Origin of the sequence: Sphaerochaeta globosa str. Buddy (assembly GCF_000190435.1) — a bacterium.
Lineage (GTDB): Bacteria > Spirochaetota > Spirochaetia > Sphaerochaetales > Sphaerochaetaceae > Sphaerochaeta > Sphaerochaeta globosa.
In genome coordinates this window covers 230,686-690,617 of sequence record NC_015152.1, presented here as the reverse complement: position 1 = coordinate 690,617, position 459,932 = coordinate 230,686, and the positions used below count along the sequence as shown (strand labels likewise).

General features: G+C 48.3%; 446 protein-coding genes, 1 tRNA gene, 2 pseudogenes and 1 riboswitch (2 of these 450 only partly in view). Of the genes and pseudogenes, 174 read left to right on the top strand and 275 right to left on the bottom strand.

Features of this window, described 5'->3' with window-relative positions:
* The 13 genes from SPIBUDDY_RS03290 to SPIBUDDY_RS03230 form a co-directional block, all read left to right on the top strand.
* Positions 1-55, top strand: the final stretch of a protein-coding gene (locus tag SPIBUDDY_RS03290; RefSeq protein WP_013606337.1) for an adenylosuccinate synthase. It extends 1,217 nt beyond the left edge of the window; 55 of the gene's 1,272 nt are visible here — the last part of the coding sequence; the start codon falls outside the window, past its left edge; its stop codon occupies positions 53-55.
* A gap of 65 nt (positions 56-120) precedes the next feature.
* Positions 121-798 (top strand): hypothetical protein, encoded by a 678-nt coding sequence (locus tag SPIBUDDY_RS03285; RefSeq protein ID WP_013606336.1) that lies wholly within the window; start codon positions 121-123, stop codon positions 796-798.
* Between the two features lie 413 nt (positions 799-1,211).
* Complete coding sequence (locus SPIBUDDY_RS03280; protein WP_013606335.1) at positions 1,212-1,457, top strand: DUF5320 domain-containing protein; 246 nt, start codon at positions 1,212-1,214, stop codon at positions 1,455-1,457.
* Positions 1,454-1,834, top strand: coding sequence for a DUF134 domain-containing protein (locus tag SPIBUDDY_RS03275; RefSeq protein ID WP_013606334.1), 381 nt, complete (start codon positions 1,454-1,456; stop codon positions 1,832-1,834). Before SPIBUDDY_RS03280 ends, SPIBUDDY_RS03275 begins: the two co-directional genes overlap by 4 nt.
* Entirely contained in the window at positions 1,831-2,193 is a 363-nt protein-coding gene (locus SPIBUDDY_RS03270) for a NifB/NifX family molybdenum-iron cluster-binding protein (protein WP_013606333.1), read from the top strand. The genes SPIBUDDY_RS03275 and SPIBUDDY_RS03270 overlap by 4 nt, the downstream gene beginning before the upstream one ends.
* Positions 2,183-3,040 (top strand): nucleotide-binding protein, encoded by an 858-nt coding sequence (locus SPIBUDDY_RS03265; protein WP_041380545.1) that lies wholly within the window; start codon positions 2,183-2,185, stop codon positions 3,038-3,040. Before SPIBUDDY_RS03270 ends, SPIBUDDY_RS03265 begins: the two co-directional genes overlap by 11 nt.
* Positions 3,012-3,887, top strand: coding sequence for an ATP-binding protein (locus tag SPIBUDDY_RS03260; RefSeq protein WP_013606331.1), 876 nt, complete (start codon positions 3,012-3,014; stop codon positions 3,885-3,887). The genes SPIBUDDY_RS03265 and SPIBUDDY_RS03260 overlap by 29 nt, the downstream gene beginning before the upstream one ends.
* Positions 3,884-4,708 (top strand): MBL fold metallo-hydrolase, encoded by an 825-nt coding sequence (locus tag SPIBUDDY_RS03255; RefSeq protein ID WP_013606330.1) that lies wholly within the window; start codon positions 3,884-3,886, stop codon positions 4,706-4,708. Before SPIBUDDY_RS03260 ends, SPIBUDDY_RS03255 begins: the two co-directional genes overlap by 4 nt.
* Positions 4,709-4,747: 39 nt before the next feature.
* Positions 4,748-5,107: a NifB/NifX family molybdenum-iron cluster-binding protein gene (locus tag SPIBUDDY_RS03250; RefSeq protein WP_013606329.1), complete on the top strand. Its 360-nt coding sequence runs from the start codon at positions 4,748-4,750 to the stop codon at positions 5,105-5,107.
* A 252-nt stretch (positions 5,108-5,359) separates the two neighbouring features.
* On the top strand, positions 5,360-6,487 hold the full coding sequence (locus tag SPIBUDDY_RS03245) for an ABC transporter ATP-binding protein (RefSeq protein ID WP_013606328.1): 1,128 nt from the start codon (positions 5,360-5,362) through the stop codon (positions 6,485-6,487).
* The gene (locus SPIBUDDY_RS03240; protein ID WP_013606327.1) at positions 6,484-7,125 is read left to right on the top strand and encodes an ABC transporter permease; all 642 of its coding nucleotides are present in this window, start codon (positions 6,484-6,486) and stop codon (positions 7,123-7,125) included. Before SPIBUDDY_RS03245 ends, SPIBUDDY_RS03240 begins: the two co-directional genes overlap by 4 nt.
* Positions 7,122-7,721 (top strand): ABC transporter permease, encoded by a 600-nt coding sequence (locus SPIBUDDY_RS03235; protein ID WP_013606326.1) that lies wholly within the window; start codon positions 7,122-7,124, stop codon positions 7,719-7,721. The genes SPIBUDDY_RS03240 and SPIBUDDY_RS03235 overlap by 4 nt, the downstream gene beginning before the upstream one ends.
* Before the next feature lie 15 nt (positions 7,722-7,736).
* Positions 7,737-8,633 (top strand): glycine betaine ABC transporter substrate-binding protein, encoded by an 897-nt coding sequence (locus SPIBUDDY_RS03230; RefSeq protein WP_013606325.1) that lies wholly within the window; start codon positions 7,737-7,739, stop codon positions 8,631-8,633.
* 53 nt (positions 8,634-8,686) lie between these two features.
* Here the strand turns inward: SPIBUDDY_RS03230 and SPIBUDDY_RS03225 are convergent, their stop codons facing one another.
* Complete coding sequence (locus tag SPIBUDDY_RS03225; RefSeq protein WP_155816042.1) at positions 8,687-9,502, bottom strand: histidinol-phosphatase; 816 nt, start codon at positions 9,500-9,502, stop codon at positions 8,687-8,689.
* Here SPIBUDDY_RS03225 and SPIBUDDY_RS16135 point away from each other — a divergent pair.
* From SPIBUDDY_RS16135 to purB, 3 genes are all read left to right on the top strand, one after another.
* The gene (locus tag SPIBUDDY_RS16135) at positions 9,495-9,698 is read left to right on the top strand and encodes a hypothetical protein (protein ID WP_155816041.1); all 204 of its coding nucleotides are present in this window, start codon (positions 9,495-9,497) and stop codon (positions 9,696-9,698) included. The two genes, SPIBUDDY_RS03225 and SPIBUDDY_RS16135, sit on opposite strands and share 8 nt — an antisense overlap.
* A gap of 133 nt (positions 9,699-9,831) precedes the next feature.
* A complete protein-coding gene (locus SPIBUDDY_RS03220; protein ID WP_013606323.1) occupies positions 9,832-10,905 on the top strand; it encodes an extracellular solute-binding protein in 1,074 nt (357 codons plus the stop codon).
* A 47-nt stretch (positions 10,906-10,952) separates the two neighbouring features.
* Positions 10,953-12,356 carry an adenylosuccinate lyase gene (gene purB, locus SPIBUDDY_RS03215; protein ID WP_013606322.1) on the top strand — a complete coding sequence of 468 codons (1,404 nt, stop codon included), beginning with the start codon at positions 10,953-10,955 and terminating at the stop codon, positions 12,354-12,356.
* On the opposite strand, the gene SPIBUDDY_RS03210 is transcribed toward purB, so the two are convergent.
* The 3 genes from SPIBUDDY_RS03210 to SPIBUDDY_RS03200 are packed head-to-tail and all read right to left on the bottom strand — an operon-like array spanning position 12,346 to position 14,822.
* On the bottom strand, positions 12,346-12,972 hold the full coding sequence (locus tag SPIBUDDY_RS03210; protein WP_013606321.1) for a YqaA family protein: 627 nt from the start codon (positions 12,970-12,972) through the stop codon (positions 12,346-12,348). The genes purB and SPIBUDDY_RS03210 overlap by 11 nt on opposite strands.
* A complete protein-coding gene (locus SPIBUDDY_RS03205; RefSeq protein ID WP_013606320.1) occupies positions 12,969-14,153 on the bottom strand; it encodes an alanyl-tRNA editing protein in 1,185 nt (394 codons plus the stop codon). The genes SPIBUDDY_RS03210 and SPIBUDDY_RS03205 overlap by 4 nt, the downstream gene beginning before the upstream one ends.
* Before the next feature lie 15 nt (positions 14,154-14,168).
* A complete protein-coding gene (locus SPIBUDDY_RS03200; protein WP_013606319.1) occupies positions 14,169-14,822 on the bottom strand; it encodes a trimeric intracellular cation channel family protein in 654 nt (217 codons plus the stop codon).
* 79 nt (positions 14,823-14,901) lie between these two features.
* On the opposite strand from SPIBUDDY_RS03200, the gene SPIBUDDY_RS03195 reads away from it, so the two are divergent.
* Positions 14,902-15,501 carry a DUF6657 family protein gene (locus SPIBUDDY_RS03195; RefSeq protein WP_013606318.1) on the top strand — a complete coding sequence of 200 codons (600 nt, stop codon included), beginning with the start codon at positions 14,902-14,904 and terminating at the stop codon, positions 15,499-15,501.
* A gap of 410 nt (positions 15,502-15,911) precedes the next feature.
* Complete coding sequence (locus SPIBUDDY_RS03185) at positions 15,912-16,148, top strand: hypothetical protein (protein WP_013606316.1); 237 nt, start codon at positions 15,912-15,914, stop codon at positions 16,146-16,148.
* 117 nt (positions 16,149-16,265) lie between these two features.
* Here SPIBUDDY_RS03185 and SPIBUDDY_RS03180 read toward each other — a convergent pair whose 3' ends face one another.
* From SPIBUDDY_RS03180 to SPIBUDDY_RS03160, 5 genes are all read right to left on the bottom strand, one after another.
* Complete coding sequence (locus SPIBUDDY_RS03180) at positions 16,266-16,784, bottom strand: GNAT family N-acetyltransferase (RefSeq protein ID WP_013606315.1); 519 nt, start codon at positions 16,782-16,784, stop codon at positions 16,266-16,268.
* 128 nt (positions 16,785-16,912) lie between these two features.
* Positions 16,913-18,202: a malic enzyme-like NAD(P)-binding protein gene (locus SPIBUDDY_RS03175; protein ID WP_041380542.1), complete on the bottom strand. Its 1,290-nt coding sequence runs from the start codon at positions 18,200-18,202 to the stop codon at positions 16,913-16,915.
* A gap of 21 nt (positions 18,203-18,223) precedes the next feature.
* A complete protein-coding gene (locus SPIBUDDY_RS03170; protein WP_013606313.1) occupies positions 18,224-19,366 on the bottom strand; it encodes an Ldh family oxidoreductase in 1,143 nt (380 codons plus the stop codon).
* Between the two features lie 18 nt (positions 19,367-19,384).
* Complete coding sequence (locus SPIBUDDY_RS03165) at positions 19,385-20,164, bottom strand: DeoR/GlpR family DNA-binding transcription regulator (RefSeq protein WP_013606312.1); 780 nt, start codon at positions 20,162-20,164, stop codon at positions 19,385-19,387.
* A 118-nt stretch (positions 20,165-20,282) separates the two neighbouring features.
* Positions 20,283-20,861, bottom strand: coding sequence for a hypothetical protein (locus tag SPIBUDDY_RS03160; RefSeq protein WP_013606311.1), 579 nt, complete (start codon positions 20,859-20,861; stop codon positions 20,283-20,285).
* Positions 20,862-20,942: 81 nt separating this feature from the next.
* On the opposite strand from SPIBUDDY_RS03160, the gene SPIBUDDY_RS03155 reads away from it, so the two are divergent.
* From SPIBUDDY_RS03155 to SPIBUDDY_RS03145, 3 genes are all read left to right on the top strand, one after another.
* Positions 20,943-21,014 (top strand) — tRNA-Cys (locus SPIBUDDY_RS03155).
* Positions 21,015-21,402: 388 nt separating this feature from the next.
* Positions 21,403-21,609, top strand: coding sequence for a DUF3185 family protein (locus SPIBUDDY_RS03150; RefSeq protein WP_013606310.1), 207 nt, complete (start codon positions 21,403-21,405; stop codon positions 21,607-21,609).
* Between the two features lie 39 nt (positions 21,610-21,648).
* A complete protein-coding gene (locus SPIBUDDY_RS03145) occupies positions 21,649-22,431 on the top strand; it encodes a hypothetical protein (protein WP_013606309.1) in 783 nt (260 codons plus the stop codon).
* Positions 22,432-22,558: 127 nt separating this feature from the next.
* Here the strand turns inward: SPIBUDDY_RS03145 and SPIBUDDY_RS15985 are convergent, their stop codons facing one another.
* Entirely contained in the window at positions 22,559-22,768 is a 210-nt protein-coding gene (locus SPIBUDDY_RS15985; RefSeq protein WP_013606308.1) for a helix-turn-helix domain-containing protein, read from the bottom strand.
* A gap of 606 nt (positions 22,769-23,374) precedes the next feature.
* Here SPIBUDDY_RS15985 and SPIBUDDY_RS03140 point away from each other — a divergent pair.
* The 5 genes from SPIBUDDY_RS03140 to SPIBUDDY_RS03115 all read left to right on the top strand — a co-directional run bounded on the left by SPIBUDDY_RS03140 (position 23,375) and on the right by SPIBUDDY_RS03115 (position 30,033).
* Positions 23,375-23,923, top strand: coding sequence for a hypothetical protein (locus SPIBUDDY_RS03140; RefSeq protein ID WP_013606307.1), 549 nt, complete (start codon positions 23,375-23,377; stop codon positions 23,921-23,923).
* A gap of 251 nt (positions 23,924-24,174) precedes the next feature.
* Positions 24,175-26,121 (top strand): ice-binding family protein, encoded by a 1,947-nt coding sequence (locus SPIBUDDY_RS15610; RefSeq protein ID WP_013606306.1) that lies wholly within the window; start codon positions 24,175-24,177, stop codon positions 26,119-26,121.
* 242 nt (positions 26,122-26,363) lie between these two features.
* The gene (locus SPIBUDDY_RS15605; RefSeq protein ID WP_013606305.1) at positions 26,364-27,698 is read left to right on the top strand and encodes an ice-binding family protein; all 1,335 of its coding nucleotides are present in this window, start codon (positions 26,364-26,366) and stop codon (positions 27,696-27,698) included.
* Between the two features lie 209 nt (positions 27,699-27,907).
* Positions 27,908-29,002, top strand: a complete 1,095-nt coding sequence (locus SPIBUDDY_RS03120; protein WP_013606304.1) for an ice-binding family protein — start codon at positions 27,908-27,910, stop codon at positions 29,000-29,002.
* A 254-nt stretch (positions 29,003-29,256) separates the two neighbouring features.
* A complete protein-coding gene (locus SPIBUDDY_RS03115; protein WP_425358149.1) occupies positions 29,257-30,033 on the top strand; it encodes a Crp/Fnr family transcriptional regulator in 777 nt (258 codons plus the stop codon).
* A 30-nt stretch (positions 30,034-30,063) separates the two neighbouring features.
* Here SPIBUDDY_RS03115 and SPIBUDDY_RS03110 read toward each other — a convergent pair whose 3' ends face one another.
* Together SPIBUDDY_RS03110 and SPIBUDDY_RS16530 are read right to left on the bottom strand one after the other, a co-directional pair.
* Positions 30,064-31,272 carry an ATP-binding protein gene (locus SPIBUDDY_RS03110; RefSeq protein ID WP_049787856.1) on the bottom strand — a complete coding sequence of 403 codons (1,209 nt, stop codon included), beginning with the start codon at positions 31,270-31,272 and terminating at the stop codon, positions 30,064-30,066.
* A 164-nt stretch (positions 31,273-31,436) separates the two neighbouring features.
* A complete protein-coding gene (locus tag SPIBUDDY_RS16530) occupies positions 31,437-31,820 on the bottom strand; it encodes a hypothetical protein (protein ID WP_041380538.1) in 384 nt (127 codons plus the stop codon).
* A gap of 164 nt (positions 31,821-31,984) precedes the next feature.
* On the opposite strand from SPIBUDDY_RS16530, the gene SPIBUDDY_RS03100 reads away from it, so the two are divergent.
* The 3 genes from SPIBUDDY_RS03100 (at position 31,985) to SPIBUDDY_RS03090 (ending at position 34,162) form a co-directional block, all read left to right on the top strand.
* Positions 31,985-33,097, top strand: coding sequence for a transposase (locus tag SPIBUDDY_RS03100; RefSeq protein WP_013606301.1), 1,113 nt, complete (start codon positions 31,985-31,987; stop codon positions 33,095-33,097).
* A gap of 103 nt (positions 33,098-33,200) precedes the next feature.
* On the top strand, positions 33,201-33,722 hold the full coding sequence (locus SPIBUDDY_RS03095; RefSeq protein WP_041380536.1) for a hypothetical protein: 522 nt from the start codon (positions 33,201-33,203) through the stop codon (positions 33,720-33,722).
* On the top strand, positions 33,722-34,162 hold the full coding sequence (locus tag SPIBUDDY_RS03090; protein ID WP_041380535.1) for a hypothetical protein: 441 nt from the start codon (positions 33,722-33,724) through the stop codon (positions 34,160-34,162). The genes SPIBUDDY_RS03095 and SPIBUDDY_RS03090 overlap by 1 nt, the downstream gene beginning before the upstream one ends.
* A gap of 63 nt (positions 34,163-34,225) precedes the next feature.
* Here SPIBUDDY_RS03090 and SPIBUDDY_RS03085 read toward each other — a convergent pair whose 3' ends face one another.
* The 5 genes from SPIBUDDY_RS03085 to SPIBUDDY_RS03065 form a co-directional block, all read right to left on the bottom strand.
* A complete protein-coding gene (locus tag SPIBUDDY_RS03085) occupies positions 34,226-34,939 on the bottom strand; it encodes an ABC transporter ATP-binding protein (RefSeq protein WP_013606300.1) in 714 nt (237 codons plus the stop codon).
* Positions 34,936-35,775 (bottom strand): ABC transporter ATP-binding protein, encoded by an 840-nt coding sequence (locus SPIBUDDY_RS03080; protein ID WP_013606299.1) that lies wholly within the window; start codon positions 35,773-35,775, stop codon positions 34,936-34,938. Before SPIBUDDY_RS03080 ends, SPIBUDDY_RS03085 begins: the two co-directional genes overlap by 4 nt.
* Complete coding sequence (locus tag SPIBUDDY_RS03075) at positions 35,772-36,911, bottom strand: branched-chain amino acid ABC transporter permease (protein ID WP_013606298.1); 1,140 nt, start codon at positions 36,909-36,911, stop codon at positions 35,772-35,774. The genes SPIBUDDY_RS03080 and SPIBUDDY_RS03075 overlap by 4 nt, the downstream gene beginning before the upstream one ends.
* Positions 36,908-37,789, bottom strand: coding sequence for a branched-chain amino acid ABC transporter permease (locus SPIBUDDY_RS03070; protein ID WP_013606297.1), 882 nt, complete (start codon positions 37,787-37,789; stop codon positions 36,908-36,910). Before SPIBUDDY_RS03070 ends, SPIBUDDY_RS03075 begins: the two co-directional genes overlap by 4 nt.
* Before the next feature lie 206 nt (positions 37,790-37,995).
* Entirely contained in the window at positions 37,996-39,159 is a 1,164-nt protein-coding gene (locus SPIBUDDY_RS03065) for an ABC transporter substrate-binding protein (RefSeq protein ID WP_013606296.1), read from the bottom strand.
* Between the two features lie 481 nt (positions 39,160-39,640).
* Between SPIBUDDY_RS03065 and SPIBUDDY_RS03060 the strand changes: the two genes are divergently transcribed.
* From SPIBUDDY_RS03060 to SPIBUDDY_RS03050, 3 genes are all read left to right on the top strand, one after another.
* Complete coding sequence (locus tag SPIBUDDY_RS03060; protein WP_155816040.1) at positions 39,641-40,300, top strand: hypothetical protein; 660 nt, start codon at positions 39,641-39,643, stop codon at positions 40,298-40,300.
* Between the two features lie 1,183 nt (positions 40,301-41,483).
* Positions 41,484-43,061 carry an IS66 family transposase gene (tnpC, locus tag SPIBUDDY_RS03055; protein ID WP_013606294.1) on the top strand — a complete coding sequence of 526 codons (1,578 nt, stop codon included), beginning with the start codon at positions 41,484-41,486 and terminating at the stop codon, positions 43,059-43,061.
* A 53-nt stretch (positions 43,062-43,114) separates the two neighbouring features.
* Positions 43,115-43,339 carry a hypothetical protein gene (locus tag SPIBUDDY_RS03050; RefSeq protein WP_013606293.1) on the top strand — a complete coding sequence of 75 codons (225 nt, stop codon included), beginning with the start codon at positions 43,115-43,117 and terminating at the stop codon, positions 43,337-43,339.
* A gap of 115 nt (positions 43,340-43,454) precedes the next feature.
* Here SPIBUDDY_RS03050 and SPIBUDDY_RS03045 read toward each other — a convergent pair whose 3' ends face one another.
* Positions 43,455-43,856, bottom strand: coding sequence for a putative toxin-antitoxin system toxin component, PIN family (locus SPIBUDDY_RS03045; protein ID WP_013606292.1), 402 nt, complete (start codon positions 43,854-43,856; stop codon positions 43,455-43,457).
* Entirely contained in the window at positions 43,853-44,125 is a 273-nt protein-coding gene (locus SPIBUDDY_RS03040; protein ID WP_013606291.1) for an AbrB/MazE/SpoVT family DNA-binding domain-containing protein, read from the bottom strand. Before SPIBUDDY_RS03040 ends, SPIBUDDY_RS03045 begins: the two co-directional genes overlap by 4 nt.
* Positions 44,126-44,401: 276 nt before the next feature.
* Here SPIBUDDY_RS03040 and SPIBUDDY_RS03035 point away from each other — a divergent pair, with 276 nt between their 5' ends.
* From SPIBUDDY_RS03035 to SPIBUDDY_RS02990, 10 genes are all read left to right on the top strand, one after another.
* Positions 44,402-45,019: a hypothetical protein gene (locus SPIBUDDY_RS03035; RefSeq protein ID WP_013606290.1), complete on the top strand. Its 618-nt coding sequence runs from the start codon at positions 44,402-44,404 to the stop codon at positions 45,017-45,019.
* A 174-nt stretch (positions 45,020-45,193) separates the two neighbouring features.
* A complete protein-coding gene (locus SPIBUDDY_RS03030; protein ID WP_013606289.1) occupies positions 45,194-45,943 on the top strand; it encodes an amino acid ABC transporter ATP-binding protein in 750 nt (249 codons plus the stop codon).
* Positions 45,944-45,987: 44 nt separating this feature from the next.
* Positions 45,988-46,785 (top strand): transporter substrate-binding domain-containing protein, encoded by a 798-nt coding sequence (locus SPIBUDDY_RS03025; protein ID WP_013606288.1) that lies wholly within the window; start codon positions 45,988-45,990, stop codon positions 46,783-46,785.
* 72 nt (positions 46,786-46,857) lie between these two features.
* Positions 46,858-47,511 (top strand): amino acid ABC transporter permease, encoded by a 654-nt coding sequence (locus tag SPIBUDDY_RS03020; protein WP_013606287.1) that lies wholly within the window; start codon positions 46,858-46,860, stop codon positions 47,509-47,511.
* A gap of 4 nt (positions 47,512-47,515) precedes the next feature.
* Complete coding sequence (locus SPIBUDDY_RS03015) at positions 47,516-48,181, top strand: amino acid ABC transporter permease (protein WP_013606286.1); 666 nt, start codon at positions 47,516-47,518, stop codon at positions 48,179-48,181.
* A 265-nt stretch (positions 48,182-48,446) separates the two neighbouring features.
* On the top strand, positions 48,447-48,875 hold the full coding sequence (locus SPIBUDDY_RS03010) for a nucleotidyltransferase substrate binding protein (protein ID WP_013606285.1): 429 nt from the start codon (positions 48,447-48,449) through the stop codon (positions 48,873-48,875).
* Complete coding sequence (locus SPIBUDDY_RS03005; RefSeq protein WP_013606284.1) at positions 48,859-49,206, top strand: nucleotidyltransferase domain-containing protein; 348 nt, start codon at positions 48,859-48,861, stop codon at positions 49,204-49,206. The genes SPIBUDDY_RS03010 and SPIBUDDY_RS03005 overlap by 17 nt, the downstream gene beginning before the upstream one ends.
* A 69-nt stretch (positions 49,207-49,275) precedes the next feature.
* A complete protein-coding gene (locus tag SPIBUDDY_RS03000) occupies positions 49,276-49,527 on the top strand; it encodes an ABC transporter permease subunit (protein ID WP_245523803.1) in 252 nt (83 codons plus the stop codon).
* Between the two features lie 649 nt (positions 49,528-50,176).
* A complete protein-coding gene (locus SPIBUDDY_RS02995) occupies positions 50,177-50,593 on the top strand; it encodes a hypothetical protein (RefSeq protein ID WP_245523802.1) in 417 nt (138 codons plus the stop codon).
* Positions 50,568-50,792: a hypothetical protein gene (locus tag SPIBUDDY_RS02990; protein WP_013606283.1), complete on the top strand. Its 225-nt coding sequence runs from the start codon at positions 50,568-50,570 to the stop codon at positions 50,790-50,792. The genes SPIBUDDY_RS02995 and SPIBUDDY_RS02990 overlap by 26 nt, the downstream gene beginning before the upstream one ends.
* A gap of 329 nt (positions 50,793-51,121) precedes the next feature.
* Here SPIBUDDY_RS02990 and SPIBUDDY_RS02985 read toward each other — a convergent pair whose 3' ends face one another.
* Complete coding sequence (locus tag SPIBUDDY_RS02985; protein ID WP_041380532.1) at positions 51,122-51,304, bottom strand: hypothetical protein; 183 nt, start codon at positions 51,302-51,304, stop codon at positions 51,122-51,124.
* A gap of 346 nt (positions 51,305-51,650) precedes the next feature.
* Positions 51,651-51,962 carry an iron-containing alcohol dehydrogenase gene (locus SPIBUDDY_RS02980; RefSeq protein ID WP_041380530.1) on the bottom strand — a complete coding sequence of 104 codons (312 nt, stop codon included), beginning with the start codon at positions 51,960-51,962 and terminating at the stop codon, positions 51,651-51,653.
* A gap of 360 nt (positions 51,963-52,322) precedes the next feature.
* Between SPIBUDDY_RS02980 and SPIBUDDY_RS02975 the strand changes: the two genes are divergently transcribed.
* The 7 genes from SPIBUDDY_RS02975 to SPIBUDDY_RS02945 all read left to right on the top strand — a co-directional run bounded on the left by SPIBUDDY_RS02975 (position 52,323) and on the right by SPIBUDDY_RS02945 (position 58,537).
* Positions 52,323-53,675, top strand: coding sequence for an RNA-binding domain-containing protein (locus tag SPIBUDDY_RS02975; RefSeq protein WP_013606281.1), 1,353 nt, complete (start codon positions 52,323-52,325; stop codon positions 53,673-53,675).
* A gap of 4 nt (positions 53,676-53,679) precedes the next feature.
* Positions 53,680-53,865: riboswitch (cobalamin riboswitch) on the top strand.
* A 113-nt stretch (positions 53,866-53,978) separates the two neighbouring features.
* Positions 53,979-55,847 carry a TonB-dependent receptor plug domain-containing protein gene (locus SPIBUDDY_RS02970; RefSeq protein ID WP_013606280.1) on the top strand — a complete coding sequence of 623 codons (1,869 nt, stop codon included), beginning with the start codon at positions 53,979-53,981 and terminating at the stop codon, positions 55,845-55,847.
* Between the two features lie 3 nt (positions 55,848-55,850).
* Positions 55,851-56,270, top strand: coding sequence for a MotA/TolQ/ExbB proton channel family protein (locus SPIBUDDY_RS15600; RefSeq protein WP_081454606.1), 420 nt, complete (start codon positions 55,851-55,853; stop codon positions 56,268-56,270).
* The gene (locus SPIBUDDY_RS02960; RefSeq protein ID WP_013606279.1) at positions 56,249-56,602 is read left to right on the top strand and encodes a biopolymer transporter ExbD; all 354 of its coding nucleotides are present in this window, start codon (positions 56,249-56,251) and stop codon (positions 56,600-56,602) included. The genes SPIBUDDY_RS15600 and SPIBUDDY_RS02960 overlap by 22 nt, the downstream gene beginning before the upstream one ends.
* A complete protein-coding gene (locus tag SPIBUDDY_RS02955) occupies positions 56,599-56,952 on the top strand; it encodes an ExbD/TolR family protein (RefSeq protein ID WP_013606278.1) in 354 nt (117 codons plus the stop codon). The genes SPIBUDDY_RS02960 and SPIBUDDY_RS02955 overlap by 4 nt, the downstream gene beginning before the upstream one ends.
* Positions 56,949-57,605, top strand: coding sequence for a TonB family protein (locus SPIBUDDY_RS15595; RefSeq protein WP_013606277.1), 657 nt, complete (start codon positions 56,949-56,951; stop codon positions 57,603-57,605). The genes SPIBUDDY_RS02955 and SPIBUDDY_RS15595 overlap by 4 nt, the downstream gene beginning before the upstream one ends.
* A 398-nt stretch (positions 57,606-58,003) precedes the next feature.
* A complete protein-coding gene (locus tag SPIBUDDY_RS02945; RefSeq protein ID WP_013606276.1) occupies positions 58,004-58,537 on the top strand; it encodes a hypothetical protein in 534 nt (177 codons plus the stop codon).
* 141 nt (positions 58,538-58,678) lie between these two features.
* On the opposite strand, the gene SPIBUDDY_RS02940 is transcribed toward SPIBUDDY_RS02945, so the two are convergent.
* Complete coding sequence (locus tag SPIBUDDY_RS02940) at positions 58,679-59,977, bottom strand: metallophosphoesterase (RefSeq protein WP_013606275.1); 1,299 nt, start codon at positions 59,975-59,977, stop codon at positions 58,679-58,681.
* Positions 59,978-60,496: 519 nt separating this feature from the next.
* Here SPIBUDDY_RS02940 and SPIBUDDY_RS02935 point away from each other — a divergent pair.
* Positions 60,497-61,030 (top strand): hypothetical protein, encoded by a 534-nt coding sequence (locus tag SPIBUDDY_RS02935; RefSeq protein WP_013606274.1) that lies wholly within the window; start codon positions 60,497-60,499, stop codon positions 61,028-61,030.
* A 454-nt stretch (positions 61,031-61,484) separates the two neighbouring features.
* Positions 61,485-62,024, top strand: coding sequence for a hypothetical protein (locus SPIBUDDY_RS02930; RefSeq protein WP_013606273.1), 540 nt, complete (start codon positions 61,485-61,487; stop codon positions 62,022-62,024).
* 47 nt (positions 62,025-62,071) lie between these two features.
* On the opposite strand, the gene SPIBUDDY_RS02925 is transcribed toward SPIBUDDY_RS02930, so the two are convergent.
* Positions 62,072-63,316 carry a hypothetical protein gene (locus SPIBUDDY_RS02925; RefSeq protein ID WP_013606272.1) on the bottom strand — a complete coding sequence of 415 codons (1,245 nt, stop codon included), beginning with the start codon at positions 63,314-63,316 and terminating at the stop codon, positions 62,072-62,074.
* A 91-nt stretch (positions 63,317-63,407) separates the two neighbouring features.
* Here SPIBUDDY_RS02925 and SPIBUDDY_RS02920 point away from each other — a divergent pair, with 91 nt between their 5' ends.
* Positions 63,408-65,762, top strand: a complete 2,355-nt coding sequence (locus tag SPIBUDDY_RS02920) for an alpha-galactosidase (RefSeq protein WP_013606271.1) — start codon at positions 63,408-63,410, stop codon at positions 65,760-65,762.
* On the opposite strand, the gene SPIBUDDY_RS02915 is transcribed toward SPIBUDDY_RS02920, so the two are convergent.
* From SPIBUDDY_RS02915 to SPIBUDDY_RS02870, 10 genes are all read right to left on the bottom strand, one after another.
* Positions 65,748-66,869 (bottom strand): NAD(P)/FAD-dependent oxidoreductase, encoded by a 1,122-nt coding sequence (locus SPIBUDDY_RS02915; protein ID WP_013606270.1) that lies wholly within the window; start codon positions 66,867-66,869, stop codon positions 65,748-65,750. The two genes, SPIBUDDY_RS02920 and SPIBUDDY_RS02915, sit on opposite strands and share 15 nt — an antisense overlap.
* 61 nt (positions 66,870-66,930) lie before the next feature.
* Positions 66,931-68,088, bottom strand: coding sequence for a class II fructose-bisphosphate aldolase (locus SPIBUDDY_RS02910; protein ID WP_013606269.1), 1,158 nt, complete (start codon positions 68,086-68,088; stop codon positions 66,931-66,933).
* A gap of 3 nt (positions 68,089-68,091) precedes the next feature.
* The gene (gene manA / locus SPIBUDDY_RS02905; RefSeq protein WP_013606268.1) at positions 68,092-69,261 is read right to left on the bottom strand and encodes a mannose-6-phosphate isomerase, class I; all 1,170 of its coding nucleotides are present in this window, start codon (positions 69,259-69,261) and stop codon (positions 68,092-68,094) included.
* A gap of 3 nt (positions 69,262-69,264) precedes the next feature.
* Positions 69,265-70,440, bottom strand: coding sequence for a diphosphate--fructose-6-phosphate 1-phosphotransferase (locus tag SPIBUDDY_RS02900; RefSeq protein WP_013606267.1), 1,176 nt, complete (start codon positions 70,438-70,440; stop codon positions 69,265-69,267).
* The gene (gene nagA, locus SPIBUDDY_RS02895; RefSeq protein WP_013606266.1) at positions 70,433-71,590 is read right to left on the bottom strand and encodes an N-acetylglucosamine-6-phosphate deacetylase; all 1,158 of its coding nucleotides are present in this window, start codon (positions 71,588-71,590) and stop codon (positions 70,433-70,435) included. The genes SPIBUDDY_RS02900 and nagA overlap by 8 nt, the downstream gene beginning before the upstream one ends.
* On the bottom strand, positions 71,587-72,627 hold the full coding sequence (locus tag SPIBUDDY_RS02890; RefSeq protein ID WP_013606265.1) for a LacI family DNA-binding transcriptional regulator: 1,041 nt from the start codon (positions 72,625-72,627) through the stop codon (positions 71,587-71,589). The genes nagA and SPIBUDDY_RS02890 overlap by 4 nt, the downstream gene beginning before the upstream one ends.
* Positions 72,628-72,644: 17 nt before the next feature.
* Positions 72,645-73,925 carry a glucose-6-phosphate isomerase gene (locus tag SPIBUDDY_RS02885; protein WP_013606264.1) on the bottom strand — a complete coding sequence of 427 codons (1,281 nt, stop codon included), beginning with the start codon at positions 73,923-73,925 and terminating at the stop codon, positions 72,645-72,647.
* A gap of 62 nt (positions 73,926-73,987) precedes the next feature.
* Positions 73,988-75,124 (bottom strand): ABC transporter substrate-binding protein, encoded by a 1,137-nt coding sequence (locus tag SPIBUDDY_RS02880; protein WP_013606263.1) that lies wholly within the window; start codon positions 75,122-75,124, stop codon positions 73,988-73,990.
* Between the two features lie 62 nt (positions 75,125-75,186).
* Positions 75,187-76,035, bottom strand: a complete 849-nt coding sequence (locus SPIBUDDY_RS02875) for an ABC transporter ATP-binding protein (RefSeq protein WP_013606262.1) — start codon at positions 76,033-76,035, stop codon at positions 75,187-75,189.
* Positions 76,036-76,039: 4 nt separating this feature from the next.
* The gene (locus tag SPIBUDDY_RS02870) at positions 76,040-76,852 is read right to left on the bottom strand and encodes an ABC transporter permease (protein WP_013606261.1); all 813 of its coding nucleotides are present in this window, start codon (positions 76,850-76,852) and stop codon (positions 76,040-76,042) included.
* 255 nt (positions 76,853-77,107) lie between these two features.
* Between SPIBUDDY_RS02870 and SPIBUDDY_RS02865 the strand changes: the two genes are divergently transcribed.
* Genes SPIBUDDY_RS02865 through SPIBUDDY_RS02845 form a run of 5 tightly spaced genes read left to right on the top strand, consistent with a single transcriptional unit; the run spans position 77,108 to position 81,757 of the window.
* Positions 77,108-77,968: a triose-phosphate isomerase gene (locus tag SPIBUDDY_RS02865; protein ID WP_013606260.1), complete on the top strand. Its 861-nt coding sequence runs from the start codon at positions 77,108-77,110 to the stop codon at positions 77,966-77,968.
* Positions 77,965-79,440 (top strand): lactate racemase domain-containing protein, encoded by a 1,476-nt coding sequence (locus SPIBUDDY_RS02860; RefSeq protein ID WP_013606259.1) that lies wholly within the window; start codon positions 77,965-77,967, stop codon positions 79,438-79,440. Before SPIBUDDY_RS02865 ends, SPIBUDDY_RS02860 begins: the two co-directional genes overlap by 4 nt.
* Before the next feature lie 14 nt (positions 79,441-79,454).
* Complete coding sequence (locus tag SPIBUDDY_RS02855; RefSeq protein ID WP_013606258.1) at positions 79,455-80,288, top strand: sugar phosphate isomerase family; 834 nt, start codon at positions 79,455-79,457, stop codon at positions 80,286-80,288.
* Positions 80,289-80,321: 33 nt separating this feature from the next.
* Positions 80,322-80,813, top strand: a complete 492-nt coding sequence (locus SPIBUDDY_RS02850; protein ID WP_155816038.1) for a GNAT family N-acetyltransferase — start codon at positions 80,322-80,324, stop codon at positions 80,811-80,813.
* The gene (locus tag SPIBUDDY_RS02845) at positions 80,789-81,757 is read left to right on the top strand and encodes an NAD(P)H-dependent glycerol-3-phosphate dehydrogenase (RefSeq protein WP_013606256.1); all 969 of its coding nucleotides are present in this window, start codon (positions 80,789-80,791) and stop codon (positions 81,755-81,757) included. Before SPIBUDDY_RS02850 ends, SPIBUDDY_RS02845 begins: the two co-directional genes overlap by 25 nt.
* Positions 81,758-81,797: 40 nt before the next feature.
* On the opposite strand, the gene SPIBUDDY_RS02840 is transcribed toward SPIBUDDY_RS02845, so the two are convergent.
* The 7 genes from SPIBUDDY_RS02840 to SPIBUDDY_RS02805 all read right to left on the bottom strand — a co-directional run bounded on the left by SPIBUDDY_RS02840 (position 81,798) and on the right by SPIBUDDY_RS02805 (position 86,452).
* Complete coding sequence (locus tag SPIBUDDY_RS02840) at positions 81,798-82,187, bottom strand: type II toxin-antitoxin system death-on-curing family toxin (protein ID WP_013606255.1); 390 nt, start codon at positions 82,185-82,187, stop codon at positions 81,798-81,800.
* Positions 82,184-82,426, bottom strand: a complete 243-nt coding sequence (locus SPIBUDDY_RS02835; RefSeq protein WP_013606254.1) for a type II toxin-antitoxin system prevent-host-death family antitoxin — start codon at positions 82,424-82,426, stop codon at positions 82,184-82,186. The genes SPIBUDDY_RS02840 and SPIBUDDY_RS02835 overlap by 4 nt, the downstream gene beginning before the upstream one ends.
* 239 nt (positions 82,427-82,665) lie before the next feature.
* Positions 82,666-83,403, bottom strand: a complete 738-nt coding sequence (locus tag SPIBUDDY_RS16130; RefSeq protein WP_013606253.1) for a hypothetical protein — start codon at positions 83,401-83,403, stop codon at positions 82,666-82,668.
* A 57-nt stretch (positions 83,404-83,460) separates the two neighbouring features.
* A complete protein-coding gene (locus SPIBUDDY_RS02820; RefSeq protein WP_013606252.1) occupies positions 83,461-83,760 on the bottom strand; it encodes a hypothetical protein in 300 nt (99 codons plus the stop codon).
* Between the two features lie 421 nt (positions 83,761-84,181).
* Complete coding sequence (locus SPIBUDDY_RS02815; protein WP_013606251.1) at positions 84,182-84,892, bottom strand: SIMPL domain-containing protein; 711 nt, start codon at positions 84,890-84,892, stop codon at positions 84,182-84,184.
* A gap of 4 nt (positions 84,893-84,896) precedes the next feature.
* Positions 84,897-85,520, bottom strand: coding sequence for an NUDIX hydrolase (locus SPIBUDDY_RS02810; protein WP_013606250.1), 624 nt, complete (start codon positions 85,518-85,520; stop codon positions 84,897-84,899).
* Between the two features lie 2 nt (positions 85,521-85,522).
* The gene (locus tag SPIBUDDY_RS02805) at positions 85,523-86,452 is read right to left on the bottom strand and encodes an Mrp/NBP35 family ATP-binding protein (protein WP_013606249.1); all 930 of its coding nucleotides are present in this window, start codon (positions 86,450-86,452) and stop codon (positions 85,523-85,525) included.
* Between the two features lie 397 nt (positions 86,453-86,849).
* On the opposite strand from SPIBUDDY_RS02805, the gene SPIBUDDY_RS02800 reads away from it, so the two are divergent.
* Genes SPIBUDDY_RS02800 through SPIBUDDY_RS02790 form a run of 3 tightly spaced genes read left to right on the top strand, consistent with a single transcriptional unit; the run spans position 86,850 to position 90,183 of the window.
* Entirely contained in the window at positions 86,850-87,128 is a 279-nt protein-coding gene (locus SPIBUDDY_RS02800; protein WP_013606248.1) for an OadG family protein, read from the top strand.
* A 24-nt stretch (positions 87,129-87,152) separates the two neighbouring features.
* Entirely contained in the window at positions 87,153-88,979 is a 1,827-nt protein-coding gene (locus SPIBUDDY_RS02795) for a biotin/lipoyl-containing protein (protein WP_013606247.1), read from the top strand.
* 13 nt (positions 88,980-88,992) lie between these two features.
* Positions 88,993-90,183, top strand: coding sequence for a sodium ion-translocating decarboxylase subunit beta (locus SPIBUDDY_RS02790; RefSeq protein WP_013606246.1), 1,191 nt, complete (start codon positions 88,993-88,995; stop codon positions 90,181-90,183).
* A gap of 73 nt (positions 90,184-90,256) precedes the next feature.
* Here the strand turns inward: SPIBUDDY_RS02790 and SPIBUDDY_RS02785 are convergent, their stop codons facing one another.
* Positions 90,257-90,799, bottom strand: a complete 543-nt coding sequence (locus tag SPIBUDDY_RS02785; RefSeq protein WP_013606245.1) for a hypothetical protein — start codon at positions 90,797-90,799, stop codon at positions 90,257-90,259.
* Positions 90,800-90,894: 95 nt separating this feature from the next.
* On the opposite strand from SPIBUDDY_RS02785, the gene SPIBUDDY_RS02780 reads away from it, so the two are divergent.
* The 11 genes from SPIBUDDY_RS02780 (at position 90,895) to SPIBUDDY_RS02730 (ending at position 103,872) form a co-directional block, all read left to right on the top strand.
* A complete protein-coding gene (locus SPIBUDDY_RS02780) occupies positions 90,895-91,827 on the top strand; it encodes an alpha/beta hydrolase (protein ID WP_013606244.1) in 933 nt (310 codons plus the stop codon).
* A complete protein-coding gene (locus SPIBUDDY_RS02775) occupies positions 91,814-92,299 on the top strand; it encodes a deoxycytidylate deaminase (RefSeq protein ID WP_013606243.1) in 486 nt (161 codons plus the stop codon). Before SPIBUDDY_RS02780 ends, SPIBUDDY_RS02775 begins: the two co-directional genes overlap by 14 nt.
* Positions 92,296-93,195, top strand: a complete 900-nt coding sequence (locus tag SPIBUDDY_RS02770; protein WP_013606242.1) for a 1-phosphofructokinase family hexose kinase — start codon at positions 92,296-92,298, stop codon at positions 93,193-93,195. Before SPIBUDDY_RS02775 ends, SPIBUDDY_RS02770 begins: the two co-directional genes overlap by 4 nt.
* A 243-nt stretch (positions 93,196-93,438) precedes the next feature.
* Entirely contained in the window at positions 93,439-94,473 is a 1,035-nt protein-coding gene (locus tag SPIBUDDY_RS02765) for a BMP family protein (RefSeq protein ID WP_013606241.1), read from the top strand.
* 75 nt (positions 94,474-94,548) lie between these two features.
* A complete protein-coding gene (locus SPIBUDDY_RS02760) occupies positions 94,549-96,087 on the top strand; it encodes an ABC transporter ATP-binding protein (RefSeq protein WP_013606240.1) in 1,539 nt (512 codons plus the stop codon).
* Entirely contained in the window at positions 96,071-97,174 is a 1,104-nt protein-coding gene (locus tag SPIBUDDY_RS02755; protein ID WP_013606239.1) for an ABC transporter permease, read from the top strand. Before SPIBUDDY_RS02760 ends, SPIBUDDY_RS02755 begins: the two co-directional genes overlap by 17 nt.
* The gene (locus SPIBUDDY_RS02750) at positions 97,171-98,115 is read left to right on the top strand and encodes an ABC transporter permease (RefSeq protein WP_013606238.1); all 945 of its coding nucleotides are present in this window, start codon (positions 97,171-97,173) and stop codon (positions 98,113-98,115) included. Before SPIBUDDY_RS02755 ends, SPIBUDDY_RS02750 begins: the two co-directional genes overlap by 4 nt.
* Positions 98,116-98,363: 248 nt before the next feature.
* Positions 98,364-100,916: a selenium-dependent xanthine dehydrogenase gene (gene xdh, locus SPIBUDDY_RS02745; RefSeq protein ID WP_013606237.1), complete on the top strand. Its 2,553-nt coding sequence runs from the start codon at positions 98,364-98,366 to the stop codon at positions 100,914-100,916.
* Positions 100,917-100,946: 30 nt separating this feature from the next.
* The gene (locus tag SPIBUDDY_RS02740) at positions 100,947-101,561 is read left to right on the top strand and encodes a class I SAM-dependent methyltransferase (protein ID WP_013606236.1); all 615 of its coding nucleotides are present in this window, start codon (positions 100,947-100,949) and stop codon (positions 101,559-101,561) included.
* Positions 101,562-101,636: 75 nt separating this feature from the next.
* Complete coding sequence (locus SPIBUDDY_RS02735) at positions 101,637-102,500, top strand: AraC family transcriptional regulator (RefSeq protein ID WP_245523800.1); 864 nt, start codon at positions 101,637-101,639, stop codon at positions 102,498-102,500.
* Positions 102,501-102,615: 115 nt separating this feature from the next.
* Positions 102,616-103,872, top strand: coding sequence for an amidohydrolase family protein (locus tag SPIBUDDY_RS02730; RefSeq protein WP_013606234.1), 1,257 nt, complete (start codon positions 102,616-102,618; stop codon positions 103,870-103,872).
* Here the strand turns inward: SPIBUDDY_RS02730 and SPIBUDDY_RS02725 are convergent.
* Positions 103,858-104,214 (bottom strand): hypothetical protein, encoded by a 357-nt coding sequence (locus SPIBUDDY_RS02725; RefSeq protein ID WP_013606233.1) that lies wholly within the window; start codon positions 104,212-104,214, stop codon positions 103,858-103,860. The genes SPIBUDDY_RS02730 and SPIBUDDY_RS02725 overlap by 15 nt on opposite strands.
* Positions 104,215-104,313: 99 nt before the next feature.
* A complete protein-coding gene (locus SPIBUDDY_RS02720; RefSeq protein ID WP_013606232.1) occupies positions 104,314-105,318 on the bottom strand; it encodes a nucleoside phosphorylase-I family protein in 1,005 nt (334 codons plus the stop codon).
* 317 nt (positions 105,319-105,635) lie between these two features.
* Here SPIBUDDY_RS02720 and SPIBUDDY_RS02715 point away from each other — a divergent pair, with 317 nt between their 5' ends.
* Complete coding sequence (locus SPIBUDDY_RS02715; protein ID WP_013606231.1) at positions 105,636-107,060, top strand: NAD(P)H-dependent flavin oxidoreductase; 1,425 nt, start codon at positions 105,636-105,638, stop codon at positions 107,058-107,060.
* Here the strand turns inward: SPIBUDDY_RS02715 and SPIBUDDY_RS02710 are convergent.
* Complete coding sequence (locus SPIBUDDY_RS02710) at positions 107,057-107,428, bottom strand: pyridoxamine 5'-phosphate oxidase family protein (RefSeq protein ID WP_013606230.1); 372 nt, start codon at positions 107,426-107,428, stop codon at positions 107,057-107,059. The genes SPIBUDDY_RS02715 and SPIBUDDY_RS02710 overlap by 4 nt on opposite strands.
* A gap of 103 nt (positions 107,429-107,531) precedes the next feature.
* On the opposite strand from SPIBUDDY_RS02710, the gene chrA reads away from it, so the two are divergent.
* Positions 107,532-108,704, top strand: coding sequence for a chromate efflux transporter (chrA, locus tag SPIBUDDY_RS02705; protein ID WP_013606229.1), 1,173 nt, complete (start codon positions 107,532-107,534; stop codon positions 108,702-108,704).
* Between the two features lie 9 nt (positions 108,705-108,713).
* Here the strand turns inward: chrA and SPIBUDDY_RS02700 are convergent, their stop codons facing one another.
* The 3 genes from SPIBUDDY_RS02700 to SPIBUDDY_RS02690 form a co-directional block, all read right to left on the bottom strand.
* On the bottom strand, positions 108,714-109,883 hold the full coding sequence (locus SPIBUDDY_RS02700; RefSeq protein ID WP_013606228.1) for an iron-containing alcohol dehydrogenase: 1,170 nt from the start codon (positions 109,881-109,883) through the stop codon (positions 108,714-108,716).
* Between the two features lie 131 nt (positions 109,884-110,014).
* Positions 110,015-110,338, bottom strand: a complete 324-nt coding sequence (locus SPIBUDDY_RS02695) for a cupin domain-containing protein (protein WP_013606227.1) — start codon at positions 110,336-110,338, stop codon at positions 110,015-110,017.
* A gap of 29 nt (positions 110,339-110,367) precedes the next feature.
* Positions 110,368-111,192, bottom strand: coding sequence for a sugar phosphate isomerase/epimerase family protein (locus SPIBUDDY_RS02690; RefSeq protein WP_013606226.1), 825 nt, complete (start codon positions 111,190-111,192; stop codon positions 110,368-110,370).
* 123 nt (positions 111,193-111,315) lie between these two features.
* Between SPIBUDDY_RS02690 and SPIBUDDY_RS02685 the strand changes: the two genes are divergently transcribed.
* Positions 111,316-112,191 carry a damage-control phosphatase ARMT1 family protein gene (locus SPIBUDDY_RS02685; protein ID WP_041381010.1) on the top strand — a complete coding sequence of 292 codons (876 nt, stop codon included), beginning with the start codon at positions 111,316-111,318 and terminating at the stop codon, positions 112,189-112,191.
* Positions 112,192-112,220: 29 nt separating this feature from the next.
* Here the strand turns inward: SPIBUDDY_RS02685 and SPIBUDDY_RS02680 are convergent, their stop codons facing one another.
* The 3 genes from SPIBUDDY_RS02680 to SPIBUDDY_RS02670 form a co-directional block, all read right to left on the bottom strand.
* Positions 112,221-113,036 carry a carbohydrate ABC transporter permease gene (locus SPIBUDDY_RS02680; protein WP_013606224.1) on the bottom strand — a complete coding sequence of 272 codons (816 nt, stop codon included), beginning with the start codon at positions 113,034-113,036 and terminating at the stop codon, positions 112,221-112,223.
* Positions 113,037-113,047: 11 nt separating this feature from the next.
* Positions 113,048-113,926, bottom strand: a complete 879-nt coding sequence (locus SPIBUDDY_RS02675) for a carbohydrate ABC transporter permease (RefSeq protein ID WP_013606223.1) — start codon at positions 113,924-113,926, stop codon at positions 113,048-113,050.
* A gap of 67 nt (positions 113,927-113,993) precedes the next feature.
* Positions 113,994-115,268: an ABC transporter substrate-binding protein gene (locus SPIBUDDY_RS02670; RefSeq protein WP_013606222.1), complete on the bottom strand. Its 1,275-nt coding sequence runs from the start codon at positions 115,266-115,268 to the stop codon at positions 113,994-113,996.
* Between the two features lie 142 nt (positions 115,269-115,410).
* On the opposite strand from SPIBUDDY_RS02670, the gene SPIBUDDY_RS02665 reads away from it, so the two are divergent.
* The 5 genes from SPIBUDDY_RS02665 to SPIBUDDY_RS02645 are packed head-to-tail and all read left to right on the top strand — an operon-like array spanning position 115,411 to position 120,960.
* Complete coding sequence (locus tag SPIBUDDY_RS02665; RefSeq protein WP_013606221.1) at positions 115,411-116,253, top strand: MurR/RpiR family transcriptional regulator; 843 nt, start codon at positions 115,411-115,413, stop codon at positions 116,251-116,253.
* A 13-nt stretch (positions 116,254-116,266) separates the two neighbouring features.
* Entirely contained in the window at positions 116,267-117,712 is a 1,446-nt protein-coding gene (gene gnd / locus SPIBUDDY_RS02660) for a decarboxylating NADP(+)-dependent phosphogluconate dehydrogenase (protein ID WP_013606220.1), read from the top strand.
* Between the two features lie 15 nt (positions 117,713-117,727).
* Positions 117,728-118,819: a sugar kinase gene (locus tag SPIBUDDY_RS02655; protein ID WP_013606219.1), complete on the top strand. Its 1,092-nt coding sequence runs from the start codon at positions 117,728-117,730 to the stop codon at positions 118,817-118,819.
* Positions 118,820-119,857, top strand: coding sequence for a zinc-dependent alcohol dehydrogenase (locus tag SPIBUDDY_RS02650; RefSeq protein WP_245523799.1), 1,038 nt, complete (start codon positions 118,820-118,822; stop codon positions 119,855-119,857).
* A gap of 29 nt (positions 119,858-119,886) precedes the next feature.
* The gene (locus tag SPIBUDDY_RS02645) at positions 119,887-120,960 is read left to right on the top strand and encodes a Gfo/Idh/MocA family protein (protein ID WP_013606217.1); all 1,074 of its coding nucleotides are present in this window, start codon (positions 119,887-119,889) and stop codon (positions 120,958-120,960) included.
* On the opposite strand, the gene SPIBUDDY_RS02640 is transcribed toward SPIBUDDY_RS02645, so the two are convergent.
* On the bottom strand, positions 120,954-122,072 hold the full coding sequence (locus SPIBUDDY_RS02640) for a Fic family protein (RefSeq protein ID WP_013606216.1): 1,119 nt from the start codon (positions 122,070-122,072) through the stop codon (positions 120,954-120,956). The two genes, SPIBUDDY_RS02645 and SPIBUDDY_RS02640, sit on opposite strands and share 7 nt — an antisense overlap.
* Before the next feature lie 128 nt (positions 122,073-122,200).
* Entirely contained in the window at positions 122,201-123,289 is a 1,089-nt protein-coding gene (locus SPIBUDDY_RS02635) for an AI-2E family transporter (protein WP_013606215.1), read from the bottom strand.
* A gap of 218 nt (positions 123,290-123,507) precedes the next feature.
* Between SPIBUDDY_RS02635 and SPIBUDDY_RS02630 the strand changes: the two genes are divergently transcribed.
* From SPIBUDDY_RS02630 to SPIBUDDY_RS02615, 4 genes are all read left to right on the top strand, one after another.
* Positions 123,508-124,548, top strand: a complete 1,041-nt coding sequence (locus tag SPIBUDDY_RS02630; protein WP_013606214.1) for an ABC transporter substrate-binding protein — start codon at positions 123,508-123,510, stop codon at positions 124,546-124,548.
* 71 nt (positions 124,549-124,619) lie between these two features.
* Positions 124,620-126,335 carry an ABC transporter permease gene (locus SPIBUDDY_RS02625; RefSeq protein WP_013606213.1) on the top strand — a complete coding sequence of 572 codons (1,716 nt, stop codon included), beginning with the start codon at positions 124,620-124,622 and terminating at the stop codon, positions 126,333-126,335.
* 12 nt (positions 126,336-126,347) lie between these two features.
* A complete protein-coding gene (locus SPIBUDDY_RS02620; protein WP_013606212.1) occupies positions 126,348-127,418 on the top strand; it encodes an ABC transporter ATP-binding protein in 1,071 nt (356 codons plus the stop codon).
* A gap of 12 nt (positions 127,419-127,430) precedes the next feature.
* The gene (locus SPIBUDDY_RS02615; protein WP_013606211.1) at positions 127,431-127,934 is read left to right on the top strand and encodes an asparaginase domain-containing protein; all 504 of its coding nucleotides are present in this window, start codon (positions 127,431-127,433) and stop codon (positions 127,932-127,934) included.
* On the opposite strand, the gene SPIBUDDY_RS02610 is transcribed toward SPIBUDDY_RS02615, so the two are convergent.
* The 18 genes from SPIBUDDY_RS02610 to SPIBUDDY_RS02530 all read right to left on the bottom strand — a co-directional run bounded on the left by SPIBUDDY_RS02610 (position 127,927) and on the right by SPIBUDDY_RS02530 (position 145,403).
* Positions 127,927-129,003, bottom strand: coding sequence for a Gfo/Idh/MocA family protein (locus SPIBUDDY_RS02610; RefSeq protein WP_013606210.1), 1,077 nt, complete (start codon positions 129,001-129,003; stop codon positions 127,927-127,929). The two genes, SPIBUDDY_RS02615 and SPIBUDDY_RS02610, sit on opposite strands and share 8 nt — an antisense overlap.
* Before the next feature lies 1 nt (position 129,004).
* Positions 129,005-129,730 carry a ThuA domain-containing protein gene (locus SPIBUDDY_RS02605; RefSeq protein ID WP_013606209.1) on the bottom strand — a complete coding sequence of 242 codons (726 nt, stop codon included), beginning with the start codon at positions 129,728-129,730 and terminating at the stop codon, positions 129,005-129,007.
* Positions 129,731-129,739: 9 nt separating this feature from the next.
* Positions 129,740-131,305, bottom strand: coding sequence for a glycoside hydrolase family 43 protein (locus SPIBUDDY_RS02600; RefSeq protein ID WP_013606208.1), 1,566 nt, complete (start codon positions 131,303-131,305; stop codon positions 129,740-129,742).
* A gap of 11 nt (positions 131,306-131,316) precedes the next feature.
* Positions 131,317-132,153, bottom strand: coding sequence for a carbohydrate ABC transporter permease (locus SPIBUDDY_RS02595; protein ID WP_013606207.1), 837 nt, complete (start codon positions 132,151-132,153; stop codon positions 131,317-131,319).
* A gap of 1 nt (position 132,154) precedes the next feature.
* Positions 132,155-133,054 (bottom strand): carbohydrate ABC transporter permease, encoded by a 900-nt coding sequence (locus tag SPIBUDDY_RS02590; RefSeq protein WP_013606206.1) that lies wholly within the window; start codon positions 133,052-133,054, stop codon positions 132,155-132,157.
* A 68-nt stretch (positions 133,055-133,122) separates the two neighbouring features.
* Positions 133,123-134,421: an extracellular solute-binding protein gene (locus SPIBUDDY_RS02585; RefSeq protein ID WP_013606205.1), complete on the bottom strand. Its 1,299-nt coding sequence runs from the start codon at positions 134,419-134,421 to the stop codon at positions 133,123-133,125.
* 298 nt (positions 134,422-134,719) lie between these two features.
* Positions 134,720-135,484, bottom strand: a complete 765-nt coding sequence (locus tag SPIBUDDY_RS02580; RefSeq protein ID WP_013606204.1) for an SDR family oxidoreductase — start codon at positions 135,482-135,484, stop codon at positions 134,720-134,722.
* Position 135,485: 1 nt separating this feature from the next.
* The gene (locus tag SPIBUDDY_RS02575; protein ID WP_013606203.1) at positions 135,486-136,508 is read right to left on the bottom strand and encodes a transaldolase family protein; all 1,023 of its coding nucleotides are present in this window, start codon (positions 136,506-136,508) and stop codon (positions 135,486-135,488) included.
* Positions 136,509-136,517: 9 nt separating this feature from the next.
* Positions 136,518-137,402, bottom strand: a complete 885-nt coding sequence (gene garR / locus SPIBUDDY_RS02570) for a 2-hydroxy-3-oxopropionate reductase (protein WP_013606202.1) — start codon at positions 137,400-137,402, stop codon at positions 136,518-136,520.
* A gap of 11 nt (positions 137,403-137,413) precedes the next feature.
* Positions 137,414-138,352, bottom strand: a complete 939-nt coding sequence (locus SPIBUDDY_RS02565; RefSeq protein WP_013606201.1) for a transketolase family protein — start codon at positions 138,350-138,352, stop codon at positions 137,414-137,416.
* Positions 138,349-139,197 (bottom strand): transketolase, encoded by an 849-nt coding sequence (locus SPIBUDDY_RS02560; RefSeq protein WP_013606200.1) that lies wholly within the window; start codon positions 139,195-139,197, stop codon positions 138,349-138,351. Before SPIBUDDY_RS02560 ends, SPIBUDDY_RS02565 begins: the two co-directional genes overlap by 4 nt.
* Positions 139,198-139,223: 26 nt before the next feature.
* A complete protein-coding gene (locus SPIBUDDY_RS02555) occupies positions 139,224-139,976 on the bottom strand; it encodes an SDR family NAD(P)-dependent oxidoreductase (protein WP_013606199.1) in 753 nt (250 codons plus the stop codon).
* Positions 139,977-139,990: 14 nt separating this feature from the next.
* Entirely contained in the window at positions 139,991-141,508 is a 1,518-nt protein-coding gene (locus tag SPIBUDDY_RS02550) for a tripartite tricarboxylate transporter permease (protein WP_013606198.1), read from the bottom strand.
* 13 nt (positions 141,509-141,521) lie between these two features.
* Positions 141,522-142,007, bottom strand: a complete 486-nt coding sequence (locus SPIBUDDY_RS02545) for a tripartite tricarboxylate transporter TctB family protein (protein ID WP_013606197.1) — start codon at positions 142,005-142,007, stop codon at positions 141,522-141,524.
* Positions 142,008-142,063: 56 nt separating this feature from the next.
* Positions 142,064-143,134, bottom strand: a complete 1,071-nt coding sequence (locus SPIBUDDY_RS02540; protein WP_013606196.1) for a tripartite tricarboxylate transporter substrate-binding protein — start codon at positions 143,132-143,134, stop codon at positions 142,064-142,066.
* A 124-nt stretch (positions 143,135-143,258) separates the two neighbouring features.
* Positions 143,259-143,948, bottom strand: coding sequence for a FadR/GntR family transcriptional regulator (locus SPIBUDDY_RS02535; protein WP_041381002.1), 690 nt, complete (start codon positions 143,946-143,948; stop codon positions 143,259-143,261).
* A gap of 177 nt (positions 143,949-144,125) precedes the next feature.
* Complete coding sequence (locus tag SPIBUDDY_RS16425; RefSeq protein WP_013606194.1) at positions 144,126-144,251, bottom strand: OadG-related small transporter subunit; 126 nt, start codon at positions 144,249-144,251, stop codon at positions 144,126-144,128.
* Between the two features lie 15 nt (positions 144,252-144,266).
* On the bottom strand, positions 144,267-145,403 hold the full coding sequence (locus SPIBUDDY_RS02530) for a sodium ion-translocating decarboxylase subunit beta (protein WP_013606193.1): 1,137 nt from the start codon (positions 145,401-145,403) through the stop codon (positions 144,267-144,269).
* Between the two features lie 163 nt (positions 145,404-145,566).
* Here SPIBUDDY_RS02530 and SPIBUDDY_RS02525 point away from each other — a divergent pair, with 163 nt between their 5' ends.
* Positions 145,567-146,355, top strand: coding sequence for a GNAT family N-acetyltransferase (locus SPIBUDDY_RS02525; RefSeq protein WP_013606192.1), 789 nt, complete (start codon positions 145,567-145,569; stop codon positions 146,353-146,355).
* Positions 146,356-146,361: 6 nt separating this feature from the next.
* Here the strand turns inward: SPIBUDDY_RS02525 and SPIBUDDY_RS02520 are convergent, their stop codons facing one another.
* The gene (locus SPIBUDDY_RS02520; RefSeq protein ID WP_013606191.1) at positions 146,362-147,039 is read right to left on the bottom strand and encodes a fructose-6-phosphate aldolase; all 678 of its coding nucleotides are present in this window, start codon (positions 147,037-147,039) and stop codon (positions 146,362-146,364) included.
* A 99-nt stretch (positions 147,040-147,138) separates the two neighbouring features.
* Here SPIBUDDY_RS02520 and SPIBUDDY_RS02515 point away from each other — a divergent pair, with 99 nt between their 5' ends.
* Positions 147,139-148,002: a helix-turn-helix domain-containing protein gene (locus SPIBUDDY_RS02515; RefSeq protein ID WP_155816036.1), complete on the top strand. Its 864-nt coding sequence runs from the start codon at positions 147,139-147,141 to the stop codon at positions 148,000-148,002.
* On the opposite strand, the gene SPIBUDDY_RS02510 is transcribed toward SPIBUDDY_RS02515, so the two are convergent.
* The 3 genes from SPIBUDDY_RS02510 to SPIBUDDY_RS02500 form a co-directional block, all read right to left on the bottom strand.
* Entirely contained in the window at positions 147,995-149,623 is a 1,629-nt protein-coding gene (locus SPIBUDDY_RS02510) for a SulP family inorganic anion transporter (RefSeq protein ID WP_013606189.1), read from the bottom strand. The genes SPIBUDDY_RS02515 and SPIBUDDY_RS02510 overlap by 8 nt on opposite strands.
* A gap of 88 nt (positions 149,624-149,711) precedes the next feature.
* Positions 149,712-150,083, bottom strand: a complete 372-nt coding sequence (locus SPIBUDDY_RS02505; protein WP_013606188.1) for a VOC family protein — start codon at positions 150,081-150,083, stop codon at positions 149,712-149,714.
* Complete coding sequence (locus SPIBUDDY_RS02500; RefSeq protein WP_041380517.1) at positions 150,080-150,763, bottom strand: MBL fold metallo-hydrolase; 684 nt, start codon at positions 150,761-150,763, stop codon at positions 150,080-150,082. Before SPIBUDDY_RS02500 ends, SPIBUDDY_RS02505 begins: the two co-directional genes overlap by 4 nt.
* A gap of 77 nt (positions 150,764-150,840) precedes the next feature.
* Here SPIBUDDY_RS02500 and SPIBUDDY_RS02495 point away from each other — a divergent pair, with 77 nt between their 5' ends.
* Complete coding sequence (locus SPIBUDDY_RS02495) at positions 150,841-151,617, top strand: hypothetical protein (RefSeq protein WP_013606186.1); 777 nt, start codon at positions 150,841-150,843, stop codon at positions 151,615-151,617.
* A gap of 4 nt (positions 151,618-151,621) precedes the next feature.
* Here SPIBUDDY_RS02495 and SPIBUDDY_RS02490 read toward each other — a convergent pair whose 3' ends face one another.
* A complete protein-coding gene (locus tag SPIBUDDY_RS02490) occupies positions 151,622-152,767 on the bottom strand; it encodes a Gfo/Idh/MocA family protein (protein WP_013606185.1) in 1,146 nt (381 codons plus the stop codon).
* A 2-nt stretch (positions 152,768-152,769) separates the two neighbouring features.
* Entirely contained in the window at positions 152,770-154,521 is a 1,752-nt protein-coding gene (locus tag SPIBUDDY_RS02485) for a glycoside hydrolase family 2 protein (RefSeq protein WP_041381000.1), read from the bottom strand.
* A 95-nt stretch (positions 154,522-154,616) separates the two neighbouring features.
* Here SPIBUDDY_RS02485 and SPIBUDDY_RS02480 point away from each other — a divergent pair, with 95 nt between their 5' ends.
* Complete coding sequence (locus SPIBUDDY_RS02480; RefSeq protein WP_013606183.1) at positions 154,617-155,420, top strand: TIM barrel protein; 804 nt, start codon at positions 154,617-154,619, stop codon at positions 155,418-155,420.
* Here SPIBUDDY_RS02480 and SPIBUDDY_RS02475 read toward each other — a convergent pair.
* Complete coding sequence (locus SPIBUDDY_RS02475; protein WP_013606182.1) at positions 155,401-156,687, bottom strand: sn-glycerol-1-phosphate dehydrogenase; 1,287 nt, start codon at positions 156,685-156,687, stop codon at positions 155,401-155,403. The genes SPIBUDDY_RS02480 and SPIBUDDY_RS02475 overlap by 20 nt on opposite strands.
* 67 nt (positions 156,688-156,754) lie before the next feature.
* Between SPIBUDDY_RS02475 and SPIBUDDY_RS02470 the strand changes: the two genes are divergently transcribed.
* Entirely contained in the window at positions 156,755-157,396 is a 642-nt protein-coding gene (locus SPIBUDDY_RS02470; RefSeq protein WP_041380515.1) for an SGNH/GDSL hydrolase family protein, read from the top strand.
* On the opposite strand, the gene SPIBUDDY_RS02465 is transcribed toward SPIBUDDY_RS02470, so the two are convergent.
* The 14 genes from SPIBUDDY_RS02465 to SPIBUDDY_RS02400 all read right to left on the bottom strand — a co-directional run bounded on the left by SPIBUDDY_RS02465 (position 157,385) and on the right by SPIBUDDY_RS02400 (position 171,613).
* Positions 157,385-157,993: a TetR/AcrR family transcriptional regulator gene (locus SPIBUDDY_RS02465; RefSeq protein WP_013606180.1), complete on the bottom strand. Its 609-nt coding sequence runs from the start codon at positions 157,991-157,993 to the stop codon at positions 157,385-157,387. The genes SPIBUDDY_RS02470 and SPIBUDDY_RS02465 overlap by 12 nt on opposite strands.
* A gap of 9 nt (positions 157,994-158,002) precedes the next feature.
* Positions 158,003-159,421 (bottom strand): FAD-binding oxidoreductase, encoded by a 1,419-nt coding sequence (locus SPIBUDDY_RS02460; protein ID WP_013606179.1) that lies wholly within the window; start codon positions 159,419-159,421, stop codon positions 158,003-158,005.
* On the bottom strand, positions 159,418-160,413 hold the full coding sequence (locus SPIBUDDY_RS02455; protein ID WP_013606178.1) for an electron transfer flavoprotein subunit alpha/FixB family protein: 996 nt from the start codon (positions 160,411-160,413) through the stop codon (positions 159,418-159,420). The genes SPIBUDDY_RS02460 and SPIBUDDY_RS02455 overlap by 4 nt, the downstream gene beginning before the upstream one ends.
* Positions 160,406-161,227, bottom strand: a complete 822-nt coding sequence (locus SPIBUDDY_RS02450) for an electron transfer flavoprotein subunit beta/FixA family protein (protein WP_013606177.1) — start codon at positions 161,225-161,227, stop codon at positions 160,406-160,408. Before SPIBUDDY_RS02450 ends, SPIBUDDY_RS02455 begins: the two co-directional genes overlap by 8 nt.
* A gap of 109 nt (positions 161,228-161,336) precedes the next feature.
* The gene (locus tag SPIBUDDY_RS02445; RefSeq protein WP_013606176.1) at positions 161,337-162,032 is read right to left on the bottom strand and encodes a GntR family transcriptional regulator; all 696 of its coding nucleotides are present in this window, start codon (positions 162,030-162,032) and stop codon (positions 161,337-161,339) included.
* A gap of 52 nt (positions 162,033-162,084) precedes the next feature.
* Positions 162,085-163,374: a TRAP transporter large permease gene (locus tag SPIBUDDY_RS02440; RefSeq protein ID WP_041380513.1), complete on the bottom strand. Its 1,290-nt coding sequence runs from the start codon at positions 163,372-163,374 to the stop codon at positions 162,085-162,087.
* A 1-nt stretch (position 163,375) separates the two neighbouring features.
* A complete protein-coding gene (locus tag SPIBUDDY_RS02435; RefSeq protein ID WP_013606174.1) occupies positions 163,376-163,879 on the bottom strand; it encodes a TRAP transporter small permease in 504 nt (167 codons plus the stop codon).
* Between the two features lie 99 nt (positions 163,880-163,978).
* Positions 163,979-164,980 carry a C4-dicarboxylate TRAP transporter substrate-binding protein gene (locus tag SPIBUDDY_RS02430; RefSeq protein ID WP_013606173.1) on the bottom strand — a complete coding sequence of 334 codons (1,002 nt, stop codon included), beginning with the start codon at positions 164,978-164,980 and terminating at the stop codon, positions 163,979-163,981.
* A 295-nt stretch (positions 164,981-165,275) separates the two neighbouring features.
* Positions 165,276-166,592: a TRAP transporter large permease gene (locus tag SPIBUDDY_RS02425; protein WP_013606172.1), complete on the bottom strand. Its 1,317-nt coding sequence runs from the start codon at positions 166,590-166,592 to the stop codon at positions 165,276-165,278.
* Positions 166,592-167,131, bottom strand: coding sequence for a TRAP transporter small permease (locus tag SPIBUDDY_RS02420; RefSeq protein ID WP_013606171.1), 540 nt, complete (start codon positions 167,129-167,131; stop codon positions 166,592-166,594). Before SPIBUDDY_RS02420 ends, SPIBUDDY_RS02425 begins: the two co-directional genes overlap by 1 nt.
* 70 nt (positions 167,132-167,201) lie before the next feature.
* A complete protein-coding gene (locus SPIBUDDY_RS02415) occupies positions 167,202-168,221 on the bottom strand; it encodes a TRAP transporter substrate-binding protein (RefSeq protein ID WP_013606170.1) in 1,020 nt (339 codons plus the stop codon).
* 122 nt (positions 168,222-168,343) lie between these two features.
* A complete protein-coding gene (locus tag SPIBUDDY_RS02410) occupies positions 168,344-169,333 on the bottom strand; it encodes a TRAP transporter substrate-binding protein (RefSeq protein WP_013606169.1) in 990 nt (329 codons plus the stop codon).
* Positions 169,330-170,100, bottom strand: a complete 771-nt coding sequence (locus SPIBUDDY_RS02405) for a response regulator transcription factor (RefSeq protein ID WP_013606168.1) — start codon at positions 170,098-170,100, stop codon at positions 169,330-169,332. Before SPIBUDDY_RS02405 ends, SPIBUDDY_RS02410 begins: the two co-directional genes overlap by 4 nt.
* Positions 170,075-171,613: a sensor histidine kinase gene (locus SPIBUDDY_RS02400; protein WP_013606167.1), complete on the bottom strand. Its 1,539-nt coding sequence runs from the start codon at positions 171,611-171,613 to the stop codon at positions 170,075-170,077. Before SPIBUDDY_RS02400 ends, SPIBUDDY_RS02405 begins: the two co-directional genes overlap by 26 nt.
* A 77-nt stretch (positions 171,614-171,690) precedes the next feature.
* Between SPIBUDDY_RS02400 and SPIBUDDY_RS02395 the strand changes: the two genes are divergently transcribed.
* On the top strand, positions 171,691-172,209 hold the full coding sequence (locus SPIBUDDY_RS02395) for a YcxB family protein (protein ID WP_013606166.1): 519 nt from the start codon (positions 171,691-171,693) through the stop codon (positions 172,207-172,209).
* A gap of 28 nt (positions 172,210-172,237) precedes the next feature.
* Here SPIBUDDY_RS02395 and SPIBUDDY_RS02390 read toward each other — a convergent pair whose 3' ends face one another.
* On the bottom strand, positions 172,238-173,083 hold the full coding sequence (locus SPIBUDDY_RS02390; protein ID WP_013606165.1) for an HAD family hydrolase: 846 nt from the start codon (positions 173,081-173,083) through the stop codon (positions 172,238-172,240).
* A gap of 86 nt (positions 173,084-173,169) precedes the next feature.
* Between SPIBUDDY_RS02390 and SPIBUDDY_RS02385 the strand changes: the two genes are divergently transcribed.
* Positions 173,170-173,589 (top strand): MarR family winged helix-turn-helix transcriptional regulator, encoded by a 420-nt coding sequence (locus tag SPIBUDDY_RS02385; protein WP_013606164.1) that lies wholly within the window; start codon positions 173,170-173,172, stop codon positions 173,587-173,589.
* 4 nt (positions 173,590-173,593) lie between these two features.
* Entirely contained in the window at positions 173,594-174,961 is a 1,368-nt protein-coding gene (locus SPIBUDDY_RS02380) for an MATE family efflux transporter (protein WP_013606163.1), read from the top strand.
* Here the strand turns inward: SPIBUDDY_RS02380 and SPIBUDDY_RS02375 are convergent.
* From SPIBUDDY_RS02375 to accB, 4 genes are read right to left on the bottom strand one after another with little or no spacing between them, the layout of a single operon-like run.
* A complete protein-coding gene (locus SPIBUDDY_RS02375; protein WP_013606162.1) occupies positions 174,958-175,875 on the bottom strand; it encodes a carboxyl transferase domain-containing protein in 918 nt (305 codons plus the stop codon). The genes SPIBUDDY_RS02380 and SPIBUDDY_RS02375 overlap by 4 nt on opposite strands.
* On the bottom strand, positions 175,868-176,638 hold the full coding sequence (gene accD, locus SPIBUDDY_RS02370; protein WP_013606161.1) for an acetyl-CoA carboxylase, carboxyltransferase subunit beta: 771 nt from the start codon (positions 176,636-176,638) through the stop codon (positions 175,868-175,870). Before accD ends, SPIBUDDY_RS02375 begins: the two co-directional genes overlap by 8 nt.
* Positions 176,631-177,962, bottom strand: coding sequence for an acetyl-CoA carboxylase biotin carboxylase subunit (locus SPIBUDDY_RS02365; protein WP_013606160.1), 1,332 nt, complete (start codon positions 177,960-177,962; stop codon positions 176,631-176,633). Before SPIBUDDY_RS02365 ends, accD begins: the two co-directional genes overlap by 8 nt.
* Positions 177,959-178,387, bottom strand: coding sequence for an acetyl-CoA carboxylase biotin carboxyl carrier protein (accB, locus tag SPIBUDDY_RS02360; protein WP_013606159.1), 429 nt, complete (start codon positions 178,385-178,387; stop codon positions 177,959-177,961). The genes SPIBUDDY_RS02365 and accB overlap by 4 nt, the downstream gene beginning before the upstream one ends.
* 153 nt (positions 178,388-178,540) lie before the next feature.
* Between accB and SPIBUDDY_RS02355 the strand changes: the two genes are divergently transcribed.
* The 12 genes from SPIBUDDY_RS02355 to SPIBUDDY_RS02300 all read left to right on the top strand — a co-directional run bounded on the left by SPIBUDDY_RS02355 (position 178,541) and on the right by SPIBUDDY_RS02300 (position 188,887).
* Positions 178,541-179,494, top strand: coding sequence for a beta-ketoacyl-ACP synthase III (locus SPIBUDDY_RS02355; protein WP_013606158.1), 954 nt, complete (start codon positions 178,541-178,543; stop codon positions 179,492-179,494).
* On the top strand, positions 179,482-180,423 hold the full coding sequence (locus SPIBUDDY_RS02350; protein ID WP_013606157.1) for an ACP S-malonyltransferase: 942 nt from the start codon (positions 179,482-179,484) through the stop codon (positions 180,421-180,423). The genes SPIBUDDY_RS02355 and SPIBUDDY_RS02350 overlap by 13 nt, the downstream gene beginning before the upstream one ends.
* Complete coding sequence (gene fabG, locus SPIBUDDY_RS02345) at positions 180,420-181,127, top strand: 3-oxoacyl-[acyl-carrier-protein] reductase (protein WP_013606156.1); 708 nt, start codon at positions 180,420-180,422, stop codon at positions 181,125-181,127. Before SPIBUDDY_RS02350 ends, fabG begins: the two co-directional genes overlap by 4 nt.
* Before the next feature lie 12 nt (positions 181,128-181,139).
* Positions 181,140-182,393, top strand: a complete 1,254-nt coding sequence (fabF, locus tag SPIBUDDY_RS02340; RefSeq protein ID WP_013606155.1) for a beta-ketoacyl-ACP synthase II — start codon at positions 181,140-181,142, stop codon at positions 182,391-182,393.
* A 12-nt stretch (positions 182,394-182,405) separates the two neighbouring features.
* On the top strand, positions 182,406-182,843 hold the full coding sequence (gene fabZ, locus SPIBUDDY_RS02335) for a 3-hydroxyacyl-ACP dehydratase FabZ (protein WP_013606154.1): 438 nt from the start codon (positions 182,406-182,408) through the stop codon (positions 182,841-182,843).
* An 11-nt stretch (positions 182,844-182,854) separates the two neighbouring features.
* A complete protein-coding gene (gene fabV / locus SPIBUDDY_RS02330) occupies positions 182,855-184,066 on the top strand; it encodes an enoyl-ACP reductase FabV (RefSeq protein ID WP_013606153.1) in 1,212 nt (403 codons plus the stop codon).
* 201 nt (positions 184,067-184,267) lie between these two features.
* Entirely contained in the window at positions 184,268-185,050 is a 783-nt protein-coding gene (locus tag SPIBUDDY_RS02325) for a PHP domain-containing protein (RefSeq protein ID WP_013606152.1), read from the top strand.
* A 32-nt stretch (positions 185,051-185,082) separates the two neighbouring features.
* Positions 185,083-185,595, top strand: coding sequence for an HD domain-containing protein (locus SPIBUDDY_RS02320; protein WP_013606151.1), 513 nt, complete (start codon positions 185,083-185,085; stop codon positions 185,593-185,595).
* 151 nt (positions 185,596-185,746) lie between these two features.
* Entirely contained in the window at positions 185,747-186,151 is a 405-nt protein-coding gene (locus tag SPIBUDDY_RS02315; protein WP_013606150.1) for a hypothetical protein, read from the top strand.
* 178 nt (positions 186,152-186,329) lie between these two features.
* Entirely contained in the window at positions 186,330-186,698 is a 369-nt protein-coding gene (locus tag SPIBUDDY_RS02310) for a helix-turn-helix domain-containing protein (RefSeq protein ID WP_013606149.1), read from the top strand.
* Complete coding sequence (locus tag SPIBUDDY_RS02305; RefSeq protein WP_013606148.1) at positions 186,667-187,476, top strand: ImmA/IrrE family metallo-endopeptidase; 810 nt, start codon at positions 186,667-186,669, stop codon at positions 187,474-187,476. Before SPIBUDDY_RS02310 ends, SPIBUDDY_RS02305 begins: the two co-directional genes overlap by 32 nt.
* A 97-nt stretch (positions 187,477-187,573) precedes the next feature.
* A complete protein-coding gene (locus SPIBUDDY_RS02300) occupies positions 187,574-188,887 on the top strand; it encodes a sugar phosphate nucleotidyltransferase (protein ID WP_013606147.1) in 1,314 nt (437 codons plus the stop codon).
* A 223-nt stretch (positions 188,888-189,110) separates the two neighbouring features.
* On the opposite strand, the gene SPIBUDDY_RS02295 is transcribed toward SPIBUDDY_RS02300, so the two are convergent.
* The 9 genes from SPIBUDDY_RS02295 to SPIBUDDY_RS02255 all read right to left on the bottom strand — a co-directional run bounded on the left by SPIBUDDY_RS02295 (position 189,111) and on the right by SPIBUDDY_RS02255 (position 198,185).
* Entirely contained in the window at positions 189,111-189,731 is a 621-nt protein-coding gene (locus SPIBUDDY_RS02295) for a class II aldolase/adducin family protein (RefSeq protein ID WP_013606146.1), read from the bottom strand.
* Complete coding sequence (gene otnK / locus SPIBUDDY_RS02290) at positions 189,718-190,974, bottom strand: 3-oxo-tetronate kinase (protein ID WP_013606145.1); 1,257 nt, start codon at positions 190,972-190,974, stop codon at positions 189,718-189,720. Before otnK ends, SPIBUDDY_RS02295 begins: the two co-directional genes overlap by 14 nt.
* A gap of 63 nt (positions 190,975-191,037) precedes the next feature.
* Positions 191,038-191,502, bottom strand: coding sequence for a hydrolase (locus SPIBUDDY_RS02285; RefSeq protein ID WP_013606144.1), 465 nt, complete (start codon positions 191,500-191,502; stop codon positions 191,038-191,040).
* Positions 191,503-191,569: 67 nt separating this feature from the next.
* Positions 191,570-192,307: a MerR family transcriptional regulator gene (locus tag SPIBUDDY_RS02280; protein ID WP_013606143.1), complete on the bottom strand. Its 738-nt coding sequence runs from the start codon at positions 192,305-192,307 to the stop codon at positions 191,570-191,572.
* Positions 192,308-192,316: 9 nt separating this feature from the next.
* Positions 192,317-193,246 (bottom strand): ABC transporter permease, encoded by a 930-nt coding sequence (locus SPIBUDDY_RS02275; protein ID WP_013606142.1) that lies wholly within the window; start codon positions 193,244-193,246, stop codon positions 192,317-192,319.
* A 1-nt stretch (position 193,247) separates the two neighbouring features.
* Complete coding sequence (locus SPIBUDDY_RS02270) at positions 193,248-194,258, bottom strand: ABC transporter permease (protein ID WP_013606141.1); 1,011 nt, start codon at positions 194,256-194,258, stop codon at positions 193,248-193,250.
* The gene (locus tag SPIBUDDY_RS02265; protein WP_013606140.1) at positions 194,255-195,763 is read right to left on the bottom strand and encodes an ABC transporter ATP-binding protein; all 1,509 of its coding nucleotides are present in this window, start codon (positions 195,761-195,763) and stop codon (positions 194,255-194,257) included. Before SPIBUDDY_RS02265 ends, SPIBUDDY_RS02270 begins: the two co-directional genes overlap by 4 nt.
* Positions 195,764-195,775: 12 nt before the next feature.
* Positions 195,776-196,777: a BMP family protein gene (locus SPIBUDDY_RS02260; RefSeq protein WP_013606139.1), complete on the bottom strand. Its 1,002-nt coding sequence runs from the start codon at positions 196,775-196,777 to the stop codon at positions 195,776-195,778.
* A gap of 19 nt (positions 196,778-196,796) precedes the next feature.
* Positions 196,797-198,185: an amidohydrolase family protein gene (locus tag SPIBUDDY_RS02255; protein ID WP_013606138.1), complete on the bottom strand. Its 1,389-nt coding sequence runs from the start codon at positions 198,183-198,185 to the stop codon at positions 196,797-196,799.
* Positions 198,186-198,380: 195 nt separating this feature from the next.
* Between SPIBUDDY_RS02255 and SPIBUDDY_RS02250 the strand changes: the two genes are divergently transcribed.
* Positions 198,381-199,691 (top strand): AAA family ATPase, encoded by a 1,311-nt coding sequence (locus SPIBUDDY_RS02250; protein WP_013606137.1) that lies wholly within the window; start codon positions 198,381-198,383, stop codon positions 199,689-199,691.
* Positions 199,692-199,932: 241 nt separating this feature from the next.
* Positions 199,933-200,592: a DUF4386 family protein gene (locus tag SPIBUDDY_RS02245; RefSeq protein ID WP_013606136.1), complete on the top strand. Its 660-nt coding sequence runs from the start codon at positions 199,933-199,935 to the stop codon at positions 200,590-200,592.
* Positions 200,593-200,600: 8 nt separating this feature from the next.
* Here the strand turns inward: SPIBUDDY_RS02245 and SPIBUDDY_RS02240 are convergent, their stop codons facing one another.
* From SPIBUDDY_RS02240 to SPIBUDDY_RS02195, 11 genes are all read right to left on the bottom strand, one after another.
* The gene (locus tag SPIBUDDY_RS02240) at positions 200,601-201,158 is read right to left on the bottom strand and encodes a chromate transporter (protein WP_013606135.1); all 558 of its coding nucleotides are present in this window, start codon (positions 201,156-201,158) and stop codon (positions 200,601-200,603) included.
* Entirely contained in the window at positions 201,155-201,763 is a 609-nt protein-coding gene (locus tag SPIBUDDY_RS02235; RefSeq protein WP_245523798.1) for a chromate transporter, read from the bottom strand. The genes SPIBUDDY_RS02240 and SPIBUDDY_RS02235 overlap by 4 nt, the downstream gene beginning before the upstream one ends.
* Positions 201,760-202,725, bottom strand: coding sequence for an SPASM domain-containing protein (locus SPIBUDDY_RS02230; protein ID WP_041380510.1), 966 nt, complete (start codon positions 202,723-202,725; stop codon positions 201,760-201,762). Before SPIBUDDY_RS02230 ends, SPIBUDDY_RS02235 begins: the two co-directional genes overlap by 4 nt.
* A 5-nt stretch (positions 202,726-202,730) precedes the next feature.
* Positions 202,731-203,759: an IS1/IS1595 family N-terminal zinc-binding domain-containing protein gene (locus SPIBUDDY_RS02225; RefSeq protein WP_013606133.1), complete on the bottom strand. Its 1,029-nt coding sequence runs from the start codon at positions 203,757-203,759 to the stop codon at positions 202,731-202,733.
* 114 nt (positions 203,760-203,873) lie between these two features.
* The gene (locus SPIBUDDY_RS16125; RefSeq protein WP_155816034.1) at positions 203,874-204,071 is read right to left on the bottom strand and encodes a hypothetical protein; all 198 of its coding nucleotides are present in this window, start codon (positions 204,069-204,071) and stop codon (positions 203,874-203,876) included.
* A gap of 41 nt (positions 204,072-204,112) precedes the next feature.
* The gene (locus SPIBUDDY_RS02220) at positions 204,113-205,597 is read right to left on the bottom strand and encodes a hypothetical protein (protein ID WP_013606132.1); all 1,485 of its coding nucleotides are present in this window, start codon (positions 205,595-205,597) and stop codon (positions 204,113-204,115) included.
* Positions 205,598-205,798: 201 nt separating this feature from the next.
* Positions 205,799-207,319 (bottom strand): sulfatase-like hydrolase/transferase, encoded by a 1,521-nt coding sequence (locus SPIBUDDY_RS02215; protein ID WP_013606131.1) that lies wholly within the window; start codon positions 207,317-207,319, stop codon positions 205,799-205,801.
* Positions 207,320-207,332: 13 nt separating this feature from the next.
* Positions 207,333-208,190 (bottom strand): carbohydrate ABC transporter permease, encoded by an 858-nt coding sequence (locus SPIBUDDY_RS02210; RefSeq protein WP_013606130.1) that lies wholly within the window; start codon positions 208,188-208,190, stop codon positions 207,333-207,335.
* Between the two features lie 3 nt (positions 208,191-208,193).
* Positions 208,194-209,105 (bottom strand): carbohydrate ABC transporter permease, encoded by a 912-nt coding sequence (locus SPIBUDDY_RS02205; RefSeq protein WP_013606129.1) that lies wholly within the window; start codon positions 209,103-209,105, stop codon positions 208,194-208,196.
* Between the two features lie 55 nt (positions 209,106-209,160).
* Complete coding sequence (locus SPIBUDDY_RS02200; protein ID WP_013606128.1) at positions 209,161-210,441, bottom strand: ABC transporter substrate-binding protein; 1,281 nt, start codon at positions 210,439-210,441, stop codon at positions 209,161-209,163.
* 33 nt (positions 210,442-210,474) lie between these two features.
* Positions 210,475-211,494: a LacI family DNA-binding transcriptional regulator gene (locus SPIBUDDY_RS02195; protein WP_013606127.1), complete on the bottom strand. Its 1,020-nt coding sequence runs from the start codon at positions 211,492-211,494 to the stop codon at positions 210,475-210,477.
* A 96-nt stretch (positions 211,495-211,590) separates the two neighbouring features.
* Between SPIBUDDY_RS02195 and SPIBUDDY_RS02190 the strand changes: the two genes are divergently transcribed.
* A complete protein-coding gene (locus SPIBUDDY_RS02190; protein ID WP_013606126.1) occupies positions 211,591-212,673 on the top strand; it encodes a phosphotransferase enzyme family protein in 1,083 nt (360 codons plus the stop codon).
* Here the strand turns inward: SPIBUDDY_RS02190 and SPIBUDDY_RS02185 are convergent.
* The 6 genes from SPIBUDDY_RS02185 to SPIBUDDY_RS02160 form a co-directional block, all read right to left on the bottom strand.
* Positions 212,654-213,547 carry an AraC family transcriptional regulator gene (locus tag SPIBUDDY_RS02185; protein ID WP_013606125.1) on the bottom strand — a complete coding sequence of 298 codons (894 nt, stop codon included), beginning with the start codon at positions 213,545-213,547 and terminating at the stop codon, positions 212,654-212,656. The genes SPIBUDDY_RS02190 and SPIBUDDY_RS02185 overlap by 20 nt on opposite strands.
* Positions 213,548-213,620: 73 nt before the next feature.
* On the bottom strand, positions 213,621-214,940 hold the full coding sequence (melA, locus tag SPIBUDDY_RS02180; RefSeq protein ID WP_013606124.1) for an alpha-glucosidase/alpha-galactosidase: 1,320 nt from the start codon (positions 214,938-214,940) through the stop codon (positions 213,621-213,623).
* Positions 214,941-215,073: 133 nt separating this feature from the next.
* Complete coding sequence (locus SPIBUDDY_RS02175; protein WP_013606123.1) at positions 215,074-215,904, bottom strand: carbohydrate ABC transporter permease; 831 nt, start codon at positions 215,902-215,904, stop codon at positions 215,074-215,076.
* 9 nt (positions 215,905-215,913) lie between these two features.
* On the bottom strand, positions 215,914-216,810 hold the full coding sequence (locus SPIBUDDY_RS02170) for a carbohydrate ABC transporter permease (protein ID WP_013606122.1): 897 nt from the start codon (positions 216,808-216,810) through the stop codon (positions 215,914-215,916).
* A 64-nt stretch (positions 216,811-216,874) separates the two neighbouring features.
* Positions 216,875-218,149, bottom strand: a complete 1,275-nt coding sequence (locus tag SPIBUDDY_RS02165) for an ABC transporter substrate-binding protein (RefSeq protein ID WP_013606121.1) — start codon at positions 218,147-218,149, stop codon at positions 216,875-216,877.
* 247 nt (positions 218,150-218,396) lie between these two features.
* Positions 218,397-219,530 (bottom strand): AGE family epimerase/isomerase, encoded by a 1,134-nt coding sequence (locus SPIBUDDY_RS02160; RefSeq protein ID WP_245523797.1) that lies wholly within the window; start codon positions 219,528-219,530, stop codon positions 218,397-218,399.
* 147 nt (positions 219,531-219,677) lie between these two features.
* On the opposite strand from SPIBUDDY_RS02160, the gene SPIBUDDY_RS02155 reads away from it, so the two are divergent.
* On the top strand, positions 219,678-220,421 hold the full coding sequence (locus SPIBUDDY_RS02155; RefSeq protein WP_041380506.1) for an AAC(3) family N-acetyltransferase: 744 nt from the start codon (positions 219,678-219,680) through the stop codon (positions 220,419-220,421).
* On the opposite strand, the gene SPIBUDDY_RS02150 is transcribed toward SPIBUDDY_RS02155, so the two are convergent.
* The 7 genes from SPIBUDDY_RS02150 to zupT form a co-directional block, all read right to left on the bottom strand.
* Positions 220,404-221,411, bottom strand: a complete 1,008-nt coding sequence (locus tag SPIBUDDY_RS02150) for a LacI family DNA-binding transcriptional regulator (RefSeq protein WP_013606118.1) — start codon at positions 221,409-221,411, stop codon at positions 220,404-220,406. The two genes, SPIBUDDY_RS02155 and SPIBUDDY_RS02150, sit on opposite strands and share 18 nt — an antisense overlap.
* Positions 221,408-222,769 carry an FAD-dependent oxidoreductase gene (locus SPIBUDDY_RS02145; RefSeq protein WP_013606117.1) on the bottom strand — a complete coding sequence of 454 codons (1,362 nt, stop codon included), beginning with the start codon at positions 222,767-222,769 and terminating at the stop codon, positions 221,408-221,410. Before SPIBUDDY_RS02145 ends, SPIBUDDY_RS02150 begins: the two co-directional genes overlap by 4 nt.
* 12 nt (positions 222,770-222,781) lie before the next feature.
* Entirely contained in the window at positions 222,782-223,615 is an 834-nt protein-coding gene (locus tag SPIBUDDY_RS02140) for a carbohydrate ABC transporter permease (RefSeq protein WP_013606116.1), read from the bottom strand.
* Positions 223,605-224,507 carry a carbohydrate ABC transporter permease gene (locus tag SPIBUDDY_RS02135; RefSeq protein WP_013606115.1) on the bottom strand — a complete coding sequence of 301 codons (903 nt, stop codon included), beginning with the start codon at positions 224,505-224,507 and terminating at the stop codon, positions 223,605-223,607. Before SPIBUDDY_RS02135 ends, SPIBUDDY_RS02140 begins: the two co-directional genes overlap by 11 nt.
* 23 nt (positions 224,508-224,530) lie before the next feature.
* Positions 224,531-225,826 (bottom strand): ABC transporter substrate-binding protein, encoded by a 1,296-nt coding sequence (locus SPIBUDDY_RS02130; protein ID WP_013606114.1) that lies wholly within the window; start codon positions 225,824-225,826, stop codon positions 224,531-224,533.
* A gap of 155 nt (positions 225,827-225,981) precedes the next feature.
* Entirely contained in the window at positions 225,982-226,506 is a 525-nt protein-coding gene (locus SPIBUDDY_RS02125; RefSeq protein WP_013606113.1) for a GNAT family N-acetyltransferase, read from the bottom strand.
* Positions 226,503-227,324: a zinc transporter ZupT gene (zupT, locus tag SPIBUDDY_RS02120; RefSeq protein ID WP_013606112.1), complete on the bottom strand. Its 822-nt coding sequence runs from the start codon at positions 227,322-227,324 to the stop codon at positions 226,503-226,505. The genes SPIBUDDY_RS02125 and zupT overlap by 4 nt, the downstream gene beginning before the upstream one ends.
* A gap of 136 nt (positions 227,325-227,460) precedes the next feature.
* Here zupT and SPIBUDDY_RS02115 point away from each other — a divergent pair, with 136 nt between their 5' ends.
* Both SPIBUDDY_RS02115 and SPIBUDDY_RS02110 read left to right on the top strand, forming a co-directional pair.
* The gene (locus tag SPIBUDDY_RS02115; RefSeq protein WP_013606111.1) at positions 227,461-227,961 is read left to right on the top strand and encodes a hypothetical protein; all 501 of its coding nucleotides are present in this window, start codon (positions 227,461-227,463) and stop codon (positions 227,959-227,961) included.
* Between the two features lie 61 nt (positions 227,962-228,022).
* Positions 228,023-228,316: a hypothetical protein gene (locus SPIBUDDY_RS02110; RefSeq protein ID WP_013606110.1), complete on the top strand. Its 294-nt coding sequence runs from the start codon at positions 228,023-228,025 to the stop codon at positions 228,314-228,316.
* 71 nt (positions 228,317-228,387) lie between these two features.
* On the opposite strand, the gene SPIBUDDY_RS02105 is transcribed toward SPIBUDDY_RS02110, so the two are convergent.
* Positions 228,388-228,849 carry a hypothetical protein gene (locus SPIBUDDY_RS02105; protein ID WP_013606109.1) on the bottom strand — a complete coding sequence of 154 codons (462 nt, stop codon included), beginning with the start codon at positions 228,847-228,849 and terminating at the stop codon, positions 228,388-228,390.
* A gap of 139 nt (positions 228,850-228,988) precedes the next feature.
* Positions 228,989-230,281 (bottom strand): UDP-glucose dehydrogenase family protein, encoded by a 1,293-nt coding sequence (locus SPIBUDDY_RS02100; RefSeq protein ID WP_013606108.1) that lies wholly within the window; start codon positions 230,279-230,281, stop codon positions 228,989-228,991.
* Between the two features lie 239 nt (positions 230,282-230,520).
* Here SPIBUDDY_RS02100 and SPIBUDDY_RS02095 point away from each other — a divergent pair, with 239 nt between their 5' ends.
* Positions 230,521-232,215, top strand: coding sequence for a hypothetical protein (locus SPIBUDDY_RS02095; protein ID WP_013606107.1), 1,695 nt, complete (start codon positions 230,521-230,523; stop codon positions 232,213-232,215).
* Positions 232,216-232,294: 79 nt separating this feature from the next.
* Here SPIBUDDY_RS02095 and SPIBUDDY_RS02090 read toward each other — a convergent pair whose 3' ends face one another.
* On the bottom strand, positions 232,295-233,830 hold the full coding sequence (locus SPIBUDDY_RS02090; protein WP_172634182.1) for a mannitol dehydrogenase family protein: 1,536 nt from the start codon (positions 233,828-233,830) through the stop codon (positions 232,295-232,297).
* Between SPIBUDDY_RS02090 and SPIBUDDY_RS02085 the strand changes: the two genes are divergently transcribed.
* Together SPIBUDDY_RS02085 and SPIBUDDY_RS02080 are read left to right on the top strand one after the other, a co-directional pair.
* On the top strand, positions 233,825-234,784 hold the full coding sequence (locus SPIBUDDY_RS02085; protein WP_013606105.1) for a nitrilase family protein: 960 nt from the start codon (positions 233,825-233,827) through the stop codon (positions 234,782-234,784). The two genes, SPIBUDDY_RS02090 and SPIBUDDY_RS02085, sit on opposite strands and share 6 nt — an antisense overlap.
* A gap of 16 nt (positions 234,785-234,800) precedes the next feature.
* Positions 234,801-235,064, top strand: coding sequence for a helix-turn-helix domain-containing protein (locus SPIBUDDY_RS02080; RefSeq protein ID WP_172634181.1), 264 nt, complete (start codon positions 234,801-234,803; stop codon positions 235,062-235,064).
* Here SPIBUDDY_RS02080 and SPIBUDDY_RS02075 read toward each other — a convergent pair.
* From SPIBUDDY_RS02075 to SPIBUDDY_RS02035, 9 genes are all read right to left on the bottom strand, one after another.
* A complete protein-coding gene (locus SPIBUDDY_RS02075) occupies positions 235,061-236,410 on the bottom strand; it encodes an RNA-binding domain-containing protein (RefSeq protein WP_013606103.1) in 1,350 nt (449 codons plus the stop codon). The genes SPIBUDDY_RS02080 and SPIBUDDY_RS02075 overlap by 4 nt on opposite strands.
* Before the next feature lie 187 nt (positions 236,411-236,597).
* Positions 236,598-238,280: an ABC transporter permease gene (locus SPIBUDDY_RS02070; protein ID WP_013606102.1), complete on the bottom strand. Its 1,683-nt coding sequence runs from the start codon at positions 238,278-238,280 to the stop codon at positions 236,598-236,600.
* Between the two features lie 7 nt (positions 238,281-238,287).
* Positions 238,288-239,376 (bottom strand): ABC transporter ATP-binding protein, encoded by a 1,089-nt coding sequence (locus tag SPIBUDDY_RS02065; RefSeq protein WP_013606101.1) that lies wholly within the window; start codon positions 239,374-239,376, stop codon positions 238,288-238,290.
* 26 nt (positions 239,377-239,402) lie between these two features.
* Entirely contained in the window at positions 239,403-240,419 is a 1,017-nt protein-coding gene (locus tag SPIBUDDY_RS02060; protein WP_013606100.1) for an ABC transporter substrate-binding protein, read from the bottom strand.
* A 186-nt stretch (positions 240,420-240,605) separates the two neighbouring features.
* Positions 240,606-242,837, bottom strand: a complete 2,232-nt coding sequence (locus SPIBUDDY_RS02055) for a helix-turn-helix transcriptional regulator (RefSeq protein WP_013606099.1) — start codon at positions 242,835-242,837, stop codon at positions 240,606-240,608.
* A gap of 49 nt (positions 242,838-242,886) precedes the next feature.
* On the bottom strand, positions 242,887-244,353 hold the full coding sequence (locus tag SPIBUDDY_RS02050) for a sulfatase family protein (protein WP_013606098.1): 1,467 nt from the start codon (positions 244,351-244,353) through the stop codon (positions 242,887-242,889).
* Between the two features lie 67 nt (positions 244,354-244,420).
* On the bottom strand, positions 244,421-246,124 hold the full coding sequence (locus SPIBUDDY_RS02045) for an ABC transporter substrate-binding protein (RefSeq protein ID WP_013606097.1): 1,704 nt from the start codon (positions 246,122-246,124) through the stop codon (positions 244,421-244,423).
* 46 nt (positions 246,125-246,170) lie between these two features.
* Complete coding sequence (locus SPIBUDDY_RS02040; RefSeq protein WP_013606096.1) at positions 246,171-247,064, bottom strand: carbohydrate ABC transporter permease; 894 nt, start codon at positions 247,062-247,064, stop codon at positions 246,171-246,173.
* Positions 247,064-247,999, bottom strand: coding sequence for an ABC transporter permease (locus tag SPIBUDDY_RS02035; protein ID WP_013606095.1), 936 nt, complete (start codon positions 247,997-247,999; stop codon positions 247,064-247,066). Before SPIBUDDY_RS02035 ends, SPIBUDDY_RS02040 begins: the two co-directional genes overlap by 1 nt.
* Positions 248,000-248,201: 202 nt before the next feature.
* On the opposite strand from SPIBUDDY_RS02035, the gene SPIBUDDY_RS02030 reads away from it, so the two are divergent.
* The 8 genes from SPIBUDDY_RS02030 to SPIBUDDY_RS01995 all read left to right on the top strand — a co-directional run bounded on the left by SPIBUDDY_RS02030 (position 248,202) and on the right by SPIBUDDY_RS01995 (position 258,382).
* Entirely contained in the window at positions 248,202-249,533 is a 1,332-nt protein-coding gene (locus SPIBUDDY_RS02030) for an alpha-L-fucosidase (protein WP_013606094.1), read from the top strand.
* The gene (locus tag SPIBUDDY_RS02025) at positions 249,533-250,267 is read left to right on the top strand and encodes a copper homeostasis protein CutC (RefSeq protein ID WP_013606093.1); all 735 of its coding nucleotides are present in this window, start codon (positions 249,533-249,535) and stop codon (positions 250,265-250,267) included. Before SPIBUDDY_RS02030 ends, SPIBUDDY_RS02025 begins: the two co-directional genes overlap by 1 nt.
* Complete coding sequence (locus SPIBUDDY_RS02020) at positions 250,264-251,736, top strand: M81 family metallopeptidase (RefSeq protein WP_013606092.1); 1,473 nt, start codon at positions 250,264-250,266, stop codon at positions 251,734-251,736. Before SPIBUDDY_RS02025 ends, SPIBUDDY_RS02020 begins: the two co-directional genes overlap by 4 nt.
* Before the next feature lie 209 nt (positions 251,737-251,945).
* Entirely contained in the window at positions 251,946-253,202 is a 1,257-nt protein-coding gene (locus tag SPIBUDDY_RS02015) for an ABC transporter substrate-binding protein (RefSeq protein ID WP_013606091.1), read from the top strand.
* Between the two features lie 84 nt (positions 253,203-253,286).
* Positions 253,287-254,177 carry a carbohydrate ABC transporter permease gene (locus SPIBUDDY_RS02010; RefSeq protein ID WP_013606090.1) on the top strand — a complete coding sequence of 297 codons (891 nt, stop codon included), beginning with the start codon at positions 253,287-253,289 and terminating at the stop codon, positions 254,175-254,177.
* Positions 254,170-254,994, top strand: coding sequence for a carbohydrate ABC transporter permease (locus SPIBUDDY_RS02005; RefSeq protein ID WP_013606089.1), 825 nt, complete (start codon positions 254,170-254,172; stop codon positions 254,992-254,994). Before SPIBUDDY_RS02010 ends, SPIBUDDY_RS02005 begins: the two co-directional genes overlap by 8 nt.
* A gap of 4 nt (positions 254,995-254,998) precedes the next feature.
* Positions 254,999-257,341 carry a glycoside hydrolase family 31 protein gene (locus SPIBUDDY_RS02000; protein ID WP_013606088.1) on the top strand — a complete coding sequence of 781 codons (2,343 nt, stop codon included), beginning with the start codon at positions 254,999-255,001 and terminating at the stop codon, positions 257,339-257,341.
* A 42-nt stretch (positions 257,342-257,383) separates the two neighbouring features.
* Positions 257,384-258,382 (top strand): LacI family DNA-binding transcriptional regulator, encoded by a 999-nt coding sequence (locus SPIBUDDY_RS01995; RefSeq protein WP_013606087.1) that lies wholly within the window; start codon positions 257,384-257,386, stop codon positions 258,380-258,382.
* A 9-nt stretch (positions 258,383-258,391) separates the two neighbouring features.
* Here the strand turns inward: SPIBUDDY_RS01995 and SPIBUDDY_RS01990 are convergent, their stop codons facing one another.
* Positions 258,392-259,504 (bottom strand): glycosyltransferase family 4 protein, encoded by a 1,113-nt coding sequence (locus SPIBUDDY_RS01990; RefSeq protein WP_013606086.1) that lies wholly within the window; start codon positions 259,502-259,504, stop codon positions 258,392-258,394.
* Positions 259,501-260,655, bottom strand: coding sequence for a hypothetical protein (locus SPIBUDDY_RS01985; protein WP_013606085.1), 1,155 nt, complete (start codon positions 260,653-260,655; stop codon positions 259,501-259,503). Before SPIBUDDY_RS01985 ends, SPIBUDDY_RS01990 begins: the two co-directional genes overlap by 4 nt.
* Positions 260,656-260,987: 332 nt before the next feature.
* Between SPIBUDDY_RS01985 and SPIBUDDY_RS01980 the strand changes: the two genes are divergently transcribed.
* Together SPIBUDDY_RS01980 and SPIBUDDY_RS01975 are read left to right on the top strand one after the other, a co-directional pair.
* Complete coding sequence (locus SPIBUDDY_RS01980; RefSeq protein ID WP_041380500.1) at positions 260,988-261,590, top strand: transposase; 603 nt, start codon at positions 260,988-260,990, stop codon at positions 261,588-261,590.
* Positions 261,591-261,614: 24 nt separating this feature from the next.
* Positions 261,615-262,100, top strand: a pseudogene (locus tag SPIBUDDY_RS01975) (transposase); the annotation flags it as partial.
* A 191-nt stretch (positions 262,101-262,291) separates the two neighbouring features.
* Here SPIBUDDY_RS01975 and SPIBUDDY_RS01970 read toward each other — a convergent pair.
* The 21 genes from SPIBUDDY_RS01970 to SPIBUDDY_RS01870 form a co-directional block, all read right to left on the bottom strand.
* Positions 262,292-263,671, bottom strand: a complete 1,380-nt coding sequence (locus SPIBUDDY_RS01970) for a Coenzyme F420 hydrogenase/dehydrogenase, beta subunit C-terminal domain (protein WP_013606084.1) — start codon at positions 263,669-263,671, stop codon at positions 262,292-262,294.
* A gap of 45 nt (positions 263,672-263,716) precedes the next feature.
* The gene (locus tag SPIBUDDY_RS01965; RefSeq protein WP_013606083.1) at positions 263,717-264,697 is read right to left on the bottom strand and encodes a glycosyltransferase family 2 protein; all 981 of its coding nucleotides are present in this window, start codon (positions 264,695-264,697) and stop codon (positions 263,717-263,719) included.
* Positions 264,690-266,222: a lipopolysaccharide biosynthesis protein gene (locus SPIBUDDY_RS01960; RefSeq protein WP_013606082.1), complete on the bottom strand. Its 1,533-nt coding sequence runs from the start codon at positions 266,220-266,222 to the stop codon at positions 264,690-264,692. Before SPIBUDDY_RS01960 ends, SPIBUDDY_RS01965 begins: the two co-directional genes overlap by 8 nt.
* Before the next feature lie 124 nt (positions 266,223-266,346).
* The gene (locus SPIBUDDY_RS01955) at positions 266,347-267,492 is read right to left on the bottom strand and encodes a polysaccharide pyruvyl transferase family protein (RefSeq protein ID WP_013606081.1); all 1,146 of its coding nucleotides are present in this window, start codon (positions 267,490-267,492) and stop codon (positions 266,347-266,349) included.
* Positions 267,493-267,616: 124 nt separating this feature from the next.
* The gene (locus SPIBUDDY_RS01950; RefSeq protein ID WP_013606080.1) at positions 267,617-268,516 is read right to left on the bottom strand and encodes an SP_1767 family glycosyltransferase; all 900 of its coding nucleotides are present in this window, start codon (positions 268,514-268,516) and stop codon (positions 267,617-267,619) included.
* Between the two features lie 52 nt (positions 268,517-268,568).
* A complete protein-coding gene (locus tag SPIBUDDY_RS01945) occupies positions 268,569-269,720 on the bottom strand; it encodes a glycosyltransferase family protein (RefSeq protein WP_013606079.1) in 1,152 nt (383 codons plus the stop codon).
* Positions 269,713-270,264 (bottom strand): dTDP-4-dehydrorhamnose 3,5-epimerase, encoded by a 552-nt coding sequence (gene rfbC, locus SPIBUDDY_RS01940; protein WP_013606078.1) that lies wholly within the window; start codon positions 270,262-270,264, stop codon positions 269,713-269,715. The genes SPIBUDDY_RS01945 and rfbC (SPIBUDDY_RS01940) overlap by 8 nt, the downstream gene beginning before the upstream one ends.
* A 15-nt stretch (positions 270,265-270,279) precedes the next feature.
* Positions 270,280-271,341, bottom strand: a complete 1,062-nt coding sequence (rfbB, locus tag SPIBUDDY_RS01935) for a dTDP-glucose 4,6-dehydratase (protein ID WP_013606077.1) — start codon at positions 271,339-271,341, stop codon at positions 270,280-270,282.
* Positions 271,338-272,237 (bottom strand): dTDP-4-dehydrorhamnose reductase, encoded by a 900-nt coding sequence (rfbD, locus tag SPIBUDDY_RS01930; protein ID WP_013606076.1) that lies wholly within the window; start codon positions 272,235-272,237, stop codon positions 271,338-271,340. Before rfbD (SPIBUDDY_RS01930) ends, rfbB (SPIBUDDY_RS01935) begins: the two co-directional genes overlap by 4 nt.
* 9 nt (positions 272,238-272,246) lie before the next feature.
* Complete coding sequence (gene rfbA / locus SPIBUDDY_RS01925) at positions 272,247-273,131, bottom strand: glucose-1-phosphate thymidylyltransferase RfbA (protein WP_013606075.1); 885 nt, start codon at positions 273,129-273,131, stop codon at positions 272,247-272,249.
* Between the two features lie 10 nt (positions 273,132-273,141).
* Positions 273,142-274,110, bottom strand: coding sequence for a glycosyltransferase (locus SPIBUDDY_RS15590; RefSeq protein ID WP_013606074.1), 969 nt, complete (start codon positions 274,108-274,110; stop codon positions 273,142-273,144).
* 175 nt (positions 274,111-274,285) lie between these two features.
* Positions 274,286-275,470 (bottom strand): GHMP family kinase ATP-binding protein, encoded by a 1,185-nt coding sequence (locus SPIBUDDY_RS01915; protein ID WP_013606073.1) that lies wholly within the window; start codon positions 275,468-275,470, stop codon positions 274,286-274,288.
* A gap of 130 nt (positions 275,471-275,600) precedes the next feature.
* On the bottom strand, positions 275,601-276,353 hold the full coding sequence (locus SPIBUDDY_RS01910) for a nucleotidyltransferase family protein (protein ID WP_013606072.1): 753 nt from the start codon (positions 276,351-276,353) through the stop codon (positions 275,601-275,603).
* Positions 276,354-276,374: 21 nt separating this feature from the next.
* Positions 276,375-276,917, bottom strand: a complete 543-nt coding sequence (gene rfbC, locus SPIBUDDY_RS01905) for a dTDP-4-dehydrorhamnose 3,5-epimerase (protein WP_013606071.1) — start codon at positions 276,915-276,917, stop codon at positions 276,375-276,377.
* Positions 276,918-276,933: 16 nt separating this feature from the next.
* The gene (rfbB, locus tag SPIBUDDY_RS01900) at positions 276,934-277,995 is read right to left on the bottom strand and encodes a dTDP-glucose 4,6-dehydratase (protein WP_013606070.1); all 1,062 of its coding nucleotides are present in this window, start codon (positions 277,993-277,995) and stop codon (positions 276,934-276,936) included.
* Positions 277,992-278,891 carry a dTDP-4-dehydrorhamnose reductase gene (gene rfbD, locus SPIBUDDY_RS01895; RefSeq protein WP_013606069.1) on the bottom strand — a complete coding sequence of 300 codons (900 nt, stop codon included), beginning with the start codon at positions 278,889-278,891 and terminating at the stop codon, positions 277,992-277,994. The genes rfbB (SPIBUDDY_RS01900) and rfbD (SPIBUDDY_RS01895) overlap by 4 nt, the downstream gene beginning before the upstream one ends.
* A 320-nt stretch (positions 278,892-279,211) precedes the next feature.
* On the bottom strand, positions 279,212-279,769 hold the full coding sequence (locus tag SPIBUDDY_RS01890) for an acyltransferase (protein ID WP_013606068.1): 558 nt from the start codon (positions 279,767-279,769) through the stop codon (positions 279,212-279,214).
* Positions 279,770-279,793: 24 nt separating this feature from the next.
* Entirely contained in the window at positions 279,794-280,621 is an 828-nt protein-coding gene (locus tag SPIBUDDY_RS01885; RefSeq protein WP_013606067.1) for an NAD-dependent epimerase/dehydratase family protein, read from the bottom strand.
* Positions 280,618-281,451: a hypothetical protein gene (locus tag SPIBUDDY_RS01880; RefSeq protein WP_013606066.1), complete on the bottom strand. Its 834-nt coding sequence runs from the start codon at positions 281,449-281,451 to the stop codon at positions 280,618-280,620. Before SPIBUDDY_RS01880 ends, SPIBUDDY_RS01885 begins: the two co-directional genes overlap by 4 nt.
* 60 nt (positions 281,452-281,511) lie before the next feature.
* Positions 281,512-283,521 carry an alpha-L-rhamnosidase-related protein gene (locus tag SPIBUDDY_RS15585; protein WP_172634180.1) on the bottom strand — a complete coding sequence of 670 codons (2,010 nt, stop codon included), beginning with the start codon at positions 283,519-283,521 and terminating at the stop codon, positions 281,512-281,514.
* 144 nt (positions 283,522-283,665) lie between these two features.
* The gene (locus SPIBUDDY_RS01870) at positions 283,666-284,331 is read right to left on the bottom strand and encodes a lipopolysaccharide biosynthesis protein (RefSeq protein ID WP_155816031.1); all 666 of its coding nucleotides are present in this window, start codon (positions 284,329-284,331) and stop codon (positions 283,666-283,668) included.
* 417 nt (positions 284,332-284,748) lie between these two features.
* Between SPIBUDDY_RS01870 and SPIBUDDY_RS01865 the strand changes: the two genes are divergently transcribed.
* On the top strand, positions 284,749-285,756 hold the full coding sequence (locus tag SPIBUDDY_RS01865) for an IS1/IS1595 family N-terminal zinc-binding domain-containing protein (protein WP_013606063.1): 1,008 nt from the start codon (positions 284,749-284,751) through the stop codon (positions 285,754-285,756).
* Here the strand turns inward: SPIBUDDY_RS01865 and SPIBUDDY_RS01860 are convergent.
* From SPIBUDDY_RS01860 to SPIBUDDY_RS01755, 22 genes are all read right to left on the bottom strand, one after another.
* On the bottom strand, positions 285,753-286,163 hold the full coding sequence (locus SPIBUDDY_RS01860) for a polysaccharide biosynthesis protein (protein WP_013606062.1): 411 nt from the start codon (positions 286,161-286,163) through the stop codon (positions 285,753-285,755). The genes SPIBUDDY_RS01865 and SPIBUDDY_RS01860 overlap by 4 nt on opposite strands.
* On the bottom strand, positions 286,154-287,434 hold the full coding sequence (locus tag SPIBUDDY_RS01855) for an O-antigen polymerase (RefSeq protein ID WP_013606061.1): 1,281 nt from the start codon (positions 287,432-287,434) through the stop codon (positions 286,154-286,156). Before SPIBUDDY_RS01855 ends, SPIBUDDY_RS01860 begins: the two co-directional genes overlap by 10 nt.
* A 32-nt stretch (positions 287,435-287,466) precedes the next feature.
* A complete protein-coding gene (locus SPIBUDDY_RS01850) occupies positions 287,467-288,261 on the bottom strand; it encodes a glycosyltransferase family 2 protein (RefSeq protein WP_013606060.1) in 795 nt (264 codons plus the stop codon).
* A gap of 123 nt (positions 288,262-288,384) precedes the next feature.
* Positions 288,385-289,767 carry a hypothetical protein gene (locus SPIBUDDY_RS01845; protein ID WP_013606059.1) on the bottom strand — a complete coding sequence of 461 codons (1,383 nt, stop codon included), beginning with the start codon at positions 289,765-289,767 and terminating at the stop codon, positions 288,385-288,387.
* A gap of 432 nt (positions 289,768-290,199) precedes the next feature.
* Positions 290,200-290,961 (bottom strand): glycosyltransferase family 2 protein, encoded by a 762-nt coding sequence (locus SPIBUDDY_RS01840; protein WP_013606058.1) that lies wholly within the window; start codon positions 290,959-290,961, stop codon positions 290,200-290,202.
* Positions 290,962-290,973: 12 nt separating this feature from the next.
* Positions 290,974-291,891: a branched-chain amino acid transaminase gene (locus SPIBUDDY_RS01835; protein WP_013606057.1), complete on the bottom strand. Its 918-nt coding sequence runs from the start codon at positions 291,889-291,891 to the stop codon at positions 290,974-290,976.
* Positions 291,892-291,912: 21 nt separating this feature from the next.
* Positions 291,913-292,590: a sugar transferase gene (locus tag SPIBUDDY_RS01830; protein ID WP_013606056.1), complete on the bottom strand. Its 678-nt coding sequence runs from the start codon at positions 292,588-292,590 to the stop codon at positions 291,913-291,915.
* Between the two features lie 8 nt (positions 292,591-292,598).
* Complete coding sequence (locus tag SPIBUDDY_RS01825; protein WP_013606055.1) at positions 292,599-293,801, bottom strand: type III PLP-dependent enzyme domain-containing protein; 1,203 nt, start codon at positions 293,799-293,801, stop codon at positions 292,599-292,601.
* A complete protein-coding gene (locus SPIBUDDY_RS01820; protein WP_013606054.1) occupies positions 293,794-294,633 on the bottom strand; it encodes an aldolase/citrate lyase family protein in 840 nt (279 codons plus the stop codon). The genes SPIBUDDY_RS01825 and SPIBUDDY_RS01820 overlap by 8 nt, the downstream gene beginning before the upstream one ends.
* Positions 294,634-294,764: 131 nt before the next feature.
* Complete coding sequence (locus SPIBUDDY_RS01815) at positions 294,765-296,225, bottom strand: polysaccharide biosynthesis protein (protein ID WP_425358143.1); 1,461 nt, start codon at positions 296,223-296,225, stop codon at positions 294,765-294,767.
* A gap of 663 nt (positions 296,226-296,888) precedes the next feature.
* The gene (gene gnpA / locus SPIBUDDY_RS01810; protein WP_155816029.1) at positions 296,889-299,021 is read right to left on the bottom strand and encodes a 1,3-beta-galactosyl-N-acetylhexosamine phosphorylase; all 2,133 of its coding nucleotides are present in this window, start codon (positions 299,019-299,021) and stop codon (positions 296,889-296,891) included.
* Positions 299,022-299,092: 71 nt separating this feature from the next.
* A complete protein-coding gene (locus SPIBUDDY_RS01805; RefSeq protein ID WP_013606051.1) occupies positions 299,093-299,785 on the bottom strand; it encodes a riboflavin kinase in 693 nt (230 codons plus the stop codon).
* The gene (locus SPIBUDDY_RS01800) at positions 299,782-301,116 is read right to left on the bottom strand and encodes an APC family permease (protein ID WP_013606050.1); all 1,335 of its coding nucleotides are present in this window, start codon (positions 301,114-301,116) and stop codon (positions 299,782-299,784) included. The genes SPIBUDDY_RS01805 and SPIBUDDY_RS01800 overlap by 4 nt, the downstream gene beginning before the upstream one ends.
* 128 nt (positions 301,117-301,244) lie before the next feature.
* Positions 301,245-302,792 (bottom strand): sulfatase family protein, encoded by a 1,548-nt coding sequence (locus SPIBUDDY_RS01795; RefSeq protein WP_013606049.1) that lies wholly within the window; start codon positions 302,790-302,792, stop codon positions 301,245-301,247.
* Positions 302,793-302,795: 3 nt separating this feature from the next.
* The gene (locus tag SPIBUDDY_RS01790) at positions 302,796-303,638 is read right to left on the bottom strand and encodes a carbohydrate ABC transporter permease (protein ID WP_013606048.1); all 843 of its coding nucleotides are present in this window, start codon (positions 303,636-303,638) and stop codon (positions 302,796-302,798) included.
* 8 nt (positions 303,639-303,646) lie between these two features.
* Positions 303,647-304,534 carry a carbohydrate ABC transporter permease gene (locus SPIBUDDY_RS01785; protein WP_013606047.1) on the bottom strand — a complete coding sequence of 296 codons (888 nt, stop codon included), beginning with the start codon at positions 304,532-304,534 and terminating at the stop codon, positions 303,647-303,649.
* 61 nt (positions 304,535-304,595) lie between these two features.
* The gene (locus SPIBUDDY_RS01780) at positions 304,596-305,930 is read right to left on the bottom strand and encodes an ABC transporter substrate-binding protein (protein WP_013606046.1); all 1,335 of its coding nucleotides are present in this window, start codon (positions 305,928-305,930) and stop codon (positions 304,596-304,598) included.
* 67 nt (positions 305,931-305,997) lie between these two features.
* Complete coding sequence (locus SPIBUDDY_RS01775) at positions 305,998-306,741, bottom strand: response regulator transcription factor (protein WP_013606045.1); 744 nt, start codon at positions 306,739-306,741, stop codon at positions 305,998-306,000.
* Between the two features lie 3 nt (positions 306,742-306,744).
* Positions 306,745-308,451 (bottom strand): sensor histidine kinase, encoded by a 1,707-nt coding sequence (locus SPIBUDDY_RS01770; protein ID WP_041380491.1) that lies wholly within the window; start codon positions 308,449-308,451, stop codon positions 306,745-306,747.
* On the bottom strand, positions 308,444-309,694 hold the full coding sequence (locus tag SPIBUDDY_RS01765) for a glycoside hydrolase family 28 protein (protein ID WP_172634179.1): 1,251 nt from the start codon (positions 309,692-309,694) through the stop codon (positions 308,444-308,446). The genes SPIBUDDY_RS01770 and SPIBUDDY_RS01765 overlap by 8 nt, the downstream gene beginning before the upstream one ends.
* 129 nt (positions 309,695-309,823) lie before the next feature.
* Positions 309,824-310,996, bottom strand: coding sequence for a glycoside hydrolase family 88/105 protein (locus SPIBUDDY_RS01760; protein ID WP_013606042.1), 1,173 nt, complete (start codon positions 310,994-310,996; stop codon positions 309,824-309,826).
* The gene (locus tag SPIBUDDY_RS01755) at positions 310,989-312,026 is read right to left on the bottom strand and encodes a zinc-binding alcohol dehydrogenase family protein (protein ID WP_013606041.1); all 1,038 of its coding nucleotides are present in this window, start codon (positions 312,024-312,026) and stop codon (positions 310,989-310,991) included. The genes SPIBUDDY_RS01760 and SPIBUDDY_RS01755 overlap by 8 nt, the downstream gene beginning before the upstream one ends.
* A gap of 261 nt (positions 312,027-312,287) precedes the next feature.
* Between SPIBUDDY_RS01755 and SPIBUDDY_RS01750 the strand changes: the two genes are divergently transcribed.
* The 6 genes from SPIBUDDY_RS01750 to SPIBUDDY_RS01725 all read left to right on the top strand — a co-directional run bounded on the left by SPIBUDDY_RS01750 (position 312,288) and on the right by SPIBUDDY_RS01725 (position 318,042).
* Positions 312,288-312,980, top strand: coding sequence for a GntR family transcriptional regulator (locus SPIBUDDY_RS01750; protein ID WP_013606040.1), 693 nt, complete (start codon positions 312,288-312,290; stop codon positions 312,978-312,980).
* Positions 312,977-314,116 (top strand): enolase C-terminal domain-like protein, encoded by a 1,140-nt coding sequence (locus SPIBUDDY_RS01745; protein ID WP_013606039.1) that lies wholly within the window; start codon positions 312,977-312,979, stop codon positions 314,114-314,116. The genes SPIBUDDY_RS01750 and SPIBUDDY_RS01745 overlap by 4 nt, the downstream gene beginning before the upstream one ends.
* A 23-nt stretch (positions 314,117-314,139) precedes the next feature.
* Positions 314,140-315,060 carry an ABC transporter permease gene (locus SPIBUDDY_RS01740; RefSeq protein ID WP_013606038.1) on the top strand — a complete coding sequence of 307 codons (921 nt, stop codon included), beginning with the start codon at positions 314,140-314,142 and terminating at the stop codon, positions 315,058-315,060.
* A gap of 13 nt (positions 315,061-315,073) precedes the next feature.
* Positions 315,074-315,979, top strand: a complete 906-nt coding sequence (locus tag SPIBUDDY_RS01735; protein ID WP_013606037.1) for a carbohydrate ABC transporter permease — start codon at positions 315,074-315,076, stop codon at positions 315,977-315,979.
* A 36-nt stretch (positions 315,980-316,015) separates the two neighbouring features.
* The gene (locus SPIBUDDY_RS01730) at positions 316,016-317,578 is read left to right on the top strand and encodes an extracellular solute-binding protein (protein ID WP_013606036.1); all 1,563 of its coding nucleotides are present in this window, start codon (positions 316,016-316,018) and stop codon (positions 317,576-317,578) included.
* A 251-nt stretch (positions 317,579-317,829) separates the two neighbouring features.
* Positions 317,830-318,042 carry a type II toxin-antitoxin system Y4mF family antitoxin gene (locus tag SPIBUDDY_RS01725; RefSeq protein ID WP_013606035.1) on the top strand — a complete coding sequence of 71 codons (213 nt, stop codon included), beginning with the start codon at positions 317,830-317,832 and terminating at the stop codon, positions 318,040-318,042.
* Between the two features lie 125 nt (positions 318,043-318,167).
* Here the strand turns inward: SPIBUDDY_RS01725 and SPIBUDDY_RS01720 are convergent, their stop codons facing one another.
* From SPIBUDDY_RS01720 to SPIBUDDY_RS01700, 5 genes are all read right to left on the bottom strand, one after another.
* On the bottom strand, positions 318,168-319,160 hold the full coding sequence (locus tag SPIBUDDY_RS01720) for an aldo/keto reductase (protein ID WP_013606034.1): 993 nt from the start codon (positions 319,158-319,160) through the stop codon (positions 318,168-318,170).
* Positions 319,161-319,163: 3 nt separating this feature from the next.
* On the bottom strand, positions 319,164-319,937 hold the full coding sequence (locus tag SPIBUDDY_RS01715) for an HpcH/HpaI aldolase family protein (protein WP_013606033.1): 774 nt from the start codon (positions 319,935-319,937) through the stop codon (positions 319,164-319,166).
* Between the two features lie 13 nt (positions 319,938-319,950).
* Positions 319,951-320,787 carry a carbohydrate ABC transporter permease gene (locus SPIBUDDY_RS01710; RefSeq protein ID WP_013606032.1) on the bottom strand — a complete coding sequence of 279 codons (837 nt, stop codon included), beginning with the start codon at positions 320,785-320,787 and terminating at the stop codon, positions 319,951-319,953.
* Positions 320,784-321,668, bottom strand: a complete 885-nt coding sequence (locus SPIBUDDY_RS01705) for a carbohydrate ABC transporter permease (RefSeq protein ID WP_013606031.1) — start codon at positions 321,666-321,668, stop codon at positions 320,784-320,786. The genes SPIBUDDY_RS01710 and SPIBUDDY_RS01705 overlap by 4 nt, the downstream gene beginning before the upstream one ends.
* A 64-nt stretch (positions 321,669-321,732) precedes the next feature.
* On the bottom strand, positions 321,733-323,058 hold the full coding sequence (locus SPIBUDDY_RS01700) for an ABC transporter substrate-binding protein (RefSeq protein ID WP_013606030.1): 1,326 nt from the start codon (positions 323,056-323,058) through the stop codon (positions 321,733-321,735).
* Positions 323,059-323,200: 142 nt separating this feature from the next.
* On the opposite strand from SPIBUDDY_RS01700, the gene SPIBUDDY_RS01695 reads away from it, so the two are divergent.
* A complete protein-coding gene (locus tag SPIBUDDY_RS01695; RefSeq protein ID WP_013606029.1) occupies positions 323,201-324,700 on the top strand; it encodes a response regulator in 1,500 nt (499 codons plus the stop codon).
* A complete protein-coding gene (locus SPIBUDDY_RS15580) occupies positions 324,693-326,489 on the top strand; it encodes a sensor histidine kinase (RefSeq protein WP_013606028.1) in 1,797 nt (598 codons plus the stop codon). Before SPIBUDDY_RS01695 ends, SPIBUDDY_RS15580 begins: the two co-directional genes overlap by 8 nt.
* 339 nt (positions 326,490-326,828) lie before the next feature.
* On the opposite strand, the gene SPIBUDDY_RS01685 is transcribed toward SPIBUDDY_RS15580, so the two are convergent.
* Positions 326,829-328,001 carry an ATP-binding protein gene (locus SPIBUDDY_RS01685; protein ID WP_041380489.1) on the bottom strand — a complete coding sequence of 391 codons (1,173 nt, stop codon included), beginning with the start codon at positions 327,999-328,001 and terminating at the stop codon, positions 326,829-326,831.
* 197 nt (positions 328,002-328,198) lie between these two features.
* On the opposite strand from SPIBUDDY_RS01685, the gene SPIBUDDY_RS01680 reads away from it, so the two are divergent.
* A complete protein-coding gene (locus SPIBUDDY_RS01680) occupies positions 328,199-328,870 on the top strand; it encodes a D-lyxose/D-mannose family sugar isomerase (RefSeq protein ID WP_013606026.1) in 672 nt (223 codons plus the stop codon).
* Positions 328,871-328,954: 84 nt separating this feature from the next.
* Here SPIBUDDY_RS01680 and SPIBUDDY_RS01675 read toward each other — a convergent pair whose 3' ends face one another.
* The 3 genes from SPIBUDDY_RS01675 to SPIBUDDY_RS01665 form a co-directional block, all read right to left on the bottom strand.
* Positions 328,955-329,953 (bottom strand): ABC transporter permease, encoded by a 999-nt coding sequence (locus SPIBUDDY_RS01675; protein ID WP_013606025.1) that lies wholly within the window; start codon positions 329,951-329,953, stop codon positions 328,955-328,957.
* A gap of 22 nt (positions 329,954-329,975) precedes the next feature.
* Positions 329,976-331,475: a sugar ABC transporter ATP-binding protein gene (locus SPIBUDDY_RS01670; RefSeq protein ID WP_013606024.1), complete on the bottom strand. Its 1,500-nt coding sequence runs from the start codon at positions 331,473-331,475 to the stop codon at positions 329,976-329,978.
* 89 nt (positions 331,476-331,564) lie between these two features.
* Positions 331,565-332,500 (bottom strand): sugar ABC transporter substrate-binding protein, encoded by a 936-nt coding sequence (locus SPIBUDDY_RS01665; protein ID WP_013606023.1) that lies wholly within the window; start codon positions 332,498-332,500, stop codon positions 331,565-331,567.
* A gap of 199 nt (positions 332,501-332,699) precedes the next feature.
* Here SPIBUDDY_RS01665 and SPIBUDDY_RS01660 point away from each other — a divergent pair, with 199 nt between their 5' ends.
* The 3 genes from SPIBUDDY_RS01660 to SPIBUDDY_RS01650 are packed head-to-tail and all read left to right on the top strand — an operon-like array spanning position 332,700 to position 336,026.
* The gene (locus tag SPIBUDDY_RS01660; RefSeq protein WP_013606022.1) at positions 332,700-334,004 is read left to right on the top strand and encodes a sensor histidine kinase; all 1,305 of its coding nucleotides are present in this window, start codon (positions 332,700-332,702) and stop codon (positions 334,002-334,004) included.
* Positions 334,001-334,684 carry a response regulator gene (locus SPIBUDDY_RS01655; RefSeq protein WP_013606021.1) on the top strand — a complete coding sequence of 228 codons (684 nt, stop codon included), beginning with the start codon at positions 334,001-334,003 and terminating at the stop codon, positions 334,682-334,684. Before SPIBUDDY_RS01660 ends, SPIBUDDY_RS01655 begins: the two co-directional genes overlap by 4 nt.
* A complete protein-coding gene (locus SPIBUDDY_RS01650) occupies positions 334,677-336,026 on the top strand; it encodes an ABC transporter substrate-binding protein (protein WP_013606020.1) in 1,350 nt (449 codons plus the stop codon). The genes SPIBUDDY_RS01655 and SPIBUDDY_RS01650 overlap by 8 nt, the downstream gene beginning before the upstream one ends.
* Positions 336,027-336,029: 3 nt before the next feature.
* Here the strand turns inward: SPIBUDDY_RS01650 and SPIBUDDY_RS15575 are convergent, their stop codons facing one another.
* Together SPIBUDDY_RS15575 and SPIBUDDY_RS01640 are read right to left on the bottom strand one after the other, a co-directional pair.
* Entirely contained in the window at positions 336,030-337,214 is a 1,185-nt protein-coding gene (locus SPIBUDDY_RS15575) for a mannitol dehydrogenase family protein (protein WP_013606019.1), read from the bottom strand.
* Positions 337,211-338,398 (bottom strand): carbohydrate kinase family protein, encoded by a 1,188-nt coding sequence (locus SPIBUDDY_RS01640; RefSeq protein WP_013606018.1) that lies wholly within the window; start codon positions 338,396-338,398, stop codon positions 337,211-337,213. The genes SPIBUDDY_RS15575 and SPIBUDDY_RS01640 overlap by 4 nt, the downstream gene beginning before the upstream one ends.
* A gap of 249 nt (positions 338,399-338,647) precedes the next feature.
* Here SPIBUDDY_RS01640 and SPIBUDDY_RS01630 point away from each other — a divergent pair, with 249 nt between their 5' ends.
* Together SPIBUDDY_RS01630 and SPIBUDDY_RS01625 are read left to right on the top strand one after the other, a co-directional pair.
* Complete coding sequence (locus tag SPIBUDDY_RS01630) at positions 338,648-339,286, top strand: type IV toxin-antitoxin system AbiEi family antitoxin domain-containing protein (RefSeq protein WP_013606017.1); 639 nt, start codon at positions 338,648-338,650, stop codon at positions 339,284-339,286.
* A 23-nt stretch (positions 339,287-339,309) separates the two neighbouring features.
* Complete coding sequence (locus SPIBUDDY_RS01625; protein WP_013606016.1) at positions 339,310-340,137, top strand: nucleotidyl transferase AbiEii/AbiGii toxin family protein; 828 nt, start codon at positions 339,310-339,312, stop codon at positions 340,135-340,137.
* Positions 340,138-340,178: 41 nt separating this feature from the next.
* Here SPIBUDDY_RS01625 and SPIBUDDY_RS01620 read toward each other — a convergent pair whose 3' ends face one another.
* The 7 genes from SPIBUDDY_RS01620 to SPIBUDDY_RS01590 form a co-directional block, all read right to left on the bottom strand.
* Complete coding sequence (locus SPIBUDDY_RS01620; RefSeq protein ID WP_013606015.1) at positions 340,179-340,466, bottom strand: TfoX/Sxy family protein; 288 nt, start codon at positions 340,464-340,466, stop codon at positions 340,179-340,181.
* A gap of 47 nt (positions 340,467-340,513) precedes the next feature.
* The gene (locus tag SPIBUDDY_RS01615) at positions 340,514-341,197 is read right to left on the bottom strand and encodes an RloB family protein (RefSeq protein ID WP_013606014.1); all 684 of its coding nucleotides are present in this window, start codon (positions 341,195-341,197) and stop codon (positions 340,514-340,516) included.
* A complete protein-coding gene (locus SPIBUDDY_RS01610; protein WP_013606013.1) occupies positions 341,194-342,600 on the bottom strand; it encodes an AAA family ATPase in 1,407 nt (468 codons plus the stop codon). Before SPIBUDDY_RS01610 ends, SPIBUDDY_RS01615 begins: the two co-directional genes overlap by 4 nt.
* A gap of 296 nt (positions 342,601-342,896) precedes the next feature.
* Positions 342,897-343,691: an inositol monophosphatase family protein gene (locus SPIBUDDY_RS01605; protein WP_013606012.1), complete on the bottom strand. Its 795-nt coding sequence runs from the start codon at positions 343,689-343,691 to the stop codon at positions 342,897-342,899.
* Between the two features lie 35 nt (positions 343,692-343,726).
* The gene (locus SPIBUDDY_RS01600) at positions 343,727-344,833 is read right to left on the bottom strand and encodes an ABC transporter ATP-binding protein (protein ID WP_013606011.1); all 1,107 of its coding nucleotides are present in this window, start codon (positions 344,831-344,833) and stop codon (positions 343,727-343,729) included.
* Between the two features lie 26 nt (positions 344,834-344,859).
* The gene (locus tag SPIBUDDY_RS01595) at positions 344,860-346,680 is read right to left on the bottom strand and encodes an ABC transporter permease (protein WP_013606010.1); all 1,821 of its coding nucleotides are present in this window, start codon (positions 346,678-346,680) and stop codon (positions 344,860-344,862) included.
* Positions 346,681-346,768: 88 nt separating this feature from the next.
* On the bottom strand, positions 346,769-347,944 hold the full coding sequence (locus SPIBUDDY_RS01590; protein WP_013606009.1) for an ABC transporter substrate-binding protein: 1,176 nt from the start codon (positions 347,942-347,944) through the stop codon (positions 346,769-346,771).
* Between the two features lie 62 nt (positions 347,945-348,006).
* Here SPIBUDDY_RS01590 and SPIBUDDY_RS01585 point away from each other — a divergent pair, with 62 nt between their 5' ends.
* From SPIBUDDY_RS01585 to SPIBUDDY_RS16320, 3 genes are all read left to right on the top strand, one after another.
* Positions 348,007-348,861, top strand: a complete 855-nt coding sequence (locus SPIBUDDY_RS01585) for a GntR family transcriptional regulator (protein ID WP_013606008.1) — start codon at positions 348,007-348,009, stop codon at positions 348,859-348,861.
* 545 nt (positions 348,862-349,406) lie between these two features.
* Positions 349,407-350,120, top strand: a complete 714-nt coding sequence (locus tag SPIBUDDY_RS01575; protein ID WP_013606006.1) for a DUF4417 domain-containing protein — start codon at positions 349,407-349,409, stop codon at positions 350,118-350,120.
* Positions 350,087-350,428, top strand: coding sequence for a CPCC family cysteine-rich protein (locus SPIBUDDY_RS16320; protein ID WP_013606005.1), 342 nt, complete (start codon positions 350,087-350,089; stop codon positions 350,426-350,428). Before SPIBUDDY_RS01575 ends, SPIBUDDY_RS16320 begins: the two co-directional genes overlap by 34 nt.
* 264 nt (positions 350,429-350,692) lie before the next feature.
* On the opposite strand, the pseudogene SPIBUDDY_RS16365 reads toward SPIBUDDY_RS16320, so the two are convergent.
* From SPIBUDDY_RS16365 to SPIBUDDY_RS01555, 4 genes and pseudogenes are all read right to left on the bottom strand, one after another.
* Positions 350,693-351,550 (bottom strand): annotated as a pseudogene (locus SPIBUDDY_RS16365) (type II toxin-antitoxin system HipA family toxin).
* An 80-nt stretch (positions 351,551-351,630) separates the two neighbouring features.
* Complete coding sequence (locus SPIBUDDY_RS16500; RefSeq protein ID WP_215904720.1) at positions 351,631-351,828, bottom strand: HipA N-terminal domain-containing protein; 198 nt, start codon at positions 351,826-351,828, stop codon at positions 351,631-351,633.
* 56 nt (positions 351,829-351,884) lie between these two features.
* Positions 351,885-352,181 carry a helix-turn-helix domain-containing protein gene (locus SPIBUDDY_RS01560; protein ID WP_215904719.1) on the bottom strand — a complete coding sequence of 99 codons (297 nt, stop codon included), beginning with the start codon at positions 352,179-352,181 and terminating at the stop codon, positions 351,885-351,887.
* A 145-nt stretch (positions 352,182-352,326) separates the two neighbouring features.
* Complete coding sequence (locus SPIBUDDY_RS01555) at positions 352,327-352,560, bottom strand: single-stranded DNA-binding protein (RefSeq protein ID WP_013606003.1); 234 nt, start codon at positions 352,558-352,560, stop codon at positions 352,327-352,329.
* Positions 352,561-352,754: 194 nt separating this feature from the next.
* Here SPIBUDDY_RS01555 and SPIBUDDY_RS01550 point away from each other — a divergent pair, with 194 nt between their 5' ends.
* Positions 352,755-353,969 carry a LuxR C-terminal-related transcriptional regulator gene (locus tag SPIBUDDY_RS01550; protein ID WP_013606002.1) on the top strand — a complete coding sequence of 405 codons (1,215 nt, stop codon included), beginning with the start codon at positions 352,755-352,757 and terminating at the stop codon, positions 353,967-353,969.
* Between the two features lie 78 nt (positions 353,970-354,047).
* Here the strand turns inward: SPIBUDDY_RS01550 and SPIBUDDY_RS01545 are convergent, their stop codons facing one another.
* The 3 genes from SPIBUDDY_RS01545 to SPIBUDDY_RS16420 form a co-directional block, all read right to left on the bottom strand.
* Positions 354,048-355,679, bottom strand: coding sequence for a hypothetical protein (locus SPIBUDDY_RS01545; RefSeq protein ID WP_013606001.1), 1,632 nt, complete (start codon positions 355,677-355,679; stop codon positions 354,048-354,050).
* A 176-nt stretch (positions 355,680-355,855) separates the two neighbouring features.
* Complete coding sequence (locus tag SPIBUDDY_RS01540; RefSeq protein WP_013606000.1) at positions 355,856-357,463, bottom strand: phytoene desaturase family protein; 1,608 nt, start codon at positions 357,461-357,463, stop codon at positions 355,856-355,858.
* A gap of 98 nt (positions 357,464-357,561) precedes the next feature.
* Positions 357,562-357,693, bottom strand: coding sequence for a hypothetical protein (locus tag SPIBUDDY_RS16420; RefSeq protein ID WP_281047961.1), 132 nt, complete (start codon positions 357,691-357,693; stop codon positions 357,562-357,564).
* 92 nt (positions 357,694-357,785) lie between these two features.
* Between SPIBUDDY_RS16420 and SPIBUDDY_RS01535 the strand changes: the two genes are divergently transcribed.
* Positions 357,786-358,502, top strand: a complete 717-nt coding sequence (locus SPIBUDDY_RS01535; RefSeq protein ID WP_013605999.1) for an AAA family ATPase — start codon at positions 357,786-357,788, stop codon at positions 358,500-358,502.
* Between the two features lie 120 nt (positions 358,503-358,622).
* On the top strand, positions 358,623-358,829 hold the full coding sequence (locus SPIBUDDY_RS16495) for an alcohol dehydrogenase catalytic domain-containing protein (RefSeq protein ID WP_081454594.1): 207 nt from the start codon (positions 358,623-358,625) through the stop codon (positions 358,827-358,829).
* Positions 358,830-359,238: 409 nt separating this feature from the next.
* Here the strand turns inward: SPIBUDDY_RS16495 and SPIBUDDY_RS15565 are convergent, their stop codons facing one another.
* From SPIBUDDY_RS15565 to SPIBUDDY_RS01515, 3 genes are read right to left on the bottom strand one after another with little or no spacing between them, the layout of a single operon-like run.
* Positions 359,239-361,656: a recombinase family protein gene (locus SPIBUDDY_RS15565; protein ID WP_013605997.1), complete on the bottom strand. Its 2,418-nt coding sequence runs from the start codon at positions 361,654-361,656 to the stop codon at positions 359,239-359,241.
* Positions 361,649-362,038: a hypothetical protein gene (locus SPIBUDDY_RS01520; RefSeq protein ID WP_013605996.1), complete on the bottom strand. Its 390-nt coding sequence runs from the start codon at positions 362,036-362,038 to the stop codon at positions 361,649-361,651. The genes SPIBUDDY_RS15565 and SPIBUDDY_RS01520 overlap by 8 nt, the downstream gene beginning before the upstream one ends.
* A gap of 28 nt (positions 362,039-362,066) precedes the next feature.
* Entirely contained in the window at positions 362,067-362,849 is a 783-nt protein-coding gene (locus SPIBUDDY_RS01515) for a hypothetical protein (RefSeq protein WP_013605995.1), read from the bottom strand.
* A gap of 201 nt (positions 362,850-363,050) precedes the next feature.
* Between SPIBUDDY_RS01515 and SPIBUDDY_RS01510 the strand changes: the two genes are divergently transcribed.
* Together SPIBUDDY_RS01510 and SPIBUDDY_RS01505 are read left to right on the top strand one after the other, a co-directional pair.
* Positions 363,051-363,389 carry a helix-turn-helix domain-containing protein gene (locus SPIBUDDY_RS01510; RefSeq protein WP_013605994.1) on the top strand — a complete coding sequence of 113 codons (339 nt, stop codon included), beginning with the start codon at positions 363,051-363,053 and terminating at the stop codon, positions 363,387-363,389.
* A gap of 359 nt (positions 363,390-363,748) precedes the next feature.
* Positions 363,749-365,149 (top strand): Coenzyme F420 hydrogenase/dehydrogenase, beta subunit C-terminal domain, encoded by a 1,401-nt coding sequence (locus tag SPIBUDDY_RS01505; protein WP_013605993.1) that lies wholly within the window; start codon positions 363,749-363,751, stop codon positions 365,147-365,149.
* 13 nt (positions 365,150-365,162) lie between these two features.
* Here SPIBUDDY_RS01505 and SPIBUDDY_RS01500 read toward each other — a convergent pair whose 3' ends face one another.
* From SPIBUDDY_RS01500 to SPIBUDDY_RS01435, 14 genes are all read right to left on the bottom strand, one after another.
* Positions 365,163-365,729 carry a hypothetical protein gene (locus SPIBUDDY_RS01500; protein ID WP_013605992.1) on the bottom strand — a complete coding sequence of 189 codons (567 nt, stop codon included), beginning with the start codon at positions 365,727-365,729 and terminating at the stop codon, positions 365,163-365,165.
* Positions 365,705-365,878, bottom strand: a complete 174-nt coding sequence (locus SPIBUDDY_RS16115) for a hypothetical protein (RefSeq protein WP_013605991.1) — start codon at positions 365,876-365,878, stop codon at positions 365,705-365,707. The genes SPIBUDDY_RS01500 and SPIBUDDY_RS16115 overlap by 25 nt, the downstream gene beginning before the upstream one ends.
* A 246-nt stretch (positions 365,879-366,124) precedes the next feature.
* Positions 366,125-367,366, bottom strand: coding sequence for a recombinase family protein (locus SPIBUDDY_RS01490; protein ID WP_013605989.1), 1,242 nt, complete (start codon positions 367,364-367,366; stop codon positions 366,125-366,127).
* A complete protein-coding gene (locus tag SPIBUDDY_RS15560; protein ID WP_013605988.1) occupies positions 367,348-368,985 on the bottom strand; it encodes a recombinase family protein in 1,638 nt (545 codons plus the stop codon). The genes SPIBUDDY_RS01490 and SPIBUDDY_RS15560 overlap by 19 nt, the downstream gene beginning before the upstream one ends.
* 11 nt (positions 368,986-368,996) lie before the next feature.
* The gene (locus SPIBUDDY_RS01480; protein WP_013605987.1) at positions 368,997-369,953 is read right to left on the bottom strand and encodes a recombinase family protein; all 957 of its coding nucleotides are present in this window, start codon (positions 369,951-369,953) and stop codon (positions 368,997-368,999) included.
* Positions 369,954-370,198: 245 nt separating this feature from the next.
* The gene (locus tag SPIBUDDY_RS01475; RefSeq protein WP_013605986.1) at positions 370,199-370,378 is read right to left on the bottom strand and encodes a DUF5049 domain-containing protein; all 180 of its coding nucleotides are present in this window, start codon (positions 370,376-370,378) and stop codon (positions 370,199-370,201) included.
* On the bottom strand, positions 370,371-370,616 hold the full coding sequence (locus SPIBUDDY_RS01470) for a DUF4314 domain-containing protein (RefSeq protein ID WP_013605985.1): 246 nt from the start codon (positions 370,614-370,616) through the stop codon (positions 370,371-370,373). Before SPIBUDDY_RS01470 ends, SPIBUDDY_RS01475 begins: the two co-directional genes overlap by 8 nt.
* A gap of 37 nt (positions 370,617-370,653) precedes the next feature.
* On the bottom strand, positions 370,654-371,154 hold the full coding sequence (locus tag SPIBUDDY_RS01465; protein ID WP_013605984.1) for a gamma-glutamylcyclotransferase family protein: 501 nt from the start codon (positions 371,152-371,154) through the stop codon (positions 370,654-370,656).
* 81 nt (positions 371,155-371,235) lie between these two features.
* Positions 371,236-372,141, bottom strand: a complete 906-nt coding sequence (locus tag SPIBUDDY_RS01460) for an amidoligase family protein (RefSeq protein ID WP_013605983.1) — start codon at positions 372,139-372,141, stop codon at positions 371,236-371,238.
* A 93-nt stretch (positions 372,142-372,234) separates the two neighbouring features.
* A complete protein-coding gene (locus SPIBUDDY_RS01455; protein WP_245523796.1) occupies positions 372,235-372,465 on the bottom strand; it encodes a DUF4314 domain-containing protein in 231 nt (76 codons plus the stop codon).
* 139 nt (positions 372,466-372,604) lie between these two features.
* On the bottom strand, positions 372,605-373,054 hold the full coding sequence (locus SPIBUDDY_RS01450; protein ID WP_245523795.1) for a P27 family phage terminase small subunit: 450 nt from the start codon (positions 373,052-373,054) through the stop codon (positions 372,605-372,607).
* Between the two features lie 226 nt (positions 373,055-373,280).
* Entirely contained in the window at positions 373,281-373,856 is a 576-nt protein-coding gene (locus tag SPIBUDDY_RS01445) for a DUF7666 domain-containing protein (protein ID WP_013605980.1), read from the bottom strand.
* A gap of 55 nt (positions 373,857-373,911) precedes the next feature.
* Positions 373,912-374,445 (bottom strand): DUF7666 domain-containing protein, encoded by a 534-nt coding sequence (locus tag SPIBUDDY_RS01440; protein WP_013605979.1) that lies wholly within the window; start codon positions 374,443-374,445, stop codon positions 373,912-373,914.
* Positions 374,446-374,889: 444 nt separating this feature from the next.
* On the bottom strand, positions 374,890-377,499 hold the full coding sequence (locus tag SPIBUDDY_RS01435; protein ID WP_172634178.1) for a DUF927 domain-containing protein: 2,610 nt from the start codon (positions 377,497-377,499) through the stop codon (positions 374,890-374,892).
* 3 nt (positions 377,500-377,502) lie between these two features.
* Between SPIBUDDY_RS01435 and SPIBUDDY_RS16255 the strand changes: the two genes are divergently transcribed.
* Positions 377,503-377,934, top strand: coding sequence for a hypothetical protein (locus tag SPIBUDDY_RS16255; RefSeq protein ID WP_172634177.1), 432 nt, complete (start codon positions 377,503-377,505; stop codon positions 377,932-377,934).
* Here the strand turns inward: SPIBUDDY_RS16255 and SPIBUDDY_RS16110 are convergent.
* Positions 377,870-378,160, bottom strand: coding sequence for a hypothetical protein (locus SPIBUDDY_RS16110; RefSeq protein ID WP_155816027.1), 291 nt, complete (start codon positions 378,158-378,160; stop codon positions 377,870-377,872). The two genes, SPIBUDDY_RS16255 and SPIBUDDY_RS16110, sit on opposite strands and share 65 nt — an antisense overlap.
* Before the next feature lie 393 nt (positions 378,161-378,553).
* On the opposite strand from SPIBUDDY_RS16110, the gene SPIBUDDY_RS01425 reads away from it, so the two are divergent.
* Entirely contained in the window at positions 378,554-379,849 is a 1,296-nt protein-coding gene (locus SPIBUDDY_RS01425; RefSeq protein WP_013605975.1) for a DUF6076 domain-containing protein, read from the top strand.
* A 238-nt stretch (positions 379,850-380,087) separates the two neighbouring features.
* Here SPIBUDDY_RS01425 and dinD read toward each other — a convergent pair whose 3' ends face one another.
* The 4 genes from dinD to SPIBUDDY_RS01390 all read right to left on the bottom strand — a co-directional run bounded on the left by dinD (position 380,088) and on the right by SPIBUDDY_RS01390 (position 384,288).
* On the bottom strand, positions 380,088-380,951 hold the full coding sequence (gene dinD / locus SPIBUDDY_RS01420; RefSeq protein ID WP_425358141.1) for a DNA damage-inducible protein D: 864 nt from the start codon (positions 380,949-380,951) through the stop codon (positions 380,088-380,090).
* Between the two features lie 1,794 nt (positions 380,952-382,745).
* Positions 382,746-383,108 (bottom strand): hypothetical protein, encoded by a 363-nt coding sequence (locus SPIBUDDY_RS01400; RefSeq protein WP_013605970.1) that lies wholly within the window; start codon positions 383,106-383,108, stop codon positions 382,746-382,748.
* Positions 383,109-383,297: 189 nt separating this feature from the next.
* Positions 383,298-383,531, bottom strand: a complete 234-nt coding sequence (locus SPIBUDDY_RS01395; protein WP_013605969.1) for a single-stranded DNA-binding protein — start codon at positions 383,529-383,531, stop codon at positions 383,298-383,300.
* A gap of 97 nt (positions 383,532-383,628) precedes the next feature.
* Positions 383,629-384,288: a helix-turn-helix domain-containing protein gene (locus tag SPIBUDDY_RS01390; RefSeq protein WP_081454590.1), complete on the bottom strand. Its 660-nt coding sequence runs from the start codon at positions 384,286-384,288 to the stop codon at positions 383,629-383,631.
* A 50-nt stretch (positions 384,289-384,338) separates the two neighbouring features.
* On the opposite strand from SPIBUDDY_RS01390, the gene istA reads away from it, so the two are divergent.
* Together istA and SPIBUDDY_RS01380 are read left to right on the top strand one after the other, a co-directional pair.
* Positions 384,339-385,580: an IS21 family transposase gene (gene istA / locus SPIBUDDY_RS01385; protein WP_013605967.1), complete on the top strand. Its 1,242-nt coding sequence runs from the start codon at positions 384,339-384,341 to the stop codon at positions 385,578-385,580.
* The gene (locus SPIBUDDY_RS01380; RefSeq protein WP_013605966.1) at positions 385,573-386,385 is read left to right on the top strand and encodes an ATP-binding protein; all 813 of its coding nucleotides are present in this window, start codon (positions 385,573-385,575) and stop codon (positions 386,383-386,385) included. Before istA ends, SPIBUDDY_RS01380 begins: the two co-directional genes overlap by 8 nt.
* A 134-nt stretch (positions 386,386-386,519) precedes the next feature.
* Here SPIBUDDY_RS01380 and SPIBUDDY_RS01375 read toward each other — a convergent pair whose 3' ends face one another.
* From SPIBUDDY_RS01375 to SPIBUDDY_RS01310, 13 genes are all read right to left on the bottom strand, one after another.
* Positions 386,520-388,349 (bottom strand): 2-aminoethylphosphonate aminotransferase, encoded by a 1,830-nt coding sequence (locus SPIBUDDY_RS01375; RefSeq protein WP_013605965.1) that lies wholly within the window; start codon positions 388,347-388,349, stop codon positions 386,520-386,522.
* On the bottom strand, positions 388,346-389,476 hold the full coding sequence (gene aepY, locus SPIBUDDY_RS01370) for a phosphonopyruvate decarboxylase (protein WP_013605964.1): 1,131 nt from the start codon (positions 389,474-389,476) through the stop codon (positions 388,346-388,348). Before aepY ends, SPIBUDDY_RS01375 begins: the two co-directional genes overlap by 4 nt.
* 13 nt (positions 389,477-389,489) lie before the next feature.
* Complete coding sequence (gene aepX, locus SPIBUDDY_RS01365) at positions 389,490-390,788, bottom strand: phosphoenolpyruvate mutase (RefSeq protein ID WP_013605963.1); 1,299 nt, start codon at positions 390,786-390,788, stop codon at positions 389,490-389,492.
* Positions 390,789-391,123: 335 nt separating this feature from the next.
* On the bottom strand, positions 391,124-392,641 hold the full coding sequence (locus SPIBUDDY_RS01360; protein ID WP_041380471.1) for a lipopolysaccharide biosynthesis protein: 1,518 nt from the start codon (positions 392,639-392,641) through the stop codon (positions 391,124-391,126).
* Positions 392,623-393,807 carry a Coenzyme F420 hydrogenase/dehydrogenase, beta subunit C-terminal domain gene (locus SPIBUDDY_RS01355; RefSeq protein WP_081454589.1) on the bottom strand — a complete coding sequence of 395 codons (1,185 nt, stop codon included), beginning with the start codon at positions 393,805-393,807 and terminating at the stop codon, positions 392,623-392,625. Before SPIBUDDY_RS01355 ends, SPIBUDDY_RS01360 begins: the two co-directional genes overlap by 19 nt.
* Complete coding sequence (locus SPIBUDDY_RS01345) at positions 393,794-394,894, bottom strand: polysaccharide pyruvyl transferase family protein (RefSeq protein ID WP_013605960.1); 1,101 nt, start codon at positions 394,892-394,894, stop codon at positions 393,794-393,796. The genes SPIBUDDY_RS01355 and SPIBUDDY_RS01345 overlap by 14 nt, the downstream gene beginning before the upstream one ends.
* On the bottom strand, positions 394,894-395,880 hold the full coding sequence (locus SPIBUDDY_RS01340; protein WP_013605959.1) for a glycosyltransferase family 2 protein: 987 nt from the start codon (positions 395,878-395,880) through the stop codon (positions 394,894-394,896). Before SPIBUDDY_RS01340 ends, SPIBUDDY_RS01345 begins: the two co-directional genes overlap by 1 nt.
* A 9-nt stretch (positions 395,881-395,889) precedes the next feature.
* Entirely contained in the window at positions 395,890-396,729 is an 840-nt protein-coding gene (locus tag SPIBUDDY_RS01335; protein ID WP_013605958.1) for a LicD family protein, read from the bottom strand.
* A complete protein-coding gene (locus tag SPIBUDDY_RS01330; protein WP_155816026.1) occupies positions 396,702-397,967 on the bottom strand; it encodes a hypothetical protein in 1,266 nt (421 codons plus the stop codon). Before SPIBUDDY_RS01330 ends, SPIBUDDY_RS01335 begins: the two co-directional genes overlap by 28 nt.
* Complete coding sequence (locus SPIBUDDY_RS01325) at positions 397,949-399,022, bottom strand: glycosyltransferase family 2 protein (protein ID WP_172634176.1); 1,074 nt, start codon at positions 399,020-399,022, stop codon at positions 397,949-397,951. The genes SPIBUDDY_RS01330 and SPIBUDDY_RS01325 overlap by 19 nt, the downstream gene beginning before the upstream one ends.
* A gap of 19 nt (positions 399,023-399,041) precedes the next feature.
* Positions 399,042-400,022 (bottom strand): SDR family oxidoreductase, encoded by a 981-nt coding sequence (locus SPIBUDDY_RS01320; RefSeq protein ID WP_013605955.1) that lies wholly within the window; start codon positions 400,020-400,022, stop codon positions 399,042-399,044.
* Positions 400,023-400,024: 2 nt separating this feature from the next.
* Positions 400,025-401,320 carry a nucleotide sugar dehydrogenase gene (locus SPIBUDDY_RS01315; protein ID WP_013605954.1) on the bottom strand — a complete coding sequence of 432 codons (1,296 nt, stop codon included), beginning with the start codon at positions 401,318-401,320 and terminating at the stop codon, positions 400,025-400,027.
* Positions 401,317-401,646, bottom strand: coding sequence for an LbetaH domain-containing protein (locus tag SPIBUDDY_RS01310; RefSeq protein ID WP_081454588.1), 330 nt, complete (start codon positions 401,644-401,646; stop codon positions 401,317-401,319). The genes SPIBUDDY_RS01315 and SPIBUDDY_RS01310 overlap by 4 nt, the downstream gene beginning before the upstream one ends.
* Before the next feature lie 163 nt (positions 401,647-401,809).
* Here SPIBUDDY_RS01310 and SPIBUDDY_RS01305 point away from each other — a divergent pair, with 163 nt between their 5' ends.
* Positions 401,810-403,114, top strand: a complete 1,305-nt coding sequence (locus tag SPIBUDDY_RS01305) for an ISL3 family transposase (RefSeq protein WP_013605953.1) — start codon at positions 401,810-401,812, stop codon at positions 403,112-403,114.
* Positions 403,115-403,306: 192 nt separating this feature from the next.
* On the opposite strand, the gene SPIBUDDY_RS01300 is transcribed toward SPIBUDDY_RS01305, so the two are convergent.
* The 12 genes from SPIBUDDY_RS01300 to SPIBUDDY_RS16105 form a co-directional block, all read right to left on the bottom strand.
* Positions 403,307-404,392, bottom strand: a complete 1,086-nt coding sequence (locus SPIBUDDY_RS01300) for a glycosyltransferase family 4 protein (protein ID WP_013605952.1) — start codon at positions 404,390-404,392, stop codon at positions 403,307-403,309.
* Between the two features lie 28 nt (positions 404,393-404,420).
* Entirely contained in the window at positions 404,421-405,542 is a 1,122-nt protein-coding gene (gene wecB / locus SPIBUDDY_RS01295) for a non-hydrolyzing UDP-N-acetylglucosamine 2-epimerase (protein WP_041380922.1), read from the bottom strand.
* An 8-nt stretch (positions 405,543-405,550) separates the two neighbouring features.
* Positions 405,551-406,660: a capsular polysaccharide biosynthesis protein CapF gene (locus tag SPIBUDDY_RS01290; RefSeq protein ID WP_013605950.1), complete on the bottom strand. Its 1,110-nt coding sequence runs from the start codon at positions 406,658-406,660 to the stop codon at positions 405,551-405,553.
* A gap of 1 nt (position 406,661) precedes the next feature.
* The gene (locus tag SPIBUDDY_RS01285) at positions 406,662-407,684 is read right to left on the bottom strand and encodes a polysaccharide biosynthesis protein (protein WP_013605949.1); all 1,023 of its coding nucleotides are present in this window, start codon (positions 407,682-407,684) and stop codon (positions 406,662-406,664) included.
* A gap of 5 nt (positions 407,685-407,689) precedes the next feature.
* Positions 407,690-408,904, bottom strand: coding sequence for a glycosyltransferase family 4 protein (locus SPIBUDDY_RS01280; protein ID WP_013605948.1), 1,215 nt, complete (start codon positions 408,902-408,904; stop codon positions 407,690-407,692).
* A 2-nt stretch (positions 408,905-408,906) separates the two neighbouring features.
* Positions 408,907-409,785 carry an NAD-dependent epimerase/dehydratase family protein gene (locus tag SPIBUDDY_RS01275; protein ID WP_013605947.1) on the bottom strand — a complete coding sequence of 293 codons (879 nt, stop codon included), beginning with the start codon at positions 409,783-409,785 and terminating at the stop codon, positions 408,907-408,909.
* Positions 409,786-409,821: 36 nt separating this feature from the next.
* Positions 409,822-410,418 carry a sugar transferase gene (locus tag SPIBUDDY_RS01270; protein WP_013605946.1) on the bottom strand — a complete coding sequence of 199 codons (597 nt, stop codon included), beginning with the start codon at positions 410,416-410,418 and terminating at the stop codon, positions 409,822-409,824.
* 329 nt (positions 410,419-410,747) lie between these two features.
* Positions 410,748-411,404, bottom strand: a complete 657-nt coding sequence (locus SPIBUDDY_RS01260) for a DegT/DnrJ/EryC1/StrS family aminotransferase (protein WP_013605945.1) — start codon at positions 411,402-411,404, stop codon at positions 410,748-410,750.
* Positions 411,405-411,418: 14 nt separating this feature from the next.
* A complete protein-coding gene (locus SPIBUDDY_RS15555) occupies positions 411,419-411,973 on the bottom strand; it encodes a winged helix-turn-helix transcriptional regulator (protein ID WP_013605944.1) in 555 nt (184 codons plus the stop codon).
* Between the two features lie 835 nt (positions 411,974-412,808).
* Entirely contained in the window at positions 412,809-413,345 is a 537-nt protein-coding gene (locus SPIBUDDY_RS01250; protein ID WP_013605943.1) for a hypothetical protein, read from the bottom strand.
* 449 nt (positions 413,346-413,794) lie between these two features.
* Complete coding sequence (locus SPIBUDDY_RS01245) at positions 413,795-414,535, bottom strand: PIG-L deacetylase family protein (protein ID WP_013605942.1); 741 nt, start codon at positions 414,533-414,535, stop codon at positions 413,795-413,797.
* A gap of 168 nt (positions 414,536-414,703) precedes the next feature.
* Complete coding sequence (locus tag SPIBUDDY_RS16105; protein WP_155816023.1) at positions 414,704-414,844, bottom strand: hypothetical protein; 141 nt, start codon at positions 414,842-414,844, stop codon at positions 414,704-414,706.
* A gap of 138 nt (positions 414,845-414,982) precedes the next feature.
* Between SPIBUDDY_RS16105 and SPIBUDDY_RS01240 the strand changes: the two genes are divergently transcribed.
* Complete coding sequence (locus SPIBUDDY_RS01240) at positions 414,983-415,615, top strand: DUF6088 family protein (protein WP_013605941.1); 633 nt, start codon at positions 414,983-414,985, stop codon at positions 415,613-415,615.
* Between the two features lie 31 nt (positions 415,616-415,646).
* On the opposite strand, the gene SPIBUDDY_RS01235 is transcribed toward SPIBUDDY_RS01240, so the two are convergent.
* Entirely contained in the window at positions 415,647-416,501 is an 855-nt protein-coding gene (locus SPIBUDDY_RS01235; RefSeq protein ID WP_013605940.1) for a MurR/RpiR family transcriptional regulator, read from the bottom strand.
* A gap of 157 nt (positions 416,502-416,658) precedes the next feature.
* Between SPIBUDDY_RS01235 and SPIBUDDY_RS01230 the strand changes: the two genes are divergently transcribed.
* The 7 genes from SPIBUDDY_RS01230 to SPIBUDDY_RS01200 all read left to right on the top strand — a co-directional run bounded on the left by SPIBUDDY_RS01230 (position 416,659) and on the right by SPIBUDDY_RS01200 (position 423,294).
* Positions 416,659-417,933 carry an ABC transporter substrate-binding protein gene (locus tag SPIBUDDY_RS01230; protein WP_013605939.1) on the top strand — a complete coding sequence of 425 codons (1,275 nt, stop codon included), beginning with the start codon at positions 416,659-416,661 and terminating at the stop codon, positions 417,931-417,933.
* A gap of 254 nt (positions 417,934-418,187) precedes the next feature.
* Entirely contained in the window at positions 418,188-419,102 is a 915-nt protein-coding gene (locus SPIBUDDY_RS01225) for a carbohydrate ABC transporter permease (protein ID WP_013605938.1), read from the top strand.
* Complete coding sequence (locus SPIBUDDY_RS01220; protein WP_013605937.1) at positions 419,099-419,953, top strand: carbohydrate ABC transporter permease; 855 nt, start codon at positions 419,099-419,101, stop codon at positions 419,951-419,953. Before SPIBUDDY_RS01225 ends, SPIBUDDY_RS01220 begins: the two co-directional genes overlap by 4 nt.
* A gap of 11 nt (positions 419,954-419,964) precedes the next feature.
* Complete coding sequence (gene murQ, locus SPIBUDDY_RS01215) at positions 419,965-420,873, top strand: N-acetylmuramic acid 6-phosphate etherase (RefSeq protein WP_013605936.1); 909 nt, start codon at positions 419,965-419,967, stop codon at positions 420,871-420,873.
* On the top strand, positions 420,870-421,781 hold the full coding sequence (locus SPIBUDDY_RS01210) for an N-acetylglucosamine kinase (RefSeq protein WP_013605935.1): 912 nt from the start codon (positions 420,870-420,872) through the stop codon (positions 421,779-421,781). Before murQ ends, SPIBUDDY_RS01210 begins: the two co-directional genes overlap by 4 nt.
* A 217-nt stretch (positions 421,782-421,998) precedes the next feature.
* Complete coding sequence (locus tag SPIBUDDY_RS01205; protein ID WP_013605934.1) at positions 421,999-422,313, top strand: type II toxin-antitoxin system RelE/ParE family toxin; 315 nt, start codon at positions 421,999-422,001, stop codon at positions 422,311-422,313.
* 39 nt (positions 422,314-422,352) lie between these two features.
* Complete coding sequence (locus SPIBUDDY_RS01200; RefSeq protein WP_013605933.1) at positions 422,353-423,294, top strand: helix-turn-helix domain-containing protein; 942 nt, start codon at positions 422,353-422,355, stop codon at positions 423,292-423,294.
* On the opposite strand, the gene SPIBUDDY_RS01195 is transcribed toward SPIBUDDY_RS01200, so the two are convergent.
* Positions 423,221-424,300: an IS1/IS1595 family N-terminal zinc-binding domain-containing protein gene (locus SPIBUDDY_RS01195; protein ID WP_013605932.1), complete on the bottom strand. Its 1,080-nt coding sequence runs from the start codon at positions 424,298-424,300 to the stop codon at positions 423,221-423,223. The two genes, SPIBUDDY_RS01200 and SPIBUDDY_RS01195, sit on opposite strands and share 74 nt — an antisense overlap.
* Before the next feature lie 468 nt (positions 424,301-424,768).
* Between SPIBUDDY_RS01195 and SPIBUDDY_RS01190 the strand changes: the two genes are divergently transcribed.
* The 10 genes from SPIBUDDY_RS01190 to SPIBUDDY_RS01145 all read left to right on the top strand — a co-directional run bounded on the left by SPIBUDDY_RS01190 (position 424,769) and on the right by SPIBUDDY_RS01145 (position 435,438).
* Entirely contained in the window at positions 424,769-425,935 is a 1,167-nt protein-coding gene (locus SPIBUDDY_RS01190; RefSeq protein ID WP_013605931.1) for an AAA family ATPase, read from the top strand.
* Positions 425,932-426,651: a hypothetical protein gene (locus tag SPIBUDDY_RS15550; protein WP_013605930.1), complete on the top strand. Its 720-nt coding sequence runs from the start codon at positions 425,932-425,934 to the stop codon at positions 426,649-426,651. The genes SPIBUDDY_RS01190 and SPIBUDDY_RS15550 overlap by 4 nt, the downstream gene beginning before the upstream one ends.
* Before the next feature lie 396 nt (positions 426,652-427,047).
* Positions 427,048-428,202 (top strand): ROK family transcriptional regulator, encoded by a 1,155-nt coding sequence (locus SPIBUDDY_RS01180; protein ID WP_013605929.1) that lies wholly within the window; start codon positions 427,048-427,050, stop codon positions 428,200-428,202.
* Positions 428,203-428,248: 46 nt separating this feature from the next.
* Positions 428,249-429,553, top strand: a complete 1,305-nt coding sequence (locus tag SPIBUDDY_RS01175) for an ABC transporter substrate-binding protein (RefSeq protein ID WP_013605928.1) — start codon at positions 428,249-428,251, stop codon at positions 429,551-429,553.
* Between the two features lie 64 nt (positions 429,554-429,617).
* Entirely contained in the window at positions 429,618-430,505 is an 888-nt protein-coding gene (locus tag SPIBUDDY_RS01170) for a carbohydrate ABC transporter permease (protein ID WP_013605927.1), read from the top strand.
* A gap of 9 nt (positions 430,506-430,514) precedes the next feature.
* Complete coding sequence (locus SPIBUDDY_RS01165) at positions 430,515-431,345, top strand: carbohydrate ABC transporter permease (RefSeq protein ID WP_013605926.1); 831 nt, start codon at positions 430,515-430,517, stop codon at positions 431,343-431,345.
* Between the two features lie 10 nt (positions 431,346-431,355).
* A complete protein-coding gene (locus SPIBUDDY_RS01160) occupies positions 431,356-432,837 on the top strand; it encodes a beta-N-acetylhexosaminidase (protein ID WP_013605925.1) in 1,482 nt (493 codons plus the stop codon).
* 52 nt (positions 432,838-432,889) lie between these two features.
* Entirely contained in the window at positions 432,890-433,504 is a 615-nt protein-coding gene (locus SPIBUDDY_RS01155; RefSeq protein WP_013605924.1) for an L-2-amino-thiazoline-4-carboxylic acid hydrolase, read from the top strand.
* 249 nt (positions 433,505-433,753) lie between these two features.
* Positions 433,754-434,905, top strand: coding sequence for an AAA family ATPase (locus tag SPIBUDDY_RS01150; protein WP_013605923.1), 1,152 nt, complete (start codon positions 433,754-433,756; stop codon positions 434,903-434,905).
* Between the two features lie 2 nt (positions 434,906-434,907).
* Entirely contained in the window at positions 434,908-435,438 is a 531-nt protein-coding gene (locus SPIBUDDY_RS01145) for a hypothetical protein (protein ID WP_013605922.1), read from the top strand.
* Between the two features lie 56 nt (positions 435,439-435,494).
* Here the strand turns inward: SPIBUDDY_RS01145 and SPIBUDDY_RS01140 are convergent, their stop codons facing one another.
* The 3 genes from SPIBUDDY_RS01140 to SPIBUDDY_RS01130 form a co-directional block, all read right to left on the bottom strand.
* Complete coding sequence (locus SPIBUDDY_RS01140; RefSeq protein WP_245523793.1) at positions 435,495-437,267, bottom strand: polysaccharide biosynthesis protein; 1,773 nt, start codon at positions 437,265-437,267, stop codon at positions 435,495-435,497.
* 149 nt (positions 437,268-437,416) lie between these two features.
* The gene (locus SPIBUDDY_RS01135; RefSeq protein WP_013605920.1) at positions 437,417-437,965 is read right to left on the bottom strand and encodes a transcription termination/antitermination NusG family protein; all 549 of its coding nucleotides are present in this window, start codon (positions 437,963-437,965) and stop codon (positions 437,417-437,419) included.
* Positions 437,966-437,998: 33 nt separating this feature from the next.
* The gene (locus SPIBUDDY_RS01130) at positions 437,999-438,883 is read right to left on the bottom strand and encodes a shikimate dehydrogenase family protein (protein WP_013605919.1); all 885 of its coding nucleotides are present in this window, start codon (positions 438,881-438,883) and stop codon (positions 437,999-438,001) included.
* A gap of 148 nt (positions 438,884-439,031) precedes the next feature.
* Between SPIBUDDY_RS01130 and SPIBUDDY_RS01125 the strand changes: the two genes are divergently transcribed.
* Positions 439,032-439,748 (top strand): transglutaminase-like domain-containing protein, encoded by a 717-nt coding sequence (locus SPIBUDDY_RS01125; protein WP_013605918.1) that lies wholly within the window; start codon positions 439,032-439,034, stop codon positions 439,746-439,748.
* 70 nt (positions 439,749-439,818) lie between these two features.
* Here the strand turns inward: SPIBUDDY_RS01125 and SPIBUDDY_RS01120 are convergent, their stop codons facing one another.
* Positions 439,819-441,282, bottom strand: coding sequence for an ATP-binding protein (locus SPIBUDDY_RS01120; RefSeq protein ID WP_013605917.1), 1,464 nt, complete (start codon positions 441,280-441,282; stop codon positions 439,819-439,821).
* A gap of 288 nt (positions 441,283-441,570) precedes the next feature.
* On the opposite strand from SPIBUDDY_RS01120, the gene SPIBUDDY_RS01115 reads away from it, so the two are divergent.
* Positions 441,571-441,777, top strand: coding sequence for a hypothetical protein (locus SPIBUDDY_RS01115; RefSeq protein WP_041380458.1), 207 nt, complete (start codon positions 441,571-441,573; stop codon positions 441,775-441,777).
* A 40-nt stretch (positions 441,778-441,817) separates the two neighbouring features.
* Here SPIBUDDY_RS01115 and SPIBUDDY_RS01110 read toward each other — a convergent pair whose 3' ends face one another.
* From SPIBUDDY_RS01110 to SPIBUDDY_RS01080, 7 genes are all read right to left on the bottom strand, one after another.
* The gene (locus tag SPIBUDDY_RS01110; protein ID WP_013605916.1) at positions 441,818-443,083 is read right to left on the bottom strand and encodes an ATP-binding protein; all 1,266 of its coding nucleotides are present in this window, start codon (positions 443,081-443,083) and stop codon (positions 441,818-441,820) included.
* Positions 443,084-443,347: 264 nt separating this feature from the next.
* The gene (locus SPIBUDDY_RS01105; RefSeq protein WP_013605915.1) at positions 443,348-444,718 is read right to left on the bottom strand and encodes an ATP-binding protein; all 1,371 of its coding nucleotides are present in this window, start codon (positions 444,716-444,718) and stop codon (positions 443,348-443,350) included.
* A gap of 301 nt (positions 444,719-445,019) precedes the next feature.
* Entirely contained in the window at positions 445,020-446,045 is a 1,026-nt protein-coding gene (selD, locus tag SPIBUDDY_RS01100) for a selenide, water dikinase SelD (RefSeq protein ID WP_013605914.1), read from the bottom strand.
* 2 nt (positions 446,046-446,047) lie between these two features.
* A complete protein-coding gene (locus SPIBUDDY_RS01095) occupies positions 446,048-446,278 on the bottom strand; it encodes a putative Se/S carrier protein (RefSeq protein WP_013605913.1) in 231 nt (76 codons plus the stop codon).
* Positions 446,275-446,484: a sulfurtransferase TusA family protein gene (locus SPIBUDDY_RS01090; RefSeq protein WP_013605912.1), complete on the bottom strand. Its 210-nt coding sequence runs from the start codon at positions 446,482-446,484 to the stop codon at positions 446,275-446,277. The genes SPIBUDDY_RS01095 and SPIBUDDY_RS01090 overlap by 4 nt, the downstream gene beginning before the upstream one ends.
* 5 nt (positions 446,485-446,489) lie before the next feature.
* Positions 446,490-447,545, bottom strand: coding sequence for a YedE family putative selenium transporter (gene yedE, locus SPIBUDDY_RS01085; protein ID WP_013605911.1), 1,056 nt, complete (start codon positions 447,543-447,545; stop codon positions 446,490-446,492).
* A gap of 75 nt (positions 447,546-447,620) precedes the next feature.
* Complete coding sequence (locus SPIBUDDY_RS01080) at positions 447,621-448,439, bottom strand: DUF2238 domain-containing protein (protein WP_013605910.1); 819 nt, start codon at positions 448,437-448,439, stop codon at positions 447,621-447,623.
* 393 nt (positions 448,440-448,832) lie between these two features.
* Between SPIBUDDY_RS01080 and SPIBUDDY_RS01075 the strand changes: the two genes are divergently transcribed.
* Complete coding sequence (locus SPIBUDDY_RS01075) at positions 448,833-450,344, top strand: sialate O-acetylesterase (RefSeq protein WP_013605909.1); 1,512 nt, start codon at positions 448,833-448,835, stop codon at positions 450,342-450,344.
* Positions 450,345-450,444: 100 nt separating this feature from the next.
* Here the strand turns inward: SPIBUDDY_RS01075 and SPIBUDDY_RS01070 are convergent, their stop codons facing one another.
* From SPIBUDDY_RS01070 to SPIBUDDY_RS01055, 4 genes are all read right to left on the bottom strand, one after another.
* Complete coding sequence (locus SPIBUDDY_RS01070) at positions 450,445-451,026, bottom strand: type IV toxin-antitoxin system AbiEi family antitoxin domain-containing protein (protein ID WP_013605908.1); 582 nt, start codon at positions 451,024-451,026, stop codon at positions 450,445-450,447.
* Positions 451,027-451,102: 76 nt separating this feature from the next.
* Complete coding sequence (locus SPIBUDDY_RS01065; protein ID WP_013605907.1) at positions 451,103-453,112, bottom strand: hypothetical protein; 2,010 nt, start codon at positions 453,110-453,112, stop codon at positions 451,103-451,105.
* A gap of 17 nt (positions 453,113-453,129) precedes the next feature.
* A complete protein-coding gene (locus tag SPIBUDDY_RS01060; protein WP_013605906.1) occupies positions 453,130-454,419 on the bottom strand; it encodes a Gfo/Idh/MocA family protein in 1,290 nt (429 codons plus the stop codon).
* A gap of 101 nt (positions 454,420-454,520) precedes the next feature.
* A complete protein-coding gene (locus SPIBUDDY_RS01055) occupies positions 454,521-455,357 on the bottom strand; it encodes an AraC family transcriptional regulator (protein WP_013605905.1) in 837 nt (278 codons plus the stop codon).
* Positions 455,358-455,548: 191 nt separating this feature from the next.
* Between SPIBUDDY_RS01055 and SPIBUDDY_RS01050 the strand changes: the two genes are divergently transcribed.
* The 3 genes from SPIBUDDY_RS01050 to SPIBUDDY_RS01040 all read left to right on the top strand — a co-directional run.
* The gene (locus SPIBUDDY_RS01050) at positions 455,549-457,027 is read left to right on the top strand and encodes an extracellular solute-binding protein (protein ID WP_013605904.1); all 1,479 of its coding nucleotides are present in this window, start codon (positions 455,549-455,551) and stop codon (positions 457,025-457,027) included.
* A gap of 84 nt (positions 457,028-457,111) precedes the next feature.
* On the top strand, positions 457,112-459,208 hold the full coding sequence (locus SPIBUDDY_RS01045) for a glycoside hydrolase family 3 C-terminal domain-containing protein (RefSeq protein WP_013605903.1): 2,097 nt from the start codon (positions 457,112-457,114) through the stop codon (positions 459,206-459,208).
* Positions 459,209-459,222: 14 nt separating this feature from the next.
* Positions 459,223-459,932 carry the 5' portion of an ABC transporter permease gene (locus SPIBUDDY_RS01040; protein WP_013605902.1) on the top strand. It continues 214 nt past the right edge of the window, so 710 of the gene's 924 nt are visible here — the first part of the coding sequence; its start codon is at positions 459,223-459,225; its stop codon lies off the right edge, out of view.

Below are 459,932 nucleotides of genomic sequence, written 5' to 3'. Positions count from 1 at the left end.
TCCGATCAAGTACATCTCGGTTGGTCCCGAGCGAGACCAGATCATCATTCTCTAACATTACAAACACACAAATGAGGCCTGCCGAAGACGGTGGGCCTCTTTCAATAAGAAGGCACCTGTATGAAACGAATCCTACTCTGTGCATTGCTCTCTCTTTCAGCCTTGTGGGCAAGCGACCTTGTTGTGCTCGTCGATGGCTCGATGCGGATCGGTACACTTATTTCGTACGAGGCTGGCAAGCCTTTGCTGTTCGAGGACCTGAAGGGCAATCAGATTGTCTATCCACCCGATGAAATCCTGGTTACACGAACCAACATCGATGGAGAGAGTCTCATTGCCGTCGATTGGAATAGAATCGTCTACCATCCAAGACAAAAAGGTGGAGCCTATGAGGTTTCACCACGGTATACCTACAAGGGTCAAACCTATACCATGGAAACCGGCTGGGGAAGGGAAAGCGAGGTTTTGCAGTTCTTTGACCTACTCAGGACGCAAGACTTGGATGAGCAGACTTCCAAACTAATTGCTGAACTGGAACGAGGGATGAAGAAGCAAAGTGCCTGGATGCAAGCCGGACTGCTTACAGAACTTGCCGGCTTGGGCATGATGCTCACCCCACTCTTTCTCATGAATGACGGCGTTGATCCTCCTACAACGCCAACCTGGGCAGCTTGGACAGGGGTGGCCGGTCTTGGTGTCAATATTGCAGGCTTGGGTATGTTGGTACGTCAGTTGTTTGTCAATCATGATCAGTATCTGCCAAGGATTGCCGATTCATACAACAGCCAGGTCCGATGAGTGTTGCAGCGACTACGTAAATACATCCTTGGGATGGCCAACATGAAGTCAGGAGAATCACCTATCCGATACCGCCATTGACCACTTCAATCGGCTGATATGTCCATCCAGTTTTTTTTATAGAATTGGAGAGTAAATTCATTTTCGATACGCTCAAACCTTGATTGACGGACAAGGTCGGAAATACTCAGACCTTTCACTTCCTCACGGGTGTGCTGCAGCCGAGCCTGCTGTACAACAGCTTTCCAAGTCATACCCTTGCATGCATTCCCTACTTCTTGCGGTATTGGCTTCCCGATTCAAAAAAAAGAAACTATTTTTTATTTAGTTATTGACATATGTCGGAAACATGCCTAGTGTATAGATAGTTACTGACATATGTCAATAACAAACTTAGTACAAGGAGGCACACTATGCCAAGAAAAGATGGAACAGGTCCTGCTGGAGTCGGTCCGATGACAGGAAGAGGAATGGGTAGTTGCACCAATTACTCTGGAATTGGGTATGGAATGGGAAGACGCTTAGGCAGAGGATGCGGTCGGGGAAATGGGCCCTACGCAGCTGCGGCCTCCCCTGTTACCCTCGCAGAGAGAAAACAATTGCTTAAGGAAGAGCTGAAACGTGTTGATTCACTGCTTGGGCAGTCGGAGAAGGTATGAGTAGACCCCGTAAATGGCGAAGTGTGTGTTCACTTCCCCCAAATTCCAAGTTCGGACCACTTGGGTCACCTCTGGAGGAAGAACAACCAGTAATCATGACCGTAGATGAATATGAGACCATCCGACTCATCGACCACGAGGGAATGACGCAACAAGAATGTTCCGAACAGATGGAGGTAGCCAGAACCACCGTACAGGGGATGTATGACAGTGCAAGGAAAAAACTGGCAGCTTCCTTGGTGGATGGAAAACCATTGCTTATTGAAGGAGGCGAGTATCACCTCCACGACCATAGCGGACAAGGCCTAGGCAGATGCGGACGAGGTTGCCGATGGCGTCAGAGAATGAATAACCCAGAAGGAGAAGATCAAATATGATTGTAGCAGTACCGGCAGAAGAACAGAAATTGGATAGTCCACTATGTGTCTCATTTGGCAGAGCGCCCTATTATTGTGTGTTCGATACAGAAACCCAAAAAAGTATTTTCATCGTGAATGAGGCAGCACAAAGCCCCGGTGGAGCCGGCATACAAGCCGCCCAGGACTTGGTAGACGCCAATATCACCACCCTCATCACCTTCCGTTTGGGAGAGAACGCTGCAAAAGTGCTTACTACAGCCGGCGTTTCCCTGCTTAAGGCTCTGAACCTCAGTATCGCCGACAACATCAATGCAGTCCTTGGAAACAAGCTTGTAGCATTGGATGCAATCCATCCTGGATTTCATCATGCCCACTGATCGTACCATTGCCGTACTCAGCGGCAAGGGAGGCACCGGCAAAACGCTGGTCAGTGTCAACCTTGCCTTTGTTGCACAGCATACTACCTACATCGATTGCGATGTGGAAGAACCGAATGGACATCTATTTCTCAAACCCTCATATGTGCAGGAAGAAGTGGTTACCGTGGGAAAACCGGTAGTAGACCAAACCTTGTGCGATGGATGCAAAATCTGCAGCAAAGCCTGCGCCTTCAATGCCTTGGCCGTAATCGGGGGACAACTTTTGATATTCGAGGAGATTTGCCACAGCTGCGGCCTTTGCATGCACATCTGTCCACGCAAAGCTTTAACTGAGGTACAGAAACCACTGGGCATTGTACGCAAAGGAAAAAGCGGCTCCATCGCGTTTCTTTCTGCTGAAATGCGTATTGGAGAAAGCTCGGCTGTTCCCCTCATCAAGGCCCTGATGAAAAACAAGCACAGCGGCCTTACCATAATCGACAGCCCTCCGGGTAGCGGATGTCTGGTGACAGAGGCTATCACCCATGCTGATTTCTGTCTTCTGGTAGCCGAGCCCACCATTTTCGGGGCACACAACCTTGCCATGGTCCATGAACTGGCAACGCTCTTGGGCAAACCCTGTGCAGTACTGCTGAACAAAACACAGCAAGGGGCAAATCCATCGGAAACGTATGCAAAATCTCACGATTTGAAAATTCTGGGATCCTTGCCCTACGATCAAGAGTTGGCACATCGTACCAGTGAAGGCTTGGTGGCAAGCGAGCAAAGTGAGAAGTATCACCAGTATTTCTCCCAGTTGTTGCAGGAGGTTGAAGATGCATCAAATCCTCATTCTCAGCGGTAAGGGGGGCACTGGTAAAACTACCGTTGCCAGTACCTTTATCGCCCTCTCACAGGCCAAGGCTTATGCAGACTGCGATGTCGATGCACCAAACCTTCATCTGGTCATGGGTAGTTTTGAGAAAGAACAAAAATCCGACTATTTCGGGCTTCCCAAAGCGGTAATTGACAGCTCGCTGTGTATTGCCTGCAACCGATGTTTTGAAGTGTGCCGCTTTGATGCGGTCATACCCGGTCCGACGTACCGGATCGACCTGATCACTTGTGAAGGGTGTACCTACTGCCTGCATGTGTGTCCTGTCGGGGCGATTCATACACAACCAATGAAGGTAGGTGATCTGAAGCTGTACGAACGGGGTGAAGAGCACTTCTCAACCGCCACCCTTACTATGGGTAGCGGTACAACCGGAAAATTGGTAAGCGAGGTAAAGAAACAACTGAAAAGTTGTACAGAGGAAACGGAGGTCGCAATTCTTGATGGGAGTCCGGGGATCGGTTGCCCGGTCATTGCTTCGCTGAGCGGAGTCGACTTGGCGCTCATGGTAGCAGAGCCCTCGGTCAGTGCGTTCTCCGATCTGAAACGCGTCATCACAAGCGCAAGGCAGCTGCAAGTCCCGGTTGCAGTGGTTGTGAATAAATTCGACATGAATCCAACAATCACCGGAGAAATCGAGGTATTCTGTTTCAAGGAAAGAATTCCCTTCCTGGGAAAGATTCCCTATGACAGCCAGGTTATAGCATCATTGAACAAAGGTGAGAATCTGGCCTGTCTGAACACTCCGGCATCAAATGCAATCAAACGAATCTATGATAAGACTCTCCAAGTATGGAAGGAGCGGGTACAGCAATGAAGATAACAACCTTGGTGGAAAATACTACCAACTGCAGCAATCTCGGATTTGAGCATGGCTTAAGTCTCTTCATCGAAACAGAAAGCAAGGCCATTCTCTTTGACAGCGGGGCAAGCGACTTGTTGCTGGACAATGCCCAAGCGTTGGGAATTGACTTGGCGAAAGCTGACTTGGCCGTACTCTCTCATGGGCATTATGACCATAGCGGAGGTCTTGCTAGCTTCTTTGAAAAGAACAACCATGCTCCACTCTACGTCCGTAAGGAAGCCTTCGGTCCTTTCTATAGTGAACGCAACGTCGGTGACTATCACTATATCGGAGTCGATAAGTCTCTTCTGGGTAGCAACCGACTTGTATTCACCTCGGCGTTCACCCCCATCTGTCCCAACCACACCCTGTTTTCCAGAGTGGATGGTACGGACTGTGTTCCTTCAGGCAACAGCAGCCTGTACAGGAAGGAAGGAGACACCTACGTAGTCGATGGTTTTAGTCATGAGCAATACCTTGCCATCCAGGAAGGCGATGTCAGACTGCTTGTAAGCGGCTGCTCGCATCGTGGCATCCTCAATATCATGAAGGCATACTACGACCACTGGGGTTTCTACCCCACCCACGTCATCGGAGGCTTCCATCTCTACAACCACCGAACCGGGGAGCCGGAAAAACCTGAGGTTCTTGAACACATCGCCTCCACCCTGCTTGCAAGCAAGGCAACCTTCTATACCTGTCACTGCACAGGAGAGGATAACTTTCTCGCTCTTGAGCGCTCGATGGGGGATAAGGTACGGTATTTGGCCGGTGGGTCTATCCTGAGTTTGTAACAAAATTTCCTAGATTTTTACTAAGTGAAGGAGTCAATAATGTTGAAAGTAGCAGTAGCAAGTGAGAACAAAATGGTGTGTGGCCACTTCGGTCATTGTGAGACGTTTGAGGTCTTCGATACCGAAAACGGGAAAATCCTTACCAACAAGAGCATTCCCAATCCAGGGCATCGCCCGGGATTCCTTCCCAATTTCCTTCATGAGTTGGGAGTGAATACCATCATCAGCGGTGGCATGGGCGGTGGTGCCGTGGATATCTTCAATGAGCACAACATCGAGGTAATCCTCGGTGCCCAAGGTAGCAGTGAAGAAGCGGTAAAGGCCTATCTTGCAGGCGCTCTCACCAGTACCAGCAGTATTTGCCATGAGCATTCCCACCACGATGAATGCGGTGAGTAAGTAACCCATGGTTCTATAGATGTCCCAGTTTCTGCTGGGGCAATTTTTTTATCTGACCTCATTTTTCTATGAACACTTTTGTTGCCGTTTGCTATGCATACCCTCAAATGACGATCCTATTTTCAGGTTTCTCTGTAATGCTCCCATATTTTTTGCATTGGGTTGCCTAACTGACAACTTATATATTACTATTAGGTTGTCTTAATCTTGCACAGAAAACAGACATCACCGACATACGAGGAGCAATAATTAATGATTGAATTTAGGAATGTGACCAAACGATACGGGTCAAATATCATTCTCCAGGACTTGAGCTTTACCATAAAAACAGGCGAGTTCGTCGTCCTGATAGGTCCCAGCGGATGCGGTAAAACCACTACCCTGCGCACGATCAACCGGCTGATTGAACCCAAAACCGGCACAGTCTTCATCGACGGCAAGGATGTAACCAAACAAAACGCCGTCGAACTACGCCGCCAGATCGGCTACGTAATCCAGCAAATCGGCTTGTTTCCCAATATGACCGTAAGCCAGAACATCAGCGTAGTTCCCAAGCTGCTGGGTTACTCAAAGCAGGAGTGCGATACTATCGTACGCGATCTTCTTGCACTGGTTGATATGCCCTATGAAGAGAACGCACAGAAATATCCATCGGAACTTTCAGGCGGACAGCAACAGAGGATCGGGGTGCTCAGGGCTCTGGCAGCCTCCCCACCGATTGTCTTGATGGACGAACCCTTCGGAGCTTTGGACCCGGTCACCCGCGACTCGCTCCAGGAAGAAGTAAAAAGAATCCAGAAGAAACTGAAAAAGACCATTGTCTTTGTCACCCATGACATGGATGAAGCCCTTCGGCTTGCCGATACCATCATTTTCATGGACAAGGGCAAGATTTTGCAGATGGCAAGTCCCGAAGAGATGCTTCAGCATCCTGCAAGTGCAGGTATCAAGAGCTTCATGGGCAAGCATATGGACAATGATGTCCCTGCCGCTCCTTTGCTTGCAGAGGACTTCATGAAGAAGAAGGTCTATAAAGTCTATAAAAGTACCAAGACTCTTGAATCCATTGAAATGATGAGCAAGCGTGATATCAATAGCTTGGTTGTCATCGATGACGATGAGACCTATCTCGGAACAGTTTCCATCGAGGATATCAAGGCTCGCGGAAAGGCCGGCCGCTCGATTGCGGAGCTGATCAACACCGATATCATGACTGTCGGGCGCAAGGACGATGCGAAGGAAGCACTGGACAAGCTACTCTCCTCCTCTTCCAACTATGTGGTCGTGCTGAACGACAAGCGCACTGTTGCCGGAATCATTACCAGAACCAGTACGGCAAAGGCGATGGGCGAAGCACTGTGGGGAGACTTGTCTGCATGAGATTGATAACCTTCTTTTCAAAAAACTCAGAAGCTATGATAGCCAGCCTTGGCCAGCACATTGCTTTGGTCCTCATCTCGGTGGGCCTGGGAATGGTGATTGCCATACCCTTGGGGATCCTGCTTACCAGACACAAGAAAGCAGCTCCAACAGTCCTCGCCCTCGCAGGAACCGTACAAACCATACCGGGGCTGGTCATGTTGGGCTTTGCCTTGATATTCATGGGCATCGGAACCCTGCCGGCTTTGGCAGTGCTCACCATCTACTCAATTCTGCCCATCCTCAGGAATACCTATACCGGTATCACCGAAGTGCTTCCCTCGTACAAGGATGCGGCAAAGGGAATCGGGATGACCAAGAGCCAAGTGCTCTTCAAGGTCGAACTTCCCCTCGCCCTTCCTACAATTGTCAGCGGAATCCGCATTTCAGCAGTCTACATCGTCAGCTGGGCGACGCTGGCCGGTATGATCGGAGCGGGCGGGCTGGGAGACTGGATCTGGACAGGTCTGGCTACCTACAACACTGACTATATCTTAGCCGGTGCCATTCCTTCTGCAATCCTGGCTTTTGCCTTCAGTGCCCTCATCGGCTTTTTGCAGAAGCTTATCACCCCGCGGGCTTTGAGGAGGAACGCATGAATGAACTAATGCATGCAATTGCAGAGCATCTGAGTATAGTAGCCGTAGCGATGGTGTTTGCAACCATCATCGGTATCGCACTGGGAGTCCTCTCCTATTGGAAACGAAAACTGGGAAGTTTCATCATCAGCCTTGCCGAGATTATCCAGACCATCCCATCGCTGGCTTTACTGGCCCTCCTGATGATCATTTTCGGTCTGGGAGATCTCACCATGGGGGTAGCTCTGGTGCTGTATGCACTGCTTCCCATCATCCGCAACACCTACACATCCCTGACCCAATTGCCACCCTATATCATCGATGCAGCACGGGGCATGGGTATGAGCAGGGCCCAGCGATTGGTGAAGGTGGAAATACCGCTTTCCATCCCCATGATCTTCGGAGGCATAAAAGTTGCTTTGGTCAATTCACTGTCCATCGCAGTAATGGGAGTCCTCATTGGAAGCGGGGGGTTGGGATACATAATCTACCGAGGTATCCAGCAACGCAACATGGAAAGGATTCTGCTCGGTGCAATTCCGGTGGTCGTCATAGCCCTCATTTTCGATTGGGGCATGGGAAAAGCAGAAAAACGACTTCAAAAACACACACGTTAAGGAGAATTGAGATATATGCACAGAAAAAGAACCAGAATCACCCTAGTACTGACCTTGGCCTTGGCCGCAATCCTGTTTTTTACCAGTTGCGCCAAGGACGATACCATCACCATCGGATCGAAGGACTTTGGCGAGAACATCGTCATTGCAGAAATGCTTTCCCAGTTGATAGAAGCACACACACCCCTGAAGGTAAACCGCAAGCTCAACCTCGGCGGTACGTTCGTCAACTTCAACGCAATCAAGAATGGCCAAATCGACATCTACCCGGAGTATACCGGTACCGGTTTGACCGCCCACCTGAAAATGGACGTGGTCAACGATCCCGAGCAATCCTATAGCATTGTAAGCGAGGAGTTTCTCAAGCAATGGGATATCGTATGGCTAGAACCCTTTGGTTTTAACAACACCTATACCTTGGCGGTCACCCCAGAGGTCTATGAGCAGTACAAAGTCGAAACCTACAGTGACCTGATACCGTATGCCGGTGAACTGGTATTCGGTGCAGAACATGAATTCTTCGATCGTCAGGACGGTTTTGATGGCTTGGTCGAAGTATACGGCCTCCAGTTCAAGGGCGAACCAATGAAGCTCAATGCGTCGCTGAAGTACCAGGCCATCGGGCGGGGCGACATGGATGTCACGGATGCCTTTGCAACCGATGGTCCGATCAAGCAGTACAATCTGAAAATTCTTGAGGATGACCTTGGATTCTTCCCTCCCTACCATGCAGCACCCATTGTGCGCAAGGAGGTTCTGGATAAGCATCCTGAGCTGAAAACTGTATTGAACATGCTCGGCGGTAAGCTCGACGATGCAACGATGACTGATCTCAACTACCTTGTCGATGTGGAAGGGGAATCTGTGGAGAACGTTGCAACTGAGTTCCTGAAATCGATGAACCTTATATAATGATTCTGCAACATATGCCGGGACAGGGGGCGATGCTCTCTGTCCCTTTTCTTCTACACGAGCTGGATTTGGCCATCCTGAAGGCTGTACGAGACAAAAGAAAGGCCTACTTGCTCGGCAAGGGCAAACGTTTTGTCTTGGTCCGCCCGAATTTCCACAGGTTTATGGGCATCACTGTTGGTGACCACCTTCAGCGGATATTCGCCTGCAAGCTGCCAGAACGGAAGCAGTGGATAGGCATAGCGCTCACCCTCTGCCGTCTTGACCTTGCGCTTGCGTAGTCCGTTCGCGTTGATCTCCAGAGCAACCCCTTCTGAGACGGCACATTCGATAATGGCCTTCGAACAAGCTTTCGCTTCTTCGTCCCACGTATGATAATTATAGGCAAATACATCGGGGTGTGCGCCAAAGAGGAAAAGTCCCGATTGTAAAGCCTTGCAATACAGGTCGGTGTACAGGCCGAGATCTTCCTTGGTAAGGGTGTTCCAGAAAACCGAGTACTCACGATTACTATCAAAACTGAGGTCGTGAATGGCACAAATAAGGTAATCGACGTTCTCTTTCAGCTCTTTGTAATAACTCTGATACTGAGGAAGGTAATCACATTCGTAGGCTGTGAAAACAGCTAGCTTTTCCTGCTGTTGCACCTGTCGAATGTCCTCTTCGTACTGGGACATCTGCTCATAGCTCATCCGCGTTCTGGCCCAACGGGAGTCAGGTACGGGACAGTGTTCGGTAAAGCCCACCACCTCAAGGCCTTGTTCTATGGCTGCTTGGGCATATTCACTGACTTGACCGGTACCGTGTCCGCAATAAAAGCTATGGGTATGGAGGTTAACCACCTCCTGGGAATAGGTTTGTATGTTCATGGTTCTTGGAGAGCAAGTATCGGTGATTAAGCTCATTTATGCAACACCTGAAAGCTCTGCCTCACAAGGAAAAAAAATTTGCCAATTTTTGGTTTTGTCCCGCCAAGTGATTGACCTACTGACAGAAATACCTAATTATGGGGCTGAAATCAGAGGAGAATCCGATGCACTGCACCAGCTGTTCTCAATCTATTAATCTCCTTTATATCCCAGCCTAGAATTCTCTATTGGGCCTTGCTTTGCGGGGCTTCACAATCTATCACCGATCCAGGGAATGGCGTATGTTGACCTGGACGGGCAGACATCACCATAGTACAGGAGGTTTAGCCATGAGCAAACCTACCACCAAGCACCTCATCCTCGCTTTTGCCCTGGTTGTCCTGGGCAGTCTTCTCTTCCTCGGTTGCTCCAAAGCATCAGAGAAAAATACCACCGGTAGTAAGAAACTGTATGTGTATAACTGGTCCTACTATACTCCCGACTCGGTAATCGAATCCTTCGAGAAAGAGTATGGGGTGGACGTGGTTCTGGACTATTTTGCCTCCAATGAAGAGATGTTCGCCAAATTGATGGCCAGCGGCGAAGCCGGCTACGACATTATTTTCCCCTCCGGCGACTACGTTTCAATCATGAAGAACCTGAACATGCTGGAAAAACTGGACACTTCCAAAATGCCCAACCTGCAGTACATCACCGACTTTGCCCTCTCCAAGGCCTATTACGACCCGAAGATGGAATATTCGGTCCCCTACTACCTTGGGGCAACCGGTATTGCCGTCAACACCAAAATGGTGAAGGACTATGAGAAGACATGGAATATCTTCGCCGATACCCGGCTAGCCGGCCGCATGGTCATGATGGACGACATGCGTGAAGTTCTCGGCGATGCTTTGGCCTACCTCGGCTACTCGGTCAATACCACCAACGCTGCCGAGCTGGAAAAAGCGAGAAAGCTGGTCAACGACAAGTGGAAGCCGAATTTGGTCAAGTTCGATGCCGAAGGATTTGCAAAGTCCTTCGCCTCGGGCGAGTATTGGGTTTCCCATGGGTATGCCGAGGCAATCTTCGAGGAGATTCCCGAAACTCAGTGGGCCGATATCGACTTTTTCCTCCCCATCGACGGCGGTCCGATGTATTTCGACTCCATGTGCATTCCCAAGGGTGCAAGAAACTACGACCTCGCTCTGGAGTTCATCAACTACATCCACAAGCCGGAAAATTATGCCCAGCTTCTGGACCGTTTCCACTTCCCCGCCTCGGTCAATACGGAAGCTGAGAAGTATCGTACCACCAAGCCGTTCTACACTGTCGATATGCTGCAGAACTACGAGTTGAAGGATGACCTGGGTCCATACCTTGAGATGTACAACAAGGCCTGGGAGACGATCCGTTACGTCAATTGACCTGAACTTGCGTTAGAGAGTACAGTCATGGGTAAGCGGAGGTCTGTATGCAAAGCTTCACCCATGACACCTATCTTTCCCCCTTTACCTGGCGCTATGGCAGCCAGCAGATGCGAACCATTTTCAGCGAAGAGCACAAGCGAAAACTGCTCAGACGCATTTGGGTTGCCTTGGCCAAAGCACAGCTTGAGGCGAAGCTGGTATCACAAGAGCAGCTTGATGAACTGATATCCAACCAAGAAAATATCGACATCGACCGTGCCACTGAGATCGAAGCAGAAATCCGCCACGACCTGATGGCTGAGATCAAGACGTATGCCGAACAATGCCCCAAAGCCGGGGCGATCATTCACCTCGGGGCTACCAGCATGGACATTCTGGACAATATGGATGCCATGCGCCTTAAAGAAGCCCTTGCTATTGTCATCACCCAAACCAAGACATTGCTTGAAGCATTCATTACCCAGATGGAAACCTATGCGGCTCAGCCCTGCATGGCATTCACCCATATCCAGCCTGCAGAACCCACCACAGTGGGCTATCGCTTCGCCCAGACGGCCCAGGACCTCAAGGAAGACCTTCAGGACCTGATGCAGGTCCATGCTTCAATCAGGGGCAAAGGGATGAAGGGGGCGGTGGGTACCAGTGCCAGCTATACTGAGTTGCTCAAAGGTACCAAGCTTTCAGCCAGCCAGCTCGAAGAGATGGTGATGCAGGACCTCGGACTTCATGCCTATACGGCTGCAACCCAGGTCTATACCCGCAAACAAGACCTCAGAGTCGGCCAAGCTCTCTCTTCCCTGTGTGCAACCCTCTATAAGTTTTTCATCGACTTCAGGCTGCTTCAAAGCCCCCCGATCGGCGAGTGGAGCGAGCCCTTCGGCTCCAAGCAGGTAGGGTCTTCCGCCATGCCGTTCAAACGCAATCCAATCAACAGTGAAAAGATCGACAGCCTCTGTCGTTTTGTAGAAGCACAGGAGGGCGTACTGTGGCAGAATGCCGCATCGACCCTGCTCGAACGGACGCTCGACGACAGTGCTAACCGCCGTCTGGTACTGCCCGATATCTTCTTGTCAGTTGATGAAATTCTGAACACTGCTACAAAGGTGGTGAAGGGCATGCAGATCCACCTTGCGGGCATCCAGCGCAACCTGGCTTCCTATGGCATATTCGCCGCAAGCGAACGGCTTTTGATGGAGCTGGGAAAGAACGGTGCAGACCGCCAGGAAATGCACGAACTCATCCGCACTCACAGCCTCATGGCTTGGGCTGAAGTGCAAACAGGCAAGGCAAACACGCTCATGCAAATGCTCAGCGAGGACAAGCAGATCCGCTCCTACCTTTCCAAAGAAGCAATTATTGCACTGCTCGACGCAACTTTGTACACCGGTGACAGTGAAGAGCGAACGCATAGGGTGGTTGCTGAAATCAGGGAAGTGCTCAGCCGATGACGATAAGCCCGGCAAAAATCAGATAGTAGATGGCCATTCTCACATAACGAATCAGACTGGAGAGCAGGACGTGGTGGACTTTCAGTTTAACAATGCCTGCAACCGTACAGATGGTGGAGAATGGCAACGGGGTAAGGCCGCTGATTACAATCGCCCAAATTCCATATTTGGTGATGATCTGCTCGGTGTGGGTTCCCGACTGCTTGAGCACCCAACGCTTGAAGATGGGAATGAGACCCACCAGCCGACCGAAGAGGTAGGCACAGAAGGCTCCGGCCACCGAGGCCGTTCCCATCACCACGATAGCCAAGAGAGGGTGCCACCCCATGACAAAAGGCCACATCAGATCGACCGACAAGGGCAGCACAAAGAGGTCTACGATAAATACGTAGAGTGCTACTCCCATGACACCGAAGTCGGCAATAAATTGCTGTACCACGGCATTCTGGTCCCATCCAAGCCTTCTATAGAATTGGAACCCGATGAAGTAGAGGCTGAAGATGAAGAGCATGAGTACCAAGGTACGCTTGAACAGCTTCTTGGTATCGAGGGACCCATCACCTCTCAGGTAGGTCTCCTTGGCAAAGAGTGCTTTCACCCGTTCCTTGACGGTCATTTGAGCAAAGCTCCAAAGGCAGCAAAGAAGGTGTCGCAGTCGGCTTTGGCGGATCCTTGGTAAAGAGGGGCTTTTCCTCCCCCCTTCCCTTGGATTGCTGCCAGCAATGCAGGTTTCTTTGCTGGGAAGTCAAGCAAGCCTGTAGCTTTTCCTTGCAGGCCGACGAGCCATGACAGCTGTCCATCAGATTCCTTGGCTGCACAGAGTACCAGCTCATCATATTCGGTAAACGCTTGGGGGACATCCTTCATTTCAATTTCCTGAGGAATCTTCCAATAGACAACCGGAACCGAGGCAACCAGTTCGGCTTCCGCTACAAGAGAAGCAAGCGAAAGTTTGGCCAGAAGCTGTTGGGCTTTTCTCAGTTCACTCTTAAGCTGGACAGCTGATGAGACTACTGCTTTTGCAGCATCCACCAAGTCCTGAAGCGGGGCGGAGAAGAGTACTCCAAGTTCAGCGGCCACGTTCTCAACCTTGCGGATTTCTTCCTTGGCTAGAGCACCTACGGTGAAGATGAGGCGGATATGCCCACGAATTTTCTCCTGCCCTGCATAATGAAAGAACTCAATTTCAGATGTGTTGCCGACATGAAGACCTCCGCAGGCTACTGTATCGACTTGTTCGACGACAACCAGGCGAACACCATCGCCCTCTACCTTTATCGACCGCCTGAGTCCCAGGGTTTGTGCCGAGCTCTGGGTATGTACTTCGTAGTGCACCGGATGGTTTTGGCGGACTACATCGTTCACCAAGTCCTCCAACTGATAACAGAGGGAAGGCTCTATCGCTACAGCATCGGTTTCAATGGTGAGAATGCGCTCGCCTTGGTGTACGCTTACAGTCTGGATGCTAAAATGGGTGAACAAGAGGCCGCTGGCAACATGCTGGGCTGTATGCATCTGCATATAGTGGTAACGATGGTTCCAGTCCAGCACAATTCCCACCTGGGCCCCAACAACAAACGAGTGTTCTGCAACATGGTGGTAGATGGTATGGTCATCGTCCTTGGTAGTGTTCAATAACGTTACCCCTGAAATGGTACCAATATCACCACTCTGCCCGCCCCCTTCGGGATAACAGATGGTGGAATCGAGAACGAGCGCCCCATCGACGATGTCGACGATGGTTGCTGCATGGGTTTTTTGATACGGTTGTTTATAGTAAAGCGGATATGAATGCATGCGTTTCCTTCCAAATCATTTGTGCATGGTCAGGTAGTCATCCACCGGTAGGGCGGTATCGGCTACGGGCAGGTGGAACCGGTATTTGATCGCAATCAGGCGAATGATGAATACTGTGCCGCTGGCAATCAGGAACTTAGAGAATATGCCCAAGCCAGTCATTTCAAGAATCAGGTATACAATGCCTCCAATCAATGAGGCGGTGGCATAAAAGTCACTGGTCAAAACAGAGGGCACCGAGCGGCTCATGATGTCCCTTACCACACCCCCGCCTACGGCAGAGAATACTCCGCAGAGCACCTGCCCTACCGGACCGATGCCATACATAGCACCCTTTGCCACACCCAAGGCTGTGAAGACACCCAAGCCCAGAGAATCGGCGAAGAGAATCACCCGCCATTTTCCGACAAACTTGGGGGCAAGAAAGAATACAGCGAGGCCTGTTCCTACACAAATAAGAATATAGGCACTATCGGTCAGAGCGGCAACCGGAGTTGCTCCGAGCAACATATCGCGAAACATGCCGCCTCCACAGCCGACGGTACAGGCAAACACCACCACACCCAGGATGTCGAGTTTGCATCGCACTCCTTTTACAGCGCCGGTGATGGCGAAGATAAAGGTACCAAACAGGTCGAAGAGATAGATGATGGTCAGTTCAAGTTCCATGGCTCGAGACTATCACCAAACCAAGACTTGTCCAAGACACAGAACTGTACTATCTTTGCTATGTAATGAGGAGTTAGGTATGGCAATCATAAAATCTGCATGGGAACTTGCTCTGGAAAAGACAGAAAAACTCCAGGTGGACCCGATAAAGATCAAACGGGACCTAAAGGTCAAGGAAGGCAGACAGTCGGCAGGCTCGTTCCTCAGCGATATGGATGCAACAAAGGAAGCAATTAAGCAGCAGTACGACGCAGTACCTGCTGAAGAAAAAGAAGCGTTCAAGGAAGGGATGACGCTTACCATGCTCTCCAACCTTGCACTTCCCAGGAATGCTGCCTTCAAGGATGCTTTTACCAAGGTTCTCGACCTTGGTCTCATTCTCGGAGAAGGAAATGATCAGGTTGTACAGTTGCTTGGACAACTTGAGGGTTTTTTCACCCAGTATCTTGAGAACCAGGAAGACTTGGTGGAACGTATGAAACAGCAGTTTGCTCCTGCCTTGCAACAGAAGGAAGCACAGCTACGCAAGCAGTATGGTCCCAACTTCACCCTCAGGCCCGAACAGGACCCTGAGTTCATGAAGCTGTTGGACAAACAACTTTCTCAGCTCGATGAGCAATATACGAATATTCTCACCCAGGCCAAGGCCCAGATCAAGGAGATGCTCGGCATCGCCTAAGAGAGAGCTGCCAGCTAGAGGAACCTGCCATGTCGGCAGGTTCTTTTTTTCTCCTGATGGGAGAAGTTCAGTTCACTTTGCTCACCGCTCTCCTGTCAGAAGCGGTGCAATACTTCGTTCATGTCTCTTGTCACAGCAAAGGATATGCCACAAGCACAAAGGATGCCGTATGTGCGAATGCCTGCAAATTCAGCGTATTGTCTCTGTCACAAGTGGACAATCGCGATTGCTAAACCGGTTAAAACTTGTGCTATGTTAGATGTTATTGGTAGATGTTATAGGTCACTTCTTTGTACATATGACATTCGCTAATTTCTTTTATTATAATAAATTATAGTATTTCGTGTATTGACTTCTTCTCACATATTCCATATTCTTCAAGTACAACAACGACAAGAAGGAGAGAGCATATGAAGAAGTTAGCAACCATCGCACTTACCATCATCCTCATGGCATTGCTCTCTTCCTCTCTCTTCGCCGCCGGCATGAACGACACCGTGACTCTCAAGCTCCATGCATACATCCCGGAGAGGACTACCTTCAGCGCCGACGAGTTCGGCTTTACGGTCGCCTCCAATGCCTACAACTTCACCTACTCGGTCGCCGAGCAGGGAATGGACAGGACCTTGTTCGTGGTTGCCAATTGAATTGCTTCTAGATAGCGCGTCCGGACAGACAAGCTTGCAAATAATCAGAAGCCAGTGTTGCGGGAAACATCACTGGCTTCTCTTTTTGTTTATAAAAACTTCCAGATTATTTAAAGGCTAGATTTCTTTCGGTTCCGATGGAGTGGGCAGCAGCAACTGCATGAAAACCAGACTTCTGAACAAGCCGAACTTATACCCCACTTCCTTGACAACCCCGCAATGCTCAAAGCCGGCCTTCTCATGGAGGTGGATGGAAGCTATGTTGGATGAGTCTATGGCAGCAATTATGGTGTGATACTGCTGTTCAATAGCTTTCTTGATGAGCAGGGACAGGATTATCTGTCCAAGGCCCTTACCTCGATAGTCCTTATGCACATATACCGAATGTTCAATGGTATAGTGGTAAGCCGGGCGGGTGCGAAAAGGCCCGTAGGTCCCAAAGGCCAAAAGCTTGTCATTGTCATCGACCAAGCCGATGACCGGATACCCACCCTGCTCTTTTGCATCGAACCAGGAGAGCATGGACTCTTGGGGACGCTTGACATACTCATACATGGCAGTGGTAGTCAAAATTGCATCGTTGTAGATGGCAAGAATTTGGTCAGCATAGGATCTCGTACATTCGATACAGTGCATTTGGGCCTTCGTTGCCTTCCATCCTAGACAATAATGAGGAAGGCAGGCAAGAACCTATCACCTAAAATGAGAGAAAGCCGCCCTGTTACCAGGACGGCCTCCAACGCTAGACACACGGGAACGATGCGTTACTTCCAGTACTTCTCCATCCGCTTCACCAGGGAGACTCTGTAGGCTTCCCAGTCGGTGATGGGCTTCTCTGCAAGACCTTCCTCGCAGGCCGCCTTGGCAACAGCCACTGCTTCCCATTCAATGACACGGGGATCGAACGGCTTGGGAACGATGTAGTTGCGACCAAAGCTGAACTTCTGACCGTTGTAAGCCTTCTCAACAGAAGCAGGAACCGGCTCTTTTGCAAGAGCAGCAAGTGCCTTTGCAGCTGCCATCTTCATTCCTTCGCTGATGATGACCGAACGTACGTCCAGAGCACCGCGGAAAATGAAGGGGAAGCCAAGCACGTTGTTGATCTGGTTCGGATAGTCACTTCTTCCGGTTGCCATAATCAGATCGCTGCGAATGGACATGGCCAACTCGTAGTCGATCTCAGGATTAGGGTTGGACATGGCAAAGACCACCGGGTCCTTGGCCATGGAAAGCAGCATATCAGGCGTTACACAGTCGGCAACAGAGAGGCCCATGAATACATCGGCGCCCACCATGGCATCAGAGAGCGTACGGGCACTCCCGGCGGTGGCAAACTCCTGCTTCTCAGCTGTCATACCGGCGGTTCTGCCCTGGTAGACAACACCCTTGCTGTCAAGCATGGTGATGTGCTCCCGCTTCACACCGGCTGCAACAAACATCTTCGCACAGCTGATACCGGCGGCTCCTGCACCGTTGACCACAACCTTGATGTCCTCAAGCTTCTTGCCCAGGATCTCGCAGCTGTTCATCAAACCTGCGGTTGCAATAATGGCGGTTCCGTGCTGGTCGTCATGGAAAATGGGGATATTGCACTGTTTGATCAGCTCCTGCTCAATCTTGAAGCACTCAGGTCCCTTGATATCCTCGAGGTTCACACCACCGAAGGTAGGAGTCATGGCCTTGACCATTGCAATAACTTTATCAGGATCTTTCTCGTCCAGCTCAATATCGAACACGTCGATGTCGGCAAATCTCTTGAACAGAACACCCTTGCCTTCCATAACCGGCTTGCTGGCCAAAGCTCCACGGTCGCCAAGACCGAGGATGGCCGTCCCGTTGGAAATGACAGCAACGAGATTGCCCTTGGAGGTATACTTGTAGGCATCCTCGGGATTGGCTTCTATAGCCAGAACAGGCTTTGCAACACCGGGAGTATAGGCCAGGCCCAGGTCGGCTGCAGTCTGGCAGGGCTTGGAGGGAACCACCGAGACTTTACCCGGTACTCCGTCCATCATGTGGTAATCAAGCGCGCGCTTGGTCAAATCGTCTTGCATTTTCACTAGTTCTCCTTTTCCTTATTTCTTCTCAAAATCCCACGAGTAATTCATCTTGAAACGGTCGCGCAGGGTTACCATGACCTTCTGCAGTGAAGGAGGAACCGGGCAGCCATGCTCCTTGCGGAACTGGTAGGAAAGATACTCTTTCTCACCGGCAGTGAAGATATAGTCCTCACCCGGAGCCAGCTTGCTCGCACGCAGCTCGCGGCAAATGGAACCTGCAATACGCTTGAAGGTATCCAGTCCCATGAAATGCTCGGGGTCGATCGCTATGAAGAAGTGCCCAAGTGGATACGGAATGGCCTTATGCTCATCATCAAAGCCGTTGAGGGCTTTCATCCAAGCACCGTCCTGCAATGCAGCAGAGAGAATCTCAACTACGGTAGCGTAACCAAAGCCCTTGTAGCCACCGGTAACCTCACCGATTCCACCGAGGGGGGTAAGAGCAGCCTTGCCGGTCGTCAGGTCCTCAAGCACCTGCTGCGTATCGGTTCTGGTCTTTCCCTCATGGTCGAGCACCCAGCCTGCAGGAAGGGCCTTTCCAGCTCTTCCATACACTTCAATCTTGCCTCTCTGCGTCACGCTGGTTGCACAGTCGAGGACGAAGGGGAATTCCTCGTCGGTAGGAAGGCCGAAGGTTAAGGGGTTGGTACCAAGCATGTTCTCCACACCGTTGGTAGGGGCGATGGAGGGACGTGCATTGGTTCCGGTAATGCCAAGCATACCGGCCTTGGTTGCCATGGTGGCAAAGTAACCTGCAATGCCGTAATGATTGGAGTTGCGTACCACAACCATGCCCAAGCCATACTTTTTAGCCTTCTCAATAGCCATTTCCATAGCCTTGTAGCCGGCGACATGGCCCATACCATTGTGTGCATCGAGGACAGCGGTTGCATCCTTGTCCTTGATCACCTCAATTTCGGTGACAGGGTTCATGATGCCCATATCGATGCGGTCGATGTAAATCGGCTTCAGGCGCCCGATACCATGGCTGTCGATGCCCCGTTTGTCGCTCTCGATCAGAACATCACCGATAATTTTTGCATCGGGGGCGGGAACGCCTGCATGAATCAAAGCCTCTTCCATGAACTTTTCCAGTTCCTCGAAGCCGACCCAAGCGCAATCCTTATAATGCTCGGCATACTCATCCATATACTTCATTCGGTACTCCTCCTACACCTATGTAGTTGCTATTTGTATTGTAAGACCCTCAGGGATCTCCATTTGCTTGACTATCTCACCGCCCTTTTCATCGGTGACCAACACATCGACCTGATCAAGACCAACAGTCTTGAAGTTTGAAACCACCCCTATCTTGTTCGATGCCGCCACCACGATCACCGTCCCTACGGTATGTTCGATCATGGCACGGGTGGTCTCGGCCTCCTCCAGAATGGGGGTGGTGAGACCTGCAGAGGGAGAGAATCCATCGACGCCGATGATCGCTTTGTTGGCATATATCTGACTTACCAGAATTGAAGAAAGAGAACCGGAGACGGAGTGACTTCGGCTGCGGTATACACCGCCTGCAAGAATGAGTCGGATGTGTTCGCTTTCCTTGCACAGCCAAATTGCATCGATGTTGTTGGTAACTATGGTCACTTTCTTCTGCAGTGCGGCTACCGAGCGGATAACCTCGAACGTGGTGGAACCGCTGTTGATGTACAGCGTGTCCCCTTCCTCAATCATCTGTGCTACAGCTTGTCCGATGGACTCTTTTTCCTTGGGCAATTCTGATGCTTTCTGCAGGTAATCGGGTTCAACCGGGAGGTTTCTTCTTGCCGTCGCTCCACCGTGCGTACGTTCAACCAACCCTTTCTTCTCCAGCTGGTCGAGGTCGCGGCGGATGGTGAGTTCGCTCACTCCCAGTTCGTCTGCCAGCTGACTGACCGTAACCGTACCTTCAGTCTTGATCAGGTTGAGAATGTATTGCTGTCTGCTGGCAGGAATGGTTGACATGAATACTTCCTTGAATGTTTTTGTACTTTTAAAGCGTTACAATGCCATAATACAATCAAAAACATTCAGATGTCAACAATAAACGTCCAACTAACAGATGAAAAACGTTCAAGAATGTTCAATATATGGTGTAGGAAGGAAATCCATACTGAACAATTGAAGAAAAGGAGAAACCGACATAGGGGACGACATTCCCCGTCCACCCTCTTAGATACTCCCCATCCACGATATGCAGGAGCGAAACATCAGCAAAAATGCCCAAAACAAGTGCCATATCAAGGGAACCAGCACTGGAAAACCTAAAACGTGAGCCCACGTCCAAGCCAACCCCAAGTTGCATTTCCTCACTGCCACCGGGAACCTGATTCTCGATATCGGTAAAGGAAGGCCCAAAGGAAATATAGCCCTCCACTCCCCCGGCCAGGACTGAGCGGTAAGCCGGCCCAAGAAAAAAGGCCATGCGCGTGATCGAATTCGAGAAGGTGGTGGACACCTTGGTTACAAAGCCCGAGCCATGGAAGGGGCTGAACAAGAAGTACGAGATATCCAGGCCTAAAGAAGTATCTACAGGCAAGGCACTGCCGTAGTGATAATCGGCGGTAAAACTGGTACTCAACCATCGCTCATTGCCAAAAGCACACAAAGGCGCCAGAAAAATGATACCTAAACAAAGAACGACAAGTATTCGCTTGATCATAGAAACTCCTTGTGAAAATCCTACAGATTCCCCCTTGATTATCAAAAAGAAAACTGGTATGGTCAACAATGCCTAATGCATGGTGCCATACCCAAGCGGTAAGGGAAAGGTCTGCAAAACCTTGATGCATCGGTTCGAATCCGATTGGCACCTTTTATAAGAGCCGCTGAATAATCAGCGGCTCTTATCATACTATAGCGACTGTGCAGATTTACCGTGCGTCAGGCTTCAGGGAAAGAGCATTCCAGCATCCATTCTTCTTCATACTCATACCCGTTTTCTCTGCGTATATTGCATTCCTCTGCCCCTTACCAAACAATCATAGATCTCATTAATCAACAAGTATCAAAATAATTCAAAAATCCTTCTGCTATGTTCGTTTGCGTACAGACCCAATTTTCCCCCAGGATTATACTCAAAATACGGGATACTAATTCCTTGGCAGAACTGCCAAGAAAAAAAAATCCCCGTTAGTTATGTAAAACGCAAACTGGACCTTCCGAGTTTATCTCGGGATACAAAAACTTTGGAGAAAGAACCTATGGGCATTTCAAAAATACTCGGAATCATCTTGTTTTTCGGAGGACTGGCGCTTGTGGTTGGTGGAATATTTGCCACCCGTTCATTGGGCGACTCAGTTCGCACCTTCTTAGGAATGGGCTTAACAAAAGACACTCTGTGGTATTTTATTGGTGGGGCGGCAGCCGTTGTAACCAGTCTGATACTTCTGATGGGTGGACGATCCTAAATCCGAAATGCAGAATTGCAATTCGATAGGAGGATCACCATGCAAATGAAAAAAAATCTATGCATAAGCCTTCTGTTGCTGACGACGGTTTTTCTTTCTGCACTCGATTTTCCTTCAGGTCAAGTATCAGATGCCGGCAATGCAACGATCAGCGGTGCAAACGGCTACATTGTCATTCCCAGCGCCGAAACGGCTTGGAGTGGAAGAAGAACATCCATCACAACCGGATACTCTGGAATCTTTACCGGTACCTATGCTCATGTGCCCTACATCCAAATGGGATTTGCCAGCAATCTGGAAATGAGCCTGGCTGTGGATATTTCAAATGAGGTCGATGTACTGTTGGGTGGGAAGTGGAGAATCGCTCGGGGGCAGAATAGTTCCTTGACATTCGGTGTGGTTGGACAACTATTAAATGCAACAACTACCACAAACTTGGCTGCCCAACTCTATTTGGCTTCAACCTTCAACAGTTCGTTCATCGAGTGGCCTTCAAAAACCACCCTTCTGATCGGCTACACCTTTGACGGTCCTTTGACAAGCAACATCGATTTTGGAATGGGGTATCAGATGCCCTTCCTACCGAAAGCACTCAATCGAAAAATCGATTTCCTGATTGATTTCGGAAACGCTTCGTACAGCGCATCCCCAAGCGGTGGCAATGCAAAATCCCGAGGAATGCTCAATATGGGATTGAGACTACGGCCAGTCCAATTCTTACAAGCAATCTATATATCTGTCGATCTACGATTGCTGGATATATTCGATGCCCAGGGAAGGGCCGTTAGTGCAAGCGTAGCAATATCATACCTAGCACAATAAAACCTCTATGTATACGGTATTACTCACACTGCATTCCAGGTGAGATAAGAAATGCAAATTTAAAATAGATAAAAAAGCGGGGGCTCCAAAGAGTCCCTGTTTTTTTGCCTGAGTGCAGGAATCTATATTATCGGATAGAAGAATCAGAAGGAGGACTTAAAATATCCTCACCTCTCAACCAACGATCCAGGGCGTCTTTACTGAAACGCCAGTTTCTCCCCACCTTCTGGCAGGGGATTTTTCCTTTGCGTGCGAGCACATAAATTGTTGATTCTGCAATCTTAAGATAGGCAGAACATTCCTGCAAGGTTAATACTTCATCTTTTATTGGCAACATACAAATAGTATCAGCTATGTTCAGCAAACAATCAACTAGTAACTGATAAATACTGTAAAATATTAAAATTTGTTAAATATATACAAATATTGTTGTTAATTATCTTTTACTAATTTTTTTTGATATATATTAATTTTATTTATTAGTTATTGATAGTTATTGATTGACATTCATATACTTATGCACTACAGTTGTAGTTGAGAAGGAATCTTCAGAGCATGAAGCTTCTTCCCAGAGTTTCTGATACCTAACCCATATACGGGAACACCCTCAGAAGCCGGCATACGTTTTCCAACAGTTTTGTTTCCAAGGCAAAGGTCCTTGCAGCCAATACTCTGGCACAAATTTCATCAGGAACACAGCATCATCAGCACCCTACTGTAGTGACAACTTCATCGAAAGCCCAATGTATACCATTGACTGGATGAACTTGCATTGCGCAGTATCGCCTGCCCCAAGAAAAAGGTAGGAGCAGAATACGTTTCTAGCAGCAGATGACCTGAGTCCAAGCCTACTGAGTCTTCCAAAATCTATAGCAAACAACTATATGGCGGTTAATCGATCTGGATGCTTCCAGAAAGATATTAATATCCCCGGAGGGATACTATGCATAAAAAGGTACTCGTTCTCATTCTCGCATTAATGGTTGTTTTTGCTGGATTTCTCAGTGCAGAAGAACTAACAGAAGAAGACACTGCAAGTAAGTTTGATATTGGTGTTGTCATGAACTATGCCTATGACGATCTTCAGGAACAGGATTTTGAGGAGTATGTACCTACACTTCGATTCCAATTGAATGTGAAACCTTGGTTGGGATTCTCCCTTACCGGTTATTCCAGAGGTCAGGAGTATCTCTCAGTAGTAGCAGAAGTAGTGCTGCGCGCTCCCCTGGGCTTGATCGAACCTTATGTTGCAACAGGGCCTGGCTATCTCTTAGCCCTAACCGACGATTCTTCAGTAAGCGGGACGAGCAACTTCGCCTACAACTTTCGTGCAGGCTTCGATATCAACATCACCGATTGGTTCTCAGTCGGACCTGGAATCACCCTTCTGATTCCGGATGTCGATGAGTTCTTCAGCAATATATCCACGTTGGACAAGGAATATCTGAAAGAAACCTGTCTCATTGGAATAGGTGCCAAATTACGATTTTAACATAAGCAGAAAACTGACTATACCAAGTGTGTAAGACTTGGTGCAGTATGTATTTAGCGTGCAAACAAGATGTCAGCTAACCCTTTTCATATTTTAGGTAGCTGATCCATCCATGAGCCTACAAGGAATCAATAACGCTAACACTTTCTGGAGAAAGGTGGTACGTGAAATCTCTTGATGACTCCATACGTGGCACAGAACAAGTGCTACATCATGTTCATTACGAAACATAAATAATCTGGAGGTTATTCATGAGCACTACAATGAAATATCTAAGAATACTGACCACCTTTGTGATACTTCTCAGTCTCACTTTCCTGGTGGGATGTTCAGAAAAAATCACACCACCGATCAGTGTGGCCAGTATCACAGTCAACGGAGCAGGTGATGCAATCACCGTAGTTGATGGATCAACGCTGCAGATGAGTGCAGTAGTCCTGCCAAATGATGCACTTGATGCAAGTTTCACTTGGTCGGTACAGGCAGGGACAGGTTTGGCCACCATCAGTGAAAGCGGATTGTTGACAGCGACAGAAGTTGGATCGGTTAGCGTTATAGCGACTGCCAACGATGGATCCACTATCACGGGGTCTCTTGAAGTGACGGTAACAGCCTATACAGGACTACCCTCTCCGATGGCATCGTTCGCGGGCATAACCCTTACGCAAACAGGAGATATAGCCAACAACAATGTGCAATATGCCGAAGCAGCTGCGGTAATCGCAGTATTGCCGATTCAGATTTCCGTGACCTTGGAGGATGCACAGATTAAGAATGTGCCGCTGACCTGGTTGGATACGGATACGTACAATCCAGCGGTAGCAGCTGATTACACCTTCACTGCAGTCTGGGGTGATCTCCCCGTAGGGGCTACCAATGCCAATAACCTGGCCGTTCCAACCGTGGAATTAGCGGTTAGGCAAGGGGTATTGATGGTCGCTTCCATTACGGTTACCACCGATGGAGACATCGTCCAGGTCATTCTTGATGAAACGTTGCAAATGAATAAAACAGTAGCCCCTCTTACTGCCGAAGATACAAGTGTAACTTGGTCGGTTGCAGCAGGTACAGGAACTGCATCCATTGATATACATGGATTGCTGCTTGGCTTGAGTGAAGGAACTGTCATTGTAAAAGCAACGGCAAATGACGACTCACTGGTTGAAGGTACGAAGATGATTACCGTCAATGCTCGTCCCCTCGTAGCTTCCACTTTCCCCTTGCATGAAGCTACGGGAGTCGCGATCACCACTGATATCCAAGCCTCTTTCAATGAGATCATGGATGGTGATTCCGTGGTCATCCCCGCTAATTTCATCGTGAGTGCTGCTGGAAGTGAAATCTCTGGAGTTCTCTCCTATGATGTAGCCAACAGAACTGTATCCTTCAACCCTTCTACCGACTTGCTCTACGACACACTCTATACTGCTACGATTAGCGCTGCAGTTACTGATTTTGCCGGCGCTGAGATGCTAGAGGACAAGGTATGGACATTCACTACTGCTTCTGCGGTTCTTGCAGGAGTCGGCCCGGCTCTCATCAACCTGAGAACTGCGTCCAACTTCGCCATTCTTGCGAAGTCAGCAATCACCAATACAGGTAATACGCTGATCACCGGAGATATCGGGGTGAGTCCACAGTCTCTTGTCGACCTGACAGGATTCTCTGAGACGCTTTCCCTGGATGGGACCTCTGCAGATTCAATCTATGTAACAGGTAAAATCTATGCTTCTGACATGCAGGCCCCTACTCCTTCCAAATTGACCACAGCAATTTCGGATGTGGAAGCAGCGTACGTTGAAGCAGCAGGAAGAGTGGATTATGCAATTGTCTCCGGCACTGCCGGTGGAATCATCGGAGGACAAACGTTTGCCCCTGGTATTTACAAGTGGGAAACGGTTGTCACCATGGCAACGGATATCACCTTGCAAGGTGGTGTGAACGATGTCTGGATTTTCCAGATTGCGGACAATCTTACCGCCAGCAGCGGAGCAAGAGTTATGCTGACCGACGGTGCTCAAGCCAAAAACATTTTCTGGCAAGTAGCGGGAATCGTGACCCTGGGAACTGGTGCACACTTTGAAGGAATCATTATGAGTATGACTCAGATAGTTCTCGAGACGGGTTCATCTGTTCACGGAAAGTTATTAGCCCAAACGCAGGTCACCCTAGACACAGCCACAGTCACCCCGCTCTAGAATCGCGCGAAAGCATCGGGGATCGAAATATCCCCGATGCTCTAGCCTCTCTTGCAACCAAGTTTTTCTGAGCAGTTCCTCTGAATGGACCAGCTTTCAGCATTGCGTGTTGGAATTATGAGAAACAACGTGACAATTCAAAAGGAGGTTTATGAAGTCCCCTGGAGGCTTCATGCCGGTGATCAGATAGGAGTGTAACACTATGCTCCTTCATTAATTCACAAGAAATCAGGAGGATTTCAATGAATACATTAAAAAATCTTACAAAGTATGTGTTTCTTTTTGCCATAGTCGGCATTCTCTCGTTTGCCGTAGGGTGTTCAAACGACACCACACTGCCCATTAACGTGACGGGAATTACTATCACGGGAGCAGCTGATGCAATTACCGTTTCAAATGGCGAAACGCTGCAAATGAGTGCGGCTGTTCTTCCCCTCGATGCAACCGACGCAAGCGTAACTTGGTCCGTTGCTTCAGGAAGCGGAACCGCAACCATTAGCACAACAGGGTTGCTCACAGCAACCGCAGTAGGTACGGTCTCCGTCAAGGCGACTGCGAATGACGATTCCGCTTACGAAGGAATTCTTACGATCACCGTAACTGCTCCGAACGTAGCAATCAACATCGCAGCCATCACTGGTGTAACAGCTCCTGTACGCAGTGTTACCCCCGATTTGACCGTTGTCGAAACCGACCAATATACAGCAACCATCACATGGGCGCCTTCTGACAGTCCCTATGCCGGTTCAACCGTATATACTGCGACTATTACCCTGGCACCGAAAGCAGGGTATACCACAACCGGTGTTGCAGCCGACGCTTTCACGGTAAGTGGAGCAGACACAGCAACCAACCTTGTTAACAGTGGTGTCGTAACTGCAGTGTTCCCTGCAACTTCAGCAGCTCCCTTGGCTCGTGTAGAGCTCGGTACCGCAGCTGATTATGTCATCCTGGCTGAGACCTTAATCTCCACAACAGGTGTAACACATGTAACTGGTGATCTCGGAATAAGCCCGTATGCTACTACGTTCATTACAGGTTTCGCCTTAGTCGACGCAACCGGGTACGCTACCTCCTCACTGGTCACTGGCTCTGTCTATGCAGCTGATATGGCAGATCCTACACCTGCAAACCTCACTACGGCAGTGGCAAACATGATAACTGCATACAATGATGCAGCTGCTCGCCCAACTCCTGATGAGTTGAATTTGGGTACAGGAGCGATCGGTGGATTGATACTGGCTCCCGGCCTTTACAAATGGGATGGCACAGTTGGAATCGGTGCAGACCTTACCCTCAACGGCGATGCGAATGATATTTGGATATTCCAGATATCTGGAGACCTCAACATGGCTAGTGACTTTGAAGTCCTGCTGACCGGAGGTGCAAAACCTGAGAACATTTTCTGGCAGGTTGCAGGCATTGCAACGCTAGGAGAACGTTCCCACATGGAAGGAGTTATCTTAAGTCAAACCGATATCGTCTTACAGACAGGTTCATCCATCAACGGTAGGTTGTTGGCTCAGACGCAGGTCACTCTTGATGCTGCGACTGTATTAGAACCCACGATTCTCTAGCCTCCTGGATTCTTTCCAGTAAACTGGCAGATTTGCCATTGGAATCTGACGCTGATCGGGATTTCCCCTCAGCGTCAGGCTCCTTTCCTTTCTACCAATTTTCGAACCTGTGATTCCAGCAGAGGTGAAGCGGAATTGTTTCCAGTCATCTATAGCTTGGAAACCATCTGCCTCTCGTCCTTCATTCACGAGAAATCTGGAGGATTTCAATGAAAAAAGTAAAAATCACGCAACGTTTCCTAATCGTGCTGCTGGCAATACTCACGATTGCAACAGCCTTCGTTGGATGCAAAGCTGACATCCTTACACTGGATGCCCCCGTTGTAAGTTCCACGCTCCCCGACAATACATCGACGGGTGCTGCCATCAACGGGACAATCAGTGCAATCTTCAATGAACCGGTCGATCCCGCCACCATCACCAGCGGGACCTTTCTGGTAAGCGATGGGACAACAAGTGTTGCAGGTATAGTGACCTACGATGCTCCCAACAAAAAAGCGATATTCGCCCCCTCGGCAAACCTTCTCAATACGACAGCCTACACGGCAACGTTGACGACTGACGTAAAGAATACTGAAGGGACCGGCCTTTCGGAGTCGAAAGTCTGGACGTTCACCACGGCAGCCGCTGGTAGTGGTCCCGCACCGGTGAATTTGAGAACTGCTGCAAACTATGTAATTTTGGCAAAATCAGCAATTTCGACCGTTCCCGATTCCATCATCACCGGCAATGTAGGAATAAGTCCTGCAGCAGAATCCTATATGACTGGCTTCTCCCAAACCGATGCCACCGGGTATGCCACTTCCTTCCAAGTAGCTGGTTTCCTCTATGCAGCTGACATGGCACCTCCTACAAACACCAATCTCACTACTGCGGTTGAGGATATGATGACTGCGTATACCGATGCAGCCGGCCGATCAACTCCCAATTTCCTCGACCATGGTGCTGGAGAGATTGGTTCTCTCAGCCTGATCCCAGGCCTTTACAAATGGACTAGTTCAGTCACCATTGGGTCGGATGTTACCATCAACGGTGGAGCAAACGATGTCTGGATTTTCCAGGTATCCGGAGACCTCACCATAAGCAGTAATTTTGATGTCATCCTCAGTGGGGGAGCCCAAGCGAAGAACATCTTCTGGCAGGTTTCAGGAGAGACGGTTATGGGTACCGGTTCTCATTTCGAGGGCATTGTCTTGTGTGAGACAAATATTACGATGAACACAGGCTCGTCGATCAACGGCAAATTACTTGCACAAACCAATATTGCAATTGCCCAATCGACGGTGACTAATCCTACTCTGTAGGCCCTTTCATCCGATAGAGTGAACCTATCACTTCCGACGTTGAGAACTCCATACTCAACGTCGCTTTTTTGTTTGAATCAGCAATTTTTAATAATTGTGAAACTCTTTATTCGAAAGCGGCAGACATGCCATCCTCGAATTCAATATCTGTCATAAAAAGTGCTTAAAAATTAAAATCCATTAGTATTTTTTAAATACTGTTACTAAATATCACTATCAATCATTTTTCGCGTTTCTTCATTGACAAAAAAGGTATCAAAGCCTATTATTTACTTATAATATTTCACTATACATTATACAGGGAGGACTGTATTCCAGATCGAATCAATCCCAAAGTAAACAAACTACTCGCTGCTCTACCCCAAGCGGAATATGACCGCATTTCCAGTCGTCTTGAGCTGGTCACCCTCACTCTCGGCTCTGCACTGTACGAGTCCGGTGGGCAATTGGCATACGTATACTTCCCCATCGACTCAATCGTATCGCTTCTCTATGTAATGGAAGATGGTGCATCGGCAGAAATATCTGTTGTCGGCAATGAAGGTATCGTCGGTATTGCCTTATTCATGGGTGGGGATAGCGTTCCCAACCGAGCAGTTGTGCAAAGCGAGGGAATTGCCTATCGACTCCCGTCGGCAGACTTGCAGCTCGAGTTTAAACGTTCTGGTGCTTTTCAGCATTTGCTTTTGCGCTACACCATGGCTTTGCTGACCCAAATGGCGCAGACTGCTGTCTGCAATCGCCATCATACAGTCGATCAACAGCTCTGTAGGTGGCTGCTTCTCAGCCTGGACAGATTACCGTCAAATACGTTGAGAATGACGCAGGAACTCATCGCCAATATGTTGGGTGTACGACGTGAAGGCGTGACCGAGGCAGCAGGAAAGCTACAAAGTGCTGGGTTAATCCAATATAGTAGAGGTTGTATTACGGTGTTGGATCGTCCTGGGCTTGAGGCCCGGGTGTGTGAGTGCTACGAAGTAGTGAGAGAAGAATTCGAACGACTTCTGCCACAATATACTGCAACATAGTTGCAGTATAGGCATCCTGTGTGGTGAGCACTATTCCAAAAGAAAATCGAGTACGTTTTTCACTACTACTCCCTCAATGGTAGGGAGGGTGTCGCAATCGAGAGTGAGAATCAACTTTTTGGAAGTGCCATTGACTTCCTTCAGGGATGCAAGCTTTTCAGTAAGAAGGGTCTCGTCTGAACAGGTAGCCATAACCTGTACATACATCTGCAGGTCGTGACGATTGGCGATGAACGTAATCTCCTTGGAATCGAGTTTACCTACAAAAACTTCAAAGTTCCTTCTCAACAATTCAAGATAGACAATATTTTCAATCAAAACACTGGTGGTAAGGGCATGATATCCGAGGATTGCATGCCAAATTCCCGTATCAACAATATAATACTTTGCCAAATTGGGATTGATCAGATTCTTCTTGATGTCGAACTGCTCTGCTTTATAAATAACGAAAGCCTGTTCGAACATATACAAGTACTCTTCCACCGCTTCAAGATTGGTCTTCCGGCTCCCGATGGAGCAGGCTTCGCTGACCTTCTTGGAGGAAAATAGGGATCCAATATTCTGCATGAGATAGTGCAACACCGATTCCAGGAGCATGGTATCCTTCACCACGTTGCGCTGGATGACATCCTTGAGGATTACAGTATTGTAGATTCCTTGCAAAAAGTTCGCGATCACCTGGCCATCCAAGGGGAGCGAAGAGACTGCCGGCATTGAACCGTACTTAATGTAGGAATCGAAATTCTCCTGCTGGGATAGACCTTTTTCCAGTTCCTTGAAATCCAGAAACTCCTTGAAGGAGAGCGGGAACATCTTAATCTCCACATACCGACCGGTAATGAGTGTGGAGAGTTCAGAAGAAAGCAGATTATCGTTCGAACCGGTGATATAGATATCGATATCCTTGTCCACCATGAGTGCGTTTACCGCTTTCTGCCAATCGATCACCTGCTGAATCTCATCCAGCATGAGGTAGTTGCGAGTTGATTGCAATTGCTTTTCCACCAAGAAGTAGAGAGCACGGTAATCCCTGATGTTGTCGAACTGCATGGATTCAAAATTAATATGAATGATGTTTTTTGCAGGCACACCGCTGGACAGCAGTTCCTGTTTCCATAGTTCAAGCAACATGGATTTGCCGCACCTACGAATGCCTGTAATTACTTTGATAAGAGGGGTATCCCGGTAAGCAATGAGTTGATGTAAGTAGAGATCACGTTTTTTGATGAGCATTTCCATACCTATAGTATACTCTACTTTTCATAGTTTGTACTTATTTCTTTTCAAAACAAATATTTACCATTAGAATAGGCTCTGCTCTTACACTATCCCCAACCGGTAGGATTTTGTCCGAAGCAGAGCCTTTGCAAACGGAGTGAGAAATGTTTGATGGGTATCACTCCCTAACGAAATGCTGCAGCTGTTGTATAGGTTTGATTGGTGCTCTTTGGTCGATCGGGATTACTCATTACCAACAAATCTCTCTCTATCAAAGGAAGTACATGTTTTGAATAAAAATAGGAAACCGATTTAAAACTGAAGTGAGCAGCCAGCTGAGTCCTAGTTCTTGGAACCTTGCAGAATTCCAGAATCAACTGTTCAATATCGGAGTGGTCTTCGCCCTGTATGGTTTCAAGTTGCTCCACCGAGGATGCTCGTTTATACAAGGTTACCGTAAAAAGGCCACGTGATGAATCAAAAACTGGGTCCGGGTTACCAGCTTCCCTCATCGAGCTATAGATGGTAGGAATGCCTGAATAGCGGTTCTCTGTAAGAGGCTCTTGCAAAATAGCAAATGCCTGATATTTTCATTCTTCTGAGCTACTTGAGGCAGCTTCAGAAGCTCATCCTTGCTGCAAACAAGCACGTTATTTGGATATTTGTATAGAAATGGACCTGACAATCCTTTATAATATGATTAACTACAAACGATTAGAAGGAGAGCAGGTCCATGAAAAGCATAGCAGAAATCCTCGGCGGTTGCCAGATGGTATTCGGAATTTCTTTCGACATCCAAGAGGTTTTCGAAGGGTATGTGACCGCCGAACACCGTACGTTCATCCAGATGCTGCAGGTGCTAGAGGAATTCCTGCCGGCGTGCGACGGCAAGGCAAGCCTGCTTGGGCGCAAAGGCTATGATGAGACGGCGATGATCCGTTCGGCCCTGGCCAAGCAGTTTTTCAAGATTCCCACCGTCACCTCGCTTCGCAACCGCCTGCTCAGCGATCCGTCGCTGCGGCAGGTCTGCGGGTTCACCTCCGTACCGAGTGAGGCCACCTTCAGCAGGAAATTTGCATCCCATGCACGCCAAAAACTCATGGAGAAGGCGCTGGGCCCCTTGGTAAGCTCCTATCTGGACGGCCGCATCGTGGGTCATGCCAGCCGGGACTCCACAGCCATCGAGGCGCGCGAGAAGGCCGTGAACAAGAAGAAGGAAGTGATCCCGAGGGGGAAACCCGGCAGGCCCAGGAAAGGCTCTGAGTCGAAAACCAAGAAGCAAAACGTTCTGCAGAAGCAACTTGGCCAGACTGCCGAACAGGCATTCGAGGAATTGAACTCCCAGTGCAGCTGGGGATGCAAGCGCAACAGCCAGGGCAACCGCAACTATTGGAAGGGCTACAAGCTTCACCTGGATGTCACCGACAGCGGCATTCCCGTCAGCACCATCGTCACGGGTGCCAACGTACATGACAGCCAAGCGGCGATTCCCTTGGAGCGGATGACCGGGCAGCGGATCAAACACCTGTACTCGCTGATGGACAGCGCCTACGATGCAAAGCCCATCAAGGACTTCATCATCGGAAACGGCAGGATGCCCATCATCGACCCGAACAAGCGGCGCAAGCAGCAACGGGTCCTCTCCCCCTCTGAAAAGCAGCGGTTCAGGATCCGTTCGACCGTCGAACGATCCAACTCCCACCTCAAGGATTGGCTTATTCCGCCGAAGATCATGGTCAGGGGGACGGAGAAGGTCTCCCACTGCCTGATGACCGGCGTGCTGTGCCTTGCTGCAATCATGATACTGCAGTATTGCATCCTGCCGGGCATCCAGAAAACTGCGTAACACCACAAAGAGCAATGATGCATTCGCCTATCGTGGGGTAGGTGTGTCTTCTTGCACTCGATTATCGATGGACCGGGCGTATTTACTCGTTTGAAGCCCTTGATTGGACGGTTCGCTCCTCTTAATCAATGGTATTAGTATCGTCGGATGGATTCAAATTCTCAATGAATCCTCATTTTCCAAGAGCCTCTATAGACAATTATTCCCAGAGAGCTTTCCCTTTGGTTATTTCCTTGAATTATTTACTATGCATCCAGGATCTTTGCATTCTGAAACGAGTAGCGTTGTATATCGCATCGCAATTTCTGGTATCATCGATCAGGCATTTTTCCTTCCCTCAATTCTGGAAGATCGGAATAGGACCAGATACGCGGCAACCCGTATTACATCCTTAAGCTTGGCGGATTGGTCTGTTTCTTGTTATACTATTCAAAAGGACGCGAATAAAACGTTGTGCATGCTAAAAAAGCACCATCCTCCAGCCTTGCTGGCAGTTGGAACAATCCGTGAGGGAATTGGTCTTTGGGCACATACGAACGATTGGTCTGACAAGAAAGGGAATTCCCATGTTGATTGGTGGATATTTGCTGGGATGAGCCCTTTCACAGATTTTGAGGTGGTATAATGGAGCATTCTGGAGAGTATTTCAAAAACAGCCCATGGGGCAGTCTCTCACTAGATCGAACGTTTCTCTCGTATAACACACTGCGCTTGGTGTTCAGCTTGCTTGACATCGCGGGTAATCATTATATTTCCATCTGCGTCAGCTGGCATCCAGACTATGAATGGCTTGTGATCGAAGTAACAGCTGCCGAACTAATCAGTCTTATCAACGATTCAATAACTGTTTCCACCTTGCTCACGGCGAAGGGTAGGAAGAAAGTATATTGCAAGTGGCCGGAACAATCCGATTCAATCGAATGCTATGAATATGAGCAATTCCCTCTTGAAATACTGCCGCAGAAGGATGTGTATCTTGAGCTTGGTCAAGATGACTATAGGGAGTATGTCTTACAGTTACAGCAGGAACAGCAAAAAAGCTGGGATGGTATGCAGGACTATTAGTACTCTGCAACAAGGAGGGGTCTCCCCCTCCCTGTTTACAATCCTTACCTAATAAATTCCTTGTTACTTTGACTTCCCCAAATAGGCGAACTTGATCTCTTCGTTCTCCAAGAGTTCCCTTCCCGGTCCTGAGAGGGTGATGTTCCCCGTCTCCATGACGTAGCCGGTATGAGCGGTTCTGAGAGCGACGTTGGCGTTCTGCTCAATGAGCAGGACGGTCACCCCAGCTTCGTTGATTTTCTTGATGATGGAGAAAATATCCTTCACCACCAAGGGAGCCAGCCCAAGGGATGGCTCATCCATCATGATCATCTTCGGGTTGGCCATCAGGGCTCTTCCTACGGCCAGCATTTGTTGCTCGCCGCCTGAAAGGGTACCGGCTAGCTGCCAGTGCCGTTCCTTAAGCCGGGGAAAGAGTTCATAGACCCGTTCCAGGCCTTGCTGCTCATGACTCTTATCCTGGAGGTAGCCCCCGATCTTCAGGTTCTCCAGCGTAGTGAGGTTCGGGAACACCCTGCGGCCTTCCGGAACTAATACCAGTCCCATTTCCACAATCTTTCGCGTATCCATTCCATTGAGCTTCACCCCGTTGTAGGTGATAGTGCCGCTGGTTATGGGAACCAAGCCCATAATGGAACGCAAGGTAGTCGACTTACCGGCACCGTTCGCTCCGATGAGGGTGACAATTTTGCCTTCATCAACAGAGAATGAAATACCGTTGAGAGCTACAATACCACCGTAACAGACTTTCAAGTCTTGTATTTCCAATACACTCATGCTTCATCCACCCCCAAGTATGCCCTGATGACGGCAGGATCATTCTGCACCTCTGCCGGTGTTCCCTGGGCTATGGTCTTGCCATAGTCAAGGACATAGATGGTGTCCGAGATATCCATGACCAGATTCATATGGTGCTCGATCAAGAAAATGGTCAGGTTGAACGAATCCTTGATCTCCTTAATAAACAGCGAAAGTTCCTCTGTCTCCTTGGGGTTCATTCCTGCTGCCGGCTCATCAAGCAAAAGCAACTTTGGTCCGGTTGCAAGGGCGCGGGCTATTTCGAGCCTGCGCTGCTTGCCGTACGGCAGGGAGGATGACTTCTCATCCCGGCTGCCAAGCAACCCCACCCGCTCCAAGAGTGCCTCGGTGTCCTGATACATCTTCAGTTCCTCCTCTCGGTTGAGGCGGAAGGTACAGGAAAAGAGTCCTGCCTTGATATGGCAGTGCTTGGCGATCAGGACGTTTTCGAAAACAGTAAGGTCCTTGAAAAGGCGGATGTTCTGGAAGGTACGAGCCATACCCAGGCGGGTAATTTTATCCGGGGTGTTGACGACTTGCTTCTCAAACGGAGTCTTGTAGGTTCCGTTGTAGATTTTCTTCATCTTCGACCGCGGATAGTTTTCCCCGATGACCAGACCGTCAAAGGTCACCCGACCATTGGACGGCTGATAGCCTCCGGTGATTACGTTGAAGGCAGTAGTCTTACCGGCCCCGTTCGGTCCGATAAGGGCGGTAATTTTGTCCTTCGATATTTCAATGTTCAAATCATCGACGGCGACCACACCGCCGAACTGCATGGTAATGTGTTCGGTCTTCAGGAGGATGTCACTCATGCCTGGCCTCCTTCTTTCTTCTTGTTTCTGAACCTGAGTCGGTTGATTATCCTATCCCAGTTGAACTCATTGGTTCCCATCAGACCCTTTCGGTAGATGAGGACGACGATCATCAGAAGGATGGAGAATATGACCATTCTGAAGCCGGTGCGGAAGAGCGGGACCTCAAAGGTTCCGATAGTGAGCGGCTGATCGAAGAAGCGCAGCCACCACTCCTTTGCAGCGGTTACCAAAAAGGCGCTGATCACCGAACCGGTGACGCTTCCGATTCCTCCGATGACAACGATCAACAGAATGTCGTAGGTCAGGGTGATGGAGAAGGTCTTCGCCTCAATGGAGCGCATGTACATGGCCAACAGGCCACCGGCAACAGCTGAGAAGAACGAGCTAATTACAAAGCTCATCTCCTTGTGTTTGAATAGGTTTATGCCCATTGCCTCAGCTGCAATCTCATCCTCGCGGATGGCCTTGAAGGCACGTCCATAGGAGCTCTTGATGAGGAGCATAATGAAAACAATGCAGAAGGCAACCACAATGAAGGGGGTAATGAGAGAAGGAATGGCTCCCCAAAGCATGGGTGGGAAGTTGGGAATCTTGTTCAGGCCATAGGAACCATTGGTGACTTGGTCGAATTGCGGGGAGGAAAATATAGCCCGTACGATCTCCGACAAGCCCAGGGTTGCGATGGCGAGGTAGTCACTCTTCAGCCTGAGGACGGCAATGCCGACAAAAGCAGCAGCAAAGGCTGCAAGCAGTCCGCCGAGAAGCAGGGCGACGAAGGGGAATACAATCCGTACAAGCTCGGGGGACGAGGCAACCATTGTCTTGAAGGCCCGAATCGCCGGATGCACACCGTTCATGTAGTAGACACCGTCAAGGTTCTGCACCGGGATGAGCAGGATGGCGGTGGTATAGGCTCCGATGGACATGAAACCGGCTTGGCCGAGGCTGAACAGCCCGGTGAAGCCGTTGAGCAGGTTCATCGAGACTGCCACCAAGGCAAGAATGACACCCTTCTGCAGAACCGAGACAAGCATTCCGTGCTGCAGGCGGTTGGCACTGAGCCAGTAAAGGAATGCCAAGAGAAGGGCCAGGGTGACAATGGTATAGATGTTGTTTCGTTTGATCTTGATCATACTTTCTCCACCGTTTTTTCGCCGAATAGTCCGGTCGGTCGTACGAGCAACATCACGATCAAGAGAAAGAAGGTGAAGGCGTCGGAGAAGGTTGAGTAGCCCAGCGCTACGAGCAGGGTTTCGACGATGCCGATAAAGAAGCCTCCCACCACAGCACCGGGAATGTTCCCGATTCCGCCGAATACGGCAGCTACGAAGCACTTGAGGCCCGGAAGCGTTCCGGAGAACGGGGTTACCGACATACGGTCGGTAAAATAGAGGATGGAACCAACACCGGCAAGGAAGGAGCCGATGGCAAAGGTCACCGAGATGACCCGGTTGATGTTGATACCCATCAGTTTTGCTGTTTCAAAGTCCTTGCTCACCGCCCGCATGGCCATACCGGTTTTGGTCTTGTTGACCAATACCATCAGGATGATCACCAGAACAATGGTGAGAGCCGGAGTAAGAATGGTTACAAAGGAAGCCGAGAGCTCACCCATCTGGAAAATCCGCTTGAGAATGGGAATTTCGGGATAGCCGCGGGGAATGGCGGTGAAGAGATAGGTTGAGAGGTTCTGCAAGAGATAGGAAACGCCGATGGCACTGATCATAATGGACATTCGGGGTGAACTGCGTAGCGGTTTATAGGCCATGCGTTCAATAAGGATGCCCATCGCAGTGGTTACCACCAAGGTGATGACAATGGCTACCGGCCAGGGGAAGCTGGCAAGCGAGAAGATCATGAAGTAGCCTGCCATCATGAAGATATCGCCATGGGCGAAGTTGATCAGTCGAAGGATGCCGTACACCAACGTATAACCGATGGCTATCAAGGCGTAGGCTCCTCCCAGGGATATTCCTGTCAGGCAGTGCTGCAGGATTGTTGTCATACTCATCAGTAGTTCTCCATACCTGAGTCAAGCTAAACATAGGGAAAATAGCGAAGTGAGAGAGAAGACAGAAAGAAATAGAGAAAGAGAAACAAAAACTGAAACAGGTAAATAAAATAAAATAAAAAAAATACATAAGTAAATTAATTAAAAGTAAAATACAAAAAAAAGAGACTTGGCTGGGACAGTTGTCCCAGCCAAAGCAAAAGAGCTTAGATAACGCTTACAGTCTTGAGGAACTTGAACTGGCCGCCCTCAACGACCTTGATGAAAGCCATGTCTTTGTTGGCATCACCATTTTCGTTGAATACGATACGACCGGTTACGCCTTCTACATCGACTTTAGCCAGGGCGTCACGAATGGCAGAACCCTTGGAGGAGTTTGCCAACTCGATGGCCTTCAGAGCGGTGATGTAGGCATCGTATCCGAGTGCGGAGACTGCGGGGATGATGTCCGGCTGCTTGTTCTCTACCAGGTACTTCTTGAAGCCTTCGATGAACTTTGCAGCTTCTGCGGTTGCAGGGTCTGCATCGTCAAAGAATGTGGAGAGTACAACGCCTTCAGCACTCGCGCCTGCGTTCTCTATAATAGAAGAGTTTTCCCAGGTGTCGCCAGCCATGATTTTGGCTGTGATGCCCAGCTCGCGAGCCTGCTTAATGATAAGCGGAGCGGTGGCGATGGAGGACGGGGCGAAGATTACGTCAGGGTTAGCTGCCTTGATGTTAGTCAGAATCGACTTGAAGTCGGTGGTGTTGGTCTGGAACTGTTGTTCGCTGACAACGTTGCCACCCAGTTCCTTGAAGGCTCTGAGGAAGAAGTTACCAAGGCCAGAGGAGTAGTCGTCACCAAGCTGGGTAATGACTGCAGCCTTCTTGGCGCCTTCCTGCCAAGCGAAGTTGGCCATGACGGTGCCCTGGAACGGGTCAAGGAAACATACGCGATAGTAATAGTCATTTCCGAGGGTTACCTGCGGGTTGGTGCAGGATGCGCCGATGGCGGGTACCTTGTTGTCAAGGAAAATGTCGCCGGCTGCAATCGATACGCCTGAGCCGTAGGAGCCGAGAATGACGGAAGCACCGCTGGAGATAAGGCTTTGGGCTGCGGTGACTGCTTCGGTTTTGTCAGACTTGTTGTCTGCTTCGACCAATTTGACGTTGTAGGTCTCACCGTTGATCTTAACGGTAGGATAGACCTTGTTGGCGTAGCGCATGCCCAGGACTTCCTGGTAGCCGCCGCCGCCGTTTTCACCAGTGAGGGGTTCAAATACTCCGATCACAATTTCTTTTGCCCCACTCTTCTGTTCTGCCCCACCGGCAGCAAAGAGCACGGAAGAGGCTAGCAATAGAACCAACAAGCACACAGTTAGTTTCTTCATAACAAGAGCCCTCCATATACATAGATGAAATTATTATTACGTTCTCTGTGGTTCCTGCACAAGTGAAAAGTGCATATATACTTAAAAATTTTCTGTAACAATGTAAAAAAGTTTCTTCAATCTTCGCACAAATTGAATATTTTTGCGGTTTGAAACGGCAATATCCCTAGCATGAGTGAATATTCATACACCTAGAGTGCAAATAATGCAGATTCATCTTCTACTCAACTTCTAACGTATGTCTTGAGTTTTGCTGTGTATTATACAGCTAATAGGAAGCGTTCTCGTATCATACGTTTTGCTAGATTGCTACTACATACAACGTGTTGTCACAAGTAGGTGCACAAGAGAATATTTGTATTTCTATACAAATTAATGATTTAATAATTTATCAAAATATTTTTCAAAATTTTATCACTTTTTTATTTTTAGTATTGACATAAGTCTCTTTTATCCCTAATATACAAATGTGCTCAGGGAAATGAGCCGAAAGAACGAAACTTGCACAGGAGCAAAAGAAGCTCCTAAAAAGGAAGAACAAATGAAAAAGACAATTGCTATCCTGTTGGTCCTGGTAATCGGAATGGTTGGTGTGTTTGCGGCTACTGCGCCAGCTGATGTGTCATTATTTGTTAAGACTTCGGTATATGCTATAAATGAGATGAAAATTACAGCTGCTGCTACTCCTACTAGTTGGACGACTAATGCGCAGGCTGCGGAAATTAGAGCATCTAGTTCTGTATATGATTCTGCACTGTCTGCTAATTCAGTTAATACTAGCTCGACAAGTGCTCAGATTGTCGGTTATTTACAGACAAGGACTAATAACAGGTTAGGAGTTGAAGTTAAAGTTCAAGCATCCAAGCTTAAATACAACATTACAACGACTCAAGATGTCGAAGGAATTCCTACTGAGGTCACAACTACTGTTGATTCAATTGATTATACTGTCACTGGAGGTGCTAATCCTTACAACACTGCTTCTAATACAACTGCTGTTTCTTATATGACAATTGCTGCAGGTACTGGCCTACGTCTGGGAGATGTAAAAACCGTTCAAGTTACCTTAGAGTCAAACGTAGCAAATAAGACTGCAGGCAATTATGTTGGTGATATCACATTTAACTATACTGTCAACTAAAAACTAACCATCGGATAACCATGGGTACCAGGTACGAATTCCAAAAAACCATGGGTACCAGGTACGGATTCCAAAGTTACCACAAGAATCGCAAGATGGCGGTTTGAATGAAGGGTTCTGAAAAACAGGGTTCCAGGTACAATATCCAATAAAACCACAAGGCTGATCAGAAATGATCGGCCTTTGGTGTTTTTGTGCCTAAGAGCAAAACTACTGTTTGGGAAGTAACCCAGATAGCCTTGGATTTCCCGGAATGAACCGAGGTCAAGATGCCCATCTTAAATATATTGCTCTGTAAGCCGTCAGATGGTGCTCTGGGGACATATAACCATCGGTACCAGGTACAACTTCCACAATTTTCACAAGAATCGCAAGATGGCGGTTTGAATGAAGGATTTCGGGGAATAGGGTACCAGTTAGAAAGTCCAATAAATCCACAAGGCTAATCAGAAATGGTCAGCCTTTGGCTTGCTAGAGGTCAAGTTGCTATTTAGATGGCTGCCCCATTAGAGGAATGCCTCAGTATTAACCGAGTCACAGGCAGAAAGCTCCCAGCATCAACAGCGCAAGCAACTATCGGTACCAGGTACAACTTCCACAATGTCCGCAGGAATCGCAGAATGGCGGTCTGAATCAAGGATTTCGGGCAATAGGGGAGGAACCATCGGTACCAAGTACAACCTCCCCAAGTTCCATAGGAATCGCAAGATAGCGGTTTGAATGAAGGATTTCGGGGAATAGGGTACCAGTTAGAAAGTCCAATAAATCCACAAGGCTGATCAGAAATGGTCAGCCTTTGGTTTGCTATGCATACGTTTTGGTAGACACTTTTTGATGGACAGGAGCTCGATTTGGATACACTTTTCCAGTGACTGCGACCATACTGGTTTACAGCTCCATCCAGACTTTTCTCATTTCTTTCAAAAGGATACCCTCCTTCTCCGAAGGCGTGATATCTTTGACATGGGGTAACTACTCAGGTGTCTAACCATCATTCTCTCTTTTGAGCCAGTCCCTTTGCTTTGCAAAGACCCAAAAAGTTCTTTTCCCCAGTTATTGACCGTTGGCAATTAGGGCTCGAAACCTTCCCTAAAGGGGCTCTAAATCCTTGTAATATATCGTTTTCTAGTTGCATTTAAACCCCTTTTATATTACACTAACTCCATTGTAAGAGAGGAATTAGATGGACCAGAAAGGGAACAACAGGAAGGATTTTGAGCAGCTCAATCATAAGATTGATTTGCTAGCCATGTCCAATTCCCGATTGGTATCCCAGGTATCAGAACTCCTCAGCCAGAACAAGGAGCTGCAGAAATCCAGTCAGGCACAGGCCAAGGAATTCACCAAAGCCATTACAGAGCTCAAGTCAATCATCAAGGAAAAAGATGCTGAACTTGCCAATCTCAGGGAACAGGTGAACAAGGACAGTTCCAACAGCAGCAAGCCACCCTCGACGGATTTCTGCAAAAAGCCCAATCCGAAGCCATCCACCCTCAATAGCAGGAATGGCAAAGGTACGACCAAGAAGACCAATGGCGGACAGAAAGGCCATCCCGACAAGACAATGGAACTCAAGTCAGCACCTGATGCAATTGAGCGCTGTCTGCCCAAAGATTGTGAAGGTTGTCCCCTTTTCGGCAAATGTGAGGCCACCGTTGTCGGTTCGCGTAATGTCGTCGATTTGGCCATACAGGCTTACCAGACACAATTTGACCAGGTGCAATACAGTTGTCCCATACAGGGAGGGGCGATCATCAGAGGGGAATATCCTGCAGGTGTCAATTCACACTTCCAGTACGGTGATACGCTCAAGTCCCTGGTTGTCACCCTGAGTTCCTTTGGGATGATGAGCATGTCCAGGATAGCAGAGACAATCAATGCCCTTGCCGGAATCACCATGAGTGATGCGACGGTGAACAACATGATCCTTTCCTGCTCAGACAAATGCAAGCAGCAGCTTCCCAAGCTCAGGAAGCTGCTGCTCGACTCCCATAGCATCGGCTTTGACGAGACAGGCATCCGCGTCTGTGGCAAGAACCACTGGATGCATACCGCATCCACCAAGGACCTGACACTCCTTGTCAGCAGTCCAAAAAGGGGCAAGCCAGGTATCGACGATTGTGGGGTGCTTCCTCATTTCAAGGGTGTGGCAGTCCACGATTGCTGGAGTTCCTATTACCACAAGGACTATGCTGGTGCTGCCCACGCACTCTGCTGTGCCCATATAGACCGTGAGCTGCAGGGTGTCACTGACAACTACAAGCAAAGATGGGCAAGACAGTTCCAGAAGCTGCTGATGAGTATGTATGTGACCAAGAACAAGCTTCTTGCCGAGGGTGTCACCAAGGCCCCCAGTACCATGCTCAAGGGTTTCAGTAACCAGTATGACAAGATAGTGGGGAGCGGGATCAGAAGGAACCCCATCCCCAAGGTGCTAAAAAAAGGCAGGGGAAGGCCAAGGAAGGGTACAGCCCGGAGTTTGGTGGACAGGTTGCAGAAACTCAAGGCCGATGTGATGAGATTCTTCACTGACTTCAACGTCCCGTACTCAAATAATATTGCGGAGAAGTCTTATCGCCTTCCGAAGAAAAAAATACAGATAGCTGGCACGTTCAGAGCAAGTGATGGAGGGGAGCGTTTCGCTACCATATTCTCCATCATCGATACTTGCCGCAAAAACGGGCTCGGTCCAATAGAGGCACTATCCCAGGTCTTTGCAGGTACGTTCTCTCTTGATTTTCTGAATCAGCCTGTTAGGTGACCTGAGTAGTTACGACATGGGAATCAATCTTGACACGCTTGGAGAACATACTTATGAAAATCAACAATGAACTAGATGCGATGAATTTGTTAGAGGAATTAAATCTAGATAATGCTTCAATTGAAGAACTGAAAGAGGTGATTTTGCATCTTCGAAGGCAATTCAAAACCCGCTATTCGTATTTGGTTGGCGAATGGCAACATGCAAAGAGAGTAAAAAGTACCAGAGATGGCCAATTCATATCAAAAGATGCTTTAATTAAGTATTTAGAATCATAGCGAAGTATATTGTTATAACCGTCGGCACCAGATACGGATTCCATAAACCAAAGGCTGATCAGAACTGGTCGGCCTTTGGTTATGAGGCTAAATAGCACTCAATAACAGGATACTATCAAACAAGAAACCTTTCGCAGAATTCCCTTGCTGTGATGATTTGAATATTCTCAAATTTCTCCAAGACTAATAGATCTTTATCACCACTACAAATGTATAAAGCTCCTGAGTCCTTTGCACATGCAAGGAACTTATCATCATCAGGATCTCTGCACAGTTCTATATGTGCAGATGGCAAGACCATCTCCAGATTCTGAAAGAATAAAGATAATGCGTCTTCATCAATTTTACCTTGAAGTCTAGCAATCATTTCTTGGGTGATTTCCTGATATTCCTCGAGTATTTGGGGAGAAGCACAAGCGTCCAACTCTTGCGTAGCCACCGCTCTGATAATTCTCTTTGGATAGCCTCCAAAGAAAATGCCTGAAATGAAAACATTGGTATCAATGACAATCTTCACTTACCAATCCTTCTACGCTGACGATACGATTTGATGATTGTGTTCACATCATCCTCATTCAGACCAGATGAAGCAGCAAGATTCTGAGCTTCACTCAAAGCAACATCAAAGTCCTCTATCGTCGGCAGTTTTACTATCTTGAGCATAATAACGTCACCCGAAGCGTATGCCACTAGACGAGTACCACTCGTAATAGAAAGACGCTTGCGCATTTCGACAGGAATAGCAATTTGTCCTTTTGATGAGACTGTTAGAACTTGCATATCCATAAACATCTCCTTGTAAGATTTTCTTACTTATATACTACAATCAACTGATTTCAAAAACAATAGCCCTGCAACCTTTGAGGTCTGGACCATCGGACAACCTAATTGAAGGGTACCAGGTAGAAGCTTAAGGATTCCACTAACCCCACAAGGCTGATCAGCAATGGTCGGCCTTCGGTTTGTCTATGGGTCAGGCTGCTGTTTTTGATTGCTGTTTTCTTTCTTTCAAGAGAGAAAAATGCTACCCTCAAATCAGGTATTTCCTTGGAGGAGTTGTGAATGGAGACACAAGCTATGGAGAGATTGCAAGAGATTCATCGCCTTTGGATTGAAATCAACAAGAATTCTTCCTCTGCGTATTACGCTGCACTTCGGTCAAAGAAAACCATGAACTCCTATATACGTAATACTGTCTTCGAACTGTCGGATAGACTGGGCCTGTTTGTGCAGCCAGAATACAATTCTTTGGATTATGCTTTTTACAGCAAAGAAGATCTTGTACCTAAAACGTGCTGCATAGGGAATAGAGTCGATACAGTTTGGCTGAAGCGGATTCAGGTGGCTTTCGACCATGACAACAAGCTGGACGTCAAAGCTGGCAGCTCTAAAAAATTCTCTCATTTGCTGCTCATCGATGCTGATGCAAAGGTTCTCGTCGGGTATGGAAAAACTACGGAATCGTATGACCCATACGCACTTGCTTATCAAACCCGTATGACGGATTCGGATACAAATTCTGATCCAATATTATTCATCGGCGAATACGCCCCTATCGCTGGGGTGGATGATCTGAAATTTGAGAGTTACATCATTTCATCTTCGCAACTACTCAAGTTTGATCCTTACAAGTCAACTTGGACAACCATACCAGGTACTGTCTCCTCTGAAAGCCTTTGAATGCTACCCTTTATGCATGGTTTTTGGAGGCTGTCAACATAATTTAGGTTCTTTTTACATACCCGTTGCATAAACATCCAGTATTTGTATAGAATAGCCGAAAGACAAAGAAGTCCAATACGCAGTGAGCGTGCTTGGGCTTCTTTTTTTTATTCCTTGGAGGGAAGAAATCTTATGAATGCACCAATCATCAGCTTACGAGACGTGACCATGCGATTCGGATCCCTGCAAGTACTCGATTCCATCAATCTCGATATCCCCCATGGTTCAAAGACTGTAATCATCGGTCCCTCAGGAGGAGGTAAAAGCACCCTGCTTCGGTGTATCAACCTCTTTGAGCGACCCCAGCAAGGATGCGTAATTGTCGACGGACATGAACTGACAACCAAACGAGGCCGGGAGCTGTGCAAAATCCGGGAAGGAATAGGAATGGTCTTCCAACAATTCAACCTCTACCCCCACATGACAGTACTAGACAACCTGTGCCTTGCTCCCCAGAAACTACGCAAAGAAAGCCGCTCTTCTGCAGTTGATTGTGCAATGGAGCACCTCAGGCAGGTTGGATTGGAAGAGAAAGCCGATGCCTACCCTGCCCAACTCTCAGGAGGCCAGCAGCAGCGTGTCGCCATTGCCCGTGCATTATGCATGCGCCCCCCGGTGCTGTTGTTTGATGAACCAACCAGCGCTCTCGACCCCGAGATGATTAGCGAAGTATTGGAAATCATGCAAAACATAGCCCATGAGAAGAATATAACCATGGTAGTGGTTACCCATGAAATGGGGTTTGCCAGATCCATCGCTGACAGGGTGCTCTTCCTTGACGGTGGACGCATTGTCGAGGACGGAAGCCCTGCCGAGGTGTTCAATACACCAAAGCAAGAGAGAACCAAACAGTTCCTCTCAAAAATTCTGAAAAGTGCCTGAGACCAGTGTTACTGGGAATGAATCTATTGCAAGTGAGGAATCTCATGAAGAACACCAAATGCTCTGTTGTTGTCCTGCTGCTCATCGCTGTGCTCTCACCCCTGTTTGCTGCAGGGACGAAAGAGTCTGCCGTATCCGATCCTTTGGCCGCATTGAAGGCAAAAGGGTACCTGAGTGTCGGATGTAAAGTGGATGTTCCCTCCTTTGGATATAAGAACATCAATACCGGAGAAATCGAAGGGTTTGAAATAGACCTCGCAAAGGCAGTTGCAAAACGAATTTTCGGCGATGAGAATGCCATCAAGCTCACCCCAGTCACCGCAAAAACCAGAGGCCCCTTGTTGGACACCGGTGAATTGGATATGGTTGCTGCTACCTTTACCGTAACCGAAGAACGCCGCAAAAGCTGGGACTTCTCCACCATCTACTATGTGGATGCAGTAGCCGTAATGGTCAAGAAAGCATCGCCCTATGCAGTATTCTCCGACCTTGCAGGAAAAACCATCGGTGTAGCACAGAGTGCCACCACCAAGAAGAGCCTGGAAGCCGGTGCTGCAGAAGCTGGCATAACACTTAAGTTCAACGAATTCGCAACCTATCCAGAGATTAAAGTTGCCTTGGACAGTGGGAGGGTGGATGCCTTCAGCGTAGATTTCGCCATCCTGAACGGGTACATGGAAGACTCTACAAAACTGCTTACCGAACGATTTGCCAAACAGGATTACGGCATCGCAGTCAAGAAAGGAAACACTGCATTGCTTGAAGCAGTGAATGCCACTATTGCCGACTTGGAGGCAACCGGTCACATGAGTTCGATGCTTACCGCATGGGGTTTGCGATAACCATCAGTTCTGTTCTTCCTACCCCCTTGTGAAAGGGGGTAGGGTTTATTTTCATTCGTAAGGGAGTACTTTGTGTTCAAATTGTGGATGTGGGAACGCCTGTTTACTGACTTTTCCATTTTCTTGGCTGGATTTGGGATGACTCTGGCAGTCTCTTTGCTTGCCCTCGTCCTCACGCTGCTTATCAGCCTGATCGGTGGAATACTTCGCTGTTCACAGGCAAGAATCTGGAGAAAGGGCCTTTGGTTGTACATGAGCCTCTTTCAGAATACTCCCTTGGTAGTGCAGATTTTCTTCTTCTACTACGTACTGCCTCGGATGGGATTAGTCCTATCGCCCTTCGCAGTTGGTTGCCTGGGACTGGCCCTTTACACCGGCGCCTTTGGCATCGCAGTCGTAGAAGCTTCCATACTCGCCATTCCCAAGCAACAATCAGAAGCGTCAATGAGCCAGGGCTTTTCCTACCTACAGACCATGGTGCATGTGGTAATCCCTCAAGCCATGAAAATCGCCCTTCCCTCTCTGACAAACCAAGCAGTGAACCTTATAAAGAACTCCTCGGTCCTTGCCATGATTGCAGGGGGCGATCTCATGTACCGCTCAGATTCCTGGGCAAGCGAGACTGCCGTGTACGGTCCCACCTTTCTGGTGACAGGTTTGCTGTATTTGAGTATTTGCCTTCCCCTGAGCAGGCTGGTGAAGCGAATGGAAGCAAAGGTGAGGTGAAATAATGATTGAATTGTTTGATCCCTACAGCATACCCGAAGTACTGGTATTCCTATCCAAAGGGTTGGGGATGACCTTGTTCATTGCACTCATCTCCATTTGCCTCAGTTTCGTGTTTGGTTCAGTCCTCGGGATCGCCCGATACCTTGGCAAGGGGCCGGCAGCCAAGCTTGCCGCTCTATACATCGATTCCGTACGGAATATTCCCCTGCTCTTGTTCATACTCAGCTTTCGGCTGTTGTTGCCATCGGTCATATTGGGTATTCGTATTCCCGATAAGGCAGTATTCTCCGGCATTGTGGCAATGACCGTGTTTACCAGTGCCATGGTTGCCGAAATCCTACGGGGAGGATTGAACGGAATACCCAAAGGACAATGGGAAGCCGCTGCTAGCCAAGGGTTCTCACGGTACAAGACTCTTCGCTACATCATCTTTCCCCAAGCATTGAGAAAGATACTGGTACCCATGCTCGGCCAGTTTGTAACCTGCCTGAAGGATACCTCTTTTCTGCAAGTAGTCGGGATATCGGAACTCATGATGAATGCAACCATCATTATGGGAAAATTCAAGTATTCGTATCAGGTCATTCTGCTCTATACCTTGGTTGCCTTGGCATATTATGGAGCCAATAGTGCAGTACTCACCATAGCCAAGCGAATCAAGTTCTAACCATCGGCATCAGGTACAAGAACCACTCATCCCCTATCTCTGATCAGAGATGGTCAGCCTTCGGTCTATTACGAAGCAGCATTTATTCCCTTTCCACGATGCTTACGTAAATCTGATATGACGTATCAAAGTCGATGAGCTTCCCTACAGAATCACTCTGTTGCTGTGAATATTCGGCAAATGCCCCACTTTTTCCAAGATGACTTTATCAATTGAGAGAAAACCGTTTTCATGCCATGCTTGCATGTAGGAGAAGCATGCATATATGGAAGTACAGCAAGATATCCGTTGGATTCAGCGTCTATCTAATTACTCTCGGGCTCTCGATCAATTAGATGCGGCCGTCTCGTTGGCAAACCAAAGGACCTTAAGTTCATTGGAACAATTCGGAGTTGTTCACTGTTTTGAATGCTCCCATGAATTGGGTTGGAATGTACTTCGCGATTATCTCAAAGATCAAGGCACACAACAACTCTATGGTTCAAAAGACACTGTTCGAGAAGCTTTTGCTGTTGGTTTGATTGAAGATGGGGAAACTTGGATGGAGATGATACGGGATCGCAACCTGAGCAGCCACACATACAATATTGCAGTGGCCAATGCAATTGTCGGCCGTGTCATCAATACGTATATTCACGCATTCAAAAAGCTTCAGAAAACTTGCGAAGGCCTTGCTCATGAAATCAAAACCTGATGCCAAGGAACTCGGCTTGCGACCTGAAATTCTTGATCAACTGGATATATTATTCAAATCTTACAAAGAAATTGATGCTGTAATACTTTACGGATCCCGTGCAAAAGGAACGTATCGCCCAGGCTCCGATATTGATATTACCATTAAAGGAGAGCATTTCGAAGACTCCTTGGTTGGTAAGCTTGCAGAAGAAATCGATGATTTACTCCTTCCGTATTCCTTTGACATTTCTTCATGGTCTCAGATTGATAACCCCGATTTATTAGCACATATCGAACGTGTTGGTATTATTATTTACCAAAAACCGAAGCCAGCCATCGAAGCCAGATAGAAGGCCGAATAAACCCCACAGCTCTGATCAGCAATGGCCGGCCTTCCGACAAGGCAGTATTCTCCGGCATTGTGGCAATGGGAAGCCGCTGCTAGCCAAGGGTTCTCACGGTACAAGACTCTTCGCTATATCATCTTTCCCCAAGCATTGAGAAAAATACTGGTTCCCATGCTCGGCCAGTTTGTAACCTGCCTCAAAGATACTTCTTTTCTGCAAGTAGTCGGGATATCGGAATTAATGATGAATGCAACCATCAGTATGGGAAAATTCAAGTATTCGTATCAGGTCATTCTGCTCTATACCTTGGTTGCCTTGGCATAGTATGGAGCCAATAGTGCAGTACTCACCATAGCCAAGCGAATCAAGTTCTAACCATCTGTACCAGGTACAGATTCCAAAAAATCCGCAGGAATCGCAAGATAGCGGTTTTAATGTGTGTTTGAACCTAAGAGCCAAGCTACTGCTTCGGAGACCACGCATAGCCTTGCATGCCCCGGATTAATCCGGGGTGCAGGACTACAAAACCACAGCTCTGATCAGAAATGTCTGCCTTTGGTGCTTTCTTCTCAATGCTCATTTTAGGCTTTTCCTTTGGTTCTTCATGTCATGGATGTCCTCAATGGCATGAATTTCCATCGAAGTTACGAGATTTTGGTCAATCCATCCATCATCCATTCTTGGCATAGAATTGCAGACCATCCAAGTTTTTAATAACTTCAATGAAAACAACATGTTAATGTTAACATTCCAATTTCTCGATTCAATGCGTTAAGAGGTATAGTCTTCACCGGAATGATGTATTGTTTGGTGGTTATGTGGTAAGATTCGCATAGGAGAAGAAAATGATACCATTCACCATAGATAGTATAACTCCTTGTCTCAAGCACGTTGCAACTGGTGATATTGTTGAGACTGAAGTGATAAGAATCCAAAGAAAGAGTTTTCTTTCCAAATTCAATAAGAGTAATGGATGGTATGTGACTGGGATAAGTTCGATGAAGAAACTGCAATATATGCCTTGGTTCTAAAAGGTACTGTTGATATTCAGGGACTTATTGCATTAACAGATGACGATGCAAGCAATGCAGAATATATAAATTGGGCTAGTTGTTCTCCGGAAAACAACTCATGGAGAAATGGTGTAAAAAAGTATGAAGGGGTTGGAGGTCATCTTTTTGCGATAGCCGCAAAGGTTTCTGAGCTGCATAAGCATGGAGGTTGCGTTCACGCCATTGCTATGGATAAAGAAATACTTCAGCATTACATTGATCAGTTTGGAGCTGTTCCTGCAGGAATAATTCATCCATATCATTTTGTGATACCGGAAGAATCGGCAAGAGAAATACGTGAGGTGTATTCATATGAATGGTCAAATGAAGAATTATAATTCCAGAGAAGCTAAACAAAAAGATATCGCTGTCCAGGCATTCATTAAAGAAATCAACCCGTACAAAGCAAAACCTTCTTTAGGAATTGACCTGCGTGCTTTATCCAAGTATGTAAAAGATACAAAACAATCAGTTTCAGCACTATCCCCAGAAAAAATTAACTCTTTTTCTATTAAAAACAACAAGGATCACCATTGAAACCAGGTACAGATTCCATAAAGTTCACAGGAACCGCAAGATAGCAGTTTAAACTTAGTTTCAACAATAATCCGATCAGAAACCGGTCAACCGCCGCCTTCCAGCAGGAAGTCGATGATATTCCTTTGCTTGAGTTGAAGCTGATCAAGGAGTCGGTGGAAAGCACTATCTTCTCATAATTATTATCGATAGCCTGAAGCTGGCCCGAATGGCCAGCCATGTTCCATCCATTACGCTTCATTTACGTATTGAACAATCATCTCAGGATTGTCCCTGATTAACTGAAGGAGCCTGCAAGAATACCCTTGTGGTGTATTTCTACCACACTTTCATGCTTCAACTGTTTTCTTGGATATTCTTTCCAGAATGGCAATCAGGTTCATGATTCTCTTATTTTCCTCAGCTGACCGGTTGCCCTTCATAGCTGTTGGGTATGCTACTCGGCCACTACCGCTTTTCCCACGACCGGAAAAACCAATCTGAAACTCGCACAATCCTTTTGAACCTTTCATCACATTGCTCGCCTTGGGATTCTCCAATACTTGGTCCAGGAGTTTTTGAAGTGCGTCATCGTCAAGCCCAAGGCGTTTCTATTGTCGACCAAACCCGGAATCATGAAAATAAGTAAGAGGATGCACTTTCATTAAAAACACTCCTTTCACCACTGTGGTGAAACCAGTAAAAATTGTGAAATACGATAACGAAAGCGCCCCACGCTCTGTCCTTTGTCTGAAGCTAACCTATACCTTCAAAAGTTTTACGATTGCAAAGCTAGTCAATAGATCTCCTGCACATCGTCGACATAGAGTATCTTGAAATCCCCCTAATGTGCCCGCTCCCCGACAAAGGCGTTCTCTGTCATAAAGCAGAGCTTGTGTGTGGATCGATCACTACAAACTTTGAAACGATGGTTCCGTTATTTACTGCTCGCATAAACCCATGCTCTGCATCAGTAATGACCGAGCCTAGGGAACTTTCAGAACCTGCTGAAGGAATTGTCAGGACTACCCCAAGCGACAGGGCTTCACGGATGGAATACTCAGCCTTCATATAAGAGTTGTGCCAGACATCCTCTGAAGATGGCAGCTTCACACCAAAAGCAATCGCTTTTGCAGAATCAATTACACATCCACCGCTTTTCTCAATGGATTCGTCACAACCATGGAGCAATACCTTCTTGCCCTATGTAGCATATTCCTTGCCGACTTCCGACATCGTTCCCTTGCCAACTATACTTCTTGTGGGATTCCAGAATGAAAAATGCTGCATGGGAGTCATCCATCCGTCATAGTACAAACAATCATGAATCGCTTGGATACCATTGTATATCTATAAGCAGCTCAAGAACATAAAAATATAGATTACTAGTTAAAAATTCTTGTCCAACAGCTGAATTTCAGAGCAGTGCAAGATTGTAACGGCACCGAAAATGATTGTCTACCAAAACGTAGACAGACTCATACGATTGGGTTGTATAACCTCTCTTTCTCGTCTATACCAAGGATAGCAAGAAAGAAAGAAGGAAAGAACATGGCAAGTATTGAAAATATCAATATCGAGTTCAAAGAATTTGAAAATGACACCAATAAGATTCCGGATTCAGTATGCAAGACATTGGTTGCTTTTTTGAACACCGAAGGAGGAGATCTATTTATAGGAATCCGTAATGACGGCAGTGTCTGTGGTGTTAAGGATGCTGATGATGCCTCCAATCGACTCTCCAGCATAATTCATGATTCAATCCTACCCGATGCCTCCCCCTTTATTTCAATCAGGACTGTTGAGATGGATGCAAAAAATATCGTCAAGGCTTCAGTAGCAGTTGGAACTGGACGACCCTACTACTTGGCAAAATTCGGACTAAAGCCAGGTGGAGTCTACACCCGGCTTGGCAATGCATGTGTCCCGATGAATGAGTCAGGGATTCGAAATCTTATGTTGGAAACGTCTGGAACATCATTTGAGGAGAGTAGAAGTTTCGAGCAAAACCTGACATTTACTGTAATGAAAAACGAAATGAGTATGCGACAACTCGCATTTGAACAAGCACAAATGGAAACGCTCAAGATGGTTGGTACCGATAAACTTTTCACCAATCTCGCAATGCTGCTTTCAGACCAATGCACCTATACCTGCAAAGTTGCTGTGTTCCAAGGTCGTGATAATGCAACCTTTCGGGATAGGAGAGAATTTTCCGGTTCGATTTTGAAACAACTGAATGATGTATATGAATACCTCAACAACAATAATAAAACAAAAGCAAGCTTCACCGGACTCTTGAGAGAAGACACACTAGATTACCCCCAAGATGCCATCCGTGAAGCATTGTTGAACTGTCTCATCCATCGCGACTATCTCTTCTGTGCAGGCATCATCATCAATGTATATGACGACCATATGGAGTTCATATCTCTTGGTGGTTTAGTGAGGGGACTCTCCATGGAAGCCATACAATTGGGTGTATCCCAATCGAGAAATCCCAACCTAGCGGCTATCTTCTATCGCTTACGGCTGGTAGAAAGTTATGGAACAGGCATACGAAAGATTATACGCCTGTATGAAGATTGCCCAAGGAAACCAGTTTTTAGAGCTGTGGAGGGAGCTTTCTCCTGCATCCTTCCAAACAGAAACGAAATTGTTCACTATTCCCAGAAGCAAGAACGAATCGAGAGTACGGTTGGAGAGTCTATAGATTCTGAAAAGCAATCCATCATGCTTCTTGCAAGACAAAAGGGATTCATCTCAAGGAAGGAGGTTGAGAACCTCGTTGGGTTAAAAACTACAAAAGCCTTCCGTTTACTCAAGGAATTGTGTGATGAAGGACAGCTGACCCAACAAGTAAGCGGTAAGTTTACACGTTACATCCCGCTACCCCTGTCTTGACCTCCCCCCCGCTCTTCTTCTAGGATAGGAATCGCTGGATCTGGAAAAACGGAACGGGGTGTGATTCCCCGGCGGTCCCGCCACTGTAATCGATGATGAACGCAGATACGCCATTGTCCTCTTCGGATGAGAAGGCCTGTCAGTAAAAAGAGTCGTAAGCCAGGAGACGTTTCCAGATAATAATTTCTTCGTGGAAAAAGAGACAGCATTACGTACGGGTATACCGCATAGGTATAGCCTTTCTTGAATTCCCCTTTATTCCACGAAGCATTATATCCAGACACCACTCTCTGGAGGCCCTTCATGAAGAAGCGCGGAATCTTCTCTGTCCTATTGCTCGCCCTTTCGACACTCTTTGCAGCACAAGCAAACACCGACCTTGGAACAGCCTATGAACTGGTCATAGCTGAAAACTCACTTGCAGAAGCTGAAACCAACACAGCCTCTTCCGTTTCTGTCATCACCGAACAGCAGATCGGCACCTACAACGCCCAGAGCACTGCCGAGCTTGTAGGAAAAGCAATCGGAGTATCCTTCAACTCCGTAGGCAGTCTTGGTTCACTGCAGTCAGTGGTAATCAGGGGAGCTACCTCCTCCAAGAACCTCATCTACCTTGACGGAGTACTGCTCTCCTCAGCCCATGACGGGACTGTTGACCTCTCCAGCATCCCCATCTCGATCATCGATCGCATCGAAGTCGTAAAAAGCGGACCAGGTAATCTGGGAAGAACCAACGCCATCGGGGGCATGGTGAACATCATAACCAAGAGAGGGCAGCAAAGTGAAACGCCCTTCTCCCTTACCATCGAGAACGGGTCCTTCCTTCCTCTTTCCTATGGCACGAGTAATACTCATCACTGGCTCTCCCTGCTGGACAGCCAGAAACTCGACCTCACCTACACCAACGACGGTCTGCTTGCCTCAGTCGGCGGCCTTACAGCACAGAATGCCTACACCTACAACGATAGTGCTGCACTCAGGGACAATGCGCAGGTCTATGAGGCACATGGTGCGGTGAACTTCACCAGCAACCTATCTGACAAGCTGCAGTTCACCACCCAGAATCTGGTTACCTACAAGAACCTCGGAGTTCCAGGCAACCTCGCTTTCGGCCTTACACCCGATGATTATCAGAATGACCTGGTTGCAAGCACCAGCAATACCATCGAACTCTCAGAAGTAAGCTCAACGTTGGAAACACTCACTGCCTACCTGCACTATGCCTACGGCCAAACCTTCTACCACGATGCCGACTACCAAGACAGCACTCACAGTAAACATAAAGCATCTGCACAATTGAAAGGTATCTGGAACCTTGGCCAGTCCTATACGCTGAATACAGACCTGCTCTACAGTCTCGATTACGTAGACAGCACCGATGTAGGACAGAATACGCGTCATACCATCTCAACCTCTGCAAATGGCAGCATTTACCTGCTGGATGGAACACTCTCCCTGCATCCCAGTTTGAATGTTGCCTACCTCAGCGACCTGAGAACCCTCTCGCCCAATGCTTCGCTGGGTGCCATCTATACTCCGATGAAAGATCTCGACCTGAAGGCCACGATCAGCTATGCAGAGAACGTTCCCTCCTTCTCCCAGCTCTACTGGCCGTTCATGGGCAACCCGAACCTCAAGACGGAGAAGGGTCTGAATGGAGAACTTGGCCTCTCCGGTACCTTGGATAATCTTTCCTATGAAAGTACCTTGTTTGGCAGGAACATCTTTAACGACATCGGCTACGACTCCTCCTGGATTCCCCAGAATATTGCCCATAGCGTGTACCTGGGAACGGAACAGACCTTGTCCATGGAACTGTCCAAGCTCATCAACTTCCAGGTCAGCTACCTCTACAACAAGAGCTACGACATCTCAGGAGGCAAGACGTTCTCAGACAATGTCGAGGTTGCAAACATCAGAAAGCACACAGCAAAAGGCTCATTATTCTTCAAGCTGAACCGCTTTGAGTCTGTATTCAGTGCCGAGTACTTGGGCAGGACCAGCTCACTAGAGAGTGCATTCCTACTCAATGTCAGCATGAACATGCAGATTACCGAAACAGTGAGCGCATACCTTGCCTTGGACAACCTGCTGAATACCGAGTACGAGCTCTCATCAGGGTACCCGATGCCGGGGACCAAGATCCGCATCGGCGGAAAGCTCCTTTTCTAGCCTATGAAAACTACCACCAACCTCATCTCGATCATGCAACAAGGAGGAGCGGTCATGTGGCCGCTCTATGCCCTTTTGGTTATCACCGTCGTGCTTAGTATTGAGAGGACCATCACGTTGATACTCCTCGTCAGGAAGCAAGAACCTGTGATAAAAGCGAAGGTTGAAAAACCGTTGAGCATTCTCGACCTCATCGCCATGATCGCCCCGGTCCTCGGATTCCTGGGAACCGTCACCGGGATGATCACGGCGTTCAGGTCGGTATCACAAGCTTCCTCAGTCCAGCTGCAAGTCGTTGCAGCAGGACTGTATGAAGCCCTCTTCACCACTGCCTTCGGTCTGATCATATCCATTGTGGCAACCATCGCAAGCTTCGCCCTCGACTTTGCCATTGAGGCTCTATGCGAAAACGAAAAGAGTTAGGCCAAAGCAGCGACATTGCTTTCCTTCTCATTATCTTCTTTCTCCTGCTCTCAGGAGTTGCGGCCTCGCACAGCCTGGAACTGAACATGAGCAGCAGTGCAATTCTTATCGGTGAAGCCCAAGATCCCCTAGAGCTAACGCTCAAACACGATGGAACACTTCTCTTCCAGGATAGAGTTCTACAGAATGCTGAATTGACTCCTTTCCTCAACCAGGAACCTCACCTAAGCCTTGCCATCGAAGCCAAGACCGATTGGCAGACGGTTGTTTCGCTTATGTCACTGCTTGAGCAGTATCCACTCAGCTCGCTGAGCCTAGAGGTAATGCCATGAGGAAGAAGCGACCTACCCCACCCTCCGCCCTTACCGATATTGCCTTTCTCTTGCTGCTTTTCTTCCTCATTATGGCAATAACCTCGTTTCAGACTCCTGTACCCCTCGATCCAGCCCAAACACAGGGACAGGTCATTGACCTTGCGAACATCCCTACCTTGTTCATTGCAAAGAATGGGGAGGTCTATCAGCAAGGCAAGCGTATCACGTTGGACATGCTTGAAAAAAAATCTGTATATGCCCTGCTTGCTGACAAGGCAACGGCGTATGGAGCGCTTCATCCGATCATTGAAGAGCTGAAAGCAATAGGTGTGGAGACAGTGCACCTTTTGGTGGAGGAGCAAGAATGAAACTGCGCTATGCATTCCTGCTGGGTATTGGAGTAACAGCTTTGTTGACTGCTTTCCTATTCCTCCCAATTTCCTTTCAGATACAAGAACCAATCCCAGTTGCAGCAGCAAAGGCGGCAACGATTTCGCTGGTGGACAGGATTGCTGTTGAGCATTCCACGAAAGAGACAACACCGGCTAGAGAGGAAGTTCTGAAAGAGGAACCATCAGTCCCGCCAATTCCCCAACCAGAGAATCTGCCTATCCAGGAACAAACGGAAAGCCATACTCAAACACAAGAGCCTATGGTTCAGCAGGTTGAGAAGCAAGCAGCAGCAGAACAGGCAGAAGAAAACACACCAATGCTTATCGATGGGTACTATCCTGTTGAGTCAGTTACCCTAGCTCCTGTCTTTGACAGGGCTCTGCTTGCTGCAAGAATAGTATATCCACCTCTAGCGAAGAGACAACGCAAGGAAGGTCTGGTCATAGTCAGGCTTTTCATTGCAGAGAGCGGATTGGTTGAACGAATTGTGGTTGAAGAGGATCCCGGGTACGGCCTGGCTGAAGCTGCCATAGCAGCGTTCACCTCATTCAAGACTTCTCCTGCTTTGTACCAGGATACTCCGGTAGCGGTAACCTTACGCTATCCAATTCGTTTCACGCTGCAATAAGTTTCTGTTTATCCCTACCTTCAGCGATATCAACAATACACAGAGTACAGAAGGTCCTGTAATAAGTCTGTAACTTCTGTCATAGTTGTTACTTCTTGATTGTTTCATCTTTATCAATCTTCTTAATACTTTGCACAATAGGGGAAAAATCATTCCACCAATGTTCATTGTTGTCACAAGTATAACAACTGCGCCAAACATCATTATTTATATATAATATATTAATATAAATATATTTCATTCATGGTTTTTTAAAATTTTCAATAGTTTTTACTATTTTATTTAAAATCTGTTGACATAAGTCGTCTGTTTTTATATAGTATGAGTGTGCTTAGGAAAAAGGCACAGGACAATACGAAACTTGCACCGAAGCAGAAAGCTTCGAAAAGGATTACATCATGAAAAAAAACATCGTAGCCGTACTTCTGGTAATCGCCCTCTCCACTGTATCAGCCTTCGCAGTTGACCCTGCCAGCTTCAACGTCTCTACTGCTGTCAACGGCATCAACAAGATGAAGATCACGCAAGCCGCCTTCAGCGGAACCACTCCTGCATCTTTCAATTCTGCGCTTGCATTCGTCGGACCTCTTGGGGTAACCACCTCTGGACCTCAGACCTTCAGTGCATACCTTTCCACCATGTCCAACAACAGAATTGGGTACAAAGTGACTATGGGTGCAACCGCTATGACCAGTGCAGTCGCAGGACAGACCACCTCCTACATCAACTACACCGTAGGTGTTAACACCAAGTCCCTCACCACTGCAGGTGCAACTGTAGTTACCCCTGTAGAAGTCATCACCGTAGCCAGCCTGACCGGCCTTGCAAGCCAGTCTCATGCAATCTCCCTGTCAGTCGATGCAACCAGCTTCGATGCAGCAGTCGAGGGCACCTACTCCGGGACGGTAACCTTCACCTATACCGCAAACTAAAAGAACCAACAATGCAAACTTGTCTGTCCAAGGCCACCTGTTTCGCAGGTGGCCTTCTCTTTGGTCCTGATAGAAAGGGGGAGCCTTCTCGGCTCCCCTAGTTGATTCTTTCTCTTTGTGTCTTCACGCTAGCCTATTCCATTACTTCAGCAATGTTACCGTTCCATCCTTGTAGTACTCGTAGAGCTGAGCGGTATCGACAGTCTCAGACGAGGTAATCACCACAAAGGTGCTTGCACCCGGGTGGTAGGTGTTATGATCGATCCAGGTCCCACTGTTCACATAGTACTTACCATCATAATCGGGTAGTTTCTCTAGCCCCGGTCTATGGGTATGGCCGAATACCACTACATCCACTTTTTTCTCGGGGTTTAGCAAATACTGTTTCTTAGCCTGTTTGAAGAAATAGTCGCCGTCCAGTGTTCCCGCCACGCTCTCGATGAAGGATGTCTTATGCTCGACCAGATTGATTTCCTGATTCTTATCCCATGTACGTTGAAAATTCCTGAAAAGCGTCGGGGCACTAATTGTACCATCACGCTGTACTACAGGATAGAAATCTGCAATCGAATAGTTACCGTTGTATCCATTGTGCTGCATCTCGAGAACCTTATCCTCAAATCGTTCAAATGGAGTGATCCGGTTGCCCAATTCACTATTCCATATTCTATAGTACAGATAGGCACCAAACTGATCGGAGTTCGATTTGGGATCGGGAACTTGGGTGATCGTCGGATAATCCTTTTTGATCAGAGGCTTTCCTTGTAAGACCCAGCTTGCTGCAAAGCGCGCATAGAAATATCCCGGAGGAAGCATGGAATCTACGCCAACGGTCAAATCCTTATTGGCTATATGCTCAGGTGCAGAGAACACATCGTATCGGTGTCCATGCTCTATCACAATCTCATCCCGAAGGCCTGTCACATAGGCACCCAACCCGCGGGCATCACGTGCTTGGTTGATACCGGGCAACGCCTCCTGCAAAACAGCACTTTCCAAAAGCATGTCGTGGTTTCCCGGTACATAGGTTACTCGTATCCCCTTATCCAGCAGCGCCTGCAATCCATCAAATACTTCCTGGTTGGTTTGTATGACTTGCCGATAGAAGGCATCCGAGTCCGTATACGCAGGATACGTCAGAGGCAGGTACCAATCATCCAGGAAGTCTCCAGCAAGAACCAACTCGCTTACATCGCTCATGGCTCCAAGACGTTCCAAGAAGGTGATGAACACCTTGCGATTCTCAATCGTCTCAGAGTATCTATCATCAATTCCAAAATGAAGGTCACTTACGACCACCACTTTATTTCTTACTTCACTTTGCACCGACCATAAGGCCTCAGATCCAGGAACTGCCTGCTCCGTTCTTGCAAGCTGCTTACACCCAAGAAGACTTACGATCATGATGATCAAGCCACATACCACCCAACGTTTTTTCATAGAGTAAATTCTCCTTTTCTAATTACTTCATACCAACCTATTACCGGCAGCATGCAATCCAAGGCCTCCTACCGTACAAGCAACAGAGATTAAGTGACATTTCCGAGTATATCACACAGTACAGAACCCCATGAGGAATTCTCTGCACAACCAGCAATTGCGCCAAAGCACAGGGCTCGGAACCTAGTCAAGAGACAATTCATACTTCTGTCATAGTTCAGACTTTTATAGTGTTTAACATATATCAATTCTCTTGAGACTTCTCAACAGTCTTTCTTTGTATGTGCATTGTTGTCATAAGTAAGAGAAACGAATGATACTTTGTTATTTCTATATATAATATTAAATTGCATCATTTATATATTCTATTATACTATTTTATTTATTTTTTTTACAGATTTTTTTAGTATCTGTTGACATAAGTCTCTTGTTTCAGTATAGTACAGATGTGCTTAGGAAAAAGGCACAGGACACATAGAAACTTGCACCGAAGCGGAAAGCTTCGAAAAGGATTACATCATGAAAAAGAGCATCATCGCCGTACTTCTGTTAATCGTATTCTCCACCGTCTCTGCCTTCGCTGTTGACCCCGCCAGCTTTAACGTATCTACTGCTGTCGCCGGCATCAACAAAATGAAGATCACCACAGCCGCCTTCAACGGAGCCACTCCTGTATCCTTCGACGATGCAATCATCTATGCAGGCCCGCTTACCGTGACAGCCCCGGGAGCTCAAACCTTCAGCGCATACCTGTCCACCATGTCCAACAAACGCACGGGTTACAAGGTAACCATGGGTGCAACGGCCATGACCAGTACAGTCGCAGGTCAGACCACCTCCTACATCAACTACACCGTTGGTGTTAACACCAAGTCCCTCACCACTGCAGGTGCAACCGTTGTTACTCCTGTAGATGTCATCACCGTTGCAAGCCTGACCGGCCTTACCAGCCAGTCACATCCCATCACTCTGTCAGTCGATGCGACCAGCTTCAATGCAGCAGTCGAGGGCAACTACTCCGGAACGGTGACTTTCACCTACATTGCCAACTAACAGAACCACCACTATAAACTTGTCTGTCCAAGGCCACCTGTCCAGCAGGTGGCCTTCTTCTTTTCCTAGATGGGGGCAACGGGGAGGAAGGCCATCAATGCCCACAATTTACTGGGTAAAGACATGAGGTTTGCTTATGTCAGAGCTCCAATTTTCAAGTTAATAAATAGGCCTATGCAACACTGATTTTTCTAGAATCTCCTTAAAATCCTATCAATTCTGTTGCATTATGTCACATGTCTAGAAAAATCATAAAGATTGTTTTTTCTTTTTTATATATAGCTTTATTATATTTAATACTGTAATATTTTTGGTTTCCTTGCTAGAAATACAAATTTGCCTTCTTCATGTTGACATAAGTCTAGTGTTTTACTATAGTATAGATGTGCTTAAGGAATTGAACAGAACATTAGCAGCCTTGTAGCGGAGCTGAAAGCTTCGAAAGGAACATAAAATGAAAAAGAACATCATAGCCGTACTTCTGATAGTAACCATATTCACTGTTGGCCTCTTCGCTGCCACCAATCCTGCTGATTCAAGCTTCGATGTGAGCACCACCATTCAAGGTATCAACAAGATGAAGATCACAGCCGAAGTTTTCACAGGGACTTCTCCCGGATCTTTTAATACTGCTGATGGATTTGATAGTCCTCTGGGAGTGACTGAGGCAGGGTCACAGGATTTTGATGCGTATCTCTCCACCTTGTCCAACAACCGTACCGGATACACGGTGACCATGGAAGCCACCGCCATGGCCAGCACTGTCAGCTCCATCACCGCCTACATCGATTACACCGTCGGAGTGAACGGCGTTACGTTTACCACCGATGGAGCGACTGCTGGCACTGCTGTTGATGTTATCACTGTAGCCAGCCTGACCGGCCTTTCCAGCGAGTCCCATCAAATCTCCCTCTCGGTCGACCAGACGAGCTTCGATGCTGCTGTTGAAGGAACCTACGAAGGCACCGTAACCTTCACCTATACTGCAACGTAATCAAATATTGCTGAAAAAGGCCACCTTCCTTGAGGTGGCCTTTTTCTTTACTCCGTTGCCAAAAGCCTTTTGCAAAGCATCTTGAGGCAGTGGAAGGTTGAGTCGGCTGGAAAAAAGGCGTACGACTTGGTCCGTTTAAGCACAATGCCCTCTACCACCTGCTCAACCGAGTAGAAGTTGCCTCCGATGCGGTTGTTGTCATAGGGGGCGAAGGCTGTGGCATAGTAAAGGCTTCGCGTCTCTCCCGGTTTTATCGTCACCGTGGTCTCTGCGCCCAGGATTGCATCGCTGTTTTGGGCATCCTTGAGGCCTTTATACAGGTGGTTGGTCCCTGAACCACAGTTCAGCGAGTACTGATGGCTCATGCCGCCACTGTAAAAAGCCCATGGTGTTTCAGTTCTTCCGCCATAGTCGAAGAGAAAATTATTGAAGTTGATCGGCAGCATTTCTTCCTCCAAGGCAGCAGGTCCGGGGAAGAAGGTGAAGTACACCATCTGTTGACGCGGGTTGATCACACTCGACCAACCAAGGTTTGCGGTTCTCGGTACAACACCGGTGATGAAGTCTGTTTTTCCGATCGGAGGAGGAACATCGGTCAAGTCGACAGTCCCCCCTTCTTTCAGCGGGGCTTTCTTCCAATCTTCAAACTGGGTTTCAGATACGAGGCGCGAAGTTGCCCCGATAAGCTGGTCATCGGATCCTGTAGCCCAGAGGTTGGCACTGGCATTGAGCACACAGCCTGACTCCAAGAACGGAGCGCCCAGCTCATTGTTCCACGCCGTATTGGCGATGAGGTCCTCCTGGGCATTGTTGGTGATGAATATTGCGGTATAGTGTACAGGTTGGTTGGGCAGCAACATGTCAATCTTGCGCGCTGTCCAACGGGACTTACGGTTGCGCACCATACTCATCAGCCATACCCCGCCAAACTCCGGATCGGTCCCATAGCGTTCAACCATCCAGTAGGAGGATGCAGTAAAGCCGCTTTGCTCTTGGGGACCCTGATCGGACTCATAGGCAGGACCGTAGTTGGGAAAGCTGAAGTATGAGCCCCCTTTCTGGTAGAGATAGGGGCTGTTTTTCCAGTAATCGGCATTTTCATCACTGAATACCGACGTGCCGGTCCCGCGATAATGGGGAATGAGATGCGCGTTGAGCCTGCCGCCCTGAGGGGCAACAGCACTGAGTTCCAGCACCATCCCCCCTTGGTCTTCGATTAATGCTCTGATCAGGTCGTTCGACAACACAGTAGCATTGCGACTCTCCCACAATCTCAGACGACGGATATCCATCTCGTTTCTCCTCATTACATGGTGTTAAAATGCCGCTAATGACAGTATACTCTTACTCGATACCGCTTACTTACGCAAGGAGTGCAGATTCATGATTTCCAAGAAGGACCGACTGTTCAACCTTTCGACCAAGCATACCTCCTATCTGTTTGCCATAACCGAAACGGGCCATTTGGAGCACCTCTACTATGGAAGGTTCCTATCCAATCCAACCATTAGTGTCGATGCCCTTTCTGAGAAGCGGAGCCTGAACATCGGAACGAGCACTGCATACGACAGCGACCACCCCACCTTGTTTCTCACAAACCTCTGTATGGAATATTCTACCATGGGAAAGGGCGACTATCGAGAGTGTTCGGTCACTATTGAATACACCAAAGGTATGCAAACCCTCGATTTCATCGTTAAAAGCTTCCGCATTCTTCCCGGCAAGCCGAGAACGTTCAGCGGACTGCCCGAGTCCTACGGGGATAAAAGTACTTGCACCACCTTGGAGATAACACTGAAGGAGACTTGCCTACCGATCAGAATGACCCTTACCTATACCGTCTTTGAGGACAGCGACGTCATCACTCGCAGGGCAACCATCTACAACGACAGCACAAGCAGCGTCCGTATCAAGAACCTTGCCTCGGCACAGCTCGACCTCGATGCCGATGACTGGAATCTGGTAACCTTCGACGGAACTTGGGCGCGTGAACGGTACATGAATGAACGTGCGCTGCTTCCAGGTATCTACATCAACGACAGCAAAACCGGTGTATCCAGTGCCGATCACAATCCCTGCATATTCCTGAAGAAGGATGACGGGGAGTGCATCGGAATGAACCTGATCTACAGCGGTAACCACCGTGAACTGGTCGAGGTCTCCCCCTATGGAAAAATCAGGGTGATGACCGGCATCAACCCTGCAACATTCAGCTGGGAGCTCAGTGCCCAGGACCGGTTCCAGTCCCCTGAAGCTGTTCTTACCTACTCCCATCAGGGTATGAACGGTGCAAGTGCTAATTTCCATCATTTCATCAACAACCATATCGTCCGGGGGACTTGGAAACTGCGCGAACGACCGATCCTTATCAATAACTGGGAAGCCACCTACTTCAATTTCACCGAGGACAAGTTGCTCACCCTGGCCAAGGAGAGCGCCGACTTGGGCATTGAACTCTTCGTGCTCGACGATGGATGGTTCGGACTTCGCAACGACGATACCACAAGCCTCGGAGATTGGACCGTGAACCCGAAAAAGCTTCCCTCAGGTCTGGCATGGCTGAGTCTTGAGGTACACCGCCTTGGCATGATGTTCGGTCTCTGGGTCGAACCGGAAATGATCAGCATCGAGAGCCAACTATACAAGAAGCATCCCGATTGGATGATCGCCATCCCAGGTCGCAGACCGAGTGTCGGACGCAACCAATACATCCTCGACCTCAGCCGGCAGGATGTACGCGACTATTTATTCAAGAGCCTCTCAGAGACATGGCACCTTGCCGATGTGAATTACATCAAGTGGGATATGAACCGGGTGTTCAGCGATTTATATAGTGCAAATGCCGAGATACACAACCACCAGGAATTCTTCCATCGCTATGTATTGGGCCTGTACGACCTTCTAGGCAAGCTCACCCAAGCATTCCCCAATGTGCTTTTTGAGTCGTGTGCAAGCGGTGGAAACCGCTTTGACCTGGGTATGCTGTGCTATATGAGCCAGACATGGACCAGCGATAATACCGACGCACTTTGCAGGCTCTACATCCAGGAAGGAACCAGCTGCGGCTACCCGCTCTCAACAATGGGAAGTCATGTCAGTTCCTCCCCCAACCACCAAACACTGCGTCGAACCGACTTGGAGGCTCGCTTCAATGTGGCAGCCTTCGGAGTGCTGGGGTATGAACTGGATATCACCAAGCTCAACCGTCAGCAAAAAGAAGCGGTCAGAAGCCAGATCGCCTTCTATAAGGCCCACCGTTCCCTGCTTCAGTATGGAATCTTCACACGCATCAAGTTGGCCAACAGCCCTTCCAATCAGATTGTTTGGGCGGTGGCAAGCCAAGATAAGAGTGAGTTGCTTGTACTCTTCGCCCAAAAGCTGAACCTGCCCAACCCTGCTTCAGACAAGTTGAGGGTGGAAGCCGTCGATTTGCATGCCGTGTATGAAGTATTCCCCCGCCAGCAAAAAATCGACATCAAGATGTTCGGTGACTTACTCAACCGCGTCAGCCCGGTTTCCATCACTGAAGGCGGCCTTGCCCAGGATACCATCAGCAAGGCCCTCTCACTTGAGAGTGAAATCGAGCACTACCGGGTCAGCGGAGAACAGGTTGCCTTTGGGGGCATAAAGCTGAATCAGCAGTTCGGAGGGACCGGATACGATGCCATGACACGCGTATTGGGTGACTTCGGCAGCAGAATCTACATTTTTAAGAAGATCAACCTAGAAAGCAAGTAAGTCCTGTATTTCAGACTGGGTAACCTCTTTCTGATAGTGGGAACGCACAAAACCCAAATGGGTGGTGCTTCCCACCAGTATGGCGCCGACAAGCTTGCCTTCCTGGACAAAGTAGGCTTCATAGCGATTACCGTTTTGTTTTGCCTGTGCAATACCTTCAATATCACCTACGCTTACCACGTCAAGCCCGTCACCCTTGAAGCGGGTGAACAACACCGGGGTCTGATAGGGTTTCTGCTCTCCCAACAGGTTGGCTACGGCCGTCTCTGCCATGGCAAGGGCAACAGGAACAATGCCGGGAACCCTGCCTTCGTACTCGCTGCAGTCACCGATGGCAAGAATATCGCTGTCACTGGTCCTCAGATACTGGTCCACCACAATTCCGCGATTGGTCTTCAGTCCGGCGTTCTTAGCCAGGGTAATCTCAGGCAAGACTCCCAAGGAGAGCAACAGGGTACGACAAGGTACTTCCTCTCCTTCGGTCACCAAGGCTCTGAGGTGGCCACCCAGATCGAGTTTCTGAGCTTGCGTTTTCACCCCTTCCTTGATCACCAACCCCTGCCCCTCTAGGTGGGATTTGAGAATGGAAGCTGCCTGTGTATCCAATTGACGGACCAAAATTCGATCAGCGACTTCTAGGACTGTTACTTCATAGCCTTTTCTCTTTACCCAAAGGGCGGTCTCCAGCCCGAGCAAGCCGCCTCCGAGAACTACAACCGGGTTTTCGATGGTCTCCCCAATACTCTGTGCATCACTGAAGGTCCTGAGTGTACAGGCTCCGTCGGTACACGAGAAAATATCGAGCATACGCGACCGGCTTCCGGTTGCGATGACCAGTTTATCGTATGGAAAGGATGCACTGCCGCTGTAGACCAACTTATTCTGTGGATCAATTGCCGTAGCTGCACGCTTAAGAAGGTAGGGAGGGTCGGTCTTGGCGATTAAATCCTGCAAGGCGTCTTTGTCGCAGAGAGCCTGGGGAAGAAGGATGCGGCTATAAAAGCCTACGGGTTCCTCGCTGAAAAGCTGAACCGAGACCCCTTTTGCTGCAAGCTTGGATGCAACAGTTGCCCCGGCCACCCCGTTTCCAATAATTACTACATGCATGATGCACCTCCTGCTTTGCTTCAGAGGCTACCGCAAGAAGGGGCAGGCTGTCCAGAATGAATTAAAAACCTTCTTTACCGTAACGATCAGCCATTTGCTCAAGACTTACCTGTTCCACAAGCCCTGCCTTTCCAACACAACCGAATTCGACAATCAGGGAGCCAACCATTTCCATTACACCTTGCTTAATGGCAGTCACCACATCCGCAACAGCTTTATTGGGGATGGTTCCATACATGACAGTATCCATAATCGGAGGGAGGAAGACTCGGGGATCAAAAGCTTCGGGCTTTGCCTTCAGCAGTTGGTGCATCTGGTTCAGTTGCGGATCTTCTGTGAGCTCAGGCTTCTGAAGGAAAAGCTCACGGAGGTTTCGGGTGACCGCAAGACGGATGTCGGTATCGACATTGATCTTGCCGATACCAAGTTTTCCTACTTCCTTCAGCTGCTCAAGTGATATGCCATGAGCATTGCTGATATTCCCACCCAGGTTGTTGATCGCCTCCACCAGATAGGTGGGAACAGTAGAAGAACCGTGGCTGACCAGCACCCCGAAGATGCCCTCATGCCTGAGGCACTCCTTGATTGCTATGGCAATTTCCTTGCGAACCTTGGCATTCTTCCCTTTATTTGCCCCATGCATGGTGCCATAGCTGATCGCAAGGGCATCGACTTTGGTCTCCTGGAAGAAGCGAATGGCATCCAATGGGTTTGTATAGGTACTGTGCTCGGAAAATACATGGTCCTCCACTCCGGATAAGACACCCAGTTCCCCTTCCACTGTCACTCCTACCCTATGGGCAAGTTTCACTACTTCACGAGTCAGTGCAATATTATCCTCAAGAGGAAGCGAGGAACCATCGATCATAACGGAGGTATATCCTCCATCGATAGCAGCCTTCACGGATGCAATATCCTTGCCGTGATCAAGATGCAGGGCGATGGGAATAGGGGCGTGTTCAGCTGCCGCCTTCACTGCCTTGGCGATATTGACAGCGCCTCTCTGTTTGTCTTCAAGATTTGCATTGAGAAAGTCGGTACGACCTCCCATAAACCCATTTGCCAGGTCTGCACCCTGAAGAATCGCGGGAGCGCGAAAAAGAGTATGAATCTGTATCACCGCCTCCGCTTGGGCAACCATGTTTACATTGAATGCCCCTTGGGCATATCCATAGCGATCGGTGGTTTCCAACAGTGGGCGCAAAGGAATTAGGGACATAATCTACCTCTTTGTAGGATAGGAGGCACGGTAGACACAGCCGTCGACCTCCAGATGATAAGTATCAAGGCTGGCGCCAAGGAGCAGGCACTCACCTTTTTTGAACGAACGACTCTGCTCACCGTTGGTTACTTTGGTGTTTCCTTCGATGCAAAGCAGCACAGAAACAGTACCGTTTTCTTCTTCGTACCTGCCTTTCTCGAATCGGGCGAGCTCAAAGAAGGGATCATCGGTCTCATAGGAATACTTACCTTTCTGTTGCAGGGTGGGAATTTGATGTACCTTTACATAGGAAGTATTCATGATTGAGAACAGTTCCTCATAATCCACGTGCTTATCGGTAAGTCCGGCACGCAGGATATTGTCTGAGTTGTTCATCAACTCAATACCATTGCCTTTCACATAGGCGTGCACTATTCCGGGTTTGAGGAAAATACCCTCACCCGGCATCAGGTTGATGACCTGCAAAAGATAGGGAGCAAACACCCCGGGGTCAGCACCGTAGAGGTCAAGTGCTTGCCGGGCTATCTCCAAAGGGGTAACAAATGGCGGGTAGGATATTACTTTTTGCTTCGCAAGGGCTTGCGCATACTCAGTTACTACAACTTGGAGTTCTTGCTTGTCCAGACGATAGAGTGTTTGGACAAAACTGCGTACCGGGTCTTCTTCGTTTTCGCAGGACGAGAGAAGCCTCTCATAGCTTTCAGGAAGCACCTCCCTGAGGTTATGCTGCATCTGCTCTTTCGAGAGAAAGCCGCACATTGCTGTAGTCTTTGTAAGAGCTACCAGCATTTCAGCCTTGGGATTGGCATCCTGATAGTTCCAAACCGACCGATCGAGAACAGTGCGTTTTTCTGCTTCTTTCTCCCACCCGCTTCTGGCCTGAGCGCTATCGGGATGACACTGAATGGACAGTGGCCGTTCGATAGCCATAACTTTGAAAAGAAAGGGGAATTCTTGCAAATTGCCGAGAAAACGGGGATTGCCTGCAAGAAAGGAAGCGAGTTCCTCTCCTGTTTCCAAAACCGTCGAGGGTGCATTTGGATGGACTCCCATCCATAGTTCCCCGATGGGGACTCCCAATCGGTCGGGTCGTTGTACCAACGACTGGAGGAAAGAGAGACCTCCCCAGGGAAAATCCTTCAACTGGGCACTAATTCGCACTGCATCCATACGCTACACCTCACGCTTAGGAAAAGAAGCAAGTGGAGAGCCGATTAATGGTTTGCACCAAGCTAGATATGCTTCGTCAATTTTTCCGGCATCCCTCACATACTGTATAGGCAAGGTACGTTCGTGCAACATGACTTGCTCAAGGGGGATGAGGATAGTCTTGCAAAGATAGGGCTCACTGTTGATGCGCTCAAAGCCTACCATTACCTCACTCTTACCTTCCAACAAGGCTTTGACGGCTTCCCTACCGGCCAGGATTGCCTCATCGCGGTCGACTTCCGATTGGAAGGCGATGGAACAGCGCCCGAGGATGCCTGGTTTCTCACTACGTGCCTTGATTCCCAATTTCTGGATCACCAGATTGCACAGGTGTGCCGATACATCTCCATAGTAGACCGATCGCCCTACTTGAAAGATTGGCTTCACAATAGGAGAGCCTTCAGTGGTCCGTAACCCCTCAGAGGCTACCACTACCACGCCTCCATGTTTCTCATACAGGCTCCTCGCCTCATCGAGGAAACGCTCTTCATCAAAGGCTACTTCAGGTACGTAGATGAGATGGGGACCTACACGCTCTTCTGTCTTTGCCAATGCTGCGGCGGCGGTAAGCCAGCCTGCATTCCGACCCATACTCTCGATAATACAGACATGAATGGGAAGCGATGCCACATCTTGGCTCAGTTCCTGAACCGAGGAGGCCAAGTAACGGGCAGCACTGCCGAAACCAGGAGCATGATCGGTGATGGCCAAATCGTTGTCGATGGTCTTGGGGATACCCACCACCCGAATACCTTTACTTCTCGCTATCGGATGGGCTTTGATGGCTCTAGCCAGCTTGCCGCAGGCGTCCATCGAACCATTGCCTCCATTGAAGAATACTCCGGTGATATTGCATTCGAGCAAGACTTCCACCATCTTGGCATAGTCATCGTCACTGACGTGAAAGCGGCTTGTACCGATCCATGAGGCAGGGGTATGGGGCAACTGTGCAATAGTCTGTTCATCGATGGTCAAGAGATCGATGAAATCCTCTGTAAGGACGGCTTGCGTCCCCCCTCTTGCAGCATAAACATGCCGGCATACTCCCGAATCCTTCGCCTGCTTGATTACCCCATACAAGGAGGCATTCATCACCGCTGTCGGTGCCCCACCATGAATTATCAACAAATTCTCATGCATACCGCTCTCCTCCATAGATAAATGAGCCATTGGCAAGAGTACACTGCACCTGGGAATCAGAATCGAGGGCGACAAGGTCGGCACGCTTGCCAATTTCCAACTCCCCAACATCCTGTAGGCCCAGCATGCGGGCGGCATTCGTGCTTACCAAAGCAGAGATACGCTCAACATGTTCATTGGTGTAGCTCATGAGATTTCTGAGCGCATGATCCATTGTCAGAGTGCTTCCGGCCCGCACTCCGGTTTCCACCACCTTGGCATCACCTTCCTTGACGATGATTGTATTCACGCCCAGTTGGTAAGTACCATCGGGGCACCCGGTCGCACTAAGGCTATCCGTTACAGCAAGCATACGATCATAGCCTTTAATCTTGAGCAAAAGTCTGATAATAGGAGCATGAAGGTGAAATCCATCGCAGATCATCTCCGCATAGACATCCTGTTCCAATACAGCGGTAAGAATGGCTGGGTCATGCATGTGCAGCAACTTCATGGCATTCATAATATGCGTAGTACCGGTTGCCCCAGCCTTGATGGCAGCAATAGTCTGCTCATAACTGGCACTGCTATGACCTAAGGAGACTCTCACTCCCAACGAAGTTGCCTCTTCTATCAAAGGAATTGCACCTTCCAGCTCAGGAGCGAGTGTAATGACTTTCATAGTCTTTCTTGAGGCAGCATAGAGCTCTCGAAACAAGGAAAGATCGCACTGCCTGAGCAAATGACCCGGCATAGCCCCTTTGTAGGCAGGACAAAGAAATGGACCTTCCAAATGGATGCCTGCAATAGTTGGATTATCCTTCAAAAGCTGAGGCGAAGACAGAAGGTCGAGCTGTTTGGTCATCGTCTCCACAGTATCGGTAAGAAGGGTTGGAAAATACGTGGTGACTCCCCGCGAAGCAAAAAAACTGCTTATCCGTCCAACATCTTCGGGTAGGGCATGGTTGAAATCAATACTGAGTGCTCCATGGGTATGAATGTCGATGAACCCAGGAACGAGAAACAGGCCAGTTGCATCAAAGGTGGCAGTGTTCATCGCAGGAGGAAGTTGCTTGTCCATGGCGACAATACGTCCACTTTCAATGAGCAAATCCAATTGCTTGAAGCTCCCTTGATGAAGTACGTGTGCTCCTCGTATGTGCATAGTCATGAATCAATCCTTCTACAACTCTCCCGCTGTAGCAAACTGAAGGGAAGTGTCACGCGGATGCTATAGGGTCTGTTGGTTTGTAGACGATCGAGCAGGACTTTCACGGCAAGCCTTCCCAGCTCTTTCTTGGGAATATCTATGGTAGTGAGTGCCGGCTTGAGATACGTTCCCGTCTCAATATTGTCAAATCCAACCACGGAAATATCCTTCGGAACTCCAATGCCATGCTCATCGAGAGCTTTCATTACTCCCATGGCAACGGTATCATTTCCGCAAAAAACTGCTGAGGGGAGCGTTTTGCGCCTTATGAGTGCTTTCATGCTTTCGTATCCGTCATTGGCAGTTAGGATGGTGTCGACCACCAATTCCTTGCGAACTGGGATGTCATGTGCTTCCATCGCATCAAGAAATCCGTGATATCGATGTTCATTGAACACCTGGTGCTTGACCTGTGTCGGTCCGATAAAACCAATGTCCCGGTGTCCGAGGCTGATGAGATACTCCACTCCGCTCATGACCGCAGCATGTGCATCACAGGTCACTTCATCAATATCGTTGCCAATTTCATTGACACCGGCATAGACGAGATTAGGAATCAGACTCTTGAGCATCTGAATGTTTTCCAAAGTTGTACGACCGAGCATGATGGCACAATCGAGGCGTGTATTGTGTATGAAATGCATGAAGCCAGGATCCTTGATGTAGGTCACAAAAAAGTTATGCGGAAAGTTCGCACCTTGGTTGATCACCTCCTGTTGGATTCCAGCAAGAAGTGCTGAGAAAAAGGGAGAAACATACGTCTCATGTTCGCTGGTCAGGATGCAGGCAACCGAGAATGTTTTATCTCCAGCCTTATAATCCATATATCGTGCATTGGCAAGCTTGGCAGAGAAATATCCCAGGCGTTCAGCTGCTTCAAATACCTTGGCCACAGTCTGGTCGTTGGCCTTGCGTGAGGTATCGTGACTGAGAATCCGTGACACTGTGGAGATTGAAACCCCCGTATCGTTGGCTATATCCTTCAATTTTACTGCCATTACATGCCTCCTAAACTCTACTTCGTGTACCCTGATTTACCCAATCCAGCATACATATTTCGCTTGTACTGCTCCACCCCCTCCTGATCAAACGGATTCACCCCAAGCAGGCGGGCCGACAGGTAGGCAGAGAAGAGAAAGAAGTAAAATAAACCTCCCAATGATTCTGCATTCAGAGAACAATCACTGTTCAGTTCGATGCAGGGAATACCATCCTTTGAGTGAGCTTCAAGGGCTGCTTGGTAGACAGCCTTATTGAGGAGGGAGAAGGGTTTCCCGTCCATATAGGAGAAGCCATCAACCACATCATTTGATGGTTTAATCATACAATTCGTTTCCGCATAGTGCAGGTCCAGAAAGGTCTCCAGCAGTATTCTTGGCCCCTGCTGTACATACTGGCCGACTGCATGCAGGTCCTCGGAGTAGGAAAAACCAATGGGAAAGAGTACCTGGTCGGTCTTGCCTTCAGTCTCTGCAAACAGCTGTATCCACCATCTGGTGAAGTGCTGAAGATCAGGCTCAAAAGTAACCAAACTTTCCAGAATAATACCCTTCTTCCTAATCAAGGAACGAAGAATGGCATATCCTATGGCAGGATTACCAATTCCTTGTATCGTTCGTACCTTCTGTTGCATGGCAAAAGCACCTTTAAGAAGGTTCTGAATGTCCACACCTGCAACCGCTAGGGGGAAAAGTCCCACTGGTGAAAGAATTGAGAAACGGCCTCCAATATCAGCAGGAAATGGGAGGTACGTATAGCCATGTTGCTGGGCAAGTTCATAAAGTTGTCCGCTTCCCTTGCTGCCTGTCACAATAATGCGTTGCTCAAAGTCGGTGCCATATTTGGCCTGCATAGCACTACGCAACATGCGAAAGGTAATGCCCGGTTCGACAGTATTGAAATCCTTGGCGATTACATTCAGCACTACCGAATTGTGTTCAATAACCGCAAGGGCATCAGCAAGGCAGGTTGAGCTGAGCGTATCTCCGGCAAAATACAAAGTCGTGGGACTTGAAGAGGTCCGCTTGAGAACCTGTAGAGCGGCAACCGCCCCCCGGTTCGATCCCCCGATTCCGATGACAATCATCACCTCTGCAATTTGGTTGACCCGATTTGCCACACGTACAAGCTCGTCGATTTTTTGCGCCCTAACGTCCAGCCAACCGAGGGAACCGCTATACTGCTCTTCTCCTCTCTGAACGTCCGAGATGAGAGATTGATTCTGTTCAATGGTTGTACGAATCTCGCTCTCACTTACTACAAAAGAGGCGCTCTGCATAGTGCAGGTGATAGTCATCGAATTCTCCTTGTAAACTCGGAAGGGGCTCAACGAGCCCCTTCACATCAAATAAGCAGCTCTTAGAAAGTCTTGAGGGCCTTGAGCAGATAAGAATCGTCGAAAGACTCCTCAAAGCTCTTCACCTTGTTACCGGCTGGTACATTGGGAACTCTCACTTGATAGAGAGCCTTCATATACTGGTAACCCAAAGAGTCCTTGGAAGCAAACCACTCTTGATACATTGCTTTAGTAGGTGCAACCAAGTTGGTGGGGTCGAAGCTTCCTACCGGTTTCTGAGAAAGCCGTTCACCCGCACGCATAGCCTCATCGATGTTCTCCGATCTCCAAACACCTGCTTCATACAATGCATTGATGAAAGCCTGGGCGACCTCGGGACTCTCCTTCAGCCATGCGTTGCTTGCAACCCAGGTGGAGGGGAAGGACTTCTCTGGCGGGAAGTGCCCGACGGTAGTGGCGATCAACTCAGCATTCTTATTGGTCTTGAGAATAGTACTGGTCGCAGGGGAGAAGCCGACTACGACATCCATACCATCGTTGGAAGCCATACCAGCGGGCAAGTTGGAATTCAGAGTGTTAATGACCTCAATCCGGTTAGCAGCATTACTGTTCGGTGCAGTATACCCGGCCATGTAGGAACTGGTCTCACTGTGGATCCAAAGTTGTTCAGCAGCAGGACGATCAGCATTAATCAGCTCAAGCAGTGCCTTAAACCAACCTCCAGGTGTAGTCCCCACTTCGATGTAAACCTTCTTGCCCTTCAGACCAGTGTAGATTTCATCAAAGTCAAAACGGCCGTTCTTGTTTGCATCGGTGAAAAGGCCTTTCTTGGCGATGAACATCTCAGCATTGCTCAGACAATCGAGGAAGACAAAGGAAAGGCCATTTCCATTTCCATCAATCGGATTCCAGGCAACACCGGCTCCAATGTATCCGACATCGAGTGTGCGGTTGTCGGCGCGCATGGCAGTCATCTCAGCAGGACCGCTTTCAACAACGGTGAAGTTCACTTTGATTCCATGCTTTTTAAAGAAGCCCTGTTCCTCTGCTACTGCTGCCAGCGGTGCTCCACCTTCATTGGCATGGATCCCAATTCTGACAGTGGTCAATTCTTTGGCATTCTGCTCGGGGGTGGCAGCCGCCCATACGGATGCGACCACACCTACGATCATAAGGGCCACAAGTAGTGTCTTTTTCATAACGTCCTCCTAGTTGCATACATATCTATAGACATCCCCTCTTATTGGGGAGCATCTGCCACTTATTTGGGAATCTCCAGATACATCTTGTACACGGTATCCCACACATAGTTTTTATAGCGCATGAACCCTTCTTCCAATTTGGTTGCCTGTGTCCGGGGATAGGGAAGATCAATATTGACAATCTCCTTTATCTGACCAGGCCGCGCACTCATAATCACAACTTTACTGGCAAGAAGAACCGCCTCATCAACATCGTGAGTAATGAAGAAAACAGTCTTCTTTTCCTTTTCCCACGTCTTAAGGAGGTCCTCCTGCAACTGAGCTCTGGTCTGGGCATCCAATGCTCCAAAAGGCTCGTCCATCAAAAGAACCTCAGGATTCAGGGCATAGCCTCTGGCGATGGCAACACGCTGTTTCATACCACCAGACAGAGCCTTGGGAAAACTATTCTCAAAACCGGTCAGGTTGACCATTTTGATGTAGTGGTCGGATAGTCTGTGCTTCTCTTCGGCCGTAAATTTCTGCATGACCGTAGTTGTTTTCTTCTTTCCTGAAGCATCGGTCTGCTCAACTTGGACAGGCTTGGGGATGAATTTCAATCCGTATTCAATATTCTTTCGGACTGTCATCCAAGGAAAGAGCGCATATTGTTGGAAAATAACCCCGCGTTCAGGAGCCGGACCCACGATGGGCTGACCATGCATGGTCACTTTTCCGCTGTCGAAGGTTTCCAAACCTGCAATAATGTTCAGCAGTGTTGTTTTGCCACAGCCCGACGGCCCGACCACACAGACAAACTCATTCTTCTCGATGTCGAGTGTCACTCCGTTGAGCGCGTTGACATTGGCACCCTTCTCGACTTTGTATTCCTTATGGACATCCTTGATGCTGATCAATACTTCTGCCATATGCTTACTTCCACTTGGTTAGTTTCTTCTCGATGAGAAGGAGAATCTTGTCCAGAACAAATCCGATGATACCGATGGTTATGATTCCCAAAAGCACTATTGAAGTGTCCATGAATTGCTGTGCACCCTGAATTCGGGCTCCAAGGCCAAAAGTCGTTCCAGTCAACTCGGCGGCAATAAGGGTGGTCAGGCTCGCAGCCATACCCAGCCGTGCACCAACCAGAATGTAGGGAAAGGATGCAGGAATAACGATATCAAAGAATAAATCCTTGTCCGAAGCGCCGAAGGTATAGGCGGCCCTGATCAAGGTTTTATCCACTTCCTTGACGCCTTGGTAGATGGTCACCACCATAACCAGAAAGGCTGCAACAAAGATAATGGTGTACTTGGGGGACTCCCCCAAACCCATTGCCAGGATTACCAGCGGAATGAGGGCGATCGGAGGAATGGTCCTGAGAAACTGAATCCACGGTTCCACGAGGTTGCGGACCGTCGGATACCATCCCATCAAGAAAGAGACGGGAATTGAACAGATGAATGCAAGCCCAAAACCAATCAACACCCTCTGCAATGAAATGCTGATATCCTTGAAATACCGGCCATTTGCCATAGTTTCGGAAATCAAGGCGGCAAATACCTGCTTCGGGCTGGCCAAAAAGGTATTGATTGTCGGAATGAGTGTGATGACAGCCCAAAGCAGGAATCCTCCGATTATTGAAATGACCATCAAGGTATATCGGAATCGCTTGGTTCCATCGGAGAAGTCCTTGAGCTTACGCGCTTTCTGTTTCGACTGTTCAGATGCAGTATTATCCATGCCGTTTTCCTTTCTTTAGCACCATTTGCTGTGCAAATTCCTGCCAACTAAGTGTAATATGAATCCAAATTTTTGGATAACTTTCAATCCAATTCTAAAGAAATTATTGCTTGAGATTTTATATTTGTAAAGAAAAATCGAAGGGAATACCTATTTCTTTTAAAACATTTCTTTGACACATAACAAATGTCGCTCTATACTGTCCTTGGTTATCACAAAAGGCAATTTTTATCCAAATTTTCTTATGGTGGAAATATGAGTAGATACATATTTGTAAATTTGAAACGGTTTGACATCTCCACGGCACATGCGGGTGTCAATAGACTTGCTCCAATACAGAGGTGGGCTTCAACCATTGTTTCTGCACTTGAAAAAGGCTTAGCTCAGGTTGAAAATCTTCCGAAGGACATGGGATTCCCAATTTTCTTTCCTGAAGCACACTTGATTGCCGCCAGTCAGGCAAAGAATCCTCAAGCTTCACACCCGGTCGAAATCGGTTGTCAATCGGTACATACACACGACACGCAGAGTGGAAGAAACTTTGGAGCTTTCACCACGAGCCTTACCGCCAATGCAGCAATAGAGCTCGGTTGTGCATGGACGTTGATTGGACACAGCGAACAACGTGCGAAGCTTGCAGCCATGTATCAACTTGCAGGCTGCGATGGCAGTCAATTCATCCACGAGATTCTTAATCAACAAGTCAGACAAGCCATTGCGGCTGGATTGAAGGTGCTCTTTTGCATTGGAGAGAAAACTGATGAGGTCGATAGAGCAAAAGAGGTGCTTACAGAACAGCTACGACATGGACTCAAGGATATCGATCCTTCCCAGATAGTACTCGCCTATGAGCCGATATGGGCGATCGGACCTGGGAAAACACCACCAAGTGCCGAGAAAATTCGTGAGATTGCCATAGTAGTCAAAAATCTCTATGCTGCGCCGCTTGTCTATGGCGGGGGCTTGAAGAAAGAGAATGCCGCTTCCATTGGAGCGATTGCCGAACTTGACGGGGGGCTGATCGCCCTCACAAGGTTCTCCGGTGAAATCGGATTCTACCCTGATGAATACTTGGAAATTGTCCGTACCTATTGTGAAGGAGTAAACAACCTATGAAACTTTCATTCGAATATGGCCAAGGTTTGATGGACGCAACCCTGCCTGATACCACTGATGTCTTTATCCCCGGGGAAACGGTCAAAGACCCACCTGTCCTATCTAATATTGAAGCAGCTACAAGACAAGCCATCGAGCATCCGATGGGAATGAAAAGACTGAGGGAACAAGTAAACGCCGATAGTAAGGTAGTCATTATTTTCCCCGACCGTGTAAAAGGTGGATTCCAGGCTGATTCACACCGCAAAGTCTCCATTCCCATCCTTATTGAGGAGTGTACAAAGGCTGGGGTGAGTGATCACAACATCAAGCTGATTTGTTCCAACGGCTTGCACCGAAAAAATACCAAGGAAGAGATTCGTTCCATACTTGGCGATGAGATTTTCAACAGGTTCTGGGACTTGGGGCAAATAGCCAACCATGACAGCGAAGACTGGGACAATCTGGTCGACCTCGGATATGAAGATGCGTACAACGCACGTGTCATCATGAACAAGGATGTCTTTGATGCCGACGTGGCCATTCTTGTCGGGCATGCCCTAGGCAATCCCTATGGCGGTTACTCCGGCGGCTACAAGCACTGTGCCACCGGTATCACTCACTGGAAGTGTATTGGAGCCCACCACAATCCCAGCGTCATGCACCGCAGCGACTTCGTTCCCGTAAGCACCAACAGCCTGATGCGCTCCAAATTCGATGCCATCGGCAAACACATGGAACGGATGATGGGAAAAGATTTCTTTGTTTGCGATGCGGTATTAGACACCTACCAGCGCCAGATTGCGGTTTTTGCAGGTAAGGCTGACTTGGTACAACAAGCTTCATGGAAGGTCGCCGACAAGCGTACCTATGTGCACTGGGCAAAGAAAAAGTACGACATCATGGTTTTCGGGATGCCGCAGTCATTTCACTACGGTAATGGGATGGGTACAAACCCCATTCTGATGCTTCAGGCAATTTCGGCCCAAATCATCAGGCATAAGCGTATCCTTAGTGACAATCCGGTGATCATCTGCAGTTCTGCCTGCAACGGCTATTTTCATGACGAGGAGTTCCCCTCCTACCGTGAAACCTATGAGTTGTTCCAGAAAAACTATGCCAATACCCTTCCCGAAATCGAGCGTTTCGGGGAGGCAATGTCAATGCGCAAGGAGTATATCGATGCCTACAGATATGGCTACGGATACCACCCCTTCCACGCTTTCTCCATGATCAGCTGCGGACATATTGCCGAGAAACAATGTGCAGCTATCTATATTGTCGGTGCCCAGGAACCGGGGTATGCGCGGGCCATGGGAATGAAGACCAGAGCCACGTTTGAGGAAGCTTTGCTCGATGCAAGGAAATACACAGGGGAAAACCCCTCGATACTTGCACTTCCCAAGACGTTCAAGACAGCTAGTGTACATCTGTGCATGAAAGGTTCTACAGCGACTGTAGCTGAAGACATGTGCTGTCCCTCCACCCACTAAAGAAGGAGAGAAGGATGAGCGATTATTTCACCTATGATGCATCTGAACTTGTGAAGCATGCTCACATGAGGCTCACCATCCTGGAAACGGCACAGGATGTGTTCAAAGCAATGGCCATGGACATGGTCACGACCATTACAAAGAATAATGCCAACCAAGAAAGATCAGTATTCGTCGTTCCTGTGGGACCGGTGGGACACTATCCAATTTTTGTGGAGTTGGTCAATCAGCAGAAGCTGAGCCTCAAACAAGTATGGTTTGTAAACATGGATGAGTATCTGGATGAGAGTGATGCGTATTTACCTCTGAACCACCGGCTTAGCTTTCGTTCCTTCATGGAGAAGAATGTCTACTCGATGATCGATCCCGAGCTGGTCATGCCCCCTTCCCAAAGATTATTTCCTAATCCCAAAGACCCCGCAGCCCTAGACAAGAAATTGGATGAGCTGGGTAAGATTGATGTCTGCTACGGAGGCATCGGGATAACCGGACATGTAGCTTTCAATGAGCCGGAAAAGGTATCGGTAGAGGAATTCAGTATGCGCCAGACACGGGTTCTTACCATTTCTCCCGAGACGAGAACGATCAACAGCGTTGGGGACCTTAATGGGGCCATTGAAGCAATGCCCAAACGCTGTGTTACCATCGGTATGCGGCAAATACTGTCTGCGAAACGAGTCTACCTTGCTTGTTTCCGTGATTGGCATCGTGCGGTGGTAAGGCAAGCTGTATGCGGTACCGTATCAGCAATGTTTCCGGTAACCTTGCTCCAACAACATCCCAATGCTTCAATAACGATTCCTGCTTCTGTAGCAGAACCGGCCTATCCAAGTTTACTACACGAATAAGGCTCTTGCCAGTTGCTCCTTCTTCTCAGTAATATGGACAGAATGGAACAGACTGTCATATATCTGGAAGCAGGCAGCGCCTCGCTTCCAACCAATGCAGCGTATCTTGCTCTATGTCAGCAGGTACGCCGTTCTGTCTTCGTAAAAGAACAGGGAGTCAGCGAATCCATCGATTTCGATGGCAAGGATGGCTTGTGTGCCCACCTGTTGTTGCTCTTCGGTGACGATGCAGTGGGAACACTTCGAATCAGAGTGACCGAGAACGGTACCAAGCTTGAGCGGATCTCCATCGTACGTGAGTACCGCAAGCAAGGTTTGGGAGAACTCTTGGTACGCTGCGCCCTGGCTTTGGCCGAGGGGCCGGTGTACATCCATGCTCAAGTACAAAGTGAAGGCTTTTACCAACGCCTGGGCTTTGTCGTCCAAGACCAACGGATATTCTACGAAGCTGACATTCCCCATAAAACCATGATTTGGCCACACGAAAAAGGAGCTTTGCCTTGTACCATCACAAGACCATCATAATCGCGGGAGCCGGCGTCTTTGGCACTGCCATGGCAGAACGGCTTTCGTGGAATACCACAAATACTGTCATCCTTTGGTCCATTGAGGAGGATGTCGTTGAGGACATCAACAAGAACCATCGGAATACGAAATACTTTCCCACACATTTTCTGAATACCAGCATAAGGGCAACGAGTGACAAGCAGATTTTTGGCTCAGCCGACTGCATTCTCTTGGTAATTCCCTCCAAGGCTATCGTTTCCTTTACCGAGGAGATCAAAACCCTGACCAAGGACGATTGCATGGTGATCAACCTCGCAAAGGGCATGAGCGACGATGGAGCCTTCATCACCGAGCAGATACCCTTCACCCGCACGGCGAGCATGAAAGGACCAACTTTTGCTATTGAAGTCCTGCACGGCCTTCCCTCCTCATTTACTTTCGGCGGTCGAAAAGAGGATTACTTGGTGCTCAAGGAGAATATTCTCAAGGGGACGGGCTTATATCTGGACTACACCAGTGATATCCGCTCGGTGGAGCTGATGAGCATCCTCAAGAACATGTACGCCATTGCCATTGGCCTGGTCAGCGGCCGATTCAACTCTCCCAATGTTGATTTTCTCGTCTATACCAAGGCTGTCTCTGAGATGAGGAAGTTCCTTGCCCTCTTTGAGTGCAGTACCGATACAATTTTCTGTTACTGCGGCATAGGAGACCTTGGGCTTACCAGCCTCAACGACTTATCACGCAACCGCACCCTGGGCCTCTTGATGGGGAAGGGCTTCTCCATCGACAACAGCGGCAGTTCCGCCACCGTCATAGAGGGCAGCCGAACCGTCAAGCTTATGGGTGAGATAACTCGAGAGAAAGGAGTACAGGAAGAGTTCCCCCTGGTACAAGCACTGTATCGCCTGATGTACGAGGGAGAGAGTCTGAACGATTATTTGGCAGCGGTATTTGCCTGATGCTCTCTCGAGCACGAAGAACAAAACCGGAACAGCATACTTATAAAGCAGCATCTGATGTATGCCTGGAAATCCAAGCAAGAATCTCCGCAAATCCCCACATACCATCAGCTACAGAAAATCCAAGTTCAACTAAAGCTTCATCCGAATATTGCAAATGAATCCCGTTGATCTGAAGGAATACATCCAACACATGAACGCCGATTCTTTTGTTCCCGTCAATAAAGGGATGGTTCTGGATAAGTCCGAAACATAGTGCAGCTGCTTTTCTCATGCTTCCGGGGTATAAATCCTCACCGTCAAATGTCTGGAATGGTGCCTGTACCGCAGAATCCAATAACCGATAATCACGGATGCCGTCCACCCCTCCCGAAACTTCTATAAGATACTTGTGAATAAGCAGGACCTGACCTACGCTGATTCGCCTCATCTTGCGAGTTCTTTATACGCCTTCGCATGGAGGTTGAATGTACGCCTGGAGATTTCCAATAACTCATCATCCCCGACATGCTCGGCTGCCATTATCTGTTCGAATGACACCAAAACATAACGAGGAGCGTTATTTTTCAAAATTACCACTGAGCCGTTTTCATCCACTGCTCTTGCCACCTTCGAGAAATTTCGATTTGCTTCGGTGATGGATATCAAGTTTTTCATGTCGATCAGCATATGACCACCTCCTCAGGGGGTATAATCAAGTATCCCTGATTTTTAGGATATATTCAACCTATTTATTCGCTACAAATTATATGAGCCTCCGATTGGCCGGGAAAAATCAGAGTTTGAGTATACATAATGACTCGCAATTGGCATGAAGATGAATACGCTGGAATGATCGCTGTATATATACCTCAATTGCTGTTCGCCCACCTGTGGCGCAAGCGCAATGCCTACAAGCGAAGCAGGGTTTAGTGATATGGCCTGACTTCTACGGTAATGATGTCCTTATACTCCCCGGATGGAGCCATTTCTGCAGTCGTCGAATTGATGGCGCCCACACTGATGGGCTGCTGATTCAGTCCATTGATTAATTGAGTCCAAAGAATATCCTGTCCGCTCACGACTTCCTCTCCAAGAAAGTAGAGTGAATAGGGAATGACATAGACGCCCGGGGGGTTTGTTAAGTGCAGACGGAAACCATCTACATAGGAAGTACTGGAGAACTTGATGTAGACCTTCTTGTTGTTTCCATGCACATTCTGCAAGGTAAGCTGGCAGGTTGCAATATCCACTTGCTTGATCCCATAAGCTTCATCGATCGAAAAGCTTCTTTCATCCGCAATTGAAAACAAATAGTGCTCAGGAGGCGGTGGGGGCGGTGGTGTTGTACTACCATAGGGGATGGAAGGCGGAACTACTACTTCTGTAGAATTTCCAATAATCGGTATCGGCTCATTCGGCGAGAGATTTGCAGGATGCGATACCGGCACATCTATGGTAGTCCGCGTCCCGTTATCAGGTGGGACAATGAGCCGAGTGACCTGAAATGTTCCAAGACTCCCACTTACCATCTGATAGCTGGCTCCTACCTGATAGTACTGAGCGTCATGATGGCTGACAAAAAAGAAATCGACAACAAACGGGCTGACGGTAAGAACTGACTCGCTGTCCCCTGCGAGAGCTTCCGATCCATTTTCCAACCACAAAGCAAAGGGACTGGAGCTGAGAGAAGTATTGGCATGGATATAAAACTCCGTGTTCTGCTACCCGCCACCCCAGGTATTGAATATGCCCCTGAAATAGTAAGGACGGCTGAAGCCACTTGTATCAAGATAGGGACGTCTGAATTGGTCTTCTGCCTCAAAAGAAATTGAAAGAGTACCGATATGTGCAACCAATTTATCGGACCCAAACGAACCTGCTGGAGTATTTGCAGTCTGGATATCAGGGCCCAATTTGAACACCAAGGAAGGTTGAGGGGTATAGGTTGCAGTAATTGCTGAGTAGGCGGTGGCAACACAACATAGCATCATCACCAACAGCAATATTTTCCTTTTGAACATAGTAACACCATAGAAGTCAAAGTGCACTGGGTCAAGAGTTTAGCAAATTACTAAAAGAAATATGGATAGTAAATTTCTTTGAGGTATTATACACATGTTTTGTTGTGTAGTACTATGTATTGTATCTTAATACTATCCACTACAAATACAAGTTGCTGCTAAGAATTCAGTCTTTGAGCCAAAAAAAACTCCCTCAAGCTTGCACCCTTGAAGGAGTTCCGCTATAGCGCGGGAATGTACCTGCCGTTACCTCAGAGTATGAGGGGGAAAAAAACAACAGGACATACGGTGGGCAATTCATGACATAAGTCAATCGCCCAGCCGTTCGGACATTTACACTATACCAGTAATTGCTGGTTCTGTTAAGTCCTTTTTCAATAAAATTATAAAATCTTCCAGAAAAAACAATTAGTCATGTTTTTCAATACATTTCAAGGACCATGGAAACCGTGGAAGTGACCGTCATGGTGCCTGCGGGGATTTCCGTAGCCATGTCATAGGCTGACTCGCTGGCCATCGCCACCTTCATACGGGTATTGTACGGGTTGGAGGCAGCGGTGTATTCACTGATGGTAATTGGTTTCCCCACCTGCATCTGTGCACCTTGGGCATAGAGCTCAGCCTTGGCCAACGCCTTCTGGACAGCCTGCTGACGCGCCTGTTCAAGACCGATAGACTTGTCTTCTTTATCCAACATAACCGAGTTCAGGTATATGCCACTCACCTCTCCAAGCTGGTCGATCATGCTTCCCAGCTTATCAAGATTGCGCAGCGTCACTGAAAGACTCTGGCTGGCAACTTGGCCCTCCAGAAATTGCTTGCCCTCGATCCACTGGTAGCTGGGCCTCAGGTTGAGCATGGTAGTCTTGATATCTTTCTCCTCCACACCATTCTCTCGCATGATAGAAAGAAGCTGAGCCATTTTCTCATTGGCAAAGGCTTGTGCTTCGCTGGTAGTCTTGCCAAGTTCGCTTACCTGAATGGAGAACGAAGCAATATCGGGAGTAAGCATTACTTCCCCGGTTGCCGACACCTCTATGGTTCGTACCAAGTCCTTGCTGGACATGCAGGAAGTAAGCAGCAATACCACCGCAACCAACAAACCAAACACCGCGATTCGTTTCTGTTTCATGTACTCACTCCTTACTGGTGGATGTCACCAACTCAGGCCTCTTATTTGCTTCCCTCAGGAAGTAACCCAAGGCAATCATCATAATTCCGTTGTCATAGATACCTGTTCCCATCAGCTCGATTACGGTCTGTACAGGAACGGAGAGTACCTCGAGTTGCTCATTCGGATCGAGCTCCTGGCCACTGGTGTGCTTCACATCCTCAACCAAATAGAAGTAGGAACGATTGTTCATGAAAGCCGAGTTGGGGCTGACATTGCCTAAGGCAGTCACCCTCTCACCCTCCAATCCCGTCTCTTCCTTCAGTTCCCTGAGGCCTGCATCCATGGGATCTTCACCCTTTTCCACCACTCCGGCGGGAAACTCGCGGGTAACGGTAGCCGAGCCATGGCGGAACTGATCCACCATGACAAACATCGGCACACCGTCTGCGTTACGAAACCAAGGAACAATCGTTACCCATTTTTGACAGTCAACTTCGATAAACGTAGAACAGCGGCCATCATTGCTGGTCCTCTGGACGGTACAGATATCGAAAATGGGACCTTTGAATACCAGCTCCCGCTTTCCGGACTTCCACATCAGTTGGCTCGTTTCCTTTTGCTCATCATGGGTAAACGGATCGAACATGGTTACACTCCTTTGCGTGAAGAACAGTTGCTGCTGCAGCTTGAGCAAGCTGAGGGAGCACAAGCGGCAGTTCCTGCAAACTCAGTGCTGCGATGCGAAGAGACAGCAGTACCGCTGTTGATCAAAAGGGCGATATCCTTGATTGCCTTGGCAGAAACGCTTTCCGGCTGGAGACTCAAATAACTCTTGCCGGCATCCTCGGCCTCCATGAGGGGAACTTCCAAGGGAACCCTTCCCAAGAAGGGGACACTCATCTGGTCGGCCATCTTCTTGCCGCCGCCGATCCCGAAAATGGGAATCTCAGTCTTGCATCCGGGACAAATCAAACCGCTCATATTTTCAACAACACCCAAAATGGCAACACCCATCTTGCGGGAGAAGTTCACACTGCGCCTTGCATCAAGAATAGCCACTTCCTGGGGAGTGGTGACAATGATGGTTCCCGTAAGCTCAGGAATGGTCTGACATACAGTAAGCTGTTCATCACCGGTTCCCGGAGGGGAATCAATAAGAAGGTAATCCAATTCACCCCATTCAGCCTGGGCAAGAAACTGGCGGATGGCAGCAATCTTCATCGGACCGCGCCAGACAATGGGACTATCTGGTTCGCTGATGGCAAAAGCCAAGCTCATCACCTTCAAACCAGGACGGGCCTCCACCGGATAGAAGGTCTCTCCCCCATCTTCAGTGGTCAGAATGCCAGCCTCGCAACCCAACATTTTTGCCACATTCGGTCCATGCAGGTCGGTATCCAAAATACCTACGGTACAGCCGCTATCGACCAAGGCATTGGCGAGATTGACCGTAATCGTGGTCTTTCCCACTCCACCTTTCCCGCTCATTATCAGTATCTTTCGCCCAATTTTATCCAAATGAGTTCTGATTGCTTTGTCTTCGGCAATCCGCTGTGCAAAATCCACACCTTCAGACATTCTTAATTCGTTCTCCTTCGGCAGTAAAGCCCTCTGTACCTTACGATAAACCGCGAAAACAGACAAGAGAAGCGCGTTCCAACAAGGCCCAGAGTACAAGACCTAGTTTCGTTCTGCCCAAGACTTACGATGCCCAAATCATAAGAAATTCCAAAACACCCAATTCTCCGCATCCGAACAACTGCTTGCATGGACTAGAGAAATACTTGAAGGTAGCCCGCGATGATTCTTGTGAAAACTGAGGGTAATTGCAATTTTGTTTCAGTTTTTCAAGAATTAACCTAACCATTTATCCTACCTTTACTTGAAACGCCCCCTCTGATTCCGATATACTCAATACTAGTGCGTTTCTCGTAGTCATTGGCTACGGTCACTATAAACCTTATTAGGAGTTCGTATGGTATTCTTAGCGCAACTACCGAAAGAGCAGCTCGTCACCCAGCTCGAGAATGGGGTTATCCTCATGATACTGGGACTTGCTACGGTGTTTGTGTTTCTTACGTTGCTGGTTTTCCTTACCAAAGGCATGAGCGCCATTGCAAGAAAAATAGCACCTGCAAAGAAACCCGCTGCCGCTGTCATCAGTCCCTCTGCCGCCACCATTTCTGCAAGTCCTGCCAGTGATGCAGACATTGCAGCAGCCATCGTGGCCGCATTCGCCAAGTCGAAAGAATAAGTAAAACCCGGAGGACAATTCCAAATGAAAAAACAAGTCAAGTTCATGTGCACCGCGTTCCGTGACGGCTTCCAGTCTGTCTATGGCGCACGCGTATTCACCAAGGATTTCATGCCCGCAGTAGCTGCAGCCCGTGAGGCTGGCATCTCCCACTTCGAAGCCGGCGGCGGTGCCCGTTTCCAGGCCCCGTACTTCTACTCAAACGAAGACGCTTTTGAAATGATGGACGAGTTCCGCAAAGTTGCGGGAGCCGATGCAGACCTGCAGACCCTCTCTCGCGGTGTCAACGTTGTAGGACTTGACTCCTATCCCAGGGACATCATCGACCTCCATGCAAAGCTCTTCAAAAAGCACGGCATTTCCACCATCCGCAACTTCGATGCACTGAACGACGTCAACAACCTCATCGACAGCGGCCGGTCCATTGTCAATGCAGGCCTCCGCCATGAAGTGGTTGTCACCATGATGAGCCTGCCCCCGAACACCACGGGCGCCCACGACCCCGATTTCTACGAAGCCACCCTCAAGCAGATTCTTGATGCCGGCATCGAGTACCACTCCGTCTGTTTCAAGGACGCCAGCGGCACTTCCACCCCCGCCTATGTGTACGAGACCATCAAGCGTGCTCGCAAGCTGTTGGGCAAGGACATGAACATCGTATTCCACAGCCACGATACCGCTGGTGTTTGTATCCAGCAGTATATGAGCGCCCTCGAAGCTGGTGCCAACCAGGTAGACCTCTCCATGATGCCCGTCTCCGGCGGAACCTGTCAGCCTGACATCGTTACCATGTGGCATGCACTGCGCAACACGGACTTCGACCTTGGCATCGACATCAAGAAGATTCGTGAAGCCGAAGCCGTATTCCAGGATTGCATGAAAGATTACATCATTCCTCCCGAAGCAATGACTGTAACTCCTGAGATCGTATTCTCGCCGCTTCCCGGTGGTGCATTAACTGCAAACACCCAGATGCTGCGTGACAACAACCTGATGGACAAGTATCCCGCCATTGTTGAAGCCATGGCTGAAACAGTTGCAAAGGGTGGATATGGTACTTCCGTTACCCCCGTCTCCCAATTCTACTTCCAACAGGCTTTCAACAACGTTATGTTCGGACCCTGGAAGAAGATTGCTGAAGGTTACGGCAAGATGGTTCTCGGCTATTTCGGCAAAACCCCTGTTGCTCCCGATCCGGTTGTTGTAAAGGCTTGTGCCGATGCAATGGGTCTTGCACCCACTACCGAAAAGGTTGTAGACATCAACGAAAAAGACCCCAAGAAGGGTATTGCTGCTGCAAAGGCCATGCTCGAGAAGGAAGGCCTGCCGATTACCGATGAGAACATCTTCATCGCAGCATCCTGCAAGGAGAAGGGAATCCTTTTCCTTACCGGTAAGTCACAGGTGAATGGTATGTACAAGATCAACCGCACCGAAGAAGCTGCCAAGAAGAAGGGTGAGTATACTGTTACTGTCAACGGCAAGGCATACGGCGTCAAGCTCGGTAAGGACAATGCCACCGTCAACGGCACAAGCTATCCGCTGAACGTCGGCTTTGGTATCGACGAGAAAGCCATCGAAGCTTCCAAGGCTGTTGCCACCGCCGCCCCACAGGCAGCTGCTGCATCCACCCACGAAGCTGTCTCCGTGAAGGCACCGATGCCGGGCCTCATCCTCCGCATTGAGGTGAAGGAAGGACAGAAGATTACCAAGAACCAGGTCGTAATGATTATGGAAGCCATGAAGATGGAGAACGAAATCTTCGCACCGTGCGATGGCGTAGTAACCAAGGTTTCTGTAAGCCAAGGCCAGCAGATGCAGAGCGACGACGAATTGCTCGTAATCGCCTAAAGGAGACTCTGAAATGATTGGTTCTGCGTTTAATCAACTCTGGCAGTCCACAGGACTGTTCGGATTCATGGGAATGGCGGAAGGCTTCGGTATCGGTAATCTTATTATGATACTGGTCGGTTTCGTCCTTCTCTATCTTGCCATCAAGAAGGGCTTTGAGCCCCTCTTGCTCGTACCGATTGGGTTCGGTTGTATCCTCTCGAACATCCCTATGGGCTTCATTGCCAGTGTTGACCCCTCAACAGGGGCTGCTGGTTTCATCAAGCTGCTGTTCGATATGGGTATCGACTCCGGTCTATTCCCGATTCTGATCTTCATGGGTGTTGGTGCGATGACCGACTTCGGTCCGCTCATTGCAAACCCCAAGACCCTGTTGCTCGGTGCTGCAGCCCAGCTTGGCATTTTCGTTGCCCTGATCGGCGCACTGGCACTGAGCTTCATCCCCGGGATCAACTTTGACCTGTTTGCTGCCGCATCCATCGGCATCATCGGAGGCGCCGACGGTCCTACGGCCATCTATGTGACCAGCCGTCTGGCTCCGGATCTCTTGGGACCGATTGCCGTAGCTGCCTACAGTTACATGGCCTTGGTACCCATCATCCAACCCCCGATCATGCGCGCTCTCACCACCAAGGAAGAGCGGATGATCAAGATGCAGCAGCTCAGACCTGTATCCAAGTTCGAAAAGATTATTTTCCCGATTATGGTTTTAACCACCTGTGCCATCCTGCTTCCCTCTGCCACCCCGCTCATCGGCTCCCTGATGTTCGGCAACCTGGCCAAGGAGTGTGGTGTAGTCAACCGTCTTTCCGATACCATGCAGAATGCCCTGATGAATATCGTAACGATTTTCCTCGGTCTTTCCGTCGGTTCAAAGATGGAAGCTTCACACTTCCTCAACCTCAATACTCTTGGAATTCTGTTCCTGGGTATGGTGGCATTCGGTCTCGGCACCGCTGGCGGTGTACTTCTTGCCAAGCTCATGAACAAGCTTGACCCCAAGCACCCCGTCAACCCGCTCATTGGAAGCGCAGGTGTTTCTGCAGTTCCCATGGCAGCCCGTGTGTCCAGCAAAGTCGGTCAGGAATCCGATCCCCAGAACTTCCTGCTCATGCACGCCATGGGCCCGAACGTAGCTGGTGTTATTGGATCGGCTGTAGCAGCAGGTGTGTTGCTCGCAGTTGTCCCGTTCATGATGGCTTAGTTTCTACCAAACAATTCAATCAAGGCTGTTTCATACTGCAAGGTATGAGACAGCCTTTTTCTTTATCCCCACCTCAGAATCGATAACGTATGCTTACCTGGGGAGTCATTTCAACATCAAGCGAACCATCCAGCGAATATAGTCCTAGGTAGACGAACTCGGTTCCCAAGGCAAAGTGCTCAAACAGCACTGTCTCCACCCCGATACCTCCCCCCGCTCCGAATTGCGTCACAATCGGTCCAGCTGTGTATCCGTTGGGTTCATCGCCCTCTGCTTCCTGATACATCCGATGGTGAAGCCCTGCCACCATATATACCCGGCCTGCAAGAAATGAGTTGATGATATGGCTCATGAGGGGCAGCTGAACTTCAAATCCGATGTTGTACGCAAAGCGGTCCCGGCCCAGCTCCATAGTCGGATGGAAGAAGAACCCTCCAGCAATTTGAAAGCCTACATTGGGATACCATTTCTGATAACCAGCTCCGATTCCGGCAAGCCGCCCAACCTGTACCCCAAGGGCTTGGTCGTATTGGTCGAATACCATATTCTCTGCTGAAAGAGACAATACCGTTACAAGGAGCACCAGAGCTGTAAGTGAACCTCTTTTTCTTATCATAGGTACACAGTAGCACCACTTCTTTTCCCTGTCTTTGCCCCGCCCTTTGGAATTCCTACTTTTCTTCAACCCGATGGTAGGCTATAGTACTGACTATGTGGATTATCATACTCCTGTTGCTTATTGCATTCATTCTCTGGAACACCACCCTCATCGGGTATAGGGACAAGCAGACCCAAAGGTTGCAAACCGATGAATCGAAGGTGTTTTGTGAAATGGCAAGGAGCATAACATACAAGCAAGGCAGCAACACTGCAATTCTGCTTGTCCATGGATTTCCTTCCACCCCGGCTATGTATACGTACAGTGCCAAGCGTTTTCACGATGCAGGATTCGATGTCTACTCTCCCCTGATGCCTGGCTTCGGTACCGATCCCAAGGATTTGGAACAGACTACGTTCACCCAATGGTTCGACTTCATCTGCCGGTATTACGAAGACTTGAGAAGCAAGTATGAGACCTTGTTTGTACTGGGAACCAGCATGGGAGGCCTGATGACTCTCAAACTTGGTGAACACTACTGCAATTCCGATAAAGAGCCCGACAAGCTGGTCACCATTGCAGCCCCGGTGGTCTACAACAGCTTCAGAGAAGGAATTTTCACCGATAAGCGGCAGTACATCGCCCGCACCCTCGCCCTCTTCAAACCCTCGATCAATGTCCGTATCATCACTGAAAATAGCAAGGGGGAAGACGGCAGCGACCAGTGGTACGGCTATGGCGGCACGTTCATCCGTCCAGGTCTCAGCCTGGTGCATGCCATGCCCAGTGTCAGGAAAAATCTTGGCAGCATCACCTGCCCCCTCTTCTCCATCCACGATGTCAACGACCGTGTTATTCCTTTCAAGAATCTGAAAATTATTGAACGTGAACAGAAAAGCCCCAATTTCCGCTCGCTTGTCACCACTATGGGAGACTTCAACCATGGTCGTCATTCCCTGCTTTCCTATCACTCGATCCAAGCATCACTGACCGATACCATTTTGGATTTTTTGCAGAATAAGGAGAATTCCGATGCCCAAACGTAAGGACTATATCAGCTGGGACGAATATTTCATGGGCGTAGCCGTCCTCTCATCCATGCGAAGCAAGGATCCCAGCACCCAGGTGGGGGCCTGCATCATCAATGCCGATCACAAAATCGTGGGAGTCGGGTACAATGGCTTTCCCATCGGTGTGAATGACGACGAAGTTCCTTGGGAACGGGAAGGGGCCTGGCTCGATACCAAGTACCCCTATGTCTGTCATGCCGAGCTCAATGCAATCCTCAATGCCATCAGCAGCAGCCTTAAGGGGTGCTCCCTCTATGTCGGGCTCTTTCCCTGCAACGAGTGTGCGAAGGCAATCATCCAAAGCGGTATTCGCGAGGTTGTGTATCTCTCGGACAAGTACGCTGAGGCTGAGAACACCAAGGCGTCCAAATGGATGTTCGACCAGACGGGGGTGACCTATCGCAAACTCGAGCCGGCTCATAGCAGCATTCTGGTGCAAATGCAATGAGAGTCCTCACTGTCTGCCTGAACCCCACCTTCCAGAACACGCTCCTCTTCCCTTCCTTTCGATTAGGGGAAGTGAACCGTGCACAGGAACACTACCTCGATGCCTCGGGTAAGGGCATGAATACTGCGCGCATCGTAAGCCAGCTGGGAGAGGAGAGCCTGCTGCTCACCCACCTTGGAGGACAGAGATCCGAAGAGATGTTGGCTTTATGCAGAAAAGACAAGGTAGAAATTCTCTGGGCGGACAGCAAGAGTGAAATCCGCACGTGCACCACCATCCTCTGTGATGGTAAAGCAACCGAATTGGTTGAAGAACCGAATGCAGTAGACAGCTGCACTGAAGGGCCCATCAGAAAACTTTTCAGTGAGGCGATACAGAGAAGTGATGCCTTAATCATCTGTGGTACCCGTGCCCCGGGCTACAGCGCTTCCCTATATGCCGACTTCGTGAAGGAGGCGAAGGAGCGAGGCCTCTTCGTCCTCTTGGACCTGAAAGGGGATGACCTGAAGCGTTGCCTTGCCTATAACCCCGATGTCATCAAGCCGAACCTCAGCGAAGCTGCCCAAACATTCCTCGGCCTTGCTGTCGGAGAGCAGGATGATACTGCTACAATAGAGGATGCGATCAAGCCGGTATTGGAGGAAATCTACCAAACGTACCACACGACGACAGTCCTCTCACGAGGCAGCCAGGCAGTGTGGGTACAGGCAGAAAGTTTCTTTTGTGTCCCCATCGAACCCATCGAAGCAGTCAATACCATCGGATGCGGGGATAGCCTCAGCGCAGCTCTGACCGTGGCACTATACAAGGGTACAAATTTGCAACAGGCCGTAGAATACGCAACAAAGGTCGCAACAAAGAACGCAAAAACGATTCGACCAGGTACGATTTTCTAGGTTTTCAGCCAAGTTTTTTGGTGCAAAGAAGTTTTTCAAGATTGAGCAATCGCTAAATTTGCAACAATAAATTATGAATTTTCGCAATATTTGCTGGAAAAAATCATACTTAGCGTAATTCAATCGATAGTAATTTACTCTAAGATAAGCAATTTCTTTTGACAGCCAATCTTTCTCACCCTATACTGGATTCAGCTTCAAATCCCACCCTGATGGGATAGATATTTACAGAGGAGAACTTGTATGAAAAAGATTCTGACAATCGTGCTCTGTCTCGCACTCGTTAGTTCTGCAATCTTTGCAGCAGGTGCGGCTGAAACAGCCCCTGCAGCAGCAAAAGACTCGAACACAGTCAAGGTTGCACTGATCATTGAAAACACTATTGACGACAAGGGTTGGTGCCAGGCAATGCATGACGGCATCATCGCAGCTCAGAAGCAGCTTCCCGGCCGCATTGAGTACAGCTACACCGAAAAGATGAAGCCGGTCGACGCAGGTTCTGCCGCCCGCCAGTATGTCGCCCAGGGGTATGACATCATCATCGCTCACGGTGCACAGTACAAAAACCTTATCCTCGAGATGGCTGAAGAGTATCCAGCAGTCTCCTTTGCATTTGGTACTTCTGCAGAAATCGGACCGAAGAATGTCTTCACCTACATGCCCGAAAGTGAAGAAACCGGCTACCTCTCCGGCCTCATCGCCGGTATGACCACCAAGAAGAACATCATTGGTCTGGTCGGCCCCGTCGACGCTGGTGATGCTGCCCGTTACAACCGCGGTTTCGTCCTTGGTGTACAGGCTGTCAATCCCAAAGCAAAGGTCATGGTCGCCCACTCTGGTTCCTTCAGCGATTTCGTGAAGGCCGGTGAGATTGCCCAGTCCCAGATCAGAAGCGGTGCCGACGTACTGACCGGTTCCAGCCAGCAGGCTCTCGGAGCACTGCGCGCAGTCGCCGACTACCGCGACCAGGACATCTGGTGGGTTGGTCAGGACATCGCCCAGATCCGCATTACCGAAGGCTACAAAGTCATTGCAGCTTCTTCCTACAACTATGCCTCCGTCATCGTCGGCTTGGTTGAGAAGTTGGACAAAGGTGTGAAGGGCGGCGAAGTCATCCCGATGAACTTCTTCAACGGCGGTTTCGTATTCGAGTTCAACGCCGCACTGAAGGACAAGTACACCGGCGCCATCGAGACCAAGGTCAATGAAGCTATGGCTTCTTTCAGAGCCAAGGCCGGCACCATCGCTTATACTTCCGTAGATTACTCCAAGCTTTAATCGTGCATCCCAACCAGTCATGCGGAATAGTTCCTCATGACTGGTTTTTTGTAAGTCCCCACGGAGGTTGAATCCATGGAAATCACCACAAAGAAAATCACCAGTCTCAAGATGGAACACATCACCAAACGCTTTCCCGGTGTTTTGGCGAGTGACGACATCACCATGACCGTCGGCGAAGGCGAAGTTTTGGCACTGGTAGGCGAAAATGGCGCTGGCAAGACCACCCTGATGAATATTCTGATGGGACTGTACCAGCCTGATGAGGGAAGAATCCTCATAAACGGGGAGGAAGTACATTTCCGCTCCCCCAACGATGCCTTTGCAGCTGGCTTGGGCATGGTGCACCAGCAGTACATGCTGGTTCCCAACATGACGGTGCTTGAGAACATAGCGTTGGGCTACAAGCAAGCTTGGTCGTTTGTCAAGCTGGATCTCGCTATGGTCCGAGAACGCATCGATGAAGTTTCGAAGAAATACGGGCTCCTCGTGGATCCCGATGCTTATATTTGGCAGCTCTCCGTTGGTGAGCAGCAGCGGGTTGAACTGGTAAAGACCTTATGCCTGGGTGCCCGCTTTTTGATTCTGGATGAGCCGACCAGTGCCCTTACTCCCCAGGAGACCGATGATCTGATCGTACTGCTCAAGCGTATGAGCAGCGAGCTGTCCATCATCTTCATCAGCCACAAGCTGCAGGAGGTCAAGGATCTTTCAGACAAGATTGCAATTCTGCGCCATGGTGCGGTGGTTTTTGAGGGAAACACCAATGAGCACTCCCCTTCTGATATTGCAGCTTTGATGACCGGTCATGAAGTTGAACTTCCTCTCAATGAGGAAGCCCCCTGCGAGGGGACTTCGGTTTTGGATATCAGAAACCTCAACGTCAAAAGTGATCGGGGTTTCTTGGCCCTCAAGGATTTGAACCTGAACATCCGCGGCGGTGAGATCATCGGTCTTGCCGGTGTGTCGGGCAACGGACAGCGAGAACTTGCCGAGGCAATAAACGGACTTCGCAAGGTTGAGGGTGGCGAGATTATTTTCTATGGCGAGAACATCGCCAACAAGAGCCCGCATTACATCATACAAGCCGGTATGGGATACATCCCCGAGGAACGCAATACCGAAGGTATCGTGCCCTCCTTCTCGCTGAAGGAAAACCTCATCCTCAAGGATACCGAGCGTGAGGAGTTCTCCAAGCATTCCTTCCTCAACAACAAGGCGATCGACAAGAACGCCAATGATTTGCGGGTGAAATTCGATATCCGCAGTCCCAATGTTGCTGTAGCCGCAGGCTCACTTTCGGGAGGAAATATCCAGAAGGTAATTCTTGCCCGTGAGCTCTCTCGTAAGCCGAAGTTCCTGATAGCCGTTTATCCGATACGAGGCTTGGACCTCGGGGCAGCCGAATTCATCCACAAGCAACTTCTGGAGAAACGGCGGGAAGGAATCGGGATTTTGCTCATCAGCGAGGAGCTCGATGAGATTCTCGACCTCTCCGACCGCGTCGCAGTCATTTTCAAGGGACAGATTCAGAAGGTTCTGAACCGCAAGGATGCCAACCGCCGCAGCCTGGGAATCTTGATGGCAGGAGTGAAAGATGACCAAACAGTTTAAACTACTTTACAAGGTTTCCATCATCATTCTGGCCATCCTGGCAGCAATGACAATCGGATCAATTATTTTGATGACCATCGGTGCCGATGTATTCAAGACCTACATGGTCATCCTCTTTGAGCCGCTGAAGACGACCTTGCAGCTCAGTGAGGTGCTGCTCAGGGCAATTCCCTTGACCATCATCGCACTGGGCATCTCGGTTGCCTATCGCAGCGGCATCATCAACATCGGGGCTGAAGGCCAGATGGCCATGGGAATTTTGGGAACCACGGCGGTAGCGCTCGCCTTCCCAGAACTCCCCAAGCCGGTCCTGCTTCCGATGGCTGTCCTGGCCGGGGCGATAAGCGGTGGAGCGTGGGGCTTTATTCCCGGCTTTCTCAAGGCAAAGCTGCAAGTAAGCGAGCTGCTCTCCACGGTGATGCTCAACTACATCGCCGCTCAGTTATACACCTTCTTTTTGCGTGGTCCGATGCTCGACCCTGCTGAGCTTTCCATGGGTGGCGGTACCCCGCAGTCGATGCGCTTAAGCCGCAATCTCTGGCTGGGACGATTCCTTCCGGGAACACGACTCCATACCGGATTGTTCTTTGCCCTGATTCTCGCCTTACTTATCTACTTCCTGCTCTGGAAAACCAGCTATGGCTATAAGATGCGTGCAGCAGGAGCCAGCAGCCGCGCTGCGAAGTATGGTGGTATCAGCGTCACGTGGTATTTGGTGATCGCCATGGTCATCAGTGGGGCTTTTGCCGGTATGGCAGGCGCCATAGAAATCGCCGGTGTGCATCGCAGAGCCATTGAGGGTATTACCGGAGGGTATGGTTTCTCCGGCATCGTCGTAGCACTTTTCGGAGGCCTGCATCCAGCGGGTATTATCCCCGCCTCGTTCTTCTTCGGCCTTCTCATCGTCGGTGCCGATATGACCCAACGCATGGTTGGTGTTCCTGCCAACATGGTAAACGTGTTGCAGGGTATCATCATTCTGGTCATCGTTGCCACCAAGATGATTCTTGCCGACCCGTATCTGATGGAGAAAGTCTGGCGCAAGGTGCAGAATAGAAGCACCAAATCCAAGGAGGTGGAAGCATGAACTTCATCGTAAACATCCTAAGCTTGGGTATTCCCTTCTCCGTCGCCCTGCTTATTGCTTCCCTCGGGGAGATGTTCAACCAACGTGCCGGTATCTTCAACCTTGGTTGTGAAGGAATAATGGCCATGGGCGCCTTCTTGGGCATGCTCATTCCCTACAGCATCGGGCAAGGCGGCCCCACACCGGGCATTTACAACTTTTTGGGCCTTGCTTTGGCGATGGGAGTGGGAGCACTGTTCGGCATGCTCTTCGGGTTTGTCGTCGTCACGTTCCGCGCCCCCCAGGGCATCGCAGGCATCGGCCTGCAGATGTTCGGAGTCGGAACTGCTGGAACCTTGTTCCGCCATTTCATCGGTGGAACCCAATCGGTCCCCGGCATCGACAATCTTCCGATCCCCGGTCTTTCCAAGATTCCTCTTCTTGGACCAATTTTCTTCAGCCATAACCTTTTGGTCTACCTCGCCTTCCTTTTTGTCCCTACTGCCTGGTATATCCTCTTCAAGACTCCTTGGGGCCTCAGGGTGCGGGCTGTGGGAACCAACCCGAGAGCTGCCGACTCGATCGGCATCCAGGTAAACAGGGTTCGCTATCAGGCCCTCGCTGTAGGTGGAGCTCTTGCAGGGCTTGCCGGTGCTTACTTAAGCCTGTGCCAGGCCAAGATGTTCAGTGATGAAATCATTGCCGGCCGCGGCTTCATCGCCGTTGCACTTGTTTACTTTGGGCACTGGCATCCAGTGAAGATTATGGGCGGAGCATTGTTGTTCAGCTTGGCACAGGCATTACAGCTGGCTATTCAGGGACAAGGAATCAACTTCCCCTACGAGTTTGCCGTCATGCTTCCCTATGTCATGGTCATTGTGGTCCTTGCATTCAGCAGGGAAAGCCAGTTGCTTGGGCCAACCGCCTTGGGTCAGCCTTTCAACCGGGAAAAGCGTATTTAGGTTTTGAAACAAAGGCAGGAAAGGTTGTTGCATTTTCCTGCCTTTGTACCATCCTAGAAATAAAAGAACAATTCATGCAACAGAAAAATACAACAAAAGTCTTATATTGCAACAAGATATTGACTTTTACTGATGACATTGAAACAATGTGGACGTATAGCATCACAGACCGTGGCATCCCCTCTTGGATGCTGACGCTAAGCGGCTAGCACCTGTTCCCACCCTTGCAAGACAATGGAGAGCACGCTATGTATGCATTCAGCGTAAATGGAAAGCCCGTTCAGTTCGATGGAGAGGACAAAAAGCTCCTCCGATTTCTTCGTGAAGACCTCAACCTTACCGGAACCAAGGATGGATGCAGCGAGGGTGCCTGCGGTACCTGCACTATTCTCGTCGATGGGGTAAAGATGAAGGCCTGTGCCATCCCCCTATCCCGTCTTGAGGGCAAAGAAGTAACCACCATTGAAGGACTGAGCGAACGGGAAGCCGAGGTATATGCTTATTGTTTTGCTGAAGCAGGAGCGGTCCAGTGCGGCTACTGCACACCCGGCATGATCATCAGTGCAAAAAGCCTGTTGGACAAGAATCTGGATCCTACGTTGGAAGAGGTCAGAAAGGCGATCAAAGGCAATATCTGTCGTTGTACCGGCTATAAGAAAATTGAAGAAGCCATTCTCATGGCCGCCACATACTTTCGTGAGCATCTCAGTGTCCCCGGTCAACAGGAGGAACCAAGGCTCGATATACGCTACCAGCGTGTCGATGCCAAGATCAAAGCCCTTGGCAAGGGTCTGTATGCCGATGATCTTCGTCTACCTGCTCTACTGCATGGAAAAGCGGTACGCTCGGCCCATCCGAGGGCACGAATTCTTTCCATCGACAGCAGCGAAGCAGAGAAGCACCCCGACTTTATCCGTATTCTGACAAGTAGCGATGTACCGCACAATATTATCGGCCATATCAAGCAAGATTGGCCGGTCTTCATCCCGGTGGGTGAAATCACCCGCTATACCGGAGACGCAATCTGTCTGGTAGTAGGCAGGAATCCCGAAACCATTGAGAAAATTGCCTCCCTGGTTGCGGTCTCCTATGAGGTTCTGAAGCCTGTGCTCTCCATGCAGGAAGCTCTGAAGGACGATGCCCCGCAGCTTCACAAAGGGGGCAATGTGCTCAGTTCCGAGCACATCAAGCGTGGAGATGTGGAAAAAGCCATGAGGCATGCGAAACATGTCGTAACCCGAACCTATAGCACTCCCTATACCGAGCATGCCTTCATGGAACCGGAGTGTGCGGTTGCACTCCCCGAGGATGATGACGGCTTACTCGTGCATACCTCGGGGCAATCAATCTATGACGAACAGCATGAAATTTCCCTGATGCTCCAACTTCCTCCCCAAAAGGTACATTGTCACAGCATGCTCGTAGGGGGTGGCTTCGGGGGCAAGGAGGACATGAGTGTCCAGCATCATGCCGCACTCGCAGCATGGGTTCTCAAGCAACCGGTAAAGGTCAAGCTCAGCCGCCAGGAGAGCTTGAGTGTCCATCCCAAGCGTCATCCGATGGAAATGGTGCTGACCACCGCCTGTGATGAGAACGGCCGTATCACCGCGATGCGGGCAATCATCGATGCAAATACCGGTGCTTATGCTTCATTGGGAGGGCCGGTGCTTCAGCGGGCGTGCACCCATGCATCAGGTCCATACAATTTTCAGAATTTTGAAGTCTATGGAAGAGCCATCTATACCAACTTGGTACCGGCGGGAGCCTTCAGAGGTTTTGGTGTCACCCAGAGTTGCTTTGCCGTTGAGGCCAACCTCAACCTGTTGGCCGACGAACTTGGCATGGACTACTATGAGATCCGTCGTCTCAATGCCCTCAAGCCTGGTGATACCATGCCCAATGGGCAGATCGCCGGAGAGGATACAGGTATTATTGAATGCCTTGAAGCGGTAAAGGATGCCTATTACTCCTCCCCGAGAGCCGGTATCGCCTGCGGATTCAAGAACAGCGGCCTTGGGGTTGGTTTTCCCGATACCGGACGCTGCATTCTTTCTGTGGAGCAGGGCAAGGTGCATATCCGCACCAGTGCCGCATGCATGGGTCAGGGTGTGGCAACCGTCTGTACGCAGATGCTCGGACAGACCTGCTCGCTGCAGTCCGATCAGATTGTGGTCGAGGATCCCGATACCAGGCGCACCCCCGACTCAGGAACCAGTACGGCAAGCCGCCAATCGGTATTCACCGGAGAGGCGGTCAGACGAGCCGCCCTCAAGCTTAAGGAAGCGTTGAAAACCAACACGCTCGCTGATTTGGAAGGACAGGCTTTCGATGGTGAATATACGTCCATTACCGATCCGATCAATTCAACGAAGGAACATCCGGTCAGCCATGTTGCCTATAGCTACTCAGCCCAGGTAGTCGTGCTCGACGAACAGGGAAAGCTTGAGAACGTGGTTGCCTCGTGTGATGTAGGGCAGGTAGTGAACCATCAGGCCCTCACAGGCCAAATCGAGGGTGGAGTGGTCATGGGGCTTGGGTTTGGATTAACCGAAGACTTTCCGATCAAGGAAGGACAGCTTGCGGTTCGTTATGGAACGCTGGGACTGTTGCGTGCTACCGATGTTCCTCCCATCGAGGTCAAACTTGTTGAAGGACCTAACAAGCACTCCATCGCCTATGGGGTCAAGGGAGTTGGAGAACTAACCACAATTCCCACCGCCCCGGCATGCCAGAATGCCTATTACCGCTTTGACGGTAAATTCCGCACCTCTTTGCCACTGGAAGATACAGCGTACCGTTAGAAGCAACAGTAATTTGAGGAGAGATGGGCAATGAGAAATAAGGACAGTACCGGTCTCTTCAATTTCATTGCTCCCCTCTATGGTCTTTTCTTTACCTACCAGAAACGAAGGTATGCAAAAACACTTGATGCAATGCAGCACTATCTCAAGGATGAAACAATTCTTGACGTGGGCTGCGGAACCGGTGCCCTGTGCAGTGCTCTCTCTGATCGGGGCCTTGCAGTCACCGGCATAGATCCTGCTTCCAAGATGCTTTTTATTGCAAAGAGGAAGAATAAGGACAAGCCCATCACCTTTGTCCAGGCTGATGCTACAATGCCCCTTGCCTTTGCAGACAAACAGTTTGACCTTGCCATTGCAAGTTATGTTGCCCATGGCATGCAAAAAGAGATGCGCACGATGCTCTATAAGCAGATGAGCCGGGTGGCGAAGCATTACGTTATCATCCACGATTACAACGCCAACCGTTCACCGCTTACCTCCCTGATTGAATATCTGGAAGGGGGGGATTACTTTCACTTCATCAAGCATGCCCACCAGGAAATGCAGGAGTGCGTCTCTGATCTGCAACACTGCTTTTCGAAGGTGGAAGTAGTGCAGGTAGGCAAGCGTGCGAACTGGTATATCTGCACCCCAAAAATCTGAACGTACTCTTGCAAACCTCGCAGCATTGTGCATCAATTGAGAGGAAACAATACACATTTGTATACATACTCCTACATGAGGTCAGACGAAATGCAATGGATTGAACGTTTGAATGAAGCACTGCTCTACATTGAGGACAACCTGGAAGGAACTATTTCCTATGAGAAAGCGGGACAGTTGGCCAACTGCTCAACCTACCACTTCCAAAGGATGTTCACCTATGTGGCAGGGATTCCTCTTGGAGAGTACATACGCCGCCGAAGGCTTACCAAGGCCGCCCTTGCCCTGCAGCAGGGGCAGAAAGTCTTGGATGTGGCACTTCTGTACGGGTATGACTCCCCTACCTCCTTCACCCGTGCGTTCCAAGCTCTTCACGGCTTGACACCATCACAGGCGAAGAAGGAAGGAGCAGTGCTGAAGGCATTCCCAAAGATCAGTTTCCACCTGACTATCAAAGGAGATCAAGAAATGGAGTATCGAATCGAGAGCAAAGAGGCTTTCCGGGTGGTGGGTGTAACACTGAAGTTGCAGAAGGACATAGAACAGAATATGCGCGAGGTTCCGGTATTCTGGAGCAATAAGGCACAGGATGGCTCGATTGCCAGAATCTGTTCCTACATGAAACCCGGTCAGGGACTGCTGGGCCTGTGCACCAACGGTGATGATAAGGATCACTGGGTCTACACCATCGGCGTTGCCATGGAAGAGGGAACTCCCGAGGGCTTGGAGAGCCAAATCGTCGAGGCAAACATGTGGGCGATCTTCCCTGGACGCGGTCCCATGCCTCAAACCATCCAGGAAGTGGAACGACGCATTGTAACCGACTGGCTCCCCACAAGCGGATATGATTTTGCCAACGGGGTGGATATGGAAGTGTATCTTGACGATGATCCGAGAAACCAAAGTTTTGAGGTTTGGATGCCGATTAAGAAAAGTTAAGGCAGTGATGGATGAATGCCTGCATTCAGGATACTTCAGGAATGCAGGCATTCGATGTGCATGATCATCCAACATTTTGGCTTGCATTGAGTGTGCAACGTGATATGCTACCGCTATGTTATTAACCAATACCCGCTACCTCGGAAACGACTATGAGCTGCATCGCTCAGATATCAGAATCGAGGGTAGAACGATAGTAGCCATTGAGAAGAGTATTCAAAGAAAATCTGCTGAAGAAGTCATCGATTGTTCGGATTTCTTGCTCTACCCCGCCCTTGCAGACAGCCATACCCATACTCCAGACACCCTCTTTAGGGGCTTGTTCAGTGATAAACCCCTCCATAGTTGGTGTGACGACACCGCTCAAGGAAGGTTGCAGCAACAACTCTTTGACTACACCGACAACGCAGTTCTCACCCCTGATTTCCGTATCCTGGTGCTGTATGCCTACCTGCAGTACCTCAAGGCAGGGGTTGCCTGCATTGTGGAGACAGGTCAGGCCGATGAAAGCAGCCAAGCCCTCGAAGACTGTGCCCAAGAGATCGGCCTTAAGGCTTTGGTTGATTGGTATGATGAAACACCAAAAGAATTGCTTGCAAGTGATACTCTTGCCCGTGGAACCCACCTTAGCGAGGAAGAAGAACTGGAGCAGGACAGCCTGAAAGAAGCAATCAAACGAGTGCACAAAACTGGCTGGCCATTGATGACCCACTGTCTGGAAACAGAGTTCAGAAGAAGTGAAAGCCTGCGTAAGTTCGGTCTATCTACCGTTGAGTTACTCGCTTCCCACAACCTGCTCAATGAACGTACCATCCTCTTTCATTGTGTTGAGACTTCTGAAACAGACCGTGTCCTGCTTGCAGCAAGCAAGGCCCTGCTCGTCCATTGCCCGATCTCCAATCGAATCTCCAGCGCCCATGAAATGAAACTCAGTAGTCTGTTGGATCAGGGAGCCCGCATCGGACTTGGCACCGACTACCTTACCCACGATATATGGGAAGTGATGCGGACCACCTATGCAGAGCTCAAGCAGAGTGGAAACCCCGATCGGTATAATGCAAGAACCGTCTGGAAGCTTGCCACCACCTCACCCTGCCCTTCAATCTACCAAGGAATGATCGCACCAGGAATGCGGGCCGACTTGCTGTTTGTGCGAAATGCAAGTGTACTATCACCACTGCTACAGACAGAAGGCTTCTCCAACATTGCCTACAACACCCTGATGCATACCCGAGCCGACCTCATCGATTCGGTCATGGTCGATGGCAGGTTTGTTATCAGAGAGAAAAAATGTACCACCCTTGATGAAACAGCCCTTGAGCAAGCCTATTCTGAAATACTTGTACGGGTGTACGGCTCACATCTCGCCTAAGGCCGCTAGAGCCAATTCAAGCGAACGAACACGCCTTATGAGAAGTGTAGCCTGGCTGCTGCCTGGCTTGAACTTGGAGGCCATCGCTTGCAGTGAAGGAAACAAACTTGCAAGAACAGTCTTTGCTTCGTCTGTTTCTTTTGGTGTATAAGCGAACACTTGATTGTCCCACACGCTCTTGAGAGCGGCAAGTCCCATCTGAAGAGCCTTCAACCTCTTTGCAATCACCGTAGTCGACGAATCTTTTTGCTGTACACTCACAAGGGCTCTCTCCAGCTTTCGGATGCTCGAGGCAAGTGAAGCCAGCGATTGCTTTCGTATCAGTTCATCTACGTGTTCCATACTTGTTCCCAGTGTACAGAAGAGGAGCTAGCCTGCCAACAGACAAGAAACCGACTTCCCAAAGAAAGCCGGTTTAGACTTGCGATATGCTAGAATGAATTACTTCACGCTCGGTGCGGTGCTGCGATACACATCCCAGTTGTCAATCAATGTGTTGATGATCTTGCTGGATACAGCAAATCCGTTCTTCATGCCGATGGAGAAGGCCCCGGAAGAGGCATCAAGACTCTCAAGTACCGTCTGGTTTGGATACGGCTGATCAAAATTGACGACATCCCTGACAACGATAAGCCGATCGAGTTTACCCTCATTCATGGCAGCAACTCCTAACGCATTATCCTCCATCTGCGTTACCATGTAAGTACCGGCACCATAGACTGCGGTTACCACATCAGCATGGGCAGACGATCCTTTCCCATGCCAATAACTATCACCCGTAACCGAAACACCCCGCTGTACAGAGGGTTTCTCACTTGCTTCCTGACTCGAGTACTTGGCTCGATAGGCAGCGGCAGCCTTGTCATCGAGCAATGCAGTAGTTTTGGTGAGCTCATATGCCCAGTCGACAAGGTCGGTATTCAACGGGATGTATCCTGCGCGATCATACCCGGAAGACCGTAGGAACGTGGTCTCGGAACCTTTTGGATTATCAGACTGCTTCCATGCGTGCCCCAGCTCGAAGTCGACCAAGGCATCAGCAATGACTACATCACCAAGAGTCCCCCGTTCAGGACTCATGCCCGAGCATCCACTGATGACAATATACGTATCGGAGAAATCGAAGCGGCTATCGCGAAGAATGGTCGTAAGAGAAGCACCCGATTGCGCCTTCCCCATGCCTGCAATTGCTCCGGCTATCCCTTGCTCATTGACATACAGTTTCAAAGGCATGGCATTCAAGGTATAGGACGATGCCCCGTCAAAGTATGTTTCATAGAAATATTGGAATTCCCCGGCAAAGTCCCCTTTGTTCTCCCCTACCTCGAACATGCCCAATACCAACACTTTGATCTGTGTCTTCTCTGATACCGGTTGTGCAACCAGAGGAGAAACGACAAGCAGCAACAGTGCAAGTACCATCGTGATTCGCATCAATTTTTTCATGTATGACCCCTTGAAGATATGCTATGTACCTAAAGCGTACGGAATGAAAGCAATGCGATGCAAGGGGGACAAAAATTCTTATCGCTTTACTTGTTGTTGTGTTAATGGTGCATAGTGTAATTTATTACAACATTTTTTCCTAATATACTCCCTATTTCACAACATTCTTCTGAGTAGCTCAAAGAAAAATGTTTCATATTTAAACCAGAGCGCAACGAAAGGTGATTTGATAAGCAGATTCTATATCGAACACTTTGACATTTTCTGTATATATGTTAGATTAAGTTCAAGGACTTGCACGTCCCCAAGGAATACCAATGAAATCAGCATCACTTTCTACCATACTGACCCGCATCAAAGAAGAAGTACAAGCCTGTAAGGCATACCTTCCCATCGAGCGGACCATCCAAAAGATTCTCGGATCGAGAACCACCTGGCCGGCATTGAGAATCGGTGATCTTGTAGCAACCACTCCCATCGTCCAAGGTGGTATGGGTGTCGGAATCTCACTCTCTTCGCTGGCCAGCGCGGTGGCGAACAACGGAGGAATCGGAGTCATTGCCGCCAACGGCATAGGATTGTTGGAACCCGATTACTATGAGGACGGCCAGGTGGCAAACCTGAGGGCATTCAGAAGAGAAATCCGCAAGGCACGGGAACTGAGTTCAGGAGTCATCGGAGTAAACATTATGGTGGCAGTCAACGATTTCCACCAATTGCTGGATGTAGCCATTGAGGAAAAGGTGGATATTGTCTTCATGGGAGCCGGTTTGCCGATTAAGAACATGCCGGTCCAGGCGCTTCGTAAAGCCAATGTGAAAGTAGCCCCAATCGTAAGCTCGGCCCGTGCTGTTGATATGATTTTCCGCATGTGGACGAAACTCTACAACGATACTCCCGATGCCGTAGTCTTCGAAGGCCCGAAAGCCGGGGGACACCTAGGTTTCAGCGAGGAGCAGTTGGAAGACCCCGCCTTCCAATTGGAAGCGATCGTACCCCAGATCGTGGAAGCCCTCAAACCCTTTGAAGAGAGTAAGGGTTGCAAAATCCCCCTCATCGCCGGCGGTGGTGTGTACAGTGGAAAGGATATTTACAAAGTCCTCTCCCTCGGAGCTTCTGCAGCCCAGATGGCAACCCGCTTTGTGGCAACCGATGAGTGCGATGCCGACATACGGTTCAAGCAGGCGTATGTCTCCTGCACCAAAGAGCAGATCGGCTTGATCAAGAGCCCGGTCGGCATGCCGGGAAGAGCAATCCGCAATACCTTCATAACCGACAGCGAGGAGGGCAAGCGCCCTACCTTCCGCTGTGCATGGAAATGCCTTTCCTCCTGCAAAGCCCAGGAGGCAAACTATTGCATCTCGATCGCCCTCAATAATGCACGAAAGGGATTATTGCAAAGCGGATTTGTTTTTGTAGGCACCAATGCCTATCGGATCAAGAAAATTGTCCCGGTAAAGGCTCTGGTTTGTGAACTTGAAAGGGGCTATCAGCGGGCTGTCGCGGCATACCTTGAACGCACGCTCACCAAGCTGACTGCCCTGCAGTCAGAATATGTAAAAGCTGAAAGCCACGTGAAAGAGTTAGCCAAACATTACGAGGAAGCATTGCTCGCCTTCCCGCTCAAGACAGAGGTAGTGAAGGCGATAAAAAGACAATACAACCGTACAGCACTACAGGTGGAGAACCTCAAGCTCAAAATGACCGAGACTCTTGCCTCAACTTCGCTGATGCTTTCCTAAATAAGCTTGTCGGCTCCGCTGTATGCTTCTTGGACATGGATGGCCAATGCCCCATGCCCGGGAAGCTGAGCGGGGTTGAATGCTTTCATGAAGTCGAAATAGGGTCCTTCGGTATGATAACTAACCGTTCCTTTAAACTGGTAGGACTTTCTCTGTTTGGTGAGAAACAGGACTGATGCAAGCGTTCCATTCTGGATGTTCTGCTTGGTTTTATTGAAGTAGTTGTCTGCAACCACCACCGTTTTTTCATCGTAGATATCAGCACACGTTGCCCAAATACTATTGGGCATCCCCTCTGATGAAACAGTGGTAAGAACAACAGCTTTTTCACGTTCCTGCCAAGCATGCAGGATTTCTTTTGGTATCATCACACTCCCTCCGACTGGCCTAGCATATAGCTACTTGCATGCAAAGCCCAGCCTTCTTGAGTAAAACCATACAAATAGGTAGCATCTAGGAATAGGAGCTGCCATGCACACCATACCGTACAGACACTTCCTCAAGGATGTTCTCATCTGTTCACTGGGATCCTATGGAGGACCTGAAGCCCACTTTGGCGTGTTTCTCGACCATCTGGTAAGCAAGAAGCACTATCTTACCGAAGAAGAGCTGGTGGAATTGCTTGCCTTGACCAGTATTCTACCCGGTCCTACGAGTACCCAGACCATTACCGCCGTGGGGTATCGGATGGGGGGGCCTCTTCTGGCCTTTCTCACCCTGCTAGTCTGGGCATTACCGCCTATTCTGGTGATGACCACCCTCTCCTTCCTCTACCAATTTCTCAAGGACCATCAGATTTCCGAAGACATGTTACGCTTCATAGGTCCCATGGCGGTGGGCTTCATTTTTCTCGCTGCGTTTAAAATTGGGAAAAAAGTACTTACCGATGGATTGACGATAGGCTTGTTTCTCTTCGGCCTCCTCACCACCTACTTCATCCGTTCACCCTGGATTTTCCCCACCGTACTGGTATTAGGGGGAGTTGTCTCCATACTCTCAAGCAAAGAGTCGGAGCTGTTCAATACAATCACCGTCAAAGCACCATGGAAATATTTAGTCCTCTTTCTCGCCTTTGCAATCGGAACGTTGCTTCTCTCCTTGGCAACCCATAACCTTTTGATCACCCTCTTTGAGGCTTTCTACCGCTATGGGTATTTGGTCTTCGGCGGTGGGCAGGTAGTGGTTCCGGTCATGATCGCAGAACTGGTGGAAACCAAGGCCTATATGACCAGTGAACAGTTTCTTACCGGGTATGGTTTGGTACAGGGGCTTCCCGGTCCGATGTTCAGTTTCAGTGCCTACGCCGGAGGTATGGCTGCAAGAGGAGAAGGGGTTGGTATCCAGATACTTGGTGGACTACTCTCGGCAATAGGCATCTTTCTACCGGGTACGCTTCTCATATTCTTCATCTACCCCGTTTGGGAAGAGCTGAAGAGAATCAAGGCAGTAAAGGTCTCACTGAAAGGCATCAACGCGGTTGCCGGCGGGCTCATTACGGCTGCAGCCATTCTGTTATTGCAGAAGAGCGGCATTACTGTTGAAAATAGTATTGTAGCACTTGGAACCATCATAGTGCTTGCTACAAAAAAAATACCCGCCCCCTTGGTTGTACTTGCCGTTTTGGGAGCGGGTATTGCGTTCTGATTCTACCAGTTACCGAAACGATTGCTGGTAGATTTTCAGACAATCCCCATCGGTGAGGGTCATCGGGTCTACGCCAAAGAGGCCGCCCATATTCTCACGGGCGTTTTGCACCATCAGAGGAAGCTCTTCCTCTGTAATGCCGTACTTGCTCATCTTCAGATCATCCACAGCGCAGGCCTTCTGTAGCGCTACCAACGCATGAACAAAGTCCATAGCATCTTTTGCGTCTGCTTTCCCCAAAGCCTTTGCCATGGCAATCATGCGATCATCGGCGATATGGTTCTCTGCAATGTGGGTATAGTAGGCTTTGCTGATCATAATCAAGCCCGCTCCATGAGGCAGCTCTGGGTGATAGGCACTCATGGCATGCTCAAGCGAGTGTTCGCTGATACAACCGCTGAAAGTCTCTACCATACCTGCGAGTGTGTTGGCCATTGCTACATCTTCGCGCGCCTTCAAATCCTTGCCATCCTTGACGGCAGCAGGAAGACTCTTTCCGATGAGCCTGATCGCCTCAAGGCTGTACTGGTCGCTGAAGGTGTTTGCAATCTTGTTCAGATACCCTTCGGTACTATGAAACAGAGCATCGAAGCCTTGGTAGGCGGTAAGATGAGGAGGAACCGAAACCATAAGGGTGGGGTCAACAATGCTTAAAACAGGGAATGTTTCGTCATTGCCATACCCAATTTTCTCGTTGGTTTCCTCTTTGGTGATAACCAGCCAAGGATCAGCTTCGGTACCGGTGCCGGCGGTGGTTGTGATGGCAACCACGGGAAGGGGTTTCTTCAGCATTGGCTTTCCCTTGCCACTCCCCCCGTGAATATAGTCCCAAAGGTTGCCCTCATTGGTTGCCATGATTGCAATGGCTTTGGCTGAGTCGATGACCGAACCTCCCCCCAGTCCGATGACAAAGTCACAGCCTTTCTCTCTCGCAAACGCGGCCCCTTCACGTACATGCGAAAGAATGGGGTTGGGAAGAATCTTATCGAAAACCTCGTAGGAGACGTTTGCTTTTTTCAGCTGGTCCTCAACTTGGTCGAGGTATCCAAACGAACGGGTGGACTTCCCGCTGGAAATAACGATCAAAGCCCGCTTGCCGGGAAGCTGTTGTTCAGAAAGCTTCTGTAGCGAGTGCGAGCCGAATAGAATTTTGGTTGGAAGAAAAAATGTACTGTGCATTGCTGTCTCCTATCACATAGTAAAGTACTAAGAAGTGTGGATATGGGCAAGAGTAGAGAAAACCCTGCTACCGGAGGGGTAACAGGGCATAGGAATCATATCGCATGCAAAAGGCATCACCTTTTCGTTGCTTACAGGAAATCCTCTCGAGCGGGAGTAAAGAAGTCCAGGACCACCCCGGCCTGCAAACAGGTTACTCCGTGTTTCTGATTGGGTTCAAAGGCAAGGGTATCACCTGCAACGACGCGTTGCTTATTCCCTTCACTCTCGAATTCAAACACCCCCGACTGCACATACGAGAGTTGGCGATGGACATGTGAGTGCATCGCTCCCACGCCGCCAGTGGGAAACCGGACCTCTACGAGCATCATTTCTTCGGTATGGACCAGAACCTTTCTTGAGACTCCGTTCCCTAAATCCTTGACTTGTACATCTGCATATTTGAGTAGTTTCACTGTTTGCCTCCGTTACCCAGTATGCCACCTTACGGCAACTGAGGAAAGTCATTGCAGAGCAAGTTTCGAATTCTCCGGCTCTCCTGGGCTTCTTCCCGTTCATCGGGAATGACGGTAGGCATATGAACCACAGGGCCTTTGTAATAGATGGCATCCAACCCTTTACGGACAGCTTTCCAATCGAGAGCGCCCAAGCCGACCATTTTTTGGTTGTTCTCCCGAACATGCAGACAGTGCAGATAGATGCCTGCCTGCATAATGGCAGCCTCCAGGTCATCTTCCTCAAGGTTCATCTCAAAGGTATCCAAGTCGATGCCGCAATTCGAATGGTTGACTGCATGCACAAAGGCAAGGGCTTCACCGGCAGTAGGGATAAGGAAGTGTTCATATCGGTTTACCGGCCTGATATTCAGGACAACATCCTCGTCCTGGGCAAGAGGCGTGAGTGACCTCAAGCTTTTGACGCTCTGCTCCAGCAGCCTCTGTTTTTTCTGCTTCATTCCTTGCTGTTCAGGGAAACTGGTGTACAGCGGACCGTTGAGGCTTCCTCCCCCCATCTCCCCTATCGTACGAATAAGGTCCTGAAACTGGGAGAGTGCATGCCTACGCACATCCTCGTCAAGGGATGAAAGATCATACGCCGAAGTTGGTTTGATACTGTAGGAAATGTCTATCTGATGGGTTTTTGCTTCAAAACCAAGGCGCTTGCGTCCCCAAGGGCTCATCTGGTGTACCAGGATCCCATCTACTTCGAGTTGATCATAAAGCAGATGCTTGGCCTTCTGGACCAAGGAAGCGATATCCGCTTCGGCCTGAGAAGCCCATCTGGTGTAGTGTATGCCGACAAGTCTCATACTGCTGCCACCTTTTTCTTTAGTATACCAGAGGGTGATGGCAGGCGCTACCCTTTCTTCTGTGCAAAGGAATTGCTGGGTACCGCTATAAACAGGATGCATGAGTATGCTATATTCGTTCGCATGAAAACCTCACTTACGTGTCTACCCTGTTTTTTCAAGCAGGTTCTCGAAGCCGGAAAAATGTTGGGTCTGCCCGAAGAATCGATCAAGAAGATCATGGATGCGATAGGGAATGAACTACAGTATTTCCCCTTGGACATGAGCCCGCCGCAAATGGCTTATCATATGCAACGCATGTTTGTCGAACATTCGGGCAAACAGGATCCCTACCTCGAGGTCAAAACCATGAGCAACAGGGAAGCACTGTCGGTGATCGACGATTTGCGCAGCATGGTACGCTGTTCATCCTCCCCCCTGAAAACAGCGGTGAAACTGGCATGCGCAGGAAACATCATCGATTACGGAGCATTTCCAAGCGGTATCAATGTACAAGCGGAAATCACCAAGATCCTGCAGCAGGAATTGGGAGAGACAAACTCATCCCTCTTTGCATTCGAGGCCTTCCAGGAGGCTCTGGGCCAGGCAAAACGTGTGATGTATGTTGGAGACAATGCCGGGGAAATAGTCTTTGACCGGGTTTTGTTGGAAACAATTGCAAAGGAATATCCCTTGCTTGAGCTTGTCTTTGTAACCAGGGGCTTCCCGATACTCAACGATGTACTACTCAAGGATGCCCTGGACTGCGGACTCGATTCCGTTGCCACGGTTGTATCCAGCGGAAGCAGGACCCCGGGACTGGTTCTCTCGCAGGCAGACCCTGCTTTTCTGGAACTGTATCACCAAGCAGATATGATCATCAGTAAAGGCCAAGGTAACTTCGAAGCGCTCTCTGAAGAGAATGGACCCATCTTCTTCCTTTTCATCATCAAATGCGAGGTGATCGAGACTCAGCTCGGTGGGGCTAGGCGCGAGTTGGTACTCAAGCGAAACCTTTAATCGGACAAAGGATAGCCATGAAGCTTGCACTATCCTTTTACAGCTCCCATAGTAAGACCTTTTACCACATACTTTTGGAAGAACATAGTCAGAATGATTGCGGGAGCCATTATGGTTACTGCCGCCGCCATGACCGCACCCCAGTCAACTTCGACATAGGAGAGGAAGTTGTAGACGGCGATGGGCAGTGTACGAGTCTTCTGCTGGCTCAGGACCTGGCTGAACATGAAATTGTTCCAACTGAAAATGAAACTCAGTGTGGTAGCCGTAACCACTCCAGGACCGGAAAGCGGAAGCAATATCTTCACGAAAGCAGCTTGCTGGGTAAGTCCATCGACCATGGCAGCCTCTTCAAGCTCGCGAGGCACCGAGTCGAAGTACGGGGACATGACCCAGACTACCAACGGCAAGGCGATAAGCATGTGGCTGAGAATCAAGGCAACATAGCTGTCCATCAATCTGAGGCGGGAAAAGACAATATACCACGGCATCAAAAAGGAAATACCGGGCATGAGACGTGCTACCAGGATAAAAATGGAGAGCTTTTTCTGTTTGTAGCGTGCGATGGAATACGCAGCCGGCAAACCGAGCAGCAAGGAGAAGAATACACTGACGGTGGAGACTATCAGGGAGTTCTGCATATACTGCAAAAAGTTCTGTTCAACGAAAACCCGTTCGTAATTCTGCATCACCGGCTTGAAGATGAACTTCGGAGGCCAGCTGATAATATCCACTTGGGTCTTGAACGAACTCATCAACATCCAGATAAAGGGAAAGAGGATGGGGATGATTATTGCGGCAAGGACGACACCGTACAAAATGGTTGTTAGTCGCTTTTCTTTCATATTCACCTCTCCTATTGTTCAAACGCTCTACGCAGCCGCATGACAAGGAGGCTGAAGAGAAGGACGATGATGAAAAGGAAAACGAGCATCACAGCACTCTGTCCCATCCTGAAATACTCAAAGCTGTACTTGAACGCAAGCACATTGAGGTTCTCCGAGGCATACCCCGGTCCACCTCCGGTCATAGAATAGATGATGTCGTACGTCTTAAGGGCATCGATGGCCCTCAGAATGACGGCGGTGAGGATGGTGGGCATCAGCATGGGAAGCGTAATCTGAAAGAGTACCTGACGGGCATTCGCCCCGTCCACCATGGCCGATTCGTACGGCTCGGAGGAAAGTCCGGCAAGGCCGGCCAGCACGATGATGGTAATCATCGGGGTCCACTGCCAGATATCAACAATAATGAGGGATGGCATTACAGTCTTAGCATCACTAACCCACCCACTTTGGGGGAGCTTGAGAACACTCAGAACATAGTTGAGAATGCCGATAGTCGGATCATAGAACAGATTCCACACAATACCGATTGCCACCGGAGTCGCTACCAAGGGAAGCAACAGCAACGTCTTCACCACACCTTTTCCCTTGAATGTGCGATTCAGGATGAGGGCCAACGCGGTGCCAAGCAACATCTCTACGATTACCGATCCGAATGTGAAATAAAAGGTACGTCCCAAAGCTTCCAGGAATCGAGGTTCCTTCAGAACCTGCAGATAGCTCTTCAGGCCAACGACCGACAAAGGCCTGCCACTGGTAAGCGTCCAATCCGTAAAGCTGAGGAAGAAGGTATACGCTACGGGAAATACCATCAGAACAACCACGAACAGGACGGCAGGAAGCGGGAAGATATATCGTAGGTTTTTTTCAAAGAATCCTTGTCGAATCATGCAAAGCTCCTTGTTACGCAATTGGCCGACCGATAAGCTCGGTCGGCCAAGGATCTCTTACTCAAGGTTAGAGACCGTATTCACCGTCGGTCTTCAACAACGCATCCACAGCCTTCACCTTCTCTTGTGCAAGAGCAGCAAGCTTTGTAGAGGTTCCCTTCGTGTTGATGGACTCGATGATCACTTCACCGATAAGGTCGCGGGCTTGGCCGACCGAGCTCATGAACGGACGATCATACGGAAAGCCGTTCTTGGCTGCATGGGCCTGGGTCTCCACCAAACCAGGGTTCATGATCTTTCTGACTTCAGCATCAGCCCAAGCGGAGTCGCGGGCCATGGTGATGTTGGTAAGCATGCCCTGCTTGGCAAGTTCCTTGCTGGTTGCCCAATCGAGGAACTGCTTTGCTGCACTCTTGTTCTGGGAAGCAGCGGACATTGCCATACCCCAGGAAACTACGATGAACGGACTGTCGCCCTTCGGACCTTTGGGCAGCTGTGCAATGCCGATGTCATCTGCAGGAATCTGGGTCTTGGTAGGATCGACAATCTGGCCGTAGAAGACCGATGCATCAGTCCACATGGCAAGTTTGCCGGCCTGGAAGACTGGCATGACATTCTCCCACGACATGCTCGTAACGCCCTGAGGACCATAGTTGCCCAAAAGTCTGCCATAGAAGCGGATGGCTTCAAGGGCTTCGGGACTGTCAAATACAGCCTTGCCGCCGTCAAGATACCTGCCTCCATAGTTGTAGACATAGCTGGAGAGCTGGGTAACAGCTGCAGCACCCTTTCCACGGGAAGCAAAACCTGCAACACCATCCTTGTTCAAAGCTTTTGCAGCAGCTTCAAGTTCGGTGAAATTGGTAGGAACGGTAAGTCCTGCTTTCTTGAAGAGGTCCTTGCGATAATACAGCACCTGCCATTCGGTCACGAGCGGTACGATGAAGGCCGTGCCATTCTTTCTTCCGATATCAACCGAGTTGGCTGGATAGTCGGCAAAATCATAGCTGTTTAAACCCTCATACCAACCGTTCTTGATGAACATCAGCCCTTCCTGCAAGGGGCGGGTCATGAATACGTCGACAGTCGAGCTCTTGGTTGCAAACTCAGTGGTGAGCTTGTTGGTCAGCTGGCTTTCCTGCAGACTTTCATAGTTTACCTTGATGCCGGTCTTTGCTTCGAACTCGGGAATCTTGGTCTTGAGCAGCTCGCCATAGGGATGGTTTGCCAAAAGAACACGAATTTCCTGTTTCGGTGCCGCTTCAGCAGCTCCCTGTGCAAAGAGGGGATACGCCAAGCAGAATACCAGTGCCATGACAACCAGTACATTTCTTTTCTTCATAATTACACTACACTCCTTTTATTTTGTTCAACCTTTTGCATAGTATACCCCGTTTTTTCCAGAAGTGAAGCGATAAATGAATATTTATTTCTGATTGCCTGAATATTTTTTTCATACTATACTTATCTACAAGGGGACACCAATGCAAGAAGTCAGCGCCATCTATACCATACGCACAAAGTATGCAATGCTCAGTGCCAAAGAAAAGAAAATTGCCGACTTCATCCTCGAACATCCAAAGGATTCCGTGAACCCCAGCATTGAGGAACTCGCTGATCGAATCGGCATCAGTGAATCGACGATGGTCCGCTTTGCCCGCAAACTCGGCTACAGTGGGTATCAGCGCTTTCGAATCGCACTTGCCCGCGAGACCATTCCCTCCAGCGAACAACTGTTCGAGACAGAAGTCTCAGAAGGACAGGATGCAGCGGACATGGTCTTTGCCAATGCAAGGAAAAACCTGGAAGAGACCTACGCCAAGCTTGACCGGCAAGTCCTCAAGGAGGCGGCCAAGCGGTTTGCCGGCTCACATGCTCTCTATTTGATGGGCTTGGGCGGGTCGAACATTTTGGCTCAGGATGCCTACCACAAACTCATCAGGACCGGGCTGAATTGCCAATATGCCTCGGAATTCCATATGCAGCTCATGCTTGCAAGCCAGGCAACCGAAGGCGATGTCGCCCTTCTCGTCTCCCACACGGGTGCGGGACACGACACACTTGCCTTGGCCGAGGAGCTTCGCAATAATGGCTGTTTTTTGATTGTGCTGACCAGCAACACCCGTTCCCCCTTGTCCAAGCTGGGAAATTTGGTACTCAGTGTCAGCAATCCAACCTCATCAGTGGTTGCAGAATCTTTTTCCGCAAGAATTACCAGCCTCGTACTCATCGATGTCCTGTATGTGGAAGTCCTTGAGCAAATCGGAGAGCCTGGGGTAGAAAGTTTGAATAAAATGAGAAGTGTCATCGCTAAACGACGCATCTAAGAGGAGAATCATTATGAAAGCGACAATCGGCCTCATCGGCCTCGCAGTAATGGGAGAGAACCTGGTACTCAATCTTGAGAGTAAGGGATTCAGCGTTGCAGTATACAATCGGAGCATCGACAAAGTAGATTCCTTTATCGCAGGGCGTGCTAAGGATAAGCAGATCATCGGCACCCACAGCCTCCGCCAGCTTGTCGATTCAGTTGCATCCCCCCGCAAGATAATGATGATGGTAAAGGCGGGCCAAGCGGTGGATGACACCATTGAAGCCCTGCTGCCCCTTTTGGACAAGGGCGATATCATCATTGATGGAGGCAACTCCAACTATGAGGACAGCCAAAGAAGAATGGCTTATGTAGAGAACCAAGGACTTCTGTATATCGGAACCGGTGTCTCCGGTGGAGAGGAGGGGGCATTGAAGGGCCCTTCCATCATGCCCGGTGGTTCAGCCCAGGCTTGGGAGCAGGTAAAGCCGATCCTGCAAAGTATTTCAGCTCATGTGGACGGAACTCCTTGCTGTGACTGGATAGGAAGCGGCGGAGCCGGCCACTTTGTCAAGATGGTGCACAACGGCATCGAGTATGGGGACATGCAGCTCATCGGTGAGGTGTATGATCTCATGAGACGACTGCTCAAGCTCTCCAATGACGAAATGCAAGCTGTCTTTGAAGAGTGGAACAAGGGCGAGCTTGATTCGTATCTGATAGAAATCACCGCTGACATTCTCGGCTACCGTGAGGAGGATGGATCGGCACTGGTAGACAAGATTTTGGACACCGCAGGACAGAAGGGAACCGGAAAATGGACTGGTATCAGCGCCCTGCATGCTGGGGTTCCCCTCACCCTGATCGTAGAATCAGTCTTTGCCCGAAGTGTCTCCAGCCAAAAGGAAGAGCGCATTGCAGCAAGCAAGGTCTTTGGTTTCAAGCCCTCTGTGCCGGTTGCTGATAAAGAGGCCTTCGTCGAGACCCTGCGCGCTGCACTGTATGCAGCAAAAATAATCAGCTATGCCCAAGGCTTCTCCCTGATCAAGACGGTTGGGGAAGAGAACAAATGGGACTTGAATCTGGGTGGTATCGCGCTTCTGTGGAGGGGTGGTTGCATTATCCGTTCAGCGTTCCTGGACAAAATCAGCCAAGCCTTCATTACCGATCCTGCACTGAAGAATCTTGTTCTTGACCCGCATTTCGCCAAAATTCTGACCAAAGCGCAGCAGAGCCTAAGGGAAGTGGTAGCCGCTGCCGCCTTGAACGGCATTCCCACCCCCTCGCTTGGGGCTGCTCTCTCCTGGTTTGACAGTTATCGTACTGAGAATCTCCCGGCCAATCTTTTGCAGGCACAACGAGACTACTTCGGAGCCCACACGTATGAACGGGTTGACCACAATCGCGGAGAATTCTTTCATACCAATTGGACCGGCCGCGGTGGCAATACCGCATCTACAACGTACAGCATCTAACCTGAGGAGGTTTGTATGGCTCAGCTTTCACTCATGCCAAAAGAGCATGCCCATCTCGATCTGCTCTCTCTCGGTGCTCTGGTGGTCCGCTTGGACCCGGGCATCATCCCCTTTGAATACGCTTCACAGCTCGACCTGCACGTTAGCGGCGGTGAGTTCAATGTAGCGGCAAACCTCAGCAGGGCTTTTGGTCAGCGTACAGCCATCGCCAGCGCCATGGTCGACTACCCTATCGGCTTGAAAATTGAAGCCGAAGTACGGAAAATGGGCGTTTCTGGCTTCTACAAGCGCTTTACTCATGACGGGGTGCGTGGTCCGAACATGGCCCACGTCTATAGCGATCGCGGCCAAGGGCTCAGAGCCCCGGTAGTATTCTATAATCGGGCCAATGAGGCGGCAGCCTTGCTGGATGAAAAGAGTTTCGACTGGGATGCACTGCTCGGCGGTGGAGTCCGTTGGTTTCACAGCGGGGGAATTTTCTCCGCTCTTTCCCCTTCCACACCGGCTTTGATCATCAAGGCGATGCAACAAGCCAAGAAGCAGGGAGCTGTGGTTTCCTTTGACCTGAACTATCGCGAGAAGCTTTGGAAATCGCTTTCCGACAAACCCCAGGAACATGCACAGAAGGTGCTTTCTTCCATCGTCGAGCATGTCGATGTCCTCATTGGAAACGAGGAAGACCTTCAGCTTGGTTTGGGTCTGAAGGGACCGGAGGTGGTGAAAGCCGACAAGCTCGACCCATCCTCCTTCTACGGTATGATGGAGTCGGTACAGAAACGGTTTCCTTCGATCAAGGCAGTCGCCACAACGATGCGTGAGGTGCAGTCGACCAATCGCCATCGCTGGAGTGCCGTGCTCTATCTGGATGGGAAAGGCTATCAGGCACCGACCTGTGAGTTGGATGTCTATGACCGCGTCGGTGGCGGCGATGGATTTGCCAGCGGCCTGATCTATGGACTTTTGGACGGTAGGGACCCTGAGCAGGCACTCAGACTTGGTTGGGCTCATGGAGCACTTCTGACCAGTTATCCCGGGGACACCACCATGGCAACCCTCTCCCAGGTCGAAGCACTCGCCCAAGGCGGCAGTGCCCGTATTCAGAGGTAAATGATGCAAGCATTGGTGTTGACCGACTATAAGAACCTTCAGATGCAGGAAGTACCAAAACCTACCTTGCTATCCCCTACCCAGGTGCTGGTACGCATCAAGGCCGCCTCGATTTGCGGCAGCGATGTCCACGGTTATGACGGATCGACCGGAAGGCGCAGACCTCCCATAACTATGGGGCACGAAGGAAGCGGTATCATCGAAGAGGCGGGGTCGCTGGTAACCAATTTCAAGGTCGGTGATCGGGTAACCTTCGACTCGACCATCTACTGCGGGACCTGTTCATTCTGCAAGCAAGGCTTGTTCAACCTGTGCGACAATCGCAGGGTGCTGGGAGTAAGTTGTGCCGATTACCATCAGGATGGCATTTTTGCAGAGTATGCTCTCATTGAGGAACGGGTTCTTTTCCACCTACCCGAAGGACTCTCCTTTGAGGAAGCTGCCATGGCCGAGCCTGCAGGGGTTGCCGCTCATGCCATCAGCCTGGCAAGTCCCAAGCTTGGAGAGGATGTGGCGGTGGTGGGCGCCGGCTTGATCGGACTCTTGGTAATCAAGCTTCTCAGGACCATGACAAGCGGAACCATCATCGCCATTGAGATGGATGAACAACGAAGAGAGAAAGCGCTTCAGATAGGTTCTGACGTTGTCCTCGATCCCCGCGACCCTGAATTGATTGCAAAAATTAGAGCCCTTACCAAGGGTGAAATGCTGCCGCTCGTCTATGAGGCGGTCGGGGCAAGCAGCCCGATCAATACGGCTATTTCGCTGGTACGCAAAGGCGGGACGGTAGTTTTGGTAGGAAATATCACCCCAACCATAGAGCTGCCGCTGCAAAGTGTGGTCACCAGGCAGATCAGGTTGCAGGGCTCTTGTGCCATCAACGGGGAGTATCCGGCAGTTCTGAAAATGATGGCTGACAAAAAACTGGATGTTACCGACCTGATCAGCAAAGTCGCTCCCCTGAATGAGGGAAAAATCTGGTTTGACAAACTCTATAACCGAGAGGATAACCTACTTAAGGTTGTTCTGGTTCCCTGACACAAGAAACACTAAGAAAGAGGCTTGCAGTGAGTACGATACGCTATGCTTTGATAGGATATGGAAAAGTGGCAAAAGTCCATGCCAAGGCCCTCAAGGATGCCAAGGATAGTCTGCTTGTCGCCGTTTGGGGGCGCGATGCGAGCAAGGCACAAGCCTTTGCTACTGAGTTCGGCATTCTTGCTTATACTGATATGAAGGTGATGGTCAAAGAGGCCAAAGTGGATGCGGTGATCATCACCACCCCCCATCCACTGCACAAAGAACATGCCACTGCAGCATTGAAAGCAGGGGCCCATGTATTGGTGGAAAAGCCGATGGCCCTGACCGTCAGTGATTGCGATGCAATGATTGAAACGGCTAAGGAAGAGAAGAAACTACTGTCGGTGATAAGCCAGAGACGGTGGTATCCAGCAACCTTGCGCATCCACAAGGCCATCGAAGAAGGGAAACTAGGCGTTCCGATGCTCGGCCAGGTCACCATGCTTGGATGGAGGGACGAGGAGTACTACAAGAGTGACCCGTGGAGGGGCAGCTGGAGTCTCGAAGGTGGTGGGGTGTTGATAAACCAGGCCCCTCATCAGCTGGATCTGCTGCATTGGTTCCTTGGTCCGGTAAAGGAAGTGTATGCCCAATGGGAGAACATCAACCATCCCTATATTGAAGTTGAGGATAGCGCAGTGGCCGTTGTCAGATTTGAAAGCGGTGCCATGGCCTCCATTCTGGTCTCCAACTCCCAAAAGCCCGGCATCCATGCCAAGGTCCATGTCCATGGTTCTTCTGCCTATTCGGTAGGAGTGCAGACAGACGGAGGGGCGATGTTCATTGCAGGACGCAGCGGTATCCTTGAGCCGCCGGTAAACGACCTGTGGACGATTGAGGGCGAGCAGCAGAACCTGAGCCGCTACAAGGAAGAGGACACGGCATTCTTTGCATCCATCGATGCGATTGTCTACTTCTTTTCCCGCCAACAGGAACATTTCACCCAAGCAATCCTTGGCAACGAAGTTCTGATCAGCTCGGGTGAGGAAGGAAGAGAGACGGTAAAACTCATCGAGGGTATGTACCGCAGCCAGAAAGAGGGAAAGCCAATCCGCTATTGACCAAGGAACCCATGAGGGAAGTTTTTCTCCTGGAACATCAGCTCATACCTGGTGCTTCTTCCACCACTTTCGGATTGTTTGAGGACACCTTTATTAATCAGATCTTTGATGTCCCGCATCGCGGTATCATGACTGCAATGCGTGAGTTTAGCCCACTTCTGCGTAGTCAAGGATCCATAAAAATCGGTAGTCAACCTCTCTAGCATGGAACATTGACGTTCATTGAAAGACAACCTTTCAAACATATGTTTGACTTGCAGGGTTCGTTTGCAAGTCTCTACCACTCGCTCTTGAGCCTCTCGTATTTGTCCAAGATACCAGCGTATCCAGTTGGTGCAATCAAGATTCCCCTGTTGTGCTTGACGAAGCTGTTCATAGTACTCGCTCTGATGCTTCTTAAGTTGCGTTGATAGGCTGAACAATACCTGGTTGCTATCATGATGCTGATTCAGTACGTAGTCTCCTATGGTTCTCGCCAATCTCCCATTCCCATCCTCGAATGGATGGATGGTGAGGAACCAAAGATGTGCTATAGAACTACGAATTGAATCAGGGATGGCACTTGGCGCATTGATCCATGTCAAGAATGTCTCCATATGCTGATGCACAACTTCAGCAGGAGGTGCTTCAAACAGAACTTCTTCATTCTTAAAAGATCCAGAAACCACAGCTATTGATTCGGTCCTGTATGCCCCCGCATGAATAATGAAAGGCCCACTCAGATTTTGTGGGAATAATGTCCGATGCCAAGAGAAGATCCTTTGATGTGTCAGCGGCAGAGAACTTTTTAAGGCATCCAATAAGGTTTCAACCACACCTTCTATATGGGGACCTGAAAGGTGCATCGATGCATTGGGAACCTGCAACCTGCGGCAGAGTGAAGAATAAATTTTCAGTTGTTCGAGAACTTCGCCTTCAATTTCATGTGAATGATAGATTTCATCCGTGAATATTCGCGCTTCCAACTCCCTGATTTCCGAAATTCCCAGTTGGGCAAGCAACGTCTCCACCGTACCTTGCGCATGAGAAACCTCATCGATACATGTAAGCAGAGAAGAAGCATCATAGGTGAATTGAGGCCAGTCTGGATGCTGCCAAATATAACTACTCATGGTAGCATCATAGCCTGTGTGCGTAGAATAAGCAACCTAATCTACGCACAATTGTCGCATTTCTTGCGTAGATTAGACTCTCTATTCTACGCAAACGTGATATACCCAGATACAGAGATGCAAAATCCTCAGTCTGAAGCTCTGTCTTGTTTCAGCAGATGATACAGTGTTGCAGCCAACGGGACGCCGAAAAGAACTCCTGGAATTCCGAACAGTCCAGCACCGAGAATAACTGAGGCAAAGACCCAGACTCCCGGCAGGCCTACCGAGCTACCCACAACACGGGGATAGATGAGGTTGCCTTCCAATTGCTGTAGGATAACCAAAAAGAGCAGAAAAAAGAGGGCAAGACGCAGGCTTTGCCCGAAAATCAGCACAAAGCCGATCGCCCCTCCGAGATAGGCTCCCACCAAGGGGATGAGAGCGGTCATGCCTACTACCGAACCAACGGTAAGGGCATAGGGAAATCGAAAAAGCAGCATTCCCAAGGTGCACAGTGATCCCAAAATGATGGCTTCAAGGAACTGACCGGTAAAAAACTTGGAGAAGGTTTTGTTTGCTACCTGCATCGTGGAAAACAGCTTTTGATAGTGTTGCTCCGGCATGAATCGTTTGGCCAGATAGCCAAGTTGGCGTACCAGCCGATGCTTGCCGAAGAGCAGGTACAAACTGAAAATCAAAGCAACCACGCTGGTTGCAATCCCACTGATGGCTCCCCCCAACAGCGAGAAGGTATAGTCGGCAAGCTTCGGTGAGGATGCCTTGAACTCCTCAATGGCGGTATTCACATAGGTCTCTACCATTGCAAAGCCTTGTGCAAGCTCAGGCCTGCGGCTCACAAACTGCTCTAGTGAATCTGCACTTTCTTCATAGAGTACAGGCAGGTTGCTGCTGAACTGCCTGATGGCAAAGCCAAGTTGGGGGATCAGCAGAACCAACACTCCTGCTATGATAAGGAGAAAGAGACACAGTGAAATGAGGGTGGCAAGAGAACGGGCAACCATCGGGCTCTTGATGCGCTTACGAAAACGAACCTCCAGCTTTTTGGCGGGAATATCGACCAGATAGGCAATTATCAAACCAAGGAGCAGAGGTTTGAACAAGCTGAACACAAAAGAGCAAGTGTTCATGACCGTTGAAAAGTAGACGACCACCAAGGCCAATACGGCTCCAATAACCAATAACTGCAGTATTTTTTGATAGGTATTCCTTTGCATCACGTGCTCCCTTAAGCGTTGAGTATTGCACACAGACTCACGCTTTGCAAATCATAAGGCAATGAGAAATGCCATGCATATCCAGACAAATATCCCTCCACATTGCTGCCCGAAGAACACTCGCTCTGACTCTTGTCCCGTGTTATTATCCAGACAATTTTCAAGCACGAAGGAATTTTGCGTGGTATACTGGCCCGTAACAAAAGGAGATTGTTGCTATGAAAAAAATGTGTTCAATTCTCTGTGTCTTGCTCGTTGCAGGCTCTATGCTTTTTGCAGCAGGCGCTGCAGAACAGCCGAAAGCAGGGGATGCAGGCCTTTCGGGAAAACTGGTGATTTACACCTCGATGTATGACGATGTCATTGAAGCTATTGATGAAACCCTCGAAGAGGTATTCCCAACTGTTGATATTGAATTCTTCTATGGTGGAACCGGTACCCTTCAGGCCAAGATTGCAGCAGAATTCGCAGCTGGCAAACTCGGATGTGACATGCTTATGGTCGCCGATCCCTCCTACGCTCTTGAACTAAAAAAAATGGGAGTGCTTCAGCCGATCATGATCAACAACGCAGCCGATCTGGCATTCGATTATGATAAGGAAGGGTATTGGTATCCTGTACGTATCAGCAACATGGTACTGGCCTACAATCCCGCTAAGTTTGCCAAGACCGATATCCCCAACTCTTTCTATGACTTTGCCAATGACAAGCGTGTTGAAGGCATGGTCAGTATGTCCAACCCCTTGACCAGCGGCACCGCCCTGGACACCATCAGCGCCCTGAAGGACAAATATGGCTACGAATACTTCACCGCCCTTGGCAACCAGAAAGTAAAGATTGAGAGCGGCTCGGTCGCCCTGACCAAGCTTGAGACAGGCGAATGCAAAGTCATCATGATTCTTGAGGAATCGGTTCTGCAGAAGCGTGAGATGGACAAGTCCAAGATTGAGGTAATCTACCCCACCGATGGAACCATCGTTGTTCCCTCACCGATCATGTCGATCAACGACCAATGGAGTCCCAGCAAGAACAGTGCTGCCGCCAAGGCTGTCACCGAGTGGTTCATGAGTGATGAAGGACAGGCCAACATCGTCAAGGCTTGGATGCACTCTGTTTCCGCCAAGTACCCCACTCCTCCCTATGATGCCATTCCGACCAAGGAAATCCTGAAGAACACCATTCCCGTCGACTGGCAGGCAACCCTTACCTTGCGCGAAGAACTTCGCACCAAGTTCCAGGAAGCTGTAGCCAAGAAATAAGTACCTCAACATCTTGAGGCGGGAGTCTTCTTAAGAGGGCTTCCGCTTTCTTGTTCAAAGGAGCTCTCACTATGCAATCGCTCAAAATCCGTGCCCCTCAGCAAGTAGGGAAACACCGATGGTTTCTTGACCCAAAGTGGATTATCATTCTGGGCATTGTCGGATTCCTTCTGGTCTTTCAGGTTTTCCCCCTTCTCTATCTGGTATTCCGTGCCTTCTTTTCGACGGGAAAGTTCTCTCTTGAGGCCTTCAAGCGCGTATATACCTATCCCTTGAACTGGTCGGCTTTGACCAATACAATCGTCGCTGCGACCTTTTCCATGGTCTTCGGCGTCCTGATAGCCTTCCCCTTGGCTTGGTTGGTAGGTCGGACGAACCTGTATGGAAAGAAATTCTTCCGCACCCTGTTTGTCGCCACCTATATGGTTCCCCCGTATGTCGGAGCCATGGCTTGGATGCGGCTGCTTAACCCCACCGTCGGTTCCATGAACATGTTTTTCATGAAGATTTTTAATCTGGGATCGGCACCTTTTAATATCTATACGATGGGTGGCCTGATCTGGGTACTCACCGGATTCTATTACCCCTATGCCTTCATCACCATCAGCCGGGCGATGGAGAAAATGGATCCCTCCTTGGAGGAGGCCTCGCGAATCAGCGGGGCGAGCCCGCTCACTACACTGCGTACCATCACCCTTCCGATGATGCTGCCCTCCATCGTGGCAGCAGCCCTTTTAGTTTTCGTGGCAGCCGGCTCGTGCTACGGCATCCCCTCGATCATCGGAGTACCGGGCCAGATTCATACGGTTACCACAAGAATCATTGACTTCGTCTATATTGGCAGTCAGGAAGGGCTCACCGATGCCACAACCCTGGCAGTCTTCTTGATGATCATCGCCAACGTAGTGCTCTATCTGTCCACGTTCTCGATCGGTAAGAAGCAATACATCACCGTCAGCGGCAAATCGACCAGACCCAACATCGTTGACCTGGGCAGGTGGAGAATCCTCATTACTGCCGTGGTGGTGATCTTTGCTCTGGTGGTAGTCATCATTCCCTTTGTGACCGTAGCCCTTTCCAGCATTACGGTGAACTTGGGTGAGTCGGTATTCTCCGAAGGCAATATCACATTCAGGTATTGGGAACGTATCTTCACCCGCAAGTCAATTCTCAATTCGACGAAGAACAGCTTGATTACCGCTGTGATGGCTGCCACCTTCGGACTGCTGATCTCCTGTATGATGGCCTACCTGTTGGTACGTACCAACGTCAAAGGAAAGAAGCTTCCCGACTTCATGATTACTGTGGGAAGTGGGACTCCATCCGTCGTCATTGCGCTCGGCTTGATCATGACAATGAGCGGCAAGTTCGGCATCAACATCTACAATACGCTGACCATCATGGTAATCGCCTACATGATCAAGTATATGATGATGGGTATGCGAACGGTGGTGAGTGCGTTGACGCAGATCAGCCCATCCTTGGAGGAGGCATCCCAGATATCGGGAGCCTCGTGGCTGAAAAGCATGAAGAATGTCACCCTGCCCCTCATTGCTCCCGCTCTGGTTGCAGGTTGGTTCTTGATCTTCATGCCCTGCTTCTACGAACTGACCATGTCCACCTTGCTCTACTCAACCAATACCAAGACGCTTGGGTATGAGCTGTATACGTATCAGACCTACCATAACCAGCAGACTGCCTCAGCCTTGGCGACTGCGATCCTGTTCATCGTCTTCGGGATCAACTGGTTGTTGAACAAGCTCACCGACGGTGAATTCTCAATCTAAACGAGGTGCATGATGTCTAGAATTGTAATCAAGGATGTGAAGAAAGCCTTTGGAGAGGTAGTTGTCCTCTCCTCCTTCAATGCAGAGTTCGCCGATGGTGAGTTTGTCACACTCCTCGGTCCCTCCGGTTGCGGCAAGACCACGATGCTGAGAATGCTTGCAGGATTCGAGAAACCCACCGAAGGGGAGATATTCATCGGTGATAGGGAGGTAAGTTCAACCAAAGACTTTGTTCCTCCTGAACGTAGAGATATCGGGATGGTGTTTCAGTCCTATGCCGTTTGGCCGCATATGACGGTGTTTGAAAATGTCGCCTACCCGCTGAAGATGAAGAAAATGCACAAAGATGGAATAAAGAAGCTGGTGGAAGAGGTACTGGAAACTGTTCACCTATCCCAGTATGCCCAGCGCATTCCCAGCCAGCTCTCCGGAGGCCAGCAGCAGCGAGTAGCCCTCGCCCGAGCTCTGGTGGCAAAACCGCAGTTGCTGCTGCTCGATGAACCGCTGTCCAACCTCGATGCGAAGCTGCGCGACTCGATGCGCTTCGAGATCAAGGATATCCAGAGGCAGCTTGGTATCACCGTCGTGTATGTCACCCACGACCAGATGGAGGCAATGACGATGAGCGACCGTGTCATTGTCATCAACAAGGGCGTAATCCAGCAAATCGGGAAGCCTACCGATATCTACCGTCACCCCGCCAACCAGTTCGTCGCAGACTTCGTGGGAAAAATCAACTTCCTGGAAGCTACCAGCAAGGACAAGGTGCTAACCTTCAAGAAATCGGGTCATCAACTGCCGTATGAAGGAAAGCTGACAGGGGATGTCGTGGTAGGCATCAGACCGGAGAATGTGCGTTTTGTTTCAATGAAAGGTGATTTCGAAGGGAAACTTATCAGCAAGTTCTACCTTGGGGATGTGAATGACTGCCGCCTCGATCTGGGTGGAGAGGTGATCAGGGTGATTGCAGAACCAACGAGCTTTGATTCATCCAACGTAGGAGAGACTTTTCTGCTGCGCGTTGATGAATATTCTGTATTCAAGGACGATGGCGACGATTCGTATTCCAAGATTCTCACGTAAGAGGACCATACTATGGCACAAGAATTGAGAATTATCACAACCGGGGGCACCTTTGACAAGCAGTACGATGCGATCAGCGGGGAACTCACGTTTCGTGAGTCCCAGCTCCCTCGTATTCTGGGCCAGTCACGCTGTACGCTCACCGTCCACCTGGAAGGGCCGCTTGCGGTGGACAGCCTCTATATGACAGAGGAGCAGCGTCATGAAATTGCCAGGACGTGTTTGCATAGTGCCGAGGACAGAATCATCGTCGTACACGGCACCGATACCATGTGCAATACTGCAAAGGTGATAGCAGAAACCCTAGGCAAGGAGAACACCAAGACTGTGGTGCTTACCGGCGCCATGATTCCCTACTCATTGGAGGGATCTGACGCCATCTTCAACCTAGGGACTGCCATCGCTTCGGTCCAGTTGCTTCCAAGCGGAGTCTACCTGACCATGAGTGGAAGAATCTTCAGCTGGGACAACTGCCGAAAGAACAAGGAAAAGGGAATATTTGAGACCCTTACCTAGGTAAAGGTCTTTGACAGGAGTGTTTGATCGCGACCTGCTGCTTCTTGTCAGCAGAAAGGATCAGGCTGCTCATCACCTCAACCACATGGCGGGCAAGAACACCGCTGGCGCGATTGTCTGAGCCTTCTACAATCGATTGGGCAATATCGGCCACACCCAAGCCTCGGGAGTTTTCGGCATAGTCGAAGAGCAGGGGAATCTCCTTCCACTCCTTGGTTCCTTTCCTGCAAAACAGGATGGGACCGCCGAAGGTATTGGGATCGGGAACCTGCAGAGACCCCTCGGTACCGTAGATTTCCAAGCGGGGCATGCTGTGATGCCAGATATCGAAGCTGGTTACCAGTGTGGCAACAGCTCCCGACTCAAAATGCAAGGCTCCTGCAATGTGGGTGGCAACCTCAACGTCGATGACTTCTCCCTTCTTGGGCTCACTGGTGACGGTCCTCGTCTCAAAGCTCTTCTGGGCATACCCGGTCACCGAGTCAACAGGCCCCAGCAGATTCACCATGGCAGTGATGTAGTAGGGACCCATATCGAACAAGGGACCGCCACCTACCTGATAGTAGAAGGCCGGGTCCGGATGCCAGCTCTCATGGCCGTGGTTCATCATAAAGGCAGAAGCGGCTACAGGCCTGCCGATCCACCCGTCATCGATGAGCTTGCGACACGTCTGGATTCCCGCACCAAGGAAGGTATCGGGAGCACACCCAAGACGCAGTTGCTTTTTCTGAGCCAGCTCAACCAGAGCTGAGGCCTGTTCAACATTCAGAGAGAGGGGCTTCTCCACGTAGACGTGCTTACCCGCCTCCAAGGCTTGCTTGCACAGTGCAAAATGACTTTGCGGCGTTGTGAGATTGAGCACCAGGTCGATCGCAGGGTCCCCTAGCAGAGCCTCTACATCGGCGTACTGCTTGACTTTATACTGCTCGGCTACGCTAGCTGAACGTTCACTGAGCAGGTCGACCACCCCGACCAGCTCGACTTTGTGGGAAAACACCTTGGTCAGGTTCTCCAAGTAGATTCCGCTTATCTTTCCAAGCCCTATGATTCCAACTTTGAGTTTATCCATATCAGAACATCTTCCTTTCACTGGCGAATCGGTCGATCGTCAATCCTTGCTGTAGGGCAATCTGTTTCCCTTCGGCTGCCCACAGAAGGCCCCGCTTCATCAGATCCCAAGCCTCAGGTATGTCAAAGATATCATCGTGGTGTCCCAGTGAGTTGTAGAAAACCCTTCCATGTCCCCACTTCTTTGTCCATACGACCGGCATCTCAACCTGGCCATTGGTACTGTGGTACCAATCGACAGTGGGAAACGTCGTAGTGGCAAGTACTTCCACCACGGGATCGACATGTAAATAGTACTGTTCACTGACCACATCGAAGTCCTTGATATCCTGTATCAGTTCACTGCTGCCCTGCTTGATATGTACCTTGTACGGAACTCCATCGGCACCCGGGTGGGCAACCCAATTGCCGCCCATGATGAACTGCCACAATACATTGGTACGGAATGCATCACACATTCCCCCATGGCAACCGGCCACCCCCACTCCGCTCCCGATTGCATCGGCTAGATGGTTCGTCAGCTTGGAGTGCAGTTCGCCCATGGTCCAGATGGGAATGAACAGGTCGAGGCTGAACAAGTACTCCCGGTCCTGGAGAATGTCGAGCGAGCGTTCGACTCGTACCTCAAATCCCGCTTCTGCAAGAAACGTGGAAAAACGCTTTGCAACCAACTCCGGTTGATGGCCATCCCAGCCACCAACCAACAAAAGAGCTTTTTTCTCTGCCATGCTGACTCCTTACTCCAATTCCGTATAGTGCAAGAATGCAAAATCAGCGCTCTTTCCAAAGCCTGTCATATCCTGGCAGGAGAGCGTGAAGAATGCACCGGTAAAAGCCGTATTGTCCAATCGGTCATCGCTGATACGCAGTGCATCACTATCCTGACCGTATTGAATGTACTGTTTGCCATCCAAGGAATAGAAAAACCTGACAATCCCATAGTCGGTCTCAACGCGCAGGTACAGCGAGGTAGCGTCCCCGACTACAACCGGCTCAAACGGTTCATCGTGCTTGCCGTTGTCGCAACTGAGCAGACAAATCACCTTCCCCAGCACTTCATCATGGCTGAAACGGAGGTAGTAATACTGACGGGTTCCGTAGTAGTAGGAAAGGCCGGCCATATGTTTGTACCAGGATGGATCGAAATCGACCTTGGTGGTAACGGTACATTTGAAAGCCTGCTGCCTGCGTCCCACTGATGCCTGGGTAAAGGTGGAATTGGGGCTCTCCTTGCCGTAAAGGCGAAGGTATCCCTTGCGTGCTTTCAGTGAAAGAACATCCTCTCCGAGAGGCATACGCAGCGTCTGGAAATCGACAGGCAACCGGGGGCCATCGAACGTGTAGTGAATATCCACAAGACCTGCGGGCATTGCATCAAACGGGGACTCAAAGAAAGTTCGTGGAGCATTGCCGCCGCCTTTGATCCTCGGCCACAAATCCTCATCGAAGACAATATTCTGGATGGAAGTCTCCCGCCCAAGCATACAGTGCTTATCCACCGGGCGGCCACAGAGATGGACCATCGCCCACTCACCGTTTTGCATCTGCACCAAGTCAGCATGACCGGCCTTCTGGATCGGAAGGTCGGGTCTATCCCTGCTGGTGACCAAAGGATTGCCCGGCATCTCCTCATAGGGACCATCAATGGATATTGAGCGGGCAACCGACTCTGCATGATTGTAGAAGGTTCCCCCTTCGGCTACCAGCAGATAGTAGTATTTGCCGATGTGGTAGAGATGGGGTCCTTCAGTCCAACCCAGTTCAGTTCCTTTGAAAATAAGCTTGGGTTCACCGGCGCAGCAGCCCATTTTCATGTCGAACTCTTCCAGCACGATGCCGGCAAACCGGCTGTGGCCCTTTCGGAAATCGGTGGTCATGGTAACCACATACTTGCGTCCGTCATCGTCGTGGAAGAGCGAGGGATCGAAACCATAGCTATTGAGATAGATCGGCTCGCTCCATGGTCCGGTGATGGAAGCAGCGGTAACCAAGTAGTTGTGGGTATCCTTGAAGTGATCCTTGGTATGCACGATGGTATACAGCAGGTAAAAGGTTCCCTTGTCGTAGGTAAGACAGGGGGCCCACACTCCGGTGGAGTCGAGACAACCACGCATGTCGAGCTGGCTCACCCGATCAAGCGGCCGGGTAAGGAGCGTCCAGTTCACCAAGTCCTTGCTGTGGTGAATCTGCACCCCTGGAAACCACTCGAAGGTCGAGGTGGCGATATAATAGTCATCCCCAACCCGAAGGATGGAAGGATCGGGATTGAAACCTTTGAGAATTGGATTTGCTACGAGCGTCATGGGATCTCCTCTTAACCTTTCAAGGCACCCTGGGTAAGGCCGTTGATAACCTTGTCCTGTGCCACGAAGTAGAATATTAGTACTGGAAGTGAACCTACCAGAATGGCAGTAAGCACTGCGGGGATGTTGATCGTCTGGAAGCCGTAGAAGTCACGGATACCAAGCGAAAGCGTCTTCTTCGAACGAGTGTCGATCATGACCAGGGCATAAACGAATTCGTTCCACATGGTCAGGAAGGTGTAGACACCCACGGTGGAGACAGCAGGACCGGAGAGAGGCATCACAATCTTGCGATAAATCAAAAAGAGCGAGCCACCATCAATCTTGGCAGCCTCATCAAGTTCCTTGGGCATCTCCTTGAAGAACTGGGTCATGATAAACACCGAAACGGGAATATTGAACGAGATGTAGGGCCCGATAAGGGCGAAGAGCGTATCGTACACCCCAATGTTGATACTGAGCGAATAAATGGGGATCAAGGTGGTATGGATGGGAATCATCATACCGGCAACAACGAGAAAGAATATGCCCTTTGTGACTTTGAACGAGAATTTGGCAAACACAAAAGCCATCAGAGAGGATACAAGAATTACCAAGGTAACACCACTGGCACTGACAATCAGGCTGTTGATGAAGTATCTCAAAAATGTCGGAGCAAAAACCAACTTGTAATTTCCGAGGAAGAGTTTCTTCGGGGGCTGCCAGATATTCATCATGTACTCTGGAAGGCTCTTGAAACTGTTGAATACCAAGAAAAGCAACGGGAAACCGGTAAGAATGAGGACCACAATGCAAAAGAGATAGATACCGGCTTTGAACAATTTGTCGCTAGCATGTTCTTTTTTCATATCAATGAGCCTCCCTCACCCTGGTGATATAGAGGAAGATACAAGCAAAGAGGAAGCAGATGATGAACATCAAGCCTGCAATGGCAGAGGCATAACCCATCCCAAATTCCACGAATCCTTTCTTGTACATATACGTTGCCATGAGTTCAGTGGCACCACTGGGTCCGCCACCTGTCATGATGTAGACCAAATCAAAATATTTAAGAGAACCTACCATCGACATGACCGCACTGGTACGCAGTGTAGGGACCATCAGAGGCAACGTAATCTTCCAGAAAACTTGCCAGCGATTTGCCCCGTCGATAGTGGCAGCTTCATACAGTTCGGTGGAGATGTTGGTCAGACCGGCCTTCAGGATGATCATGTAGAAGGGGATGAACTGCCAGCAGATGACAAACAGCACCGAAGGCATGGCAGTACGGACATCGGCAAGGAAGCCGATGATGTAGTTGCCGAGTCCGATCTGGTTCATGACATATGCCAGGATGCCGAACATCGGATCAAAGAAGAGCTGCCACATAATGCCGGTGGCAACCGTGGAGAAAAGCATAGGCAGGAAAAAGATAGTGCGGAAGAACCGTGTTCCCTTGATGGTGCTGTTCAATGCGAGGGCGAGCAGCAGTGCCAAGGGAAGCTGGATGACAATCGAGGTGATCATCAATATCAGGTTGTTTTTTACCGCAACACCCATCATGGGATCCTTGAAGAGCTTGAGGTAGTTCGCAAACCCGACAAATCCGGAATTTTGGCTGATACCGGTCCAGTCCAACGTGGAAAACTGGAAGGTCATGACAATACCGTAGAGATTATAAATACCATAAAACAGGAGACCCGGCAGCAAGGCTGCCACAACAAAGAGAATCTCCTTATGGTCGATCGCTCGGCGTTTCGTTGGAACCATACTTACATTCCTTATGATGAAGAGCGGGAGGCTGTAGAACAGCCTCCCTTATAGAGAGATTCCAATGCTTATTTCTTGGCAGGACCCAAAACTTCAACAGCCTTTGCTTCCACCAGCTTTGCAGCCTGGGCGGGAGTCATGGTCAAACCAAACAAGGCCTGAGTCGTATCCTTATGCACTTCTGCGAGGGCAGGAGGCATGTACTGATCGTAGAAGTTCTGCATAACCTTTGCACCCATGAGCACATCATACTGCTGCTGAATGAGAGGATCCTTGATCTCGATGCCCTTGACACCGGAAATCATGCGTGACCCATTGATCATGTCCTGACCATAGGCAAGGTCGGAAAGAACTACGAGCAGATCAAAGGCTTCCTTCGGGTACTTGGTGCCACCATAGACATGGATGACATTTCCGCCACCAACGATCTCGTCGGCAGAACCATTTGCACCTTCGATAACCGGGAACTTGAACAAGCCAAGATTATTCTTATAGAAGTCAGGAGCTTCATTGATACAGTTACCAAGCAGACCGTTGGTCTGGATGAGGTGTGCAGCTCTGGAGCTGTAGAACAACATTCTTGACCCGCCGGTATCATAGTTGATGCCGTTCATGCCTTCAGGATAGTAACCCTTGCGAACCCATTCCTGAATCTTCTCTCCGGCCTTGATGAAACTCTCGTCCTCGAAGGTCTTTCCATTTTCCCTATTGAAGGCATCGATGAAGACCTGTGCTCCACCGTAGCGCATCGAAAGGTAAATGAAGGTAATGGCGCCGGGCCACTTGCTGGCGTTACCCAAAGCGATGGGGATAATCCCATTGGCTTTCAGGACGTCACAGTTGTGCTCGAATTCAGCGAGGGTTGTGGGAGCCTTCAGACCGTACTTATCATACAGCTGGCGGTTGTAGTACACCGAGGAAGGTCCGCAGGTAATCGGAAGACCATAGACCTTGTCTCCGCTCATACTGATGGAGATACCGGGTTCAAGATAGTTTTTGGAAACACTCTTTACCTGTTCGGTAATATCAAGCACCTTACCGGCCTTGATGAACTCTTCCATCCAGCCACCACCCCAGGTGATGAACAAGTCGGGAGGATTTCCACCGCCCATAGCAGTCTTCAGCTTGGTTTTGTAGGGATCGTTCTCGATCGCCTGCTCAACCACTTTCACATTCGGGTTGGCCGCTTGATAGCGGGCAATAGCCGCTTCCATGGTTGCACGTCGGGAGACATCAACACCGATGTGCCACACATTCAGCGTGATCTGTTCAGCTTTGACAGCTGCTGTTGCTTCGGGAGCCCCTGCTGCAAACAGCAAGGACATTCCCACTACCAGGGCTAGTGCCAAGGTAATCATTTTCTTCATGCAGTAACCTCCTTTTAGGTAACGCATCACTTTGCATTGCAAGCCTCTCAAGCCTGCATCCTTTCATGTAACCAGTGTGGGGTCATTTGGGCCAGACAAGAATATCTAATATATGCATTACATATGTTTTATTGATATTTTAAGTAAAATCATCTACGAATAATCAAATACATTACAATAAATATTTGTTTATTAAACAATTAATAAAGAAAAACCACAAATCACAATAGTACATATGTATTATTGTGTTCATGGTTGAGATGCAAACCCCTATGTATGTCGTATTGACACTCGGTAACTACCTTCCCAAATACCCCCCGTCAACAGGAAGCATGATGCCGCATACATAGTCTGAGGCATCACTGGCAAGGTATATTGCAGCCCCTGCCATATCCTGGGGTTGCCCCCATCGTTTGGCGGGGATACGCTGACTTAATTCTGCAAACCGCTTCTCGTCTTCGACCAACGCTGTATTGATCGGCGTAGCCATGTAGCCGGGAGCAATGCAATTGACGTTGACGCCCAGAGAAGAGAGCTCATTGGACATGGTTTTGGTCAACTGCATGATTCCACCCTTTGCGGCACAATATGCTACTGTATAGACTCCGGCAGCTAGCGAGTTGACTGAGGCGGTATTGATGATTTTGCCCTTGCCGAGGGCGACCATCAGACGTGCCGCCCATTGGGCAAGATCGAATACAGAGGTAAGGTTGAGCTCAATGACCTTGTCCCAATCTTCCATGGGAAATTCGAGAACCGGGTGACGGATTTGAATTCCTGCATTATTGACCATGATATCGAGCTTTCCAGAAAGCCTCTCTTCAATGGCTGCCTTAAGCCTTGTACGGTCTGCCCTCTCCAGCAAATCTGCACACAGGCCTTCTGCAAGCAGTCCTTGTGCTCGCAGCTGTCCAGCTTTTTGGGATACCTCAGGGTTTACATCAACGAGGATGACAAAAGCCCCTGCCTGGGCAAGGCCCTCTGCCATACCCCATCCCAGCCCCTGATAGGAGCCGGTCACCACTGCATTTTTACCCGTCAAGTCAAATGGATTTCGTTTCATGCTACCCCTTCTTGCTTACCAGGGGATTCCACCCGTCGTTGATGAATTGGTCGATCGTACGGTTGCAACTGCCAAAGGTGATGAAATCCTCGGTTTGCATGCCATCCTCATCATAGGCCTTGCGGAATTCTGAAAGCTTCAGCAGCCGTCGGATAACAGCATCATCGACTGGTTTGTCGATCTCTGTCTCAAACGGTCCCTGAAGAGAGAGAAGCTCTTCCTGAATTTTCACCGAAATGGACATAATCATCCTCGCCCCGCTAAGTGCGGTGATGTGATTAGCACCTCTACAGCCCGCCGGCATGAGATAGGTCTCATAGCCACGCTGCGTAAAGAGTTGATACGCTTTCTTGATGCAGGCAGTTCCTGCCTGACGGATATCCGATTCCAGAACATCAGCTTGTTGGTCCTGGGCAACATCCCGAAGGTAGTCGTCCAGCCGTCCCACCATGAGGACTGCGATGGTAAGCGGAGCTTTCAAGCCCTTTTGGCGAGCGCGCTCAATACCACGCTTGGCGGCTTGGGCAACGCTAAGCACCTGCGGTACAGTAAAACTAACCGTAGCAGCCACATTGATGCCAAGTGCGGCACACTCTTCGTAAGCTTGAATGCCTGCTTTGGTTGCCGGCAGCTTGATCACCACATTGGGAAACCACGTTGCGTATTGCTTTGCCTGGGAAAGCATGTATGCATAATCGCCGCACTTGTTCGGATTGGTCTGTACGCATACATACCCGTAACCAGGAAGTCTTTGGAGATATAACTCAGAGAACGATTGAGCGTAATGGCCCGTGACTGCCTTAACCAAGCCAAGCACCTTCTCATCGCCGTAAAGCGACAAGACATCCTTGATTGCATCATTCCACTGTCCAGGCTGGCTGGACAGTGTTTGATTGACCAGAAACGGATTGGTGGTCATGCCTACCGCACCCCACGAAAGAGCACGTTGTTGTTCATCCTGATTGGCGGAATCATGCCACCATATTGAATCTGTTTCGTTTGCCAGCCACTGGAGGTAGTTCATCAAGGCTCCTTACTGTCCGATCTTCGTGCCGGACAGCTTGGCGTAGTAGCGGGCAAGGGCGCTGTGGTCGTCGCCTCCGAACCCGTCGCTGTGCAGCGTCTCCATCATCTCGCGCGCAAGTGAGGTCAGCGGGAGCGGGGATCCCACCCCGTGGCCGGTGTCCAATGCATTGGCGAGGTCCTTGATGTGCAGGTCGATCTTGAAGCCCGGCTTGAAGTTAGAGTCCATCATCATCGGGGCCTTGGCGTTCATCACCGTGCTGCCCGCAAGACCTCCCTTGATCGCATCGAACACAAGGTGCGGGTCCACCCCGGCCTTGCGCACCAGCGTGAAGGCCTCCGCCACCGCCGCTATGTTCAGCGCCACGATGATCTGGTTGGCCAGCTTGGTCGTGTTGCCCGCCCCGATCGGCCCGCAGTGCACCGCACTGGCCCCCATGACCAGCAGGATGTCCCTCACTTCCTCGAAGAGGCCCTTCTCCCCCCCGACCATGATCGCAAGGCTGCCGTCGATGGCCTTCGGCTCGCCGCCGCTTACCGGGGCGTCGAGCATGCGCACCTTTTTCTGTGCACAGGCCTTCTCGACCTCCTGGCTTGCAAGGGGGGCGATGGAGGACATGTCGATGAGGATCAGGCCCTCTCTTGCCCCCTCGAGCACCCCGCCCTCTCCCATGACCACGCTCTTTACGTGCGGGCTGTTGGGCAGCATCGTGATCAGAAGGGGCACCTGGCCCGCCACGTCGGCAGAACTCCTGCCCGCTGTCGCTCCGGCTGCAACCACATCGGCCACATTGGCCGCATTCACATCATAACAAACAATACTATGACCTGCCTTCAGCAGGTTCTTCGCCATGGGCTTGCCCATGATGCCAAGTCCGATGAATCCAATCTTCATAGTGTTTCTCCTTACTTGACGGCCAGAACGTCTCTGACTTTCTGCGCCACATCCTTGGGCTCCAAGCCGTAGTGCTTGAGCAGGATGTCATAGTTCTCGGCACTCGTACCGTAGCAGTCACCGACTCCAAGAATCTCCAGCGGCAGGCGGCTCTTTGACAGGGCGCTTGCAACGGTACTTCCAAGTCCGCCGATAATACTGTGCTCCTCAGCCGTCACCACAGCTTTCACACCGTCGCAGTAGCCTAAAAGAACATCCTTATCCAGCGGCTTGATCGTGCTGACATTGACTACCCTGACGCTGATCCCTTCCTTCTTCAGAAGTTCGGCAGCCGCCATCGACTGCTGCACCATGATACCGGTGGCGAACACCACCACGTCTTTTCCCTCAACGATTTGCGTCATCTTACCGATGTGATACTCGGCATTGGGATTGGTCACGATCGGCAGGTCGTTGCGATTGATACGGATGTACACAGGTCCCTTGCTTGCAACCATCGCCTTGACCATCTGCTCGGTCTCCACTGCATCACAGGGGGAGAGCACGGTCATGTGAGGAAGCACCTGCATCAGGGCGATATCGTCGATGCTCTGGTGGGTCTTGCCGTCGCCGTAGTCCGAGAGGCCCGCACTCGAGCCGCAGATTTTTACATTCAGGTTTGCGATGGTGATAGAGGAGCGGATCTGGTCGTAGGCACGACCGGAGGCGAACACTGCGAATGAGTTGATGAACGGGATCTTGCCCGTCAACGAAAGCCCAGCTGCCGTGCTTGCCATGTTCTGCTCGGCGATGCCCATCTGGAAATACCGCTCGGGGTATGCCGCGGCAAACAGACTGCTCATCGTCGAATTGCCCAGGTCGGCCTCCATCAATACGATATTCTTGTTATCCTTTCCCAGTTCGACCAAAGTCTCCCCGTAGGTCTTCCTCAAGCTGTCACTCGTTCTCATGCCTCTACCTCCCGCTTCATGGTCTCGATGCACTGCCATGCAATCTTGTACTCTTCATCGTTCATGGCAGCATTGTGGTATTTCGCCTTTCCTTCTGCGAAGGGGAAGCATTTTCCCTTGATCGTGTGGGCAAGGATTGCCGTCGGGCCGTCGGTGTAGGCTTTTGCTGCATCGAGGGCTTTCAGGATCTGGACCATGTCATGGCCGTCGATCTCGATGACGTTCCAGCCAAAGGACTTCCACTTCTCCACCAGATTGGCGATGGGGAAGATTTCGGCGGTGGTGCTGGTTGCCTGCACCCCGTTCCAGTCGATGATGGCGCACAGATTGCTCGCCTTATAGACGGAAGCGGCCATCACGGCCTCCCAGATCTGCCCCTCGGCAAGTTCTCCGTCTCCCAGGATTGCATAGACGCGGTTTTCGCTCTTGTCCAACCTGAGGCCGAGTGCCATGCCCAGTGATACGGACAAACCTTGACCGAGCGAGCCGGTAACGGCCTCGATTCCGGGGGTTCGGTCCATGTCCGGGTGTCCCTGCAGCATACCGTTGAAGGTTTTCACCTTACCCAGTTCACTGCGGTCGAAGTACCCCAGCTCTGCAAGGCAGGCGTATTGGACCAGCACCGCATGGCCCTTGCTCATGATTAGACGATCGCGGCCCGGATCCTTTGGATTGGTCCTACTGACTTTCATTGTGTGGAAGTACAGGGCCGCCATCACATCCGCTATCGAGCTGCTGCCACCAAGATGCCCCACTTTTCCCGGAGGTATCATCTCCAGGATATTGGCACGTACCTGAATCGCTTTGCGCTTCAGTTCCTTTACGATTTCTTGTGAATATTCCATGATTTTCTCCTACTCCTCTCATTGCCTTAGCAACAGGTGACTCCGCCGTCCACCGGCAGGGCGATCCCGTTGATGAAGGAGGCTTCTTCGCTGGCCAGATACAATACTGCATTGGCGACATCGCTCGCTGTTGCAAGCCGTCCCAGCGGCACCTCATCAAGGCGCTGCTGCTTCTTGATCGGATCCTTGAACATCTGTTGCACCAACGGGGTGTCGACGGTGCTCGGGTGGATCGAGTTGCAGCGAATGTTTTCGTGTCCGTACCGGCTGGCGATTGCTTTGGTCAGCAGCGTCACCGCACCCTTGCTGGTGGTGTAAGCCTCCGGCGTATAGCGATGACCAATGAGGCCGCAGACCGAGGAAGTATTGATGATAGCCCCGCCGCCCTGCTTCCGCATTACCGGCAGCACGTATTTCGTTCCCAAGAACACGCTCCCCACATTGACTGACATCATGGTATTGAACTCAGAGAAGTTCATCTCTTCGATGGGCTTTCGGATGTTGATGCCTGCATTGTTCACCAGGACGTCGATTCTTCCTGCTTCCGTTACGATTTGGGCAATGACTTCCTGCCAGGCTTGCTCACTGGTAAGGTCCAGCTTGAGGAACGTCGCACTATACGACAGTTGTCTCATCTGAGCCTGCAAGGCTTCACCCTTTTGCACATCCAAGTCCAGAATATAGAGCCTCGCCCCGTTTCTGCAGAGAAGTTCCACCATTTCAGCTCCCAGTCCACCGGCTCCGCCGGTGACCAGGATGACTTTATTTTGTACGTTCACACCCGCTCTCCTTCTCAACCAGCACTTGGACTGGTCATGTCCTTAGCTACCCGACTGTTCCGTACGCCGGAAAACAAAATCCAAATGATGGCGAGCATAAGAACGATACCGACCGGTCGTCCCAAAAGCGGGATGATCGAACCCTGTCCCTGCATCAGAGCCTGACGGAAGCTGATGTCTGCCGTAGGTCCAAGAATGATGCCGAGCACCAAGGGAGCCATGGGATAGTTAAGCTTGCGCAGGATGTAGCCCAGGATACCAAAGACAAACATAACACCGATATCAAAGCTATTCACATTGCCTGCATAGGCACCAATGACCGTCAATGGCACGATGATAGGCATGAGGATCTTACGATTGATCTTCAAAATCTTAACCATGGGCTTTACCAAAGCAAGACCGAATACCAGCATCGAGAAAGTGGCAATAGTCAAGGTTATTGCAGTCAAGTAGAGGAAATCAGGAGATTCCAAGGCCAGCATCGGACCGGGCTTGATTCCGTGCAACCAAATGGCGGCGAGGAACATGGCTGCCGGTGGCGAGCCTGGAATGGCAAGCGTAAGCAGAGGAATCATGGCACCACCGACACAAGCATTGTTTGCCGTTTCAGCCGAAGCCAATCCCTCATAACAGCCCTTCCCGAACAGATGGCCTTTCTTGCTTCGCCGCTTACCGACATCGTAGGAGACCCAAGCGGCAATATCTTCACCAGCACCAGGGACGGCACCGATGCCACAGCCGATCAGGCCGGAACGTACTGCAGTATGCACGATATCCTTGACGATATTCTTGGTCGGGAGCACCCTGCCGAGCTGAGTTTCTATCGAGTAAGGAATATCTTCCTGCAACACAGAGAGAATCTCAGAGATACCGAATACACCTATGAGGGCTGGAATGAGGGAGATACCTCCCATCAGGCTGTAGCTGCCATAGGTAAAGCGTGGGAATGCATACACTGCATCCAAGCCTATCATGGCAGTAAAGAAGCCAAGGAAGCCGACGATCCACCCCTTGATCGGCGTACTTTGCGTTGAAAGGTTTCCACAAATCATAATACCAAACACAGAAATCAGGAAATATTCCCACTGGCCGAACTTCAAGGCAATCTTGTAGAGAAACGGAGTGAGGAAAATAAGGATGACGATGGAGAACAACGATCCAATAAACGAAGCGATGACACCAACGCCGATGGCTTGGCCGCCATGGCCTTGCTTGGCAAGGATGAATCCATCCAATGCAGTCGCCGCTGCAGAGGGTGTTCCAGGAATGTTGATCATGATGGCGGAGTAACAGCCACCCATGACGGCTCCGACATAGACTCCCAAGAGGAAGGCCACGGCAACCGGCAGTTGCATGGAGTACGTCAAGTTGATCAGAAGTGCGAGTGCCATTGTTGCCGTAAGCCCTGGAATAGCTCCGACAACAATCCCGGCTATCGTGGCGATCATTGTTACAAATACCTGGGGGAACGCAAACGCTTGCGCAGCTGCAGATCCGAACAGGGCAAATTGCAAAGATAGTGCTTCAAACATAAGTTCTCCTACCTTAAGGAAGAGGAATTTTAAAGACGTACTGGAAGACTGCACCGATAACCAATGCAGAGATTGCTGATATGATGATATTCTTCACCAACGTCGTGGATTTGAGATAAAAAAAGGTCACAAACAGATAGAGGAAGGTGGCAATGGAAAAGTGAACCTTTCCAATAAGCCCATAAATATACACCACCATGAAGAACGTGAGGATCACTACGCGCTTGGTCTGGCTATTCAAAAAAAGCGTTGTCAGACTATCCTTGGTAAAGGTTGCCTTGGCGGCCTGTACACTACCACCCCGTAAAGCACCATTGAGCATAAGGAGACCGAATGCAATAAAGATGAATCCCAGGATCAACGGGAAAAATCCCGGTGCATCAAGGAAGGTATTGAACACTTTCATCCCAAGTGCTTCGATAATGAGATAGATTCCGAATACAATGAGTATGACACTCATGATGAGATCGGACGTTGTCGTTTTAATTTTCTGGCTCATGCAACTACCCTTTCTAGAAAGCGGGAGATGGGAAACCCCACCTCCCGAACACTTCCTTATTTCTTGATCTTCTGCTTTGCAACTTCCCAGTTGAAATCAGCAAGCTTGGGAATGCCAAGTTTCTCCGGGCTCACGGTAGTCGAGCCAACGCCCTGCAGAGTCCAAGCATAACCAGCTTCCTGGATGGCAAGGAACTTGTCTGCATCTTCACCGGCGTAGCCAGCGATTACGAGCCCCTGATTCTTTGCATAGTCAACAATGGTGGGTTGCTTGACGGCCCAGTAGAAAGCTTCGGTCAACTTGTCAACAACAGCCTTGGGAGCATCGCGGGGGATCAAAATCGGCCATGTCTCACTGAGCAAGGGGATGTTCTCAGCATTCTTCTGCACTTTGGTGATAGAAGGAATATTCAGACCGAAATCGGTATAGTCCTTGGTATCAGTAATAGCAAGAGCACGGAGCTGTCCAGCCTTGATAAAGTCGATAACCGAGCTGAAGGTTGCCATGGAAATCTCTGCATCACCAGCAATTACGTTGATACCGGCCTGACGGCAGGAACCAGCGGTCATGTAGTTGGGTGCTGCGATACCGGCGATATCACGAACAGCTTCGAACAGAACGTGGGGACCAACACCAAATCCGCTGATGGCGAAGTTGACTTTCTTGCTCTTCAAGTAGGCAATTGCTTCGTCATAGGTCTGGATTTTGGAATCGGTGCGAACGACCAGGGCAGCTGCTCCCATGTAGGGGTGGAAGGAAGCCCAGTCGGCCCAGTAAGTTTCACTGGTGCCCATTACGCGGAAACCGGAAATCGGGGCGCTACCGGTTGCAAACATGCTATAACCGTCGTGCGCTTTGGTGTACATAACCGTATTTGCAGCAACAGCAGAAGCAGCTCCAGCCTGATTTACCACGTTGATGGTTTCACCAAGGTACTCTTCCATCTTTGCGATGACAGGGCGAACAGCAGTATCGGTACCACCGCCGGCTCCGAATCCGACATACACCACCGGCTGGGTTTTCGGCCACACTTTCACGTTGGCGGTCTCACCGGTTGCCTGGGCAAACAGGAAAGAGGCGGCAACCATCAGGATGCACAATACGACCAGAATCTTGTTTCTCTTCATAACAAAAATCTCCTTTTTTATATTCCATGGCACAAGCCATAAGATTATTAGTCAGTTGTAAGTTGTCTTATGAGTTATCGCAATTAGCTATAAGACAACAGTTAACAGTATCTGTACATCGTACCTAGAGCTCTGAGAGCTCAGAAACCCGGTCAACAGTCTTAGCTACATGCTCTCGCATCGCTTCTACCGCCCCTGCCCTGTTCCCTTTTTTCATTTCTTCCAGGATAAGACGGTGAAAGTATTTTCCGTCCTTCATGCCCAAATGGGTAACAATGGATTCCATGCTTGCTGCAAGCAAGTCCTGCATAAACAAGGAAACATTTATCAACATCTGATTCTTGGTTGCCTTCGAGATGGCCATATGAAAAAGAATGTCGTCATGTGAAAAGGTCTTCACATCGTTATCATTCTGTTCCATACGCACTACGATGGCTTCCAACTCAGCCAACTCAGAAGCGGTGATGCGATTTGCGGCAATTTCTGTTGCCCCTACCTCCATCACCATACGATACTCGAGGATTTCCTCAAGCGAATTCTTGTTGATCATGAACATCGGAAGCATCATGTCCCTATAGCTGTCGCTGGTGACCTTCTTGACGAAGGACCCTTCTCCCTGGCGTGTTTCCACTATTCCGAGGGCGGTCAACTTCTGCATGGCTTCTCGAATGCTGATACGGCTCACGCCCATTTCAAGGCGAAGCTCGTTTTCGGAGGGAAGCTTGGTTCCCTCATCCCATTTGTGGTTCTTAATGCGTTCAAGCAATTGATCGTAGACCTGGGCGGATACTTTTTGCGACTTGACAATTTTCATGGTACTGTGTCCCGGCATCCCCAACCCCCTTGGTCTCGATACTCATAGGTTATCATACAAGTTGGGGATGTCAACAACTTTTTATTACAAAATGCTTATAGCGTATAAATATATCGATATTACTGTATCGATATAGGCTAAAGGAGGGGGAATATTGCTACCTCCTCCTTTGCTACCTTACTCTTTTACTTTCTTACTTTTTCCCAAAACCAACAGCACAAAAAAGATAATGAGAATTACAACAAAAATGCCCACCATCCCTTGTGCCATGAGGGTCAGCGATTTGCCAAACACCGTGTCCATATACCACCCCCTCCCTTACAATAGGCCTGGGACCAAGCCCAGGATAACACCACCGGCAATGACCGAGGCGATCTGACCGGCTACGTTCGCCCCGACTGCGTGCATCAACAGGTGATTCTGAGGATCAGCCTGCTGTCCCATTCTCTGGATGACGCGGGCTGACATCGGGAATGCTGAAATTCCGGCAGCCCCTATCATCGGGTTTACCTTCTGTTTTACAAACAGGTTCAGGACCTTGGCAAACAGAACACCTGCGATGGTATCGAACACGAAAGCCAACAATCCCAAGCCCATGATCATGACCGTTTGCACGGTTACGAAGGCATCAGCCTTCATGGTGGATGCAATAGTGATACCAAGCAGCAGGGTTACCAGGTTTACCAGTACCGTCTGGGCCGCAGTGGACAAAGTATCCAATACCGTGCACTCACGGATGAGGTTGCCGAACATCAGCATGCCGACCAGCGAAACGGAAGCCGGAGCAACATAGCCTGAAACGATGGTAACAATAATAGGAAAGAGAATTTTGGAACGCTTTGAGACCGAACGTGGATTGTACGGCATTCTGATCATCCGCTCTTTCTTGGTTGTCACCAATTTGATCGCAAAGGGTTGGATGATTGGAACCAATGCCATATACGAGTAAGCGGCAATGGCGATGGGTCCAATGTAGGTACTACCCAATACTTGGGAGACCAGAATGGACGTCGGTCCGTCGGCAGCCCCGATAATACCGATGGAAGCAGCATCGACCAGGCTGAATCCCATGAGGGTTGCCAAGCTGATCGTGGCAAAAATACCCCACTGGGCAGCAGCACCGAAGAGAATGAGCTTGGGGTTGGCCAACAGCGGGCCAAAGTCAATCATCGCTCCAATGCCAATGAACAGCAACAGCGGCATAGCCTCTGCAGCCTCGATGCCAAAGTGGAAGAGCCAGTCAAGAATGCCTGGGACTTCACCAATGCCTGTCATCATCTGCGTTACAGCACCGCTGAACGGCAGATTGACCAGAATCGCTCCGAATCCCATGGGAAGCAACAGTGAGGGTTCGAGTTTCTTTGCAATTGCAAGATAGATGAGAAGGCTGCCAACACCAAACATTACCAGTTGCTTCCAGGTAGTGGCGAGCAGTCCGTCCAACAAGAAGTCCATAGTGAACCTCCAGAAAAGAAATAGGGGAAGAAGTTGACTTCGCACGATGGCAATGAAGCTCCCCCAACAGGGTTCATCATAGGGGGTAAAAATCGATTGGTCAAATAAATCCCACGAATACCAGACAATTGCCTTTGATTACTTGCTGTCGTATAGTAGCGACATGCAAGTTTTAACAAACCAGGATATTCCGGCGGTGCTGCAATACATCGCTGGGGAGAAGGAAGTCAATCTCTTCATCGAAGGAGATATAGAGCTCTATGGACTCGAGAGCGATGTGGTGAATCTGTATGCCTTCGGCGATGATTGGGATTGCCTTGTCTTGCGATTCTATGAGAACTTCCTGATCACCAGTAACAAGGCCCAACCTGACTTGCAGCCGGTTGTTGAGTTCCTTAAGAAGCAAACCATGCTCTGCCTCAGCGCCAAAGAGAGCCTCTTGCTCGATATCCAGCAGTATTTTCCTGCCAGTAAGGTACAAGGGACGTACCTATGCAGACTCAATAAACAAACATTTAAGATGGAAGCTTCTGCCGACCGGGACATTGTCAAACTTGGTCCGAGCGATGCCCAGGCAATTATTGACCTCTATAAACAGATAGAAGAGTTCGCAAAACCCTACATTGAACACGAGTCGGAAAAACTCAAGCAAACAAAGGAAACGTATGAAAAAGGTTGCCTTGGGTTTGGGATCTTCAATAATGGGCAGCTCGTCTGTATGGCAAATATTGCGGCGAAAACCCAAAGCGGAGCCATGATTATCGGGGTGGCAACCCACCCTTCCTATCGCAAACGGGGGTATGCCTCACAGGTAATGAGCAGACTGTGCTCCCAATGCTTCACCGATGGTCTGAGTTTTCTCTGCTTGTTCTACAGCAATCCACTTGCTGGTGCAATCTATCACCGGCTGGGGTTCGAGACCATCGGACGTTGGGGTATGATGAAATTCTAAGCCTGTCTACAAATCCAACAGCGTCTTATCCCCGTACACCTTCTGCCAGTCATCGGCAAAGTCCTGCACCGCTTTTTTGATGGAAGGCATGGCAAGGCCGGTGGAGAGAAGCTCAGGTTTCACTGTGCAGCAGCCCGCCCCGCTTGCATAGGCGTTGGTCACTTCAGCGATGTTGCGAAAGCTTGCTGCCAGAACCTGGGTGGAACTGGTATTGGTCCACAAAAGCCCTGCCAACTCCTTGATGACCCTGCTAGCATCGATGTCCAGGTTCAGCATCCGATCATAGAAGACAGCCACATAGCGTGCCCCGCTGAGCATGGCTAGAATGCCCTGCATTGTGGAAAAGACGGTGGAAGCGGTAATGAGAAGGCCTTCTTGGGACAATTCCTTTATCACCGAAAGACCGACCTCTGTTACCGGAACAGCAATGAATGTCCGCTCCCCCAACTGAGAAACGAGGTGGTGGGCTTCCCTGATCATGGTTTTCTCATCACGTGCCATCAGCTGCACATGCAAGTCCCGACCATCCCCGATTACACTTCGAATTGCTTTCAGATGCGAAACCACATGCGTTTGGGCCAATCGGGAGAGCATCGTTGGATTGGTGGTGACTCCCTTGATGGGATAGTAGTGAAGCGCATGTTCCACCTCTGCAAGATCAGCAGTATCAAGCAACAAATCCATGGCAATACCTCTAGAACCAGTGTGTCACACAAAAGCAAACTGAACAACTGTCTGCTAGGCGTTCTTGACAAACACGGTAAGATGCACAACCATTTCGGCATGAGTGAAACCATCCTTACCGAAAATTCGTTCTTCTACGAGCCAACTATGCAACTGAAGGTAATCAAGCGCGACCCCGAGCTACCGTACCGGCTTCATAGCCATGAGTTTCATGAATTGGTTATCGTTATCAGCGGAAGAGGGATCAACTTTACGGCCGATGAACAGATGCCGCTGCGAGAAGGTTCGGTACTCTTCATTCCGCCCGGTGTCGAACATGGGTACAAGGATGTGGAAAACCTCGTGTTGTACAATATTCTGTATGGAAGGAACCTCATAACCCGCCATGCCTTGGATTTAACCGAACTGCCGGGGTTCTGTGCCATTTTCATGCAATCCGAACACATCGAGGGACTCACCCTCTCCCCTTCCCAGATCGCCGAGCTCATTCCCTTGGTCCAGCTCATGGAAAAGGAAGCAGACGACCAAAGCTTCGGCTCGGGCTCCAAAACCCTCGCCTACGCGTATCTGGTTGAACTGCTTGTCCAAATCTCGCGCATTTACGATCAGATACCCCGGGAAACCAACCAAAACGCCCGCAGGCTTTGGGAAGTCATCTCTTACATGGATGGAAACTTGGACAAGGCCCTCACTACCGAGGACCTTGTGATTATTGCAAATATGAGCACCAGCACGCTCAATCGTTGTTTCAAGCAGAGTACCGGGCTTTCGCCGATTGAGTTCCACATCCATAAACGTATCGCGTATGCTTGCTCGCTCATCCAGGAGAGAGGGCTCTCGATGGGACAAGTCAGCGAAGCTTGCGGCTTCAAGGACCCCAATTACTTTTCCCGCCAATTCCGCAAGGTCATGGCAATGAGCCCCAAACAGTACCAGCGGATATTTACCAGCCGTTTTACCTAAGCGACTCCAAGGCAGTCACCGCTGAGGAAAAGAATTTGTCCTGACCTACAAGATCATAGAAATCCAGGCGCTTCATCAGCGACTGCACCGAAGGTTGCAAACCGCAAAACAGTACATCCACCGATTGTTTCCTACACATATGCACTATCTCCACAAACTCATTGATGGAACTGTGATCAATGGTAGCTACCCCTCTGAGGCTGAAGATAATGCGACCCACACCCTCTGAAAGCAAGCTCTCCACGGTTTTTGTCAACTGTTCCTGACTGCCGAAGAACAGTGAGCCATCGACATAGACGACCTTTGTCGTTGCATCGTACGTACCGAGCTCTGCCGAGACAGGATCAATCTCTATAGAAATGTGGTGACTGCGGATGATGAACATCACCATGGAGAAAATCAGACCGATGAGAATGGCGATGGTCAGGTCAAATACGACCGTTGCCACCATGGTAATAAGGAATTGGGCCATCGAAGTCTTGATCTTCTTGGAGAATATCTGGCGGATGGAGTGCCACTCATTCATCCTCCAGGCGGTAACCATGAGAACCCCGGCCAAGGAAGCCAGAGGAATCCTGCTCATGTACGGAGAAAGCAGGAACATGGAGGCCAGCAGTCCGATAGCATGAATGATACCGGTTATGCGAGTCTGTTGCCCGCTCTTTATCGCCACCGATGTACGGGCGATGGCTGCTGTTGCAGGAATACCTCCGAAAAAGGGAATGATGACATTGCCGATGCCCTGGGCATACAATTCACGGGTTGCATTCAGCTTCTCCCCCTTCATTTTTCCAGCCGAACTGCCGCACAGCAAACTCTCAACCATACCAAGGGCTGCAATGGAAATTGCCGGGGATATATACTGTGCCAGCTCTCTAATCGGAAGCTCAAAAATATGAAGCCTGTTCTCTCCCATCAAGGAACGGGGAATCATCCCTACTTCCTTCACCGAAAGATTCAGGAACATCTGCACACCCAAGGTGATGATAATACCCAAAAGACTTGCCGGGAATCGTGCATTCCACTTCTTGGGCCAGAGAACCATGAGCAGAACGACAAACAAACCATAAGCCATGGTAGCAAGATCGATGGGGAATCCCAATGAAGTATAGGAAATCAGTTTTGCAAGGGCTCCCTCACCACTGCTGGCAGTACCAAAGAAATTATCTATCTGCCCTAACGCAATAATGACGGCAATACCGCTGGTAAAGCCGGTAACAACCGGGCTGGGGATATAGGAAACCAAGGCACCGACTTTCAGATACGCTGCTGCCAACAGGATGAGCCCGCTCAAGAATCCTGCAATGAAGACACCTTCGGTACCATGACGAACAACCAAGCTGACCAGAATGGCAGCCATGGCTCCGGTTGGTCCGGAAATCTGAAAGGAAGCTCCGCCCAAGGCCCCGATAATGAGACCTGCCAGAATTGCAGTAATCAGACCGCTGGCTGCATCGAGACCGGAACTCACCCCGAATGCAAGAGCCAGCGGCAGGGCAACTGCAGTGACAGTCAAACCCGCCAGCAGGTCCTTGGAAAACGAGGCCGCCGAATATGAAGAGAACTCACGCTTCAAGTCTGTAAGAAATGAAGCTTGTTTAAGATTATTAGCTTTACGCATCCCACCTACCCCCACACACATGCATATGAATCGAGGCCAAGCATAGAACTTTCACCAAGGAAGCTCAAGGGACGCAAAGGTCCCTTGCTTACTTCTTGGGAACAATCTCCAACCAGTAACCATCTGGGTCTACGATGAAATAGATGCCCATATTGATGTTCTCGTAGCAGATGCATCCCATTTCCCGATGCTTTGCCCGAGCGCTATCCATATCATCAACATCGAAGGCCAAGTGGAACTCATTATCGCCAAGATTATACGTGCCTTTCTCCCAGTTCCTCAGCCAAGTCAGCTCCAACTGATGCTTGGAAACCCCATCGCCAAGGAAAACGAGAATGAAGGAACCATCGGTAGCAATCTTACGCCTCACTTCGACCAAGCCCAAAGCCTCTTTATAGAAAGCAAGCGATGTATCCAGATCGGTAACATTGAAATTATTATGAACAAAGCTAAACTTCATTGAATCCTCCACGTAGTGATATCGTTTGTAAGCAATACAACCTCTCCAACCAAAAGGTCAAGTTCCTTGGCAAGCTTTGCACACACTGAGCTATCCTTCCAGAAATGCATCGGAACGAGGGTTTTCACCGTGACCCTTGTTGCCAAATCTTTTGCCCCAAGGCTATAGAACCGGCCAAGTCTTGGATCCACCGGAACAAAGGCAAGGTCGAGCTTGGAAGGAAGCAGTCTGAGCTCGGTGTGGTAATCATGCTGCATCTGCTTGTTATACGCCTCGCTTTCACCCTCCCAGTGCCAGTGGTTCAAGTCCCCTGCATAGTAGAGGGTCTTTTCCCCCACCTGCAGGACAAAAGCAACACCCTCATCGGTAGACTTCAGCGTTCTGAGTGCCACATTCTCTATAGTTAGCTCCTCGTACGGTCCCATCCAGCGAACCTGCACATGTGCCGGTACAAGGTGGGTGGCAATATCGGAGGAGAGAATGAACACCGTTTTCCCTTCCCTTTGTGCCAGTGAGAAAATGGCATCACTGAAGTGGTCCCCATGGCGGTGGCTGGCAAACACCAGCAAGCTCTTCTTTCCATCGGGGAGGTTCAGCGGCCCTCCGGTGTAATCGAAAAGGAGCAACACTTCTTCTGTTTCGAGCAAAAAGGTGCTATGACCTAAATATGTACAATTCATACCATAACCATGGACGAACAAAAGCCTGCTGTCAAGTCAGTATGCATATGCTATAGTACGCACGTAGGAGGAAGCAGATGCACATTGTAATTCTGGACAAGGATGAGGCCGTTATCCGTCGTAGCGTAGAGAGTGGGTATGGAGTTGCCTTAGTGCACCCATCCCCGTACAACGAGGGAGACCAGATCGTCATCCACGTCAGACAAAGCGGCCTCTATCAGGTCCAGCTGGATGAAGCCCTGGGAGCCCATATAGTCTACCTGCAGCAAGAAGCCCGGTATGCCATCCCATTGCTGCCTGCACTTCGTACCTGCTATCCTGCCCAAGCTTTCATGGGTAGCATGCACCTGCTCACCCTTTCCAAAGTGGAGCAACCCGGACGCAGAAACCTTGCCCTCAACCCCTACGACCATCACCACACCATTGGCCTGTTCCCTCATGCAAAAGCCAATGTGGAAACACGCGGGGAAATGGTGTTTGCTGCACGCAATGCCATCGATGGGAACTTCGCCAACCACAGCCACGGGGAGTATCCTTTTGAAAGCTGGGGGATAAACCGCGACCCCAAGGCTGAGCTTCGTCTTGATTTCGGCAGACCGGTTCGCATGGATGAAATACGGCTGACCCTGCGTGCCGACTGGCCGCATGACAGCTGGTGGACCCAGGCTTCAATAACCGACAACGAGGGAGAGACCTATAGATTGCCGCTGAAGAAGGAGGAGCTTCCCCAACGCTTTCCGATCAAGGCAAAAGTAGTGACAAGCATCACCCTCCATGACCTAAAGAAAGCTGAGGATGACCCTTCCCCCTTCCCGGCCCTTACCCAGCTGGAAATCTGGGGAGTGGAAGCCTGAAACCTTACAGGGTAATCTCTGCATCCTCCAGGTTTTCCATCGACTTTTGCTTCTTGTGATATCGTATTGCGTACTTCTGCAATCCCTCTTGGGTATAGAAGGGATCATCCGGTTGCAAAGGAAGCATTACGTTCTGGGCAAAGGTTGCACTTTTATACATCGCGCTGATGAGTTCAATGGCATTACGTCCATCCTGTGAGGTAACCAAAGGCGCTTTTCGCTGGAGAATGGCATGCACTACATCCTCAATTTGGGCTGCATGCCGCTGCGTATCGAGTTCCGGCAGGCTTTGCACATATGATTGCAGGGTCTCTTCCTGCTCGGGATTCGGGTCCAAAAATCCATTGGGCCTTTGTTTGCATGCCTTCAGCATCCAAGGAATACCAACAGAAGCTTTCTCACAGGCAAAGAAGAACTCCTGCTTCTCATCATGGTCGACCAAGCTAGTATCAATCTGGGCAAGCATTCCTTCGTAGGAAAGAAGGGAAAGGGAGACATCCTCGACCTCCGAATTCGGATGGCCTACATTGGCCATTACCGAGTAGACGCTCTTAGGCATGCCCAGCAGCCACAACAGGATATCGATCTGGTGTACAGCATGGTTGAGCGTGCATCCACCCCCTTCCATCTCATAGGTTCCACGCCACCAGAGGTCGTAATACTTGGTACCACGCCACCACATCGAGTTGACACGGGCCAACAAGACCTTGCCTAGCTTACCCTCCTCAAACAGGGTTTTCATGCGCATGGCATCGGTCTTAAAGCGGTTCTGGGCTACGATTGAGAGTAGCTTCCCGCTTTTTTGCTCCGCCTGCATCATCAGGTCGCACTCGCTGAGGGAGGGAGCCATAGGCTTTTCGCAAAGAACATGCTTGCCTGCCAGAAGACAATCTACCGAAATCTGGCAATGCAAGGAAGGAGGCAGGCACACCGATACCAGCTGAATATCATCGTCCTTGAGCAACTGATGATAGTCCTCCGTCATGAAAACATCGCCTAGCAGGTAGTGTTCTTTCAGACTCTCCATTTTTTGCTGATAGATATCACACAGTGCACGAATCACGCACCCCTGCCCGAGCAGCTGATATGCCTCAATGTGGGCTTTTGCAATGCCCCCACAACCGATTATTGCCACGTTAAGTGTTTGCACGATTACCTTCCTTGCTCTTTAAATCGCCTATACTCAGTCTGAACCGTCGCATAGGCAAGCTTCTTATGCCGGCGGGACTGATCGATGAGGCCTTTGCGATTATACCCGCCTTGGTACTTGTTCATCCGCCTTGGGGAGCGAAAATCGTACAAAAGCCAAGGAAAAGTACCAGAAACGGTAGGACTGCCGAGCAGCAAGACAAACTGCTGCTTGTAAAACAAGGCTTGCCGCTCTTCACTGAACAAGGCTGCCTCAGCATCGTGGAAACCGGCCTTTGCACCTGCACCGAACTCGGTGATCAATACCGGTTTGTCCTTAAGCGAATGCTCAAGCAGTATTTTCAACTTGCCCATATCGGGGTCATACCAACCGTAGTACTCATTAAGCCCGATGACATCCAAGCAAGCTTCCAAGCGGTCCTGGATGCATAGCGTATGCTCATTGACCAAACACGCTGCACCGACAAGCCTTGAAGGGTCGAGGCTGCGGGCCAAGGAGGCGAGAGAAGACATGAATGCAAGACGCTCATCAGTATCAGGATTCTCATTGCCGACCGACCATATGATCACACTGCAGCGATTTCGATCCCGAAGAATCAACTCGGAAAGCTGGTTTTTCGCATCAGCGAGTACTGCAGGATCTGAGAAGGCAATCGCCCAATAGACTGGAAGCTCTTCCCAAAGCAGCATGCCAAGCTCATCAGCTATTTCAGCCATGTAGCGGTGATGGGGATAGTGGGAAAGACGGATGCAATTGCAACCCAGAAGCTTTGCATCCTCCAAGCTCCTTCGTACCAGGTTCTCGTTGACGTAGCGACCAAAGTCAGGGTGGTCCTCGTGCAGGCAGACACCGCGTAGGAATATTGGTTTTTCATTGAGCAAAATCTGGTTCCCCCTGCACGCGATGGTCCTCAGTCCGATGGTATCCTCCACCCTGTCCTGTCCATACTGCAGGCAAAAGGTATATCGCTTGGGGTTCTCGATACCCCAAACCTGTCCGGTAAAGGGAACCTGGACCGAAGCCGTATGGTCGTGTACTGCAAGAAGGAGGGAAAGGCCAAGCTCCTTGCAAACAACTTGGACACTGTCATGGATGCCTGAAAGCTCAATATCGATACCGAGGGTGTGTGCATCGAGAAGCCGTACATACCAATGTCTGATGAAAGAAGGGGGAACCTGCATCAGATGCACCTGCCGGTAGATACCCCCATAGTTGAACCAATCGGTATTCTCCGAAGGAACAGAGCTAACACTTCGTGTGTTGTTGGCACAAACCAACAGGGTATTTCTATCCTGGAGAGAGGCGGTTATCTCAACACTGAAAGGAGTAGAGGCACCTTCGTGAAACCCAAGGTAGATTCCATTGAGGAACACATAGGCACGATTTGCCACTCCCTCGAAAACCAGGAAGGTTCTTGTTCCCTCCTTTTGGGAGGAAGCAAACTCCGTCCGGTAGAGCATGCTGCCCTCATAATACTCCCAAGGCTCATGCTCGGTATTCCAAACCGAGGGAACGATTACTTCCTTCCAGAATTCAAAATCACAGTCAACCGGCGTTGTTTCCTTGCCCGTGTAAGCGTACCATCCCGCCCTCAGGCAGGTGTCATACTGGTCGGGACACAGCCTCCATGGCCCTTCAAGGGGAATGGATGTACGACCGGTGAGCGTGACCAGCTGGTCGCAAGCTAGTTGCTTCTGGTGGAACTTCGCCCTAAAAGCTTGATCGTGCAGGTGAGATAGGTAGATGGTTTGCATGCAGGTAGTGTAACACTGCAGTGAACTGAACACCAGCATCGTTTGCTTGACATGATGTTCTCCGGTGGTAGTATGAGAGCGGGAGGGCTGAACACATGCAGATTGGATTGAACAGGATTATCGCCCCTTCCCTGCCTCTCTTTGATTTCTTTGCCCTTGCCCGGCGGTGTGGATGCTCAACCATTGAATTGAGAAACACTATCGGAAATCAAAACCCGTTTGACGGCAAGAATCCAAGGGAAGTACGGAAGCAACTTGCGAACAACAATCTCAGCATTGCCAGCATCAATTCCCTGCAGCGTTTCAACGACTACACGGATGCAAGAAAAAAAGAGCTCCGAGCCCTCCTGGAGTATGCGAAAAAGATTCGTGCTGAGGCAATCGTATTGTGCCCGGTAAGTGGTCTTCCCCCTGATGCAGAGCGTACTGTATGGCTCGAACGTACCCGGTTTGCACTCTCCCAATACGGACCGTTGTTTGAGGAGTATGGGCTATACGGCTATGTTGAACCGCTGGGTTTCACAACGAGTTCACTGAGAAACAAAGCAGAAGCAATACAGGCAATCGAGGCAAGCGGGTATCAGAAATGGTATCGGCTTGTGCACGATACCTTCCACCATCACCTAGCAAACGAGCAGGAGTTCTTTTCCTCCCATACCGGTATTGTGCATATTTCATCAGTCTTGCCGGCACAGCTTGGAGAAGAACCCAGTGATGCCGACCGGCTTCTCTTTTTGGAGGAGGATTTGCTTTGTACAAAGGAACAGGCTCAGACCTTGGTAACCAGTGGCTATCGGGGAACCTTCTCGTTTGAACCCTTCAGCCCAAGGGTGCATACTCTCGATACTGCGGCTCTGGAAGAAGAAATCAAAAAGAGCATCAATCTACTCTTCCGCTAAGCCCTTCCAAACACTCCAGTGCCCGGTCAAACAACCCCAATTCATAGTAGAGGTCCAATACCGTATAGCGATTGCGAATCATCTGAGCACCTAGCACTGCACGCTTCAGGTCAACAAGGGTTGCATTGATGTGACTGGGATGGACAGGGCAGCCTACCTCAAGAAGCGTAGAGCGCAGCTCTTGAGCAGGAGGAAGCTGCTCGGCAATTCTCTGCTTGAGAGCGGGAAGCAACGCAATCAAGGCTTTTCTCCTCGCCTGCAATGCCTCCCCTTCCAAAAACTTCGCTTTGGAAACCGCGAGGGCTTCTTCTGCTACCTTCTCATTGGGGAAGAATGAAAGAATTGCTTGTTTTCGCTCCTCCCAACTCTGGCTGCTCTTGCCATAGCAGTCGGAAATATCCAACGAAGCAAGTTCCTCATACAGGTGAACGATGGTCATCGTACCTACTGCAACCTTGAAACCATGACTTACCGCAAGGCCATCCTTACTGAGGTGTTCCATCTCCCAAATATGGCTGATAAGGTGCTCTGCGCCACTGGCAGGTCTTGAGTCATGCATGATTTGCATGGCGAAGCCACTGGCTGAGAGGGCATCGAAAAGCAGGCCGATCCCCTCACGTTGCCTGTTGGCAATCCCGTGGTGATGGGCGTACACCGAACGCAAGGGCTTCTGGACCATATCCCATACATCGCTTCTGATCGCCTGCACGCCTAGAAGATCGGCAAGAATCCAATCCATGCCGGCAGTGAACTTGGCCATGCAATCACCATAGCCGCTGGCAATCATATCAGAAGGAGCTTCACACAGAATATCGGTATCGGCAAGAACAACCTGGGGAGCAGCACAACTGAGGGTCTGCTTGAACCCCTTTATGGAAACAGCTGCACCATAGGAGGTGTATCCATCCACCGATGGGGCGGTGGCAACCACCATGTAAGGGCGGTCCAATTCAGAGCTTGCACGCTTGGTTATATCATTGAGCGTTCCAGACCCCAGTACTACGGCAATGCAATTGTCCATCTCCAAACTAAGGCGGACTTGCGCTATCGAGTGCTCATCGGCATACGGCTGGGGGAGCTCGGGGAAAATGAACCGACGCACTTCAATGCCGGCCTTCTCAAGGGAGCGGACTGTGGCAAAGCCGGCAACACGCAACGTGTTCCCATCGGCTACCAGCAATGCGTTCGTGTGGCCGAATGCCTCTACGAAGGTTGAGCCAACCTTCTCAATGGCTCCTCTTTGCACCAGCGAAATCTTCGTATCCATGCAAGCCTCCTTGCCAAGCATACCATAGACACTTGAGTGAGGAAAAGCAGTGCGATACACTCAGCGCATGACACACACAACCTTCTCCATTCTCGGTGATTCCATATCCACCTTCGCCGGCTACGTACCGAGTGAAAACGAACTCTTTTATCCACGGGATGGCGTCGATGTGACGCACGTCGAACACACATGGTGGCATCTCTTGTCCAAACGATGCAACCTGAGCTTGATTATGAATGAATCATACTCAGGCAGTAGGATCAGCAGAACTGGACTCAGGCCGCTTTCATCCTGCTTCCAGGATGAAAAAAGACAGTCACGTCTTTCTGGTGACATCATCATCGTGTTCGGTGGTACCAACGATTGGGGCCAGGCTGACCAGCCGGTAACCAAGGCAGTCTTTTCCCAAGCCTATGAGCAGTTGGTTACTTCAATGCTCGCTCGATTCACCACCAGCACCCTGTTCTTCTGCACACCCGTTCAGCGCACCGACCGCACCCTTGAGCAGGTAAACATGCACAACTGGAATCAGCTTGACTTGGCACAGGAGATTCGAAGCATCGTTACAGCCCATTGCGGGGCCCACCTTATCGACCTTGCAGCTTTTCCGATACAAGAAGGAGACGGCGTTCTTGCCGACAACCTCCATCCCACCAAAAAAGGAATGGTAATGCTCTCCCATCTGATAGAGCAGGGTTTAGCTCTGTAGCAGGGCGGGAAGCAACAGCGAAGTGCAATAGTCGAGCCCGGCCTCTACCAGATCGAAGGAGGCCGAGCTGATATTCCAGTCCAGGAACAGGCCGCGGATTGCACGGTTGAAAAATCCGGCATACTCGGCTGCTGTCTTTTCACAGTGGAACAACCCTGATCTCTGCCCCTCTTCAATGAGGGAGCAGATGAAGGTGTACCAGAACCGGCTCTGGTCGGTAATAACCTTGTCAGAGCCGTCCTTGAGCACCTGGTTGGCGTAGAGGACCTTCAGCGTATCGCAACCGATGACATCACGCACATAGGTCAGCTGCAACTCGGTAAACTTCAAGAGCTTGTCAGAGGCCGACGCTTGAGTAAGCACTTCGGCCTCGATGCTTCGGTAGTAAGCATCGATGGCCCAGAACTCTTGGACGATGGTATCGCTCTTGGTGTTGAAATAGGTATAAAAACTACCCTTTGCCGTACCGGCATAGTCAGTGATTTCCTTGATGGAAACTTGGTCGAAGCCCTTCTTCTTGAACAGTGCCAATGCACTCTCAAAAATCAGTTGCTTGGTTGCCTCTGCCTTGCCGTGCGGCTTGGGTTGCTTTGCCATGGTACTTCCTCAGTCCAGAATTTTGCCTGGATTCATAATATAGAGGGGATCGAACGCCGCTTTCAGGGCCTTGAAAAGCTGGTATTCAGCAGGGGGAGTTACCGCTTTCAAATACCCTTTGCGTTTCAGCCCGATGCCATGTTCACCGCTTATTTTTCCTCCAAGCTCACCGGTAATGAAGGCATACAGTTCAGAGAGCAGCTTCGGTTCCAGATCCTTCCAATCATCAAGGCTCATCTGCGGATCCTTGACAATGGTGGCGTGCAGGTTTCCATCCCCTGCATGTCCATAACAGGGGATGCTGACCTGGTACTTGGCCTTCAGCTGCTCAAGGCGGGGCAGAACAAGGGGGATGGAAGCAATGGGAACCACCACATCCTCCAAACTCTGGATGGGACTATACACCTTGATGGCCTCGGCGATATTGCGTCTGACCGACCAGATACGCTCGCGCGTCGTTGCATCCTCAGCAATATAGACTTCCATAGCACCCTGCTCACTGCACAAATCCCCTACCTGAATCAACTCGCGCTCCACCGTCTGCTCATCAGTACCGTCAATCTCAATGAGCAACATCGCACCCACTCCTTCAAGAGGCAGGCTCTCATTGAGATAGGAGCAAGTCAGTTCGATCGAACTACGGTCCATGAACTCAATGCTGGTGGGAATAATACCCTGTTTCATGATCAAAGGCACCACAGCAATAGCCTCTTGAGCACTTGCAAACGGGACTAGGAGGTTGGAAGCCACCTTGGGGACTCCCAACAGCTTGATCGTCGCCTTGGTGATAATGCCCAAGGTCCCTTCACTGCCGATGTACAGCTGTTTCAAATCATATCCGCTGACATCCTTGGTGACTTTTCCTCCCAACTCAACAATGTCGCCTTGGGGTGTGACCACTTCCATGCCTAAAATATACCGTCCGGTCACCCCGTACTTCACTGCCTTGCCGCCTCCGGCATTCTCAGCGATGTTGCCACCCAGAAAACAAGTCTCAAGACTCATTGGATAGCCGGCAAAGAAAAGCCCCCGGCTCTTGAGCTGTTCGTTCAACTCGTTGGTCACAATGCCTGCTTCGGCGGTGACCGTTAGGTTTGCCTCATCAATCTCGAGGACTTTGTTCATCTTCTCCACCGACAGTACAATGCCCCCAAACAAGGGTATGGCACCACCAGAGAGGCCCGAACCAGCACCACGGGGTGTTACAGGAATACGCTCGCGGGTGGCTAGTTTCATAATAGCGGCAATCTGCAAAGCGGATGTAGGGGTGAGGACCAAATCCGGAGTATGGGCATACTCTTCCTTGGAAGTTTCGTCATGGCTGTAGTTCTCGATACGCTCAAGGTCGATCATGAGATTGGGCTTCCCTACAATGGCCTGGAGTTCCCCGACCAACGCTTTAGTGACGGTTCCATATTGGTACTTCATACTCGACTCCTCTCTTGCAGCCGTTTCTGGATTTCAGGCAGAATGGCAAACAAATCCCCGACCAGAGCGAAATCTGCAAGATTGAGGATATTTGCATGTTCATCGTGATTGATAGCCACAATGCATTTGGCTGTTTTAATACCAGCAAGGTGTTGGATGGCACCCGAAATGCCGACAGCCACATACAGACGGGGTGATATGGTCTTACCCGAAAGTCCAACCTGATGGGGGTAGGCAGCCCATCCACGATCAACGGCATCGCGACTGGCACCCACTTCCCCATCGAAAGCCTTGGCGAGGTCTTCAATGAGCGAAAAATTATCGCGTTTCTTCAGGCCTTTGCCTCCACTTACCACAATATCGGCCTCTTCTATACTTGCACTCTGTCCTTCCAGACTCCTCAAGCCAAGTACCTGGACCTGTTCATTCTTCCAAGTCGGAGAGGAGGCAATACGGACCACAGTACCTGTCCGCTTCGCATCGGGCAGAGGCTTTTTGGTGGAACGGGGCCTGATCGTAGACATCTGGGGGCGATGGTCGGGACTCTTGATGGTTGCCATAATATTGCCACCAATCGCCGGGCGTGTCTGCAAAAGGTTTTTAGTCTCCTTCTCTATGGCCAGCTCGGTGCAATCGGCAGTCAATCCTGCATGAACCTTTACCGCCACATAGGGCATCAGCGTCCGGCCTGTAGTGGTTGCCGCAGCAATCATCACCTGCGGTCCCTTCTCTTGTATGAGAGGGACCAATACGTTTGCATAGCTTTCGCAGGTAAAGTTGGCAAGCGATTGGTCATCGGCAACATAGACCACATCACAGCCATGCTCGATCAGGGATTGCAAGTCCTCTCCCTGAATTCGATGACCCAATACCACCGTTCCCAGAAGCACCCCAAGCTCATCGGCAAGAGCCCTGCCACGAGCTAATAGTTCATAGGAGACATCCTTCAAACCATGGAAAGAACATTCACTGAGCGTCCATACTTCAGCCATGGTGGGCACCTCCCTTTGGCAGTAAGTCTTTTTCTTCCAGGAATGCCATCAATTGGTCGACTCCCTTCTTCAACGAAACATCGTCCTCAACCTTGGTCAAAATGCAATTCCTGCTTACCTTGGGGACATCTATCTTCACCACCTTTGTGGGAGAGCCTTTGAGGCCGATGTATCTGCTGTCAGCTTGGATTGCCTGGGCATCCCAAACCGCAATGGAACTGGCCATTGCACGCTTTTTTCCGCTGAGAGTGGGAAGCCGCACAGAAGAAATTTCCTTGACGACGGTAAGCAGAGCCGGCAAGGAGGTTTTCACCCTTTGGTACCCCTCCTCGATCAAGCGTTCAGCTATCAGAGTGTCGCCATCGACAGTCTCAATCTTGGAAACATAGGTAACAGCCGGCAAGTCAAGCCAGGATGCCAGAGCCGGACCCACCTGGGCGGTATCACCATCGGTGGCTCTCTCTCCGGCTAGAATCAAATCGGGAATGCCGAGTTTCTTGACTGCAAGAGACAGAATGTAGGATGTAGCCCAGGTGTCTGAGCCGCCAAAGGCACGGTCGGTCAGATGGACGGCGTCATCGCAACCCATTGCGATGGCTTCCTTAAGTACTTTGACAGCATTTGCCGGACCCATGGTGATGACACTGACCCGAGCTTGGTACCGATCCTTGAGCTCAAGTGCTGCACTGATCGCATACAAATCCAATGGATTGAGAATGGAGGCAGAGCTTGAACGGATCATGGTACCGGTTTGCCGGTCCATTTGGACATCACTGGTCTGGGGAACCTGTTTTATAGGAACGATGATATGCATGGATAACCCCTCTTTTGGTTCATCTTATGAGGGGTTTTGGCAATCGTCAACAAAAAAGTGACCGCGGTCAATTTTTTATTTCAACAAAGGCCAGTCCAACTGCAGAATATTAGGCTTTAAAGTATTCGGGGTACTTCTTGGACAGAATATCCATATCGGTGAGGACTCTGCCCAGGTGAATGTCCAAGGCATGGTATGCCTTATCCGCATCAGAAGCCCTAATGGCATCGAGGAGGATGGTGTGCTCTGAAATAGTACGGTTCCAGTCCATATCCTGCAGGTACAGGAGTCTTACACGGTCGAAATGAACCAAGAGCCCTTGCACCAACGACCGGGTGAGGGCCATGTTGGTGATCTCGAAGAATTTTTTGTGGAATTGGTTATCAAACTCAAGGAAGCGCTCAGAATCACCGGAGGCTACGATGTCTTTCTGACACTCCAGACTCCACTCAAACCAGCGGACATCCTCGCTTGAACGTTGCTCAACTACTTTTTTGATAATACCGCACTCAAGCAACCAACGGGTATACCGCGCTTCTTGCACATACTCCTGACGGATAGGTGCAACGCACGTACCTATCTGGGGGTAGATGATCACCAACATCTCGTTGGCAAGTTTTGAAAAGGCTTCCCGGATGGGAGTCCTACTCAGTCCAAGTTGCTCACAGACCGATTGCTCACTGATAAACTGACCAGGTTTGAGATGCAGATGGCTGATGTTGTATTCCAGACATCGCAAAGCATAATCGCGGGTAAGTTCCCGGCCTTGGCGTTCCAATACCAGTATAGCTGATGTATCGTCCATGAAAGCAACTCCTCAAAATGCGGAAGGGGCCAATAAGGCCCCCTCCATTCAATTAGAATGCAGGACCGAAAATCAAATTGGGCACAAACAGCGAGACTTGAGGAATCAAGGTCACTATCGCCACCGTAGTAAAAATTGCAATAAAGAACGGCACGGACTCCTTCGCTGTCTCCTCAGGAGTACATTCCATGATTGTTGAGGTCGTATAGAGGGCAATCCCAACCGGCGGCGTCATAATACCCATCGTAGTAACGGTCATCATAACGATACCGAAGTGAACCGGATCAATTCCCAAAGAGGTTACCACAGGAAGTAGGATTGGTGTCAACAGCAAGGCAATGACCGTGGTTTCCACAAACATACCACTGACAGTCAGCAGTGCAATGATGATCAACAGCATTAACGTAGGATTGCTGGTGATATTCATCAACGTACTGGCAATAACCTGAGGTACACGATCGTAGACAATACCATACCCGAAAACGCCACTCATGGCGAGAATAAGGGTAACTACGGCAATATCCTTGGTGCTGTCCTTCAGGGTCTGGAAGAAAACCTTCCAAGTCAGTTCCTTATAAATGACCGTGCCTACGAAAATTGCATAGACAGCTGCAAAGGCACCGCTCTCAGACGGAGTCATAATACCGAAGCGGATGAAGACAATCAGCAGAATCGGGAAAAGCAAGGCCCAAATGCCATCAATCAAGGCCTTTCCGACCTCTTTCAGACTTGCCGGCTTTTTGTGATCGGGAAGATACTTGCGCTTTCTGGCGCTGATATCAACAGCAATCATCAAGGCGACCATCATGATCAGGCCGGGAATCAGACCGGCAGCGAATAAGCGGCCTATCGATACCTCACCGATGGAACCGAAAATGATCAGACCCATGGAAGGGGGAATCGTCGCTACAATCAAGGAAGAAAGGCCGTTGATGGCAGCAGACCAGCCGCGTGAATACCCACGCTTGGTCATTTCCGGGCCCAGAATTCTCGACTCCATGGCGGCGTCAGCATTGGCAGAGCCGGAAACACCTCCCATCAGGGTGGAGAGCACACAGGAGATTTGTGCAATGTTGCCATGCATATGACCGGTAAGAACATCGGCAAGCTTCATAAGACGCTTGGTGATTCCGGTGTTGTTCATTAAATTCCCTGCAAAAATAAAGAGGGGAATTGCGAGCATGGTAAAGGATTGGGTGGTTGCCAATACCTTCTGCACCACAATGGTGTACGGCAAGCCCTCAGTAACCATAAAGAATACCAAACCTGAGATGCCGATGGCAAAAGCAACAGGCATGCCCAAGAGCAAGAAAACGATAAATACTATTGTTGCTACACCCATACTATGCATCCACCCTTCCCTGCTCCCAGAAGGACACAGGCTTCTTAATGACTTCTGCCATACGGATACTTGCAGAAATAATCATGAGAAATGACCCGACGGGTACACTCAGCGTAGCCCAGGAATAACTAATCGGAAGTACCTGGAACAAGCGCTTATAGTTTTGGATCAAAAGCGGAATGCCGAAATACACCAAAACTGCCAAGAAGGCAATAATCATAAGAAAGAACACAATTTTCAGTGTTTTTTGCACCTTGGCGGGAAACTTGTTCACCAACAATTCAACGCCGATAAGGTTGGTGTTCCTCACTGCGATGTCGCCACCGATGAACACTTGCCATGCAAAAAGCAGGAGGGAAATGTCTACCGCCCAGTTAAGCGGATGTCCCAGTGTTCGTGCGATGGCTGACACAAATACCAACACGGTAATTGCAAAAAGCAGAATGCTGGAAATCAACTCTTCCACTTTGCAAAACTTCTTGTAGCCTTGTAATACTTTATTCACAATACCATCTCCCTCTCTTACTGCAAAACGAAGGGATAGCAAGAAGAAGTCAAGCTATCCCATAGCCAAGCGTGGGGGAGTTGCCTCCCCCAACAATCATTACTTACCGATCTGCTTGTAGATTTCCTTGCGCAGGTCAGCAAAACCAAGCTTTGCATAGGCAGCATCGCTAGCCTTTACGAAGGCCTGTACATCGGGTTCAATAACGGTGATGCCGTAGCCAACCAGCTGCTTCTCAATGTCAGCAATCTTGGATTCGACATACCGGGCATTCTTCTCACCAGCGGCCTTGGTCTCTTCAAGCAAGATGGTCTGCAGGTCTGCAGGAAGGGTCTGGAACCACTTCTCGCCAACGATGAGGCCGTTGATCAGCTGGAAGTGCTCGGTGCGGACCATGTACTTCAAGACTTCATAGATTCTGGAGCCAAGTGCAGAGGTAAGCTGTACTTCACATCCGTCAACAGCCTTGGACTGGACAGCAGAGTACGTCTCGCCCCAAGGCATTGCAACCGGGGTTGCACCAAGAGCAGTAACGCTTTCAGCCCAAGCAGGAGCGCCGGGGGTACGAATGCGCAGACCCTTCAGGTCGCTAGGAGTATTGACTACCTTGTTGGTGAAGAAGTGACGACCACCGTCGTACCAGTTGAAAGAAAGAATGCGGATGCCATTCTTGTCAACAAGTTCCTTCTCCCATTCAGCAAACTTTGCACTCTGGGTTACTTTCAGAACATCATCATAGTTGTTGGCAAAGTAAGCCATACCGATGATCGCGATGTCCTTTACATAGTTGCCCATGCGGCCGCCGTCGGTCAGTACTGCTACGTTTACACCCTGCAGAGCCTGCTCGATTACGTCCTCATCGCTTCCGAGCTGAGCAGAAGGATATACCTCAACAACCAGCCGTCCATTGGAGCGAGCCTTCACACTCTCTGCCAATGCTTTGAAACCCTCTACCATCGGGGTGGTCTCATTCAACTGGGTAGAAAGCTTAAGAGTGTATACTTTGTCACCCTTCTCTGCACCACCCTGTGCGAACACAGAGACAGTCACCATTGCAAGCATCAATACGATAGCCACGACTGCAACATGTTTGTTTCTCATCGATTCCTCCTATAAGCGGCTGGATCCAACCGCTAACATACTAGTATGCTAACTTGAAAAAAATGAACTGTCAATCCACCCTGCATCTGTTTTATGATTTCTTCTTCACCCTTGCTTTTCTTTGTATTTCTTTTCTATATATAAGGTTTACAAATGCTATGCTGACTTCATCAATTTTTCAATGGAATACATGAGAAAAGATCGTACCGCTTCAGTGACATCGGCAGAGGCAAAAAAAAAGAACCAGAGAATACACTCTGGCTCGATGGAAACCGAAACAAATAGAGATGTGATACTACAGGTTGGCTGGGACATACCCTCCAAAAACCTGTGGCAGGAAGAGGCTGATCTCAGGAATGAAGGAAACCATCAGAAGTGCGACGATCATACAGAGATAGAACGGAAGCGTTGCCTTTACAACCCGCTCCATGGAAATCTTTGCAACAGCTGAACCGATGAAAAGTACTGCTCCTACAGGAGGGGTAAGCAGACCGATACCACAGTTGAGCACAACCATGATGCCGAACTGGATAGGATCGAGGCCACAGACTCCAATTGCTATAGGAAACAGAATCGGGGTTGCAATGAGGATGATCGGAGCCATGTCCATGATGCATCCGAGAACCAATAAAATCACATTCAACAGCAGAATAAGAAGAATCCTATTGCTGGTAAGATTGGTAATGGCCGTAGCTGCAAGATCGGGAACATGGAGCGTGGTAAGACAGTAGCCGAAGACCGAGGATGTTGCGATAAGGATGAGGACTATTGCAAGAGTTCCTACAGCATTATCCAATACCTTCCAAACTCCCTTCCATGTCAAACCTTTGTAGATGAAGACCGAAACAATCAAGGAGTAAATTACTGCTATAGCAGCCGATTCTGTAGCGGTGAAGAAACCGGCTACAACACCAACGACAACAATAATGACTGCGGCCAACGCCCAGAAGGATTTTCCCAGTTGGATAAAAAAGTTCTTGAGGCTGAACTTATCCCCCTTGGGATAGCCCCGCTTTACTGAGATGATGTAGGAGCCAATCATCAGGGTGACCGCAAGCAACGCACCAGGAAGATACCCGGCAAGAAAGAGACTTCCTACGGAAATACCACCTGCAGTGGTCGCATAGATGACCATGTTGTGACTAGGAGGGACAAGAAGCCCTTCACAGGAACTGGTAATCGTAACCGCAGTAGAAAAATCTGCATCATAGCCTTCATTGACCATCATGGGAATGAGGATTGAACCAAGGGAAGCAGTATCAGCGGCTGCAGACCCGGAAATACCTCCAAAGAAGTAGGAAGCTACGATGTTTACCTGAGCCAAGCCTCCCCTCATCCACCCTACACAAGCATTGGCAAGAGCAATAAGTTTTTCCGATATTCCACCAGACCCCATCAACACACCCATGGTGATGAAGAAAGGAACCGCCATCAGGGAGAACGAACTGATACCCTTGACCATAAGACGGCAGATATCATTCAGGTTTGTCCCTTGGAAAAGCATGCAGAAGACAGAGGAAAGTCCCACCGCATAAGCAATAGGGAAACGAAGTATGATCATACCAAAGAAGGTTCCAAGAAGAATCAGAATTGCAATGCTGTTCGTATCCATCAGGCTTTCTCCTCTTCCTTCACAAAGAAGGACTTCACATGGTTATACAGAGACTCCAGCTCAAAAATGATCATGGCGAATCCAGCGAGGGGTACAGGGAAGTACATCCAAAAGCGGCTGAGCCATGGCATGGAGACATAGGATCCCCTACTCCCGATGGTTGTGGCATATCGCCAACCGACAAAGAGCATGATCAATCCAAGACTGAGAACCGCGATGTCCGAAAGGATATCAAGGAACTTAATAGCACGTTTGGGAAGGTATTTATCAAATGCCGTCATCCTGATGTGGGAACTCCTACGGATGGCAAGGGCGGCTGAAAGAACAGCCATATAGGACATACAGGTCAACACCACTTCTTCCGACCAAGCTGGATCCTTGAGGAACGGAATATACTCATTGAACATGCGGCCTGCTACTGCATAACTGGTAATCAGGATATCGGCTATAAGCAATAGTTTGCATACTAACAATACAATCCTATCGGTCCAATCATAGGCCAGTTTAATCTTATCCATTGTTGCAAAGAACTTTGGCATATTTCATCTCCTGAGACTTTAAAAAGGTGGGATTGACTATGCAATCCCACCTGTATCTAACTAAAAACCCTTATTTCAAAGCTTTGATCTGCTGATACAGAGCTGCCTGGCTCTTGGTATTCTCTTCGATTACAGCCTTACAAGCATCGGCCCATTCACCCTTGTTGGTAACTTCAACAATATTCGTGCCTTCAGCCTTGAGCTTTGCAAGAACTTCGTTCTCAGCACCTTCGCTGATCTCTGCATTGTATGCCTGAGCAAGCTTGCCGGCTTCCATGATGGCGCTTCTCTGCTTCTCGGAGAGTTTGTTCCAAGCGGTATCGGTGATAACAACCTGGATGGCACCGAGGGTGTGACCATCAAGAATCATGGTAGGAGCAACTTCCTGGAATGCATTGGACTTGTAGTTTGCGATCGGCTGCTCTGCGCCATCAACAACACCGGTCTGCAGGGCGGAATACAGCTCACCAAAGGAAACAACGGTCGGAGAAGCACCAAGGCCCTTTACCATACCGTTCATAACCGGGTCATTGGATACACGAAGCTTCAGGCCCTTGAGATCGGCCATGCTGGCAACCTTCTTGACGGTAAAGAAATGCCTAAAACCTTCCTCACCATAGAAAATACCGCGAATCGGAAGACCGATGGTCTGGGGTTCGTTCAGGAATTCAGGAGCAAGTTCAGAGTTTGCAAAAGCCCAGAAGTGTGCTCTGTTCTCGAATGTGAACGGAATGGAAAGAAGCTTGGACTTTGCAGCACCATAGCTGGTGAGTGCAAAAGCGGAAATTCTGGACATGTCGATCGAGGTACCACCGCCGAGGATGGAGTCGAGAACGTCATTCTCGGAACCAAGAACACCGGAAGCCTGGATGTCGATAATTACCGTACCACCGCTGAGCTTGGCGACCTGTTCCTTGAAATAGGTACCAGTCTTTCCTACGATGGTATCAAGAGGGTTTACCTCTGCATATACAAGCTTTACGGTTTTTTCAGCTACTGGTCCAGCAGCTGCAGTTTCCTTCTCTCCAGCAGCAAAAGCCATGGAAGAACAGAGCAACAGCGCCAAGAGAACATACAATACACGTTTCATAGTTGCCTCCTAATAATACTTCAACCTGATTACCCCAGGTACACGAAAAAATCTAAAGGAGGAAATCTATGCCCGCAAGGTGCAGTCAAAGAAAGTGCAACGTATCCAAAAAATTGAAAAGCTTAGGTATTTCCAATCCTTTCAACAATTTCCCGTTCTCGCTCGCCAAGCTCCTGATACAGCGGCTCCATCGCCTTCCTCAGGGCAAGCAGATCGTCCTCATCGGGGACAGTGAATGTCACCCCTGACTGGAGGGCCTCATCAAAGGCCCGTTTTTCCTCTTCCAGCCAGAGCTTTCGCTCATACAGACCACTTTCCCGTGCGCATTCTGCGAAAAGCTCAACATAGGAGGGGTCGATCGCTGCTACTTTTTTTTGGGCATCGACACTGATCATCACGACCTCGGGCAACCGAAAGTGCTCATCCTGGTAGAAATAGGGAGCAGCTTGGTTGTGGTCCATGAACACATAACTCGGCAGGTTGTTCTCCGCGCCATCGATACGAAGTTTCTGAAGAGCAGAATAGACATCCCCATAGGGTATCTGCACCGCCTTGGCTCCAAGAAGCTCGATGGTACGACTCATCATATCATTCTCTTGGACACGGATCGTCAGACCTTTGAGAGAATTGATGTTTGCAATAGGAGTTCTGGTATAGAAGCTTCTAGCCCCGGCATCATACCAAGCCAAGCCAACGATTCCCTTACCCACCATACCATGCAGGTACATGTCTCCGATCTCACCATCGAGGACCCTCCACATATGCTCGCTGTCGGAGTACAGGTAGGGCAATTGGAGCGTCCAAAGCTCGGGGAAAAACTGGGAAAGGGTTCCTAAAGAGAAGCGGGACATGTCGATGCCACCGTAGACCATCTGTTTCATCACATCAATTTCTGATCCCAAAACGCTGTCGGGGTATATTCTGAGCTCTATCCTTCCCCCGGTCCGCTCTTTTATCAATGATGCCAAATACTTTGCCGCTTCAACCGTCGGGTAGCCGGAGCTTTGATTGTCTGCATACCGGAGCACCAACTCGGGATACTTGGATTCCTCCTTCCGACAGGAAAAGAAACCTACTACGATAATCACGACTATGAGCAATACCTTCTTCATCGCGTGAGTCCTCCGACCTGCTTCCGATATTCGGTTGGGGTAAGCCCGGTATTTTTCTTGAAAGCACGGGTAAAATAGCTGGAACTGTCATAACCCACCATTGCGGCAATCTCGGATGCAGACTTGAAGGGATCGTGCAGGTAATCCTTTGCTGCACCAATCCTGAGGTTGGTGATGTAATCGAGAAAGTTGACACCGGTGCAACGCTTGAAAATGCAACTAAGATACGATGGATTGATATTCAGCAGGCTGCTTACCGAGTCCAAGGAAAGATCATAGTTCATGTAGCTGTGTTCCAGATACTTCTTCACCTTTGCCATCATCAAGGCAGTTTTATCGGTAGCTTCACAGTCCTCCAGAGTACCCACATCCGGACGTACAGCCTTCAGCTGCCGTTCAGCCTCCACCTGACTGATCGCTCGCTTGACCGCCCGCTGAACATCTTCCCTGTCCACCGGTTTGAGGATGTAATCATTGGCCCCTAATTTGACGGCTTCACGGGCATACGAGAAAATGCTGTAGGCAGTAATGAAAATAATACGGCAAGAGGGCTTGTCGTCCAGTATTCTTTTCGCAGCTTCCAGGCCATTCAGGGCCGGCATCTCAATATCCATAAGAACAATATCCACATCGTACAGCGATGCATACGTAACGGCCAACCGCCCGTTTTCCACCTGATACAGCTCCAGGAGGGAATTGCTTGAGAGAATCTTGCTAAGCAGTTCTCTTTCAATGCTTTCGTCATCGACAATCAGTATCTTGATCATCCTCTTCCTCCTCCTTTCTGAACATCAAAGGCATCTCGATCCTAATAGTAGTGCCCTGTCCTTGCTTTGAAGTCACCTCCAGACGACACCGTACATCCATCAACTTCAATCGTGCAGCAACGCTATACAGTCCGATATGTTCTCCCGTTACAGGTGGATCAAGAAGCCGGGAACGGAGCATCTGAAGTTTCTCCTCATCCATGCCCACCCCATCGTCCTCGACGGTTACCCATAGCATTTCATCCTTCTCTTGTAAGGTAAGCCAGATACTGCCGGAAAGCTCCTTTGGGCCAAGCCCATGCTTGAAGGCATTCTCCACCAAAGGCTGAAGGAAAAATGAAGGCACCAACGTTTCAGTCAAGACCAAGAAAGGTGATACATCCCAAATAAGCGATACCTTATCCTTGAACCGTGCCTTGTACAGGCTGTAGTACTCGTCAACAATCTGAATCTCCCTGGAAAGCGGGACCATTACCTCATTATCAGCCAAGGCATAGCGAAAAAGGCGAGCAAGGGAAGAGAGCAAGGCATCGGTTTTCTCCGCCTTTTCCTCCTGGGCTGTATACTTCATGACATTGATGGTATTAAAGAGAAAATGAGGGTTTATCTGGCTTCTCAACAACTGGAGCTTCTCTCGCTCGAGAAGATTCTGCATCGCCAAGGCCTCTGTATCCTTTCTATGAATCTCCTTCTCCATCTCATTGTTTGCCGTGAGCAATCTCACCTGATTTCTCATAGCCTTTTTCATTTCATTGAAAGCCCGGGCCATGTCCCCTATCTCGTCCTTGCGATGCTCGGAAAGCTCCGGCCTGTCGTAGTCTCCTGCAGTAATCGCCTTGGAGGAACTTGCCATCTCCTGAACGATGGAGAGCATTCGTATTACTTCCTTGAAAGCGGCAAAGCCAAAAAGAATCATCACTAAAACCGTCAGAGCATATACCGTATTGAGGTCCTCATTGAGTCGTATCAAACGGTCGTACGTAGACTGATTGTCCATGATGGCTCTCTCGATAAGTTGCTGAACATACGTATAGAGGGAGTTCAAACAGGGTTCCAGATCGGAGTAATACACTTCTGAGGCCTGATCAATATTGTTGCTGATAAGAAGTTCCTGCATGAGGGACAAATATCCCCTGTAGTTGTTGTACGTGGTATTCACCGCACTAACGAGAAGGTACTGCTCCACCCCTATACTCCCAATAGCAGTATCGATTTTTTCAAGGTTCTCCTCAGAAATCTCATTTTCCTTTCTGAGTTCGGAAACAAGGGTGGCAATGTCCCCAAAATCCCAACGGTAGGAGGAGAGCACCTCACGGGCCTTTCCCAAGGAATCGAGAAGCAGACTGATTTTCTGGACATTTCCCGAACTCTTCTGTATCGGGGCCAAGATGAATCGTTCCTGATACGCGGAAATTCCGAGCTGCAGGAATATGAAAAGAATGAAGACAATAAGAAACAGAAATATTCTGTGAAAGAGGTTTAGATGAAGGCTTCTTTTGTTACGTGTTTCCATGGGTACCCTGCAACATACTAGCATTCATATCCCAAAAAGGGAATGAAAGGAAAAATTTTCTGTGGTATAGTTGCACCATGATTATTCCAGTGCTATTGCATGAAAGCCACTTCAGACAGTTTCTCATCTTCAACATCCTCGGGCGGCTGAAACTCTACAGAAGCCCTCTCATCTTTGCATCCATTCTCACCACATGCGCCGTCATCAGCTTTCTGATGTACAAAGTCGAAGGTGCTGTTTTGTTGGGCACGGTTCTGCTTATCGTAGGACTGGGTATGCCGATCGTATATTTCACATCGTTTTTCGCTTCCCTGAAGAAGCAGGTAAAGCAGCAAAACCTGGATCCTCCCCGCTTGGTCTACACGTTGCAGTTCACTGAAGATTCCGATGTACTTGAGATTTCCAACGACAAGGAAAGGGCAAGCTATCGATGGCAGGATGCGTTTCATGCATATTACGAGAAAGAGAGCATCTATCTATTCATAACTAAGGACAGGGCTTTCCTGCTCCCCCTTGAGCTACTACAAGAGAGTGAGGAAGTCTGGAAACTCATCGAATCAAAGATGGGCACCAAGCGTTGTACCAGAAAGGCTTAATGAAAAACGTCACTTTTCTCTTTTCTACTTATTGCCCTTCGCCCCGCATACGGCGTTGGTAGGCCTGCAAAATGTTCTGTGAGCACATCTCATCAAGGCTGGTTTCGACCAAAAAGGATAGTTCTGATCCGGGGGTATAATCAGCTTCGGTATAGAAATTGATGCGGCCCTCGGCCATCAGACGCCTAGAGATTTCTTCCTTGCCCTTGGCATGGACTGCAATGCTCTTGCCTCCATTCTGCTTGACCAGCTTCATGCACGGCACATCGGTAAGCCCATCCCCGATGTAAATCATGTTGCGAAACGGCACACTGCGCTCACTATCAGCCGTGTACGCATTGAGAGCCTGGTCCTCATACACATCCAGTACGCCTTTGTTGATCCTAAAGAGAAACTGCGTCTTAGCCGTATAATTGACTGAAAGTTTTGGCCAGACCGCAACCCCATTCTCATCATAGAGGTACTCGCAGGCATAGATGCGACAAAACTCGCCTCCGATTGCAGAGCCTTCGATGATTTCCTTCAACCCCGAGGAAATGATGTAATGCTCGATGCAAAGATTACGCTTTGCTCCCAGCTCATTAACAAAGGAAAACCACCCAAGAACGCCGGGGAAGAATTCCAGCTCCTGACCAAGGGCGACAAAGTCGTTTCTGCGAATCGGCTTTGCCTGTTTCTTGGATTCATCGAGCATCAACTTCATATAGGCAAGAATGCTGTCCATCCCTTGCTTTCGGGCAAGGGCGTTGGCTTTCTGCCAGAAAGCGGAAGAGCTGAGACCTAGCTTGGGAATAAAGGTATACTCCTGCATATCACGGGTGGTCAGCGTCTTGTCAAAATCGTACATGATGGCAATCGTGGGTCGTGTTTCCATAGTAGCGTAAGTATAGCATGAAGAGGGAGAAACCGGCTTGTATTTATTAGTTGACATATCAACTAAAAGACTCTACAGTGTCTGCCATGCAACACAGTTTATCGCGCCTTGTGGCCATCCTGCACCGCAACCATGCAATGTATGTCAATCGAGTTCTCAAACCTTGGAACATCACCAGCGGGGAGGTGGGCTTTCTGATGACACTTTACCAAGAGGAAGGCCGAACCCAGGAACAACTCTCGAGCATTCTTTCAATCGACAAGGCTGCTGCCACACGAGCCCTCACTTCGCTGCAGGACAAGGGGTATATCCAGCGCAGGGTCAATGAACAGGACAAGCGATGCAAGTGCATATACCTCACACAAAAGGCTAAAGAGCTGCGTCAAGTGATTACCACACAAGTGCGCACTTGGAATTCCAAGGCAGCAAATCTAATCGGGGAATCGACATACGACCAGCTCTGCTTGAGCCTGGAAACTATCCTATCCAACGAAAAAGCGGAGTAGAATCATGGATACCGTAGCTACACACACCAATCCGTTAGGCACTGAGCCGATACTCAAACTATTGATGCGCTTCTCCATCCCTGCAATTGTGGGCATGATGGTCAACGCACTGTATAACGTAGTCGATCGCATGTACATCGGAAACAGCCCCTCTTTGGGAGCAAACGGCATTGCAGGCATCACCATTGCGTTTCCCATCATGATCATACTCATGGCCATGGGAGTACTGTTCGGCATCGGCGGAGCCACCCTCTTCTCTATCCGCTTGGGCCAGAAAAAGGAAACTGAAGCCGCCCATGTACTGGAAAACGCCTTTCTCCTCTTAATCGGTGGAGGCTTGGTGTTCGTCGTTGTTGGCCAGATATTCCTTACGGATATCCTGGTTCTCTTCGGGGCAAGCCAAGACGTACTTCCGTATGCAACCAGTTATTTGCGCATCATTCTTTTCGGTTCAGTGTTCGGGGTAACCAGCATGGGATTGAATCACTTCATCCGCGCTGACGGCAATCCCAAGGTAGCAATGCTTTCCATGTTTCTCGGAGCCGGTACCAACATCATTCTCGATCCTATTTTCATCTATGCACTCGATTGGGGCATGGAGGGAGCCGCCCTGGCAACCATTATCAGCCAAAGCTTCTCCTTCATCTGGGTGATATCGTATTTCTTGGGCAAACGCAGCCGCGTAAAACTGAGCCTGAAGGCACTCAAACCCGAGTGGTCGGTGATCAAATTGATCATCACCTTGGGGATTCCCCCCTTTGCGCTCCAGATAGCCTCCAGCCTACTCAACGTAATTTTGAACAAGACCCTGATCGCGCACGGAGGGGACTTGGGCATTTCGGCAATGGGCATCGTTCACAGCCTGCAGACCCTGCTCATATTGCCGGTTATCGGCATCAACCAAGGGGTTCAGCCCTTGATCAGCTTCAATTTCGGTGCCAAGCAGTTCGACCGGGTCAGGGAAGCGGCAAAACTCGGCATATTGAGCTCCACCGCAGTCATTATGGTGGGGTACCTCGCCACCCGGTTCTTTCCGGTCGCCATGGTAGGCATGTTCAACCGGGAACCGCAGCTGCTTGAACTAGGAACCTTCGCCCTGAAGCGATGGTTCCTGTTCACTCCGTTGGTGGGTTTCCAGATTATTGCAGGAAGTTTTTTCCAGGCCATAGGAAAGAGCAAGATCGCCATGACACTCACCCTCTCCCGCCAAGGACTCTTTTTGATTCCTTGTATCCTCATTTTCGCCCACTTCTTCGGTATGGAAGGCATTCTCTGGTCGGCACCGGTGTCGGATGTGCTTGCTACGCTGGTGACTGCCTTCTTCTTTTTCAGGGGCCTGAGGGACTTGGAGAGGAAAGCGGCAAAAATCTAGCGAAGGCTCTGGGTTTTCTTGAACACTTCCAAAAGCGGCTGCCACCACTCTTTACCTCCCGACACTTCTCCGATACCCCGAATCTTTTTTATTCGGTAGCGGACCAAGTGCTCGGCAGGCTTGCTGCATAATACGTCCAAGTCACGAAGAATCGTCTGTTTGATACGAGAGGCTGTCTCCTCTGCGCTGCCTTCACTGATAATATCGTGAATGACAGAGAACTCCTTGAGGTGGTAGCTGGTCATTTTCATCGCTTCTGCAGCCTCTTTGGCCTTGGAAGGGTCACGTAGCAGAATGGATGCAAAGCCCTCGGGAGTAATGACCGAGTATACTGCATGTTCGAGCATGTACAGCTTATCGCCAACTCCGATGCCCAGTGCACCACCACTGCCACCCTCCCCGATGATAAAGCTCAGAATGGGTGTTTTCAGCGTTGAGAATACCTTCAGGTTCTGGGCAATTGCCTCTCCTATACCCCGCTCCTCGGCCCCAAGGCCTGGATAGGCTCCGGGGGTGTCGATGAAGCAGACAACAGGTCGGCCGAACTTTTCAGCCTGCTTGGCAAGCCTGAGTGCCTTGCGATAACCCTCCGGGTTGCTCATCCCATAGTTGCACAGCACATTCTCCTTCAGGTTTGCACCCTTGCGATTGCCGATGAAGGTAATAGGGCGCCCTTCAACCAGGCCCACCCCTCCGATCATAGCAGGATCATCACCATACAGACGGTCGCCATGCATTTCCATAAAGGAGTCGCAGATAAGGTCGATGAACATTTTGGCACTCGGCCTTCCCTGTTGGCGTGAACGTAATACACACTCCCACGAGGAGGCTCCTTCACACTTTTCATGGCTTTTGGCAAGGGTTTCTATCTGTTCAAGCGTTTGTTTGAGCACAGGCGTCTGTTCTTCATGCATATGCAGCACCCCTTTTTGTATGGGTCTTGATGAGGAACGAAAGGGTCGAGCGAAGCTCTTTTCTCTGGACCAAGGCATCGACAAAGCCTTTCTTGAGCTGGAACTCGGAACGCTGGAACCCATCGGGCAGCTTCTGTCCGATGGTTCCTTCGATAACCCGGGGTCCTGCAAATCCAATGATTGCACCGGGTTCGGCAAGAATGACGTCGCCGAGCATCGCAAACGAGGCGGTAACGCCGCCGGTGGTGGGATTGGTCAACACCAGAAAGAGCGGGGTTCTCGTCTCCTCCATAAGGGCGGCAGCACTGGCAGTCTTGGCCATTTGCATAAGGCTGAAAATGCCCTCCTGCATGCGCGCTCCACCACTTGCAGTGAAAATTATTACAGGTTCCCCCCTCAAAGCTCCTTCGAGCATCGCCTGGGTGATTTTCTCCCCAACAACCGAGCCCATACTTCCACCCATGAAGGCAAAGGACATAATGCCTACAATAACCGGCTGCGCTTCGATGGTACAACTGCCGATGGTAACAGCATCGCTGAGCGACGATTTCTTCTCGTTCTCCTTCAGTTTGTCCTCATAGCCGGCCAGAGAGATTGGGTTCATCGATTTCATCTCTTTAGCCATCTCAACGAAGGAGTCGGGATCGGCAAAGAGCTCGATGCGTTGTTCAGGGGAGAGTGGGAAATAGTGATTGCAGGAGGGGCAGATTCGGTACGAGCCGACTTCCACTTCCTTCTGACAATTCGGACAAAGTTCAATCATGATGTTTCTCCTGGGCAATGACCTTTGCATACAGGTCGGTCGAGAAGCGTCCGCTTGTGAACGGACGGCTTTGGATGAGCAGTTTCTGCTCTTCAATATTAGTTTTCACCCCTTCGATGACGACCTCACCAAGGGCACGCAACATGACCCGCAATCCTATTTCGCGATTCGGGGCATAGATAATAATTTTTGCAATCAAAGAGTCGTAATAGGGGCTGAGTACTGAGCCGCTCTCCAGGTACGTATCAACGCGGACATGAGGGCCGGAGGGCATAGTACAGGTAGTGATGGTTCCGGCACTCAAAGCGTTGATACGACACTCCAAGCTATAGCCCTTGCAGGTTACATCGTCTTGGGTATTGCGAAGGGCTTTGTCCTGGGCGATCTCAATTTGTGCGTGGACCAAGTCGATGCCCGAGACCAGTTCACTGACCGGGTGCTCAACCTGAAGCCTTGCATTGACTTCCATGAAATAATAGGCACCGCCGTCAAGAAGAAACTCCACCGTTCCCGCTGAACGATAACCCAGTTCCTGAAAGAGCCGAACTGCGTCATTACACATTGCTTTTCTCATGCTATCATTCAAAACAGGCGATGGGCTTTCTTCCAAAAGCTTCTGATGGTTTTTCTGTACCGAACAGTCACGCTCTCCAAGGTGGAGGACCGTTCCCTTCCCATCACTGAGCAGCTGTACCTCAAGGTGTCTGGGTTGCTCGAGGTAGCGCTCCATGTGTACCGAATCGTCGGCAAAAAAGAGTAAGGCTTCCTTCTTGGCAAGTGCGAGGGAGGCTGCAAGGTCGGCTTCCTTTCGGACGATCCGCATACCCCGGCCTCCACCTCCTGCTGCAGCCTTGAGAATGATTGGATAGCCGATCTGCTTGGCAGTCTGCTTGGCATCCTCAAGGTCGACTATGGCTTCCTTGCTACCCGGGGTAATGGGAAGGCCGGCTTTCAGGGCTGCCTTGCGCGCTTGTACCTTGTTGCCCAACAGGGCGATGGTCTCACTCTTGGGCCCGATGAAAATGAGGCCTGAATCTTCCACCGCCTTGGCAAAGGCAGCATTCTCACTGAGGAAACCGACTCCGGGGTGGATGGCATCACAGCGTGTCAAACACGCTGCCATAATGATGTTCCGGCTCTGCAGATAGCTTTCCTTACTGGTGGGGCCACCGATGCAGACTGCTTGGTCGGCCATCCTCACGGCAAGGGTTTCTTTGTCGGCAGTTGAATAGGCCACCACCGACCGTATTCCCAAATCCTTACAGGCACGAACCACCCGCACGGCGATTTCGCCCCGGTTGGCGATCAGAATCGATTCAATCATACACGCTTCACCTTGAACAAAGGCTGGCCGAACTCGACCATCTGTTCGGGCTTGGCCAAAATTTCCACAATTTCACAGGCAAAATCAGCTTCGAGTTGATTCATCAGCTTCATTGCCTCGATGGTGCAGAGCACCGAGCCTGTTTCCACTCTGTTACCCACCCGGACGTAGGGAGGAGCATCGGGGGCGGGGGTCAGATAGAAGGTCCCGACTATAGGACTGGTGATCACTTCCGAGCTTACTTGTATTTCCTGCTTCACAGCAGGCTGATCTGGCTTGGCAGCCGGTACAAAGGCTTCACTTGGGGCGCAAGAACGTTTGAGTTTGAGGGTATAGGCAGAAGATGAGAGTTCAAGCTCACCAAGTGTGCTGTTGTCAAACAAGGCAATGATCTGTTGGAGATTCAAGTTGTCAATACTGTCCATGAAAGTTCCTCATATGTATGGGGATGGGATGCTTATAGGGTGCATCCAACCTACTTTTTATAATAACAGTACACTCTTTCAGTGTCAATATTGACAAATATTACTATTTTGTAATAATTATAAGCCTATGTTATGTAACCAAGGAGGGAGACGTTGAAGCCTCCACAATCCATACAGATCACAGCACTGGGCTCATACAGCCCAATTCGGGTGGTCACCAACGATGAACTTTCACACAGGGTCGACACCAGCGATGAGTGGATCCGCAGTCATACAGGAATCGGGCAACGGCATTTGGCAGCAGAAAACGAGACAACAAGCGATCTTGCCTGCAAGGCTGTTGAGAATATGCTTGCACTGTACGGCAGAAGCGCCGACCAAATCGACGGTATCGTCGTGGCGACCGCTACGCCCGACTATCCCGGGTTTCCTTCCACCGCCTGCCTGCTTGCCCAAAGACTGGGCATTACCGGCCCCGCTTTGGACATCAGTGCAGGCTGCACAGGCTTCATCTATGCCCTTGAGGTAGGTCGGGCCATGATTGTATCCGGGGCTATGAAGAATGCTCTGGTGGTGGGTTCTGAAACCCTTTCGTCGGTTGTCGACTGGGATGACCGCAATACGTGCGTGCTCTTCGGAGACGGGGCGGGTTGCGTCCTGCTTGAAAGCAAGGAAGAGACCGAAGGAATTCTGGATACGTACCTGAAAGCGGAAGCAGCGGGAGCCGATGCTCTGGTCATCGACCAAAAGAGCCGTACGATACAAATGGATGGCCGCTCTGTCTACTCGTTCGCAGTCCGCTCCATCAGACATACCATTGAGACCCTGCTGCAAAGAAACACCATGACCATTGACGATATTGCCTGGATCGTCCCGCATCAGGCAAACCAACGTATCATCGCCGCATGTGCAAAACGGTTGGATATCGATGTTCAGAAATTCTATTTGAACATCGAACAGTATGCAAATACCTCGGCTGCTTCCATTCCCCTGGCTCTTGCAGAAATGCAGGAAAAAGGATTGCTGAAGGATGGACAAAAGCTGTTGCTCGTCGGCTTCGGGGCGGGACTCACCTATGGAGGAACACTACTGACATGGCACCAATAATCGCACTCTACCCAGGCCAAGGCTCACAAAAACAAGGTATGGCCATCGACCTCTATCATGCAAGCGCGAAGGTACGTGAGCTCTTTGCCCTAGCAAGCGATGTTGCCGGCAAGGATTTGTTCAACCTCCTATCCGAGGGTAGCGAACAAGAGCTGACCAGCTCCGCCCAGATGGCCATAACGCTGGCCAGTTGCTCTGCACAGATTCGCCTTCAGGAGTATGGCATCCAATCCAAGGTCCATTGCGGCTTCAGTCTTGGGGAGCTTTCGGCATACCGTGCAGCCGAAATATTTGATGATGAAACACTCTTCACGATTGTAAAGCAAAGAACCAAGTTGATGGACGAAATGTCACAAAAGGCACGTCTTTCCTTAGGAGATCTCGGGATGGCGGCCATCATTGGCCTTGACTATGAGGCAGTGCTAGAGGTACTACAAGAGCTCGGTTTGGAGGGTTTGTATGCCGCCAATGACAACGCGCCCAACCAGGTGGTGCTTTCAGGTCTGAGCGAGAGCATTGCCAAAGCCAAGGAATCCTTTTTGGCAAAAGGGGCGAAGCGTTTTATTGCACTCAAGGTCTCAGGGCCCTTCCACACGCCCTTCATGGAGGAGGCAAGCAAGCCTTTCAGAACCTTTTTGGATGGACTTGTCATGCACGATCCAAGCCACCTGGTTCTCTCCAGTGTAGATGGCCAGAGCATCACCAGTGCAGAAGATGCACGAAGGCAGCTCAGCCTACAGCTGGCACGACCGGTACGATGGACAAAACTCATGCAGAATATCAAAGCAATGGCTGATGCCGATATTGCAGAAGTCGGATACGGGACAGTCCTGAGTGGGCTGTGCAAGAACAATGGAATACAGTCATCCTGCCTCAGTCTGGGTGAAGAGACAACAATACAAGCATATGCAAAGGAACGAGCAGTATGAGCGAACAGAAACATGCCTTGGTAACCGGAGGCTCACGGGGAATTGGAAGGGAGATTGTAAAGGTCTTGCTTTCGGAGGGCTATGCAGTTTGGTCCCTCTCCCGCAGCAAAAGTGAGGAGCATGAGAACCTGCATCACGTTGGATGCGACATGGCTGACCGAAGCAGCGTCGAAGCGGCTTTGGAGACCGTGATAAAGGAAGCAGGAACGCTGGATGTTTTGGTCAACAACGCAGGTATCACCCGTGATGGCCTGATCATGCGCATGAAGGATGAGGCCTGGGACGAAGTGCTGGCGGTCAACCTGACTTCGGTTTTCCTCACCTGCCGCAGGATATCACGGCTTATGGCCAACCAACGCAAGGGCTCTATCATCAATATCTCCAGTGTGGTGGGAATCATGGGTAACGGCGGACAGACCAACTACGCAGCCAGCAAGGCGGGGATCATCGGTTTTTCAAAAAGCCTTGCCCGCGAGCTTTCGGCCCGCAATGTGAGGGTCAATGTCATCGCTCCTGGTTTCATCGATACGGCAATGACCGAAGTACTGTCTGAGACAATCAGACTGCAGATTGCTACTCAGATTCCGCTCGGGAGAATCGGAAAAGCAGAGGAAGTTGCCAATGCAGTAGCATTTTTGGCGTCTGAAAAAGCATCCTACATCACCGGCCAAGTGTTGGCGGTCGATGGCGGCATGGCAATGTAAGGGGAGAACGATATGATTGAACTTGAACGAGTAGTAGTAACCGGTATGGGGACCGTAAACCCCTTGGGAACGAGCATCACGCAGTTCTGGGCCAATATCAAAGCAGGTGTTTCGGGTATTGGACCGATTACCAAGTTCGACACCACCGACTACCCTGCAAAGATTGCCGGGGAGGTACGTGATTTCGATCCCTCTGATTTGCTGGACCGCAAGGAAACACGGGGAATGGCCGACTTTACCAAGTTTGCCGTGCATGCAGCGGTGCAGGCCATGCAGCAGGCGGATTTGGACAAAGGCGGATATGATCCGTACCGAAGCGGAGTCTACCTGGGAAACGGAATCGGTGGCTTCGAGGTTGTTGGGGAAAACATGGCAAAGCTCTTTGAGCGTGGACCTCATGCAGTTGCCCCTCTGACCATTCCCAAGCTTATCAGCAATGAGGCCGCCGGCAACATTGCCATCCATTACAACTTCAAAGGGCCCTGCCACACCACCGTCACTGCCTGCGCAAGCGGCACCGATGCCATCGGGGACGCCTTCAACGCCATCCGCTACGGTCAAGTCGATGTTGCCCTAAGCGGCGGTACCGAGGCTGCGATAACCAAGCTCAGCGTTGCTGGTTTCTGCCGCCTCCAGGCTTTGGCGACCAAGTACAACGATACACCTCTGATCGCCAGTCGTCCTTTCGATAAGGAGCGCGATGGATTTGTCATGGGAGAGGGAGCGGGTATGCTCGTTCTCGAATCGCTTTCCCATGCAATGGCTCGTGGAGCTACGATTCTGGGTGAAATTGCCGGCTACAGCATGACCTGTGATGCCTACCACCTCACCGCCCCGAATCCTGACGGCGAAGGAGCCGCCAGAGCTATGAAAGCCGCCATTGCAATGGCCGGGGCAAAACCTGAGGAGGTTGACTACATCAACGCCCACGGGACCAGTACCGCCGCCAACGATTCAATGGAGACCAAAGCTATCAAGAGTGCGTTTGGAAGCCACGCTTACAATCTCAAGGTCTCATCCACCAAGTCCATGACCAGTCACCTCATTGCTGCTGCTGGTGCTGTGGAAGCGATTGTGTGTCTGCTCGCTATCAGGGATCAGTACTTCCCTTGTACGCTGAACCTGACAAATCCAGACAGCGAGTGTGATCTTGACTATGTACCAAACCACGGAAGAGAGGGTACAATTCGCTATGCTATGAGTAATTCGCTTGGGTTTGGAGGGCATAACGGTGTGCTCGTCTTCAAAGCCTATACACCATTGTAAGGAGTGCTGACAATGTCTGAAGTATTTGAATCGCCAGTTGATTTGATTCCTCACCGAGATCCGTTCATTTTTCTTGATGAGCTCTTGGAGGTCGATGACAAGCATACGGTGGCCAAACGTGTGTTCACAGCCGACCACTTCTTTTTCAAGGGACATTTCCCCGGCTATCCGGTTGTTCCCGGTGTTATACTGGTTGAGACTATGGCCCAATGCGGTGGTGCGGGTTTGGTCCAGGAGGGGATTCTTCCTCATGGCGCTTTTTTCGTTCTGGCTACTATTGAGAAAGCAAAATTCCGGGCTCAGGTCCGGCCTGGTGATACAGCCATCATTACGGTGCAAAACACCCGGGTTTCCCAGGTCATGGTCCGCCAGTGCGGTACCATCACCGTCGATGGGAAGGTAGCCGCCGAGGCTACCTGGATGTGCATCGTCGGCGACAATAAAGCATAAAAGAGGCAGATGTGATTATTACCAAGAAAGTGTTGAGAAATGTGAGCCTTACCGCCCACCCTGTAGGGTGCAGGCGGTATGTCGAAGACCAGATCGCCTGGGTGGAATCGCATGCCAAACACAGCACACAGGAGCACTATCCACAGATAGAGAATCTCCCGCTTCCCAAGCGGGTGCTCATTCTCGGAGGTTCGACCGGTTACGGTCTCTCGTCGCGTATTGTCGCGGCGTTCGCCAATGGGGCCGATACAATCAATGTAAGTTTTGAGAGGGAACCGAGCGAGAATAAAACGGCAACCCCGGGCTGGTACAACACGATGGCGTTCGAGGACATAGCAAAGCGTAAGGGCTTGAAAGCCAGTTCGGTTTTCGGTGATGCCTTCAGCACGCAAGTCAAAGAAGCAGTTGCCCAAAGAATCCAGGATGAGTTGGGCCAAGTCGACCTGGTCATTTATTCGCTTGCCAGCCCCCTTCGGAATGACCCGGCAACCGGTCAGACGTACAAGTCGGTCCTCAAGCCTATCGGTAAAACCTTCTCAGCGCTTTCGGTGGACTTGGAGAGTGAAATCGTCAAGCAGGCAACCATCGAGCCGGCAACCGAAGAGCAGGTCACTGAGACGGTGAAGGTGATGGGGGGAGAGGATTGGAGTCTGTGGATCGACTTCCTCTTGAAGAAACATCTGCTTGCCAAAGACGCCATGACTGTTGCCTATTCCTACATCGGCCCGAGAATCACCTACCCCGTCTATCGTGAAGGTACGATTGGAAAGGCGAAGGAACATCTGGAGAACAGCGCAGCACAGCTCACAAACAAGCTCAAGGCCATCAACGGCAAGGCGTACGTGTCCGTCAACAAGGCGTTGGTCACCCGGGCCAGTGCAGTCATTCCCGTAGTTCCCCTGTACATGGCGCTGCTGTACCAGGTGATGAAGGAGAAGGGCTTACACGAACACTGCACCCAACAAATCTATCGTCTCTTTACTACCCTGTTGTATTCCAATAAGGCAATCCCCACCGACAGCGAAGGCAGAGTCCGTGTAGATGACTGGGAAATGTTGAGTGAAATCCAGCAAGAGGTCGAGAGACGTTGGGCCTTGCAACAAGAAGGCAAACCACTTGTCCAAGGAGACTTGGGCGGTGTCTGGGAAGAGTATGAGCAGATTCATGGCTTTGGCTTCTCTGATATCGATTACACCAAAGACGTAGACCCAAGGATTGTATAACAAGCATAGGGGCCCGAAAGGGCCTCTTTGTTTTGGCCAAATTACTATCATTTACTTTCTTTTTATTCCTAACTCGGTATTTTTATTAGGTATATATTCAAATTTATTGTAAAATCTCACAATATCTTAAAACTCACTCATAGTCCTTGCATTCTCAAAAAGGATGTGCAGAATTCATACAAATCTGTATACTCAAGCCATATGAACCAGTTCCTCTATGAGACCCACCTCCATACCAAGGAAGCCAGCGCCTGTTCACTAAGCTGGGCTTCTGAGTATATTGCACCCTATTTGCAGGCCGGTTACGCCGGTATTATCGTTACCGACCATTTCTTCAACGGCAACTCATCCATATCCCGTTCCCTTCCTTGGGACCAACGTATCCAACAGTTCTCTATGGGATATGAACATACAAAGCAAGCCGGTGATGAAGCAGGCCTCTCCGTATTCTTTGGCTGGGAGCACTCTTTTGGCAACGATGAGTACTTGATTTATGGCTTGGACAAGACATGGCTGTTGAGCCATCCCCAGATTATGAAATGGAATCATCAAGAGCTCTTTGAGGCTGTGGACAGAGACGGGGGACTTATGATTCAAGCACACCCGTTTCGCGAACGCTTCTATCTCGACTCCATACAATTGCATCCCACCGTTGTGCATGGCGTTGAAGCGATCAATAGAGAGAATGAACATGAGAATGACCGAAAGGCTTGTGCCTATGCCAAGAGATACAATCTTTCCATGACCAGCGGCAGTGATATCCACGACGCTTCAAAGGTCGGGCCTGCGTGCAGGGGTATGGCTTTTAACTATCCATTGCAATCCATCGGGGAGTTTGTAGAGGCAGTCAAACAGCAGAAGGGCTACGATCTGATCGCTGAACCCGAGCGTATTGCAAAACCCCAACAAGAGACTACCACTATTCCAATCTATCTGTATGAACCTGAAAGCAAGGTAAGAGAGATTGCTTGGCAACAGCTTTAAGGCATTCTACACTTCAAAACAAGGAGCACGCCATGAACAACGCTCGTATGCTTGCCACTTTACTTGATAAGACGATTGCCTTTGACAGTCCCGACTCACGCAGAATCGCACACTTGGTAAAAGTACATGGGTATGCCCGCTCCATCGGATTGCTCGAAGGCCTCGATGATAGGACTCAATTCACCTTGGAAGCAGCAGCGATTGTGCATGACATCGGCATAAAGGTCTGTGAAGCCAAGTATGAGGGAAAGAGTTCTGGAAAGTTGCAGGAGATCGAGGGACCTCCGCTAGCATTGGAATTGCTTGCCAGCTTGGGATTCGCTAGAGAAATTACAGATCGGGTTGCCTACCTGGTAGGTCATCACCACACCTACACCGACATCCAAGGTCTCGATTATCAAATTCTTGTAGAAAGTGACTTCCTGGTAAACCTCCAGGAAAAAGCCATGGACAACCAAACTATCAAGACCACGTACGAACAGATTTTCAGGACTGAGACGGGAAAGCGTTTCTGCAGGATGTTGTTTGGCTTTGAAGCAGACTAAGTATATTTGCATTCCCCATAGCACAAATTTAGGACTTTAGTATTGGGCTCACTCAATTTCTGAAATCCAGAAGTCACAAATCATTACATAATCCTTGAAGTGTCCAACCAGGTATCGTATTCTAGTACTACCAAACTATCTGGAGGACGCAATGAATAAAGCATACGTCTCCCTCATTATTATCAGCTTGTTGGCACTCACACTGGTACTGACCGGGTGTGAAGAATCCATCGAGAATGCAGACACTGGTTTGATTGAATTCACCGTTCCAGACATACAGGATACTCGCCATTACTATTTCAGAGGAGCACACACCACTGACGATAGTTATTTTACACAAGCAAGTTATGAAGCTGATGTTCTGTCGGATAATAGCGGTGAGTTCACTACCGGCATTCTGAATGTGGGATCATGGGTATGTGATGTGTATGAGCTTTACAGCGCCGTTGGAGCAGGTGCGACTCTAGAAACCACTAACATCATCAGAAAACAGGAAAATATCGCTGTTACGATTACCAAAGATACTACTACAGAAATAACGGTTTCTCTGAACTAAACACATTTGTGGCCACAAGCGAGTATTCAATGATTGTAGGTAATTGACACACTAACGATTCTTTTGCGAATAAAGTGCATATTACGTGTACCTTTTAAGTCATTTTTAATTTTTTTTCTCCATATTGTTGACTTTCTAGCAACAGGCACGTACTCTTGGTTAGGGGGCAACGAAATCTATGGGAACTCTTTCCTTTGAAGAAGTAGGAAACACAATCAAGAGGATCTTGGATGAGCAGGATATGACCCAACAAGCACTCGCCACAGCAATCGGTGTCTCCAAGCAAGTAATGAATAAGATAGTCGCAGGTAATAAAGCCATCAACGTAACAGAAATATCGTCCATTGCTACAGCTTTAGGAACAACTGTTGACGTGCTCCTTGCTCCGTCAGGAGTAATAAAACAATCAGATTTTCTTGATTGCCTGAATCATATCCAGAACCAACATACACGAGAGAAGCTGCTGTTCTTGGCCGATGTCATGCAGGAAATTCTCTACTTGGAGGAAGTCGTTGATGCAAATCACAACACAGAAAGCAAACGGTAACTCCTTTTTGGAAATGCAAGCACAAAATAAGCTGGCTTCCTACTACAAGCAGAACACCATCCTGCAAGATCAGATTTTTGATATCCTCCAGCTCCATAGCAGGGTGCTGTACTATCCACTGGACGATGAGAGTATTGGGGGATACTTCTCTCATCTCCAGGGTGAAACCTTTGTGTGCATCAATACCTCTCTCAGCTATGAAGAGCAAATACTGTCAGCTGCTCATGCCCTCTACCATATCTGGTATGACCATCGAGAGGGGGTTCTGCTGGCAGCCACCCTTGAAGAAACCAAACAAGAGCTTACTCCCAACCAGCAGCAGGCCAATCAATTTGTCAGAGCCCTACTGTTGCCTGAACTGCTTCTCATTAAGGAAATGCACCTGCATGCTATGGAACCCAAACTGAAAGACCTTACAGACATTCTCAAACTTGCCCGAATCTTTCTCGTCCCTTTTCATACCATGGTTAAGCGGTTGGAAGAGATTGAAGCAATTTCCCAGAAAACCTACCTTTCTTTATTGAATCTTGATAAGAATCAACTAGGATTGTGGAAGAAGAGGCTGGGCTTGGATTCAATAGAACGCACTAACAAAATTTCTTTGGACAGTTTGGTCGAATACGCTGTTCGTGCGTATGAACTGCACCAGATTACCTTCGAGCGGTTGGAATACTTACTCTCTCTAGCATGCTTGCAAGCTGGCGAAGTAGGCATTACGTCGCCTGAAAAACCACAGACTCCATCAGAAGAGGAACTATCGAGGCTGATCACCCCTTAAGGAGCCGATATGGGAACCACTGTGCCTATGCTATTCCTCAAAATTCACTTGGCTATACGTCCTCTCTAGCCTATCATGAAGCCAAGGAGAACTCTGTATGCATATTGTGCTGCTCTCTGGAGGCTCGGGAAAGCGGCTTTGGCCACTATCCAACGAAATACGGTCGAAGCAATTCATCAAATTCTTCAAGCAAGAGGATGGAACCTATGAATCCATGCTCCAGCGGGTCCATCGCCAGATTCGCGCTGTCGACCCAAATGCAACCATCACCATAGCAACCTCAAGCACCCAAGTTTCCGCCATTCACAATCAGTTAGGCAAAGATGTCGGAATATCGGTGGAGCCCTGCCGGCGCGACACCTTCCCGGCTATTGCCCTTGCAGCTTCCTATGTCCATGACATCCAGGGTGTGGGAGAAGAAGAGGCCGTGGTGGTCTGCCCTGTCGATCCCTTCGTCGATGACGACTATTTCTCGATGCTTGAACAACTAGGACTGCAAGCCCAGCAAGGAAGCGCCAACCTGGTACTCCTTGGTATCACACCGACCTACGCAAGCGAGAAATACGGCTACATCCTCCCTAGCGATACCCAACAGGTGAGCAAGGTCTCCACCTTCAAGGAAAAGCCCGATAGCAGCACCGCTCAAACCTACATCGACAAGGGAGCAGTATGGAATGCAGGAGTATTCGCCTTCAAGCTGGGTTACCTGCTCAAGAAGGCACACCAGCTCATTGACTTCACCGATTACCACGACCTGTATGCAAAATACGAAACCCTTTCAAAAATCAGCTTCGACTACGCTGTCGTCGAACATGAAAAAGCTATCGAAGTAATGCGCTATAGCGGACAGTGGAAGGACCTTGGAACATGGAACACCCTTACTGAAGCCATGAGTGAACCCATCATAGGCGAAGGGCGTATGGACGAAGGCTGCAGGCAGGTACACATCATCAACGAGCTGGATGTGCCTGTATTGGCAATGGGACTGAGCGATGTAATCATATGTGCCAGCGCCCAAGGCATTCTCGTCTCGGACAGGACCAAATCCAGCTTCATCAAACCCTTCGTCGACGCCATGGAGCAGAGAATCATGTTCGCAGAAAAGTCGTGGGGAGATTTTAAAATCTTTGATGTAGGGGCAGAGAGCCTGACGATCAAACTGACAATAAAGGCCGGCAGCCGGATGAGCTACCACAGCCACCAGAGGCGATCTGAAGTGTGGACTATCATTGAAGGAACCGGCCAAGTGGTACTGGATGGACAGACACTCGAAGTACATGCCGGCTCAGTTGTAACCCTAAGCGTGGGCTGTCGCCATACTATTATCGCGTTGACGGAGCTCACCTTGATGGAAATCCAAATCGGGAAGGACATCAAAACTGAGGACAAGCAGGTATTTCAGCTTGATTGACTAAAACGATCGAATCGCCCTGACGACCAAAAGCTCACTCTTCTCAACCCGGCCCTGCACCAGAAAAGTCGTTTCCGATCTCCGTTCCCGCTTACAATGCGAGACCCTCACACCTCCAACTTGCCAAGGTTTCGGTGCTTGCCGGTACAACTTCCAAATACCTCCAACAATCAGCGGGATTTATGAGTGTAGTGCACCTAGTAAAAGGAGAAGAGCCGGAAAGTTAACCTCTCAGCTCACTCATCTGCTCTTCGGTCAAAGGCCGTATCGGCAGATTCCTTCCCAGGTACCAGAGCTTAGCACTCTCCTCAAACTCCTCTGCATTGAACATGGCTTCTTGCAGCGTAGGGCCGCATACAATTAGACCATGGTTCTGCATGAGATAGGTAAAGTATTGAGGCTTAGCAAGAATATCGGAGGCTATCAGGGGGGAACCTGGTTTTCGGTAGGGAAGAATTCCCACCTTGCTGACCTTCATCACAAAGTAAGGGGTGAAAGGAACAAAGGGCTCTCCATCCTTGAGACCCTCACAACTTGCCAGCAGGGTTGCATACGTGCAGTGCAGATGCACCACCGCCTTAGTCTGTGGATGAGATGCATAACAGGCGAGGTGGAACGGTACTTCCTTGGTGGGAGCCTTCCCTGAAAGGAGTGTCCCCTCCTTGGTGAAATGTGAAACATCTTCTTGTTTGAGCGAGCCAAAGGAAGAGCCGGTGGGGGTGGCAAGGAACGTACCATCGTCGAGCACTACCGACAAGTTGCCTGCACTTCCCACAACAAATCCCCGTTGGTAGAGACTGTGCGCGACTTCAGATACCATCTGTTTCATCTCAGTGATTTCCATCGTACATCTCCTGCGCTTTCAATAGGAACTGCTCAGAACCAAAGTTACCGCTCTTCAGTACCAGCTGATACATCCCGTCCAGTGACCGCACCCAGGAAACTCCGGGATCTATCATTTTCCCGATCAGGTACGCATCGATTCCCAACGTGGTGGCAACCACCCCGCTTGTCTCCCCTCCGCCTACTATGAAGTTCTGAACCCCCTGCTTTGCAAGCAGTGCCGTCAGTCGGGCAAATAGATGTTCTATAGCCGAGGAAATATCAACAGCACCAAATTTCTTGCGATTCTCTGCAAGTTCTGAGGGTGAGCGTGTTGCATAGACAAGGGGTGCCAGATGTTGATTTTGGTGCTGTAACACCCACGCTTCTACAGCCTTGGCGTACTCAGGATTATCAAGGCATTCTTGTTCATCGATGCTCAATGAGGGAGCAAGGTCCTTATAGAAAGCAACTTGCTTTTGCATCATAGCCGAGCAGGACCCTGCAATTACAACGCCCTTTCGTTTCTCTACGACAAAGGTTGTATCGGAGCCCAAGGATATCTTTGCATCTGTTCTCCACAGCTGGGCAATTCCCTGGGCAAGACCCGAGCCTCCGGTGACCAATACAAAATCTTTGGTCGCCTCAGCAATGACGGTAAGGTCTTCGTCCCTGAGGACATCGACAATGATATTGTTCACTCCCTCTGCTTTCAAACCTTCTATCGCGTGACGAACTGCAACGCTTCCCTTCTCAATGACATCGTAGTAGATGTAACCGCTCTTAGCGGGACTTTGGGAGGCGAGAATTCTTGCCAATTTGGAATCATGCATGGGATTCAGTGGATGGTGACGCATCGGGGAGTCACTGAGCAGTTCATCGTTCACAAACAGATACCCATGGAATACCGTTCTTCCATTGACTGGAAGGGCCGGACAGATAAGGGTGGCCGAACATCCCAGCGCTTCTCTGAGCGCATCGGCTATCGGACCAATATTGCCCTCGGGCGTACTATCGAAGGTGGAGCAGTACTTATAGTAGAAACGGTCGCAGCCTGATGACTTGAGAAAATCCAGAGCATCAAGAGCTTGCTTGACAGCCTGCTCCTTGGGTATGCTGCGAATCTTCAGGCTCATGACGATGGCATCGCAGTCACCTACTCCGGCAGGCCGACTGCACATGACCGTCCTCATTCCCCCGGCGACCAGAAATCCTGCAATATCCACAGAGCCGGTAAAATCATCGGCGATAACTCCCAAACGCATGCTAAATCCTCCTGTCTCTCTACAGGATACCCAAAAGCTGAAAGCTTGCAAGAGGATTTGTGTTCAGCTGGCGAGCACTACCACGTAATTCTTTCCATATTTCTTTGCGCACTCGGGACAAGTGGTGTACCACATATACCAGGTATGGATGGTAAACCCTTTATCCTTGGCCAATTGCTCGAAATCCTTGCACCAAATGGCCGTGTCCTTGAAGGGACCTTCATACACATTGGAAAGGAACTTGCCTTCAAGCTTGATGGGCTTGAGACTGTCGATTTCCTTGTCGATGGCAATGAGGACTTCCATGGTCCACCGAGAAACATGATTGCTCAGGGCGATGTTACCCACCACTTTGGCACCCGCACCCTCGATGGCTGCTTGGGCTTTCGTCATGACAGAACCAAAGTTTAGGGGGATGTGATTGAACGTACGAACCTTTACCTTCATAAAGAACTGGTTGTCAAAGGAAACAAATGTCTTTTCCCATGGTTTCGGATCAAAGGGGGGACAACAAACTTGCTCTTCCATAAATTATTAACCTCTAATAATTTAGAATACACCACCAAAAATCAACCAGCAAGCTGTACACCCATGGTTATGAAAGGATTGGTATTTGTATTTCGGTGATGAAGCGATTGCTGTCCCGTTCGACGAACTGATCGAGGATATTGAAGTTCACTTCCCAATCGGCCAAGCGGCGTCCTTGTGCATGTTCCCGAACATAGGCAATTCGCTCATGTATCGATTCGTAGGAGCCTTGATGATAGGCACAGAGGAACTGCCCGCCTGGGAGTATGAGGGCCTCGGGTGGTTTCTCTGAAGCAAAGAGATATGCACCAAAGGACTTCTCCCTGCCATGATAGAACACCAGGGTAGGATGGAAGTAAAAAACATCCGACCCATACAGGCTCTCCTCGGAGCCGATATTCAGGTAGTAGCGGTCACTAAAGGTTTTGACTGTGATGTGCTGGAGGTCCACCAAGGGGAGCTGTTGCTTGATGAACTCAAGTTTGCGCCCAATGGTAGCATCGATATCGATGAGTTCATTCCATCGCCTTTTTAGTTCCTGGGACTGGTCGTGCAGCTTTTGCATGGTATGTTCGAGGGTTCTGCTGTCCAGATACTGGCCTATTTGTTTCAGCGAATACCCCAAACGCTTGAGATAGCGAATGGAAGCCACTTGATAGATTTGGTCGAACTTGTACAGCCGGTATCCGCTTTGCATATCCCGATGCGCAGGTACCAAAAGGCCGATGGAATCGTAATACCGCAAGGTCTGTACATCGATGGCAAAAAGATTGGCAAGCTCGCCGATGGTAAAGTAATCCTTCATAGAGGCATTCTAACGCTTGTCCCGCTCGTACGGAAGGCCCAGTGCTGCAGGGTCGTGTCCCTTGCCCATCGAAAGCAGCAACACCAACACCGTCACCACATAAGGCAACATGGTGAAGGCTTGGGAGGGAATGGCCGAACCGATGGTTTGCAGACGGATCTGCAAGGCTTCAGCCGAACCGATTACCAGGGCGGCAACCAATACTCCCACAGGATTGCGCCGGCCGAGGATAACTGCAACCAAGGCAATGTAGCCCTTTCCCGAGGTGAGGTTTTCCATGAAGAAACCTAGCTTTACCAGTGTCAGATAGGCACCCCCCAGACCACCTAATACCCCATTGGCCATGCAGGCCATGAAGCGAACGGTATTCACCTTGATGCCGGCGGTATCGGCTGCACGAGGAGCCTCCCCTACTGCATGGAGGATGACACCCCACTCAGTCTTATAGAAGAACACCAGCGAGAGGACTACCATCACGTACAGCACATACACAAAGGGATCCTGGGCGAACAGGGCTTGGCCGATGAGGGGAATCCTGGAGAGCAGGGGAAGAGCAACCGGCTTGAGGACTTGTATCGAAGGGAGGGTGGTCGTTTTGCCGAACTGCAGCAGAAACAGGAAGCTGGTCAAACCAAGGAACAGGAAATTCAACGCCAAACCGGCAATGGTCTGGTCGGCTTTGCACCGAAGAGCCAAGAAAGCATGCACAAGGCTCGCCCCTACCCCTCCCAGTATGCCGGCAAAGACTGCGAGGTAGATGTTTCCGCTCTCAAACATAGCCCAGAAGCTGAAGTATGATCCGCTGAGCATGATGGCTTCCACCCCGATGTTGCTTACCCCCGCCTTCTCGCTGATCGTCTCCCCCAACCCGGCCAGGGCAATGGGGGCAGCCATACGCACGGTAGCGGCAAGAAAGGTGGAGAGTACTACCAGTTCCATCCTAAGCCTCCTTGCACCCGAACAGTTGCTTGCGCGAAAGAATCATAATGACCACCAAGCCCATAATGATGGAGGCAATCGAGGTGGGAACTCCGCTTGAGCGCTGCATGGACATGCTGCCCACCTGCAAGGCAGCGATGCCCAGGGAGGCAAACACGATGCCCACCGGATGGTTGCGCCCCAACAGAGAAACAATAATGGCAAGGTAGCCGTAACTGGGGCTGATGCCTTCGATGAGCCGGTGGTGCAATCCTGCAATCTCCGACACCCCGGCAAGCCCGCTCAAAGCTCCGCTGATCAGAGCGGATATGATCACATACTTACTGGCTGCAATACCGCTGCACTGACATGCACGTGCATTTAAACCCACCGCCCGCATGCAAAACCCCGGTGTTGTCCGAAACATCAGCAAGTAGACCAACGCAGTGCAAACCAAAGCTAGCAAGAGTCCGACATGCAGGCGGGTGGGAGGAAGCAACTGAACAAAATTGGTCGAGACAGGAAGCATAGGAGACATGGGATAGGGATAGGTCGGGTCCTTCAGCGACGTACGCACCAGAATGCCCACCAAATTAATGGCTATGTAATTGAGCATGATGGTGTTGATAACCTCCGAGAGTCCGAACTTGGCCTTCAGGAGGCCGGGGATCAAAGCCCAAAGACCTCCGGCGAGAGAACCGAGAACCAGGGCGAGAGCAATCATCAGGGGTGCGGGCAGGGAGGGAAACGTCATGCCAAGCCAAGTGATGGCAATGGCTCCCAAATAAATCTGTCCCTCGGAACCGATATTCAGAAAGCCGGTACGAAAGCCTACCGAGACACCCAGCGCTGCAAGCATAAGCGGGGTTGCACGGACCAGTACTTCCGCCATTGCATAGGTTGAACCCCCTATTCCACGAAGAAAGCTTACCAACGAGGTTGGAATGTCGCTTCCCACCATGGCAATAAGCAGAAAGGAGACAAGAAGGATGACGACTATCATGACAATGAAAGAGAGAACGACTCTTCTCATACAATCCTCCGTGTCTTGGAGCCAGCCATCAGAAGGCCCAAGTAGGTCATGTCCACCTTGCCGTGCTCAATAACATCCATAATTTTCCCTTGATACATGACGGCGATGGTGTCGCTGAGACTGAGGATTTCATCGAGGTCCGAAGAGATGAGCAATACCGAGCAACCTTGAGAACGCAAGTCAAGCAGGATGGAGTGAACCTCCTCGGTACTGCCGATATCCAACCCCCGGGTGGGCTGGCAGGCAACCACCACTTTCGGCTGGTCGCCCAGTTCCCGAGCCAGAATCAATTTTTGCTGGTTTCCTCCTGAGAGGTAGCGCACCGGTGTGGAAAGGGATGCTGTTTTGATGGAATAGGAGGAGACAGCTTGTTCGGTTGCCTCCTGCAGATACCGGGCATCGATAAGGTGATGGGGCTTGCATGCATGCTTCCGGTATAAAGAGAGCAGAAAGTTTTCCTTCAGGTCCATATCCAAAACAAGGCCGTCCTTGAGCCTGTCATCGGAGATATACCCTATGCCCAAGGCTTTACGTGCTTTTACGCTCAGATGGTGCAACGCAGTGTCATCCAGGGTAATAGTTCCGCTTTGGATGTTCTGCATACCCAGAATGACTTCGGCTAGTGCTTTTTGGCCATTACCGTCCACCCCTGCTATACCGACGATGGATCCAGCGGGAATCGAGAGGGACAACGGCCCCAAAGAACCGTTTTTGCTTTGGATGGAGTCAAGCTGAAGCCCTTTTCTTGCATAGGAGAATGGCAGGGCTTTCCGCTCTATCTTTTGCAGTCTGCGCCCGATCATCAGCGACGAGAGTTCTTCTTCATTCGTCTCTTTGGTCAGCACCTCTGCCGCATTCTTGGCAGAACGCAGTACGGTAACCCGGTCGGTAATGGCCAGTACTTCGTCGATGTGATGGGTGATGATAATGACCGAATGGCCTTCTTCCCGTAGGCGCCTGAGAACAATGAAGAGGCTTTCCACCTCCTGAGGGGTCAGGACGGCAGTCGGTTCATCCAAAATAATGAGCTTTGCATTACGGTAGAGCACTTTCATAATCTCCACCCGTTGTTGAGCACCGACTGAAAGCGAACTCACCAAAGCAGAAGGGTCTACGGCCAGGTTGTAGCGTTCGCTGAGAAGCCGGATGCTTTGGTCGAGCTTTCGTGCCTTGACGAAGGGATAGCCTTTGCTTTTCAAACCGAGGGTGATGTTCTGTCGCACAGTCAGGGTGGGCACAAGCGTAAAATGCTGATGCACCATCCCGATGTGATGGGCAATGGCATCCTTGGGACTCTTGATGCTTACCGGTTTTCCGTCAAGCTCAATGGTACCCCCGTCTGCCTGATAGATGCCGTAGAGAATGTTCATCAGGGTGGTCTTGCCCGCCCCGTTTTCGCCAAGCAAGGCGTGAATCTCCCCTTTTTCCAAGGTAAAATCCACCTGTTCATTGGCCATTTTGCCAAAGAACTGCTTGTCGATCTTGGACATTCTCAAAGTCGGCATGCTGACTCCTTGTTACTTTGAACGGGTTTCGATCAAGGGTACCTTGAAACTTCCCTTCAGGATCTCAGTCCGCTTGGCGGCAATTTGGTCTTTCACCTTTTGGGGAATCTTGGCTTCAAAGCTGTTGTAACCGGAAATATCCACAACCCCGTCCTTCATGCCCAGGTTGAAGACTCCGCCGACGTAGGAGTTGCTCATAACCTTCTCCACAGCTGTGAGCACCAAGGCCGGGACGCTGTAGATGGTCGATGCCATTACGGTAGCAGGAGCTATCGAATTCTGGTCATACGAGTCACCGGTAGAGAGCAATCCCCGTTCCTCGGCGGCCTTTATAACGCCGGTCCCTGCCTGGTTGGCACAGTGGGAGAGCACATCGGCTCCCTGGTCGGCCATGGAAAGGGCTGCTTCCTTGCCCAAGGCAACGTCGGTGAAGCTGCTTACGTACGCTTCCAATACTTTGATGGAAGGATTCACACTTTCTGCACCCAGTTTGTAGGCTTCCAATACCTTGATGATGGAGGGTTGCTCAAAACCGCCGACAATACCGATGACACCGCTCTTGGACATGGAGCCTGCGAGCATTCCCATCAGGTATCCCGCTTCCTCACAGGCCATCACATACGAGGCGGCATTCTGGGAGAACGTATTCGACTCGATGGCCATGAACTTGGTATTGGGGAACTGGGCTGCGATGCGTACAGCCGGTTCACCGAACTGGAATCCATGCCCGATAACCAAACCATACCCCTGTGCAGCGTAGTCACGGAAAGCAGCCTCGCCGTCTGCAATCCCTACGTTCTCAGAGTAAGCCGTCTCGATGTTGAACTTCTCTTGTGCTTCCTGCAACCCGGCAAAGGCGACTGCATTCCACCCTTGGTCATTGGCAGGACCACTTAAGAGCAGTGCAACCTTGAGCTTTCCACTAGAAGTACTTCTTTCCGCCGCTCCTCCTGCTGTGAGCATCATCATGCTCAGAGCCAGGACCAAACACACTAACAGAACTGTTTTTTTCATGGTTCTTCTCTCCTCTATTTCAACCAAAGATGGTAGGAAACTGTGTGCGCAGGCGTTCGGTGCACGCCTTTTCTGCCTGCACGGCAAGAGATTTTTCGTCAATATTCAGCAATTGTCCGTCTTGAAAGACTACATTGCCTCCGACCATGGTAAGAGCCACTTCGCCCGAGACCCCACAACGCGAAAGCAGGTTCCTCGGGTCGTGCAGGGTTCCTGCAAGTTCAAGTCGGGAGACGTCTATGGCAAACAAATCGGCAGCTTTGCCTACCTCAAGAGAACCGATGTCCTCACGTCCCAGGGTTTTGGCACCGTTGATGGTGGCCACCTTGAGCATGTCGTACGATGAGGGAGCCCCTCCGCGTTCCTTGCTATGGTAGGACTGGGCAAGGTAGGCCATTCGAAGAGAATCGAGGAGGTTGGAGCTGTCATTCGTCGCCGATCCGTCACAGCCGAGGGAAACAATCATTCCCGCTTTCTGCATGGCTGGGATATCGATAATCGGAAAGCCCCCCAGCACAGCCGGGGCAGGACAATGGGACAGGCCGGTTTTGGTACTTCCCAGTAAGGAATATTCATCCTTTTGCAGCTCCCACCCATGGGCATACCAAACATCACTTCCGATAAAGCCGATATCCTGCGCCCATGCGAGGGTGCGCTTGCCAACACGATCAAGCATGATGGGGTTTTCCCCTTCCCCAAGATGGGTATGCAGACGAACGCCCAGCTTTCGAGCCAGAGCAAGGGATTCGGTGAAGGTCTCCTGGTAGCTGTTGATCGGCTGACACGGGGCGACAACTATCTGGGACATGCTGTTTGGATTGGGATTATGATACGTCTTGATAAGCCGTTCACAGTCAGACAGGAATTCGTCGGTGGTTTCCAGCATTTCGTCGGGAATGGTGCTGCCTTTGCTTTTCTCCAAGGTGTTGCATCCCCGTCCAGCGTGGTAGCGGATACCCAGCAATGAGGCAGCTTCCATCTGGCGGTCGACGGCACTTTTGCCGGTCTTCTTCGTATAACAGTACTGATGGTCGAAGGCAGTGGTACAGCCATGCTTGAGCAGGTCGGCCATTGCGGTAAGTGAAGAGTAGTAAATAACTTCGCTGTCGACCTGGGCAAAAATGGGATAGATCAAATCCAGCCAATCGACAACCAGGAGATTGGGATAGTCTATGGTGACCAGGTTGCGGACAAAGGTCTGGAAGAAATGGTGATGGGTGTTTACCAAGCCAGGATAGAGAAAGTAGGAGCTTCCATCCAACACTTCACAGCCTTCGGAGGGAAGGTTCTTCCCAATCTGTTTGATCTGATACCCATCGATGAGCATATCACTGTCGTAATATACAGTATCCAAAGCATCACAGCTTACTATTGCCCGAGCGTTCCGAATCAGTTTCTTGTGACCCATCGTTCTTCACCTCGCTAGTGTGATGGGTTCACGATAAAGCCTATAGTTACTATAGGGTCAAGAGAAAGGTTAAAATATTACTCGTTATTAATTTTACAATAATTCTTCAACATGAATAGCATTTCATTGCATCGAGAACCATATTAACGTACTATATAACTATATTTTGCAATATTATTACATAACGGAGATAACATGCTTTTAGAGTTCAGTGTTTCCAACTATAAATCGTTCAAAGACGAATGCATTTTCTCTTTGGTTCCTGCGCCTAAACAGAAGGGATTGGATTACAGTATATTGGCGGAAACAGCAGGCAAGAAGACGTATAAAGGCCTCTGCTCCGCTGTGGTATATGGGCCGAATGCTTCAGGAAAAACCAATATACTAGGGGCCATGGAGACGTTTAAGAGTATCGTATTACGTGGTCATATCAGAAATGTTGAAGTCAAGAATCATCCAAACACAGCCGCTTCCAACTTAGAATTGATTCCAAACAATGATGCAAAGGGAAGCAGTCCCGTCACCTTCTGCCTACGTTTTATTGAAAAAGGAATGCTTGTTACCTATAGGCTCTCACTTGATCTTGGAGTCTTTCTCGCAACAAATCATGCCAGAAGAGTTCTATCTGAGCAGTTACATATCAATGAAGAACTTGTCTTTTCCCGGACCGATACCTTGGAAATTGGAAATCTCATGCCTATCGCTTCCTTTTTGGTCAACGCCTATGTACCAAATGCAGAAGGGGCGAAAGCCTTGGCCATGAACAATCTCCATGCTCAGGAGCTCTTTTTGCTGAATGGGTTCAAGACCATGTTCAGCGCAAAGCTGGTCTACTTGATCACCAACTGGCTGGAAAAATCATTGCTGGTAATCTATCGCTCTGATACCTTGAACGTAATAACAAGCAACAAACAATCTCTCTATATCGAGAAAACCTTGAAGGAGGCTGCACAGCAGTTTGGCATAAGCGCCAATTCACTGGCGTATGTATCCCAAGGATCGCAGACAGAAGCTAAACTCTGTTCCCTGTTTGAGGGAGAAGGGAAAACGAATGCAATCCCAATTGAACTCTATGAATCCTACGGAACTGTACGGTTCATCAATATATTTCCTCTTGTTCTTCAAGCACTGATGGAGGGAGGTACCCTTGTCGTTGATGAATTCGATGCATCTATTCACCCTTTGGCTTTGATGAATATCATCAACTTATTTCACAACGATGAAATCAATATCAATCATGCCCAACTGATCTTCAACACCCATAATCCAGTATTCTTGAACTCGAATGTATTCAGACGTGACGAGATTAAGTTTATTGAGCGTGATGAATCCACCCATGCCAGCACCCTTTATGCCCTTTCCGATTTTGGGACCGTAGGCAAAGAAGGAGTAAGAAAGAATCAGGATTACATGAAAAACTACTTTGTTGACCGCTACGGCGCAATCAAATCGGTAGACTTTACACCTATCTTGGAAAACCTGCTTGCAGGTAACCAAGAGGTGTAACATTGAGGAAAGAGACAAGAAAATACTATTTTTCTGTGGAAGGAGAGACAGAACAGCGGTATCTGGTTTGGTTGCAATCAAAAATCAACAATTGTGATAGAGCATGGTAATCAAGCATTCTTTCCAATATTGGAATACACACTTGATGCAGGTCAATTCAGAAAGCGTCAATGTTGTCAGCAACCTAGACAACACAGGTATTCTGCAGTATCGTCTTTTCTAAACACAAGGGAGTAAGTGTATGGAGAGTAGTCCACGCATTCTTGGAAAAACTGCAGCGGTCGCAAGCCTTGTCATGCTTGTGCTTATACCAACCCAAATCATTGTTTTCAGTCTTCACCAACCACCGACGGCAGCCAAGCTTTGGTTCGACCTGTTTGCAAAAAACTGGCTGTTGGGACTCATAGAAATGGATTTGCTCTACCTTATCGACAATGCCCTAGTTGCCCTTGTCTACCTGGGATTGTATGAGCTCTTGAAAGAAAAACATCGTGCCCTCATGCAGATAGCGCTGCTTTTGGGCTTTATCGGCATCGCCGCCTATTACAGCAGCAACCCAGCCTTTGAATTGTGGGAAGCACAGAGAAAGTATATGGCGGCCACTTCGCCTCTAGAACAACAGAACTGGCTGATCATAGCCGAATCACTCATCCTGCAGTGGAGGGGAACGGCCTTCAACTCCTACTACATCCTCAATGGAATCTGCCTCATTCTCATCTCGTATGCCCTATTGAAGAGCGAACTTCCCAGGAAGATCGGCATCATCGGACTGGTCAGCGGCATTCTGATGAGCATTCCGTCGACAGCAGGAATGCTGGGCTTAGTGTTCTCCATCCTTTCACTCATACCATGGCTGATCTTCCTAGCCCTGCTACTGAAGCCACTGGGGCGAATGCGCTAAAACAAACGTTAGCTCGCAACCACCAAATAATGCACGATTCCCGTCAAGGCTCCCAGAACCAGCAAGATAATGGGACCTAGCGGAACCTTCTTGTTGTTCAAGGCAATAAAGGCGACAATAAATACGCCTACGGCAAAGAAATCGGGTTTGGAAAAGGAAAGCAGAGCGAGTTGCAACAGGGAAATGCCTGCAACAAAGATTGCCGACACCACTACCGGCCTCACGCCTTCCAGCACCCGCTTGAGCAAAGTCTGCTTGCTGTACTTCTCGTACAGTTTGGCCAGAATGAGCATGATGATTACCGAGGGAAGAATATTACCAAGCGTGGCTGCAAACACCCCGGGGATTCCTGCTACTTTCATTCCTACAAAGGTTGCAGAATTAATGGCGATGGGACCGGGGGTCATCTCTGCAATGGTCACCAAATTAGCAAATTCCACAAGCGTGAGCCAGCTGTGCAAATCTACCGTCTGAGCCTGAATGAGCGGCATGGCTGCATAGCCTCCGCCGATGCTGAACAATCCTACTTGGAAAAAACTGACAAACAATGCTAACAGAAGGTTCATTCTCGTCCCTCCTTCTTCAGATCAAGCAGGCTTTTTCCAATCGAGAAGAGAACGATTGCTACCATGACCAGCATGATATTGACCTTCAGTACATACAATGCAATGAAACTGATTGCAAACAGGACTATGGCCAGTACATTCTTTTTTTGCAGAAAGGGCTTGAACAATGCCCAGGTAACCTGCAACACAATGGCTGCAACGACAGGTCTCATACCATGAAAGGCTGCCTCAATCCAAATATTATCCTGTACTGCCTGATACCCCAGGCTCACCAGGGTAAGGATGATCATGGGAGGAAGCACGGTTCCGAGTACGGCAACCAAGGCTCCGGCAGTTTTGGCAAGATGGTAGCCGACCATCAACGAACCATTGACCGCAATAGGACCGGGTGAGGATTGGGCTATGGTGACGAAATCGAGCATCTGCTCGTCATCGATCCATCCGAGTTTCACCACCATTTTCTTTCGCATCAGACTGATAATGACAAAACCACCCCCGAAGGTGAACAAGCTGAGGCTGAAGGTAGTCCAAAAAAGCTTGAGATAAAACCGAAGGTTTATCTGCGGCTTTGTTTTCTCCTCCCTGATCATTTCCACTTTCATCATGACCTCCTCATCGCTTGGGCAACCATCTGAAGCCTTTGTATCGCATATGGGAAAAACTCCTGCATCGAAGAGCAGAACTTGTAGCCTGACTCACTGCGATACCGTTTGCAACCACCGCGGCAGAGCATCCTCCACTGACATGTTGCACACACATCAGTTCGATTGGGTGAATCCTCGATGAACCGAAGCTTTGAGCGTTTGGCATCAAGTTCTGCAAAGGAGTTTTCCACAATAGTTCCAAGGCTTTGATCATCGGTACAGTAAAAGTCACAGGGGTAGATGTTGCCGTTGCTCTCCACTACATAGTTGGCGGAGCAAATCCCGCCCATATCACAGCTTTCAGGAGGATAGCCGAGAAGCATCCCCACCAAGTTGTCGAAAAACCGGATCGAGACCGGCTTTCCCTGCTGCCACGAGTCGAACCACAGGTCAAACAGCTCCTTGAGGAACTGTGCGTATACTGCAGGGGAAAGATAGTTCTTATCACCATCAAGGGGATCCATGCAGGCAATGTACTGATGGTAGTAGACTTCATGGTTTACCAAGTAGGTATAGGCCTGCTTGATATTCTGGGCCAGCTCATTGGTCACCACCGAAAGGACGTTGAACTGTACGCCCTCTGCTTTCAGCAAGGCAATGGTTGCAGCAACCGACCTGCCGCTACCCCTCTTGTGGGCATCATAGCGGTGTAGGTCATGCAGACGTGGACTGCCGTCGAAGGAGACACCGACCAGAAAACCGTGTTCCTTGAAGAAGCGAGCCCACTGAGTATCCAGCTTCAGACCATTGGTCTGAAACGCATAGGTAATCGTGTGGCCTTCGCTCTTGTGCAAAGCAACCTGCTCTACAAACCGTTCAAAAAACCCTAAGCCTGCCAAGGTAGGTTCACCACCCTGGAAGACAAAACTGCAATGCTTGGCCTCTGAAAGACTCTTTTGAATGAAAAATCCGTATTTGCACACGGGAGCTAGAAACCTTCAGAATTCGCTTTCTTCTTGAGAAACAGCTCCCGATATGAGATGTTTCGGGAGCACTCAATTCCCAAATTGATCAAAATATCCACTTTTTCAAGCTTTTCCTTAGGAGGATTCATCACGAATGAGAAGAGGTTGATGAAGCCTTCAATCGAGTCCCTGTCGAAGCTGGAATGGGCAAGAAAGAACCTCTTCAGATAGAAATGGATTCTGTTGACGCGTTCCATCGGGTTTTCCTTGTCTTGGAGCTTCTTAAGCTCTGCCGACTGGTAGGCCCTGCTTTGAAGGCCAAGTCCCTCAACAAGCTTTCTGTGGGAGCCTTCCTTGTCATGGATGAGCACCGAACCAGGCCTGATGTGATCCTTGAAGGATTCGTACGCCTTTCTCTGGGTTGGCTTTCCGTATCCCTCCAATGTGCAGAAAACATGATGGGAGTCGCAGGCGACGCCGATGCAGATCTGGTTTCTCGATATGCCTCTCAGCTTCTTTCCTTCCTGCATGACCAGATCCGAGGTGCGTACGGAATAGAAGGTCTCATCAAGGGTCACCTCACCCTCGAGGACGATGCCCTCCTGGTATTCCTGGACAAGGAGGAATACCTTCTCAAGCCAGAATCGGGACGTGGTTATGGCGTTCTTGTTGTTCCATGAGTCCGCACGCAGGCTTACATAGGAAAACAAGTTGTACAGATACTCTATCCATTCGCTGATTGGTATCTTGTGCCCGTCGAAGACCGTTCCCGTAAGCACGGTGAATTTCCTGTTGCAGGCATTGCATCGGTACATCTGCACACCATTTGCCGACAGTCCGGCCTTCTTAATGTCACTGGATCCGCACAGCCTGCAACCAAAAGGAATCTTGCTGTTGAGGAACTCGGCTTCATTTGTTTCGGCTAAGGCATGGTGCCGCTCATGGTAATGACGCTCATGATGCTGCTTGATGAAAGCCTGGGAAGGAGTGATGTCTCCTTGTTCATCCCAGGGCGTGGAACGCCGGGATGTGCTGTGCTGATCTGGTTTCATAGGTGGTGGCCTCTTGAAGAACCAAGCTTTGAAGCTGCATCAAGGGCCACCACGCTCCAAATGCAGCCTCTCCGCCGGATTCATGGATATTCTACCATGATTCGGCGTCCCTTCCTATTCACTGGTCAGCTCCCGTGTGCAAATACGGATTTTTTGAATGATAGCATCAGCTACCTCACTGTTCATCAGAGGAAGCACACCCAGTTCACGATGATGGGCGGTATCTACATAGAAGCAGTAGTCACAGGCAAGGTTGCAGGCAGCTGACGCTGGTTTGATCATCATCGTCAGCTGTGGTCTATGCGTATCCATATGCTGTGTATACCCTGTATCGGAATTCTTCGCAAGCGGCCTTACAGGGGAGCTGTCTCACTCAAATCCTCCGCATTGAATGTGAGAGCCCAGCCATCACCGACCTTCCATGTCTTATGGTAGACATTGTCCAAATAATCATATGCATAGAGATGGAGTACCGGATGTTTTTCCACCAGGGAAGGGCTGACTTTGAAGGTGAACTCTTCCTGCATCTCCCAAATTTCATCACGAAGCAGGTCTCTACCTAGGTCGCCCTCATCCACTATCTCATCGGTGGACAAATACAGGAACCAGAGGTCTGAAGGGGTGTCGTTGTACAGAGAAAGGCTCTCCCCTTCTTGTAGGAGTTCTTCTGCCTCAAACACAATATAAGCAATGTCCTGATTAGGATAATACTCCTTATGGTAGAGAACATCGTTGGCATCCTTGGCAACGATGTGGATGACCTCGTCGCTATCTCCTTTGAGGGCGTCCGCAAGGTAGTCGAGCTGAGCCAAGTCCACGGTAAGCTCGTCCGAGTCGTAAATCAGATCCCAGTCAAGAAGGTCTGAACCATACTCGCCCTCTTGGAAATACGAGTCGGGGACAGCATACAAGTACCACAGCGTCTGACCGGTCTGGTTTTCCACCGTCAGGTAGAATTGATCGCCCTCCGGCCACTGCAACTCAGCCAAGGTGAGCGCGATGAACCAAGCGTCGGTAGTGGGATGCCAAAGCAAGGTATAGCGATCCCCATCGGTATCGTAGGCAGTTATCGTAAGTGTTGCATAGGCATCGAAGGTCAAGAACTCCTGCAAGTGAGCAAGCTCCTCAGTCTTAATGCGGGCGAGATGTCCACTGGGGAGCAATTGCTCCCCGAGCAAATTGATTTCACTCCCATCCATCTCATTGGGGCTCTTTCTCTCAATATACAGCCGCTCAAAGCTGTACCCGCTCTGGTTGGCTATGACTAACGAGGGTCCGAAAGCCTCAATGTCCAAGTCTGGAGTAACGCTGAGCATGTGATCGGCAGTAAGTACCAAGTTCCAGGCATCCTCACCTGGATTCCACTCTCCCCAATACAGGTCTTCATCCCAATCACTTGCATTGAATGAGAAAGTGGAGCCGTCACGCTTCTGAAGCTCCTCAGAGAGTTCAGGATACTGCGCAAGGTGGATGATTATCCGCTGCCCATCGCCAAGGTCTTCTGAGAGCATGTTTATCTTAATTGTACTCTCCAGATACATCCAGTCGTTGAAGAGATCGAAACTCTTGATCGAATACCCGGTCTCATTGACCAGGCCGATCACTTCACCATACCGAACTACGGGCGGATATTTCATATATCGGGGAGGCATTTCAATGGTAGCAACGGCAAGTTTTGGTTCCTCAACTACCACAGCCTCGGGCTGGGCAACAACCTCAACAGGTTCTGCTGGAATCGGCGGAACAACTTGCTGTTCCATCGGGGTTGCACAACTGAAAAACAAAAAAGAGAGAAGAAGCACGAGAGAGATTGTGCGTGCTAGACTGGTTCGTTTCATTTTAGGGTCCTTTGCGACAGGAAAGCTGCCGCGCTTCCTTACAACCAAACAAAACCCAAATACTGTATAGCGACAGTGTAGGAAGAAAAAGAGAATATGACAATCAGCAGGGTACTTGATTCACAGCAAGTACTTCACCAGATAGGGTTCTCTCAACCTATCCAGCCGGTCCTTCTCAGTTTGCTTTGTCACAACCTTGTATTACTTCTTTACATCGTAGAGCTTCTTGCCCCGCACTGCGCTCTCCATGGGAAGGCCGGTGTCGTAATCCCACTGGCGGCTCTCGTACTCCTCGTTCTCCCGCTGGCGCGTCTTACCGCTATTCTGCCAACTTGCAGAGCGGTCCCCTCTCCAAGGTCTGGCAACCCACTGATACCCGCGAAAGACATCCCGACTCTGGTCCATATGCTCTAGTAGGAGATCATGCAGCCTGTTCCTCAGGGCCGCGTACTGTGCATCATGAATTAGGTTCACTACCTCGTGCGGATCAGAGGCCAAGTCATAGAGCTCGTCACTATCCATCAGGTTAATCGTGAGCTTGTGGCGTCCATCGGTGACAGAACGCATCATCTGCAGTCCCCCAAAGCCATCGTGGTCGACTTCATAACGGGTGAACTCACAGTACACCTGCTCATTGATCCGAACCTCGGGGTTTTCGAACTGGCGCAACATGCTCGTCCCCTCAAGCAGCTTGGGAAGCGGAATGCCAAAGTAGTCCAACACCGTAGGAGTCACATCGATGTGGCTTGCCGGATGATGGACCACCACCTGTTGGTTGCCCTCATGCCCCCTACCCGGCTTAACGATGAACGGAATGTTGGTTATTTCCTTGTAGAATGCTGCATTCTTGGCCTGGAGGCGGTGTGACCCCAGCATATCCCCATGGTCGGAAGTGAAAATCACCAAAGCATCCGGAGCCAGACGATAGACCTCGTTCAGCACCCTGCCGATCTGGTGGTCGACAAAGCTGTTGCATCCCAAATACAGTGACAGCATTTTCGAAGGGGCATGCAACGCCTCAGGACTCTTTGTCAGGTCATCACCGGACCACAGGCGCTGGAGCATCGGCTTCGCATCCAAGGTGTCATGGAACGTGGGATTATCCTCGAAGGAGAATCCGTCGTACATCGTATTGAAGGGGGGCGGGCAAATAAACGGGCCGTGCGGTTCGTCATACGAGACAGCAAGGAAGAAGTCCTCTCCCTCATGCTCGGCCAAATACCCGATTGCCTTGTCAGAAACCCGGTGGGCATACGTCATCTCAGACCCCCACGTCTCATCGTAGGCGGTCTCCGACTTGCGTGAGCGAAGCCTTTCTTCGACGGAAAGCTCCTCGAGGTAGTTGTGCATATCGTACCAAACAGCAGAATCCCAGCCATCTGGACAGCGACCCAAGCCGAAATAATCACCTCCGTCGAGGTGCCACTTGCCCGTAAACGCTGCCTGGATACCGTTGTCCGAAAGCCGCTGTCCCAGCGTCTTCACATTGTCTCCCAACGGGAGATTGTTCGAAAACACCCCATTGGAATGAGGGAAAGTCCCGGTAAACAACGCTGAACGAGCCGGACCGCAGACCGGCTGACAGCAATACGCCTGCTCGTAGCGCAAGCCCTGATCGGCAAGACGATCGAGATTGGGCGTCTGCATACGACTGTCCCCATAGCAACCCAGCATATCCTTACGGGTGGTATCGGTCATAATGAACACAACTTGTCTTGGCATTGAATACTCCATCTCAGCCCTTCACCGCACCGGCTACCAGGCCCTTGATCATATATTTTTGGAAGAAGAAGAACAGTAAGACTACAGGAATCGTCCCAATAATGGAAATCGCATTCACCAGCGACCAATCGTAGGAGAGTTCTCCCAAGTAACGAAGGGCAATACCCACCGAGAGCGTACGCAGGTTGTCAGCCTGAATGAGGGTGGCAGCATGCAGATAGTCGTCCCAGGTCATCAAAAAAGCATAAATCCCGACTGCAAGCAAGCCGGACTTCACCAAAGGGGTGACAATGGTAAAGAGAATTCTCCACCTCCCCGCCCCATCGACAAAAGCAGCTTCCTCAATCTCGGTAGGGATGTTGGCAAAAAAGCTAGCCATCAGAATGATGCAGAACGGCACCTGGGCTGCCAGCAGGGCGAACATCAAGCCGCCAAGGGTGTTGATAATGCCCAATTTGCCCATGATCGCATACAAGCTGATCATCCGACTGATAACCGGAAACATCTGGCTGACCAGCAGCAGGGCAAAGAAAGCTTGGTTCCACCGATTCTTGAACCGGGCAAGCGAGTACCCTGCAAAAATGGCAAATATGCAGCACAACAACGCCACAGCGGCCGAAACGATCAGGTTGTTCTGATAATAGACAAAGAATTGGTTGTGCTGGGTGAAGAGCTTGATAAAGCTATCGAGCACCGGCTTGTGCGGAAAGAACGTAGGAGGATACTGGTATGCCTCCATATTCGTCTTGAACGAGGTGACCAGCACCCAGTAGAGGGGGAACAGCAAAAAGAGCAAAATACTGACCAGCAGCAGGTACTTGGCCAGGGTAAACAGCCGAGAATCATGGTTGAGCGAAGATGTATTTGCCATAGCTTACCCCAAATCCTGCACCCGGAAGACCCGGTTGTAGAAGAAGACCACCAACACCATCATGAGCATCCATAGCGTGGTCACTGCAGCCCCCGATCCCAGATTCATCGATACAAACGCCTCGCGGTAGCTGAGTACTGCCAGCGTTGTGGTAGCGTTGTTCGGTCCTCCTCCGGTCATGGTCCAAAAGAGCGGGAATTGCTTGAAGTTCTCGATGATAGCCATGGAAATGCTCACCTTTATCACCGGGCTGAGGTAGGGCAAGGTTACCGAGACAAAGCGCCTGAATTTATTCGCCCCATCGATCATTGCTGCCTCGTTGATCTCTTGCGGCACACTCTGAAGCCCCGCCAACAGCAACAGGGACATAAGGGGAATCTGTTTCCACAAGGCTGCGATACCTACGCCTGCAAGAGCAGTCCGGGGATTGTTGAGCATGGCGAAGTCATGCACGTTTCCAAAGGTAACAAGATTGACCAAGTATTTAATAAACCCATATTGGGGTTGAAAAAGCCACATCCATATAAGGGCTGAGATCACGGTGGGGACCACCCAGGGAGTCATCATGACGCTTCTGAGCAGTCTTGCACCCTTGATCTCGGTATTCAGAATCAAGGCGAGCAGCAGGGCAAGCAGAAACTGCAGCAACACCACGCCCAGCACAAAACTGAACGTATGGATGCTCGCCATCAAAAAACCATCGGTCTTTGCCAGATACACATAGTTGGCAAAATCATTCCAGACTCCGGGCTTTTTGCTGATGATGTTCCGCACCCCATAATCCTGAAAGCTTTTGATCACCGAATCAATAATGGGAACGATGATGAACAACACTGTCATCAGCAAGGCCGGGATATCGAGAATGAACGAAAAGAGCAAGTCGGCTCTCGATCGCTGCAAGGTTCTGCTTTTCATACTGCTCCTACCAAGGGAGCCGGAAAACCGGCTCCCACAACACATTACTTACTTGTTACTTGGAAATCTTAACACTTGCCGTGTTCTTGAACTTCTCGATGGAAGCAGCAACATCCATCTTGCCAACCGTCACTGCCTGGGCAAGGGAACACAGTTCGAGATTGAGATCGCTGATCCTGGGGATGAACGACTGAACCTGCACCCTGCCGGCTGCCGCTGAAGCACCCTTGAGAATACCGTTGTTCACCACACTCTCCATAGTTGCCATCGACTTCTTGGCAGGATATGCAGGGGTGAGGTCCCGCAGGTACGTACTGAGGGTCTGTTCGCTGATCACGAACTCAACAAACTTGGAAAGGGCTGCCTTTCTGGCATCGCCATTGTCAACAAGGATGAAGCAATGAGCCTGCAACAGGCTTGCACCGGCTCCACTTCCACCCTTCAGAGGCTCTGCAGAGGCGGTGAAGTTGATCGCATCAGGATTGATCGACTTTACACCGTTGAAACCCCAGCTCTGGTCGTAGTACATCGCAAGCTGACCAAGGGCGAAGAGGTTTCTGAGGTCCTTGAGCTTCGCATTCTGCGGATTGTACCCCAGCTGGTCGAGCTTCTGCACCATGGTAAAGGCATCCTTGAAGCCTTGGTTGTCCACCGCAAGTTTTCCCTGGGCATCGAGCACCTGGCCGCCGAAATTGAAGACCATGGCAGTCAAAGAAGCTCCCGATACCGGCACCGAAGCGGTGGTTTGGCCAAAAGCATAGACCTTGTTGCCCTTCGCATCCTTCAACAGTGAAAGCTTCTGGGCATAGGAGAGCATCTCATCATACGTCTTGGGCGGCTTGTTCGCATCGAGCCCTGCTTGGGTAAAGAGGTTCTTGTTGTAATAGAGCACATACGGTGAGACATACAACGGAATGCCATACGGCTTGCCACCCACTTCGAAGGACTTCAGCACATCGGGATAGAAATCGTCGACAAAGGCTGCGGGAAGAATATCCCGTACCGGGGCGGCCAGGCCTGCATCGACAAGACCGGGAACCCAGTCGATCTCACCGAAGATGACGTCGACCTTGTTGCCGCCGCCAGCCATGTTCACCACCTGATTCACGATCTCTCCATACGGGGCGGTCACCCACTCGATGGTGATATCGGGATTGGCAGCCTCGAAATCCACTTTCACCTGCTTCCAGAACGGTTCATATCCGCCTTCCAGCAGAGCATAGTTTGCCACCTTGAGGGTCACCGGACCGGAGGGGGCGACTTCAGTCTTTCCTGCTGCAAACACAGAAGCAGACACCATTGCAAGCACCAACAGAAACACTACGATTTTCTTCATGTTCTCAAACTCCCTTTTTGTGTACATAGCCATTTATACGCTTTCGCGCATAACCATTTTCGTATCCAAATAGACTTCCAAACGCTTCTCGAACGAAGAGCTGTTGTCTATGAGGCTCATCATCATCTCCATCACGCATCGGGCGACTTCCTTTTGCTCTATCTCCACCGAGGTGAGCGTCGGGGAGGAAAAACGGCAAAGCCGGGTATTGTCGAAGCCGATAACTGCGATATCCTGGGGTACCTTGTATCCCATCTTTTGGCATGCCTGCATCCCCACCAAGGCAATCTGGTCGTTTCGTCCGAAGATTCCGTCCGGTACATAGCCTGAGGAAAGCAAATCGAAAAGTTTGGCACTCAATTCATCCTCGCTGCTGCATCCACTGACGATTACCGGTTCGAGGTTGTAGACACTACATTGGTCGGTAAAGCCCTTAAGACGCCAGTCATCCAGGTTGCTCCAAACCCCCGAGCTGCTGATACGGTCCAAAAACAACAGCTTGCGTTTACCCCTCTCGTACAACGTCCTCACCACGCGGCGTGACCCCTCATACAGGCCGGTATTTATCAGTCCATACACACCGGTGATGGAGCTGTAGTCGCGGATTTCCAAGAGCACAATCGGAATATGGGCATCGATGAGACGCTGGATGTTATACAGGGGAAAGGAGGCCGAACCGATGACGATTCCGTCGAAGAACTTGGAGTAGATCCTATTCACAAAGTCCTCGTCCTGATGGTCGGCGCACAGCGTGATGAAGTAGTCCTCTGTGTAGGCAAGAGTGTCGATTTCACTGATGAGCTTACCGAAGTATTCGCCCTTGATATCGTCGGCAATAAAGAGGATATGGTTCGATTTCTTGCCTTTCAGGGCACGAGCCATGGTATTGGGCCGATAGTTGAGTCTGGCAATCGCCTCCTCCACTTTCTTTCGCTTCTCTTCCTTTACATAGCGGTTCCCGTTGATGACGTAGGAGACAATGGTCTCCGTCACCCCGGCTTCGATGGCAATGTCCTTACGCGTTATGGTTCGAAGATCTTTCTTGCTGTCCATACACAATTCCACCATTATACACACCTGTGTACATTGCTAGGATAAGATAGGTGTGCTATTCTGTCAAGGAAAATGTAATCATCAAGGAAGAGCACCATGCAGGATATTACAGACATAATCGCTCTGTTCGCCATTGAAGGTGAATTGAAGAAGGTTAAGGCCAATAAAGAAGGACACATAAACAGCACCTTCATCTCCACCTTTGAGCATAAGGGAACGCTTCATAAGTATACCCATCAGAAGCTCAATGATGCTGTTTTTACGCGCCCCGAAGAGGTAATGCAGAACATCCAAAAAGTGACTGGGCATATCCAGTCAAAGCTTGAACACCTGCCTGATCTGGACAAACGGTGCCTCAAGCTCGTACAGACCAAGCAAGGTGGATTCTATGCATATGACGACGAACAGAACCTGTGGAGAACCTATCATTTCATCGATGGGGTGAACACCTACCCCTTCCTCGACAATGCAGGCCTTGCATTCCGGTTCGGTGAGGCGGTAGGGACCTTTCAGAAGCATCTTTCTGATTTTCCTGCCGACCAGCTTCATACCACGATTGCCAAGTTCCACCACATGGGAAGCCGCTACAGCCAACTCAGACAGGCGATTGCGGACAACAAGGCTGGAAGGCTTCACGAAGTGACAGATCTAGTAGCGTTCTTCTTCGACAATGAAGAACGCGGCATGGCCCTCACCAACGCACTCGAGTCGAAACAGGTACCGCTTCGGGTGACGCACAACGACACAAAGATCAACAACGTGCTCTTCGATCAGAACACCGGTGAAGGACTTTGCGTGATCGATCTTGATACGGTGATGAGCGGAACCATTCTCTTCGACACCGGAGACATGCTCAGAACCGGCAGCATAACTGCAAGCGAAGACGAGCAGGACCTGGCCAAGGTAGGCTGCGATAGCAATCTGTTTGTCCAGATGGTCAAAGGCTACCGTTCGGTTGCCGACAGCTTCCTGACAGATACCGAGAAAAGCCTTATTGCAGAGTCGGGACGGGCCACCACCCAGATTATGGGCGTCCGCTTCCTAACCGATTACCTCAACGGTGATGTCTACTATCATATCGAGCACACCAGTCACAACCTCGACCGCACCAGAACCCAGATTGCGTTGATGCAGGATATGGACCGCAAGTGGAAGCAGATTACGAGGGACTTGGTATAGGCTTCGTAGCGTGTGAACGCAGTTGTTTTCTGAAATCGGTGGGAGAAAGAGCATGGAATTCCTTGAAAGCTTTTGAGAAAGCCAGCTCATCGTCGAATCCCACCTGATGGGCAACCTGCGATACATACAGATACTTTGAGAGCAGCAAGCTGGAAGCATGTTCCATCCGTACGGCATTGAGGAACTGCTTCGGCGATACCTTGTACACCTCCTTAAAGCATGCATACAGATAATTCCGACTCACCCCGAACTGCTCTGCCAACTCCTGGATTTTTATCGGTTCGCTGAAATGTTCCATAATGAAATGGTAGGCGTTACGGGCATACTGGGCACATTGCAGGCTGCTTTCTCCGACAAGCGAGCCCTGTGCTTGGTAGTCCTCGATCAGATGGGAGATGAAGTGAAAAAAACACCCGTTTCGGCGCAGTTCATTGGTGAATGTGAGGTGATAGGTTTCAATCATGCCTTCGATATCCTGGAGCAAAAGCTGTTCGTTGAGCACACTGCGAACGGGATGTTCCCTGCTGAACCCAGCCATGGCCATGCTCTCTTCACTCATCAGCCCTGAAAAACCCACCCACATGTAGTGCCAGGGGTCGTCCTTGTCGGCGGTATACTGCGCACTCACTCCACTAGGAATAAGAAATGCCTGATTGCTCTGCAGGTGATACTCCTTGCCGTCCATTTTCAGCACGCCTTTGCCGGTGCTCACAATATGGATAAAGCTGGTATCCCGTATCTCCGGACCATTGTTGTGAAGCGGTGAACACTGTTGGATTCCGCAATAGGAAAGAGCAAGGTCGATGGCAGACTTCTTCACACCGTCCAGCCCTACAAACCTTGCAGCCTTGATCAACAACTCTTCATCGCTCATGGCACTACTCCTTCTCGTAACTATACACCCCCGCCGGTTGGGCGGGGGAATATTCACAGCAACGCTAAGGGCTTCAGCGATACATGGCCATGAAAGGACCATGCGCCTCAATCATCTCATCGCACAGGGAAACAATGTCGTCGATGGAAAGCTCGGCCGCCGTGTGAGGATCAAGCATCGCAGCATGGTAGATGTCCTCCTTCTTCCTGCTGACCGCCGCCTCGACGGTGAGTAGCTGAACGTTGACATTGGTCATGTTCATAGCCGCAAGATGCACAGGAAGCTTCCCTACCTTGCAAGGATGCACACCGCTTCCATCCACCAGACAAGGAACCTCGACACACGCACTCTGGTCAAGATTGTCGATCAAGCCCGTATTCAGCACATTGCCGTTGATCTTGTACGGCGTATTGGTAACTACTGATTCCATAATATGGGAAGCGTACTCAAGCGAACGTTCGTGGGCAATCGTTCCTTGGTTGTGGATACTCTTCCACTCGTCCTCCCACTCATCAATCTGACGGATGCACCTTCTGGGATACTCATCCAGGGGAATGTTGAAATGGTCGATCAAATCCGGATAGCCCTTCTTGATGAAGAACGGATTGTACTCGGCATTATGTTCGCTCGACTCGGTGCAGTAATACCCAAGGTGCTTGATATACTCATAACGGACCATGTCATCGTGCTTCTGTGTCGCATTCTTTTGGGCGGCCCGTCTCTTGATCTCGGGATACAGGTCATTGCCATTCTTGTCATACAAACTCAACAGCCATGCCATGTGATTGATGCCCGCAATGGTCTCCACCCGTCCTTCCAGCTTGTCCTCCATACCCAGTCCTTTGAGCAGGGTTTCCGAGCAGATTTGCACGCTGTGGCACAAGCCCACGGTTTGTACCGCTGAATAGCGCAGCATATAGGAAGTAAGCATAGCCATGGGATTCGAGTAGTTCAGCAACAGGGCGTTAGGGCAGACGCGCTGCATGACTTTTGCAAACTCATCCATTACAGGAATCGTACGCAGCGCACGCATGACACCCCCGATGCCGATTGTATCGGCAATCGTCTGCCTCAACCCATATTTCTTGGGAATTTCAAAGTCAATGATGGTTGCAGGATCATACCCTCCCACCTGAATGGCATTGACGACGAAGCGGGCACCTTGCAGGGCAGCTTCCAGCTGACCAGGTCCATGATAGACCGTTATACGGGCACGTCCTTCATTGATGGTATCGTTGATGGCCTGCAAGATACGTTTCGATTCTTCCAGCCGTTTTGCATTAATGTCATAGAGTGCCATCTCTGCGCACCTGAGCGCCTCGGTTCCCATGCAATCACCCAGCACATTGCGTGCAAACACGGTGCTGCCTGCTCCTAAAAAGGTAATTTTCATCACATCCCCTCTTTTGCAAGGTCCTCTTACGAGGAATCTTACCACATATACCGACTTCCCAAGAAATACCGACAATGACATCCCTTAATGGGAGCCTTTCATCAGAACCTGAGACTACAAAACAAACAAAGCGCTATAATTTTCCTCCAGAGGTCGCAATTCCTTCGATGAATTGCTTTTGGAAGATAAAATACAAGACAATCATCGGAACACACGCGATCAAAGACGCTGCCATGAGCTCTGGATAGTTGGCCATATACTGGCCTTTCATTTTTGCCAAGGCAGAAGCCAACACCAATGAGTCCTTGCTGGTATTGACGATCATCGGCCACATCAGTTCCTTATAGGCAAACACCGCAGTAAATACACTTAAGGCTACCAAACATGATTTTGTCAGGGGGGCGAGTACGAGAATAAAGGTTTTTCCGATATTCAACCCATCGATTTTGGCGGCATCCTCGATATCCTTGGGGAGAATTTTGTATGCTTGACGCATTAAAAAGGTACCAAAAGCACTCACCAATCCGGGAAAGACCAGAGCAAAGGTCGTATTGGTCATACCCAGCCTGCTGATCATCTGGTACTGGGGAATGATGAAAATCTGACTGGGAATCATCATCTGAACAAGAACAAGTGAGAATGCCAATTCAGAACCGAAGAACTTCAATCTACCGAACGCGAATCCAGCCATGCTCGCTGTCACCACGGCACAGAGTATTCTGAATGCAATCAACAGGAGGGTGTTCTTATACAGATTCAGGAAATTATTCGTCGTAAACACACGAATAAAGGAATCGAACTGGAACCTTGTGGGAAAGAATACATACGGATCGAGCTGTATGGACTGCCCTGCCGTTTTAAATGAGGTAAGAATCATCCACACAAAGGGAATGATCATGGTCAGTGAGACGCAGACCAGAATCGCATGCAACAACAAGGTGGTTGAAAGCTTTCTTTTTCTCATCCGTGCCTCCTAATTGTAATGGACCCATTTTTTCTGGGCGATCATCTGTATTGCAGTTATGCACATAATGAGAACCAATAACACTACTACAATCGTTGAACCATACCCAAAATCCCGTTCCACGAACGAGGATTGGTAGAAGAGATATACCAATGACTGGGTTTTATACATAGCTGGATTTGACCGCTGCTCCATGACCATGAAAATGGTATCAAAAACTTGCATGGCGGCAATCATACGGGTAACGATGACAAAGAAGAGAATCGGGGAGACCATCGGAACAGTTATATGCCGAAAGCTTTGGATGGCGTTCGCCCCATCGAGGTCGGCTGCCTCATAGTAGTCCTTGGGGATCTCCTGCAGTCCTGCAAGGAATAGAATCATATTGTATCCGATATCGGACCAGATGCCGATGATGGCTATTGAATACACTGCAATGGCAGGATCGGAAATCCAACTCACATTGAGATTGAATGCATTATTGATCAATCCGAATTCTGAGTTGTAGAGCCATCGCCATACCATGGCGATAGCAGCCGGGGCAACAACCATGGGTAGGAAGAAAATGGTTCGGTAGGCACCTCTGCCTCGTATCTGCCGGTTGAGCATCACAGCCAGAATCAAGGCGATAAAAACAGAAAGCGGAACCTGGGCAATCGTATACTTGCATGTATTGATGATCGATTGCAAAACCGCCTGGTCGGAGAACAACTTCTGGAAGTTTTTCAGCCCGATAAAGACATTACCCCTACCGAAATCTCCTGTCTTATGGAAGCTCTGATAGACAGTGGCAATCATGGGGACGATGTTCAGAACCATCAAGCCCATAATGGTGGGAAGAATCAAAACCCATCCCCAGACAAACATCTGGGTTGTAGTTGTAGAACGTAGCGAGCGTCTGTTCATGCAGAATCATTCCTTGGACAATCCCGGACAGGGTCTCCCCCGCCCGGGTTCAAACACGTGTTTCTTACTCCTCGGCAAGAATTGCATTCATTTGGCGGGCTGCTTCCTTGCATCCTGCTTCCATGGTCATTTCCTTCGACCAGACCTTCAGCATGACATCAAGCACGGCATTCTCCCATTTCACAGTATTTCTGGAGAACGGGCGGATAACCATATCGTCCTGCATGTTCAAATACGCCTGCAGGTTGAACTGCGGCACGCCGTTCTTCCATGCTTCACTGGTGTCGGTATATGCAGACATCGTGATGCCCAGCTGTGCCTGCTTGAGTTGGCCTTCTTTTGAACCAAAGTACTCAACAAGCTTCCAAGCATCATCACTGCGCTGGGAGCTCTTGGCAATGGCCCAACCCAGACCATTGTAGATGGATGGGCGACGGCCGGTCTTGCTGTTCTTCGGCAGCATGGCGATATCACAGTTTTTCAGGGTGTACTCATTGTCGCGGAAAGCAGGCAACATCCAGGAACCCTGCATGGTCATTGCAATTTTACCGGATTGGAGAAGAACGTCCTCCGAGCTCTCACTCATCACGTTCTGCGGAGGCATCAAATTCTCATTGATCATCTTCTCCATCCACTTCATTGCTTCAATGGAAGCAGGAAGGTCCAGTCCCGACTTCTTTTTGTCTTCGGACAGTACATAGCCATTGTTGCCGTAAATCAGGTTGTACCAACCAGCCTGGTTGTTTGAGTTCACATTGGCAAATCCATAGACGCTGCCGTCAGCCTTGGTAATCTTCTTTGCGGCGGCATACAGGTCATCCCATGTCCAGTTATCAGTTGGATATGCTACACCGGCCTGGTCGAACAGTGCACGGTTATACCAAAGGGCGATGGTATCGACATCTTTTGGAACAGCATAATATTTTTTGTTGTAGGTATAGAGGCTCCAGATGTCTGCAGGGTAGTTCTCAGGATCGATGATTGAGCTCTTGGCGATGCGGTCGGTTACATCGAGCAGCATGTCGTTGGACATATACCGCTGTGATTCGTTGGAATGCATCCAGAACACATCGGGAAGCGATCCGCCTTGCGCTCCGGCACTGAGCAGTGTCCAATAGTTATTCCAATCCACAACCTGGATTTCAGCAGTAACACCGGTTTTGGCGGTGAAGTCATCAATAATTTTTCGAATACCGGGCTCTTGGTTGGAGTCCCAGATCATGACCGACAACGGCTTGGAAACATCAGGGGCTTTCGCTTTTTCAGCATCCCCGCTTGCAAACAGCAATGCACTTGCGACCAGCGCAACGAGCAACAGGGCAACACTCCTCTTTTTCATACAATTCCTCCTAGTTTTTATTCAGTGAGAGGCATAAAAACCTCTTCACTCCTTTTCTTGTCCAAAGGGTGAGAATGCATAAGTAATTACTTGGACATATATTATCTTAGGGGGTATTTTGTTGAAAACAATGTAGAAATGTTACGAATACATGTAAAAATGTTAAGTAACCAGTGCTTTGCAATGTGATAGACAGGTGTCTATACAAGAAGGGAACTTCATACAAGAAGCTCCCCTCTTTCTCCTCCTACCGTCTCAGCTCATCAAGCAACTGACAGCAGACTAGATACATTCTGGGTATATGGAACGGGCCTTTGTACATATTGCCCTTCAGTGGTGTTGAAAGGGTACCATCACGATGCAGGTAGCCATACCATTCCCCGAACTCATAATCGAGGAAATGGCCTTTGATATACTGGTGCACGGTATCGAACTGCTGTAGGTAGCCATCGTTTCCGGTCATGCTGTAGGCCATGAGGTTGGCAATGGCCGCCTCGCACTGAGGCCACCAGAACTTCATGTCGTGCCAGTATTCGGTGGCACTTTTATTCAGGGCATCACGGAAGTAGATAATCCCGCCGTGCTCACTGTCCCAGCCCTTATTCCACATCCAATCGAGCATGGTGGTTCCCAAGTTCATCAACTCAGGGTCGTTTTTGCGGTACCGCGCTTCATTGAGAATGAACCAAGCACCTTCTATGGCATGACCCGGATTAAGCTGCCGCCCTTCAAAATGGTCGAGCTGCAGCGACCCGTCAGGGTTGCACTGCTCTACCACAATCTGCAATTCCGGTCGAATGAAGTAGGTTTTAATCTGCTCAAGATAGCCATCGATGCGCGTAGTGAACTCCTCAGCTTTTTCAGGAAGAGCCGCCCTGAGTTCCTGCACGGTATTGAGCAGAATCATAGGAAGGCCGAATCCAAGGGAGGGAGTGTCGAACTTGGGGACCAAGAGGCCCGGGGTAAGCAGATAGTGTTCAACCTTGAGCAGCAAGTCATACGCCTTCTGTGCATAGTCGGGACGATTGAACGCCCTGCTATAGGCTGCAAAGCCGAGTATGGTGAAGGTTTCACTGAACACGTAGCGCAGGCGCTTGATAACCGGCTTGCCATCCTTGGCGACCCTGAAGTACATCCGACCATCTGCGGGGTCGAAGCAGTTCTGCTCGATGAAGGAGACCAGGGAGTCACACACCATTTTGTACTCTTTGTTCTGCTCCACCTGGCGGTAGGCTGTAGCAAAGGTCCACAAGGCGCGACCCTGGAACCAGACCGATTTATCGGTATCGAGAAGCGAACCATCCCGGTCCAATGCAGTATACATGCCGCCATGCACCCGGTCTAAACCGTAACGAAGCCAGAATGGAAGAATGTTATCCATCAGCATGTGCCTATATTCTTGATACAAAAGCTCAGAAGTCTGTTTCATTGCATACCCCGCATACCGATCATCTTACTCCAATTACGCAGGTGAGTCATCGGTTTTCCGCCCTTGATTCTCCCTCACTCGTATGGCATGATTGCTCCCATGCACACGAAACAAAGCTTGCTCGCCGATTTGAAAGCGCTCGGCATCGACCCGAACGGAACCACCCTTGCACACCTCTCCTACAAGAGTATGGGTGAAGTTGAAGGGGGGCCTCAGAGTATAATCGATTCCATGGTTGAGTATATGAAAAACGGCCTGATGGTCTTCCCCACCCACACCTGGGCGAATGTGACCGAAGACCAACCCTATTACAGCGTACAGGAGACCGAGGTCTGCATCGGCATTATTCCCGAACTGGCAAGAAAAACCCCGAACGGCATACGCTCTGCACATCCGACACATTCGGTTGTCGCCTTCGGCAGGGATGCCCGATCCTTCACTGATGGAGACCACCTGTTTACCACTCCCTGCCCGAGACAGGGAGCATGGGGCAAGCTGCTGGACCGCAATGCGACCATCCTGCTGGTTGGTGTAGGCTTGAATCGGGACACCTTCATCCACGGCGTGGAAGAGTGGCTGGACATCCCCAACCGCATCAATGAGAACAAGCGTATGCTCTTCATCCGCCTCGCCGACGGAACGCTCGTTCCCCGTCCCAACAGCGGGCATCTCGGCCATGTAGCGGAGAACTTTCCCAAGGTTGAAGGCTTTCTTCGTGAAAAAGGAATCCTCAAGGAAGGAAAGCTTGGAGATGCTACAGTGCTGTATCACCAAACCCAGCCTCTTACACAGGCGCTGAATGCGTTGCTCCTCAAGGAGCCTGACTTATTTGGGGAACGCTGAGCTCTCGGATATAACCAGATACAACGGGGTAAGGGTTTCAAGTTGCTCAAGGGTTTCCTTCTGCAAAAGGTGTGAGAGGTACTCCACTGCAAGCGAGCCCAGTTCCAAGCGTTGATTCGACCACCGTGTCCAATGTTCATGGCTGCCCATCCAATCATCCTCGAGCACTGCACCCCAGATATCGCTGCCAAGCTTCAGGCCTTTTCTTTCCAACAAGCGCTCAAAGGGCTCGAGCAGGAACAGGCGGTCAAAAACAACCACCTTGCACTGCTCTATGAGGCCGAAAGCCTCCAACGAGAGCATATTACGCTCATCGGCTTGTACAATAAGCACTTCCAGCCCAAGGGACTGGGCAGCTTCCAACAAGAATCGACGCTTGTCCTTTCTGGGTTCCCGTTCCTGCTCCTGCGACTCCACATACACAAGGGTGCGAGCACTACACAAATCATTGAGATGGTCGACCATTTGGGCGATCACTTTCTGATAGTCAAAGGTCACCCAGTGGGTCGAAACATCCGAAACCTCGCGACGCCCGACAAACACCAGCGGATAATTGGCTTTCACCAACCGCTCGATGCCCTTGTCGTCACGGTTCACACCCATCATGACAGCCCCATCGGCAAGTACGATGCGACTTGAGTTCTCCTCGGTAGGCCGGTTGTTGAGAATCAGAATGTCATAGCCCAACTTTTCCGCCGTTTCCTGGATGCCGACAAAGAAGCGGTAGTACTCATTCTCCGACTCTACAGGGAAAATCTGCTCGTAGGTGAACACTGCTATCAGGGAATTGGTCCCGTTTTTCAGTTTGCGCGCTGCCATGTTGGGGACATACCCAAGCCTTGCAGCACATTCCAATATCAACTCTTTCGTCTTCTGAGCTACCCGGATACTCTTGCCATCCTTGCCGTTGAGCACGGCCGAAACGGAGGCATAGGAGACTTTTGCCTCCTTGGCTACATCCTGCAAGGTTACCCGCTTGAATTCTTTCATCCTATGAATGCTCCCGCCTTGCGCAGTGTAGCATGCAGGGCTTCCAAATCAAGATGGAAAAGATCGGTTTTGGTTTTGACAGCCAAGGCAACGGCAGTCCCCGCACCCTGCCCTATGGCTCCGGCTGACGGGCTCACCCGCAAACTCGCGTGTGCGGCAAACTCACAGCTGATGTTTCTGCCTGCTGCCAGCACATTGGGAACCTGGGCGTTGAGCAGGCTTCTCAGCGGAATGGTATAGAAGCCGCCTTCACGCAGGAAGGTCGAGTCGGTGGCAGCTCCATCGGGAGAATGGATGTCGATCGGATAACCGCAGGCGGAGATGGCATCGTCAAAGATGGTCTCGTTCAACAAATCCTTTGCAGTAACCCGATACAAACCCTTGAGTCGGCGAGAGCTACGCACACCGATGCGGGGGCCGCTAGAGGTCATGCGTGCATGCTCGAAACCGGGGATATGGGTCTTCAGAAAGCCGTACAGCTCCCAAACTTGACGCCGGCCTTCCAGCTCGGCTGCAGTAAGTTCAAGCGGCTTGACCGGATTCTTGTCCAACACCCGCGTCATATTTACGATGACTTCGTTCTTTGCATTGGTCTCAAAGCAAAGCACGATATCGCGGTCGAAGGTAATTTCACCTTTCTCTATCCCTTCGTACATAATTTGCTGGAAGCCGGAAAAGGAGAGCCGGCTGGCTTGGTGCTGCAATCCTGCTTTAGGGATCAGGAAAGGAAACAGCTCGATATCACTGTCCATGAGGTTGCGAATGATCTGGAGATCCACATCCACCAGCTTGAAGTTCATGGTAAGCGGCTGGTCCTTGCCATCGGTTTCCCTGCCTTGCTCGTAGGGAATACCGGCCATGGCAATGAGGTCGGCATCACCCGAAGCATCGATGAAATAGGAGCCTTGCACACTGAAAAGGTTGCCTGCACAGAGGCATTTGATCGAAGAGAGAATGGCCTTCTGAGGATTCGCTTCCACTACCGTGGTGTGAAAAAGCAATTGCACCCCAGCCTCAAGACACATCAGCTCCAGTTCGCGCTTCATACCTTCGCTGTCAAAGGGAGTGACCGAATAGGTGTACCCGGTGGAGTCGGCAATATGGCCGACCGATAAGCCTTTGTGTACCAGACGCTGTATCATTTCATCAGTAAGGCCACGGACGACTTGCGTCTGTCCTGCATGGAAGGTCATCATCGGGCCGGTTCCACAGGCGGTAAGGCTTCCCCCTAAATACCCTTCTTCCTCAATGAGCAGGACAGAAAGACCTTCACGACCTGCAGCAACTGCTGCCATACTGCCTGCGATGCCGCCACCGACAACAACCAAATCATAGGGTGTATGAGTAATGCTTTGCATGAAGATCTCCTCTTATTTCAAACCGGAATTCACCATGGAGTCGGAAACTTTCTGTTGGAAAATCAGATAGACTGCCATAATGGGTACAATGGAAAGTGTGGTCGCCGCCAACTGCAGGTGCCATTGGGGAAGACCGTAGGTATCGTTGAAATTCGTCAGCGAAAGCGGGAGCGTGAATTTTTCCAGCGAGCTGAGAAATACCAATGGTTCCAAGTAGGTGTTCCAAACTGCGATAAAAGCCAATATGGCTACCGAACTGAGAACGGGAACAGCGACCGGCAGCATGATGCGGATGAAAATCCCCAGGGGATTGAGCCCGTCGATGCGGGCTGCTTCCTCTAGCTCATTGGGCACGGTCACATAGAATTGGCGTAACATGAAGGTGGAAAAGGCCCCCTGACTGCCGAATATTCCCAGCAGGATCAAGGGCGTGAGGGTATCGTGCGCCCCCCAGTTGCGCATCTGGAAAAACAAGGGAATGATGGTGACCTCGATGGGCATCATCAAAGCGGTGAGCAACAACAAGAATGCAGTATTACGAAGCGGAAAGTGCATACGGGCAAAGGCATAGCCCGCCATGGCACAGAGCAGCACGTTGCCCAACGTTCCCAGCAGGGCAACCACCACTGTATTGGTATAATGGCGGGCAAACGGCTGTACGGTAAAAATATCCCGATAGTTGGAGAATGCCCACGAGGTGGGTAATAGTTTGGGCGCACCGAAAATTTCGGCGCTCGCATTCAGTGAGTTCACCACCATCCACCAGAAGGGATATACGAAGAGAACAGTGAGAATGAGCATCAACAACCAATAGGGGATCTGATTGAAATATTTCTTAGTTTTCATAGTAGGAGATCCTCTTACGGGTAAACCACTGGAGGGCGGTCAGAAGCAGAACGATCAAAAACAGCACCACGGCCAGGGCTGAGGCAAAGCCGGTGTCGAACATTCTGAAGGCTTGATGGTAAATGTAGTAGACCATGACCATGGTCGACCCTTCGGGCCCTCCATCGGTCATGAGCTTGATGGTGTCAAAGACACGCATCGAACCGATGATCGTGACGATGGTCACCATCATGACGGTGGGCATGAGCAGGGGCAGCTTGATCTTGAAGAACAGGGTGAAGCGTTTAGCCCCGTCGATACGGGCAGCTTCAAGGACGTCGCCTGGCATGTTCAGTACCGCTCCCATGAAAATGAGAACGTTCATACCCAAGTTCTTCATCACCCGGGTGACGATGACACTACCCATCGCCCACCCTTTCTCGAACAGCCAGTTCGGCCCGGTGATGCCGAACACCGAGAGGAAGGCGTTGACCGGACCGGCATCGCCTCCTTGCAGCAGGTACTTCCATACGATGGCCCAGGCAACACCGCTGGTGATCACCGGCAGGAAAATGATACCCCTGACAAACTTCGTTCCACGCTTGCCTCCACCGAGGTAGAGGGCAAGCAAAAGGCTGAAGACCAGGTTCAGGGGTACCACCCCGGCACTGAAGATCAGGGTGTTGACCAAGGACTTTGCAAATAAAGGATCTTGGGCAAGCAGGCGAAAGTTCTCAAGTCCGGTAAACAGACTGGTACCGAAAAGCAGGTTCTTCTCCTGCATGCTATACACAAAAACCGAGGCCAAAGGGAGCAGGACGAAGACGATAAAGCCCGCCATCTGGGGGGCGATAAACGCCCAACCGATGATTGCTTCCCGCCTATGGCTCGCTTTCAAGGTTTGTATCTTCATTCGTCCTCTCTCCTGGGAATCAGTTATTTGGTGTACTTTGCGTAGACTGCGGCAACTTCGTCGAGGATGGCCTTGACGTTTGCATTGGCGTTCCACAGCTTGTCAAAGATCATCTTCGACTCGACCTCGATCTGGGGGTACTTCACATGACTGGGAAGTACACGGCCATTCTTGATGGAGTCGGCAACGGCCAGTTGCATCTGCTCTTTGGTCACACTCTTATTGGAGGTGAGGAAGGCTTCGGACTCAAGTACGGATTTGCGGGCCGGCGGCCAAATGCCTGCCATGGCAGCAACCGAGCTCTTGTTGGTCATGTAGCCAACCAATTCACTTGCAAGGGCTACGTTCTTGCCTTTGGAATTTGCACCAATGGCTGCTTGGCCGATCACCGGGGATTCACCCTTAGGACCTGCGGGCATCGGAGCAAGGCCCCAAGCAAATGTCGCTCCGTTGAGCTTGGATACACGTGAGATTTGACCAATGGTCATCGCTGCATTGCCGGCAAAGAAGTCGCTCTGGTTTCCAGGAGGTACCACAGAGGCATCCTGATACACCATGTTGTGGAACAGTGTGACTGCGGCTACCGACTCAGCACTATTGACCAGCACCTTGCCGTCCTCGGTCCAGAAGTCTCCACCGTAGGAGCGTACCATTGGAGCAAGGTTGTGCAGGATACGGGCGTCATAGCCCTGACCATCGACGGTCTGCAGGGCCCAGACACCGGTCTTGTCCTTAATCGTCTTGCTGACGGTTCTGAAGGTTTCCCAGTTCCAGGTGCCTTCGGCGGCATACTGCTCGGGAGTCTTCAGGCCGGCCTTTGCAAACAGGTCCTTGTTGTACAGGATGAAGAAGGGAGAGGTCGAGAAGGGAATGGCGTACACATTGCCACCCTTGCTCCACAGTTCCAGGGCATCGCTGGAGATGTCGGTGGGATCGTAGGCCTTCATGCCGTCGTTGAGTTTGGCTAGCAGTCCACTCTGAATGAAGGCAGGGGCTGCAGTTTCCAAAACCCAGAACAGATCGGGTCCACTGGCTCCCTGCAGTTCGAGGGAGAGCTTGGTGTTGTACTCGGCAAAGGGAATCGATTCAAAGGTTGCCTTAATCTCTATGCCCTTTTCCTTGGCAAAGCCTTGGACAAAAGAATCGAGCAAGGCAATCTGATCTGCGTTGCTTGTCCAGGTTGCAATCGTCATAGCTACAGGCCCAGCTGGTGTTGTACTCTCAGCGGCTCCCTGTGAAAATGCCATCGACATACTCAGCACAAGAACAAGCAACAGGGCGAGAGTGCGGACTACCCCCTTGGTGTGTTTCAAGTTCATACATTCCTCCTTAAGTGTTTGATTAATCATTTAATCAGTCTCTTTATCGTATATCCTACTCGCCAATCCGTCAACGAAAAAAATTGCCTTCCGAAGAAGGCAACCAATTCGAGGCAGTTTTTCCTCTGAGAGCAGGAAGTAAGGGATTAAGAATCCTATGTGTTCAGCCGTTTGGCAGAAAACACTAAATGGGGCATTAAGACACCTCGATACTGCTTGATGAATCTGCTTCTCACAAGCATACCGCTACGGATCGCCACATTCATCGAGGCGATATTCGTGTCCCGGATGATGGAATAGACTTCCTTCGCATCCAAAACCGTAAAGGCATACTCCTTGCACGCTTTGGCCGCCTCGGTTGCAAACCCCATCCCCCAGTAGTGTTTGTTGAACAGGTATCCTATCTCGAGGACCTGGGTTTGGTCGATCGATTGCCAGCTTAGGCCTGCCATCCCGATCATGAGTCCTGTTTCACGCAGGATGACTGCCCAAAGGCCGAAGCCATCCATCTTATATCGCACACGATTTTTCTCCAACCATGCCTGTGTCTCAGCATCGCTGAAAGGTCCCTCGTATGCATACATGGTCTTTTCTTCCTGGACGATGGCTGCGATGGAGGGATAGTCAGCCTGATTCATTTCTCTGAGAAGCAACCGGGAGGTCTCAAGCACACTGTTCATGAGAGCATCACCAAGCTTATTGCCATAACAATCATGCCTGCTATCACCCCGGTTATGGCGACGTGGTGTTCACCATACTCCTCGGCGGTGGGCAAGAGTTCATCCAGGGAGATGTAGACCATAATGCCGGCGACTGCGGCAAAGACAAACCCGAAGGTGATGTCGTTGAACCAACGCCTGAGCAGGAAGAAACCGATAAAGGCTCCTACCGGTTCGGCAAGACCGGAGAGCAAGCTGAACCAGAAGGCTTTCTTGCGGCTTTTGGTGGCGTAGTAGATGGGTGCCGACACTGCCACTCCTTCGGGAATGTTATGGATGGCGATGGCTACGGCGATGCTGATACCCAGACTGGGTTCACTGACCGCTGCCATGAAGGTAGCCAGGCCTTCGGGAAAGTTGTGGATGGCGATGGCAAGAGCACTGAAGAAGCCCATGCGCATGAGCTTGGAGTCATTGGCGTCGACAAAAGGCTTTGTTGCAGAACCGTGGTCTTGTATTTCGTGTGGGTTTTCGTAATCGGGAATGATTTTGTCGATGATGGCAATAATGGCAATGCCTGCAAAGAAGGCGATTGTGGTCAAAGCATAGCCCATTTTGGCACCAAGGGCGCCTTCGAGCGACTGCCGTGCTTTCACAAAAATCTCGATCATGGCGACATAGATCATGACGCCTGCAGAGAAACCTAGAGCGGCGGCCAAGAACTTTGGGTTGAATTTTTTGGAGAAGAAACTCATCAAAGAACCTACGCCGGTACCAAGGCCTGCAAACACCGTCAACCCAAAGGCAAACAGCAGTGTTGAGACGTCGAATTCATACATGGCATGCATCTCCCGATAGCACTACCCTACCATGAGCATGCTACGTGGGGCAACTGCCAACATTTGATTTGGATTGCAACTAGAGAAAGCCTACTTGAGCAGAAATACTAGAGCGTAGTTCGATTAGGAGGACTCAATGGAAGAAAATCAGAATGAAAAGAAACAGAATGAGAAGCTCTCAAAACCCAAGATTGCGATTCTTGTCTGTTTCGCTTTGGTGTTGCTCTTCATTTTCACCTTTGGCTGCTATGGTTGCAGCTACCAACCCATCGCAGAAGAACCTACGGTTGAAGAGGCAATCGATGTAGTCTCCAGGCTTGCGGGAAACCGATGGCAGCTCGATGACACCGAAGGCGACACTGCACTGCCGGAATTTTATGGAATAAGCTTACAGGAAATTTCTTTCGGTACTGTCAAAGCACAGGCATCCGAGCTTGAGATGGAATTGCTTGCCATCGATATGCCGGTCATGTATGGCAGGTTGGTATTCCAGGAGGATGACGGCTTTGATTTCACCTATGATGGAAATGTATTGCCGATCAAGGTAGTTTACTCACAAAGCCGTGACGGCAAAAGCGAAATCGTCACCTTGGTAGGGGAAGAGAGCAACATTCATTGCTACTACTTGAAACTATAAGCGTTTATGGCGATATTATCCTTGAGGGGACGAAGATGCCCCTAATTGAGGATATAAGCCTATGATACGATATACACCACATGACGCGATGCAGCTCAGTACTGAGCATACCGTAGTCACCACCCCGTTTCTGCTCGACATGCTCGACTCGGCCTTGATCGAGAATATCCAGCGGGGCAATATTGAAGCCGCCTACGGAGTGCTGGACTTAAGCATTAACTTGGCACAAACCCTTGAGGGAAATACCCTTACCGAAGCCGAGGGAAGGAGAATCCTTCTGAAGGTGAAGAAGGCGATGGACAGGGGCAATATCGCTGGAGCCAAACAGCACATGGTGGAGTTTGCACTGCGATAGAGCAAAAGCAATGGTTCTACCTGAATACGAAAAGTAGGGTCTTTCGCTAAAGCGAGAGACCCGTTTCTTTGTCATTCGTCCTCACCTCTGTGTTCTGTCAGCATCTCATCCACCCAATCCTCTTCAATGTACACCATTTTGTTTCTTCCGGTTACACGGCGATTGGGACCGGGACGGTAGTTTTTGCATGATTTGGGACCATAACAGAAGGTCTCCGTGCGATATTTGCGAATCCAGGGCTTCCACTGGTCGACGATGATTTCAACTGCCATCCTGCAACCCCACATACAAGATGTACATGCCGTTTCGTACGTTTTGGCAGCAAGGCGTCTAGGACCCCGCTGTCGATAGGTCTCCAACGACGGAGGAACAGGTTGCTCTGATTCGGCTTCAAACACCTTGAAGCCGGTTACCCGGTAGTAGTCCACGCTCTCCAACTTGCTGTCTTCCACTGGCTTGCAACAGCCTGAAACCACCACACCAACCCTCAACTGATGCTTTTCCTGCAGCTTCTCACTGATGCCTACCAGCAAGGGAGTTCCCTCTGCCTCTAGTATTGTCAGAGCATACCCAAGATAGCTGTGCTAAGATTGGTCAAACGAGCGATTGAGCCTTATTCTTGGTTGAATAGAGCTTATTACTCCATGAAAGGGTCGCGTATCCTCACTCATGTCAGCGCCCGATGCTGTAATACTCCACCCCGGCTTCCAACATGGCCCTGGGGTTGAAGAGGTTCCTTCCGTCGTAGACCAGAGGTGTACGCATGAGCTGCTTGAAGACCGAGGGAGAAAGGCTTCGGATCTCAGGCCAATCGGTAAAGATGAAGCAGACCTGGGAACCGGTAAGCGCTTGTTCAACACTCGAGGCATACTGCATCTCAAACTGGTACTGGCGCTTGCAGTTCTCCTCTGCAACAGGGTCGAAGGCAGTGATTAAAGCTCCTTGATCCAAGAGAAGCGGGATATTATAGATGGAAGGCGACTCCCTCAGGTCATCGGTACCTGCCTTGAAGGCCAAACCAAGCACCGCCACCTTGATGCCGTTGAAGGTGATCATACGATTGCAGGCCTTGCGATAGAGCTTGTAGCGCTGCTCGTTGTTCACATCCACTGCAGCACTCACGGTCCTGAGGTTGTAGCCGTACTGGGTTGCCAGATACTGCAACGCCTTGGTGTCCTTGGGGAAGCAACTGCCGCCATAGCCGATGCCGGCTTTCAAGAAGCGTGAGCCGATGCGTTCGTCATAGGACATGCCCAATGCCACGTCCTCGATGTTGGCGCCAACAAGTTCACAGAGGTTCGCCAAATCGTTCATGTAGGAGATTTTCAATGCAAGAAAATCGTTGGCTGCATACTTGGTCATCTCCGCACTGCGTCGACTGACGGCGACCACAGGCAGGTTGAAGGGTTTATAGAGTTCACGCAGGATCCCTTCTGCATGCTTGTCCTCCACCCCGATGACGATGCGCTGGGCATGCATCATGTCATGCACTGCGGTGCCTTGGGCAAGGAACTCAGGATTCGAGGCAACTTCGATACGCACCGGGTGGACCAATGAGTCCTTGATGAACTGCTCGACCTTGTCGTTCGTACCCACCGGAACGGTGGACTTCACAACGACCAGGCAGTCTCGTTCGACGTTCTCAGCAATCTGGCGGGCAACTGAAGCTACGTAACTCAGGTTGGCCGATCCGTCGGGAAGCTCGGGAGTGCCGACGCCGATGAAGATGACATCGGGACTTTTATATGCCTCCCGGTAGTTGGTGGTGAAGTGCAGAAGGCCCTTCTCCAGACCTTCCTGCAGATACTCTTGCAAATCAGTCTCGTAGATGGGGCTGAGGCCTTTGTTCAGCATCTCCACCTTCTTCTCGTCGATATCCACACACGTTACATGGTGCCCTACCTTGGCAAAGCACACGCCTGCCACCAATCCTACATACCCGGTTCCCGCAATGGTCAAATGCATGTCTGTCCCCCCAAACTCCCTTGATTGTCCCACAGCTTGAGCTTCTTAGCAACACCTGTTGAAATCCAGATTCTACAAATCTACATAATTTATCAAAGTGTCAAAATATATCTATTACTATAGAGGAATAACAAAAAAAGCTAAAAAATTACCGAATGCGAGGTGTTGGAAATATAGACAGAATAGATTTTCGGTACTATTACTATTAGCATAAAGAAAATCACAAAAGGAGACAATGTATGAAGAAATCAATCACATTGCTATTCATCCTCTGTTTGGGTGGATTACTCCTTGCCGTACCGTTTTCTACTTCTGTGCTGTACAACACGAGCAATGGACTATTCACAACACCTATCGACCAGGCATCTGATGCCGGGCAAGGATTCCTTGACTTGGACAAGACCTTCATTTTTGGAGGATTGGCCAATCTGAATCAAACAAGGGTGATCAGCTCAACTTCCAACAGCTCAGGAACAAATACTCTGGGTGCAGTCAGCCTTGGTGCATACTTCAACACCAATCGCCCTTGGTCCTTGTTTACCAACCTCTATCATGATTCCACAAGCTGGTTCACCGGCGCAAATTCTATCAGTGATAGCTATAATACAAAAACAGTTGGCTCGAATACACAGGAATGGCTGTCGCAACGAGTAGAGACAAAATACTATGGTAGCCTTGCAAAAGAGGTAGACGACCGAGCCCAATATTTGACTGAATTGAATGGTATGGTAATTGGTGGATCCATAAGAATTTATAATAAGGATAACTCAGTAATTGGCAACAATTTTTCAGAGAAAACCACATATTACTATGACAATGCAGCCGCCGGAGTTGCACCAGACGTAAAAGCTGATTATACAAGAGAAGAAAAGCAGCGCAGAAAGGCAAACGATTTCCGCATGGAATTGCGTGCACCTCTGTTCATGCCTGGAGAGAAAGTTGATCAAACGTTCTCCGCAATGCTAGGATTCGGCAGTGATGATAATGGATCAGGAAAAAGAGAAGTAACCTACTCGACCCCTGTTAAGACGCCTTCATCCCTGACCGATGTATTGCATGATGATGTCAAGGATAAAACTGGCTTTTTCCAGATTGCGGGCGGATATCGTCAGGATATGCCTTCACCCTTCATGAAGAGTGAATCAAAAGATTTCTACTTTGGTGGAAATCTGAATCTCACCTTCTATTCTCCAACCTATTCCACACTCACTGAAACCCAGCGATATAATTACACGCTATCGGGCACTACGATGAATAAAGCAAAGAGTACCTATAGTTATGCCTCTGATGAACGAAAGTTCGGATTGACTACAACCATGAGCATTTCAGGTATGGTTGGGCATCGTTTCTCCTATGATTTGGGCAAAGGAATGTCGTTGAAGCTCGCTCCTGAGGTAGGGGTTTATTTCTCAAGTTACGGTGATGAGAAGGTAAAAGAACGAACAACCATTACGAAGACTGATACGAATAACGATGGCTTGGCAGACACCACAACCACCGTGACTCGAGAATATGAGAATACGAACAGCGCATTAGGTGATAGGGACACAAACACATTCCTTGCTGTTGACCTACTCCCTTCTTGTGCATTTACCTATCAACCAGAAACATGGGATGTGGGATTTACCCTTGGAACAAAACTTAATATGTCTATGCAGTATAGTACTAGCAAGACCGAAGAAAGTTATGTCAGAACGACAACCAAGACTGAAACTGGAGGCGTAACTACAACCACCACATCTGATGCGTATAGCGGTACGCTTGGACTGACAACTCACTCAATGGACTGGGTAACGACGTTAACTCACTCCTTGAGCATGAACTGGGATATCAACGAGAATGCCACCTTGTATGCAGACCTGACAGGCACCATTGGCAGTGGCATATTTGATTTCGGGCGCCTTACGGTGCAAGCAGTTATTTCGCTGCCGTAATTTTTTCCATGTTTTGCGTGGGACGGCTGTCACGTTTTTGTGGCAGCCGTTTTCGTGGGCACTTGTTGAATCAATATTATCATTGACAGTGAGCCAATACAGGTATCACTCCTTCAGTTTCAATCAATGTGAGATACGACCGAACCAAAGGCTCAAGGACCTCATACCGCTCACCTGCAAGCCCGATGAGACCGAAGAACGGTTTCACATCTAACTCCAGCAGTGAAACGGCCTGTATAAGAGCTTCACAAGCCTGGTCATCAACCAACGATGCATGCCTACGTAGGAAATGAGCCCACAGGGCGAGCGTGCAGACCATCGCCTTGTGAGGCAGGCCTTTCTCCAAAGCAATCCTGAGTGCCGGAACCAGGGCATTGGCGAATTTCTTGGAACCGTCCTGGGCAAGGCGCAGCAGCGTATCGCTGCAATACGGATTGGAAAAGCGTTCGATCAGCTGGTCCTTGTATGCCTCGAAGTCGTACCCGGGGATGGGAAGCAGGGTTTCCCCGACTTCACGCATGTAGCGATCCCGAATGAACGACCGAAGCATTGAATCAGAAAGGGCTTCATCCACATAGGTATACCCCGACAGGAGCGCAGGATACGCCAAAGCCGAGTGACTTCCATTGAGCAGCCTGATCTTCATCGTCTCAAAGGCTTCAACGTCCTTGGTGACCAAGGCACCCGCCTTCTCAAATGGCGGGAGTCCTTCCAAGCCATCGGGTTCGATCACCCACTGCAGAAAGTGTTCACTGACCACCAGCCACTCATCCCTCAAGCCATACTCCCTCTCTATAAACTGAATATCTTCGGTCTTGGTGCTGGGGGTAATCCTATCCACCATGGATAGAGGGAAAGCAACCTTTTGTTCAATCCACGGTACGATGGATGGAAAAACCTTGGAGCAGTATTGGAGGATGCACCGTTTCAACACATGCCCGTTGGAGGGTATGTTGTCACAGGAGGCGATGGTGAGCTTCTCCCTGTTCTCTTGGCAACGCTCAAACAGAGCGAGCGAAAGAAATCCTATCGCCGACTGTGGATCCTGGGGACTATGCAGGTCGTGCTGCAGCAGGGGGTGCTGCCAGTCCAGGGCCTGGGTGTGGTTGTCGTAGCAATATCCCTTTTCAGTGATGGAGAGTGTGATGAGTTTTGTCTGAGGCCGCTTCATCAGAGCGATGGCTTGTCTCTTGTCCTCCCACCCCTTGGTATAGCCAAGGATGCACTCGATGACCGTCATCTGTCGGCCTCCGGCAGGGTCTCTGCTGCAGAGGGTGTACAGATACTCCTGCTTTTTTGCAATCTCGTCTGTATGGGAGGGGACAAGATCAATCTCCTCGATGCCCCAGTCCGTCACTCCTTGCTCTAAAAGTTGGTGCAGATAGTAACAGAAGTGCGAGCGATGAAAGTGCCCTAGCCCTAGGTGTACAATATGCGGTTTTAGAGCTGATCGATCGTATGAGGGTACCTTGATCCGAGAATCCAAGGAATGAAAATCAGTATTGCCAAGCATGGTGTTTTCACCTCCGCCCTTCAGCCTACCACCTTCTTTGGATTTTACAATGAAGTGTGGCAACAATTCTGTGGTATAGTTTTTGCGGAGGATTTCATGCACAACATCAAGGCAGCGAGCGTACAGTTCCGGCATAAGGCGGGGGACAAGCAGGCAAACCTGAAGACCATTACACACTTTGTAGAGCAGGCAGCAAACAAAGGAGTCAACCTCATCGTCTTTCCCGAGATGTGCATCACCGGTTACTGGCATGTGCGCAATCTCAGCAAAGAAGAGATCATAGACCTTGCAGAACCAGTTCCATCCGGTTCATCGGTCCACTATCTGAGGAGTCTTTCCCTGCAATATGGCATGACCATCGGAGCGGGGTTGATTGAAATTTCAGAGCAAGGCGAGCTCTACAATTCCTATGTCGTGACGCTCAGCGACGGCACTGTCCACACACACAGAAAACTGCATACCTTCATCAGCGCCCATATGCAAAGCGGGTCCTCCTACACCGTCTTCGACATTCCAGAGGGAGTGAGGTTGGGAGTACTTACCTGCTACGATAACAACATCGTGGAGAATGCCCGCATCACAGCCCTTCTGGGGGCTGAGGTGCTGCTCGCCCCCCACCAGACAGGCGGGTGCAACTCTGCTAGTCCGAAGGGCATGAAACGAATCGATGTTGCACTGTGGGAGGAGCGTTCAACAAAAGAAGCAGAGCTCCTCTCTGAGTTCCAAGGCCCTAAGGGCCGACAGTGGTTGATGCGCTGGCTTCCCTCCCGTGCCCATGACAACGGCATGTTCCTGATCTTCAGCAACGGGGTTGGAAGGGATGACGATGAGGTACGTACCGGCAATGCCATGATCCTCGATCCCTACGGGGAGGTACTTGCAGAGTCAAAAGCGATCGAGCAGGATATGGTTATTGCTGAGTTGGATGCTTCATTGCTTCCCTCAAGCAATGGCAGACGATGGATGAAGGCCCGCAGGCCCGAGCTCTACTCCCCTCTCTCAGAGAAAACAGGGAAGGAAGAGGATACCAGAACGGTGAGGTTTAGGTATGAATAAGGAGATTGATAGTCATATGCACATTGAAGAAGAACCCACAATCATGATGGACGTTCAACGGATGGCTTGGTACAAGGAGTCGAAGGCCGAAGAGACTCCAGGAGGCAATTTGCGTTTCTACCGGAGGCTTGCCCATATGAATCAGACCGAGCTTGGCAGCAAGCTGGGAATTTCCAAGCAGTTTGTATCCAACATGGAGAACGGGATCAAACCCATAAGCAGGGCTATGGCCCTTAAGCTGGGATCCTTGTTCGATGTGCCTGCAGGCCGATTCATCTAGTTGATAAACCGATACTTCGTGGCAGGACCTTTGCCAACCATTTCAACCACCTTCTGCTGTTGTAAATCAAACAGTACCTTCTTGGCCATAGATAGTGATTTACCAATGTATTGGGCGAATTCCTTGGAGGAAAAGAATCCTTTTGCTGAGAAATATCGCTTCATGACAGGAATGTCGTAGGGATACTCTGGAGCATCAGAAACATAATCGGCGCTTGATTGCCTTCTGAACATGACCAGTTTCACATGATGCTCAAGCTCGATGAACTGGGGCTCACCGAGACCGGCTTCAAGGCAACTTGTTATGATGAGGTTGATACCTATACCTTGCTTTTCCATATATCCTTTCTTCCTCAAGGCATCGGAAATCAAGGGATTTCGGTATCGAGAAAGGCCTTCCTTGAGATTCTCTGGATTGATGGGAGCATAGAACGTACCCGGATTCAAGAATTCAATCCTATCCGGAAAAAGAGTAATCCGCGTAGGAGCCTCATAGTCGTAAGCCCTATGTGCCACTGTATTGACAAGCGCTTCACGAATGGCAGTTTGCGGTATGTCATACGCTACCGGACGCTTGACCAATCCATCCAGCTCATAGTGTGAGCCCAGAAGACTCATGATGAAAGCGTACACTTGCTCAACCATGGGAATGAGCCCACCAGAGAAATCCTCTTTCTTGATCAAGTACCGTTTATCATCATCTGCATAGACACTTACCGTAATTCCTGACTCTGCAATGATTTTTTGATGGTTAGGGTAGAACAACAGCGTACCAGCAACATTTGGGATGGTCCTGCCCGATACTTCTGCTAAAGCATATCCGGCTCCAATGAGTATCGATTGGTCATAGTCGGTGAACAGATTCCCAAGCAAATCTTTCGAGAGATCCTCATAGGAAATCTCTGGACAGGGTTGCTGTTCGTACCGTACCCCACTACGGCTCTGGGAGAATTGCTCGATTGCATAGGTATCAGCAACCCTGTTATGAGCGCCAAAACGGATGAACACCCCAAGGGGATACCCTACTCTTTTCAGAAAATAAGGTTTCTGCGGGCCTGGAAATACACGGATTGTTACACAGGTCTTCCCTCCGATATGCTGTTCGTACAAGTCTACCGCAATTTGTGGTGATACGGCATCTACGATAGCCAGAGGTAGTTCTTGGCTATAGCGTTCAATATCGTCCCTGTCTAAACCGACAATCAACCAATCACTATCCCTGATACCGATGATGATTGTTCCTCCCTGCGTATTTGCGAAGGCTGTGACTGTCTCCAGCAGTCGGGAGTAGTCATCTAACCGGTCCTTAAATTCCAGGATTTTTGACTCAATTGATTCATATCGCATGGCATCCTCCATATCCGATATTATCCGATAAAGCTAGTATTATCGGATTATTTCAAGTGATTATCCGACACTTCTCGTGATACCTATTCAAGAAATGATCAGAGACACATCAGATAGTTGTGTATCCTGATTGCAAAAACCCCTTCCTGCATCTGCAAGAAGGGGCCTGTTTGTAGTACGTATGTTCTTAGTTATGAGCAGGCTTATAGTGGTTGCCCACCAAGTTGGCTGCCACCACCAACAGTGTTGAGAAGAAAATCATGATGATTCCCAAGGCAGAGAGCCTGCCCCACAGCCCATCCTCGCTGAAACGAAGAATCTGAACTGCCAGAACCTCCGTACCAGGACGGGAGAGCACCACCGAAAGGGAAAGTTCGCGCAGGAACATCGTAGCCATCAACACCCAGCCGGAGACAATGCCTGGAACCAGGAGAGGGACCACGATGCGTCGCATGGTGGTCAGCAGGCTTGCACCACACACAGCCGAGGACTCCTCCAAGTGGCTGTGAATCTGCACAAATGCACTGGTCAACGGGCGAATGCCATACGGCAGGTAGGTGGCGATGTAGCCGATCAAGAGAGCCCAGATGGTTGCATAGAGCGGCGTCTTGATGAAGAACCACATGAACCCGATACCGATGACGATACCAGGGAAGGAAAAGGAGAGGAAACTAAGCGACTCCAACACACCGGCAGCCTTGCTCTTCACCTTTACGATGACATAGGCGACAAAAAGCGAAAGGACCGTACCCAAGGTCGCCCCCACGATTCCGAGGAACAGACTGTTCTTCAAGGAGAGCAGGGAAATCGGGTCCTTCATGACCGTCTTCCAGTGCTCAAGATTCATCATGGAGAACGCTCTTGCGCTCGGGACCATCGAATACGGGACGAACGAGGTATAGAGCAAAACCAGAACGGGAAGAACGATCAAAACAAAGGAGACCAGCAGCAGGACGATGAACAAGGGAATTCTTGCCTTCTTGAGCTCGATCACTACCGGTTTGAAGCCGCGGCTTGAGACCGTGACGAACTTCTCGCTGCTGCGGGTGAAATAGCGGTAGACATAAATGAGGGAGATGGAGAGTACCAGAATGCTCATCCCGATTGCAGCAGCCTTGCCGTAGTCTGCGATAAAGCCTGTGTTGACCGTTCGGTAGATGTAGGTCGCAAGAACGTATACACGTCCTGGCATTCCTAAAACCGAAGGAACGGCAAAGGAGGCAAGACAGCGCACTACGCACAAAATGAAGGCGGCCAGGATGGCAGGACGTAACACAGGCAGGGTGATCTTGAAGAGTGTCTTCATGTTGCTCCCGCCGAATACTTTTGAAGACTCCTCAAGCGATACGTCAAACGAGGCCATGGCGGGAGAGATGATCAGATATGCAATCGGCAAGTCCAGCAAGCCTTCCACCATGATCATACCCGGAAGAGAATAGATGTTGAAAGGAGCCTTTGCCAAACCAAAAGCCTGCTGAAGCCACAGGTTCAGAATCCCGTTGGAGGGATTGAGCAAAAGCGCCCAACTGACTGCAAACAATACGTGGGGGATCATCATCGGCACTACCGAAAGGACCTTGAACAAGAACTTCCAATGGATGTTCGTCCGGTTGTTCAGGTATGCCAGAAAAAGTGAGAGAACCGTCGCAAAGAGTGCAGAGCCGCCTACAAACACCACGGTGTTGAGAAGGACCGCCAACAAGGCGGGGTCGGTGTAGACGGAGATATACTTGTCGAAGGTAAAGGCGCCTACGTTGCGCAGCCCTTTCGAAAAGCTTCCGATCACCAACATGACCACCGGGGCCATGGTGAGCAGAACGAGAATAAGAATCAATAGATAGGTAAGCTTTGTATGCCGTGTTTTTGCCATAGAAGCCCTACCTTGCTACCAACAGACAGTGCTCTGCTGCGATGGAAACCACCACCTCATCCCCTTCCTTCACCTTCGAATCGGGATCGACTTTCACCATTATCAGTTGATCGCCGACCATGATCTCACTCTCATACACCTCTCCGACAAACACCATGGTGTGCATTCTTCCGGTCAAGGTATTCTGATGCTTCCCCTTATCCGCCGGATCGATCAGGTCGACGAACTCCGGCCTGATACAGAGGGTGATCTCACTGCCTGCAGGAAACTCCCGTTTGCTGCAGGTGAACGTTCCAATGGCGGAAACAACCTTGGTGAAGTCCTTCCCCTGCTCCTGGATGGTCACCGGAAGCAGGTTGGAACGACCGATGAAATCGGCTACAAACTGATGCTCGGAGTCGAAGTAAATCTTCTTCGGGTCTCCAATCTCAATAATATTGCCCGCCCGCATGACACCAATCTGGTCGCTGAGAGCCAGCGCTTCAATGCGGTCATGGGTTACATACACTGCGGTAATCTGCAGCTCACTGAGGAAGCTGCGCAGCTCCTTGCGGGTCTCCTCACGAAGCTTGGCATCAAGGTTGGAAAGCGGCTCATCGAACAAAATGACCTTGGGCTCGGCTACGAGCGCCCTCGCAAGGGCGACACGCTGCTGCTGACCGCCCGAAAGACGAGTGGCAGGACGACTACCGAAGCCCTCAAGCTGGACGAACTGCAGGGTCTTCTCGACCCTGCGCTCAATCTCATCCTTGGGAAGCTTCATGTTCTGAAGCGGATAGGCGACATTGTTGAACACATCCATATGCGGCCAGATTGCATAGGTCTGGAACACCATGCCCAGTCCCCGTTTCTCGGTAGGGACATCGATGCGTTTCTCGCTTGACCACACAATGGTGTCCCCGATACGAATCTCCCCTTCATCAGGGGTTTCCAGGCCGACAATGCTCCGAAGCAGCGTGGTTTTACCACAACCGCTGGGACCAAGCAGGGTAAAAATCTTATTCGCTGGAATGGTGAGGTTCACCCCGTCCAGTGCCTTGATGATTTTCCCCTCGGAATGATAGTACTTCTTGACGCCGCTGATCTGAATTTCCATCCGCTTCTTCCTGCTTTCCGTATCGGTTATTTCTTTTCGAAAATCTTTTCGAACTCAGCACCCCACTTCACCAGTTCCTCGTCGGAAAGCTCGCGAATGGCGATGACCTCAGCCTTCTCAATATCCTTGATCGGGGGGTAGACACCCGGAGTCAGCACATACTCTCCGACTTCGTTTGCCAGCATGCCCATGGCCTTGTTGGAAAGCCAGTACTCCATGAATGCTTTCGCAGCGTTGGGATGGGGGGCGTCCTTGGTGATGGCAATGGCACGGGGGCTGCCGAGCATCGGCTGCGATACCTGTGCCCACGCCAGCGGAGCCGGAGCCTTGGTTACGATGTACTTGGGCATCGAAATGCCGATTTTCTTCTCACCGCTCTCGATCGGGGCGGGAGTCGGGCTGAAGGATGCGACGAACATCGGGTTGTTGGCAGCAAGACCGCGCAGGAAGTCATACCACTCTTTCTCGGTGGCAAAGACATGTTCCTTCAAACCTACGAGCCAGCTGATGGTCGTTGCATGGCTGGCAGGGTTTGCCATGACAATCTGATCCTTCCACTTGGGATCGGTCAAATCTTCATAGCGCTTGGGGACATCGGCCGGAGCAACGAGCTCGGTGTTGTAGATGAGTGCGACATATTCAATGCCAAAGAGGTAGATGCCGTCCCTTCTCGCCCACTCGGGATAGGTCTCGCCCATCGGGGAGACGTAGTCGGCGATCACGCCCTGTTCCTTGAGGATTTCCAGCACCGGAAGCGGTCCCTGCAGTACGTCGGCGGCAAGCTTGCCGGCTTCGAACTCGGTGAGCACGGTGGAGACAAAGCGTGCAGTCGATAGTCGGGTGTTCTCTGCAGCAACCCCGGTATCGGCAGTAAATGCTTCGATGATCGGCTCAATGGAGGTAATACTGGCATACATGGAGACCTTGTCCTCCAAGGCTGTACTGGCAGGTGCTGCAGCTTCTTTCGAACCGGCGGCAAAGACTGAGCCGAGAACAAGCAGCATAATCAAGAGAAAACCCAAAGCACGTTGTGTGTGTTTCATGCAAACCTTCCTTTTCGGGGACAACCCCTCACTTGAAGGTATCATGCTCACATAGGGCGGTCAACGATTATACGATTTTTTGCAAACCAGCAACAAATTTGTAGGTTTTCATGTCTGAAATAGGGCACGGAATGTGAAACAAGGGAATTTTATCCACAATTCATGCTCTTTATACCGTATAGTCCCCTACTTCTTCTGATACAGCACCGTTTTCTGGTAATCGGAAGGCAGCATGCCGTAACGTTTCTGGAACGCCCTGCGGAAGGTCTGGGCATTGGAGTACCCGCAGAAGGTTGTAATCTCACTGATCGTCATCTGCTTCTCGGCAAACAGGGCAAGAGCGCGCTCAAGACGGTAGACTTCCAGATACTGGGCAAACGATGTCTCCATACGGGTCTGCATGAAGTGGTAGAGAAAGCTCTCCTTCAAGCCGAAGTCACCCGCCATATTGGAGAGGTTCAAGCCCGGGTCGGCATAATGGTCGTGTATATAGCCAGTAATCCGTTGGACGAGCACCTCATCCTTGTCGCTCTTTGCCCTGTTGATCGCCAACGCCTGGGAGAGAAAGAACTGCTTGACCTCGGCATACGACTCAAACACCGACTGGTGGAGTGTCAGCCTGAGGCTCTGACTGAGCTTGATCGCCGTCGCATAGAGCACCTTCATGAGATTGGCATGCTCTTCAGGCCCCAGATTCCTGGCAACAAAGTTATCCTGCTCGATGGTCCTCAGGATTTCTTCCAAGGCCTGCCGCTCCCCTTTCATGACAGCACCGGAGAGCTTGCGCTCCATATCGAGGCTGTAGTGGTACGGCTCACGCTTGAGGCTCAACTCGGTATAACGGCGCATGATTTCCACCTGTTTCTCACTGAGCAGACTCTGCTGGACCTCGCTGCACTCATTGGTCGCCGAGAAAATCTCATCAAGACTGTGCTTGGCCGAACTGACCGCCATGCTCGTGATACAAGGCGAGACTTGGATGAACTCCTTATAGAACTGATCGATCTGTGTATCCAGAAAGCGGCCGTCACCATGCCAGAGCATGATCCAAATCGAGAATGAGAAGTCCATGTAGAGGTAGTACTGCTGGCCGAACGCACGCATCGCCTGCTTTTGGGCCGCAATTCGGGTGAAGTCGATGTCCTCCAGCCGATCACTGGATAGAAAATCCTGCACATCGTGGATTGCGATATGCACCATTTGGAAGGTGTTGGGAGAGTTCAAATCGATATCCTTCTGGACCTGCTTGAGCATCGCCTGAATCTCGGCTGTCCCCAGCATTTTCCCGTGAATCAATCGACGAAAGAATGTGTCGGTGATAAAGGGAGTGCCACCGGCTTGGCGTACCTTGCTTCGGTCCTCCTCAACGATATTCTTGATGTACCCGACCGCCTGCTCATAGGGAAGCGGTTTCCCGCTTACATCGACCAAGCCGAGCAGCTCGGTCCAGTGGCGGTTGCTGCGTGCAAGCATATAGACGGCAAAGAAGGAGAGCAGCAGGAACATCCCGATGCTGAGAATCACCAGCACAGGCCACATGGGATTGAGCATGGCGTTGATTTCCTTGAGCGAGAGCAGGCTGAAAAACCTCAGACCGCTTGCGTTCGAGGAAAGGGCCGAGAGCACATACTCCTGGCCTTCAATGGACACTCGATGCTGACCGTCGGCATACCCATCCCCCAGGATGAAGGCGGGGTCGCCCGAGTAGGTGATCACGGCTCCCTTGCTGTCTGTGACATAGACGGTGGGGCTCGCCCCCTCTATCTGCTGCGAAAGCAAGTCCACGATGTAGCTGCTGTCGAGCAGCAGCATGATCTTGCCCGCATTGGCTGCGGGATTATTCAAAGGAAACGTCTGGACCAACGGAATGACCGACCGATTTCTCCCATGCACCAAGGCATCGGTTTGGGGAAAGAAGGAACGGTTGAAGGCGGGTGTCAGGTACTTGCTGCGGAACTGACGGTAGTTCAATCCCTCGAAGGCGAACATGGAAGGGTACATTTTCTCAGGTTCCAGGAAGGCATTCTGAGAAGAGAGGATATAGCCGCTGCGGTTGGAGTATATGTAGACCTCGGCCAGCATGGCATTGATGTTTGTTGCCGTAGGCAGGACGCCTTTTGCATCGATGAGGGTCTGAATATCGACCGAACCGCTCTCAATCTCTCCCTGGTAGATGAATTTGGCGATATCGTTGTCCAAGAGCAGCATCTGGCTGAGCTTGTACATCTGGTCCAACGAAAGGTCGGTGGTGGAACGAATGAGGTGGAGCATCGAGTAGGTCTGCTCCTGCTTGTCCCTGCGCACGGTCATCAACATCCAGTTTTGGGCGAGAATGAGTATGACAAAACAGAGTATAAGGGCGGGAAGGAACAACAGCAGTGTTCTGGATGCAGGAATTTTATGCTCAGGCTTTCTCATAGGTGCAGTCAGTATACCATAGGGAAACCCCTTTTCACGGGAAAAAGTATCAGTCGTCAAGCCAGGCAACCGTCTCCCAAACAGCAACCCCGTCGTTGAGCTGTCGGGGGCCGGATGTACTTCTGCCTTCCCTTACGAGGCAGGCAAGTTCTTGTCTCATGGCAGCTACCAGATCAGGGTGCTCGGCCTGCACATTCACCGTCTCTGCAATATCGCACTCAAGGTTGTACAACTGCACGGAAGGAAGATTCTGTGCATCCTCGCTTCCGCTTGAAGGGTATGACCACCCGCCCGAGCCTTTGCACATCTCAAGCTTGTATGCTCCTTTTCTCAGGGATAGCGAACCGTCAAGGCTCTGATGGACCAATGAATCTCGTACTTCAGGGTGAGTAGTGTCTGAGAGCAACGGCAGAAGGCTCACACTATCCACCGCCTCATCCTCGGCCAAGCCGAAACCAAGAATATCGGCGGCAGTAGCATAGAAATCGGATAGGCAGACAAGGTGGTTGGAAATTGAATGCGGCGCTATCACCTCAGGCCAGCGCATCAGAAGCGGCACCCGGTGTCCACCTTCAAAAATGTCCGATTTCATCCCCCGGAAGTGATAGCTTGGATTATGTCCGAATTGTGCAAGCTCGGCGAAGTCAGCCATCGGAGAGCATCCGTTGTCGCTGGTGAGAATGACCAGGGTGTGTTCATCAATGCCGTTCTCTTTGAGGGCATCGAGCACCCTGCCCACCACGTCGTCGCAATGCAGGACAAAATCCCCATAGGCATTGGTATTCGATGCTCCCCTGAATTTGGGATGGGGAAGAATGGGCGTATGGGGGGCCGGGAGGGCGAAGTAGAGGAAGAACGGATTGTCCTTGTTCTCTCGAATTACTTCCAAGGCCTTGTCGGTAAGGTGATCGAGTACCTCTTCGTGGACAAAATCATCGGCAGTCAAGCCTTCGCGCCAAAAGCCCTTGCCCGACCCTTTTGTCGTCCTGGTAGGAACAGCGGTGAACCGGTCGTCCTTGATGTATACATACGGGGGCATATCGAGCGATCCGCTGATACCGTAATAGGAGTCGAACCCCACGCTGGTCGGTCCGTTTTCAATGGGTTTGGTGTAGTCTATCGGATAGCTGTCACCAAACTCCTGGGCCTCAACAAAGCCCTCTCCCTTGGGAAGGGTCATGCCTAAATGCCACTTGCCCACCATATGGGTAGCGTAACCACCCTTTCTCAAGAGCTGCGCTACTGTTTTTCGATTGTTGTCGATTAACGGAGGAGAGAAGCCTCCCAGCACGTAACTCTTAAGCTTGGAACGCCAATTGTAGCGCCCGGTAATAATGCTGTAGCGGCTGGGGGTACATACGGCACTGGTGGCATGAGCATCGGTAAAGCTCATGCCCTCCTCTGCCAAACAGTCGAAGTTGGTGGTTGTGAAAGGACAACCGGGATTCAGCGATGAAACATCACCGTACCCCAAGTCATCTGCAAGAATATACACGATGTTCGGCTTCTTTCGCACCTGGGCACTCCTCCCTGGATAAAGAGTATAGGGCCCATAAGGGCCCCATACCTACTGTAAAAATTTCTTATTTGTACTGGCGGTTGTAAGCAGTATTCATAAGGTCCAAAACAGACTTCAACTGCAGTTTCTCCAGATTTGCTACGTACTCGTTCCAAACCTTGTCGTCGTTGACATCAAGAGAGCCAACCATGAACTTGACAGCACTCTGGCGGATATAGTTTGCCAACTCGCGCTTGACGGTTGAGAACTTCTCACTCTCGTCGGCGGTGTACTTGAGTACGGGAACTTCCACTGAGGTGTCCTCGTACGGCTTATACAGGTTGGATGTCTCGTCATAAAGAGTCTTCTCATTGTTGCCCGGCAGGTAATACTCGGGATTGTCCTGAGTCATGGGCTTGGAGGCCAACCCATTCTTCAACGACGGAGTCATGGCTGCAGTGTAGGTCTGGATCCAGGTATCGTTCTGGGGATCCTTGTCGTTCCACAGCTTCAGCTGTTCCCACACAGCAGGCTTTCCGTTCAGACCAACCTGACCACTCTTTGCCCAATCCCATGCTTCGCCCTGAAAACCGTTGCGCTGGAGCAGGGTTCCTTCGGGGCTGTACATGAAATCGAAGTAACGCATGATGGCTTCGGCATACTTGGTCTCGGAGCTGAGAACCAACTGACCGATTTCAGGATTCTGGAAGAATGCTACCGAGTACTGTGCACCCTTAGGTCCCTCAAGCGGAGCAATGGCACGGAAATTGTTGAAACGTTCCCCGCCGATGGTAGCAAACTGACCTCTCCAACCGCCTGCTGCGAAACCGACGACCGGCTGTTCAGAGCTCTCTACGAGCTGGGTCAGCTGGCTGGAATCCTGGGTGAAGGATCCATTGTAAAGCAGTCCTTCCTTGTACAGTTTGTTGATGAAAGCAAGGCCTTCACGGAAGGCAGCCTTGTTCACTGCAGTGTCAACCTTGCCGTTATTCATCATGTAGCCTACGTTGTCGTCGGCGTTGGCATTGATGTTGGTGTCAAGGTCGGTGTAGATGAAGGAGTTGAGCAGGAAGCGCTCGACCTGGTCGGACCAACCGATGATGGAACCTGCGAGCGGAATCTCATCAGCTTTGCCGTTTCCGTTGGCATCCTGTTCTTTCATAGCCTTCAGCACCTGATAGAACTCATCGGTGGTGGTGGGCATTTTCATGCCAAGCTTGTCCAGGAAGGGCTGATAGACAAACAACTTCGCCTGGTTGGAGCAGTGGTAGCAACCTTCGAGGCGGGGCAAGGAGTAGATGTTTCCATCGATGTTGGTCATGAAGCCGATACCACCGGGGAACTCTTCAAAGGCCTTCATCATGTGAGGCATCCACTCTTTGGAGTAGAACTTGTTCAGCGGCAGGAACAGGCCTTCCTGAGCACCATAGGTGGTTTCCAAGGTGTTGTTTACTGCAAAGCCGAGGAACGCATCGGGGTAGTCACCACTGGCCAGTACCAGGGCGAGCTTCTCGGTGGCAGCCTGCTCGGGAATCATGATGTAGTTCACCTTGATACCGGTCTGTTCTTCCATGTACTTGGTGAACCGGTTGGTATTGAAATCCTCGACACAGGGGGGCTGAGCGACCATGATGTCCACCGTAATGGGGGTCTTCACGATCGGGAACGTCCCGACGGGAGTATACTCAACAGTAGATTTTGCCGAGGCACTCTCTTTCGAGCCTTGGGCAACCAGCGAGGCCGGCAGCAAGAGAGCGACCAGCAATACGATACACAATGTTTTCTTCATGGATTCCTCCTATTGTATGCAGCTTCTTAACAAAAGCTGTGTACTCCTAACCTTTGACGGAGCCGATCATGACTCCCTTGACGAAAAACCTTTGCACGAACGGGTAGATTACCAGAAGCGGAACACTCGCAACAACGATGACCGCATAGCGGATGGTCTCACTGAGGCCCTGCGCCCTGATGGCAGCCTCGACATCGACGGTCATCGAGGGAGTATTTCGGTTGATGATCAAAATATTGCGCAGTACGATCTGCAGGGGATACAAGGCCTGCTTCTGCAAATACAGAAGTGCATCGAAGTACTTGTTCCACTGCCCTACTGCATAGAAGAGGGCAAGTACTGCAACGATGGCCCCGCTTAAGGGAAACACAAACGAGACTAGGAAGCGGATATCCGAGCATCCGTCGATCTCGGCGGCCTCATACAGTTCGTCGGAGATGTTTTCCTGCAGGAACGTACGGGCAATGATGACGTTCCATACGGTAATGGCATTGGGCAGGATGATCGCCCACCGCGAATCGTAGATGCCCAGGTTGCGTACCACCAGGTAGAGAGGAATCGTTCCGCCGGTGAAAAGCATGGTAAAGAGGATGAGCTTGGTTACCACCGAGCGTCCGTAGAACTCCTTGCGCGATAGCGGATAGGCAAGCAGCATGGTAAGCAGCACGCTCATCACCGTACCCGTTACCATGTAATAGAGGCTGTTCATGTAGCCGGTTCCGATCTGCTTGTTGGTAAAGACCGCCTTGTAGCTTACCAAGTCGAAGTTGACGGGGAAGAGCCATACCTTCTTGGCCATTACCGCCTGCGGTTCACTGAACGAGCAGGAGACAATGTAGAGCAAAGGGTACAGCACGATGACCAGGCTGATGAACAAAAAGCTGTTCACCACCAGAGAGAATACCCGGTCTGTTACGAGTGCTTTTCGTTTGTAATGCATCACCACAGTCCCCCTTCCTTGTTCTTGGTTTTGGCAATGTGGTTGAAGGTCAGGATCAGTACGATGTTGATGATTGAGTTGACCACATCGATGGCGGTTGAATAGCTGAAGTCGCTGTTGATCAGGCCCATCTTGTAGACATAGGTGGACATAATCTCGGCACTCTGCAAATTGAGCGGGTTCTGCATAAGGAAGGCTTTCTCAAAACCCAGGCTCATGACAAAGCCCATATTCATGATGAACATGATGACGATGGTATTTTTTATGCTGGGCAGGTCCACATACCAGATTTTCTGGAACTTGTTCACCCCGTCGACTTTTGCAGCCTCATAGAGCTCGGGGTTTATGCCTGTCAGGGCGGCAAGGTAGATAATGGCGTTGTACCCGGTGTTCTGCCAGAGTGCCGACCAGACGTAGATGTGCTTGAATAGGTGCGCCTCACCCATGAAGTTCATCGAATCCTTGCCAAAGGAGGCACGGATTGCATTGAACAAGCCCAGAGCGGGATCGAGGAACTGCATCAGAATCGCTACCATAACCACGGTAGAGATGAAGTAGGGGGCATAGGTGACCATCTGTACACTCTTGCGCCAGACTTTCGAGCCGGTCTCGTTCAATGCGATGGCAAGAATCACCGCCAAGGGAATGGAGGAGACAAGGGCATACATGCTCAGCGAGAAGGTGTTGAACATAATTTTCAAGCTTGAGGGGTTCTTGAAAAACTTCTCAAACTGATACAGCCCCACCCAAGGGCTGTTCCAGATCCCTTGGCTGACGCGGTAGCGCTTGAAGGCAAGCAGGACGCCATACATGGGAACGTACTTGAAAATGATGAAGTAAAGCATGGGAAGAGCAACTATGACATAGAACTGCCAATGTCTGCCCATCTTTCTTCCCAGGCTGAGTTGTCGTGGTTGGTTGAGTGCGTTCTTCATGTCAAAATCGTCTCATGGAAGTCAGAATCACATAAGGGTCAAGTTTCCAAAGCTCGGTCAGCTTACCTACTGACTAAGGCGTCATTTTTTGTAGGATAGGTCGTACTTTGAAAAAATGACGCAATACAAGAAGGCTCTTGGAAACTTTGACTCTGTTGCACCTCTCATACTCAGGCTACACTACCAGTAAGGAGACACGGCGATGAAACACGAAGCAGTACAACAGTGGCTCGACCTTCAGTTTGGCCTCTTTATTCATTTTGGGCTCTACTCGCTTCCCGGCGGTGTGTGGAAGGGCGAAAGAATTACCCGCGGATATTCCGAGCAGATTCTCTCCCACGGTTACCTCCCCCAGGCAGACTATGAGGCTTTGACTGAACAGTTCAGTCTGCCTGAGTTTAATCCCAAGCATATTGTTACTACAGCAAAGCAGGCGGGGATGCGGTACTTGGTCATAACGACCAAGCATCACGATGGTTTTTGCCTTTTCGATACGAATACGACCGACTATAAAAGTACCAACGCCGCTTGCAAGCGCGATATTGTTAAGGATCTGAGTGATGAGTGCAAAAAACAGGGGCTTGCCTTCGGCATCTATTTCTCCTGGATCGACTGGCACTTCAGTGAGGCTGCTGCAATAAGCAGTCACAACAGCGATCCAATTCCCTCCTCCCACCAGAGGTTGAACATCGCCCAGTTGACTGAATTATTATCCAACTATGGTCCTATGTGTGAGCTGTGGATGGATATGGGCGCTCCCACGGCAGAGCAGAGCCAGGAGGTCTATGACCTGGTACAGAGCTTGCAACCCCAGTGCATGGTCAATGGAAGAATCTGGAACGACAAACAGGACTTTTTGACTATGGGGGATAACCAGCTTCCCGCGGTTCCCTTGAACTGTCCGTGGCAGACGCCGGCATCCATTTACAAGGAAACTTGGGGGTATCGCAGCTGGCAGGTCCGAGGGGATAGGGACGAGAAAATTCAAGAGTTGTCAGATACAGCAAGAAAGGTGGTCCAAGAAGGTGGCAACTACCTGCTCAACATCGGCCTGATGGGAACGGGTGCCATTCAGAGCTTTGAGCAGGAAGTGCTTGAAGGAATCGGAACAGTGCTTGCCAAGAATCCGCTGAAGAGAGAGCAGAACAAGAGAATACTCCCCAAGATAGTACCCGGCCAACTCTGCGCTGAACCCTTGGTGGCTTATCGCTATACGGGAACTGAATACTACTCCTACCGCCCCATCCCCACTACCCTTTGCTGGGCACTGCAGCTGAACGAGGATACGAGTATCTGTATCGGTTGGGAGAGCGATCAGGGACTGGCCAGAGAGCAAAAACTCTGTCTTGAGATTGCGGGGAAGCAGTACTACAGTTCGCTGCAGAAGGGTCGCACCTCTGATACCTTCATCACTGCACTCAAGCTGAAGAAAGGGAAGCATGAAATCTGTTTGCATACGATCGGCGATGAGCTAAAAAGACCTGAGCTTGTCGATACTACCTTACGACTGGTACTGAGAAAGGAAGGAAAATAATGAAAATTGAGATTTGTCTGGAATCGATTGAGAGCGTACTGGCTGCCGAGGCCGGGGGTGCCGACCGCGTGGAGTTCTGCGCCGACCTCTTCGAGGGGGGCACGACCCCGTCGCTGGGAGCCTTCAAGACAGCCAGAAAGCACAGTAAAATTGCCATGAATGTCATGATCAGGCCCCGAGGCGGTGACTTCTGCTACAGCGACCTGGAGTTCGAGGCCATGAAGGAGGACGTCAGGCTCTTTAGGGAGGCGGGGGCCGACGGCATCGTGTTCGGCATCCTCACTCCCGACGGAGAGATTGATGTAGTGAGAAGCAAGGAAATCATCGACCTCGCCAGGCCCTGCTCGGTCACCTTCCACCGCGCCTTCGACATGACAAAGGATGCATCACGCTCGCTTGAGACGCTCATAGACCTGGGTGTCGACCGCCTGCTGACCAGCGGCCTGGAGGCAACGGTCATCGAGGGGCTGCAGACACTGAAAATGTTGGTCAGGCAGGCCGGGGACAGGATCATCGTCATGCCCGGCTGCGGCATCACCGAGCGCAACTTCGCCTACCTGCAGCAGCAGGTGGGGGCCAAGGAGTACCATGTGTTCGTCCCGGGCACCTACGAGTCGAGGATGACCTACCGCCCCGAGCACATCTACATGGGCGGCATGCTCAGGCAGGCCGAGTTCAGCATCAGCCACACCGATTCCAACCGGGTGAGCACCATCGTGGGGGCTAAGCTATGAGCAAGCGAGTCTTCGTAGGGGGGCTGCACCACGAGAGCGACACCTTCAACCCCATCATCACCTCAAGGGAGGAGATCTGGGTAACCAGGGGGCGGGACCTGTTCGCCAAGAGAGAGAGCTCGGCCAGCGGAATCATCAACACCCTGGTCGCCGCAGGCTACGAGGTCGTCCCCTCCCTGGTCGCCCGTGCGGTGCCCAACGGGGTGTGGGACCATGAGTACTACCAAGAGCTGAAGGCCGAGCTGCTGCAGGGGCTCGCCGAAGCGGGAACGATCGATGCCATCTGCCTGTCGCTGCACGGCAGCATGCGCGTCGACAGGATCGGAGAGGCCGAGCAGGACCTGCTTCAGGCAATCAGGGAACTGCATCCGACCACGCCCTTGTTCACGAGCCTGGACATGCACGCGACCCTCACCAGAAGGATGCGCCATGCCGCCGACGGCTTCGTCGGCTACAAGTGCGCCCCCCACACCGACACCTACGAGACGGGCATCCATGCCGCCCTGATGGTGATCCGCACCCTGGGGGGAAACAAGAAGCCCACCATGGCGGCGGTGCGCATCCCCATGCTCATCGCAGGGGAGCAGAGCGAGACCTCGGTGGAGCCGATGAAAAGCCTCATACAGGAACTGAGGACAAGAGAACAGAGGGAAGGCGTACTCGCCTGCTCCTACCTTCTGGGCTTTCCCTGGGCCGACGGGAGGGAGAACGCGGTGCATGCGGTGGTGGTGACCCAAGGCGACCAAGCACAGGCAGATGGTCTTGCAAAGGAACTTGCACAGATCTTCTGGTCCAGAAGGAAGGAGTTCGGCTTCTACAACGAAACACGAATGCCCTCCGATGCCCTGAAGGCAACCAGGGAGTCGATTGAACAGGGGGTGTACCCGGTGGTCATCAGCGACAGCGGGGACAACCCCACCGCGGGAAGCAGCGGCGATGTCACCAGCTTCCTCTCGCTCATCCTTTCCGACCCCGTCCTTTCCAAGCTCGACCCTCCCCTGCTGTACCAGGGTTTCTACGACCCCGAGGTGGTCAAGCAAGCTTTCAATACGGGTGTTGGTGCAAGCTTCGATTGCCTCCTCGGTGCGAAGTTCGACGCCGTCAAAAGCAAACCTGTCAAAGCAAGGGTGACGGTCAGAAGCGTAAAGAACAAATGGGAGGGGGCAAACGGTGCCGACCTCGCACTCTTGGATGTTGAGGGTGTTGATGTGGTGGTGGCAAGCAAGCATGTGGGCTGCTACGACCCACAGATGATGAGGGTCCTGGGGGCCGAGCCCAAAGAGAGGAAGGCCATCGTGGTGAAGCTGGGCTACCTGGAGCCGGAGATACGCTGTATCGCAAAGCGCTCGATGATGGCCCTCACCACGGGCTCCTCGGACGAGCTCTTCGAAAGGCTTCCCTACAGGAACCTTCCCAGGCCCATCTATCCCTTGGACGGGGAGTTTGAGGCTGAGTTGGAACTGATATAAAGCATTTGCTCCTGTATTTCTTTGTGTGATAAAACACCAAAGGGGAAGCTGGTAAGGCTTCCCCTTTGGTCTATGTATCCGATCCTTTATGAATTTCTTCCCGTTTCTTCTTCGGCATTCAATCCTTGACAGATGATAAAAGGTGGGCCTATACTGAACGAGTAAAAACGTTTTGCGTAAATTTGCTAATCCAATTAAGGAGGATCTGCATGAGAAAAATTATCGTATCCCTGATGATTCTGCTACTCGCCACAACCATGGTGTTTGCAGCAGGAACCAAGGAAGAGGGAGCAAAGAAAGAGGTGACTCTTTCGGTACTCTGGTTCAATGATGCCAATGAGTCGGATGTCTTTCTGAAGACTATGGATGACTACCTGAAGGCCAACCCCCATGTGAAGCTGGACCTACAGATTGTTGCCTACAGTGAGTACGACCAGAAGCTCAAGCTGATGATCAGCGGAGGCAATCCACCCGATGTCGCTCGTATCACCACCAATACCCTTTCGGTGGTCGTCGATAGCCTGGAGCCCATTGAGAACCACGTTGCTGACGTTGAGGCGGTGAAGAAGCAGTACCTGCCCTCCATGGTAGCCTTTGCCACCAACAAGGAAGGCAAGTTCATTGCCTACCCCACTGAAGCTACAGCAAACGGCATGTTGGTCAACAAGACCGCCTTCGACAAGGCCGGCATCGATGTGGATAAGGTCAGCAAGACTTGGACTTGGAGTGAATGGGAAACCATCATCAAGCAGGTTGTTGCAGCCAATCCGAGTATGAAGTACGGCCTTGCAGTCGACTTCACCCCGCACCGCTTCTCCACCCTCATGTACCAGTGGAACGGCCGCTTCCTCAATGAGGACCAGTCGAACATCAAGTTCAACAATCCCGGAACCATTGCTACCTTGAAGTGGTTCAAGGGCTTGCATGACCAGGGTCTGTTGCCCAAGAGCGTATGGCTCGGTTCCGAGAACCCGGCTGAGCTTTTCCAGGCAGGCTTGGTTGCCGGTCATATCGGCGGCAGCTGGAACATCAACACCTACAACAAGAACGTGAAAGACTTTGAGTGGAAAGCAGTAAAGATGCCCAAGGGCGCGATTAACTCCTCCGTCCCCGGCGGTAAGTTCGTTGCCTCCTTCAAGGGTGCAAAGAACCAGGATGAGGCATTCAAGTTGATGGCAGCATTTACCGACAAGGCTCACAATGAGATGTACAGCCGCGACACCTTCAACATTCCTTCACGCAACGATGCACAGGTTTCCTATCCTTCCAACAGCGGCGACTTTGAGGTCTTCCTCGAAGAGCTGAAGGTCACCCCGGCCTATACCGCCAACGAGTGGAAGAATACCAGCCTGAGCAAGGTTACCACCTACATCCGCGAGCAGATCGTTGAAGTACTGCTTGGCAACATCACCGCCGAACAGGCTGTGGCCAATGTTGACAACAAGGGTGCATCATTCTTTAAATAACAATTACTTTGGATATCGGCTCCCCCTCAGTGAGGAGGAGCCTGATTCTTCAATCGGCAGGGCTGCCTGCCTTTCAGGATTCCTATGAAACGACATACCAAGGGAAACTTTCACCAGACAGCAGCCCCGCTGCTCTTCCTGCTTCCCAACATCCTCATCTTTGGGACGTTCATCATTATCCCGGCCATCCAAGGCTTGCGAATGTCCTTTACCGAGTGGGGAGTGTTTACCACTCCCGTATTCATCGGCTTTGACAACTTCATTGAACTTATCGGTGATGAAGTCTTTTGGAAGACTTTCAGCAATACAATCGTCTACTCCTTCTTCACTGTCAGCTTGATCATGGTCTATGCACTGGCCTTGGCCTTGCTGCTCTATAAGAATACGCTGAAGGGTGAGAAAATCTTTCGCTCCCTCTTCTATATCCCTTCACTCTTAAGCATGATCACCGTCGGTATTGCATGGCGCTTCATCCTCGGTGACGAGATGGGTATCGTCAACTACCTGCTTCGCAGTATGGGAGGGGATGGCATTCGCTGGCTGACAGACAGCAAACTGGCCATGGTTTCCATTATCGGTGTCTCCATCTGGGCACAGGCCGGCTACTACATGGTGGTGCTCATTGCAGGGCTGCAGGCCATTCCCATCGAGCTGTACGAAGCAGCAAAAATTGACGGGGCATCGACGACAAAGACCTTTACATCGATTACCCTGCCATTGCTTCGTAGCACCCTGCTGGTTGTGTTGGTCCTTGCAACCATCGCCTCCTTCAAGGCCTATGAGTTGATTTCGGTTATGACCAAGGGAGGACCGGGGTATGCTACCAAGTTCATCGTCCAGCAGGTCTATCAGGTGGCCTTCCTGGAGGACCGCATGGGTTATGCCAGTGCGATGTCGATTGTCCTGATGCTCATCATCGCCCTCTTCACCGTTCTGCAATTCAAGCTCAGCGGAAAGGAGTCGGACCATGAATAAGCAAAAGGTTTCAACACTATTGCATTATGCTGTACTGATACTCCTTTCCCTTGCAACGCTGCTTCCGGTGCTTTGGGTCGTGCTCTCTTCCTTCAAGCCGCAGAGCGAGCTGTTCAGGATCCCTCTGACCTTTATTCCCAAGGATTGGACGCTTGAGAACTATGTTTCCAGTCTGGCGGCAGGAAACTTCCCAATCTACTTCTCCAATACGGTATTCGTTGCAGTGGTTTCCACTGCCCTGACGGTGTTGATCAACCTGATGGCAGGTTATGCCTTGGCAAAGTACATCTTCAAGGGAAGAGACCTCATCTTCACCATTATGATTGCCACGCTCATGATTCCCTTGCAGGTCATCATGATTCCAATTTTCCTGCAGTTGAAGAATCTGGGTATGCTGAATTCACTGTGGGGAATCATCATTCCTCCGGCGGCTACCCCTACCGGAGTATTCCTTGCCCGTCAATATTTGGTTACGCTGCCGGATTCGCTCATCGAAGCGGCCCGCATCGATGGGGCGCGGGAGCATACCATTTTCTTCCGCTTGATCCTCCCCATGAGCAAGCCCATTGTAGCGACCATTGCCATTTTCAGCTTCATGTGGCGTTGGAATGACTACCTGTGGCCCTTGATCGTCATCACCGACAATAAGAAACAGACCATTCAGCAGGCATTGGCGAACTTCGTCGGACAGCTGCAGATCAATTGGTCGGACTTGCTTGCCATGACCACCATTGCCATTATTCCCGTCATCATCGTTTTCCTGGCATTCCAGAGATTCTTCTTCTCCGGTATCGCTGCAGGATCGGTAAAAGGTTGATCGCATGAAACATATCATTCACTCTCTGTTCGAATGCCGCTTTCAGTCCCCTTCCTTGGTTGTAGCCAAAGGAGTCGGGGGGGAAATCCATATTCAGTTCTTCAGTTCGGAAATTGTGAAGGTTTCCTATCAGTTCGACCAGCTATCCATCAATGAGACATTTAGTAAGGCCAGTGATTACATCACCAGTCCGTCCAAGACCCTCTTTATGGATGAAGTGATCGTACTGAAAGAAGAGCCGCAAGCCTTCATTCTCACCTGTGCCCAGTGCCGGGTGGTGGTTGAGAAACGCTATGCCCTTATCAGCATCTGGTATGAGGGGATTCTGCAGCACGGCGGCCGGGTGGGAACAGCCGACACGGTTCTGCCTTCCTACCAGGTACGTTGCTTCACCAAAGAAGGCTCACCGGACTCTTTCAGCAGGTTCAACTTCCCGCTTTTGGAGGACGATGAGTTCTACGGCCTTGGCGATAAGAGCGGGTTTCCCAATAGGAGGGGAAGACGGTTCTCCATGTACAACCGCGATTCCCTCGGCTACGATGCCTCCAATTCCGATCCCCTGTACAAGTCGATTCCGTTTATGATCAAGCGCAATACCCAGACTGGAGCCCTGTGTGGTCTTCTATTCGACCAGAGCTTGATCAAGCTCTTCGATTTGGGTCGCGAGAGTCCGTTCTTCTTTTCCGTTGAGGTGGAAGGCGGTCCGTACAGCTATTTCACATTCCTAGGCAGAACCTACCACCAGGTGTTGAAGAATTACTGCAAGGTGACAGGCTTTCCTGCATTCCCTCCGTTGTTCAGCTTCGGGTTCTTCGGCTCTTCCATGAACTATGCAGAGCCTGATGACGCCGAGCAGAGAATACTGCAGTACTTTGCCACCATCGAGGAGCACAAAATTCCCTGTGAGGGCATGTACGTCTCCTCCGGTTACTTGAAGAGTCCGGAGGGCAAGCGCTATGCCTTCTTGTGGAACAAGCAGAAATTCCCCGACCATAAGGCGTTTTTGACGTCCCTTTCCGAGCGTGGATACAATTTATGCATGAACATCAAACCAGGTATTCTTACGTCCCATCCCTGGTATGGGGAGCTGAAGGAAAAGGGTTACTTTATCAAGGATCAGAGTGGACAACCCTATCAGGAGTTTTTCTGGGGTGGCGAGGCTTCCTTCATCGACTTCAGCAATCCTGATGCCAAAGCGTGGTGGAAATGCCAGCTGAAAGCCCAATACCTCGACCACGGGTGTACCGGTATCTGGAATGACAACAACGAACTTGAACTGGAGGATGTACAGCTTGGTGCATTCAAGACCAAGACGCTCTACCCTATCTGGATGGCTGAGGCTTCCTATGAGGCGTTCAAGCAGCAGCAACCTGACAGACGACCCTGGATTTATAGCCGCAGCGGCTATGCCGGCATGCAGCGGTTTGCCAGGACGTGGTCGGGGGACAATGTCAGTGATTGGAAAACGCTGAAGTACAACCAGTACATGGGTCTTGGGTTTGGTCTTTCGGGTCTGCCCTACTTCGGCCATGACTTGGGTGGCTTTTTTGGGGCATTTCCTGAGGAAGAGCTGTTGGTGCGCTCGGCCCAGTCTGCAGTCTTTCAGGGGAGGTTTGTGATCCACTCCTGGAGGGAGGATGGCAATCCTACAGAGCCTTGGTCGTATAAGAGCGCCCTGCCTCATATTCGTTCCTTGATATTGGAACACTACCGCTTCATGCCCTATCTCTATACCTGTGCCTTCGAGGCGGCCACCGAGGGCAAGCCGATCGAGCGCTCCCTGTATTTGGAATTTCCAGACGACACCAAACTCAGGGGTGATGAGCTCAATACCCTGTTTGGGCCGAATATCTTAAAGGTTTTGGTTACCGAGAAGGGGAAGAACAGCGCTGATGTGTACCTTCCTCAGGGTGTATGGTGGTATAGCAAGGAAGGCATAGCCTATGAGGGAGGAACGAGTCTTCGTCTCTCCTACCCTGCAGATGGACAGGTGCTCTATTTTGCCAAGGAGGGGTCGGTACTGCCGACGGCTCCGGGCCTTATGCATTTGCAAAGCGGCTTGTTCGAACATGTTGAGCTTCTGGTCCATCCCTGCATCACAGAGAACGAGGTAGTTTCCTCCTACTTTGAGGACGATGGGAGTACTGAGCTGGCAACCAAGGGTTACAACAGATGGGAGTTCAAGGTGACTGACCATTCCCTGGTGATTACCAAGCTGGTCGGGACCCTTGAGAAGAAGCGGACATTCACGCTCAAGGTTCCACAAGGCTACGTAGTATCCCAGCAATCGTTCGACCCTGAAGCGCTTGGAGAGGGAGAGAGCTTGGTCATTGCAATAAGCAAGTGACAAAGGGTACAAGAGGCTTTACACTGGCGACAAGGAGGGCATATGCGTGAAGTAGTGACGATCGTAGATGTAGCGAAAGCTGCCGGTGTTTCCCCTGCTACGGTTACGCATGCCCTCAATGGGAAAAGACCTGTCGGTGAGGCCACCCGCAAGAAGGTGCTGGAGGCGATCGAGCAGCTTGGCTATGTTCCTTCGTGGAATGCTTCGCGTATGAAGCGGGGGAATTCGGGGATTATCGGGTGCTTGGCGGCTGATATTACCGAGACATTCGTCAACCAGATAGTACGGGGTATTGAACATGGCCTGTCCGGTGGACAGTACTCCCTTTTCTTCGTCAGCGGCGTTGAGTTCGGCAATGACTTGAAGAAGGCGTATAATTTTCTTAAGAGTCATAAGGTGGAGGGCATTCTGTTCTGTCACCATATTCCAATTTGGAAGGACTTCAATCTGGATACGCAGAATCCTGACATTCCTATTGTTTCGATCAATATGGCGGCCCAGGAAATGACCAGCGTGGTGGTGGATAATACTACCGGAGGTTATCAGGCGGCAGAGCATCTGTATGGCTGCGGGATGCGCCATCCTGCAATGATTTGCGGTCCTGAGGACCGGTTGAGTGTACAAGACCGTCTGAAGGGGTTTTCACAGAGAGCCAAAGAATTGAATCTGCAGATGCCAAGCGACAGCTACTATGGCAACTACGATTTCAACCATGGGTATGAGGCTGCTAAACAGCTTATGAAAGGCTATCCCCAAACCGATGGGATTTTCTGTGCCAATGACTATATTGCTGCAGGAGCAATCTCAGCTCTCAAGGACTTGCACTACGATATTCCAAGCCAGGTACGAGTGGTTGGTTTTGACAACCGAGATTTCTCAGAGTTCTGGCAAACTCCGATTACCACCTTTGAACTACCGCTGCAGGAGATGGGTATGTTGGGAGTGAGTCTGCTCAAACAGGTGATACATACGGGCAACTACTCCAAGACACAGCATGTACTGCAGTCGAAGTTGATTCCCAGGCAGAGCAGCAAGGGGTAGAAATATCGTCTACTTGCCTACTATCACTTCGACAGCCTTCATGTACTCATTCACAATAATCTCGCGGTCAAATTCTCGTTCAACTTTCTTTCTTCCCGCTAGCCCCATTGCAATTTTCTGTTCATAGGGAAGATTGATGAACTTCTCGAGAGCTTCTATGAGAGCATCTACCGATCGAGGTGCAAACATAATTCCAGATATTCCATCGTCGAATGTATCACGACAGCCAATATGATCGGTAGAAAGTACCGGCCTCCCAGCAGAAGCTCCTTCCAGAAGAACATTGGCAATACCTTCCAAGTGGTAAGAAGGTAACACAACTGCATGACTTCTCTTGATCAGACTATGAATGTCTTTTTGGAAACCAAGATAGGTTCCAGCTCCGGATGCTGAATATTCTGCTAGCTGTGATTCATACACATCTTCGCCGATGAAACCTGCAATATCACACGTAAAAAAAGGATACTTATGATGAACAGCTTTTGCAGCTGCCATCATCTCTTCAATGCCTTTGTCCTTGATAATACGAGCAATATAGATGAGACGAACTGTTCCATCATCTTGAGGATAGGGTTCCAAGGGATGGCGTGATAGATTCACTCCTGAGCCAGGTATGAGGACTGATTGTTCTTTGGTTGTAATGGAATGGTCCAAGAAATATTGCAGATCTCTTGTGTTCTGTAAGAATACTGTCCGAGTTTTCTTGAATGCAATGCGAAGCAGCGAGAGCACCACTTTTTGGATGAGATTATCATCCATCAGGGCCTTGCCCAACCCTGTCATGTTTGCTATTTGGGGAACTTTGAGCAATCTGCAGACCAATCCCCCATAAATATTTGACTTTATGGTATAGGTCAGAACAACATCAGGCTTTATCTTTTTTACAAGCTTAAAATACTTCAGCAAGACTCCCAGATTGGAGAAAGGGTTCTTTCCCCGTGGGGAAAATTCGATGGGATGGAACGTACATCCCAACTTCTCAAAGAATGCAACTCGGTCATTGGAAGGAGCCGAAAGAGCTACAGAGGCCCCTGATTGGAGAAGTTTTTCAATGGTCTCCAAACGCAGTGTATAGAGGTAGTCAACGTCGTTAGTAAGTATGAGTATTTTCGAAGCTATCATATGCTAACATCCCTTTCTCTTACCAAGAATGGAAAAATTGGTTTATTGAAATGATGAGGGGGAAACGCCAACATGAGCAATGGTATAATTAAAAAATCACCATATCTAAATGGGGATACTGATTCTGGCAGTGAATATACTATCCATATCAGCATCAAACCAGCTAACATCCAAGACTGTTTCAATAAGCGAAAGAATCCAACAATTACGGCAAGAAAGAAAACTAAGGAAATAGCCCCGAAGTACGACAGCATTGTTACGTAGGTGTTGTGCCATTTAGTAACATTCTCGGGATCAGGTCTATGCCCCATTAGAAATGTACGTAAATCTAGATCCGAGAAGTATTGTCGATATAACTGAATTCTCCCAGAACTATAGAATCCAAGAATATTAAATCTTGAATGCATAAGCATTTCCCATATTATATTTACAATCCCAATCAAAAACAAAATACCCACAACTACCCAAAGCCATAATATCTTAGACTTCCAACCTTGCTGGCTTTGTACGAGCGAGATACGCTTACTTACATTGTATAGTAATACTAGCAGAAGAAGGCATATAGCCATCGCAAAACCCGTTCTACTTTGAGAGTAGAATGAAGAAATTAATACTCCAAAAACTGGTATCATCGGTATATAACGTTTTTGCTGTTTTACATACGTCAAAAGCTGAAATGAAATAAAAAAAACTAATAAATACCCTACTCCATTTCGACTGATTTGATAAAAGAGGCCTTCTGGGCTGAACTTAAGAATCAAAAAAGCATAGAGAAAAGGTATCACTAAAAATATTGAAAACAAATTAAAAAGCATCTCGTTCAGTCTTGAGTATCGCAATAACAAACCGAAAGAGTAACTTATACAGATAATTGGAAAACCTGTTGTAATAGAGGCGTATCCTGCATGAGAAACAAAGCGAAAATATAATAAACTAGACAGCAAAAGTATCCCAATGAGCAAATCCTGAGTTACCAACTGTTTTCTCAATTCCCAAATAGTAAGAATCAAAAGAACTGCAGCAAGAGCAACTTGGATAATTTTTCGATATGGGAGAACAAAAAAACTCGAATATATATAGGTGGATAAGAGTGCAATAAGCACTAGTTGAATAAGCCATATGAGATTCCGCTTTGTTTCTGCTAATTCCATATATAAATACATTCCTTCTTGCCTATTTGATACATAACCTGATCACAATTCAAAAAAGTCTGAGTTACATCAATGGCATAGAGTAATTGATTATATCACTAATAGCATCTAGAAACCTCGGTCAAAGCATCCAGATACCAAAATAATACTTCCTAGAGGCTCTTGCAAAATAGCAAATGCCTGATATTTTCATTCTTCTGAGCTACTTGAGGCAGCTTCAGAAGCTCATCCTTGCTGCAAACAAGCACGTTATTTGGATATTTGTATAGAAATGGACCTGACAATCCTTTATAATATGATTAACTACAAACAATTAGAAGGAGAGCAGGTCCATGAAAAGCATAGCAGAAATCCTCGGCGGTTGCCAGATGGTATTCGGAATTTCTTTCGACATCCAAGAGGTTTTCGAAGGGTATGTGACCGCCGAACACCGTACGTTCATCCAGATGCTGCAGGTGCTAGAGGAATTCCTGCCGGCGTGCGACGGCAAGGCAAGCCTGCTTGGGCGCAAAGGCTATGATGAGACGGCGATGATCCGTTCGGCCCTGGCCAAGCAGTTTTTCAAGATTCCCACCGTCACCTCGCTTCGCAACCGCCTGCTCAGCGATCCGTCGCTGCGGCAGGTCTGCGGGTTCACCTCCGTACCGAGTGAGGCCACCTTCAGCAGGAAATTTGCATCCCATGCACGCCCAAAACTCATGGAGAAGGCGCTGGGCCCCCTGGTAAGCTCCTATCTGGACGGCCGCATCGTGGGTCATGCCAGCCGGGGACTCCACAGCCATCGAGGCGCGCGAGAAGGCCGTGAACAAGAAGAAGGAAGTGATCCCGAGGGGGAAACCCGGCAGGCCCAGAAAGCTCTGAGTCGAAAACCAAGAAGCAAAACGTTCTGCAGAAGCAACTTGGCCAGACTGCCGAACAGGCATTCGAAGAATTGAACTCCCAGTGCAGCTGGGGATGCAAGCGCAACAGCCAGGGCCAACCGCAACTATTGGAAGGGCTACAAGCTTCACCTGGATGTCACCGACAGCGGCATTCCCGTCAGCACCATCGTCACGGGTGCCAACGTACATGACAGCCAAGCGGCGATTCCCTTGGAGCGGATGACCGGGCAGCGGATCAAACACCTGTACTCGCTGATGGACAGCGCCTACGATGCAAAGCCCATCAAGGACTTCATCATCGGAAACGGCAGGATGCCCATCATCGACCCGAACAAGCGGCGCAAGCAGCAACGGGTCCTCTCCCCCTCTGAAAAGCAGCGGTTCAGGATCCGTTCGACCGTCGAACGATCCAACTCCCACCTCAAGGATTGGCTTATTCCGCCGAAGATCATGGTCAGGGGGACGGAGAAGGTCTCCCACTGCCTGATGACCGGCGTGCTGTGCCTTGCTGCAATCATGATACTGCAGTATTGCATCCTGCCGGGCATCCAGAAAACTGCGTAACACCACAAAGAGCAATGATGCATTCGCCTATCGTGGGGTAGGTGTGTCTTCTTGCACTCGATTATCGATGGACCGGGCGTATTTACTCGTTTGAAGCCCTTGATTGGACGGTTCGCTCCTCTTAATCAATGGTATTAGTATCGTCGGATGGATTCAAATTCTCAATGAATCCTCATTTTCCAAGAGCCTCCCTAATTAAATACTTTCTTTAGTTTCCTAAGTAAACGCTCAAGAAATGATTTCCGATACACCGTATTATACTCTGAAAGGTAAGGCTTAATAGTTTGCTCGAACTTTTTAAAATCATTATTTGTTAAAGCTAGTTCATAGGCCTCATTCACCTTACCCAGAAGAGGTATACGCATTTCATAAATCTTTTTCCGTTTGCTAGAAATTGCATTACTAGCAACAACTCGCTTTTTCGGCCTCCATTCTTGTTCCTTGTCCTTTAAGAAAAGTCTATATGCAAGCCCTTCTCTTCTATGTCTGAATCCACCTTCCTGTGATTGAAATACCTTGTCTGCAGATAGTGGCTGGATATGTAATTCTTGAATATGCTCGTTGATTAATGCATCTATATGAGGATTCCTAATGATGATTACATTAGTACCTAGGTTGTCATTAACAAATTCTGGGAGCCAAGCATCCCCTATGGTAACATCTGCAGTCTCTGACAACACATCATCACAATAATCACAAGCATTATAACGGAATATTCCATATCCCCAATTATTAATAAGGATATTTTTCATACTTGAAGATTTCAGCCCATCATCTGCTTTCCCTTTCGCGGAAACCCCGTAAGCATTTGCAGTTGAGCCATCCAACTTAACACGAAAATCAATCGATTCCAGATTGTCTGGATGTATCCCCATTTGCCATCCGATAGCTTTGGCAAATCTTCCAGTTTTCAGATGCCCACAGACCAACCCCATGGTAAATACGATACGTTCTTTGAATATTTTCTCTTGTTCTGATAACAATCGAACAGCTTTTATAAAACAAGGGACTCCTATCAATAGATACTTCCCAGGGTTATCTCGAACATATTCAAGTACACTCGACAATTCTACCGGATAATATTTTGACTTCGCCCCTTGCTCAATCTCCTCTTTTCGCGAAGAAATGGTATAGGAGAACAACTTATCAGATCCTTCCATATGCCGAACATGAATAACATAATCTATAAGTTTAGCTTCGAGCATCGTACAGGCCAACCAAGAACCCATACCCCCTGAACTTCCCTTCGAGCGATAGAAAGGCTTTTCGACATAGCCAGCATAGGTAGAGAAGAAATAGCCTAAATACTCATTGTGCTGCATTCGTGCTTCATTGCTGTAAAGAGTCGCACCTAACTCATCTTCATTGGGTATACCATAAGCAAATGGGCAGACTTTCTCTGCCTTTTGAAGTACAGCCGAAGAGATTTCTTTTCTGTCTACAATTCTTGCTTGATATTTCTCTTCTTCATCGTATTGCACTAAAAAAGGAGAATCCTTGATTGCAGTGCACACTCCGCACCCTATGCAGTATCCTCCAGCAATTACTTTTTCAATTGAAGATTTATCCATATCAACGCCACCTTATATTCCAAATAAAACTGAGAGCCCTATAGCTTAGCCTTTAATCTTTGAAGAGAATATTGATGCTAATAATTTATTATTAAGGCTAGCATAGAGGATTCTTTCTTTAATTCTTGCTTGCTTCCGACTTCGCAATATTTGATAATATTCCATTGCTTCCAATTTCTTTTTTGCAACTACTGCGAGTTTAAACCTCTTCCTAGAATACCTACATTCAACAATTTTCTGATAGTAGATTTTTTCTTTTTCTGACATAGCAGGAATGCCAAAAATTGTATTTGCCAGAATAGCTTCATGCTCGAATGTACGGTCTACCTTCTGTTGGAAAGTTTCCAGATTTCTTGAATGGCTGTCGTTGTGTTCAACGATATAATACAAAGTTTCAGGAAGATACCCGCATGCATTAGTGTATAGAACTGGCAGTAACATTTGCCAATTCTGGCCTCCTCGAGACTCGTAAATTTGCCTTGAAGGGACACATTCTATGAATGTACTAGTTCGAAACATATATGCCCCACCCGCATAATAAACATTTTTCTGTAGTATTAAATCTAAGAATATTGCGTCCTTTCCTTTTGGAGGAATTCGTTTATACGGTCGAATAATGGTATGACTCTGATCAATAACTACACTATCACATAACACAACATTGTACTTCGGATGACTTTCAAGAAATTCAACCCTCTTTTTTATGTTATGTACGTCAAGAATGTCATCAGCATCCGGCCATGTAAGATACTCTCCAGAGAATTTTAAGAGCCCTTGATTAAGTGCTGCAGCTTGTCCCTTATTTTCTTGCCGAAGATAGATAAACCGAATACCAGCTTTATCAAACTTTTCTTTATACCTGAGTATTACTTCTTCTGTTCCATCGGTTGATCCATCATTAACGAGAATAAATTCAATATTTGTATAACTCTGATGAAGTATACTCTCTAAAAACTGAGAGAGATATAAAACCCCATTATAACAAGGAGTGATAATACTGACTAATGGAGTACGTATATCAGACATGCGATTTCCGTCCCAATTTTTTAATAAATAAATTTTTAAGATAGCTGAACTCTTCTCGTTTATGGAGCAAAAAGAGAAATGCACCATTAACAACGACCACGTCTATCATACCAAATAGGAGAAAGTTTAGAATGGAGATTGTAGAAAAAAACTGTTTCTGTATCCAGAACAATGCTACAAGAGGTATTGCCAAAACAACAACATAGAACAATGAATCTTTATAATATAAGTAAGCTTTCTTTTTAAATACATGCTTATACAAAATTGCCGGCCTAGAAAATGTGAATATCAGCCCCTGTACGACCGTACCAATATATATACCTATCAATCCAATTCTCAAGACCAATACGATAGACACAACTAGATTAACGATGGCCTGAAGTAGTGAGATATATTTGTCTTGGTCAAAAACTCCAGCGGCAGTTTTAAAATTATTCACTACAATTCGATGTCCCTTAATATAGTAATCTATAAGAATCACATAGATTACGCCACTTGCTAGAACCATCTCCTTTCCAAGCCAAATGTGTATAAATGGGCTTAAGAGAAGTGCAAAAGAGATTGAGAAAAAACCATATAACCAAAATCCAACAAATCGATATACTTTGAAAATCGTGTACTGCCTTTCAAGGTCTTCAGTAGCCACTAGATTGCCTAATCCCGAAACCAAAGCATTGAACGCAATATTTATGAAAGACGTTATTGAATGCATTACGAGAACATAATTTGAAACAATACCAACAGTGGAAACATCAATAAATGTGGAAATAAGAATGTTATCAGTCTGATGGACAGCCACCGTCCCAATCTTATGAAAAACCAATGCTTTGATATTGCGTTTGATCGGGATTAATTCTTCTTTAGTTAGGGTACCTTCAACTTGCTCAGCGAGGTAAGGGTAACGCTTATTTAGATATATATTTACTAGAATTTTATGAAACAGCTCGATTACTGTCGCTGATAAGAGATAAAAAAGGAAACTTTTAAAAATCAGTAGGGCTGCCACTTGAACAAGAGAAGTAACGAGAATGGTGGCTGTTTGAAAATTTGTCTCGATGTAATTCCTTTGATCTGCATTCGCAAGGCTGTATTTATAGGATACAAAATATGTACTTACCGTATTGAAGAGAAAAAGCAAGTAGTATAGAACCAGCTCAGAATGTGTTATCCCAATTGGATTCTTGATAAATATTGAAAGAAACGGAAGAAGTGCTAAGCCAAGGATTGCAATGACTATAGCAATGATGCTATACGCTTTCCTGAAAATCTGCATTAATGCTTTAATCTTTTGGATATCTTTTTGAGCAACAGGTTTGTAGAGACTGAAGTTTAGGGCTGTTGAGATTCCAAGATCTGCTAGTGATAAGACTGACAATATATTAGTAAATAAGCCATTTACACCTAAATACGTGACTCCAATTGTATAGATAAACACTGTTCTTGTTAGGAACTTTAAAAATAGAGAAACTAAGGTATTGATATAGCCATACCTAATATTACGTTTTGCATTTGCTATTCTACTCAACTTGGAACCTCAGTCATGTACAACACATCCTTTAAAAAATACACAAAGCCGAAAGAATCCTATCCTATTGTATCTCATCAATTTCATGCCAACTTAATCCATTATAACCGTACTATACTTCGCATTATGTCAAACAAGCATCGAGAAATGAAGCTGAACAGTTTCTTTCATTGAGCAAAACTCCTCTTACTTTATCGAAATCAATATCCCAAATGTTGTCGTTCTCAAGCTGCATACTTATCCTTTCAGCAAGTGCAAACTTACCCAATAAAGTCTCAATTCGAGAAAATGTATTTGTTTTCCCGATTCTTCGGTAAGGTAGAAAGGGTCGTTCCAGAATTAAAGAAAACGCCACTCCATGAAAAGAGTCAGTAAAGACAAATGAACTATTGTAAATTAGAGATACAAATTCACTCGGATCAATCGAATACAGTTCCTGATACCTCATATCGTTGATAAAAACCAATTCCATCTCGTTTTTTTTCGCAAATCGCTTTATATCTCTTTCATAGTCTTTCGGCAAGTGGCCTAAAAAATAAACCAGAATATACGCACTAGTAGGAGCAAAGGATGGCTGTTTGGCAATGGTCAGCCAATCTTCTTTAGCTAATAACATTGTGGGATCAAGTAGCACCGGAACGTCGATACCAATTAAATCCTTAATAATTTTTGCTCCAGAATTCTCTCTTACCGATAAAAACGGTACATCTTTCAACCAAGTATAAAAAGCAGATTGAAATTCGACAGGAATTTTCTCGATGCCAAAACTTGGCGCATAGGCAACCCGCTTCCTAGGTGGAGCAAATGTAAGAAAGAAAGCCTCAGAGAATTCAGAGAATCTTGGGTTCCATACTTGGTCACTGCCTACGACGAAATACTCATACTGACTTTCAAGAGAATCGCCCATTCTACCAGGTGTACTCCTCAAGTTTTTTTCATGAATGTAAGTTTCTGAGAACTTTTTAAAATTAGCGATTCTTCTGTTGGTATTTTTCTGAATTTGTTTGGCGAAGAGTACAGAATGTACCTTGGTAGAAACTTTTTTGTTCAATCTAGAAAATGAAAACTTTTGAAGCCTTTCAAGTAACTCATGAATAGAATTACTGCTTGTATTATGCGTTGATGCAGCACGCTTTTCAAATAGAAGAGTATCGACAGTATTTGAATATCTTAATAAGACTTGCTGAAGGGCATAGTTTTGCAATCTATTTCCATAATTGCTGTATCCGTTCAATGTAATAATTGCTATCGCTTGAATTTTCTTGTTCATTTTTCTGCCTGCTTCGTTCTCAAAATACTTACAAACACTATAATTTACTCTTCTCTGCCATACCATGAACAACCGAAGGAATTCTGACGAAATCGTTCAACTCATTGTGAAAAACCTGTATGAATCAGAGAATTCTAGCTACTATCGAGTTCAGATACTCTTGCTGTCCAGATAAAACAGACTCTTCATTTATATACTTTTGTTCACTTTCATTCACATATTTCCCCGGTATTGCTATTCGTTCTTTCACCTTACGGAGAAACCATTCATATTCAACATCAATATGTCCGATATCGAGAGCACGAATACCTCGTTTCGATAAATCATATGCCAGAATTGTTGCTGTTGGTCCTAATGCAATAAGAACCAACCTTCCTTGGTAATTCTGTATCGTTGTACTTAAAATGGAATCATATACTGCAAATGCATTCTCCGATGGACAGAGCAGTCTTGCTACTGACTTTGCATTATCGAAAAGATCATTACCAACCCCAAGACGAGTCTTCTCTCCTTCGACTATCAGCAAATCTTTTTTATCCCAAATACTAACTAGATGTTTGAACCTTTTTCCTGCACCACTTTTATCTTTATAGATAAAATAGGGCCTAGTCAGGAGGCTATCTCCATATATTTTATAGGGGATGAGTGAATTCATCCAATATTCTCGAGTTTTATCTAAATGACTACGCCAGAAAACTCTTGAACTCAATTGCAAGAAACCAACTGCCTCAAATACGTTAGGGATACAGATGAGGACATTTCCATCATCACTTGAAAGAACTTCTTGCAGTCTTTGAGAAAGTAGAGCCGAATTATCCTGAAAAGTGTTCTTGTTCATTCCCATAATCCAACGCATTTCTCCATCACCAAATCGACTCATAGAAGCATTGTGACTAACTATGTATTCAATAGTCTCTTCATCGCTTAGGACATGAGGAAATTCTAACGTTCTTTTTTTTTGTCTATATCTCAGCTCAAAGAAAATGTAGGCAAGTAACAATTTCACTTTCTTTAAAATTTTCATACTTTATAATCCTTCAATAGGAGAAAGCTCACTCGGCCAATACATGAATAATTCATTGTAAAAGCATCTCGCGAACATATGTGAGAACAGGTCGCATCATTGCTTCTGAACTACATCTATCTTTAGCAAAAGCACGAATAGTATCTGCTATAACCACAGGATCATTTCCTGAATATATCCTATCATGAAAAGCAATAACAGATTCTATATCCAGTAAAGATTCATCAGCAGGAATCTCCAATACATAGGGATAATTTTCTGGAACATAATCGATAGAAATCCCTCTTTCTGTAATAATGGGCAAGCCTTTAGCAGCATATTCCCGTGATTTTATTGAGGAATCGATTCTTGTTCCCGTTATCCGGTGTCTCCCAATACTATTTATTGCTAGTGAAACCTGATTATACACTTTAGAAATTTCGGTAAAGGAGAGACTACCATGCAGCAAAACATATTTTTCTATTACGTTTTCCTTGCATTGCTGTTTTATTTTCTCTATCCCAGGGCCGTCTCCAACGATATGTAGAGTGAACTTTGGCTTCTCTTCATTCCAAGCGGAATAATACTGAGTTAAGCCACCAATTATTCTATCTAGACCATGCCAAAATTCAAAATTGGCAATGATGATTGCATGAATATTCTTATGTTCAATTGGTGATACTTCCCTTAAAAGAGTGTTCTCAAAATCAATTCCATTCATCGTACATATTGTGGGAATGTTGAAAATGGTCCGTTCTTTGGAAGTAACCAGAACAATTCGATTCACATATTTTTGGAGCATTCTTCTATTCCAACGATCCTTGACCAATAATGGGTATTTGATTAACCCTGCCTTTTCTTTGTCATATGGATATGTGGGAATCTCAAATAGAATTACGCATTTTGGATTTTGCTTCTTTATATCTTTCAATAGATTAATCGTATATCTATCTACATATGAAGGCTTCCTAAAATATACAACATCAAGCCCCTCAAGCTGTTTTACATCACAGGTAAAGAAAAATGTACTTGGGAAAAAGGGAAGCAGCCTAGACAAATTCCCAAACATAGTCTTCTTGTGTTTTGGGCTGAATGCCAGTCGTTTTACAATGCCTAATTTCTCAAGTTCAAATATTTGTGATAGTTTTTTTCGCTCAATTCCACTTGTTCCATTTGGATCGAAGCGATCACCAAAATCTATATAAGCGATGGATAGATTAGTCATCATTTCTTCCCATCAAAGTGGATAAAGCCTTGTCCTTCTCACTCAAGCAATACTCAATCCCAATTTCCGGCCACTGAATCCCAATACTCGGGTCATCCCACCTGATGCCACCCTCGTCCTCGGGGTGATAGAACTCGTCGCACTTGTAGGTGAACTCGGCCTCATCGGAGAGCACCAGGAATCCATGGGCGAAGCCCCGGGGAATGAAAAATTGGTTTTTTAATTCAGCACTAAGTGTAGCTCCTACATATTTTCCATACGTGGGGCTTTCCTTCCTCAAATCCACCGCAACATCGTACACCTCGCCCTTAGTCACTCTCACAAGTTTTGCCTGTGGATACTGCTTCTGGAAATGGAGCCCCCTAAGTACGCCCTTGCGTGACTTGCTCTGGTTGTCCTGCACGAACTCGCACGTGATGCCCGCCTTGTAAAAATCGGCCTTGTTGTACGTCTCCATGAAGTAGCCACGCTCATCACCGAACACCCTCGGCTCGATGATGAGCACCCCTTCTATATCCGTCCTGGTGAATGTAAACTGTCCCACCTGTATCCCTCTTCCCTATCTGTTTGCATACATCTCTTGGTAATAATTCTGGTAGGAGCCGCTGGTCACATGCTCCATCCACTGCCGGTTCTCAAGGTACCAGTCTATGGTCTTCCTGATGCCCTCGGCGAACATCGTCTCAGGCTCCCAGCCCAGCTCCTCGCGAATCTTGCTCGGGTCGATGCCGTAGCGCCTGTCATGGCCCTTGCGGTCAGTCACGTGCTTGATCAGGCTCTCGTCGATGCTCGGATCGACCTTCTCGGACACATAGGAGATGATGCTCCTCACGATGGCTATGTTGGGCTGCTCGTTATGCCCTCCCACATTGTACACCTCGCCTGCCCTTCCCTTCTGGAGCACCAGGTCGATGGCCTTGCAGTGGTCCTCAACATACAGCCAGTCGCGGATCTGCATCCCGTCCCCGTACACCGGAAGACTCTGCTTGTTCAGGCAGTTGTTGATCATCAGCGGGATGAGCTTCTCGGGGAACTGGTACGGCCCGTAGTTGTTCGAGCAGCGGGTGATGGTAACCGGGAGCTTGTAGGTGTCGGCATACGCCTTCACGAACAGGTCGGCAGAGGTCTTGCTGGCAGAATACGGGCTGTGCGGGTCCAGGGGCGTAGCCTCGGTGAAAAACCCCTCGGGTCCCAGCGAGCCATACACCTCGTCGGTGGAGACCTGCTGGAACTTCACACCCTCGCGGTAGGCGTCATCACCCATGGTCCAATTGGCCTTGGCTATGTTCAGCAGGTTCAGCGTCCCCATCACGTTCGTCCTGACGAACACGTCCGGATCGGTGATGGAGCGGTCCACATGACTCTCTGCAGCGAAGTTCACCACATAGTCTATGGTGTATAGTTCGAACAGCTTCTGCATGGCCTGTGCATCACAGATGTCGGCCTGTACGAATACGTGCCGCTTGTCGTTCATGACCGACTTAAGGTTCTCAAGGTTTCCCGCATAGGTCAGCTTGTCCACGTTGACGATAAGAATGTCCTGATGCTTCTTCAGCAGGTAGTGGATGAAGTTCGAGCCGATGAAGCCGGCCCCTCCGGTAACCAGGTAGGTCTTGCTCATTGCCTTCTCTCCTGTTCTAGGTAGTTCACAAGGAAGCTGTCCAAAGCCTCCTTCCAATCACGCATACTGTCCCCTATCGTTTTCCTGAGATGTCTGTTCTCAAGTGCCGAATATGCAGGTCGTTTTGCAGGCCGGGGGAACTGGGCTGTGGTGCAGGCCTTCACCTCCACGGCAAGTCCCGCCTTCTCCATGATCCTTTTGGCAAACGCATTCCAGCTCACCGCCTCACCATTGCAGGTGCAGTGGAAGATGCCGGTCTCTTGCGATGCCGCAAGCAGCGCCAGCTGCCAGGCGAGGTCCACGGCGCTGGTAGGGTTGCCCACCTGGTCGTCCACCACCGTCAGCGATCCTTTCTCCCTGGCAAGCCGAAGCAGAGTCTTGACAAAGTTGTTGCCTATATAGCCGTACAGCCATGCGGTGCGGCAGATGCAGCTGTTCCTGCATGAGGCAAGGACGAACTGTTCGCCTGCAAGCTTGCTCCGCCCGTAGGCGGTGTTGGGTGCAGTCTCGTCGGTCTCCACGTAGGGTCTTGTGCCCAGGCCGTCGAATACGTAGTCGGTGGAGATGTGCATCAGACGAGCACCATGCCTCTCGCAGGCGAGGGCAAGGTTTTTGGGCCCGACGGCGTTGACCAGGTATGCCGCATCCTCGTTGCCCTCGCAGCCGTCCACGTTGGTCATGGCGGCACAATTGAAGGCAAGGTTAGGTTTGTGGACGGAAAAGAAAGCATCAACAGCATCAGATGAGGTGATGTCCAGCTCGTCGACATCGACGGCAACAATCCTGCTTCGCTCATAAAAAAGAGGAAGCTTCCCCCTCTCGGAGGTTGCTTCCTCTAGTATTTTTTGTAATTCATTTCCTAGCTGGCCATGAGCACCAGTAATGAGTATCGTCATGCCTGCATCTTAGTATTGAATCCTTCCTTCGGCAACCCTTTTCAGGTGTTCCCCGTAGGGACTCTTGCCATAACGGGAGGCACTCTCCAGCAACTTCTCCCGGGATATCCATCCATTACGGAATGATATCTCCTCGGGGGCGGAAATCTTTATGCCCTGCCGCTTCTCGATCATGCGCACGAAGTCTGCTGCATCCACCAGGCTGTCCATCGTACCGGTATCCAGCCAAGCGAAACCACGACCAAGCAGCTGTACCTTCAGGTCCCCGGCTTCCAGGTACAGCCTGTTCAGGTCGGTGATCTCAAGCTCGCCGCGGGCGGAGGGCTTGACCTGCTTGGCAAGCTGGACCACCCGGTTGTCGTAGAAATACAGGCCGGTGATGGCGTAGTTGCTCTTCGGCTGCTTGGGCTTTTCCTCAACCGAGACCACATTGCCGGATTCATCAAACTCAACCACCCCGAAACGCTCGGGATCCAGAACATAGTAGCCGAACACGGTGGCCTTTCCCTGCTCGGCATCGGAGACAGCCTTCCTAAGCAAGGGGGTAAACCCGTTGCCGTAGAAAATGTTGTCACCCAGCACCATGGCACAGGTATCGGAGCCGATGAACTCCTCACCCAACAGAAACGCCTGGGCAAGGCCATCGGGAGAGGGCTGGACCTTGTACGAGAGATGAATCCCGAACTGGCTGCCGTCACCCAACAGATGCTCAAACCTAGGGGTGTCATCGGGAGTAGAGATGATCAGAATGTCCTTGATGCCGGCAAGCATCAGGGTGGACAGGGGATAATAGATCATCGGCTTGTCATAGATGGGAAGCAATTGCTTGCTGGTGACCATGGTCAACGGATAAAGACGGGTGCCGGCTCCGCCGGCGAGGATGATTCCTTTCATTGCTACTCCTCTAACAGTTTCTCAAATTCCTTATACCATACAATATAAGCACCAAGGCAAATATTTTATTTGTAAGTGGATTCAGTGTGAGATTATTATGAATAAATGCCTTATTAATCTTCCCCTGTTGTAAAGCCACCAAGTTCTTTTCTTGCATGGAAATTGATTTCCTTAGAAAACTGATTCTTGACTCAGAAAGTCTGTCTCCATACTCTTTGTACACAAAACTATGCATTTTTAGAATATGTTGAATACTTGTAATAAGATGACCAACATCTGTAGTACGATGTGAAAGCTTGGTTGAAGGAGCAGAGGTATTTGAAGCATGCACTCTGAATTTCACTAGTGGCTTGTGTAGAAGATAAAATCCATCATGAAATAATGCAATAGCTCCAATAGGAGTATCATATGTTAGATTGTATGCATGCACTTTTTGCATTATCTCCTCAAGCATTTCACTCCTAAAGCTTAAAGCTTTTCCTGAGCTACCAAGTAGACGCAGATAGGTTGGTAGGCTTACTTTTCTCAGCTTTATCAAACTAGGAAAGTTTTTATATAATGAATAGAGCGTTATATACTTTCCCCCTTCCGAATTGATCATGCTATAGGTTGATACAACAGCGGATGGATTATGCTCTAGATACACTTTTTCAATTATCTCAACCTTGTCATGTACCCACACATCATCCTGATCACTAAAAAAAATTATATCACCTGTGCATTTCTGAGCACATCCAAGAAAGTTCTCAACATATCCAAGATTCTTCACATTGATATAGCAAGTCCATCTATCAAAAAGGGAATGCTCTTGAATAAACAGATTTACTTTTTCTACTGTATTATCGATAGAACAATCGTCACAAATAACTACTTCATCAGGTTGTCTGGTTTGATTAAGTAAAGAGAAAAGTTGTTCATAAATATACTGAGAACCATTAAATGTTGTTAAAGCAACAGAAATTCTGTATTGAGAACTCATTCAATTTCCTTTGATGACAATATGATGTACTTAATGAAATATACTTATAGTGAGAAATTGTCAAAGCCTTGCAATTAATATTCATCTTGAGAATTTTAAAGTTGATATCGATTCCAAAAGTGTCCAAGTTCCAAAATGCATTAAAAAAATCTCCAGCCTTCTAGAAAACCATTGGCTACTCCACCCTCACACCATCATCAGCATTACAGAAATGGACGGAGAACAGGCCCTTGTATTGGGGGAACTGCTCTAGGTATTCTCTGGTCACCTGCTCCTCTATCTCTTTCTTACAAGCAGGATCTATAAGAGCCATGCAGCATCCCTTAAAGCCTGCTCCACTGAACCTGCATCCATAAATGCCCTGCACATGCTCTGTTATCTCATAGATGGCTCTCAGCTCAGCAGAGCCGGTTTCCCATGCATGGATGGAACTATACCCCGAGGCAAACACCAGCTTTCCAAACTCTTTCAGGTCTCCCCTCTTCCATGCCTCTATACCCTTCTCTACCCTGTCCATCTCCGTATAGTAGTGCTGGGCTCTCTTGGCAAATACCTCAGGAAGCCTGTCCCTGTACTCTTCATACACCTGAGGCGGTACATCCCTGAGCCTGGTATCCTTGTACAAACCATACTCCATACCCGAAAGAGCCTTCAGGTTGTATGCAGCACTCTTTGCCTCATCCACCCTGGTGTTGTATCCACTGCCCAGTACCCTGGAGACTCCGGAGTAGAATATCGCTATCTCAAAGCTGCCGAGGGTATCAGGAGCAGGAATGAGTGTGTAGGAATCATCCTTGGTATCAAGGGCGAGGAGGTGCTGCTTCTTGCAGAGCACCTCGCACGACTGGTCGAGCTTCCCCACATTGATTCCTACATACCCATTCTCTGCGAACAGGGCTGTCTTGATCAGCTCGGAGGGAGTCAGGGAAATACTGTTTGCAAGGCAAAGGGCATTGAGGTAACACAACACCACGGCAGCAGAAGAGGAGAGGCCTCCCACCGGGAGGGTTCCCCTCACCACTCCCTTGATGCCATTGCGCAGCTGGTACTTCTGAGACAATGCAAAGGCTGCCCCCTTTGCATAGTCTCCCCAGTTGCCCTGCTTCTCCCCGATGTTTCCCAGATCGAAGGAAACATGCTCGGGGAAGTTCAAACTGTCGAGGTTGACCGCCCCATCGGTAGAAAGCAGGAACCGAAGGGTTACTCCCTTGTCCAGGGCAAAGCCGGTGATGATGCCGTATTGGTGATCGATATGGGCTCCCAAGGGACACACACGGTAGGGTGCATAGGAGGTATGGATATCCGAGCTTTCAGCCCAGGGATAGAGTGATTTGAAGAGTTTTTCCAGTGTCTGCGGCATCTATAGAAATTCCTTTTTTCAAGAATCAGAAGACCAAGGGCACAAAAGCAATACAAAAAAACAAAAAATAGAGAGAACAGCAACGCCCGGTCTTGTATCACCAAAACCGGGCGTTGCAGATAAACCAACATTATTGTGTATCTAGATACGAGCCGTCAAACTCCCGCTTGACCTGCTCATAGCTTTCCAGGTTTCCTATGTCCCAGCGCTTTCCAGGCATGGGATAGGCATACACTGAAGTCTGGTTGCACAGCCATGCTATGAAGGAGCCGGGGGCATCGGTATTGCAGCCTGACTCTATGGCCTTGCGTATGAGGGGAAGGTCCTCCCTCTTGTAGACATAGAAAGGAGGGACTGCCCAGTTGCTCTTGGGCTCCTTGGGTTTCTCTTCCATTACCAATACTTTGTCCGTTGAGTCAATGGTTGCCACCCCTGTCCTTTGCAAGGCTGCAAGGGAAGGTTCATAGTGGCGCATGATGCAGGTGGCCTGCTTCTCCCTAAAGAAGGAGACAAAACCGGAGAGGGAGAAGTCCAGGAGGTTGTCCCCTGCCAGGACGAGCAGGTCCTCGTCGAGGTCCAGCTCGTCTATGGCAAAGAGGATGTCCCTCACCGCACCGAGCCTGTTGGAGTTGTCAGTTGATCCATCATCGAGAACGACAATAGAATGGGTAAGGGATGAATTCTCTTTCCAGGAAGAGAAGTGATCGAAGAACTTGTGGTTGGAAACAACTACATGCTTCTCTATCTCTTCCATGCCATCAACATCAGAGAGAAGCCAGTCAAGAACGGTCCTTCCCTGTACTGACAACAAGGGTTTGGGAAAGTTCTCGGTCAGGGGATAGAGCCGGGTTGCATAGCCGGCGGCAAGGATGAGGCAGATCATCAAAGACTCCTTTAATATAATTCAATTTTCAAGAAAAATACCCAATGCTTTATCCTTTTCACTCAATGAAAAAAGAATCCCAATCTCGGGCCACTGAATCCCAATAATCGGGTCATCCCACCTGATGCTGCCCTCGTCCTCAGGGTGGTAGAACTCGTCGCACTTGTAGGTGAACTCGGCCTCATCCGAGAGCACCAGGAATCCATGGGCGAAGCCCCGGGGGATGAAGAACTGGTTCTTCTTCTCGGCAGAGAGATGCACCCCCACATACTTCCCATAGGTGGGGCTGTCCTTCCTCAGGTCGACGGCCACATCGTACACCTCGCCCTTGGTCACCCTCACAAGCTTGGCCTGCGGATACTGCTTCTGGAAGTGCAAGCCTCGCAATACTCCTTTTCTGGACTTGCTCTGGTTGTCTTGTACGAATTCGTTATTTATGCCGGCCTTGTGGAAATCTGCCTTGTTGTAGGTCTCCATGAAGTAGCCCCTCTCATCACCGAACACCCTCGGCTCGATGACGAACACCCCTTCAATATCCGTCTTGGTGAATGTGAATTGTCCCACCTGCTTTCCTCTTTGCCTATCGGTTTGCGTACATCTCTTGGTAGTAATTCTGGTAGGAGCCGCTTGTCACATGCTCCATCCACTGCCGGTTCCCAAGGTACCAGTCTATGGTCTTCCCGATGCCCTCGGCGAACATCGTCTCCGGCTCCCACCCAAGCTCCTCGCGTATCTTGCTCGGGTCGATGCCGTAGCGCCGGTCGTGTCCCTTTCTGTCGGTCACATGCCTTATCAGGCTCTCGTCGATGCTTGGGTCCACCTTCTCTCCCACATAGGCGATGATGCTCCTCACGATGGCTATGTTGGGCTGCTCGTTATGCCCTCCCACATTGTACACCTCGCCTGCCCTTCCCTTCTGGAGCACCAGGTCGATGGCCTTGCAGTGGTCCTCAACATACAGCCAGTCGCGGATCTGCATCCCGTCCCCGTACACCGGAAGACTCTGCTTGTTCAGGCAGTTGTTGATCATCAGCGGGATGAGCTTCTCGGGGAACTGGTACGGCCCGTAGTTGTTCGAGCAGCGGGTGATGGTAACCGGAAGCTTGTATGTATCGGCATATGCCTTCACGAACAGGTCGGCCGAGGTCTTGCTGGCAGAATACGGGCTGTGCGGATCCAGGGGCGTCGTCTCGGTGAAGAAGCCCTCGGGACCCAGCGAGCCGTACACCTCGTCGGTGGAGACCTGCTGGAACTTCACACCCTCGCGGTAGGCGTCATCACCCATGGTCCAATTGGCCTTGGCTATGTTCAGCAGGTTCAGCGTCCCCATCACGTTCGTCCTGACGAACACGTCCGGATCGGTGATGGAGCGGTCCACATGACTCTCTGCAGCGAAGTTCACCACATAGTCTATGGTGTATAGTTCGAACAGCTTCTGCATGGCCTGTGCATCACAGATGTCGGCCTGTACGAATACGTGCCGCTTGTCGTTCATGACCGACTTAAGGTTCTCAAGGTTTCCCGCATAGGTCAGCTTGTCCACGTTGACGATAAGAATGTCCTGATGCTTCTTCAGCAGGTAGTGGATGAAGTTCGAGCCGATGAAGCCGGCCCCTCCGGTAACCAGGTAGGTCTTGCTCATTGCCTTCTCTCCTGTTCTAGGTAGTTCACAAGGAAGCTGTCCAAAGCCTCCTTCCAATCACGCATACTGTCCCCTATCGTTTCCCTGAGATGTCTGTTCTCAAGTGCCGAATATGCAGGTCGTTTTGCAGGCCGGGGGAACTGGGCTGTGGTGCAGGCCTTCACCTCCACGGCAAGTCCCGCCTTCTCCATGATCCTTTTGGCAAACGCATTCCAGCTCACCGCCTCACCATTGCAGGTGCAGTGGAAGATGCCGGTCTCTTGCGATGCCGCAAGCAGCGCCAGCTGCCAGGCGAGGTCCACGGCGCTGGTAGGGTTGCCCACCTGGTCGTCCACCACCGTCAGCGATCCTTTCTCCCTGGCAAGCCGAAGCAGAGTCTTGACAAAGTTGTTGCCTATATAGCCGTACAGCCATGCGGTGCGGCAGATGCAGCTGTTCCTGCAGGAGGCAAGCACGAACCGCTCGCCTGCCAGCTTGCTCCGCCCGTAGGCGGTGTTGGGCGCCGGCTCGTCGGTCTCCACGTAGGGTCTTGTGCCAAGGCCGTCGAATACGTAGTCGGTGGAGATGTGCATCAGACGCGCCCCATGCCTTTCGCAGGCAACGGCAAGGTTTTTGGGCCCGACGGCATTGACAAGATATGCCGCATCCTCGTTGCCTTCGCAGCCGTCCACGTTGGTCATGGCGGCACAGTTGAAGACGAGATTAGGTTTGTGCAGGGCGAAGAAGGAGTCAACCGCATCGGATGTGGTGATGTCCAGCTCGTCGACGTCGACGGCAACAATCCTGCTTCGCTCATAAAAAAGAGGAAGTTCCCCCCTCTCGGAGACACCTTCCCCCAATATCCTGCAGAGCTCGTTGCCGAGCTGGCCCTTGGCTCCTGTTATCAGAATCGTCATGCCACCTTCCTAATAGTGAATCTTATGCAGTGCAACCTGTTTCTTGATTTCCTAATAGAGTAAAAAGAGCTCCGTCGCTTTTCTTGTAAAAGCGCTAAGAACCGGTTTCAAATCTGGTAAAAGAGTAATCAAAACTGGAAAGTAACTATTTATCAAAAGAATCTACAAAATGACAACCACCAGTGTCCAGCAATCAATCAAATGCAAATAAGTATTTTTTAAGCAATTCTTGAATTCCCATTTTTATATTTGGGATAATACTAACATTCTATCATTTTGTAAGAATTTTAAAAATCAATACAAAAATTTATAGATTTGATTTATATGCGAACCCATTCGTGTTTCTCAAAGTCATATCTTTTCTTAATTATTGCAGGATTACCAGCAACGACTGTATATGGAGGAATATCTTTTGTAATAACACTTCCTGCTGCAACAATTGACTTATCGCCGATAGATCTCCCCGGTAGTATGATAACTTTCTCACCTATCCAGCACCCTTCACCAATTCTTACCTCAGAACATGTCAGATTTTGTTTGCTATAAGGCAATTCATGTTCAGGATCCATTCCATGATTCTGAGAAGTAATCAGAATATCTGAAGCTAGAATCGTATTATTTCCAATTGAGATTGATCCTCCCAGCAGAAACGAATTCCGATTTCCTATATAAACATTATTGCCAAAAACCAATCTCGCATTGGAATTGTAAAAATTAATCCTTAAATGTTCACCAAGTCTATTATTTTGGCCAAATACAATTTTCTTATGATATCTTATATCTGAGTGTCTTCTTACCAATAATGACTTTCTAGGATTATCCAGAAGTAGTATTGGGTGAAAAAAGATCATGTAAAACCATTTAAGTAACTCTCTCATTTTCAAGTATTCCCTTCAAAGCTATCAAAAAGCTTTCAATATTTGCAATATTTTACCATTATCGCCCCAAACCGCCTTGGAATCATAAGGCCTTTCAGGAAAAGCTCCATACTTCAATTTAATATTATATCCATTATCTACAATAAATTGCTGAACTCTAGTACCAAGTTTTTCAGGATATCCAGAACAAGCATTAATGATTCCATTTACTTTATTCTGAGAGACAATTGCTACAATCTGTTTGCAAAACTCTCCGTAGTCAATAAAATCCCACTGGTTTTGCCCCATCGTAAACGGGAATTCTTCTTCCCCTTCCTTTTCTGCCTTAGTGATTTTTGAGAAAATAGAGCTTCCAAATTCACTGTTACCGACAATGTAATAGGCCCTAATCCACTGATAAATAATTTTTTCTTGGCTACACATCAAAACTGTCATCTTCCTCAATGCATCTTTGGATATTCCATATAGGCTCTGTGGATTGGTCGGAGTGTTCTCATTAATACTACCCTCAAAAAAACCTATCTCATGCATAGTCCCCATAACAGCAAGTTGCTTTACTCCACCGTCAATCATTTTTTTTATAAATGAATAATGAAGGGGAAGATCTTCAATATGAGAGGCTGCGTTGTGAACAAAACCGTTGCGCCAAGCAAGATGAAGAACTGCTTCAGGAGACCCTAGGTTCACATAGGAAACATTAGGACTAAAAATATTAATATTTAGTTTTGTTGCACGTGAATCAATATTATCTAGACATAAATCTGCAGCAATCACATCACTTCCACTATCTAGAAGCTCCTTGACGACGCCTTGCCCAATATAACCATTTGCACCTGTAACCAATATCTTCATTCTTGCTTATCCTTTATATCTGTCCTATCAGATACATAAGAGATTTTTAGTAATCTACCTGCTTCTTTCAAAATCATCCTGAATGGTTTTGGAGTATACTCGGAAGCGAAACGTTTCAACCAGTATTTGAAATTGTCTCTCCTTGATAGCATTGGTCTTTGAGTGGTTTTAATCGTATACCCTTGCTTACTAAATGTTCTAATTGCACTTCTGAGATACCTACTCTGAACAACTGCATGAGTAACCTGCAAAATATTCCGTTTGTCAGCAATACAATCGATTCTATTTTGATTGTGTCTTTTATATTTATTTTGTTGAAACTCAAAAATCCATGCATTATAGTTTCCCTCACCTATCAATTCTTTTAGGAAGCTTTTTCGCCAAATGGCAGGTTGAAGGCTAATACCATATTCATCTTTCGTGTCAATCACCCTGAGATAGTCTTTACCCAAATACTTTTTCCCTTTAATTCTCGATTGATTAAGAAGTTTGCAATAATTCAAAGAGTTGTTGTCCATTAATCTTACCAACTCCTGGAGCTCATAATTATTGACTGATCTTGTAGTAAAAAAATCCTCAAGAAGTAATACAATATACTCACTATCAATCTTCTCCAAAGACTTATTTACTTTCATACTCCATTCACATTCATTTGAAGTAGGAATGACTATAACATTGGGATATTGTGGACGCATTCCATTAGTTGCAAGAAAAGTTTGGGGTCTGTCCGGATAGTATTGTTCCAAAAGCTGGAAATATACATCCCAAACATCTTTGTAAGGGTCAAAACCAATTATCAATAGTGAAACATCCATCTTAGTATTAATCATTACCTATCTTCTGTTTTTTTTAAAAAAATATTATATGATACGTCTCTATTTTTGCGGGAATCAATCAATTTCATAAGAAATATCATGTAGACCACTATTAATAGTTATTTCTGTGTCAAAATTCGCTGAAATTTCATTCTTTTTATCAAGCCTAAACGTTGCAATGTCAGCTTCTAATGGAATTGTGAAAAAAACTGTCACCCCTTCTGGAATTGTAATAGTAATACTTACAACATTTTCAAGTCTTTCATAATCTATAAGAATACTACCTTTGGCAGTTGGTACCTTAGCCTGAATTCGCCTTAATGAAGCAAATTTCGGGCGAAAGTTCACTTCAACAAAACCTGGTTTCGCGGGCTTAATTCCTATAAGATATCGGGTAATAAGATTTAATGGAGAAGTTCCCCAAGCATGATTAATATCCATATCTTGTTTAGCGTAAAAGCTCCAGGCTTCAGTTGTGAGCTTACTTTTTAAACCATACTTCATATGCAACCAACCCGGTTGCTGTTCTGCCGTCATTAAGGATAAACCTATCTCTTGCTCTTCATACTTAAATAGACTCTCAATTAAGAATTGTGAACCGTACACACTACATGACATCCCTTTTGATTTCAAGAAAAGTACTACATTATCAATACTATCTTCAGGGATTAATCCAAAGTCCAAAGCGAACATATTCGAGTGTAAAGAAGAATGCCTTGACGTTACTGAATCTTTCACCAATCCACTTTTTCTGTTTATAAAGCTCTTTTGGAATATCGTTTTTGTTTCATCTGCTTCCCGCTTGTATTCATGAGATTCTTTCAATAATCCTATTTCAGCACTAATAAACTCCATATATCGTAGAGCCTGATAAAAAAATGCATTGACGACTGCGTTTGGTGACGCCAATCTATATCTGCTTGAAAATTTATCTTCGGCTAAATCACTATAGAGAAGAGATGCATAATCGAATCCAAATAGTTTTGCCAACAAACTTGTATATTTATATCTAATCCCTTCTTTTGTGTATAACCAGAACTCGGGTTGGCTTACTATTCTAGTTTTTGAAAATCCATCTCGCTCGCTCGTCGGCCAGTCAATTATATCTCTTACTGTAATGACGCCAAGATTGTTTTCTGTCTTTTCATCAAGCAATTGAGTATCAAGAAGCCCTATTTCATTTACAAGGTTACTCATTGTACACATTTGCAAATTAGGGTAGATAGTCCGAAGATATTCCAAATCCCCAGTATACATGTAGTATTCATACGCAAGAAAAATTGTCTGAATAATCCATTCTGTTGGCCATGTATGGTTCTGCAAAAGACAATTAAGAGTATTCTTTGCTATTGAGGCATCATTCGAAACGCTAAACCAACTAAGTTGGTTTATGTATGAATCTGCCTCATAAGGAGTTAGTTCTCTATATCCATCAACAAATAATCCTGAATAAGTAGTAGCTTTCGCTGTGTCTTTACATAGTTGATAGACTTCGTTCAAGATTTCGTTATCTGAAACAAAACTGCTTAATGTATCATCAAATGGGTGGAAAACTGCCTTTTGAATAAAATTACTTGTTGATAGTTCTCCAGGATATCCGGAAATCTCACAATAACAAAACGGAGCAACCCCACCTTTCCAGTAGGTTGGTAGAATCCTTTCCGAGGGCCTAGTTCTCTCTGGAAGAATAACAGTGTATGTTTTAGAACCTTTTGGCAAAGTCAACAATTGATGGTAATAGTTTATTCCAACCGCAGATCCGAACCGAGATTCCAATCCCCTTACCCAAACCTTATCATCTGTTTTTTGTTCACCAATTGTTATTTCTAATTCAGTGTCATTTATAAGTGGTTCAGGAAATAGAATCTGCACAGTACCAAAGTAAGTTTTCTCGAAGGATGCAAGAAAACTTGACGGGCCTGTCTTTTTAACTTCTTTGGCAAAATACATACTCTCTACCAGTTGTTCTGAATAATGGAATTCATCTTCAAGTTGGTTAAGAGAATCATATCCATATTCAATAGGACCTGAATATGTTTCTTCATAAGATTTTAGGTGTTCATGTAGTTGATTCAAATGAATCACGACTACTAGTGCACACAGGACAATTATGAGAAAAAGTATCATTCTTTTCATATCATGAAATATTCATTTTCATCCAAGTCTTTGTTATGATAGATGTAAGCGTCACTTCACCGCTAATAGGAAGCTCCCTCAACATACATCTTCTTAATCCCTATCCTGCTTGTTTTTATCTTCATTTTTCACCAGCTTCCAGAAAAAGAAAGACAAGCAGGCCAAGATTACATATCCAAAAAAAAAGGCCCAAACACATTGCAGTATTGAACTGGACAGAAACATCATTATACATGTAATTGCGAATGTAATAGAAAGCGAAATCGTGTTATAGGGGAAAATTGATAACCCATCAATGGGATTTCGAAGCAGTAAATATATTGAATAGGGAATAACAGAAAGGACCATAATGCGAATAATATTTAGTGCAGATAAATAACTTTCACTAAGGACTATCTTAATAAGTGAAGTTCCGAAAATATTGACAAAAACAACCCCTAATACACCAACGAACAGATAGATTATTCCTAGGTTTTTAACCTTTTCTGACAAATCGTCATATTTTTTATTTACAGAAACCTTGCTCGCAATTGGAAGCAATACGATTCCAGCAAAGCTAAAAAAAGGAGTTATAAGATTATTTATAGTTATTGATGCAGAAAGATACGACGTCTCGACAAGACCAAATTTATGGGCACAGATAGAAAGCGGAACTAGATTATACGCAAATAATACAAATTCACCTGGAACCCTAGGTACTCCATACTTAAGAAGTACTTTCATTGATTCGCGAAAATCGGAAACAGATGAATGCTTCATGAAATGAAGACTTTTTTTAGTCGGTTTGAATAGACTTAACGCAGAATACAAAATAAAAATCAAGCCACTTAACAAAAGGAAACTCTCGATTTTGGATCCTGTAATAAAAAGGGCTAGAAGAAGAAGAATCTGGGTAAATATCTGAGAAGTGCTATATCTAATGAAATTTCCTGCTCCTCGAAAGAAAGAGTATACGAAGGTTAAAAAAGTTGACCCGCAAGCAAAAACTAAAGCTGGAAGAATATACGAAAAATATTTATTGTCACCTAAAAAGAAAAACCCTCTTTTGCACAGTGTTGGTAAACTGTTAGCAAAATATTGAAATTAGTGGTAAGGTAATAAGGCATTGAGAGGGCGATGGAGCAGAAGATGTGGTAGTACATGCCCCTTCTTCTCCCAATGCTTAGGACTACCACAATGCCCAAGCATATCACTTCATCCAGGAAGGAGACACCCTGGACCGGCAAGGACGATGCGACCCCGTTGCAATCATTCATTGATGCAATCAATCTGTCCAACTACAAGAAGAAGCATCCCTCAATTTCGGACACCGAAGAAAGTGAGCTTCTCAACTCCTATGCACCCCAGGAGTGCCGGTATTGCCAGAGCCTCAAGATCCAGAAATACGGATTCACGAGCAACCATGTCAGACGTTACCGGTGTTCGGATTGCGAAAGGACTTTCACGGTCACAACGGGCACCATATTCGACAACCACAAGATACCCATAAGCGAATGGGTGGATTATCTGCTCGGCTTGTTCAGGATGCAGAGCTTCAACTCAGTATCGAAATCAAACAGAAACAGCGACACAACAACGAATTACTGGACATCCAAACTCTGCCTTACACTCAGGGGATACCAAGATACTATTGTTCTCAGGGGAAAAGCTTACATCGATGAGACCTTCTACAAGCTGAGGAAAGAAGATATCCAGATGAAGGAGGATGGGCTGCAGTATCGTGGTCTATCACGAAACCAGATCTGCATGGGGATAGGATGCGATCTCTCCGGCCATGTTTTCTGTACCATCGAGGGGAACGGAAAGACATCCTCCAAGAAAACGTTGGAGGCATTCCTTCATCATATCGAGCCAGGGACAACCCTTGTCCATGATAGAGAGAAAAGCCATGACAGTCTGGTGAAAGACCTGCACTTGGTGAGTGAAGCTCATAGCTCGAAGTCGCTCAAAGGCTTGCCTGACAAGGAAAATCCAATGAACGAAATCAACCAGCGCTGTCGACAGCTCAAGCAGTTCCTGAACTCGCATTCCGGTTTTGACAGAGCCAATCTCTCTGATTACTTGAACCTCTTTGCTTTTATTGTCAATCCTCCCAACGACCCGTACAAAAAGATTGAAACTCTACTCAACAGGGTTTTCGAAAACCCTATTTCGCTCAGTTACAGAGAGAAATACTCAAACTAACGCTCTATTTGCAGTTGGCGACCAACACTGTGCAAAAGAGGGTTTAAAAAGAAAACTGATGCACTATCTCTAAAACCATAAACTAAAATAGAAACTATAATGGTACTAATCCCAACAATTGAGAGGGATGAAATATGGAAAAGAGAATAAGTAACATCATCCTTCTTCTCTTTATATTCTGCTAAATATTTTGGAACGGCAATCCCCATTGCCATCAAAGAAACATAAGTAACCACAGATGCTAAACGCCTAAGAATTCCATATACAGCATACTCCTCGTTTGTATAGCGAACTGCTAAAATCTTGTTTACAGCAAATGAAATTACAAGAACTAAAAGCTGGCCAACTATTGTTACTAGTAAATCATGATTCCATTCTTTCTCCTTCGTGAAATTGCCTATACCCATGCAAAACTTACCTTCTCAGAAATGATTGCAGCAAAAATACAAATAATAAATGCCAAAATATATGAGGTATAAACCCAAGGAGATATTAGTAAACTATGGAAATTAAAAAAATAGACGGACATAAGGAAAAACATTGAGAAAAGACTTTTTTGCGAGTACTTAATTTTGCTTGATGCAATTCCACTGAGTAAGCCAAGAAGAGCATAGAAAATAATTCCTCCAATAAGCCCAAAGTCCATAATCACCCCTCTATATCCAGTGAATACATTACTAGTTGCTCCCGGGAGAAGTTCATACACTCCCTGTTTCTTTGTACCTATCCCGATGAAATTGAATACAGCCATAAAGGTATTATATCCCATATCATGCCCACCTTCATTATAGTTGGCAAACCATACATCAAGAGCCTTTATTTCCCCAAAGCCGTAATCCATAAATTTTCCAACCACCACTTGCAGTGTCTGAAAGGATAATTCTCCAATTCGGATTGACATAACAAGAATCAATACAGCAACAAAGGCCATAGCTCCAAAAATTAATAAAACTATAGTCTTTGCTGAAATTATAGGATACGTTGCAAAGTTTCTTTGATAGCCAACAATGTAACCTGTAGCAATTAGAAATACACTAGCAACAAAACCTACTTTCGTATTTGTGTATAACATGATGATAACGATAGGAAGCAGGGAAAGTACGCATAGCATTTTTCTAAACTTCCCCTTTGAAATGCTAAGGAGATAACCCCCTAGCAATGGGGATGCATACGAAAAACACAGAAGAATCTGGGTAAATGTGCTGACAGAACTCTCAGAACCACTATAACGATTACTTGCGACTTTGGCATTCATAGCAAGAAAAGATTCAACACTTCTAAAACTTGAGAGGTTAAAACCATATGAAAAAAGTTGTAACAATGCACCAATAATGCCCAAACAAATAAATGTTGCTAAAAACATATAATACCGTCTATTGCAAGTATGTTGCTTAATCACAATAGTAGAATCATCTTTTGTATTGGTAGTCTGCCAAATCTTTATGTAAATGGAATTTCCAGCAAGAGTTCCCAAAACAAACACTAAGCACACGAAATCAAGCCATATAAAAACACTTCCTTCAAACTGGTATTCACCAAAAAAGAATTGGAATGCAACAAGAACCAAAAATAAATTCTCGATAAGAAACAAACTCGAGGCATCCCAAAAGTTCTTTTTCAAAGAAAAATTTAAGTAGAGAATAAGGAACAATATGATAATCGAGATAATTATCGTCATTTGATTCTCCCGATCATGATATGATAAAAAAACTATTTTCTGTGCTTTTCATACACATATATGTTGGATTTTTTCATTTCGCTTGATGAATTTAGTTTTGAGAATTTTTGGGATCCGTCTTCTTTGTGGAAAACCGAGATCCACTTTGTGAAATATACAGGGATTCCCAATTCTTGCAATTTATAACCAAGATCCACCTCTTCTCCAAACATAAAAATGTTTTCATCAAATAGTTGATCGATAGATTCAACCACTTTTAATGTAAGGACAAAAAAACAACCATGAACAGCAAAAACCTTTAAGAAGTCTTTTTTAAATCCTATCATACAAAAGATTCTAGTAATTTTGTTGATAGCTAATCCAATAGAAAATAGTGTTCTATGATTATATTTCAGCCCATTATAGATCAACCAAGATGAAAACTTATTGTTGAAGTAAGCTAAAGGATTCTGAAAAGATCCATTAATATTTTCTACTATGCCTCCAATGGCAGCAGAATCTAATTTATCTAATTCGTCCTGATGGTATTCTTTAATAATTATGTCTGGATTTGATATGACAACCCGATCAAAATCATAGTTATCCCTAGCAAATTGAAGTCCCACATTGTTACCATGGCCATACCCTTTGTTTTCCGTATTTACAAAATCGCAGTCATAATTTTCTGCGACTTTTTTAATCTGTAACATGGAGTCCTGATCATAGTAGCTATTAACAACAATAATATGATAATCAGCAACTGAATTCTTTATGCTTTTCAGAAAATCAACCAAATCATCAATATTTCGGTACACAAGTACTATGAAAATATCTCTAAATTTCTTCATATCTATCCTTACAAGAAAAAGCCAAACAACTCAATTTTCAAATTTACAGTTACTCTATTAGGACTGCTTACCGTCTTTGTCATAGAAATGAGCATAAGAGACGAAACTCTTCAGAGTATTTCGTTAACTATCAATTGTAATAGCACCAATAACTTTAATACCCATCTCATTGCAAATATCAATTTGATTTTTCAAATCTTTTGCATGTGTATAATCATAATGAATCATAAACAAAACGGACATTGAAGAGTTTAGCTTTTCTAATGATTCAATACTATTGCTAAATAGACCTGACCCAAAGGCCCCTTCGCCAAGAACAGTCAATAATTCACCTTGCTTAATCCGAACTAGTTTATCAGTAGGATCTCCACAGATAATAATTCTACTCTTATTATCAACAGCTAGAATCCAAGCCTTAACATACTCAATTGAATCAGAATAATTAGTACTTGTATGTGTCATCAAGTAAAAGAGTTTATCAAGTAGAAACTTCTTTTTAGGATTTTTCAAGCATGCTATTACTTTCATACCAAGAACATAAGATATATACTCTGGATAGCTTACTTTAAAGTTTAAAAGGCTACCTAGTACTAGGAAAAAAACGCCCAGGAAGAAACCAATAACACTGAAAACAGCTATTGTATTTATATAACTTATCTTAAGGCCAAATTCAGAGAAATTTGTATTTAAGTAATGCTTCTGTGCATTGCTTAACCGAATATTCCTCCAATCACTAATTGCTACAGCACTATTTGGATTGACACAAGAATTCATAATCGAAAGAATACGCTGTTCTTTCTTTTCATTCATACTAGTTATTAAATCAATAATACTTGAAGTATCGGAATTTGTAGCATTTGCACCAATTTTTATTAGTTCACCATTAAATTCTATAGAACTTATGAATGATTCAAATTCTTGAGAAAGACTGTTTATTAACGCATTTGTTTCATCTTTACCCAGAAAATAGAGTTTGATCACCACTTTGAAATTGGGATCAAATACTGCATTTTCTGGATTGTTATTACTTTCTACAAGAATTGAGAAGGTATCTTTGATATATGTTGCATCAATCTGACTAATTCCTACAATATTGTATAATTTTCTCCAAAGTTCTTCATCCTGAAAAAAGAGCTCAATGCTGTCGTGCACATATCCATACTTTTGCTGATTTCCAACAAACCCGCTGTACGACACTACCCCTTTATATACATCATTCTCATTTGCAAGAAGCAAAGGATTATTTCTATTATATTCCAACTGGCTCTCAAGTTCATGATAGTATTTTACAAAGGTTTCAAGATTTTTTTTCTGTGTAGGCTTTAGCTTAACTAAATATGTAGAACAAAGTCCAACTAAACCACCAATGATTCCGAATGAAAGAATCAAACACAATAGTATTCTCCATCTTCTTATCAGATTCCAAATAACATATACAAAACTGATGCCATCAGAGCCCGAATATGTCTTCAAAGAAATTGCCTCTACACATTCATTCTCAATCATAAATTATCCCCCTGCAAATTATTGCGGTAAAACAAACTTGATTTAAAAAAACCTCTGACAAGGCAAGTATCATGAGTGATTCCAAATATCTCTGCATATAGCGACAGCTTCAGATTAGAGAAAATTTAAAATAATAATCAAATTTCATCATTCCGATGATAACAAGGCGAATTCTAGTCCAATTTGTCCGATAATCTATGATAGAAGGAAAAATGAAGGGAAATCGATTAGTATAAAATTTTCCTTTTTTAAATCACTCATTCGTACTATCAATTCTTCAGAAGGACCTTCTCATGCAACTTGATTACTTAGTAAAATTTCAGAAAAAGCAATTTCAAACATCAATTCTATGTATCACATAAATCTATCATTCGCATTTCGCATAATGCTAGCATAATCACTAAAGAACATTATCGAGATACAATTTTTCTTCTAAAATAAATATTTCATCAATGCATTGAGAATAAAATGACTGACATTTAGTGTTGCAGAAACCTTTCCTATCTTTTCATCTTGAATTTGAATTTCCCACACTTGCTTTATACTTTTTAACTTATTTGAAGAGAGCGATCCGCTGACTACTCTATACTGGCTAAGAACCTCATTGATGCCATATGCAACTTCTCCATTTCTCAAAAGCATTAGCCAAGTGGCGTAGTCTTGACCTCCTCTTCTTAATGGCATGCGGAAATCTCCAAAAATACTTCTATCAATCACAACAGAAGATGTTGCAATTATTGTATTATGCAATAGATAGTTATAATCACAGACTTCCTTTATATGTCGTTTAGGTTTTATTAGCTTACCATCCTCATCTATCATCTCAATTGCTGCATAAGAGAATCCAGTCTCTTTCTCTTTCATGAGAGCAATCTGACGTTCAATCTTTTGAGGCAACCACACATCATCGCTATCCAAGAACGCAACATATTGCCCTTTAGCCAGTTCCAGAGCCTTATTCCTTGCAGCACCAGCACCTTTATTCATGTCTTGCAAATAATAGACAATCTTAATTTGTTCAGAAGTATAGCGATTAATTATTTCAGCAGAATTATCTTTGGAGCAATCATCTACAAGAATAATTTCTATATTCCTGTATGTCTGATTGATTACAGAAAACAAAGTATTCTCAAGAAATTTCTCCGCATTATATACTGGAATTATGACTGAAACTAAATCCTTAATAAATTCCATAACTACCTCAAATCAATAAATTGGAGTATTCCATTCTTGAGTTCCGCTAACTGTAGCTACTAAGTATTCTTTATGAAGCGCATTCGTAATTCTTCCTACTTCCCCTCTATTGATAACATATCGGTCAACACTGAGAACGGGAGTTATTTCCATAGCAGAGCCACAGAGAAAGGCTTCATCGCAAACATACAGTTCCGTTCGATTTATACTCCTCTCAATAATCTTCATTCCAATCCTTTCTGCTAATTTGATAACAGTGTCTCTCGTTATACTTTCAAGTACAGAATCCGTCAGAGGGGGAGTAACAAGAACGTCGTTTTTAACCATGAAGAAACACGAACCAGGACCTTCTGAAACCTTCCCTGCTTCATTCAAGAATATGCAGGTATCATAACCATTACGTATGGCTTCCCTCTGTCCCATACGGCTATTTATGTAATTCGCTCCGCATTTAATCCTAGGTGAAAGACTGTTATCATTGATCCGTGTCCAAGATGTAACGCAGCAGTTTAAGCCTTTCTTATTGTATTCGGAACCAGTTTTCCCTTTTGGAATAGGAGCAACAAACATATCAACTGGGCCTTCAGAGCCCCAAGAACCAAATCCATCAACGAACAATGTCTGCCTAACAGAGAGATTCTCTGAATACTCATTGGCGATTACGACATCAATGAGAGCTTTCTTCATATCTTCTTCAGTGTAGGGGCAATCCAGTTGCAACAACCTTGCAGATTTTAATAATCGCTCATAGTGATCATGGAGCCGAAAGGCATATAACTGTTTCTTTTCATCATTCCAATAACAGGGAATTCCTTCAAATACATTCAGTCCGAACTGCGCAGTTGGTGCAAGAACATTAATCTTTGCATCATTGACATTTAAGATTTCACCTTTGAACCAGATAAATCTATTACTCACATCTGTCTTCATATTTTTCATCCTTAGGAACACTCAATCCGGGAGATGGGCTATTCGAATAATTTCCTCTTCTGCAAATTTTGCTGCTTCAGCATCGCTCAAGTCTTCATTTGCTTTTGCTTCGTAGATTTCGTCCTTCCTGAACACTGCAAAAATTGAAAGAATAATCAACTTTAAATCAATCAGAACCCCATATTGGTTGAAAAGATCAATGTACTGATTATCCAATGTAACTTTTTCATCCCAATTGATGTCATTTCGACCTTTTACTTGTGCCAAGCCAGTTAATCCTGCTTTCATGGAAAACCGCTTTTTATATTTCTTGTTGAGGGTTCCAAATTCTCCAAGTTCATACACAACACTAGGCCTTGGTCCGATAATCGCCATATCACCTTTAAGAATATTCATGAGTTGCGGTAACTCATCAATGCTACAGTTACGTAAGAACCTTCCCAATCTTGTCACTCTTGGGTCATTCTCAAAATTAAACAAACCAGCATCCATTATCTCAGCGTTTACAATCATCGAACGAAACTTATACATCTCGAATATACGCCCATCTTTTGTCAATCTTTTCTGTCTAAAAAAAACAGGACCTCTCGAATCCAACTTGATAGCTATCGGAATTACAATCCATACGGGTAAAAGAAAAACAAGAGCAAGGAATGAGCCAACAATATCGAATAAGCGTTTAATAGCAAGATTAATCATATATACCTTTAAAATGTGAATGTGTGAAAAAGATCATCGAAGGCCTCACCTCGCTTCAAGATTTCCACCTCTGCTTCGCTGATATCCAGTACAGGGAAGTTGGGAAGAATAAACGGGGGCTTAAGAACTATTGAATAGGAGCCAGCATTGCCAAATATTACCATATCACCAACAGCAATATTACCTTGATAGTGACGATAGATATAGTCAGACTCAATACAAGTAAATCCACCAAAATCCAAGTCCTGAAAAAATTCTTGAACTATCCCACAACTAACTACTTCCAAGGGAGGATTCTTCTTGTTCAGTGTTGGATTTATGTTGTAGATACTTCCGAGTACAGTCGCAATCGCCTTTCCTCGAATGTTTTTGATATTCTCAACGGTAGTTGCGAATTGCATACAATCTCCAACAAGTGCACTACCTGGTTCAAGAATAAGCATCGGCCCATCATTACCGTATCGTTCAGCAAACAATGGAGCGATTTCAGCCGCATACTCATTGTACGTTGGGATATCTGAGTCAAATTGACTTTTTAGGGAATCGGCCATTTTTCCAAAAAGGCCTCCACCTAAATCAACAATTTCTGGAATAATATTCAAAGAATCTAGAAGTCTTATCATCCCTTCCGCCCTAGGTTTCCAAGTTTCCAGTTTTCTTGTTGCAAAATGGCATTGCATGCCATAGAGATGGATATTTTGAATCTTGGTTAGTGCCAAAGCTTCCTTGAAATCATCGGAGTCTACATCAAAACCAAATCTTGAGATAACGCCATCATTGATTTCAAAATTTACCCTAATTCCGATTTGTATTTTTTTTTCTGGATGCTTATCGGCAATAGTCTTGATGAGTGGAACCTCATACAGGGAATCAAGATTAACCTTTCCTCCTGCCAGAAGAAAGCCTTCAACTTTCGAATAATTCTTAATAGGTCCATTCCAGATAATTTTCTCCGGCTTAACACCTACTCGAAGTGCAATTTCCATCTCCATATCAGATACGACTTCTGCGTAACCGCCGAGGTCATTAACAATCTTACATAGCTTTGGCGTGTAATTCGTCTTGTATGAATATGCAATGTTGAATTTCGGATATATTAGTGAAAAGGCATCCCGTAATTCGCGAAAGTTTTCTCTAAACCTTGCAGAGTCTACCAAATAAAAAGCATTTCCGAATTCTTTTTGAAGTTTGAACAGTTGTTTCTTATTCATGAATACAAACCTTCCTCATCATCTCAACTACTGCCTTAACTCCAATCAAGACTTCTTCCTTATTCTTCAAAAGTGCTTCCTCATTCTGTATCGCAGCATACTCTTCAAAGGTCCTAAGTTTCTTCATATTCAATTCAAACACTTTGCGAATCTCTTCAATATCCTGAATATGGGCATTATCACAGAAAGTACGTGATAGAATCGCTCTTGTTGAGCCAAGACGATAGTGCTCCAATATTATCTTCTCAGCTGGTAAAAGGCCATCACCAATTTTTGCTATACCACCAAATCCATAAGGAATCCTAGCTTTTCGAATTTTTCTGCAAAGACTCTCTACAGTACCATCTGCAAGTAACTCAAACATAAAAGTCTTTCCTAAAGCGATGTGAAGATCATTTAATCCAATATGTATTTCGTCAATTCCTGAAAGATTGAGGACTTCGTCCAGACAATCAATAGCTTCTTTTGTTTCCAAAAGAAGTATCGTTTTTGTTCTATTAGAAACTACTTCAATAAAGGACTTAACTTCCTCAGGACTTCTCCACATGGGAAGCATTATTAGCTCTGCTCCGGCATCGATTACTTGATTAATTTGCAATACAGAATCCTCATTCCAAGGATTTACACGGACAAGCAACTCTGATGACGTAAGAATCTTGGAAATAGATGATATGTCTGAAATCGAATGATTTGATTTAACAGAGTTTATCCCCTTTTGTCTTTCTTCTTTGCCAAGAGTCTCAAGATCAATCCAAATTCTATCTACACCATTTTGCTCGGCGATCAATGCTATCTTGGGATTATTTGTAATGTACATCAATCTTAACGACATAAATTCATCCTGATATTTCCCTAGAAATGATTTTTTTTAAAGAAAATAATTGACATGCTATTGAAGTCTAGCACCTAAAAGCACCTTTAGTAGTTTTCCAAAATTTCTACAGATTGATAAAAAACTTAATCCTATTTGCTACCCTTGAACTCCGGTACCAACTGATGCAGCATCGCCAGCATCTCATCAGGGTTTCCATTCTGGAAGGTTGTCAGGTAGTGGTTGAGGAAGGTGAGCTCGGACAGCTCATGGTTGCTCACCTGCGCCTTGAAGACCAGCTTGTCCTCGGTGGCTATGGTCGTATCCTTGTTGGCCAACAGCTCCTCATAGAGCTTCTCTCCGGGCCTGAGACCCGTGACGATCACCTGGCTGCGGCCGTCGCCGTAGTACTTGACCAGCTTCTCGGCAAAGTCGTAGATCCTCACCGGCTGGCCCATGTCCAGCACCATGACTTCCCCGCCCTTGGCCATCGAGGCCGCCTTGAATACAAGACCCACGGCCTCGGGGATTGCCATGAAGTAGCGGATGATGTCCTTGTGGGTGACGGTGATCGGGACGCCCGCCTTTATCTGTTCCATGAACAGGGGCAGCATGCTCCCACGGCTTCCCAGCACGTTGCCGAAGCGCACGCACACCATTTCCGTCTCGGACGAATTGAGCATGCCAGCCATGAGCTCGACCACGCGCTTGGTGGCGCCCATCACGTTGGTCGGGTTCACCGCCTTGTCGGTGGAGATGACCACCACCTTCTCCACCCGGTGCTCCTTTGCGCTCTTGAGCACGGCATAGGAGCCCAGGATGTTGGTCGTGATGGCTTCCTCGGGATAGAGCTCCTGAAGCGGCACGTGCTTGTAGGCAGCCGCATGGAAAACCAGCTGCGGCTTGTACTGCTCCATGATCCTGTCGATCTTCTTGCGGTTCTTGATGTCGCAGACCACAGGGACGACCAGGTCGCTCCACTCCTTCTGGTAGTTGTGAAGCCTCAGCGACAGGTCGTGCAGCTCGGTTTCGTCGATATCCAGGAGGATCAACTGGGCGGGTCCGTAGGTCAGCAGCTGCTTGCAGATCTCGCTGCCGATGGAGCCGCCGGCCCCGGTGATGAGCACCCGCTTCTGCAGGACCATTTTCTTGATCGGCTCCTTGTCGATGCTGATCAGCGAGCGGCCCAACAGGTCACCGTAGTCGAGGTTTCTGAGGTCCAGTTCCTTGGCACCCTGCTGCATCTCAAACAGCGAGGGGATGACCTTGATGTCACAGCCTGCATCCCTTGCTGCATCGACAGCCTTAAGTATCTGCTCTTGGTCTATATGAGTAATTGCTATAATAAGTACTTTCGCCTGTACTTGAGTAATGGTGTCTGCAAGATTATCTAAGTTCCCGTATACCTTTATCCCTAATAAGTAGGTTCCCCGTAAGGAAGGATTGTCATCAACAAATCCTGCGATGTGATACGGTAAATTACCTTTTTTGTATTGCCTAACCAGCGTATTACCAAGATCCCCGGCCCCATACACCACAGTACGTGGAAATTGGGAACTTGTGCGCACAGATTTCTGTGCTTGAAGATTACGATAGGTAAACCTTACTCCCATAATGAAAAGAAATGAGAAGCCAAAATACACAATGAAAAAGGGAATCCACCGAGGATTATACCCCGTAAATATCAAGCTTGCGATACCACCGGTAAAGAGGAGAGGAAAGAAGCTGATAAAGCTTCTGTTAATGAGATCAATAGAACCTTCACTTACTCGAATATGGTAAAACTTACTGAAATAAAGCGTCTGCAAAAGTACAAGGGATGATAAGCCAATCACGATAAAACTCTTAGAAGGAAAAGAGCCAAATACTATCCAATCAGCAATCAGCCCACTAATAATGAATAGAATGGCATCAATGATAAGTAATGTCAGCGTTTTTCTGTATCGTGAATGTTCCGTTGAACCCATGCAAGTCCTCAATCAATCAATAATTTGGACAGACCTTCCCCAACCCAGAAAGTTCTGGAAACAGGGTGTATACAGCCACTCTTTTTTCGGGACGAACCCATAAAAAAGATGGTAAGGAATGAGACAAACTTGTCGTTCATATATCCCATCCCACGGCTAGATAGTAGCCTAGCATTCTATCACAAGCCTGTAAACTAGATTCAGGAATAAATCCATATCAACTGACTAGATTTCTTTGCTAATTGACATTTATATAAGCAATATATCAGACAATTGAAAAATCTTTAGTCAGATGTCCAAATACCAAGTCTATTCGTAAGATATCAAAGCCGTTGCAAATCCCTCCACCTCTGTAGTAATCATTCCGTTCGTTATACGAACATCCACACTCTGTTTCTCTTCACTTCCATTCACTAAAACCAGTGTCTTTGCTTCAGGGAAGTAGGCACAGTCAACCAGAGGGTTGTCTGTGCAGAAAAGATTCTCTTGTATAATACCCTGTTCAAGTATTGAACGCAACGCAAATGTATTATAGGGACTGTACCGATATTCACTGAGGTAGACGCCCTTCCCTTTTCCAAAGGACCGCTGCGTCACAACCGCGAAATCATCTACCGCTTGGAGTACCTTGGTCTCTCCATCGATTAGGTAGACACCTTCTTTCTTACGGATATCCAGTCTCAGTTTTGATGCTTCCTCTCCAACCTTCCAGAAGCCATGACACAAACGCCTGCCATCATCGACATCGACGCCCAACACAGGAGCCATTCTGAGATTATTGGCATAGCCCTGTACCGCTGAAGGCTCATTCACCCCCACAAAAGTACCGCCGGCATGCACCCATTCGGTAAGCGTCATTACAATCTTGTCGTCCTTCCAGTGATCTCCCCCGCTCCAGCTGCTACCGGCAAAGCCTGCATTGATGAGAACATCAATGGTTTCGAGGTTGTCTTTGGTTACCTCATCGAAGCTTAAAAACTCAACATCATACGGAAGACCTGCAAGGCTTTCCAGGATGTTGATCAAATCCAAGTCCGGATGTTCATGGAAGTGACCGCCACAGGTCCACGCCCGAAGCTTGCCCCAGCTGGTCAGAATTCCCACTTTCAGATTCACCTTGTAGACCGACGACCGTGTATGCAGGTCCTTGATCATCCTGAATTGCTTGGCAATATCGGCAATCGTATCGACAAAGTCAGGAAAGCCTTCGGTGAGGTGAAGAATACCACCCAAGCCGATACGATCAATAGGAGTACGGAGCAGTGCCCTTCTCACCTGCACCCAGTACTTCTGCGCATCGAGGGAGGGATTGCCCCCTTCCTTGAAGGTTGGAGCACCCCCCAACCCTACCGGGAAGAGATAGGGATGAAGTCTTAACTCATGAGTCAGCTTGCCAGGCACTGCGCTGCAGAGCCTGACTTCAAAACCTGAAAACACACATTTAATGATTCCATCGAAACCAATCGTACCGAAGGCCTCAGACTGAGGTTCCATACCCACCCAGCTGTCGTCATAGAACACATAGGCTTTTTTACCGTAGCGGTGGACAATGTCCACCAGCTCCTTGGCAAAGGAACAGACAAAACGATTGGTGAACCAAAGGTAATCCATCAGCTTCTGCTTCCAAGTGATATGGTTGGGATTGCGATACCCTTGGTTGATGAAATCCTCACTGGTAAGTCTATACCCATACTCAGAAGCAAACTGCTCGAGCGCCAGGGGACTGATAGTGAAGTCATACGAAGCCCAGTCGGTGAAGAGGAAGGGATTACGCTCATCACTACCCCAAATCCACACGAAGTTATAGAACAAAGAGGTGAACCGTACCACATCAGTCTCGGGATGCTCTTCACACCATGTAGTCAACCAATTGCGTAAATACGCTTGTACCTCAGGGTACCGAGGGTCGAGCTGCTTCAGCGGCTCCTTCTCCCAGCTATTGGTGACATGGTTGTACATGTTGATCTCTTCCCAAATCCGGAAAGCCAAAAAGTTCACACTGTAGTGATGCCACAGAACAGCCCCATGGATACGTACGCTGTTCGTCTCATCGGAATAGGACCAGTTGTTGCGAGGGACCTCGCAATTGGTAGTTCTGTCAAAAACCTGCCAATAGGAAACAGAGTCCTTATTGACTGAAAACTGCCTCGTAAAATACCCATTGAAAAGTGCAATTGAGACGTCTTGATTGGTAGCAAGCACTCGCTCACTTTCCAAAAAGACTTGTTGCTGGTATTGCGGATGGTTGTTGATAAACGTATTGTGTTCACGAATGATGCAGATGGTGGAGTAAACATCCATACCTGCAGAAAGCAGTTGCTCGGAGAGCTTGGTTCCATCACAGTCGCGAATTACATCGGAACCCCATTTCTGAGCCAACTGCAAAGTCAGCACTTCATACCCGGATTCTCCCGGCATGGTGAAAGAACCATAATTATACATATCTGACATTCTGCACAAAACCTCTCACTAGACGGTATCATGAGAATGGGTATACGTCCAGAAAGAAGCGTCTAAAGCAGGTTTTTCGCCATCACAAAGTGCACATCCTCATCCACCTTCTTCCTCACAGCCTCAAGGCTCTCGAACTTGGTGATGGGACGGATAAACGTTTTCAATTCCAGGCTTATGTGCTGTCCATACAGGTCTCTGTTGAAATGCAATAGGAACGTTTCGATGGTAATGTGGGGAAGGTTGTCCACCGTCGGCCTGAGGCCGATGCTGGTAACTCCCAAATACCTCACTCCATCTACAATGGTTATCGTCCCATATACCCCATGGGCTGGAAGGAGTTTCTCGTCGGCTATTTTCAGGTTGACGGTGGGCATGCCCACCGTTCTTCCCAATTGCCTGCCATAGACCACCTCACCACTGAGGGTATAGGGATAGCCCAACATGGCCTCGGCATCCTCAATCTGTGCCGCAAGCAGGGCTGTCTGAATACGCTCGCTGCTGATAGGAAGGTTGCCGTAGAGCATCGGCTTGAGAGAAAGAACCTTCTTGGAGGAAAGTTTGGGTACCTGCTGAACAAACTCAATGTGAGCCGTTGGCCCGGCATAGGCTGTGAGCAGAGCCTGTTTCTCTTCGAGGGTAGTCAGCACCTGCTTTGTTTGGGGTGGCAGTACGTACACGATAGCGGGCTTTTGGGAGAGGAGAGCCTGATGAGCCCTATGCACCCCGTCAAATACTCCATAGACAATGCTCATAAGCCTTGTCTCCGACCTCGATAGAGCAGCATTCCCAGCAGGTAATAGGCTACTGTGGCCGCCCACAGTTGCCAGCCTCCCTGCAGAATGCTGGGTACATAGCTTGCAACCAAAATAGCCAAGGTCACCACAGGAAGCACTTTCCCGCCGGGGGATCTGAAATGGTCGGCTTCAAGCAGGGGATATTTCTTGCGGGAAGCAAGCACAGTTATACAGACAATGGCAACCACAATGACGTTACACAGGGCTCCGAGGTTTATCAGAATATTCGTCAGCTGAGGAAACGCTGCAAACAAACCGGTGACCAGGACAACTACCAAGGTAGCAGTAAGAGGGGACCCTGAAGTCTTGCCTGTTTTGGCTAAGAACTGCGGTAACACCCCGTTCTCTGCACAGGAGAGCAGCGTATGGGCGGCAAGGGCCATGGTTACGATCATGGTGGTGATCAAAGCAAGAACTGCGGAGATGGAAATCAAGGGAGTCAAAAAGGAGAGCTTGGGAAGAAAGGACGCGGCAGCATACAAAGGTATGTACCGTAGTCCTTCATTAGCCTCAAGGAATCCCGCTGATACCAAGCCAAGGGTGGCAACCAATACTGTCAGGTAGAAAACCAGCACTGCGGCCATGGCGATTGCCATCGCCTTGGGCACGGTTTTGTTAGGGTTCTCCACCTCTCCCACCAAAAAGGAGAGAGCAACGATAGCCCCATAGGCAACCATAGCCAAAGGAAGAGCATCGAGAAAGCCGGTAACGCCTCCACTGCCTTGGGTGAAGAAAGGAACAAATTGTGTAGCATCCCAGCTTCCACTGGAGAATACGGCAATGGCAAACAGCAGTAATGTTCCACCCAAAAAGAGCGTCAATACGGTGGTAGCTCGACCGGTAATTCTGAACCGGGCAATGTTCAAACCACCGCTGAGCAGTACTGCAAGCAGCCCAAGGGGTACCTGCAATGAACCGAGAGCGGGAAATGCTACTCCCAGATAAATGCCGATATAGATGGCGGAAAAGGCAGCACCCGCAATACATCCAAAAAGATAAGCCCAAGCTGAAATCCAGCCCCAGAGTCTGCCTTGCTCACGAGTCTTTCCCAAGAGCTGTGCAGGGAAGTTGAATATACCACCGCTTTGTGGATAGCGCGAGGCAAGCTCGGCTGTCTGCAGCCCGTAGGCAAGCAGAATGAGTCCACCGAGGACCCAAGCAAGCAAGGAGGCAGGACCGGCTTGCAGGATGGTAATGCCCGAAAGCGAGAAGATGGCAGATCCTATCATTCCACCAACGAGAAGGTGCACACTGTCAAAGAGTCCAAGCTTGCTGTTTTTGCTACCCATCACATCACTCCTATGCTCAATGCCATCATACCGAGAGGAGCAAGGGGTGTTCAAGAAACAGGGAAACCGTTTCCAGCATTATCGTGAAGCAGTCTTACTTTTTAAATCTACTTCAATTCTCTATGAACTCAAGGTTGCAGAGCATCAAGCCAGTCTCTTCGATCCTTGGTGAAAAACAACGTCTGCTCATCAGAAGGAAACCTTCCATCCCATGGCATCCTTGAGAAGGGCCTTTGCTTTGGCTCGGTATGCACGTGATAGGGCTCCGAACGAAGGCTCCCTTTTTCATCCAGATGCAGCTTGGGATTGCCATATTCCGCTATATAGGACTCAGCCCAGTCTCTGAGAGATTGTCGAACCTGCTCATAGCGGGAATCCCCGGCAAGATCATGCAGTTCCATCGGATCCTTTCCCAGGTCGAACAGTTGCTCATAAGCCCCGTTCTGATAGAACAGATACTTATACTGAGCAGTCCTCACATGACTCATGGTATACGGGCTGTCCATCACCTCACTGAAAACCCGCTCATGTCCATCCTTTCCCTCAAGCATATCCAGAAGGCTGATTCCGGGACGGTCAGTATAGCGATGATTAAGACCAGCAGCATCCAGTATGGTTGGAAACAGATCGAGCAGACTGGTAAGCCCTTCATAACGGGTGCCGGCATGCAAATGATCCGGTAAGCGCATCAGCAAAGGTACACGCAGGCTCCCTTCAAATCCAAAGCACTTGTACCACAGCCGATGGTCACCCAACAAATCTCCATGATCGGATGAGAAAATCACCAAGGTGGAATCAGCAAGCCCTTGCTCGTCCAGAGCATCGAGAATTCTCCCTACCTGCTCATCGATGAACGTAATGTTTGCATAGTAATAGGCCTTTGCCTTTCTTCCAGCTTCTTCGGAGTACAGGTCGAACTCCTTCGCTTTACGATACGAAGCAAAATAGGGGTTCAAAGAGCAGCCATCCTGTTCAGACACCCAAGGCTCATCCATCTGGGCCGGGTCATACATAGCAAGCAGATGTTGCGGGCAATCGTAGGGGACATGGGGTTTTACGAAGGAAGACCACAAAAAGAACGGCTTATTCTTCGGCCTGCACTCCTTCAGCCATGCTACCGTCTGGTCTCCGCACCACTGAGTGACATGCGTTTCCTTGGGAAGTGGAGCAACCAGGGGCTTAATCTCGTTGTATCCAATCTCCGTGGGCTTGTCCCATCCCCACAGCTTGCGCTCAGCGAGGAACTTGTCATAATCATCGAGTACAATATCGTCTGCTTTCTTTGCTGTGCGAACACCACGGGTCTCCTCTGAAAGAATCATATGATGCATACCATACGTCTCTTCATAGGGTGTGTTGGAAAAATGCATTTTCCCAATAGCTTGGCAATGGTATCCACTTTCTGCAAGAAGACCGGCTATGGTTTCTCGGTTATCCACACTCTTCGGATAGGAGTTCTCCATACATTGCAATGCTGAACTGCTCTTACCTGTCATGACTGAAGCACGGGCAGGCATGCATAAAGGACACGGGGTTATGGCTGTTTCAAAGACCACCCCTTGGGCGGCAAGCCTGTCCAGGTTCGGTGTATGAATTTTCTGATTACCATATGCAGCCAAGGTATCCCACCGTTGCTGGTCTGTGAAAATCATAAGAATGTTTGGCTTTTCCTGCATGCTTTACCCCTTGAGACCGGTTGTTGCGATACCTTCCACAAAATATTTCTGCGCCGAGAAAAACAGGGCAACCACCGGAATGATGGAAACAAACGACATTGCCAGAATCTTGTTCCATTCTATAGCTGCCTGGGCATCGATGGACATACGCAAAGCCAGGGAAACCGGATAGTTGGCAATACTATTGATGTAGATCAAAGGATTGAAGAAATCATTCCAAGTCCACATGAATTGAAAGATAAAAACGGAAAACAACGCTGATTTGCACAACGGCAGGATAATCAACACCAAGATCCTGAACGAACCAAGCCCATCCATCTTTGCCGACTCATCGAGTTCCCGGGGAATTCCACGGATGAATTGGATCATCATGTAGTTGAAAAAAGCCGTAAAGGCAAACAACTGAGGGATAATGAAAGGCTTATAGGAATCCAGCCAACCGAAATCCCTGAACAACAAGTAGCGGGGAATGATGAGTACCGCGTTGGGCAGCATCATGGTGGAGAGCATCAAAGCAAACAGTAAACCCTTCCCCTTGAAATTGAACCGGGCAAATCCATAGGCGACCAAGGTGGAAGAAGCCATGGTTACTACGACGGTGGGAAGTACCATCTTGAACGTATTGAGCAAGAAGTAGCCGAAACTGAATTGACCTGTGCCTTTCCAGCCTTGCACATATCCTGAGAAATTCCAGACTTCAGGGAGCATCTTCAAGCTGGTAAAAATTTCCTTGTTGGACTTGAATGATGAGAAAAAAAGCCAAATCAAGGGGTAAATCATCACAAAACCCATCAAAGAGAGAAAGAGATAGGTGATAGCATTACTGCGTTTCTTGTGTATATTCATAGTCACCCCTACTCTAAATAATAGACAAATTTGTCCGATTTTCTGAATACCAGCATCGTCGCGATGAGGATGATGACAAACAAGAACCATGAGAGGGCTGACGCATACCCCATCTTGAAATTTGCAAAAGCTTCGTCATACAGCTTCATCATATATAAATACGTGGATCGCATCGGACCGCCATGGGTGATGACAAAAGCACTGGTAAAAGACTGAAATGAATTGATGAGCTGCATAATAAGGTTGAAAAATAGGGCTGGGGTAATCAGAGGCAAGGTAATAAAGAAGAATTCTTTCATTTTTCCTGCCCCATCGATATGACAGGCTTCATAGAGTTCCTTGGGTATCTGCTTCAAGCCGGCCAAGAATATGACCATGGATGAGCCGAACGACCAAACAACCAAAAGACTGATGGTAAAGAGCGCATACCGAGGATGCTCCAGAAAGGGGATTGCGGGAATTCCAACTTTTCCCAACAGAGAATTTACCAAGCCGGAGAGGGAAAACATGAACCTCCAGAGGATGGAGATGGAAACACTTGCTCCCAGGATCGAGGGCAAATAGTACACGGTGGTAAAGACATTGATGAACTTTAGATTGCGATTGAGCAACATGGCAAAGAACAGCGCCGAGACGATCTTCATCGGAACAGAAAAGAGCACATATTTGAACGTCACAAACAGAGAAGGAAAAAACTCCCTGTCAGAAGTAAACATGTACAGATAGTTGTCGAGCCCAACGAAGCGGGGGCTGTTGAACATGGAGAAATTGGTGAACGAATAGTAGAGCGAAGCAAGCAATGGGTAGGCTCCAAAAACCAAGAATCCAATTACCCATGGCAATACATACAGATACCCTTCATTGAGCGTCTGCCGTGATTTTATACTCTTTTTCATGCAAATATTCCTAAACGGAGTGGGGAGAACCCCCCACTCCACAATCTGATAACCTATCCAGTTATTTCTGTGCTGCTTTCAGTTCACCGAGCTTCCTGTTTACAAGCTTGACATACGATTGGGCAGCCTCTTCGGGAGTACTTCTACCGAATGCAACTGAAGAAATCATATCGGCACCGATTCTGGCAATCTCATTGTTTCTGATGAGCGTACCTTGGCCGATTCCCTCGCCTGCTTCATTGGCATACTGCATTGCCTTGACTACCAGCGGGCTGAGCAAGCCGGCATCGCTGAGCGCCTTGTTCTGTGCTTCACTGACAGGAATGCCACGAGAAAGCTTGAGAAGAATTCCTGCTTCGATATCAGTATTCATCCAATTGATGAATTTTGCAGCCTCGATTGCCTCAGCCTCTGTTGCCGATGCTGCAATGGAGAAAATCTGACCGACTTTTGTTTGGAAATACGGATCTTTTGCACCTTCAAGAATGGGAAGACGAATGACGGTTGCATCCTTCTTGTAATCGCCCATCGCATTCACATAATTCTCCAAGGTGGAGAGCATTCCGAACATAACGCCTGTCTGACCGCCAACCCATTTGGGGTTCTGGGGATAGTTGCCGGTATACAGTTCAAGCGTCCCAAGCGGCTCTACAACCTTCTCATCGAAATAACGCTTGAGGAAGCGGAAAGCTTCCGTTACCGTGGCTTCGTCATAGCTGAGTTGATAATCGGTTGCGTAAGGAAGACCGGTTTTCTGTACCAAATAGGCAAGGAACCAGTACATATGAATATCGGACGCAGCCATGCCATTCTCAAAGTACAGGGAAGGATCAACCTTCCTCAGTTCTGCACTGAACGCAAAGAAGTCCTCGAACGACCAGTTCTGCTCATAGTCGAAGCCGATTTTGTCCAAAACAGCCTTGTTGACGATCAGGGCATCCGTGTTGACCGAGGAGGGCAGAGCCAGGAGTTGTTCGTTGTAGATAACATTGCTTTCCAAAAAGCCCTGAGGGAAAATGCTCATATCAAGATACTGTCCATACTGCTTCAAATCCTTGACTACAGCTTTCCCCGACCATGCCGATTGCTCTCCCAGCCATGTGAAATGGTTCTGGAAAATGTGAGGGGCATTTCCTCCAGCAAGTTGGGTGTACAACTTCTCACGATAGCCATCCCAACCGCCATATTCACTGACAATCTTGATGTTTGGATTCAATTCCATATACCGCTGGGCAGCAGCAATATAGGCTTCATGGCGGCTGTCGCCACCCCACCATCCAAAGCGCAGCGTAACGGATTGCGGTCCAGCGGGAGCTGATTCCTTTGTCCCTGCTCCAAAGACCAACGTTCCCACCAATACAAGTACGAGACACAGCGCAAAAGCACGTGTTTTCATGTGGTTCCTCCTTGATAGTAATCAATACACCTTCAGTATCTCTTGCACGAGAAAGAGAACACCACATTCAATTCTTATCAATATGAGTCATTCCTTGTTCTCGGTACTCTGTAGGGGCATACCCGAACTGGGCCTTGAATGCCCTTGCAAAATTCGCAGCATTGCTGTAGCCGGTTTGGAGCGCAATATCTTGAATCTGTGTTCTATGATCAGATAACAAGCGTTTTGCCAGATTCATCCGTTCCTGTTGGCAATAGTCTGAGAAATGCATCGAAGTGCGGTCCTTGAACACCTTGGAAACATACGAAGGTGACAATTGCAAATGCGAGGAAATCGATTCCAAGCTCACCGAATCCAGATGGGTGAGAATATAGTTTTTAGCAGTCCGTATTACTGCATCGTCATCGGAGAGTGTTAGGCCGGCATCCGATTGTTTCTGGTCCAACTCATGCTTGAGGTGGCTGAATAACTCTTCCAGTTGCTTAAATCGGGTGGGTTTGAGCAAGTAATCACGGCAGCCATACCGCATGGCAAGGCGGATGTATTCCATATCCTTGAATCCAGTGAGGAAAATAATCGTCAGGCCAAGCTTTCGCTCCCAGACCTCCTTGGCAAAAGAAAGTCCATCCATAACCGGCATGCGAATATCACAGAGGACGACATCCACCGGATGGGAAAGCACATAGGCAAGAGCCTGTTTCCCATCCGCCAAAGCAGCCGCTACTGAAAAACCCACCGCTTCCCAATGATAGGAGGAAAGGCCGCTGCGAATAGAAGGCTCATCGTCCACAATCAATACTGAGTGATTCACCCGTTACGTCTCCTTGTTTTTTTTTTGGATAGTCATGGTAACCACCGTTCCGACTGTCGGTTCACTGCAGAGGGATAGCGTTGTCCCATACAATAGGAACAGGCGTGCATTGACATTGGCTAAGCCGATATGGTCGGTTCTCACCTGCTCGGGATCACTGAAACTTTGGGTCAGGCTTTCAAGCACATGCTTCTCCATTCCTACGCCGTCATCAGAGATGCTGAGGGCCAGAGCATCGGCAACAACTCGGGCTTCAATCGTAATGGTACCCTGCTCCTTTTTCATTTTTATTCCGTGATACAGCGCATTCTCAACGATAGGCTGCAGCAGCATCCTAGGCATTCGAAAGCCTAACGCCTCAGGGGCAATAGTATAGACGGCTTCAAATTTGTCCTGATATCGGATCGCCTGCAACGCAAGATAGCTCCGGATGCTTTGCAGCTCCTCATCCAAGCTTACCATATCCTCAATGGAACTCAGGCTGTATCGCATCAGATCGGAAAGATGCTCGATCATCTGGTTGACTTGGTTTGGCTTGTCAGTCATTTCGTAGACCTTCCAATTCAGGGTTTCCAACGTATTGAACAGAAAATGTGGATTCAATTGGGCTTGCAGTGCCATCAACTGGGCAGTTTTCAGCTTGTATTTGCGGGCTTCAAGTTGAGTTTGCAGGTACGATTGCTGCAAAAAGGTATTGATGATTTGGTGAATGATGTACCCGTACGTAGGCCCTTGCCGCTTGGGGATCTGGGGAAGACTCTCATTGTCTCGTGCTGCTTCCAATAAGTGGATAACTGCATTAATTTGCCGTGTTCTTCGTTGTGTCAGCCATATGGACAAGACGACTCCGATGACCAACGAAAGCAATGAGAGCAGGATGATCAACGTGAGAACCCTTCGATACACCAAAAAAATCACCCCTTTGTCTGAATACAGGGTCAACGTCCACCCGGACGGCTTTGCCACCTCGGTACGAACCGAGTACCGCTGACGAGTCTCTGGTTCCGGAGCAGATCCGAACAGCACCGAGCCATCCACACCGGAAACAAGTGCTTGATGCCCTGCAGCCAACAGACCTGCGTTGAGCAGAGAATCCAGCATGGAAATCCGTAGATTAAAGACAATCACTCCTTCCCCATTGCCAAGGATATGAAAGATGCTGAGCAACTTGAAAGAAAATCCACCGGCAAGGCTCTGCTCGTTGGTCTGAGTCCAGCTTCTTTGTGTTTCTTTCTGGGAAACATAGGCGTCGAACCAGTAGTCGTCCTTGGGGGTAAGCGAGTGTTTGCCTGTATCCGAGAGATAATAGCCATGATCGTTGGTAAAATAGAGATTGATGGAATGAATATATTCGCGGGCATTGCGCATTGAGGAAAGCTGGTCCTTGATGTTGTTGAGCAGGAAAATATCGGTATAACTCATTTCCACTGAGTCCAACAGTTTCCTGGCAACGTAAGACGACTGCCCGTCGATATCGACGGTAAGAATGAGGGGGTTGAACTGGTCGGTTACCGTTGCTACTTTGCTTACCAGTTGCTCCAGGAGAATTTGTGTCTCCTTGTCCAAGTTCTTGCGGATGTACCCATGCAGCAAGTACATGGACAGCGAACCCATAACTACGATAGGGACAAACAGCAAGGCAAGAAAGGCGAACAGGTTGTTGCGAAAGAATACCTTGCGCATCGCATCGAGATTGACTTTCTCAGACATTGCCTTGCTTAACTCCATCGATCAGCACCTCTACAAAGCGGATGTCTGCATTTGTTTCATACGCGAGGATGCCTGGTAAAGTCTCTTGTTTTTCCACTTCGTCTGCTCTGATGAGTCGACCAGTGGCTCCTACCTTCGAAGTAAAGACAATCTGCTCCAAACGGATCCCCTCCAGAAGAAGGTCGGAACAACCTTTCCCCAATACTCCTGGTGACTGCATATCGATAGCGTTGATGTTCCTGACCACTAGATTGGAAAGACATGATGGTAATCCCTCTCCTAGAATTTCATCCTGCCTGCTGACCCAGGGACGAACGTCGAAGAGCCATCCTCCTCCCTGCATGGTAATTCCCTCAAAGAGAATATTCTCAAACCTTTGGTATGTGTCTGAACGGAACTTACAGCGTACCAGACTGTTTTCTCCTTCAACAACGCAGTTTCGTACCACTACATTGCTAACCAAGGCAGCTTCACTTCCCAGGGTAATGACACCGTGTCCGAATCCAAACCGGCATCGTTCTACCACGATATTTTCAGTTGGGAGATTTATTCTATGAGCTTGCGGCCCTTTACCGCCTTTTATGCATACGCAGTCATCATCGGTGGAAAAAGTACAATCGGAAATGGTCACATTCGAGCATGCATCGATGTCGATTGCATCACTGCTTGCAGCCCGGACACCTTCATGAGGTGCTTGAATGGTAAGAGCTTTGATGGTGATATTGTGGCTCAGATAGAGGTGCAGATTCCAAAACGCAGAGTTTTGTAGGGTCAAACCCTCCAAGTGTATGCGATCACAATCCTCAAAGTAACAAAGTCTGGGTCGCATGATGTCACGATTACTGAAAGCAGCGTTGCTTGCAATAGCAGCCTGCCTTGCATCCCAAAACTGTTCCCAGAAGGGAAAGCCATTCCCGTCGAGTGTACCTTCTCCATATACCTTTACATCCGAGAGATGCATACCGTTCAAAAAGCCTACAGGCCAGGTACAGAGTCTGCCTTCGAAACGCGTCTGTTGGATGGGATAGTCAGCAAGATTTGGTGAGCCAAGGAGGGTTGCACCCTTGCGAATCTCCAACGCCATGCCTTGTTTGAGAAACAATGCCCCACTGAGATAGATTCCATCAGCAACCACAACAACCGCTTGTTGGGTAGCTGCCTCATCTATCGCAGCTTGTATGGCAAGAGTATTCAGTGTCCTTCCGTCCCCAATTGCTCCAAATGCCCTGATGTCCAATTCCATTACAGCCCCCTCGGTGTATACATCAAAAGCAGAATACCATGCTTTTGCTTTTTCGGGCTGCATTCAAATTGCTGTTGATGATTTTCTTAGTAATGCATGGTCACACCATCCGACCAATTCCCAATGTACTCACCAATAGGGCGTCTCAGGTGAGCCTTCCAGCTTCCCCGCATACTCCGCTTCCAGACAAGCCAGCAAGAATGGCCCAACTCCTTGCAGGTTGTCTTCAACGATGGGCTCCCGCTCAGTATAGTAGGCAAAACTGCCATCCCTGAAAGGACACTCCGGGTAATACTTTCCTAAACCTGCCCCCCTGCAAATATCCCTTACATGCATCTGACCATCTGCATCGGAATACACCTTATGCTCACATAATCCCGAAAAGCCCTTTAGACCCGCTGCTTGAGCATCCTTAGCAAGATTGCTGTCCAACCAACCTTTGCGTACCATTTTCAATAAGAAATAGACAAACATCGCTGAACCGGAACTCTCCAGATAATTCTTCCCACGACCTCCCTGATCAAGCACTTGCCACCAAAGACCTGTTTCACAATCCTGCACAGAGAGTAAAGGACGAACCAAAGCTGTAGCCAAATTCAGTAATCGATTCTTATAGGAATCATAGATCGCCTCTTGAGGAATAAAGTCTGCAATGTCGACTAATGCCATGCAATACCACCCGAGAGCACGCGACCAAAAGCATTGGGATAGTCCTGTAATTGGATCACTCCATGCCATTTGTTTCGACTCATCCCATGCATGAAACAGAAGCCCGGTTTCCTGATCGTGTGTTTTCTCGAATATCAATTCACATTGCGAAACCAAGTCATCCAGACATGCACCCACCCTATGGTTCAACACCGCATAGCGGAGGTAGAAAGATCCTTGCATATACAGCCCATCAAGCCACATTTGATTGGGATAGATCTGCTTATGCCAGAATCCATGAGATTTGGTTCGAGGTTGCGTTGTTAATTGGGAAAAGAGTACATCCAGATACGTGCGATATCGCTCTTCACCCGTACGAGCATAGAGATCAAACAACACCTTACCCGGATTCACTTGATCAAGACTATACTCGTCAATACTGTACCCATGAATGGTGCCGTCGCTATGCAGAAACGCATCATACTGGTGTTGCACCCATGCAAGCCAATCCGGCTTCCCAAGAACTTTCCCAGCTCTATACAGGCACTCCAGGCCAAGGGCTGTGACATAATGCCACACAGGGGCCGTTGCTTCGTATCTCTGCATCAAAGACAGTGCAATCCGTTCAGCGTAGGAATGTGTTTGGTCACTCATTTGGATTCTCCTTGGTAAAGTCCAATAGTATCTTCATGCGTACTCCTGTGCCTTGAGAGAAATACTCAAAGGCCTTCGGAGCCTCCAGAAATGGATATATCCGGCTGATGAGCCCCTCGATGGGGAAATTGTTTTGGCCTAGCATAGCCAGAACGCTCCGAAAGTCTTCATCCAAAGCGTTGCGAGAGCCATGGATGAGCAACTCTTTCTTCTGAATTTGTGTAAAATTGAACAAGGCTTCCTGCTTTCCTACTCCTATCTGGATCACTCGTCCTCCAAATGCAGCAGATTCAATACAGGCAAGAAAGGTTGAGGCGGCTCCAACAGCTTCTACCACGACATCAAAGCCATTGTGGTTGGTTACGTGTTGTACCTGTTCCTTGAAATGATCGGCATCGTCGTTGAGCAACGTCTGGTTGAACCCCAACGACTGTGCAAATTGCAGCTTCACAGGATCGATATCAGCTATCCAGACATTTGCCTTCAACGCCCGTAATGTGAAGGCACAAAGCATACCAATCGTTCCGGAACCCATAACTAGGACAGTTTCACCTGCCTTCACGTTGGCTTTCCGCACTCCATGATGGGCAATACAGAAAGGTTCTACCATAGCAAGCGTGGTTGGTGATAAACCATTTCCCTGATACAAGCGATTGATGGGCATCGTGATGTATTGACTAAAAGCACCATCACGTTGGACGCCCATTGTCTGATTTTCCATACAAGCATTGACCAAGCCATGTCGGCAAGCATAGCAGTGGCCACAATTGAAGTAAGGATTGGCAGTTACTACCATGCCTGTAGTCAATCCGTACTCATTCGGGCCGATTTCCACGATTTCTGCACTGAATTCATGCCCGGGTATCCGCGGGTACGACACATAGGCAAAGGTTCCGCGGTACGAGCCCAGGTCACTACCACAGATCCCTCCATACAGAATTCTCAGGAGAGCTTCGCCCTGCTTGGGCTTGGGTATGATCTGTGTAACAAGCTCTACGAGATGAGGTGCGCTAATCTGGACTGCTTGCATAAATCCTTCTTTTTCTACCAGCTACATGCTTTGTTATATATATCATAATTTCAACCCTATTTTCGGTAATTGTCAATAAAAAAACATTAGCATTTTGCGAAAAGTATTATATTTTTCTATATTATATAATTTTATATAGAATTTTATCCATATCAGAAATAGTCTAATTTTTAATAGAGGAATGACAACTATAATTTATTTCGATTTTTTTTGACAGCACCGCTTTTGTTATATACAATAGAACCAAGGATGAAACACCGCATGGCAAACAATGTGAGTCTTCGAATACAAGCCTATACCACCATCAAGAACAAGATTATCAACTGTGAGTATCGACCTGGTTCCATGATCAATGAAGAGAAACTGATTGCAGAACTCAACCTGACTCGAACGCCAATCCGTGATGCATTGGGACGACTCGAACAGGAAGGGTTGCTGACCATCAAACCTAAAAAAGGCATTCTCATTACTCCCCTCCATCTCGAAGAGGTAACCTATCTGCTTGAAGCGCGTATGCTCTATGAACTATACGCCATCCGTGAATATGGGCGTTTCATCCCCGAATCCGAGCTCTTAACCTGTTATCAGGAGCTTAAGGCTACCGTCGGACATCCAGCGAAGGAATCTTCAAACCCTTTGGATGCCAGGTTGCATGCATTGATCATCGATGCGGTGCCCAATACCTATATCCGATCTCATCATGCCATGGTTGACGACCAGATCAGGAGATTGAGAATTCGGCTGAGAATCCTGACCGGGTCCACTCAACAACGGTTGGTACAATCACAACAAGAGCACCTGAGCATTCTGTCCGCGTGTCTGAAAAAAGATTGGACGGAAGCAGAAGAAGTACTCCGTATTCACTTAAAGCATTCAAATGACTCTGTCATTGAATTGTTTCTCTCACAACTGACAACACACAAACAAGAACAATCGGAGAAGGAAGAACGATGAAAATCACTACCGTGGAAGCACGAAATATCCATTATATAAGCACGATGGTTCGCGATGGGGAAGGTCACTCACACCCCGGCAAAGCCCATGATGCATACCTGCCGTTCCTATCCATCACGTGCGATGACGGAACCGTTGGATATGCCATCGGAGGCAGGATGGATGTCCATACGCTTCAGCATATCGTAGGGCCTGCTCTCATAGGGGAAGACCCCTTCATGCGTGAGCAGATCTGGCAAAGAATGCGTACATGGCAACGTCTGCATCCCAGTTTTACCGACCGTACACTCAATGCTCTTGATCTCGCACTCTGGGATATCTGTGGAAAAGCATGCGGACAGCCTGTGTATAAACTGCTTGGAGGCTATAGGGACAAGGTCCCCTCCTATGCCTCCATCATGGTCGGCGATACTATCCCTGGAGGGTTGGATAGCCCACAGGCATATGCAGATTTCGCTGTGAAACTCGTTGAACAAGGGTATACCGCAATAAAATTGCATACATGGATGCCCCCCCTCATTCCAAAACCAGATCCAAAACTCGATATCAAGGCATGCCGTGCCGTTCGTGAAGCAGTCGGTCCTGAAATTGAATTGATGCTCGATCCCTACCACGACTATTCACGTCAGGAAGCATATTACCTAGCGAAAGAACTGGAAGCCCTCGATTTTCTCTGGCTTGAAGAACCCATGGATGAAAATTCAATCGCCTCCTATCAGTGGTTGCAGTCAAAAACCAAGTTGGCGCTATGCGGGCCTGAGACAGCTGCAGGAAAAACCCAGAATCGTGCAATGTGGATTACCAGTAATGCTGCCGACCTTGGGCGGGCGGGAACCGAGGATATGGGTGGAATCACGGCTGTCATGAAGAGTGTGCACCTCTATGAAGCCTTCGGGATGTCTGTTGAACTCCATGGAGGAACTATCGGCAATCTTCATGTGCTCGGGGCAATGGGTATTCCGGGAAAATATTATGAGCGGGGAATGCTCCACCCACTGCTGGATTACGAAACTCCCAAACCTTGGTTTACCCGTTTGTATGACCCTATGGATCGAGAAGGCATGGTTGCAATTCCCCAAGAACCAGGATTGGGTTGGAACCTGAATATGGAATATATCCAAGACAATTTGCTTTAGGGCAGTCAAAAGGATGGAAGCAGATGAGAACACAGAAAGGAACGTTGATTAAGGATATCAAGCGCCAGAAATACATCTATCTCATGATTTTCATCCCTCTTGTTTTTTATGCTGTGTTTAAATACATACCACTTTGGAATGCCCAGATAGCGTTCCGGGATTTCAAATCGGTACGGTATGGAATTCTGAACAGCCCCTTCGTCGGCCTCAAGAACTTCAAGGAGTTCATCAGTTCCTACTACTTCTGGAATTTGATCAAGAACACCTTGATGTACAGTTTTGGAAAGTTGCTTGTCAGCCTCCCAAGTGCCATTGTGCTAGCGTTGGCAATCTATGAATGTAGAAGACCGATTCTCCGAAAAACTGTACAAACACTAGCCTACCTTCCCCACTTCCTTTCTTGGGTAATTATGTATGGCATTCTGTTATCCTTGCTTGCACCTGGTGACGGTGTCGTAAATGACCTGCTTAAAACCCTGGGCAAAAAGCCAATTGACTTTTTGACCAACTCAAATGTATTTCCGTTTCTCGTCATATTCTCCGATGCATGGAAAGAGATGGGGTGGTCGGCGATCATATTCATAGCGGCATTGATGGGAATTGATGTGTCTCTCTTCGAAGCAGCAATGGTGGAGGGAGCAACCAGTTGGCAACGGGTGAGATACATCACCTTGCCGGCGATCAGGCCGGTTATCGTCATCGTTTTGCTTCTGAAGATCGGCACTATTATGGAAGCGGGATTCAATCAGATTTTCATGCTGTACAGTCCTGCAGTCTACAATGTTGCCGACATCATCGATACCTGGGTGTACCGTCAAGGCTTGCTGGATGGACGGTTTGGCCTGGCAACCGCGGCCGGTCTGTTCAAAGGCGTTATCGGGATGTTGTTGATCTTCATCACCAATTACTTCTCCAAGAAATACACCGACAACTCATTGTTCTAACAAGGAGCGAGGCATGGAACAAAAACACCTGAAAACATCAGTGACCATAAAACAGACAGGAGCAGACAAGAGCTTCAGTGTTATTGTGAATCTGTTTATGGTTCTTATCCTTCTGGTCTTGGCCATCCCACTTTGGAGCACCATTACCCTTTCACTACGTCCCGCAACCTTTATCGGAACCTACATTGAAGGAATGGCTTTGCCTCCATGGAATTGGTCCTTTGCGGCATATGAAGCATTGCTGGGCAACAACGGCTTCCTTTTGGCCTTCATGAATAGTTTTAAGATTCTCGTGCAAGGTGTCGCTGTAGCACTTCTGTTGACCATTCCACTCGCTTACGGCCTCTCGGTCAAAAACCTCAGGGGCAGAAAATGGATTACCATATTCATCATTATTCCCTATATATTCAATGTAGGATTGGTACCGATATACATCCTGATTGCCAAGCTGAGACTTATCAATCACCTTTCTTCCATCTATCTACCGGTAGCCATCGGAACATACAACTGCTTGATCATGAAAAGCTTCTTTGAGGGAATTCCCAATGAACTGAAGGAAAGCGCCTACATTGACGGATGCAATGATGTACAAGTTCTCATCAGAATTATCCTACCCCTTTCAAAAGCCATCATCATGACTATTGGTCTCTATTACGGGGTTGCTTTCTGGAACGACTATTTCCATCCGATGCTGTATTTGAATAAGGACTATCTACGACCGTTGCCGATTTTGCTCCGAAATATTCTCATGGCTGCAGGCATGAATGAATTCGTGGAAGCAAAGGCATTCGGGGAAGCTCCGATTGAAGCAATTAAAGCGGCATCGGTTTTCATGTCCGCAATTCCTATGATTATCGCATATCCATTTGTTCAAAAATACTTTACCAAAGGAACTCTCTTGGGGAGTGTAAAAGGATAAAGTATTATTATATTTATACTTGCAAAGGAGGTAGGTATGAACAAGAGATTGATTGTTGTATCGGTGCTACTACTTATCGGCATCACCTTGGTATTTGCTCAAGGGGGCACTGAACCGACAGCAAAGAGTGATGGACCAACCAAGATTGAGATGTGGTACAATGCCACGCAAACTGAGGTTGGACCGTTGCCGGATGACTGGGTTGGATACCAGATTCTCAAGGATCGATTCAACATCGAATTGGAGGCTTCTTCACTGCCTTCCAGCACAACCGACCAGGACATGAAAATCCAGGCTGCATCTGCAGCAGATACGCTTCCAGACTTCTTCGTGGCAAACAGGGAAGTATGGCTTAGGCTGGCAAACAACGGGATGCTCGCTGATGTAACGGGCTTGTATGAGAAGATGCCGAATCGTACAGGAATCATGTTTGATAAGGATGCAATCAGTTTTACCTCATTGGATGGTCATAGCTATGGATTTGCAACTCCTGCCATGATTTCTCGCAATGAAGGCCTCTTAATCCGCAAGGATTGGTTGGACAGACTGGGCCTATCCGTACCTAAAACCACTGACGAGCTTTTACAGGTGATGAAAGCCTTCACCTTCCAAGATCCCGATGGAAATGGACGCAATGATACGTGGGGATATGGAGCCTTCATCGAGTTAACCACCTATGAAGCATATCCTGGTAGAAGGTTTGAACCGTTGATGGGAGCTTTTGGGATTGAAGGGACTTGGAACATGACTGCATCAAACTTTGGGTTGCAGATTCATAAACCAGAGTTCTATGAGTACATGAAGTACATGAAAACCATCATCGACGAAGGCTTGATAGATCCCAACTGGATGGCTTACAAGAAGGATGATTTCCGTGCTGCATGGAAACAAGGCAAGTTCGGTATCATGCGCGAGCAAAATGCCGCCTTTGCAGCAAAAAACAATTACTCGCCGTTTGATGCCAATTTCCCTGATGGAGAGTGGATCATTGTCGATCCTCCCGTGGGACCTTCCGGAAAGAATTCTGTCGGCCCCGAGACCCGCGGCCTGAGAATTTGGAGCATCAGTGCAAAGGCTGCAGAGGAAGGAAAGGCAGAAAAAATTGCCGAGATGTTTGAATGGATGGCTTCGGGAGAAGGCTATTTACTTTGCGGCTGGGGTCAGGAAGGAATCAACTATACGTTGAAGGACGGAATCCCCGTAACCGTGCCCGGAGAACTCGGATTTGAAGGACCGGTTGGCCAGACCTACATCCAGCTCAGGAGTATGGCATTCAACTACTCTTCCGATACCGAGTTGATTAGTAGATACCCTGTCTATACCACCGATGTCTCCAAGAAGCAGATGAGTGCCCTCTGGGCTCTCAGGGAAATGCAGGGCAAGAAGTGGACCAACAGTATGGGCGCTGACAGCATGCCTGTTCCTTCTACCGACCTGAAGACGTTCTACGAGCAGGGATTGGCAGAGTTCTTTACCGGAAAGCGTGCATTGACTCCGGAAAACTGGAAATCCTTCATTGCAGAATTTGATAAGATTGGTGGAACCGCCTGGGAGAAAGCCGGTCTTGAGTATGCCAAGGCAAACAGTTATTTGAAGTAAGCAGACAGAACATGCAGGAAAGGCCATGGGTGGTGAAGCATCCTTGGCCTTTTCTTGTATGTTCCGGTAAGAAGCATTGGTACCATCAAACATGCTGGTACTGGGGAATTTCTCTACTTTCGACGGTAATTCGGCAATAAAATTACCCGAAAGGGTATAATTACCTAGAGAATAGGCAGGTAAATACCCGTTCGGGTGTAGTATCCCAAATAACGCTTGCTTTATTACCCGTTCGGGTATAAAATTAACCTATGGATGCAATTGCACGATTTATCAAGGAACAAAGAAAACGGAATAAGCTTACCCAGGAAGAATTTGCCCTACGATCGGGACTTGGCCTTCGGTTTGTGCGCGAACTGGAACAAGGCAAGCCTACTGTAAGGCTGGATAAAGTTAATCAAGCGTTGGCTATGTTTGGAAGCCAGGCAGTACCGGGCCCTATTGAGCAGAAGGAAGAAATCTGAACACCCCTGGGCAAGCACCACCTAACGAATATCATGAAATTCGTTAGGTAGGAGTTGCATGTTTCACCCAACATGTACATAGAGTCCTTGCAAAAAGAAGGACTAAGCAAACTTGGTTTCTTTCTTCAAAAATCAGAAATTACTTGAAGAATTTCAGCCTCTTCTTGATCAGAGAACACAAGGTTTTGCAGGGCCATCAAATTATCATCAATCTGAGAGAGGTTACTCGCTCCAACTATGACACTCGACATCCCCTTCCTGCTCAGCACCCAAGCAAGAGCCATATGAGTGAGACTTTGTCCCCTTGCTTGGGCAATTTCGGCGAGTCTTGCAACTCTCTTGTTTACCTGCTCAGTAACTGAGACAGGGGTAAGGAAGACACTTCCTCCTGCAGCACGAGATCCTTCAGGAATCCCATGCAAGTACTTCCCTGTCAACAGTCCTTGGGCTAGCGGAGAATACGCAATAGCCCCAACACCTTGTTGGGAAAGAACATCCAACAACGCCGCCTGCTCTGTAGCCAGTAAAGAGAACCGCATCTGATGCACCAAGCAAGGAACCTTCTCTGCTTGCAAGAAGGCAAGCATCGAGAGGGTTTCCTCCATTCCATAATTACTGATACCAACATAGAGGGCCTTACCAGCTCGTACTATGCTTGTAAGGGCTTGCGCGGTCTCTTCGAGTGGAGTAGAGGGATCGCTTCGATGATGGTAAAAAATATCAACATATTCCAAACCCATCCGCTTCAAACTCTGGTCTGCGCTTGCAATAAGGTGTTTTCTACTGCCCCATTCACCATAAGGGCCTTCCCACATGAAATATCCTGCTTTTGTCGATATCACCAGTTCATCACGATACCTACCCAATGAATTACGAAGAATGGAGCCAAACACCTCCTCCGCACTTCCAGGAGGAGGGCCATAGTTGTTTGCAAGATCAAAATGTGTAATGCCTCTATCGAAACACCCCTGTACAAGGTGTTTGCAGTTTCCTAAATCTGCAGCTTCTCCAAAATTGTGCCACAATCCGATACTGATCGCAGGTAGCAACAAACCACTCTGGCCGCACCTTCTATACTCCATGGAAGCATATCGTGAATCAGCTGCTTGATATTCCATGGCTTAGGCCTGCCCTACCGCTGCCAAATTACTACGCAGACCTTCGGCGAGAATACGGGAATCTTGGCCAAATACAACCCACTGCACCCCTTTCTGTTTTACCCGAACTGCATCATCCTTGGTTGGGCCGATTGCTGCACCAAGAACGATGTTTGCACCCCGAACTTGTTTGCAAATATCATCATACACTTCCTCAAGTTGATAGTGGTCCTCGCAACCTGCGATACTCCTTCCTAAATCAGCAGCCCCTATGAATAAAGAATCAATTCCTGGGACTTTGATGATGTCAGATACGTTCCTATATCCCTCTATTGTCTCGATCTGCAATATTTTCCATACCTTCGAGTAAGCCTCTTTCAAATACGTTGCCTCGTCATCCAAGCCATATCTGATTGCACGAACTGGACCCTGCCCCCGTATTCCATGCAACGGACTATCGGGATAGGCACACGCTGCAATAGCAGTCCTGGCAATGTCTGCTGAGTCACAAAAAGGGAATATGATGCCGTCAGGACCCATATCAAGAATTGCTTTTACGATAGAAGGTTCCACGGCTCTAACTCTTACAAATGCACAACAACCCGATCCCTGGGCAGCACGGATATGGAACAATATCTCCTGCCTATCGAGCGCTCCATGCTCTGCATCAATCCAAACATAATCATAGCCGCAATATCCAGCCATTTCGCTGGATACGCTATCTGCCATTGTGATAAACACCCCTTTAACCAAATCACCCTGCGCAATCTTTTCTCGTACCTTATCAATTCTCGTCATTTGCCTCACCCTTTTATCCTTTTACTGCACCTAGAGTAACACTTGAAAGAAACTTATCTTGAAAAAGAAGAAATACAACAATAAGAGGCAGTGTCACCAAGGTGCACCCTGCCAAGACCAACTCCCAAGGCACACTGCGTGCAGAATCAATCTCGTTGAGTGTGGGGAGAATAACCATAATTGGCATAAGCCGTTCTTTTGTCAGCATGATTTTTGGGAATAACAACTCATTCCATTTGCTGAGGAACTGCAGGATGGCAAGAGCACCGAGTGCTGGCACCGATATCGGCAGTATCACTTTACGAAAGATGAAAAAATCACCTGCCCCATCAATTCTGGCAGCCTCTATCAAAGAGTCGGGAATAGTGACCATGTACTGACGCATGAGAAACAGGGCAAATACATTGGCAATCCCAGGAAAAATCTGGACCTTATAGGTATTAAGCCAATTAATGCGTGAGAAAAACAAATAGAGAGGAGTAATGTTCAGTTCCACAGGAATCATCATGGTTATCAGCAAGAGGATAAACATGATGTCTCTACCCTGAAAGCTGAACTTTGCAAAGGCAAACCCTGCAAGACTTGCTATCCCCAAAACACACAAGGTATACAGAATGGCCACATAGAGGCTATTGCCATAGGTGCGCACAATCAAACCTGAATTAAAGGCAAATAAGCGGAAAAAATTCTCCAAGGTAGGATTGATGGGAATCCCAGTGACATGTAATGCAAGCTCCTCTGCACTCTTCAGGGAACCCGATACCATAATGAAAACAGGATAGATGAGCACCAGACAAACCAGTATAAGCAAAGCATGCATGAATACTTGGTTCAAAATGCGATTTCTCATGCTGCATCCTCCCTGAATAATCGCAATTGAAATAGAGTCAAAGCAAGAATCACCAATACCAGCACCCAACCAGCTGCGCTTGCCATACCGAATTGGCCTCCCCCCATGCTGTTGATGATGAGATTGATATAGGGTGCAACCTGCATCGGAGGATCATAATTGAGAGCAAGCAAAAGATTCGGTTCGGTGTAGATTTTTAAGGAGCCAATAGCATTGGTTATGAAAGCCAGCATAAACGTTGGCTTCATCAAAGGGATGATGATTGAGCGTATGGTTGAGAAGGACCCCGCTCCGTCGATGGTGGCTGCTTCCAGAATATCATCACCGATGGTAGTCAAACCCGATAAGAAAATGATGAAATACCAGCCTGTACCTCGCCATGTCAGTAACGCAACTACGACCCATCGCATCAATACAGGATCGGATAGGAAGGGAATTGGATGTCCGGCCAATTGGCTGAAAACACCGACCCTATCTCCAAAAATAATCTTGAAACAGAGACTGCTGGCAACTACCGCACAGACTTGGGGAAGAAAAAGTATGGGTTTGTATATGCTCTGAAACCTTCTGACAGGTTTGGAACGCACTGCAAGTGCCAAGCTGAATGAGAGAATCATTACAGGAATAAAACTTCCCAGAAAATACCAGAGAGTATTTCCCAGACACATCCACATGGTTTTATAGGTAAGCAGATTCTTATAATTCGTGAAGCCGATGAATGTTGCCTTACCATATCCCTTGTAGCGGAAAAAACTCAATCCCAGGGAATACAGGGCTGGATATACAAAAAACAAGGCATACGAAACAAGAAAAGGAAGAATAAAAAGATAGGGCATAGACCAATGTTGGCCCTTCATTCCCTGCATGGAACGTGCTTTCATGAATTATTCTCCTGGAAAGGGGCTGCAAGCCGGTTAGGCCGGCTTGCAGGCATCTGAGTTAAGCTTATTTGTAAGGATTACCGATCTGGTTGGTCATATCACGCTGTGCTGATTGCAACGCCTGGTCAAGAGTCATCGCCCCTCTCAGGTATTCATCCAGATACTGCAATGCAATAGTGATTTCCTGTGTTGAAGCCGGGGTGAACGGATAGACTTTCAAGTATCCAAGCGTCTCAAAGTTAACTGGGCCAAGACTGGTGGCATAGTACTTGTGCGGGGCATTGAAGTACGGGTCTTCCTGGGCTGTCTTAAGCGCCGGGATAATGCCGGTTTCATCAAAAATTATCTTGGATGCATCCAGATCAAAGCAGAGCTTGGCAATATAGGATGCCGCGACTTCCTTGTTCTTGCTGGCCTTGGGTACTACCCAAATTGCTCCACCTGCATCCGATCCATATCTGATTTCTTCCGGCCATGGTGCAATTGCCCATTTTCCCTGCTGCTCGGTCAAGCCGAAGTTCATGAAATCAGTCTTGAACCAACCACCGAGTAACTGACTTACCAGTTCACCACTGTTGAAAGCTGGTTTCCAGTCGGCACTCCATTCGGCAACTGAACTATTAACCGAAGAGGTATGCAGCTTTTTAATTCTCTCAAAGGTAAGCTTCACGTCGGGATCGGAGGCAAGGTCATACACTCCATCTTCATTGCAGAAGGATCCATTGGTTCCGCTGAGCATCATCATCAGGTCGTAGCTGCGTGCGGGAATATTATAGTTCTCCATACGTGCATTGGGATATTTCTGCTGGATTTTCTTCCCAACTGCAATGAAATCATCCAATGTTTTTACTTGATAGGGATCGATTCCCAGCTCGGCAAAAATGTCAGCTCTATAGAACCATACTTTTGGTTTGATTTCACGCGGGAAGGCATAGTAAGTGCCTTTGTATTGCATCACCGTTTTTGCTGCTTCAATGAGGGTGTCTTCATACGGGGAAATATAGACACCAACTTCTTCAAGAACACCAGCCTCAGCAAACTCGGGCAACTGGGTGTAGTTCAACCTGATCAAATCAGGGATATTCTGACCAGAAGCAAGGGCCAAGCGCAATTTCTGAGCGACATCTCCGTCACCGCTTCCACCGAGTTGGACCTCAATATCGACTTTCCTGTCGATCTCAGGATTTGCTGCCAAAAACTTTGCATTGATGTGTTCATAATTGGCGGTAGCGGGGAAAACCATCATTTTCAGCGCAACCGGTTCCCCATCCCAAACATTTGCACGTACTGCTTGTGCTTCAACAGGGGCTACCGTCTCCTTGCTCCCCGCCGCAAACAATGAAGTGATACAAACGAAAGCAACGAGTACCATAATACCGTACTTTTTCATGAATCCTCCTCTTGGATGGTTTCCATCCTTCCTTTTGAAATACATTGACAGTATAGGGGGTAATCTTTTACCGAAATACTCCAAGAAATGTACTATAATCTTGAATATCTTCAGATTTGCCTAACCATCAGGGGAGTACAGCATGTATTCAGTTGCTATTGTCGATGATGAGCGAATGACCCGGGAAAGTATATCCAGCCATATCGATTGGACAAAGCTACAGATGCATATTGCGTTTACTGCAACAGATGGTATAGATGCCCTGCACAAGTTTGCTGAGCATCCCATTGATATTCTTATTACCGATATTCGTATGCCGCATATGAATGGAATCGAATTGGCTATGCATGTACGAGCGAAACACCCTGCATGCAAGATTCTCTTTCTCAGTGGATATACGGATAAGGAATATCTCAAATCGGCAATTACGTTAAAGGTCGAGCAATATATTGAGAAACCCATCGATATTGCCGAACTTACCGCAGCATTGCAGGCTATCGGAGCACACCTTGCTGCAGAGCACATGCATCAAATCACCTCGCCGCTGTTCCCAACTGCCTTGGTGCAAGCATCACGGTTGGTAAAACAGGAAATCGCAAAGGAGTTGGTACTTCCTGCAAATGGAGGGTATCACTATGTACACTCACGCTATTATCCTCTCTATTTCGACTGGAAAGAGCAGGATACCTATCAAGTCTTTTGCATCTATGCGCATGCATCGATGCCGATTCTCGATGAATTGTATGTCTGTACTGAGGAACTTGAAGCCGATGGGCTTGTCTCAGACTTCATGGCTACGAACGTCAACAATCATGGTATTGCATTGATCACCCATCAAACCATTGACCCGACTTTCCCCAAAACGCTCCATGAGAAGATACAAAAGCTTGGAGAACAAGGCATTTCCGTTGGATATAGTCACCCGATTACATCGATTCATAGTATCCCAGAGTCCTGGGATAGAGCACAAACTCAATGTTCAATGTGGTTTTATGTAGGGAAAGCAAGCCTGCTGGGGCCTGATGTAAACCTGCAAATGACAGAGTTTCTTGTAGAACAAGCTCTCCCAGCTTTGAACTTCTCCTGTGTACAAGCAATGTTCTGCACCCTCTTTGAAAATCCTCCCAAGGACCTAAAAGCAGCGAGGAAGTATCTCTACGCCCTTTACCTAAAAATGATGGAGTTGACTATCAATGACAATCGCATGAACTTTTCTGATTTCGCAGAGTATTCGCTGATGGAACTTCGCGAACTAATTCTTTATGGCATGCATGTGTTCGGCACGTTGGGAAGCGATACCTACGATCCAAAAATAAAGGATGCAATTCACTACATTTTATGGCATTACACAGATAAGAACCTTTCCATCAAGGTATTGGCTGAGCATACCGGCTTATCGCAAAATTATTTATGCTCGTTGTTCAAGCAACACACGGGTACCACTATCAACAATGTCTTGATCGATGTCCGCATCGAGAAAACAAAGAAATTACTCCGTACAACAGATTTGAAAATGTATGAGATTACTCAAAAAGTAGGTATGGCTGACCCAAATTACCTGAGTAGCCTTTTTAAAAGTCACGTAGGAGTTACCCCCAGCCAATATCGAGACTATGAGGTAAAGGGGTTACCCTATGCATAAGCCGATTCGCTTTGCCACCCGACTCAGTATCGCCTTCATGCTGTTGCTGCTCATCCCCCTGCTTGGAATCACGTTCCTGAACTATCGGAATTTTCGGAGGACAACACTCTCTCAGACACTTGATCTGAACGAACGTTCCCTGAAACAGACTTCGGCTTACCTCAATTATACATTGTCTTCGCTCAACAACATCATTGACACCCTGAGTTTTGATGAGACAATCCAATCAGTGCTAAAAACAGAATCCCTGTACGACCGAGCAATGGAAGGCAATTGGTTTCTCCAACGAACTGATGTTCTTAACATAATCTATAATCCCTATACCACAAACGAGTTGCAGTCAGTGAGAGTCTACCCATTGGAAGGCCCATCGCGCTTCAGCCAGACTGAGAGTTACAAACAACTTGGTAAAGAGGGCCAACAAGCATGGAATGAGCGCATCCAGACACTTGAGCTGTTCAAGATGATTCTCATCCCTTCCTCATTATTCACTGGTGAGCATCCTACTACCATCTCCCTGGTTAAAAGGGTTCCCGATTTCAATAGTATCAATAAATTCATAGGAATGATTAAAGGCGATATACCTCAGCAGGTATTTCAAGCAATTGTGGGACAAACAGCCGCCACAAAGGGTTCCACCACGGTGCTATTCAATTCCTATGGCGAGGTAATCGCCCATGTAGGGGATGATACACTGAAGGATGTAGATAGTATTACTCAATTGCTTATTATGAATAACATTACCCTTGATGGTTCGCTTACTTCCATACGTATCGGAGAAGAATCATTCTTTATTGGAGGAAACCATGTAGACTTTTCAGATTGGCAACTTGTATGTCTGATCCCGGAAAATCAGGTTCTATCAGCTGCAACTGCCTATCGAAGTCAAATGTTCTGGATGGTATTCGCTCTCTTTGTAGCTACCGTTCCGCTTTCGTTCTACACAACCAAAACGGTAACCAACCGTATCCGTAAATTGCAGCATCATATCGGGCAATCACAGGAGAAGGGGTTTGATATTGTGCCACTTGAAAATGGCACTGATGAGATTGGTGAATTGACTATAGCCTACGACACCATGGCAGGCAACTTGCGAGATTTACTTGAGGAGCAATTTCAACAAGGGTATCAGATAAAAAACTTGGAGTTCAAAGTACTGCAGTCCACCATCGATCCACATTTCTTGTACAATACCCTTGACCTTATGAGCTGGAAAGCCTTGCAGAAGCATGACACAGAATCAGCAAACCTCGCAAAAGCCTTGAGTAAATTCTATAAATTGAGTTTAGGACATGGCCAAACAATAGTACCTTTAGGATGTGAACTTGAGCATGTCCGCACGTATGTGGATATTCAGAATATGCGATTCGATGGGAAAATCACGCTTTCAATTATGGTGCCCGCAGAGCTTCAAGACCACATGGTTTTTAAAATAATGCTCCAACCAATTGTTGAAAATGCAATTCTCCACGGGATACGAGAGCGGGAGGATGAAACCGGAACCATCTGGATTCGGGCAAACAAGCGAGAGGAATCTCTCACTATCACTGTTGCTGATAATGGAGTTGGAATGCTGCCAAGCCAGATGGAAACATTGCTAACCCTCAGCGATGAGCATACAGGGTATGGGGTGTGGAACATCCATGAAAGAATTCGTCTCGCACATGGAGACTCTTATGGACTTAGGTTCTACAGTAAGCCCAATAAAGGAACAGTGGTTTCGATTGTACTGCCATTATTTCCTGAGATACGGTCTGCTAGTCCCGATTGTACACCCAATGAAATGTGAGTCTTGCTCTGACATTTTTCAAATAGTTCAACTGCTGCGAGTCCCCATCAATTTGCAACCAATCAAGTTCTTGCCTAAAGACAGACCTTCCGTAACGGCACCAAATCGGACCAGCTGTATCCAGAAATATCCTGGTAAAACTTTCGATATGGACAGCATTATACGGTGAGGAAGGCAATACCCTCCCTCCTGGTTTCTGTATCTGGCCACCACCACCGCTACGGATAAATCATGGGCAATAGTAAGATTCTGTACATCCAGAACATACATGAAAAATAAGAATACCGGTACGGTATTACAGGATGTAACTTGCTTCAATTCTTGTTTCAGTGTTGGCGATTACATTATCTTATTGTTCCAAAGAAGCTCTAGGAAATACCTCCAAGGCATAATCTCAATGCCGTTATCCAGTTTTCTAGGTCGCTCTTCATTACAAACCAAGATGTACCGTTTACAGATGCTTTCATCCATGAGAGCTCTCAAGCCCCGATAATCTCTTGAGTCAGCTTTTCTAGTCGTTTTCACCTCTATAGCCACAGCATCACCAAGAACGAAATCCACTTCGAATCCACTAGTTGTCCTCCAGTAACTCAGTACTTCCTTTCTTTGGCAATAGTCGAGGTAGGCACGTAGTTCCATAAACAAGTAGTGTTCAAACATTTTCCCATACTCACTTTGGGTTTCAGCAGGAACAGGTGAGTTTTGTAGCAGTCTTGCAACACCAAGATCAAAGAAGTAAAACTTCGGGAGTCCGAACGTTTTTCGCTTGGATGCCTTGGTAAAGGCTGCCAGCTCGTACCCAATGAGCGTAGCTACCAATATTTGGTACCAACCTGCGACAGTTTGCCTGGATACCCCGACATCGTTGGCAATATTGGTAAAATTGAGGATTTCTGTATTTGACACTGCAGCAACTTTAAGAAACCGTGTAAATTCAGGAAGTTTCCTTGTTACCCCTTCAGCATGAATTTCCTCATTGAGATATAGTGAAATATAATCACTCAACTCTTGTTCAGGGTCGTCAGAACAATAAGCTGAGGGCAGCAATCCTGACTTGAATATTCTTTCCAACCGAATACCATCATTTTGAATTTCTGGAAAGACGAAAGGGTGCATGGTAATTGACCCCGCTCTTCCTCCCAAAAGATTCACCGCAGCTGAGCACAGTTTCCTTGCACGAGAACCGGTCAGTAGGAATGTAAGATTCCGGTCCTCTATGAGAAGGTGTATTTCTTCCAATAATTTCGGGGCCTTCTGGATTTCATCAATCACGATAAGACAGTCATGCAAATCCCGTGCTTCAATCTCTTCCTTGAGCAATCCAGGATCAGCTAAGGCTCTCAAGCGAAGTCTTCCATCCAACAGGTTCCAACTTAGTTTAACCATATCCTGCAATTCATGACGAATGTAGGTAGTCTTTCCTGTCATCCTTGGTCCCAACAAAAACTGTGATTTTCGTTCCAGTTTCTCTCTTATCTGCAGAATTCGTTTGACATACGCTTTATCTCTCATCGTCTCAACTTCCATATGGTAGTAATTTTCATGATATTCGCTATTACTATTTAACATATTTCATGATATTCGCTATTTCTGTTTACGTCAATGGAAATCTTACCACCTATAGCAATCAGCGATCACACAAGTAATTCTTGAGCCCGAGTGCAAGGAGCGCTATGATAAAGACATAATCATTGCGAGGGAGAATTCTCATGAAACGATCAGAGATAAACCGCCTCATTGACGAAGCCATAGTCTTTATTGAAAGCCATGGATTCAAGATGCCGCCATTTGCCTACTGGACACCAGAAATCTGGCAAAACATGAAAGCAACCAGTCAGGAAATCAAAGACAACATGTTAGGTTGGGATATCACCGACTTCGGGTGCAATGACTTTTCGCACCGAGGTTTGGTAGTGCTCACCATTCGCAATGGCAACCAGCATGACAAAGCAAACTACCCTAAACCCTATGCAGAAAAACTGCTGATCGCGGATGAGGACCAAGAGACTCCCATTCATTTTCATTGGTCCAAAATGGAAGATATCATCAACCGCGGCGGCGGGGATCTGGTCGTAGAACTCTGGAACTCTGATGCGCAGGAAAACAAGCTCGACACACCGGTCCAGGTTAGCATCGATGGGACTCGACATACATTCAATGCAGGGCAGAGCATTATCCTTGTGCCAGGGCAGAGCATTACCCTCGTGCAGGGCATGTACCATCGATTCTACGGCAAGAAAGGCAAAGGCAAGGTCCTTATCGGCGAAGTCAGTGCAGTCAATGATGACAACATAGACAACCGCTTTTATGAAAACCTTCCTCGATTCCCACAGATCGAAGAGGATGAGCAACCCAGGTATATGCTGATTACCGAGTATTGAATAAGGCAAGAGAGCAGAAAAAACAGGTTCGTTGGAACCTGTTTTTTCATGGTAAGCCTTCTGCTCTCCAATATTCTTTCTCGCTTACTTGCCTTTCCCTTTCTTCAGGAAGTCTACATAGACAGCAATCAGAATTACCACACCCTTAACGATGTATTGCCAAAAGGAATTAATCCCAAGAAGATTGAGACCGTTGCTTAATACCCCGATGATCAGAGCTCCGATGACCGTACCGCCAATCTTGCCAACACCACCGCTCATACTCGTCCCACCAAGAACAACTGCCGCAATTGCATCCATTTCAGCACCTTGGCCTGCAGTGGGCTGACCGCTGAACATACGCGAAGCAAGCACGATACCAGCAATGGCGCTCATGAGACCACTGAACAAATACGCGAAGAAAAGCACCCTACTGTTCTTGATGCCACTGAATCGTGCAGCAATGGGATTGCCTCCCACTGCATAGATATGCCGCCCCAACTTCGATTTTGACATGATGAGAACTGAGATGATGACGATAATCACCAAGTAAATAATCGGCATCGGAATATCACCGACATATCCCGAACCAATAAAATTGAAGGAATCAGACATGACGCGAATCGGCTGCCCTCCTGTATAGACATAGGAAGCACCACGGGCAATATTCATAGTTGAAAGTGTCACAATGAAGGGAGGGATGGTAGTTTTTGAGATCAGAAAGCCATTGAAGGCACCAACGACCATCCCGGACAGAAGGCCACAAACAACGGCAACCCACAACGGAAGCCCTTCAAATGCGATAAAACCACCGGTAATAACCCCGCTCAAAGCCACAGTAGAACCCACAGAAAGGTCAATCCCGCCTAGGATGATAACTATGGTCATTGCACACGCTATATATAAATTGGTGGCAACCTGTCGCAACACATTTAGGATATTATTCTTGGAAAGAAATACAGGGGATAGGAAAGAAAGCAGAACGCAGAGAACAAGCAGCCCGATGAGAATACCCAAATTTTCTTTTCCAAATGTGAAAATTGGATTGTTCCCTAGCTGCAGTGTATGCTTTTTTGATACCTCATTGGTGGTATTCGTTTTCATAGTGTAGTGTCCCCCTTATCGCTCAGGTTGTAGCAAATTGCGTGGCATAGTACATAATTTTTTCCTGCGTAAGCCCCTCTCGGGACAGGCAGCCGGTTATCCTTCCGTTGCTCATAACGACAACACGGTCGCTCATATTGATAACCTCAGGCAGCTCAGAAGAGATCATGATAATGGCAACACCCTCTTTCACCAACTCATTCATGATCGAGTAAATCTCGGCTTTAGCCCCAACATCCACACCCCTTGTGGGCTCATCAAGAATGAGAATCCGGGGTTTGGTTGCTAGCCAGCGTCCGATTACCACCTTTTGCTGGTTACCACCAGATAAGTTTCCCACGGTCTGCTGATAAGAAGGTGTCTTGATTTCCATCGTATCAACGTATTTCTTGGTAATCTCCATCTCACGGGCATTATTAACATGAATACCGTGTATGAACTCACCAAGTGATTTAATCGTAATATTATACTTAACTGATTGAGCAAGAAACAAAGCTTCTTTCTTCCTGCTCTCAGGAACCAAAGCAATTCCTTTGCGCATTGCTTCTTCAGGGTTGTTAATCGTAACTGCAGAACCACTTAGCAGAATCTGACCGCTCTCATAGGGATCGACTCCAAAGATGCACCGCATAACCTCGCTTCGACCGGCTCCCACCAAACCAGCAAACCCAAGAATTTCACCACTGAACAAATGAAACGATATATCCTTCAATAACTTACCAGATGATAGATCCTTAACCTCCAAAACCTTCTCTGAAGGATTCCCAAAGGTACGAGTATAATAGTTGGTGAGCTTGCGACCAACCATCATGGCAATCAATTCATCGGTGGTCGCCTCTTCTGAATTCCTGGTTCCAATATATTCTCCATCACGAATGACCGTAATTTTATCAGCAATCTGCTTAAGCTCACTCATCCTATGAGAGATGTAGATAATTCCAACCTGGGCTTTCTTGAGCTTGCGGATATTGTCGAAGAGAAAATCCACATCCTTTTCAGAAAGGGAGGAGGTTGGTTCGTCCATAACCAGAATTTTTGCATTGAATGAAAGAGCTTTGATAATCTCAACAATTTGCTGCTGAGCAATGGTCAAGTCACTGACTTCCGTTTCACTTCTGATATCCAGTTCGAAGGAGTCCAGCAGTTTCTGGGCATCCTCCTGCATTTTCCTAAAATCAACAAAGCGGGCGCCCTTCATGGGCTCCCTACCGAGATAAATATTCTCAGCAACACTCATATGGGGAACGAGAACCAATTCCTGGTGAATAACACTGATTCCCAATTTTTGTGCGTCAAGTACGGAGTTGATGGAGACCGATTTCCCGTCAATGACAATATCACCTGAGTCTTTGCTATAAATACCACCCAAGATTTTAATCAGCGTGGATTTGCCTGCTCCATTTTCCCCAAGCAGTGCATGGACTTCACCAGCACGCAGTTGCAGGGAAACATCCTTGAGAGCAAGCACTCCGGGAAATTCTTTGCGGATGTGATTCATTTCCAACAGAATTTGTTCACTCACCCTGAATCATCCTCCTACAAGAGTTGTAGAAAGGAGCCGAGTCGTGTTGTGGCTCGGCCCCCAATGAACTGCTTTACAGTATACACTGCTTATTGCCAGCCGTCAGTACCATACTTCGCTACGTTGTCCTTGTTGATCATGAAGGTCTGAACAGGGATGCGCTTCTCATACGCCTCACCCTTGAGGACCTGATAAGCCAACTTGACCGATTCAACACCAATGCTGATCGGGCTCTGGGCACCGGATCCAACAAACTGACTGCCACTTGCAATCTCTGCTTTTGCTTCAGGAGAACCATCAACACCGTAAATCAGAATGTTGGTTCGGTTAGCAGCTTTACAAGCAGCAAGAGCGCCGAGAGCGGTCGGGTCATTGCCACCCATGATGGCGATGATGTCGGTATGGGCCTGAAGAATGTCGTCGGTGATCTTCATAGAGGTCGGGAGGTCACCCTTTGCATCCTGCTGGGCTACAATCTTGAAATTCTTGCCCTTGATGGCTTCCATGAAACCAGCAATGCGATCATTGATGGAGTTCATCGTCGGGGAGTCGAGAACGACAATGTTTCCACCGTTGGGATAACGTTTGACCAAATCAACACCACAGACATATCCAGCGTTGAAGTTGTCAGAACCTGCATATGCAGTTACATAATCCATATCCTTTACTTCCGTGTCGAAGTTAATGATGGGAATACCTGCATTTTTCAATGCTACAAGAGCGGGGCGAATACCTTCCCAGTCAACAGGATTGAGGAAGATTGCATCGATACCCTGAGTGATCAGGTCTTCAATCTGGTTGATCTGCTTGGCAACATCCATGGCAGGATCCATGGTTATCAATTTGTCGCCATTTGCCTCAACCTTCTCACGGATGGACTTCTCAAGAATAATGAAGAACGGGTTGTTCATTGTCATGCAGGTATAACCGAAGGTGTACCCACTTTTTGCTTCCTTGGAGCCCTGAGCGAATACCGATCCAAATGCGAGGATCAGAATCAAACTCACCATCAGTACTTTTTTCATAATTCCTCCTATTACTATGCGAAAAAATGATTGGATAGAATGGTACCGAATCCTATCTATGTACTTATTTTAGAGTGGTATATTTTGTGATGCAAATACTTTATTGTCATTAGAAAAATGACATTTGTCACAATTCTGATGATAGAAAAACAAAAGCGTTACCACAAAAGTCATGATACACTGACTAGAACGAAAAACTATGGATAAACCGATTTCTTACGTCTACAACATCATTCTAATTCTCAATCTCGTAATCATCGGATTGTTATCGATGGTGATGTATCAAACCACCTACCTTATCTGTGATACAGACCAGGCGCGGATTTTTCTTGAACAAGCACGCTATCTTCCCCATGTACCTTGGCATGTACCTGTCTATGCAATCGGCAGCTTCTTTCTGCTTGCCTTATCCAGCTTTTTCAAACGCTACCTCGCCGAGTCTCATTCCTTGCTATCCTTCCTGCTCTTCGTCCTGGATATTTTCATTGCTTTCTTCATTGCCTACAATATCAACTTTTCCTACAAAGGCTTGTTTCTCTTCATAGGAGTCGGAGCTTTCTTCTTCATGGGCAACCTCCGGCATCGATATCTTGGGATTATCTTGGCAATGCTTGGGTATATTTTCAGCGATTATGACATTATCTCGGTACGATTGAATCTGGTCTCCTTACAGGACTACATCAGTTTCTACAGTCCGAGTACCCAAATTCCCCTATACAGCTTACGCAGCACCCTGGAATCCTTGAATCTCATGATGGTCATTCTCTTCTTCCAACTCTTCATCCAGAGCAAAGTGAGAGAAAACAAGGAGTTCATCAAGGTAAATAACGAACTGGCTGACAAGTTGCACCAACTTGAGATTTTGCAAGTAAAACTTGAGGAATCAGCACGGCTTAAGGAACGCAATCGACTAGCCCATGAAATCCACGATATTCTCGGACATTCGCTGACCAGTATCTCTATCGGTCTTGAGGCTTGCCTTGAACTTTCGAGAGAAGCGGCAGGAGAACTCTATAGGCGTCTTTCAAAAATCAAGCGAGTGACAGACAAGGGACTCAATGAAATACGACGTTCGGTGCGAGAGCTTAAGAGTGATTCAATCGAGAAATCTTCCTTACTCAGTGCCGTTCAGGAACTCATCAACGATGCAAATGGTTTAGGAGACCGTATTGTAAGCTTTTCCATCCATGGCAATGTGATTGACTTGGATGAGGATGAGGAACAGACAGTATATCGCTTGGTACAGGAAAGCCTGACCAATTCCCTCAGACACTCCGGGGGGGCCGATATTGAAGTTGTTTTCTCCTATGCTACACACCTGCTGAATGTTATCATCTCCGATTCCGGCAAGGGATGCCATTCCATCCATAAGCACTTCGGATTAGAGCATATTGAGGAGCAAATGGCATTGTTGGGAGGAACCGTAACATTTGAAACCGCCGAGGGTAAAGGATTCAAGACCAAAGCTACCATTCCACTTCGAAAAGGAGGATTCCCGTCATGATCAGTGTATTAATAGCGGATGATCAGGAGCTCATCAGGGAGAGCTTGGAAATCATCATTAGCATCGACCCTCAATTTCGAATTGTAGGAGCTGCAAAAGATGGCCGGGAAGTGGTCGAAATGGCCAAGACTTTACGTCCCGATGTAATTCTCATGGACATCCGGATGCCTGAAATCAATGGTCTGGAATGTGTGAAAATCATCAAACAGAAGGACAACACGATCAAGATCATCATGCTCACTACCTTCGACGACGACCAGTATGTATACGAGGCAGTCAAATACGGAGCGGATGGATTCCTACTCAAAGGGATATCAAAACATGACCTGCTTTCCAGCATCGCAACCGTACATGCAGGGGGAACGATTGTCGACCCACATACTGCACAAAAGATATTCAGCCTTTTCAGCCGCCTGGCAACCACTCCCTTCCGCTCGATGCAGGAACCGGATGAAACCTTCAAGGCACTAACAGCCCAGGAATTGAGAATTATGCAACTCATCGGGAAAGGGCTGTCCAACAAGGAAATCATGACAGAAGTCAATTTCTCAGAGGGAACAGTTCGTAATTATATCAGCAACATCCTGAAGAAATTGGACTTGCGTGACCGTACCCAGATAGCCATCTTGGCCATCCAATCCGGTCTCATGCTCAAGAATCTGGAGAATATCGATGCCTGAATCCACGCCGAACAAGCATTTGCTACTTTTCTTCCTGCTTCCTCTCCTTATCCTGTTAACGTCACTGGCAATTGGAATCGGAGTATATCGGCAAAAGACAGTTGTTATTGAGTTGTCCCTCTACTCCGGCAACAGCTGGGGAGTCCCCCAGAACTTCGCGTATGCAATATATGACAAGGCTGTTGAATTATTTGAGCAACAGTACGCAGACAAAGGTTATCGGGTGAACCTTCGCACTGGCATGATGTATAAGGATTATTCGGAATGGTTCGCTCAACAAGTGCTCAAAGGTAAAGAACCTGACCTCTTTCTGATAATTGAGGAAGATTTCACCACCTTTGCAGCAATCGGGCTTTTAGAGGAGCTCGACCCATATATCAAGAAAAGCGACCTCTCCAAGGATGCGTTTTTCAGCAACGCCCTCGAAGCAGGTCAATATCAAGGTTCTCAATATGCACTACCTATCGGTATTGTTCCCTCATTTCTCATCTACAATATTGATCTCCTGGACTCATTGAATCTGGATATCAATCTGCAGAATTGGACGTGGGACCAGTTCTATCATCTTTGTAGCCAGATTACCAGCGATTTGAATGGGGATAGCATACTCGACCGGTTCGGGGTGGAAGGCTACGACTGGCACCAAGCTTTCTATACCAATGACAATGTCCTGTTCAATGAGAAAAGCTCCCAAGCAGGTTTCAATCCTCAATTCATGGCTGAGATGATTGATTTTTTAAAAAAGATGCATGCCCTGAACCAAGGAATGGTGATTAGGGAGGGGATGTTTGAGATGGGGAGAGTAGGATTCAAGACTTTCAATCTCTCTGAATTCCGTGTCTATGGTTCGTACCCCTATCGCATCCTCAGATATGGAGATTTCGATTGGAAAGCGATTCCCTTCCCGCATGGTCCGAATGGCAGCAGCAAATCCAAGCTCTATACCGTTCAACTAGGCATGAGCTCGCGATCCCGCCATAAGGATGTTGCATTTGAATTCCTGCGCTTCATTTCCAGTGACGAGGAATTCCAGTACCAGATCTGGGAATATTCCAACATGCTTCCGGTAAACCGAGAGGCTTTCGACCGAATCTATCATTCAGGTATTATGCAGCGTGATGGTATGCGTCCTCTAGACAGAGACTTCATTGAATCAGTAATTGCTGATTCCTATATCGACCCCGATTTTAAAAAGTATCCGGTGATCGACGACTATATTACCCAGAGAATTTTCAAGATTATCGCCCAGGATGAGGATATTCATGCTGGAATCGGTGATTTGCGTCAGCTTATCAACGACCTGCTTCAAGAGAATACAACAGTACAAAGTGTAAGCAGGTGATGCTTACTGCAGGAGTTTGAGCTTGCCGGCAATTTTCTTGATAAGCTCCTTATCCAGCGAACTCTCATTCCAGCTTGCAGCATGATAGATTTTCTCAATCCAACTAAGTTTGGAGAGTGACTGAAGAAAGACTATATCCTCAGGATACGGGTTCCCTGCTTCGTCCGGGGCGTCAAAGGCGAGCCCCAGAATATATGCTCTGCCTATGCTATCCCATTTCAGGCCTAGCTTTTCAGCCTCTATAATGATACCAAGCAGCCGGTCATCAAAACGAAGCTTACGTTTGAGGTCCCGCCCAACCCGATGCACCGTATCCCTAAGTGCATGGTTTGAGAATCGCCCCAGCAGATCATGGATGTAATCATCCAACGCCGACTGTACAAAGACTCCTGGATGCAGTGCAAGTAGTACATCCCTGCTCTGATACATCGCCTTTTGCACCTCCGTACGGACTAAGGTATCCTGTAGTACTTCTGCAATCGTCCGTCGGTCAGGATGTAGTGCAAAGCCCAGATACGCCGTTGCTGAGTGCCCCATGTTATGAATGAAGAGTTTGCGGTCGACATATGCTGCTATAGGCTGAACCGGGTGGATATCTGCACTCGGTGGGAGTGGGTGATGGAATGCCGTTGCATCAAGAATCAACTCATTGTAGGGTTCGCTACGTAGCGTAAGGAACTTGGAGGGGTCCTGGATGGGAACCATCTTTCCGATGCTTGTTTCAGCCAGACCGACATACTCATCCAACAGCACGAGAGAATTGAGATACGGCTGTAAAAGAGCCTTGGCATACTCCCTGCATCCGTGAATATTCTCAGCAAGTAGTATATCCAGCTGGTTGTCAGGATGGAGTACATATCGATAGGAGATAGCTTCAGCCAGCGATGGTGCTATATGCGGCCATGCGCTCCTCCCTACCGATACACCCAAGAAAGAAGCGTCTCCGACGGCCTTGTTGATACCATCCTGATCGGAAGCATGGATAGCACTGACATCATCGATGAGAAGCGTTGCAACGCTCTCATCAAACACCGCCTCGATGGTATAGCTTCCCTCATGATTCAAGGCGTCTACCAATTTCTGATTGATATCGATGATTACAATTCTGAAGCCGGCGCGAGAAAATACTTGGGCGATGAACGACCTCCCGATATTCCCCCCACCCCATTGCACAAAAAGTGGTTTCATACGCACCTCTCCGACCTGACAGCCCCAAGGTAGGCTTGGACTACAGGCAGCAAATGTTTCTTCTTATCGCCAGATTCTTTCTCCAGATACGTACCCCCATGATAGGTACAGGCAAAACCTCCGGAGGCAGCTCCCCAAGCGCAGATATCTACCATGGATATAAGTTCTGCTTTCCCCATTTGTTGTGCAATACTAACCAATACTCCGCCAAGAAAATTATCACCGCAACCGGTGGTGTCCTTGCGCAAAGAGGGATCTTTTTCCATCAACGTATCCATATAGGCACTCACGGGCATAGTTTTCTGCGATGTCTTCTCGATCAAGGTTCCTCTCGACCATACCAGCATGGGCAGAGCACCCCTGGTGATGATGAATGCACCTACACCGAACTCGATGAGTGCCCGTGCTGCGCCCTCAACCGAATTGGTTCCGGTGAGCCTGAGTGATTCTTCTTCATCACTGACAAGTACATCGATATATGGATAGGAAGGCTGAATACCCAATGGCCATCGCCCGGTATTGCTTTCTTTCTCATTACGGAAGTCATAGACTGTTCCTACAACGGTAATGCAATTGTTTTCCTTAGCCTTCTTAAGGACCTCATGCATTTCATCATGCAAACCAGGGACCAGAGCAGTACCGCCTAAAAGGATGATGTCAGCATCGTAAAAGGAAGGAGGCAGGTCTTGTGAGCTGAAGGCGTGTGCCGCTCCTATGGTATTGATAAAGGAGCGTTCCCCCTTGCCTTTACGCATAGACGGATCATCGAATACTTCTGTTGTTGGAGTACTCATTCCTTCCACCGATTTCAAAACTGCATGCAAAGGTGTTTTACTGATGGTATTACGAACCAAATCGGCATTGGAATCGTTGCCTACTGCGCCATAAAAGCAGACTTCCACATGCTTATCTGCGAGAATCTGAGCAGCATGCACCAACGAGACCACGGCAGGACCACCGAGATTCTTGCCATCCGCTTGTCGTCCACCACTGAGTGAATTGATAATCTGATGGTGGGATGTACTGGCGAATTTCTCCAAATCCTCCGTAAACACCAAGCCACCCTCAATAAGTCCCCCATCACCACGTTCCTTGCTCCACAGCGCAGTGAAAGCCTCACTCTCATACGAACAATGCATATAGATGGAATCTATCAGACAACAACCCGCTCCATGAATGCGCATGCAATATCCTCCATGAAACGTAGTATAAGAGATAAATTCTTCGAGCGGCAGAAAAATCTGAATGTACCCGGAGTAAGCAGCTTGGATATACCCCAAGGAATTTTCAGCGATTTCTTTTCTTCATTATTGCAATTGAGTCACCAAGCATATGCAGGCAGAATGTACTTCTTGCTTTTACACTTCAAGTATTACAGAATTTAACTGTCATTTTATGACAGTATCTTAATCAAAACTTGTAAGGATTCTTACATGAATCGATTGGTGAAGGCAATTCTCCAGCAAGTCCCTGTCCCTGTGTTCACTACCTTGGAGATATCTCATCTTGTACATGGAAGTGCAAATACCCGGTATGCCTTGGTCAAGCGAGCGATTGATGATGGTGATATCATCCATATCAAACGTGGTTTGTATACCCTTTCTCCTCTGTACCGAAAGCGCGAGCTGAATCCTCTCTGTGTATCACAGCTGATTGTAACGCTCTCTTATATCAGTCTTGAAACTGCCTTGAGTCTCCATGGTTGGATACCTGAGGCTGTAAGGAGCATTACAGCTGTCACTTCCCGACCTTCAGCAGAATTCGACACACCGGTCGGACATTTCGCCTACGACAGAGTTCCTCAAAAAACCCTATTTGCAGGAGTCGAGCGCATCCAGGATAATGCATATTCAGTATGGTTTAGGGCAACCGGCCTGAAAGCACTTGCCGATTATGTGTACCTGCATGGGTGTACGTGGACTTCAAGCCGCACCTTGCTGGAATCCCTGCGTATTGAGGAGGAAAGCCTGAAAGAAATTACCCAAGAAAACTTTCTGGAATTGGAAGGCAATTATTCAAACCAACGGGTAGTCAGGTTTTTGGAAGGACTTAAAAAGGAGCTGTTTTCTTAAGCATAGTGATGGTAGAATAAAGATTGAAATCATATCGGGTTTCATCAGAAATTGAAGAAATTCAAGCATTGAGAGAGATTACCCAGGAAGTGATTCTCGCATCTCTTGCAAGAACAGATTTTTTTAATCAAGCTGCATTTCAAGGGGGCACCTGCTTACGTATCTTCTATGGGCTCAATCGGTTCAGTGAGGACATGGATTTTACACGTATCAGGGGCAATCCAACGTTTGCTTGGAAAGCTTACCTGGAACAGGTGATACGCGATGTTGCGTCTTATGGCTATACTATGGAAATAACGGATAGACAAGAAATAGATTCAAGTGTTCGGCTTGCGTTCTTGAAAGACGATACTGTAGGAAAAATCTTACAATTACAATATGCAGGAAAGACAAGTCAGCTTGGTAAAATCAAAATCAAGTTGGAAATCGACACAAATCCTCCGTTAGGAGGAACAAATGAGCTGAAGTATGTAGATTTCCCCTATATTTCCCCGGTTGTAGTACAAACCCCTGACACACTTTTTGCAGGAAAGATTCATGCACTATTGTGTAGGAAATATTTGAAAGGCCGAGATTGGTATGACTTTATTTGGTATACATCGAGAAAGACAGCAGTGAATTATCAGTATCTGGAAAAGGCTTTGCAACGATCAGGACCTTGGGAACAAACTGATATTCAGATCGACCACCATTGGTTGCATGACAGGCTGTCTGAGCGAATTATCAGTATCGATTGGAAAGAGGCAGCCTTGGATGTCAGACGTTTCATACCGATACAAGATCAATTCTCACTTGATTATTGGAGTAAAGAAGTTTTCCTTCAACAATTGGATAAAATGAAAAGAAGTTGAACCTGCAGCGTCAACAACAAGTGGCTCTCTATATTTCGCTCTTACTTTTTGTCGGAGGAACGGGACAAGGTATCGGGAAGGTTCCTAAAGAATTGTTTCAAAGCAGTTTTCGTCTCATCAGAAAGTTGCGTGTCGGGGATGCCCAGTATTGCACCTTGTAAACTGTACAGCACACGGATACATGCTGTTGGGTCTGTATACAACCGAATGCGAACAAATGCTTCCTGTGCTCCAATTTCCTGAAGCTGCTTCGCAGTCTCGATACCAACGGCAATCAGATGTTGTTCCAGTACTTTGCCAATGTTAGGAAGATGTATCAGTTCACTCATTGCAGGAACCTCCTTATACGTTTCATTGCCAATCGTCCTCAGGTATCCTAAATTCCTTCCTGGTTGAGAATATCCTCAACCAATAGCCCAAGATTCGTTCCAAGCTTTGTTTTCAACGCATCAATGATAAGTACATGTTTCTTGGAATTTTCTACTGCATTGCGAACATAAGGAAGAAAATCCCTCTCAAAATGAAGTCGGGACTTGTTGTAACTACCTTGCAGAAAATCATTTTTAAGGGTGATTTCAGTTTTAGTTCGTTCACCCGTTTTCTTATTATCCAGAAGTTCTTGGATGTCATACGTTGCAAGGTCCGAATAATGAAAGAGTAACCATATCTCTATACAAGGATTTGAGACGATAAATTTGAAATCATTGCGTCGACATAGGCTTATTGCTTCATCAAATTGTGCAGAGGTAAAACTGTTCCTGTCACGATCAACAATAATACAAACAGAATCCAAATCAGGGAAATACGAATCGCATTGTTCAATCACATCCTTGGCTTCGTTGATTATGGTCAATGGATGGCTGTTTGTTCCTGTACTATGCCTGATCGGTAGTACTTCAATCAGTGGACTGATGCCTAACTCATCCCTGGCTTCTATTAGTCCTCTGAAGTACTTATATTCAGTCTTTTTTCCTTCACATGCAATGAAATACTTGTGCTTTGGTTCAGTATTTGCCAATATTTCGTTAAAACGTTTCCCGTACGGTTGCTCTAGCCTCAAGGTTGTTCCTCCTGTTCGTCTTCATCTTCTACCTCAAATCCCTTAGGAAAGAAGAATGAATCAAACAGAGGCACTCCACCGTACCGCCCATCCAAATAGGCTTTTTGTATTTTCTTGTCAAATCGTTCCTTGAAGCGGTCGAAAGGAATAAGCATACTTGCTCCCGCTCTATTTTTTTCAACAAACCAAATCTCATCCTGTCTCAGGAGAGAAAGGTCCATGAGGTGGCTTTCATGGGTTGTGATAATGAGCTGGATTTGTTTCTTCTTCACCAGTTCAAGGAAGTTCTTGATAAAGTGAACCGTCAATTGCGGATGGAGGCTGCGATCGATCTCATCAATCACAAATACAGCATTTTCTTTAGTGCATAAGAGTACGGTGAGCATGTCAAACAACCGTTGGGTGCCATCCGATTCCTCATCCATAGAGAAAGAAACATTCTTCAACGCGTTATGCTCGAAGGTAATTTCGTTGAATTCCGGTTCTTTCCTATTCATCTGAACAAGGTAGAGCTTTCCATTGCAGCTGATGCGCATTCCAGCTGAACTACTCGGAGAGTCCTTTGCTAGATTGTCTTCTGAATTCAGTTCTTCTAAAGCTTTCTCTATCGTTTTCTTGAATGGTGCAGGAACATCCTCCAACGCTTTTTCTTTGGACACCTTCCTTGCTTCCACATGACTGATTCCCGTTGCGAATGTCTTGATGGCCTGAAGAATTTCATTCGTAGACGTAGATGAGAAGCAAGAGTATCCTGAAACGAGAGAGTCAGGGAACGATATATCGAGAGCTTCAAACCAGCGATAAACCTGTTTTAGGATTGCTAGTTTTTCATTTTTTTGGTAGACAGCCTCTTTGTTGGTGATGATATCCTGCAGGAAAAGCTTGTTGGTAACACACTTCAAATCATTGATGTAGATGCCAAAATGAGCAATATCTTCTGAGTTCGCAAGAAGGTTCGTATCATACGAATATTGACCGGTCGTAGTATTTCTCGAAAACAATTCCTGATTCTTGCTCATACCCAGCAGGATCAACCACTCTTCAGTGATTTCCCCCTCAGAAATAATCATCTCAAAGCCATAGCTGTATAGCTTCCCGCCAATGCAGATTTCAAACTCAAAATAGGATGGGAGGTCTTTGGCTTTTGGATCAAGTTTGTAATAAGAAGTATTTGGACTCTCGGCGGTTCCCTGGGTGATGATCTTCCGTGCAAATGCCATTGCCTTCACAAGATTGGACTTTCCTGCAGCATTCGCCCCGTAGATTGAGCTGAACTTCAGAAGCTTCATATCCTCCGCTTGAAATAGCCGCTGTTTATGCTTCTGTACAGGACTAGCTATCATGGAAAAGCTCTGGGGTTTATTGAAGGAAAGAAAGTTACCTACGGTGAATCTTGACAACATATGCTATGTCTCCTAATACAAGAATACCACATGAGTAGCGGAGAAACAACATTATGTATGTGATTTTATCACAAGATAAATGTGACTTAATTCAAGTATTATAACCACAACTCGAATATCAGGTGCCATCTGGGTGCCAGATCTTCCATAGCTTACAGCAGTCCTATCCCAATGAATGGTTATAAATTGTTCATAGAACTCAACTCTTTAAAAGCCACATGTTGTTTGAATGGAAGAATTCCACAAGGCTCATGCATACATTGCCTCTGAGCACTCATAGCCTCCGCCCTCAGTTTCTATTCTAGGCCTCCCAGAATATCCACACACAAGGGGTGGATGAGAGGATTGGCTACAATGCCGATTCTCTCAGACACGAAGGGATTCACAGCCCCCCCGTCGAAGGAAGTAACCTTCCCTCCAGCCTCCTGAACCAGCAGCATTCCCGCAGCAACATCCCAAGGTTTTACATTGAAGGGAATATAGGCATCCTGTTGTCCATCGGCTACTTGGCAGAAGCCCATGACCGAGCAACCATACGAACGTACCTGCCCTACAACGTCCAACAAGCCTTGGGCATGCTTACGGTAATTGTGGCGGTAGGATAAGGCACCAAAATCTATATCCACACGCGCTTTTTCTAGGCTATCGACTTGAGAAACATGCATGCGCTTGCCGTTACGAAAAGATCCTGATCCACGTTCAGCAAGAAACAAGTCCTGGGAGACGGGGAACAACACACCCCCGGCAACCGGGTTTCCATCGACCAGGAAGCCGATGCTCACCCCGAATTCAGGGAAGAGCCCGCGAAGGAAATTCTGTGTCCCGTCGATGGGATCGACCATCCAGCATCGAGAGGGAGGGGAACCTTTGAAATAATCCAATCCAGACTCTTCGCCGATGAGAACATCAGTAGGAAATATATCCATGAGGTGTTCAACAATACGTTTTTGGACGGCAATATCCACTTCAGTCAAGAAATCAGTCGGACTGGCTTTAGTCGATACAATAAGCGTGTCACGCTGTCCATACCGCTCCACCACATAGGCGGATATATCGTACAATATTGCTTCGATAGCAGTAATCTCATTCATTCGATGCTCTCCCCTTTTCACTTCCTGCAAGTTGTTCAGACCCGCAAACCATTCTGGTCAAACATGTGAATCATCGTAAGGTCGATCACCATATCGACAGCCTGTCCGTTCTCAAAGAAATGGGAGGGAGGTGTCACCACATAGAACTGATCGTCATCGACAACAATGCTCACAATCTGCTCGGGGCCAGTAGGCAAAACAGCTTTAACCCGACCCTTGATGCATGTCTGGTTTTGCTTGAGCAACAGGGTATCATCAGAACGTTGAAGAGTCACAGCCTCGGCTCTAAACCCAACTTTACTGATACGCTTATCGTTCCCATCCATCTGTCGAAAAGCAGCCACCGCCTTCTTGAATGGCTCCTTCCATCGTTGGCCTTCCGAATCGGAAAATCCCACCATGTTCATCGGAGGACTCCCTACGAATGTGGCAACGAACTCGGTTGCCGGCTTGAGGTAGATGGTCATTGGATCAGCATATTGTTCCAACTTTCCTTCATTCATCACTGCAACATGGGTTGCCAGGCTCATCGCCTCCAACTGGTCGTGGGTGACAAATACAATGGTGCTGCCCAACCGTTCATGCAGTGACTTCAACTCCGAACGCATCTCCAGGCGCAGTGCTGCATCCAGATTGGACAATGGCTCATCGAGCAATAAGATTCCAGGTTGGACAGCCAACATTCTTGCCAAGGCCACCCGTTGTTGCTGACCGCCACTCAGTTCGGCTGGGTACCGCTTGCGGTAGGCACCCATCCGAAGCAGATCCAGCGATTCATCGACGATGCGGCACCGTTCCTCTTTGCTGATCTTTTTCAATTTAAGCCCGAAATCCACATTCTCTTGGACCGTCATGTGAGGCCATAAGGCATAACTTTGGAAAACCAGTCCAAGCTTGCGATGTTCAGGACGGACAAAGATATTCTGCTTGGGGGCGTCGAAGATCTCGCCTCCGACGGTAATAATCCCATCATTGGCCCGTTCCAGGCCGGAAATCATCCTCAGTGTAGTCGTCTTGCCGCAGCCTGAAGGACCAAGAAGACAGACAAAACTGCCTGGTTCAAAATTCAGGGACAGGTCATCTACGGCAATAACATCACTGGTGTACTTCTTTACAATATGCTCAAGTTTTATATCAATCATGGTTATCCTCTTCGTTTTTCAGGTGTTCAGCCGCCGATACCTTGGGCAAGACTGGTCTTGGTCAGCCGCTGTGAGACGGCAGTTAATAGGAAGGTCACAAAAGCAATAATGAGAATCACTCCATTGGACATTTGCATCAGGGCATTGTCGGTATACCGAATCGACAAGGTGGTAAGCACTTCCAAACCGGGAACTGCCAGCATAATGACCAGGCTCAGCTCCTTCATACCTTGGATGAATGCCAAGAGAATGCCGCTGAACAACGATCGCTTCTGAATGGGAATTACTATCTTGAACATTCTGGTAAACCAACCAGCGCCGAGTATCATTGCTGCTTCTTCGGGTTCTGCACCCATCTGCGCCATCGAACTGATGGCCGAGCGCGTTGTAAGCGGCAAGTACATGACACTCATGGCAAGTATCATCAGCAGCAGGGTTCCATACAGGGCTGGGATCGGCCCTCTACCGGTGGCAAACAGAACCAGATAAGCAGCACCAAAGCCAATGCCCGGTACCAGATAGGGTAAAAAGGAAAGATGTCTGAGATACTTGCTCAGGCGGTACTGTTGAAGACGTACAACAGCATATCCCACCAAGGTTCCCAGCGTTCCGCATATAAGGGCCCCGATTCCCGCAACCTTGATGCTCGTCCACGCAACCGATAATAACGTGGGGTCACGCAGTAGTCCGGGAACTGCTTCCCTGACTTTGGTCTCCTCTGCAAACCAGAACTGCAGGGTGAAGTTATCCCTTACAAACCAGCCAGGAGTTACCATGAAGGTGGAGAGAGCAAGGACTCCCAACGGAAGCACGATTACTACGAACAAGAAGAGTCCTACCAAGAGATTCATAGGGAGCTGAACAGGGCCCAAGGTGAAAGGACGGGACATCTGGCCCTTCCCTCCCATGGTTACATACCGTTTGTATTCCCTGAGCACAAAGACATCGAGGGCTACCAATAAAGCCCCAATAATGAGCATGGCCAGTGCAATTACCGCCATAACTCCGGGTTCTCCCGATTGGTAGGTGAAGTACAGGGAGGTGGACAGGGTATTGAATCGCACGGGTCTTCCCAACGTATAGGGGGTGCCGAAGGTACCGACGGTACGGGCGAAGGTCAACAGGATGGTAGACATAATAGCCGGCTTCATGACCGGGAGCAGGATATGGATGGCCGTCTGGAGTTTGTTTGCTCCCAAAATCTGTGCCGACTCTTCCATCTGGCTGTCAATTCGTTGGAATGCATTTCCGAACATAAGAAAGGCCAAGGGGAAATAGTGCATGGTCAGACAGATAATAATGGGAATAGGGCCGTAGGCCAGGGCGTCGGGGATGGTAAAACCCATCACTTCCAGAATTCCTGGTGCTCCTGCTTGTCTCCTGTTCTTGAACAGGGTAATCCATGCTGCAGCATAGCTCCACGAAGGGAGCATGAAGGGGACCACGGCCAACGTGGCAAAAAGCTTTTTAAAGCGAATATCCGTACGGGTAATGATCCAAGCCAGGATATACCCCACTATTGTCGTACACAAGGTGATACAGGTCGCGATCACCAACGTGTTCACCAAGGGGGAAAGGAACAATACGCTGGATACTTTCGAGGCCAAGGCCCGCTGAAAATACCGCAGGGTAAAAGCCCCTTCATTCTGTTGGAAATAGGATACGTCTATTGAATGAACTTGTACTGATTCAGTAATCAGCATGAATACCGGTATTGCAATAAGGTAAGTAAGAATGAGAGCCAGTATCAGACCAAGCACCATGGTCGGATTGATGGACCCTTTCTTTTTGATGAGCATATGGATGCGCTCATGGGAACTGAAGCGTTCTCGTAGGTGTATTTTCACTGGTTTCTCCCTCGAACAGCAAGACCTGAATCAGGGCGCATGTAGAAAGTCTGCATACGCTCTGATTCAAAGAGAGTTGTGCGTTGTCCTATTTCTTTTGTGACATCAGCCACATATCGATCAGGTCACGTCGAACCGCTGCCGATTGCATCGGATCGAACATCAACAGTACGTCCAGCCATTCACCCCACAAAGAGGTGTATGGGTTGCTGGCACTTGCAGAAATGGTCTGGTTTGGTGAGAAGCCTCCAACTACATTGGTCCATGGGAAGCTGCCTTCCTCGGTGAGCAGGAAACGAGCCCAAAGTCGTGCAGCATTCGGATGCGGGGCGTCGACGGGGATGACCATGTAGGTAGGCATGGCAAACCCTACTGCAGGAATTACGTTGGGATCAAACCCTAGGTGAAGATTCTGCTCTTTGGCATCCCGATGACGAGTCAGCGTATGGATGCCGATCGGAGGATCGGTCTGTCCGGGAGAGCCAATGGCTTTTGCAACTTCGGTGTCGTGTTCGACGGCGATGGGGCTATTGGCGAACAGCTGTGCGACCCACTCCCAACCGGCGTTCTCGTATTTGGTTACGAGCTTCTTGCCATAGAGCTGTTCATATGCAGCGGCAAATTCATCACCATGGTCGATCGCTGCAGCAAAGAAATGCCACATGTAGGGTTGAATCTGGGGATCACAGGTAACAAACTTTCCTCTCCACTTTTCTTCAGTCAACTCCCAGAGGTTCTTGATGGGGGACTCAGAGTAGACAGATGAGTTATAGCCGATGATACAGGGCTGCCAGTAGACAACTTGGGGATACTCCTCTTTGTCATCGATGAACTGGGCAAGGTCAGGAGGTGTCCAGGAGACGGTCATTCCCTTGGGGATGAACTCGGAGAGAATAATGGCTCCATCGTCCATTCCCAGAATGTCGACTTGCACGTTGTTTGCCTGGACTTCTCTTCTCAATCGTTCGATGTTCTCGGAGTCATCAAACCGTGGGCTTGCCACTGTCTTGATACCGTACTTGGCTTCAAAGGCTTGTGCTGCCTGTGGTGCTCGACCCGACTGCCAGCGAGCTACCAAGGACCCTTCGGCCTGTGCTGCTGCTACCAGTTTGTCATAGTCATAGCCTTCAACTGTCCAGAAGGATTCCCCTTCAAATTGTGGAGTCTGAGCTTGTTCCTTGGTTCCTGCTGCCGTTACGGGAAGAAGAAGGACCAATCCGATTGCGAGCATGATGAGACCGGAATACAAAACCTTTCTTTTCATAATGCCTCCCTTTGTTTTGTGCAGTATCTCACCTATTTGTTATGGCGTCAAATACATTTTGTATGTTCGGTATTGAACTATCCAGAATCTCCCCGTATACTAGGCCCAACAGCACAAAAACACAGGGTGAGGGCTTGGACCTGATGAAAATTGAAAACGGACAGAGCTTGCTGGAAAAGCGCAAGGATATTCCTTTATACAAGCAACTGAAAGCTGCCTTGATGGTATGGATCCAGGAAAGTGAGAACGGAACACCCTTGCCTACAGAGGAAGAGCTCTGCCATCAATTCGGAGTCAGCAGACAAACAGTACGCCAGGCGGTTCTAGAGTTGGTTGATGAGGATTTTGTTTCCCGTCGACCAGGCCAGGGTTCGTTTGTTAAAAGAAAGAAGATCAGCCGCGATACCCGTTGGGCCTTGGAGGATTTCAACCGTGAGATGCGTTTCCATGGGTTGGATCCAGAGACGATAGTGCTTTCTTTGACCATAGAGCAAAGCTTGGACTTTGTATCGAGAAGACTGGGCATTGCCAAGCAGGAAGAAGTGATAGTTATCAGGCGTCAGAGGTTTGTTGATGGCTGGCCTGTGGTTATTCAGCAATCGTATCTGCCCGCTCGTCTATTTTCAGGCTTCGAATCAAAGAAGAAGGATCTTGAGAGTCGCTCACTCCACTCCATTATTGAACTGGATTACAAGTATGAGCTGCAAAGTGCCGAGCGTACGGTAGAGGCCATTCCGGCTCCTTCCAGAGAGGCAGAGCTCCTCAAGATCGCACCTGGCAGTCCGGTACTCTATAGCACAAGCGTGTGGAAAACCCATGAGGACGTTTGTGTTGAGTTCGTACTGGAGTGGTACCGCGGAGACCGCAGTCAGTTCAATATTCAGTTGGGAAGAAGGAAAGAGAGCTCGGAGAAGTAGAAGAGCTACTCTCTTTGCTACATGTAAGCTGATCAAGTTCAAGAATTAGTATTTATTAAGGGATTATGTGCCAGTACTTAGGACTATTACTACTGCATTTGGATAAGCTTTCTGTAAAGAAAACTAAGCCAATTCCTACTACTAATGACAGTATTTTAGCATAATTCCAAATTATGATAATCATTCGTCAATTACTACTAAATTTTCTGCAAATTCTATTAAATTATTAATAACCAAATATTTACAAATCTATGTTAAAGATTTATTCTTGAATTGATATTCCTTCCCACCAAATTATTACACCTATGTTTTGCCTAACCTTGGGAGAGTTGGGAGTGTTGCTATGCGCACCAGCAATAGCTGGCAATGGAGGTGTTTGATGGCTAAGTATTGTGTTAATAAAAACGCAGATGAAAACGGGTATCATGAGGTCCATAGAGAAACGTGTGAACATTTGCCTGAATTCAAGAACCAACAAGATCTCGGGTATTGGAGTTCTTGTTCCGAAGCGGTCCAAAAAGCAAAACAGTACTACTCTTCAGTAGATGGATGCTTCTATTGCTGCCCCGAGTGCCATAAGCATTAACGCAACAATGGTTCGACGTCCTTCCTGTATTCAGCAAATGCCCTATTTCACACGTAATTTCTATCCAATGGTTATGCCCTGGGGAATTCCCAAGCTAAAAAGGAATAGAACTCTCGAATTTTCTAACCTTGGGGTAATGCCATTCGATGAGACACGTCAATGCGATACTCGCGGTACCCAGAAAATCGTCCACTTCTTCATCTCCGATGATAAGTTTGAGTCTGTGTATCTCAAACCTGAAAATTGTATAGAGAAACTTGCCCAATACACTCACATCCTCACTCCTGACTTCAGTCTCTATTCAGACATGCCTTTATCGGTTCAACTTTTCAACACCTTCAGGAACAGATGGTGCGGAGCATTCTGGCAGGAACTAGGATTCTCAGTGTTTCCTACCATTTCATGGAGTAATAGAGATAGTTTCGATTTCTGCTTTCTAGGCATTCCTCAGAAATCAATTGTTGCAATCTCAACATTAGGATGTAAGCATTACAAGGAGGCCTTTTTACTTGGATATCGGGAGATGCTAAAAAAGATAAAACCCGAGTTAGTCCTTTGTTTTGATAAGCCTTTTCCAGAGATGGAGAAAGATACCATTTTTATCGATTACAAGCGATTCTCCAAGAAGGAGGAAAAATCATGGGAGGACGTGGACCAGAATCTCGATTTGTAGGCCCAGAACAATTAGCCTTTGGTCTTGAGATGAAAGAAAAAGTGATGCGAGCTAGGGCACAAGCACAATCTACGGAAGGCAATACAACCATGAACAGTAAACCTATTGCTTATCGCGCTTGTGTATGCTGCGGGGAGTACACTATTCCAGTTGAAAGAGAGTATGAGAAATGCCCCGCCTGCGGCTGGATAGATGATCCTTATCAGAATGAACACCCTGATGAAAATGAAGGGATGAACCCAAACAGTCTCAATGAAACAAGAAGCATGTATAACAATCGCATTGGACGACCTTTTAAAGGAAAATGAATACAGGAATAAGAAGTCTGCTCATTGTGAATTAGGGAGAAAGAAACCGTTCGCATGTATGTATAAGATTCTAAGAACTTTGCCAAGGTGATTTTGCCTCATATCATACTAGTCAATCAGAAAACTCATACGCCTCATAGGTCTTCTTGATAGCCAGTATATTCATCAAGACTTTCTGTTTGTTTCGGGAAAACATACCATACCAAAGCCACACAGAGAGGGGCTAATAGAACTACAGCACCAAAACCGTTGCCGGAACTAACCTCATAGCCCAATCTGCTTTGCAATCTGCTGCATCATCTCTTCACTCACCCCATGATGCCTTGCTAAGAAAGGCCATGAAGCAAGAGAAGCTTGTGTTTGATCAATAATCTCTGTGATTCGTGATTTGGACAGCTTTGCCTCCAGTCCTAGTTTGATCAAATGCTCCACCCCGGGATTCCTCCCCTCTCCCATTACCATGGTGCTTTGTTCTCCACCAGGACCTGATGAAAAGGTGAGATCATAAGCAGGAGAGAGCTTCCATCGACCTGCTGCATCCATAAGAAAACTGAAGTTCTTGGAGTGGTCATCACGGTTGTGAGCAAGGACATTAAACACTGCAAGCCGCTACATTTTCTCAACTTCACGAATATCACGAGTCAGCATGGAAGTAAGTGTAAGTAAATCTTGGTAGTCCAAAGAAGGGGAGCGGAAATCAGCATGCAACAAGCCACAAGCTGTATGCATATGAAAACGCGTATCACCATCACAATCAAACCGCTTGGTAGCAAAGTATCCAGGGCCCTTTCTCGCAGGGAGCAGGAGAACTTCAGACATCTGGATACCCGCTTTCTGGGCCATCAAGGCATAGACATACTCAATGGAGCCGGCATCAAGACCATCCAAACTATTGGGGAATTTTACCAACCACGACTCAAATCCTTTCTGATAGCCCATCCCGCCATGGATGATCGATTCGTGGTTCTGAGAAACACCAATCAAAGCCTTCGGTCTTGCTCCAGCAGAAGAACCATTGAGTGCAAGAAGTTCTTGTAATACCTCTGACGAAGTTCCCTTCAGGACCTCTTGTACCTGAAAGGCAATACTATCGAGATCCAGATATACATCGCTTGGTTCCATCCCGAGCTCAGGTTCATACACCAAAGCGCCAAGTCCGTGACTGCCTCTAGAAGCCAACCTATCAAGAGGAGAATAAACTCCTAGACATTAAGCAAGAGATTTCCCCAATCATCAGGAAGACTGGCTTCGAAAACTGTGGGTAAACAACCCGAAAAGGTTGTTACTCCTTGTTTCAAGGGAAGCATGAATGGCGAGATTTCCAAACCTTGGTCAATGAAGGAAGATTCATAAGCAAAATAGATGGTCCGCTCTCTCATAGCCAGGTGACCAACAGGCATAGTATCCTTCCCAAAGTCGAGCCCGACCTTGATTCCCTTCACCAATGGAAAAGGATTCACTTGCTCCTTGCTCTCTTTCGCTTAGGCGCTGCATTGAGGGCAATAATCTCATCGATAGAGGTAAAAGGAATCTCTTCAATCTTCGTGGCGTTGACTACAGTATCCAACATACCCAATACCATCAGAATCTTTAGCAATGATTCCAGCGAAAGCACCCCTTGCTGTTCAAACTTTCGCAGGGTAGAGAGAGGAACTCCTGAACGGGATGATAGCTCTTGTTGGGTAAGGTTGCGTTGCAACCTGTGTTCACGGATGTTCTCTGCAATAAGACGCTGGGCTTTAGATGGAGACATAAGTGCTATCATAGTATCGCTTAACTCCATATTTCAGTCATTACTAATAGTATAGTAGTACTTATTGCAAGTAACAACCTGTGAAGTACCAGACTTTTCTTTCGTTGTCCCATGCTTTATAAGGATCGTTGGAATACCTTACGCCTCACTTCCTCTCATACCGCTGCTGCCCCGAAGCTCCCTTGTAGGTCACCTTGATCTGGCAGTCATGCATACTCACATGACTGAGGAACAGAGAACCCAACAGCAGTCTCTCCCCCCTGGGTATTCTGTTCCACAGGTACCCCTTGAACAAATCCTTGACCAGAAAGCTCTCCCCTGCCTTGAGGTTCTTTGCCTCAGCGAGTGCATTTTCCAAGAGGGCGTTCATATCATTCATACGCATGTTCCTTTGAAACAACCATCTCAATATTGTTATCAATAGTATTGTTGAAAGAAAAGTAAGCAGAAGTCAACCTCATAAGCGTCTGTCCCATTACCAATAGCGAGGAGAAACAACCTAAAAGAACACAAAGCTACTGCATCAGCAATAGCGGTATCGACTATCGCGTGGTACGATGGACTCACCTACGTATGCTATACGCAATAATTTCGAGTTTTGCCTGTAGCGCATATATTTGTCTCGGGATACTGATTCTTGTGTTTGGAAAGAGTTCCCCAACACAGAAGGCTTTTGTAGTTTTTTGCGCAACACTCGCCTTTTGGTCCTTCGGCAGCATAGGCCAGCAATTCTATGCTGAAGGTGCAAGCCCATCACTCTTTGACTGCATCTATTTTACCGGTTCGGAACTCTTCATACTCGCTGGCATCGTATTTATACTCTTTCTTACCAACGGTTGGCGGTCACGAATCTATCGCCTGATTCTCTTGGCAATCACGCTTCGCATGGCCCTCTACCAGACAGCCAACTGGCTTTGGAACCTGTTATCACAAGACTTCCCCTCCGGCTTCTGGTTCATCTCCCATCAACTATTCTGTGCGTTGGAATCGTTGTTCATTCCGCTGGTCGCCTTTCTTTGGGGTAGAAAATCAAATCTGCACCGAGAGAAAATCCAAGCAAACATTATTGGTATCAGCACCATCCTGGGGACAATCATTGGAGTATCAGTAGACTTCCTCTCGGGAACCGAAGGGGAAAGTCCCATATCCTGCATCATACCCCTGTTCTGGGTGGCGGCCATGTGTTATGCAATCATGCGCTACGGCCTTATGCGATTTGCTCCCGCGCAAATCAATCGCGAGTTGGTCGAACACATGAACCGTCCCCTTTTCATGATCGACACTGCATGGAATATTACCGACCTGAATGACAATGCCAAGAGGCTTATCGAATGCAATGGTCCACTCAAACAGCCCATTGCGATGAAGAAAATCTTTCTCGATCAGCAAGGCATAGAAAAACGCGTCAACGCTATCATGAAAACAGAAACTACCGTATTTTCGCACACAGGGTTTCTGAAAACCTTGTGCGGCAATCTCCTTCCGGTAGTAACCAACTTCTCCTTGATTCAAGATTCTTGGGGAGGGGGAATTGGAATACTTGCACTCTGTTCTCCCCAGATTGACCTGCATGATTTCATCAAGCGATACAATCTGAGTGAACGACAGACTGATATCCTTCGTCATATCATAAGCGGCAGTTCCCAGGCCCAGACCGCTGATACCCTGTGCATTAGTCTTGCAACCGTAAAAACCCATACAACCAGCCTGTACAACCACCTTGGTATATCCAGCCGTAGCGAACTCTATGCATTGCTGCAAGGTGAGAAACCAAAAGATTTTTCTTAGTTCCCCAACAGAGACCCCTACCCCTAGCCGTGTGGCAAGGGGTAGAGGAATTCACATAAACTCTACGCTGCCGATTCCCTACGTACTGGATGCAGCAGAACCCCTTGTAGCAACAAAGTTGCCTTCCACGGTATATACGCCTAATGTCTGAGGAGTACCCCGTATGACAGACAACACCTCTCCACTCACGGTCCCCTTCACATAGGAACCAATGTCGGTCCCATATTTTGTGAATGTCACAGAGACATCACCGACTTCGCTCAAATCCCCCCATTTCGGGACACCATCTACCAATGGATTATGAAAGTTCCCTTTCGCATTGAAGTCCTTTCTAAACCCGTTTCCATCCACTATCTTGCCGGTGAACAGCCCCCAATCATATGCATGATCCAGAATTACATTGGAAGCATCTACATTCCATGGTCCCAACGCTGCACTCATGTGCTCATCAGCTTCGGTACCACCCATCGGGAACATATCCAAGTTGGCGTTGATATCGAGGGGAACCGATGATGCTAGTACGAAACTGCCAGGGAGCCAGGTATCGGTGCTCTCTTCCATCATCAGTTCCAGTTGAATCGGGACATTATACTCAGGGAACGTTCCAAAATTGTCGAAGCCTGAATCCTCGGCCGGGCCGCTGGTCATCCAGAAGTGATAGACATCGGTATCGTCATTCGTATTGATGAACGTCAGATCCATCCACCCACCCGTACCGGAAACAGGGTCCAGGAGAACGAGAACGGTTGCCGAGGCAATACTGCCATCAGCTTTCTGTACTCTCACCGCAAGGTTGTGGTTACCCAGCCTCATGCCCTCACCATCCAACTCATAAGTTGCCTTATTCGCCCCTGCAAGCAACATTCCGTCCAGGTACCATTGAAAGCTAGCGGCATTAGCAGGGGCAACTGAAAAAGTTTGGATATTCGCACACTCCAGCATGAAATCTTCCGATGAGATTTCTACCCAAAAGGGATTACGCAGATTGTTGGTAATGGAAAGAGACAGTCCCAGCGGAGATACCGGGACTATCTCAGTAGCTGAACTCTCATGGTCAGCCAAAATTCGCACCTCGTGGAAATTCCCGGCAAAAATCTGACCATCCTGCTTCAGGATATACCTAAAGTCGTAATATCCGGTAGGAAGGGAATCAACAGTGATGGTTGCAATACTTCCAGAGATGCTGATATCCGAAGCCTCCACAACAACCTGAGTACTTGCTCCTTCAGGAGTAAGGAAGGCTTCAAGAGAAGGAATCCCGATCAGATTTCCAGTCCAATCGAGTGTGAAGGTGAACCTCCCATTTCCAGTGAGAGGAACCACCGATATAGAGGCTTGGGCCATGGTTCCCGGTTCGACGCTGACTGTCGCCGACCCCTCCCCAATTTTCACCCTTGAAGAGTCGTTATTGAAAGCCTCGACTTTGACTATCCAGCTGCCGGTTAGAATACCGGTGAAGGTATGCGTGTCGGATGTGACGTCTATAGGCCCGAGTACATCGGAGGAACCTACTCGAGTAGCGCTGACTCGCCAGACAGCAACGGCCATATTCAATCCAGGTTCAATGGTTCTTGCCGTAACCTCGTCTTGTAGGGTTATTACCATGGATCCCGTTGTGGTATTGCTGCCGCCCAGGTCACATGCTACGAACATCACTGCCGACAACATCAATGCCAGCAATACGATACTTCCAGCTTTGCTTTGGTGCATCTTTTCTCTTCTCCTCTCATAGGGAGACCAGAGACGGCAAAAATCTATCAAGTGATGATGCACAACCAAGGAGAGCGGCTTTGATGCGTGACGCCTTTGATCAACCTTGCATCAACCATACGCCCGATCAGTAAAGGCCGCTTCCTACCAAAGTATGATTTTTCGGGTATTTCCACCTATTTTTGAACAGAAAGCTCAGCATGTACCAAGTCGGCTGCCATCCTTGCTGTCATAATGCAGGTAGGAAGCCCGGCAGGGCTTACCGTCCACTGTCCTGCCCGATAGATATCGGGAATCGGGGTACGGATAGCCTGTTTCATATTCAGCATCCCTGCCTCAATGGGTACCTTCTGCTCAAAGGACCAGCCGACTATGGCACCTTCAGAACAGTTGAATTTCCTCTCAATGCTCAACGGGCTTGTCGTAAACGAGAAAAGAATATGCTCCTTCAGCGCTGGATAGACCGAATCTGTAAGGGTAGAAATCATATATTCACTGATGCGCTTGTCAAACTGCCCGTACCACCCATCCTGTTCAATCCTTCGTGTCAGCTCATAGTCAAAGAGGAAGCTGACGATAAGCCCCGTCTTTCCCTCTGGTGCTGCACTGCTGTCATTCAGGACAGGAATCGATATCTCATAGGTGTTCAAGCGGCAGAAAGCATCCAGCCACGTGTAGAGCCTATCACGGTCCAACGTATCCCAATCAGCAAGCAGTGCTGTAAGTTCTGAGCGATGCAGCTCCCCAATGCCTTTTCGGGAAGGGGTATAGAAGAAGTGTCCCTCTGAAATAGTACTGAAGTACGAAGGCGGCAGATCAACAGCCACAAAGAGCGTAAACACCGACTCAGCTCCCCGGCTTGCAAGAATTCTCTCTTGCTCCTGAACAATCTTGGTCTTCACTGGAGGGGGGAAACCTTCACTTGAGACCATGCGATAGAGATGCTTCAAGTCTGCACACCAAATCAGCTTGTCATACGTGTATTGCCTTCCAGTACTATCAGTAAGAACCTTGTGCAGTGCATCAACCTTCACCACTTCCGTCTTGGTCCTTACTTCCGATCCGATTTCCCTAAGGCGCTGCTCAAGTGCCTTTGGAATGCTTCCTACACCCCCCTTGGGGTAGTAGTAATCAGGATAGAGGGAGAAGTAACTCATGGCAAAGAATGCTGGAGTTTTCTTGAAGAAGTGCTGGGATATAATATCCCTGAGTGCTTGGTTTTCCACCAGTCCCCCGAGAAACTGCTCCATGGGCATGCGCATGCGCATGATAGCGGCTCCGGTTGCCAGGAAGCGGAAAAACCAGAGAATGAAAGTACTCAGGTAATAGCGAATATCACGCTTGGCATCCTTGAAGAAGGGGCTGTCGCTGCCAAAGAGAACTTGCATATACACGTCGAATTTGGCGATGACCTGTATAACCTTCTCTACATCACCAACACTTTCCGGATAGAGCTCCTTAAGCAGCTTCTCATAGTCGGCAAGGCTCTGTTTGCTGTCGGCTTTCATGATTCTGTCCTCAACGCCCAGGGAAACCTTGCTTGGCAATAAAGGAAGGTCTATCGCAAGTTCCTTGAGCATAGGCTTGACCATACCGGCGTTCTCAACTGCCCGGATTCCTCCGTCAAAGAGAAAGCCCTCCCGCTCAAAGGAGTTCACCAAGCCTCCACAGGTTGCATGCTTTTCCAGTACCAGTACCGAATGGCCCCGCATGGCAAGAGAGGTTGCAGCTGTCAGGCCAGAAATTCCTGCACCTACGATGATAATCCTACTCTGTTCGGACACTCGGCTTACCTCCAATAGGGAGAACGGGGAAGTTTTGCATCAGTATACCATGGGCGCTTGGAATGAAAAGAACGAAATGGGCCGACCCTGCTCAATCTTCAGAACTCCTTACCCAGCAGCAGGTACTCCTCGTCAAACCCGTTACTGCGATAGAACGCAAGGGCTCGGGCATTCTCTTTCATCATCCCGACACAAATTTTTAAAGTAATGATCTTTGAGGTATCCGCCATGAATCTTTGAGGGTTGAACAAAATGTTTTGATTTTCAGGGAATTACGAGTATAATACTCATAAGTATACTATTAAAAATCCTGGAGATTGCTATGTTTGTTGGACGAGAAAAAGAACTCTCCCTGCTTGAAACCCTGCATTCCTCCCATACGTTTGCCTACTTGGTACTGTATGGAAGAAGGCGTGTAGGAAAAACATCCCTGCTAAAGGAATTTTCCAAGAGCCATTCGGTGATTTTCTATTCTGCCCAAGCAAAAAACGATAGCTTAAATCTTGCTGATTTTTCCAAAACATTGCAGAGGTATTTCACCGGAACAACGTTTGGCACGTTCTCGGATTGGCAGGCTGCTTTCACCTATGTAACCAGTCAAGTATCAGAAAAAAGAGTTACACTAATCATCGATGAGTTTCCGTTCATTGCTGAAGTCAACCAAACTGTCAAATCGATTCTGCAGCATACAATCGATCACCAATGGAAAGATAAAAACCTCTTCCTCATTCTTTGTGGCTCAAGCGTGAGCTTCATGGAAACTGAGGTAATGGGCGCAAAAAGCCCTCTCTATGGGCGCAGTACCAGTAATTTGGAGCTGCAAAGCTTTGACTACCTACAGAGTGCCGCTTTCTTTCCAAATTACTCAAACGAAGAGAAATTACTCAGTTATGGAATACTTGGAGGTATCCCGTGTTATCTTGAAGCCTTTAGTGATGCATCATCCTTACCACAGAACATTGCGCAGAACATTCTCCGTATGGGCTCGTTCCTAAAAGATGAAACGCAAAACTTATTAAAAATGGAACTTCGAGACTAGATCAGAAGCAATGCTACTTACATTTCACAAAATTCTTTCTAGCTATTATTGATAATTTAATGACTATTTTATAAATCTACATAGTTTCCGGATAACTCTACTAGCACCTCGAGGCTCACGATGAAAATCAAACATAGAAGCAAATCCACGAGAATTGTTAGCAAGCACGCCTTTACAAAATATCCTGTAACGCAAGGTCATGAAGTATCCGGTATGATTGTAGCCGTCGGGAAGGACGTTAAAGGACTATTTGAAGGGCAGAAAGTAACCATTGAGCCACAAATCGTCTGTGGAAAGTGTTACCCTTGCGAAAAAATGCGGGATTGATGCTGCGTACAATACTCGGACCACTGATTTTGGGGATGCCATCCAAGTGAGGGCACCACCTTCAGCAGTAGTAAGGTTCTTCACCGCATGAAACCGTCCGCGTCTTAGCAGGTGAAACGCTATATATGGAGCCTTATCGTTAAATTGTGTTATTTGTTACGCTATATTTAGTGGTCGTCAGGTTATTAAAGACGACGCAGGAGCCCAAGAAAATGGGCGGATGGGTAATTATAGGGGATATTTTGAACAAAAAATAGTTGCTCCGCGCCGGTTTTTGCATCGGGATCCGAGCGGCGCTCAGTACCATAATTGTTATACTGTTGTTGAAGGTCCATGCCGGGCAGAGCTGTCCGGCTGTGGTCATTGTTGAGAAAAATAGTTTGTGTATCGTGGCATGACGGGGCCTTCATCATGCGGTCCCGTTCTTCAAGATCTCGATTGTCTCCTGCACCGTCCGTTCGGTTGGCAAATCCAAGCCGACTGTCCAACCATACGGAATGGCACGCCTCATGGCCCTTATGTCAGGATCACCAAACCTTCGGATCTGCTTCTTGCGCTGGGCTTGGTAGAATTCCTCACCGAACCCATCGGACCATTCCATGGGGAGGATGGTGAAATAGTTCTTCCGGATCACAGCCATGCCCTTGAGGTACAGCCACCCCTCGGCAGGCTCTATGCCTTTCTGGATCATACGCTGCACACATTCGGGATCATACTTTTTGTCACCCAGATCGGCAACATGCAATTCGCCTGTAGTCTTTTCGGTCAGTTCATCATAGTAGATGGCCCTGCTTCTCGAGAGCTTCTTCACCGATGTTGCCACGGGACCATTTCCCAGTTCGAAGTCAGACAGATCGGGCACATAGCCTTGCTCGGGAAGATACCCTTCCCTCACGATATCCCTGGCCTGTTGTTCATCGATGGTATCGGTATCGATATTGCGGATACTGCCGGCTTTCGCCGGAACGATCGCCATCGATTCATCCAGGAAGAACACCAACACATCCTCATCACCGATTGTCTGGACCGATCCAAGAACCCGATACTTGAAATTGGCATTCCACCCCATGTTCTCATAGAGCGCACCCGAGATGCCTTTGCAGGTGCAACGGCGCATGCAGGGATTACCGTTCTGCTCACCAATCCAACGGATGGTACGGTCGGACTCCTTTCTGCTCTTTCTTACCACCAGCAGACGCTCCACCGGGTTGTAGGCAAGCTCCACGAATTGAGCCGCTTGTGTTCCGAATTCCAGTTGCTGGCTGCACATCCGATTGAAATAAAGTCCCTTGCTATCGGCGGTGAAGCTGATCTTGTCGCGGACATTGAAGAAATGGGGACGGACAACCTCGCAGCCACTCAGGTCATAGCCACCGAACTGCCGTTTGTCCACCTCATCGTCTTGGCCTTCACGCATCGACTCAACCAGACTCCTGTAGCTTTCGACCACTTCCTCCTTACCCTCTTCCACCTGCGTGCCCGCATCCTCGGGGAATTGGTCATAATCATCGGAGTCGATCGCATAGGCATGCTGGAACTCGGGAGTCTGCACCTGATCGGTATCATCGTCATGGTTTCTCGAAGCGAGACGCTTTTCGAATGCATCGAGCTCAGCCTCAGATATGCCGTTCGCCCTGAGGGCGGCACGATTGTAATCCTCAGCGGTAAATCCTCGCCAATTCGGCACAGCGGTCACAAAACCGCCCAGGGGACCGCGTTCATAGATACCCAGCTCGGGAAGACCGAACTTCCAGCCTCCCCTGTTGGCCTCAAGTATCCTCTGCACCAGATGGAAATCCTCACGGGCAACGATAGCCGGATGCTGGTCCTTCGCATAATACTGGGGAAGATGGTTCTCATTCCTCTTGGGCTTGTGATCGAGATAGTTCGGGGTGTAGGTCTTCTGGGCAAGCACGTCTCCGCATCTGCGTTCATTGCGCAGGATGTTGCTCACCGAATTGGCGGTCCACTTCACCACCCCTTCCTTGATGCGTCCGTCCTTGTACTTGTGAGTATGCGTCTTGCGCCCCAACATGACCAATACATCAGCGATAGTGGAAGGATGGATGCCTGCGAGGAACATCATGAAGATCAGCTGGACGGTCTGGGCTTCCTCTTCATTGATCGCGATCTCATTGACCCCGACGCTGTCATAACCAAGCAGATCGGGCTTGGTGAACTGTCCGGAGCCGAAGCGCTGCTGATATGAGGAGTTCATGGCCTCGGATTTCTTGTGGCTCTCCTCCTGAGCTACCAGGGAGAGCACCTGCAAGGTGAAGTCCACATTCTTGTCCAAAGTGAACATGTTCTCGGTTTCAAAAAGGATGCCGATGGGGTGAGGCAGAGAGCGAAGCTCATAGATGATGTTCATGCAGTCCATGAGGTTCCTGGCCAAACGGGATAGGTTCTTCACCACGATGATGTCGAACTTGCCCGCCCTGGCATCCTCAAGCAGCGTCAATAGCCCCACGCGCTTTTCCATACTCGTAGCGGTGATACCCTCATCGGAATAGAGCCCGACCAATTTCCAGTCGGGTTTCTTCCTGACAAATCTCAGGTAATAGTTCTTCTGCAACTCGAATGAAGAGGTCTGGGATATACCATCGGTCGATACGCGGCAATAGACCACCACACGCTTGCGGCTCTTAGGATTGAACGGATCCGATTCCTGCCGGGCCGGTATCACCTTGATCTTGCTCAGATCGCGAGGCCGGTTGTAGCGCTCACGCACATCATCCTTGCTCGCCGTTTGGAGCGCGCTTGCACACGACGATTTCGGCGCCACCGGTTGCAAGCCTTTGCTCAGCCGCTTCACCGAATCATCCATGGCGTACCCCCATTATTCTTCTATCGGGATACGGGAGGAACTGATGATCGTCGAGGTCTATGAGGACGGTATCGCCATCCTCCAGCAGGTTGCCACAGAAACGCAGGGTTTGGGACGGGTACGGAAGGCCGATCACGTTCGCCAGGTAGATGACCAGGGGCTTGGCCTTGAATCGGCATTTCTTATCGATCTCCACTGCAGCATAATCGATCGGGAACGCATCATTGTCGCGCTCCTCACATCGGCGGATCAATAAATGGCGTTCCTTTTCGTTGATGAAGATGTGCACGAACCGGGGAGACCTCAGGTCCTTGAGCGTCTTGGTCCTGATATTGATCTCATTGTTGGAGAAATTCACTGTGATGCCACTCTCCATCGCCATACCGGAGCCTCCCATCCGATCGATTCGTTCACCATCCGCGATTATCGGACGCTATAAATAGATCACCGGAATCACCCCTGGCTGGAAGGTGGGGCACCTCGGCCTTCGCCTTGTGTTCCTCAACCGGAACGCCGAAGGTATCGGAACCCCACTGCTGGGGAAGCACGGCGCGCTTGCGATATCGTCGGATAATCTTCTCACCGGCGGCCTTGGCAGCGGCACGCTGTTCACGATCGGCCTGTCGCTTCTTTTCCAGTTCATCAAGTTTTGCCAATTCCTCTGCGCCGACCTCGATATCCTCCACCCCGGCATATGCGCGGGCCTTGGATGACATCGCATGGGCTTCGGCCTCATCAAGCTCGAATACCATGAGCAGCTTATCCTCATCCTCGACCTGCAGCGCAAAAGTTCCGCAGATCTTGTAGCCATACCCCTTGTTCCAACCCATCATGGAATAGATGCGGTCACAGAACGGCTTGCCTTGGATCTTTCGGCTCTTGCGTTCACCATGCTTGACGGTACACCACCGCTGGCCGTCCTTGTCATCCTCGTCACAGGCGCTGATGATGAACCAACGCTTGCTTCTATCAATGATCAGATAGATGTACCGCACATCGGGCATCCGGGTGATGCATGCATTGTTGAATTGGATCCCATCAGGCCTGATGGTCAGTATGTTCTCTTTCAGATGGGAGAGGAACTGTCTGCGGACGATCTCACAACCTTCGAGGCTCACGCGCGGCAGCTCTTCCTTAGGAACCTCAAGTTCCAGCGTATCCAATTCCTGTTCCCTTACTTTCTTCATCGCCATAAAAACACCTCTGGGACGTATGAAATGTTTATTCAGTGCACAGAATTCTTCTAAACTGTTGTTGCAGTTTATTATAACTTCGCTTTCCGGGTATTACAATAAAAACTCATTCTTTTAACACTTACAGCGAGACCGCTGGTCCATGCTGTATAGATCTGCTGCTTCCGAAGTCTGCAGAAGATCATTCTAAGGGAGGTTTTCATGGGAATCGATTATGAACTGCTCGGGCAACGCATCCGAGAAGCACGTATCAAGACAGGCATGACCCAAGCAACCTTGTCAGGTATCATCGGGCTCTCACCATCGCACTATTCGCACATCGAAAGCGGCAAGGCAAAAATCAACCTGCCGACCTTGGTAGCAATCGCACAGGCTCTCGACACGACCATTGATTCGCTGCTGTACGACAGTATTCCTGTGCTCATCGATTCCTATGACAAGGACTTCAAGGACCTGCTTGAAGACTGTACGCGTGATGAAAAAGAGACCCTATTGCAGAACACGATCCAGATGAAAACGGTCATGCGACGCAATCGGTGATTCTCCAAGTACTCGCACAGTCTGAGTGTTCGAGCTGAAAAATAAGCCCCAAGCTTTCCTGTTCTGAAAATCATGCCAATTGTTCAGATAGTGGTGGGCAACTAAACTTGCTTCTTACCTGACAGCCCATCTCCACACCGTAAGATGTTTCAATCAGCACAATGGTCTTTCTTAACTTTGCCATGTTCCGAGCACTGGAAAGTAGGCTAATTACTGCTTTAACGGGAGAGAGGAACTTCTTTTAGGATCGTTATCCCTTGTTGCCCGTAATGGGAATTGTGTTATACTGGTTTTGGTTTTCTTCTTTTCCGAATTGGCATTAAAAGAAGATAGGTTGATATAATGGAAGAACTCAAAATATGATTGATAATGGAATAGAAAAAGTATTGGCAGGAAATTATTGTATCGGTTGTGGCGCTTGCGCTGTACTTGATCAATCTGCATATGAAATAAAACTTGATCATGAAGGAAAATATCAGGCAGAACGAAAAGCCGTAGTATCGGAAGATCTCTCTTCGGATCTCCTTTCATCACAGGTTTGTCCGTTTGCAGATGAGTCTCTCAATGAAGATGAGCTTGGAAAACAGTTGTATGGTAATGTTGACGGTATCAAGCATGATGCCTATCTCGGTTATCACCTAAAGAATTATGCAGGCTTCGTTTCTAAAAACAGCTTCCGAGAAAAAGGCAGTTCTGGTGGGATGGGTTCCTGGTTGGCATCAACCATGCTTAGGGAGAAAATGGTTGATCATGTCCTTCATGTAAGACCAAGTGAAAAATCTGAGTTGTTATTTTCCTATGCGGTTTCTTCCACAGAAGATGAAATCATTCAAGGTGCCAAATCCAAATACTACCCAATAGAGATGTCAGAGATCTTGAATCATGTTCGAAATACTCCAGGAAAATATCTTCTGATAGGAGTCCCTTGTTTCATTAAAGCTATTCGCTTGCTTTCTCTTAAAGAACCAGTCTTTGAGGAAAAAATACTTTACACTCTTGGTCTGGTTTGTGGTCACTTAAAAACAGATCGATTCGCAAAGACCATCGGTTGGCAATTGGGTATACATCCTGATTCACTGCAGGATATAGACTTTCGTGTAAAACTTCCCAATAAACCCGCTGGGTATTACGGTGCCAAGGTTTCTGGAGAAGTCTCAAGCACCGTGGTAAGCCATACTTCACCGATGAGAGAGACCATTGTCAACAATTGGGGACATGGCCTTTTTAGGTATAATGCTTGTGATTATTGTGATGATGTACTCGCAGAATGTGCTGATATTACTATAGGAGATGCTTGGCTACCTGAATATGTTAGTGATGAAGGTGGGACAAATGTGATCATAGTCCGCAATCCACGAATTGCTCGCTTACTAACAGACTTCAAGGAAGAATTAACCATTGAGGAGATATCAGCAGAGAAAATTTATCAATCCCAAGCCGGTGGATTTAGACACAGGCGAGAGGGGCTAGCCTACAGATTGTTTCTCAAAGATCAGAAAAATGAATGGCACCCAAAAAAACGTGTAGAGCCAAGTGATTCCGTCTCTAACAAACGAAAAAAAATCTATCATGGTCGGATTCCGTTGCTTGATGAGGGAAATAGCGCGTATGAGAAAGCATTCGAAGCAAACGACTTTACCGTGTTTGAGAAATATATGACTCCAGTTCTTAATTCATACAACAAATTATATCACCGGTCGTTTGTGATAAGGATTGCTGGTAAAATTATAAGAGTTGCTCGAAATATCATCACACGATAGCAAAAAATTCAAACTATAGAAGCCGAAACAATTGATTGTATGTTCGCTTCTTACTGGGAGTATTGAACAAGCGGAACCCAAATTGCTCGGATTGGTACATTGATACCAGATGATCCTCGCATTCGACGATTACAAACTTTCCCCCGATCTGATCCTTCACCTCAACCAGAACCGCCAATGCTATTTCTAAAATTTGATTACCCGGCAACTCATCATGAGAAAATGAATCGTTTCGTCCTAGTTGACCAATAAGGAAACAAGGAATTCTATGGTCAGGGCATTTGCTCATCTTCAATTTCTGCTTGTCTTCCTCGGAAAGGTCTACACTCTTGCTGATATCAGCGAACCCGATGGAGAGTGTGAAATACCCTGCAATATCTTTATTTTCTGTTGCTAGAAGATAAGTTCTGGCACTCGAAGATTTTTCAAATGCTATTGCCGAGGAGTGAAGGAATTCTTCCACCTCCTTGTTGCGGCTGCATAAAAATCGGGCTAGGACCTGCTCGATTATGGAATCGTCAGCATATCCTAGCCATGAACCCAGCTGCTCAAGACTCAGCTCTTGTTGCTGTCCAACCATTTCTGGAATCTCTCTCCACTGGTGGCGAGACTTTCTTTATCTTTCTCAGACAACTTGAATCTAACGACAGGCTTATCGATGTTCTTGGCGATTTCACGCAAGGCCTTCTTGGGCATTTTAAACACAGTGTTAAAAGAACTTGTTGCCATGGCTCACCTCCTATTCAAGTTTATCTATTCAGGCAATTAAGCCTGAGGCATGTGCACCACGTTGGTATCATTAAGATATCACATTTTTCCAACCACTTCCACTACTTATGAATAGTTTCTCCATTGGGCTCTTGACTCCCTTAACCAATAAGATGAGGATACACCCGATATTTGAGGCCACATCTTGGACAAGCCCAGGAATTGCTAGCGTCACTTTGATCACCCGCTGCATGTCCATGAAGCGGTTCATGAATTCGCCACCTGCTGATACTTCATCACCACATCGATGCCATCCGGCTGGATGACCACCCTTTCGACCGCACCTACCAAGGCATCGGAGTTAAATTCCTCAACCAACCGCCAGGGCAATCCGAGGGTCTCCGAGAGGGTCTTCAGAAGCTGATCGACCCTGATCGAACGGTTGGTGCAGGTGCGCTGCTTCCTGTCCCTGCGCTTTCTACAGCTACACACCAGATAATCATACTCGGTACCCTTGTACTCGGAGCCATCACCTTTCCTGAACGGTAGACCACACTCACTGCAGTACACCAATCCATACAGGTAATGCGATTGCGAGTTCCGGTAGATGCCGGCCTTGCGCTCTTGATCAACCCATGCGAGTCGTGCCTTCACCTGCTCGAACAACTGCCGGTCCACGATCGGCTCATGGTCGTCGGTAAGGTAGTAGCTGGTATAGGGCTTGGAGAAATCCGGCTGCTTGGTGATCAGATCCCTCACCGGCCCCTTCTGGATCATCCGGTCTCCCACATACACCTCGTTGGATAACACTTTCCTCATGTTCCCTGATCCGGGAATCCGCTTGGTTGTGGAATTTGCAGCTCCGAGGTCCTCCAGATGACGCTGAATCTCTATGGGGTACAAACCCGCTGCATAGTCCTCGAAGATCACCCTGACGATCCAGGCATCCTGGTTCGGCACAAGCACACTGTCGGCCTCATTGTATCCAAGGATGCGGTTGCTTCCCAGATGCCTGATGCCCTGCTCGGCATGCTTGCGAAGCGACCATTTCATATTCTCCGATATCGAGCGGGACTCCTCCTGGGCTGCAACCGCCAACATGGAGAACGCCATCTCCGCCGATCCATCCATTGACGAGATGCCCTCGCGCTCAAAGCGCACCTCGACACCCAGGTTCTTCAGCTCATGCACATAGCGCTGAGCCTCCTTCGCATTACGGGCGAATCGCGAAATCGACTTGACCAGGATGATGTCGATCAGGTTGCCCCGTGCATCGGCCATCATGGTCATGAAGCCCGGTCTCTTTTCTGCAAGGACTCCCGAGAACCCCTCATCGGCATAGACCTTCACCGGCTGCCAGCCGGCGGTATGGTTGATCAGATCGGTGTAATACCGTTGCTGGGTCTCGAACGACTCCTCCTGGTTTTCCTTCAGGGTGCTCACCCGACAATAGGCGGCGACTCGCTTGGCCTGGAGATCCTGACTTCTTACTACCCTGGTAACTCGCATGGGTCCTCCTCGTTGCTGTTGTGCTTCTTGCTCAATGGTGGATACACGTTTGGTATCTGCACCTCGTCATCATCAGAAGGATCGACGATCCTGATCGCATCGATATAGAGAATCCTCACCTTGAGAGAAGTGGCCACCTGCTTGCCACTGACGATCGGCTTGCAGTCGATACGGAACCGACCGCCGCTGTAGGTCAACACACTGGTAGGACGGTGCCATGGCCTCTGGTAGCCGATGTCGATACGGCTTACCACACCGAAGTTCCAGGTCACCAGCAGCGTTCGATAATCCTCGGTGAAAGAAATACCCTTTACTGTCTTGACCAGTAGGTGGTAGGAGGGCTCATTGCGCTTGCCAACCAACCCAGATCGATCACACCCTCTCGCCTCCAAAGCGAACCGTGCTCCTTCGGCCATATCGCCAGACGAGTGGGAAATGGCAAGCAACCCGTCCTCATCCAGATCATCGAACGTCTGCCAGAATGCCTCATGGATGTACCCCTCACTGATCGATTGCGGTATGCAGGAGGTACGGTCACCACGCTTCTCATGCCCGGCGGCACCGCCGCAGGTCCAATCCTTCTCCTTGCTGAAATGCCCGGGGAGCTGGAAGCGTATCATCAACTGGCCACAATGCGGGCAGCGCAGGAACCCATAATAGGGATACTGGGTGGAGCCGCGATGGGGATCGCACAGCAGTGCTATCCGCTGTACGACCGCGAACGTCTCACGGTCGATGATGGACGGGTGATGATCACGGATATAGTATTGGGGCACCAGCAGGTCGCGGTTCTTGACCCTGCGGTGGGAGAGATGGTCCGCCGTATAATCCTTTTGCATCCTCACATCCCCGATGTACTTCTCATTCTTGAGCATCGTAGCAAGCGTATGGGGATACCACTTGGTCCCTCCCATCTGGGTGATCACACCGTCTTGCTCCAATGCGGTTACGATGGAAGGAAGGCCCGAACCGTTCTTGTACATGTCAAAGATCCTCCGTACCTGTTTGGCCTCGTTCTCCTCGATCACCCAATCGCCCTCCTCGGTCTTGCGATAACCATAGGTGGCCGCCCACTTGGGGATGCCGGCGGCGAAACGCTTTCTGATGCCCCACTTCATGTTTTCAGAAAGACTGTGGCTCTCCTCCTGGGCGACTGCAGCCATCAGGGTGAGATACAGCTCAGACGTCGCCTGAGAGGTGTTGATGTTGTCCCGCTCGAAGAACACCGATACCCCCAAGGCCTTGAGCCTGCGTGTAGCGGTGAGGGTGTCGACGGTGTTGCGTGCAAAGCGCTGGACTGATTTGACCAGGATGATGTCGATCTTGCCGGCCTCCGCATCGGCCATCAGGGAGTTGAACCCGTCGCGGTTGCGCCTACTGGTGCCGGTCTCCTCATCGGTATAGATACCGGCAAGCTCCCAATCGGCATGGCGGGCGATCATGTCGTTGAACGCCTCCATCTGGGTCGTCAGGCTGCTTTGCTGCTGCTCGAGCTCGGTGGAGACGCGGCAGTACGCCGCCACCCGCTTCGCCCTCACCTGCGGCAGCGCACTCTCTCGATAGAGCCTTCTGACCCCAACGGGGGTGTTGCCTGTTGCCTGATATGTATGTCCTTCCATCCGCATGCCTCCTAGTGTTTCGCATAGTGCCTGAGCGCCCCTGAATCCAAGAGCTTCTGAACGTGATCGAACAAAGATACCTCCACGATCGGAGGATGATGATCCTCGATGTAGAACTGGGGCCGTTGGCCCTCGTTGCGCCGTTGTTTCTTCGACAGGTAATCGACCACGTATTGCTTGGTGGTCAGCACATCACCCTTGTAGACTTCGCTACGCAGCATCCGATAGAGCTTGTCGTGATACCACCGCGTCGATTGGTTTTCCTTGGTCTCCAAGTCTCTCAATGCGGTGAGGATCTCCTTATACCTGCATCCCTTCCCTGCCATGGTGAACATCAGTCTCACCCGCTTGGCCTCGGGTTGATGGATCACCCATTCGCTGATGTGGGTATCAGATACAGCGGCCTTGCGGTATCCATAGGGGACGCGGCGCGCTGCGATGCCGCTCTCCTGGCGCTTTTCGAACGCCCACTTGATGTTCATGCTCAGGCTGTTGGACTCCTCCTGGGCGATGGCGGCGAGCATCGAAAGGATCATCTCGGCCCGATCGTCCATGGTGTCGATACCCTCACGTTCGAACAGGACCGGAATGCCCATGCCCTTGAGAGCTCGCACGCACTCAAGGCAGTCGGCCAGGTTGCGTGCAAAGCGCGAGACCGACTTGACCATCACATAATCGATCTTGCCGTCCTTGCAGTCCTGCATCATCCTCAAAAACTGCGGGCGGCTTTTCATCATCACTCCCGAACATCCGCGGTCCCCATAGACACCCACCAGCTCAAGGGCAGGGTCGGATGCAACCAGGTTGCGGTAGTAGGTACATTGGGTCTCATATGAAAGCTCCTGCTCCTCCGAGAGCGTGCTCACCCGGCAGTAGGCGGCCACCCGTACCACGGCCGACTCCATCCTCTGCCGTGAGTGCTTTTGGTGCGGGGCAACCTCGATGATCTTGATGTTGGTCTTTGCCATGAAGGTCCTCCAGTGTACAAGCTTTGAAAACCACGCGCCGTCGGGTGTGGTTCCGCGTTGGTGCATGTTCGCTGATAGCGCGCATCATATCAAGTCAATACAAAGAGTTATCTGCATAATGTGAAATTATATAAGTGGTTATAAAAGCCTTGAAAACCAACCAGTTTTCGTACTTTGCCTGGCGGTCGTTCGGGCAACAAAAAAGGCCCCGAAGGGCCTCGTTGTTGGTTGGTAGTGTTGTATAATCAAGTCTTGCCGGTGAGGATGAATCGCGTGTATTCCCCCGCGTTGCCTGCTGCCAGATACGCGGCAAGCTCGTCAAGCCCGAGGTGCTCGGCGATCCTGATCACCGCCGCCACATCGAACATGTTCGTCAACGCAGTAGTTCTCACCTGCTCCAGTTGAGCTTTGACCGTCTCATCCATTGCCGCCTCCCTGTGCTTCTGAAACCAAGCGTATCTCATCGACTGAAGGGATGATTCCCAGTGTCGAGCCGGTCTCCCACAACACATGCACCGTTCCCAATGCATCCACGTGCAACACTTCACCCTTGGCACCCATAGGGGGCGAATCCCCATCTTCCATCTTCACCAACTCCACCAGCGCCCCTGCAGGAAATCGCTTCTTCAGCTCTGCAAGGGTACTATCGCACTCGTAATCCATCTGCGAACCTCCTTCTGGAAATGCATTGTTTCCGCATCTAGGGAAGCTTGGCAAGCACATCGATGCAAAAAGGCCGCTCGGATTTGCGCTTCTGCACATCCTGCAAGTCCTTTGTGTACATAACCGCCTCCTTGAGGATCTGCTCGTCAAAACCGCAATCGTGGTAACCGTCAAGGATTGTCGCGTAGTAATACGCATCCGGCATCGCCAGAGGAGGTCCTTCGTTCATGACGTAGGCCATCGCCACCAGTTCATCCCCATCCAGGTTCACCATCAGGCGCTTCTTGCGATACAGATGGGGGTGCCCCTCGTAGCGGTCCAAGGCCTTCTCGCATTTTTCGGTGATCTGCCAGAGAAGCACCGGAACCTTTGCACCCCGTTTCATCTCGATGGTGGCCACGCCAGTATGTCGGCCTCCCCGAAACAACAGCTGATAATCGTGCAGTATCGTTGTTCCGATGACTGCGGCATCGGGGCATCTGTATCCCATCTGTTCGAGGTTCAGATTGCTTCCATAGGCCAGATAGATTTTCTTCATCGTTGCTTTACTCCTTCATTTGGTCTTCTACCACCTGAAAGGGCGGTTATCCCGCCCTCAAGGTTCCAAGAAGTCGCCCCTTCAGGCTGCGATCCGCCGTCTCCACGCGGCATTTCCCGATAACCGCTTGCACAAATGCTCGCGGCAGGCTTTGAACTCGTCGCCGATGAAGCCGATGCGGTTGAGGTAGGTGCGCATCGCAAACTTCTCGTTCTCGGCCTGGGGCTTCTTGGTGCTCGCCGAGTTTTGCGTGAGCGCCTGGGTGTTCAATGCTAGGGCGAACACGATGTAGCTCCTGACCTCTCCGGCGTGCAGCGTGCTGTTGAATCCGCGTAGCTCGATGGTGCCATGGCCGTGGAATAGTGAATGTAAGTTCAAAAAGTTGTATCTGCTGCTATGGTATTTGATTTCCCTGCTTCCGCCGTAGCCGGAGTACCAGATGTCCTCGATCTCTGCGAAGGTGGTCGGTTTTTTGCGGTTCATGCTCTCTACGAGGTGGTCGTCCATCTGCTTGCAATACCGTGCCCGGCTGGCTTCGATACCCAGGGCCTTGTAGAACAGGTCGTTCCGTGCGTAGACGATGTTCACGAAGTTGCGCACCGAACGCGGTGTGTGCCCCTTTTTTTCCAAGTGCACGTGGATGCCGCATGAGCTGTTGGTGAAGGCCCCGGCCTTACGTAGTGCCCTGATGACCTCCTGCACCTTCTCGATGTCAGCTTCGTAGGTGAGGATCGGGCTGACCAGCTCGACGCTGTACAGACGAGATGCGCTCTCTTTAATCCCTCGAGTCTTGGTTTCGCATCGAATGGATCCGTCGTAGGTGAACTTCCATGCGCGGCCATCGAAGGTCTTCAGTTCGTAGGTGTCGTAGTAGGAGCCACCGTAGAGCAGCTCGCCACCGAGGACCATCTGGGCAGCCAGGGCTGCGTCCTTGCGGGTGATGCCTGTCATCTCTATCTCGATTCCGAACCGTGTTGTCTTGTCCATGCCGTCTACCTCTCTTTGGTGTGTTTTTCTTCGTACTGTAGTAATCACTCAAAGAAGGATATATAGCAAGTGTATATATGCAAATAAGATACACTATTTCGTAGGTATTTCTTCGTCCAGGCGTTTCACCATGTCGACCCCCGGTACCACTCCCAATGTCGAACCGGTTTCCCATGTAATGTGGATAGTACCGATGTCATCCACGTGGATTACTTTACCCTTGGTACCCTTGGGAGGTGCGTGCTCATCGTCTAGGCTCACCAGCTCTACTATACACCCGCTTGGGTATTGCTTCCTGAGGACCTCGACTCTCTTACGGTTCATCTCATCCATATGCATCCTCCGTGTAGTGTGCATTGATCGCTCAGCTTTGCTATAATTGCAAGTCCCCCTCCCCCGCTTCACCCGATACCACAGACCGTTGGTCCATCAGGAGAATATCGGGGGAGGACCAGCATGATAATCACCTTCGTGGATTATAAGTGAGCAAACGCTCCATGATGTCGTCCTGGGGATTGTTGCTCGGGATCGTCCTGGTGCAGTTCTCCTTCACGATCTGGTAGATGTGATACCAGCTTTGGTTGATCTGCTTCATGAAGGCATGGGACATGGCGACATACGGGCTGGGAATCGCAGCGCCGGTGGTGGGGTGCTTTGCCAGGAATCCGAACTGGCTGATGGCCATCTCGCACTGGATCCACCGAGCCACCGACATGGAGTACTCCTCGAGCATCCGGCGGGATATCAGCTCCTCGCACCCGAGTTTCTTCAGCCACAGGTAGGTCTCGGTGAATACCTCCTCGGCACACAAATCCAGACCACTACGCTGGGCTTCCTTCATGAAATCCCTCACCGGAGGCATGTCCGAGCCCTCCAGGTCCGTCGCATCCTTGCTCAGATCCAATATCTTCAATTTCCTGCCCCCGGGATTGCCGTTAGCAATCTTCTCGGCGAGCGCCTTGGGTTTGCGACCGGCGCCGATCTGGGCACCGCCGCGGTTCGTTCCGTCCTTGGCCATCCAGGGCCTCCTTCATTTGTAATAGTAGTGGGGGGGTATACCCCCGTTCGAATTCGCCGTTTTTTCGCGTGAGGGGACCCGCCCGTTGTAAGGCGCATACCCCCTAGAGATTAAGATCCCCCTAGGGGGCCCCCACCCCCATACTGTTTACTGTCGGTTGTGCCGGTTCCGCTGCGCATTGCAGCTTTTGCATAGCTATTGTCTTCCTATAGTGATATTTGTACACAGTCAGGTGATGCTTCTTCGGAAGCAAGGCCAGATGCTGGTCCACCGTAAGATCGCTGCGCTTAGTGAGAATCTCGCTAACTGCAAGTTCTCCGCGTAGACTGTTACCGTACTTTGCCATCACCTCGAATGGCGGTTTCAGGTAATTGGCAAGCCACCACGGGCAATGCTCCTCAAAAAGCAAGCGGCACACCTCGTCATGGGAGAGTTCCCTCACGATCCTGATGGCATCGGTGGCAAAGCTTTTCACCGTGACACATCGGTGATGATACCGCGTATGCGTCCGCCCCAACGGCTCGACGATGCAAAATCGTGTGTCTTCCTTGGGATAGAAGCATAATGCCGTGGTCGCCTTGTCCCCATAATGGAACCACACCACCGGATTGTCGGCCTTGGTCGTGTAGGTCTTGCCCACCTCAAACTGAAAGCTCTCGCTCCCCCTCAGATCCTTGTCGAATGCCTTGATGTACATATCCTTTTTTACCTCCTGGTCATTTGTGAGTTCTACAGCCTGCTACCTTTCTCGATCACGCCCCGGCTCGCTGCTGGTGCAGCTTGATAATGGACAACGTCATGTCGTGGTAGCGGGCCTTGGCATGGTATTTCTTGGGAAGCAGCGCATATTTCTGCTCGAGGGTGAAATCGTCACGATCCTTGATGATCTCCCCGATCACCCACTTGCCGCGTATGCGGTTGCCGTACTGTGCCATCACCTCAAACGGCGGCATCAGGCAGTTGGTGAGCCACCACGGGCAATTCTCCTGTAGCAGCATGGCGTATACCTCGTCGCGGCTCAGCTCCCTGACGATCTTCAGTGAGTTGCTGCTATGGGCGGTGATGCGGATGCAATCGCGCTGGCGCATCTTGTAGATCTTGCCCAGCGGCTGCACCTCACAGAAGCGTGAGTCCGGCTTGTGATAAAAGCAAAGCGTCGTGCTCGCCTTATCCCCATAATGGAACCAATCCCAGGGGTGCTCCTGTTCTGTGGTGTAGGTTTCCCCCACCGCAAACTGAAACCCTCCATATCCTTTCAAATCCTTGTTGAATGCCTTGATGAACATACTGTGTCTGTCTCCTGTTGTTGTGTGTGTTGATTAGTCCGTGCCCCCAGAGGCGTAACGTAAAAGGCCTCCCCAGCGGTACCATCGGGTGTTACCCGCAGGGAAAGGCCTTTGTCGTGTGACGGATCGGATGGCGTGCCGAGTCGGGCTGAAACCACACGAGTTCCGCCACCGGGGCTCAGGCCGCCCAAATCCCCAAAAAGGTAACTCTGAAAGGCTGGTATGCTACCACAACGTTACCTTGTCCATGTAATTCTATTGAAAGCAATTATACTGATGGTATCCTATAGGTAACATAAGTAACGTATAATCGATATGCTCGTATAGGGAAATAAAGAAGTATACTCCCACCCGCCAATTTCCACCTGTGGCGTGGCGTGTGGCACCCCTCATCTTTTTTTTCTCCTATAGCATGGGTATATGTGAAAATTCGGTGTTACTTCGTTACCCCATCCGTTTGCGGGTGAAAAAGCTCTCACCCGCCTCGAGAAATTCCGAGCAATCATCCTCGACATCACCCACCTCGATGTTGGCACACACCACTCGGTTGTTCACGCCGTTGATCTTTTTCTGACACTGGTGCGTGCCCTTTTTCGATCCGTCCTGGAAGAGTTTCAGGTGATCCCGATCCACAAAGCCCCTGACGCATTTGGCATACGAATACCCGGCCCTTTCCATAGCCTCCCTGAGGATGTTGATGGTGATGTACACCCCATCCCTCTCCAGTTTTCCATACCGTGGGGTGGCATGGGGCTTGAAGCAGTTGCGGTTGGAGGCCACCCACCCCTGTACGAAGCTCCATGCCCGTTCGATACTGTCTTCCTTTTCCTGCTCCTTCACATTCACCAGCACCGCCACTCCCATATCGATCACATCCTTGATGATCGTCTCAATCGGGAATGTTGCTTCGCCATAGAGGCACTGTGCACCATACAGATCGGCAAGACACATGACAGCGACACTGTCCAGGTGCACCCCTGCTTCGCCCAGATCCTTGGCATCGAAAGCCTCCTTGAGCCGGGCTCGCAAATCATGGTAGTCGGATTCCAGTTTTCCCTTCTCGGAGATCACGTGGTCGATCAGATGCCTGATGTAGATCTTTCCGGCGAATCCATAATTGGCTTCACTCACTTGGTGCACCATGCGGCCGAACTCGGGGTCGTCGATCGGGGCCCCGTAGAGCTCGATCGCACGGCTGATCACCCCGTCCATGGAATTCTCGCTGCTCAGCGGCTCTTCTCCGGTGGTCATGATGCTGTTTCGCCAGGTTAATGTCTCCTGCAATCCTCCGTTCTTCATGCCCCGGGTCTTGCCCTGACCGTTTCCCAACTGGTAGACCGCCATCGCCGGGGTGAGATTTCGTGCCATCTGCTGCAGCTCATCGATTCCCAGCGGCAGGTGCTTGAGCATGCCAGCACGACGTTCCAAGCCGACAGCAGTACTGTTGAAGTTGCCGATCATCTTCATCGGATCCCCCCAGAAGGAGAGTGCGAACTTCAAGGCGGCCGTCTTGCCGCTACGCGATGAGAACCAGCTGTGCAGGATGAAGATCCTCAGCTTCAAGGGCTCAAGCAGCACCGAGGCCGCCGCAGCATTCAGCATCGCCCGGGCGATGGGATTCTCCCTCAGTTTCATCGCGGTCTGTTTCCATAGCTCGTAGTCGCCTTGCTCACCGATCGCCTTGACCAGGTCCTGATCGGCATCCTCGAAGACGATCTGTCCCTGATAATGACAGGGATAGAATTCCTTGAAGCCGGAGAGCCACCCGATGCGACCCAGGCTGCGCGAGAGCGGGATCAGCTCCTGGTTGGCAACCTCGAAGGAATTGAAGTACATCACCATCCCCTCGCTGTTGCTCGAGGTTACCGGAAGGCCGGTATCCGCATACTTTACCAGCGAGTTCTTGTTCAGCAGCTCAGAGCGCTGTGCGATCAGGTGCTTGATGCGGCCACTACGCCAGAATGCGAGCTCCATGCGCTCGCAGCCGGTGTCGACATTCTCCATGATGCGCGTGATCACGACCGGTCGGCTGCACAACTCGGTGCACTGCATCTCTCCCTTGAATTCGTGGAATGACCGCACGCCCTCCTCCATATCCACACGGTAACCCGGAGGATCCATCATCCCACCAAGGTCCAAGCCCTCAATTTCGATCTCGCACGATTCAACGGTGAAATCTTCCTCGGCGTTCGCTTGGTATAGGAGCGCCCTGGTCTGCTTGACCGCCCGCTCGATATCGCGCAGGCCAAATCCGGCTTTCTTCAGCTTCATCTTCAGATAGGCGTACTCGGTGGGATACCGGTCCATCGCAATTGCCAGCAGCTCCCTATTGCCCTCATCCAGAAACATCGCCGGATCCAGCTTCTCATGGCCAAGCAGGCTCTGGATCCGATCCCAAGCGGTGGGAAGGGCGAATACGATGGGAGCCTTGACGCCACAACCGCCTTCGGGGCAGTCGGCACCGAGTGTGCGAAAATGCTCACACGTGCACGGCTTGCGGCTCTTTAGGGCATGGGCGATCTTGCGCTCGGTCTCCTCGAACGAATAGCCTCCATAGCCCTGGCTGAACTCGTGGCACGCCTGTACTCCATCCGATGCCAGGCAAAGGTTGTCCAGTGATGCTTTCCATAGCGGCTCGGTCTGTTTCTCGGGGTGCTCCATCAGATCCCTGATGACAGCACACCCTTCATAGATGCGAGAAGCCTCGAGAGCATCAGGATACGCCTTTTCACCCTTCTGGGGCACTGGCGAGGCCAGAGGGGCTTCTTTGGCATCAGCGAACACCAGGTAGGGCTTCAGCTCTTCCAAAGTATACAGATGCCCGTCCATCTCCCTTATCTCACAGCGCACCGGGTGCTCACTGTCCTTGAGGTTCATCGTACCGGGAAAGCGCAGCATCCTGGCAAGGTCGCTGCAATTGTCGATCTTCCAGCCACGCTCTGATGCCTTGGCACTCACATAGCGGAAGAACGCCTGCTGCAACTCGATCGCACGCCTACGCGATACCTCGTCGGTGATGCATATCGGTACGGCGAGGATGTAGATAAGGTGCACCCCGTGGCCACTGAAGATGATCGCCGTCGGCTTAGGCAGCTCCTCGTTTACGAAGGCCTTGATCTCCTCCTCACTCTCAGGCAGCTCGCGCTTGACGTGGGCGGCCAGGCTGAGCAGGTCGATGTCGAAATGGAAGGCCAACATGGCCGTCACCTGCTCGTTCGATCCCCTGGCGGTGCTCTCCAATGGCAGATTCGTCGGAGCGCAGCTGTAGAAGGTGTTATGCTGCTCTCCCAGCTTCAGAGCCTTTTCGACGAACGCATCCAGATCCTTCCGTTTGAATCGTTTGCTGCGGCAACGCTTGCCGACGAGCCAGGAAAGGGTGATGTTGTCATCGGGCGACAGCGGACCGAAGAACAGCTCGCAATACTCACGAGGCTCCATAGGCATATGCCTCCTTCACGAAGGTTCCCAAGCGGACCTCCTCATCGTTGACCTCGATGCCATACTCGGTGCAAAAGCGCTGGTAGCGTTTCTTGATCGCATCGGCCGAGGGGCGGTTGGGATACTCGCTGGCGATCTCACGCCACGAGCGGTGAAAGAAATGGCGCCATCTGAGCAGGGCGCGGAACTCCGCATCCGCTATCAACTGAAGCTCATCCTCTGCCCTGTCGATGATCGTCTCGCAGCGCTCGATCATTCCATCGATCCGCCGTCTCAATGCCTCGCGCCTGATCGCGGCGCTTCCGGTCGGATCTCCGTGGGTTCCTCCTCCCATGCGCATGCCCATGGGATTGGGGGACCTGCGTCCCACGCACCCCTCGAGCTCATCCTGCAGGGACCTGAGTTCCATCTTGGCCGTCCAAACCGACGGGCAATACTGTAGGTTCATGTACGGGTCCTCCTTGTTAATGTCGTGAGTTGTGTATAGATTTTCTAGCTTACGACTTTACTATAGCAGGACCGGAATAGCGGGTCAATAGTCAAAAGTACCATTTTTACTTTTACTTCTCTCTACATTCGATTTTTCTTGACAGGCTCCCCCACCTCACGCTACATTCGGGACAGGGAGGAGCATTCCTCCAGTTAATACTATGGATTGGGGGAGAAGTGCATGCTGCTGATCAGGCCGCGAGAGACGGGATACTCTGCTTGTACGCCCTACGGGGATGTGGTGCTTCAAAGCGGCGACCACCAGGAGCTCTTCGATTTTGTCGAGGCCGATCTCGCTCCGTTCCAACAGGCCTTCACCTCCTTCTTCGAAAGCCGCATCGACAAGGCAAGTGCCGCGTGCATCGGAGATGGAATCCAATCGGTGCTCGCAAGAGAGCTGTGTGATCGGGCGAGCGAGGTACATCCCCTGTTGGGAAACGACTCGTACCTGGACAGCCTGTCCACGATGCTCATCGACTACCTGAACGCATTGCTGATCCACCGCGGTATCGAGCTGACCAAGGAGCAGTACTTCCAAACAGCCATACACCTGTGTGATCCCATCTTCCACTGTGGTATTGCCCGCGGGCGCATCAAGCCGCGACAGGAGCTGCTTGAGGCACAGTACCGCATCTATGAGAAGCGGGATATGAAAGCCCTGATCGGAGGCCATGTGCACCTGGTGCGGCTGCAGAAGCAGCTCAGGCTCTGGCTGTACTGGATCCTGGACGCCTCAGCCGCTCGTTTCTCCAAGCTGACCATCGACGAGCGCTGCCGCCTGTACCGCCAGGTCTTCAACACAAGCGGCATCTCAAGTGACCTCATCTTCACCGAACGCTTCACGTGGAGCAGACCCCGGCGCGAGATACTCTCAATCGAGTCCTACGTCCAGCGCCCCGAGGACATCCTCGAATGGCAACAAGAAACCAAAGAGAAAAAGGAACATGCCCAGACCTTCAGGGAACTGGACGGGGATGTCGTCGTGTTGGATGGGGAGCTGGATCGATACCTGAAGGGTGCCATAGACAAAGCCAAAGAAAGTGATGAGGTCGCGTTGTTCAACGAATATGAAGTCAATGACTTCGCTCACCTGCTGGCCCTTGAGGTGCGCCTGATGGCAGCCGAGAGCACCTCGGTCAAGAGCTGCCGTCACTGCAGCCGTTATTTCATTGCAGAGAAGTCCACCATCGAGTACTGCAACCGCATCGCGCCGGGCGAGAGCGCCCCCTGTGATGTCATAGGCCCCAGGCAATCCTTTTCACGGCTTTTGGAGGAGGATGGAGCCCTGAAGGCCTACAACGCCGCCTACAAGACCTTCTATGCCCGCCAGAGACGGGGTACGATGAGCGAGGCCGAGTTCTCATCCTGGCGCGACGAGGCAAAAAGGCGTCTGCAGGATGTGCGTGAAGGCAAGATCGCACTTGAAGAGTACACCACGTGGCTCAAGCAGGATGTGCGCAAGTGGACGGCCAACTGATACTGCACACCTGAGATGTTGCCTCTCAGGGAGGCTTTTGTGAGCGGTAAGATGTTTTTACCGGAAGGAAAAAACTCCTTGACATTCACACCTGTTGCCAGATTCCCCCTTGGTGTTTGTGTATTCATTTGTATCTGCCAATGACTGGACATAGGCTCGTTTCTACAAGCGGCTTAAACGCAATTGCTTTCTTTCAGTATTGCGATTTTGCTGAGGTCAGCAAAATCGTAAGGATGTGCTATTCATCAAGCATAGGTGGCTCTTTTTTCTCTTTCAGCTTTTTAAGCTGTTCCTTGCCAATTTCGGAAATGCTCTTTTCAGGAGTGGGTAAATTCTCCGGCATTGTACCCTCGTTTTTTGCGATAGCTTCACGAACAGTCTGTCCGACTTGGTAATGCATGCCACTTGCCGTTTCCAGTCCTTGCGGCTGTTCACGTCGGAGTTTTGCCTCGGTCTGGGTAATGCGGAACAGGTTTGCACCGAGTTCTTCACTGCCCATATGGTCGAGAATTTTCTCACTTGTTTTGAGTTTTTTCCGTCTGTGAATATCTGCGGCGGTCAAGCCGCCATACAATCCCATGTAGCCTGCATTTTGAAACTGAGCATATTCCAACTGGTCGGTGATGCCCGCTTTATGTGCTGCTTCCACAAGCATAGTGTTCCAACTTGTGACCTCGCCACGGATAACAAGGCGTTTATTATCCTCGTCAAGCTCATTAAACCGATCAGCTATTTCCTGTCTGCGGGTTTGTATAGCAAAATAGGTTTGACCGAGAGCAATAGGATCTTTGCGTGGATCCCCGTTTTGCACGATGAGATAGCAGGCATAGCGTGAAAGCTCAAAATCATTTATCGGCTTAGAGGTTGCACCTGCCTCCACGATTTTTCTGGCCTCAAGAAAATGGTCTGCACATTCAAAACCGCTGTTCTGACAGGACAACATCGCCTTATCAATTACCTTTGTGAAATTACGCCATTGGGTATAATCAAGGACACTAGCAAGTTCACGGGCATACCAAAACTCTATGCCGTTTTCAGTAGTGTGCTTTATATCTTCAAATTGTTTGTATTCTGCTGCAATTAGTGTTGCCAATTTTATCACCGCCTTCTACTTATTTTACCATTATTTTTGACATCGTGAAATGGAAAGTAAGGCTTTTGAATAACAACAGGGGGATAGATTGTCCCCTTGTTGCCTCTTACTTATGCTTTTTCCGTTTCCATAGGCTTGGTGGTCATAATGCGCTACAGTTCAGTAGGGTACTTTCCAAAGATGGGCTGATCCTTCAGATTTTTGGCTGTATCATGGCGGTGCAGGTCGTGAAACTCTATTCCTAAAACCCCCTATAGGTTATTTTTTCCAAAAATCCCCCTTAAAGCGAAGTTCTCTCTATGACCTTCTCGACCTGCAGACTTTGGCAATGTGCAAGGTCAGAGCAGGTCGATTCCAGAAATATCACTGCGGCAGTTGCTTCATGAAAAGGCACCTTGATTTTAAGCAGATATCCTTCATCGGGTGACGGTCGTGAAACTCTATTCCTAAAACCCCCTATAGGCTCTTTTTTCCCTAAAAAACCCCTTAATACGAAGTCTTGGATAAGACTGTCACGACCGTCACCTGCCATGCGGATGCAAGTCGATTTTGAGAAGTTTCCAAAAATCAAGAAACAACCCATCCCATCATGGAACGAAGGAACAAGCAGAACAAGGAATCCCTATATATTATACGCGTGCGTATAAGCGTATCCGTGCTTCCTCTTCCCTCTGTTCTCCTCATAAAAGTCTTTTTAGTATATTCTTGTTCCTTCGTTCCAAATCCTTTAAAACCTGCATCCTCGGGTGGAATTTCGTCGATTTCTTGTAGAACGAGTTCTAGGAAAAGCTTGGAACGAGCTGATTCTTGTTCCTTCGCTGTTGAATCATCCCCTTCACCATCACACGTGTCGGTTTGGTACTTTCGCTCAAATTTGGTCGAAAGTTCATGCCATGCGGTTGTTCCGAACGCCGTACCCAAAAGCCGAAAAACCCCTATACGCGTGAATATGTGCATACGGGCATGCCGCGCTGGTCTTCTCCCCATATAATATTGATAATGATGACAAATGATATTTCAGGAACATAAGAACAAATCCTCCGTAATTGTAGATTCGGCAACGACACATGGCGTGTTACCGCGCATGTACCCATTGCCATGGCAAGAACACGGGTACAATCGACGTGCTGTTCCCCAGAGAGTCGCTGGTTCCCAAGAACCTCTTCGGCCACCGGCAAAGTGGATAAGAACCGGGTCCGTACAGCTCTTCAATGTTCTTCCCGATGAGAAACCCATGAGGGCGATACTTAGGCTCAATTTTGCGCTAAAGTGTCTCTCCCAGTCCAATCGACGGATACGACATCATCCCCTTGTGATCACAAGTGACACAACTGAACAACTTTTCCCTTATATATGCTAACGCGGGTATGCGCCTGCAGGCCGGTTCTTCCCTATAAGGGAAATCGATTTTGAATATAAGGAAAAAAGTTGTGTTGTGAACGCCAGTTGTGTTCACCCGCTGCTGGGACAGCTGGACAGACTGGACACTACGCCCTATAAATGTATACGGGTGCTCGCGTTGCATCCACTCCTCTTCCATCAATAAAACTCTTGTTATATGAGTTCTTGTCCCACTGCCCCAAAGCCTCGCTTATATATTGTGTGACATGAGTTGCGTCTTGGGACAGTATGGGGACACCCGCTAACATCGGCTGTCCCGTAGGCAGGGGTGTCCCGCTTGATATGATGAGAAGCGCGATCTGAAGCGTGTATAGACTTTTACTCAATTTCAAGTAAAAGTCCCCTATGATGGTCTTGGCAAGAAAATTGGCCTCAACCTGGGGGGCTTCCATCCTGATCTGATCAGACTCCCACTCCCTCGGAGGGCAGCCATTCATAGACATTGACGACTTCCTTGCTCTTACGGAACTGGCGGACATCACTATCGAGTACATCGAGCAGGATCCATCCAAGGTCCTTTCCCGCCATCCCTGCCGGGTCGTCAGCATCGTTATCCGTATGCCATTGATGCAATGCCTTCAATGGAGTGGCGCTCCATAGGCTGTCATATGCACCGAACAGGTCTCGCGCCGAAAACTTCGATCCCTGGTCGGCGACATTGCAATAGCAATAGACAGCACCTTGCACGAAAGCCTTGATCTGATCCATGCGGGATTCGTCGATGATTGCTGTGGTTTTGCGTTTCTTGGGTGTAGGTGTTACCATGAGTCTTACACTCCCCTTTATCTGGTTGTAGTAAAGCATGTGGGTTAAACTTCCATTGCACGCTCAGAGATAGTTCCTATACCAAATTGATGGATTCTGCAACCCTTTCGTTAAAATCTGTATATGCTCTACTGGTATCACATCGCTTCCTGTATACCCGAATTGGCAAACCACCCTATAGCTCTGATCTCAATGCTTCTGATACCGCTGCTGGCCCGAGGCTCCTTTGTCGGCAACGGTAACCTTGCAGTCATGTGTGCCGATATAGCTGAGGAACATGGAGCCCAGCATGAGTCGATCCCCCTTTGGGATACGGTTCCACTCATATCCCTTGAACAGATCCTTTACCAGGAAGGTCTCCCCTTCCCGCACATGCGAAGTCTCATCGATTGCGGTTTTCAACAAGGAATTCAAGTCGTCCATAAGCAAATTTCCTCCACTTCTATTTTTGTTCTTATTATTAATATTGTTATTTTTATTGTTCAGAATATTGATATTATAAGCCAAAAAATAAGGCGCGTCAATCGTTTTCGCGCTCCATCATCTCCCACACGATCTTTCTGGCTTCGGGATTTTTTTTCAAGAAACTGGTCATTCTTTGTCCACACGGATGATACTTCGCGTCCTCATCCCCATGCAACAACCATTCAGTACCTATTCCGCAGGCGTCCTCTATTCGCTGCGCCCTCCTCAAGGTCAACTTCCTACGGCCATACACAACATCCTCGATGATAGCCACTGAAATTCCTGTCAGCTTTGCGAAATCCTTCTGGTTTATATGAAGCTCCTTTCTCAAGGCTATCAACCTCTCTGCGACGGCCTCGATGCTGCTCAGCTCTTCTTGTTCACTGAACTCATGATGAAGTTTGTTACCATCTGGGTCACCGGGCTGTTCCTCAGAGAAAGGCCAACTAGAATCAAGATGAAAAACATTCCGTATGATGCTAACCAATTCATCGGTTGCTTTTCTCTTGCCTGATTCCACCTCGCTGATATGGACCCGGGAATACCCTGTTTTCATGGAGAAGGCTGAGATGGAAAGTTGATAGCTTTTACGCAATATTCTAATGGCCTTCCCGACATCTTTTTCCAGAATATCCGTATGGCTCTTTTCACTTGTTTTTGCTTCAGGGTCGATATTCATTGACAGCAGAATCCTTCTGAATAATAATCTTGACATGTTACACAAATCATATTTTTCAATAATGTGATTTGGAATAGGAGCCAACCTTGATCACATCAGACGCACCGCTCATCCGTAGCGACTATCAAACCGGACTGTTCACCAAACAGGCACTTGCCGAAAAATACCACGTACACCCAGATACGATTACCAATGTGCTCAGCAGGTGCGAAGATCGGGATATCTACCGCAGGACTTCCACTACGGGAAATCTGTTGATCACCCCGTACCAGACCTTCATCAAGGAACAGCTCCAGCGCGGAGATATGCAGGCCACATCCATATTCCAGCTTCTCATCAGACTCGGTGCCTGTCTGTCATTGTCGACGGTCACCAAGGCGGTAAGGAAAATCAAATACGATCTGGATATGGCAGCCATCCGATATGAAACATCCCCCGGCCAGCAAGCCCAGGCTGACTGGGCTTCGTTCAAAGGGTTTTCTGCAACCATCGATGGTATTGAACGCCCTATTTATGCTTTCTTCATGATCCTCGGCTATTCACGGGTGCGATATGTCGAATTCGTAACCGAGATGACCACGATGACCTTGATCAGGTGCATCGAGAACGCCTTCACGTATTACGGCGGCAGCACCAAGGAAGTGCTCTTTGACAACATGCCCCAGATAGTGAATCGCTGTCTTACCACCAAGGGTGGAAACTCTCTGGAACGGATGCTGATTCCCGAGTTCACAGCCTTCGCGGACCATGTCGGATTTGACATAACTCTTTGCAGGATAAGGAGACCGCAACAAAAAGGCAAAGTCGAGCGAGTCGTGAAATATTTTAAAGAAGGCCTCATGCCCATGCTTCCCAAGAAGACAGGACACTCGCTGATCGATCTGAATGAGCAGGCCATACAGTGGTGTGATGAAGTAAACCACCAGGAGCACATGACCACCATGGAAATTCCGTACAATCGTCTTGGTTCAGAAAACCTGAATCCACTTCCCCGGATTCCCTATCTGGAGGATACCACAGCCAAGGTCTCCAAGGACGGATGCGTTGCCTTCCGTGGCAGGGTCTTCAATGTCGATATGCGCTTTGCCGGGATCGAGGGTAAGATAATCGACCTCGAGGACACCATTTTCGGTTACTTCGACGGCAAGTTGGTCATCCTGGGTAAGCGCGATTTGCCCGTTCATGTCCGGCATCAGTATTGCCACAGCAGGCATTCAGGAAAGATCAAACAAAAACGCTCCAAGCGGATCCATACCAACATTTCCCGATGGCTTGGTGGCAACCTGCCGCAGAAGATCTCGGTTGACTGGAAGCTGATCTATGCGTGACCCGTTTACCAAGCAGGTACTGCAGGATATCGCGTCTTTCAACAATCGCTATCTTGGAGGCATTCTTGCAAACCTCTTTGAATCTCATCCTGAGCTGCAGGAAGAGATCGCCGATTCCATCATCGGTGCGGTTGCCGCCAAGGAAAATGACAACGTAAACAAGCTTCTGGAGGAGGCGTTTCTTCCCGGGTATCCCGATCACCCCACCCTCTCGGATTTTGATGCATCCTGTCTGTCAAAGACGGACAAGGAGGTGTATGATACGTTCATGACGCTCGATTGTCTCATCGACAGGAACAGAAAACCGAATCTTGTTCTCTACGGTCCTCCCGATTGTGGTAAGGAGAAGGTCGCCGTCGGATTGGGCGACCGATTGTGCAGGGAGGGGAAATCGGCGCGCTTCATCGATTTTCATCATCTGATGGAGGTGCTGCAGACCCATGGGAGACTTCCCTCCAGCAACACCCTGTACAGGATACTCACCAAGGTGGAGTGTTTGATCATCGATGATTTCGCCTGCATGAACATCCACGATGCCGATCTGCTTGACAGCCTCTATGTGTTGCTCAGGACCAGGATCGACGATCATCTCAGTCCGAAGACCAAAAAGAAGATCCGCGCCACTTTTGTCACGACTCATCATCATTTGGAAGACTGGCCGCGCCATTTGATCGGCGATGACTTCAAGGTGCTGCAGATCATCAACATCCTCTACGGTCGCGGGACCCTGCTGTCCATCGACGAGAAGGCTCCCAGAATTGAGGAGGAAGAAAACACTTCCTCATCTTCCGAGACTACCCGGTAATCACCAACCCCGAAAATTCAATTACGTTTAGAAAGTACCTTTTTCTAAAAGGCGGGAAAACTATGTCTTTTCCAATCCGGAAAATTGGAATGCTGGAAATGCCGAAAATTGCGATGCTGTCTACAGCCACAGTATCAGTTTGACAAAAAGTATTCTTTCATAAACTTTGTAAACTCAACCATCTCATGTGGCCTTATGTCTCCAATATTGGCTATCCGGAAGGTGTTGATGTTCCCGAGCTTGCCCGGATAGATGGTGAATCCTCTTTCCCTTGCAAGATCATGGAACATATCGAACGAGTATGAACCATTCTGCGGTTCCAAAATAGCCGTGATGAGATGGGACTGCAATGGTTTATTCACAAGCATCTCCAATCCGAGCTCTTCCACGGCATCAACCAGAATCTTCCAGCAAGCGGTATATCGTTCATACCGCGCTTTGATGGTCTCTTGCTTCGTTTCGATGATTGCCTGCCTCAGGGCGTTGAGCACTTGCACCGGAGGGGTGAATCGCGTCTGTAGAGTCTTGGAAAAGTATTTGTACTGGTCGTACAGGTTCATATAGTAGGTACGCATAGGCTCATCCTTAATCTTTTCCAACTCGTTTCGGTTGCAGAACACAAAACAAGCACCGGCCATACCTTGGATGCACTTATTGGAAGTGGAGGCCATGAAGTCGATGCAATCCCTCTTCATATCGATGGGAATTGCTGCAAAGGCACTAACAGTATCAATAATCGTAACAATGCCAAGGTCATGGCACATACGCCCAATCTGGGGAATGGGATTCATGAGGCCTGTGGTCGTTTCATGGTAGACAGCTGCCAAGTGCGTGAACCTTTTTCCTTCCAACCGTGTGCGTAACGCTGCAAGGTCCAAGGCCTCATAAGTAGAGCTCTCGAATATCTCGTAATCCAGTTGATAGACCGAAGCAATCTTAGCCAATCTTTGCCCATAAGAACCATTGTTGATGATCAACAAATTGCCGTTATGGGGGACACAGGAGGAAATCATAACCTCATCGGCCAGGGTTCCCGAACCTGCAAAGAGCACTGTTTCATACTCCTCTTTGCTCCCAACAAATCCTGTCAACTCATCACAAATCCAGCGCATCATCTGCCCAAACTCTTCCTCACGGGGACAGATGTCGGGACAAGCCTGTGCATATTTCACTGAGTCGGTCGTGGTTGCAGGCCCAGGATTCAATAGTACTTCCCTTCTGACCTGCCTGAGGCTTTCATTTTCCAGTATCCTAGGAAGAATATGGTTAATTGCCATCTGGAGGTGTGATGCATCATCTATCTCGCGCCAAGCAAGATACTCTACCTTTCGGACATACAGATGCTCCCCCATTCTCTGTGCCCCGACCAATGCAGCCTCATACTCCATCTTGGGCATGTCATGGTGATGGGATGCGGCAAATCTACACATTGCCTGTAGTGTCCTGTACGAAAGTTTGGAGATTCCTACCAACTCTGTAAAGGGATTCCCAATTATCTCCAGCTTTTTGGAGATTGCCCAAACCTCCTGCCTCTCATCTACTGCGATGTATACCTCATCGCCTGAATTCGTTGCACCCGAGCCTAGGACGACGTTGCGATGCGGGTCATTGAGCAGGGTGAACAAGGCAACGGAATCGTAGAGGAGGTCGGATTCGAGCAATACGAAGTCCCCACTCACCAAGGATGCACAAACCTCGAGGGTTCCCATGCTCCCGGTACCCGAATAATTTGCATTATGTACCGTTTCGATGGCAGGATACTTTTTCGCCAGTTCGTCATACCACTCATTGCAATAGCCGGTTCCAATAATAATTCGTTCAATGCCATGCTCTATCAGTTTCCGGACCGACATCTCCACCAGATAGGTTCCATTCAACTCAAGAAACCCCTTGGGCCTGTCTTTGGTCATATCCTTCAGCCGCGATCCCAATCCCGCCCCTACGATAACCGCTTCTCGAATCATCTGTCTACCTCTGTCACATACTGCATGAATGCCTGCTTGTTCTCAACAGGTGTACTCTTTGGACGTCCCAGGTCTTTCTGGTTTCCTTTTCTTACCAGCACCTCGATGCATCGCGGCCCTAGCTCATTCAGCTTCAATGCATCAACCAATTGCTCCTGGGTTGTAACCCTGATGGATGACCTATATCCCAGACAAGAAGCAACTCCGGCAAGGTCTACCTCCCTACCTACGGTCGGTTGGCCTCCGACAGAGTCATGGGCACCATTGTTTAGAATGACATGCACGTAATTCCCCGGTTTTTTCGTCCCGATAATGGCCATACCACCGAGGTGCATCAGAACCGCACCATCTCCGTCAAGACAGACCACCTGCCGTTCCTTCTTATTCAATGCAATACCCAAGGCTATCTGGGAAGCGTGGCCCATGGAACCGACGGTAAGGAAATCTTTCTGATGGCCCTCACCATTGCGTTCCCTAATCTCATACAATTCCCTGGATGCCATCCCTGTTGTGGATACATAGATTGCATTAATTGCAGTATGTTGGACCACTAGCTCCAAGGCTTCCTTTCTGCTCATCTGGCCTTCAATCTGCCGCGAGTGCTGCGGAGTATAGTCCTCAAACAACCCTTTTTTTACAATCAGGGCATACGGTGCACTTTTTAATCTCATATAACTGTATGCATTTTCAACCTGAACACGCAGTTGGTCTGAATCAGCTGAGATCACCTGATAGGGAATTCCCATAGTATCCAGCAGGCTCAAGGTAACCTTACCTTGCTTCACATGCTGTGGTTCATCATGCACCCCTGGCTCTCCCCTCCAGCCGATGCAGAGAAGCAGGGGGATCTGGTATACTTCATTGTCTGCAAGAGAGAGCAGTGGATTAACGGCATTCCCCTCGCCTGAGTTCTGCATGTAGACCATAGGGATGGTTCCACTTGCTAGATGATGACCGGTTGCTAGGGCTACAGCATTACCCTCATTGGCCGCTATGATGTGATGCTCTGAATCGAAGGCATCATTGATGAAAGCACATAGATTCTTGAGCAGGGAGTCAGGAACCCCGGTAAAGAATACCGTCCCTTGTTTCTGCAACTCCCCCACAAACATTGATGGTACAATCATGATTCGCACTCTCTTACTTGGTACCCGGAATCAATTCCAGGATCTGTTTGATCGGCATACACAATGAGTCTGCTTCCAGCGAACGGCCATTCTCGAGGATGGACTTGGCAGCATTTACCATCGCAGGGTAGGCTGCACGCAACATATGGTTGGCATAGATGACGATGTTGGCACCCCAATCCTGGAACTCTTGCTCGGTGAACTGGTTGTAGGTCGTGGGAACCAGTACTAGGGGAACATGAGTGTAATCGTCTCGGAATCGAGTACAAAACTCACTTACATCTTCTCCACTCTTGTCTTTGCTGTGAATCATGATTCCATCAGCTCCGGCTTTGACATAGGAGCGGGCACGCTCAAGTGCCTCATCAACCGTTCCCCCTGCAATCAGGGATTCGAGGCGTGCAATGATCATAAAATCCTTGGTGACCTGGGCCTGCTTTCCCATGCTGATCTTCATGCTGAAGTCCTCGATGGGGGCAAGATGGTGTTTCACATCGGTACCGAAGAGGGAGTTTTTCTTCAGTCCAATCTTGTCCTCGATGATGATTGCAGATATCCCGTTGCGTTCAAGTGTACGAACGGTATAAACAAAGTGCTCGGTCAAGCCGCCGGTGTCCCCGTCATAGATGATGGGTTTGGTGGTGCACTCCAAAATGTCGGTGATGCCCTGCAGTCTGGTGGTAAGGTCTACCGCTTCGATGTCAGGCTTTCCCTTGGAGGTGGAGTCGGTCAGGCTTGACGACCACATACCGTCATAGGAGTGGTACTCCCCCTCCTTGCACACGGACACACTCTCAGCAATCAGGCCGGAGAGCCCATCATGGACCTCGAGAATCCTCACGATAGGTTTTGCGACTATCAACCGCCGTAGAGTCTTCAGTCGCACCTCTGGAGTGGTGCCAATAGCTTTCAACTGCTCGGCAAGGCCTGTGGAGTTGATCCCCTTGGTGTAGGGAATCTCAATCACCTGCCCCCCGATCTGCTCCATAACCACATACACCTCGTCACGAATCTTACTCAAGGGACCCGAAACCCAATCATCCCCATGGATGATGTAATCTGGTTTGTACTTCAACAGGTTAGGCACATAGCTCCATTCTTCCTGAGGGATGATTCTAGCTACACCCTTGATGTTCTCTACCACAACTTTCCGTTGCTCGTAGGAAAGGTAAGGAAGACGCTTGTAAGGGGCAATAGCTGAATCGGTAAGCAGACCTACAATCAGATCCCCGTACTTTGCACCCTCAGTGATGATATTAATAATTCCCGGGTGGATAATGTCTCCGGTGATTCCCACGTATACTGTAGCCATATATTCTAATTCCCCTTTGAGTATGTAATAATATTAGCTTGTCAACAACAAAACAGTATTCAAATCCTTACCATAATCCGAACGGGAATTTGTGTATTCCTGGAGATTACGGCATGGCTGAGCCACCGTTCCGTAAAAATTGAGCCAGTCAATACGCAACAAACTGAGCCAGCGGGGAAGGTTCCCCGCCAGTCGAATAGCATTCACAAAATACCAGGATACTTTGTTTGATGTGGATCCTGTTCACTCTGGATGACGAGAGTGAATCCGTTTGAGATCAACCTGCTTGTTTTCGCAACCATCCTGCTTAGGATTGGGCAAGGACCCGTGAGTAGTTACTTCTTTTTAATCATTTCTAGTATTCCTCGGAATTCAGAAGATTTACACAATCCAACTGAAAAAATACTAGATGTTACGATAACAATAACAATTGCCTTAAGTATTAATCCCAAAGCTGTATCCTTAATAATATATACAACGTAATTGCATACAACTAAGCTTATTACTGAGAGAATGGAATACTTGAATTGTTTAATCCAAAAGTATTTTTCAGAACAATTAAAGACTTTTCTAAACAATATTCTTGGCTCAAACCAAAATGAAGTAATTAATAAACTTACTGCGGTTGCTAGCAGAATTCCAAATGTTCCGAACTTATAACCCAAAAGAACAGAAAAAGTTATATTAAACATCGCTCGGACAATAATCAAGTACTTTACATCCTTAAACAAACCGTTTGCTTCTCGATACATCCAAACGGGATTAACGATGCAACTAATATAAAAATTAAACGAGATAATTGAAACTGTATTAGAGTTAAATAGATATTCATTTCCAAGCCATAATGTAATTAGATTGTTAAACAACAACCCAAACCCAATTCCCCCTAATGCTGCTAAAAAATGATAGAACATTAAAAGCATATTAAATATTTCCAGTTGTCTTCGCCTATTTCCGCTAACAGCCAAATTGCCAATGCCACTTATCATAGAAGTAGTAACAACAGAAATAAAACCTTGTACAGCAGATATTACTACATAGTAGTTGGAATACAAACCCACTGCAGCAGTTGAAACAAGAGAAGAAATCAGAATGTTGTCTGTATTATTAATTGCTACAACACCCAATTTATACATAAGAGTATGTCGAATTCTCGAAGTAATTGGTTTTGTCTCGAAATCAATTCCCGTTTGATGTTTTTTTAACTCTGGATGAATTCTGTCACAGAGTCTGCTTAAGATAAAGTTGTATAAAAAAGTGTTAATTACTGTGGCGATAATATACAGGTAATAGTTTTTCCAAATCAACAAAACAATAATATGTAAAATTTGCAATAAGAAGGACGAAATAAGCGAAGATATTTTTTGTACCCGTTGTTCTTGACTTGCAGATAAAAGTGCAACCTTGTGAGCCACGAAATATGAAGCAACAGTATTACTCAAAAATAAAACATAATACAGAATTAAATCGTTACTTGGAAGATCTGTATTTATCACATATGAAAGAAAAGGTATCAACAATAAACCTATTACAAAAATCCCTGCGGATACAGAATAGTATATTTTCTTGAAATACTTAATTAATGAAAATGTCAGTTCAGTATTACCAGAAGCAACGGGCTCATATAATGAGTAAACGGCCGCACTATCAAGACCCAACTCCGCCAAAGATAAAACAGAAAGTATATTACTATATAGACCATTAATTCCGAGGTACTCGATTGATAGAAACGAAAGGAATATTTTTCGTCCCACTAAAGACAAAAATAACAGACCTATCTGTGCAATATACCCAATTAGAATATTTAGTATCGCGTTTTTCTTTCGCGAATTATTCATTGTTTTATCAGCCATCTATATTTTCTTTTTAATCTGGATAAAAAAAGGTTCTTCGGTACACGAGAATGATTAGAAAAGAACCTCGTCAATAACTCCTCATATGTTACTCCAGCATTGTATTCATTCCAAAACTGAGTTTGTAAATCTACTTCAATCGAATATGATTCCCTAAAACACTTATTACTAGCCGTGGCAATTTCAGTTGATTGCTCTTCGTAAATACATTTTCCCCTAATTGCTTCGAATGCTTCTTCTCCCTTTTTTGAGTTAATTGCAACAATTGAAACCCCTTTGTTGAAGTCTGACATTTTTAGGCTTTTTGGTACATATCCCCAATAATCAGCGAGTGCAATGTCTGCTTGTCGGTTTAATTTTGTATATTTACAATTATGGCAACTATCTCTAAGAGTAAAACCCTTATTAAAAAGTTGAAAGAATGGATTATTAACTGCATATTCATAATCAACAGTCCCATCTGAATAAGATATTGTAAAGTAAAAGTAATCTTGGAACGGTTTTTTTTCTCTAAATTTTACACCCACAATTCTTTTTTCTTTTGAGACTTCTTTTAAATATCTATGAAAAGAACTGTTTGATGGCACTCCATGACAGACTAAATCAACCTGTAACAAATTACTATAATCATGTTTTAGGAAAACTCGAAGAGCATCATTTTGGCAAGGAGTACCAGAAAACAGCACCGATTTTCCACACTTCAAAACATCAAGTATCTTAGAGTAAACTCTATTAGTATTGCTTTGTACATACTTCGAACCAGAATATAAAGAAAGATCGTCAATCTTATTTGTAAGCGTGTGAATTGGTGAAATATCAAAATCCCATTGTACCCCTGCAACATATCCACCGTTTCGAATCGTCATTTCAGCTAACAAAGAAAAAACACTTCCTGATGAAGCTTTTTTTCTGGTAATTCTATTTTTATTCCAAGCTGCATACGTACGATGAATAACCATTCCTTTATCCTCAGTCTGATTCTGAGGACAATTCTGTATACATTTTTTACAATTAACACACTTTGAATCATCAACAAAAGGATAGATGAAACCTCTTTCATCCTCTTTCATGGAAATAGCATAACAAGGACAAATATCCAAACAGAGACCACATCCAGTACAAGATTCAGTATTATTACAGAATTCCAATACTTTATCTCCTATCATGCGATTCAAAAAAAGCCTTCAGTTTATCATAGTAATATTCATTGAAATATGAATTAAGAGCATATTCATAGTTTTTATTCACCACTTTATTTGCAATATCATACGCATTTTCAATACTATCGGCAACAAAGACATAATCATCATATATTCCAGAAAACCATTCAGCACCGGTTATGACCTTATGATCCATGGTTTTCAGTATTATTACAGGTGTGTTTGCAATGAGAGAAAAAATAGTACCATGATATCGATCGGTTATAATGGCCCTGTAATAAGAATACTTCTCAATTTCATCCAATATGTATTTTTCAGGATTGTTAATAATATCATTCTTCGCCTCTAGTTTTGTTGTATCGGTACAATTTACTTTATATCTTGAATTTAGGAGCTCATACAAACGAGAGATATCTGTTTGGGAGTAATATCTCTCATCATCATTGCGGGTACATAGCAAAATCCCTTCCCTAGGGTTGGCATACGTATATTTACCAATCAAAGTAGTAACAATATCAGGAAATAACATAATATCATTTTTTTGAAAAATTTTTTTTGCAAGGTTGTATGAAACCCTATCACGAGAAAGAAACAACATATTCGTTGCTCGCCCATAATACTGTGCTGCAGAATTCATTCTATTTTCATTTTTGTAATAAACCGTTTGGGGCATCATCAGAATCCTTGAATCCGGCAATGCGTTAATCACTTTTTTATGTACAATATCCCCCAAACTATTATCAGTAGTAGTGTATCCACTTTGGAATATAACTATATCATTGGGATTATACGCTTTCTGTAATGGCATTAAAGATGAAAAATAGCCACCTGCAATCGATCTGTTTTGAATCCTCAATATCATTCTAGTTGGGTAGTTCTTTTTTAACCACTTCATAATACACACATATTGCGCCTGATCTCCTAGGTTAGAATGTACTGGAACCCCAATATAGTATATGGTGTTACCTTTGACAGTGCTTTTAATTGCCCTATCTGTAGATATTTTAAGCCTAGCATCTTTAATTACCGATACTAACCAAATAGATACTTTATATAGGTATTTATTTCGCTTGATGATACTTTTTATGTTCATTAGGTCGTAATCCTCAAGATTGTATATTTATGGTGAATATTACCTAATTTAAGTATTAACATGTACAACTTTGGTGAAAAAACAGCAATTCTACCTTTTACTCCCATTTCCTTTGAATGCAAATGTAGAATCTGCTTTGCCATGCTCTTAACTTCAATCACACGATTACATTCACTCTCGTTAATCGGTTTGATCCTCGATAAGCCAAAAGCATATGCGCCATAAAATTCTTTTATTATAAAACGAACTTGATCTTCAATATCTGAAATCCTGGTGTAGAACTCAATCCGATAGAATAAAGCCTCAATACAGTCCAATCGTCTTATTGAGTATTTGCTTGTTGTAATACTACCTTCTCGGACTGTTGTATTATACAAAGGTTCATTTACTATACTAATTACCTTGCTATAGTAAATATACTGATAAAACGTATATTCATCTTCATGAATTTTTCCATCAGGGAATAAAACTTTATCAAAAAGATCTTTTTTATACAGCTTCGTCCATGCAGTAACATACGGAGTTCTGTTCCGTCCATACATCGATCTTATTATATCACTATTTGAAAAGGATCCTTCTTTCCCAGGGAGTACAGTCTTCAGAGTTAAACCGTCTTCATCAACATATCTAATTCCACAAATTGTCAAATCTGCATTCGTTTCAATTGCAGAAAAATAGAGTTTCAAGACATAATCATTCTCAATCCAATCATCACTATCAACAAAAACTAAAAATACTCCTTTTGCGACTCTTATTCCTGAATTCCGAGCATTAGACAGACCTCCATTCACTTGATGGACTACTATTATACGTTTATCTTTTTTTGCATATTCATCACATATCTGACCACAACGGTCTGGAGATCCATCATCGACAAGTATTATTTCAATATTTGAATATAACTGAGTCTGGATGCTACTTATGCACTTCTCTAAATACTTTTCAACTTTATAGATCGGGACAATAATTGAAATTAAGTCTTTCATCAAACTACCTCATAGCCAATACGCAACAAAGCTATGCTTTGTAATTCTTTTCTCCTCAGGTGGTGGAACCATGAAATCACCATAGAGCTGAGTCAGATAGATCTTATAATTATCAGGAACAGAGTATTTTTTTCCCTCAAAAGGTAACGTTGTCATCCCTGATAATGAACTGTTAGGGATGCGTTCTTTATCGCCACTTCCTTCCCCAAATTGTATGATTCCAACATATTCAGTTTGCTTGTTATTATATTTTTGACAGAACTTATCATAACGTTCTGCAAAAAAACGGTAACCGATTAATTTAAAGGGTGTAATAATAATATTCCTCATAAGGTCTTTTAATAAGTTAGCCCTACTTATTTTATATTTACAGCAAGCCAATCCGTAATAATAACGTAGAAAATTTCCCCTGGAAAAAAACCGCTGTTCAAGGCATCGATCATCTGGTAAATGATCTAAAATGAACACATCAATATTCACTCCGAATGTTTCTCCTGCAATTGAACCATATTCCTCAACTAACTCAGTTTGAGTATCATATACCTTTGCAAGTGGGAATAAATACCTTTTGTTTGTATATAAACAAATGAACTTAAATCTATCACTGGGATTCTTATTCATTGCAAATATCAGCTTCTGAAAGTCTTCTCGTCTTACCATTAAATCAATATCGTCATCCCACGGAATAAAACCTGAATGTCTTGCAGCCCCAAGTAAAGAACCATAGGTCAAAAAAAACTGGATATTCTCTTTTACGCATACATCTTTAAAATAATCTAAAATCTGCAACTCAATTGTCTTAAGCTCGGAATCTGTGACTTTTAGTTTTTTTTCAGATAATGTTGCCATTTTTTTTCTTTCTTTTGCACTTGTGCTTTTAGTTTTAATTTTACTATCATTAAAACGGTAAATGGTAATGCCAATTGATACATAAACGGCTCTTTATATTCGATAACTAACATAATAAGCAAGCAAATAACAATTATTCCCTTTTTACCTGTTATTCGTTTAATCATTTTTCGCAGATAGTTATAGTAAATAACATACGAATATAATGCCATTACCAAACCAATAGACATATATCTTTTTGCATAACCGCCATCGTGACTAACAAGTAATCCATCATATGAATACCCTCTTGTAACTCCTGTTCCAATAAACAAAGTACGAAAGGATAATGGAATAATACGATCATTCCACAAACTAAGTTTTTCTATAGTTTCAGAATCACTATAATTAAACCCTTCTCCAAGTCGTCGAAAAGTATATAACAATACTTCAGTATTTGATTCAAATACACTAGTTACATAATTATAAAGAAAAATCATGCCTATTAGTATAAAAAAAGACCAACCAAATAGAGCTGATGGCTTCCAAACTCCATTTCGTCCGACAATTATAAATAGACATAACGAAACAATAATTGCTGCATAGAATCCGGTTCTACCAACTAAAGTAATTGCAAAAAAGTTAATTATATAAATCAGTGTTAGCCAAATCGATATCTTCTTAGTGCAAATAATCCAATATGCAATTGCAAATAGTCCACAAAATAGATATATACTACCTCCCGATCCTGCTATACCCAATCCAAAAATTCTATAATTGTATCTTGAAAAATCGATATTCTGAATTTCTTGAAGTAGGGTTCTAATCAACGGTATTAATGCAGACATTATAACAATAATACTTTGAATCGTACCTGCAATTCCTAAAGCTCGACAGAATTGCAACTCATCATCAAATACATCAATTAGAAGGAATGGGAATAAGCCAACAAAAATTAAAAAATTGAAAGCACTATAAAGTGGCAGTTCAGAATCTGTTTGATTAGCACTATTTAAGAACACTGAGAATAACGTAAATAAGAAAACGAAAAAGCATTTTATTAACCACTTTATATCATCCTTTGTATAGTGAAATCCCCTCATAAAAAAAACATATAAAAGGACACTTACCAATACAATTATTCTAGGAGTAACAGGTATTACTTTTAGGCGAATGCTAAAGACAGTAAAAAAAAGTGTTAATATTTTAAGAATGATTTGATTGTTTTTAAAAACCAGCTTCATCTTCTTTTTTTCCACACCATACGAATTCTAGATTTTGATAACAACACAACTGCCGCTTGTTTGTATGCACTCCTTCTGATAAGAGAACATAACAACATGAAAAATACATTCTTCTTTTTATCACTGGTCATTTTCCATATGGGGGAATCGAGAGCATCATTTTGTATCCTTAAAGCTTGCGTAGCTTGTAATAAATCTACAATCCTTATTTGTACTTCTTCATATGGTAGTTTATTAAAGGAATAAAGCAATTCAGCACATATTGATAAACAATCTAAATACAATGGCCAAAAAAGGCCAGACTTTTCATTGGGACTAAGGATAAAATAGAATTTTGATCCCCTCTCAATAGTATTGTTTACTCTATATATAACATTTTCATAATTCTTTGAGTGAGACAGTGAGTTTTCAACGACAGAATACTTATATAATGTATCACTAACTAAAACAGCCTTAGTCGCAAATATAAAGAAATGTTGATTAAACACTTTGTCTTCACTAATAACATCGGAATAGCTCTCGAAAAAAATATTGTTTTTTATAATAACAGAAGATTTGTATATTTTATTCCATACAGAATATCTGTAATTGGGATTATTAATTGTTTTTCTTGAGGCAGCAACCCGATTAGAAGATAAAGCAATAATTTCATTATGTTTTGACACATTGTGAATAAACGAGGCTCCATTACTCAATACATGTTTACTTCCAAATGCTATTACATCAGCATCAGTGGAAATTATCTTTTCATATAAATATCTAATACAGTTTTCACCAATCAAGGAATCATCCGAGTCAACGAACATAAGAAATTGTCCTTTTGATTCTCTAATCCCCTTATTTCTTGCCGCACTAACCCCACTGTTCACCTGATTAAAAATAATAAATCGCTCATCCCCTTTAGTTTCAGATAGAATAATATCTAATGAGTTATCAGAAGATCCATCATTGATAATAAGAAATTCGACTTCCTTCAGAGTCTGATTTCGAAGCGATTCTATACATGCTCCAATGAATTTTGCAGAGTTGTACACAGGCACAACAACCGTGACATATACTTTGTTTTGCATCATTGATTATCCTATCGACTCACGGAATTAGAGTTACCTTATACCATTCTATAACTGCCTTTATTCCACGTTCGAAACTCCAGTCAGGATCATAACCAAGAAGTGTTTTTGCTTTACTAATATCAGCGTTACTATGTTTTATATCACCGGCACGATCAGGGCCATATTTTGGCTCTGTTTTTATACCCAAAGCACCTGTAAGTTCGTTGAAGATATCAATAAGATATTCACGACCACCAAAAGCAATATTATAGGCTTCACCAGCTGCATCATAACTTCCCATACACGTCTTAAGGTTTGCTTCAATAACATTCTCTATATACGTAAAATCCCTACTCTGCTTACCATCGCCATGAATAACCGGAGCCTCATTATTCATGAGTTGCTTAATCCATTTGGGTATTACTGCAGCATAATCTCCATCAGGGTTTTGGCGTTTCCCAAAAACATTAAAGTAACGGAGTCCATAGGTATCTAGTCCATAGAGCTTATGATAAAGCTTGCCATACTCTTCATTGGTTCTTTTTGTAAGCGCATAGGGCGAAAGCAGATTCCCTTCGCTGCCTTCCTTCTTTGGAAGATTCGGTTCATCACCATACACAGAACTTGATGAAGCATAAATAAACTTCTTTACCTTATTTTGCCTTGCTGCCTCCATCATATTAAGAGTGCCCATTACATTGTTCTGCTCGTAAAAAAGAGGCATTTCAATGCTCCTTGGGACACTTCCCCATGCTGCTTGGTGCAGAACATAATTGACATCTTTCGTAGCATTCAAGCAATTGTCAAAGTCCTTTATATCGTTTTTAATGAATGTAAATTTTGGGTTATCCTTGAAATCTTCAATATTCTTCAGAAAACCAGTGGAGAGGTCATCCAAACAACGAACGATATACCCCATTCGAAGAATAGCTTCACAGAGATTGGACCCTATGAATCCAGCCCCTCCAGTTACCAAGAATACTGAATCTTTTGGAAATACCAGATGCTCATACCCCATACTTATAAACTCCAATAACAGTAACCAGCCTGTTCAAACTCATTACGGTTGAGAATCGATTTCACATCGATCACAACCTTCTCAGTGTCACATGCAAAAAAACTATCAAGCTCTCGTATCCCATATGTTAAAAATTCATTATGAGCAACAGCAACAATCACAGCATTAACTTTCTTTATACTTTGTCTAGAAACAAAAGAGATTCCGTACAAATATTCCGCTTCTTGAGAGTCAGCAACAGGATCACATACCATAGGTTCTATGCCATACTCTCTAAGCTCATTAATGATATCTATTACCTTGGTGTTTCGCGTATCAGGGCAATTCTCTTTGAATGTAAATCCAAGAACAAGAACTTTGGCTCCTTTTACCGGGGAACCTACAGAGATTAACTTCTTTACCACGTTCTCAGCAACATATCTTCCCATATCGTCGTTAATTCGCCTTCCCGATAGGATGATTTGCGAATGGTATCCAAGCTGTTCAGCCTTATAGGTAAGATAATATGGGTCTACTCCAATGCAATGACCGCCAACTAAGCCAGGCGAGAACTTAAGAAAATTCCACTTCGTTGAAGCAGCATCCAACACTTCTTTTGTGCTAATTCCTAACTTATTAAAAATTATTGACAACTCATTCATGAAGGCAATATTGATATCCCGCTGGCTATTCTCAATTACCTTAGCAGCTTCAGCTACCTTAATTGATGGTGCTCTATAAACACCTGCCTCAACTACCAGTTCATACACCATGGCAACAGTATCCAATGTCTGGGCATCCATACCAGATACTATTTTTATTATTGTTTCCAAACGATGAACTTTATCACCAGGATTGATTCGTTCTGGAGAATAACCAACAAAAAAATCAACACCGCACTTAAGCCCAGATTCTTTTTCTAGTATTGGTACGCAAATATCCTCAGTTACACCTGGGTACACGGTAGATTCGAAAACAACAATTGATCCTTTCTCAAGGTTCTTTCCCAATACCCTGCTTGCACCTTCTACTGGGCTGAGGTCAGGAGTATGATCGTCATAAACTGGAGTTGGCACAGCTACTATGTGAAATCTTGCTTCCCTCAGCTTGGTTTCGTCACTTGTAAACTCCACTGAGGTATTTTTGATAATTTCATTACCAACTTCTCTCGTAGGATCGATGCCAGCTTTATAGAGTTCAACCTTTGCTATGTTTATGTCAAAGCCAATTACTTTCACCTTTTTTGCAAAAGCAACAGCGATAGGCATACCTACATAGCCCAATCCAATTATAGAAATAACCAAATCTCTGACAATCATATATAATTCCTATTAATCATAGCAATATGCTCTCTCAGTTTGTCTTCGGAAAATCGATATTTTATTCGTTTTGCAGGTACTCCACCATAAACTGCATAGGGTTCAACATTTTTTGTAACTACTGCACCTGCAGCAATTATCGATCCCACCCCAATTCTAGTTCCACGAAGAATAGTTGAATTGGCTCCAATCCAATTATCTCCTTCAAAAACAATATCTTGATCATCGGTTGGTAACTTTTCATTGTTGGTGATTGTTGACATTTTCCTTCCTAAAATATCTGTCCTATGACCTCCAGTTATAACAGTAACATTTGGACCAAACATTACATAGTCGCCAATTATAATCTTTGCTCTAGAATTTATAAATCGATTACTTGCCCCGATACTGACATAATTACGGTTATTCGCTGTTTCTGGTGGGTAAGACTCAATTGGGTATTCATGAATAGAGGGTAATTTGCTATGTTTAGAGCAAGGAGCAAAGCAGATGATCGATCCGCATATTCAGAAACTTTTCAGCCTCGGATTGGGCCTTGAGGAACCTTGGCGCATCACTTCACTGGAGATGGTTCCGTCCGAGAAGCAGCCAACGCTGTTGGAACTCCACATACGGATCGATTTTGAGGAAGGGTCGAGTTTCCCGTGTCCAGGCTTCGACCAGGGCTGCAAGGTCCACGACACACGGGAGAGAACCTGGAGGCATCTCAATTTCTTCCAGTATCGCTGCTACATCACGGCGAGGGTTCCCAGGATCATCACGCCCGACGGCAAGGTGAGGACCGTCCCGGTGCCCTGGGCAAGAAGCGGCAGCGGCTTCACCTTGATGATGGAGGGGGTGATACTCACCCTGGTGAAGCATATGCCGGTCAGGACGGTTGCCCGTGAGATCGGGGAGCACGACACCAAGCTGTGGCGCCTGATCGATTACCATGTGGGGGAGGCCCTCAAGGACCAGGACTTCTCGGATGTCAGTGCGATAGGGGTGGACGAGTACAGCCACAAGGGTCACAACTACATCACGGTATTCCTCTCCCATCCCGATGTCGTCACCGATGAGGCTGGAAGGCGCAGGCAGGCGGGGAAAGCGAGGGTACTCTTTGTGACGGAAGGAAAAGACAAGGATGCCGTGAAACGTTTTCTTGAGCGTTTCAAGGAGAAGGACGGAAAACCCGGGCAGGTGAAGGTTGCCACCAGCGACATGATCCACGGCTACCGCAGCGTCCTGGGGGAGAGCTTTCCCGAGGCCGTCGTCACCGTGGACAAGTTCCATGTGGTCAAGAATTGTTCGGATGCGGTGGACAATACCAGGAAACGGGAAATGCGCAGCAAGAACGCCGCAAAGACAAAGGACCTGAAAGAGACGCGGTACATCTGGCTGAAGAACCCCGACAACCTCACCGACAGGCAGCGGGAGCGGCTCGGCCAACTGCTCCAGGTCGAATATCTGGATACGGTCCAGGCCTACAGCTGCCGTCTTGAGCTGCAGGATTTCTATGAGACCCACAAGGCCTATGACGAGGACATGGTGTCTGACTTTGAGCGGCTGGCCATCAGATTCGCCAACTCGGCGGTCATGGAAATCCGCAAGTTTGCACAGTGCCTGACCAGGAATGCGGTGGAGATTCTCAACTACTTCCAGACCCTGAGGACCAATGCAATCCTGGAGGGGTTCAACTCGAAGATAAGCATCATCAAGAGCCGTGCGAGAGGCTTCAGGAACATGAGGAACTTCATGAATATGATCTACTTCGTCTGTGGAGAATTGTCCCTTCCCCTGCAGCCAATCATGTAGAGCTACCCACTATAAACAGCGAAAGGCCATAATTACCTAAATATGTATTTTCATAATATAATTTTGTTCCTATACCTATTTGACACTTTGTTCCTCTTTTAGCGAGTAGATGTAATTTTAATGGCATTAGAAGGACTCTATAAATTATTCGATTCGCAAGATTTGCTAATTGATAAAAATAAAAAATTGTTTTCATCTATAACTTCTCTCAATACATTCAGAATATTTTTCCAACATCATAGTTATAATTTTACTCTCTGTATACTTATCTAATACCGTTTGGATATTCCATTTCGACATTTCCTTACGTCTATTTCTATCATTTATGAGGGTAATTATTGCATCTATATAATCTTCTGGAATAAAGCTGTTTATTAAAATACCACCTTCTTGACTAGTACCAATCATATCAGGAATTGCCCCAACAGCTGAAGCAACAATTGGCAAACCAGATGCCATTGCCTCAAGCACAGCATTTGGGAACCCCTCAGTTTTCGAGGGGAAAAGAAATAAATCAGCTTCGGATAAGATTCTATTAACCTCATCTGCTGTTACATTACCAAGTAGGTAAATGTTATTTGATAATTCTTTGTCATTGAAAGAATCAAATTTCTGACCAACTAAGAAAAAATCAATATCACATAAAATTTTTGCAATATTAGTAATGATATTACATCCCTTGTTCTCTGAAATATGACCAACAAAACATATTCTTCTTACCTTTTCCGAAATATTTCTAGTCTTAGTATTCAAAAAAAAATCATCTGATATAAATAGAGGGATATAAATAGATGCTTTACCAAACTTTTCTTGTATAAACATTGAACTAGAATTATTTAGACTAAAAACCATTGAAGCCCTTCCAATCATCTTCTTGAGTGAAAAATAAGCATATCTAGTATAAGAATAAAAGGCGACATCACATCTCATGTGGACGACAACTGGAATTCTGGCAATACTGACTATAAAAGAAATTGCATTATCTCTAACCAATCCTAGCATTGAACAGTTACTATTTAAGTGAACAATATCCGGTTTATTAAATAAAATTAATATAATTGTTTTAAAAAGTATTTTTAGTGTTCTAACACTCTCAGAGTAATAGTTATATTTTGTCTCTCCTTTAGCTCGGCTCCCAATCAAACTTGTGTCAACTATATTTATCGAATTATTCATTCTAACTAAATCACTATTCACGAATCTATTAGTCCAACCAGCGATACCACCAGCTACATTCTGATTATCCTTCGGCAAAGGAGAAATTAATAATATCTTCATGAAAAAAACCCTATAAAAAAAATATTTTTCATCCCCACACTGTCTCATTCACAATCTTCGCATAACTTTGGATCATCTTCACCACTTTCACCGATACATTGGTGTCATGGTAGTCGTCGGGCATCTCGGTCTTTTCCTGGTTGTCCCTCATCGAGACCGCCATCTCTAATGCCTGGGAGATGTCCTTGGTCGTGATACCCCCGATGACCACAGTTCCCTTGTCCAATACCTCAGGTCTCTCGGTGCTCGTCCTGATTAGCACTCCTGCAAAGTTGAGCATCGCAGACTCCTCGCTGAGTGTCCCGCTATCTGATAGTACGCAGTAGGCGTTCATCTGCAGCTTGTTGTAGTCCAGGAAGCCGAAGGGTTTCAGGCTCTGTACCAGAGGATGAAACTGAAAGCTTCTCTGCTCGATAAACTTCTTGCTCCTTGGATGAGTGCTGTAGATGACTGGCATCTGATAGAACTCGGCCATGTCGTTGATGGCTGTCATCAGCGACATGAAGTGCTCCTCATTGTCTATGTTCTCCTCTCGGTGGGCGGAGACCAAAATGTACTTGTTCTTCTCGAGGTTCAGCCTATCAAGCACATCGCTTTTCTGGATTCCCTCCATGTGGCTGTCCAGCACCTCGCGCATGGGTGAGCCGGTGACGAAGATTGTCTTGCCGTCCAAGCCCTCGGAGAGCAGGTACCTTCTGGAGTGCTCGGTGTAGGGAAGGTTGATGTCGCTGATGTGGTCCACAATCTTGCGGTTGATCATCTCACTCACATTCCAGTCCCAGCAGCGGTTACCAGCCTCCATGTGGAAGATGGGTACCTTCAGGCGCTTTGAGCTTATGGTCGACAAAGCACTGTTGGTATCGCCCAGCACCAGCAAAGCATCGGGCTTCTCCTTCTGGATCACCTCGTAACTCTTGGCGATGATATTCCCCATCGTCTCTCCAAGGTTCTTTCCCACACTGTCAAGATAGTAGTCAGGAGCCCTCAGTCCAAGGTCCTCGAAAAACACCTGGTTGAGCGTATAGTCCCAGTTCTGACCCGTATGCACTAATATGTGGTTGAAGTACTGGTCACACTTTTGTATCACTGCACTCAGCCGGATAATCTCGGGCCGTGTACCGAGAATGGTCATTACTTTCATCTTTTCCATAGTACTTTTCATACCTTCTCAAATACTGTATCAGGTTTATCAGGATGGAAGGGCTCGCTCGCCCACATAAAAGTCACCAAGTCCATGTCTCCCTCATTGATAATATTATGAGTGTACCCTGGAGGTATATCCACAACCTCCAACTTCTCACCTGACACATGGTAATCAATCACCTCAGTGGTTCCAATCTTCCGGAACCGAATCAAAGCCCTACCGCTAACCACCAAAAACTTCTCGTTTTTCGTATGATGCCAGTGGTTGCCCTTGGTGATACCAGGTTTTGAGATATTTACCGAGAACTGGCCTCGTTCTTCAGTCCGGATGATCTCGGTGAAAGAACCACGGTTGTCGGTATTCATCTTAAGCGGGTAGCAAAACTGATCCTCCGGCAAATAGCTTAAGTACGTGCTATAAAGCACATTCTCGAAGCCATCACTCATGTTTGGTACCGAAAGATTCGTTCGACTATCCCTGAATCCCTTTAAAAGCTGGACAATCCGGCCGAGCTTGACCGTATGGACCTTGGACACCTTGCAGAAACCGTCTTCTTTGATAACCTCGCCCTTGAGTGCCGAGAGAAAAGCAACTAGCACATCATCAATGTAGACCAGCTTTAGCACAACTTCCGGATCATTAACCGTGATAGGAAGGTCCCGTGCAATACTATAGCAGAACGTGGCTACAGCACTATTATAGTTTGGTCTGCACCACTTGCCGAAAACGTTAGGTAGGCGAAAGACATATACTTCAGCACCTGATTCTTTAGCATAACTGAAAAGCAGGTCCTCACCCGCCTTCTTGCTCCTGCCGTAGGGGTTGTCGAGCTCTGCTTGGATGGAGGAGGTGATGAGATTGGGGCAGGTATTCTTGTTCCGCTTCAGGGAAGCAAGCAACGTATCGGTGAAGCCGAAGTTGCCCTGCATGAATTCCTCTTGGTCCTTGGGTCGGTTCACCCCGGCAAGGTGGAAGACGAATTCACAATCCTTGGTAAACTCGTCCAATAGCTTCGGGTCAGTATCGAGGTCGTAGAGGTACAAATCCTCGTATCCCTTGCTTCGCAATTCTGCAATAAGGTTCTTCCCCACGAAACCGCCCGAGCCAGTTACTAGTATCCTCATGCTAGCGGCTCCCCCATGCCTTCAACTCATCCTGGATGTACTTCAGGGTAAGTAGCTTCTCCTTAATCTGAGCGACGGTGAGCAACTCGGTGTTGCTGGAGTTGAACTCGGTGATCGTAGTACGTTTGCCATTGCCGTCAGTAAAGTACTTGTCATAGTTCAGATCGCGGTTGTCAGCAGGAACTCGGTAGAAGTTGCCGAGATCTATGGCATGGGCGCATTCTTCGTTGGTGAGCAATGTCTCATACATCTTCTCCCCGTGCCTGATGCCGATAGTCATTATCTCGTTGTCGGGATTAAATAGTTCCTTAACCGCCTGGGCAAGATCTCCGATGGTGCTCGCCGGTGCCTTCTGAACCAAGATGTCCCCGGTGTGTGCATGCTCGTAAGCGTAGAGAACTAGGTCTACCGCTTCTTCCAGCGTCATGATGAAGCGAGTCATAGAGAGATCGGTCACTGTAAGGGGTTTGCCCGCCTTGATCTGTTCAACAAACAGAGGGACCACAGAACCACGTGAGCAGAGTACGTTACCGTACCGCGTCCCGCAGATGAGCGTCTTGTCCTCAGCCACGGTCCTCGACTTAGCAACAAACACCTTCTCCATCATAGCCTTGCTGGTTCCCATGGCGTTGATGGGATAAGCAGCCTTGTCAGTGGAAAGGCAGATGACCTTCCTCACCCCTGCATTGATACAGGCCGTTAGTAGGTTGTCGGTGCCAATAACGTTGGTCTTCACCGCCTCCATTGGGAAGAACTCGCAGGAGGGAACCTGCTTCAGTGCTGCCGCACTGAAGACGAAATCCACACCGTTGAGCGCATCGCGGATGCTGCGATAGTCGCGTACATCACCGATGTAGTATTTAATCTTGTCGTTTTTATAGAAGTGGCGCATATCGTCTTGCTTCTTCTCATCGCGACTGAAAATGCGAATCTCTGCTATATCGGTATCAAGAAATCGCTCAAGTACAGCATTTCCGAAGGAGCCAGTGCCGCCTGTGATCAGGATGGTTTTATTAGTGAACATATATCTCAATCCTTAGCCAATGATTGTAAAAGTGTATCGAAATTATCAAGAAGAACTTTCTTGTTGTAATGTTCCATTGCATACTTCCTTGCAGATTCTCCCATAGTCTGTCTTGCATTGGGAGAGAGTGCATAGAAAGTTGAAATCGCAGCTACCAATTGATCAATATTTTCCGCATCAGCTACCAAACCTGCGTTAGCTTGCTTGATAATTCGTTGTGCTTCTCCATCTACAGAACCAATGATCGGTATACCACAGGCCAAATAGGTCTGCAACTTTGCAGGGATGGTCATGGAGAAAATATCACTTTTCTTGAGAATCAAGAGTCCTGCATCTGAACTTGCCAAGTATGAAGGAATCATTTGAGGGGGTTGTTTAGTAATAAACATAAAATAATCTTGGAGTCCTTCAGACTCAACTAAAGACTCCAAGCGATTCTTGTCCCTACCATCTCCAATGAGGACAAAACAAACGGATTGATTCTGTCCTTTTAATTTACGAGCAACAGGAATTAGGATGTCTAGGCCCTGAGCAACCCCGATATTTCCGGCAAAGGTGATTAAGACTCTTCCATCTCTTACTAAAACATTAGATTCAACAGAATCATTCGAAAAATAGAAATCCTCAGCATATTGAGGCCAAAATGTAATCTTTTCTGACTGTATCCCTCTTGCCGCAATGGATTGAATGAAACTTTGGGAAGATGTAAGAACGACATCCGACTGTGTGTAGATTGAGTTAACGAGACGCCCCAACATTCTTTCAATTATTTTTGAGGTATTGCCTGTTACTTCTTGGAAACTCTCAGGCCATAAGTCGAGAATGTAGGAAATCACTGGAATCTTATGTTTCTTGCCAAACCAGATTCCAACTAGACATTGTGTAATTGGAGAAATCTCATAATTAAATACAACGTCAGGTCGGTTATGAGCTTTTAGAGAATAGAACCATCCTGAAATCACGAATGAAATGTAATTCATGCTCAGGCATAAAAAGTTCTTGCCTCTTGGGAGTATAGTAAGTCTGTGTACGATTACTCCTTTTATTTGTTCATTTCTTTTTTTTGACCAAGAGTAACCTAGGAAGAATCGTCCTTCTGGGTAATTAGGGATGCCAGTCACAACGCTAACAGTATGACCCCGTTCTACCAAAGATTCACAAAGGTCAGTTATCCTTACTGATTCAGGATAGTAGTACTGTGAAACAACGAGTATGTTCACATCTACCTCGATGGAAGAGCTTCATGGGTCTTGTGGATTGAGGTAGATAAGCATATTGATTGTTTATTACTGAATGCTGTTACTGATAATTCTTGTGAATACTTCAACGTCCCCCACACCTTACTAAACGCAGGAATGAACAACGCACCTAACGATACAAACGGATTCAATAGCCGAGTAATCCATATTCTATGGTCGGTCTCTTTAGCTACTTGCCTCACCACCTCACAAGTATCCACATACTCTTCATTCTGCGGAAAAAAGACCCCTTGTTCCTTATTCTCGATAATCAACCTAACAAACTCACACAGATTATCAATATAGAGCATACTTCTCTGATTATGAAACTCAGGGAATATCGGTGTATTCTTTGCAAGGGCAACTAATTTGGGAAAATTTCCCTTAGACCCAGGTCCATATATCATTGGAGGTCGCAGTATAGCAATTTTAAAATGTTCATCTTCAAGTTTTCTAATTCCGATTTCAGCCTGGAGTTTACTGTTTCCATAGAACCCATTAGGTCTGGGTTCTGTCTCTCTGGTAATGATCACGGGTTTGAGTGACTTACTCTCTCCATATACTATGATACTGCTCATGAAAATGAATTGCTTAACACCAGAAGCCTTCGCCTTTGCTGCTGTTTCAATTGTTAAGTCTGTATTTACTTTATAATACAGTGCTTCCATGTTTTTCTCGGCATTCACATGCGCAATCCCAGCCACATGAAACACCACGTCATACCCAGAGAAATCCTTTTCTCTCCAAGAGCCATCAATCATATCAATAGTATCAACGTGATATTTATCTGGTTCCCGCATGAGCCAACGTTCTACATTGGTACCAATATAGCTATTCAATCCGGTGATAAGTATTCTCTTCAAAGGTTGCTCCGATTGGCATGTTTCTTTATGGCTGGATCAATCACAACCTGTCCCACCCTCAACAACTCCATCATGGTTCAGTACATTGAATATGGTTTTAAAGAAGCACTTTACATCCATCCTAAATCCAACCTTCTGAACATACTCACCATCGAACCAAGCCTTATCAACAATTTCTAGCGCATCTCTACCGTTGATTTGTGCCCAACCAGACAATCCTGGTCGCACATCATTTGCTCCATATTTGTCCCGTTCTGCTATGAGATCATACTGATTCCAAAGCGCAGGCCGTGGCCCGATTATCGACATCTGTCCGGCAAGAATATTGAAGATCTGTGGCAACTCATCCAGACTGGTCTTTCTGAGGACTTTGCCAACCCTGGTTATATACTGCTGAGGATTCTTGAGCTGATGGGTAGGAACATCGTTTGGAGTATCTATGCTCATCGTCCTAAGCTTGAGGATATAAAAATGGGTCTTATGTATCCCGACTCTCTTTTGCTTGAATAAAACCGGACCTTTAGAATCAAGCTTTATTAAGATGATTATTACGAGAAACAACGGAGACAACACTATCAAGGCAAAAAGCGCTAGTAGGAAATCAAAAAATCTTTTAATTCTTAAATAGATCATTTTACTACTTTCCAAAAGCATACTCTTTCATATCCAATAGCTTCGCTCTCACATCTTCAAGCTCAACTTCTCTCAGTGCAAAGCTTTTAAAGTTGAATTCAAACCGTACGCGCTTCAAGGATTTATAAAAACTTACTCCCTCAGGAAGATATCCCCTTGAGCAAGATATCACAGCATCCGGCCTTACACACATCAATCCCACTCTACGCCAATAAGAACCCCACCACTTACCTCAGTCCTGAGGCCAAATTCTTCTGTGGTTACCGTAGACTGTAATCCGAATGTGATCTTTTCGGTTCATATACCAAAACCCCTCGATTCCTGCATATTTATGCAGCTTTCGCGCCCTTTTCCCATATTCCCGTATATCTATCACTCGTCCTATTCTTCAAAACGACTAAAGAAAAGGCTGTGAAGTCAGCGACTTCCCCAGCCTTCTTTCCCTTATAGGTAGCACCAATAGCATGAGCACTATCAGCAAGAACCATGACTCTGTCAAATGTAGCCTGTACCGGTGAATTCGGGGTATACAAAGCCTTCTTCTCTTCCAGCACTTGGTAGAGCCGGTCATAGTCACACATGACTCCACCGAGATCTACTGGGATAACGGCCTTAGTCTTCTTGGTTATTGCTCTGCTTACCGCTTCATAATCCAAAAGGAAAGAATCAGGGGCAACATCAACTAGTACGGGAGTAGCTCCCACATGAACAATTGGACTGCATGAGGCGGTATAGGTGTAGGCGCTGGTGATGACCTCATCACCTGGGCCTATACCCATGAGAATCAAAGCCAATTCAAGGGCTGCAGTTGCTGAGTTTAAGCAACACACAGTACTCGTATTGCAGAATTCTGCAAGATGCTTCTCAAAGAGCTTTGTCTTAGGTCCTGTGGTAATCCAACCTGACCTCAAGGCATCAACAACTTCATCAATCTCTTCTTGGGTAATATCAGGAGGAGAAAAAGGAATGGGCTTATGTAATTCCATGTATATATTCCTTACTAGACATGCAAAACAGAGAGAAGGTTCTCGCATATGAATCCACGCTCCTTGAGCGCGGTTTCATCCTCCGTATTCCATACAAGAAGAACGACATCAGCAGGTGAGAACAATTTAGTAAACAAGATTATTGAGTGCTCTGTGTACACCTCTGCAGGCAATTCGCCTACAGCTAGCACAGTAGTAATTATTTGAAAGATTTCATCATTCGGACCATAGAAGCAAACCTTCTTTCCAGGATTGGCCCTATGTATGGAGTTCACTGCTGTTGCTATCTGTTGTTGATACTGCAACAGCTCCCTATACGTCCTCACTATATACCCATACGTCCTCTCCAGCTTGTTGGCTATGCCACTGGGAGTGAGGAAGTATCGGATGGAGTTGGGTTGGAGCTTCTCAATCTTAACCAGGCCTTTCTTAATCAGCTTCTTTAGGACAATGTTGATGGTTCCCAAGGACACACCGACATGTTCAGACAGTTCGCGTTGCGTCGCGTCTGAGTTCTGATCGATGTAGGAGAGAATAGAAAATTCCTTGGTTGTATATTCAGGTAACATAATGCTATAGAATGTATACAATGTTCATAAATTGAACAGTATCTATGAATCTCCCTAGTTCGAAGTCTTCTTTTTCGAACTAGGACAGATTTCTTGATTAATTTCTTATGTGAGTTTCTTCGCAGGAATAGCAGACAAAGCTTCGCCACTACAGGCCCCAAAGGGATGCAGTAAAGAGGAACCCTTCCACTATACACCGGCTGCCGAAACAAACACGGTATATATTCTTCCTGCAAGTACAGCATAAAACGCTCTGCTGTATCTCACTGAAGAAAACCTGCAACCAAGGTAAAAGTTACGCCTATGACAGAAGAATGGGTAACCAACCCCGGTGTTGAGTGCCATAGTAGCATTGCTTTGTAATTGCTTCAACTGAAAATATACGATTTTCATTACAACTATGCAAAAAGTGTAGTAATTTTAGGCTATGTAGCTTGCCTATGAGCAAAGAAATACAAAGTAGTATTACTCGATGAAAAGGAAAGGCTCCTCAGTGAAGAAGCGCTATTTTTTCATACAGAGACTTCTTTTCCTGTTTTCATCTGCATGGTAATTGCCGTTTCAGCGGTAACATACCAGCCCAGAATTGCATTTTTATTCTTGGAAATACAATACATTTCTTTTCAATCAGAAACTATTACATAGTCACTATGTCATAGCTTTTCGTGCAATACCTACGACTGCAGTGTATGAGTCTTGGTAAGCCGTCCCTCATTCGGATACGTCGGTGTAGGTAGGTACATATTCACCGTTCCTTCCGATGCCCGATCAGGTTTGGCTGCATTGAAAGCCAAGCGATAAGACAAGGAGCATGCTAATGCCTTTCTGAGACAAATTAACTATTGGCGGTGTACACGAAGGTGACGGTACCGGTATAGGTTCCTTCCACGGCTGCGTCGAATTTCGCCTGGTCCACGTTAATGGATAGTTTGTCTGATTGGCTTCCCAGCCCGGCCATGCTTGGTACGGTAATAACATCGACAGGGGTGAGGCTGGTAGCTCCATCAGTGGTTATCGACTGTCCGTTTATCGTTACGATGTAGTCTATGTAGGCGGTGGCTTGTCCGGTTACGGCGCTAGCCATGGCTGTGGCACTCATGGAGACAGAATACCCTTTGCGATTGTTTGAGAGAATTGTTAGGTAGGCACTGAAGTCCTGATTCCCAGCGCTTGTGACCTGGAGAGGTCCGGTATACGTTTCAGCACTCTCAAATTGTTCAGGATTCCCAGAAAATTGGGTTGTGGTAATTTTCATTCTATTGATTCCCTGCACCACAGTACTCACATCAAAGCTAGCTGGTTCGGGGCTGGCTGCAAAAACAGGAGTACATAGGCCGATACACACAACCAACACCAATAGAATCTTCTTCATCATCTTTCTCCTTCGTATTGGGCTGCCCCAGCATGCAATGGATGATGTTTGAGACACCCTCAGGCTGTATTGAATTGTTTTGTTATCAGAAATGTAATCATACTCAAGTCTTATGTCAATCCTAACATTTTATCTCTTTGTATAGAGGTCAAAATATTCTAGAAATTATCAAAGTATTTCAATTCAATCAATTTTTAGGGGTGTATTGCTGAATAACATATGACATGTGAATGTGTTTCTTGGAAATTGTTATGGATATCCTTCACTCTTTTGTACATATATACACTCAAAATAATCTGTATAACTATAGTATATGTCATATGTTTAGCATGTATCTGAGACTTTCTTTCCCAGGCCTTTATAGCACTCTCTCCCAGGGAGAGAATGCTTAGGCATAGAGACACTAAACCAGGTATTTGGCTTTTTGGTTAATCAGAATCGGATGCGTATCAGCCCCTCTGGCTGATCGGCAGGCTCTTTCCCACATAGGGTACAAAGCGCTTGAAGCCTTCTGCGTATTCTATGTTCAGCTTTGTCCAGATGCGTGCCTGGAAGGCACGATGCTTGGCAAAGTGCACATAGAAGTCTCCGAGCTGTGGCTGGCAGCCGAACTTTGCTATAGCCTCCATTTTCTTCTGCTGGTTGGCTGTGATGTCTACATAGAAGTCGGGGTCGAACTTATTGAACTCACTCATGGGAACCGTTGGTTCAAAGAAATAGATGTTCGGGTAGTAGTGGGCTACAGTACCAGGTAATGCTCCCAATTGGGAGGCGCTGTTGCAGGCCATTACTACAGCATTGCCTGTATTGGCATGGTCGGGATTGGTGGGGTCGACAGTCCAATGGGTGAGAATAATCTCGGGCCTGATCTGAAGCACCCGCTTGATCAAATACCGGGTACGATCAGCATCGATTACCAAGGGATAGTCGTCCCAGTCAAGAAACTCGATGGTAGCTCCCAAGGCCTTTGCTGCTTCTGCCGACTCCCTCTTTCTCAGGTCCGAGCATGCTTCATAGGTCCCCTGGGGATTATCCTTCCAATATCCGCCCGACTCACCCCGAACTCCGCAGGTAAGGGCCAGGACATGTACGCTAAAGCCTTGTTGCACTAAGTTGAGTATGGTTCCCCCGCTTCGGGTACAGTAGTCTGCTGCGTGGGCGCTGACTACCAGGACATTGTTTGCTGCCATAGGTTCCTCCAGGTGATTTGTATACTAACCCAAAGAAGCAAAGAAGGGCTACCAAGGAGTTGGGTTTTATAAGAAATAGGCATTTCGCATACAAGACGTATCTGCTAATAAAGCGACCTTTCTTCTGTGTGAATTCAATACAGAGGGGCTAGTTCAGGAACTCGCTTTCTACCATGCTTCTTTTCCAATCTCAGCGCCGAAAAAATCCTTGTTATAGGTGGCTTGGGAAGCAATCTGGTCAAGTAGTTCAACCAGTTGTTCTCCCCCATTTGGGGAATGGAACCATGAAGGAGTGTGTTGTAAGCTCATAGTATCAAAGCCAGATTATTACACTATAAAATACTAAGGAACTTTCAGTGAAAACAAAAACATGATGCAATATATTTCAATGCAGGGTAATAAGGTATTGTATTGACTTGTTACGTTTTTATGATAAAATCGTAACATATGAAACAAACTAATGAGTTCTCTCAAACAGAGCAAATATGGAAACAGATACAAACCATGAAAGAGGGCACCATATTTTTCTCTGACGCTTTTTCCTATGAGAATAGAGCCGTTCTCAGAGTGGTGTTATCACGGCTCATTGCTGAAGGACTCATTGAAAGACTCGGCCCTGGAATATATCTGCACCCAAGGTATTCACGAGTACTGGGAAAGAGTGTGACGCCATCCATTGAAGAAATCGCTCAAGCAGTAGCACAGCAGGAAAAATCGAGATTGGCTCTGTCAGGATCATACGCTCTCTACAAGTTAGGATTGTCTACCCAGGTTCCAACAGTCGCTGTATTTCTTACTGATGGGTCCCCAAGAAAGCTTGTACTTAAGGACGGCCGAACAATAATTTTCAAGAGAACAACGGCAAAGAACCTTGCCTTTACGAGCAAGAGCATGCAATTGCTGGTTGCGAGTTTGAAAGAAATTGGTGAAGCCAATCTAGCAGCCGACCGTATGGCTAAGATAAACAAAATCTTCGATGGAATACCTGAGCATGAATACAAAGCCGATAGGAATCTAGCTCCAGAATGGATGCAAAAACTGTTCATGCAAATCAAGCAGGAGAAGCATACAGGTATATAGCCCTATACCCAAGCCTTTGTCAGTTGACTCCTCACCCCGATACATGTGCAACAGCTTCCCAGCTTCGCTTGAGTAACGGCTGTATCTGCTTCTGGCAACGGGCTAGGATCATGGTGTAAATGAAGTCGACTACGAGTAGCTGTCCAAACCGGGAGAGGGTTGCCCCCTCTCGGAACAGCGACTCGCTGTTCACAACATTGAGGGTAATATCGGCAAGCTTGGAGAGCGAGTTGCCTCCGATGCGGGTAATAGCAATAACGGTACTCTCGTTCTTCTTTGCTTCCCTTGCTACTTTCAGCACACTGTTGGTTTCCCCTGAATAGGAGATGGCAATGAGCACGTCCTGCTTGTGCAGGGCACAGGCTTCCACTATCTGCATGTCGCTGTCGGCAGTAAAGACTGCTTTCAGCCCCAAGCGTGCAAGTTTTTGCTGCAGGTCTATGGCAACAACACCACTTGCTCCAATGCCGCTGATCAGCAAGTGCGAAGCATGCAGGATTGCCTCCACCGATTCTTCCACTGCCTTGGGATCGATTACACTCTCTATTCCCCTCAGACTTTCACAGGTACTGCCTACGACCAAGTGGACAAGCTCCCCTGCACTGGTGCGCTCGGTCACTTCCCTGACCTTTTGCTCTTCAGCGACACGCTCGGAGGAGAACACTTCCTTGGCCAAGGCCATGCGAAGTTCCGTATAGCCGGCAAAGCCGAGGCGGCTTGCAAACCGGATGCAGGCCGCTGCACTGGAACCGGTGGCCTTGGCCACGTCCTGTACACCCATGGAGACCGACTGTGTCGGGTTTGCCAACAGGAAGTCGGCAACCTTGCGTTCACTGGGAGCCAAGTTGGGAAGAAATTGCTTGATTACATACAGACATCCACTCATAGAGATAGCATACCACGTTTCACTTCAGTAACAAATGAAATAATTTTTTAGAATTGAAATTTGTTTACTGGAAATCATTTTTGATTTTCCTTGACAACCCTTCTTTGCAGGGTGACAATTTGCTTATGGTAAATCATCACACAAAAGGAGATGTTACATGAAAAAACACACACTCATCAGCTTCCTGCTGGTCCTCGTGACCGCAAGCTTGCTCTTTGGTGCAGGCGTACAGGAACAAGCAGAAGCCCAGGCTCCTCAGACTGTATTGGAGTTCTGGACCTGGAGACCTGAGGACGTAGACTTCTACGCCAAGCAGATCGCTCTGTTTGAAGCAGCCAATCCCACGATCAAGGTCGTACAGACTGCACACAAGAACACCGAGTACAACACCATTCTCTCTGCTTCCCTTTCCGGTGGTGCCGGACCCGATGTATTCCAGGGCCGTGCCTACGGTGGGCTTGCCACCTTTGCCGACTCAGGCTTCCTCGAACCCCTTGAAGCTTGGATGCCCGAACTGAAGAACTACTCAGCCACCGCCGTTCTGGGAGCCACAAGCCCCACCGACGGCAAGGTGTATGGTAGTCCTGCAGTAAGTCAGACCGTGTTCATGTACTACAACAAGGACATGTACAAGGAAATGGGTCTTTCCATTCCCAAAACTTGGGCTGAACTGATCGCCAACTTCGAAGCAGCCAAGAAAGCCGGCTACATTCCCTTAGGCAACGGTGCCAAGGACGGCTGGTGCCTCGAGACCATGGTTGGTGGTATGGGACCGAGTTTGTACGGCGGAACCGCGTTCTTCAACGACGTAGTCGCCGGCAAGAAGAACTTCCAGGACCCGGCTTTCATCGCCATGGTTGAGCAGATGAAGAGCCTTACCAAGTACATGCCCGACATGTATATGGGTATCAGCTACGAGGATATGCGCTCGAACTTCTTCAACGAGCTCTCCCCGCATTTGATCGCAGGCTCCTACGAAGCTGCTTACTTCAAAACACAGAATCCTGAACTGAACTTCGACATTTTCGCAGTTCCCGGCCCGAAAGCAACCGATCCTGCGTATGTATCGGTGTATGCAGACATGAACTTTGCCATGAATGCCAAGTCCAAGAACAAGGACGCAGCAGTCAAGTTCCTGAAGTTCCTCTCATCCAAGGAATTCGGCAAGGCCATGGTCACCGACTTGAAGATGGTCACCTCGGTTCCCGGCGTAGACGCCACCAGCGACCCCTTCATCGCCCGTGTTCTTGAGTTGCAGAAGAATGCCACCCCGTATTTGTTCCTCGTAGGCTTCCGTTATCAGCAGCCCACCGGCTCCTCCCTCTGGCAGGCAGCTGCCCAGGGTGTAATGGCTGGTACGCTCACTCCCGCTCAGGCCGCGAAGCAAGTACAGGACGGTATCGCCTCCTATTACAAGCCGTTCCAGAAGTAACATATTTCACCCTGCAGAGGGAGTCACCTCTGCAGGGTGAGGTGTACAAAAGAGAATACTCTTCAGCGGTTATGCTGTTGCAGCCAAGCCGCTGAACGTTTTCCACCTACTCGCCGTGTAGCACGTAGGTAATGCTTGGAAAAACAACCAAGTTGCATGGAAGAGAATGTACCGAAGTATTGCACGGCGAAAAGTTCTATCGGATGAACCGACAACGCCGCTACAGAACACTGAGCGCAAAGCCAGGAGAACGAATGAGACGAATACAAACAAACAAACTCCTTTGGATTACTTTCTTCATCACCCCGGGCCTTCTGGTGGTGGGGCTCTTCATACTCCTTCCGCTGTTCATGTCCCTGTACAACAGCCTGTTCTCCTGGAAACAGCTGATCAGAATGGATTTTGTCGGCCTTGAGAACTTTCGTAGGCTTCTTACTACGTTTCCCTATCAGGAGCGTTTCTTCAACGCGCTGAAAAACAACCTTGTCTGGTTTCTCTCTACTACCTTAATTCAGAATTCCCTCGGACTCCTCATTGGATACCTGTTAAGCAGAAATGTTCCGTTTGCACAGTTCTTCAAACGAGTCTTCTTCATACCTGTGTTGTTCTCCATTGTTGCTGTTGGCTTTCTGTGGGGTATGTACCTCAAGCCTACAGGCTTGGTGAACAACTTTCTCAAGCTGGTCGGCCTTGCTGTTCTGCAAAGGCCATGGCTTGGCCTTGAGCATTTGGCAACGCCTACCATTATTCTGGTGAACATCTGGAGGTGGGTTGGCTTTCCTTCCTTGGTGTTCCTCGCTGCCATCGACAACGTCCCCGGCGAGTGCCTGGAGGCAGCGTATCTGGAGGGTGTTGGCGAATGGAAGCTCTTCTGGAAGATTATCTTCCCCCTCATCATTCCTTCCATCACCATTATCACAGTGCTTACCATTATTGGAAGCCTCAATGTATTTGAGCAAATTTATACTATGACCGGCCTCGATGGCGCTCCCAACTACGCTACCGATACCATCGGCACCCTGTTCTATCGAACCGCCTTCGGTTCGATAGATGCAGGCAGCCCGGAGATCGGGATCGGGTCGGCCATCGGTTTGGTCATTTATGTGCTGACGTTCTTTACTTCACTGCTCTCCATTTTTGTTACCAGAAAACGGGAGGTGCAGTTATGATCACCGACCTGCGCTACAAAGGCTCCTCGCTGGGAAAGAGATTGTTCATCACAGTCTGTCTTGCAGGCATGTCACTCTATGTCATTCTCATTCTCTATCCCCTGCTGAACATGGTGCTCTCTTCGTTTAAGACCAACCGGGCCATCCTTACCACCCCGTTCTCACTTCCCAAGGCTTTTTCCTTCGCTACCTATAAGACGGTGTGGATCGACAAGGGCTTTAACCGCTACTTCACCAACAGCTTGTTGGTTACCACCATTTCCATGGGCTTGGTGTTGCTGTTCGGTTCCATGGCTTCCTATGGTATCAGCAGGTATACGTATAAGCTGAATACGGTCGTGTATATGCTGTTTCTCAGCGGTATCATGCTGCCACTGAAGGCAGCAATTATTCCGCTGTTCCTGCTTATTAAGACTTTGGGGCTTATCAACAACCCGCTGTCGGTCATACTCATTTTCCTTGCGATGGCCCTGCCCTCCACGGTGTTCATTCTGGCTGGGTTCATGAAGGGTATTCCCCTGGAGTTGGAGTATGCAGCCAAAATCGACGGCTGCCACGACTTTGCCATCTATAGGCTGGTGGTCATGCCGATGGTCGCCCCGGCTGTCGCCCTGGTTACCATCTACAACGCCGTTCCTATTTGGAACGACTTCTTCTTCCCCTTGGTCTTTTTGCAGTCGGATAAGGTGAAGACACTCCCGGTGGGACTGTCAACGTTCTTCGGCCAGCATAGTACCAACTGGAGCCTGTTGTTCACCGGCCTTTCCATTGCCATACTGCCTATGTTGGTGCTGTACCTTTTCATGTCCAAGTATTTCATCAAGGGAATGACCGCAGGTGCGGTCAAATAGGAGATACAACCTTGCAATCATCACTGCCTACCACCGAGCAACGAAACCCGGCTTCCTACCGTATCGATACCAAGTCCACCCTCGAGATTCTTTCCATCATCAACGAGGAGGACCGCAAGGTCCCCCTTGCGGTGGGTGATTGTATTTCGGTCATTGCCAGTCTCGTTGACGATGTGGTGCTCTCCTTCAAGAAAGGCGGCAGGCTCTTTTATATTGGAGCAGGGACTTCAGGAAGGCTTGGCGTGCTCGATGCCTCTGAGTGCCCTCCCACATTCGGCGTTCCGCCTACGATGGTGCAGGGCATTATCGCAGGGGGCTTGCCTGCCCTTACCAATGCGATAGAGTCGGCAGAGGATAATGCTACGGCGGGAGTACTGGAGCTTCAGGGCCGTTCCTTCACCAAGGACGATGTGCTGGTGGGCATTACAGCTTCCGGCCAGGCACCCTATGTGATCGGGGCCATGGCGTGGGCACAGAGCATTGGGGCCAAGGTGGGAGCGATAAGCTGCAATGAACACTCAGCGGTATTCGACCATGCCGACCATAAAATCTATGTGGCGGTGGGGGCCGAGATTATTACCGGCTCGACACGCATGAAGTCAGGTACCGCTCAGAAGCTGGTGTTGAATATGATTACCACCGCCAGCATGATCCGCATCGGCAAGGTGTATAACAATCTGATGGTGGATTTGCTTCCGCTGAATGCGAAGCTGGTGGACCGCGCCAAGCGCCTCATTATTGAGGTTACCGGGTGCTCCCGAGTCGAGGCAGAGGACCTGTATAAACACAGTAAGGGCAACATCCGCGTAGCATCGCTGATGCACATGCTCAAGGTGGATGCCCTTGAGGCCAGACGGCTTCTGGATGAGAGTGATGGGAGCATTAACCGCGCTCTCGATAAGAAAGGGGTGAGCGTGTGAGCAGCCCCTACTTCTTCGGCCTTGACGGGGGTGGGACCCAGAGCCGTCTGGCTGTCTGTGACTCTGTAGGGCATGTGGTGGTGGAGGTGTATGGTGGAGCCACCAATCTCTATACGGGTAAGCCTGAGCAGGTAGCGCAGAATCTGAAAGCGTTGTTCTCACAGGTAGAGGCTTACTTCCCCTTTGCAGGTGGATGTATCGGCTCTGCAGGGCTGGGAAGAGAGCGGGAGAAGGCTCTTTTCAGGGAAATGCTTGCTGTTTTACTGCCTGGGGTACCCGTGTACCTCTGCAGCGACGGAGAGATTTTGTTGGTGGGAGGCTTGGCTGGGTTGGAAGGCTATGCGCTGATAAGCGGGACAGGAAGCCTTGCCCTGAGCAGAAGCTCTGATGGCACTCTTTTGCGTGCAGGCGGATTCGGCTACCTGCTTGGCGATGAAGGCTCTGCCTATTGGATAGCCCACCAGGCTCTTATTCGTTCACTGCGGTCTTTGGAACACAGAGACTTGAACACCAATATGCTAGGTTCCCTGGTGGAAGGTTGCTCCCTCTCCAAGGCAGAGGACCTCATTGCCTATGTACACCGAGAGGCCTCCAAGGCCGATATTGCCAAGCTTGCCCCCTTGGTGACGGTGTTTGCCAAGGAAGGCGATCCTTTGGCAACCGATATTCTTCAGTGTGCAGCCAAAGAACTGGTTGCCTTGGTGGTGTCGGTACAGAATCCTGCCATTACAGCCAAGGAGCTTGTGCTGGCTGGGGGAGTGCTGGAGAAAGATCCGCTGGTGCGACCGCTGTTTATGCAAGCATTGAGAGAAGCTCTTCCACAGCTGCAGATTATTACAGCTCGAGGGACTGCATTAGCAGGTGCTTGCCTGCTGGCTAGAACAAACTTCTCAAGAACAAGCCTGTGACTTTATTGGGGTATAGCCGTATAAACTGGGGATTTTTCCTGAGTTTTTTATAGTTATTACCCTATAAAACGTCCCAAAAAGCAATGTGGAAGGAATTACTTAGTCCCTCAAATTGGTAAAATTGCAATGAGATTCTCACTATCACGGATACTAGCAAAATAAGAAGATTGACCTATAAGGTTAATTTTATTATACTCCTTCTATGAGGAGGCAATCTTTGGATGTCTATTTTGCTTCCAGAAAAGATGAGTTGGTCTTAACCAATGAACGGTTGCGCAAATCCAAGCATGGAAATATTGCAGATTCGATAGGTAATAGGTTGGCGGAATTTGAAGCAGCAAACTCACTTGAAGAAATACCTATGACACCTCCTCCAAGACGTCATAAGCTATCAGGAAACATGGCAAACTATTGGAGCGTTGATGTCTCCAAGAATTATCGAATTATCTTTGAGCCGTATGGCACATGGTCTGAACATGATCTCTCATCCATCACAAAAATCAAGATTTTACAAATTTGTGATTATCACTAAACGGTTCAGATATCCATGAAGAGAAATGGGGGGTAGTACATGAGCAAAGTTCTAGCGAGCACTCCAACAGGAAAAGTAATTAAAGAATATCTAGACTCCTATGAAATCACTCAGAAGGAGTTGTCACAAAGAACGGGAATTAGTGAAAAACACTTGTCACATGTACTCAACGGGACAAGTAGACTGACCGAAGAAACAGCCTTGAAATTAGAAAAGGTTTTGACCGGAGTCCCTGCTTCGTACTGGTTGAATTATGAAACAAAATACCGAGAGGCGGTAGCTAGGGAACAAAGCCCCGCATATTCAGCAGATTCAAAAGAATTACAGCTCATTGCCAAGAGATTCAAATTCAATGAAGTCTTCAAAGATTTTGGATGGAGTCTCCAAAAGCAAGCTGATCAAATGCTATCCTTACTTCAGATCAGCGATTTCTCTCAGTTTGAGAGGGTCTATGCAACGATGGGTGTCTCGTGTATGCAAGATGGGGGCACTCTCGAAGCTATTGCAATTTGGCTGAATCTTTGTCGTGAAGAGGTAGAGGTACAGAATGAGCATCTTGAGAATCAGTATAACGAAGTTCTCCTGAAAACTCTGTTACCGAAATTAAAAGTAATTGCCAATACTAGTGATGCTCCAGCATCCCTCACTGAGGCACGGGAGCTGTTGAACCAAGCAGGAATTTATCTGGTAATACATGAGCCCATTTCCCAAGCAAAAATCAGAGGGGCACTATCCACCTACAAGAAACATCCCGCCATCTATTTGAGCTTACGGTTCAAGACACATGATCATGCATGGTTTGCTCTCATGCATGAAATCGGCCATCTTGTCCTACACTATTCCAAAAAAGAACCAATAATCACTCTCGATATCGAAAATGGAATTCAAGATGAGAAGGAACAGGCAGCTAATCACTTTGCCCAAACATTTTTAAACCCTCTTTTGCACAGTGTTGGTCGCCAACTGCAAATAGAGCGTTAGTTTGAGTATTTCTCTCTGTAACTGAGCGAAATAGGGTTTTCGAAAACCCTGTTGAGTAGAGTTTCAATCTTTTTGTACGGGTCGTTGGGAGGATTGACAATAAAAAGCAAAAGAGGTTCAAGTAATCAGAGAGATTGGCTCTGTCAAAACCGGAATGCGAGTTCAGGAACTGCTTGAGCTGTCGACAGCGCTGGTTGATTTCGTTCATTGGATTTTCCTTGTCAGGCAAGCCTTTGAGCGACTTCGAGCTATGAGCTTCACTCACCAAGTGCAGGTCTTTCACCAGACTGTCATGGCTTTTCTCTCTATCATGGACAAGGGTTGTCCCTGGCTCGATATGATGAAGGAATGCCTCCAACGTTTTCTTGGAGGATGTCTTTCCGTTCCCCTCGATGGTACAGAAAACATGGCCGGAGAGATCGCATCCTATCCCCATGCAGATCTGGTTTCGTGATAGACCACGATACTGCAGCCCATCCTCCTTCATCTGGATATCTTCTTTCCTCAGCTTGTAGAAGGTCTCATCGATGTAAGCTTTTCCCCTGAGAACAATAGTATCTTGGTATCCCCTGAGTGTAAGGCAGAGTTTGGATGTCCAGTAATTCGTTGTTGTGTCGCTGTTTCTGTTTGATTTCGATACTGAGTTGAAGCTCTGCATCCTGAACAAGCCGAGCAGATAATCCACCCATTCGCTTATGGGTATCTTGTGGTTGTCGAATATGGTGCCCGTTGTGACCGTGAAAGTCCTTTCGCAATCCGAACACCGGTAACGTCTGACATGGTTGCTCGTGAATCCGTATTTCTGGATCTTGAGGCTCTGGCAATACCGGCACTCCTGGGGTGCATAGGAGTTGAGAAGCTCACTTTCTTCGGTGTCCGAAATTGAGGGATGCTTCTTCTTGTAGTTGGACAGATTGATTGCATCAATGAATGATTGCAACGGGGTCGCATCGTCCTTGCCGGTCCAGGGTGTCTCCTTCCTGGATGAAGTGATATGCTTGGGCATTGTGGTAGTCCTAAGCATTGGGAGAACAATGGGCAGGGACTACCACATCTTCTGCTCCATCGCCCTCTCAATGCCTTATTACCTTACCACTAATTTCAATATTTTGCTAACAGTTTACCAACACTGTGCAAAAGAGGGTTTACATTTTTTATTAATGAATCAGCCTACTCTGAATTTATCAAACAGGAGGTTTTCACTACTTCATCCGTAGTTGAATTTGCAAAGACAATCGCAATTCATCCAGGTTTGGTTGTAGCTAGACTACAGCACGATGCTTTACTTCCTTTTTCTCATGTAAATGGGTTGAAGAGCCGATTTGACGGAAATTATGGAGAAAACTGCTAGTTCCTTTCTGATGAACATTTGTTTTAACAAGTCTGTACAAAAATCCTCTGCTTGTAAGTTAACCACTATTTCGTTCCCATCCTTTCCTCTTTCTGTTATACTTTTGCATATGGAGGTTACCGCATGCTCACGAGATTGTATCTTGATAATTTCAAGTCTCTTATAGATTTCTCATTTCCTCCTAAAAAGGATATCCAAGATATTCCAGCCTTCTCATGCCTTGTCGGCTTGAATGGCAGCGGTAAATCCACAATCCTGCAGGCTTTCGACTTTCTTGCTCAACTCCCCCAAGGTCGTATTGATTCCTGGCTTGATAAACGTGGTTGGAAACACGAAGAACTTACAAGTAAATTTACAAAAAAAACTACCATCACATTCAGTATCTCTTTATTGTACCAAGGCAAATCAGTAGTTTGGAGCGGTACGTACAACAAGCAAGCCATCCGATGCACCCAGGAAAAAGTAACAGAAGACGATAAAACCATTTTTTCGGTGCAGGACGGTAAATTGAACATATTCATTGCTGGAGAATCATCTGCTATTCCAGTAAAAGACTTACTCTACCAAGGGTCAATTCTCAGTGTGTATAAATTTGATGTACAGAAGGCTCCCGCCATTGGCGCCATTTTTAGTTTTTCACAAGGAATGAAATCTCTGGAACTCTTAAATCCTCAATTGATTAAAACTCGTAGTAGAGCAGCTGATGATGTGGGAATCGGAGGGGAAAAGCTCACTGCATTCTTCCATGGGCTCTCAACTGAGAACAAGCGAACAATTCTTACACAGTTGCAAGCGTTCTACCCACAAGTAACTTCCATACTCTCATCCTCACTCAGAGCAGGCTGGAAGACCATCACTGTAAGTGAATCATTTGAGAACGGCAGTAAAAACCGACTAGAGACTGAAACAACGCATCTCAATGATGGCATGTTAAGAATCTTAACCATCATCTCACAGATGCAAACCAACCACACATGCCTCTTGCTGGACGAAATAGAAAATGGAATCAACCCTGAATTGGTTGAACGCTTGATGGATTATTTAGTCAATAGCAAGAAACAGGTAATTGTCACTACGCATAGCCCAATGGTTCTTAATTATCTGGAAGATCAAGTCGCCCAAAATGGTGTTTTCCTTGTCTATCGCAATGCAGCCGGCTATACCCGCTGCGGTCGTTATTTCCAAAGTAATCGAACCCGAGAAAAACTCAGGCTCCTAGGACCGGGAGAAGTATTCGTCGATACCACCATGCAAGAGGTGTCATCAGATCTGGAGTATGAATTCACATGAAATTCCTCCTTTCAGGCGAAGGTCCCACTGATATTGGAACGAGAGCACAAGATAACACATTTCTGCATGGTCCTATGGCATGCTTTATTGACATCCTTGTTACTCCAATTCTTGGCTATTCTCCTCGTGAAACTGAAGGGGAACATGAGGATATCCTTGAGTTTTGCAGTGAACAGGAACTGTTACAACGTAAGAAGCCCAGAGTAACCAAACTCTCTGGCAAAAAATTCGGAAAGAGCAGAGGCTTTTTCAGAGCAAACGCACAAGTACTTGGCAGCTATGCAAAACAAAAAATGCAAGAAGAAGGATGTCCCTATATTGCCGTCCTATTTCGTGATGGTGATGGTTCCAGATCAAAGGATGAATGGCAAGATAAATGGGATTCTATTGAAAATGGTTTTTTACTGGAAGAATTTCACTTTGGGGTACCCATGGTACCTCGACCAAAGTCTGAAGCATGGTTGCTTCAAGCACACAAAGACCACGATAATCCATCTGAAACGTATGAAACAAGAACTGGAAACAGAGCAAGTTCATTTGATGTCAAAAAGCAATTGGAACTGTTGATCGGAGACCATCCATCGCGAGAATACCTGGTACAGTTGATAGATGAGGGAAGTATCAGTCCTCTCTCTATCTCTGAGCAGTGTTCAAGCTTTACAGCTTTCCGGAAAACTCTTCATCACTCAGTAGTAACTGCCCTGAAAAGTTGCTGATCATTACAGGTTTTCCCAATCATGAGCGAATCCTTTGAATCAGATAGATCAACAGCAAATACCCTCGCAGGCTTTTTCTCCTTACGCAGAATTGCACCAGCTTCTTTACACTCTCCAGTAATAATTCAAAATTACTCTCATCCATAGCAACCCATCATATCGCTGGCCTTCAACACTTACCACCCTTCTTACGTCCAGCTCGCTGCTCCTACTCCCGTAGGTATTTGGCCCTCGCAATATCTCATTTTTCACTTTCATTTCACTTTGTGTTAGTCCAAGTTATCTTTAAATCCTTATATTATTTATACATGTTATTCTTCTTGACTTACGTTTTCATGCTTCTATACTGAGTTTAGGTTAGTACAAAAACAAACAAACTACGTATTGGAGTTGTCCATGGACAGTCCTCACAGAACCAGACTCATAAATTCCTCCCGCATCATTCATCGCCTGTGGATAGAGGATGAACTCAGCAGGGCCGAGCTTGCTTCTCGTTTGGGGCTCAACCGCTCTTCAGTCTCCAACATTGTTGTCGACCTCATGCAGCGCGGGATTGTCAGGGAGAATGAAACCATAGATCCCGGTCCGAAAGGCGGAAGAAGGGCTATCGGCATTACGCTGAACAAGGAGTACTTCCATGTTATCGGCATTGAGATCCGGTCGGACTCCTATACCGCCCTCTCCATCGACTTGGAAGGCAACGTACTGTTCTCAGAGACACAGCCCAAAGGCTTCACAGCCAAAACCTTCAAGGCTGAGCTATTGTCGTTCATAGAGAGTATCACCCAGCGGCTGAATCACGATGGACGTCACTTGTTGGGAGTCGGAATAGGCTTCTCAGGCATAGTAGATGCCCAGCGGCAAGTAATTATCCGCTCCGTATCGCTGGACTTCAACAAGCCCTTTGACTTCTATGGTGAAGTTGCCTCGGCCTTCCCCTTCCCCGTTTTCTTGGAAAACGATGCCAACTGTGGAGCATGGGGGGAAGTCATATTCCAACGAAAGCGGAAACTTCGCAACTTCCTGTTCGTCCTCATCGAGTTCTGGAAAGCCTACGACGTACACACCGGCCTTGCAAGGCCGACGGTGGGCCTTGGTTTCGGCTTCGACGGGAAAATCTATCGGGGCAGCAACAACCGGGCAGGAGAGTTCAAGAGCGTACTCAACCGCGACCTCAACTCCTCAGAGCAAGTGGTGGTGGACAGAACTATCTCAGTTACCGAGAACAAGGAAGCGCTACAGGCATACCTGGGTGAATTGTGTGAGAACCTGGCATTTCTGATCAACACGCTGGATATCGCGCATGTCTTTATCGGAGGCAATGTAGAGGCCATCGAAACCAGCATGCCCGATATGCTGCGCTATGCCCTTCGGGCAAACTCGCTGGACCACAGTGACGGGGGAACGCAGATACAGTTCTCGTCCCTGGGCTACCAAGCCGTCTCCTTCGGAGCAGCGGCTCTGGTACTGGACAAAGTGTTGATGAACCTGGAACCACTTTCGGACTATGCAACACAGAAAGTGCTTCCCCTATTCCATCTGTTAGCGTAAGTCGATGATTCCTTCCTGTGAAGGATACGATATTAGGAGGATTACTATGAACATGAAACGATTGCTCAGCATGGTTTTCATCGCATTGTTCTTGGTTCCACTCATGCTGTTTGCAGCTGGGACCAAAGAACAAGCAAAGGATGCAGGGGATGGTGTCACCACCTTGTCTGTATATCATTTCCTCGATCAGACGGATAAAACCACCGCTCCCAATTTCCAGTATCTGGTGGATGTGTTTGAAAAGGCCAATCCGAATATCAAGCTCACCTTTGAGTATGGCTATGGCGAAGCGTTCCATGACAAGCTGCAAACCATGGCGATGAGCGGCCAATTGCCCGATGTCGTACTGCTGTACCCCGGCGAGAGAACAAGCCAGGTTACGAATGCAGGCTTGGTACAGGACTTGCGCCCCTACCTTGCAGGACACGAGGACGAGTTTGCTGATATGGCAATGCAAGGCCAAGGCAAGAACGGAGAGATCTGGGAACTGCCCGAGGACATCAGCATTACCTCGATCATGTTTACCAACAACCGCCTGTTGAAGGAACTGGGTCTCACCCTTCCCAAGACCTATGAAGAGCTGTTGGCACAGGGACCCAAAATCAGGGCAGCAGGTCTTATTCCCATTTCCATCGCCAATAAGGATGCTTGGCCCATGCAGTCCTGCGTAGCAGGTATGCTGGTTGAGAGAACCTGCGGCTTGGAATGGTTCGACAAAGCTATTGCCGGTCAGGCTCGCTTTGACGACCCCGAATTTGTGTATGCCATGGAAATTATCAAAGAGCTCACCGACAAGGAAATGCTCTCACCGGGAACAAACCAACTGGCCTACGGCCAAGGATTGGATGACTTTGTCCAGGAAAAGGCTGTGTACTTCATCGACGGCGGTTGGACGGTGAACAACATGATCGGAGAACTCACTGTCGAGCAGAAGGCATACATGAGTCTTGAGTCATTCCCCGACGTCCCCAACCAGAAAGGCCAAAGCCTTTCCACTTCGGCGACTGCAGGCCAGGGCTTCGGCATGAACGCAAAGCTCAACAAGGCAGAGTCGGAAGCGGCATGGAAGTGGATATGGTTCTACTCCGGTCCTGAAGGCTCAGCGATCAGGCAGAGATTCGGCAGATTGCCCGCCTACAAGCTTGACGAGCCCAAGGATGCTGATCCCATGATCCAGAAGCTGGTAGCCTATGCAGGCAAGGTCCCCATGGGCTATGTCATGGATTCCGTGCTTGCTGCAGAACCCATTGGAACGTTCAATATCAACCTTCAGAACATGATGTTTGGTACCAAGACGCCCAAGCAGGTCGCCCAGGAACTCGAAGCCATGGTCACAGCCATCGGTCGGTAGAAATCTAGTGCAAGGCTCTTTCCCCAATCGGGGATAGAGCCTTCCTTGGAACACGAGGAGCGTCATGACTTTCTCACAACAAAAACGGATGAGTTACTATATCCTGCTGGCCCCGGGTCTGCTTCTGTTCGCCGCAATCATCATTTTTCCGGTGGCCTACAGCTTCTCGTTGAGCTTCACCTCCTTCGGAGGGTATGGAAAGCCTGCGTTTATCGGGTTGGATAACTATGCGAAGATCATCGGCGACGAAGTCTTTCGTCACTCCCTGAGAAACAACCTTTTGATCGTAGCCGTCTCGGTGTTCGGCCAGATCCCCTTGGGCTTTCTCTTGGCATTCCTCTTACACCGGAACATGGTCCGTAACGGCAAGTTCTACCAGACCATGATTTTCTTACCCATTACCATCTCCCCGGTTGTGGTTGCCCTCTTGTGGAATCAGATATTTTCAGCATCGGGAATGGTGGTAGCCATAATCAGAAAATTGACGGGCGAAAGCCAGTATGTCATGCGGATATTCGAAAACCAGCAAATGGCTATTTACCCCATACTCTTTGTCCTGCTTTGGATGCATACCGGAACGTATATGATTATTTTCTATGCAAACCTGCAGAAAATGACACCTTCCCTCCTGGAAGCGGCACAAATCGATGGGGCAAGCGAATCGCAGATGCTCAGAAGAATCATTCTTCCCAGCATGGTGGGCACCATCGCTACCACTGCCATCTTTGCCATCTCGGGAAGCCTGAAGGCTTTCGACCTCATTTATTCCATGACCGGTGGCGGGCCCGCGCATTTCACCGAAGTGATCGCCATCTACATGTATATCAACACCTTCAAGTATTACAAATACGGCTTCGGCAGTGCCGCCTCGATGATTATTGTCCTGTTGGCAGTTGGTTTGATTCTTATCCTGCAATACATCAGCAGGAAATTTGAACGTCGGTTCGAGTAGGGAGAAGCAATGAAAAAAACCATTACCTTGGGAAAAATCCTCTCCTATGTACTGATGATTACCTTCACCTTGCTTACGATCATCCCCTTGGCATGGATGATTCTCAGTGCCTTCAAGCCGCATGCCCTGATCGTACGCCATCCGCTTTCCCCGCCTCTTACGTGGTATGTACAGAATTTCATCCTTGCCTGGACACAGGGGCATTTGGGCATTTACTTCGTCAACAGTACCATCTACTCCCTGGTTGCCACGTTCTTTACCGTGTTCTTTGCCATGAGCAGCGGCTATGCCCTCTCCAAGTTCCATTACAAAAGCAGCCGCTTCGTCTCCCTGCTCTATACGTTGGGACTGCTCATTACCGTACACTCGGTAATTGTTCCCTTGTTCATCATGGAGACAAGGCTGGGCCTTTCTAATACCCGGTTGGGAGTAATTCTGCCCTATATTGCCTTCGGCCTCCCGTTTCAGGTATTTCTTGCTACCACGTATATCAAAGGGATTCCCGATGCCATGCAGGAGTCGGCCATCATCGATGGGGCCACGTTCTTTCAGGTATTCATGAACATAATCATTCCAGTTGCCACCCCCATTATCTCCACCATGTTCATCTATACCTTCTTGGGGAACTGGAATGAATTCATTCTGGTCCTGACGTTGACCAGCGACCTTACCGTACGATCACTGCCGGTCGGGATCAACAGCTTTGCCGGCGGAATGTCCCGTGATTACGGCCTGCAGTTTGCTGCATTGGTTATCGGCACGGTGCCGATGATCGTCTTCTATCTGATTTTCAAAGACAAAATTGCCCAAGGCTTTGCAGCCGGGGCATTAAAGGAATAACACCATTCATATGACAGAAAAGCTCCCTCTCATTCCCTATCCTTCAGGTGCCATAGCAATGCTCAATGGTACATACATGCACCCCTCGTCCTTGGTTGTAGCGCTTGACCCTGTGTTTGACACCGAGCACGTACTGCACTACGTCAAGGAGTACCTTGGTGTTGAGGCAGAAAAGGGTGAGCGGTCACCCAACCTGACCATTGCAAAGGCAATAGACCTGAAAGATGAAGAAGCATATCGCTTGGAACTGCAACCTTGCGGATGCAGGATTGAAGCGCAGGATTTGAAAGGGATATTCTACGCAGTGCAGACACTGCGTCAGCTCTTTCTTGCCTATCCCCACGCCATTCCCTGTTGCCGTATCCAGGATGCTCCCGCCCTGCATTGGCGCGCTTTCATGCTGGATGTAGCCAGGTCCTTCTGTCCGGTTGAGGAGATTCGGAGGATCATCGACATCCTCGCTTCCTGTAAAATAAATGTACTGCACCTGCATGTCAGCGATGACCAAGGGTGGAGAATCGCACTGGATTGCTTTCCTAACCTAGGAGAAGAGGAATCGGGCAGGTATTCAAAGCAAGAGATCAGAGACCTGGTAGCGTATGCACAAGACAGGCAGATTATGGTCGTCCCCGAGATCGACATGCCCGGACACTTCACCGCCGCTCTTGCTGCCTATCCCAAGCTCAGCTGCACGGGAGGACCGTTCACCGTTCCCAAGGGAGAAGGCATTTTCCCAGACATTCTGTGTGTGGGAAAGGACGAAGCCCTTGCTTTCGTGAAAACTGTCATTACTGAGATAGCCTCCCTCTTCCCTGCCCCCTACATCCATTTGGGGGGCGATGAGATTCCCCTGGACCGTTGGGTCGCCTGCCCTGACTGCCAGAAGAGAAAAAAAGCACTGCTCTTATCCGATGAGAAAGCCTTGCTGCGATGGTTTTGCAACGAAATGACTATGCATGCGGCAAGCCTGGGAAAACAGGTAATCCTCTACAACGATTACCTGGACCAAGATTATAACAAGAATATCATCACGCAGGTGTGGAACCCGCTGCTGGATGCCTCCTTATCAGAGCACCCTGCGATTATGAGTGACTATTTCCATACGTATCTGGATATGGACCATACATTGCTTCCCCTACAGGTGGTCTATCGCTATGGCAAGCAATTGCAAACTGAAAAGGATGCAAATCTGTTCGGTGCAGAGCTCATGCTGTGGACCGAGTACATCTGTACTCGAGCAGAGAGGGACTTGCATCTGTTCCCACGCCTGATTGCAGGTGCCGAGTCCTTTTGGACACACCAAGGCCAGCATGACTATCGTCGGTTTGTGGATATATTTGGCCGGTATGGTGAGCAATTTCTCCCGCCTGAGACACATATCACACCCAGAAAGCAGTGGAACAGTTGCTTCATCATCTCTGTACTCCAACGGTACAAGCGTAGGCGAAGAGTGAAGCGAAACAGCAAGAAAGCTGGTATTGCTCTCTCCTAAGAGTGTTCATTTCCTGTTGTTTTCATGATAGTGTTTGCTTTGGAGCGTACTGATGCAACCAGGTTTGAAGGTACTGTCAGCTAGTCCTCTTTTCAAATGGGTTCGACAGGAGATGGTTTCCCGTTACGGGGAAGCTTCTTCGTCAGGTCTTTGGGATCAGGCAGCTATGCTGTATGAAAAGCTTCGTGAAACCTATAAAGGCGACCCGAAGAAGGTGAGGTTTCACACCGAAAAGAATATCTTTATCGGTGTGGCCCTGTATACAACGCTGATGAAAGAACATCCCCTGGATGCAATGCCCATCATGCAGGCCGGGATGAAGACAGGGGGCCTGAGGGCAGCCAAGACTTTGGCAAAGCTTATGCGTTTACCGGGCTCAAGCCGCCTTTTTATTGGTTTTTTTCCCATCCTATGCAAGAAATTTTTTGGTCAGGCTTCCGGTTTCCAGCAGAAATTCTATCTAACAGAAAAGCATAGTGCCCGGATGGATATCCTGAAGTGCCCCTATTGCAAGTATTGCTTGGAATTGGGTTGTCCGGAGCTGACCCCTCTATTCTGCGAGAACGATGACTATGTGTACGGCAATGTGTCAGGGATACGGTTTACCCGAACACAGACATTGGGCAAGGGCGGTGATCGCTGTGATTTTCTGATGGAACGCTATTAGAAGGAGAGAGCCTGCCGATGATATTCCACATCACAACGACAATCAGGCTATAACTACTCTCATGCATGGAGTAGACCAGCTACTCCTTTATGGTCTCAATACAGAGAGAATTGCTATTCTCAAGAAATCCAGCAAAGAAGACTTCAAATATTAAAAACAGATTTCACGTTTATAATATTGCCATACTGTGATTTTCATGTAATAATCGAAGTATATAACCATATAGTTTGGTTTTATATGGAGTGGCTTATGAAAGTACTGAAGGTTGTTGCTTCTGGGTTACCTTTATTTTCTTCGGATTTGGAGTTTGATTTCCTTGCACTCCAACGAGTCTCTTCTGATGCAAAAGAATCACTGTACAATCTCTTCTCAACCTACTATCAGAATACTGTACTGTCAATTATTGGTATTAATGCCTCAGGGAAAACCACGCTCTTGAAAGTACTGATGTTTGCCTTACGCTTGTTGAATAATGAACCTATCAACTCTATTGATTGCCTGGAAATCTTCGATGGTCTTTCTGATTGCAACCGTGTGATGTTCACCATGTATTTCCACGCTCCTACGGATGCTGTCTATAAGCTTCATACGGTCATAAGGAAAAAGGAAGGTCGGTTGAGTATTGTTGAAGAAACGCTGTGCCGAAAGCCTGCGGCCAGCATCAAGGCGAAGAAAGCATTGTTCGATTTCTCTGCTGGTTATCCTGAATTAGTCCGGGATACTCAGGAAAAGTTTCTTCTTGACGATGTAAGCATTATGGTAGCCGTCAACAAACAATTGGCAGAGAAAATGGTTGTAATTGATATGCTGCGCTATACAAACAGTAATCTGCTTGGGTTGAGTTCTGATATCCCACCGGCTCTGATTGCCTTCTTCGATCCCAGCATCGAATACTTGTCCAGAGATGGCCAGCAGAAGGAATCGTCTATCCATCTGAAGTTCAAGGGAAAAGAAGAAATCCTTCTAAACCAGCCATCTGAACTCAACCGATACCTCTCATCAGGGACCATCAAAGGTATTAACACCTTCATGCAGGCTTTAAAATCCTTCAGAACTGGAGGCTATGTACTTATTGATGAGATGGAGAACCATTTCAACAAAGAGATTGTATCAACGTTGATTCGTTTCTACATGGACCAACAGATCAATCCAAAGGGAGCAGTACTGGTATTCTCCACACACTACGCTGAGTTGTTGGATGAATTCAATGCAAATGACAATATTTATATCGTAAGGAACAAATCAGGTATTACTGTTGAAAATCTTTCAAAGATTCTCAAACGCAATGATATCAAGAAGAGTGATGCATACCAGAGTGGGTTCCTGGAGGGAACCGTTCCATTGTATGAATCCTATAAGCAATTGAGATGTATACTGCTAAAAACCAGTACCGAGATGTAGGGATGGAACTATCAAAATATATCGCCTGTATTTGCGAAGGGTCAGCTGAACAAGTCATCATTGAAAAACTACTGGATGCTGAGAAGTTAATCTTTAGTCGTAGCCAATTACTTGAGGAAAAGATAATCCGTTGCAGAGACGCTAAGTCTTTCGAACAGCGTTATTTAAGAAAGGGATTTTCTGAAAAGATAACAGTCCTGCGAATACTGGATTCAAGAAAAGAGCGATTCAAACTCAGTAGAGCATATGAGCACAAGGTTGATGTCATTAACATCATTACAGCTCCAGAGGTGGAGATGCTGGTCATCTTCAATGAAAATATGTATAAAGACTTTAAGAAGTCCAGGAAAAAGCCGAGTATTTTTTGCAAAGAGGATTTACACTTCCGAAATGTAAAATCTACAGACTTCGTTCAGAGCTATTTTCATGATATGGTTATACTAGTTCATTCAATAATCGAATACCGTAGAATATCAAACGTGCCCAATGGAGAATACTCCTTACTTGATCTATTAACGAGTATCCCTAGATAGACATCCTCATTGGATTTTTCCATGTTCACTTTATCGCCTCAGCTGGTACTCGTACCCTACATCTTCGGGTTATTGAACTCCGGTACCAACTGATGCAGCATCGCCAGCATCTCATCAGGGTTTCCATTCTGGAAGGTTGTCAGATAGTGGTTGAGGAAGGTGAGCTCGGACAGCTCATGGTTGCTCACCTGAGCCTTGAAGACCAGCTTGTCCTCGGTGGCTATGGTCGTATCCTTGTTGGCCAACAGCTCCTCATACAGCTTCTCTCCGGGTCTGAGGCCCGTGACGATCACCTGGCTGCGGCCGTCGCCGTAGTACTTGACCAGCTTCTCGGCAAAGTCGTAGATCCTCACCGGCTGGCCCATGTCCAGCACCATGACTTCCCCGCCCTTGGCCATCGAAGCCGCCTTGAACACAAGGCCCACGGCCTCGGGTATTGCCATGAAGTAGCGGATGATGTCCTTGTGGGTGACGGTGATCGGCACGCCCGCCTTTATCTGTTCCATGAACAGGGGCAGCATGCTCCCACGGCTTCCCAGCACGTTGCCGAAGCGCACGCACACCATTTCCGTCTCCGATGAATTGAGCATGCCAGCCATGAGCTCGACCACGCGCTTGGTGGCGCCCATCACGTTGGTCGGGTTCACCGCCTTGTCGGTGGAGATGACCACCACCTTCTCCACCCGGTGCTCCTTTGCGCTCTTGAGCACGGCATAGGAGCCCAGAATGTTGGTCGTGATGGCTTCCTCGGGATAGAGTTCCTGAAGCGGCACGTGCTTGTAGGCAGCCGCATGGAAAACCAGCTGCGGCTTGTACTGCTCCATGATCCTGTCGATCTTCTTGCGGTTCTTGATGTCGCAGACCACCGGGACGACCAGGTCGCTCCACTCCTTCTGGTAGTTGTGAAGCCTCAGCGACAGGTCGTGCAGCTCGGTTTCGTCGATATCCAGGAGGATCAACTGGGCGGGTCCGTAGGTCAGCAGCTGCTTGCAGATCTCGCTGCCGATGGAGCCGCCGGCACCGGTGATGAGCACCCGCTTCTGCAGGACCATTTTCTTGATCGGCTCCTTGTCGATGCTGATCAACGAGCGTCCCAATAGGTCACCGTAGTCGAGGTTTCTGAGGTCCAGTTCCTTGGCACCCTGCTGCATTTCAAACAGCGAGGGGATGACCTTGATGTCACAGCCTGCATCCCTTGCTGCATCGATGGCAGTAAGCATGCGCGCTTGGTCTATGTGCGTGATGGCAATAATGAGGACTTTGGCATGTACCTGTGCCAAAACTTCGGACAGGTCATCCACCGTTCCCCATACTCGTATGCCCAACAAGTAGGTTCCTTTCAGGGCGGCATTATCGTCGATGAAGGCTGCAATGTGGTAGGGAAGTTTACCCCGTTGGTACTGGCGCACCAATGCGTTACCCAGCTCACCTGCCCCATAGATGACGGTGCGGGGATTGTTGTTGTGTGTCTGGCGTGTGTAATAATTCCGGAAGCTTCTGTACGCAAACCGTATTCCCAGCATGGTCAGAAAGGAAGAACCCCAGAAGACTACAAAGTAGGGAATCCAAAGGGAGTGGATGCCTTGCAGGAACAAGGGAAGCAAGACCGATACCAAGGCAGGGAGCAAAAAGCCCGCCACAGCCCTGTTCACCAGATCCAGCGAGCCTTCGCTGACGCGGATGTAATAGAAACGGGTCATGGAGAGGGAGAGCAGCAGGATCATGGAGGCAAACAGGGTGAACATCACCACAGTTGCGTCATATGTTGCATACACTATCCACAGGGAGAGAGCGGCACAGATGCATAGCAATATAGCATCAATAGCCATTAGGAGAAGCTGTCTCTGAATTCGGTTCCTCACACTGCTGCCCACATGCACCTCACTCTTGGATCACCCAACCAGTAGCTACCTTCATACCACACCTTGGCAGATGTGTCACCACTTTTAGTCCTAGGAATCTGTAGGAATAGTCTGTCTTAGTCGAGATTGGGAGTGCCGCTATCGGGCTGAATAAACTCAACGGGCATGCTCACCTTGCGAATTACTTCGGCGAACTGGAACTCGACCATAACCCGATTATGCCGGTAGTCGACTGAAATAACGGTCCCCATGAAATCCTGAAGCGGGCCTTCCACCACCTTAATCGGCTCGCCTTGCGTATACACAACCTTGGAGGGCTTTATCGTTCCTTTGTTGTGCATAATCCAAGCAGCGTACTGATGGTCGGGTCCCTTGAGTTCTATTGTCTTGTCCAAGTTGTGTAAAAATCCATAGCAACCCGGAATTCGGTGAATATCCATTACAAAGTCAGTGAGCGGTTCCTCACTGGAGAGCAACAGGTACCCGGGAAGAATGGGATGGTCGGACATAATCTTCTTTCCCTTGCGCCGATCGATCATGCGTCGCATGGGAATGAAGATATCCACTTCATGCATTTCCCCCCGTTCTCTGATAAAGAACTTGTTCAGGTGAGCCCGTACTTTCTCTTCTCCGCCGGTTCTACATGCAATGAAGTAGTAGTTCATAGTCGCCCATAGTACAGTACTTGCATTCTTTTGTCAGCATACAGCGAATGCTTCTTCCAAGCTAGAGCGCATCAGAGCCTTGTCCGGTTCCTTGCCGGTCCACAGCTGTATGGCAATCGCTCCTTGGTTGACCAGCATGCCAAGCCCGTCGAGGGTGAGGCAGCCTGCACTCTTGGCCTTTTTCAGGAAGGCAGTTTCCACAGGATTGAACACCACATCACAGGCAATGACATTCTGCAGTGCCGGGGCAAAGGCAACATCAATGCAAGCACCTGGTTGGAACAGGCCGACACTGGTGGCCTGTACCACCACCAGGTCATTCTCTACAATCTGATAAGTTCCAGCCCAACGATCGACCTTCAGCTGGGTTCTGGAAATGCCCTCCAGGTTGTTCACCAGCGTTTTGGCGTGTGCTTCGGTGCGGTTGACCACCACTACCTCCCGCACTCCATAGAGAGCCAATTCGGTGACGATTGCAGAGGCAGCCCCTCCACTGCCGAATACCATGACCTTGCGCTTCTTAAGATCGGGGGCCACTGCGATCAGAGACTGGAGAAAGCCCTTGCCGTCGGTGTTGTCCCCGATGTAGGTACCATCGCTTTTGCGGGTTATGCAGTTTACCGCATCACATAAGCTGGCACTTTCGGTAAGCTCATCGAGGTAGGTGAGTACCTCCTGCTTGAAGGGGGCGGTAACGTTGCCTCCTGCAAAATTCATGGCCAATAGACCCCAGATACTTGGGTCCAGCTCCTCGGCATCGACATCGATGGTCAGGTACCTGCCACAGTAGCCAAGAGCATCGAAGGCTGCTTCGACCATATACTGCGTGGGGTTGCCAACCACAGGACTGCCAATGCAGAAATAGAGAGGAGCCAACGGTCCTTTCATCAGAGCTTGTAGGCTACTTTTCCTGTCCATGTCTTACTCCTTGACACTATTTTATGACAAACTTCTCAATATGTCCAACTCTAGTATGCAATTACCAAACATTTCCTGCAAGATATACTAGCAACAACGAGGCACGAGGAATATACTCAGTGTAGCACCAAGTCAGTAAGGAAGTGTTGTGGAATCGCTTGAAGACAACCAATACCTTCGTCCAACACCGCTGCTCGACTACGAAAGCCCGATACTGCAGACTCTCGTACAACAGAAGGGCTGGAAGAATCTCAGTTCAAAAACAGCACAGATTGATGCTGTCTACACCTTCGTAAGAGATGGAATTCCTTTTGGTTATTCCCAAGCGTTTGCCATCAGCGGTTCTGAAGTGCTCAAGCTCGGTTTGGGCAACTGCCTTACCAAGACCATCCTGCTTATGACCATCCTCAGAGCGGTGGGAGTTCCCTGCCGCATGAAGGCCAGCATGGTGGACAAGGTCCTCCATCGAGGCCTCCTAGGATCACTTACCTACCGCATCAGTCCCAATAATCTTTATCATGGTTGGGTGAATATTTTCTACAACGACAAGTGGATTGAGATCGGGGGGCACATTGTCGACCGTCCCTACCTTCTCAAGCTCCAAGCAAAGTTTCCCGATTACATGGGCAGTTTCTATGGCTATGGGATTGCAGTGTTGAACTTCCGAAACCCTCCCATCCACTGGGAAGAAGGGGATACCTTCATCCAGAGCAAGGCGCGTGCAGGTACACTGGGGACCTATGACGATCCGGATGCTTTCTTCCAAGCCTATCCAGAAGCACAAGAGAGAACCCGAAGCCTACGCTATCAGAAGATTCTGAGGCCTGCACTCAACAAGTCCATTACAAAACTAAGGCAGCTTTAAGTCCCCAGGGGAACGGCCAAGACGCTATCCGTGCTCGTATTAACAGACGAAGTGGTTGTACATCATGAATTCAGATTCTGCTCTGTGCTGCAACATAACGTTGATGTTTGCTCTTGGGCCTATCGGGCAGAGTCATTCTCAGCTGAGCACTTTCAAGCAAGGGATGAAGATACCTCGCGGTGATGTAATACACAGAGGAAAGGCCGATATGCTTTGCAATTTCATCCTTTGAACGCGGCTCTGAGCAGAATGAAAGAATCTTTTTCATGATCGAGGATTCACTATCATTGGCAGCATCAGGATTCATCGATAAGCTACCCTGATTGTAGAGCGTGGCCCTAAATACACCGCGCTGGCTTTCAAATACAGGCGGAAGCAAATGAGCCTTCTCCATCTCAGCATAGATGGTAGGTATGCCGGAAAAACGATTCTCTGTCTCTACCAAAACTTCAAGTGCACCCGCTATGAATGGATTGCGGGTATCTGCAGACATTTTTCCCAACTCATCAATGGTAATCCGCCCATAGAGGCCTCCTGGGTTCTCAATCTCCAAACGGTTGTTAAACAACAGAATACGTATCGGCGAATTAATGGTATGAATGCTATAGTCACGGTGAATCAGGGCATTGAGTACCAGCTCGCGGACTGCCTTGAGCGGATATTCCGGTCTGTCGTTGCGCTCCCCGTTCTCGTTGATGATTGTTGCTTGCCGGGTATTGCGGCTTATAAATTTCATGGCACTTTCATACATCTGGATAATTGTGCCCTCGATACGCTTGTTATCAACAAAGCGTTCATCATTCTGGCTAATATCAGAATACATATTGCCGGCGATAACCATGGCGGTTATGCTGAGCTGCGGGAAGAATGCCTGAGGATATTCTCCGAAAAGCATCAGTCCGGCTACTGTGGGCACCCCATTGACTGTGATGCCCTGAAGTCGCAGCACTTTTTCCAGCGAAAGCTGGGAGAGATTCTCCTTGAACCTCTTGATCTTCAGCATATACTCAGTCAGCCTATCACTGCTCAAATCATCCATGGTGGCATTCAGTGCAGGGAACTTCTCATCCTGGATGTTCTGACGAAAAGCCTCAAAGCTGTAAACTTCATATTCAGTCATGGGCTCATCTGAATCACCAACCCTGATATAAGAGCCTTTCAACCGTCCGGCTCCAGCATAATAGCAGGGCTTTTCCATGATGGGGCACTCTGCAATCTCTGCGCTCACTACCTCCTTGCCATCAATCTCTGCCACCGTGAATACCGGTCTGACTATCGGGACCATCTGCTTGGCTTGGTTGTTTACCTGCTGTTGGACAGCCTGAGGGTCATCAACGCCAGTTATTGAATAATTATTGTGTTCATAGACGCCGAAAATGATTATGCCCCCATCTTTCTGATTGGAAAAACTCGACAAGGTGTCATAGAGGCGTTTGGGTGCTTCAGTCTGTGAACGCTTCAATTCAATGTGTTGGGATTCACAACGCAGATGAACGATATCATCAACCAATGTTTCAAGTTCGCACGGCAGCATAAGGATCTCCTCCTATTGCTACCATGGCACACCCAGAGTGGTAAGTCAACCAAAATCTCAAATTCAATTGGTAAAATCACAAATTTAATATCAATTTCATAAATTTTATGTAATATTCATAAATTCTTCTCAAATTTTCTTAAATCTTCTCAACTGTAACACTGAGTGGATTTGAGAATATTTCACTAGATGTTGTGAGAATCAAAATTCAATAACGCGAAAGAGAGTGTCTGGACTTCGGCCAAGGCAGGCTCTTTCGCATTTCTGAACTGAACCTCTCGCTCAAGCTTGTTCAGCAAGGTACAACCAAGCCTCTTCAGGTATGCATTGCACTCCCGTACCTTTGACCTTTCACCCCCCGATCCGCTGGAAGGAATGGGATACCTTCATCCAAAGCACGAGACGCTGGGAACCTATGACGATCCGGATGCCTTCTTCCAAGCTATCCAGAAGCACAAGAGAGAACCCGAAGCCTACGCTATCAGAAGATTCTGAGGCCTACGATCAATAAATCCATAGTAAAGTTGAGACAGAGTTAAGTCCCCAAACATCCAATAGGAACAACGAGAATACCGTCAGTTCTGATATAGGCTATGTCAGTTGCTGTAAGCACCATGAGGAAGGAGGGCTTTTTCATACCATGCTGGGTAATGAGCGAGTTGAGCTCAAGCAGGTGGGCAGCGCCTTCGTCTATCCGGCTACCACCCAACTTACATTCAATAAGTGCATATCGTCCATCCCTAAGATGGAGCACACAATCACATTCAAGTTCATACCTGTCATGGTAGTAGGAGACTGTTCCTCCGAACTGTTGTGAATATATCCGCAAATCCCGAATACAGAGTGTCTCGAAAACAAAACCCATATACTCGAGGTTATCAAGCAACATAGCCTGACTTAGGCCTAGTGCTGCAACAGCGAGAGAAGGGTCGACAAACTCTCGTTTCGAGCGTGACCGAATAGCAGTTTTGGAACGAATTGCCGGATTCCAGGCAGAGACATCCTCTATAACATAAAGCCTTTGCAATGCATTAAGATACTCATAAAAAAGAGATTCAGAAAATGATATATCATTTTCTGAGATATCTTTGATTATACTCTCATTAGTAGCCAGGGTCGAAATGTTCCGTGCATAACTCCGAAGAAGAGCATGCACACGGCCTGGATTTTTTTGAGTCTTTGTGGTTTTTGAAAGATCGCTTTCCGTCAAAGAAACAAGATATTCTTGTGCTATGAGTCCTGCAGCTCTTTCAGATTTACCAATAGAAGCTGGCCACCCTCCTCGAACCATGACATACGCTAATTGAGGTATTGTCAAGCTGGATGATATCCCCGATTCAAACGTCTTACCAAGAAACAAAGAAGATAAGGAAACCTTTCCACTAGAATCTCCAGATTCCATGAGACTCATCGGCCTCATAGTTAACCTACTAATTCGTCCAGTTCCAGAATGACGCTGATCATCATCAACGGGAACTGTAGAGCCAGTTAAAATAAACAAACCTTCAGCTTTCAACTCATCAACTTGCAGCCTTACTGCATCCCAGATTTGCGGAACAAGTTGCCATTCATCGAGAAGCCTTGGGTTATCTCCTTTCAGCAATAGTGATGGATCAATTTCTGCCATCATCTGGTTGGATGCCCCAGTTTTAGGGTCTTGAAATCTAACAATACTCTTTGCTTTCTGCTCTGCGGTGGTTGTTTTTCCGCACCATTTCGGTCCGCGGATATAAACAGCTCCAAAAGTTTCCAAGTATTCTTCTAATAATGTATCAATCACACGAGGAAGATATTGGCTCATTTTTTCTCCTGCTCTGGCTATTACATCATACTATCCCACAGAAACTTAATCAATAAAAAAAGAGACTTTTGCGGTAATCCACTGGAGACTTTTGCGGTAATCCACTGGAGACTTTTGCGGTAATCCACTGGAGACTTTTGCGGTAATCCACTGGAGACACTTTTGCGGTAATCCACTGGAGACTTTTGCGGTAATCCACTGGAGACTTTTGCGGTAATCCACTGGAGACTTTTGCGGTAATCCACTGGAGACTTTTTGTACCTGTCAAGAAAAGTTTTCAAAGGCCGCCCATAGCATATAAGGAGGAATTCTTATGATGTCATCAACTACCGAGAAATTTTTTGGATGAATGATCATCTGATACTCAATCTTCCTACCAAACACTTCCTTGAATCTTCCTAAAGATGTAGACGTGTAATTTTTCGATGATTTAACCTCTATTGGATTAATCCTGTAATTGGTTTTTCGTTCATTTGAAATCAAAAAATCTATTTCAATGTCATTTCGATGCCTTTCATTACTATACCTTGTGTAGAAGTACAGTTTCCTTCCCATGGCAGTAATCATCTGCGCAATAGCATTTTCATACAGCATCCCTTCATTCAAGGAAAGCTTATCATTCAGGATTTCTTTATATAATTGCTGGTCAGCGATTTCGTTTTCACTGAATGCCAAGGAAGTCAGCAAACCGGTGTCACCCATATAACACTTCACATAAGAATCATTCTTGTTAAGGGCCAGACCTACATTTGGATCATTACACTTGTAGCAGAGATTGCACATCATCGAGTCTTCCAGCCAGAACAGAGGCTCATCATACATACTAAAACGACCATCTTTCTCGAGTTCATTCAAAACAATCCTTTTCTCATGCGTTGAAAGATAAGCTGGTATGTTTTCAAATACTGCGGATACTCGTGAGCTGTATTTTTTGGCCGCTTTTTTGATGTCATCGCGATATAGCGAAAGGATATCCCGCTTCTCAATGTCAGCAGCCTCAAAATCCCTTCCGTTTGAAGCAAAAGCTACAATAGCCTGCGGCATTCCCCCGACAAGAAGATACTCTTTGAAGAGATGCATTGCCTTGCTATGGAATCTCTGTTCTAGTGGCACTTTTCTCCTATAGCAGTCGCCAATATATTCCAGCAGAATACCTTCACCCATATACATCATGAATTCTTTAAAATCCACAGGATGCATTGTAATCTTTCTTTCTTCCGAAGGCAGGGTTATCCCTTCTACATTCTCCCTAATGGAAATCAGTGAGCCAGTTTCTATGTAATCATATCTTCCGTCTGCAACAAGATATTTAATGGCTTCCCTTGCCTTTGGAAACTTTTGGATTTCATCAAAAATTATCAAGGATTCTCTTCTGTAGAGTCGCTGATTGTATTCCAGCATAAGAGTCTGAAAAAAGAGATCTAGGTTATTCAAGTCATTAAAACAATCTTTGACTTTCGTGCTTGCTTTATTGAAATCAACCATAATGAAGGATTTATATTCATTCTTTCCTATTTCCTCTACCACAGTAGATTTCCCAATTCTCCTTGCTCCTTCAATTAAGAGAGCTTTCGTTCCATTGGCCTGCTTCTTCCACTCAAGGATTCTGTTGTATGTGTTTCTTTTAATTTCCATCAGGACATCCCCCCGGCTTCAATCCTGTGCTACACGCAAGGTAATATTATCACAAAAACCCGCTACACGCAAGGTATTAATCTTTACATTCCACCGCTATGCGCACATTGGCTGGAAAGAGCAAGGCCGATGAGAACGCAACCTCCCCGGGATTTGTGCTGGAGGAAATTCAAGTAAGATATACAGACCACTGGAGTAAAAAATAAGGGCTCGACGTATCGAAACCCTTCTTCCTACAGTCCGAAACCCAGCACGGCAATTATGGATATACTGCCCCGAGAAGCAATGCTTACCCGACTTATCACACAACCAACAACGGAGATTCTGCATTCTCTACCACCTCACCTATGATCGGATAGCCTGTTTCTTGGCTATAAGCCAGGCCATCGGCCTTGCTCATGCTCAACAGCAATCCTCCGGAGGTCTGGGGATCGTAGAGTATGTCCTCCAGTTCCTGCTCGAGTGTTCTTTGGAATTGGACTGAGCCTTGCAGGTACTCTCGGTTGTTGTAGAGCCCTTCTGGGTTCAAGCCCATGCTTGCATACTCCAAGGCTTCCTCTATCACAGGGATGCTCTGAGCATTGAGAAGCAGGGTGACGTTACTGGCTGTTGCCATTTCCTGAGCATGGCCCAGTAGAGAAAAGCCGGTAATGTCAGTGGCAGCATGCACGTCTTTGGTTCGAGCAGCCTCATAGGCAGCCTTGTTCAGGGTAGTCATGCTTAAGACGGCTTTCTGTTGGGCTGTCTTGCTTGCAAGGCCTGCCTTCACTGCCGTGTTGACAATGCCCACACCCAAGGACTTGGTGAGAATGAGCACATCCCCAGGCTTACTGCCATGGTTTGCCCAGACCCTGTCTTCAGGGGCAAAGCCGGTAACACAGAGCCCATACTTGGGAGTCGGGTCGCTGATCGTATGCCCGCCTGCAATAACAGCCCCGCTCTCTGTAACCTTGCTTTGGCCGCCCAGCAGAATCTGTCTAAGAACAGAGAGGTCCAAACAGGAGGGAAAACAAACCAGATTCAGTGCAACCTTTGGTTCTCCTCCCATGGCATAGATGTCACTGAGGGCATTTGCAGCCGCTACCTGACCAAACAGGTAGGGGTCGTCGACCATGGGAGGAAAGAAGTCGACAGTCTGCAGCATCACCAGGTTATTGCCTATCGGCAGGCGGTACACACAAGCATCGTCACTTCCTTCAAACCCTTCCACGAGGTCCGGGCTATGCATCCAGCCTATACTGTCCAGTACTTCATGCAACAGCTTGGGAGGCAATTTGGCCGCACAGCCGCTGGTTTTCACCATCTGGGTGAGTTTGACTGATTCCATTACTACACTTCCTTCACGTAGTGCGTGCCTTCCTGTCTAAAGACTGCTTCCAAATCTGCAGGGCTAAAACCAATGTCCCAGCCCTCGCCCTCATACCAGGCACAGGTGCCGCAGGAGGAGGAAAGAGTGCGGGGAACCGGCTTGAGGGTGCAGGCTATACCCTGTGACTTGGCATGGGATCGGAACTGCACAGCTCCCCAATGGTCGTAGAAGGTGGCGATGTACTGCTTCATAGCTTTTTCAGTTCCAACGACCAGCCGTACGCTGTCTTGGTATCGCTTACCGAGAACTTGGCTGCCTTTGCATAGCGGCTGACGTTCTCCTTGGCGGCGATGGTGTCCACCAACACCTGAAGCTCTGTTTCCTTGGTATCGATGACTTTCTTGGTCTCTATGACCGGTTGGGGGCAGGAAAGCCCGCGGGTGTCTACTATCTGCATGGTAGTTAGCTCCTTGTTTGTTTTCTCATCACGGCAAAGGCAATGAGGGTTATGACAGCAAAGCCGATGAGAGTGGCAATCTTTCCTGCGGTGGTGGCTCCTTGGGCTGAGGAGGCAAGCCCAAAATTATGGCTTACTGCAGCTCCTGCGAGAAAGCCCAATACCGTAACGGCACTATCGCTGTTGCCCTCTCCTGCCAGAATGGTCTGGCGCAGGGGGCAACCACCGAGCAGTACCGATCCGTAGCCGACCAAGCCCATGCCCAAAAAGTTCCACAGCCATTGGGTATGGGCGATGGGTTGGCCGGTAAAGCCCAGCTTGAAGGAGCCGGTGGTCAAATTGAGCATGAGGGCGGTTACCAAGACTGCGGCCGAGCCTAGCAGCAACGTAGGATCCTTGAAGAGGAAGAGGTCGCGAATGCCTCCAGCCATGCACAGCCTTGTACGCTGGGCGAGAGAGCCTACGATAAGACCTGCGAGTAGAGAGATGAGAAGGGGGGCATGCTGGCTGCCCGGTCCTGAGGTGCTTGCCTTCAGAAGCATGGGCAGGAACAGGACAATACCGACAAGCACAAAAGCCGCCATGCTGAATGCACTACCTTCCGCCCTGGACTGGGAATAACTGCGTCCAAGGCTGAAGCCCTTGTTCAGGAGAATCGCTCCTACCCCGATTCCTGCTGAAAACCCAACGAGGCCTACCAACGCATTAAGATCGCCGCCGGCGAGGCGAAGAATCATACGGAAGGGACAGCCGAGAAACACCAACGCCCCGATCATGACAAAGAAAGCAATGATGAAACGCAAAACAGGAGAGGAACCTCCCCTGCTCTTGAACTCGCCTTTGAGGGAGCTGATCAGAAACGAGCCAAGAATTAGGCCCATGATCTCGGGGCGGGCATATTGGACAGGAGCCGCTGCGTGCAAGCCCAGTGAGCCTGCAAGGTCTCGATAAAAACAAGCGATGCAAAAGCCCATGTTGGCGGGGTTGCCCAAGACAACCAGGCCGACTGCTATGATTCCGAAAAGACTTCCTGCTACGATAAGGTTCCGCTTTTCCTGCATGTACCACTCCACAAATCTGTTCTGATTTGTAGTTAACCATTATTTGTTCATTAATGCAATGGAAAAGTTGCTGGGCTATTCGTTTGTTGTATTCTGCTTCTTATCGACCAAAGTGGGGATGAAGCGCTTGATGAAGGAAGCTTTTTTGGAACGGTACTTGAGATAGAAGAAACCAGCCACACAAAACACCAGAGCTCCGATGAAGTTGACAAACAAGTCCTTCATGGTGTCGATAAGGCCGATGTCCAAGTACCCTCCGACCCCGAGTTCCTTGCCGTTGACCATCACGTTCTCAATGCCTTTGATCACCACGATCTTTTGGCTCTTGGTTGGGTCGAGCATGACCGAACGCAGGGTGGTTACCACGGTATCCTTCTGCATGTCCATACCGAAGAACATGTCCATGGAAAACTCAAAGAACTCCCAGACCACCCCGATGGTCATGGAGAAACAGAAGGCTACAATAGCAACAAAGAGTGGGGAGAGGCGGATTGAAAAGCGCTCGCTCTGATTGAGAATGTCCACCAATGAGAAGCCGATGGCTGCTGCAAGAAAGCCGTTGGCTGTATGCAGCACCGTATCCCAGAAGGGATAGGTCACATAATAGGAGCCCATTTCCCCTAGGATTGCAGCAGCATAAATAAAGAAGAGAATGATGTTTTCCAGCGTATCGGGAATGTCGATACGGGTATTGGTTTCAATAAGTGAAGGGAGGGAAAAGAGGATGAGCGTCAGGATGCACAAGAACACGTTCTCGTAATTCTTGTTGAACACCTGGGCGATAAGGATGAGAATGACGATCAAGCGCAACAGATAATGCACGATGCGCGCACTGTCACGCTGGACGATCATCTGTTTCAGACTTTTCTTGTCCGGTCGCTTCCATTTCTTCATATCGCTATACTGCAGGCAGATCTACTTGAGGTCAAGAGATGAAATACCAGCGAGTACCAAGTGTAAAAATAATACTTGAACGCTCGGGAATCATAGCGTATAGTATGACACAAGAGGAACCAACGTTTCCTCAAGCAGACAGGACTGAAAATCCAGTTGGTGTGTTGGTAACCATCAGATGACCAAGGGAGGGACTAGAAATCTCTCCCTTGTGCTATTTGTGGGGGTAACTGCGCCAATAGGGGCATGTAGCCGCGGTTGCCTATGTCCAACTGCTATCGGCCAATTAATTCGGGCAAGTTCGTTTGTATCTGCTCCCACAACCTTTCTCTCTGTGCTATTGTCAAAAAAATCGTTGCTAGCGTTACTGCCGGTGGTACACAAGGGAGAAACATGAGCGCTCTGTCTGTTACTACGATTTTCAGCAATGGGATGGTTCTTCAACGTGGCAAAAGCATTCCTGTTTTTGGGACTTGCCAGACAGATGAACTGATAACGATCACCTTTGACGGGAGTAGCTATACCTGCATCCCGAAACAAGGGAAATGGAAACGATATCTGCCGCCTCATGCAGAAGGCGGACCCTTGAAGCTGGAAATTGTTCAGGGCGACAGCACCCTTACCATTGAGGATGTTCTTGTCGGCGATGTATGGCTTGTCGGGGGACAGTCGAACATGGAGTTTTTCGTTCGGTTTGAAAAACACTATGAAGAGACATTCGCCTTGAGGAACAATCCCCTGATACGCATGTATACCTGCCCAAGAATAGCCTATGAAGGCCACACGAATCTTGTGTATGGCTCGGATTACGGGTACTGGTTCAAACCCGATGACAAGGCACTTGAAACGTTCTCCTCCCTTGGTTTTTGGTATGCAACGATGCTGCAGGAATCATTGTCTGTTCCCGTTGGAATCGTATCCTGCAATTGGGGAGGGACAAGTGCCTCTACGTGGGTTCCCCAAGAAGCGCTTTGTGAGTCTCCGTTGCATGTGTATCTGGACGATTATGCCCAGGCTATACAGGGAATCGCTCGTGAGGAAATCCGCAAGAAAAGTATCGACGGCTGGAACTTCCAACTTGACCCCGATCATTTGGTTGAGTGGGCAAAAGTCATGTATGGAATCAGCAGGGAAGCCCAACTCAAGAGAATGGTTGACAGCAAGGATGATCCCATAGTTCCGATGGGACCATGGAGCAAAAACCGCCCAGGAGCCCTCTTTCATACCATGCTTGAGCCGATCGTGCCCTATGGGATCAAAGGGGTGCTCTGGTATCAGGGTGAAAGCGACCATCATCATGCATCGTTGTACTCAGCGTTGTTTTCTAAACTCATTGCTGTGTGGAGAAATGCCTGGAATGAGGAACTTCCCTTCCTGTTTGTCCAGTTGACGTCATACGATAGGTGGCTTACCTCAAACGGGGACATGTATCCTGAAGTGAGAAGACAACAGGAAAAAGTGGCCTCACAGGTCCCTGCCTGTTGGATGGTAAGCTGCATGGATATCGGCATGCAGTATGATATTCACCCGAAAGAGAAAAAAGAACTAGCACGCAGGCTGTTCCTTCTTGCATTGGACAAAGTCTATAACAATCCTGTGCTCAGCGAATCCCCTGAGATTTGTACGGCACATTGGGAAGGAAATAGTAGTATTCTGTCCTTCAAAAACTGTGGATCGGGTCTGTATACCACAGATGGAGATTACAGCCTCTTTGAGATTCTCCAAAAGGACAGACCGATAATCATTCACTCAATCGAAGTTGCAGACAACCAGATACGCATACAGTCGAACGCCGAAGGGTTTGTCAAAACCATGGTGAATTATGCTTGTGTACCGTACGGTAAAGTTACCATGTTCAATGCATCAGGCTTGCCTCTCAAGCCGTTTTCCATTTCTTTTGCGTGATGCTAAAAAATTCGTAGTGCTGTACCACCATACAAAGCTGCATGTTGGAAAAAATCTGTCTGTGAGAGGATTTGGAGAACAACCTCCTGGATTTCCTCATTCATTGTGCATCCCTCCATCGAACCAGTGTCTTCAGCGTTGTACTGCGATACAAGGGAACCAAGGATTGGATGACGTGCCAATCCATTTGCATGATGGTTTCTTCTTCCAATCGAAGGTCATCGAACAACAGGGCCTGTAGAGCGTTCCTGCTTGTAACAGACCTGATCTTATAGAGTGTGTCGAGCAATGCTTTCTCCTTGGTAGCGAGGCGAAATCCATGGCCTTGCTCAATTGCTGGTTCAACAGCCCAAGGAAACACTGCTTCAGGAATATACAAAAAACTGTAACGGCCGAAGGGTGTATCGAAGCGCTTCTCCTTCTTCAGTTGAAACCCTGCGCTTTTTACTTCAAACACGCGCTCGGGTATCATCTGGTGATATGCCAGTGCCGTCTCGAATGAGATGTAGCAGGGGCTATGAATCATGGAAGCTGCTGCGAGCTTTGGGTCTGAAAGCGAGTCGGCATACACAGTACGGACTATCTGAATGATCTCGCCTTTCTTGATCATCTGCGTAAGCTTGGACTTTGGGGAGGCATATGAGCGTAGCTCGTACATGACATAGTCACGAGTTTTAAGCATTTTATCTCCTCTAAGTACGATTATATCATACTTGAAGGAGATAACAGCTTATCTGATTTGCTGCATGACAAGAGCCTCAGCTTTCAATCCACCTGGGGAAACAGAACTCGCCGCGGTAGTTGGAAGCATTGTAGTGCGGGTACTTTATCGGGAGGTAGGTCCTTTCCCGCTTCGGCTGTTCTGCGTCCTGGGTATAGACCCAAAGGCTCTTCAGGTCCCAGACTACGATCTCATCACGCTCATCCCCGGTAATGTCCAAAACCTCGCAGCAAAGCTCGGGATGGCCGTCGTCGGGGAATGCAACTACCCTATCCCCTTGCCCATCCATCAGGCCGCCATGCTCTGTGCTTGCACTGAGCAGCACCAAGTCCTGTCCCGACCCATCCCAGTTGACCGGGGCGATGACAGCACCGTTACACCTGAGCTCCCGGGACCAGAGTTCCTCAGCCTTGCAGTTGTGCATATACAGGATTCCCTGGCTGCCCCAGTAGGTGGTGGTAAGGATCTCAAGGCCTGTATTGTGGGGTAGGTAGTTGCCTACGCTGATTCGCTGTCCGTGGCCGTTTATCGTGCGCTTCAGCATAGTCCCGTCGGGCTTGAGGAGCATGAAGCCCTCCCAACCGGATACTATGGCAATAAGGTCTGCATGCTCGGGATCTATCGGACCGATGACAATCTCATCGGTGTGGTCGATGGATATCGGCAGCTCCCAGGCAAGCTTGCCATCAGAGTCGATCATATTATAGCAACTGAAAATCTCGTCCTTGCCATCACCATTGAAGTCATAGGCATAAGGGAAGTGCCCGGTATTGTTATGGGTGAACGACCACACCAGGTTGAACTGATCGTCGTAAATCCACAATCGTGCATAGCGGTCCTTGATCAGCAGGTCGGAGGGCCGGCTCTTTCCCGTCACATTCACAATCCTGATCGCATCCACATTCAAGCGCTCGAAGGCATGGTGGCCGAACTCCACCCCGCACAAATCATTGGCGGGCTCCTCGTTGATCGGGGTGCTCATCTGCTTCTTCACTTCCCCGGTTCTGCCATCGAGAATGAAGAGCTTGAAGTCCCACGAGGCGATGACTTCGTCAACGCCATCGTTGTCGATGTCATAGACTTGGAAGGGAAGATCGGTGGTAAGCTGGACCACATCAGCATCCTCTCTGGGCTCTCCGAGCTGCCATAACACGGCACCTGTTTGGATGCTTACTGCCGTCAGGCAGCTGATAACCGGATAGCGGTCCTTGTAGACCCGTCTCTGGTTCTGCGCCATGACAAAGAAGAGCTCCTTTGTTCCGGTAAGGTGGCCGAAGCGAATCTGTCGGCCGGCTCCGAAGTTCTGCAGGTCGATCTTCCTGTCGACTTTCAGCTGAGGATAGAGAGTTCGCTTCTCTTGGATGCGCTGTTGCTCTTTTGCTTTCTGTTCAGTAAGTCTGTTCTGTTCAGCCCCGGTAGCCTTCACTTCGACCTTGGCATACTGGGTGGGCATGCACCCGCATAGTGCAATGGCACCGTTTTGGTAGCGGTCATCCTCAACACTGAGCACTTCTTTTTCATTCAGGCTGACGGTGATCATGTTGCCCTGTACGGTGATGGTAAGATTCTGGTACTCCTGGGTCGACCAACTCAGCGCTGCCTTCTTGAGGGTTGTGCGCTGGGTAAGGTCGATTTTCTGCACCTCAAGACCCTCTTGGGTAAAGAAAATCCCATAGTGCCTGAGGCTGCTCTGATAGCGCACCAACACTCCACTGAAAAGTTCTTTTGAAAGTGGGCGCAGGCGAAATGAGACTTGGTAGTCCTGCCACTTCTCATCACCGGCTACCAACGTGGGAAGCGTACCCTTCTCAACCGGTTCCTGAATGCGGGAGAGCTCCATCATATGGAATCCGTCCATCAGGGGGTTGGTAACCACCCAGGACGGTCCCTTGTAGTTGTAGTTCGCAATGGGGTCATGCCACTGCCCCTTGTATCCGACTTCGGGAAAGTAGTGGTACTCGCCCATGGCCGAGTGATCACTGTCGTAGGGGAAGGCTCCCAAGGGGAAAGAAGAGAAATCTTCTGAAAAAAGCGTAACATCGTACACGAATAGGCTCCTTGTCCCTACCAGTGAAGGAGGGTGTCAACATCAACGGGCTGGCCGCTGGCAATACTCTGATTGGCTGCAATGCCGGTGAGAATCGAGCGCAGTCCATCGGTGTGGTCTGCACTGCGCTTCAGCGGATCGAAGGGAGGGTTGTCCAGGAAAATGTCGTCGAGCATGGTCGGGTCGCCCCCGCCATGGCCGCCTTCCTTGGTCTGGACTTCAACTTCATAGGGAGAATCGAGAAGAGGACAGACCCGCACCTTGTGGAACACGGTGGCTCCCTCATCACACTGCTTGCCCCCTGCATTGATATACGGCTTTTCGAGGGCCGTATACTCAAGGCGGCCTTTGCTGCCGTTTATCGCCACATTGAACCCTTCCCAGGGCAGGTAGGAGTTCAGCGAGTAGGAAAGCAATGCCCCGCTTTTATACTTAACCAGTACGGCCATGGTGTCCTCGATGCTGATGTCATCGGAGAAGACTGAACGGTCACGGATGTAGCCGCTCTCCTCTTCTGCATCGAGATAGAGGCCTTTGAGGGTGGGATTGCTTGCAATATCGATGGCAAACGGGTCGCCCTTGGCAGCTTCGCTGTTGTGGCAGCGATAATAGAACTGTTCAACACCCCGCTTCTGGGCGGCAGCCTGGCCATAGAAGTTCAACGCCCCGAAGGCAAACACGGTTTTGGGCTGGGTGCCCAACCAGAAGTTGACCAGATCGAAGTGATGGGTTGACTTATGGACCAACAACCCTCCGCTGTTGATTTTGTTGCGGTGCCAGCGGCGGTAGTAGTCGGCTCCATGCTCGGTATTGAGCAGCCACTCGAAATGCACCGAGTATACATCCCCGATAACACCGCTGGCGATGAGCTCGCGGACCTTGGAATGGTGGGGTGCATAGCGATAGTTGAACGTAACCCGGATGGATTTCCCAGAGCGCTTCTGGGCATCCAGAATTGCTTGGGCTTTCTGGCTGTCGGTGGTGATGGGTTTCTCGCAAATTACATCACAGCCTTTTTCCATGGCACGGATGATGTATTGGTCGTGGATTCTGTCGACGGTGGTGACAATGATTACATCGGGCTTCTGCTCGTCGATCATACGGTCGAAATCCGTATGTTTGTAGGTGGGAACCGGGCTGTGGTTGCACTTTTGTACCAACGTTTTATTGGAAAAGTCCATCCGTACCTGGCTCATATCACAAAAGGCCACCAAAACACTGCTGTCCTTATACCGTGTGGCGATCGCTTCATAGAACATACGGGCCCGTCCTCCGGTCCCGACTTGGGCATATCGCTTTTTTTCCATAGCCACACCTCCTGTTCATACACTGTTTGCACAAAAGTATACGTCCTCAAAGCGTGTTTGTCGTTGGCAGAATGCCTCTAGAAGTTATCCTTTTTCGTAGATTAGTAGTCGGTACGAGTAGTGTATCTCACCTTCTCGATATACTCCGAAGGGGCGATGCCTCCATGCTGTTTGAAGAAGCGCGAGAAGTACTGTAGGTTCTCAAAACCCAGGTTGTACCCGATCTCGCTGAGGGAAAGCTCGGTGTTCTGAATCAGCGAAAGCGAGCGTTCAAACTTCACCAGGTTTATGTACTTGATGGCAGAAAGACCGGTCTGCTTCTTAATGACGCGATAGAGGTAGTCCTGGTTGTAGCCGCACTCGCCTGCCATTTGGGCGAGGCTGAAGGAAGCCCCGATATGGGATGCAATGTAGGCATCGACACTGTCCAGCACTTCGCTTTTGGTAGCTAGGGAGGAGCGTCGCAGCTGGTGGATCGGATTCGATTCATAGATGGGCAGGGAGTGTTCAAGGCAAAGGCGGTTCATGGAGAGCAGGCACTCCATTAAAAGGGCTGAGGACATAGAGCGATAGTGCAAGGGTTTACGTTGACCTTCCAGCACAATGCGGGAGAGCAGCATATACAGCTGGTTCTCCCGGTCACGAAACTTCGTGTCTATGCCCCCCAGTACTTCCTCAACACTCTCATCAGCCGAGGTAAACTTCACTTCGAGCATTTTCGCCCCTTCCTTGCTGGTTGCACTGAAGGCGTGGTAGCGGCCTTTCCTGCAGAAGACTATGTCCCCGCTTTGCAGGTCATAGCTCTGGCCGTCGAAGTAGTTGCGCGCAGTCCCGGCATAGACGAGTTGGATCTGGTAGTCGTCCAGATGGTGGTGCTCGCTCTTGCCTTCCCCTTCTTTATAATAGAACCTTCCCGATGAGGTAATGCGCACATACATACTCGTTCTCCTTGCTCTGGTCGAGGTGGGCTTTATAGGGTAGTATCCTATAAAACAATTGCTTTGAAGAACAAGACCGTATCTACGAAAAAGTATAACTATTTCTCCCTTTCTGCTAACGACTGGAGAAAAAAGGACCCCTATACTACCTACAACTGCTCATTGTGAGCAAACCTGAGAGGAGGAATCCCATGCTGAACACCAAGCGTTTACTGCTTACCCTTGCAACCCTGCTACTGTGTCTGACTGCCGTTGTGGCTGCAGGACAGAAAGAGAGTGTCGTTGCTGAAATCCCGACCCTTACGCTCGCTACTGCCGACAACACCTACGGTCTGAGTACCGACCCGGAACTTCAGGGAGCCATTACCGCCCTGATCGAATCGAAGACCGGGACGAAAATCAATCCCATCATCCCCCCGCTTGCTTCCTACACCGACAAGCTTGCCACCCTGGTAAACAGCGGCGACATCCCTGACTTGTTCGTCGTAGCCCAGGCAATGACCAAGATTCCGACCATGGTAGCCCGTGAGCAGATTCTTGATTTGACCGACTACATCAAGAACAGTCCCGCCCTTTCCAAGCTCGATCCCAACCTGTTCAAGGACCTGCAGATCGACGGCAAGACTTACTTTGTTCCCTACAACTACCCCAAGAGCAAGGCCATCTTCATCCGTAAGGACCTGATGGAACAGTATGGTGTCAAGCTTTCCAATACCCCGACCGCCGAAGAGTTCCGCACCGAGATGGCAAAATTCGTCGGCAAGGGTATCATTCCCTTCAACTTCCCCAAGTGGGTCGACAACTTCCAGTTCTTCTACAACTCCTTCGGAGCATGGGGCGGTGTCTACCTGAACGACGGAGCTTTTGTTGATGGGTTCCAGACCCAGCAGATGAAGAACGCCCTCGCATACCTGCGCCAGCTGTACGCCGATGGTGTGTTGAACCAGGAGTTCATCACCACCGAGAACAGCGGCATGCGTGAGAAGACCTATACCGGTCAGGCTGCTTCTTCCATTGACTATGTAACCAACTATATCAACTACGTACAGAACACCACTGCGGCGAAAAAGTACACCGAGATGCACTTGATCTACAAAATCGTAGGTCCCGAGGGCTATGGCGGAAGCCTCAACGAAGCCACCCAGACCGCCTTCGTTGTCTCTGCCAAAACCAAGAACCCCGATGCGGCGGTGAAGGTGCTGGAAACTATCGTCACCGACAGCGAAGTCTACCCCGCATTCTTCGGTATCGGGCTTGAGGGCATGCACTATACCTTGGATGCAAACAAGGCTATCGTGCCCAGCGCCAAGGCAGCCAACAGCGGATACAAGTATACGCTCAACTACCTCAGCGACTCGTTCATCGACATCGACATCAACAACCTGGCCTTTGCGCTCACCCCGGCATTGCAGCAGGGTCTGCCCAAGCAGATCGAGCACATCAAGGCTATGTCGGCCAACCTCGGCCCGAACCATGCCGCCGATGTCCCCGTTGGTGTTTCGGTAGCCTACGACCGCGTTGCTCCCTCGATCAAGAGCACCCGTGAATCCATCGCCACCAAGATCATCGTCGGGACTGTTTCCCTCGAGCAGGGTATGGCCGAGTACGAGAACTTCTGGAAATCGATCAACGGACCGAAGATTCTTGAGGAACTGAACGCAGCTCGCTAAGAGAAACGCGAACAACGACTGTTTATCGGTTTCCGGGTCTCCTCCTGGAAACCGATTCTTTAGATTGGGTGTGAAGAGGACTGTATGACTGCACGACAGAGAGCACAAGAGCTGGTAGAGCGCATGAACCTGCCTCAGATGATGAGCCAGTTGCGCCATGACGCTCCTGCCATCGAAAGCTTGGGTATTCCTGCCTACAACTGGTGGAACGAGGGCCTGCATGGCTCTGCAAGAAGCGGTACCGCCACCGTCTTCCCCCAAGCCATCGGCCTTGCCTCCCTCTTCGACCCCGATTTTCTGTATGCTGTTGCCTCTGTCGTCTCGACCGAGCAAAGGGCAAAATACAACCTCTTTACCCATGAGAACGACCGTGACATCTACAAGGGCCTGACCGTCTGGTCTCCGAATGTGAACATATTCCGCGACCCCCGCTGGGGACGCGGCCAGGAGACCTTCGGCGAGGACCCCTATTTGACAGCCCGCCTTGCTGTGGCTTTCATCAGAGGTTTGCAGGGTGAAGGCCCGGTACTCAAGACAGCATCCTGCGTAAAGCACTTTGCCGCCCACAGCGGGCCGGAACCCTTGCGCCACGGCTTTAATGCGGTGGTGGGCAAGAAGGATTTGGAGGAGACATACCTTCCCGCCTTTGCATCTGCAGTGAAGGAAGCAAAGGCCGATGCAGTAATGGGCGCTTACAGTGCATTAAACGATGAGCCTTGCTGTGCAAGCTCCTTTTTGATGGAAGAAACGCTTCGCCTCCGATGGGGCTTTGAGGGGATGTACATCTCCGACTGCTGGGCGATCCGCGACTTCCACCTCAATCACAAGGTTACCAAAAACGAAGAGGAGTCAGCAGCTCTAGCGTTGAAGCGCGGCTGCGACCTTGCCTGCGGCTGTGAATACCAGTCCCTGGAGAAAGCCTTCCAGAAGGGCCTTATCACCCGAGAGCAGATTAAAAAAGCAGCAATTCGGGTGATGACCACCCGTTTCAAGCTTGGGCAGTTCGACCAAGGCACGGCCTATGACACGCTTGGCCTTGAGAGTCTGGATAGTGATGAGCATGCTGCTCTTGCCTTTGAGGCATCGTGCCGCTCATTGGTGCTGTTGAAGAATGATGCTCTGCTTCCGCTGAAGAAGGAGGCTGTTTCCTGTCTTGCAGTCATCGGACCGAATGCCGACAGCCGCCAGGCATTGTGGGGTAACTACCACGGAACTTCCAGCCGGTATGTGACCATTCTGGAAGGCCTGAGGGACTATGTCGGTTCTTCTACCAGAATTCTCTACAGTGAAGGATCGAATCTGACAAAGAACAAGGTGGAGCGGCTTGCCAAAGATGACGACCGACTCAGCGAGGCTGTTTTCATGGCCAAAGCCAGTGATGTAGTGGTGCTGTGCCTGGGGCTGAACGAGACAGTGGAAGGCGAGATGCACGACGACGGCAACGGAGGTTGGGCGGGTGACAAGGACGACTTACGGCTCCCCTTGTGTCAGCGAAAGTTGCTGAAGGCAGTAGCCGAAACCGGTAAGCCCATTATTGTGGTGCTGCTCAGCGGAGGAAGCCTCGACCCTGAAATCGAGCAGTATGCCAATGTGAAGGCCCTCATCCAAGCGTGGTATCCCGGACAAGAGGGAGGCAAGGCGATCGCTCACCTGTTGTATGGCGCTTTGTGCCCATCGGGAAAGCTGCCGGTAACCTTTTACAAGGCCGAGGCAAAGCTTCCCCCCTTCACCGATTACTCGCTTATACGAAGGACCTACCGCTACTGCGATGATCCAGATGTGCTCTACCCCTTCGGCTTCGGCCTTAGCTATGCATCCTTCTCCTTCTGCCTGTCGGCAGCACAGGAGACTGAGCAAAACGGGGTTGCAGCAACTGTCTTGGTACGCAATACTTCAGCACTCGATGCAAGGACGGTGGTGCAGCTGTACCTTGCCATGGAAGGGAAGGACCTTCCACCCCATCCTGTGCTGTGCGGCATGAAAAGTGTGCATCTGAAAGCAGGTGAGGAAACTCAGATTACGTTCATCCTCGAGGAAAAACAGTTCACCGCTGTCCAAGAGGATGGAAACCGATATGCTGTACGTGGGGGATATACCCTGTATGCAGGGTCGAGCCAAATGGATGCACGAAGCAGGATGCTTGGTGCAGACAAACCAGCAACACTATGTTGTATTCGTTAAGAAGGAGTCATGCGATGGCAGACAAACCACTCGTTATTCGTACAAAACCACCGCTTTGGACACGGTTGAAGAGCCAGAAGTTTTTGCTTCTGATGCTCCTGCCGGGCTTGGTCTGGTACCTGTTGTTCAGATACCTGCCCCTTTTGGGACTGTCCCTCGGGTTCACCGACTATGGATTCCGCTCAAAGGTCTCGTTCGTGGGGCTGGAGAACTTCCAGCGCCTCTTGTCTTCGACAATCTTTTGGAATGCATTCCGCAATACCTTGGTGATAAGCCTGGCAAACATTGTGTTCTACTTCCCCGCACCCCTCATCGTTGCCCTGATGATCAACGAGTTGAAGAGTGTGAAGTCCAAGCGGTTCATCCAGTTCCTCATCTACATTCCCTACTTTTTCAGCTGGGTTGTGGTAGGAAGCATTTTCGTCAATCTGCTCTCCCCTTCCACCGGTTTGGTAAACAATATCATCACCAAGTTCGGAGGGGAGCCGGTCTACTTCATGGCAAGTGCGAAATTCTTCCGCCCGGTTCTGGTCAGTTCCTATATCTGGCGGCAAATGGGCTACGGGGCGGTCATTTATGTGGCGAGCCTGACGACGGTGCAGCCCGAGCTCTACGAGGCTGCAACCATCGACGGGGCCGGCCATTGGGGACAGATGTTGCATGTCACACTGCCCGGTATCCGCAGTACCATCGTAACCATGCTGCTGCTTAATCTCAGCCACGT

What these genes read in the sequence shown, in the direction of transcription:
- SPIBUDDY_RS02675 (WP_013606223.1), bottom strand. Translation starts at nt 113,926, where the DNA reads ATGATTCGACAAGGATTCTTTGAAAAAAACCTACGATATATCTTCCCG.
- SPIBUDDY_RS03120 (WP_013606304.1), top strand. Translation starts at nt 27,908, where the DNA reads ATGAAAAAAGTAAAAATCACGCAACGTTTCCTAATCGTGCTGCTGGCA.
- SPIBUDDY_RS02235 (WP_245523798.1), bottom strand. Translation starts at nt 201,763, where the DNA reads ATGATGAAAGTGGAAATGATCAGGGAGGAGAAAACAAAGCCGCAGATA.
- SPIBUDDY_RS02720 (WP_013606232.1), bottom strand. Translation starts at nt 105,318, where the DNA reads ATGAAAAAATTGATGCGAATCACGATGGTACTTGCACTGTTGCTGCTT.
- SPIBUDDY_RS03180 (WP_013606315.1), bottom strand. Translation starts at nt 16,784, where the DNA reads ATGCACTGTATCGAATGTACGAGATCCTATGCTGACCAAATTCTTGCC.
- SPIBUDDY_RS01785 (WP_013606047.1), bottom strand. Translation starts at nt 304,534, where the DNA reads ATGAAAAAGAGTATAAAATCACGGCAGACGCTCAATGAAGGGTATCTG.
- SPIBUDDY_RS03210 (WP_013606321.1), bottom strand. Translation starts at nt 12,972, where the DNA reads ATGACCGTCAAGGAACGGGTGAAAGCACTCTTTGCCAAGGAGACCTAC.
- SPIBUDDY_RS02520 (WP_013606191.1), bottom strand. Translation starts at nt 147,039, where the DNA reads ATGGATTTGTTGCTTGATACTGCTGATCTTGCAGAGGTGGAACATGCG.
- SPIBUDDY_RS02800 (WP_013606248.1), top strand. Translation starts at nt 86,850, where the DNA reads ATGGTATTCTTAGCGCAACTACCGAAAGAGCAGCTCGTCACCCAGCTC.
- SPIBUDDY_RS01750 (WP_013606040.1), top strand. Translation starts at nt 312,288, where the DNA reads ATGGCAAACAATGTGAGTCTTCGAATACAAGCCTATACCACCATCAAG.
- SPIBUDDY_RS02730 (WP_013606234.1), top strand. Translation starts at nt 102,616, where the DNA reads ATGTTATTAACCAATACCCGCTACCTCGGAAACGACTATGAGCTGCAT.
- SPIBUDDY_RS03085 (WP_013606300.1), bottom strand. Translation starts at nt 34,939, where the DNA reads ATGAGTGTATTGGAAATACAAGACTTGAAAGTCTGTTACGGTGGTATT.
- rfbB (WP_013606070.1), bottom strand. Translation starts at nt 277,995, where the DNA reads ATGAGCAAGACCTACCTGGTTACCGGAGGGGCCGGCTTCATCGGCTCG.
- SPIBUDDY_RS02875 (WP_013606262.1), bottom strand. Translation starts at nt 76,035, where the DNA reads ATGGCAGAAGTATTGATCAGCATCAAGGATGTCCATAAGGAATACAAA.
- SPIBUDDY_RS01445 (WP_013605980.1), bottom strand. Translation starts at nt 373,856, where the DNA reads ATGTACATCAAGGCATTCGACAAGGATCTGAGGGGGAGCGAGAGCTTT.
- SPIBUDDY_RS02225 (WP_013606133.1), bottom strand. Translation starts at nt 203,759, where the DNA reads ATGAAACCAGATCAGCACAGCACATCCCGGCGTTCCACGCCCTGGGAT.
- SPIBUDDY_RS02420 (WP_013606171.1), bottom strand. Translation starts at nt 167,131, where the DNA reads ATGCCAAAGTTCTTTGCAACAATGGATAAGATTAAACTGGCCTATGAT.
- SPIBUDDY_RS01550 (WP_013606002.1), top strand. Translation starts at nt 352,755, where the DNA reads ATGCTATACGCAATAATTTCGAGTTTTGCCTGTAGCGCATATATTTGT.
- SPIBUDDY_RS01400 (WP_013605970.1), bottom strand. Translation starts at nt 383,108, where the DNA reads ATGGTAACACCTACACCCAAGAAACGCAAAACCACAGCAATCATCGAC.
- SPIBUDDY_RS01735 (WP_013606037.1), top strand. Translation starts at nt 315,074, where the DNA reads ATGGAACAAAAACACCTGAAAACATCAGTGACCATAAAACAGACAGGA.
- SPIBUDDY_RS02580 (WP_013606204.1), bottom strand. Translation starts at nt 135,484, where the DNA reads ATGAAACGAAATCCATTTGACTTGACGGGTAAAAATGCAGTGGTGACC.
- SPIBUDDY_RS01630 (WP_013606017.1), top strand. Translation starts at nt 338,648, where the DNA reads ATGAATCGATTGGTGAAGGCAATTCTCCAGCAAGTCCCTGTCCCTGTG.
- SPIBUDDY_RS01095 (WP_013605913.1), bottom strand. Translation starts at nt 446,278, where the DNA reads ATGAAGCAGTACATCGCCACCTTCTACGACCATTGGGGAGCTGTGCAG.
- SPIBUDDY_RS01545 (WP_013606001.1), bottom strand. Translation starts at nt 355,679, where the DNA reads ATGCACCAAAGCAAAGCTGGAAGTATCGTATTGCTGGCATTGATGTTG.
- SPIBUDDY_RS01780 (WP_013606046.1), bottom strand. Translation starts at nt 305,930, where the DNA reads ATGAAAACACGTGCTTTTGCGCTGTGTCTCGTACTTGTATTGGTGGGA.
- SPIBUDDY_RS02500 (WP_041380517.1), bottom strand. Translation starts at nt 150,763, where the DNA reads ATGAATTGTACATATTTAGGTCATAGCACCTTTTTGCTCGAAACAGAA.
- SPIBUDDY_RS02495 (WP_013606186.1), top strand. Translation starts at nt 150,841, where the DNA reads ATGCACATTGTAATTCTGGACAAGGATGAGGCCGTTATCCGTCGTAGC.
- SPIBUDDY_RS01620 (WP_013606015.1), bottom strand. Translation starts at nt 340,466, where the DNA reads ATGAGTGAACTGATACATCTTCCTAACATTGGCAAAGTACTGGAACAA.
- SPIBUDDY_RS01885 (WP_013606067.1), bottom strand. Translation starts at nt 280,621, where the DNA reads ATGAAGATATTGGTTACAGGTGCAAATGGTTATATTGGGCAAGGCGTC.
- SPIBUDDY_RS01470 (WP_013605985.1), bottom strand. Translation starts at nt 370,616, where the DNA reads ATGGATTACGAGTGCGATAGTACCCTTGCAGAGCTGAAGAAGCGATTT.
- SPIBUDDY_RS01790 (WP_013606048.1), bottom strand. Translation starts at nt 303,638, where the DNA reads ATGAATATACACAAGAAACGCAGTAATGCTATCACCTATCTCTTTCTC.
- SPIBUDDY_RS02890 (WP_013606265.1), bottom strand. Translation starts at nt 72,627, where the DNA reads ATGGCAGTAAAATTGAAGGATATAGCCAACGATACGGGGGTTTCAATC.
- SPIBUDDY_RS01260 (WP_013605945.1), bottom strand. Translation starts at nt 411,404, where the DNA reads ATGGAATTACATAAGCCCATTCCTTTTTCTCCTCCTGATATTACCCAA.
- SPIBUDDY_RS02530 (WP_013606193.1), bottom strand. Translation starts at nt 145,403, where the DNA reads ATGGACTTCTTGTTGGACGGACTGCTCGCCACTACCTGGAAGCAACTG.
- SPIBUDDY_RS03185 (WP_013606316.1), top strand. Translation starts at nt 15,912, where the DNA reads ATGAAGAAGTTAGCAACCATCGCACTTACCATCATCCTCATGGCATTG.
- SPIBUDDY_RS02160 (WP_245523797.1), bottom strand. Translation starts at nt 219,530, where the DNA reads ATGGATAACATTCTTCCATTCTGGCTTCGTTACGGTTTAGACCGGGTG.
- SPIBUDDY_RS01980 (WP_041380500.1), top strand. Translation starts at nt 260,988, where the DNA reads ATGAAAAGCATAGCAGAAATCCTCGGCGGTTGCCAGATGGTATTCGGA.
- SPIBUDDY_RS02260 (WP_013606139.1), bottom strand. Translation starts at nt 196,777, where the DNA reads ATGAAAAAAACAGTTCTGTTAGTGTGTTTGGTCCTGGCTCTGAGCATG.
- SPIBUDDY_RS02215 (WP_013606131.1), bottom strand. Translation starts at nt 207,319, where the DNA reads ATGCCAAGACAAGTTGTGTTCATTATGACCGATACCACCCGTAAGGAT.
- SPIBUDDY_RS03225 (WP_155816042.1), bottom strand. Translation starts at nt 9,502, where the DNA reads ATGAACATACAAACCTATTCCCAGGAGGTGGTTAACCTCCATACCCAT.
- SPIBUDDY_RS02930 (WP_013606273.1), top strand. Translation starts at nt 61,485, where the DNA reads ATGAAAAAGAACATCATAGCCGTACTTCTGATAGTAACCATATTCACT.
- SPIBUDDY_RS02300 (WP_013606147.1), top strand. Translation starts at nt 187,574, where the DNA reads ATGCATATTGTGCTGCTCTCTGGAGGCTCGGGAAAGCGGCTTTGGCCA.
- SPIBUDDY_RS02400 (WP_013606167.1), bottom strand. Translation starts at nt 171,613, where the DNA reads ATGGAAACACGTAACAAAAGAAGCCTTCATCTAAACCTCTTTCACAGA.
- SPIBUDDY_RS02995 (WP_245523802.1), top strand. Translation starts at nt 50,177, where the DNA reads ATGGTATGTGACTGGGATAAGTTCGATGAAGAAACTGCAATATATGCC.
- SPIBUDDY_RS16425 (WP_013606194.1), bottom strand. Translation starts at nt 144,251, where the DNA reads ATGGACACGGTGTTTGGCAAATCGCTGACCCTCATGGCACAAGGGATG.
- SPIBUDDY_RS02125 (WP_013606113.1), bottom strand. Translation starts at nt 226,506, where the DNA reads ATGAACAGTGTGCTTGAGACCTCCCGGTTGCTTCTCAGAGAAATGAAT.
- SPIBUDDY_RS03200 (WP_013606319.1), bottom strand. Translation starts at nt 14,822, where the DNA reads ATGGAACTTGAACTGACCATCATCTATCTCTTCGACCTGTTTGGTACC.
- SPIBUDDY_RS01640 (WP_013606018.1), bottom strand. Translation starts at nt 338,398, where the DNA reads ATGCGCATTCATGGAGCGGGTTGTTGTCTGATAGATTCCATCTATATG.
- SPIBUDDY_RS03270 (WP_013606333.1), top strand. Translation starts at nt 1,831, where the DNA reads ATGATTGTAGCAGTACCGGCAGAAGAACAGAAATTGGATAGTCCACTA.
- SPIBUDDY_RS02155 (WP_041380506.1), top strand. Translation starts at nt 219,678, where the DNA reads ATGCACACGAAACAAAGCTTGCTCGCCGATTTGAAAGCGCTCGGCATC.
- SPIBUDDY_RS16115 (WP_013605991.1), bottom strand. Translation starts at nt 365,878, where the DNA reads ATGGCAACAAGTTCTTTTAACACTGTGTTTAAAATGCCCAAGAAGGCC.
- SPIBUDDY_RS01075 (WP_013605909.1), top strand. Translation starts at nt 448,833, where the DNA reads ATGAGCGCTCTGTCTGTTACTACGATTTTCAGCAATGGGATGGTTCTT.
- SPIBUDDY_RS01820 (WP_013606054.1), bottom strand. Translation starts at nt 294,633, where the DNA reads ATGTCGTTAAGATTGATGTACATTACAAATAATCCCAAGATAGCATTG.
- SPIBUDDY_RS15610 (WP_013606306.1), top strand. Translation starts at nt 24,175, where the DNA reads ATGAGCACTACAATGAAATATCTAAGAATACTGACCACCTTTGTGATA.
- SPIBUDDY_RS02790 (WP_013606246.1), top strand. Translation starts at nt 88,993, where the DNA reads ATGATTGGTTCTGCGTTTAATCAACTCTGGCAGTCCACAGGACTGTTC.
- SPIBUDDY_RS02770 (WP_013606242.1), top strand. Translation starts at nt 92,296, where the DNA reads ATGAGAGTCCTCACTGTCTGCCTGAACCCCACCTTCCAGAACACGCTC.
- SPIBUDDY_RS02915 (WP_013606270.1), bottom strand. Translation starts at nt 66,869, where the DNA reads ATGCATGTAGTAATTATTGGAAACGGGGTGGCCGGGGCAACTGTTGCA.
- SPIBUDDY_RS03075 (WP_013606298.1), bottom strand. Translation starts at nt 36,911, where the DNA reads ATGATCAAGATCAAACGAAACAACATCTATACCATTGTCACCCTGGCC.
- SPIBUDDY_RS01130 (WP_013605919.1), bottom strand. Translation starts at nt 438,883, where the DNA reads ATGGACAGGAAAAGTAGCCTACAAGCTCTGATGAAAGGACCGTTGGCT.
- SPIBUDDY_RS01860 (WP_013606062.1), bottom strand. Translation starts at nt 286,163, where the DNA reads ATGGGTATAGGCAATTTCACGAAGGAGAAAGAATGGAATCATGATTTA.
- SPIBUDDY_RS16105 (WP_155816023.1), bottom strand. Translation starts at nt 414,844, where the DNA reads ATGAGCTTACAACACACTCCTTCATGGTTCCATTCCCCAAATGGGGGA.
- SPIBUDDY_RS16125 (WP_155816034.1), bottom strand. Translation starts at nt 204,071, where the DNA reads ATGGATACGCATAGACCACAGCTGACGATGATGATCAAACCAGCGTCA.
- SPIBUDDY_RS01325 (WP_172634176.1), bottom strand. Translation starts at nt 399,022, where the DNA reads ATGCAAAACAAAGTATATGTCACGGTTGTTGTGCCTGTGTACAACTCT.
- SPIBUDDY_RS01675 (WP_013606025.1), bottom strand. Translation starts at nt 329,953, where the DNA reads ATGAAAACGAATACCACCAATGAGGTATCAAAAAAGCATACACTGCAG.
- SPIBUDDY_RS02985 (WP_041380532.1), bottom strand. Translation starts at nt 51,304, where the DNA reads ATGAAAGGTTCAAAAGGATTGTGCGAGTTTCAGATTGGTTTTTCCGGT.
- SPIBUDDY_RS02445 (WP_013606176.1), bottom strand. Translation starts at nt 162,032, where the DNA reads ATGGACGATACATCAGCTATACTGGTATTGGAACGCCAAGGCCGGGAA.
- SPIBUDDY_RS02135 (WP_013606115.1), bottom strand. Translation starts at nt 224,507, where the DNA reads ATGAAGATACAAACCTTGAAAGCGAGCCATAGGCGGGAAGCAATCATC.
- SPIBUDDY_RS15595 (WP_013606277.1), top strand. Translation starts at nt 56,949, where the DNA reads ATGAAACTGCGCTATGCATTCCTGCTGGGTATTGGAGTAACAGCTTTG.
- SPIBUDDY_RS03250 (WP_013606329.1), top strand. Translation starts at nt 4,748, where the DNA reads ATGTTGAAAGTAGCAGTAGCAAGTGAGAACAAAATGGTGTGTGGCCAC.
- rfbD (WP_013606076.1), bottom strand. Translation starts at nt 272,237, where the DNA reads ATGACGATACTCATTACTGGTGCTCATGGCCAGCTAGGAAATGAATTA.
- SPIBUDDY_RS02200 (WP_013606128.1), bottom strand. Translation starts at nt 210,441, where the DNA reads ATGAAGAAAATCGTAGTGTTTCTGTTGGTGCTTGCAATGGTGTCTGCT.
- SPIBUDDY_RS01655 (WP_013606021.1), top strand. Translation starts at nt 334,001, where the DNA reads ATGATCAGTGTATTAATAGCGGATGATCAGGAGCTCATCAGGGAGAGC.
- SPIBUDDY_RS03040 (WP_013606291.1), bottom strand. Translation starts at nt 44,125, where the DNA reads ATGGATATGCAAGTTCTAACAGTCTCATCAAAAGGACAAATTGCTATT.
- SPIBUDDY_RS02040 (WP_013606096.1), bottom strand. Translation starts at nt 247,064, where the DNA reads ATGCATTACAAACGAAAAGCACTCGTAACAGACCGGGTATTCTCTCTG.
- SPIBUDDY_RS02960 (WP_013606279.1), top strand. Translation starts at nt 56,249, where the DNA reads ATGCGAAAACGAAAAGAGTTAGGCCAAAGCAGCGACATTGCTTTCCTT.
- SPIBUDDY_RS03090 (WP_041380535.1), top strand. Translation starts at nt 33,722, where the DNA reads ATGGAGCATTCTGGAGAGTATTTCAAAAACAGCCCATGGGGCAGTCTC.
- SPIBUDDY_RS02665 (WP_013606221.1), top strand. Translation starts at nt 115,411, where the DNA reads ATGCAAGAAGTCAGCGCCATCTATACCATACGCACAAAGTATGCAATG.
- accB (WP_013606159.1), bottom strand. Translation starts at nt 178,387, where the DNA reads ATGGACAGTATTGACAACTTGAATCTCCAACAGATCATTGCCTTGTTT.
- SPIBUDDY_RS01985 (WP_013606085.1), bottom strand. Translation starts at nt 260,655, where the DNA reads ATGGAATTAGCAGAAACAAAGCGGAATCTCATATGGCTTATTCAACTA.
- SPIBUDDY_RS01305 (WP_013605953.1), top strand. Translation starts at nt 401,810, where the DNA reads ATGATCGATCCGCATATTCAGAAACTTTTCAGCCTCGGATTGGGCCTT.
- SPIBUDDY_RS02755 (WP_013606239.1), top strand. Translation starts at nt 96,071, where the DNA reads ATGACCAAACAGTTTAAACTACTTTACAAGGTTTCCATCATCATTCTG.
- gnpA (WP_155816029.1), bottom strand. Translation starts at nt 299,021, where the DNA reads ATGTATAATTATGGTTCTTTCACCATGCCGGGAGAATCCGGGTATGAA.
- SPIBUDDY_RS16500 (WP_215904720.1), bottom strand. Translation starts at nt 351,828, where the DNA reads ATGCCTGTTGGTCACCTGGCTATGAGAGAGCGGACCATCTATTTTGCT.
- SPIBUDDY_RS01970 (WP_013606084.1), bottom strand. Translation starts at nt 263,671, where the DNA reads ATGGATAAATCTTCAATTGAAAAAGTAATTGCTGGAGGATACTGCATA.
- SPIBUDDY_RS02940 (WP_013606275.1), bottom strand. Translation starts at nt 59,977, where the DNA reads ATGAAAAAACGTTGGGTGGTATGTGGCTTGATCATCATGATCGTAAGT.
- SPIBUDDY_RS01375 (WP_013605965.1), bottom strand. Translation starts at nt 388,349, where the DNA reads ATGATTCGAGAAGCGGTTATCGTAGGGGCGGGATTGGGATCGCGGCTG.
- SPIBUDDY_RS02510 (WP_013606189.1), bottom strand. Translation starts at nt 149,623, where the DNA reads ATGCGTAAAGCTAATAATCTTAAACAAGCTTCATTTCTTACAGACTTG.
- SPIBUDDY_RS03175 (WP_041380542.1), bottom strand. Translation starts at nt 18,202, where the DNA reads ATGCAAGACGATTTGACCAAGCGCGCGCTTGATTACCACATGATGGAC.
- SPIBUDDY_RS02575 (WP_013606203.1), bottom strand. Translation starts at nt 136,508, where the DNA reads ATGAACTACCTCCAGTGGCTGGCAAACGAAACAGATTCAATATGGTGG.
- SPIBUDDY_RS01050 (WP_013605904.1), top strand. Translation starts at nt 455,549, where the DNA reads ATGCTGAACACCAAGCGTTTACTGCTTACCCTTGCAACCCTGCTACTG.
- SPIBUDDY_RS02140 (WP_013606116.1), bottom strand. Translation starts at nt 223,615, where the DNA reads ATGAAAACTAAGAAATATTTCAATCAGATCCCCTATTGGTTGTTGATG.
- SPIBUDDY_RS02390 (WP_013606165.1), bottom strand. Translation starts at nt 173,083, where the DNA reads ATGGAAACACGACCCACGATTGCCATCATGTACGATTTTGACAAGACG.
- SPIBUDDY_RS02280 (WP_013606143.1), bottom strand. Translation starts at nt 192,307, where the DNA reads ATGAAGGATTACTTTACCATCGGCGAGCTTGCCAATCTTTTTGCCATC.
- aepX (WP_013605963.1), bottom strand. Translation starts at nt 390,788, where the DNA reads ATGGCTACAGTATACGTGGGAATCACCGGAGACATTATCCACCCGGGA.
- SPIBUDDY_RS02685 (WP_041381010.1), top strand. Translation starts at nt 111,316, where the DNA reads ATGAAAACCTCACTTACGTGTCTACCCTGTTTTTTCAAGCAGGTTCTC.
- SPIBUDDY_RS02485 (WP_041381000.1), bottom strand. Translation starts at nt 154,521, where the DNA reads ATGCAAACCATCTACCTATCTCACCTGCACGATCAAGCTTTTAGGGCG.
- rfbA (WP_013606075.1), bottom strand. Translation starts at nt 273,131, where the DNA reads ATGAAAGGAATCATCCTCGCCGGCGGAGCCGGCACCCGTCTTTATCCG.
- SPIBUDDY_RS02030 (WP_013606094.1), top strand. Translation starts at nt 248,202, where the DNA reads ATGAAACACGAAGCAGTACAACAGTGGCTCGACCTTCAGTTTGGCCTC.
- SPIBUDDY_RS02430 (WP_013606173.1), bottom strand. Translation starts at nt 164,980, where the DNA reads ATGAGAAACAAACATGTTGCAGTCGTGGCTATCGTATTGATGCTTGCA.
- SPIBUDDY_RS01355 (WP_081454589.1), bottom strand. Translation starts at nt 393,807, where the DNA reads ATGATAGGAGATAAAGTATTGGAATTCTGTAATAATACTGAATCTTGT.
- SPIBUDDY_RS01945 (WP_013606079.1), bottom strand. Translation starts at nt 269,720, where the DNA reads ATGACTAATCTATCCATCGCTTATATAGATTTTGGTGATCGCTTCGAT.
- SPIBUDDY_RS02900 (WP_013606267.1), bottom strand. Translation starts at nt 70,440, where the DNA reads ATGCATGAGAATTTGTTGATAATTCATGGTGGGGCACCGACAGCGGTG.
- SPIBUDDY_RS01480 (WP_013605987.1), bottom strand. Translation starts at nt 369,953, where the DNA reads ATGGCAAAGACCAACATCAAGATCATCGAGGTTGCCCCGCACCAAAAG.
- SPIBUDDY_RS01170 (WP_013605927.1), top strand. Translation starts at nt 429,618, where the DNA reads ATGACTTTCTCACAACAAAAACGGATGAGTTACTATATCCTGCTGGCC.
- SPIBUDDY_RS01135 (WP_013605920.1), bottom strand. Translation starts at nt 437,965, where the DNA reads ATGAACTACTACTTCATTGCATGTAGAACCGGCGGAGAAGAGAAAGTA.
- SPIBUDDY_RS02690 (WP_013606226.1), bottom strand. Translation starts at nt 111,192, where the DNA reads ATGAGACTTGTCGGCATACACTACACCAGATGGGCTTCTCAGGCCGAA.
- SPIBUDDY_RS01500 (WP_013605992.1), bottom strand. Translation starts at nt 365,729, where the DNA reads ATGGTTGGACAGCAACAAGAGCTGAGTCTTGAGCAGCTGGGTTCATGG.
- SPIBUDDY_RS03170 (WP_013606313.1), bottom strand. Translation starts at nt 19,366, where the DNA reads ATGAAGTATATGGATGAGTATGCCGAGCATTATAAGGATTGCGCTTGG.
- SPIBUDDY_RS01850 (WP_013606060.1), bottom strand. Translation starts at nt 288,261, where the DNA reads ATGAAGAAATTTAGAGATATTTTCATAGTACTTGTGTACCGAAATATT.
- SPIBUDDY_RS01510 (WP_013605994.1), top strand. Translation starts at nt 363,051, where the DNA reads ATGGGAATCGATTATGAACTGCTCGGGCAACGCATCCGAGAAGCACGT.
- SPIBUDDY_RS01845 (WP_013606059.1), bottom strand. Translation starts at nt 289,767, where the DNA reads ATGATTGAGAATGAATGTGTAGAGGCAATTTCTTTGAAGACATATTCG.
- SPIBUDDY_RS01705 (WP_013606031.1), bottom strand. Translation starts at nt 321,668, where the DNA reads ATGAAAGCACGTTCCATGCAGGGAATGAAGGGCCAACATTGGTCTATG.
- SPIBUDDY_RS02935 (WP_013606274.1), top strand. Translation starts at nt 60,497, where the DNA reads ATGAAAAAGAGCATCATCGCCGTACTTCTGTTAATCGTATTCTCCACC.
- SPIBUDDY_RS03080 (WP_013606299.1), bottom strand. Translation starts at nt 35,775, where the DNA reads ATGAGTGACATCCTCCTGAAGACCGAACACATTACCATGCAGTTCGGC.
- SPIBUDDY_RS01890 (WP_013606068.1), bottom strand. Translation starts at nt 279,769, where the DNA reads ATGAGAGAGTTACTTAAATGGTTTTACATGATCTTTTTTCACCCAATA.
- SPIBUDDY_RS02525 (WP_013606192.1), top strand. Translation starts at nt 145,567, where the DNA reads ATGCAAGTTTTAACAAACCAGGATATTCCGGCGGTGCTGCAATACATC.
- SPIBUDDY_RS02740 (WP_013606236.1), top strand. Translation starts at nt 100,947, where the DNA reads ATGAGAAATAAGGACAGTACCGGTCTCTTCAATTTCATTGCTCCCCTC.
- fabZ (WP_013606154.1), top strand. Translation starts at nt 182,406, where the DNA reads ATGTCTGAAGTATTTGAATCGCCAGTTGATTTGATTCCTCACCGAGAT.
- SPIBUDDY_RS03285 (WP_013606336.1), top strand. Translation starts at nt 121, where the DNA reads ATGAAACGAATCCTACTCTGTGCATTGCTCTCTCTTTCAGCCTTGTGG.
- SPIBUDDY_RS02595 (WP_013606207.1), bottom strand. Translation starts at nt 132,153, where the DNA reads ATGAAAAAAGAACATGCTAGCGACAAATTGTTCAAAGCCGGTATCTAT.
- SPIBUDDY_RS01865 (WP_013606063.1), top strand. Translation starts at nt 284,749, where the DNA reads ATGCCCAAGCATATCACTTCATCCAGGAAGGAGACACCCTGGACCGGC.
- purB (WP_013606322.1), top strand. Translation starts at nt 10,953, where the DNA reads ATGCAAAGCTTCACCCATGACACCTATCTTTCCCCCTTTACCTGGCGC.
- SPIBUDDY_RS01070 (WP_013605908.1), bottom strand. Translation starts at nt 451,026, where the DNA reads ATGCTTAAAACTCGTGACTATGTCATGTACGAGCTACGCTCATATGCC.
- SPIBUDDY_RS02975 (WP_013606281.1), top strand. Translation starts at nt 52,323, where the DNA reads ATGGCAAGTATTGAAAATATCAATATCGAGTTCAAAGAATTTGAAAAT.
- SPIBUDDY_RS02640 (WP_013606216.1), bottom strand. Translation starts at nt 122,072, where the DNA reads ATGAGTAGTTATATTTGGCAGCATCCAGACTGGCCTCAATTCACCTAT.
- SPIBUDDY_RS02085 (WP_013606105.1), top strand. Translation starts at nt 233,825, where the DNA reads ATGCACAACATCAAGGCAGCGAGCGTACAGTTCCGGCATAAGGCGGGG.
- SPIBUDDY_RS01840 (WP_013606058.1), bottom strand. Translation starts at nt 290,961, where the DNA reads ATGGAATTTATTAAGGATTTAGTTTCAGTCATAATTCCAGTATATAAT.
- SPIBUDDY_RS01235 (WP_013605940.1), bottom strand. Translation starts at nt 416,501, where the DNA reads ATGAGTGGATGTCTGTATGTAATCAAGCAATTTCTTCCCAACTTGGCT.
- SPIBUDDY_RS01910 (WP_013606072.1), bottom strand. Translation starts at nt 276,353, where the DNA reads ATGATCTGCCTCATCCTTGCCGCCGGCTATGCAACCCGGCTCTATCCC.
- SPIBUDDY_RS16135 (WP_155816041.1), top strand. Translation starts at nt 9,495, where the DNA reads ATGTTCATGGTTCTTGGAGAGCAAGTATCGGTGATTAAGCTCATTTAT.
- SPIBUDDY_RS02780 (WP_013606244.1), top strand. Translation starts at nt 90,895, where the DNA reads ATGTGGATTATCATACTCCTGTTGCTTATTGCATTCATTCTCTGGAAC.
- SPIBUDDY_RS02250 (WP_013606137.1), top strand. Translation starts at nt 198,381, where the DNA reads ATGCTTTTAGAGTTCAGTGTTTCCAACTATAAATCGTTCAAAGACGAA.
- SPIBUDDY_RS02035 (WP_013606095.1), bottom strand. Translation starts at nt 247,999, where the DNA reads ATGAAGAACGCACTCAACCAACCACGACAACTCAGCCTGGGAAGAAAG.
- accD (WP_013606161.1), bottom strand. Translation starts at nt 176,638, where the DNA reads ATGATTGAACTTTGTCCGAATTGTCAGAAGGAAGTGGAAGTCGGCTCG.
- SPIBUDDY_RS02990 (WP_013606283.1), top strand. Translation starts at nt 50,568, where the DNA reads ATGAATGGTCAAATGAAGAATTATAATTCCAGAGAAGCTAAACAAAAA.
- SPIBUDDY_RS02150 (WP_013606118.1), bottom strand. Translation starts at nt 221,411, where the DNA reads ATGAAAGAATTCAAGCGGGTAACCTTGCAGGATGTAGCCAAGGAGGCA.
- SPIBUDDY_RS01165 (WP_013605926.1), top strand. Translation starts at nt 430,515, where the DNA reads ATGAAAAAAACCATTACCTTGGGAAAAATCCTCTCCTATGTACTGATG.
- yedE (WP_013605911.1), bottom strand. Translation starts at nt 447,545, where the DNA reads ATGCAGGAAAAGCGGAACCTTATCGTAGCAGGAAGTCTTTTCGGAATC.
- SPIBUDDY_RS01745 (WP_013606039.1), top strand. Translation starts at nt 312,977, where the DNA reads ATGAAAATCACTACCGTGGAAGCACGAAATATCCATTATATAAGCACG.
- SPIBUDDY_RS02805 (WP_013606249.1), bottom strand. Translation starts at nt 86,452, where the DNA reads ATGTCTGAAGGTGTGGATTTTGCACAGCGGATTGCCGAAGACAAAGCA.
- SPIBUDDY_RS01490 (WP_013605989.1), bottom strand. Translation starts at nt 367,366, where the DNA reads ATGCGAGTTACCAGGGTAGTAAGAAGTCAGGATCTCCAGGCCAAGCGA.
- SPIBUDDY_RS01460 (WP_013605983.1), bottom strand. Translation starts at nt 372,141, where the DNA reads ATGGACAAGACAACACGGTTCGGAATCGAGATAGAGATGACAGGCATC.
- SPIBUDDY_RS02470 (WP_041380515.1), top strand. Translation starts at nt 156,755, where the DNA reads ATGACACACACAACCTTCTCCATTCTCGGTGATTCCATATCCACCTTC.
- SPIBUDDY_RS01110 (WP_013605916.1), bottom strand. Translation starts at nt 443,083, where the DNA reads ATGAGCCAATATCTTCCTCGTGTGATTGATACATTATTAGAAGAATAC.
- SPIBUDDY_RS03060 (WP_155816040.1), top strand. Translation starts at nt 39,641, where the DNA reads ATGAGCCGAAAGAACGAAACTTGCACAGGAGCAAAAGAAGCTCCTAAA.
- SPIBUDDY_RS02095 (WP_013606107.1), top strand. Translation starts at nt 230,521, where the DNA reads ATGAAGAAATCAATCACATTGCTATTCATCCTCTGTTTGGGTGGATTA.
- SPIBUDDY_RS02655 (WP_013606219.1), top strand. Translation starts at nt 117,728, where the DNA reads ATGGCTCAGCTTTCACTCATGCCAAAAGAGCATGCCCATCTCGATCTG.
- selD (WP_013605914.1), bottom strand. Translation starts at nt 446,045, where the DNA reads ATGGAATCAGTCAAACTCACCCAGATGGTGAAAACCAGCGGCTGTGCG.
- SPIBUDDY_RS02415 (WP_013606170.1), bottom strand. Translation starts at nt 168,221, where the DNA reads ATGAAACGTGTATTGTATGTTCTCTTGGCGCTGTTGCTCTGTTCTTCC.
- SPIBUDDY_RS03100 (WP_013606301.1), top strand. Translation starts at nt 31,985, where the DNA reads ATGAAAAGCATAGCAGAAATCCTCGGCGGTTGCCAGATGGTATTCGGA.
- nagA (WP_013606266.1), bottom strand. Translation starts at nt 71,590, where the DNA reads ATGACTATGCACATACGAGGAGCACACGTACTTCATCAAGGGAGCTTC.
- SPIBUDDY_RS01505 (WP_013605993.1), top strand. Translation starts at nt 363,749, where the DNA reads ATGATTGATAATGGAATAGAAAAAGTATTGGCAGGAAATTATTGTATC.
- SPIBUDDY_RS02205 (WP_013606129.1), bottom strand. Translation starts at nt 209,105, where the DNA reads ATGAAAAGCAGAACCTTGCAGCGATCGAGAGCCGACTTGCTCTTTTCG.
- SPIBUDDY_RS01815 (WP_425358143.1), bottom strand. Translation starts at nt 296,225, where the DNA reads ATGGGAGTAAGGTTTACCTATCGTAATCTTCAAGCACAGAAATCTGTG.
- SPIBUDDY_RS01270 (WP_013605946.1), bottom strand. Translation starts at nt 410,418, where the DNA reads ATGATCTATTTAAGAATTAAAAGATTTTTTGATTTCCTACTAGCGCTT.
- SPIBUDDY_RS01715 (WP_013606033.1), bottom strand. Translation starts at nt 319,937, where the DNA reads ATGACGAGAATTGATAAGGTACGAGAAAAGATTGCGCAGGGTGATTTG.
- wecB (WP_041380922.1), bottom strand. Translation starts at nt 405,542, where the DNA reads ATGGAAAAGATGAAAGTAATGACCATTCTCGGTACACGGCCCGAGATT.
- SPIBUDDY_RS01390 (WP_081454590.1), bottom strand. Translation starts at nt 384,288, where the DNA reads ATGTCAAGATTATTATTCAGAAGGATTCTGCTGTCAATGAATATCGAC.
- SPIBUDDY_RS02170 (WP_013606122.1), bottom strand. Translation starts at nt 216,810, where the DNA reads ATGAACAGACGCTCGCTACGTTCTACAACTACAACCCAGATGTTTGTC.
- SPIBUDDY_RS02025 (WP_013606093.1), top strand. Translation starts at nt 249,533, where the DNA reads ATGAAAATTGAGATTTGTCTGGAATCGATTGAGAGCGTACTGGCTGCC.
- SPIBUDDY_RS01345 (WP_013605960.1), bottom strand. Translation starts at nt 394,894, where the DNA reads ATGAACATAAAAAGTATCATCAAGCGAAATAAATACCTATATAAAGTA.
- SPIBUDDY_RS02350 (WP_013606157.1), top strand. Translation starts at nt 179,482, where the DNA reads ATGGCACCAATAATCGCACTCTACCCAGGCCAAGGCTCACAAAAACAA.
- SPIBUDDY_RS01855 (WP_013606061.1), bottom strand. Translation starts at nt 287,434, where the DNA reads ATGACGATAATTATCTCGATTATCATATTGTTCCTTATTCTCTACTTA.
- SPIBUDDY_RS01105 (WP_013605915.1), bottom strand. Translation starts at nt 444,718, where the DNA reads ATGGAAATTAAAAGAAACACATACAACAGAATCCTTGAGTGGAAGAAG.
- SPIBUDDY_RS01240 (WP_013605941.1), top strand. Translation starts at nt 414,983, where the DNA reads ATGAAACAAACTAATGAGTTCTCTCAAACAGAGCAAATATGGAAACAG.
- SPIBUDDY_RS01475 (WP_013605986.1), bottom strand. Translation starts at nt 370,378, where the DNA reads ATGGATGAGACGGTCAAAGCTCAACTGGAGCAGGTGAGAACTACTGCG.
- SPIBUDDY_RS02505 (WP_013606188.1), bottom strand. Translation starts at nt 150,083, where the DNA reads ATGAAGTTTAGCTTTGTTCATAATAATTTCAATGTTACCGATCTGGAT.
- SPIBUDDY_RS01825 (WP_013606055.1), bottom strand. Translation starts at nt 293,801, where the DNA reads ATGAATAAGAAACAACTGTTCAAACTTCAAAAAGAATTCGGAAATGCT.
- SPIBUDDY_RS02405 (WP_013606168.1), bottom strand. Translation starts at nt 170,100, where the DNA reads ATGATCAAGATACTGATTGTCGATGACGAAAGCATTGAAAGAGAACTG.
- SPIBUDDY_RS03195 (WP_013606318.1), top strand. Translation starts at nt 14,902, where the DNA reads ATGGCAATCATAAAATCTGCATGGGAACTTGCTCTGGAAAAGACAGAA.
- SPIBUDDY_RS03245 (WP_013606328.1), top strand. Translation starts at nt 5,360, where the DNA reads ATGATTGAATTTAGGAATGTGACCAAACGATACGGGTCAAATATCATT.
- SPIBUDDY_RS01535 (WP_013605999.1), top strand. Translation starts at nt 357,786, where the DNA reads ATGTTTGTTGGACGAGAAAAAGAACTCTCCCTGCTTGAAACCCTGCAT.
- SPIBUDDY_RS02855 (WP_013606258.1), top strand. Translation starts at nt 79,455, where the DNA reads ATGAGCGATTATTTCACCTATGATGCATCTGAACTTGTGAAGCATGCT.
- SPIBUDDY_RS01800 (WP_013606050.1), bottom strand. Translation starts at nt 301,116, where the DNA reads ATGGGTAGCAAAAACAGCAAGCTTGGACTCTTTGACAGTGTGCACCTT.
- SPIBUDDY_RS02100 (WP_013606108.1), bottom strand. Translation starts at nt 230,281, where the DNA reads ATGCATTTGACCATTGCGGGAACCGGGTATGTAGGATTGGTGGCAGGC.
- SPIBUDDY_RS03275 (WP_013606334.1), top strand. Translation starts at nt 1,454, where the DNA reads ATGAGTAGACCCCGTAAATGGCGAAGTGTGTGTTCACTTCCCCCAAAT.
- SPIBUDDY_RS02480 (WP_013606183.1), top strand. Translation starts at nt 154,617, where the DNA reads ATGCAGATTGGATTGAACAGGATTATCGCCCCTTCCCTGCCTCTCTTT.
- SPIBUDDY_RS02275 (WP_013606142.1), bottom strand. Translation starts at nt 193,246, where the DNA reads ATGGAACTGGTAGTACTCTCCACCTTTCTTGCCGCTACCGTGCGTATG.
- SPIBUDDY_RS01455 (WP_245523796.1), bottom strand. Translation starts at nt 372,465, where the DNA reads ATGAACCGTAAGAGAGTCGAGGTCCTCAGGAAGCAATACCCAAGCGGG.
- SPIBUDDY_RS02550 (WP_013606198.1), bottom strand. Translation starts at nt 141,508, where the DNA reads ATGTTTGAAGCACTATCTTTGCAATTTGCCCTGTTCGGATCTGCAGCT.
- rfbB (WP_013606077.1), bottom strand. Translation starts at nt 271,341, where the DNA reads ATGAGCAAGACCTACCTGGTTACCGGAGGGGCCGGCTTCATCGGCTCG.
- manA (WP_013606268.1), bottom strand. Translation starts at nt 69,261, where the DNA reads ATGGATGCAGTGCGAATTAGTGCCCAGTTGAAGGATTTTCCCTGGGGA.
- SPIBUDDY_RS02545 (WP_013606197.1), bottom strand. Translation starts at nt 142,007, where the DNA reads ATGAGCCAGAAAATTAAAACGACAACGTCCGATCTCATCATGAGTGTC.
- melA (WP_013606124.1), bottom strand. Translation starts at nt 214,940, where the DNA reads ATGAAAATTACCTTTTTAGGAGCAGGCAGCACCGTGTTTGCACGCAAT.
- garR (WP_013606202.1), bottom strand. Translation starts at nt 137,402, where the DNA reads ATGAAGATTGGATTCATCGGACTTGGCATCATGGGCAAGCCCATGGCG.
- SPIBUDDY_RS02475 (WP_013606182.1), bottom strand. Translation starts at nt 156,687, where the DNA reads ATGGATACGAAGATTTCGCTGGTGCAAAGAGGAGCCATTGAGAAGGTT.
- SPIBUDDY_RS02750 (WP_013606238.1), top strand. Translation starts at nt 97,171, where the DNA reads ATGAACTTCATCGTAAACATCCTAAGCTTGGGTATTCCCTTCTCCGTC.
- zupT (WP_013606112.1), bottom strand. Translation starts at nt 227,324, where the DNA reads ATGTATGAATTCGACGTCTCAACACTGCTGTTTGCCTTTGGGTTGACG.
- otnK (WP_013606145.1), bottom strand. Translation starts at nt 190,974, where the DNA reads ATGCGTTTGGGAGTTATCGCCGATGATTTTACCGGCTCTGTGGATATT.
- SPIBUDDY_RS02325 (WP_013606152.1), top strand. Translation starts at nt 184,268, where the DNA reads ATGAACCAGTTCCTCTATGAGACCCACCTCCATACCAAGGAAGCCAGC.
- SPIBUDDY_RS02270 (WP_013606141.1), bottom strand. Translation starts at nt 194,258, where the DNA reads ATGAGAAGAGTCGTTCTCTCTTTCATTGTCATGATAGTCGTCATCCTT.
- SPIBUDDY_RS01080 (WP_013605910.1), bottom strand. Translation starts at nt 448,439, where the DNA reads ATGAAGAAATGGAAGCGACCGGACAAGAAAAGTCTGAAACAGATGATC.
- SPIBUDDY_RS02465 (WP_013606180.1), bottom strand. Translation starts at nt 157,993, where the DNA reads ATGGCAAAGCAACCCAAGCCGCACGGCAAGGCAGAGGCAACCAAGCAA.
- SPIBUDDY_RS01830 (WP_013606056.1), bottom strand. Translation starts at nt 292,590, where the DNA reads ATGATTAATCTTGCTATTAAACGCTTATTCGATATTGTTGGCTCATTC.
- SPIBUDDY_RS01915 (WP_013606073.1), bottom strand. Translation starts at nt 275,470, where the DNA reads ATGCCGCAGACACTGGAAAAACTCTTCAAATCACTCTATCCCTGGGCT.
- SPIBUDDY_RS01045 (WP_013605903.1), top strand. Translation starts at nt 457,112, where the DNA reads ATGACTGCACGACAGAGAGCACAAGAGCTGGTAGAGCGCATGAACCTG.
- SPIBUDDY_RS15550 (WP_013605930.1), top strand. Translation starts at nt 425,932, where the DNA reads ATGAAATTCCTCCTTTCAGGCGAAGGTCCCACTGATATTGGAACGAGA.
- SPIBUDDY_RS01870 (WP_155816031.1), bottom strand. Translation starts at nt 284,331, where the DNA reads ATGAAGCATTCATCTGTTTCCGATTTTCGCGAATCAATGAAAGTACTT.
- SPIBUDDY_RS02455 (WP_013606178.1), bottom strand. Translation starts at nt 160,413, where the DNA reads ATGGCTGAAGTATGGACGCTCAGTGAATGTTCTTTCCATGGTTTGAAG.
- SPIBUDDY_RS02910 (WP_013606269.1), bottom strand. Translation starts at nt 68,088, where the DNA reads ATGTCCCTAATTCCTTTGCGCCCACTGTTGGAAACCACCGATCGCTAT.
- SPIBUDDY_RS03160 (WP_013606311.1), bottom strand. Translation starts at nt 20,861, where the DNA reads ATGATCAAGCGAATACTTGTCGTTCTTTGTTTAGGTATCATTTTTCTG.
- SPIBUDDY_RS02440 (WP_041380513.1), bottom strand. Translation starts at nt 163,374, where the DNA reads ATGGGTGTAGCAACAATAGTATTTATCGTTTTCTTGCTCTTGGGCATG.
- SPIBUDDY_RS02020 (WP_013606092.1), top strand. Translation starts at nt 250,264, where the DNA reads ATGAGCAAGCGAGTCTTCGTAGGGGGGCTGCACCACGAGAGCGACACC.
- SPIBUDDY_RS02785 (WP_013606245.1), bottom strand. Translation starts at nt 90,799, where the DNA reads ATGATAAGAAAAAGAGGTTCACTTACAGCTCTGGTGCTCCTTGTAACG.
- SPIBUDDY_RS02970 (WP_013606280.1), top strand. Translation starts at nt 53,979, where the DNA reads ATGAAGAAGCGCGGAATCTTCTCTGTCCTATTGCTCGCCCTTTCGACA.
- SPIBUDDY_RS01555 (WP_013606003.1), bottom strand. Translation starts at nt 352,560, where the DNA reads ATGAATGATATGAACGCCCTCTTGGAAAATGCACTCGCTGAGGCAAAG.
- SPIBUDDY_RS01120 (WP_013605917.1), bottom strand. Translation starts at nt 441,282, where the DNA reads ATGCTGCCGTGCGAACTTGAAACATTGGTTGATGATATCGTTCATCTG.
- SPIBUDDY_RS03025 (WP_013606288.1), top strand. Translation starts at nt 45,988, where the DNA reads ATGAAGAACACCAAATGCTCTGTTGTTGTCCTGCTGCTCATCGCTGTG.
- SPIBUDDY_RS01765 (WP_172634179.1), bottom strand. Translation starts at nt 309,694, where the DNA reads ATGGAATTGGACATCAGGGCATTTGGAGCAATTGGGGACGGAAGGACA.
- SPIBUDDY_RS02870 (WP_013606261.1), bottom strand. Translation starts at nt 76,852, where the DNA reads ATGGATAATACTGCATCTGAACAGTCGAAACAGAAAGCGCGTAAGCTC.
- SPIBUDDY_RS02245 (WP_013606136.1), top strand. Translation starts at nt 199,933, where the DNA reads ATGGAGAGTAGTCCACGCATTCTTGGAAAAACTGCAGCGGTCGCAAGC.
- SPIBUDDY_RS01335 (WP_013605958.1), bottom strand. Translation starts at nt 396,729, where the DNA reads ATGGCAACATTATCTGAAAAAAAACTAAAAGTCACAGATTCCGAGCTT.
- SPIBUDDY_RS01195 (WP_013605932.1), bottom strand. Translation starts at nt 424,300, where the DNA reads ATGCCCAAGCATATCACTTCATCCAGGAAGGAGACACCCTGGACCGGC.
- SPIBUDDY_RS02065 (WP_013606101.1), bottom strand. Translation starts at nt 239,376, where the DNA reads ATGGAAATTCAGATCAGCGGCGTCAAGAAGTACTATCATTCCGAGGGG.
- SPIBUDDY_RS01600 (WP_013606011.1), bottom strand. Translation starts at nt 344,833, where the DNA reads ATGATTGATATAAAACTTGAGCATATTGTAAAGAAGTACACCAGTGAT.
- SPIBUDDY_RS01585 (WP_013606008.1), top strand. Translation starts at nt 348,007, where the DNA reads ATGTTCGGTATTGAACTATCCAGAATCTCCCCGTATACTAGGCCCAAC.
- SPIBUDDY_RS02080 (WP_172634181.1), top strand. Translation starts at nt 234,801, where the DNA reads ATGCACATTGAAGAAGAACCCACAATCATGATGGACGTTCAACGGATG.
- SPIBUDDY_RS02255 (WP_013606138.1), bottom strand. Translation starts at nt 198,185, where the DNA reads ATGGGTCACAAGAAACTGATTCGGAACGCTCGGGCAATAGTAAGCTGT.
- SPIBUDDY_RS02835 (WP_013606254.1), bottom strand. Translation starts at nt 82,426, where the DNA reads ATGCTGATCGACATGAAAAACTTGATATCCATCACCGAAGCAAATCGA.
- SPIBUDDY_RS01965 (WP_013606083.1), bottom strand. Translation starts at nt 264,697, where the DNA reads ATGTCTGATATACGTACTCCATTAGTCAGTATTATCACTCCTTGTTAT.
- SPIBUDDY_RS03070 (WP_013606297.1), bottom strand. Translation starts at nt 37,789, where the DNA reads ATGAGTATGACAACAATCCTGCAGCACTGCCTGACAGGAATATCCCTG.
- SPIBUDDY_RS01200 (WP_013605933.1), top strand. Translation starts at nt 422,353, where the DNA reads ATGAGCAAAGTTCTAGCGAGCACTCCAACAGGAAAAGTAATTAAAGAA.
- SPIBUDDY_RS02460 (WP_013606179.1), bottom strand. Translation starts at nt 159,421, where the DNA reads ATGAAGTACCAATATGGAACCGTCACTAAAGCGTTGGTCGGGGAACTC.
- SPIBUDDY_RS01665 (WP_013606023.1), bottom strand. Translation starts at nt 332,500, where the DNA reads ATGAAAAAAGTACTGATGGTGAGTTTGATTCTGATCCTCGCATTTGGA.
- SPIBUDDY_RS03260 (WP_013606331.1), top strand. Translation starts at nt 3,012, where the DNA reads ATGCATCAAATCCTCATTCTCAGCGGTAAGGGGGGCACTGGTAAAACT.
- SPIBUDDY_RS02005 (WP_013606089.1), top strand. Translation starts at nt 254,170, where the DNA reads ATGAATAAGCAAAAGGTTTCAACACTATTGCATTATGCTGTACTGATA.
- SPIBUDDY_RS02195 (WP_013606127.1), bottom strand. Translation starts at nt 211,494, where the DNA reads ATGGACAGCAAGAAAGATCTTCGAACCATAACGCGTAAGGACATTGCC.
- SPIBUDDY_RS16320 (WP_013606005.1), top strand. Translation starts at nt 350,087, where the DNA reads ATGGGAGGACGTGGACCAGAATCTCGATTTGTAGGCCCAGAACAATTA.
- SPIBUDDY_RS01395 (WP_013605969.1), bottom strand. Translation starts at nt 383,531, where the DNA reads ATGGACGACTTGAATTCCTTGTTGAAAACCGCAATCGATGAGACTTCG.
- SPIBUDDY_RS03065 (WP_013606296.1), bottom strand. Translation starts at nt 39,159, where the DNA reads ATGAAGAAACTAACTGTGTGCTTGTTGGTTCTATTGCTAGCCTCTTCC.
- SPIBUDDY_RS01805 (WP_013606051.1), bottom strand. Translation starts at nt 299,785, where the DNA reads ATGAGCATTGTCTATGGAGTATTTGACGGGGTGCATAGGGCTCATCAG.
- SPIBUDDY_RS02920 (WP_013606271.1), top strand. Translation starts at nt 63,408, where the DNA reads ATGATTTCCAAGAAGGACCGACTGTTCAACCTTTCGACCAAGCATACC.
- SPIBUDDY_RS01730 (WP_013606036.1), top strand. Translation starts at nt 316,016, where the DNA reads ATGAACAAGAGATTGATTGTTGTATCGGTGCTACTACTTATCGGCATC.
- SPIBUDDY_RS01660 (WP_013606022.1), top strand. Translation starts at nt 332,700, where the DNA reads ATGGATAAACCGATTTCTTACGTCTACAACATCATTCTAATTCTCAAT.
- SPIBUDDY_RS02365 (WP_013606160.1), bottom strand. Translation starts at nt 177,962, where the DNA reads ATGATTGAATCGATTCTGATCGCCAACCGGGGCGAAATCGCCGTGCGG.
- SPIBUDDY_RS02110 (WP_013606110.1), top strand. Translation starts at nt 228,023, where the DNA reads ATGATACGATATACACCACATGACGCGATGCAGCTCAGTACTGAGCAT.
- SPIBUDDY_RS01220 (WP_013605937.1), top strand. Translation starts at nt 419,099, where the DNA reads ATGATCACCGACCTGCGCTACAAAGGCTCCTCGCTGGGAAAGAGATTG.
- tnpC (WP_013606294.1), top strand. Translation starts at nt 41,484, where the DNA reads ATGGACCAGAAAGGGAACAACAGGAAGGATTTTGAGCAGCTCAATCAT.
- SPIBUDDY_RS02175 (WP_013606123.1), bottom strand. Translation starts at nt 215,904, where the DNA reads ATGAGAAAAAGAAAGCTTTCAACCACCTTGTTGTTGCATGCGATTCTG.
- SPIBUDDY_RS02265 (WP_013606140.1), bottom strand. Translation starts at nt 195,763, where the DNA reads ATGCCGACTTTGAGAATGTCCAAGATCGACAAGCAGTTCTTTGGCAAA.
- SPIBUDDY_RS02385 (WP_013606164.1), top strand. Translation starts at nt 173,170, where the DNA reads ATGCAACACAGTTTATCGCGCCTTGTGGCCATCCTGCACCGCAACCAT.
- SPIBUDDY_RS02220 (WP_013606132.1), bottom strand. Translation starts at nt 205,597, where the DNA reads ATGAAACGAACCAGTCTAGCACGCACAATCTCTCTCGTGCTTCTTCTC.
- SPIBUDDY_RS02795 (WP_013606247.1), top strand. Translation starts at nt 87,153, where the DNA reads ATGAAAAAACAAGTCAAGTTCATGTGCACCGCGTTCCGTGACGGCTTC.
- SPIBUDDY_RS03030 (WP_013606289.1), top strand. Translation starts at nt 45,194, where the DNA reads ATGAATGCACCAATCATCAGCTTACGAGACGTGACCATGCGATTCGGA.
- SPIBUDDY_RS01340 (WP_013605959.1), bottom strand. Translation starts at nt 395,880, where the DNA reads ATGAAAGACTTAATTTCAATTATTGTCCCGATCTATAAAGTTGAAAAG.
- SPIBUDDY_RS03050 (WP_013606293.1), top strand. Translation starts at nt 43,115, where the DNA reads ATGAAAATCAACAATGAACTAGATGCGATGAATTTGTTAGAGGAATTA.
- SPIBUDDY_RS02725 (WP_013606233.1), bottom strand. Translation starts at nt 104,214, where the DNA reads ATGGAACACGTAGATGAACTGATACGAAAGCAATCGCTGGCTTCACTT.
- SPIBUDDY_RS02540 (WP_013606196.1), bottom strand. Translation starts at nt 143,134, where the DNA reads ATGAAGAGAAACAAGATTCTGGTCGTATTGTGCATCCTGATGGTTGCC.
- SPIBUDDY_RS02605 (WP_013606209.1), bottom strand. Translation starts at nt 129,730, where the DNA reads ATGGCAGAGAAAAAAGCTCTTTTGTTGGTTGGTGGCTGGGATGGCCAT.
- SPIBUDDY_RS02775 (WP_013606243.1), top strand. Translation starts at nt 91,814, where the DNA reads ATGCCCAAACGTAAGGACTATATCAGCTGGGACGAATATTTCATGGGC.
- SPIBUDDY_RS02765 (WP_013606241.1), top strand. Translation starts at nt 93,439, where the DNA reads ATGAAAAAGATTCTGACAATCGTGCTCTGTCTCGCACTCGTTAGTTCT.
- SPIBUDDY_RS02590 (WP_013606206.1), bottom strand. Translation starts at nt 133,054, where the DNA reads ATGGTTCCAACGAAACGCCGAGCGATCGACCATAAGGAGATTCTCTTT.
- SPIBUDDY_RS02715 (WP_013606231.1), top strand. Translation starts at nt 105,636, where the DNA reads ATGAAATCAGCATCACTTTCTACCATACTGACCCGCATCAAAGAAGAA.
- SPIBUDDY_RS01795 (WP_013606049.1), bottom strand. Translation starts at nt 302,792, where the DNA reads ATGCAGGAAAAGCCAAACATTCTTATGATTTTCACAGACCAGCAACGG.
- SPIBUDDY_RS02285 (WP_013606144.1), bottom strand. Translation starts at nt 191,502, where the DNA reads ATGGAAGAGCAAGTTTGTTGTCCCCCCTTTGATCCGAAACCATGGGAA.
- SPIBUDDY_RS02880 (WP_013606263.1), bottom strand. Translation starts at nt 75,124, where the DNA reads ATGAAAAAGACACTACTTGTGGCCCTTATGATCGTAGGTGTGGTCGCA.
- SPIBUDDY_RS01755 (WP_013606041.1), bottom strand. Translation starts at nt 312,026, where the DNA reads ATGCAAGCAGTCCAGATTAGCGCACCTCATCTCGTAGAGCTTGTTACA.
- SPIBUDDY_RS01425 (WP_013605975.1), top strand. Translation starts at nt 378,554, where the DNA reads ATGCTGCTGATCAGGCCGCGAGAGACGGGATACTCTGCTTGTACGCCC.
- SPIBUDDY_RS01180 (WP_013605929.1), top strand. Translation starts at nt 427,048, where the DNA reads ATGGACAGTCCTCACAGAACCAGACTCATAAATTCCTCCCGCATCATT.
- SPIBUDDY_RS02560 (WP_013606200.1), bottom strand. Translation starts at nt 139,197, where the DNA reads ATGGAATATTCACAAGAAATCGTAAAGGAACTGAAGCGCAAAGCGATT.
- SPIBUDDY_RS01190 (WP_013605931.1), top strand. Translation starts at nt 424,769, where the DNA reads ATGCTCACGAGATTGTATCTTGATAATTTCAAGTCTCTTATAGATTTC.
- SPIBUDDY_RS01575 (WP_013606006.1), top strand. Translation starts at nt 349,407, where the DNA reads ATGGATGCTTCTATTGCTGCCCCGAGTGCCATAAGCATTAACGCAACA.
- SPIBUDDY_RS02700 (WP_013606228.1), bottom strand. Translation starts at nt 109,883, where the DNA reads ATGCACAGTACATTTTTTCTTCCAACCAAAATTCTATTCGGCTCGCAC.
- SPIBUDDY_RS03145 (WP_013606309.1), top strand. Translation starts at nt 21,649, where the DNA reads ATGCAAATGAAAAAAAATCTATGCATAAGCCTTCTGTTGCTGACGACG.
- SPIBUDDY_RS01250 (WP_013605943.1), bottom strand. Translation starts at nt 413,345, where the DNA reads ATGAAGAAGATTCTATTGGTGTTGGTTGTGTGTATCGGCCTATGTACT.
- SPIBUDDY_RS16420 (WP_281047961.1), bottom strand. Translation starts at nt 357,693, where the DNA reads ATGGCGGATACCTCAAAGATCATTACTTTAAAAATTTGTGTCGGGATG.
- SPIBUDDY_RS02145 (WP_013606117.1), bottom strand. Translation starts at nt 222,769, where the DNA reads ATGCAAAGCATTACTCATACACCCTATGATTTGGTTGTTGTCGGTGGC.
- SPIBUDDY_RS01880 (WP_013606066.1), bottom strand. Translation starts at nt 281,451, where the DNA reads ATGATTAATACTAAGATGGATGTTTCACTATTGATAATTGGTTTTGAC.
- SPIBUDDY_RS02060 (WP_013606100.1), bottom strand. Translation starts at nt 240,419, where the DNA reads ATGAAACACACACAACGTGCTTTGGGTTTTCTCTTGATTATGCTGCTT.
- SPIBUDDY_RS03005 (WP_013606284.1), top strand. Translation starts at nt 48,859, where the DNA reads ATGAAATCAAAACCTGATGCCAAGGAACTCGGCTTGCGACCTGAAATT.
- SPIBUDDY_RS01710 (WP_013606032.1), bottom strand. Translation starts at nt 320,787, where the DNA reads ATGAGAAATCGCATTTTGAACCAAGTATTCATGCATGCTTTGCTTATA.
- SPIBUDDY_RS02620 (WP_013606212.1), top strand. Translation starts at nt 126,348, where the DNA reads ATGTCTAGAATTGTAATCAAGGATGTGAAGAAAGCCTTTGGAGAGGTA.
- SPIBUDDY_RS02850 (WP_155816038.1), top strand. Translation starts at nt 80,322, where the DNA reads ATGGACAGAATGGAACAGACTGTCATATATCTGGAAGCAGGCAGCGCC.
- SPIBUDDY_RS01740 (WP_013606038.1), top strand. Translation starts at nt 314,140, where the DNA reads ATGAGAACACAGAAAGGAACGTTGATTAAGGATATCAAGCGCCAGAAA.
- SPIBUDDY_RS15590 (WP_013606074.1), bottom strand. Translation starts at nt 274,110, where the DNA reads ATGAGTTCTCAATACAGAATTTCTGTTGCTTTAACAACATTTAATGGT.
- SPIBUDDY_RS02310 (WP_013606149.1), top strand. Translation starts at nt 186,330, where the DNA reads ATGGGAACTCTTTCCTTTGAAGAAGTAGGAAACACAATCAAGAGGATC.
- SPIBUDDY_RS03265 (WP_041380545.1), top strand. Translation starts at nt 2,183, where the DNA reads ATGCCCACTGATCGTACCATTGCCGTACTCAGCGGCAAGGGAGGCACC.
- SPIBUDDY_RS01160 (WP_013605925.1), top strand. Translation starts at nt 431,356, where the DNA reads ATGACAGAAAAGCTCCCTCTCATTCCCTATCCTTCAGGTGCCATAGCA.
- SPIBUDDY_RS02630 (WP_013606214.1), top strand. Translation starts at nt 123,508, where the DNA reads ATGAAAAAAATGTGTTCAATTCTCTGTGTCTTGCTCGTTGCAGGCTCT.
- SPIBUDDY_RS01990 (WP_013606086.1), bottom strand. Translation starts at nt 259,504, where the DNA reads ATGATAGCTTCGAAAATACTCATACTTACTAACGACGTTGACTACCTC.
- SPIBUDDY_RS02565 (WP_013606201.1), bottom strand. Translation starts at nt 138,352, where the DNA reads ATGAGAACGAGTGACAGCTTGAGGAAGACCTACGGGGAGACTTTGGTC.
- SPIBUDDY_RS03230 (WP_013606325.1), top strand. Translation starts at nt 7,737, where the DNA reads ATGCACAGAAAAAGAACCAGAATCACCCTAGTACTGACCTTGGCCTTG.
- SPIBUDDY_RS02615 (WP_013606211.1), top strand. Translation starts at nt 127,431, where the DNA reads ATGGCACAAGAATTGAGAATTATCACAACCGGGGGCACCTTTGACAAG.
- SPIBUDDY_RS02820 (WP_013606252.1), bottom strand. Translation starts at nt 83,760, where the DNA reads ATGTTCAAAAGGAAAATATTGCTGTTGGTGATGATGCTATGTTGTGTT.
- SPIBUDDY_RS02305 (WP_013606148.1), top strand. Translation starts at nt 186,667, where the DNA reads ATGCAAATCACAACACAGAAAGCAAACGGTAACTCCTTTTTGGAAATG.
- SPIBUDDY_RS02315 (WP_013606150.1), top strand. Translation starts at nt 185,747, where the DNA reads ATGAATAAAGCATACGTCTCCCTCATTATTATCAGCTTGTTGGCACTC.
- SPIBUDDY_RS01700 (WP_013606030.1), bottom strand. Translation starts at nt 323,058, where the DNA reads ATGAAAAAGTACGGTATTATGGTACTCGTTGCTTTCGTTTGTATCACT.
- SPIBUDDY_RS02650 (WP_245523799.1), top strand. Translation starts at nt 118,820, where the DNA reads ATGATGCAAGCATTGGTGTTGACCGACTATAAGAACCTTCAGATGCAG.
- SPIBUDDY_RS01230 (WP_013605939.1), top strand. Translation starts at nt 416,659, where the DNA reads ATGAAAAAACACACACTCATCAGCTTCCTGCTGGTCCTCGTGACCGCA.
- SPIBUDDY_RS02635 (WP_013606215.1), bottom strand. Translation starts at nt 123,289, where the DNA reads ATGCAAAGGAATACCTATCAAAAAATACTGCAGTTATTGGTTATTGGA.
- SPIBUDDY_RS01140 (WP_245523793.1), bottom strand. Translation starts at nt 437,267, where the DNA reads ATGGCTATTGATGCTATATTGCTATGCATCTGTGCCGCTCTCTCCCTG.
- SPIBUDDY_RS03150 (WP_013606310.1), top strand. Translation starts at nt 21,403, where the DNA reads ATGGGCATTTCAAAAATACTCGGAATCATCTTGTTTTTCGGAGGACTG.
- SPIBUDDY_RS02600 (WP_013606208.1), bottom strand. Translation starts at nt 131,305, where the DNA reads ATGACGCTCGTAGCAAATCCAATTCTCAAAGGTTTCAATCCCGATCCT.
- SPIBUDDY_RS02015 (WP_013606091.1), top strand. Translation starts at nt 251,946, where the DNA reads ATGAGAAAAATTATCGTATCCCTGATGATTCTGCTACTCGCCACAACC.
- fabG (WP_013606156.1), top strand. Translation starts at nt 180,420, where the DNA reads ATGAGCGAACAGAAACATGCCTTGGTAACCGGAGGCTCACGGGGAATT.
- SPIBUDDY_RS02865 (WP_013606260.1), top strand. Translation starts at nt 77,108, where the DNA reads ATGAGTAGATACATATTTGTAAATTTGAAACGGTTTGACATCTCCACG.
- SPIBUDDY_RS01360 (WP_041380471.1), bottom strand. Translation starts at nt 392,641, where the DNA reads ATGGCTGATAAAACAATGAATAATTCGCGAAAGAAAAACGCGATACTA.
- rfbD (WP_013606069.1), bottom strand. Translation starts at nt 278,891, where the DNA reads ATGACGATTCTGATAACAGGAGCCAAGGGCCAGCTCGGCAACGAGCTC.
- SPIBUDDY_RS03220 (WP_013606323.1), top strand. Translation starts at nt 9,832, where the DNA reads ATGAGCAAACCTACCACCAAGCACCTCATCCTCGCTTTTGCCCTGGTT.
- SPIBUDDY_RS02680 (WP_013606224.1), bottom strand. Translation starts at nt 113,036, where the DNA reads ATGAAAGAAAAGCGACTAACAACCATTTTGTACGGTGTCGTCCTTGCC.
- SPIBUDDY_RS02045 (WP_013606097.1), bottom strand. Translation starts at nt 246,124, where the DNA reads ATGAAGAAAACATTGTGTATCGTATTGCTGGTCGCTCTCTTGCTGCCG.
- SPIBUDDY_RS15605 (WP_013606305.1), top strand. Translation starts at nt 26,364, where the DNA reads ATGAATACATTAAAAAATCTTACAAAGTATGTGTTTCTTTTTGCCATA.
- SPIBUDDY_RS02010 (WP_013606090.1), top strand. Translation starts at nt 253,287, where the DNA reads ATGAAACGACATACCAAGGGAAACTTTCACCAGACAGCAGCCCCGCTG.
- SPIBUDDY_RS03255 (WP_013606330.1), top strand. Translation starts at nt 3,884, where the DNA reads ATGAAGATAACAACCTTGGTGGAAAATACTACCAACTGCAGCAATCTC.
- SPIBUDDY_RS03010 (WP_013606285.1), top strand. Translation starts at nt 48,447, where the DNA reads ATGGAAGTACAGCAAGATATCCGTTGGATTCAGCGTCTATCTAATTAC.
- SPIBUDDY_RS03240 (WP_013606327.1), top strand. Translation starts at nt 6,484, where the DNA reads ATGAGATTGATAACCTTCTTTTCAAAAAACTCAGAAGCTATGATAGCC.
- SPIBUDDY_RS02410 (WP_013606169.1), bottom strand. Translation starts at nt 169,333, where the DNA reads ATGAAGAAGGTATTGCTCATAGTCGTGATTATCGTAGTAGGTTTCTTT.
- SPIBUDDY_RS02810 (WP_013606250.1), bottom strand. Translation starts at nt 85,520, where the DNA reads ATGTTCGATCCGTTTACCCATGATGAGCAAAAGGAAACGAGCCAACTG.
- SPIBUDDY_RS02860 (WP_013606259.1), top strand. Translation starts at nt 77,965, where the DNA reads ATGAAACTTTCATTCGAATATGGCCAAGGTTTGATGGACGCAACCCTG.
- SPIBUDDY_RS02945 (WP_013606276.1), top strand. Translation starts at nt 58,004, where the DNA reads ATGAAAAAAAACATCGTAGCCGTACTTCTGGTAATCGCCCTCTCCACT.
- SPIBUDDY_RS02585 (WP_013606205.1), bottom strand. Translation starts at nt 134,421, where the DNA reads ATGAAGAAAATGATTACCTTGGCACTAGCCCTGGTAGTGGGAATGTCC.
- SPIBUDDY_RS02130 (WP_013606114.1), bottom strand. Translation starts at nt 225,826, where the DNA reads ATGAACTTGAAACACACCAAGGGGGTAGTCCGCACTCTCGCCCTGTTG.
- SPIBUDDY_RS01465 (WP_013605984.1), bottom strand. Translation starts at nt 371,154, where the DNA reads ATGAAGAAAATCTATCTGGCCTATGGAAGCAATCTGAACCTCGAACAG.
- SPIBUDDY_RS02535 (WP_041381002.1), bottom strand. Translation starts at nt 143,948, where the DNA reads ATGAAAATTGTCAAGTCGCAAAAAGTATCCGCCCAGGTCTACGATCAA.
- SPIBUDDY_RS15555 (WP_013605944.1), bottom strand. Translation starts at nt 411,973, where the DNA reads ATGTTACCTGAATATACAACCAAGGAATTTTCTATTCTCTCCTACATC.
- SPIBUDDY_RS01520 (WP_013605996.1), bottom strand. Translation starts at nt 362,038, where the DNA reads ATGGCGATGGAGAGTGGCATCACAGTGAATTTCTCCAACAATGAGATC.
- SPIBUDDY_RS02055 (WP_013606099.1), bottom strand. Translation starts at nt 242,837, where the DNA reads ATGAGAAAGCCTGAGCATAAAATTCCTGCATCCAGAACACTGCTGTTG.
- SPIBUDDY_RS02670 (WP_013606222.1), bottom strand. Translation starts at nt 115,268, where the DNA reads ATGAAGAAAAGAAATGTACTGGTTGTCATGGCACTGGTATTCTGCTTG.
- SPIBUDDY_RS01440 (WP_013605979.1), bottom strand. Translation starts at nt 374,445, where the DNA reads ATGTTCATCAAGGCATTCAACAAGGATTTGAAAGGATATGGAGGGTTT.
- SPIBUDDY_RS01720 (WP_013606034.1), bottom strand. Translation starts at nt 319,160, where the DNA reads ATGGAATATCAAGCAGCTGATTCACGATATGCTTCCATGGAGTATAGA.
- SPIBUDDY_RS01950 (WP_013606080.1), bottom strand. Translation starts at nt 268,516, where the DNA reads ATGAAAATTTTAAAGAAAGTGAAATTGTTACTTGCCTACATTTTCTTT.
- SPIBUDDY_RS02295 (WP_013606146.1), bottom strand. Translation starts at nt 189,731, where the DNA reads ATGGAAATCACTGAGATGAAACAGATGGTATCTGAAGTCGCGCACAGT.
- SPIBUDDY_RS01650 (WP_013606020.1), top strand. Translation starts at nt 334,677, where the DNA reads ATGCCTGAATCCACGCCGAACAAGCATTTGCTACTTTTCTTCCTGCTT.
- SPIBUDDY_RS02320 (WP_013606151.1), top strand. Translation starts at nt 185,083, where the DNA reads ATGAACAACGCTCGTATGCTTGCCACTTTACTTGATAAGACGATTGCC.
- SPIBUDDY_RS02515 (WP_155816036.1), top strand. Translation starts at nt 147,139, where the DNA reads ATGAGTGAAACCATCCTTACCGAAAATTCGTTCTTCTACGAGCCAACT.
- SPIBUDDY_RS02000 (WP_013606088.1), top strand. Translation starts at nt 254,999, where the DNA reads ATGAAACATATCATTCACTCTCTGTTCGAATGCCGCTTTCAGTCCCCT.
- SPIBUDDY_RS01685 (WP_041380489.1), bottom strand. Translation starts at nt 328,001, where the DNA reads ATGAGAGATAAAGCGTATGTCAAACGAATTCTGCAGATAAGAGAGAAA.
- SPIBUDDY_RS02840 (WP_013606255.1), bottom strand. Translation starts at nt 82,187, where the DNA reads ATGAGGCGAATCAGCGTAGGTCAGGTCCTGCTTATTCACAAGTATCTT.
- SPIBUDDY_RS02925 (WP_013606272.1), bottom strand. Translation starts at nt 63,316, where the DNA reads ATGGATATCCGTCGTCTGAGATTGTGGGAGAGTCGCAATGCTACTGTG.
- SPIBUDDY_RS02625 (WP_013606213.1), top strand. Translation starts at nt 124,620, where the DNA reads ATGCAATCGCTCAAAATCCGTGCCCCTCAGCAAGTAGGGAAACACCGA.
- SPIBUDDY_RS03205 (WP_013606320.1), bottom strand. Translation starts at nt 14,153, where the DNA reads ATGCATTCATATCCGCTTTACTATAAACAACCGTATCAAAAAACCCAT.
- SPIBUDDY_RS03015 (WP_013606286.1), top strand. Translation starts at nt 47,516, where the DNA reads ATGATTGAATTGTTTGATCCCTACAGCATACCCGAAGTACTGGTATTC.
- SPIBUDDY_RS02760 (WP_013606240.1), top strand. Translation starts at nt 94,549, where the DNA reads ATGGAAATCACCACAAAGAAAATCACCAGTCTCAAGATGGAACACATC.
- SPIBUDDY_RS01695 (WP_013606029.1), top strand. Translation starts at nt 323,201, where the DNA reads ATGTATTCAGTTGCTATTGTCGATGATGAGCGAATGACCCGGGAAAGT.
- SPIBUDDY_RS02380 (WP_013606163.1), top strand. Translation starts at nt 173,594, where the DNA reads ATGGATACCGTAGCTACACACACCAATCCGTTAGGCACTGAGCCGATA.
- SPIBUDDY_RS01310 (WP_081454588.1), bottom strand. Translation starts at nt 401,646, where the DNA reads ATGTTTGGTCCAAATGTTACTGTTATAACTGGAGGTCATAGGACAGAT.
- SPIBUDDY_RS03280 (WP_013606335.1), top strand. Translation starts at nt 1,212, where the DNA reads ATGCCAAGAAAAGATGGAACAGGTCCTGCTGGAGTCGGTCCGATGACA.
- fabF (WP_013606155.1), top strand. Translation starts at nt 181,140, where the DNA reads ATGATTGAACTTGAACGAGTAGTAGTAACCGGTATGGGGACCGTAAAC.
- SPIBUDDY_RS15985 (WP_013606308.1), bottom strand. Translation starts at nt 22,768, where the DNA reads ATGTTGCCAATAAAAGATGAAGTATTAACCTTGCAGGAATGTTCTGCC.
- SPIBUDDY_RS02240 (WP_013606135.1), bottom strand. Translation starts at nt 201,158, where the DNA reads ATGAACCTTCTGTTAGCATTGTTTGTCAGTTTTTTCCAAGTAGGATTG.
- SPIBUDDY_RS01315 (WP_013605954.1), bottom strand. Translation starts at nt 401,320, where the DNA reads ATGATTGTCAGAGATTTGGTTATTTCTATAATTGGATTGGGCTATGTA.
- SPIBUDDY_RS02395 (WP_013606166.1), top strand. Translation starts at nt 171,691, where the DNA reads ATGATTATTCCAGTGCTATTGCATGAAAGCCACTTCAGACAGTTTCTC.
- SPIBUDDY_RS01725 (WP_013606035.1), top strand. Translation starts at nt 317,830, where the DNA reads ATGGATGCAATTGCACGATTTATCAAGGAACAAAGAAAACGGAATAAG.
- SPIBUDDY_RS02450 (WP_013606177.1), bottom strand. Translation starts at nt 161,227, where the DNA reads ATGCATATCATCGTTCCTATAAAACAGGTTCCCCAGACCAGTGATGTC.
- SPIBUDDY_RS02075 (WP_013606103.1), bottom strand. Translation starts at nt 236,410, where the DNA reads ATGCGATATGAATCAATTGAGTCAAAAATCCTGGAATTTAAGGACCGG.
- SPIBUDDY_RS02610 (WP_013606210.1), bottom strand. Translation starts at nt 129,003, where the DNA reads ATGGATAAACTCAAAGTTGGAATCATAGGGCTTGGAAAGATAAGCGGA.
- SPIBUDDY_RS15565 (WP_013605997.1), bottom strand. Translation starts at nt 361,656, where the DNA reads ATGGATGATTCGGTGAAGCGGCTGAGCAAAGGCTTGCAACCGGTGGCG.
- SPIBUDDY_RS01610 (WP_013606013.1), bottom strand. Translation starts at nt 342,600, where the DNA reads ATGTTGTCAAGATTCACCGTAGGTAACTTTCTTTCCTTCAATAAACCC.
- SPIBUDDY_RS01285 (WP_013605949.1), bottom strand. Translation starts at nt 407,684, where the DNA reads ATGTTCACTAATAAAACCATCCTGATCACAGGCGGCACTGGCTCCTTC.
- SPIBUDDY_RS03165 (WP_013606312.1), bottom strand. Translation starts at nt 20,164, where the DNA reads ATGTCAACCATTCCTGCCAGCAGACAGCAATACATTCTCAACCTGATC.
- SPIBUDDY_RS01300 (WP_013605952.1), bottom strand. Translation starts at nt 404,392, where the DNA reads ATGAAGATATTATTAATTTCTCCTTTGCCGAAGGATAATCAGAATGTA.
- SPIBUDDY_RS01560 (WP_215904719.1), bottom strand. Translation starts at nt 352,181, where the DNA reads ATGTCTCCATCTAAAGCCCAGCGTCTTATTGCAGAGAACATCCGTGAA.
- SPIBUDDY_RS01320 (WP_013605955.1), bottom strand. Translation starts at nt 400,022, where the DNA reads ATGGGGTATGAGCATCTGGTATTTCCAAAAGATTCAGTATTCTTGGTA.
- SPIBUDDY_RS01515 (WP_013605995.1), bottom strand. Translation starts at nt 362,849, where the DNA reads ATGGCGATGAAGAAAGTAAGGGAACAGGAATTGGATACGCTGGAACTT.
- SPIBUDDY_RS01055 (WP_013605905.1), bottom strand. Translation starts at nt 455,357, where the DNA reads ATGTATGTGCGCATTACCTCATCGGGAAGGTTCTATTATAAAGAAGGG.
- chrA (WP_013606229.1), top strand. Translation starts at nt 107,532, where the DNA reads ATGCACACCATACCGTACAGACACTTCCTCAAGGATGTTCTCATCTGT.
- SPIBUDDY_RS01145 (WP_013605922.1), top strand. Translation starts at nt 434,908, where the DNA reads ATGGAACTATCAAAATATATCGCCTGTATTTGCGAAGGGTCAGCTGAA.
- SPIBUDDY_RS01150 (WP_013605923.1), top strand. Translation starts at nt 433,754, where the DNA reads ATGAAAGTACTGAAGGTTGTTGCTTCTGGGTTACCTTTATTTTCTTCG.
- aepY (WP_013605964.1), bottom strand. Translation starts at nt 389,476, where the DNA reads ATGATTGTACCATCAATGTTTGTGGGGGAGTTGCAGAAACAAGGGACG.
- SPIBUDDY_RS01760 (WP_013606042.1), bottom strand. Translation starts at nt 310,996, where the DNA reads ATGAGTGACCAAACACATTCCTACGCTGAACGGATTGCACTGTCTTTG.
- SPIBUDDY_RS01060 (WP_013605906.1), bottom strand. Translation starts at nt 454,419, where the DNA reads ATGGAAAAAAAGCGATATGCCCAAGTCGGGACCGGAGGACGGGCCCGT.
- SPIBUDDY_RS01175 (WP_013605928.1), top strand. Translation starts at nt 428,249, where the DNA reads ATGAACATGAAACGATTGCTCAGCATGGTTTTCATCGCATTGTTCTTG.
- SPIBUDDY_RS01835 (WP_013606057.1), bottom strand. Translation starts at nt 291,891, where the DNA reads ATGAAGACAGATGTGAGTAATAGATTTATCTGGTTCAAAGGTGAAATC.
- SPIBUDDY_RS02885 (WP_013606264.1), bottom strand. Translation starts at nt 73,925, where the DNA reads ATGACTATCACCTGCACTATGCAGAGCGCCTCTTTTGTAGTAAGTGAG.
- SPIBUDDY_RS15575 (WP_013606019.1), bottom strand. Translation starts at nt 337,214, where the DNA reads ATGAAACCACTTTTTGTGCAATGGGGTGGGGGGAATATCGGGAGGTCG.
- SPIBUDDY_RS03140 (WP_013606307.1), top strand. Translation starts at nt 23,375, where the DNA reads ATGCATAAAAAGGTACTCGTTCTCATTCTCGCATTAATGGTTGTTTTT.
- SPIBUDDY_RS02210 (WP_013606130.1), bottom strand. Translation starts at nt 208,190, where the DNA reads ATGGCAAATACATCTTCGCTCAACCATGATTCTCGGCTGTTTACCCTG.
- SPIBUDDY_RS01680 (WP_013606026.1), top strand. Translation starts at nt 328,199, where the DNA reads ATGAAACGATCAGAGATAAACCGCCTCATTGACGAAGCCATAGTCTTT.
- SPIBUDDY_RS03110 (WP_049787856.1), bottom strand. Translation starts at nt 31,272, where the DNA reads ATGGAAATGCTCATCAAAAAACGTGATCTCTACTTACATCAACTCATT.
- SPIBUDDY_RS01995 (WP_013606087.1), top strand. Translation starts at nt 257,384, where the DNA reads ATGCGTGAAGTAGTGACGATCGTAGATGTAGCGAAAGCTGCCGGTGTT.
- SPIBUDDY_RS15560 (WP_013605988.1), bottom strand. Translation starts at nt 368,985, where the DNA reads ATGGAAGGACATACATATCAGGCAACAGGCAACACCCCCGTTGGGGTC.
- SPIBUDDY_RS02190 (WP_013606126.1), top strand. Translation starts at nt 211,591, where the DNA reads ATGCAGGATATTACAGACATAATCGCTCTGTTCGCCATTGAAGGTGAA.
- SPIBUDDY_RS02955 (WP_013606278.1), top strand. Translation starts at nt 56,599, where the DNA reads ATGAGGAAGAAGCGACCTACCCCACCCTCCGCCCTTACCGATATTGCC.
- SPIBUDDY_RS02710 (WP_013606230.1), bottom strand. Translation starts at nt 107,428, where the DNA reads ATGATACCAAAAGAAATCCTGCATGCTTGGCAGGAACGTGAAAAAGCT.
- SPIBUDDY_RS01590 (WP_013606009.1), bottom strand. Translation starts at nt 347,944, where the DNA reads ATGAAAAGAAAGGTTTTGTATTCCGGTCTCATCATGCTCGCAATCGGA.
- SPIBUDDY_RS02815 (WP_013606251.1), bottom strand. Translation starts at nt 84,892, where the DNA reads ATGAAACAGAAACGAATCGCGGTGTTTGGTTTGTTGGTTGCGGTGGTA.
- SPIBUDDY_RS02115 (WP_013606111.1), top strand. Translation starts at nt 227,461, where the DNA reads ATGGAAGAAAATCAGAATGAAAAGAAACAGAATGAGAAGCTCTCAAAA.
- SPIBUDDY_RS15580 (WP_013606028.1), top strand. Translation starts at nt 324,693, where the DNA reads ATGCATAAGCCGATTCGCTTTGCCACCCGACTCAGTATCGCCTTCATG.
- xdh (WP_013606237.1), top strand. Translation starts at nt 98,364, where the DNA reads ATGTATGCATTCAGCGTAAATGGAAAGCCCGTTCAGTTCGATGGAGAG.
- SPIBUDDY_RS03235 (WP_013606326.1), top strand. Translation starts at nt 7,122, where the DNA reads ATGAATGAACTAATGCATGCAATTGCAGAGCATCTGAGTATAGTAGCC.
- gnd (WP_013606220.1), top strand. Translation starts at nt 116,267, where the DNA reads ATGAAAGCGACAATCGGCCTCATCGGCCTCGCAGTAATGGGAGAGAAC.
- SPIBUDDY_RS01290 (WP_013605950.1), bottom strand. Translation starts at nt 406,660, where the DNA reads ATGAGGATACTAGTAACTGGCTCGGGCGGTTTCGTGGGGAAGAACCTT.
- SPIBUDDY_RS01770 (WP_041380491.1), bottom strand. Translation starts at nt 308,451, where the DNA reads ATGTCTGAGAAAGTCAATCTCGATGCGATGCGCAAGGTATTCTTTCGC.
- SPIBUDDY_RS01225 (WP_013605938.1), top strand. Translation starts at nt 418,188, where the DNA reads ATGAGACGAATACAAACAAACAAACTCCTTTGGATTACTTTCTTCATC.
- SPIBUDDY_RS02375 (WP_013606162.1), bottom strand. Translation starts at nt 175,875, where the DNA reads ATGCATGAAGAACAGACGCCTGTGCTCAAACAAACGCTTGAACAGATA.
- SPIBUDDY_RS02165 (WP_013606121.1), bottom strand. Translation starts at nt 218,149, where the DNA reads ATGAAAAAGAGGAGTGTTGCCCTGTTGCTCGTTGCGCTGGTCGCAAGT.
- SPIBUDDY_RS03035 (WP_013606290.1), top strand. Translation starts at nt 44,402, where the DNA reads ATGGAGACACAAGCTATGGAGAGATTGCAAGAGATTCATCGCCTTTGG.
- SPIBUDDY_RS16495 (WP_081454594.1), top strand. Translation starts at nt 358,623, where the DNA reads ATGAAAATCAAACATAGAAGCAAATCCACGAGAATTGTTAGCAAGCAC.
- SPIBUDDY_RS01155 (WP_013605924.1), top strand. Translation starts at nt 432,890, where the DNA reads ATGCAACCAGGTTTGAAGGTACTGTCAGCTAGTCCTCTTTTCAAATGG.
- SPIBUDDY_RS02185 (WP_013606125.1), bottom strand. Translation starts at nt 213,547, where the DNA reads ATGAGCGATGAAGAGTTGTTGATCAAGGCTGCAAGGTTTGTAGGGCTG.
- SPIBUDDY_RS01090 (WP_013605912.1), bottom strand. Translation starts at nt 446,484, where the DNA reads ATGCAGATAGTAGACACCCGCGGGCTTTCCTGCCCCCAACCGGTCATA.
- SPIBUDDY_RS01245 (WP_013605942.1), bottom strand. Translation starts at nt 414,535, where the DNA reads ATGGCAGCAAACAATGTCCTGGTAGTCAGCGCCCACGCAGCAGACTAC.
- SPIBUDDY_RS02425 (WP_013606172.1), bottom strand. Translation starts at nt 166,592, where the DNA reads ATGGATACGAACAGCATTGCAATTCTGATTCTTCTTGGAACCTTCTTT.
- SPIBUDDY_RS02735 (WP_245523800.1), top strand. Translation starts at nt 101,637, where the DNA reads ATGAGGTCAGACGAAATGCAATGGATTGAACGTTTGAATGAAGCACTG.
- SPIBUDDY_RS01955 (WP_013606081.1), bottom strand. Translation starts at nt 267,492, where the DNA reads ATGAACAAGAAAATTCAAGCGATAGCAATTATTACATTGAACGGATAC.
- SPIBUDDY_RS01380 (WP_013605966.1), top strand. Translation starts at nt 385,573, where the DNA reads ATGCGTGACCCGTTTACCAAGCAGGTACTGCAGGATATCGCGTCTTTC.
- SPIBUDDY_RS01605 (WP_013606012.1), bottom strand. Translation starts at nt 343,691, where the DNA reads ATGAATGAGATTACTGCTATCGAAGCAATATTGTACGATATATCCGCC.
- SPIBUDDY_RS15600 (WP_081454606.1), top strand. Translation starts at nt 55,851, where the DNA reads ATGAAAACTACCACCAACCTCATCTCGATCATGCAACAAGGAGGAGCG.
- SPIBUDDY_RS02070 (WP_013606102.1), bottom strand. Translation starts at nt 238,280, where the DNA reads ATGGCAAAAACACGGCATACAAAGCTTACCTATCTATTGATTCTTATT.